Genomic DNA, 433,908 nt, shown 5'->3' on the forward strand with positions numbered 1-433,908 from the left:
ATAGAGCCATAGCTGGAGACCCACATAAAGTCCACCTGCACAGAAATATCAAAAGCCCTAATGATGTCTGCGGTAAAGACAAAAGCACCCTTTAAAAGACCCACCACCAAAAAGGGTTCACCGAAGTAGTCTTGAATTTCCTTAGCAAGCTCCTTTACCCTGTTTGCTATCTCTTCTTCACTTACCAACAGCTTCAGAGCTCTTCCTTTTATTTTCATCTTCTACCTCCAACTCAAGCACCATCTGAAGGGCGTTTTCACCGTCAGAGTAATACTTTTTCCTTTCTGAAACTATTTTAAAGCCCAAAGACTGGTAAAGTCTGATAGCCCTTATGTTAGACCGTCTCACATCCAGCAAAAAACGCTCCACTTTGCCCCTAAGGTAGTCTATAAGAAAAGTCATAAGCCTTTTGCCATAGCCTTTGCCCCATCGGTCTTTCCTTATAGCTAGGGACATTAGAGTGGCATCCTCAAAGATTTTCCACACAACCGCATAGCCTATTATTTCTCCACTCTCCTCAAGCACAAACTTATAGGAATGTTCAAGCTCAAACTCCCTCTCAAAGGCTTTTCTGCTCCATGCGTCAGAATTAAAACATTCTTCACTTATCTTAAGCACTTCCTCTATATCTTCTGGCTTCATCTCCCTTATCATCTTGGATATTCTTTTGCACCCTCCGTTATAAGACTCCATATAAGGTAAGCAACGGGTTCTGGAACTATAACTGTCTTTTTGTTTCCGGTTTTTACCAGTATTTCATGAAGGTCGCTTTTTACTACCGCATCGCCTGTAAGCTCAAAAAGTACATCAATGCTATCTTCAAGGGACTCCAACATACTCCTTGCATCTCTGAAGTAGGCTATGCCCTTCTCCTTGGCAAGTTTTACGCTCTGTAGGTCTTCTTTTGGCTCTGCCACCGCTATAACCCTTACATTGTCTGACCGCACACTCAAAAGGGCATCAAGAAACTGGCTTCCTACCCTTCCCAGACCTGCTATGGCTACATTTATCCTCCGCATTTTTTTACCTCCACAAAGGCTTTATTGAGATTATATTAAATTCTCATGATAGCAGAAACAAGAGAAAAGTTAGAAGAGCTCAGGGCGAAGTTTGAGGACATAAAGTCTACCTTGAACCCTCAAGCCTTGAAAGAGGAGTTGGAAGAAATAGATAAAAAAATGGCTAACGCAGATTTCTGGGAAGACACGGAAAGGGCAAAAAGCCTTACTCAAAGAAGAAGGTGGCTTGAGGAGAACATAAGGGAGATTGAAGAAATACAAAAAGTCCTCCAAGACGTGGAGGAAATACTCCAGATTACACCAGAAGAAGACTTAGAAACTCTCCAGATGCTAAGGGAGGAGTTAGAGAGGGTGGAAAAGCCTATAAGGGACTTGGAGATAAAGGCTTTTCTCTCCGATGAGATGGATTCAAAGAACGCTTACTTGACAATTCAAGCGGGTGCTGGTGGCACGGAAGCCTGCGATTGGGCGAACATGCTACTCCGAATGTATAAACGATGGGCGGAAAGGCATGGCTACGAGGTTGAGGTGATAGATATAAACCCAGACGATGTGGCAGGAATAAAAAGTGCAACCCTTCTAATAAAAGGTCCATACGCCTACGGATATCTCAAAGGTGAGCACGGAGTCCACAGGCTTGTGAGGATATCTCCCTTTGATGCTAACGCAAGAAGACACACCTCTTTCGCTTCAGTGAGCGTTGCTCCACAGATAGACGAGACCATAAACATAGAGATAAGGGAAGAAGATATTGAAATGGAAACCTTTAGGGCAAGCGGTGCGGGAGGTCAGTATGTGAACAAAACAGACACTGCGGTAAGGCTCAGGCACAAGCCAACGGGTATAGTGGTATCCTGCCAGCAGGAAAGGTCTCAGCTCCAGAACAGGCTGAAAGCCCTTGAGCTTCTCAAGGCAAAACTTTATCAGCTTGAACTTCAAAAGCTTGAAGAAAAGAAGAAGGCTCTTGAAGGTGAAAAAACAGACATAGGTTGGGGCTATCAGATAAGGTCCTATATATTCCAACCCTACCAGCTTGTTAAGGACCTCAGAACTGGTCTTGAGATAGGCAATGTCTCGGAGGTAATGGAGGGCGACATAGACCCCTTTATAGAGGAGTATCTCAGGTGGAAAGCAAAGGAAAAGGCGGGGGTTACCTCTTAAGCCTTGAGGGGATTAGGGAGCTTTTTGACAGGCTAAGAGAAAAATACAGGGTTATAGCACCAAAGCTAAAAGATGGGTTGATAGCTTTCTCTGATGTGGACAACTTTGAAAGCCTTCCCTTTGGCTACAAGAATGTGGAGGCCCCTGGATTTTACAGTCTTGAGAGGTCTGGGGGCTACTTCACCTACACCCATCCTTACAACTCCTTTAAAAATTTTTTGCATCCCCCAGAGCTTACGCTCATTAAGGTAAAGAAAGAGAATGGAAAGTTAAGTTTTCAAGTTCATATACAAGAAGAAGCTCTGTGCCTCTTTGACATAAGAGCTTGCGACCTTTCAGCCCTAAGGGTGTTGGACTTGGTCTTTCTCCATAAAAATCCTCACCCCGACCCATACTACGCAGGTCTTAGGAAGGGACTTTTTGTGGTGGCGGTAAACTGCACCTATGCCACTTCCACCTGCTTTTGCTCCACCATGGGAACTGGTCCTGAGGTAAAGGAAGGGTATGACCTGCTCATAACAGAGCTTTCAGAAGGATTTCTTGTAGAAGTAGGCTCAGAAAGGGGAGGAGAGATTCTTGAAAAGGTTGAAAACAAAAGCGATGCTGAAAGAAGACACTTTAAAGAAAAGGCACAGAGGCTTGGGGAAACTGAGGCTACGATGCGGGTTCACTTTGAAAAGGAGGGTCTCCAAGAGAGGCTTTACGGTAGAATGGACTCAACCTACTGGGAGCATATAGAAAAACGCTGTGTTGCCTGCACTTCTTGCACCCAAGCCTGTCCCACCTGTTTTTGCTTTGATATACTTGAGAAAAACCAGCTGGACTTAAAAGAGAGCCAAAGGGTAAGGGTCTGGGACTCTTGCTTTTCACCCTCTTTTGCCACCGTCCATCGCTTTAATCTAAGACAGAGCGTCCACTCAAGATACAGACAGTGGCTCATGCATAAGTTTGCCTACTGGGTAGACCAGTTTGACTGCTTTGGCTGTGTAGGTTGTGGAAGGTGCATAACATGGTGTCCAGTAGGTATAGACATAAGGGAGGAGGTAAGAAGAATTGCCTACGCTTGAGAACCCCTACCTTTTGAAGGCGGGAAGGGTGGAAAAAGTTATAAAGGAATGCGAGGGAGTTTATACCTTTCATGTAAGGACTCAAGAGCCTGCCTATCCAGGGCAGTATAACATGCTATATGCCTTCGGTGTGGGAGAAGCACCTATCACAATAGCCAGCATGGGGGAAGAATGCATAGTCCACACAGTGAGAGCGGTGGGTGATGTAACAAGACATATAGACCAACTAAGGGAAGGAGACTACCTCTATTGGAGAGGTCCCTATGGCAATCGCTGGGCGATAGAAAGGGCTTATAACAAGACCCTCCTTATAATCTCGGGAGGTCTTGGTCTTGCGGCAACAAGATGGGTCTTTGAAGAGGCTCTCAACAAACCCATTAAGAGACTTGTTCATCTTTACGGTTCAAAGGACTACGATAGCCTTCTTTACAGATACCTTTATGAAAACTGGAGCTCAAAGGTGGAGTTTTACATAACCCTTGACAGACCAGACCCTCGTTGGAAAGGAAAGGTAGGGCTTATAACAGAACTCCTAAAAGAGTTAGAGCTTGATGAGGATACCATAGTCTTTACCTGCGGACCAGACCCCATGGTAAAAGCCTGTGTGAGGATTTTGCAGGAGAAGGGTATACCCCAGAACAACATATACGCATCCCTTGAGAGGCATATGAAATGTTCCGTTGGAACCTGTGGACACTGCATGATAGGTCCATACTTTGTTTGCAAGGATGGTCCCATATTCCGGTATGACCTTATAAGGGAATACTTTGAGAGGAAGGAGGTATGAAGGTAGGTGTTTTCAAGTTTTCTTCCTGCGATGGCTGTCAGCTCGCCTTCTTTGAGCTTGAAGAGGAACTCTTAAGGCTTTCCGAAAAGGTTCAGATACAATACTTCCTTGAAGCATCCTCTAAGAACACGTGGGACTACTTTGACCTTGCCTTTGTGGAAGGGTCCATATCCACTCCAGAGGAGGAGGAAAGAATAAAAAAGATAAGAGAGAGCTCAAGGTTTCTTGTAGCCATCGGTGCCTGTGCGGTTTCTGGAGGCATTCAATCCGCAAGGAACTTTGAAGACTTTTCAGAGATATACTTTTCAGTGTATTCTGGAAGATACGAAGTGAACCCCCTTTCAAAACCTCTCTCTGACTTTGTAAAGGTAGACTTGGAAATAAGAGGTTGTCCCATAAACAAGGAAGCCTTAAGGGAAGTGCTTATAGCACTTCTGCAAGGCAAAAGCCCACAACTCCCATCTTATCCTGTTTGTTTGGAGTGCAAAAGGAAGGGTAATCCCTGCGTAGTGGTAGCCAAAGGGCTCATCTGTCTTGGACCAATAACCGTGGCGGGTTGTGGAGCTCTCTGTCCCACTTTTGAAAGAGGTTGTTATGGCTGTTATGGTCCTGTGGAGAAACCAAACCTGCAAGCACTCCTTGAAGGCTACAGTAGGCTAAGGGTCTCTCAAGACCTTATAAAGGAGCTTTTGAGGATTTCCTTCAATGGTTACAATAAAAGCATAAGGGAATGGCTATGAAGGTTCAGATAGAAGCCCTCACAAGGGTAGAGGGAGGAGGTAGCCTTGAGGTGTTTTTAAGGGATGGAAAACCAGAAAGTCTAAGGCTTTCAATATACGAGCCACCAAGGTTCATAGAAGGTATACTCAAAGGAAAGCCTTACCAAGTTATACCAGACATTACCGCACGCATATGTGGAATATGCCCCGTCGCTTATCAGATGAGCGGTGTTCAGGCTATAGAGGACGCCTTCTGCGTCAAAATACCAGAAGATATAGAAGAAATTAGAAGGCTAATGTATTTTGGAGAGTGGGTTCAAAGCCACGCATTGCACGTATTTTTCCTACATCTTCCCGATTTTTTCAATGTCCCATCAATCATTGAGCTTTCCAAAATAGACAAAGGTCTTGTGCTTGCAGGGATGGAGATAAAAAGGGCTGGAAGCTTTATAATCCAAGCTCTCGGAGGAAGAACTTCCCATCCAGTCTCTGTTGTCCCAGGTGGCTTTAATGCTCTTCCTGAGAGCCTTTCGGAGTTAAAGGAGACCCTTGAAAAGGCTCTTGAAAAAGCCCTATGGACTGTGGAAAAACTAAAGGCTCTTAATTTTCCAGACTTTGAACTCAAGGAGGTTTTATTTGTCTCTCTCATAGAGGAGGATTATCCAATACTTAAGGGAGATATCTATCTTGAAGGCGTAAGGGTTAGTCCAAAAGAGTTCAAGAGTTTCTTTGTAGAGTTTGAAGTCCCCTATTCCACCGCTAAGCATGCCATGACAAAGTATGGAAGAGTTTACTTGGTAGGTCCTATCGCCCGTTTTAACAACGCCTTTGAAAAGCTCTCACCACTTGCCATGGAAACCGCTCAGAAACTAAGCCTCGAACCCATGGTAAAAAACCCCCACAAGGGCATTCTCGTAAGAATTGTGGAGATAGTCCATGCCCTTGAAAGGTCTATTCGGATAGTGAAGGACTACAAAAAGCCACAAAGAGGTAAAGTTGAAGTAGTCCCGAGGAGCTCCACTGGTTATGGAGTATCAGAGGCACCAAGAGGCATACTTTGGCATTCCTATTCCTTTGACAGCGAAGGCAGGATACTAAGTGCGAACATAGTCCCGCCCACCTCTCAAAACCAAAGAGCCATAGAGCTTTCCCTCTGGGAGCTCATAAAGGACAAGGAAAATATCAAAGAGGATTGGCTTAGAGACCATGCGGAGCCTGTGATAAGGAGCTTTGACCCCTGCATCTCTTGTGCCACGCACTTTCTTAAGGTGAGCCTCAAAGATGCTAAGAAGTTTAATTTGGCTTGAGGAGGTCTCTTCTACGCAAGAGGTGGCAAAGAGGTTTCTTGTGGGCACTGTGGTGGTTGCAAACAGGCAAACCTCTGGTCGTGGAAGGCTTGGAAGACATTGGCACTCTCCAGAGGGTGGACTATACCTTAGCTTTTCTATTCCAGTGGGCATAAAAGACGAGTCTACTTTACCCCTCGTGGTCGCTCACTCGGTGGCTTCTTACCTCAAAGCTCTTGGCTTTATGCCTGCTATAAAGTGGGTCAATGACCTTTATGTGGGTGGAAAAAAGGTCTGTGGCGTTCTCACAGAAAGGCTAAGGGACAGGATAGTTATAGGTGTGGGAATTAATCTCAACCAAGAGAGCTTTCCAAAGGACCTTGAAGCCATATCTCTTAGAATGCTTAGTGGTAAGACCTTTGATAAGGTTAGTTTCCTTCTGGAGCTTTTAGAGTTTATTGAAAGGGACATAGAAAAGCTCAATGCCTTTGGCTTTGTTGCCTTCAAGCAAGCCATAGAAGACAGGCTACTTTTCAAGGATAGTGAGGTCATACTTTACACTCCAGAGCCAGTGGTAGGCATTTTAAAGGGCATCTCTGAGGAGGGAAGCCTGCTTTTGCTAACTCAAGAAGGTCTCAAGTCTTTTAGTGTAGGAGACCTTACCCTTAGGGCTTTGTGATGTTATACTTTAAGCCATGCTAAAGATTGCTCTACCAAAGGGCAGGCTCTTTGAAGAAAGCCTTGAGCTTTTTCTCAAAAAGGGAATAATACAAGAGGGCTTTGAAGAGGGAAGAAGGCTAAGCGTAAGGGTTGGAGACTATGAGTTTCTCCTTGTGAAACCCTCAGATGTGCCTGTTTATGTGGAAAACGGCGTAGCGGACCTTGGAGTGGTTGGCAGAGATGTCCTACTTGAGAAAAAACCAGACCTGTATGTGCTTTTTGACCTTGGAATAGGCTTTTGCAGGATAGTGGTGGCAGGCAAGGAAGAAAACAGAGAAAAATACCTCAAAAGCTCATACTTAAAGGTTGCCACTAAATACCCTCGCATAACTCAAGAATTTTTTTCAGAAAAGGGCGTGAAGTGTAAGGTCATACCCCTGAGCGGTTCAGTAGAGCTTGCACCCCTTATTGGACTTTCTGACTTTATTGTGGACTTGGTGCAAACAGGAAGGACTTTGAGGGAAAATAATCTTGCGGTAATAGAGGAGATAACCACCTCTACCGCCATGCTGGTCTGCAACAGAGCGAGCTACAGAAATAAAAAGGCAGAAGTTTTGCAGGTTCTTGAGAGGTTCGTATGTTTGAGTTCTACACGGTAAATAGGCAACTTAGAAAGGAAGTTTCAACTCCACACGGTAGATTAGCAACTGTAAAGGAAAAGGCGAGCAATAGTGTTGAGAAAGGTAGTTTCAACTCCACACGGTAGATTAGCAACAGCTATTAGAAAATGCTTGATAGATAAGCATTTGCTAAGTTTCAACTCCACACGGTAGATTAGCAACTTCTAAATTTACCCATGCAAGACCGCCACCCCTCGCAGTTTCAACTCCACACGGTAGATTAGCAACTGTAATAATGGAACAGGTTAAACAAACCCCACCTCAAAACTGGTTTCAACTCCACACGGTAGATTAGCAACCTCAACTTGCCACATAAAGAATAATAAGACATATCAAGCCTTTTGTCAAGGGGATACCCCTCTCAAGTGAAGGTGGTTTGCCAGAAGTGGCAGGTCATGCAGGGTTGAGTGTGGTATTGTCAAATTTAAACCATTGAGAGACAAGGCTTTGAGCTATACGCCGTATCGCCGTAAAACCGTATTTATGTTTTTACGGCGTTATGGTCATACGGTCGTATGGCATAATATAAGCTATGAAAAACAAGGCTCAGAGAAGGCAAAAGCACAAGAAAACCACTGTTATCCTACCCTACGACCTCTGGGAAAGCCTACGGATAGAGAGCATAAAGAAAAACATCTCAATGGGAGAGTTGATAGCAAATAAGCTAAGAGAGTTAGAAAAGCTCAGAGAAAAGACTACCATAATGGAAGTTGACGAGGACGGACTTCTCAAGTCTCTTTAGTGAATACTAGCCCTTTAGCCTCAAGAATCAAAAGCCCTATTCAGTTGCCAAGATGTCATGGAAGCACAGGCTTCCAAAAACCTATGAAAGGGATTATACACCATTTATTCACATTCCGCAAGTGGGTAGCTAAAGGGTGGTAAATTTACCTCTCCGTAGGGTGTCCTAAGGGGGTTTTCAAGGAGCTTTTCTATGAGGCTTAGCCTTTCCTCAAGGCTCTCAATAGGCATGCCATATATCTTTGCCAACTCCTCAAGCTCTGGAGCTTTGCCAAGTTTTTTGGCTATCTCCCTTGCGATAACATAGGCTTTTTGGTCTATCTCTGGATAGATGTCCTTTATGTAGGTTAAGAGGTCAGAGGAGTAGACCACCACTCTGTGAACCCTTGCCATTGTTTGAACCATCTGCTCCACCGTGGTCTGCTCGTAAGTGCTCCTTTGCCCCTCTATGCTTAGACCTGCTATGAGTTTACCATTAATCTCTTGGGCGTGGTATATGCAATAGGTTTGTGGGACTTCTTCCCAGCCATGCTCCATGGCTACACTAAGGAAAGCTCCCATAGCCTCTTCTCTGCTTTGGAATATATGCAGGAGTTTGTCAAAGTCCTCGTCCTGTATGCTTGCCACAAGGAGAGTGCAATCACCTATGGGTAGCTTTTCAAAGGTTGGAGATAGCTCCTGCCAGTCTGGAAAAGGCTCAAGGCTTGCTGGGTCTTGTGGTAGGTTTCTAAAGAGTTTTTGCACTTTCATAATAGCCTCCGTGTTGTGCTATAATTATACAGCTTAAACTCTTGGAATGGAGGTGGTATATTGAGCATTCTTGTGGAGCTTGCCAGTAGGGCAAGGGAATTGGGTGGTGTTAGGGTTTACAAAAAGAACATAGAGCGTGTGCTTTCCGCACTTCTCAAAAGTGGAGACTTTTGGGAAATTGTGGATATGTCCGACCTGCCTGTGCCTGCTGCCTCTGGCATAGTAAAGACCTTGGTGGAGAAGGGCATAGCCTTTATAGATGACGAGGAAAACATAAGGCTCACTCAAAAGGGTTTTGACTTGGTCAGAGACCTTGGCATAGAGCCATACGTGGAATATGTGTGCCAAGCCTGTGGGGGCAGAGGCATTCCCTTTTATGTGGACATAGAGTTTTATAGAGAGTTTCTTCAAATTACAAAGGACAGACCCAAAGCCATAAGGGACTACGACCAAGGCTCTGTCACGCCAGAGACCACGGTGGCAAGGGTGCTCTTTATGGATTCCAGAGGAGACCTAAGAAACAAGGATATTCTTGTCTTGGGTGCAGAGGATGACCTTACTGGTCTGGCGGTAGCCCTCTCAAGGAAGGCTCGCAGTGTTCTGGTTATAGACATAGACAAGAGATTAATAGACTTTGACAACAGGATTTTCAAAGAGCTTGGCATAGATAACGCAGAGGCAAGGGTTTGGGATTTGAGAAACCCATTCCCTCAAGAAATATTGGGACACTATGATGTCTTTGTCTCAGACCCACCAGAGACACTGCCTGCCTTTAGGGCTTTTATAGGTAGAGGCATAGCAACCCTTAGAGAAGATGGTGGTGTAGGCTATTTTGGTCTAACTCTCAGAGACTCCTCTGTCTTTCGCTGGAGAGACTTTCAAACCGCTCTGACCACAGAGTTTGGTGTTGCCATAACAGATATAGTCCAAGACTTTAACACCTACATAACTTGGGATTACCATGCAGAGACAAAAGCGGCAGAGGTTGCTCCAGTAAAAAGACAGCCTAAGGGAGTATGGTATAGGTCTGCGTGGTATAGAGTGGAGGCACTTCCTGGCTTCAAAAGGTGGAACGAGCCCATATCTGACGATGTCTTTTACCTTGATGAAGAGGGTTCAACCACTTGACATGAAAGGTATGCTTTGCTATAATTTATAAAGGTTTAGCCCCCATCGTCTAGCCCGGTCCAGGACACCGCCCTTTCAAGGCGGAGATCGCGGGTTCGAATCCCGCTGGGGGTGCTTTTAAAAGCATGGGAAAGAAAAGAGAAGAAAACCTTCAAACGGACTATCAAGCAACAGACATAAAGGCAGTTACTGGTCTTGAGCATGTCCGCTTAAGACCCTCTATGTATATAGGAGACATAGGTGAAAGGGGGCTTCATCATCTCATATGGGAAATACTTGACAATGCGGTTGACGAACATATGGCTGGTTATGCCAGCCACATAACCCTTATAATCCATGCGGACGGTTCTATAACAGTAGAGGATGACGGAAGGGGTATACCCGTAGACATACATCCAGAGACTGGTCTTCCTGCGGTTCAGATGGTCTTTACCATGCTCGGTGCAGGAGGAAAGTTTGACAAAAAGGTCTACAGATACTCTGGGGGTTTGCATGGTGTGGGTGCTTCTGTGGTAAACGCCCTATCTGAATGGCTTATGGTGGAGGTCTACAGGGACGGGAAGATAAACAAGCAGGAATACAGAAGAGGAGAGCCGTTATACGAAGTAAAGGTAGTAGGCAATACCACAAAGCGTGGAACAAAGGTGGTCTTTAAGCCAGACCCAGAGATATTTGAAACTACAAAGATAAAATTTGACATCGTAGAAAGACGCATAAGGGAGTTGGCATATTTAAACCCTGAGTGCACCTTTAGGCTTGTTGACGAAAGAAGTGGAAAAGACTTAACCTACAAGTTTGACAAAGGCATAGAGGATTTGGTGAAGTTCCTCTGCGGTGGCAAGGAGCAATTGTTTGACCAAGTGATAAGGATAAGGGGTGAGAAGGATGGCGTGGATGTGGATATAGCCTTTACCTATACAAAGGACTACAGAGAGTCTGTGGAAACCTTTGTGAATAACATAAAGACCCTTGAGGGTGGAACGCATCTGACAGGCTTTAGGTCTGGTCTTACAAAGGCGGTTATGAAGGTTTTGCCTAATATTAAGCTCCAGAAGGAGCTAAAGGAAACCATAACGGGTGAAGACCTAAGGGAGGGGCTTGTGGCGGTCATATCTTGCAAAGTGCCAGAGCCTCAGTTTGAGGGACAGACAAAGACAAAACTTGGAAACCAAAATGTAAAGAATATAGTGGAGTCCATAACCTACGAATACCTCTCAGAATACTTTGACAAAAACAGAGACATATTTAGGCTTATAGTAGAAAAGGCAGTAGAGGCTGCACTGGCAAGAGAGGCAGCTAAAAAGGCAAAGGAGTTAGTGCGTAGAAAGTCTCCTCTTGAGGATTCTTCTCTCCCGGGTAAGTTGGCGGACTGCTCAGAAAAAGACCCAAGCAAGTGCGAGATATTCATAGTAGAGGGTGAGTCCGCAGGAGGCTCTGCCAAGCAGGGAAGAGACAGAAGAACTCAGGCAATCCTGCCACTAAGAGGAAAAATACTCAACGTGGAAAAGGCAAGGCTTGACAAGGTCTTTGCTAACGAAGAGGTAAAGACCATAGTTAGCTCTCTCGGTTGTGGTATAGGTGAGGACTTAGACCTTTCAAAGCTCAGGTATCACAAAATAATCCTAATGACGGATGCGGACGTGGACGGCTCACATATAAGGACTCTACTTCTTACCTTTTTCTACAGGTATATGCCAAAGTTAATAGACGCAGGGCATCTCTACATAGCACAGCCACCACTCTATAGAATAAAGAAGGGCAAAAGGTCTCAATATGTGAAGGATGACAGGGAGCTTGAAAGTATTCTCCTCAAAACCCTTGAAGAGGAGGCGGTCCTAATAGACCAAAGTGGGGCAGAATACAGAGGAGAAAACCTCTCGCAGGTCCTAAAGCAGGTAAAGGAAATTGAAGAAGGCTACAAGGCTATGGCAAGGCTCAAGGGAGAAGAAGTCCTCAAGGCTCTTCTCATTGCAGGTATTACAGAAGAAGCCCTAAGGGACTCCTCTCTTCTTGGTGAAAAGATAAAGGAGCTTGAGAAACTACTTCCCGACATGGCTATAGATACCCACTACGATAGGCTTGAGGATGCATATGAGATAGTTTTCAAAGACAAGATTACTAATAGAAAGGTTATCGTGGATGTGGACTTTCTCTCTTCTCTGTCCTACAAGTCTCTTCTTGAGGGTTCAAGGGTGAGGTTTCCAGTGAGAATAGTTTACGAAAAGAAGTCTATAGAGGTGGAAAGCCCGCAGGACCTTTATTCTAAAGCTATGGAGTTGGTAAAGGAGTCCTTTGAAATACAAAGATATAAGGGTCTTGGGGAGATGAACCCAGAACAGCTTTGGGAAACCACCATGAACCCTGCCACAAGAAGACTTCTCAGAGTTAGCATAGAGGATGCAGCAGAGGCAGACAGGATACTCTCCATACTCTTGGGAGAAGAGGTAGAGCCAAGAAGAGAGTTTATAGAGGCCTACGCAAGAGAGGTGAGAAACCTTGATATTTAAGAGGATAGTGGTAGGGGTTGACGGCTCAAAGCCCGGCTGGACCGCAAAGGACTACGCCTTTGAGCTTGGAGAAAGGCTTCAAGTTCCTGTGGTGGGAGTTCACATAATAGATAACAGACTGCTTGAGGAGAGCTTTTTAGAGGACTTGGCGGGAGTGCTTGGCTTTACCTACTATCTTGGCATATCTCAGAAGGTAAGAGATTTTTTTGAGGAGCAGGCTAACACCCTTATAGAGGAGTTTCTCGCAGAGGGTAGACAAAGGGGTGTAAGGGTTTCCTCTTTTCAAACCATAGGCATACCCTACGAAGAGCTTGTCAAACAAGCAGACCCAGAGGATTTACTAATCATTGGAAGAAGAGGAAGGCGTCCCATAAAGGGCTTTTTCCTTAGCTCTACCGCAGAGGTAGTCTCAAGAAGGAGCAAGTCTCCAGTTATGCTTGTTCCTGAAGAGAAAAGGCACATAAGAAACATATGCCTTGCCTACGACGGTGGAGACATCTCAAAAAAAGCCCTTGAGCTTGCAAAGGAGCTCTCTAAGCTCTACAATGCCAGATTTTACGCTCTTTATGTGGGAGAGACACCTCCAGAAAGACCCGAAGGTGTTGAGTTAGAGGTCTTGCAAGGCATACCAGAGGAAAAGATAGTAAGCCATTGCAACGAGGGAGATGTGGACCTACTGCTTATGGGAGCCTATTCAAAGGGGAAAGTGAGAGAGCTATTTCTTGGAAGTATAACAAGCTTTGTCCTGCACCATATAAACATACCTCTTCTTTTGGTGAAGTAAGATGGGAAAGCTCTATGTGGTTGCCACTCCCATAGGAAACTTGAAGGACATTACCCTAAGAGCCCTTGAGGTGCTCCAAAGCGTTAACTTCATAGCCTGCGAAGACACGCGCAGGACTTTGATACTTCTTAACCACTACAACATAAAGGACAAAAAACTCATATCCTACTACGAGCCAAAGGAAAGCGTGCAAGTGCCAAAGGTTCTAAAGCTCCTTGAAAAGGAAGACGTTGCCCTTGTGTCAGACTCTGGCATGCCCTCCATCTCAGACCCAGGATACAGACTAATAAGAGCATGTGTGGAAAAGGGTATACCAGTAGAGGTAATCCCTGGACCCAGTGCGGTCCTTACTGCCCTTGTAGGCTCTGGTCTTCCAACAGACAGGTTTACCTTTGTAGGCTTTCTGCCAAGGAAAGGGCTTGAAAAGTTCTTTGAGGAGTTAAAGGCTTACAAGGATAGCACCATAATAGCCTTTGAATCACCCAACAGAGTGGTAAAAAGTCTACAGGTTATGGAGAAGGTATATGGCTCGGAAGTTCCTCTTTGTGTGGCGCGTGAGCTTACAAAGATACACGAGGAGTATATAAGGGGCAAGCTCTCTGAGGTCTTAAAGGATTTGGAAAGTAGGGGAGAGGTAAAAGGAGAAATTGTGTTGATATGGAGGTTGCCATGATAGACCCTCTTCTCCTTGAAAGGTGGGACAAGGAATACTTTTGGCATCCCTTTACACAGATGAAGGTCTACAGAGAGGAAGAAAACCTCATCTTTGAAAGGGGAGAGGGTGTGTATCTTTATGATATAAAGGGTAGAAGGTTCATAGATGCCATATCCTCCCTATGGTGCAACGTGCACGGACACAACCATCCAAAGCTAAACAAGGCGTTAATTGACCAACTTCAGAAGGTGGCACACACCACAACACTTGGAAGCTCCAACGTGCCAGCTATCCTCTTGGCTAAAAGGCTCGTGGAAATAGCACCAAAGGGGCTTACAAAGGTCTTTTATTCGGAGGATGGTGCGGAAGCGGTGGAAATTGCCATAAAACTGGCATACCAATACTGGAGGAATAAGGGAGAGAAAAGAAAAGCCTTTATTACCCTATCAGAAGCCTATCACGGAGACACGCTGGGCGCGGTTAGTCTTGGGGGCATAGACCTCTTTCATGGAACATACAAAGACCTACTCTTTGAAAGCATTAAACTTCCATCACCCTACATCTTTTGCAAAGAAAAATACGGAAGGCTTTGCGATGAGTGTAAGCAAGAGCTTTTGAATATGCTTGAGGAAATACTCAAGAGCAGAGAAGATATAGTGGCGGTGAGCTTGGAAGCAGGCATTCAAGGTGCAGCTGGCATGCTACCCTTTCCAAGAGGCTTTCTAAGAGGTGTTAGAGAGCTCACAAGGAAATACAACACTTTGCTTATAGTGGATGAGGTGGCAACAGGCTTTGGAAGAACTGGAGCTATGTTTTACTGCGAGCAGGAGGAAGTAAGTCCAGACTTTATGTGCCTTGGCAAGGGAATAACGGGTGGATATCTGCCTCTGGCAGCAACCTTAACCACCGAAGAGGTCTTTAATGCCTTTCTTGGAGAGTTTGGAGAGCTAAAGCACTTTTATCATGGACACACCTACACGGGCAACAACCTTGCCTGTGCGGTAGCTCTGGCAAACTTAGAGGTCTTTGAGGAGGAGAGAACCCTTGAAAAGCTCCAGCCAAAGATAGAACATCTCAGAAAGAGGCTTGAAGAGTTTTGGGAGCTTAAGCATGTAGGAGACGTGCGTCAGCTTGGCTTTATGGCAGGTATAGAGTTGGTAAAGGATAAAAAAACTGGTGAAAGGTTTCCTTATGGAGAAAGAACAGGCTTTAAAGTGGCTTATAAGTGCAGAGAAAGAGGGGTATTTTTGAGACCTTTGGGGGATGTTATGGTCTTGATGATGCCTTTGGTGATTAGTATTGAGGAAATGGACCATGTTTTGGATACCTTGAAGTGGGCTATTGGGAGTTTGTAGTGGTTTAGCCTATGGCTTTCAGTTTTACTTCTAAAGTTTCCACTTCTATGAATAGCCTCTTTGAAAAATTCACTACATTTTCAAAAATCTCTGCTAATTCCTCTGGAATATAGGCGTGGGCTATCTTGTTCCTCAAAAGCCTTGCGGATATCCATAGCTCCACATCTTGAAGGTATCCAGCTCTTTGGAGTTTCAAAAGCCTATCTCTCAAAGTGGCAGACTTCTCGCCGTAAAGATACAGCTCAAGAGATACAAAAAAACTCAAAGCTGTCTCCACAAACTTTTCAAACCTAAAGCTCATAGCATCATAACTTTCAAGCTCTTCTGGCTCATAGCTCTTATTTGGGTCGTAGGGTACATAGCCTTTCACAGAAAACTCCAAGAGTCTTTTGGCTTTAAGTAAGTCCTCAAAGCTCTTCAAGAGAAATTCTTTTTGCATTCTTCAAAACCTCTCTATAAAACTCCGTGTCTCTGTATACCAACACATCAATACTCTGGTCGCATTCCAAAAGAAACTTGGTTTGAACCCTTAGTGCAAGCTCCACTGGGTTTTCAGGGTTTTTGGGAACTAGCAAAATATCTATATCTCCACCCTTCAGGTCTTCTCTCAGCCTTGAACCAAATATATAAACCTCCCCTTCAAAGCCTTCCAAAGCCTTCTTAAGGGCTCTTTTTTCTTCCTCCGTCAAACGCATAATGTTAAATATTCTACTCTTTACCCTCTTCGCAAAGTTTTAAAACTCTTACCCTCTTACCTTCGCTTGTCTCAAAGTCTTTTTGCTCTTCTGCCTTTGCTCTCAAAAGGTATCCGAGAGCAAGACTACTTCTCGGACTTACAGAAGTTATAATTCCTATATCTTTGTTCTCTGTCCTTATCTTTTCTCCTTCCTTTAGACCTTCTCCTTCAAGGAGTGCCAAAGCCCTCGCAGGTCTTCCTCTATAATAGACCCTTGCTATGGCTTCTTGACCCACATAACAGCCTTTTGTGAGGCTAATGGCTTCCTTTAAAATACAGGCTTCCAGAGGAGAAAAACCTTCCCTTAGTTCCTTTCCAAGTTTTGGAATAAGTCTTTGGATGCGTATGTCCTCGTATTCCTCCTCAGATAGCATATCCTTCGTATCCAATGAAAGTTCAGAAACTTGACCTATTATCTCATAACCCTCCTCCCTTAGTCTTATAGGATTGCGGGTTAAAAGCATGTTGTCAAGAGATTTCACCTCAAAATCTCCAAGCTCCACACCAAAATGCTCTCTTATAAACTCCCTTACACCCTCTCCAAATAGGAAAATATGCTCCATATCAAGGGCTTCAAAGTAGACCCTCATAGAAAGTTTAAGACGGTTAAACTCCTCAATCACATGGCTAACGTCCAAAGGCGTATCAAGAAGGTAGTGGTCTGCGAGCTTGTATACATAAAACTCTCCTATGGGAAAACCGTTTTGTCTTAGCCAAAGGTTATAGGTAAGTGTGTTTTCCTTCATACCTCTTATATCGTTGCTTAAAAGATTATGCAGAAAGGCGGTATGTTCTTCTACCATGCCCTTTGGGAGAAGTTTTCCCTGCTTGCCATAAACTTTTATCTTGCCTCTTTTTAGTCTTATCCAACGCATGTTTGAATATTAAAGGAAAGTTGGTATTTTCTTCAATGACCACTGTCAATAGTTGGTAATAATTAGCTCATGCTCTCCCTTTCCACGCATATCTCCCTTGCAGTTTATAAACCTTGCTGTGTTTACAACTTTAATTCTGTAGCCCTTATATAGGTTTTTTATAAAGTCAGTATTGGAGTTGGTCAGCATTAGATAAACTCCTTTTTTGTCTAATTCTACAAACAAGTCTCTAAGCCTTATATGGTCTTTTTCTGTGAAATTTTCCCTTGTGTAGTTTGAAAATGTAGAGTAATAGGGAGGGTCAAAGTAGACAAAGTCTCCCGCTTTTGCTTTTTTGCATGTTTCTTCAAAATCTCCACACAACACCTCTAAATCACATGACCTTAAAAATTCAGAAACCGCCCTGAGGTTTTCCTCATCCACTATTTTAGGATTTTTGTATCTTCCAAAAGGCACGTTGAACTCTCCCTTAGAGTTTTCTCTGTATAGTCCATTGTAGCAAGTTTTGTTAAGGTAGATAAACCTACTTGCTCTTTTAATGGGGTCAAGGCTTTTGGGGTCTATGGCTCTTATCCTGTAGTAATATTCTGGAGTATTTTTGTGCATCTTTAGGTCTTCTATGATGTCTTCCACATGGTCTTTTATCACAAGATATGCTTTTATTAGCTCTTGATTTATATCTCCAATTATAGCCTTTCGTGGCTGAACTTGGAAAAACAGAGCACCACCTCCCACAAAAGGCTCTATGTAAGTTTCATAGTTTTTTGGCATATAGGCTACCAGCAAGTTTACTATTTGCCTTTTCCCACCCGCCCATTTTACAAAGGGTTTGGGTTTTGTCCTCTTTGCAAAAATTTTCATGATTAACCACCTTTGAGAGTAGCAATGCTAATAATTTTGTATATCTCCTCTCCTCTTTTAATAGCGTCAAGTTTGAGGAGTCGCATGGAAGGTTTTCTTTTTAGCCATAATATAAACCAAAAACCCAAAAAGCTCTACTGACAGCTACAAAATAGAGAATTATAGGTTGCTTCAATAATGTTCACAAAGCCTAATTAGAAACTGGGCTCCCAGAGGGAGCCGAAGGTGTGTTTTATTGAGGGAATGTAACTTGCAAAGTTCTAACTGTGCAGTTGGTAAAAAGATCATTGCAAGCTCTCACCACTATATAGCCGTTGCCTCTGGTTGTAATAGCCTTTGATGTAGGAGAAGCGGTGCTACCACGAACTTTGCAGAGAGTGGAAGGCGTGCCGAGTAGGTTTCTTACCTCGCACTCAAGCACACCACTTGACCCACAACCTGTAAAAATTTGAAATCCGGGTCCGCAATTGCTCTGAGCTAGTCTGTAGAGACCGGTAAGGGGTGATGCAGGGACCTCTGGCTTATCATACTCAAAAAAACTCAATGTGATAGTTTCCTGTAGCTGAGCCACTCAAGGATACGCTCCAGCTTATGCTATAGGTGTTCCCAACTTGAATGTTATTGCTGGGTGATATGCTGAGGGAAGTTATGCTTATTGTTCCACCACCACCGCCACCACCCCCTACAGGCAAACCTATGTCTCCACCGCCACCTCCTCCACCGCAGGAGAAGGCAAAAAGTGCAAGGGCTGAAAGTCCTGCTAAGGTAGCTTTTCTCATCTCAACACCTCCTTAGGTTTTTTGCTATTTACTACATACAACCCCCATCTTGTCAGAAATCTGACACCGAGACCTATATATTTATGAATTGTGAGAACCGCAGAAGTTCAAAAAAACCTAAGGCAACTTTTGGGAGACATAAAAAGTAAGGAAGGTTTGGCTATAGTCATATTGGTAGCCCTCTTCTATGGGTGGTTTCCAGATAGCATAAAAGACCTCTTAGGTGAGCTATTGCCAAACGAATGGGTGTCTCTCATTCTCTTGGTTTTGTCCATCCTCATTCTCCTAATACTCTACTGGCTTTTGAAACGTTTAATAAGCAAAATAGCAGGGGTTAAATATGAAGTGGAAACTTACGACCAGCAAGAGCTGAAGAAGGTGAAGGTGCTAATGATGGGATTAAGTATACCTCGTCTTGACCCAAAGCAAGGTCATAATTGGAGTCAGCAGGAGTTTTTGATAAAAAAGTGCTTGGAACAAGGTGCTAAGTTAAAGAAAGTTGTAGTAATTCCTTCTCCAGAAAGTGTAAAATACTCTAAGGAGTTTGTTGAATACATGCGGACAAATGCAGAGATAGAACACCACATTTTTGAATTTAGTGAGGCAGTGGACTATGAGGATATGTTGGGCTTACAGAGAACTTTCAACAAAGCAATAGAAAGTCTCAAGGCACAGGGCTACAAGGAAAAGGAAATCTTAATAGACATAACCGCTGGGACTAAAACTTTTAGCGTGGTAGCCTCTTCTTTGACTTTTGACAATGATATTCGCATGTGCTATGTGAACAACAAAAAGCAGGTGGTTATCTTTGATATGGTAGTAGTCAAAGAAGACTAAGCTATAATCTTATTAACGGATGGAAAAGCTCAAAGGTTTTGAGAAACTTTTTGAGAAAAAGTTAGGGGACGAAGAGAAAATCGTAGCTTCTGGGGAGAGGTTCTTGGGGGTTTTTACCGGTGAGACCTTATCAAGGCTTGAAGACCTTCTCAGGTTAGACCTTGGAGTATACAAGACAAGAAGGAGAAGACCTTTTATAGGAAAGCTTGAAAGGGACTTTTACCTTATTGTCTTTCTAACTACAAAAACCTACTCAAAACGCAGGGTAGACCTCAGCCTTTGCTATAGGGGTAAAAATAAAGCATGTCAAAGCCTTGATGTAGAGTGCTTTATTTTAAGAGACAGAAACAGACAAGAGGTGCTTGCCTATATGGTGCATAAGGATAGGTTTAGCCAGTTTAAATACGAATTCTGTGGCACATGTAGAGACCTTGAGTTTCTTGATAGCTTAAGAAGGGAGTATTTTAGATGAAAGACTACAAACAACTTATCTCTGGCTTTTTGTATGGTGGTGTAAAGGAAGAGAACTATATGAAAAAGCTAATAAGGTCCTCGTTGAGCCAGTATATGGATGCCTTGCTAAGGAGAAAATTCGGAGATGACTACGAGGAAGAAGTCCTATCTGAGCTGAGGCTTAGGCTAATAAACAACAAAGACTATCTGCAGAGGTTAGAGTATATAAACCTACATTATTTGAAAACTCTCATAAGAAACTTCTTAATAGACATTATAAACGGTGAGAGGATAGAGGTTTACAGTCTTCAGGAACAGGTTTTTGAGGAAGAGAATGCCAAGCCTGTATTATACGAAGATATACTGAGGGATGAGAGAAACTCTTTTGCGGATGCAGAGGGTGGCACGCTTTTTGAGACACTTATGAAAAACCTCAAGGATAGAGTGATACGATAGTGCTGTGCTATTACTTTTATAAGTATCTGTATAACTCGGAGATGGAGCTGAGGGATATTTCTAAGGATAACCTGTACAAGAGGTGGGAAAGGTTAAGAAAGGGTAAGTTGAGGGAGATTTTAAGTGATGCTTCTGCGGAGGAGATTAGGGTTGTGGCGGAGAGGTTTCTGTCAGAGGTTTGCCAGAAAAAGGGTTATATATGTAATGAAAGAGGAGAGCTGTCATGAGTTTGGAATTGGAGCTTTTGGAGATATACGAGAAGAACTTGAAAGAGGGTTCTGATAAACTTGTAGAGGTCCAGCACAAGAAACCGCCTAAGTGTGGGCAGATAAGGGAACTCTGGAGCGTGCCCGTAGAGCGATTTCTAATATTGGAAGAAACAGGCGAGGGGTTGTATCTTACAGTTCCGATGACCTCTTACCTACAGCTCTTACCAAACAATGCACCAATGTATGAGATTAAAGGGCGTGGTTTAAGACTGGGAGTTGTGCCGGTGTGGGACTATCTTAGACAAGAATTAATCACCACATATAGCCAAGTTATCGGAGTAATATCTCAGGATCAGTTGGAAAGGATAAAGAACTTCCTTAGAGAAAGCCAGAGTATTCCGTGGCATACAAGGAGATTTATTAAACTCAATTCTAAGCGTTGGGCAAAGTGGACCATGTATTCACTGTTGGCTCAGGCGGAGCTTGCAGAAAGGGAAGAGGCGCAAGTTATAAGGCTTTCACCAGATACAGAAAAGGCTCTTGAAGAGATACGCACTTATGCTCTCGCAGCGGATAATAGATACTTCAAGGTAGGGAATTTCTTTGTGGTTTTGGAGGAGGGTTTGCTAAGGCTATACTTGCCTATAGAGTTTGTGGGTAAGGTTGTTAGGGTGCTTTTGGGTTCTGTGGTGGTCTTTGAGGGTGAGGTGGAGTCTCCAAGGTTGGAGATTCTTGGAAACTTCTTTGGAATAAACATTCCGGAGGAATTAAAGGTTGTGGAACTTTAGCCTTTTCAAGGAAGAAGACCTTATAGAGTTTCTCCATAGGGGAGACTTGGAAGAAGTCCTTGTAGACCTTATAAGGCAGTGGGATTATCTAAGCCCTGGGGTGCATTTTGCTCTGGTAAAGTATCTACGCCTTTCTGAAAGGTATTTTGATGAGGAAAAACTTGCCAAGGCTTTGGGTATAAAAAAGGCGGTTGCAAAGGCACTTTTGGAAAATCCCTATGTGGAGTTTGAGTTTCCTGCGGTATCTGAAAGGGATGGCAAGCTAATAAGGGGTCTGGCAATAAAGGATACACCAGAGGTCTTTTGCAACCTACCAGAAAAGAAAAGGTATATCACTCCAGTGGTGGAATATCTGCGTTCCAAAGGCTTTGTGTCTGGGTCTGTTAGTGTTATCTTTGACAGTGAGTTTGTGGGAAACAGCTTTCAACTTTCTTTGACCTTGGCTTTGTGTATGGATGCGGAAAAGAAAAGGCTACCACCAAACCTCTGTTGGAGCGGTGGAGTTAGGAAGGATGGTAGCATAGTGAAGGTGGATTCTTTGGATAAAAAGTCTGAGGTGTGTGAAAGGTTCAACATGCACTTGGCTATGCCCTTTCATCTTCCTAAGGTGGATGACCTTTTGAATTGGCTAAGTGCAAATATTGTGGAAGTTCCTGTGGCGGTTTCCATTGACCACCTAAGGCTTGAGGAGTTCTTCCATAAGGAGGAAAACCTACTAAACTTAAAAAATATCCATCGCATAGACCCATCAAAACTTGTCATACAAACAGGTCAGCTAAGTGGTATCAGATGGCAGGAAACTGCAAAGAGGTTTTTTGGGCTCATAAGCGTTCTTGACTATACCCTCATAGGTAGGCTAAAAGCTCATATTGTGGTAAACGGACCTGCGAGCCTTTCCTTTGCCTTGGGAATTCTCTACGGACACACAAGACCCTCTGTTTTCTATCATTACCATAGCAGTGAGAGAAAATACTTTCCCATTGACCTACAAAACACAAGGGAGATAAAGGAACACACAAGGGACTACCAATTTGTGAAAAGTGAACTAAAAGAAGGTGGAGAAGACCTTGCGGTAGTCCTCTTTTTCTCCCACCACAATCCCACTGCGGACGTGGAGCATTTCTTAGAGAGCAAGGGCATTAAGGCAGACCTTTTGCTCCTTACCACAGAATCTTATAGGGGAAACCTTGAGCCGAGCACTTTCAAGAGGATAGCTCAAGAAATCTCCTCTGCGGTGCAAGAGGTAAAGGGTAAGAAAGCCTATAAGGCAATTCACTTTTTCTTTTCCTGCCCTGTCGCTTTGGCATATCTTTTTGGCGTAGCCTTTGGACACTACGACAAGGGATACATATACAACTACAGTAGCAAAGACATAACCTACGAGCAGGTGCTTGCCCTTGAGTTTCTGAGAAGTTTGCGAGAGGGAGGATACATTATAAATATGGGAGGGTAGCGATGGAGTGGTTAGTTTTGGTTTTGGTGCTTGCCTTTCTTATAATGGAGGATTAAAAAATCCAACGATGAAGCCTTTCCAAACTCTTAGAGATAGGAGGTGAGCTATGGAATGGATACTTTTACTGCTGGCAGTCCTCTTTCTCCTCTGGAAGATAAAAGATGCCAACGACGAAGCCTTCTCTTCTAACGTGCACCCTGGAACTTCTAACCTCTCAGAGCAGTGGGAAGACATAAGCCCAGACCAAGCAAGCCCTTTACACTCCCACAGCCTTCTTGAAGATGAAAACAGGGGAATGTGGGACAGCCACTCATCCTTTGACTACAATACCACAAGAAGATGGGACAGCCACGATGACTGTGATATTTCCAGTGCCATGTGGGACCCATCATGCCCTATGTATCATGTCTTTAACGACCATTGGAACTCAAGCAACGACAGTTGGTGGAGCTCCTCCAATGACTGGGACAGCGGTAGCTCTTCCTGGAATAGCTGGGGTTCTTCCGGCTGGGAGTATCCCTCGGCATAGACAAATATCCCTATTAGGGACACTTATCCACACCTCAGGTTTAGGGACTGACTGAAAGTATGGATTTCTTTCAATCAACAGGAGTAGCCTTACTCCAAAGACACTTATGCCGCTCATCAAACAGGTTTCGTGAGAATAATTCTACCTGCTTGATAAGGGCTTGCTCCATACGACGTAAATGCAAGCTCCACTTAGCACGGCTAAGCAGGTTCCTGCTTGCGTTCACATCCGCATGAAGTCTTTTGCCACATAGCTTGCACTCAAACTCACTCCTTGTCCTTCTGTTGTCTTTGTCCACATATCCACAGTTGCTACATGCTTGTGAACTATAGGCAGGATTTATATACACTACCTCTATGCCATATTCCTCGCTTATGTCTCTTAACTTCCTCCTTATCTCCCCAAGCCCGAACCTTATAAGCACCCTCTTTACTGATTTTGGAAAGTTGTTTATTACCCTTTGCAAAAATCCTCTAAGGTCTTCAAGCACAAGTCTTTGTGGCTTGTATAGGTATATCACCCTGTTTATTATCCTTCTGACTTCACTCTTCACATATCCACTTAGCTTGCTTTGAAGTCTTACATACCTCTTGCTTTCTGTTGGCTTTTTACCTGCTCTTTGCATCTCCCTCTGTATCCTGTCTATTCTATCTGCATACTCTTTTACCCTGAGATAAAAGCCTCTACCAAAGAGGTCTCCTCTGTCTGAAACAAAAAGACACTCCATCCCAAAGTCAAGGGCTATATCTCCACTGAAAACTATGTCTTTTCTTTCTATCTCCTTCACAAGTCTTAATGTGCCATCCTCAGATATCTGAACCATGCTTGTTAGCTTTCCACCTCTTTCTTTGAAGTATTCATGAAGTCCTACAGGCAAGTATATGGGCTTTCTCCTTTCATGTGTAGATAGCCTTATCCATAGGTCAAAGGCTTTGGCTTTCTTTGGCTTTTCCAGTAAGGCACATTTACTGTCTAAAAGCATAGAAACACTTCTAAAACTTGGCTTTTTCCAGCTTTTGAGAATATGCTTGAAAACCTTTTTGGCAAGCAGTCTTTCCTCTGTCTCTATCTCATACTCATACTTTTTTCTGTCTTTATCTATCCACAGGGCTTTTTGGAATAAGCCACTCCTTTCTGGAGTTGAGATAAAGGAGAACTCTTTTTGTCTTTTCAGGAAGTGTTGAGCTAAGGACTATCTCTTTGAACCTTTCTTGGAGATTGCCAATAAAACTTTCCAGTGTAGGGACTACCACATGGTATTGGATAGTGGACTTGAACCTTTCTGAGAGGGGGCAGTTTAAGTGTTTTTGGACTTGAATAGCCCTATACATAGGGAATATTATAGCTTTTGTGTCTTAAGCTTTTTGAGGATATACATTACCATTCTTGCACACAAATGTCAATATTTTCAAAAAACTAGTCGCTAAGACCAAAAAGCCCGTAGGTTGTAGAAGGAAGGGAGTATAGCTCTCTGAAGCTTACTTCTACTTTTTTTGTGGCTTTTCTTTCTACTGCAGGAAGCATTTTGTTCCCCTATTATATAATATTCCTGCTTAAACTCAGGAGGTGCAAAATGGTTGAATACGCTCAGAGAATAAAAGCTTTGCCTCCCTACCTTTTTGCTCAGATTGACCAGAAAAAGAGGGAAAAGCTCGCTCAGGGTGTAGATATTATAGACCTTGGAGTAGGAGACCCAGACATACCCACTCCTAAGCCTATAGTGGAAGCTATGCAAAGGGCTGTAGAAAAGCCAGAGCATCATAGATATCCTTCCTACGAAGGCATGCTTTCTTTCCGTCAAGCGGTAGCGGATTGGTATAAGAGACGCTTTGGGGTGGAGCTGGACCCCCAAAAGGAAGTGGTCGCCCTTATAGGTTCAAAGGAAGGCATAGCTCACTTTCCTTTAGCTTTTGTAAACCCTGGAGATGTGGTGCTGTGTCCAGACCCCGCTTATCCTGTATACAAGATAGGCACGCTTTTTGCAGGCGGTGAGCCTTATATTTTGCCACTTAAAGAAGAAAACGGCTTTCTTCCAGACTTTAAAAGTGTTCCAAAGGATGTGTTAAAGAGGGCAAAAATTATCTGGGTAAACTATCCTAACAACCCAACCTCTGCTACCGCAACTGAAAGCTTCTACAAGGAGCTCATAGAGTGGGCAAGGGAGAATAACATAATTGTTGCTTCTGACCTTGCCTACTCGGAGATATACTTTGGCAATGAAAAACCCATGTCCATCCTACAGATAGAGGGTGCAAAGGAGGTAGCCATAGAGTTTCATTCCTTTTCCAAGACCTTTAATATGACAGGCTGGCGTCTTGGTATGGCGGTGGGAAACGAAAAACTTATTGCAGGTCTTGGAAAGGTAAAGACAAACGTGGACTCGGGACAGTTTCAGGCAATACAAGAGGCTGGTATCAAAGCTTTGAGCCTGCCAGAAGAAGAACTACAGAAAATAAGGAATACCTACAAGGAAAGAAGGTCTGCTATGGTAAAAGCCCTTGAGGAAGTGGGGCTAAGGGTCTATCCTTCTGATGCTACCTTTTACCTGTGGGTAAAGGTGCCTGAGGGCTATACCTCTGCGGAGTTTGTGTCAAGGCTTCTTGATGAGTGTGGAATTGTATGCACTCCTGGGAATGGCTTTGGAGAGTATGGAGAAGGATACTTTAGGATTTCCCTCACTGTGCCTACTCAAAGACTTCTTGAGGCTGTGGAAAGGATAAAAGGGCTTAAGCTATGAGGAAAAGGGAAGTATGGGCTTCTAAGATAGGTCTCATATTCGCCGCAGCGGGGAATGCTATAGGTCTTGGAAATCTCCTTAGGTTTCCATCTAAGGTAGCTCTCTACGGCGGTGGTGCCTTTATGGTTCCCTACTTTGTGGCTCTTTTCCTCCTCGGCATACCTTTGATGATACTGGAGTGGGTTATCGGTAGGTATGCGGGTTCAAAGGGGCATGGCTCTATGACTGGCATTATGGGTTCTCTTTTCCATCATGCCAACTGGGCGAGGGTGTTGGGTTCCATAGGTGTAGCAATACCCTTTCTCATAGTGTGCTACTACATATACATTGAGTCTTGGACGCTGGGTTTTGCAGTGCTTTCTCTTTTTGGACAACTGCCACATCCTGTGGATAGCACCGACCCCAAAACCGCCATGCAACCCTACGTGGACTTCTTTAAAGGCTACACAGAACCCTCATACTTGGCTATATTCTTTCTTACTATTACCCTTGCGGTTAACTGGTATATACTCCAAAGGGGTGTGGTAAAGGGTATTGAGCTTACCGCAAAGGTAGGCATTCCCGCACTTTTACTCATGGGTATTTTCCTTGCCATAGTCTCTCTTTCCATAAGAGGTGGTAAAGGCTTAGAGGGTCTGCTTTTCATATACACTCCCGATTTTAGCAGGATATATGACCCTCAGGTTTGGCTTGAGGCATCGGGGCAGATATTCTTTACCCTTTCTCTCGGAATGGGTGCTATTGCCACTTACGCCAGCTATGTAAAGGCAAGGGAAGATGTTCTAAAGGCTGGTCTTTGGACTGCAGGTCTTAATGAGTTTGTTGAGGTGGTCATAGGTGCCAGCATAGCAATCCCAGCGGCCTTTGCTATGTTCGGGGCTGTGGCGGTGCCAGAGCTCGCAAAGGAAGGCACCTTTAGGCTGGGCTTTATGTCTATGCCTGCGGTTCTTATGGCTCTGCCTTTGAGCTGGCTTTTGTCTGCGGTATGGTTTTTCCTGCTTTTTATCGCAGCACTAACATCAAGCCTTGCTCTCATACAACCTCTAATAGCACTCTTTGAAGATGAGATGAGATGGTCTCACAAAAAGGCGGTAAATGTCTCTATGCTTATGGTTTCCGCTGGTGCTTTTCTTTCTGCCTTTCTTCCTGGGTTTATAGATGAGGTGGACTTTTGGGCTGGAACCTTTATGCTTGTGTTCTTTGCCCTCATAGAGATAATAGTTTTTGTGTGGATATTTGGAGTTAATAGGTTTCATCACGAGCTCACAAGGGATGTTTTCATAAAAGTTCCCAAGTCCTTGGTATATTTCTTTGCCATAGTATCTTCCATATTTTTGGTAATACTCCTCTACCAGTGGGGGGTAGTGCAAGCACCCAAGGTGCTATCTCAGGGTGGTGTGGATGTAGTTATTGCACGAATGTTTATAATCTCCACCCTTGTCCTGTTCGCCTTTATTGCCATAGAAAGCAGAAGAAGATACCTTTCTGGACCGCATATATGAAAGAGATCCAGCTTGCTCAACTTGCTACAGGTATTCCAAGGATAGAATACAATCTTGGTATAAGAGAGGCTTTAAAAGCCTTTGAAGAGTATGGTATTTATGACTTCCTGGTTGTGGTAATGGATAACAGACCTATAGGCATAGTGAGCAAGCTCGACCTTATCAAGGCTCAACATAGAGAATACTTAACGGTGGGAGACCTTGCCCATCCTCTGATGAAGCTGAGGAATGCAACTCTAAAGCCAGAACACCTAACATCCCTTTTGGACTTTTTTAACACCTATAAATCACCTATCCTGCTTGTGGACAAGAAGGGTTCATACATGGGTATCCTTTTCTACCATGTGGTTCTATACCATGCAAGCCTTTTTAAAGAGGCTACAGTTCCCATGTTCCAGAAGATAAGGTCTCTTTTTGGTCAGGAGTATTACTTTTACTGCTTTTACATAAAGGGTCTGAGAGAGTTTGTGGAAGAATATGGGTCTTCAAAGGGTGAAAGCCTTCAAAGAGTCCTGTATGAAGATGTAAAAAACAGTATACAAGGAGATGTGAGCCTCTCTTACGAAGAGAATGAAGTCTATGCCCTTTCTAAGGTAAAGCTAAAAGAGGGAGAGATAATGGATCTATACAGAGAATTTCAGAGAGAATTTTCCTTGCTTTATGCGGATGCAAAACCTGTTTATCTCCTCGGTTATTGTATACCCATGAAGGATTTGAAAAATTTTGAGGATTTTTTCAGGCTAAGCTCAGAGTTAAAGAAGAGAATGGAAGATGTCCATGATGCATCTTGCTTTATATTTCACGAAGAAAAACCTTCAGTGGTTTTGTGTGAATATGAAAGGAGAGAGCTTATACATCACATAAGAAACAGAATAAAACAAGATTTTGAAAGTATAGTGGAAAGCCTAAAGAAGACAGACAGAGACCTCTGGGAGTTTGTTCTGTATGACTTCTTTAAGAAATATCCTTACTTTGAGCTTTTCTACATAATAGGAGAGAGCGGTCTTCAGGTTTCTAACAACGTGGTAAACCCAAGGCTCACCTACACGGTAAAGACCGGCAAAAAGGGGGCAGACAGGTCAGAAAAGGAATACTTTAAAAGGGCAGGTTACGAAGATGTATACATCTCCAACATATACATATCACAGGCAACCGACGACTTTTGCATAACCGTCTCAAAAAAGTTCAGCTATGGGGAAAAGAGCTATGTGCTTGCAGGGGACATAAACTACCGAGAGGTGCATAAATTGGTAAAGGGTTATGCGGAAGAGCTCAAGGCTGATAGGTAGCTACGCATACAGAAACCTAAGATACACCAAGAACCATCCTCTTAGAATACCAAGGGTTTCTCTCCTGCTTGAACTTTTAAAGGCTATGGGTCTCCTCACAGAGGCGGAGCTTGTAGAAAGCAGACCAGCCCAGTGGAAGGAGTTGAAGCTTTTCCATGAGGAAGAGTATCTCAGAGCCCTTGAAGAGTGCGACCACTGTCAGTGTGTAAAGAGAGAGCATAGAGAGAGGTTTAACATAGGCACCTATGAGAACCCAGTGTCTCCAGCCATGTGGAGGGGTTCTCTGCTTGCCACTGGTTCTTCCGTGCAGGCGGTGGAGCTGTTTCTTGAGGGTTTTACCACCTTTAATCCTGCGGGTGGTATGCACCACGCTTATCCCTCAAGAGCAAACGGCTTTTGTTTTATAAACGACCCTGGCGTAGCCCTCCAGTATCTCCTTTCAAAGGGTTATAAGAGAATCCTATACATAGACCTTGATGCACACCACTGCGACGGAGTGCAAGACTTTTTCTACGAGGATGACCGGGTGTTTGTCTTGTCCCTGCATCAGTCTCCTGAGTATGCCTTTCCCTTCAAGAGAGGCTTTATCCATGAGCGAGGCTTTGGAAGAGGTAAAGGCTACAATCTCAACATACCACTACCAAAAGGGCTCAATGACAGGGAGTTTCTGTTTGTTCTTGAAAAGCTATTGCCAAAATTGGCAGACCTTTTTAAGCCAGAGGTATATATCCTCCAACTTGGCACCGATGTTCTAAGTGAGGATTACCTTTCTAAGTTTGAGCTTTCCAACTGGGGCTTTCTTAAGGCTTTTGACCTAATAAGAGATATCCTTGGAGAGGGTATATATCTTGGAGGTGGAGGCTATCATCCTATTGCACTCGCAAGAGCTTGGTCTCTTCTATGGTGTAGAATGTCGGGAAGGGACATACCCAAAAGCCTAAACCAAAAGGCAAGGGAACTTTTGCTTTCTGTAGACTTTGAAGAGTTTGACGATGAGGTAGATAGGAGCTATATGTATGAACTGCTTTTAGATATGCCAAGAGAAGGAAGTGTTAGAGAGGAGGTGAAAAGGGTTGTTAAAGAGGCTATAACCTATTATGAATGAAAATTCTTCTGTGCTTCCCTCTTGTGAAGGATCTTTGCACTGGTTATCACAAGGTAAAGACCGCTAAAAGCCAATCCCACGAGCCCAAGGAAGAAAAGAAAACTTTTGAAATCTTCCAAGAAGTTTTTGGCACCTAAGGAATATTGTAGAGCCTTAGCCATCTCCTTTTTATCAAAGACCACACCATACACATACTTTTTAATCTTCATATCTGGAGACACAAACACCACAAGGTTAGGATGAACAAAATCCTTCGTCTCAGGAATGGACATAAACCTAAAGTCTATAGCATCCACGAGCCTAAAAAGGTCCTCTTTTGTCTTTGCCCTAACCACCTTCCAGCCTTCACCGTCAAGACCATATTTCTCCTGAAAGGCTCTAATGTCCTCTTGTCCGTCAGATGGGTCAAAGGTAAAGGAGAGAACCCAAAAGTCTTGCCCTGGCTTTCCAAGGAAAGGAATTACCTTTTTTAGGGAGTCCGTTATTATGGGACAGGCGGAGTTGCAGTGTGTGTAGATGGGGCTCAGGACTACGGGCTTCCCCTTTAGGCTGTGAAGGTTAAACTCTCTTCCTTTAGAGTCTACCAGAAGAACATCTGGAAGCTCTCTGCCAAGGGTTTTACCTTCGTTAGGAGGTATTCCCGTTGAACCCTCCTGGGAAAAGGCGGTAATAAAAAAAAGGAGGAGGGCTAAAAGCCCTCCAGACAAATGGCGCACGACGGAACCCTCATTTAATAACCTCTGCCATTTCCTTCTTTTCATCCTTTGCGGACTGAGGTTTTGTTATAGGTGCTGGGCTTTTATCGTTATAGCCAGGGGAATCAAAGAATACACCCCTCTTTGTAACGTCGTATAGTGCTGGTATGTAAGACACGAGAAAGAGCAAGGAGCTGAAAACAACCCAAGGGGTAAGTTTCTGAAGTGCTGGCATCTTCTCATCATGATACGGCTCCGCAGTGGGAACTTCAAGCTCCGCCTCCTTAGTAGCTGGAGATAGCAATGTTCCAAAAAAGGAAACCGCCCAGAAGATAAAGCCAACCACTATAAGCACCCCTGCAAACACGGAAAGTTCCGCATAACCTACCCATTCTGGTCGGTAAATGGGTGATTCTGGGTTTAAATAAGATATGCCTGTGTTTGTTCTTCTTGGAAACCCATGAAAGCCTGCAATAGACATGGCATATTCAAATATAAGCATACCCTGCCACCAGAGCCATGGAGCTAACACCGCAAGGCCTTTGAACCTTATCTCTTTTCCAGTAAGCTGAGAAAGGAAGAAAAGGGACATACCGAGGAAAACGAGCGTCACAAGACCGCCAACGGTAGTATGAAAGTGGCCCGGCACAAAAGAAGTGTTGTGGACAACTTGGTTCATGTTGTAAGAAGCGTTTACTATGCCCGTTATACCTCCAACAAAGAAAAGGAAAAGACCCGCCATGAAGTAAGAAACAAGCCACTTATTACCCTCAAGGCTTATGTAGGGTATTTTTGTCCACCAATAGAAAAGGGAGTTTCTAACTTCTGGGTATTTAGATTTTATGGAGTATTCAAGAGATGCAGCAACAGTAAAGGCGGTTATCATGCTTGGAACAGCCACACCGAAGGTGAAAAGGGCATGTATAAGTTTGTAATTGTTGGTTATTCCGGGTTCTGTAAACTGGTGGTGAAGACCTACAGGGAAGGAAAAGATAAGGAAGAGTATAAACACAAACCTCGCAGCACCATCAGAATAGAGTTTGCCATCACCTGTGACTATCTTTGGAAGGACTGTGTAAAGCATTACATAAGCTGGCAGAAGCCAGAAGTAAACTACTGGGTGTCCAAACGCCCAGAAGAGGGTTCTGGCAAGAGATGGATTTATTTCCTGAACAAGACCAAGGGAAAGAGGAAGGAGTTGGAAGAGAACTTCAATAACCACTGGCACCACCATTATTACCCACATGATGTGGTTTATTAGCATGCCGTAAACTGCAAAAGGGACCTTTTGACCAGGGTTCTCTCTTTTCCATAAGATGTAATTGGGTAGCCAGTCAAAGAAAAGAGGAACTATAGAACCTATTATCAGTAGTGCAGCACCAAGATAAAAGCTCCAATGGGCTATAAGGGGAGGATAGAAGGTATAAAGCACATTTGCTTTACCAGTGAACATAGCCCAAGCTGCCATAAGCGTGCCACCAAACATGAGAATAAGGCTTAGCCATTGCACAGCAGGTCTAAGAGGCTTCTTCAGATAATAGAGAAATACGATATTTCCAAGGGCAACTATGATTATGGTGGTAAAGACTATAGCGTTTATGACACCGTGTAGAGTAAGCCCCTGATAGTATTCTATGCCACCCACTGACATGTCTTTTATAACCCCAGCCCTGTAAAGCACCTGCATAAGACCGTGGTATATACCAAAAACAAGGAACAAGATGGGAAAAACTATTTCCGCCACTATGATGTTTCTTATTGTTTTATCCACCTTCATGGCAAACCTCCTTTACTTAACAACTATTTTTGTAGCCATGTCTTGATGTCCTATACCACAGTATTCATGGCAGACTATGTGATAAACGCCCGGCTTGTCGAACTTATACCTCGCATAGGCAACAGTTCCTGGAATCGCCATTAGGTTAACGTTTGTCCCGTCAATCTGAAAGCCATGTATAACATCACCGCTGGTTAGGTAAATATCCACTACAGAACCTGCTGGTATTTCCACATCCGCTGGCTCAAAATACCACATTTTAGCAAGATAGTGAATCTCGTATCTGTTGGGAGCGTGCTGGATTACCTTCCCTTCTGTAAAGGGTTTTACATCGGTTATGCATGTGGGAACATCGATGTTGAGAACCTTTGCTGCGTAGACCAGCAAACTTGCAAAGAAACCAAGAAAACCCACCGCAAGCACAAGGGCTGTCTTTTCCGCCTTATCCATGGCTACACCTCCTTATGGTTGTGTCTGACCCCTTACCAGCATGGTAAAGTATGTGGACAGCCATACAAGGGCGTAAAAGCCCAACATGAAGAGAAAGAAGGCTACTGCCCCTTTGGGAAAGAAGTGCTCGTCCTTCATGGCATACCTCCTATAAGTATTTTTTATAATGCAATAAAGCTCACTTATAAGTATATGCGAAGTCTTCTGTTTTGTCAAGTTTTATTAAAAGAAAGATTTATTCAATTTCTTCTTTTCACCTTTTATGGTTTATTAATCTGAAATAAGTAATTAAGAATATGCCGATATACTTATACATCTTGCAAAACAGAGACAAGGTCTATATTTAATAATTCCATGAGGATCATAGTTAACGGTAAGCTATTGGAGGTGGAAGAGGATATAAGTCTACTTGCTCTTTTAGAGAAAAACCGCATAGAGATAAGACCAGTAGGTCTTGCAGTGGCGGTAAACGAAGAGATAGTGCCAAAGAGCAAATACGAAGAATATAAGCTCAAGGAGGGAGACAGGGTTGAAATAGTAAACATCGTAGGAGGTGGATAGATGTTGGACTATGAGAGGCTTTTGGAGGAGGACTACCTTGAAATTGCAGGCAGGCGTTTTCGCTCAAGGCTTATCATAGGCTCTGGAAAGTTTAAGAGCTTTCAAGAAAACAAGGAAGTTCTTGAAGCGTCTGGTGCGGAGATTATCACCGTGGCGGTCCGTAGGGTCAACATCACTGACCGTAGTAAGGAAAACCTCCTTGATTACATAGACCCACAGAAATACCAGATACTGCCAAACACCGCTGGATGCTACACTGCGGAAGAAGCCATAAAGACCGCCATGCTGGCAAGGGAAGCAACTGGCATAAACTGGATAAAGCTGGAGGTAATAGGCGACCAAAAGACCCTCCTACCAGATATGGAAGAGACCCTAAAGGCGGCGAAGTTCCTTGTAAAGGAAGGCTTTGTAGTTCTGCCCTATATCTTTGACGACCCTGTGTATGCCAAGAAGTTTGAGGATGTAGGCTGTGCAGCGGTAATGCCCCTTGCAGCACCCATAGGCTCGGGTCTTGGCATGCAAAATCCTTATAACCTTATCTTCATAAAGGAAGCTGTTTCCGTGCCTGTTATAGTGGATGCGGGTATCGGCAGTGCTGCGGACATTCCACCGGTGATGGAGCTTGGTGTGGACGCAATTCTTACCAATACAGCCCTCGCAGAAGCAAAAGACCCCATAAAGATGGCGGTAGCTATGAAGTATGCGGTTATTGCAGGAAGGCTCTCATACCTTGCGGGTAGAATGCCAAAGAGAACCTATGCAGTGCCTTCCTCCCCCCTTAAGGGAGTGCCCTACAAAACATGATAGATGTTGCGGTAGTTGGTGCAGGCATATCGGGTCTTTCTGTAGCCTTTCATCTTAAAAGCAAAGGCTTTAGTGTTCATGTCTTTGAAAAGGAAGAGCTACCCGGTGGCAACATACAGACTGTAAGAAAAAATGGATACATACTTGAGCTTGGTCCTCAAACAGTATTGGCGGATGCAAAAGTAGAGGAGTTTTTAAGGAAAGTAGGCATAAGCCCCCAATATGCGGAGGAGAGCTCCAAAATAAGGTATGTTTACAAAAAAGGTAAACTAATACCCCTTCCCATGTCTCCCGTTAGTTTTTTCAAGTCTCCCCTTTTGTCCTTAAGTGCCAAGCTAAGGGTTTTGAGAGAGCCCTTTGTCCCACCTTCAGTAAAGACAGAGGAAAGCATAGGAGAATTTGTCCGTAGAAGGCTTGGCAAAGAGTTCCTTGACTACATAGTTGCCCCCTTTGTGTCTGGTGTTTACGCAGGAGACCCAGAAAGGCTCTCTGTAAAATACGCAGTCAGAAGGGTCTACGAGCTTGAGCAAAAATTTGGAAGCCTTATAAAAGGAGCTATAAAGCTGAAGTCTTTGGGTCCTGGTGGTAGGCTTATATCCTTTGAGGGTGGAAACCACACATTAATAGACAGGCTTTCCTCTGAGCTAAAGGTGGATACGGAAAACGTGGTTCTCAAAATAAGAAGAAAGGAAAACTACTTTGTGCTTGATGCTAAAAAGGGTAAGTATGAAGCAAAGGCTGTCGTGGTCTCCGCTCCTGCTACCTCCGCAGGCTATCTTATAAGAGATATATCATGGAGTGCGTCAGAGGAGTTTGACAATATATATTACGCACCGATTATAGTCCTACACGTGAGCGTAAGGTCTGGTTCAATCCCTCCTGGCTTTGGCTTTCTTGTGCCAAGGGTAGAAGGTAAGAGAATTCTCGGAGTTTTGTTCTCCTCTCAAATATTCAAAGGCAGGTCTCCAGAAGGCAAGGAGCTTTTGACCATCTACATGGGTGGAGCTACAGACCCAGAGCTTGTGGACTACGAAGATGAAGCCATTGTAAGCATAGCGGAGAGAGAGCTAAAGGAGACCCTCAATATGGACAAGGTGGATGTTCTCCACCTTACCCGCTGGAAGAAGGCTATTCCCCAGTATACGCTGGGGTATGGAAGATACATGGAGCTGGCAAAGACCTTGGAAGGAGAAAATCCCGGGCTTTTCCTGACGGGCAACTATCTCACAGGAGTCTCAGTAGCGGACTGCATAAGGTCAAGCTACCAAGTAGCCCAAAGAGTAGAAGATTACCTAACAGGAGGCAAGTACCCTTCTTAGAGTTCTTCTTAGCTTTGGGTGGTGCGAACCCTTCCAATAAACCTTACCGCACTGAGGGCATAGGGTAAAGTCCTCTCCATAAAGGTAAACCATGGGCGGTATTCTGTCTTTTACCTCCTCCCTGCTTACTCCCACCAACTGGGTGTTGCAGTAATAGCATCTGTTTAGCTTCAAAGAAGGCTCTATGTTAAAGTATCTAATCAGAAGGCAGAGTTGAACCTTCCAATCTTCTTTGGGAATTATAAGGTATTCTATGCCCCAAGCTCTGAAGTGTGGCTCCAACTTCCTTGATGTGGTTATAAAAACCCTATCAGGATGCTTGATTATATCCGCTTTGCCTATGGGTCCTTTGAGAAGTAAGGCATCCTGGCCCAGAAGCCTGAGCCAGTGAGCAATTTTATGAAGGTCTGCCTCAAGCAAAAACCTCTTCAAGTTCTTCTTTTTTGACCACCTCCTCTGGGTGAGCTATTCTGCCGAGCACCGCACTCGCAGCCACCACTGCAGGGTTTGCCAGATAGGCCTCGCTCTTTGGATGCCCCATCCTACCGGGGAAGTTTCTGTTAGATGTGGATATGCATCGCTCACCCTCCGCAAGTATACCCATATGACCACCAAGACAGGGACCGCATGTGGAAACAGAGACAGAACATCCCGCAGATAGGAATATGTCTATAAGCCCTTCCTTTAGAGCCTGCATGTAGACCTGCTTTGACGCAGGAATGACGATGCATCTTACATAAGGATGGACTTTTTTACCTTTTAGTATCTTTGCTGCAATCCTTAGGTCTTCTATTCTTCCGTTGGTGCAAGAGCCTATGAAGGCTTGGTCTATGCTTATATGCGTGGACTCAGACACAGGATGCACGTTAGAGGGCAGGTATGGCCAAGCCACAAGAGGTTCTATTCTGCTCGCATCCCACTCGTAAACCACTTCATACTGTGCATCTGGGTCGCTCTGGTATACCTTCCATGGCTTTTTAGCTCTTTGAGAGACATACTCTATAGTCTTTTCATCGGGTGCTATAATTCCGCTCTTGCCACCCGCCTCTATAGCCATATTTGCTATGGTTAGCCTCTGCTCCACAGAAAGGTTTCTTATAGCTTCGCCGTCAAATTCCATAGCCTTGTATAAAGCACCATCCACGCCTATATGACCGATAGTATGCAGGATAAGGTCTTTGCCAGAAACCCAAGGCTGGAGCTTTCCGTAGAAGATAAACTTCATGGTGGGTGGAACTTTTAGCCAGGTCTCTCCCGTTGCCATAGCGTAGGCTATGTCCGTAGAACCCATGCCTGTAGCAAAGGCACCTATACCTCCATAGGTGCATGTATGAGAGTCCGCACCCACCACCAAGTCTCCGGGAACCACAATGCCCTGCTCTGGCAGGATGGTATGCTCTATGCCCTCGCCCTCTTGGAAGAACCATTTAATGTTGTGTTTTCTTGCAAAGTCTCGCACCAGTTTTGCTTGCTCTGCGGACTTTATGTCCTTTGCAGGAACAAAATGAGAAAGCACAAGGGCTATCTTTTCTGGGTCAAAGACCTTCTCTATGCCATACTTTTCCAGTATCTTTATGGCAAGGGGTGCGGTCACATCGTTTGCCATGGCGAGGTCTATCTTTACCGTTATAAGCTCACCGGGATAGACCTCCTTCCTGCCGGCGTGGTCTGCCAGTATCTTCTCCGTTATGGTCATACCCATTACGCTACCTCCTGCTCAAGTTTTTTCTTTTCTCCTTCCATCTTAAATTCTTCCTTTTTGCACTCGTTCTTTACCTCAACCCCATGTAGTTTTAGTATCTCCACCACCTCCTCACAGGACATGGTCTCCTTCTCCAAGAGCCTTTTCACCACCGCCTGTATGGCTTCCCTGTGTTCCATAACCACCTTCCTGGTGTCTTCATAAGCCCTTATAAGTATCTCCTTCACCTCTTCGTCTATCTCTCTCCTGAGGTCTTCGCTTATGTCTACAGAGGTGGTCATACCACCAAGGAAGGGGTTGACAGTCCTCCTGACCGCAAGCGGTCCCACACGCTCGCTCATGCCCCACATGGAAACCATCCTGTAGGCAAGCTCTGTTGCCCTCTGGAGGTCGTTCTCTGCACCGGTGGTTATGCCCTCTTTGCCATAAAAGACTTCCTCCGCAGCACGACCACCCATGAGAGTAAGTATTCTGCCATACAAGTCTTGCCTATCGTACATGTGCTTGTCGTCTATGGGTAGCTGTTGGGTGACCCCCAGAGCCATACCCCTTGGGATGATGGATACCTTGTGAAGAGCGTCAGAGCCGGGCACCATAAGGCTCATTATGGCGTGTCCCATCTCATGGTAGGCTATCTTCTCCTTTTCCTTGGGAGATATAACCATGCCCTTCCTCTCTAAGCCCATGGTTATCCTATCTATGGCTTCTTCTATGTCCTGCATCTCTATGGCTTCCTTGCCCTTTCTTGCTGCAAGGAGGGCTGCTTCGTTGAGGATGTTCTCAAGGTCCGCACCAGTAAAGCCAGGCGTTGCCCTTGCCACTATCTCAAGGTCCACGTTGGGAGCCAGCTTTTTGTCCTTTGCGTGCACCTTTAGTATTTCATACCTTCCTCTCACATCTGGTCTTGGAATGTATATCTGACGATCAAACCTGCCTGGTCTCAGAAGGGCAGGGTCAAGGATGTCCGGTCTGTTGGTAGCAGCTATAACAATAATACCCTCTGAGGTATCAAAGCCGTCCATTTCCACCAAAAGCTGGTTGAGGGTCTGCTCCCTCTCATCGTGTCCGCCACCAAGGTTTATAGCACCCCTTGAGCGACCTACCGCATCTATCTCGTCAATGAATATGATGCAGGGTGCGTGCTTTTTGGCGGTATCAAAGAGGTCCCTCACCCGGGCCGCTCCCACGCCCACGAACATCTCCACAAAGTCAGAGCCAGAAACTGATATGAAAGGTACATGGGCTTCGCCCGCTATTGCCTTTGCCAGAAGGGTCTTACCTACACCCGGCTCACCGTAAAAGAGCACACCCTTTGGCGGTCTTCCACCCAGCTTTTGGAACTTCACAGGGTCTTTGAGATATTCTATTATCTCCTTTACCTCCTCCTTTACCTCTTCCATGCCTGCCACGTTTTCAAGGGTTACCTTGGGCTTTTCGTCTATGTAGACCTTTGCCCTGCTTTTTCCAAAGCTGAAAGCCCTTGAGGTGGGGTTTCCTCCACCGCTTACCTGCCTCATCATGTATATCCATATGCCTATAAAGAGCAGTATGGGAAGCCATGAGATAAGGAAGGGTACAAGCCAGTTGCTTTCTTGGACAGCCACCTCTACCCTTACGCCCTTCTCTATGAGCTTGTTAACCAAGTCTGAGCCCGGTGGTATGCCCGTCTCTATCTTTTGACCCTCTGTAGTTATTCCAGTAAGCACATTATCCTTTACCTTTACCTCTTTTAGCTTGCCTTCTTCTGCAAGCTCAAGCACCGTGTTTATTGGTGTTCTAACCGCTGTCTGGCTTCTATTACTTTCAAAGAGGTTAAAGGCGAGAACCATAAAGCCCAAAAGAACAACCCATATAAAGATGCTCTTCATCCACTGCATTCTTTTACCTCCGCACTTAAGGATTTAATATTAATCATGTGCTCTGGCTTTTCAAGAGCATATCCCTTTTTTATACTGTTTATTATGCTGTCTATCTCTTTCATACTCCTTATACCGTAAAAGCGATAAACTATGCGTCTCTTTATGGCTTGTGGCAATTTCAAAAAGGCTCTTCTGTCAAGCTCACCTTCTTTGAAAACTTCCATAATAGCCTTTTGCGTAAGGTCTTCAAGGAGTTTCTCTTCTTCTTTTAGAATCTCTTGAAGCCTTAGAAAACTCTCCTCAAGCCTTGGGTTTATCTTCTTTAGCTCTGGAATGACCTTGTGCCTTATAAGGTTTCTCGCATATCTAAGGTCGTAATTGGTAGAATCTTCTACCCAAGATTCTCCCTTCGACCTTACAAAGTCTTCTATCTCTTCTCTTGTGGCTAAATACAACGGTCTGACTATATTGTCACTCTTCTCTTCAAACCCTAAAAGCCCCTCTCTTCCCGCACCACGCACAAGCCAAAGAAGAACGGTCTCCACAAGGTCATTAAGATGGTGAGCGGTTGCTATTAGGTCAAAGCCTTCTCTTTGCCTTATCTCCTCAAGAGCTTTGTATCTTAGCTCCCGTGCCTTAGACTCAAGGTTTTCTCTATTTACTTTAACTTCTATCCTTTCCACGAACACTTCAAGACCCTTCTCCTTAGCAAACTCCACACAAAAGGCTTCATCTCTATAAGACTCATCTCCTCTGAGCTGATGGTTTATGTGAGCCAGGGCAAGCCTTTTGAGCTTTAGAAAATCCTTTAGCTCAAGCATAGAAAGGACAAGGGCTACAGAATCTACGCCACCAGAAAAGGCAAGAAGAAGGGAGGTATCCTCTGGTATGAGCTTCTTCTTCCTTTGGAGCTTAACAACCTTTCTCAAAAGCTTGTGATATTTCATGCTGTGAGCCTTTGCTTTACCTCTTGGTAGAAGGGATGGGGGACGCCTTCCTTGTGAAACCTTTCCAGAAGCTCAAGTGCCAAAGCCTTGTCTCCTTTTCTCTCAAAGAGATAGACCATGAGTTCGTAGGCGTTTATCTGAGGCAGGCTTCCGCCATTTCTCTCCTTTAGCTCCTCCTTGTAGTCTTCAAAAAGCTCCAAATCCATGCGGGCATACTTTTCCATCCTATCAAAGTCCTTCAGCTTTTGCGAGAGCATGAGAAGGTCGTTGAGTATAAGGTGCTTCTCATAGGGGCTTTCGCTGAGCTCTAAGGCTCTCAGGTATAGCCACTCCGCATCCTCGTATTTACCGTCCAGCAGTGCGGTCTGTGCGAGAGTGCCAAGAAGGGTTGCCCTTGTGTAGCCTGGGTTTATCACTTCCCCCGTGTCAAAATGCTTTGCCCTAAAGGGGAAACGCATATCCTTTATGCTCTTTAGGGAAAAGTAATACTTCACTCTTTTTTGGTCCTTTGGTTCAAGGGATTCGTACCATTGCCAAAGGTCAAGGGCTTTTAGCACACCGCCCTTCTCTCTAAATATTCTGAAAACCTTACCAATCATAGGTGCTTCCCACACCCTCTATCACCATCTCCCTTCTTACTTCCCTTATCTGATTGTTCTCATCCACATAGACAAGGTAAGGTCTAAAGCCTTCAAGCTCCCCCCTATCAAAGATACCGTAAGAGGCTATTATGACGATATCGCCCACTGCACCCAACCTCGCAGCGGCACCGTTTAACCTTACTTCACCAGAGTATCTTGGTGCTGGTATCACATAGGTGGAAAAGCGCGCACCGTTGCTCACATTGTAGATTTCTATCTTTTCAAAGGGCAAAAGGTCCGCAGACTCCATGAGGGCAAGGTCAAGGGAAAGACTACCCTCATAGTGTAGCTCCGCACCCGTTATCCTTGCTCTATGAATCTTTGACTTTAACATAAACCTTTTCATGCTTTCCTCCAGTAAGCAGAAGGTAAAAATATAGTTTAAAACTTATAAACTTCAAGCCCTGTTGTCATTTTAGACAGCAATATTAAATTTAAACCCACGGAGGGGTAAAATTGAGAGGGCTTTTAATGTTAATCGTTATATTCTTGCTTACTTCTTTATCCTTTTCTCAATATGAAAAGGTAGAGGACCACCCTGCGGTAAAAAGATATCAAGGTTCTAACCTTGTTGGTTACACAGAAATAGAGTTTGTAGAGTTTTATCTTCCCATGGGTGATGTTTCTGGCTTTGACTGGTATGATGCACCTCAGGAAAAGATAGATAAGGAGCTTGAAAGACTTTTAGCTAAAAACCTCGTGAAAAAGCTTGAAGGCAAGCTTTACTACTATGTTTATGTCGGACCAAGGGGTAGGAGCACCCTTGAGGTTTACAAAAACTACGAAAAAGCACTTTCAGATGCAGGTTATATTGTTGTCTATAGGGAAGTAAAAAACCAAAGGGGTTTAAGAAGGCTTTCATCCTTTTTCGAAAAAGTTAATAGGCTCGGTTGGGGTGGCTGGGCTGATCCTGAACTACACCCATGGTATTACATTTCTGTAAAATCACCTAAAGGAGACATTTACATAGCTCTTGCTGTGGCGGGTGCAAAAAGATGAGCCGAGGGCTGTGCTTTACATATTAGAATCCAAGGAAATGGAGCTTGGACTTGCGGGTGCAAAATTAACAAGCTCGGAAATTTACACACAGCTTAAGGCATCTGGACATGTATCCATATATGGGATATACTTTGACTTTGATAAGGCAGATATTAAACCAGAATCTGAACCGACACTTAGAGAAATAGCTAAGTTTCTTAAGGAAAATCCTCACATAAAGCTTTATGTTGTTGGACATACTGACAATGTAGGTAAGCTTGAATACAACATGGAACTATCAAGAAGAAGGGCGGAAGCTGTTGTGAGAGAGTTGACAGAAAAATATGGAATATCAAAGGATAGATTAAGAGCTTTTGGGGTAGGACCCTTAGCACCAGTCTCGTCCAACAGCACAGAAGAGGGAAGAGCTAAAAACAGAAGGGTGGAGCTGGTGGAGCAATGAGAAATTGTCTAATGATAGTAGTATCAATGCTATTACCTCTAATCACTCACGGAATTGAGTTTTACCCAGTGTTTTCCTTTACGGGGAAAAGACCGGTCTTGCTGGGTAGAGGAGTAGGTTATTATTACGAAAAGACAAGACCACCTACGGAGGAAGAGGTTAGGAAAAGGATGGAATGGTTTGATGCAGAATGGAAAAAGCTAAGAGAAAAAGAGCCAGAGTTTGAAAAAGCCATCTCCGAGGGAGAAAAAAAGTTTAAAGAAGAGCTTTCTAAGAAACCACCACCGCCAGCTCTAAGAAGCTTTTTTGAAAATGCGTTCAAACTGATAAGGTTAATAGCCAAGGAGGGTATAAAGATAGCAGAGCCCTTAGCAAAGGACTATTTTACAAAAGCACCAGTGGTCACAGAGGCTGGCTTCCATATAAGGAACTATGATGGAACAGCACATTCTATAAAAATAGACTACAGGGAAGAGGAATGGAAAAGGATGCCCTCTGACGGTGTTTATCCCGTATCTGACCCAAAAGGAAACTATTTAGCCCTTTTAACAGAAGATATGTCTGGATATATTAAGGTGTTTCGTGTAGGAGAAGAAAAGCTTGAGCATCTTTTTAGTGTAGAAGGCACTACGCCTTTTTCCTTTTCACCCTCAGGCTTGTATTTTGCCTACGCAACCATGGACCAATCTTACATAGTTATAACAGACATGGATGGCAGGGTTATTAGGAAGGTGAAGGTGCAGGAAGGTGGAGGACCTATTTCCATATCACTTACGGAAAAAAGCCTTGCCATAGTAAACTGGGGAGGCGTAAAGGTTGTTAACTTAGACAATGGTGTAGAGAGGGAAATCCGTCTAAAAGGTGGAAAGTCAGTGTTATTCAGCAGGAAAGGCGATAAGCTATTTGTGAGCGTAACACCGGGGGAACTATATGTATACAATGCGGAAACTCTTACGTTGATAAGTAAACCCGACTACTTTAGTTTGACGGGCAAACATAAAGTCCTCTTTACTTACTTTGTTTCCTTATCTCCAGATGAAAGGTTTCTTGCTGGGGTATATGACAAAGGTCTTATAACATCTGGGATGACAGTTGGCGAAAGCGTGCTCTTTATCTATGACCTTAGAGATGAGAAGGTAGTCTACAGGATAGAGGGTTTGGAGAACATCACTGGGGGTTTTGGTGGTGTTTTCCTACCTGCTTCCTTTTCTCCCAATTGGGACTACCTGCTTATATACAAAAAGGGCGATAGAGTTGAGCTTTTGAGAGCTAAGCATCAATTAGCGGAAGATAAGCATAAGATGGCTTGTGAAGTAGACCAAGACTGTGCCTGTGGAGTGGACAGACAAACGGGGAAGTGCATGTATGGGAACAAGGAGTTTATTGATACATCAAAACAGTGTCCAGACTTTTGCACTGGAATACACGGTCGCTTTAGGATAAAGTGTATCAACGGCAGATGCACCCGTGTATTTCTCCAGTAGCAACTTTTCGGGCTTTCAAGCCATTGTTCTGCTATAATCTATATTGCCATGGAATACGCCTTTTTTGAAGGAAAGTTCGTTCCAGTAGAGGAAGCCAATATAAACATAAAGACCAATTCCTTTCATTACGGCACTGCAATTTTTGAGGGCATAAGGGCTTATTGGAATGAGGAGCATCAGCAGTTATATATCCTCTTTGCGAGAGAGCATTACCAAAGACTGCTAAGAAACTGTAAAGCCATGTTTATGGAACTACCCTACAGCGTGGAAGACCTTGTAAACATAACCGTAGAGCTACTTAGAAAAAATCAGATAAAAGAAGACGTTTACATAAGACCTATAGTCTACTTTAAGGACCTCAAGCTCACGCCCAAGCTCATAGACTATACGCCTGAGATTGCCATATACACTTACAACTTTGGAAGGTATCTCAACACCTCAAAAGGCATAAGGGTAAAGGTCTCCTCTTGGAGGAGGAATGACGACAACTCTATACCTTCAAGATGGAAAGTGGCTGGTGCTTATGTAAACAGTGCTTTGGCAAAAACAGAGGCTCTTCTGGCGGGATATGACGAAGCTATCATGTTAAACCAACATGGCTTTATTGCGGAAGGTTCTGGAGAAAACATCTTTCTGATAAGGGAAGGCAAGGCTATAACTCCCTCTTACTCTGAGCATATACTTGAGGGGATAACGCGCTCTGCGGTAAAGAAACTTCTTAAAAACGAGCTTGTAGTAGAGATAGAAGAGCGTCCCGTGGCAAGGAGTGAGCTATATGTGGCGGATGAGATATTTTTAACTGGCACTGCAGCGGAGATAACGCCCGTGGTGGAGGTGGACAACAGGAAGATAGGTGGTGGTGATGTGGGAGTTATAACAAAGGAACTTCAAGACATATACTTCCGTGCAGTAAGAGGAATGATAGAGCGGTATTTTGGCTGGCTAACGCCCGTTTATGAAAAGTGAAAGGTTAGAGTTTTTCAAGGACTTTGCCTACAAGGTGCTAAGCCACAACCGTCTGCTGGGAACGGAAGGAAGTAGAAGAGTCCGCAAGCTTATAGAGTCTTTCCTTGACTATGGGTCTTGCAACTACAAAAAAGAGACCTTTTTCATAAAAAAGTTGATACCTGAAGAGGCATGGCTGACTGTAGGACAGGAGAAAATAAAGGGGGTTGCTTACATAGGAAGCATGTCCATTGAGAAAAAAGCCTACGCAAAAAGGCAATACATAGAGGGTGATATAGCACTTGTGCCAGACCTAACTAAGGAAAAGGCTATTCAGGCTCAGCAAAAGGGTGCTATAGCGGTAATAACTTACAGGTCAGAGGACAAAGCGGATGCGTATGTCCACGGTCATGATATGGGTGTAAATATACCTATAGTTAGCATAAAGAGGGAGGATGTTCCTAAGGTGGAAGACTCTGAGGTGCTACTTAAGGTAAAGTCAAGCGAAAGGAACATAGAGGGTGTGAATTTTTTCATGGAAATAGGAAGGGGTCCAATAATATACTTGGTCTCCCATATGGATACTGTAACTGACATATACGGGGCGGTGGGTAATGGTATTGGCTTTCTCCTTTTACTTTTTCTCTACGAAGAGCTAAGAGAAAATTACAACGCTCCTTACAGACTTAGATTTCTAATCACCGATGCCAGAGAGCTTGGTATGGAAGGCATAAGGTTTCACCTTACGAAGGGTCTAAAACACGTTTTTTATTGTATAAACCTTGAAGGTATAGGGTGGCATAATCCGGCGGTTATTTACAGAGATATGGGAGGATACAACGGAGAAAGGATAAACGAGATGTTCTGTAAGCATTTACAGGACATAAAGGTGAACATAGATTTCTGCGAGGCAAGGGAAAGGGATGGTGATCATCTACCCTTTAAGGAAGCAGGTATTCAAACCCTTTATCTTAGTTCCCATCCCTTTACCATAAGGCATACCATCTATGACAACTACGACGCCATAAGCTGGGACCACGTGGTCATGTGGTATGAGGTTATATTATCCTTCTTGAGGAGGTTTCACAAGTTATGAGAGGGCTTTTGCTGTTCTTATTAACGGTGTCCGTTATACTGGCACAATCCTTTGAAGACTTTCAAAGAAGGCTTGAAGATGTTAAGAGCCTTAAGGTGGTCTTTGTCCAAAAAGTTCAGTATCCATGGCAGTCAAAACCCGATGTATCAAAAGGGACTTTTTACGCCCAGAGGGGAGGAAGGTTTAGAATAGAATACGAACAGCCAGAAAATACCCTTATAGTGTCCGATGGCATGCAGGTTATGGTTTATGTTCCTAAGGACAGGACAGCTTTTCTTGACAGAATTGAAAGGAACAGCTCACCTGTGGTGGAGGCTCTCTTTCTTGTATCGAGACCACTTTCTGAAGTCTTTGAACTCGTGGGTGAGATAGATGGTTCAAAGGGCAGAACCTTTATCCTCAAGCCAAAGGTCAGAGATGACTATTTTTCGAAAGTTCTGGTGGAAGTTTCTCCAAGGGGAGATATAAGAAGTATAAGAGTTGAAGAAAAGAGTGGCACAAACACCACCATAGAATTTCTAAATGTTTCCACAAACTTTACACCCTCTGAAACCCTCTTTAGAGTAAAAGTCCCCGAGGGGGCGAGAGTTATAAGACCATGACCATAAGAAGGGCAGAAGAGAAGGACATAAAAAATTTGGTTGACCTTTATTTGCAAGGCTACAGAGGTCTTGAAGAATACTCTTATACCCATCCTGACGATGTGCAGGCATACCTTAACTGGCTCTTTAGAAGAGATGTGGCGGGCATATGGCTTGCGGAGGAAGATGGTAAGGTAGTGGGTTTTGTTGCCAGCGATGGAAACTGGTTTAGCAAAAGGGAAGGTAAGGTGGTGGGTGCCCTCCATGAGCTTGTAGTCCTCCCTGAATACAGAAACAAGGGCATAGGAAAGGCTCTCGTGGAGAAAGCTCTTGAATACTTCAAAAGCAGAGGGCTTGACACGGCAGAACTTTGGGTGGGTGATGAAAACAAACAGGCCATGGATTTTTACAGAAATCTTGGCTTTGAGGAAAGGGACAGGTTTAACTACTGGGTGAGGATGACAAAAGCCTTGAGCTGAGCCTTTCTCTGAGTCTGCAAACAGAACAGACCTCTGCACTGGTAGGCTCTCCGCATACTCTGCAAGGTCTCAGGTTCACCTCTTCAGACCGGAGTAGGGAATGGAGCCTTCTCAAAAAGTCCATGTAAAAGCGGAGCTTTGTGCCTGGGCTTTTTTCTTCTATCTGTGAAAGTATCCTCTTATACTCTATGGAGCTTGCACCCTCCGAGAAAGGACATTCCTCTTCCACATATTCAATGTCAGAAAGAAAGGCATATAGGGCGTTTTCCTTTTCTGTAAACTTCACAAGAGGCTTTACCTTCCTCACAAAACCATCTCCTTCTAACAAGACTGGAAACTGTCTTGAGAGATAACCCATGTTCCAGCTTAGCACGTTGGAGAGAAGGGTTGCACTTTCATCATCAAGGTTGTGTCCCGTAGCTATCACATGGTAACCCTTCTCCCTTGCAAAGCGGTTCATGTAGTATCTCTTGAGCTGTCCGCAGAAGGAACAGGCAGGTCTGCTTTCCACCTCTTTTATCTCTGGTATGGTAGCAATCTCTTTTCTTAGCTCCAACACATAAAGCTCAAGCCCTCTCTCCCTTGCAAACCTTTCACAGGCAAGTCTTGACCTCTGAGAATACTCACCTATACCAAGGTCTATATAAAGACCCTCCACCCTGTATCCCAGCCTTTGCAAGGCATCCCACAGAGAAAGGCTATCTTTCCCGCCAGAGACTGCAACAAGGACCCTATCACCCTTACCGAACATTTTGAACTCTCTTATGGTGGACTCTACCCTTTTGAGATACCACTCTATGTAGTGCTCCTTGCAAAGAGAAAGCCTATGCTGAGGGAGATACACTACCGCCTTTTGTCCGCACCTTTGACACCTACGCATTCTTTTTAAATATATCCACCCGATATGGCGTTAATGACCCTTACACTTTCTCCGTCTACTATGGTGTCTTTCTCCTCCAGCACATCCTCGCCCTTGACCACAAAGGCATATTCCCTTGAAAGCCCTAAGGCTTTGAGAAGTTCACCCACCCTTACCCTTTCGCCCTCAAACTCCAGTTCAAGGGTCTGTCCCCTATAGCTTACCTTAACCTTCATGTTTTTAAAGCACCTTTTATGCCTTCGTATACAAGAAGTGTAGCCTTTGACTTGTTTAGGGTATAAAAGTGCAGACCTTGCACGCCGTTGTCCAAAAGGTCAAGGCACTGTTCTATGGCAAAGTCCACGCCTATTCTAAGGGTCTCCTCTGGGTCTTCTGCGTATGGTTCAAGCCTTTCCACAAGGTTCTGAGGTATCTCCGCACCGCACATGCTGGCAAACTTTTGTATCTGCCTAAAGTTGGTGATGGGCATAACGCCTGGTATTATAGGTATGTCTATGCCAGCCCTTTGGCAGAGCTCTAAAAACCTATAGAAATAGGAGTTGTCAAAGAACATCTGGGTTATGGAAAAGTCCGCACCTGCCTCTACCTTCTGCTTGAAGTATCTTATCTCCCACTCCATGTTGGGAGATTCTGGATGTCCCTCTGGGTAAGAGGCAACGCCTATGGAGAAGGTCTTTCCAAAGTTTTCCCTTATAAACCTTACAAGCTCAGAGCCGTGTTTGCAGGCACCCTCTGGAGGCTTAAAATCTGGCATGTTTGCAGGAATGTCTCCTCTAAGGGCTAATATGTTTTCTATCCCTATTTGAGCGTAGCCTTTGAGTATCTCATATAGGTCTTCCTTTGTATGGGCTATGCAGGTAAGGTGTGCCATCACGGTGAGGTTTGTTTCTTTGTGGATCCTTTCTACTACTCTTCTTGTTCTGTCCCTTGTGCTTCCACCTGCTCCATAGGTGACGGATACAAAGGTAGGGTTTAACTGCTGAAGGCTCTTTATGGTCTGGAAAAGCTCCTCTTCTCCTTCTGAGGTCTTTGGAGGGAAAAACTCAAAGGATACGCTAAACTTACCCTGCCTTAGATAATCTCCTATCTTCAAGCAAAGCCTCCGAAAAGTTTATAAGTCTTATTTTACAGGGTGCTGGCGACTTTATAAACATACTAAGCAGTTCTATAAGCCTTTCCACTTCCTCTGGATGCTCTTTTACAAAAGAGTAGAGAAAAGGAAGGGAGTCTTCTATTTCAAAGCTCAGTTCCCTTGTGCCTTTTATCTCTTCAAGGTCTTTGCCTTCTTTGAAGGCTCTCAAAGCCTTTATAGACCTGCTTATAAGGTCATCCCTGGTCTTTGCCCACTTTAGGTCTGTGTATCTCAGTGTTATCTCAAAGAATGCCCTAAGGGTATGCTCCATAAAAACCTTAACCCAGCTCCTTTAGGTCCTTTATAAACTGGTCTACATCAATGGCAGGCATGGTGAGGGTCCTTATAGTTCCCCTTGAGCCAAGCTCCACTGCCATCTTCACTATGGTGTCGTTGTCGGGGGCTTCAAGAATGTTCACAAAGTCGTAGGGTCCCATCACCACATATTGGGCAAGCACTTTGACGCCAAAGCGCTCCATCACTTCCTTGTCTACTTCTTTTATCCTCTCGGGCTTGTGCTTGAGGGTTTTCATACCCTCGTCGGTTAGAGTGGTTAACATTACATAAATTGGCATGGCGACACCTCCTTTGAGTTATTTCCTAATATGATATCTCCTAAGTCCAAGTCTGTCAAACAGCTCATATAACACTGGCAAAAGGAAAAGGCTAAGTGGAAGTCCAGTGAATATACCACCTATGACCGCAAGGGCAAGGGGTTTTCTTAGCTCCGCACCTGCGGTAAGACCAAGGGCTACGGGCGTTAAGGCGGACACTATGGTAAAGGTAGTCATAAGAATGGGTCTTAGCCTTTCTCTTCTTGCCTGAAGGATAGCCTCACGGGTTTGTATACCTTCCTTTCTAAGCTGTATTATCCTTTCTATGAATAGCACCGCATCACGGACGATTATACCCACAAGGAGGATTATGCCAAAGTAGGAGGGGACGCTGAGTGAGGTATTTGTAAGGAGCAAAAGCCCAAAGGCTCCAGCCACGGCGAGGGGAACCATAAGAAGAACTGTAAAGGGATGCCTGTAGCTCTCAAAGAGGGAGGCAAGCACCATGTAGACGCCCACAAGGGCAAAGAGAAGGGCAAAGCCCAGACCTTGAAAGGCTCTCTGAAACTCCCTCGCCTGACCTACGGGTTCAAAGGTATAGCCAGGGGGTAGGTTGTTTCGAAGCCACGTTTCTACCTCTGCCACCGCACTGGCAAGGGGTTTGTCGGGTGAGAGGTTTGAGAAGAAGGTAAAGGAATACTGTCTGTTGTATCGGTTTATGGCTTTATAGCCCGTGGCAATCTCTATATCTACCAACTCTGTAAGTGGTATAAGCTCACCCCTTGCGTTTCTTACAAAGACCTTTTTAAGGTTTTCCGCGTTCTGCACAAACTGGGGCATTGCCTTCACATAAAGGTCATAGCTTTCCGCACCAAGCTCATAGGTGCCAAGCTGAAACTTACCAAAAAGCACGTTAAGGGTTATTGCCACATCCTCCACGCTAACCCCAAGGTCTCCCAGCTTTTCCCTGTTTACCCTTATCTGCACCTGCGGTTCGTTAAGCCTGAGGTCCGTGTCCACATCCTTGTAACCAGCTCTGTTTCTAAACTCAGAGGTAAGCCTGTTGGCTATGGTCTGGAGCTCCTCGAGAGAGGGACCTCTTATGGCATATTGTAGGTCTACCTGCCTTCCTCCGCCAGGTCCCACAATACCCGGAGGCTCTATACTGACTCTAACATCTTTTACCTTTCTTAGTTCTTCTCTTACCATCTCCATAACCTTTGCTTGATGGGGTCTTTTACCCTCCTTTAGGTAAACAAAGCCAAGACCACCGTTTACATCCGGTCTTCCTGCCACACCTTGACCCATAGCAAGACCAAAGCGGTCTACATAGGGGTTTTTGAGGAGAATTGATTCTATTTCCCTTGTTTTCTGCTCTGTGTATTCAAAGGAAGAGCCCACGGGCGTTTCAAACCTCACAAGAAACCTACCCTCATCTACTATAGGGAAAAACTCCTTTTTGACTGCCTTAAATAGTTGAAAGCCTATGAAAACGCTAAGCAAGGAGAAAGCTATAACCACTAACTTGTGGTCAAGAGACCACCTAAGAAGCCTATCAAAGAAGTTTTCAAACCTCTCATAAGCTCTTACAAAGGGGTTAGTGGAGGGAGGACCTGCCACAAGTCTTGAAACTGCCATGGGAGTAAAGCTAATGGCAACAAGGTAAGAGAGTGCTATGGCTATAGCGAGGGTTAGGGCAAAACTTCCAAAGAGCTTACCCACAACACCTTTCAGGAATATGATGGGTAAGAAGACTATAACCAAAGAGGCGGTAGAAGCCAGAAGGGCAAAGATGACCACCCGAGTGCCCTTCTCTCCTGCCTCAAGGGGCGATAGCCCCTCTTCATGCCTTCTTCTGTATATGCTTTCAAGCACCACTATAGCATCGTCTATGACAATACCTACCGCTACCGCAAGGGCAAGGAGGGTGAAGGTGTTAAGAGAGTTGCCAAGCTGATATATAAAAAAAACAGTGCCCATAAGGGTTATGGGTATAGCGAAGACAGGCACGAGGGTAAGCCTCAGGCTTCCAAGGAAAAAGTAGACCACAAGGGCGGTAAGAAGACTACCGATTATTATCTCCTCTATGGCAGCTTTTACACTGTCCTTCACAAATATGGAAGAGTCAAAGGTGTAGTCCATTCTTATGCCTTGAGGTAGTTGTTTGTTTAGCTCTTCCATCTTTGCCTTCACCGCATCCACCACTTCAACAGTGTTGGTCTTAGATTGCTTGTAGACCACCAGGGCTATAGCCTGCTCGCCCATAAACCTTGCCATACCCCTCCTTTCGTCCTCGGTAAACTCCACAAAACCCACGTCCTGAAGTCTTACTCCATTTCTTATGTAAACCCCCTCAAGCTCCTTGGCATCTTGTGCCTTGCCGTAAAGCCTTATGATGTATTCTCTGTTTTTGCCGTATATGGCTCCCGCCGGTGCTTCCACGTGGTTCTTGCTGACCGCGTCAAGCACGTCCTGAACCGCAAGCCCCCTTGAGTAGAGCTTCTCTGGGTCAATACGCACCCAAAGCACATTGTCCCTGAAGCCTCCCAAGTCCACCTGCCCTACGCCGTTTATCCTTTCAAACTCCCTCTTTATAACCTTGTCCGCCCAGTAGGCAAGGGTCTGATAGTCCGCGGTCTTGGAGTGAAGTAGTGCTACAAAAATGGGTGCGAGGGAGGTATCTACCTTTCTCACCACCGGTGGGTCTACACCTTCTGGAAGCCTTCTGAGAACCCTTTGCACCGCATCCCGAACCTCCTGTGCCGCCACATCTATGTCCTTCTCAAGGGAGAAGGTTATGGTTATCCTTGAAGTGCCAGCAAAGCTTGCAGAGGATATGGTCTCTATACCGCTTATGGTGGCTATCTGGTCTTCTATCTCTCTGGTGACGTTCACATCTACCACGTAAGCGTTGGCGCCGGGGTAGGTTGTGACGATGCTTACCGTGGGAAAGTCCACGTCAGGAAGCCTATCAAGAGGTATTGTCCTCAGAGAATAAAGCCCAAGGATTATAAAGGCTATCATGAACATCCACGAGGTGACCGGTCTGTGTATAAAAAAGCGATACATGGCAGGTATATTATAACCGACCGACTGGTCAGTATGTTAGCCAGACTCTTCTATAGCCTTGAATATCTGTTTGACTATCTTGGGATGCAGTGTTTTTCCAGCATGAAAAGGAATAACAATCCTCAGTTTTCCCTTGCCGTAAATTCTATGGCTTCCTTTTGTCCTTAACAGTTTAAAGCCATTGGATAATAGCAATCCCTTGCTTCCTGCGGTGTAAGTCTTGGTAGTTTTGACATTAAACTTCCACGAGGGCGGTTATGATTTCTTTAGCTTTAAGCTCCGTCAGCTCCTCTTCTGTAAGTGTCTCAAGGTATAGCTCTATGGCTTCTCTGATGTTTTTCATAACTTCTTCAAAAGTTTCTCCCTGTGTCTGACAGCCAGGAAGTTCAGGACAGTAAGCGTAAAAACCATGCTGGTCCCTTTCAACAATCACAAGGTATGCCATAGGCTATTATACATATACCCTAAAATGGCTTTGTCAACCGACCGACTGGTCAGTATGTTATAATGTAATCACTATGAGGAGGTTTCTTTACACTCTGATAGCTCTTATTTTTGCCTTTGCCCTCTCTTGCCAGAGGCAGGACCAAAAACCTCAACAATCTCAGGAAAGGAAGGTAGTGGTCAGTCTATACACGGTAAAGGCTGAGGATGTGCCAGTATACTACTCCACCAAGGGATACTTTGAGGGGGAAAAGGATGTTTTGCTTAGACCTCTTGTAAGCGGGAGGGTTCTAAGCCTTTATGTGGATGAGGGTTCTTATGTAAAGAGCGGGCAGGCTCTTTTGAAAATAGACCCTGCGGACTACGAAAACGCCCTAAGACAACTCTCCGCACAACTGGCTCAGGCGAAGGCAAACTACGAAAACACCAAAGCTGTGGCGGAAAGGAGAAGGTTTCTTTTTGAAAGGGAGCTTATTGCAAAAGAGGAGTTTGAAAACGTGCAAACGCAGGTAAGGGCTCAGGAGGAGGTCATAAAGAGCTTTGAGGCTCAGATAGCCAACGCAAGGCTTAGCCTTCAGAGGACAACCCTTACGGCACCCTTCTCTGGCTACATAGCCCAAAGGTTTGTAAACGTAGGAGACTATATAACACCACAGAGCCAAACCTTCAGGCTGGTCACCCTTGACCCTATAAGGTTTGTCTTTCAGGTGCCTCAAGAGTATCTCCCATACACTAAGGAAGGTTCAAGGGTTCAGATAAGGGTAGAACCCTTTGGAGATTTTGAGGGGGTGGTCTTTTTTGTATCGCCTACCGCAGACTCAAACAGGCTTATAACGGTAAAGGCAAGGCTAAAAAACCCAAAGGGTGAGCTAAAGCCGAGCATGTATGGAGAGATAAGGCTTCTGCTCGGTGTAGAGAAGGGCTTTGCGGTGCCAGAGCAGGCGGTGGTGGTTCAGGGCAACAAAAAGGTTGTATGGAAGGTTCAAAACGGCACTGCCCAACCCGTGCAGGTAGAGGTCATAAAGCAAGGACAGGGGATAGTCTATGTAAAGGGTGAGCTAAAGGATGGTGAAGGAATAGCTTTAGAGAATGCCTATGTGCTTCAGCAAGGCGTAAAGGTGGAAGTGCGATGAAATTTCTTGTATTTCTTTTCTTTACTTTCAATATGGTCTTTGCCCTCAGCCTTGAGCAAGCTGTGGAACTTGCGGTAAAAAACAACACATCTGCGAGACTCTCCTTGCTTGATCTTCAAAAGGCTGAGGAAAACATAAGAAAAGCTCGAGCGGGCATACTACCCAAAGTGAGCTTTTCCTACAGCTACACAAGGCTTGGAGGAGACCTTGCCTTTGGCTTCACGCCAAAAAACAGGCACAGCTATGTGCTTGAAATGGACCAGACCCTTTTTAACCGTGGGGTCTTTGAAGGGCTGAGCCTTGCAAGAGAACAGAAAGAGCTTCAGGAGCTTGTATACGAAGACATAAAGAGGGAGGTGGAGTTTCAAACCAAACAACTCTTTTATGCACTTCTTTATAAGAGGGAAGTGGTGAAGCTCCTTGAGGAAAACTTAAAATACTGGGAAGAAAACTACAAGCAGACGGAGGGCAAATTTCAGGCGGGCGTAATTCCAAAGGTAGAGCTTATGAGGGCAAAAGCCCAGCTTGAAAATGCAAAGGCTCAGTTGGAAAACACATTGGCGGACTACAGAAAGAGTCTTGAAGACTTTAAAGCATTCCTCAGATACGATGGGGAGATTGAAGTGGAGGGAAAACTTGAAATGCAAGAACTAAAACAAGGAGACTTCAAGGCACTTCTTGAAAATAATAGCACCCTAAAAGTTGCCAGAAGAAGCCTTGAAGTTTCCAAGAGAGTGGTTGAGCTTCAAAAATCCCAGTACTACCCCACCCTTGACCTCTTTGCTACTTATCAGGGCAATACCGCAAGGATCGGGGGCAAGGATAGCATGTTGAATGGATATACAATTGGTGCAAGGTTAAACTACAATATCTTTGATGGCTTTGCCCGTGAGGCAAGTATAGCACAGGCAAGGATAGACCTTCTAAAACAGATGGAAAACCTAAAGGATACGGAACAAAAGCTAAGGGCAGAACTCAATAAAACCCTTTTAGACATAGATTCTCTAAGAGCTCAGATAGGTGCGGTGAAGCTCTCCCTTGAGTCCGCAGAGGAAAGTCTGAGGCTCTCAAAGGAGAGATACCGTTTTGGTGTTGCCACCCAGCTTGAAGTTCTTGACGCGGTAAGCAATTACAACAACACTTTGCAAAACTATTACTTTTTGCTATACCTATACAACACTGCGTTAGCAAGGCTGGAAAGGCTTACAAAATGAGTGCGCGAGAAAGGATACTCAAATCCGCCAAAGAGCTTTTTTCTCAAAAGGGCTATAACCACACCACTGTGGATGACATAGTAAAGCATGCAGGTCTCTCAAAGGGGGCTTTTTACTTCTACTTTAAGAGCAAAGACCAGCTTATGGAAGAGCTTGTAAACACGATGGCGGAAAAGACAAAGAGTATTATGAAAGGATGGTTAGAAAAGGGTGTTTCCGCAGAGGAATCTATTAGGGGACATATAAGAGACTTTCTTGTGGAATGCTACGAAGATAGGCATATAGCTTATGTGTTCTTTTTTGAGCTCATATGCAACAGAGAAGACTTCAGAAGACTTTACCTTGCGCACCTGCAGGAGATAAGAGAACTGCTTACAGAGTTAGTAGAAAGAGGCTATAGAAGGGGTGAATTCCTATGTGGAAGCACAAAGACCCTTGTTAACCTGATAGCTGGCTATGTAAGGCTTATATACATGGAGGAGCTTCTCCTAAACAGCGCATCTTTAGAAGATATTTTGAAAGAAGTAAACGAGGGTCTTGACCTCATATTTAGGGGGCTAAAATGTGGTTGACCGCTCTTCTTTTGACCTTTATCAGCCTTTCCTTTTCCTTAGGACTTGAGGATCTTATAAGTTCCGCTCTTGAGAAAAACCCAAAAGTGTCTTCAAAAGGTTATGCTATAGAATCCGCCAAGCTAAAACTAAAAGGAACTGAACAGCTCTACTATCCTGAATTTTTTGCGGGATATCGCTACTCGGTGCAGTCAGAGAGCCAATCTATTAGCATACCAGCCCCTGGAGGCTTCCCATCCTTTGATTTTAGAAGTTCAAAGAGAAATTACCAAAGTCTTCAGCTGGGCTTAAGGCAGGTGCTATATGACGGAGGTTTCAGGTCTTCAAGGGTTGATATATCAAGGGTTCAACTGAGGATATCCGAAGAAGATTATGAGGAGACACTGCTTGAGGTAAAGCTGGAAGTCATAAAAGCATACTTTTCTGTCCTCTCCGCCCTAGAACTTCTTGAAGTGGTCAAGAAGCAAAAGGAGGCGGTTGAGGCTGACCTTGTACAAAGAGAAGCCTTCTTCAGAGAAGGGCTTGTGGCAATAACGGATGTGCTACAAGCAAAGGTCAGGCTTGCGGAAGTCCAAAGAGACCTAAGAGAAGCGGAAGGGAACTACCGAATAGCCATTGCCAATCTCTCAAGGCTTACAGGTATTGAAGAAGAAAAGCTAAAAACCCTAAAGCCTGCGGACATAAAACCAGACCTTCCAGACCTTGGGGAACTTATAAACACAACCATGGAAAAAAGACCAGCCATCAAAACACTGAGGGAGAAGATCCTTCTCCTGCAAGCTCAAAGGAAAATGGAGGTTTCACAGGTCTATCCAAAGGTCTTTGTAGAAGCACTATACAACTATACAGACCAAAACCCCACCCTTTCCCCGAAGGGATTCTTTGTCTTTAATGTTGGGCTAAGCCTAAATATTCAGTCTCTTAGCAACTACTACAACGCCTTAGCCCTTGTGCAAGAAGAAAAGTCTGCAAAAGAGGACCTGAGAGACATACAGCAAGTCATTACCCTAAGGGTGAAGTCCGCCTATGAAAACTTCCTGACCGCACAGGATAACCTTAGGGTTGCAGAGGAATCTGTGAAGTTTGCGGAAGAGTTTTATAGGCTTTCTCTTGAGCAGTATAGGAATCAGATAATAAGTGGCACAGACCTTCTGCAGGCAGAAGCAAGCAGAACCCAAGCCCTAAGGTCCAAGGTTATAGCCTACTACAAACTACTTGAAGCTTACTTTGAACTTCTGAGAGAAGTGGGCAAACTATGAAGAAGGTTGGAGTAGTAGTAATCGTTTTCCTTTTGACCCTTTTTGGTTTTTTGTCCTACAAGTGGGTCAAACACAGAATAGAATACGCCGTAACGGACGCAGTCTTCGTAAAAGCGGACATTATGAGCAATGTAGCCTTTGAGATAAGCGGTAGAGTGGTAGAGGTCTACAAAGACATGGGAGACAAGGTAAAAAAGGGAGAGGTTTTGGCAAGGGTTGAACCCGAAGACTACCGGCTAAATTTAGAAAACTTACAGATAAGGCTCTCTTCTCTCTTAGCCCAAAAGGAATCCCTTGAGCTTCAACTCAAAAGATTTAAGGGTCAGATTGAATTAGGGGTTAGCATTTCAGGAGACACACTCAAAGAGCTAAAAGCTAAGGAGGATGCCCTAACAAAACAGATACAGGAGCTTGAGGTTCAACTGCAACAAACAGAAAGAGACAGACAAAGGATGGAAAACCTCTTTAAGGAAGGACTTATTCCCAAACAAAGGTTTGAGCAGATAGACACTGCTTATAAGAGCCTTCACTTAAGGAAAAAGGCACTGGAAGACAGTCTAAGAGAAATAAGAACGGTTTACTCAAAAGCTCAAAGGGAATATGAAAGGTCTGAACTTGAGAGGATAAGAACTCAGGAGCTAAGCAAGCAGGTTAAAGCATTGGAAGAGGATATAAAGGCACTAAAGACCCAGATACAACAAGCCCAACTCAATCTTGAAAGAACTGAGCTTCGCTCACCGGTGGATGGAGTGGTGGCTAAAAGGTTCATAAGCGTAGGGGATATGGTAAGGGCGGGGCAACCCGCCTTCAGTATAATAGACCAAAACTCTCTCTACGTGGAGGCTCTCCTTGAGGAGACAAAGCTAAGGGGTGTAAAGCCTGGCTCAAAAGCCTATGTGATGCTTGATGCCTACAAGGGTGTGGTTTTTGAGGGTGTGGTGGAAGAGATAAGCCCAGCTTCTGCTGCCACCTTTGCCCTTGTACCAAGGGATGTGTCCGCAGGAGAGTTTACCAAGGTAGTCCAGCGAATACCAGTGAAGATAAGGATAACAAAGGGAGACAAAAGCCTTCTTAGAGTTGGCATGGGTGGAAAGGTGGAGATAAAAAGAGAATGAAAGAGGAAAGACCCTTTCACGAAACCCTTACACCCGTAGAGAGGGGCATCCTAACCTTTTCTCTGATGATAGGCGTCTTTATGGCGATTCTGGATACCACCATCGTGGACATAGTGGTGCCTAAGATGATGGCACCTCTTAGCACAGACCTATATGGTGTCCAGTGGGTAATAACCGCCTACATGACCGCTTCCGCAAGTGCCATACTATTGGTGGAGTGGCTTGAGGGTCTTGTGGGTCTAAAGAGGGTCTTTATGCTTGGGCTTTTTCTTTTTACCACCGCCTCCTTTTTCTGTGGTCAAGCTCAATCCCTTGAATGGATGATAGCGTCAAGGGCAGTTCAAGGCTTTGGGGAAGCCCTCATTGTGGTGAGTGCGGAAGCCCTTCTTTTCTCTGCTTATGCCCCAGAAAAGCGTGGTCTTGCCATGGGTATATACGGGCTTGGTGTGAGCTTTGCTCCCGCCCTTGGTCCCACACTGGGTGGCTGGATAACAGAGCACATAGACTGGAGATGGGTCTTTTATATAAACCTACCCATAGGCATCTTTAACTTCACCCTTACTTTCTTTTTCCTAAAAGACCACAAGCCTGCTCATAAGCTAAAGCTCAACTTCCTCTCTTACCTTCTTATCTCCCTTGCCACCGTGAGCTTTCTCATAGTCCTCTCAAGGGGTCAAAAGGAGGGTTGGTTTGCCAGCGACTTTATACTTTACCTTTCTTTGATTTCCCTTTTCTCCTTTCTCCTTTTCCTGCTTTCTGAAATGCTCTCTAAAAACAAGCTCATAGACCCGCCTATCTTCAAGATTAAGGAGTTTGTGGTAGCCTTTTGGGTTTATTGCTTTGTGCTTGGCTTTTCCATGTATCAGGTCTTTTACCTTATACCTCTCTACTTTGAAAAGCTAAAGGGCTATACCACTTTTCAGACAGGTCTTGTCATACTGCCTATGGCTCTCACCATAGGCTTTCTCTCTCCAGTTGCTGGCATACTTTCTGACAAGAAATCTCCAAGGCTTGCCCTATATATCGCAACCGCCATGTATCTTTCTGTTGCCTTTTTGCTACTACCAAGGCTCAATTACTTCACCTCAAAGGAAACTGCCATTCTCTACCTTATAGCCATGGGCGCGGGTATGGGTTTTTTCTTTGCACCAGTTACCCAGATGGCTCTAAAGAAGTTAGGGGACAAGACCACTCTTGGGGTAAGCCTTATGCACTATGTGAGGTTTGTGGGAGGCTCTTTTGGAACAGCCCTTGCCACCAATGACCTTCAAAGGTTTGCGACAGAAAACTTCCAAAGAAGCACAGAGATACAAAATACTTATTGGTTAAGCCTAAAAATACAGGAGGTTACTGAATGGCTCTCTCAATTTGCTTACCAGTCAGAGGAAAGGGCAAAGGCTATGATATACCAACTTCAAAACCTTTATGCCCTTTCTGATGCCTTTGGCTCTACACTTTTCTTTGCAGCCCTTTGGGCTCTTTTTGGCAGTCTGCCAGTCTTTTACCTTCTTTGGAAGGATGCCAAGGTTCCCTTAAACACCTTTTATAGCATCCACTAAGCTATCCATCTCCTCTTTTGTCCTCTTTTCAGTAATAGCAAAGAGTATGGTCTTGTGATATCCAAAGCCTTCTAAGGGCACGCCTGCAAGGAAACCTGCTTTCAAAGCCTTCTGATAGAGCTCCTTTGCCCTTTCATGTCTTAGTGGAAATTCCCACAGGTGCTTTCCGCTGTAGACTTCCTCAAAGCCTATTTCAAGAAGCCTTCTTTTGAGATATAAAGCCTTTGATAGGCTCTGCTTGGCTACCTCCCTCATACCCTCCTTTCCAAGCAAGACCATATAGAGCAGGTTTGCTAAGGCTATGAGGTTTTGGTTGGTGCATATGTTGGAGGTTGCCCTCTCTCTTCTTATGTGCTGTTCCCTTGTCTGTAGCACGAGGGTAAAGGCTCTTTTGCCCTCTATGTCTTCTGCCATGCCCACAAGCCTTCCGGGCATTCTCCTGAGATGCTCCGTCCTTACCGCAAAAAAGCCTGCATAGGGTCCTCCAAAGTTCATAGGCACGCCCATCTGCTGACCCTCTCCCACCACAATGTCCACACCAAACTCACCAGGAGGCTTAAGAATTGCCAAAGCTATAGGGTCTGCAACTACTACGATGGGGACTTCATACTTCTTAGACAGACCCACTATTTCTCCAAGAGGTTCTACAAAACCCATGAAGTTGGGATACTGCACCGCCAAGGCATGTGTTTCTCCATCCTTAAGTAAACCCTCAAGCCTCTCAAGGTCCGTATAGCCTTCATGAGTAAGCGAACATATTTCAATCTCATCCATGTAGCCCCTTAGGTATGTGTTTGCCACCCTTCTGTAGAGGGGGTTTACTCCTTCGCTCAACACCACCCTTTTGCCTTTGCCTCTTATAGCCCTTGCCATCAAGACCGCCTCCGCAAGGGCTGAAGCCCCATCATACATGCTTGCGTTGGCAACCTCCATGCCTGTAAGCTCACAGATAAGAGTTTGATATTCAAAGAGAGCCTGCAGTGTTCCCTGAGAGACCTCTGGCTGGTAGGGAGTATAGGCGGTAAGGAACTCACCTCTGCTGAGAATTTGCCATATTACCGACGGAATTATCCTATCGTAAGCCCCAAAGCCTGCAAAGGAAATAAGAGGTATGTTTTTCTCACTTAGGTCTTTGAAGTATCTCCTTAGCTCCTCCTCGCTCCTTGGCTTTGGAAGCTCTGGCTTTGAAAGGAGCGAGGAGTCTATGTGTGAAAAGAGGTCTTCAAGGCTTTCAAGACCAAGCTCTTTTAGAACTCTTTGTGTCTCTTCCTTTGAGTGGGGAATATACATCTACCTTTCCTTTTCTTCGTAACCCAGTTCCTCCTCAGGCAAGGCTTCGATGGATTCTTCAAACCTCTCCTCTTCCTCCTCAGGTAGACTGAGCTTTATAGTCTCTCCCTTTTCATCCTTTACTATCTCCACAAGAAGCTGTGCGTAATCTTCTGCAGGCATAAGGTCTTCCACTTCCATAGGGTCAGATAACTCTATGACAGCAAGCCAACCATCTTCGTAAGGTGATTCGTTCATAAGATGTGGCTCATCGCTTAAGGTTTCGTTTACCTCCACCACAGTTCCAGAAAGGGGTGAGTATATGGGTGATACGCTCTTTACCGATTCCACGTTGGCTATGGTATCACCGCTTTCATAGGTCTCTCCCACCTGAGGAAGGTCCACATAGACCACATCTCCAAGCTCCTTTTGAGCATAGTCTGTTATACCTATCCATGCCTTGTTTCCCTTTACAAGAGCCCATTCGTGGTCTTTTGTGTAATACCTGTCTGTTTTTACCACATACTTACCTACAAGTATCTCATCCATCGCTTTCCTCCTTAAAGAGTTTCATATTGTATACCATACTCCTGCCTAACCTTTTCCATTACCGCGGTTAGCTCTTTTTCCTCTCCCAACAAGCCTTCCAAAGTCCTTATAAGGTAATCAAGGTCTATTAGCCTCAAAAGGGCAATACCCTTCCATTTACCCTCCTCTGAATATAGGGCGTTTTGCCGTCTTTTACTGATGAATTCTTTAAGTTTATCCAGACTTATTACCTGAGAAGGGTCAAGAACAAGCACGTCGTTGCCCCTTAGTTTCCTAAGTCCTTTATAAAGCCCATAGAGAAAGGTCCCCCTATCGTTTCTTATAAAAACAAGGTCTGGAAACTTGTCTATAAAATCTTTCATTTCTGTGGTTATTACCGCATAAAGGCTGTCTGGTCCTATGAGTTTCTTTAGGATATTTACCTTGTCTACAACCCTTTGCAGAAGGTCTCTTTCCTGAAGCAGTTTTGAATAAAAGACTATAAGAACCTTCATCCTGTTATAATATTATAAGCCTTTGCGGAGGTTAATATGCCAAAAATAAGAGTAGCAATAGCGGGCGTAGGAAACTGTGCCAGTAGCCTTGTCCAAGGTATCCATTACTATGCAAGACACAAAGAGGATGTAAGCGGTTTAATGTTTGAGGATGTGGGCGGTTATAAGCCCTGGGATATTGAGGTGGTTGCCGCATGGGATATTGATGCCAGAAAGGTGGGGAAGGACATCTCTGAAGCCATATTTTCACAGCCCAATTGCACTACAGTCTTTGAGCCAAACGTGCCAAGGACAGGCGTTATAGTTAGAAAGGGCAAAGTTTTGGACGGATACGCAAGTCATATGGCAAACTACCCTCCAGAAAGGAGCTTTGTGCTTTCTGAAGAAAAGGAGGACGAGCTTGAGGATGTGGTAAGGATTTTGAAAGAAACAAATGCGGATGTGCTTATAAACTATGTTCCAGTTGGCTCTGAAGAGGCGGCAAGGTTCTACGCAAGGGCATGCCTTGAGGCGGGAGTGTCCTTTGTAAACGGTATGCCTACCTTTATAGTCTCTGACCCAGAATGGGCGGAGAAGTTTGAAAAGGCAGGCATTCCTGTTGTAGGGGATGACATAAAGTCTCAGGTGGGTGCAACCATAGTCCACAGGACTTTGGTTCAACTCTTCCTTGACAGAGGGGTAAAGATTGACAGGACATACCAGCTAAACTTTGGTGGAAATACAGACTTTCTTAATATGCTTGAGAGGGAAAGGCTAAAGACAAAAAAGGTCTCAAAAACTCAGGCGGTATCCTCTCTTATCCCCTACGAGATGGACCCCTACAGCATCCACATAGGACCTTCTGACTGGGTCCCCTGGCTAAAGGACAGAAAAATAGCCTATATACGCATTGAAGGAAGGCTTTTTGGCGATGTGCCCATGTATGTGGAACTAAAGCTGGACGTAGAAGATTCTCCAAACAGTGCAGGTTCTATGATAGATGCCATAAGGTGCTGTAAACTTGCCAGAGACAGGGGCATAGGTGGACCCTTATACTCCATAAGTGCCTACACCATGAAGCATCCTCCGGTGCAGTATCCTGACTGGCAGGCAAGGAAAATGGTGGAAGAGTTTATAAGTGGAAAGAGGGAAAGGTAGGCTCTGGTTTCACACCGCAAGCGTAGGAGAGTTTAACACCGCAAAGCCACTCCTCAAGAGGCTTTATAAAGACCATCACATAACCCTTACCTACTTCTCTCCACGGGCGAAAAGGTATTTACAAAGCCAAGAGGGCAAGGGCTACTTTCATGAACTCTATAGGCTACCACTGGACCTTCCACCCTTTGTGAAAAGTTTTGAAAAAAGGATAAAACCCAGTGCTATTCTAATTATGGAAAGGGAACTCTGGCCCTTTCTCCTTCTATCAACCAAAGCTCCAAAGGTTTGGCTAAACGCCTATACAAAGGGAGGTCTGTTAGAAAGGCTATTGTCCAAAAGGTTTTCTCTAATATTAGCGAGGGAAGAGAAGGATGCAGAGAAGTTTAGGTCTTACGGAATATCTGAGGTGTTTGCCTGTGGCAATCTTAAATTTGTCTTTGAAGAACCACCACCTGTAGAGATAAAGTTGGAAACTTCAAAACTCCTCGTGGCAGGTAGCACCCACCCGGGGGAAGAGGAGGTCATAAAAAGGGTATACGAAAGGCTTTTAAAGGAACTCAAAGAGGTCAAGCTCCTAATAGCACCAAGACATATAAGCAGGGCTACAGAAGTCTTAAGGCTTTTTCAAAACTTGGGGGCAAGTTTAAGAAGTAAGGAAGAAGAAGGATGGAATGTGCTTGTGCTTGATACTCTTGGCGAGCTTTTTTCACTGTATAGATACGCAAAGGTTAGCTTTGTGGGTGGAACGCTTGTCCCTGTAGGAGGGCATAACCTCCTTGAACCTGCCTATTTTGGAAAGCCCGTGCTTTACGGACCGTATACGCACAAGGTAGGAGAGCTTAGAGCTTTTTTGGAAAAGATTGGGCTCGGCTTTTGTGTTAGAGACGAAAAGGAGTTATACAAGACCGTATTAAGACTGTTTACAGAAGAAGATACTGAAAAACACACCACACTAAAGGAACACGGGGAGAAAGTCCTCGAATGCTATCTGTTTCATCTAAACGCCTTTCTGGAAAAAGTTTTGTAAAATATTTCCGTTAGACATGAAAGATTTGAAAGTTAACCTTCTGCTCTTAATACTTATACTTTCCTTCTCTGTAGCGGTAGTATTGCTAAGACCCATAAACCTCGGTCTTGACCTCAAGGGTGGCATATCTATGGTTATCCAGCCCGATATGAACTACAGCCTTGAGCAAGAGTATGAAAGGATTTCAAAAGACATGGAACAAAAGTTCAGGGAGGAGGGGATAAGGGTCCTTGATGTAGTTGCGAGTAAGGAAGGCATAAAGATAGAACTTCTTGATGAGGGGCATTATACAAAACTTGTTTCCTTAATTGAGAAGGAGTTTCCAAGGTTTACGGTGGCAGGAAGACAAAAGGGTGAGGTGCTTATAAGGTTCAAAGACACAGAACTGGAACAACTCAAAAATGGTGTGCTAAATCAGACCATAGAGGTGCTTCGCAAAAGAATTGACGAACTTGGTGTAGTCCAGCCTGTTATAACGCGCATAGGTGCGGACAGAATACTGGTGGAGCTTCCCGGTGTATTAGATATTCAAAGGGCAAAGTCTATAGTGGGAAAGACTGCACTTTTAGAGCTAAAGCTGGTGGTGGAGGCTGGACCGAGAGAGGCTCTCCAAGAAAAGCTCACAAAGGACTATGAGCTTTTACCAGACCAAACGGGCAATGAGTGGTTTCTTTTGGAAAAACTTCCTGTGGTAACTGGGGCAGACCTAAAGACCGCCTACACCACCACCGACGAGTTTGGCATGCCAGCGGTGGGCTTTGAGCTAACGGGCAAAGGTGCAGAGGTTTTTGCGCGGGCTACAGAGCAAAACATCGGCAGAAGGCTTGCCATAGTGCTTGACAAAAGGGTAATATCCGCACCGGTCATAAGAAGTAGGATAAGCGACAGGGGTCAGATAAGCGGAAACTTCACACCAGAAGAGGCAAAAGAGCTCGCAATAGTGCTAAGAGCTGGTGCTCTTCCCACAAAGGTTCAGTTCTTGCAAGAGGTCGTGGTTGGTCCGTCCTTGGGAAGGGATGCCATAGAACAGGGAATAAAGGCTGGTGTAGCGGGCTTTTTACTCCTTGTGGCGATTTTGATAGGCAGATACAAAACTGCGGGCATTACCGCCACCTTTTCCATAATCCTTAACGCTCTGATGCTCTGGGCTGGTCTCGTGCTTCTTGGTGGCACGCTTACCCTACCGGGCATCGCAGGCATAATACTCAACATGGGCATAGCGGTAGATTCAAACGTGCTCATATTTGAGAGGGTAAAGGAAGAGCTAAGGTTGGGCAACAGCGTCAGAAAATCCATTGAACTGGGCTACAGGAGAACTCTGAGTGCGGTATGGGACACGCATATAACCCTTCTTGTTGCAGCTCTAATACTCTTCCAGTTTGGAAGCGGTCCTGTAAAGGGCTTTGCCACCACCCTTACTATAGGGACGATAGCCTCTTTCATTTCCAATGTATACTTTGCCAAGGTTTTGCTTGAACTATTAAGCAAACTGAAATTTTTCAAGGTATAGGCCTCTAAAGATAGAGGCTAAAGCTCCCTTTTACATCTTCTGAAAGCTCAGATATGGATGGGTTGTTCAATTTTTCCCTGGTATCCCTTTTTGAACCCTGTCTGTGGTCTGAGCTATAGAGGTTGCTACCGTTGAACCTGAGCAGTTCAAGGTCTAAACCAAGGTTTTGAAGGGATTGAACAAGTCTTTGAACATCCAAGGCTGTGGGCTGTCTGTAAAAATCCTCCTTCAGGTTTATAAACAGCTTGAGCCTATCGCCGAAAAGCGTAAACTTTACACTACCCTCTTCAAGATGAAGGTTTACATGCTTTGGCTCGTGAAAGTATGTGGGCTGAGGTCTTTCAATCCTTTCTACCTGCTGTGCCTTATCAATCTGCGGTTTTACACTCCTGCTGTGCCCGTCTGTCAGTATTAGGTCAGGGGATTCTCTATCCGCCATGTGTTTTTTCTCGCCTTCTTTTTCTTCATCAGCATAAACTAACACCTTGACCTGTGGAGGATCCTTTTGAGGAAATTCATCAAGGAGAATCTGAGCCTTTGTGAAACTTATTTTGTCTTGTCTTTGAGGTTCTTCAAATCCGCCAGGTGTTAGAATGGGTTTGCTCTGTTCCTCTTTTGCCTTTTGCTCTCTGTAGTTTATCTCAGGAAAATTCTTAAAGGTTTCTCTTCCAAGCTGGAGGTCTTCCTTGACCTTAGGGCTATCACTGAAATCAGAGGACTCATAAAACCCCTCAAAAGGCACAGAGGTTTCTGGAGCAGGATAGGGGAGGAGTCTTGCCATCTCTGATCTGTTTACCCTATCAACAAACTCGGGTTGAACCTGTGGTATAAACTGTTTGAAAGCGTCAACGTTCTTCTCCTGAACTTTGTGGATGACTTTGGGTTCTATAGTAGGCTTTTCCATATAGACAAACATCTCAGACACTTCTTCAGATTGCTCAATTCTTCGTAGATGCTCTGCTTCGCTCTTTTTTGCTTGAATATCTACATTAGTTAAACTTTGTAATCCTTCTGATTCAATAATGAAAGGAACGGTCCATGATGTGTCTGATTTCCATATAAGCTGATTTCCCAAAATCCGCACTGTTTGTTTATCTGCAACATTGGTTTTGCTTTGACCCTTCGGTATCTCCAATAGACTTTCATTAGGTTGTTTTTCTATAGTTTCCTCTGGATATATGACACCCATAGGAATAGGTATAAAAAACACTTCTTCTGTAATACCCAAGTCTTGTTTCACCTTTTCCTTGTTTGGTATCACCTCTTCAAGAGCCTCAAGGAGGGCATCCTCAAAAGAGGGGGTAGTGTATTGAAAAAAAGCCTTATAAGTTAGTTCTACACTCTGCGGGGCTACTTCCAGTATCTTCTCCTCCATTTTCCCCTCCGCCGATGCGATTTAATTATAAGCATTATTTTGAGTTTGACAAGTCTATTTATATATTTTATTTTAAGTATGGAGGTAAAGGCTTTTTACTGGAAGGGTGATGCTCTTGAACTGTTGGACCAGAGAGAGCTTCCTGAAAAGGAAGTATGGCTTAGGCTGAAAGATTACAGGGAGGTTGCTCAAGCTATAAGGGACATGGCTGTAAGGGGAGCACCCGCTATTGGATGCGTAGCCGCTTACGGCTTTGTCCTTGGCGTTAGGTCCGGAGAAGACCCTGAAAAGGTCTATGAAACCCTCAAAAATACAAGACCAACCGCATACAACCTTTTCTGGGCTCTTGATAGAATGAAAAAGGTTTTTGAAGAAGGAAAGGATATAGAGGCAGAAGCAAGAGCCATAGAAGAAGAAGATTACCAAGCCAATAAAAGAATGGGAGAAATAGGTCAGTCTCTCATTCCACACGGAGCGAGAGTGCTAACCCACTGCAACACGGGTGCTCTGGCAACCGCTGGCTGGGGCACAGCCCTTGGTGTTATTAGGTCAGCCCACTACGCAGGAAAGAATATCTTTGTATGGGTTGACGAGACAAGACCATATCTTCAGGGCTCAAGGCTGACCGCATGGGAGCTTCTTAGGGAGAATATACCCCATAGCATTATCACAGACTCAACTGCAGGCTTTCTTATGAAAAGGGGCATGGTGGACTGTGTCATAGTGGGTGCGGACAGGATAACTAAGGATTATTATGTGGCAAACAAGATAGGAACATACGCCCTCTCAGTGCTTGCAAAAGCTCATGGAATACCCTTTTATGTGGTAGCACCCAAGTCCACCTTTGACCGGGGTTATACTACTGAAGATAGCATAGTCATAGAGGAGAGGAGCGAGAGGGAGGTGAAGTTTATAAAGGGTATTCCCGTAGCTCCTGAGAATTCGCCTGCCCTTCACCTCGCCTTTGACATAACTCCACCAGAGAACATAACCGCCATAATAACTGAGGAAGGTATAATAAAACTATGACAGTGACAGACATACTCAAAGAACTGGAGAGGGAAAGGTATTGTGAAGTGGTTACATCGTGGAAGGAAATACCCATAAGAGTGAAGCTCCCAGTTAGGTGGGTATCACATCAGGAAAGGTTTGTGAGCTTTGATTTTAAGGACTGTAAGTTTAGGCAGGTTTTTTCAGACACTGTTCCAGTTTACATAAAGGTCAGAGAGCTGTTTCTTATATGCAAGGTTTTTAGCAATATCAGAGATGAGCTGGTTCTTGAAGTTGATGCGCCAGTGCCAGCCCCACCGGTGGTGCTTAGAGAGTTCATAAGAGTTGAGCCTACAGAAAATGAACCTGTTTACGCATCCTTCTGCGTTGAAGATAACTGTGTGGTAAGAGTAAAGGTCGCTGACATAAGCGAGTCTGGGGTTGGTGTCTTGCTCAGCAAAGAGGATACAAAAAGGTTGATAGATATTCTATCGCATATAGCGACGGACGTATCTAAAATACATACTCCTTTTGAGATTGAGATAGAGCTTCCTAAGGAAGGAAGGGTAAGGGCAAAGGGAGAGCTAAAAAACATAATAAGCAGAGAAGGAGATTTGTATGTGAGGCTCGGCTTTAAGATTAACCTTAAAGAAGACCAGACCAAGAGGATAAGGCAATACATAATACGAAGGCAGAGGGAGATACTGGAACACTTAAAATCAATATGATGCCGGTTTTCAGCCTCTCTTTAAGATATTTGCTTTCCAGCAGAGGGTCAACATTGCTTGTTTCTCTAATAGCCTTCTTTGGGGTTGTTTTGAGTGTAAGTGCCCTTCTCCTTACTATGGGTGTTTTTGCTGGCTTTCAGTATGCTCTAAGAGAAAAAATACTCTCCGCATCACCACACATAATAGTCAGTCTCCTAAGCCACGAAGAGGGTAAGGAGCACGCTACCATCATAAGCAAGGTGGCTGGGGTAAAAAGGGTCTATCCTCTCATACTTTACAACGGTCTCATATCCAAAGGAGGGAGGTTAACTAGCGTTAGCGTAAAAGCCCTTGAGCCAAAGGAGGCTTATCAAATATACGGGCTAAGCCTAAAAGATGGTATTCTCGTAGGCAGGGGTCTTGCGGACATACTCGGGCTCAATGTAGGGGATGAGGTGATGTTGGTCTCTCCCATGGGAACACGCACCCCCTTTGGTATAATCCCGAGAGCCAGAACCTTCAAAGTGGGAGGCATATTCCAAAAGGGAGTGTTTGACCAAGACTACGCCACAGTAGTTATGGACAAAAGGGTTGCCATAGACTTCTTCGGGAATAGCTACCAGCTCCTTGGGTATGAGGTATACCTTAGAGATCCCTACAAAGCCCAGCAGGTAAAGGAAGAAATAGAAAGAAAACTCGGAGACATAGCCATTGTGCGTTCATGGATAGACCTTAACAAGCCTCTTTTTAATGCCCTACAGCTTGAGAAGGTAGGTATATTCTTTGTCCTTATGCTCATGATAGTCATAGCATCTTTTAATATAACAAGCCTCCTTTTTATGAAGGTTAAGGAAAAGGTAAAAGACATAGCGGTTTTAAGAACATTTGGTCTAAAGAGAAAACAGGTGGTCTTTGTATTTCTTCTTCAGGGTCTTATGCTGGGTGTCTCTGGAGCTTTTGTAGGCTTCTTAATCTCACTTATGGGAGGCTACCTTATAAACGAATACAGACTTATTAGAGTGCCAGCGGATGTGTATCTCATGGAACATGTACCCGTTCATTTTGAGCTTACTGACCTTATCTTCACCCTTTTGGGTGCGGTGCTTCTTTCTCTTTTGGCAAGCCTTCTCCCCGCCTACAGAGCTGGAAGGGAAAGTATAGTAAAGGTCTTGAGGAATGAATAGCATAATACAGATAAAAAACCTTTGGAAGGTTTATCCGAACAAAGTGGAAGCCCTTAGGAATGTGAGTCTTGAGGTATTTGAAGGGGAGGTAATTGGTCTTATGGGACCCTCTGGCTCAGGCAAAAGCACCCTCCTTCATATAACCGCTGGGCTTGAAAAACCCACAGATGGAGAGGTCTACATTATGGACCATAGCATACACCTTATGGATGAAGACCAGCTTGCCTCCTTCAGACAGAAGCACTTAGGTTTTGTCTTCCAGTTTTACTACCTTTTGGAGGACTTTAACGTGTTAGAGAACCTAACCCTTGTAGGGCAGTTGGCTGGCGTTGAAAGACCACAGGAGAAAGCATTGCAAATACTTGAATATCTAAGGCTCTCTCACAGGCTAAAGCACAGACCAAGCCAACTCTCAGGGGGTGAACAGCAAAGGGTTGCGATTGGAAGGGCTCTAATGCTTGACCCAAAGATTCTGCTTGCGGACGAGCCTACGGGCAACCTTGACCTTGCGGAGGGCAAAAGGATCTTTGACCTTTTCCTCAAACTGAGAGAAGAGAGGGGGCTTACGCTTCTTGTGGCAACCCACAACGAGGAACTAAAGCCTTATTTTGATAGAATCTATAGGCTAAAAGATGGAGAACTTGTATAATATTAGTCATGTATTACCTGCTTCTTACAGTCTTTATCGTAATTGCCCTTTTGCTCATCGTGGTGGTGCTTATGCAAAGAAGCAGAGGGGATGTGGGCACTGCTTTTGGTGGAATGGGACAGGGCGTTTTTGGACCTGGTGGCGTGGATACGATCCTTACGAAGATAACTTACTGGCTTGGCTTTTCACTGATGGCGATAGCCATCCTTCTTGCCCTCACCCATCCTTCAAAGAAGAGTTCACTTATAAGAGATGAGGGTGCGAGACCTCCTATCCAGACCCAGCAGGGCACCCCTCAGGGACAGACAGCTCCTCTTGGCACACCTTCTGAAGGTAAGCCATAAGGAGCTTTACTTTATGCAAGACCTTGAAGTTCCTCCACAGGTAGAAGAGGGGTTCTTTAAAAACCTCAGAAGGCTTGAGGAAGGATATCCCATTCAGTATATTTTGGGAGAGTGGGACTTCTATGGAAGGACTTTTTTTGTGAAAGAGGGTGTCCTTATCCCAAGACCGGAGACGGAAATCCTTGTGGAAGAAGTCCTCAAAAGACTTCCCAAAAGTAAGCCAATGCTTGGTCTTGAGTTGGGTGTGGGAACGGGGTGCATAAGTATAAGCCTGTTATGCGAGCGGTCTATGCTCCATATGATTGGGGGAGATATAAACTTGAATGCACTAAGGCTTTCAAAGAGAAATGCCCTTAGACATGGGGTTTCAGATAGACTTCTCCTTTTTGCAGGAGACCTTTTCAAACCACTAAAACCCTATCCCTTTGACCTGATAGTCTCAAACCCACCTTATATCCCAAAAGGCTATTGGGAGAGACTTCCAAAGGGAGTAAGACTTGAGGGCTATACTTCCCTCATAGGTGGAGAAAAGGGTTGGGAATTCTATGAAAGAATATCAGAGGCTGTCAGAGACTATCTTAAACCTGAGGGGCTTATAGCTCTTGAGATAGGTCATGACCAGGGAGAGGCGGTCAGAAGACTCTTCGAAGAAAAGGGGTTTATGGTGGATATATTAAAAGATTACTCAGGACAGGAAAGGGTAATGTTAGGATGGAAATCTTAGGTTTCCTTCTTGGTGTCTTTTTCTTTGTCCTGCTTGAAGCATTTTTTGCAGGGTCTGAAATAGCCCTTGTGAGTGTGGATAAGGGAAGGGTTATGAACCTATACAGAAGGACAAAGCAGGAATTTCTGAGGGATTTTTATGAAAACCCAGAAGAATACGTAACTCTCACCATGCTCGGCTACACGTTTAGCATAGTCTTTGCCTCCACTTTCTACACATTGGCGGTTATAAAACTATCTGACTATCTGACCTTTATAAGGGGCTTTGAAGTAATTTTTTCCGCAAGTCTTGTGGTCTTTACACTGCTCCTTGGGGAACTGCTTCCTAAAAGCCTGTTTCAAAAACATGCGGAGAGACTAATCCTGCCATCCCTTTGGGTTCTGAGTAAGTTAAAAACCTTCACGAAGCCCCTTCTAACCCTAGCGAGAGCGGTAAGCAGGCTTATCACCAAGACACTCAAGGAAAAATATCAGGAAAGACTACATAGGGAAGACCTTATAAGGCTCTTGGAAGGGACCGCAGTCAGGGAAGAGAGCCTGCGCATAGCCCTTCGTAGCATAACCATGAGGGACCTCTTTGCCACAGAAGAGATAAGACCCATAAAGGAGGTGGTCATGGTGGAGGAAAACGCTGGCACTGAGCAGGTTATGGAGCTGATGAAAGAAAGCCAATATAGGAGACTTCCCGTTTACAGAAGAAGGGTTGACCAAATAGTGGGTTATGTGGACCTTTTTGACCTAGTGCAAAGCAGGCATGCAAGGCTCATAAGGGAGCTTATAAGACCCGTCCATTACTTTTCAGAGTTTACAACCCTTGACAAAGTCTTTGAGTTCTTCAAAAGGAGTAAAGAGCAGATGGGTGTGGTGGTAGACGAGAGAGGGAACCTTCTGGGCATAATCACATGGGATGACCTTCAGAGCTACCTTATAGGGGGTCTCTCCGAAGGCAAAGTTGAAGAAGAGGAGGACATAGTGGAGATAGAGAAGGACATATGGATAGCGGACGGTAGTGTAGAAAAGGAAAGGGTGGAGAGACTTCTAAACGTAAAACTTCCAGAGGGTCCCTACACAACCCTCGGCGGTTTTCTATCCTTCAATCTAAGGGGGATTCCTGAGAAGGGGCAGGTGGTAGAATACGAGGGATACCGCTTTAAGGTGCTCCAACGGGACGAGCGAAGGATAATAAAGGTAAGGATAGAAGGACATGTATCAGAATAGACCCCTAAGGGAGCTTCCAGAGGACCTAAAGCCGAGGGAGAAGATGCTTAGGATAGGGGCGGAGAGCCTCACAGAGGAAGAACTGCTTGCCATTATCCTTGGCTCTGGCACCAAAGATATGGATGTTTTGAGCCTCTCAAGGGAGATAGTAAGCCTGGGCTGGCAAAGGCTCGGCAAAATGTCTCCGGAGGAGGTTGCAAGGAGCTTTAAGGGTATAGGGGAGGCAAAGGCTTGCCAGATAAAGGCAATAATAGAGCTTGCCAAGAGGATAAACGACCCCTATGAGGGCATTTTCATAAACAACCCAGAGGACGCATACAGGTTTTTGAAAAACATGGTGGACGAAAGGAGGGAGCATCTTATTGCCCTATACCTTGCACCCACCAACAAGCCCATAGCCCACGAGATAATAGCCATAGGGAGGATGAATGTCCTGCACGCAGAGCCAAAGGATGTGCTCTACCATGCCATACACACCGCATGCCACTCCATACTCATAGCCCATAACCACCCAAAGGGTGAGCTAAAACCCTCAAGAGAAGATGTGGAGTTCACCCAGAGGCTAAGAGAGGCTTGTCAGCTCATGGGCTTTGAACTTCTTGACCACCTTATAATAAACAAAAAGGGCTACATCTCTCTTAGAAGGGAGGGTTATATGTGATAGGGTTTTTACAAAGGCTTGGACTATCTTCAGAAAGATGTCTCCACTGTGGCAAGCCCTTTATAGGCAAGTCTCAGGGGCTTGTGTGCCATGTGTGCCTTGGTTCCATAAGTTCCTACCATCCCATGGATTACTCAGAGAGGATTGAATACGTGTTTTCCTACAGGGTCTTTGGTTTGTATGAGGGCCCTCTCAGAGAGGTCATCCATAGTGTAAAGTTTAGAAACTCCAAATCCCTTGCCCTCTCTTTGGGGCATATCATAAGAGGTCATCTATGGGAATACATACAGGAGCTTGAGCCAGACCTTATAACCTTCCCTCCGTTGAACCTCAGAAGGCTATGGAGTAGGGGTTTTAACCATATGGAGTATATACTCAAGGGGGCGGGCGTGCCATACATGGAGGTATTCAAAAGAATAGACTTCAGTCCTCCGCTCGCCAGGCTTGAGGCAGAAGAAAGGGAAAAGGCGGTCTTGGGCTATAGGCTAAGGGAGGAGTTTGTGGACTTCCTTGAGGGTAAGAGGGTTCTTGTGGTGGATGACCTTCTTACCACTGGCTCCACCATAAGAAGGCTTGCATACCTGCTCATGTCCGCAGGAGCGGACGAAGTGCACGCTTACTTTGTGGCAAAGGCTTAGAAGAAGTTTTGTATGTTTTTTATAAATTCTTCAAGAACTCCTGTATAGATATCTTTTATCCTCTCAAACACTTTCCTGCTCTCTTTCTTCGCTGTATATAATATGAGATATAAGGTTTCTGTCTTCAAGCATGTCTAAAAATAGTTCCTCTTCTCCGAAAAAGCCTACTCTAAAAGCTGTTTTAATAGTTAAGTTAATGACTATTTGTCTAAATCTATTTGCGAGGTTAGAAGTCCAGCTTTCAAGGACTGATACCACTTGCCATAGGCATGTTTGTTTGTATCTCTCAGATAGTTTGCTTTGGATGTGCTTTATATCTGCGTATCTGTCAAACTTGGCTTCTGCAAAAAAGACAGACTATTGGTATTTTGCTATTATATGTGCGGTTTTTCTGTATTCTTTGAGGAGTGTAAGGAGTTTATTTTGTTTTCCCTTGTTAGCATATTGAGGATATTCTCCTACAGCTATTGGTTTATTTGTAGGCATTGAGCATTACGCTCCCTTTGAAAAGTCTCCATACCTCCCTATAGCTTATGCCTAACTTCTATATTTGTCAAGAGATTTCTATTGTTTCAGTGATTAGTTTCCAATACCCTCTGCGTGAACTTCTCAAATGCCCTCTTTATACCCCTTACCGCCTGCCTTATCCTATGTTCGTTTTCCACAAGAGCGAACCTCACATAGCCCTCGCCGTATTCACCAAAGCCTATGCCAGGAGATACCGCTACCTTAGCTTCTCTCAAAAGGAATAGGGAAAAGTCCAAGGAATTCATGCCCACCCAAGAGGGTATCCTTGCCCAGAGAAACATGCTCCCCTTTGGCTTATCCACCTGCCATCCTATGCGGTTTAACCCTTCTACCAACACATCCCTTCTTTTCCTGTAGACCTCCCTGTTTTTCTCCACTATTTCATAGGGGCTGTCAAGGGCTATTATGGAGGCAACTTGAATGGGGGTAAAAACACCATAGTCAAGGTAGCTCTTAAGGTGTGCAAGGTTCTTTATGAGCACCTCGTTTCCCACAAGGAAGGCAACCCGCCAGCCTGCCATAGAAAAGCCCTTTGACATGGAATAGAGCTCAACCGCCACCTCTTTTGCACCTTCTACCTGAAGTATGCTGGGAGGTTCGTATCCGTCAAAGCCAAGGTCTGCATAGGCAAAGTCATGAATAAGCCAAACTTCTTCTCTTTTTGCCAACCCTACCACCTCTCTGAAAAAGTCAAGGCTTACGCAGAGGGTAGTGGGGTTGTGGGGAAAGCTAAGCACTATAGCCCTTGGTTTTCTAAAAGAGCCTCTAAGTGTGTCGTGAATTCTTCTTAAAAAGCTCTCTTCAAAATCCTCTCCCTCGTCAGGTATTATGGGAACAGATATGGCATCACCGCCTGCTATTATGGGTGCGTAGTAGTGTATGGGGTAGGTGGGGTTAGAAACGAGCACCGTATCGCCAGGCTCAAGCATGGCAAGCATAAGATGTGAGTAGCCCTCCTTTGCCCCTATGGTGAGTATGGCTTCCTTCTCTGGGTCAAGCTCCACGCCATACCTCCTACGATAAAAGTCGCATATGGCTTTTCTGAGTCTTGGAATACCCTTTGAGGCGGAATAGCCATGCACGTTGTCTCTTCTTGCTACCTCACAGAGCTTTTCCACTATGTGTGGAGCGGGTGGAAGGTCTGGGTTTCCCATACCAAGGTCCACAATGTCCTCTCCCTCGCGCCTTAGCTTATACTTTAGCTCGTTGACCATGGCAAAGACATACTTGGGAAGTCTGCTTACCCTTGGAAACATCCAGCTTTCACTCATGTTCTCCTTCCTCTTCAAGCTCTTTGCAATTTATACACATGGTGGTTACTGGTCTTGCCTTTAGCCTTTCAAAGGGTATAAGAGCTCCACAGCTCTCGCATATGCCGTAAGTGCCTTGCTCCATCTTCATAAGTGCATAGTCTATCTTACGCAGGAGCTTTAGCTCTCTGGTCTTTATCCTCTGTAGGCTTATATACCTTCCAGTCTCTATATTTGCCCTGTCTATTTCGTCACCACCCTCAAAGGAAACGTTTGAGGGGTCTCTTATTTGCTCTTCCGCATACTTTATTATCCTCTCCCTCATCCTTAGGAGGTCTTCCCTTAGCTCCGCTATCTGTTCTGGAGTTAGGTGATGCATAATCTTATAATTATAGACCATGGAGGCTTTCAAAAAAGATTTAGCTACGCATTTTCAACTTCTCAAAGTTGAAGGTGGCAGGTTTGCGGAAGAGGAAAACATAAGCGTAGGTAAGGATGGCAGAAGACTACTTTTCATAAAAGCCTTTTACGGCAGAAGACCCTACTGGAAAGAGTGGGTGGAGCTTTTCCATATAGAGCCAGAGTTCTTCGGCTCTCCTCTTGAGGATGAACTATACCGCATACTTGCAAAATACTTCAGAAGGGTCTTTGTGGAATACTACGAAGACACTCAAACCTTAAGGGAGTTAAAGGCAGGCAAAGAGCCACAAGAGACAAGGCTCGGCTCAAAACTAAGAGCCTTAGGCTACAGGTCCTTTAGAGATTGGTATTACCCGGAGGGTTGGATGGAAGGGGGCTATAAGTTGCAGGCGGAAAGGTGATTTGTGATATAATAAGTAATTCCTGAAAGCCCTTAAAGGAGAAGAGAGGATGAAAACCTACCATGTTAGAAAAGAGGATGTGGTAAGGAGCTGGTGGGTTGTGGACGCTCAGGGCAAGGTCCTGGGCAGGCTTGCCTCCCAGATAGCAAGGGTTTTGATGGGCAAGCACAAGCCCTACTACCAGCCTGACGTGGACTGTGGAGATTTTGTGATAGTGCTTAACGCAGACAAGTTGGTAGTCACCGGCAAAAGGCTTGAGCAGAAAAAATACTACTTCCACAGCAACTACCCTGGCGGTCTCAAGGAGAGAAGCCTCGCTTGGATGTTGGAAAACAAGCCCGAAGAAGTGATAAGGCTTGCAGTCAAGAGGATGCTTCCTAAAAACAGGCTGGGACACAGGATGCTGAAAAGGCTCAAAATATACACTGGCTCTGAACATCCACATGTGGCACAACAGCCTAAGGTTTTGGAGGTTGAAGCATGAGCCTAAAGCTGAAGGACTTCAAAATAGGTTTTGACAACGCCTACTATGGCACTGGTAGAAGAAAGGAGAGCGTGGCAAGGGTTTGGCTCATAAGGGGCACAGACAAACAGATAGTAAAGGTCAAGGAAAGCGGAAAGGAATATCCTCTAAAGGACTATCTTCAGAGGGAAACCCTCTATCACAAGGTTTTACACCCCATAAGGCTCACTGGTCTTGAAGGAAGGTTTGGCATATACGCCACCGTGAGCGGTGGGGGTATAAGCGGTCAAGCGGACGCCATAATGTATGGAATTGCAAAGGCTCTCCTCAAATACAACCCAGACCTAAGACCTACCCTCAAGAGGGCAGGACTTCTCAGAAGGGATGCCAGGGAAAAGGAGAGGAAGAAATACGGTCTTATGAAGGCAAGAAAAGCCTACAGATGGAGCAAGAGATAAGGGTATGCGTTTATGGCGCGACAGGGTATACTGGAGTTGAGCTCTTAAGAATACTTTTGGAGCATCCATATGTTAAGATAGTTTCCTTAACCTCTCAATCTTACGCAGGGAAAAGGCTCTCTGAGGTCTTTCCTTCCTTTCTTCCTACTCCCTTGGGTTCTATAGCCCTAACCAATGAACCTGAAGAAGACTTTGACATAGCCTTTCTTTGCCTTCCTCATGAAACTTCCCTTGAGCTTGTGCCAGAGCTTCTCAAAAGGGGCAAAAGGGTTATAGACCTCTCTGGTGCATACAGGATTTGGGATAAGGGCAAGTATCCTAAGTATTATGGCTTTGAGCATACTCATCCGGAGCTTTTGGATAAGGCTGTCTATGGACTGCCAGAGGTCTTCAGGGAGCATATTAAAAAAGCCCAGCTTGTGGCAAACCCCGGCTGTTATCCCACCGCCACCCTGCTTGCTCTGTATCCGCTCATAAGAGAAGGTATTGAAATAGACTTTATTATCGTTGACGCCCTCTCTGGGGTTTCTGGTGCTGGTAGGAAAACAAATCAGAAGTTTCACTACCCAGAGATGGAAGGAGACGCCTTTGCCTATTCTGTGGAAAAGCACAGACATACTCCTGAGATGGAGTATGTTATTCAGAAGGTGTATGGTAAGGATATTAAGCTGAGGTTTACACCACAGGTGATACCTGCAGTGCGTGGAATGATGGCAAAGGTATATACAAGATGTGAAGAGCTGGACTTTGTTAGCCTTTATAAGGAAACATACGAAGGAGAGCCTTTCGTATTTATTTCTCAAGAGCCTCCACACATTAAACACGTGGTAGGCACTAACTATTGCCTTTTATACCTACACTACCACAGAGAAACCTCCATACTTGAAGTTATAAGCGTTATAGATAACTTGGGCAAAGGTGCATCTTCTCAAGCGGTGCAGAACTTTAACCTTATGATGGGATTTGAGGAAACTTTAGCACTAAAGGGGCTTGCGGACTTTCCCTAAGCGGATAGCTCTTCTTTTATTATCTCAAGCAGGGCAAGAAGTACCCGCTTGACGCTCTCTTTGTCAACGGCAGAGACAGGCAATACTGGTATACCTTCATCCTCACTTATATCAAGGACAGAGGCCACATCTTCTGGTGGCCACGCATTCGGTAGGTCCTGTTTGTTAGCACCTACCACCATGGGAACTGGAAAGCGCGATTGGAAGAAGTTTATTATCCTTCTCGCCTCATGGAAGGTGGAAGGGTCTGTGCTGTCTACAAGTATTATTATCCCAAGAGCACCCTCACCCAGTATCTCCCACATGAAGTCAAACCTTGACTGACCCGGCGTGCCAAAAAGATACAGCTCGTGCTCATCGTCTATGCGAATCTTTCCAAAGTCCATAGCAACGGTGGTGTATTCTTTCACGTTCTTTTCACCAACCGCCTGTGTTTTTCGTTCTGTTTTGACGGTTTTTATTTCACTAACTGTATTTATAAACTGCGTCTTGCCCGCCGCAAAGGGTCCAGCAATTACTATCTTTATTTTCTTTATAGTCCTCATCACAGCTCCCGTATCCTCTCTATTATCTTCATGAGAAGGTCTAGGGCTATGGAAGGCTTTTGCTTTCTCTCTTTCTTCTTCCTTTTTATAACTCCGAGGGCAAGAAATCCATAAAGAGCCCTGTCTACTGTAAGGTTTTCAAGTCCAGAGTCTTTCCTTATGTCGTATACCGTCCTTTCACCATTCACGAGAGAAAAAACCTTCCTTTCCTCTGGAGTGAGCTCTACCCTCTTCAGTCTTTCTTCAGAACCTTCTACGGGTTCAAATAGGATCAGCTCATCGGATATCTTTCTTTCAACTTCCTCTGGAGTGAGGGTCCGAGAAGCCATCATTATTATGTTCTCCACGGGATAGACTACTGAATAGTTGGAGTTGTATCTAACAAAACCGGGTGTGAAAGAGAATACACCCTCTTTCATGTCAAGCCTCTCAATCAGAAATCTCTGCACTGTTCTAAAAAGGTTTTCCTTTGATATACGGAGCTTTTCTATTAGAAGGTCAAAGTCCCTCTCTGCGTAAACTCTGAAAACCCTGTCAACTGGACGCGCAAAGATTATTTCCCCATCCTTCACATAGTAGGCTACTGTTATGTCCTTCCATTCTACGAGAAGTATTCCGCTCTTTCGGTCTTTGGCTATTATCTGGAGGATGTCCACAAAGTTAAAAGTTTTAAGGTCTCCCGTTAAAGCCATAACCCTTTATAACATCCCTTTGAGTTTATCCTGAGATTTCCTTATCTCCATGAGCAGGAGACCCAGCTTGGCGTTGTTGTCCGCAAGAACCACCATAACCGCGTCCTTTCCCACTCCCGTCAGGATAACATATCCATCGTGTCCTTTAATGGTTATCTGTTCCAGATTACCCTTTGCCAGCTCTTCGGAGACCCTTTCACCCAAGGAGAGTATTGCGGCACTCATCGCCGCTATTCGGTCCTCCTCCATGCCCGGTTTGAGGACCGATGCTATGGGCAATCCATCTGCGGACACCAGGGATGCACCCTCTAAACCTGTGTTTCTTATCAGTTCCTGTAAAACCTGAGTATATCTATCCATATTTCCCTCCTCCTTAAGAATTATACTAAAATTTCCATAGAAATATATCGTAAACAACACCCATAGTTATAGAAAAGATGACCCAAAAAATCACATAGGCAACCACTAAACCCTTTGGCAGAAACTTAAGAGTTGCAATTATTGTAGGCATGCATGTGCCCGTGCCACCAAGCATGAAGGTAAGGGACGCTCCCGAGCTAAAGCCTATATCTCTTAGAGCCTTGGCTATGGGAACTTCTTCACCAGAACACACGTATATGGGTATAGATGTAAAGGAGACCAAAAGATAGGAGAGAAAACTTCCTGCTATGGGTCTTATGAGCTCCGGTGGTATGAGGGTCTTTATGAGAGAGGCTATGACTATACCAAGAAGAAGGTATTTACCTATTCCAAGGAGGTTGTCCTTGAAGTGTGTGCCAAAGGACCTCCATCCGCTTTGGCTTGCACCCCCAAAGGAAAGAGGTAGACTACTGGGCTTTTTGAAAAAGAGGTCCGCTGTATAGGCAAAAAGCAAGGCAAAGCCTAAGGTGCCAAACAGTCTAAGGGCAGTCATGGGAAGACCGAAATATCCATAGGTAAGTATTAATGTTACTGGAGATACCACCGGAGCCACGATGAGAAAGGAGAGGACGGGTGCATAGCTCCTTGACATGCTACTTATGAGGTTTGCCACAGGAAGCATGGAGCAAGAGCAAAGAGGCAAAAGCCCACCCAGAAACCCCGTGTATATGGGTGCAATTCTCTTATTCTTTAGGAAGACCCTAAGCCAGCTGAGTTTTGTAAAGCCTTGCAGGAGAGAGGTAATAAGGACCGCAATTAAAAAGAAAGGAAGTATATCCAGAGTGTAGTCATACAGAGAAAGGAAAAACTTCTCCAAAAGCCTCATAATGAAAATATCTTAGCCAAAAAGGAAATACAGTATGACTGCGTTCATAATACCTGCGACCACATCGTCCGCCACTACACCATGACCCTTTGGCAGTCTTTCAAAGAGTTTTATAGGAAAAGGCTTTACTATGTCCAACATCCTAAAGGTTATAAAGGCAACCGCTATGGTCTTTAGGGTAGGTTCAATAAGGAGGAAGGAGAAAAAGTAGCCTAATACCTCGTCTATCACCACCTCCTCTGGGTCTTTATCTCTTGTTAGCTCTACCATGTAGTTGGCAGACCAGACCGCAACCGCATACAGCAAAAGCCCAAACAGTAAGGTAAGCCACCACTTGTAAACAAGCAGATAAACAAGAGGGACACCAAGAAGAGTTCCTACAGTGCCCGGTGCATACCTAAACCTTCCAATGTAAAAGCCCGTGGCGATTAACTCCTGCCACATTATAGGTCTATCCTCGCAAACCTTCTTCTTCCTTCTTCAAACACATCCCCTCCGTATATATCGTTGGCAACTATTACAGGAAAGTCTTCCACGTATAGTCTTCTTATGGCTTCTGTGCCAAGATCTTCGTAAGCGACCACCTCTGAGGACTTTATACACTTAGAGAGCAAGACCGCCACACCACCCACCGCTGCAAAGTATACCGCCTTATACTTTTTCAAAAGCTCCCTTACCTGAGGAGACCTATACCCCTTGCCTATCATACCCTTTAGACCCAGCTTTAGAAGGTCTTCCACATACTTATCCATCCTTATAGAGGTAGTAGGACCAGCAGAGCCTATAACTTGCCCAGGCTTTGGTGGTGTGGGACCCACATAGTATATGACCTGCCCCTTTACATCTATGGGTAAAGGCTCTCCTCTTTGAAGGGCTTCCACCATCCTTTTGTGCGCTGCGTCCCTTGCGGTATATATGTAGCCTGTAATGAGAACTTTGTCTCCTGCTCTTAGGTCTTGGATGACTTCGTCAGTTAGTGGTGTTTGAATTCTCTTTTCCATAAAGAAATTATAACAGCTTTAGGCTCTGTATCTGCTTAAAACAAGTGCGGAAGGCACACCCCAAAGGAAGGAAGACAAAAGCAAAAAGCTATGAAAGACAAAGCCCATTTTGAGCCACTCCCTTAGGCTCTCACCCAAGAGTTTAAGAGGAATTCCAAAGGCAAACTCGTAAGTGCCAAAACCCATAAAGCTATGAAGGGGAAGCACAGAGCTAAGCTCACCACCAAGAAAGGCAAGGAAGCCCTTGTATATGTCCATGCTATCTATAGGCAGTAAAACAATCAAGGCTAAGAACTTGAGGCTATGAGACAGAGAGGAAAGTAGAAAAAGTAAAAAGGACAAGCTAAAGCTGAGCTCCCTTTTGATAAAATCCTTTAACTCACCTAACCTGCCTCTATAAGGCAGGAGCACATACCCTAACCTTAAACTCAAAGAGAAAATCAAAACAAGCACAGAAACCAAAAGTGCATAAAGATTAACCACAGAAAAGCTAAGAAAAAGCAGAAAAAAGAGGGTAAGAAGGTCATATAATCGCCCCATAAAGAAAGACCAAAGGGAAGCACTCAAGTTAACTCCAAGCCTTTTTGCATAATAAAACCAACTAAGTTCTCCAGTCCTTGCGGGTAGAAGGTTGTTAAAGAGTATGTTAGCGGAGTTTATGAGAAAAACCTGATATAGGCTTAGGTTTCTCAAAAGCAGTTTCCATCTTATAGACCTTACCAACTGGCTAAGGCTGTATAGAAAAAAGGCAAAAAGCAGGTTTTTAAGCTCAATGCTCTTTAGGCTCGAAAGAAAATCACCAAAGGGGACAAAGTAAAAAAGGAAAGCAAGGAAAAGAAGGGTAAGGGTAAAGGGAAGGAGTTTTTTCAATCCTTTTCTGGCACGTCGTGTATAACTATCCTTTTGCCTGCAAACCTTGAGAGTATCTCTATGGCAACTTCAACGCCAGAGCCAGCACAAGAGGTAAAGTGAGAGGAAAGCCCAGCAAGAGTTCCAGTTACAAAGAGGTTTTTGTCTACTTCAAAGTCCTTGTGCTTTATCATAACCCTACCGGGCTTTGGGGATTTAGGGTTTTCCACCACCTCTACCTGCAGACCTTCTATGTTAAAAGAATGAAAGCCACCTGCCAAAACCACATAGTCTGCGGTAAAGCTCTTACCAGAGGTAGTCCGAAGTTCAAATCCCTCTTCCTTTTTCTGTATGCTCTTTACCTCTTCCTGCAAAAAGTCCACACCACCCCACTGATCTATCTGCTCCCTTATCTTTTGCAAAAGCTCTGTGCCAAGCATAGTATCCAAGCCCGGCACGTTTCTGAGAAAGGCTTTTCTCAGATCAGAGCCATCTATGTCAAAAACTATATACCTTCTGCCTTCTGCCCATTGCCAACCTCTACCCCTTGCGGATACTAAGGTCAAAGCACAAGAAAGACCACTTGCTCCACCACCTACAATAGCCACATCGTACCTCACAAAACATTATTATACAACAAAAACGTCCACGCCTCCTCTACATAACCTGGAGATTTCGCTTATTTGCTTACCAACACCTCTGTCTTTTCTTCCTTTTTCTCAAAGTCAGAAGGCTTTACATTTTTAAGGGCTTCCTTTATTTTCTTCCTCTCCTGTGCTATTGCCTTCATCTTCTCAAGCTCTTCTTTGCTAAAACAACACATGATAGCACCTCCTTTGGCTTGATGCTTTTATTCTACGCATCTATGATAGAAGGGTTATGTTTTGAATCATAAAAGCCTTAAAAAGAGGCTTTCCGCCAGTGTAGGATGTGGCAAGCAGAGCCTTGAGAGCATGTCAAGGTTTAGCTCTGAAAAGAGGCTTGTTGTTAGAAGAGATATTATCTCGCCTGCGTCTCTTGATAGGAGTTCACCTCCAAGGAGAAAGCCCTTTTTGTCAAAATAGAGAAAAGCCATACCTTCTTCTGTGTGGTATATACTTCCTACCGCAAAGGCTCTAAGGCTTACGCTCCTTTCTGAAAACTCTACCTTTTTCTCCTCAAGCTCTTTTCTTGTGAGACCCACCTTTGCGTAAGACAGAGGTTGAGTGTATAGCACGTAGGGTATCTTATAGGGTGGTGTGAAAAAGCCCTTACCTTTTATAAGTTTTTGTGCCACCGAAAAAGACTGAAGCCTGCTTGCGTGTGCAAGCTCCACTATACCGTTTATGTCCCCCACCGCATAGTGGTCTCTTAGAGAGGTCTCGTAGCTCCTGTCTACCAATATGTGCCCCTTCTCGTCTCGTGCAAGGTCAAGTCTTATACACTGTGAGTTAGGCACTCTCTTTTTTAGCCAATAAACAGCCTCTGGTGGTGTGTCAGGCATGGGTTTAAAAAGCACGCCCAAATCCTTTAGGCTCTTCAAAAGCCTTGTCTTTATGGATGGGTGCATAAACTCAAGGCTTTTTTCCTCAAAGTAAGCCTCAATGGACACGCCCATAAGGGCATATATGCATGCAAACTCAAGAAGTATTGGGTCATCGCCTGCAAGTTTTAGGCTGTCTGGAAGCTCTTCCAGTTCCAAAAGGTCATTACCGTTGGGTTCTTGAGGATAGGACTTTCCTGTGTTAAGGATTATGTATCTTCCACTTATCCTTCTGCCTTCAACCTCCACCACATGTGGCTCTACAAGCTCTCCGTATCCGTAGATAAAGTCCACACCCTTTAGTAGTTTTTCTATCTGGTCTCTTAGTGTTTTTGTTAGCTTTTGTTTTTTCTCCTTTAGGTTTTTCAAGTTTAGGCTAATGTCTTTCACAGATATCAAAGGTGAGTTTTTCAACTCAAAGAGCTTTCTTGCCTCAAAAAGGTAAAGCTTTGTGGGTATGCACCCTTCATGAAGACAGACGCCACCAAGATGAGCTTGTTCCCTTTCCACTATTGCGGTCTTTAAGCCCGCTTTCCATAGTAGCTCCGCACCCACATAGGCAAGCCCACCTCCCAAAATTATCACATCATAGTCATACATATCAAGCTCCCTTCTTTAACATCTTTATGTAATTTTTGTCTAAAACCTTCTCCTTTAGGTGCTTTACAAACAAAGCTCCATGAAAGCCGTTTATAACCCTATGGTCAAAGGTAAAGGTCATATGGGTTTTGCCGTCGCCTTCTTGCATGCCTACCGCTATTATGCAAACCTGTCCGTAGGGTATTACCGCATCAAAAGCCCTAATTCCAAACATGCCAAGGTTAGATATGGTTAAAGTTGCACCTCTTATATCTTCAAGGCTTAGCCTGCCCTCTTCTGCCCTTTTCCTTAGCTCTCTTACCTCCTGTGCTATCTCCCTTAGGCTCTTCCTGTTTACCTCCTTTATCACAGGATTGTATAGCTCATCTCCCACTGCTATGGCAAGTCCCACGTTGGAGTTTGGGTAAATCAAATAGTGGTCTTCTCTATATACCGCTCTTAGCCTTTCAAAAAACTGCATGGCATCGCCCACTATCTTTATAAGCCAGTGGGTAAGGGTTATCTCCTTGTCCCAGGGGATAAGGGAAAGGTCAAAGACTTCGTATATGTGATAGTGAGGGACAACAAAACTTTTGGAGAGGTTTGATATAAGGCTTTTTTGAACAGAGGACACTGGGACTCTTCTTGGAATACCCTTCTGTTCCACATAGGCAAGAAGCAGGTCTTCGTCAATCTTTTTGTTAGGAAATTCTTTGAGGAGCTCCTCAAGAGAAAGCTCATATTCCCTTAAGAGCTCCAGTGCCTTTGGTGTAAAGTATCTCTCTTTTTCAAACTCCTCTATATCCTTTGCATGGGTCGGGGAGGGTAGCCTACCCTCTTGTTGTAGCTCCTTTAGGTCTATACCCTTTTCCTTTGCCAAAAGTCTTGCATAGGGAGAGGCAAAGCCAGGTGGCAGTTCAATCTTCTTCTCTGTCTCCTTGGGTGGTGGAGGGGGTTTCCTCTCTTCCACCTTTGGTTTTTCTTCCAATTTTGGCTTTTCTTCCTCCTTTGGCTTTTCTATCCTTTCTCCTAACTCCATTATGGCTATGGGCTTTCCCACCTCCACCTCTTGACCTTCTGAAAGGAGTATCCTTTTTATAGTGCCTCTTTTGAAGCTCTGTAGTTCCATAACCGCCTTCTCCGCCTCTATCTCCGCTATGACCTCACCCTTTTCCACATAGTCTCCTTCCTTTTTAAGCCAACGGACTATCTTTCCCCTTTCCATCGTGTCTGAAAACTGGGGCATCAAAACCTCATAGTCCATGGCTTTTGCTCCAGCTAAGTATACGCTCATATATCTTCTCGGGTGTGGGTATAGCCATTAGCTCAAGTTTTCTGTTGTAAGGTATGGGAACTTCCTCTCCAGCTATCCTAAGAGGTGGTGCATCAAGGTAGTAAAATAGCTCCTCGCACACCCTCGCTGACAGCTCCGCACCAAGACCAAGAGTTTTTGGCGCTTCGTAAACTACCACAAGCCTGTGGGTTTTTCTAACAGACTCATATATGGTCTCAAAGTCTATGGGTCTGAGGGAGATAAGGTCTATAACTTCGCAGGAAATCCCGTCTCTTTCCTCCAACCACTCACAAGCCTTCAAGGTGTCATGAACCATTTTAAGATAGGAGACTACCGTTATGTCTTTTCCTTCCTTTAGAATTCTTGCCTTAAAGGGGTCAAAGTTTTTCACATACTCAAAGGGAAAGTCCATACCATACAGGAGCACATGCTCCAGAAAGACCACAGGGTCATCCATCCTTATGGCATGCAAAAGTCCGTGATAAGCACTTATGGAGTCCGAAGCACAAAAGACATAAAGCCCTGGCACGCTGGCAAAGAAGTGCTCCAGGCTTTGAGAGTGCTGTGAGGCGAGCTGTTTTGCCACACCCTGTGGCATACGCACCACAAGAGGGAGAAAGAGCTTTCCACCGCTCATGTATCTTAGCTTTGCCATCTGGTTTACAAACTGGTCCATAGCCAGCATGGCAAAGTTTACGGTCATTATCTCCGCCACTGGTCTGAGTCCCATAAGAGCCATACCTATGGCAGTGCCCACTATGGAGTTTTCCGCTATGGGTGTATCTATTACCCTCTTTGGTCCATACTTCACATAAAGACCATCGGTCACCTTGTAGTTGCCCCCGTAAAAGCCCACATCCTCCCCAAGGACTACTACCCTTGGGTCATGTTCCATAGCATAGTCGAGGGCTAAGTTTAAAGCATCACGGTATAACATCAGAGCATACCCCACAGTATAGGTCTGTGTATAGCTCCTCTTCAGAGGGTTCTGGAGAGCTCAGGGCAAACTCCACAGCTCCTTCAACCACTGCCTCCACCTTTTGGTCTATGAGCCTTACCTGTTCCTCTGTGAGCCAACCTTCTTTATAGGCTTTTTTAAGCAAAAGGTCTATGGGGTCTCTTTTGCGAAACATCTCCAACTCTCTCGGAGACCTGTAGTCTCCCTTGTCCGCCATGGAGTGCCCTTCAAAACGATAGGTATGTGCCTCAATAAAGTAAGGCTTTCCGTATTCTTCTATGTACTGCTTGGCTCTAACTACTGCTTCGTAGACCGCAAAGACATCCATACCGTCCACAACCTCCGCTGGCATGTAGTCCCTTGCCTTGAGATAAATGTCCTTCAGTGCAGAAGACCTGCTCACATGCGTGCCTATGGCGTAGTAGTTGTTTTCGCACAGAAATAGCACTGGCACTTCCCAAAGGTTCGCCATGTTTATGGCTTCAAAGAAGGTGCCGTTGTTGGTTGCACCATCACCAAAGATGCAAAGAACTCCAGCTTTTTCACCCATGAGCTTTCTGGCATAGGCTGCGCCTACCGCATGAGGAAGGTGTGCTGCCACTATGGCGTTGCCACCGTAAAAGTCCATTTTTGGCTCATAAAGATGCATAGAACCTCCCTTTCCCTTTGAAACGCCCGTAGCCTTTCCAAAAAGCTCCGCCATAATGAGCTTTGGGTCTATGCCTCTTGCCAAAGCCAGCACATGCTCCCTATAGGGACAGAAGAGGTCTCCCTTTCCAAAGCCTACCACAGCACCCACATGCACCGCCTCTTCACCTATGGCAAGGTGTAAAAAGCCAGATATATTTCCCTTTAAGTATTCTTCCTTGCACCTTATCTCAAATTCCCTCCCTAACTTCATAAGGTAGTAAAACTTTTCTGCCAGCGTCTGGCTCATGGCTAAAATTATAAGGGATGAGTTCTGAAGATTTACTTCTTAAAGAGCTAAAGGAAGAGCTTCTTAGGGTTCTTTCAAAGCACCTTGAGTATCCCTTAGTATGGACAAATATCCCTTTTGTGGACATTTATCCACGCCTCGGGTTTAGGGACTGATTGAAAGTATGGATTTCTTTCAATCAATCCCAGTACCTTACTCCAGAGGCACTTAAACCGCTCACTAAACAAGTTTTTTATGAAAACCTCCACTTGCTTAGTGAGGGCTTGCTCCATACGGTGTAAATGCAAGCTCCACTTAGCACGGCTAAGTAGATTTCTGCTTGCATTCACATCCGCATGGAGCTTTCTATTGCATAGCTTACACTCAAACTCACTCCTTGTCTTCCTGTTGTCTTTGTCTACATACCCACAATTACTGCATGCTTGTGAACTATAGGCAGGAGCAACATACACCACCTCTATGCCATATTCCTCTCTCACTTCCTCTAACTTCTTCTTTATCTCCCCAAGCCCAAACCTTATAAGCACCCTCTTTATAGCCTTTGGAAAATTGTTAATTACCCTCTTCAAAAATCCTCTTAAGTCCTCAAGCACAAGCCTTCGTGGTCTGTATAACTCTATAACCCTGTTTATTACCCTCCTTACCTCATTCTTCACATACTCACTTAGCCTGTGTTGAAGTCTTAAATACCTTCTGCTCTCTGTTGGCTTTTTTCCTCTCCTTTGCATCTCCCTTTGAATTCTGTCTATCTTATCCGCATATTCCCTGACCTTGCTGTAAAACTTCCTGCCAAAGAGGTCTCCTCTGTCTGAAACAAGAAAACACTCCATGCCAAAGTCAAGAGCTACCTCTCCACTGAAAGCTATCTCCTTTCTCTCTATCTCCTTCACAAGCCTTAGTTTGCCATCCTCCGCTATCTGAACCATGCTTGTTAGCTTTCCACCTCTTTCCTCAAAATACTCATGAAGTTTCACAGGCAGATATATAGGCTTTCTCTTTTCATGAGTTGACAGTCTTATCCAGAGGTCAAAGGCTTTTGCTTTCTTTGGTCTTTCCAGCAAGGCACACTTGCTGTCTAAAAGCATAGAGATACCTTTAAAACTTGGCTTTTTCCAGCTTTTGAGAATATGCTTGAATATCTTCTTAGCAAGCAGTCTTTCTTCCTTGACTATCTCATACTCATGCTTGTTTTTGTCTTTATCTATCCACAGGGCTTTCTCACTTTTTGGAATAAGCCATTCCTCTCTGGAGTTGAGATAAAGGAGAACTCTTTTTGTCTTTTCAGGAAGAGTAGAGCTAAGGACTATCTCTTTGAACCTTTTTTGGACATTGGCAATAAAACTTTCCAGTGTAGGGACTACCACATGGTATTGTATAGTGGACTTGAACCTTTCTGAAAGTGGGCAGTTTAAGTGTTTTATGTTGGCTTTTCTGGAGAAAGAGCCAGTTTTGAAGAAAAGAAACCACTGGAAGTTTGCCACAAGCTGTGCGGTTTTTCTGTATAGCTTTAGGACATGAGCTATAAGGGTTCTTTTTCTTTTTGTGGTAGGGCATGAGACTTCAATAGCCCTATACATAGGGATATTATAGCTTTTGTCTGTGAGTTCGTATGTGAAACAATTCAAGAAACAAATTACCATTATTAGGTATAAATGTCAATATTTTCAGAGACTATTCGCCAAGACCTTGTGGACTTTAACAAAACCTCAGAAGAGTTCAAAAGAGAAGCCCTAAAACACATAGAGGTCATTTATGAGCCAGAGAAGGATATTCATTGAAAAGCTCGCAAAGGCTATAGAAAGGTTGGAAGAGGTGCTAAAGCTGGAAAAAACGCAGTGGTTAGAGATTCCGCCATACAGAGGTTTGAATTTACCTTTGACCTTGCGTGGAAAAGCCTTAAGTTATACCTTGAAGAGGTGGAAAGGCTTGAATGCAGGTCTCCAAAGGGATGCCTAAGGCTTGCCTTTTCTGTTGGTCTAATAGATAACGACTCCTATTGGCTTCAGATATGCGACTATAGAAACCTTACCTCCCAAACCTACGATGAAGAGTTAGCGGATAAAATATACGAAGAACTACCAAAGGTGTTAGAATACTTTAAAAGGCTTTACGGACTGATATCATGATAGAGCAGTTATCAAAGAGCCTAAATGCAGAGGTTTTGCAAACCCATACAAGCTGGGTTTTGCTTTTAGAGAAGGTGGTTTACAAGATAAAAAAGCCAGTAAACTTTGGCTTTCTGGACTATTCAACTTTAGAGAAAAGGCTTGAAAACTGCAAAAAGGAGCTGGAGCTAAACAGAAGGTTATGCGGGTGGGTATACATGGATGTGGTTCCCATAAGTTATGTAGATGGTGAATATCGTATAGAAGACCCCTCAAACCCAGTGGAGTATGCGGTGAAGATGAGAAGGATACCAGAGGAAAGGCTTCTAAAAAACATGCTTTCAAAGGTTTCTCAAGAGGACATGAAAGAACTTGCAAGACACATAGCAAACTTCCATGCAAAGGCAGAGAGGCGGGATGAGTTTGGAAGGCTTGAGGTAATGAAGTTCAACACCGACGAAAACTTTTTGCAAACCGAAAAATACATAGGCATAACCATAGACAAGGAAGACTACGAGTTTATCAGAGAGAAAACAGAAGGCTTTTATAGAAAATACTCAGACCTCTTTGAAAAACGCATAAAAGAGGGACGCATCAGGGACGGACATGGAGATATAAGGCTTGAACATGTGGCTTTTTTAGAGGAAGGTATCTGTGTTTTTGACTGTATTGAGTTTAATGACAGGTTTAGGTGCGGTGATGTGATAAACGATATGTGCTTTCTCTCTATGGAGCTTGAGCTTGTAGGAAGAAGAGACCTATCTCAAGTCTATGAAGAAGAATACAAGAAAATAACGCAGGATGAAGAGTTTGACCTCTTTTTGCCCTTTTTCAAATGCTACAGGGCTTATGTGAGAGGAAAGGTAAACAGCTTTTTGCTTGACGACCCTCATTATGAGAAAAAGGAAGAAGCTAAGGAGTTAGCCAGTAGGCTTTTTAAGCTTAGCAGGTCTTACGCAGAAACTATACCCTAATCAAGCCATCTTAGGGTTATCTCAAAGCCTTCTCTATCCTTTGGCTTTTTCTTTATTTTTGGCTTTTTTGAACCTTTCCCAGGAGTATCCCAGTCGTAGTAGGCAACGATTATCTCGTTCCTCGGGTCGATAACCCTTGCCCTTTCAAAGTAAACTACTGCGTCATCATCCCTACCCATATATAAAAGGGTTAAGCCTATAGTGGCGTTTACTCTTGCCTGCCAACCCCTATCTGGTGAATATCTTAAGGCAAGAAAAAACCTGTCGTATGCCCTGCTGTAGTATCCACACATGCCCTCCGCAACACCAAGCCAGTATAAGGCTTCAAAGTTGTTGGGGTTTTTCTCAAGAGCCTTTTCAAACTCCTTTATAGCCTTCCCACAGTTGCCCTTTCGCAGGTGCTTTTTCCCGTTTTCAAGAGCCTTGTCTGAAGCGACAATTAAACCTGGAGGTCTTGAAGGGGGTGGTGTATCTCCCACCAAAACTGTGGTCTTTTCCGCACAGGCAAAGGCAAAAAGGAAGGTTAGAGTAATTATTTTAAACTTCATGTAGTTTATTATAGCTTCTATCACCTAAATCTTCAACCTTTTTCCAGCCCTTAGAACCTTTAATGTAAAAATCTTCAACCCTTCTGAAGTTTAATTTCCTGAGCTTTTTATACTCCTGAAAGTTTTCAAGAAAGCTCTCAAGATGCTCCTTTGAATCAAAGTAGAGCAAGTCTTTGCCCTCTCTTGCCACAGCATAATCATCTTCGGACTTTACAAAACCACCACACACCGGACACCTTACTCCTTTTGGAGGAGGCGGTGGTGGTTTTATCCTAAACTCCCTCTTTTCCATAAAGGCGTAGAAGGCTATGGCAATAACCAAAGAAAAAACAAAAACATCAACCGCAAAAGAAGCAAATGGAGAGAGGAAATTTCCCAAATAGCCAAATATGGAGATAAGTATACCACCCACAGTTACGCCTGCGGTAAGGAATACATGCTTAATAGCCACACCCTTAAAGACAAAAAGAAGCACCACACCAAAGCTGAACATCTCCAAGAGCCTTGCAACTACTATAAGTATGTGCCCAAGCGTGACCGCATCAAAGCTCATTTTGTTGGGTCTTTCTCGTGCCTTATATAGGGCACGTTTTTTATGTTCTTAAGCCTGTTAATAAAATATTCTCTGTTTTTCTCAGAAAGGATCATCCCCAAAAGCCCAGTTAGGAAACCTCCGAGGACTATAAGCCCAACTATGATACCCGTCAGCTTCTTTTTTTGCTCTTGGGTCATATAATATACCTCCATATTTAAAAAATAAAAAGAGCTCCCCAGATGGGGAGCAAAAGTATAAGGTGCACCACCACTTTAAATATGCGTATGGTATCCCTTGTAGTAAGCATAGGGGTGCCAGTCGTCAGGAACTTCCACTGGATACTTTTTAAAGTTATTAGGTCCTACCGGTGTGGTTGTCATGCTCCACTCAAGGGATGGAGACTTCCATGGGTTTTCCTCTGCCTTTGGACCACCAAGGCTCTTTATCCAGTTAATAAGAGATAGGAGTATAGCCACTGTCATTATGAGAGCACCGACAGTCTGTATTTGCATGAGCTGAACCCATTCTGGAATAGGTGGATAGTCAGGATATCTCCTTGGCATTCCATGAACCATTCCCATATACATTTGGAAGAAGAACATTATATTGGCACCTATGAGCATGAGCCAGAAGCTGAGCTTTCCAAGACCCTCTGAATACATCCTTCCAGTAACCTTTGGATACCAGTAGTATATTCCGCTGAAAGCTCCAAAGGTAAGAGCCATGCCAAGCACATAGTGGAAGTGCCCTACTATAAACAGAGAATCAGATATACCGAGGTCTATGGAGACCATGGCGTTTGGAATACCTGTGAGACCACCTATTAGGAACATGAGAATACCACCAAAAGTAAAGAGCATGGGTGTGTTATACCTTATGGAAGCTTTATGCAACGTAGCAACCCAGTTGAATATCTTTATACCCGTAGGAACACCCACAAAAAGAGTTGTGTAAGAGAAGAGAACCCTTAGCCAGTCTGGCACGCCGGAAACAAACATGTGGTGAACCCATGTCTCAAAGCCTACGAAGGCTATGGCGTATATGGCGAGAGCCATGGATATGTATCCAAAAATTGGCTTTCTTGACATTGTGGAAATAACTTCAGAAAACACCCCAAAGGCAGGAAGTATCATCACATAAACAACTGGGTGGGAGTAGAACCATAGAAGATGCTGGTAAAGTAGTGGGTCTCCACCAAGCATAGGATTGTAGAAGTTTGTGCCAAGATACTTATCGGTAAAGAGAAGTATGACACTACCCATGAGAGATGGCACACCAAAGAGCTGTATAAGACTTGCTGCCATTATGGCATGCACAAAGAGGTTGAGCTTTGTCCAACCTATACCCTTTGCTCTCATGCTCACTATGGTGGTTATCATGTTAACAGAGCCACCTGTAGAAGATATGCCATAAAGAAGAACTATAAGGACATAAAGAGAAGTTGGTCCTGCGTTGTCGTTCATGGAGTAGGGTGCATAACCAGTCCAGAGCATCTTAATCCAGTTGCCCGGTATAAGGGTAAGCAAAACCAAAAGGCTTGCACCAAAGAAGGACCAGTAGCTGAAGGCATTAAGCCTTGGGAAGGCAACGTCTCTTGCACCTATCATAAGAGGGACTAAAAAGTTAGCAAAACCGCCCATCCAGACATTCACAGCCCACCAAAGAAGCATTACAGCTCCATGACCTGTGAGGATATAGTTATACAGGTCTGTGCCTTCTTGTCCAAACAAACCGGGTAGCTGAATGCCCGGAGCGCTTTGCTCAAACCTTATGATAAGACCAAAAAGCCCCGCTACTATGAAGAAGATAAGGGAAGTAATAAAGTAAAGCATACCTATCTTTTTGTGGTCGGTGGTAAAGACCCACTCTTTGAGAGTGGCACCGTACCACGTTCCCGCTGGTGGCACATGTGCTACTGCCATGACATACCTCCTTTAGTTTTTATTGTTGAACCGGCTGAGCCGGCTCATTTGCAGGAGCTGTTTGCTGGGCTTCTTGCCCTCCCAGCCACTTGTTGAATTCATCCTCAGATACAACCTTTAGGACGCTTGCCATCCTTGAGTGCCATGTTCCGCAGTATTCTCTGCAGAAAACCCAGTATTCACCGGGCTTGTTGAACTGGAACCAAAGCTTTGTAATCCTTCCAGGAACACAGTCCTCTGTGACCCTTGCCTCGTGGACAAAAAAGGAGTGTATTACATCCCTTGAGGTGCAATATACCTTAATAGGCTTGCCTGCAGGTATGTATGCTTTTGCGGAATCGTCAATCTTTTCTGGCATCAGGTATATGTTCTTCTCGGGGTCGGCTACTTGATTGAAAAAGGTGTAGACCTTCTTACCGTTTGGATACTCAAACTCCCAACCCCACATGAAGGCGGTAACCTTTATCTCTAATGCACCCTCGGGAGCATTTCTCTGCTTTACAAAGTTAGCAAAAGAGTAGGTTCCTAGAAAGAGGACTATTATGGTAGGTATGACGGTCCAGACTATCTCTATTGCGGTGTTTCCCTCAATGTGAGCACCTTCTTCGTTTTCTTTTGGTCTGTAGCGGTATTTGACCATGAAGTAGATAGAAGGCACAGCGACTATGATGTATATGGCTACCGCCACCCAGAACCATACAGTTACAGAGTTTTCCCAGTAGGCTCTTGGGTAGGCAAGTATGTCCTCTTTTGCCATGGCTGTTCCTACCAACAAAAGCAGGCTCAAGAGGTTTTTCATGTTTTAACCTCCTTTTTCTTTCTTACTATGGCATGGAGCAAGGTGAGGCTTGCAAGCATAGCCCCACCAAAGGCAAAGATTATGGCTGGGTTAAGTCCATACTTTCCCGTGTTTGGGTCATACCTGTAGCACACCATATAGGCAACATCCACTATGGTGTTTTTCGTTATCCTAAAGGTTTCAGCCTCTGCAAGGGCAATACGAAAGTCCCTTTCTTTTGGAGATATGCCATAAAGATACCTAACTATCTTCCCATCTGGAGCTATGAATATCACCACATTAGGATGAACAAAGACCCTATCCTGACGAGAATAGAAAAACCTATAACCCAAGGATTGGGTGAGTTTTTGAATTTGGTCCTCCTTCATTATACCAAAGGTCCATTTTGGATTTTCTACACCAAGCTGAGCCTTGAACCTCTTTATATCTTCAAGAGTGTCTTCCTTATCAAAGGAAAGCACCAGAAGGTTCGCATCTTTTCCAAGTCCCTTGGTAGCTTCAAGGGCGGACTTGACTATGAGAGGGCAGGCGGAATCGCAGGTAAAGTAGGCAAGTATCAGAGCTGTGGGCTTACCCTTTATGAGGTCATAGAGCTTTTGTCTTTTTCCATCTTCCCTTGTAAACTCCACATCCGCAACCTTGTTTCCGAGATACTTCTCTTCTTCTATCTGCATTATAGTTGCATCAAACATACTTGGAGTATTCTTAGGTTGGGGTGTGCCAAAGGTAAAGACCCAAAACAGGAAAAGAAGGACTATAACCCTCATGGCTTAGAACTTACCATAAGAACCTACAATGTAAGCAGTGCCTGCCACGAGTAACCAAGCAAGGTCTACAAAGTGCCAGTAATAGCTCGCCGCTCTTGCAGGCGTCTTCTTGTTAAGAGCCTTTCCACTATTTATTAGAAGTATCAGCTGCATAAAAAGACCCACAAGCACGTGAGAAGCGTGAACTCCTGTGAGCATGTAAAAGCCTGTTCCATACATGTTTGCACTTATGGTAAAGCCCTTGTGCCAAAGATGTAGCCATTCCCAAGCGTGTATTACCAAGAAGGCAGCACCCAGAACCATAGTTGCCAAAAGCCACATTCTGTAGCCTCCAAGGTCTCCATGCTCTATACTATGCTCTGCCTTCCATATGGTGTAGCTGGAGGTCCAGAGGATAAGAGTGAGAAGTGCTACAAGTGCTAGGTTCATACCCCCCTCTGGTATCCATTCCCTAACCCATACATCCGCATGGGTTGCCCTCGCCATCCAAAAGCCTGCAAAGATTGTTCCGAATATAACCACTTCCGCAAAGACAAACCACACAATACCTTGAAAGCCAAGCCCTTCGTCATGACCCTTCGAGAAGTATTCATTAGCCCAGCCTGCGATACCGATCGCCAACAGGGCTAAACCTATACCACCTGACAAAACCGCCAGAAGGGCAAGCTTCCAGGTGAAATAGGCTATGGCAGCAAGGGACAGAAAAAAGGTTGATAAACCTACGGGCAGTGCCCATACGCTGGTTTCGTGGTGCGCCGCATGGGTTCCCTCGTGCGCCATTTTTTCACCTCCTTTGTGAGTTTTACTAATGATATAAATCATTTTTACTCTTTTGTCAAGTGTTATCAATTAATAATATTTCAAGATAGTAAGATTTTAAGATGTAAAAATCTGTTATTAGAAACTTGCATTCACAAAGAATATGCTCTAAAATTTTCAAAAAAAATCCAAAGGAGGTGTATCATGGGAAGAATGATATCTTTTAAGAAAAACGGAGTGGAGGTCTCAGGCTATCTTTCCGAGCCAGAGTTTGGAAAGGGTCCTATGGTTTTTGTGTTTCACGAGTGGTGGGGGCTTGTGGACCACATTAAAGATGTGTGCGACAGGTATGCAAAGGAAGGCTTTTATGCCTTTGGTATTGACCTGTATAAGGGTAAAACTGCCAGCGACCCAGAAAATGCAGGCAAGCTCATGCAAGACCTTTTCCAAAACAGGCTCTCTGAGGCGGAGAATATGGTAAGGGCTTCCATTGAATACTTTAGGGAACAAGACATGGGTTATGTGGCGAGGGTGGGTGAGTTTATGCTTGGCGGAACTGGCTTTTGCTGTGGAGGTACGTGCACATGGTATTTTGGGGCAAAGTTTGCAGAAGACTTTAAGGCCCTTGTGCCATACTACGGTCTTTATTCCATAGTTCCCATAGACTTTTCAAAGATAAAAGCTCCAGTCCTTGCCATACACGCTGGCAAAGATGCCTTTATACCTCTCTCAGAGGTGGTAAAGGCTATAGAAGAGTGTAATAAACACGGAATAGATGCGCAGTTTTTAATCTATTCTGGTGTAGACCATGCCTTCTTCAACAACACAAGACCTGAAGTTTACCACGAAGAATACGCTAATGATGTGTGGGAGAAGACTATAGCCTTTTTCAATAAGCACCTTAAATGACATGGAAGGATAGGCTAATTTTACTTGGGTTTTCTGTATTGGGTGCTTTTGCTTTTGGGGTGCTTGCCCTCTCAAGGGGTGAGCCTGTGGGTGCAGTGTGGCTTCTGATAGCAACGTTCTGCGCTTACATTATAGGCTACAGATATTACTCTTACTTCATAGCTTACAAGGCCTTTCAAATAGATGACAACAACCCCACGCCCGCCCATAGGTTCTACAACGGTCTTGATTATGTGCCTACCAACAAGTGGGTGCTCTTTGGTCATCATTTTGCCTCCATATCGGGTGCAGGTCCTCTTGTGGGTCCTGTGCTGGCAGCACAGATGGGATACATGCCAGGGACTCTTTGGATACTTCTTGGTGCGGTTCTGGCTGGCACAGTTCAAGATATGGTGGTGCTAACCATTTCCATGCGTAAGGGTGGGAAGAGCTTGGGTCAAATTGCAAAGGAAGAGCTGGGAAAGGTGGGTGGGCTTATAACCCTCTTGGTCATATACAGCATCCTTATCATACTTCTTGCGGTTCTTGGTCTTGTGGTTATAAAGGCATTGGCAGAAAGCCCATGGGCAACCTTTTCCGTTTTCATGACCATACCCATTGCCATGCTTATGGGCATTTATATGTGGCATATAAGACCTGGTGCGGTGCTACAGTCCTTTATCTTTGGCGTGGTGGCACTCTTGATAAGTCTCTATGTAGGCAGGCTTGTAGCACAACACGAAACCCTTGCCAAGCTCTTTACACTCTCTGAAGCCCAGCTTGCTATAGCCTTGATGGTCTATGGCTTTTTTGCCTCCGTTTTACCTGTTTGGCTCTTGCTTGCACCAAGAGATTACCTTAGCACCTTTTTAAAGCTGGGAACTATTATCCTTATTGCCATTGCAGTGGCGATAGCAAACCCACAGATAAAGATGCCTGCCTTTACGCAGTATGCCTTTACCGGCTACGGTCCCGTTTGGAAAGGAGACCTCTTTCCCTTTCTCTTTATAACCATTGCATGCGGTGCGGTATCTGGCTTTCATGCACTTATATCTTCTGGAACATCACCTAAGATGCTTGACAAAGAAAGCCATGTAAGACTTGTAGGCTATGGGGGCATGCTGGGCGAGTCCTTTGTGGCTATCATGGCACTCATCGCTGCTGTTTCTATGGAGCCAGGTCTCTACTTTGCCATAAACAGCCCAGCCTCAGAGATAGGCAAAACGGTTCAAGAAGCAGCGCAGAAGATATCCAGCTGGGGCTTTTATATAACACCCGAATACCTTGAAGAGATAGCGAGAAAAATTGAAGAGCCCACCATTCTTTCAAGAACTGGTGGAGCACCAGCCCTTGCTATAGGCATGGCTCTTATATTCACAAAGATAACAGGCGAAGCCCTGCTTGCCTTCTGGTATCACTTTGCCATACTCTTTGAAGCGGTTTTCATCCTCACTACCATAGACACAGGAACAAGAGTGGGCAGGTATATTCTTCAAGACCTGCTTTCTGGAATATCTTCTACCTTTAGGGACTACAGAAACCTCTGGGTAAATGTGCTTACCAGTGGTATAACGGTAGCAGGCTGGGGATACTTTCTCTATGTGGGAGTTATTGACCCTTATGGAGGCATAAAAACCCTCTGGCCCCTCTTTGGCATATCCAACCAGCTTTTGGCAACCACCGCCCTAGTTGTCGCAACCATTTATATGGTAAACAGCGGAAAACTAAAATACGCATGGATAACTGGTCTTCCTGCAATTTTCCTTACGGTAAACACTATAAGTGCTGGTCTTATAAGAGTTTTTCACCCAGATAAGGCAATAGGCTTTCTGGCTCAGGCAGAGTTTTTAAAGAAAGCTATAAGTTTGGGTAAACTACCTGCGACTATTCCAAGTATAGATATAGCTTATAGAGTTATCTTTAACAACTATGTAAACGCCTTTATGGCAATTTTGTATGTCTCCCTCGTGCTATGTGTCATAGCCATAGCCTTGTATAGGGTCTTTGTTGTTGTAAAGAAGCCAAGTTAATCTCCACTTTTTTGAGGAACTTCAAGAAACTTGTATAAAAGTTGTCTTATTTCTCTTATCTCTTCTTCTATCTTGTCAAAGCGTCTGCTAACGTCCGCTTTTAGTTCATCTATTCTTTTACTGGTCTCGTCTATTCTCTTGTTGGTATCATCTATTCTTTTATTAATAAGCCCGGCAACTAAGCCAAGCACTACTGCGTGTGCAGTTATTACGCTTAGGATTATAGTCAAAGCAGTTTGCCATTCCATAAAGGTTAATATATACCCTTAGCTCCTCTTAAGTCAAATTCTAATCTTTGCTTTTTTGAGGAACTTCAAGGAACTTGTATAAAAGCTGTCTTATTTCCCTTATCTCCTCCTCTATCCTATCAAGACGCTTGTTGATATCCACCTTTAAGTCATCCATCCTCTTGTTAGTATCCTCTATTCTTTTGTTAAGAAGCCCAGCTACCAGTCCGAGAACCACTGCGTGTGCGGTTATTACGCTCACGATTATAGTCAATGCGGTCTGCCATTCCATAAGGGTTTAATATAAACTTCTGTGTGTCCTTAGGTCAAGAATCCAGAAGCGATGATTTGCTATTTCGAAAAGTTGAATATAACACTTTTGGCTTGCAAGAGCCATATTTTATGGTTATACTATTCTCCTCGCAGGAGAGGTGGCCGAGAGGCCGAAGGCGGCTCCCTGCTAAGGAGTTGTAGGGTTAACAGCCCTACCGCGGGTTCGAATCCCGCCCTCTCCGTGTTAATATAGAACTTATGAAAAGAGCCATACTCGCCCTTGAAGATGGAAGCTACTTTGTAGGATACTCCTTTGGTGCAGAGGGAGAAGCCGCAGGAGAGGTAGTTTTTAACACCTCCATGACAGGATATCAGGAGATCCTTACAGACCCCTCCTATAAGGGGCAAATTGTAGTTATGACCTACACGCAGATGGGAAACTACGGCGTAAACTATGAAGATGTAGAATCCTCGGGAATTCAGGCAAACGGTTTAGTCATAAGGGAGCTATCACCCCTATATAGCAACTGGAGGGCGGTAAAGGGTTTACATGAATACCTTGCGGAGAGCGGGGTGGTGGGAATATGGGGCATTGACACAAGGGCCCTCGTCAAAAGGATAAGGGAAAGGGGAGCTCTCAGAGGGGTTATATCCACTTTGGAAAGCGAACCTGCAAGACTGGTGGAAAAGGCAAGGAGCTTACCCGACATATCGGAGCTAAACCTTGTTGAAGAGGTGGCAACAAGGGAGGTTTACTACTGGAAAGAGGGAGATTGGGACCTAAAGAGGGGCTACATATACAGAGAAAGCGTCAAACCTCTTATTATGGTGGTGGACTACGGCGTAAAGAGGAACATACTTCGCAGGCTTACCCAGGAAGGTGCAAGGGTTGTGGTGGTTCCACCCTACCATGTGGAGAAAATAATGGAAGAGATAAAGCCGGATGCCCTTTTTCTGTCCAACGGACCTGGAGACCCTCAGAGAGTGGTAGAAGGTATAAGGCTCGTGAGAAAATACATGGAAAAACTTCCTATACTGGGCATATGTCTTGGGCATCAAATAATAGGTCTTGCCTTAGGAGGAAAAACCTACAAGCTCAAGTTTGGACATCACGGTGGAAACCATCCGGTAAAGGACCTAAGAGACGGGCATATAGAGATAACCGCACAAAACCACAACTTTGCGGTAGACCCAGATACTCTAAGGGAGGTGGAAATAACTCATATAAACCTTCTTGACGAAACCCTTGAGGGCTTTAGGCACAAACACCTACCCATCTTCTGTGTCCAGTATCATCCCGAGGCATCGCCAGGACCTCACGACTCTAAGGGCATATTCAAGGAGTTTATAGGTCTTGCCATGAGTCATGCAGAACCTCAGAAGCAGTAGCGCGAAAATATTTCTCATATCTTTTCTTATATTCTTAGGGTTTTCCATAGTAACTGTAAGGATCGCCTACATACAACTGATAGGAAAAGAAGGCTATGTGGACAAGGTGGTGGAAAAGTTTCCAAAGGCATCGGTGGTTAAACTTTCTACACCCAGAGGTTCAATAAAGGACAGAAGGGGAAATGAGCTTGCCATTAGCATACCTACCCTTTCTGTATACTCTTTCCCCCACCTTGTGCAAAACAAGGAGGAGCTTGTTCAACGTATCTCCGCATTGCCTGAAGTGAAGGAGAAAGAACTCATAGAGAGGCTCAATTCAGACAAGAAGTTTGTATGGCTCGTGAGGCATATAGACAAGGTTTATATGCCCTATCTGAGGGGAGTCATTAGGGATACAAACAATGACAGAGCGGTGGGACTGCAGGAAGAGTATAAAAGGCTCTATCCCCACGGCAATCTTGCCAGCAACCTTCTCGGTTTTGTGGGAAAGGATGGAGAGGGGCTTGAGGGTCTTGAATACCTCCTCAACAAGGACCTGAGTGGTAAGGAGATTAAGGGAGTCTTTTACTTGGGCAGGTTGGCAGTAAACCCGCTGTCTGAGGATATAAGCTCAAAGGATGTTCAGCTCACCATAGACCTTGGAGTGCAAACCATACTTGAGGATATAAGGGACAAGATAGTAAAACAGTGGAACCCAGACAGGGTGGGCATAATGCTCATGGACGCAGAGACTGGTGATATATTAGGTATGGCAAACTACCCAACCTTTGACCCCAACCAGTATCAAAAGTTTCCAGCCTCCCATAGGAGGAACTTTGTGGTAACAGACCTCTTTGAGCCTGGTTCTGTGATGAAGCCCTTTTTTATTGGACAAGCACTTCAGAAGGGTTATGTAAGACCGGGTATGTGGATAGACACAGAAGGCGGAAGAACAGAAGTTTTTGGCAGGTTTGTAAAGGATGTGAAACCTTCAGGAAGGCTTACCCTTGAACAGGTGCTGATAAAGTCTTCTAACGTGGGAACCATAAAGGTTGCCCGTTTCCTATCAAAGAAGGATGTGGAGGAGCTTATGCAAAAAATACACATGACAGACAGGTTCAATCTCCTTCCAGGGGAGGTAAAACCTAAACTTCCCAACTTTAATTATCCAGCCAACATTCTCTATGCCAGCATAGGACAGGGCATAGCTTCGAATCTTTTGAATCTGTGTGTGAGCTTTAATGCCTTAGCTACAAACAGAATAGTAAAGCCCAGAATACTGCTCGATGACAAGCCTGAGGTTTTGAGGGAAAATATATTCTCACCACAGGTTTCTCAATGGCTACAGAAAAACCTTACAAAGGTAGTTGAAGAAGGAACAGCTCAAAGGGCTAAATCGGATTACTTTACTATCGCGGGCAAAACTGGCACCTCTCAGAAGTTTGACTTCAGAACTGGAAGATACTCAAGGGAAGAGCTGGTCACTTACTTTGTGGGATACTTCCCCGCCAGCAACCCAAAGTTCATAGCGGGTATAATGGTGGACAGACCAAGAGGTCCTGACCCCTACGGAGGAACGGTGGCCGCACCCTATTTCAAAGAGCTTGTGGAAAGAGTAGCCTTTTATTACCGCTTAGAACCCGACAAGCTTAGCAAGTAAGGACCTGTATTCCGCAGGCAGTAAAATTCCTTGTATTTTTGGAACCTTTATCACTCTCAAACCTGTTAACTCTTCCACTATCTGGGGGTTTGTCCTTTCGGAGATATCATCTCCTTCAAAGCCATTCATCACTATAGCTATAGGCTCTACACCCATAGACTTCATGTAATACCAACTTAGAAAGCTATGGTTTATGGTTCCAAGCCCTGCTCTTGCCACCAGCAGGGTTTTAAGCCCCCAATCCTGAGCGAGCCTTGCGTAGTTGTAGTCCTTTTTTATGGGCACCGCTACACCGCCCGCTCCCTCTACCAACAAAAACTCGTATTTTTTCAAAAGCCCCTCAAAATGCTCTTTCAGAGCCTCAAGGGAGAAATCCCCACCCTCCTCCATTATGCCCGCATAGGGGGAAAGAGGTAGTCTAAACCTCACAGGCACAACTTCCTCAAGGGACTGCCCTGTGATAGAAGCCAAAAGGCTACCGTCCGCAGGCACATCCCTAACATCCGTCTCAATGGGCTTTAGATAACCCACCCTTATGCCCCTTTCCCTGAGGGTGTAGACTAGATTATAGCTTATAAAGGTCTTGCCAACGCCCGTATCTGTAGCAGTTATGAGAAGGCTTCTCACACATATAATTATAGCCATGAGAAAAGCCATAGTAACAGGAATAAGAAGAATAGGTTATGAAATAGTAAAAGGTCTTCTCCAAAATGGCTGGAGCGTAGGTCTTGTCTACAAAAGCTCTGAACATGTTTACAAGGAGCTAATGGAAAAATTTGGTGAAAGGGTTTATGGTGTCAAAGCAGACCTGTGCTTTTGGCACGAAGCGGAAAGGGCAGTAAGAGAACTTACACAAATGCTGGGCGGAGTAGATGCCCTCATACATCTTGCAAGCCCCTACGAACCCACACCCCTTGCAAAGCTCAAAGAAGAAGACATAGACTATCACTTCAAGCCCATAGCTCAGGCTTTTGTGGTTATGAGCAGAGAAGCCTATCCCTTGATGCTGAGAAATTCTGGAGATATCAAGGGCAGAATAGTTGCCTTCGGCGACTGGGCTACAAACACCACACCCTACAGAAACTATTCCGCTTACTTTTTGGCAAAGGGTGCCTTGCACACGGCGGTAAAGGTGCTTGCCAAGGAATTTGCTCCTCATGTGCTTGTGAACGCCATAGCTCTCGGTCCTACCATAAAGCCTCCGGACTTCCCCGAAGAAAGGTGGCAGGAGTATGTGAACAAAACACCTCTCAAAAGGACTGTATCCATAAAGGATGTGGTTAAACTTACAGAATACCTGCTTGAAGTGGAAAGCATGACAGGAGAGATTATAATGCTTGACAGCGGGAGGCATGTGGCAGGTGAATGCTCATAAGATAGTCCTTCTTTTCAGCGGAGGCGTTGAAAGCACCTGTCTGCTTTATATGTATCTTAGAAAAGGCTGGCTTGTATATCCTGTATACATAAAGGCGGGCTATCCATGGGAGCCCCTTGAGCTTGAGAATGCAAAAAGCCTGTGGCTCTACACAAAGAGAAAACACAAAAATCTCATGCCTCTTAGGGTCTTGCCTGCCATAAACCCAGAAAGGGTAAGCAGAAGGAAACATGACAAGCACCTTTTCATACCTCTCAGGAACATGAGCCTTATAGCCCTTGCTGGCAACTATGCGGTGCTAAAAGACATAAGCCATGTAGCCATAGGTAGTCTGGGCATATACCCCTTTCCTGACAACAACGCGGAGTATATGAATAACCTGCAGTCCCTTATGAACATAAGGCTTTTGACGCCCTTCATGGGAATGGAAAAGCACGAAGTGTTAAAGAGATTTTCAGAAAGTGTCCCACTTGAAAGGACCCTCTCCTGCATAAGACCCAGAAGGATTAGGGGTAAGGTCCTCCACTGTGGGAAATGTGAAAAATGCAAAGAAAGGCAAGAGGCACTTAAACACCTATTACTTTGACCACAACCCTTTTGTTTCTTTGTCCGTCAAACTCTGCATAGAATATCTCCTGCCAAGGTCCAAGGTCAAGTTTCCCGTTGGTGACGGGCAGAACTACCTGAAGGTGGGTCAGAAGGTTTTTAAGGTGGGCGTCAGCGTTGTCTTCACCCGTTCTGTGATGTTTATAGTCCTCTCTGTAGGGTGCGAGGTTTTCTAACCACTTCCATATATCCTCGTGAAGCCCTTCTTCATCATCCTGAATTATTACCGACGCGGTAAGGTGCATGGAAGAGACAAGGCAAAGACCCTCTTTTATGCCAGACTCTTCTACTGCCTTTTTCACTTGCTCTGTTATCCTTATAAGCTCCCTTCTTTTATTTGTGTTAAATGTCAGATATACAGTGTGGCTTTTCATGAGTTTTCCTTAAGGTAATCGCTTATTATCTTCTCCATCATATCCCTGTGATAGAGCCTTTCCCTCTTTAGCCTCTCTATTTCCATCTCCAGCTCATGGGTCATGGGGTGGTGCTTTTCCAGTTTATCCACTTGTGCATCAAGTTCATGATGCCTCTCGTAGTGATACCTGAACTCCTTGTTTTCATTAAGAAGTTTTTGAATTGCCTCCTCTCTGCTCATTTTATGTCCTCCTCTTTAGGTCTTACTAATATTAAACCACAAAGGCTGACCAGAAAGCCAGCGGACAAGACCTGAAAAGAGGCAAAGGCTATAAAGGTTAATAGAGCGAAGGCAAAGGGAACAAGACACAGGACATAAAGCCAAAAATATCTCCTCGTGGCGGTATAGCTCCAGTAGGGGTCCTTCGTAGTATCTATAGGAAACACCTTCTTTCTTATAAGGATTGCAGGAAGGACAGAAACTATTCCAGTAGCCACCACGAAGAAGGTAAAGAAGTTTAATAAGTTTTTGTGAAGAGGAAGCCTAAAGTAAAAGTAGAGAGGAATGCAAGCGAGGTATAGGATAACCAAGGAAGCTACAAAGGCATAGTGCAGATGTCTTGACCTTGTTCTGTAAATATATACCTTTTCCATATTCCTATGATAGAATATAAGCATATGAGGTGAGAATATGCAAGTGGAGATGTTGAGCGAAGAAAAGTTAGAAGAGTGGGCGGAGTTTTTAAAGGCTTTGGCTCATCCCATCAGGCTAAGAATATTGGCGGTGCTTATTGAAGGCAAGCAGTGTGTGAAAAACCTGAGCGACCTTTTGCATACCTCACAGCCCAATGTGTCCCAGCACTTAAGCATCCTCAGGAGCAGGGGCATTGTGGGATGTAAAAGGGATGGGTCCATAGTGTGCTATTACATCAAGGACGAAAGGGTGGTAAAAATCTACGAAATACTGAGTAAGGAGGTGTAAGATGGCGGTGATAGTGCTCACAGAGAGCAACTGGCAGGCAGAGGTTATAAACTCTGACAAGCCTGTGGTGGTGGACTTCTGGGCTCCTTGGTGTGGACCCTGCAGAATAATAGCTCCCATTGTGGAAGAGCTGGCTATGGAAATGGGCGACAGGGTCAAGTTTGGAAAGCTCAACACTGATGAAAACCCAAACATAGCCATGAGGTATGGTATAAGGGCAATACCCACCATAATGCTCTTTAAGAATGGTGAGGTGGTGGACACACGCATCGGAGTTCAGCCAAAAGAAGCCCTCAGGCAGATGATTAACAGCCATCTGTGATGGTGGAGCTGTCCGAAGACATACTTTACGACTGCATCATAGTTGGTGGTGGTCCTGCGGGTTTGACCGCAGGGCTTTACTGTGCAAGGGCAAAACTCAACACCCTTCTCTTTGAAAAAGGAACGCTTGGTGGACAGATAGCCATCACAGACCTAGTGGAAAACTATCCAGGCTTTCCAGAGGGGATAAGCGGTAAAGAGCTTACAAAAAGGTTTAAGGAGCAAGCGGAAAGGTTCGGTCTGCAGATACTCAGAAAAGAGGTCACAAGGATAGAAAAGGTTGGCAAAGAGATATTCCTCCATCTGAGGACTGGAGAGCTTGTCAGAAGTAAAACCGTCATACTTACAGTAGGTTCCAACCCAAGAAGACTTGGCGTTCCGGGGGAGGAGGAGTTTTTAAACCGAGGGGTATCCTACTGTGCCACCTGCGACGGTGCTCTTTTTGAAGGTGTGCCCATAGCAGTAGTGGGGGGCGGGGACTCAGCCACACAGGAGAGCCTTTTTCTAACAAGGTTTGCCAGCCGGGTTTACCTTGTCCACAGGAGAGACCAGCTTAGAGCACAAAAGCATCTCCAGGAGAAGGTCTTTTCCAATCCCAAGATAACCTTTGTTCCCAACAAGGTGGTGGAGGAGATAAGGGGCGGTGATTTCGTTGAAAAGCTCCTCCTCCGAGATACCAAGGATAACAGCCTCTCTGAGTTGCCCGTGGAAGGTGTTTTTATATTCATAGGTCTTGAGCCCAACACGGAATTTCTTAAAGGAACCATAGAGCTTGACGATAAGGGATACATAATAACTGACGAAAGGATGAGGACTTCAATGGAAGGAGTGTTTGCAGCAGGTGACTGCAGAAGCGGGGCTACCGGTCAGGTTGCGGTGGCAGTAGGGGAAGGGTGCATAGCGGCCATAGAGGCGGAAAGATACATAGAGGATAAATTTTAAATATAAAGGTGCTAACATGGAATATCAGGGAGGGTTTGAAACCTTTAGGGAAGCGACTAGGTATATGTTTAAGTCTCCAAGCCTTTCTGATGTGCTTTTTGTGGTTTTGCTTTTTTCTCTCGCAGTAGGGTTTCTCATAGTCCTTCCTTATCTCTGGTCAAGATATAGGGCTAAGGTGGACCTCAGAAGGGAATTTTTTACTGTGGGAAAATCTCTGGGGCTTGAAAAGGAGGAAATTAACCTTCTTTGGAAATGCGCAAACATTACCAAAGAACCCATTAAGATAATGCAGGCAAAAGTGGTATTTGAAAGATGTATATCAAAACTTGTGAAGGAAGATGCATCAAAAATAGAAATGGTAACAGAGATAAGAAAAAAGCTCAGGTTTGATAGCCTCCCTTGGTTTCTACCTCTCAGTAGCACAAAGGATATAGACCTTTATCAGACAGGTTTTATAACCTACGAAAACCAGGCTTACAGCTCCGCAGTTTGGGAAAAGAACGAGCTTGAATTGCATATAGCAGTGCTCGATACACCTCTTAAGCCTATACAGCCCGGGGAAAAAGTTAAGTTTTCCTTTCTAAGGGAAGGCGATGGTAGGTATTATTTTCAAGGCGATGTGCTAAGGACCTACAGAGATGGGACAAAGTTAGTTATAGTATTACCCCATACAGACAAACTGTCAAAAATTCAGCTAAGAGAGAGCCTTCGATGGAAGGTGAAAATACCTGCAAAGATACATATATACAAAGATAGCAGTGCACTTTCGTTTGAAGAACCAGAAGAATTCATAGAAGGCACTATAGAGGATTTGAGTGTTCAGGGCATAAGGGTATGTCTTTCAAGTTTTACAGATGTAAGGGTTGAGGAAAGAGTTTTCATACAATTTGAGATAAAGTCCTACCCTATAAAGGTTTTCGGGATTGTAAAGAACGTAAGAAGCTCACCAAGCAGGACATGCCTAGGCATAAAGTTTGCAAATCTTAGCAAGGCGGACGAAGACTACATAAGAAAGTTTATAATAGAAGAGCAAAGGGAAATACTAAGAGCCTACAAGATGGGTGAGCTTAGAGAAGGCTCCTCTTCTTCAGGGCTTTGATTATCCTCTTTCTTGCCTGCCTCTCTTTCCTCTTTTTCTTCTCGCTGGGCTTTTCATAAAACTGTCTTCTTTTAACTTCTGTAAGTATGCCTTCCTTCTCCACTATCCTTTTAAACCTCTTAAATGCCTTCTCAAAGGGCTCGTTTTCCATCACTTGAACTATAGCCAAACCTATTCACCTCCTTAAGTTTTGCCAAATATTATACCAAAAACCTCGCTAAGGTTCTCCACAAAGTGCAGGGTCATCTTGTCTCTTACATACTCTGGCAGGTCTTCCATCACCTCATCCCTGTTTTTTGAGGGAAGTATAACCTCGTATATACCCGCTCTCTTGGCTGCCAGTATCTTCTCCTTTAGACCTCCCACGGGCAACACCCTTCCCCTGAGTGTAACCTCTCCTGTCATGGCTATGTCCGTCCTTACCTCCTTCCCCGTGAAAAGAGAAAGAAGGGCTACCGCAAGGGTCACGCCAGCAGAGGGACCATCCTTTGGCACAGCTCCCTCTGGCACATGCACATGAACATCGTAGTTTGAAAAGGTTTCTGGGTCTATGCCATAGTCCTCCGCTCTTGACTTTATGTAGGATAGTGCCGCTTGGGCGGATTCTTTCATTATGTCCCCCAGAGAGCCTGTAAGTATGAGGCTTCCCTTACCTTTGAACTTGGTGGCTTCTATTATCATTATCTCACCTCCTACCTCCGTCCACGCAAGCCCCACCGCTATGCCTACCATGGGCTTTTCTTCTGATACGGTAAACCTCTTTGAAACACCCAGAAATCCCTTTATGTCCCCAGCCCTTACCTCAAAAGGCAATGGCTCGCCCTTGAGCTTTTTGAGAGCCAACTTCCTAAGTATGGAGCTGAGCTGTCTTTGTAGGTTTCTAACGCCGGACTCCCTTGTGTAGCCCCTTATGACCTCTAAAAGGGCATCGTCGTGGAAGAGGACCTCTTCCATTTTAAAGCCGTGCTCTGGTAAGAGTTTTGGAAGAAGGTGGTTTTTGGCGATAAAGACCTTCTCCTCCTCTGAGTATCCTGAGAGGTGTATTACCTCCATCCTGTCCAAAAGAGGTCTGGGTATGGTGTCCACACGGTTTGCGGTGCATATGAAAAAGACCTCAGATAGGTCGAAGGGCAAACCTATGTAAAGGTCTACAAAATTCTTGTTCTGCTCTGGGTCAAGCACCTCAAGGAGGGCTGCCGCCGGGTCGCCCTGAAAGGACAAGGAGAGCTTGTCCACCTCATCAAGCACAATAAGAGGGTTTTTTGTCCCACCCTGCTTCACCGCTTGTATTATCCTGCCGGGCATGGCACCCACATAGGTCCTCCTGTGTCCCCTTATTTCCGCCTCATCTCTTATGCCACCCAAGGATATGCGGACAAATTTTCTGCCCAAGGACTCGGCTATGGACCGTCCAAGGGAGGTCTTTCCCACGCCGGGCGGTCCTACAAAGCAAAGTATCTGCACCGCATGGCTTTTGCCCTTTGTGAGCTTTTTCACCGCCAGGTATTCAATTATCCTGTCCTTTACCTTTTCTAGGTTGTAGTGGTCTCTGTCCAATATTTCCCTTGCCTTGTCAAGGTCATAGCGGTCTTTAGTGCTTTTATCCCAAGGCAGGTCAAGGACCCACTCAAGCCAAGTCCTTAGAACCCCCGCTTCTGCGGATTCGGGATGTAGCTTTTCAAGCCTCCTTATCTGCTTGTCTACTTCCTCCCTGGCTTCCTTTGGGAGCTTTAGCTTGCTTAGTTTTTTCTTGTACTCCTCTATCTCCGCCCTACGTTCATCTCCTTCGCCCAGCTCCTCCAGTATTGCCTTGAGCTGTTGTCTTAGGAAGTATTCCCTCTGCTCCTTTTCTATCCTCTCCCTTGCGACCCCTCTTATCTTGCTTTGAACCTCCAAAAGCCCCACCTCGCTCTGGAGATATTGATGAACAAGCTTGAGCCTTTCTACAGGGTCAAGGGTTTCAAGAACCCTCTGGGCTTCTACCGCCTTTATGTCCAATATGGATGCGGTCAGGTCTGCGAGCTTGCCTGGGTCTTCAATGTCCTTTATAAGCATTATGAGGTCTGGTATGACCTGCTTGCCGAGGGAGATGGCAGTGTCAAGCTGTTCCTTTAGGGACCTTATGTAAGCTTTTACTTCACTGGAGAGGTTTTCGGGGTCAAGCTCCTGCTCTTCCAAGGGCTGAATCCTTGCCACATAGTAATCCCCAGCCTGTTTGTATTCTAAAAGCCTTGCCCTCTTTATACCCTGTACCAGTATCTTTAGCCTATTTTCCTCTATGGGTGCAGACCTTACCACGTGGGCTATGGTGCCAATCTCGTAAAGGTCTTCCATGCCCGGAGATTCCACCGCCTTGTCCTTCTGCAGTAGGAGGAATATAAGCCTGTCCTTCTTTAAGGCTTCTTCTACCGCTCTTATGGAAAAGCTTCTTCCCACAAAGAGGGGGACCACCATGGTGGGAAAGACCACCAGGTCCCTGAGGGGCATCACTGGAACCTCAAAGGCTTCTGAAGGCACCTCCGGAACCCTTACAAACTCTTCTGGAAACATACCTACCTCCTAAGAGATTAACTCTTCTATAAAATCCTCCGCCACAAAGGGTTGAAGGTCCTCTATCCCCTCACCCACCCCTATGAGCTTCACGGGAATGCCCAGCTCCTTGCATATAGGCACCACCGCACCACCCTTTGCGGAGCCGTCCAGCTTTGTAAGCACAAGCCCCGTTACCTCAACCGCCTCCTTGAAAACCTTGGCTTGCTGTATGGAGTTCTGACCTATTGTAGCGTCCAGCACAAGGAGGGTTTCTGTAGGCTCTTGTGGCAAAAACCTTTTTATAACATCCCTTATCTTCCTAAGCTCTCTTATAAGAGGTTCTTTTGTGTGAAGCCTACCAGCAGTGTCTATAAGCACAACCTGATAACCCTCTGAGATAGCCTTCTGCAAGGCCTCGTAAACCACAGAGGCGGGGTCTGCACCTTCGTGCTTTTTAAATATGTCCGCACCACTCCTCTGAGCCCAGACCTCAAGCTGTTCTATAGCCGCAGACCTGAAGGTGTCTCCTGCTACAAGGAGAACCCTTTTACCTTCTTTTACAAACCTATGGGCGAGCTTTCCTATGGTGGTTGTCTTTCCTGAGCCGTTTACACCAAGAAAGAGATAGAGGCTTATGCCCTCATGAGGTTCTTTTAAGGGTGCTTCGCACCTGCTTATCTGAGAAAGTATTGCCTGTTTTAAAAGCCCAGAGAGCTGGTCTGAGGTTTTAAGGTTTTTTCTTATGGCTTCTTTCCTTAGCTCTTCCACTATTTGAAGGGAGCTTTTAGCTCCCACATCTGCCCTTATGAGCTTCTCCTCCAACTCCTCAAAGAGCTCCTCGTCTATTTTTCTACCTGCAAAGAGTATACCAAACTCTACCGCTTCCTTTGTCTTTTTCAGACCTCTTTTGAGCTTTTCCAGAAAGCTCTCCTTTTGTATAAGACCGAGCTCCTCCTGTATCTTTCTTATGACCTCCTCTACCTCCTGCCTTTTGAGGGCTGGTGCAAGTTTTATAGAACGGTTTAAAAGCTCAAGAGCCTTTTCTGGCTTTTTTGCCTCGTAGAGCAAAAGACCTGCCTTTTTTAGGCTCTCCCAGTCCCCGAGCTTTGCATACTCAACTGCGGACTTTTCTAACTCTCCCACTCTCTCATATATAAGAGCCTTCTCCTTAGCGGTTGCAAGCTCAGGGTCGTAATGCTCTATAAGCTGATAGGCGTAGTAGTATTTGCCCTCCTCCATGTATAGCCTAAAGAGAAGACCCCTCAGCTCTGGGTTTTCCTTAAACCTTTCCAATATCTCAATAGCCCTTTCCTTCTTACCCTTTTCTATGAGAGCCAGTATGGCGTTCTTGTTTCCCTTCTCTGCGAGCTTCTCTTCTTCTGACTTCCTCCAAAAGAGCATAGAATTAATATTTTACATCCTCAAGGGCATTCTTTATGCCTTTCACATGCTTTGAAAGCTCCTTAAGGCTTCTTTCGCCTGCAAGCCTGACAAAATGGCTACCCACCACCACACCATCCGCAAGGCTTGCCACCTCCTTTGCCTGCTGGGGCTTTGAAATACCAAAGCCTACCACCACCGGCTTTTTACAAACAGACCTGTAGAGCTTTAGGCTCTCCCTAAGCCTTTGTATAGGAAGCTCTTCCCTTGCACCTGTGGTGCCAGTCAAAGATACAAAGTAAACCATATGGTCTGAGCTTTCACATATGAGCCTGAGCCTTCCCTCTGTGCTTGTGGGCGATGCAAGGAAGACCACAGAAAGACCAAGTTTCTCACAAACACCTTTTAGCTCAATTCCCTCTTCTGGTGGCAGGTCAGGGACTATAAAGCCATCTATTCCACTGTCCTTTGCCCTTCTGCAGAAGTTTTCCAAGCCTATGCGAAATATTGGGTTGTAGTAAGTCATGAGCAGAAAAGGTTTTTCTGAAAATTCTTCTCTTAGCCTCAAAGAGAGCTCAAAGACATGCTTAGACCTTATGCCATTTCTTAATGCTACCTCATGAGCAGTCTGTATTGTAGGTCCATCCGCCACAGGGTCTGAGAAGGGAAAGCCTATCTCCAATATATCCGTTCCCTCTCTGAGAAGAACTCTGAAAGCCTCCAGAGAGGTCTCATAGTCGGGATAGCCCACCATCATATAAGAGACCAGAGCCTTTTTGTTTTTCTTCCAAAAACCTTCAAGCCTCATGGAACACTTCAAAGCTAACCTCTATCTGACAGGCTTTGCTAAGCATAGCGTAAACACTGCAGTATTTCTCAACCGATAGCCTTACCGCCTCTTCCACTGCCTTCTCCTTTATATTCTTCCCATAGACTTTATACTTGAGCATTATCCTCTCGTAAACCCTCGGATGCTCCTCCCTTCTTGTTCCAGAGACTTCAATTTGTATGTCTTTGACTTCCTGCCTTTTCTTTTTGAGTATGTTGGAGATGTCCACACCACTACAGCCTGCGAGGGCAACAAGCACAAGCTCCATAGGTCTGTAGCCCTGCTCACCCACCAAAAGCTCTCCAAAGCTCGTTTGAGCCCTGTATGTATGCTCAAGCTCAGAAAGCCTAAGGCTGACCCTTTTCTCTTCCATCTTACACGCTCGTATCTATGATAAAGAGGGGCTGACCGTATTCCACCGTTTCTCCGTTTTCCACAAGTATCTTTACCACCTTACCCCTCACATCGCTCTCTATCTCGTTCATCACCTTTAGGGCTTCTACTATGCAAAGCACCTGACCGGGAGACACTATATCACCCACCTCCACAAAGGGCGGTGCACCCGGCGACGGAGACCTGTAAAAGGTGCCCACAAGGGGGCTCTTTATTACATGCAGGTTATCCTGAGGCGCCTCTTCGGAAGGAGGCAAAAGCTCTTGGTATCGGACCTCTTTGTAAGGCACCTCTACCCTTTGTAGCACCTCCTTCTGATGGGTTTCTATGAAGAGTTTAAAGCCCTCCGCCTCTATGGTGAGCTGTTTTATATCGCTTCCCTTGACAAGGTTTATTATTTCCCTTATGAAGTCCCTATCCATCAGGCTCTCTTTACCACCTCTATGTAAGCTCCCGTGCGTGTGTCCACCTTTACTATGTCTCCCTCCTTTACAAAGAAGGGCACCTGCACCACTGCACCGGTTTCCAGTTTGGCAGGCTTTGAACCACCTGCCGCTGTGTCTCCCTTAAAGGCTGGCTCGGTTTCCACCACTGCAAGCTCCACCTGTTTGGGAAGTTCAATGCCTATGGGCTGTCCCTTGTAGAAAAAGACCACCACCGTCATACCCTCTTTGAGGAACTTGGTCTCCTCCCTTATATTGTCCGCAGAAACAGGGACCATCTCGTATGTAGTTTGGCTCACAAAATAGTAGTAGTCTCCGTCAGAGTAGGAATACTCCGCAAAGACCTGCTCAAAGTCCGCAAGCTCAATGGCATCAGAGGACTTGTAGGTAATCTCAATTACGTTGCCCGTCTGCATGTTTTTTGCCTTGACCCTCACAAAAGCCTGACCCTTACCGGGTTTCACATGCTCGTAGTCCAAGACCCTGTGGGGCATGCCATTATGCTCAATAAACATATCCCTCTGCACGCTGTTTATGTCAATCTTCACTCCCATGGTATATGATTTTAGCATATATTTTTAAACCTCTGGAGGTTCAAGATGGTCAAAGAAATGCTAAAGGGAAAATCAGGCTATCTACTCTCTAATCTACTCTCTCAGGGTGGAGAATATGGAGAAATTTTTTACGAGAGGGCGCGCGCATGTAGGGTTCAACTTGAGGACAACAAAATAGATAAGGTTCAATGGGGTATTGATGAAGGTGTGGGTATAAGGCTTATAAAGGGTGGCAAAACCTATTACGGATACACTACAGAACCCACCTTTGAAAATCTAATGGAGATAGTAAGGACCCTCGCAAGGGGCTTGGGGCATGGACCTATCAAGGTGGGGCAAAGGCATATAAGGGGCTGGACGGAGCTAAGCATAGACCCCGACGAGATGGACATAAACTACAGGGCTCAGTTTCTCTACAGGGCAAATGAAAAGGCAAGGAGCTATGGAGATAAGGTGAGGCAGGTGACAGTTGTCCTCATGGACCGCTCAAGGGAGATAATGGTCATAAACAGCCTTGGGGAGACCGCCGAGGACACTCAGAAAAGGGTTGTCTTTTTTGTAGACGTGGTCGCTCAGGAAAACGGGCTTTTGCAGAGAGGCTACGAGTCTGCGGGCATAAGGGGTGGTTTTGAGCTTTTTGAGAGGGTTCCACCAGAGGAAATAGCAAAAAAAGCTACAGAGAGGGCCCTTCTTATGCTTAGGGCAAGGCCTGCACCTGCTGGTCCCTTTACAGTGGTGCTTGCCTCTCAGGCGGGTGGCACTATGATACATGAGGCGGTGGGGCATGGCTTTGAGGCGGACTTGGTGCAGAAGGGGCTTTCTGTATACAAGGACAAGCTGGGACAGAAGGTAGCCAGCGAGCTTATTACTGTCATAGACGATGCCACCCTTGAAAACCATAACGGCTCCTTTACGGTGGACGATGAGGGTGTGCCAGCTCAAAGGACTGTGCTTATTCAGGAGGGCTACTTAGTGGGCTACATGTATGACAGGCTAACCGCCATGAAGGAAGGCAAGCAGTCCACTGGAAACGGCAGAAGGCAAAGCTACGCCCACATTCCCATGGTAAGAATGACCAACACCTATATAGCACCAGGCAAAGACAACCCAGAGGATATAATAGCGGACACAAAGAAAGGTGTGTTAGTGGTAAAGATGGGGGGAGGTGAGGTAAATACAGTCACAGGAGACTTTGTCTTTGAAGTGATGGAAGGCTACATGATAGAAAATGGAAAAATAACCTATCCTATAAGGTCCGCAACTTTGATAGGCAACGGTCCTAAGGCTCTTATGGATGTGGACGCGGTAGGCTCGGACTTAGGATGGAGTATAGGAACCTGTGGAAAGGATGGGCAAGGTGTGCCTGTAACAGATGCTCAGCCAACCTTAAGGATAAGGTCAATGGTTTTGGGTGGGACGGAGGTTTAGATGATTGCTATATCCTCAAAAATTAGAATGCCTTCATGGGATTTTGCAGGTATAAAGGCAAGTAATGGAAGGTATGGAATTCACGAATATCCAGCTATGCTCCATTATTTACTCGTAAGAGAGTTATTAAAGGAGTTTGGAGAGGGTAAAAAGGTTCTCTTTGACCCTTTTTGTGGTAGTGGGGTTTCTCTTTGTGAGGGTATAAGAGCAGGCAAAAAAGCCATAGGTATAGATATAAACCCTCTTGCTCTGTTAATAGCAAAGGTTAGGTCTTGTCAACTCTATGCACAGATTCCAATAAGAGAGATAATTCAAGAAGCTAAGTTGAGCCAACCAGATATACCAAAAGTAAAAAACCTTGAATATTGGTTTAAACCACAAGTTATTGAAAACTTAGGTAAGCTAAGGGCTGTAATAAAAAAATACAAAGGGACAGAGTTTTATGAGCTTTTACTTGTAGCATTCTCTCAAACTGTTAGAAGTACCTCTAATAATCGAAAAGGGGAATTTAAGCGGTATAGAATTGATGAAAAAAAACTAAAATACTACAATCCGAATGTATTTGAAGTTTTTGGAATGACGTTGTTTGACTACATGCAGAGGCTCAAAGAAGACAATATACCAAACGGTATTCTGGAAGTGTATAGAAAAGATGTAAGGGAAAGTTTTTATCTCAAAGATACCGTGGATATAGTGATAACATCACCTCCCTATGGTGATAGCAAAACGACCGTAGCATACGAGCAGTTTTCAAGTTTTAGTTTAGAGTGGCTCAGTGGATTAAACCCCTTTGGAGACACATGCCAAAGAGAACTTAAAAGTCTATCTTTGGGAAGTTCTAAAAATATGGATTTAAATACTTCCTTTGACTTTTCTCCAAGCCTTTATAAAACAATTCTAAGACTTAGTCAGATTTCTGAAAAGAGAGCAAAAGAAGTCCTTAACTTTTTCATAGACCTATACTATGCCTGTAAAAATATAACGCATATCCTAAGTCGGAAAGCAGTTGTTTGCTTTGTTGTTGGAAATAGGACTGTATCAGGAATTAATATACCCATGGATGATATAGTTAGAGAGATTTACGAAAGTTTAGGTTTGGTTCATAGAGGGACATTTATTAGAAAAATTCACAATAAAAGAATGCCGCTTTTGAACTCTCCTACAAATCAAGCAGGATTGAAAAGCAACACAATGCACTACGAATACATAGTAGTTATGGAAAAGGAATGAAAAAAGCGGATTTGCTAAGAAAACTAAGGGAGATTAAGGAAAAAGGCTTTGTAATGACCATGCGTATTGGCTCCACAGGTGTGGGATATACATTAGAGAAACTTCTGGGAGTGTCAGAGAATAATTTAGCTATACCAGATATTGGTGGAAGGATAGAAATAAAAGCTACAAGAGAAGGTTCAAGCAATTATGTAACCTTGTTTACCTTTAACAAGGGTGTTTGGGTAAGACCCTTAAAGGAAATAATAAAAACATACGGTTATTTAGACGCAAATGGAAGGTTAGCATTAAAAAGAACATTGTTTTACAATACGGACTCTGGTGGCTTAACAATTAAACTAAGAAGAGATGATATACAGGTATTTATAGACATTGTGGATTTAAACAATAATCTCTTAGGGTCCTATAATCTTTTTAACATACAAGCAAAGTTTTTGACAAAACTCTCAACTGTTTTATTTTGCGTTGCGGAAACTAAAATAATTGACAACTTAGAGCACTTCCATTATAAAAAATTTTATATTCTATCTAACCCAACTCCAGAAAGATTTATAAAGGCTTTTGAAGAAAGATATGTGGGGATTGATTTGAGAATGCACTTGAAAGAGAATGGTTCTGTAAGGAATAGAGGAACTGCTTTCAGGGTTAAGGAAAACCACTTTCTAAATCTTTATGAAAGGGTAGAGGAGTTGCCAATATAGCCTAATATCTCCTCTACCGCCCCTTCTATACCAACCTTTTCCATGTCCACTTCATGCCATCCCTGTTTTCTAAACCACCTTATCTGCCTTTTAGCGTATTCCTTTGTGTTTTTTACCATTTCAGTAAGGCACTCTTGCAGAGGTTTTTCTCCTTTTATACAGGGAATAAACTCCTTGTAGCCTATAGCTTGAGGTGATGTGAGAAAGTTTTCAAAGCCCATTTTCATAAGTTTTTCAATCTCATCCATTAGTCCCATCTCAAGCATTCTCTTTGTTCTTTCTTCAAGTCTTTCAGAGAGCCTTTCCCAACTCCAGCGAAGATAAAACCCAACAAAGTCAAACCTTGGCTTGCTCCAACGATGAAAGGAGGAGAAGGGTTTTCCCGTATTTATGAAAACTTCAAGAGCCCTAACTATTCTTCTTGTATCTTTTGGAGATATTTTCTGTGCGTATTGTGGGTCAACAGACCTAAGCCTGCTGTAGAGATATTCACTTCCCTTTCTGTCTGCTATCTCGTAGAGTCTTTCCCTTAGTTTCCAATCTGGTGGTGGCGTTTCCTCTATTCCATAAAGCAGTGCTTGAATGTATAGATATGTCCCACCACATACTATGGGGACTTTTCCCTTACTTAATATCTCCCCTACAGCCTTGAAAGCAAACTCTTCAAAAAGTTTAGCATCAAAGGGTTCTCCCGGCTCTACTATATCCACCAGATAGTGTTTGACCTTTCCCATACATTCCAAAGGCTTTGCAGTGCCAATATCCATATGTCTGTAGACGCACATGGAATCCGCACTTATTATTTCTCCTCCAATTCTTTCTGCTAAAAGACAGCACACCTCTGACTTACCACTACCCGTGGGTCCCCCAATTACTATCAACATGGTCAAAGAAAAGTCCTATGCCGGCAATACCATAGGCACCGTTTTTATAACATAGCTTTATCCTATCCCATGTAATCCCACCTAAAGCGTATACTGGAATGGATAGCCTTTGAGAAACCTCCATCAGCAGACCAAGACCTATAGGTTCTACTTCTGGATGGGACTTGGTTTTAAAGATAGGGCTAAGGGTTATAAAGTCCGCACCCTCTTCTTGAGCCCAGAGAGCCTGCTCAAGGCTGTGAGCGGAGTATCCCACGAGGAGATTCGGTGCTATCCTCTTAACCACGCTGGGTGGCAGACCCTTTTCTGGTAAGTGCACTCCGTCCGCATTCACCGCCAGTGCAATGTCTACCCTATCGTTTATAAAAAGCATGGCATCATAGTCCTGCGTAAGCCCTCTTACCTTCTTTGCAAGCTGATAGTATTCAAGTCCAGAAAGCTCCTTCTCCCTGAGCTGAACCATTCTTATACCCTTCTTGAGAGCCTTCTCCAACCTTTGGAGCATGTCTGGGTATCTCTTGCTGTCCGTTATTGCGTAAAGTCTTGGCAAATTTAAAGCCATGGTGTATAATATAACATCTGAGCCGGAGTGGCGGAACTGGCAGACGCGCTGTCTTGAGGGGGCAGTGCCCGTGAGGGCGTGCGGGTTCAACTCCCGCCTCCGGCATGAAAAAAGGAAGGCTTTGAAAATGTATGTGTGGGAATACGAAGAAATTCAAATAATGGGTGTTGAAACCAAGTTTGTAGTAGTTGATGTTTTGGACTTCCCAGTGGAATTGGTTTCTCGTGATGGTAAATACTATGCCCTTTACATAAGAGATACAGAGGATGGAGAGCTATGGTTTTTAATAGAAAACCTTCCCAACAAACTACTGGCAGATTATTTGAAGGGTAATAAACCTATAGGAGACCTCTTTAAATCTGGTAAGGTAAGCATTGTTAAAAGACCTTATGAAAACCTTGGACTTTTTATAAAAACCGATTATTCCTTACAAGATTTTGAATTACCAGATAATTCCCTTAAGATGGAAATTGAAGATCTGGAAGTCTTTGAAGGTTTTCGTTCAATGTTTGATAAACCTTTCAGAAACCTTTTGAAAGTAAACTCTTTAAACTACAGACTGAAGAAGTCAATTAAAAAATCCCTGGAAAATAAGGTATATGCTCCCTACAGTATAGGATACGAAAAAGGTATAGACATAGACCTCCTGCAGGCTGCATGAGAAAAGTTATAGATAAAAAACTGAAGGATAATCTGAGGCTTTTTTTAGAAAATGTAGATGTAGAATCTTTAAGTCTTGTGAAATTAGCCTTGAATGTAAAAGAATCGGATACAGCCGAAGGTGTTGAAGTAAAAGCTGACCTTTCAATAAGACCAAAGATTGAGGAAGATGGTAAACTTAGCTTCTTATACAACCACAAAGAAAAAATCTTAGTAGAAGGCAAGGAAATAAACATAGAGATATCATATAAACTTCAGCTCGAGTATAAGGGAAACGTAAAGGAATTAAAAAGAAGCCTTCTTATGGCTTATGCAAAAAATAGTGGCTTGCTCTTGGTATATCCCTATATAAGGCATTTATCTGATATTATAAAAAGAGAAGCTGGATTTATATTCTCACCACTGCCTCATATCCTGATTAAATGAAATGCAATGATTACGAATACTGGAAACTTATGAAGGAAGTAGAGCAAGAAATAAGAAATCTAATTCAATCTATCAAAGAGGATTGCCCTAAGAATCTACTTGCGGACTTGAGGAAAGAACCTTCTGGAATTTTCTATAGGTTTGAGATAGAAAGATTTGATAGATATCCATACTTCATAAGCAACAAAGAGAGATTTAAGAAAGCAAAAGATAATAAATATAGATGTATGATGTGTGGACTTTCTGTCTATCTTAGTTATGAAAACTCAAAAGAAGCATTAGGAAGAGTATTATCCGCAAGGTCAAGAAAGTTTCCTAACTTGAAGAAGCAAGGCTATAAAATACTTATCTGTGAAAATCTCAAAGACTATGGGGAGCTATACAATACTCCTACGATAGGCAGTAAACACTACACTTTTTTCCCTTGTGGCAACTATAACCCTAATAATGTGTGGAAAATATACGAGGAATCCGTATGAGTTTAATAAAGCACTCTATTTCCTTCTCCATCGCCACCCTTTTGAGTAGGGTTATAGGCTATGTAAGGGACGCCTTAATAGCCTACTATTTTGGCGTTTCCCATATCACAGATGCCTTCTTTGTAGCCTTTAGGCTTCCCAACACCTTTAGGAGGCTCTTTGGAGAGGGTGGCTTCAACGCCGCCTTTGTTCCCATATTTGCCAAAAGGGTAAAGGAAGGAACAGAAAAGGAGTTTCTAAACTCAACCTTTACCTACTATACACTTTTTAATCTTTTAGTAACCCTTGCAGGCATCCTATTTGCGGAGTGGATAATAAGGCTTATAGCTCCAGGAATAGTAGGTAAAAGCTACTTTGAATTGGCAGTCTTCATGGCAAGGTTTCTCTTCAGCTACCTTTTTTTTGTAGGGCTTAGTGCCTTCTTCATGGCGGTATTGAACACAAGGGGAGTTTTCTTTGTCCCCGCCTTTGCACAAGCGGTTTTCAACATAGTGATGGCTCTTTGTATTGCACTCACCTCTCACAGTTTGGGTTATATGGCTCTTGTTTTAGGAGTTTTAGCTGGGGGCTTTGCCCAGTTAGTTTTTCATCTTCCTGCAGTAGTTTCTCAAAAGCTCGTGCCTCAACCAACGCTTAAAAGAGACAGAGACTTAAACCTCCTTTTGAAAAGACTCACTCCAGCCCTGATGGGCTTTGGCGTGGCTCAGCTCTCTTTTTTTATAGATACATTCCTTGCTTCTTTTTTGGCATTGGGTGCTATATCATACCTCTATTACGCCAACAGGATATTCCAGCTTCCCTTAGGTGCCTTGTCTGTAGGTATGGCAAACTCTCTACTTTCCGTCTTGGCAAGCGGGCAAGACCCAAAGAAAAACATCACCCTCGCCTTTAGGTTTATTACACTGCTTGCCCTTCCTGCCACTGGAGGTCTTTTGGTGCTATCGCATCAGATAATAGCCTTGCTTTACGGAAGGGGAAGGTTTTCAGAAGAAGACATAGCAATAGCAGGCAAGGTGCTTGCGGTCTACTCCTTGGGTCTTGTCTTCTTTTCCCTTCAAAAGGTGCTGGCAAGTGTCTTTTTTGCAAGAGGAGACACAAAAACTCCCGTGCTTTCTTCTCTCTTTGCGGTTTTATCCGAGGGTCTTTTTGCCTTTGTTTTTGCCTTTGTCCTCAAACTTGGCGTAGTGGGTCTTGCTCTTGGAACTGCAAGCTCCTCTATAGCAGGCTTAGGGTTTTTGCTATACTTTTGGAGAGAAAGAAACTTAGACATAAGAGCCTACCTCATAACCACGATAAAGTCTATCTTTGCCACCTTGGTTATGTGTATTTCTGTCCTTTTACTAAAACCCTCCCCTTATGGAGTGCTGTATGCTATACCCCTTGCAGTTGCCATGTATTGGCTGTGCCTTCTTATGCTTAAAGAACCCTTAGCTCACCTGCCCTTGAACCTTTTGAAGAGCCTTGTTAAGAAGGGTAGAAACCCTTGAAGCTCTCCTGCTTGCCTCCTTTTTATGGATAACGCCCTTTGAGGCGGTGTGGTATATGATGCTTATGACCTCTGGTAGAAACTGCTTTGCCTCTTCCAACTGCCCTGACTCTACCATTCTCCTAAATTTCTTTATGTAGGTCCTCATCCTTGATAGATGATACCTGTTCCTTACTCTTCTCTTTGCGTCCCTTCTCATACGCTTTTCTGCTTGTCTTGTGTTGGGCATTCAAAACCTCCTTACCTTTTATCTTTCAAGGCAACGGGCGGATTCGAACCGCCGTAAAAGGGATTTGCAGTCCCTCGCCTAGCCGCTCGGCCACGTTGCCTAAAAGCGGGCGACGGGACTCGAACCCGCGACCTGCTGCATGGCAAGCAGCCGCTCCACCACTGAGCTACGCCCGCTAAGGTATATATATTATACCATCATTCCACGTTTGCCACCTGTTGCTTTAGTCTGTCAATCTCCGTCTTTATTTCTACGGCGAGAGGAGAAAGGTCTGGCAGTTTGTTGGAAAGGGTGGTTATTTCCCGGTGCATTTCCTGAAAGAGAAATTCCAGCTTTCTTCCCACATCCTCCTGTGACTTAAAGAGCTCCCTGCTCTTGTTGAGGTGAGCCTTAAACCTTGTTATCTCCTCTTCCACATCCATTTTGGAAAGGATCAAGGCAATTTCATTAAGCACAAGGGCGCTATTTTCGGAGAGACCCAGCTCCTTCGCTTTTTCCATAACCTTAACCTTAGCCTTTTCATATACCTCTTCCTTGCTATCCATTATTCTCTTAAGTAGCTCCTCTATCCTTGTGAGCCTCTCCTCCATGTCTTTTCTTATATGCTCTCCCTCTTCCGCTCTTCTGTTGAGGAGCTCCTTTAGTGCATCCGTCAGGGCACAAGAAATTGCCTCCTCAAGGGATGGGTCTATCTCCTCCCTTGGAGACTCAGAAAACCTCGTTGCCAGCTGGAGGACAATGTCGTCGCTTACACTTAGGCTTAACTTTTCCCTTAGTATCTTAAAAAAGTTTATGTTTCTAAAGAGGGTTTCCAGGTCTACCGGTTCTATAATGTCCTTTCGCCTTACTTCAACCTGAAGGTTTACCGTGCCCCTCCTTACAAACTCTCTTATTAGCCTTCTTATGGAAAACTCAATGGACATAAGGTTGTAGTTGGACTTTATGAAAATATCAAGGGTCTTTCCGTTAAGGCTTTTTACAAAGACATTAACCGCCCACCTATCGTTTTCAAAGGCTCCTGAGCCATAACCAGTCATGCTGAGCATTATGAAGATTATAAGCTAAAAGTCTAAGTCAAGCTCGTCTTCTGAGAATTCCTCAAACTCTGGTTCATAGTTCTCCACAGAGGGGCTACTCACTCCCGCCATAAGCGGTTTGAAGCTGGCGGTATCCTTCAAAAAGGCCACTTTAACTATCCCAGTGGGTCCTTGCCTTTGCTTTGCTACGATTATCTCCGCAATTCCTTGCTCCTCCGGTGATGGGTTTCTTTTGTAGTATTCTGGTCTGTGGATGAATATGATAAGGTCCGCATCTTGCTCAATCTGTCCAGACTCTCTTAGGTCCGCAAGCTGTGGTCTTTTGTCTGACCTGTGTTCCACCTGACGGGATAGCTGTGCCAGAGCCACCACGGGTATGGCAAGTTCTTTTGCGAGAGCTTTGAGGTTTCTTGATATCTCCGCCACCTCCTCCTGTCTTGAAGACCTTCTTGTGGGAGGTCTAAGGAGCTGAAGATAGTCAATAAAGGCTACTTCCACACCCTTTTCTTTCTTTAACTTTCTGGTCTTTATCCTCACATCGGTGGTGGAAAGCCCCGGCGTATCGTCAATGTATATCTCACACCTTGAGAGGTCCAGAGCGGCGGATATGAGCTTGTTCCTGTCCTCCTCGTTTACAAAGCCTCTTCTTATGTTTTGAAGAGGCACACCGGAAAGCATGGACAAAGCCCTCATCACAAGCTGTTCCTTGCTCATCTCCAGAGAGTATATGACAACTGGAGCTTTTTCCTGCATCGCCATGTTTATTGCCATGGAGAGCATAAAACTACTTTTGCCCATGCCCGGTCTGGCAGCAACTATGATAAGGTCAGAGGGATGAAAGCCAGTGGTTAGAGTGTCAAGGTCAAGAAATCCCGTTGCCCTACCAGTTATAAGTTTTTCCTGCTTTCGGTGCTTTTCTATAATATCAATAACATCCCTCGCCACATCCCTTATGTGCCAGTAATGGCTAACTATCTGCTTTTCGGATATTTCTATTAGCTTTGTATTTAAGAGCTCAAGAAGGTTCTCAAGGTCTGGCTCTTCCCTTATGCCCCTTAGCACGTTCAGAGAAAGGTCCATGAGACGCCTAAGACCTGATTTTTCCTTTACATTTCTTATGGCTTCTTCAAGAAGGCTTCCTGTAGCAGCCTCTTCCACAAGAGAGTAAATAAAAGCCATATCCAACCTTTCTTTCAGACCTCTTTTCTCTATATATTCCTTGAGGACTATATCGTCCCAGTCCTTTCCTTTGTCTTCCCAAACCTTGTAAAGCAAAGAAAAGAGCAGTTTGTGATTTTCAAAATAGAAATCTTCCTCTCTGAGATGCTCAAGCACGGTGGGCATGGTTTCTGGGTCTGCGATTATTGCACCCAAGACCGCCCTTTCCGCAAGCTCGTCATAAGGTGGTTCAAGGTCGGAGGGTATCATGTCTTTTCTTTGACAAGTGCGGTAATCTCAAGCTCCACGAGAGCATCAAGAGGTAGTCCGCTTACTTCAACGGTTGTTCTCACAGGCTTGACAGGGACATCCTTGAAAAAGTCCTCATAAAGAGCGTTAAACTCCTTGAAAAGGCTTATGTCCTTTAGATAGACCACAACTCTCACTATGCTTTCCTTACCCACACCCCCTGCTTGAAGTATAGCCTCTATGTTATCAAAAACCTGTTTAACTTGGTCTGTAAACCCTTCTCTGAGTTTTCCCGTCTCTGGGTCAATGCCTATTTGACCAGACAGAAACAAAAAGTCACCTGCCATAAGAGCTTGAGAATAAGGACCTACAGGTTTTGGTGCTTTCTCGGTAAAAAGGGGTATCATATTTTATATTTTAAGTCAATGCGAGCGGAAGAGATAAGAAGTTTTCTGGAAGGTATGTTTCGCCCTCTGAAGGTTAGCAGAGGGTCTTTGCTCTTTTCTGAAGGTAGTCTATGCTCTGCAGTTCCTTTTGTAAAAGAAGGTGAACTAAAGGTTTATCTTATATCCGACTCAGGGAGGGAGCTGACCCTCTACAAGGTGATGCCCGGTCAGATGTGCATGCTTGCTATGATTACAGTTTACTCCAATAGGGAATATCCAGCCTACACAAGAGCTGAAGAAGATTCCGTTATTTTTATGGTGCCTAAGGAAATAGCCTTCAGATGGTTTGAAGAAAATCAATGGTGGAGGAGCCTTTTTATGAAGGTCCTTTCAGAAAATCTCCTTTCCGTAATGGGAACAATCAACTCAATGGTGTCGGATAGGGTTGAGGAAAGGCTTATACACTATCTGCTTTCAGAGGCTAAAGGAAAAGGGTTTATTGAAAAGACCCATGAAGATATTGCCAAAGATGTGGGAAGTGTTAGGGTAGTGGTAAGTAGGGTTCTAAAGGACATTGAAAGGGATGGACTTATAGAGGTCTGCAGAGGAAGGATATTTATTAAGGACTATGAGGCTCTGAAAAGGCGGGCAGGGATAACCCGCCCCTGAGCTTTACTTAGTCCAAACAGAAAAGACAAAGTCCTTGTCCTTTACCTGAGCATGGCACGCATGGCAGTCCTTTGCCATGTCCTTGACCAATTTGTTCCCCTTACCATCGTAGCCATAGTAGCCCCAGCCGTCGGTAGCCTTGTATTTCTTGCTATCTTTTACCATAAAGGCTTCTATCCTCTTTGCACCCTCTACATAAGCACCATTATCAAGCACATGCTCGTAGAAGACTATGGCTATAACCGTTCCATCTGGAAAGACCCTTTTTCCATCCTTCTTTATGGTTTCCAAGCCCTTATCGTTCACATAAACATGGTGAACACCGCTGAATGGGTTAAAAAGGGGATGCTTCTGGTCAAATATTACCATACTCTTTACATGGTTCCAGCTCCTGTATTTCTCAGGAGCGACCTTGAAGGCTTCTGCAAGGGCAAGGCTAAAACCTGCAATGATTCCCAAAGCTAAAAGTTTCTTCATGACAGCACCTCCTTAAGGGTTTTGTTTAAATTATGAGATACCTCTTTTCTGTTGTCTGTAACAAAGTTACAAATTTTTCAAAGGGTTTTTGATGATTGTTTGAATAAATCTGATGATAGGTCTTTGAAGTCGCTCTATATTAGTGAGCCATGAAACCAAAAACTAAAGGAGGTTAACCATGGATAGAAGAACGCTTCTTAAGGGAGCAGTGTGTGGAATTACGCTTATGGCTATGCCCATCGGCACTGTTTTAAGCAAGACATCACAAAATAAAAAAGCGTTGAAGCTAACCTACTCCACGGAATTACCCTATAAAGACCTCGTTAGGTTATGGATTCCAGTTCCTATGAACACCTCCTATCAGAAGCTCGTTGATGTGGAGGTAAGGAGTAATGCTTCCAGAATTCTTATGACAGAGGAAAATATCTATAAGACCCCTATTCTGTATTTAGAATTTCAGGGTGGTTCAGAAAGAAACTTTGCAGAGGTGAGCTTCCATGTAGAAATTTGGAATAGAGATAAGATAGATTGGAAAACTATACCTGCTAATAATAGAAAAATACCAGAGGATGTGGCTCTTTATCTCAAGCCAACGGAACATATACAGACGGATGGTATAGTTAAAGAATACGCAGACAAAATAACAAAAGGAGCAAAGACGGATTTAGAAAAAGCAAGGGCGATATATAACTGGGTTGTAGAAAACACCTTTAGAGACCCAAAAGTTTTGGGTTGTGGTGTCGGGGACGTGAAGAGTATGCTGGAAAGCGGATATTTTGGCGGAAAGTGCACAGATATAAACTCTCTGTTTGTCGCACTATGTAGAGCTTCTGGTATACCAGCAAGGGAAATATTTGGGATAAGGGTATTGCCCTCTGAGCTTTCAAAGGGAATATCCTCTGTTCAAGGTGATGCCACAAAAGCACAGCATTGCAGGGCAGAATTTTATCTGGGCAGATGGATACCTGCGGACCCTGCGGACGTAAGGAAGCTAATACTTGAAGAACAGCTTGACCTAAAGCATCCTAAAGTGGCACAGATAAGAGAGTTTATGTTCGGCGGGTGGGATGTCCACTGGGTAGCTTTTAATTATGCAAGGGACTTTAAGCTGAAGCCTCCCATGTCCAGCGTAGAATCTCTCAACGAATTCATGTATCCTGTTGCAGAAGTGGGAGGCAAGGCAATAGACAAATACAAGCTTACTTTTGAGCACTCTAAGTATAAAGTGCAGGTAATTTAGATATTAGGGTGGATGCCCTTCGGGGCATTACCCCAACACTAATACCATCTTCTCCTATATAGTCTTTTTGCAAGTAAATACCCTACCACGAACCCACCTATGTGAGCAAACCAAGCAACTCCACCAACACCAGAGAGTGGAAGGGTTATAAGCCCATTTATAACCTGTATAAGTATCCACAAACCTATGAAGAAGACCGCAGGAAGCTCCATAAAGGTGAGGAAAAAGAAAATGGGAATCAAGGCAAGGATTCTCGCATGTGGGAACATCCACAGGTATGCACCAAGCACACCGCTTATGGCACCGCTGGCTCCCACCATAGGAATATCCGCTCCGCCAAACAGGAAACTAACAAACATCTGAATTACTGCTGCGCCAAGCCCTGAAAGTATATAAAAGAGAAGATACTTAAACCTGCCCATCCTATCTTCCACATTGTCCCCGAAGACCCAGAGAAACCACATATTGCCTATTATGTGAAGCCAGCTTCCGTGGAGGAACATATGGGTCAGGAGAGTTTGAGGCCTCTCAAAAAGGTTAATAGGGACAAGCCCATAGTGATATATAAAAAGGTTGAGCTTTTCTTCGGAGAGGCTCACCTCGTAAAGCCAAACAATGGAACAGGTCAGTATTATGCTCAGGTTTACAAGAGGAAAGCTCCTGTGAGGGTTTACATCCTTTATTGGTATCATGCTCAATAGTTTAAAATCTTTAGGGTGCTGGTCGCAAGGAAAATTAAAAAGGGCTTTAAAAGAAGAGAAATACTAAAGGGCATAAACCTGGAACTCAAAAGAGGTGAGATAGTAGGACTTCTTGGTCCGAATGGAGCGGGTAAGACCACACTTTTTAACTGTCTGGTAGGATTTTTGTCCGTTGACGGTGGAACTATAGAACTTGATGATGAAGATATCACACACCTCCCAGCCCATAAGAGGGCAAGAAGGGGCATAACCTTTCTGCCTCAGGAGCATACACTTTTTGAAGACCTTACGGTTCTGGAAAACCTTCTTATATTCCTTGAGTTTTTTGAGGAGGGCAGGGAATCACAGCTTGCAAGAGCGGAGGAGCTCCTTGCGGACTTTGGGCTCTGGGAGCTAAGGAACCAAAAGGCTGGCAGGCTCTCTGGAGGTCAAAAGAGAAGGCTTGAGGTGGCGCGATCTCTTATACCAAAACCCAAATATATCTTCTTTGACGAGCCCTTTACTGGCATAGACCCCATAATGATTTCAGACATAAGGGCAATAATACTGAACCTAAAGCGTCAGAATATAGGCATACTCATAACAGACCATAATGTAAGAGAGACCATAAGAATGGTAGACAGGGTATACATAATAAGCGATGGCAGAATATTGGCAGAGGGAGAACCACACGAGGTAAGTGAAAGGGAAGACGTAAGGGAAGTTTATCTTGGAAGAGATTTCAGTTGGTAGGCTTGTAGAACATACCCCTCAAAAGCACCGCCCATGCAAAGTATAGCCACAGAAGTATATAGGGCAGGCTGGACATATAGGAAAGAAAACCACCATAAGCGTCCGCAAAAAGCATCCAGGCAAGACTGAGGGGGATTAAAAAGATTATCCTTTTTAGGGCATCCTCCCTAAGCAAGTCTGAGAGTGAGACACCCGTTGCTCCGGAAAACTTCCAGTTATACACAATCCTTGGATAAAGGTGAGCAAGCCCGCCCATTATGGTTGTCCCAGTAAAGCCATAAACCAGCAGGTCAAAGTGTAAGGGAAGCAAGAAGGAGACTATGCCCTCACCTGCCATAATAGAGCCAAGTAAAAGACCGAAGGGTAGCATGATGAGAGCAAGTATGAAATATCTCACCACAAGAGGCACCTCCTTTGGCATGCGCCTTCTTGAGAAAACAGAGTAGAGAATATAAAAAAAGTATCCCACAAAGGCAAGCACAAGAAGGCTCGCGAGGGAAATAAGTCTGTAGTTAAGGAGGTAAAGGCTCAAAAGAAAGGGTGGAAGGTATAAAAGGCTAAGGTAGAAAAGCCTTCTACTTAGGACTATGTTGAGGGGTTCCATGTAAAGCATAGGAATCCATGCAAGCTCAACGCCAACCACCACATTAAGCATAAAGCCAAGAGTAAGGCTGTGAACCGCAAGGGCTAAGGGAAGGAAACCAAGCTCCGAAAGTAGAAGGAAAAAACTTGCAAAGAGGAGGTAAAGAGTGCCAAGACCTATAAACTTTACAGTTATAGGTTGCCAGTTTTTTATAGAGAGCAGAATGTTTATGGCAAAAAGCAAAGAGGCAAAGGCATATACAAGGCTTGCGTAGAGTGTCTGAAAAAGGTAGAAAAGAAAGGAAGAAAAAAGACTTAGGGCAAAAACCACATAGGAGAGCCAAATAGGTCTGAGTGGTCTACCCTGAGAGTTGGGAACTATCTGATACATAGCAGACATTATGGTATGGGCAACAAAACCAAAGACTGCAGTTATCCAAACTATCTTTGGGTCAAGCTGGAGGCTTTTTACAGCAAGAGAATACAACAGGTCCAGCATCGCAAGAAAGAAAAAGGGCAAGCTCACCTTTGACACATAAAACATGTATATATAGTAAGCAATTACTTATATTCTGTCAAGCCTTCCTGACAAAGGACAGTGTGTGGAAAAGAGAAAAGCCTATAATAGAAAAACATGGAGAAGAAAACCCTTGTAAGCTCTACAAACCTCAGGGAAGATAGACTACCACCCGGTCAAAGATGGATATCCGCGCCCATAGTCTATGATATAGTGGATGAGATACCCCAGTGGGATACAGAAAAATACCGCTTTATGGTCTTTGGACTTGTGGAAAATCCTTTAGAGTTTAGTTATGAGGAGATACTCAAGATGCCTTCTGTGGAGCTTGTAGCGGACTTTCATTGTGTGACTCGCTGGAGCGTAAAGGAGATAAGATGGGAAGGTGTACAGACCTCTTATATATTAAACCTTGCAAAGCCAAAGCCCCAAGCCAAATATGTTATGGTTCACTGCCTTGAGGGATATACCACGAACCTACCCCTTGAATACCTTTATGAGGAAGACAGCATACTGGCATACAAGATGTATGGAAAACCTATACCTCTCAGACACGGCTACCCTCTTAGGCTTGTGGTTCCAAAGCTATATGCTTGGAAAAGTGCCAAGTATGTGTGGGGTATTGAACTTATGGAGGAGGATATGCCAGGCTTTTGGGAGCAAAGAGGATACAACATGAGGGGAGACCCATGGAAGGAGGAACGTTATTGGTAAGATTAAACCGCTACCTTTCCATGTGCGGAGTTGCTTCAAGAAGGAAGGCGGATGAGCTTATACTTCAAGGAAGGGTAAAGGTTAACGGTCTTGTGGTAAAGGAGCTTGGTTGGAGGGTGGACCCGCATAGGGATGTGGTGGAGGTGGACGGAAGAGAAGTGAAACCAGCGACCTATAGATACATAATCCTGTATAAGCCCTGCTGTTATCTTACCTCCCTTGGAGGAACCAAGGAGGGCAAAAGGACTATAGAAGAACTTATAAAGGACATCTCCGAGAGGGTATATCCTGCGGGAAGGCTTGACTATAATGCGGAGGGACTTCTTATACTTACCAACGACGGAGAACTTGCCCACCGAATAATGCACCCAAGGCATAAACTTCCTAAAACCTACTTGGTTTGGGTTTCTGGAATAGTAAAGGGGGAGACCCTTGATGCTATGAAAAGGGGTGCAGTGCTTGAGGATGGTCCAGCAAAGCCTGACAGTGTAAGGCTTGTAAAGCACATGAAGGATAAAAGCCTTATAGAGATAGTTTTCCACGAGGGCAGAAAACACATAGTGAAAAGGTTTGTTTCTAGCTTTGGACACAAGGTTATAAGACTTAAGAGGGTCGCCATTGGACCCGTAAGGCTAGGTAAGCTCAAACCCGGTGAGTGGAGAGATATGACAAAGGAAGAGCTTAAAAGTCTCAGGCAAGCCCTTGGTATAAAATCCTTTGTGAGGGATTGAGCATGGAAAGCCTTTTCAAGTTGGTAGTTTTGTTTTTGGCCCTCTTTTTCGCATTCATGGCTGTGTTAAGAATCTATGCAGGTATAAGAAGCAAGAAGATGCAAGGCAGAAGGTCATAGGTGGTATAATTTACACAAATTTTGAAACAGTCCTTCAATTTTTTTGATGTTAGTTTGCAATTTATGGTGTTTTCTACAGCTGATGGAATAATGTATAGATTGAGCGTTGCATGGGAACATCCAAGCCCTTCAAGAAAGTGGTTGATAAACTGTGGGGAACTGGTTTTAGACTTTGTCAAAGAGGAAGTGTGGAAAAGGGGAGAACTTATCCTTCAGGAAAAAAGGGACAAGCTTAAGATGATGCTTGAGAGCTTTCTAAGGGATGAGTACGATACAAAGAGCAGAGAAAGGGCCATGAGGAACATTAAGCTTTTGGAGAGGGTGCAAGAGCTTCTAACATCTTCCTGAGTGTTATCCTGTTTATGCCTAAGATCCTGGCAGTTTTAGATTGGTTTTTATCCAGTAAGGTGTATGCTTCTTGAACAATAACTGAGGAAAGTTTTTTTAAAAGTTTATGGTATATTCCCTCTTCCCCTCCTTCTATAAGCCTTTTGATCTCCAGTCTGAGAAGGGTTTCAAGTTCCTCAAGACCTTCCCTGCAGTAATCTACCACCGTAAGCTCAACGTCCCTACTTTTTAGTACATCTCCACTGCTGAGAGCAATTGCTCTCCTAAGAACGTTTTCCATCTCCCTTATATTACCAGGCCAACTGTAAGATGTAACTTTTTCCAAAAACTCCCTTGTATAACCTCTTATCCTCTTCCCCATTTCTTTAGAAAGGTTTTCTATCATACAGTTGAGCAAGATTGGAATATCCTCCTTCCTATCCCTGAGAGGGGGAATGTGTATATGAATGGTGCTTATCCTGTAATATAGATCTTCCCTGAACTTACCATCCTTAACCAAGCTCTTTATATCTTTATTGGTAGCACTTATGAGCCTAAAATCGCAATGCACCTCCTTTGTACTTCCCAGCCTCCTTACCTTCTTTTCCTGTAGTACTCTCAGCAGCTTAGATTGCATGGAAAGAGGCAGGTCTCCTATCTCATCAAGGAAGAGTACACCACCTTTTGCAGACTCTATTAGCCCTTCTTTAGTATGGGATGCACCAGTAAAAGCACCTCGCTCGTAACCAAAAAGCTCTGCTTCAAGAAGTTCTGGAGGGATTGCCGAAGAGTTAATGGCTACAAAGGGACCGTTCCATCTCCTGGACAATTTCCAAAGAGCTTTGGCAAAGAGTTCTTTCCCAACGCCCGTTTCACCGGTTATCAGAACAGGCACATCCAAAGGTGCAGCTTTACCAACGTTTTTCAGTACTTCCTTCATCTTCCCCTCTGGGTTTCCTATTATGGAGCAAAGCTCTTTACACAGCTCACCAGATAGGTTCTCACCACTGGTAAAGACTGGTATGACCTCTTCCTCGTGATAGATCACCCTCTTAGCTTCACTTATAGACATTTCCAGATCTTTAACATCAACAGGTTTCAGGAGGACATCATAAAAGCCGAGGCTTATGAGTTTCATAGTGTACCCTGGTAAACGCTTCGCAGTTATAGCCATTATGATGTTACCATTCTCTTTTAGGTCTGGAACTGCAGAAAAACCAACAGTATCTACATCCAGTATTACCACAGAGTTCTTGATGTCATCTGGTAATTCTTCAACGCGCTCTATGCCATCTAAGTAAAGCTCGCAATCTTTTGTGTAGAGCACCACATCCATGTTTATTAAGTATACAAGTTGTTTATAAAATATACATGATACTTATCATAAGTGAACAAAAACACTGGTTTCTGCATTCATCACCGATTGGCACAGATTTTGCAATACACAGATTTTGCAATACTCAAGATAGGAGGTTGAAGTATGAAGAGAGAACATTTGGAAGAGATCATAGAAAGGAATCCAAGGGAAAAGCTAAAGGCGGACAAACATCCTCTTGATATAATGGAAGACCTTCCAAGGCTCATAAGGGATGGTTATGATAAAACTCCTGAAGAGGACCTTGTACGCCTTCAGTGGTACGGACTCTACCATGATAAACCACGGATTGGGCACTTTCTTCTGAGGATAAAACTACCAGGTGGCATGTTAAGCCCGAAACAGCTTAGAGAAATAGGTTCACTTGCTAAGAATTTTAACGACTATGCGGAGCTTACAACCCGTCAGGACATACAGCTGCATTACATAAGGCTTGATGACCTTCCTCTGGTGTTTAAAAGATTGTCCAGCGTTGGACTCTTTCCCGTTGGATCCTGCGGTGATACAGTAAGGAATATAACAAGCTGTCCTGTCGTTGGTGTAGACAAGGATGAGCTCTTTGATGTCAGAGAGTGCATAGGGGAGCTTGAGAGCTTCTTCCACAACCCTGAGAACAGGAAGTACTTTAACCTACCAAGAAAGTTCAAGATAACCATATCAGCCTGTCCTTACCACTGCAATTATCCGGAGATGCATGACCTTTCCTTTGTTGGGATGGTAAAGGATGGAGTTGAAGGCTTTGCAGTATGGGTAGGCGGTGGGCTTTCATCAACGCCAAGGCTTGCAAGGAAGCTTGGCATATTCATCCCAAAGGAAAAGGTCTTAGAGGTGGCAAAGGCAGTTGTAGATATATGGAGCGAAGAGCCAGAAAACAGAAAGTCCTTTGTAAAGGCGAGGATAAAGTACTTCGTAGACAAGGTAGGAGCAGAAAGGTTTAAAGAGATGCTCTTTGAAAGGCTAAGCTTCACTCCAGAATCCATTAAGGAGGAGCCAGTGGCAATAAGGAGGAACTTTCACGTGGGGATTGGAAAACAAAAGCAGGAGGGGTTCTTCTATGTGGGTTTTCCTGTAGAAGCTGGTAGGGTATCTGGCAGTCAGCTTATAAAGGTAGCAGAGCTTGCGCAAGCTCTTAACCTTTCCATAAGGATCTCTCAGAGGCAAAACCTGATACTAACAGACGTACCGGAGGAAAGGCTTGAGCATGTTATAGAAGGTATGGAAAGGATAGGCTTTAGCTTGAAAAAGAGCATTCCAAGGAGTATCTCCATAGCCTGCACTAGCGACCCCTTCTGCAATTACTCTGTTGGTTCCTCAAAAGAGTGGCTTTTGGAACTTCTTAACTATCTAGAAGAAAGAATTGGAGATATAGGGGACATAGCAATAGGTGTTGATGGATGTCCCCATGCCTGCGCCCATCATTGGCTGAACGATATAGGGCTTCAGGCTACCCACATAAGACATCCAGATGGTAGTGTGGAAAGTGCCGTGAATATTGTGCTGGGAGGTGGTTATGGAAGGCATGCAAGCATAGGCAGGATTGTGGTAAAAAGGGTTCCTTTACCTTTGGCGAAGGAGTACATAGAGAAGCTCATCATAGCTTATAAAAGCTCAGCGTATGGAAGCTTTCATGAGTTTATAAAAGCTCATTCTGATGAGGAGCTTTTAAACATCATGCAGGAAAAGAAGGTTATAAAAGAAGAAGGAGGAAAGGTAAGAGTGAGGATATTTGGGCCTATAAGCAGGTTCTTTGGCGGTCTTTCTGAGGTTGAAGTGTCTGCGAAAACGGTAGAAGAAGCCCTTTTGAAGCTTGAGGAGGAGTTTGAAGATTTTCGTGGAAAGGCCATTGATGAAAGGGGAGAGCTAAAACCCTTTTTGAAGGTTTTTCTGAATGAGGAGGACGTAAGGTTCTTACAGGGGCTTAAAACACCCGTTAAAGAGGGGGATGAGATAGCTATGTATCCAGCTCTTGCAGGAGGTTCTCCCATGTACGATGAGCTTGAACTTCATGAGCTTGCCATTGAGTACGAGGACAAACCAGCTAAGGATGTGATAGCTTGGGCTCTTGATAGCTTCCATCCAAGGCTTTACATAGCGTGGAGCGGTCAAGCAGAGGACATGGTTCTACTTGATATGGCTCACAGGATAAACCCACAGGTTAGAGTTTTTACCGTTGACACAGGAAGACTCTATGAAGAAACTTACAGGCTTATTGAACGAGTTTACGAGGTATACGGTTTAAGGATAGATGTTTATTTTCCAAACAGTGAAGAAGTTGAACAGATGGTACAGGGATTTGGCGTAAATCTTTTCTACAAGTCTGTAGAACTAAGACACCTTTGCTGTCATGTAAGAAAAGTGAGACCTTTACTGAGGGCTTTAAGACAGGTGGATGCATGGATAACTGGACTAAGAAGGGAGCAGTGGGCAAGCAGGCAAAACATAATGAAAATTGAGGTAGACCATGACCACGGACAGATAGTAAAGATAAATCCCTTGGCAGATTGGACAGAGAAGGAAGTATGGAATTACATAAAGGAGAACAAGGTTCCCTACAATGAGCTATACGACAAAGGCTTTAAAAGCATAGGATGTGCTCCTTGTACAAGGCCCGTGTCTGAAGGTGAGGACCCAAGGTCTGGTAGATGGTGGTGGGAAAAGGATGCACCAAAAGAGTGTGGTATGCACTGCAGTTTAGAAACTGGAGGCTTTGAAAGAATAGCTGACAAAGTGCTGGGAGACATAAAATGATCAGAGTTTGGTGTGTCTCAAAAGATTTTGAAAAGGAGCTTATAAAGAGAGGCTGGAAAGAGGGAAAGTTCGATGGCCGGAGGTGCCTAATGAAGGAATTAGGAAGCTGGTTATGGATTTGTCTCCTTTCAGACCAAGAGGTGAAACTTGTATCTTTTCCCATAGAAGATAGCTCAAGGGTCCACTCTGAAGGTATGAGGAAATTGATAGAGGAACTGAAGGAGGTCTCTGAAGTTATGGACTTTTCCCTTTCTGCGAGGATGGAGTATGGGAGCTGAGCACATTATGTTTGCTTTTCTTGGATTTTTCATAGCCTTTGCCATAGGCCTAACTGGTGTGGGTGCTGGAACTCTCACAGCTCCTACCCTCATACTGCTTGGATTGGACCCAGCAAAAGCTGTCGGTTCAGCCCTCGCTTTTTCAGCTATCGTAAAGCTACCAGCAGGTTTTTTACACGCACTCCATAAAAACGTAGACTACAGAGTTCTCAGGGCTATGCTGTCTGGAGGCCTTCCAGGTGTTTTCATAGGCTCTTACTTCCTTTCCAAGCTTTCCCTTGCTCAAAGCCTAAAAGGTCTGATCCTTCTGACCATAGGCCTTACCATACTCTTATCCATACTCCTAAACCTCTTTCTCCTCTTTAAAAACATGAGGATAGATATGACAGAGCACTCTTACGTATTACCTTTTGCGTGCTTTTTTATAGGTCTTGAGGTAGGCTTTACCTCGACTGGCGCTGGAGCATTGGGAATGGTGCTCCTGATCTATTTTACTCGTTTGGACACTCCAAAATGCGTTGGTACGGATATAGCTTTTGGTTTAGCTTGTTCTTTAATCGGTAGCTTTTCTCATATGTTCTTGGGACATGCGGAGGCGAGCCTTTTCCTTCCTATGAGTATTGGTGGCCTCTTAGGTGTTTGGCTTGGAACTAAACTAACAAGGAAAATCGACCCAAGACCTTTGAGGTTCATCATATCAGCCCTGCTTTTCATAGTGGCTTTAAACCTTATCCGCAGAGGGCTTAACTGATGGGTAAAGTATACCTTGTAGGAGCAGGGCCAGGAGACCAAGAGCTTTTAACACTTAAAGCTTTAAGACTCATAAAATCTGCGGATGTCATACTCTACGACAGGCTCATAAACCAAGAGATACTTCTTTTTGCAAAACCAGACTGCGAGCTCGTATACGTAGGAAAAGAAGCTGGAAAGCATACAATAGAACAGGAGAAGATAAACGAGCTTTTGCTAAAGTATGCTCAAACAAAGGATGTCGTTGTAAGGCTAAAGGGAGGAGATCCTTTCATCTTCGGAAGGGGAGGAGAAGAGGCATTATTTTTGGCAGAGCATAGAATAGACTTTGAGATAGTTCCAGGGGTAAGCTCCTTTTACTCAGTACCAGCCTATGCGGGTATACCATTGACCTTTAGGGGAATATCCTCTTCCTTTGCGGTAATAACAGGGCATGAGGACACAAGGAAAGAAAGCTCCAGCATAGACTGGAATAGCCTAAAAGGTATAAACACACTGGTTTTTCTCATGGGAGTATCAAGGAGGAAGGAGATAGCCAAGAGGCTAATAGAGATAGGAAGGAGTCCAGATGAGCCAGTTGCCTTTATAGAGAATGGGACAACTGAGAGGCAAAGGGTGATCTTAACGAGCCTTTACGAGCTTTCCACAGACCCTCCAAAGGTGAACCCTCCAGCCGTTATGGTTGTAGGGAGTGTAGTAACACTTAGAGAATATATGAATCAGTTTTCAAAGGAGGTGAAGGTATGCTTCCAGCACCCCATGGTGGAGCGCTTGTAAATAGAGTTGTTCCTGAAAGGGAAAAGGTGAAGATACTGATGGAGGCTGAAAAATATCCAGCTCTTTACGTTGATACTGATACACTTCTTGATATTGAGAACATAGCCACTGGAGTTTTTTCACCTCTTAAGGGGTTTATGACGGAGGAAGAGCTTAGCAGTGTTGCTCACAGGATGATCCTACCTAACGGTGATGTGTGGAGCATACCTATTTTGCTACAGGTCAAAGAGAAAGATAGTTTAAGAAAGTTGGGGATTGGGGAGAGAGTGGTTATAAAGGACAGTAGTAATAGAATAAAGGCGATAGTTGATGTTAAGGATATTTATCGCATTGATATTAAGAAAATTGCCAAGCTTGTATGGGGCACGGATAGCGATGAGCATCCAGGTGTAAATATCTTCTATTCAAAGGGTGAGTGGGCGCTAGGAGGTGATGTTTGGCTTTTGGAAAGGGTAGAATCTCCCTTTAAGCAATGGGTCTTAGAACCGGCAGAAACAAGGAAGGTCTTTGAGTACAGAGGATGGAAGACTATAACTGGATTTCAAACAAGGAACGCACCGCATAAAGCTCACGAATACCTTCAGAGGATAGCCTTAGAAATGACGGATGGGCTTTTTATAAACCCTGTCCTAGGTTGGAAAAAATCCGATGACTTTGATTCTCATACAGTTTTAAGAGCCTACGAGTATCTCATAGATAACTACTATCCACGTCAGAGGGTCTTGCTCTCTGGACTTTCTACATCCATGAGGTACGCAGGTCCAAGGGAAGCAGTATTCCATGCCATAGTGAGGAAGAACTTTGGATGTACGCATTTTATGATAGGTAGGGACCATGCAGGCGTTGGAAACTTTTACGACCCATACGAAGCACATAGAATATTTGATAAACTCCCCTCCGACATAGGTATAGAGATAGTAAAGGTTACTGCAGTCTTTTATTGCCACCTATGTGAAGCCATGGCTTCAGACAAAAGCTGTGGACATGATGACCATCAAAGAGTGTACGTTAGCATGACCAAGATAAGGGATATGTTAAGAAAGGGGCTCACTCCTCCAAGAGAGATGATAAGAGAGGATGTTGCTCAGCTTCTTATGAAAGGGTTTGTAGCTTCAGAGGTTGACATATAGCTATAAGCCGAGTAAGAAAGAAATCAATACCCTTGTGTATGAGCAGAGCTTGTTTCTAAAAGAAGGAATTTTTTTACAAAACCTTCACAAGAAGGCTCTCTTTTTAAGAAAAAGAATTAGCCCACTTTGAGGAAAAAGGGGACTTGAAAAGGAGAGCTACAATGAACAAGGTAGCACAGAACAGAGAAAAAAGCAAGGGGGAATTTCAAAACCCCTCACAGAGAGAGCAGGAGCTCCGCCAGAGATTTCTTGAGAGCAAGGCAGTGGAATAGAGGAGAGGAAGTCACGATATTATACCGCGGTCCGCTTTCCTTTTTAAAGGATGGAGGTGGCAACATGGAGTTCAAAAAGGAAGTTATAAGAGTTAGGCTCACAAAAAGTGTAAAAGAAAAGCTGGATGCTGTGGCAGAAGAAGAAGGTAGAGGAATTTCTGAGTTGGTCAGAGAAGCCATAATGGAATGGCTACATAAAAAGGAAAAGGAAATGGCAAAGCCCTTCCTAATCAAATAACCTTGAGGTGATATAAACATGGCTTTTGAGTTTGTGGTTGGTATTATGGCAACACCCACAACCCTTGTGGTTAAGGATGGTATAATTAAAAGGGTATTTGTTGGTGTAGTAAGACACCAGAGAATACTTCAGGAGGTGTAGACTATGCAATTTTTTCTTGATACTGGCATGGTGGATGAGATAAAACAAGCTCTTGAATGGGGAATACTTGACGGTGTAACGACGAACCCATCTCTAATAGCCAAGACGGGAAGACCCTTCTTGGAGGTAGCTAAGGAAATACTCCAATTGGTGGACGGACCTGTAAGCCTTGAGACGGTCTCAAGGGATGCGGAGGGTATGATAAGGGAAGGTAGGATGCTTGCGGAACTTGGGGATAATGTAGTGGTAAAGATTCCCATGACTCCAGAGGGGATGAAGGCGGTTCAGGTTCTTGAATCTGAAGGTATACCAACGAACGTTACCCTTGTTTTTTCACCCGCTCAAGCTCTCATTGCGGCAAAGGCAGGAGCGAGTTTTGTATCGCCCTTCATAGGCAGGATAGACGATGTTTCAAGCGATGGAATGAAGCTTATAAGGGAAGTAAAGCAGATATTTGACAACTATGACATAGTGGATACGGAGATAATCGTCGCCAGTGTAAGACATCCCATGCATGTGGTGGAGGCAGCACTAATAGGTGCGGACATATGCACCATGCCCTTTGAGGTAATGAAAAAACTCTTCCAGCACCCTCTCACCGATAAGGGTATTGAGCTTTTCCTAAAGGATTGGGAGAAGGTGCCAGGAAGACCCTTCTAAAACCTCCCACCGCCGAGAATTCTGAGTATGTCGTTTAATATCACAAAACCCGCAAGCACTATTATTATGGCATAGCCTGCTTTTACCCATACCTCTTTGAACTTGGGAGAGAAGGGCTTTCTTCTCATGGATTCCATAAGAAAGAGTAGGATAAGCCCACCATCAAGAATGGGAAGTGGTATAAGGTTAAATATGGCAAGTTGAACAGATATAAAAGCCATCATACCTATAAAGGGAAGTATGCCTTGCTGTGCGGACTCACCCGCCAATTGGGCTATGGCTATGGGTCCACCAAGGGTCTTTATGGACAAACCACCAGTAATAAGGCTCCAAAGAGCTTTCAAAGAAAGAAGGCTCAACATGTATGTTCTGTGAACCCCGTCAAGGAAGGCTTGCAGGGGTGGCTCTTTGCTCTCCACCGTCTCCACGTAGGGAGATATACCCAAAAGGGGCAGTCCTGTCTTTTGGTCAATCTTTGGAATAACGGTCTTCTCCTCTAAGGAATCTCCCCTCTGCACGAGAAGCACTACAGGCTTGTCTCTGGACTCTCTTATAGCCTTTACAAGGTCATACCATCCCTTTACCTCACGACCATTGACCTTTAGTATCTTGTCTCCTCTCTGTATGCCCACCTGAAAGGCAGGGCTGTTCTCCACAACCCTTCCTACCACTGCTGGAAGCCATGGCTCCGCACCAAAGCCAGAAGACCTACTTATGCTGTCCCTTACAGATAGGTTTATTTCCCTTCCGTCCCTTATTACCTTTACGCTCCAACCTTTGCTGAGTATATTCTCAAAGACCGCACTCTCCACATCTTTCCAACTTTGCACCCTCTTGGAGTTTATCTCCAGTATAAGGTCCCCTTCCCTTATGCCCAGCTTTTGAGCTATGCTGTTTTCTGCCACATGACCTACCACTGGCTTTTCATAAACATACTTGGGAACCTGTTTGCCCACCATAGCAAGGAAGGCAAAGAGCAAAACCGCAAGAATAAAGTTAAAGAGGGGACCACCAAAGGCTATAAGTATCTTCTGCCAGTTAGGTTTTGAGGAAAAGGCTCTTTTGTCTTGAACCACCTCCTCCTCACCGTAGAGCTTTACAAAGCCCCCAAGAGGCAATGCAGAGACCCTATACTCCGTCTCTCCCACCTTCTTACTGAAAAGCACAGGACCAAAGCCTATGGAGAATATATCCACCCTGACACCAAAAAGCTTTGCCATTAGAAAATGACCAAGCTCGTGAAACCATATAAGCACACCTATAAGAACAAGAAAAGCCAAAACATACTCCATGTTTACCTCCTAAGTGATACCTTCTTCCTTTAATATTTTTTCTATCTCAGGGTCCTTTTTGGCAAGTTTTTTCATAACTTTCTCCAACTTTTCTTCCCTTTCCTCTATCTCTCTAATCTTCCTTGCCACAGGCTCAACCGCAGTCCTTCTGTCCCATATGACAAAACCTATAAGAATTCCCATACCTCCAAATAATATACCAAAGCCCCAATAAAGAAAGGTTCTTAATTCGTCAAATTGTCTCTGTGTGTCTTTTTTAAGTTCGTCTATCTGTTTTTTTAGGTCATCTATCTGTCTTTGGAGATATTTTTGACCCTCTTCCAGCCTTATAATCCTATCCCTATCCTCCTGAGTAAAAGGCACTTCCTTTGGCAGTGCAATGCTAAATAACAAAGTCAACAGCAGGAAAAGTTTCATACTACTCCTCACTTAGTCTTCTATGACCTTAACTATAATCTTCCTTTCTCTGGGTCCGTCAAACTCTGCAAGAAAAATCGCTTCCCAAGTGCCAAGGACAAGGTCTCCATCTTCTATAGGTATTACCCTTGAGTTGCCTATTATGGCACTTCTTATATGTGCTGCGGAGTTTCCTTCTGAGTGGGCGTAGTTATCCCTCCATGGGATTATCTTCTCAAGGGAATAGGTTATATCCTTTATCACATCTGGGTCCGCACCCTCGTTTATAAATACGCAGGCGGTGGTATGGGGAACATATACGAGACACATGCCAGACCTCACACCAGAAGCTCTAACCACTTCTCTTACTTGATTGGTGATGTTTACAAAGCTCGTATGTTTTGTGGTTCTGACCTTTATTACAGCCATGCTACCTGAGGGTCATCTTAAAGATGCATCTTTCGTGGCCTTGGGCTCTGCAGGCTACCTCTTTGACGCTCACCTTCTTATCAAGAAGCTCACTTAGAAAGCCTTCAAAGAACCCAGCCATTGGCTCACACACAGGACTTTTGCTCTGACCCACCGCCTCCACCAGAATGGATCCATCAACCCTTATCTCCATCTTATCAAGGTCGTATTCAAAAACATCCAAAAGCCTTGAGGACTCTGCTATAACCGTTAGCACATCAAGGGCCTCATCCAACCTATCTGTGTATATGCCATACCTTTCCTTTAGTATCTTTGCACCCTTTTTTCCGCCAAAGTTAGTGGCTTTTTTTATAACCTTATCTATGCCCAGCTTGCTGAGCTTGTATATGTCCCTATAGCCATCCACCAGCGCCGCACGGTGCACAAGCACAGACTCCCGCTCAATGGCCTCCGCAAGAGCTCTGAACTTATCCTTTAAATATTCCATCCTATACTCCTAAGTTTTTGCCTTCCTTCTTCAGATATTTTATCACTGCTCCAAGCAGGCTCAAATACAAAGTTTATCACAACATCCTCCAAATCTGGAAAGTTTTTAAGCAGATGCTCCCTTATATGCTGAGCAAAAAAACCTCTTGCAGGGCAGGAGGGGACTGTTAAGGTCATATCTATGTATGCCATTCTGTCTTTGACCTGCACACCGTATATAAGCCCAAGATTTACTATGTCTATAGGTATCTCTGGGTCTTTTATCTCTTTTAACTTTTCCAAGATTTCAAGTTCCATTGGAATAAATATAGGATTTTTCCCAGTCTAAGGCGGTTTTTATGATAAACTCCAAGTTGTCATATTGAGGTTTCCAGCCAAGAATTTGTCTTGCCTTTTGACTATCCGCTACGAGCATGGGTGGGTCTCCTTCACGCCTTGATGCGTATCTTACCTGAAAGTCCACGCCAGAGACCTCTTTTACCTTTTGCACTACCTCAAGCACCGAGTATCCTCTACCATATCCCACATTAAAGACGTCGCTTTGCCCTCCACTCATTAGGTAGTCTAAAGCCTTTAAATGAGCCTCGCATAGGTCCATAACATGCACGTAGTCTCTTATGCACGTCCCGTCAGGTGTTGGATAATCTGTTCCAAAGACCTCCATATGGGGAAACTGACCAGTTGCAGTCTTTACAGCCCTTAGGATAAGATGCGTTGGCTCTCTGCTTACTTGTCCTATACTGCCCTCTGGGTCTGCACCCGCTACGTTGAAATACCTGAGGATAGCATACTTCAAGCCTGTGGTATAGGAGAAGTCTTTTATTGCCTGCTCTGTAAATAGCTTACTCCAGCCATAGGGGTTGATAGGCTCTGTTGGGTCATCCTCTTTTACTGGGACTTTATCTGGTATGCCATAAACTGCAGCGGTGGAGGAAAATATGAGATACTGCGTCCCAGCTCTTTGCATAGCCTGAAGAAGGTTGAGAGTTCCCAGAAAGTTGTTCTCGTAATATAGCAGTGGCTTTCTAACGCTTTCTGGGACTTTTACCTTTGCGGCAAAGTGGATAACCGCATGGGGCTTGAACTCAAGGAAAACCTCCTCAAGGGCTTTGTAGTTGAGAAGGTCTACTACTTTGAGGTCTCCGTAAAGCACAGCCCAAGCGTTGCCTTCGGAGAGGTTGTCTACAGTAAGGACTTGGTATCCTCTCTCACCTAATAGCTTTACCATATGAGAACCTATATAGCCTGCTCCCCCCGTTACTAATATTCGCATAGTGCAATTATATATCAATCCTCAAGGTTTTGTGCCAGATAGTCCGCCAAGTGCAAGACCTCCTGTCCAGTTTTGTGTTTTTTAACTCCATCCTTTAAATTAAGCACACAGCCTGGGCAGGTGGTAAGCACCACATCCGCTTGAGTTTTCTGAAGGTCTTGGACTTTTTCCTTCTGTATTTGGTCTGACATTTTGGGGTTTGTTATGGAAAAAAGCCCTGCAAAGCCACAGCAAGACTTGTCCTTTTCTGCCCTGTTGACCTTGTCTCCTTCAATCCTCTCCATGACACCGTAGAAGACCTTGTCGCTTACCTTCATTGCACTGTAGGAGTGGCATGGCACGTGGAAGGTGAGGACTTTTCCAGAGCCTTTGAATTTCAAAGGGCTTTTGAAGACTATTTCCGCAAAGTCATAAACTGGTTTTTGTAGCTTGTAATCCTCCTGCAAAGCTCCACCGCATGTGGGACAGGCAACCACCACTGCGTCAAACTCATACTTTTCCATCTCTTTAAGGTTATGCTCTCTTAACTTCTCAAAAGCGGGTAGGTTTCCAGAGTAATAGTGGGGTGCACCACAGCACTTTATATCCTCTGGGACAACCACCGTGTAGCCTGCTTTGTTCATTAGCCTTATGACGTTCTCACCCGTTTTGCCATAAAAGGCATCTATCATACAGCCTGTGAAAAAAAGGAGCTTTCCCTTTTCTTCCTGAGCCTTAAAGACCTTACCTCTTAGTCCAAAAGCCTCTGCAGTAGGCTTTGGCATAAACTTCACCGCACCGGTGGGAAAGGGCGTTTTTATCTCTCCAAAAGGCAAGGGGCTAAGAAGTTTACCAGCTAACTTTACCACCTTTCTACCTGCCTTTGACTGCAATAGTTCCAGGGACTTTAGACCAAGACTTTTTACTATTCCCTGTCCCAAATTTTCCCTTTGCATATTTCTTGCATGGACCAAAATCTCCTTATATTCCACGTTATTGGGACATATCCACTCACATCTTCTACACATGGCACACTGGTCCCATTGCTTGGCAACCTCTTCAGAGAGTGGTAGTTTTCCCTTTACCACCATCTCCGCAAGGGCAAGCCTGCCACGTGCAAATCCAGCCTCCTCTTGTATGTATGGATATGTGGGGCATACGGACTTACAAAGTCCACATTTTACGCACTTTTGAGCAAGGTCAAGAGGTATCTCTATAAACTTCTCCATAGTCTATGTAAATATAGGGCTTTTGTAAGAGGTTGAATTGACCAAAAGCAGGTTATAATTTTGTATTCTTGAGCGGGTGTGGCGGAACTGGCAGACGCGCAGGACTTAGGATCCTGTGGGGATAACCCGTGAGGGTTCGACTCCCTCCACCCGCACCAATAATAGGAGGTTTGCATGAAGATTAGTGTAGAAGACAGACAGGGGCTATTCAAAAGCCTTAAAGTTGAGGTGGAAGGTGATATAGTGAGGTCTGCCCTTGATGAGGTTTACAACTACCTTAAGCAAAACGCAGAGGTGGAAGGCTTTAGAAGGGGCAAAGCACCTCTTTGGGTCATTAAAGCTAAGTTCAAAGAATACATACAGGAGGAGGTGGGCAAAAAGGTGGCAAATGCCACGCTGGCGGGTGCAATACAGGAAAGTGGGCTAAAGCCGGTGGCGGACATATACCTTGAAAGCGTTCACTTAGAAGAGCCTTCTCAGAGGCTGAGCTACAGTGTGTCCTTTGAGGTCCCTCCTGAGTTTGAGCTTGAGAACCTTGAGGGGCTTGAGGTGAAGATAGGAAAGGTAGAGTTCAGCGATGAGTTGGTAAAGAGAAGGATAGAGGAGATAAGGGAGGAGCATGCCATCTGGGAGCCTGTAGAAAGGGAGGCAAGAGAGGGCGACCTGGTGGTGGTGGACTACAGGGTTGAGGAAACAGAAAGCGGTGAGCACACCGAGGGGGAAACCTCAGGGGTCATAGGGACAAAAACCTTCAGAGAAGAGATAGAGAGAGAGCTTGTAGGAAAGAAAGAAGGCGACAGCTTTGTTCTTGAGGACCTAACCCTCTACGACACGGAGGGCAAACCTGCGGGCAAGGCAAGGGTGGAGATAACCATAAAAAGCATAAAGGAGAAGGTGCTTCCTGAGCTCAACGACGACTTTGCAAAGGAGCTTGGGCTTGGTGAGACTTGGGCGGAAGCGGAGGAGAAGATAAGGGAAGAGGTAAGGGCAAGCATTGAAAACATGAAGAAAGCCATGATAGCCGATGCGGTAGCCATAAAGCTGGTCCAAATGCACCAGTTTGATGTCCCTCAGACCCTTCTTCAGAGAGAGCTTTCGCACCTTGTAGAAAGGAGGGTAAGGGAGCTATCCCAATGGGGGATAGACCCCAAGTATTTAGACTACAAAGCTATAGCTCAAGAGCTTACACCGCAGGCGGTTTTCAACATAAAGCTAAGGTTTATATTGGATAAATACGCAGTCCAGAAGAATATTGAAGTTAGCACGGAGGAGCTACAGCAGAGGATAGAAGGCTTGGCACAAGCCTATGAACGTACACCAGAGGAGATGAGAGAATTTCTGCAGAGAGAAAACCTACTGCCAGTCCTTGAGGAGGACATAAAGAGGGAGAAAGCTCTTGAGGACATAGTTTCAAAGGCAGTGGTCAAAGAAACAGAGGAGAAAAAGGAGGAAAAGGATGAGAATACTTGACCAGCTTGTTCCCATAGTTATAGAGCAGACACCAAGGGGTGAAAGGGCTTTCGACATATACTCAAGGCTTTTACAGGACAGGATAGTCCTATTGGGCTTTCCCATTGACGACCACATAGCCAACCTTATCGTGGCACAGCTACTTTTCTTGGAGGCTCAGGACCCTGACAAAGACATATATATGTATATAAACTCACCCGGTGGGTCCGTCACTGCTGGTATGGCAATATACGACACCATGCAATACATAAAGCCCGATGTGGTTACCATATGCCTTGGTCAGGCAGCCTCTATGGGTGCGGTTTTGCTCTCTGCAGGTGCAAAGGGCAAAAGGTATGCATTGCCCCACTCAAGGATAATGATACACCAACCCCTTGGAGGTATAACAGGTCAGGCGACAGATATAATAATCCATGCGGAGGAAATAAAGAGGATAAAACACATGCTCAACGAAATCCTATCAAAGCACACAGGACAGCCCTTAGAAAAGATTGAAAGGGATGTGGAAAGGGACTATTTTATGTCCGCTCAGGAAGCTATGGAATACGGCATAGTGGATAAGGTAATAGAAAAGAGGAGCTAATATGTCAAGAAAGAGACAGGAAAACCACTGTTCCTTCTGTGGACGCTCTCAGAGCGAGGTTTTGGTGCTAATAGCAGGACCCAACGATACCTTCATATGCGACCGGTGCGTGGAGGTTTGCAACAACATAATAAAGGAGCAGAAAAAACAGCTCAGCTATAACCTCTCAAAAGAAGTCCCCACTCCAGAAGAGATAAAAAGACAGCTTGACCAGTATGTGATAGGACAAGAAAGGGCAAAGAAGGTGCTTTCTGTGGCAGTCTACAACCACTATAAGAGGATAAGGACAAAGGAGCTGGGGTTTAGCCTTGACGATGTAGAGGTGGAAAAAAGCAACATTTTACTAATAGGTCCCACAGGTTCTGGCAAAACCCTGCTTGCCAAAACCTTGGCGAAGATACTAGATGTGCCCTTTGCCATATCCGATGCCACCACTCTCACAGAGGCGGGGTATGTGGGAGAAGATGTGGAAAATGTTCTTGTAAGGCTTTTGCAAAACTGTGGCTATGATGTGCAGGCAGCCCAGAGGGGTATCGTATACATTGATGAGATAGACAAAATAGCCAAGAAGGCTGGCATAAACCCCTCCATCACAAGAGATGTCTCTGGCGAGGGTGTCCAGCAGGCACTTTTGAAGATAATAGAAGGAACCATTTCCAACGTGCCACCACAGGGAGGAAGAAAGCACCCCCATCAGGAGTTCATACAGATAGACACCACAGACATCCTCTTCATATGCGGTGGTGCCTTTGTGGGACTTGAGGACATAATAAAGAGAAGACTTGGCAAATCTGTGGTGGGCTTTGAGGCGGAGATAAGAAAGTTTGACAAAGGAGAAAACCCGCTCCACTTTGTGGAGGTGGATGACCTCATACACTATGGGCTAATACCGGAGTTTGTTGGTAGGCTTCCTGTGATTGCGGTTCTTGATGAGCTAACGGAGGAGGAGCTAATAAGGGTGCTTGTTGAACCAAGAAACGCACTTGTGAAGCAGTATAAGAAACTTTTTGAGATGGAAGGTGTAGAGCTTGAGTTTACAGAGGATGCACTTGTAGAAATAGCGAGAGAATCTATAAGAAGGAAAACGGGTGCAAGGGGTCTAAGGGCTATCATGGAGGAGATAATGCTTGATGTGATGTTTGAGATACCTTCTTTGCATGATGTAAAGAAAGTGCTTGTAAGTGCGGAAGTAGTGAAGAACAAACTAAAGCCCATATATATAATGAAAGAAGCGGTGTAAAGAGTTAAGCCATGAATACATGGAGCTTAATCCAACCCTATAAAAGCAACATAGGGCATAATTTAGTGATATGCTTTTTAGTAAGGAGGTTATGGTTATGAAAAAAGCTCTTCTTGTAGTTGCCCTCTTTTCTGGTTATAGCTTTGCCCAGCAGAAGTTTGCCTGCGTTGACCCAAATAGGATTCTTTCAGAATCACAGCTAGTAAAGGGTAAGGAAACCCAGCTAAGAGCCAAAGTGGAGGAATATCAAAAACAGCTTGACCAGATAAACAAGAGGCTCGAGGAACTCAAGAAGCAAATAGAAAGTAAGGGAATAGCTCAAAACGTAAGAGAGCAAAGGATAAGGGAATATCAGAAGGCGGAGGCAGAAGGAATGGAACTTCAACAAAAGGCTCAAAAGGAACTCTCGGAAATAAAGGGCAAGATGGAAGAAGAGATAATATCAAGAGTAAGGGGGATATCAGAGGAGATAGCAAAGAGACAGGGCTTTACTGGTGTTCTTGACTGCTCCGCCTTTATATATAAGTCTGCGGAGATAGATATTACTACGGAGGTTATCCAGAGGCTGGACCAACAGAAATGAAGCTCTTAGACCTTGCGGAGCTTTTAGAGGGTGAAGTCTTTGGAACTTCCAGTTTAGAGGTAGAGGGAATTTCCTCACCAGAAAATCCAAAAAAGGGCACGGTCGTCTTTCTTCAAAATGTAAGAGAAGCGGAGAGGCTAAGAGAGATGGAAGTAATCCCAGTAGTATCTCAGAATATTGACTTTCCTACATACATAAAAGTCAAGGATGTGAGACTTGCCCTCGCACGCTTTTTATCTTACTTCTACCCAGAAAAACATCCTTCTGGCGTATCCGATAAGGCTTACATAGAAGATGGAGTAAGATTAGGAAAAGATGTTTATATCGCACCCTTTGTTTATTTGGGAAAGAATGTGGTTCTTGAGGATGGAGTAAAGGTTTATCCCTTTTGCTACATAGGTGAGGGTGTGAGGATAGGTAGAAATAGTGTTCTTTTTAGCGGAGTTCATGTGTATCCTTACTGCGTGATAGGTGAAGGGGTGAGAATTCATAGCGGTTCTGTGATAGGTGCGGATGGTTTTGGCTACTATGTGGGTCCAGAGGGAATAATAAAGCTAAACCACATAGGCAAGGTGGTAATAGAGGACAAAGTGGAAATAGGTGCAAACACCTGCATAGACAGGGCTCTCATAGACCAAACGGTTATTGGGGAAAATACAAAGATAGACAACCTTGTGCAGGTAGGGCATAACTGCAAAATAGGTGAGGGAAACCTTATAGTGTCTCAAGTAGGACTCTCTGGTAGTGTAAGGACGGGTAGGGAAGTAATCTTGGCTGGACAGGTTGGGGTGGCGGACCATGTGGAAATAGGGGATAAAGCGGTGGTCTCTGCCAAAGCAGGTGTGTCAAAAAACCTTGAAGGTGGCAAGGTATACGGAGGAACTATCCCAGCCATGGAATGGTCAAGATGGAAACGACTTTACGCCTATATTTTAAAACTGCCAGACCTTTTTAAGGAGAAAAGGCATGAGGATAAGGATAGCCCACAGCCCTGACTCGGACGATGCCTTTATGTTTTATGCTTTGACCGCTGGAAAGATAGACACAGAGGGTTTAGAGATTGAGCATGTGCTTGCGGACATTGAAACCCTCAACAGAGAAGCCCTGAGGGGCACCTACGAGGTCTCCGCCATATCCTTCCACGCCTATCCCTACGTAGCGGACAGGTATCTTGTGTTACCCAGCGGTGGAAGTGTGGGAGAAGGATATGGACCTATAGTGGTGGTAAAGGAAAAGGTTGAAAGCCTTAAGGGCAAAAGGGTTGCCATTCCAGGCACACTAACCACCGCTTACCTTGTTCTCAAGCTCTACGAACCGGGCTTTGAAGAGGTGGTTGTTCCCTTTGACAAGGTATTGGATATGGTGGCACAGGGTATAGTGGATGCAGGGCTTGTGATACACGAGGGACAGCTAAGCTACCAAGACAGAGGGCTACAAAAGATGGTGGACTTAGGTAAGTGGTGGCAAGAAAAGACCAACCTTCCGCTCCCCCTTGGGTGCAACGTGGTAAGGAAAGACCTTGGAGCTGAGTTAATAAGGAAGATGGAAAGGTTAATGAGGAATAGCATAGAGTATGCCCTCCAACACAAAGAGGAAGCCCTGAGCTTTGCAAGGGAGTATGCAAGGGATATAAAAGAAGACATGGAGCGCACCGGAAGGTTTGTGAGCATGTATGTAAACCATAGAACTCTGGATTACGGCGAGGATGGCAGGCAGGCGGTAAGACTTTTGCTACAGATGGGCATAGAAAGGGGTATAATTAAGGCTAAGATGCTCGAGGTGATATTTAGCGATGAGGTGAAAGACTAATGGGTGTCTTGCCACAAGAACTAATGGAAAAGCTAAGGGAACATGTGGAGTATTTTCCAAGAAAGGAACAGGCTGTGTTGCTTTGTCTCCACGAAGTCCAAGACTACTACGGACATATACCCTTTTTTGCCTTGGAGGAAGTGGCAAAACTCTTGGAAGTGCCACTAAGCCACGTGGAAAATGTGGTCTCCTTCTACGATATGTTTGACAGGGGAGAACCTGCAAGGCATAGGATAAGGGTTTGTGTAAGCGTTGTGTGTAATCTTATGAACTCTAACAAGGTACTAAATGCCTTAAGGGAGCTACTTGGCATCTCCTTAGGTGAGACCACAAGGGATGGAAGGTTTAAGCTCATAGGGGTGCAATGCATAGGTGCATGCTCAGAGGCACCTTGTTTCATGATAGATAACGACACCTATAAATTTGAATCAAAGGAGAAGCTACATGAGATCCTATCCCGTTATACCTGAAATATACGCAGAGACAACGCTTAACCTTTTGTTAAAAAGGGCTAAAAAGCCAAGAGTTCACACCATAGAGGATTACCTCAAGGACGGTGGTTATCACGCTTTGGAAAAAGCCCTCAACATGAAGCCAGAGGAGATAATAGACTGGGTGGACAAAAGCCAGCTTAGGGGTAGAGGTGGTGCAGGCTTTCCCACGGGTAGAAAGTGGAAGTTTGCGGTGCAAAACCCAGCACCGAGATATCTCATATGCAATGCGGACGAGTCTGAGCCTGGCACCTTCAAGGACAGAATACTCATAGAGAGAGACCCACACCTTCTCATAGAAGGTATGATAATCTCTGCTTACGCCATAGGGGCAAATGAGGCTTTCATATACATAAGGGGTGAATATCCTGCGGGTTATTACATACTGAGGGATGCTATACGAGAAGCAAAGAAGAAGGGCTTTCTTGGGAAAAACATACTTGGCTCTGGCTTTGACCTTGAGATTTATGTGGCAAGAGGCGCAGGTGCCTACATATGCGGAGAAGAGAGTGCGCTCATTGAATCTCTTGAAGGTAAGAGAGGCTTTCCAAGGATAAAACCACCCTTTCCTGTCCAATATGGTCTTTGGGGAAGACCCACTGTGGTAAACAACGTGGAAACCCTTTGCAATATACCACTAATAGTAAGTATGGGTTGGGAAGAGTATCGCTACATAGGACCCAGCGACTATCCAGGTCCCAAGCTCTTTCCTGTAAGTGGAAAGGTGAAAAAGCCGGGGGTCTATGAGCTCCCCATGAACACCACCCTCAGAGAAGTTATCTTCAAGTATGCGGGAGGAACTATTGGAAACAAAAAGATTAAGGCAGTATTCTCCGGAGCCCTTGACTGTTTTTCCGCAGAGGAGTTAGACACACCCATGGACTACTCGCCCTTTGGCTTTGGTGGGACGGGAACGGTTATAGTCCTGACAGAAGAAGACGATATAGTCCAAGCTTGTCTGTGGGTAGCAGAGTTTTACGCTCATGAGAGCTGTGGTCAATGCACGCCCTGTAGAGTTGGCACCCATGAACAGGCTAATCTACTTGAGAAGATACTTCACCATGAAGCGGATGAAAGAGAATGGATAGGCTTTGAGTTTGTGAACTCACACATACAGCCCACTTCTATATGCGGTCTTGGTGCAGTTGCGGGTAGGCTAATTCGTCAAACTATGCAAAAGTTCCCACAAGAGTGGGAGAAATACAGAAAGCAAGTAAAATTAGGAGTATGAGGTTTTTTCTCTTGTCTTTCTTTGCGGTTTACCTTGCTTACGCTTCAGAAGGGCAAAAGTGCGAAAGCAATCCTTTAGAGGATAAGGAATACTGTAGATATTTTTGGAGTATATGCAAAAATCTTGGTTTAAAGAGGCTTGATGGTATAAGAAGCTGTTTAGAAAAGAGCCAAAGTTATGAGGAGGGAGTTAAGTGCTTTGAAAGGTCTTGGCTTGAAGACCTCTTTAAAAGATGAAGACTTTGAAGCATACTATAAGGTCTCTTATAGAAATTGGCTTTGACGTTTTGTATATAGAAAAAGAAGCTCCGCAAAGTCAGGTAGAGCCTTCACAAAAGGTCAAAGAACCTACCCAGAGCAAAGAGGAAATGTTGAAGGCTTTGTATAGAAAACTTGAGGAGGAGAGAAAGTGCATCCTCTACGAGGGAGCGAGCGGTTATGTCTTTGGGGAAGGAAATCCTCATTCACCTGTGGTCTTTGTGGGCGAAGCCCCCGGAGAGGAAGAGGACCAACAAAAAAGACCCTTTGTGGGAAGGGCTGGCAGGTATCTCAATCAAAAACTTGAAGAGGTTGGGCTAAGACGCGAAGAGATATACATAACCAATGTGGTAAAATCAAGACCTCCTGGCAACAGAAAACCCACCGCAAAGGAAATGCAAACCTGCCTACCTTACCTGCGTAAAGAGATAGAGATAATAAACCCAAGGCTAATAGTGTGTCTGGGTGCCACAGCCCTTGAGGGCATACTGGGAAAGTCCATGCCCATAACCAAGCACAGAGGAGCCTTCTTTGATTATCCCTACGACAGAAGAATAAGGGTCTTTCTCACTTATCATCCTGCCTACATTCTTAGAAATCCTGGGGCAGAGGATGAGTTCGTGGAGGACCTCAAAAGGATAAAACAATTCCTATCAGGCTCTTGAGAGGAAAATCTTCAAATATCCCTCCTCTATCCTTGCCCCTGCTGGCTTGTAGTCTCTGAGCTTTCTGGGAAGAAGTATGTGGCTTTTGAAGTTTCTCCACCTTATCACTATTTCACCCTCGCTCTTTAGCACAGAAAGCCCATCCTTTGTAAGGAAGGGAGCTTTTAGCTTTACAATGTATTCACCGTCCTGCTCTACAAACTCGTAGGGCTTTTCTCTATGAAACACCCTTATAGGGTCCGAGTCGCCGTATATAAGGTCAGATAGAATTCTGAGTCTTTCCTCGCCCACCACCTCGTCCTCCATCAGAGGAACACTAAAGACAGGAACAGGATAGAAGAGTGCCTGCATGTCCTCAAGGTATCTCTTTTGCGTAAGCACCCATCTTGAGAAATGCTCACAGCCCTCCACGGAAGGAGGTAAGACCTTGTTGACCACCACCGCATCCACGTTGACTCCAAAGAGATTAAAATACATGAAGGCTCTCTGGCTTTCTTTTAGGACCATCTTCTCAGGGTTTGCCACAAGCCTAACAGAGGTTATCTCGGGGTCAACCAGTAGCTCGTCCACTCCCTTTAGCTTTTCGTAGAAATTTTCAAGGGCTTTGAAGTATTCGTCATCGGGTATGGGGACATCCGTAAGGCGTCTTGCTACAGGTCTTGCCACCTTGAGTATGGTTCTCTCTACGTTGAATATCTTTCTCATATACCATTTGAGGACCGTTGGCATAGAAACAAAGCGTAAAGACTCACCGGTAGGAGGTAGGTCAAGCACCAAAGCATCAAACTCACCTTCTCTATAGTATTTGTTTACATACAGAAGACTTGTAACCTCCTCCATACCCGGCAGTATGGCAAGCTCCTCAGAGACAATCTGGTCAAGCCCGGTGGTATTGAAAAGAAGCTCCAAAAACCTGTAAACATCTCCCCAATATCTGTCCACTTCTTCCTGTATGTCTATCTCCTGTATGTAGAGGTTATCTGATATCCTTATAGGTAGCCCCTTTGCCTTTATCTTTTCATCTTCTGGCACATCAAAGGCATCGCCAAGGCTGTGTGCTGGGTCAAGGGAAACCACTATGGTCTTGTAGCCGAGGGTGGAGAGCCTGTAGGCGGTTGCAGCCGATACGGTAGTCTTGCCCACACCCCCCTTACCAGAAAAGAGAATAACCCTCATAAAGTAGAAAGTATAACATTAAAAGAGATACATCTTAGCCCTCGTTTATGCCTGTTAACATAGCCCGACTAATGCTTCGTGTTTTACTACTTGACATGGTTCTGTGGCTTGGGTTAAAATGGATAGCCTTGATTGATATATCCCAAAAAAGGATTGCTTGTGATATAATTTTTAGCTTGTTATAGAGGTGGAAGCTATGATACAACGGCAGGGTTATGCAAATGTTGCAGATAACTCGGGCGCGAAGAAGGTGCAGATTATAGGTATACCCTACGCTCCGAGGAAATATGCTACCGTGGGTGATGTGGTTACAGTCACCGTCAAGGTGGCTGCACCCAACAGCCCAGCCAAGAAGGGTAAGGTCTACAGGGCTGTGGTGGTAAGGACAAAGAAAGAGGTAAGACGCCCAGACGGTAGCTACATAAAGTTTGATGATAATGCGGTGGTCCTTCTCAACCAGTATGGAGAGCCCCTTGGCACTCGTATACTAGGTCCAATAGCCAGAGAGGTAAGAAATAGAGGCTTTACCAAGCTGGCATCCTTGGCTCCGGAGGTGGTGTGATGGCTCAGAGAATAAAGAGGGGTGATACTGTGGTGGTTCTAAGAGGAAAAGAGAAGGGCAAGACTGGAGAGGTTATCAAGGTTCTTAGAGAAGAAAACAGAGTAATAGTAAAGGATGTGAACCTTGTGAAAAAGCATGTAAGGGAAATACCCAATGTAAGAGAGGGTGGCATATACGAGATGGAAGCTCCCATCCATATAAGCAATGTGATGCTTATCTGCCCCAAATGCGAAAAGCCTACAAGGGTGGGCATAAGGACGGTGTTGGAAGGAGACACCATTAGAAAATACAGATACTGCAAAAAATGCAACGAAAACATTGACCTTATAAGAGAAAAAGTGAGGGTTAGAGCATGAGCGTAGAGACCAAGTATGTTCCCAGGCTTTACACCAAGTATAAAGAAGAGGTAGTTCCTCAGCTGATAAACCGCTTTGGCTACAAGAACCCCATGGAGGTGCCCAAGATAGTCAAGGTTGTGGTCAACATGGGCGTGGGCGAGGCAGTGGGCGATATAAAGCATCTTGAAAGGGCCACAGAGGACCTGAGGGCAATAACAGGTCAACAGCCAGCGGTAAGAAGGGCAAAGAAATCCGAAGCCGGCTTTAAACTCAGAAAGGGTATGCCCGTGGGTTTGAAGGTGACCCTAAGAAAGGAGAGGATGTGGGACTTTTTAGACAAGCTCATATGCGTGGCACTACCAAGGGTGAAGGACTTCAAGGGGCTAAACCCCAGGTCTTTTGATGGTAGGGGCAACTACGCCTTTGGTATTGCGGAGCAGATAGTGTTTCCAGAAATAGATTACGAAAAGGTGGATGCCATAAGGGGTATGGATGTTATAATCCATACCACTGCAGAAACAGACGAGGAAGCCTTCTGGCTTTTGTCCCTGCTGGGGCTTCCTATAAGGAGCGCAGGAGGTTAATATGGCAAGAAAGGCAAAGGTGGCAAAGGATGTCCTGCACTTTCCAAAGTATGTGGTCAGGCAGAAAAACAGATGTCCTCTCTGTGGAAGACCCAGAGGTTTTATAAGACAGTTCGGCATGTGTAGGCTATGCTTTAGGGAGCTTGCCCTCAGGGGTGAAATTCCAGGTATTAGAAAAGCAAGTTGGTAAGGAGGTAAAAGATGGACCCAGTGGCAGATATGTTCTCCGCCATAAAGAACGCAATAAGGAGAAGGATGGATTATGTGGATGTGCCCTCTTCAAGACTAAAGGAGGCCATACTGGAACTTCTAAAAAAGGAGGGCTATATAAAGGGCTGGGAGAGATTGGAAGAGGGTAAAAAAGGCACTCAGTATACGTTGAGGATACACCTCAAATACCTTGACCCTAAGAAGGAAAGAAGTGCCATATCGGAGCTACAGAAGGTTTCCAAACCAGGAAGAAGGATATACACCCCAAAGCACAGAATACCCTATGTGCAGAGGGGGTTTGGCATAGCCATACTCTCCACCGATGCAGGTCTTATAACGGACCATGAAGCCAGAAGGCTGGGCAGAGGTGGAGAGATATTAGCCTATGTATGGTGAGGTGCGAACATGTCAAGGATAGGCAAAAAACCCATTGAGATACCTCAAGGTGTAAGGGTAAACCTTCAGGATGGAGAGCTAAGGGTTGAAGGACCAAAGGGCAAGCTCTCCATGAAAGTGCACCCAGACATAAAGGTAAGCCTTGAGGGCAACACCATAAGGGTAGAAAGACCCACAGACCAACCCTTTCACAGGGCTATGCATGGCACCACCGCCGCACTCATAAGGAACATGATAAAGGGCGTGACCGAAGGCTTTACCAAGGTGCTGGAAGTGGTGGGGCTTGGCTATAGGGCTGCGGTAAAGGGCAACAACTTAGAGCTCAGCCTCGGACTATCGCATCCTGTCATATACCCCATACCACCCGATGTGAAGATAGAAGTAAAAGAAAACAAAATATATGTAAGCGGGATAGACAAGGAAAGGGTGGGTCAGGTATGCGCCCAGATAAGAGCCTTCAGAAAGCCCGATGTATACAAGGGTAAGGGTATAAGATACGAGGGCGAAGTGCTAAGGCTCAAGGCTGGAAAGGCTGCCGGAAAGGGCAAGGGTGGTAAGAAGTAAGGAGGTAGTCTATGGCAAAGCTAAGCAGGCATGAAAAGAGAGAAAGAAGGCATAAGAGGATAAGAAAGAAGATAATAGGCACACCAGAAAGGCCCAGGCTATGCGTGTATAGAAGCCTGCACGCCTTTTACGCTCAGCTCATTGATGATACTGGAGGACAGTCAAAAACCCTTGTCTCCGCATCTTCCATAGACCCAGAGTTTGTCCAGCTCACGGGCAAAAGGGGTGGAAAGTCCATAGAGGATGTGCAGAAGGTGGCAGAGATTCTGGTAAAAAGGGCTACCGAGAAGGGCATAAAAAAGGTGGTCTTTGACAGAGGCGGTTTCCTTTACCATGGAAAGATTAAGGCTTTTGCAGACAAATGCAGAGAGCTTGGACTTGAATTCTAAAGGAGGCAAAGATGGGTGGCATATCCATTGAAAAGCTTATTGACAACAAAAGAAGAGACCAGAGGATAGCGGAGCTTGAAGACCAGCTACAGATAGAAGAGAGGCTCATTTACGCCAAAAGAACCACAAGGGTCACAAAGGGTGGAAAAAGGTTTTCCTTTAGTGCTTTGGTAATAGTGGGCGACAAAAGGGGTTTTGTAGGCTTTGGACTTGGAAAAGCCAGAGAAGTGCCAATAGCCATAGCCAAAGCCATAGAGGACGGAAGAAAGCACATAATAAGAGTGCCAATAGAAAACGGCACTGTCCCACATGACGTGATAGGACATTACGGTCCTACCATGATAAAGGTTATACCTGCAAGGCGTGGAACGGGTATAGTGGCTGGGGGTGCAGCAAAGCCTATCTTTGAATTGGCAGGTTATACGGACGTGCTTACCAAGCTACAAGGAAGCACAAACCCCAACAATGTGGTAAGGGCGGTTTTTGACGCCCTACTCAAGCTAAGGTCTCTGGAAGAGGTGGCAAGAGAGCGAGGAATAGACTTGGAGGTTCTCAAAAAGCGATACAACATCTACGCAAGAGACCTGCGCATACCATGAGGAGGAAAAACATGGCAAGGCTGAGAGTAAAACTTGTTAGAGGTCTCGCAGGAAAACCAGAGGCTCAAGTAAAGGCGGTAAAGAGCCTTGGTCTCAAGAAGGTGGGTCAGGAAGTCCTGCTTGAGGACAACCCCATGGTAAGGGGTAATATACGCAAGGCGGTTCATCTTCTTCAAGTAGAGGAGGTTAAGGAATGAAACTGCATGAGCTTGCACCCAACGAAGGAGCGGTGAAGGAAAAAAGAAGGGTTGGAAGGGGTATAGGCTCTGGACTTGGTAAAACCTGTGGGAAGGGACACAAGGGTCAAAAGACAAGGTCTGGAGACAGAAGACTTCCCTCATGGTTTGAGGGCGGACAAACACCACTCCATAAGAGAGTGCCAAAGAGGGGCTTTAGACCCATAAACAGGGTAGAGTATGCGGTGGTAAACCTCAAGACCTTAGAAAGATACTTTGAAGCAGGTCAAGAGATAACGCCAGAGCTTCTTCTTCAAAGGGGTCTTGTGAAGAAGGGTATGCCAGTAAAAGTGCTCGGAGATGGAGAGCTCACAAAGCCTCTTAGAGTAAGGGCTCACGCCTTTTCGGTCTCCGCAAGGCAGAAGATTGAAGCCCTTGGTGGAACCTGCGAGGAGATAAAGTGATAGAGTATATAAAACAGCTCTTTTCCTTGGAGGACTTCAAAAAAAGACTTGCCTACACGCTTTTTATGCTAGCCATATACAGACTTGGCAGTCATATCCCACTGCCAGGCATAGACACCACCGCCCTACAGGATTTCTTCAAGAGCTTTGAGGGGACGCTTTTTTATCTATACGATATCTTCTCAGGAGGGAACCTGAGCAGGATGACCCTCTTTGCCCTTGGGGTTATGCCTTACATATCCGCCTCTATAATGATGCAACTTCTTACCGTGGCAGTGCCAGAGCTACAAAGACTTGCAAAAGAAGAAGGAGACTACGGAAGGTATAAGATAAACCAGTATACGAGGTATCTTACCCTCTTTGTAGCTTTCGTGCAATCCATGGGTATAGCGGTGTGGCTTCAGGGGCAGGTATCACCGAAGGGAACTCCTATAGTGCCTGATACAGGAATTCTTTTCTCCCTAACCACTGTAATAGCCCTCGTATCCTCCACCATGTTCCTTGTATGGGTGGGTGATAGGATAACTGAAAAGGGTATTGGCAACGGTATGTCTTTGCTCATATTCGCCGGTATAGTGGCAGGCTTTCCCAGTGCAGGCATAAGGGTTTGGGATATGTTAAAGAACGGAGATATTTCACCTTTTGCCTTTGTGGGTGTCATACTTTTTGTCTTGGCGGTGGTTGTTGGTATTGTATTCATACAAGAGGCAGAGAGAAGAATACCAATCCAATATCCAAGAAGACAGGTGGGAAGACAGGAAATTGTTGGCTCTTCCAGCTACCTACCCATAAAGATAAACCCCGCAGGTGTTATACCCATAATCTTCGCTCAGTCTCTTCTTATAATTCCCTCAACAGTGCTGGGCTTTATACAGCATCCCATAGCCAAAGCCATACACGATGCCTTTAATCCCACCACCCTGCCCTACAACATACTTTACGTAGCCTTTATAATCTTCTTCACCTACTTTTACACCGCAGTGCTTATAAACCCCGTAGATGTAGCGGACAACCTCAAAAAGGCAGGAGCCTTTATACCTGGCGTAAGACCTGGGCAGGATACGCAAAAAACTCTGGAATACATCATAAACAGGCTTGCTCTTGTGGGTGCCCTCTTCTTAAGCGTGGTGGCGGTCATACCCATATTCGTAAGCCTATGGCTCAAGGTTCCTTTTTACTTTGGAGGGACCACTGCCCTCATAGTGGTAGGCGTTGCCCTTGATACCATAAACAAGCTGGAGGCTCAGCTCCTCCAGCAAAGGTATACAAAATACAGGAGGAAGGTAAAGTGATAATGGTCTTCCTTGGACCGCCGGGTTCTGGCAAAGGCACGCAGGCAAAAAAGCTTTCTCAGGAGCTGGGTCTTATGCATATATCCACCGGCGATATCCTCAGGGATGCGGTCAAGAACCAAACCGAATTGGGCAAGAAGGCAAAGGAATACATGGACAGGGGTGAGTTAGTGCCAGACAATCTCATGATAGCCCTCATAGAAGAGGTTATGCCAAAAGAGGGTGGCTTTATACTGGACGGCTTTCCAAGGACTGTGCCACAAGCCCTTGCCCTCGAGGAGATGCTAAGGGGTTATAAAAGGGATGTGGACAAGGTTTTCCTCTTTGACCTCTCAGAAGAGGTGGTGGTAGAGAGGCTCTCTGGAAGGCTCACCTGCTCTCAATGCGGTGCGGTCTACCACAGAAAGTATAACCCTCCAAAACAGGAAGGTGTGTGCGACCTGTGCGGTGGCAAGCTAATTCAGAGGGAAGATGACAAGGAAGAGGTAGTAAGAAGAAGATACAGGGTATACAAGGAACAAACAAGTCCTCTCGTTGAATTTTATCAAAAAAAGAATAAATTGATAAGACTGGACGCAAGCCAAGATATACAGGAAGTGAACAAAAGGTTGTTAGAGGTGTTAAGAGATGGGCATTGAACTTTACTCCTTTAAGGAGATTGAAAGGATAAAAAGAGCCTGCGATGTGGTGGTAGAGGTTTTGCAGGTAGTAGCAAAGGCGGTAAGACCCGGCATATCCACCTACGAGCTTGACCAGATAGCAAGGGAGGAAGCCAAAAAAAGAGGTGCAAAGCCTGCCTTTCTAAACTACAAGCCACCCTTTAGCGATGAAAAGTTCCCAGCCAGTTTGTGTGTTTCCGTAAATGAGGCGGTGGTTCACGGTTTACCAAAGAGGGAGCAGATAATAAAAGAAGGGGATATTGTGAGCTTGGACTTTGGAGCTTACGTGGATGGCTATGCAGGAGACTCCGCACTCACGGTGGCCGTGGGAGAAATAAGCAAAGAGAAGGAAATGCTTATGAGAGCCACAAAAGAAGCTCTTGAGGAGGCGGTAAAAGTCTGCGTGCCGGGTAACTGGGTCTCAGACATCGTGGACGCTATCTATAGGGTAGCAAAGAAATACGGTCTTTACCCCCTTAAGAACCTTGGCGGTCATGGCATAGGGAGAAAGGTGCACGAAGACCCCTTTATACCCAACCATCCTGAAACACTAAAAAGGGAAAAGAAGGACTACAAACTAAGACAGGGTATGGTGGTTGCCCTTGAGCCCATGCTCTCACTGGGCACAGAGGAGATATCCCATGATGGGGACCGTTGGACGGTGATTACCGCCGACAAAAGCCCTGCTGCCCATTACGAGTATGTGGTAGCCATCACCAAACAAGGACCCATAGTGCTAACGGAGTTCAAGGATGGCTAAAAAGAAGGGAGAAGAAAAACAGAAGGAGAAGGGTATAGTGCTTGAGGGTGAGGTGCTTGAGGCTCTGCCTAATGCCATGTTCAGGGTCAAATTGGAAACTGGGCACGAGGTGCTTGCCCATGTGTCTGGTAAGATGCGTATACACTTCATAAGGATACTGCCCGGTGACAAGGTAAAGGTGGAGCTATCTCCCTACGACCTGACCCGCGGGAGGATAGTCTACAGGGGATGATTTGTGGTATAATTTTTAGCTTACAAGGAGGTAAGCATGAAGGTAAAGCCTTCTGTTAAACCCATATGCGCCAAGTGCAAGGTGATAAGGAGAAAGGGAAGAGTGATGGTTATATGCGAAAACCCAAAGCACAAACAAAGGCAGGGTAGTTAAGGAGGTAGAAGATGGCAAGGATAGCAGGTGTTGACCTTCCAGACGGTAAAAAGTTAGAGGTAGCCCTTACTTATCTCTATGGCATCGGCTGGGCAAGGGCAAGGGAAATATGCCAAAAGACGGGCATACCGGGCACCAAAAGGCTTGGAGAGCTAACACCAGAAGAGCTAAACACCATAAGGAAGTTTATAGAGCAAAACTACACGGTAGAAGGCGACCTAAGAAGAGAAGTGCAGATGAACATAAAGAAGCTTATAGACATGGGGTGCTACCGGGGTATGAGGCATGTAAAGGGCTTACCCGTTAGGGGTCAACAGACAAGAACCAACTCAAGAACCAGAAAGGGTAAGAGAAAAACCGTGGGTGGGACAAAGAAAAAGATAGTAAAGTAAGGAGGTAATGGATGGCAAGAAGACAACAGCAACCCAAAAAGCAGAAAAAAACTGTAACAGAAGGTATAGTTAACATACTAAGCACCTTTAACAACACCATAGTGACCATAACGGATAAACAGGGCAACACCCTTGTCTGGGAAAGCGGTGGCACTGTTGGTTTCAAGGGCACAAGGAAAAGCACACCCTACGCAGCACAGCTTGCCGCCCAAAAGGCGGCAAAAAGGGCAATGCAGGAATATGGACTTCAAGAAGCGGAAGTTAGGGTAAAGGGTGCAGGTGCAGGAAGGGAATCTGCCCTAAGGGCTATCTACGCCGCAGGCATAAAGATAAAGGCTATAAGGGATGTAACACCCATTCCTCACAATGGATGCAGACCACCAGCCAAGAGGAGGGTTTGAAGCATGGGTAGGTATATAGGACCTCAGGTAAGGATTGACAGAAAGCTCGGTGTAGTTGTCTCGGGCAAAAAGAGTGCACCAAAAATTTTAGCCAGGAGAAACTTCCCACCCGGTCAGCATGGAAGGGTAAAGGGTAGAAGGAAGAAACTGACTGAATACGGCATAAGGCTTATGGAAAAGCAAAAGCTCAAGTTCCTCTACGGCGGTTTGAGGGAAAAACAGTTTAAAAGATACTTTGATGAAGCCTCCCGCTCCAAGGGCAACACTGGACAGGTTCTTCTCCAACTCTTGGAAAGAAGACTTGATAATGTGGTCTACAGGCTTGGTTTTGCCAGCACCAGAAGACAGGCAAGGCAGTGGATTGTGCACGGGCACTTTTTGGTAAACGGCAGAAAGGTGGACATACCCTCCTACAGGGTAGAAGTAGGAGATATAATAGAGCTAAAACCCTCTTCCAGAGACATACCCCAGGTCTTGGAAAACTTAGAAAACACAGACCCCAGAAGTGTTCCCCCTTGGCTTGAGCTGGATAAGGACAACTACAGAGGAAAAGTTATAGACCTTCCAAAGGACATACAACTGGAGGTGCCAGTGAACCTTCAGTATATCATAGAGTTCTACTCAAGGGTCTAAGGAGGAAAGATTATGCTTAGAGAGTTTCTTTTCCCCTCAAAGGTTTATTGGGAAGAAAGGACAAGGACATATGGGCGATTTGTGATGGAACCTCTGGAGAGGGGTTTCGGTATAACTGTAGGAAACTCCCTCAGAAGAACGCTCCTGTCCTCCATACAGGGAGTTGCCCTAACTGCGGTAAAGATATACGGTGTTTATCACGAGTTTTCAGCGGTTGATGGTGTCCAAGAGGATACCCTTGAAATAATAGCAAACCTCAAAAAAGTTAGGTTTAAGCTCCACAATTCTGATGTGGAGGTGCTTTATCTCAAAAAGAAAGGCGAAGGTGTTGTCTACGCAAAGGATATAAGCGTTCCTCCCAGCGTGGAAGTGGTAAACCCTGACCAGAAGATACTTACCATTACGGACCCCAATAAGGAAATAAACATAGAGTTAAGGATAGAAAAGGGTTTTGGATATGTGCCTACGGAGGAAATGGAAGTCCTTGGGGAGGTAGGATGGATACTGGTGGATGCGGATTTCTCACCGGTTCGTCAAGTGGCCTTCAGAGTGGAAAAGACAAGGGTGGAGAAAAGAAGCGATTACGATAGGCTTATAATGGAAGTCTACACAGATGGCACAAAAACCCCAGAAGAGGTCATAAAGGAAGCGGTTGATCTAATAATTAAAAACTTTACTCCCCTCGAAAACATATCCTTTGAGGTGCCAGTCATAGAGGAGCCAGTGTCAGTGGTTGAGGAGTTTGTGGAAAAGCTAAGCCTTCCCATAGAGGAACTGGATGTATCCCAGCGAGCTCTCAATTCAATAAAGAGGATGGGTATATCTACCATAGGAGACCTTGTAAAGCTCACAGAGGAAGACCTCAAAGGGACAAAGAACGTGGGTAGGAAAGCCATCAATGAGATAAAGGAAGCTCTCAAACAGATGGGGCTTTACCTGGGTATGGACATAGAAAGTAGGAGGTAAAAGATGAGGCACAGGGTTAAGAAAAAGCACTTTGACAGGACAAAGGAACAAAGGCTTGCTCTATACAGATCCCTTGCCAGAGCCCTCATAATGGAAGAGAGGATAGAGACTTCCCTTCAGAGGGCTAAGGCGGTAAGACCTTTTGTAGAAAGGCTCATAAACCTTGGTAAGAAGGGAGATCTATCCTCCAGAAGGCTCGCCCTGTCTCTCTTACCTGATAGAAAGGTAGTCAAAAGGCTTTTTGAAGAGATAGCTCCTAGGTTTGAAAATAGGAATGGAGGCTATACGCGTATCATAAAATTGCCCGAAAGAAGAAGGGGTGACGGGTGCGAGCTTGCTATCCTTGAGCTTGTGGAATGATAAAGGGAATTTTATCCCTCTTCATAAACTTGCTTATACTCTTGGTTTTTATCCATGCCATAGGCTCATGGATACCCAAAGTTAGGGAAAGTAAGTTATACGAGGTGTTAGACAGCCTTATATCACCCCTTCTTAACCCTATAAGAAGAGTTCTTCCACCCACTGGCGGGTTTGACTTTTCTCCTCTTGTCCTTCTTTTTATACTCTACTTCATAAAGCATCTTTTTAGGCTTTGAGGCTTGACCAGTATCTGGTTGAAAAGGGTTATGTCTCTAGTAGAGAAAAGGCTCAAGCCATAATAATGGCAGGGCTTGTGTATGTAGATGGCAAACCTATTACAAAGCCAGGGACGAAAATAAAAGAGGGGCAAATTATAGAGGTTAAAGAGCTTCCTAAATATGTATCCAGAGGTGGTTATAAGTTAGAATGGGCTATCCAAAGGTTTGGACTTGATGTGAAAGGTATGACCGCACTTGATGTAGGGTCTTCTACAGGTGGTTTTACTCAGTGCCTTCTTATGCATGGTGCTAAAAAGGTATACGCGGTGGATGTGGGTCGCGGTCAAATGGACCCAAAGCTCAGGTCAGACCCAAGGGTTGTGCTCTATGAAAAGACCGACGCAAGAGAGCTTACAGAAAAGCATATACCAGAACCCGTAGACCTCATTGTGATGGATGTATCTTTCATCTCTGCAACAAAGCTAATTCCATATGTGGTAAAATTCCTTAAGGAGGAAGGGCTTTTGATAGTGTTGGTAAAGCCACAGTTTGAGGTAGGTCCAGAGAAGGTAAAAAAGGGAATAGTTAGAGAGCAAGAGGAAAGAAAGTGGGCTGTGCTAAAGGTAGCGGAGTTTCTAATTTCCTTAGGTTTTAATGTGGCTAAGGTAATAAAGTCAAAACCAAAGGGAACAAAGGGCAACGAGGAGTTTTTCATTCTCTCAGGCAAGCATCTTAAAGCCTTGGAAAATTTAGAGGAGGCTGTGGAAGGTGCAATCAAGGAAGTTGTTTGAAGGAAACTACATGCAGGGGAAGGTTGGACTATTCCCCTTTACTCCGGAAAACCTCATGAGAGTGGGTCTTGCTCTATGCACTTACCTTAAGATAAACAAGAGTATTGAAAGACCGAAGATGAGAGTGGATGCACTAAATTTCCTTACCCTTTCAGTGGCGGTAGGGTTTATGACAGGGGGTGGAGATGTATACATGGATGAGGAAGGAGACATAATCCTAAGATATGTGATGGAAGAAGGTAATGCGAGGTTATGGATAGAAAACCTGCAAGACTATGAGCTCAAAATGGTTGAATCTATACTTTTTAGTAGATATAATATGCCAAGGTCAGAAGGAGAGGAGGTAGGTAGCATATGGATACCAAGAAACTCGCTTTAGATCTTTCAGAGGAGACCATTAAAGCTCTTCTGAGTTTTGGCACTGAGGCAGATGAGTTCTACAGAAGGTTTAGAGAGCTAAGACTTCTCGAAGATGACCTGTCCTTTCAGTCTGCGCTTCTTAAGGTGGAGCATGCCTTTTTCATGTTAGTGCAATCAATGAACATACTCAAAGAACAGTTAGCACTTCTGAGAATAGCAGCTCAGAAGGGGGAGGTTTACTGATGGGTGTTATGTGTATGCTTTTAGACAAAAAGAAACAATACTTTCCTCTTCTTGCGGATATATTTAACATAACTGGACATAAACTCCTTATAGCTTTTGATGAGGAAAAAGCCTTTGAGCTTTTAAAGGTATCAGAACCTGAGGTCATAATACTTCCCGCGGAAGATATAGGTTTCTGGCTTAAGCTCCTTGAACTTGAAAAATACCTTCTGCCCATTCTGTTTGTAGAAAGCTATGAAGATGCAGAGGCGTTAGCAAAATACGGACTGAGGGAAGTTAACTACGAGGTTATTCCCTTTAATCCTATGGAACTTTTAACCAAAATAGTCAGCCTAAGCAGGGACCCGCAAGATTCAGCATCCCTGTCAATAATAGGTCCCCTGAATTTGCTAATTAAACTCTTGCGTAAAGGTGCTACTTCAGCCCTCGTAGTAGAGGATGAGGAGAAATCTTGCACCATATACATACATAAGGGCATTATAAAGGGTTGTAGTTGTGGGATAGAGGAATTGGCTAATTTGTTTGTAAAGGATGTTAAAATCAGACTTGACATCTACGAGGAGGATAAGGCTGTTATTAGCTATGTATACAAAGACAACTGGGAGTTCTTCTCTGGTCTTGTCTATGGTTATGCCCCACCGCAGGCTGTTTCACAACCCGTTTCAAAAGTAGAAGAAACTAAAGCCCCAAAGTCTACTCTTGATTTAAGCCAACCTATAGAAATATCTTATGGGTTCTTCTGGATAGGGTCGCCTCAGGAGGATGGGCTATTCCAGAAAAACGCATACCTGCGTATATACGAAAAGGATAACATAAAGGTTCCCATGCTTATAAACATAGGCACGGTGCAAGATTATGTCCTTATAAGGTCAAAGCTGGAGCAGGTGGTTGGCACTGTAGAAGCTGTAAAGGCGGTGGTAGTGCTTAGCTCTGGGGTGGATGATTGTTCGGGAATTGTAAATTTTCTACAGTCAAACCAAAAGGCTTTCGTGATAACTTCTCTTAGCATTGCTCAGCGATTAAGGGCTTTTGGTATTCCGCAGGCAAGAATAAAGGCTTTTGAAACCTTCCCCAACAAAAGGCTTAGGTTAGCCACTGGAGATGTTCTAAGGTTTCTGTCCTTACCCTTTCTTCCTGAGAGAGGTAGTTTTGCAGTATTGGAGGAAAGCACGGGCTTTCTATTTACTGGAAGGTTTTTGAGCTCTCTTTGCACTTATGAAGACCTTAACCCCTTAGAGGGAGGGGACATGGAAGATGTGCTTATATATACAAGCCTTTTCATACCCTCGCAGGATACCCTCAATAGGTCTCTGGGACAGGTAAATAAGGAAGAAATAAATGCCATACTACCAATGTTAGGCAATCCCATATACTCAAAAGGCAAAATAAGAGAGATATTTGATAGACTGGAAAGCGGATTTTTAGCAGTTCCTGAGGTTAGAGATAGCCAAGTGCTCTTAGAAACCTGCAACAGCATTCTGTCTTATCTTAGAGACAACTTAGAAACACAGGAATTTCAGAATTTCCTTGAGGAGCTGGGTAGCTTTATGTACATGGAAGACAACAAAATAGTAGAGCCTTTTGTAGACCCCGAAAATATACCCTCTCTCATATTAAGCCTCATGTATGTAAAGGGTATAAACCCTGCTACTATAAAAAAAGCAATAAAACACTTTTATATGGCGGGTATTTCCATCACCATATAAGAGGCTTGCCTATCCTTTCAAATCTCGGGTTCAGCAGGGCAAGAAAAAGCTGTTTAAAACCAGTAAGTATGCTTACATCTGTGCTATCAAGGGGAGGTATATCTCCAGAAAAGTAAACCACAAAAGCCTTCCCTACTATGTTCTCTCTTGGCAAAAGCCCCCAGTATCTGCTGTCTTCGCTATTGTCTCTGTTATCTCCCATTACAAAGTAGTATCCTTCGGGTATCTTAGCATAATAAACATCTTTTCTTTGTATTAAAGGGCTTTGATATAGGGCTATTTTGTGCTTTACCCCATTGGGAAGTGTTTCTTCATAGATGAGCTTTAGGTTTCCATCCTCCAAAACCTCTTCCACAAACCTCAAAGGTAATTCTTGACCGTTTATAAATACCCTTTCACCCTTTATTTCAAGAGTGTCGCCAGGCATACCTATTATCCTCTTTATGAAGTCTATCTGCGGGTTTACTGGCCACCTGAAAACTACTATATCCCCTCTCTGAGGTTCAGAAAGCCTGTAAACCAACTTGTTGACCAGTATAAAATCACCCACAAGAAGGGTGGGTTTCATAGAGCCAGAAGGTATGTTGTAAGCCTGTAGAAGAAAAGCCCTTATAAAAAGAACCACTATTATGACTACTATGAGCTCTCTAATCCATTTAGGAACTGCCTGCACCCTTCTATTTTACCATAAGCTCAAGCCTTTTGCTCCTTAGTTGTCCGCAAGCTCCGAAAACCTCAATACCCTTGCTCAGTCTTATAAAGGTGGATATGTTGTATTTCCTTAGCACTTCTTGGAAAGCATATACGCCCTCCATGGAGGGTCTTTCAAAGGGGATAGATGGGTCTGGATTGTAGGGTATGAGGTTTACCTTAAATTTCCTCTTATAGGGTGCTATGAGTTTGGCTAAGGCTTCCGCCTGTTTGGGTGAGTCATTAAGGTTCTTTATCAAAACATATTCAAGCATTATCCTTCTGTCAGGTGGATAGGGAAATTCTATAAGAGCCTTAAGGATTTCTTCAAGGCTGTTGGTTTTGCTTATGGGCATAAGGGTTTCTCTAAGTTTTTGAGAGGGTGCGTTTATGGAAACCGCAAGGTTTAGCTCTCTCATGAGAGGGTCCTGTGCCATTCTTCTTATCTGAGCTACAAGACCGCTTGTGGATATGCTGACCCTTCTCTTGGAGAGGTCTATACCCCATGGGCTTATCATTATCTCCACAGCCTTTCTGACCGCTTCGTAGTTTGCCAAAGGTTCCCCCATACCCATAAAGACCACGTTCCTTATCCTATTGGGTGTTTCTTTCTGCACGAGGAGATACTGGTCAATTATCTCAGAGGTTGTTAGGTTTCTCAAAAGCCCATCCTTTGCAGTGGCACAAAACCTGCACCCTACCGCACAGCCTACCTGAGAGGATACACACAAGGTTAGATGGTCTCTCTCAAATATAAGGACCGTTTCTATTAGATGTCCATCTTCGGTTCTGAATATATACTTTACCGAGTCTTCCGCAGGCACTTTACTGACAAGCTCAAGAGTATGAACCTTGAAATGTTCAGAAAGCAAACTCCTGTGTGCCTTTGAGAGGTTTGTCATATTCTGGAAGTCTGTTTCAAACTTCTTGTAAACCCAGTCAAGGATCTGGCTCGCCCTATAGGGTTCAAGACCAAGCCCTATGAGTATGTCCGTTAGCTCCCTTAAATTAAGAGAGGATAGTAACCACATAGTGTATTAAATTTATAACATTGATTGCGATAAGTATATAATACATAGTTGAGGGTAGATATGAAAAAGGGGATATTATTTTTGGGGCTATTATCAACGGTTTTAAGCTCTTGCACTCCTATCGTAAGACAAGCGGTAATGCCTAAGGCGGACAACCAAGTAAGCCTTGTGCAGAAAGGGAGTTTTTACTTTACAGAAGAGGAAGAGAAGTTCATAAGGGAGGAGGCAAAAGCTCTTGGTATACCTATACCAGATAGAGAGGAGATAAGGAGGTTTATGGATTACTATCTTAGCAATAGGAGGTTTTTTGAGCTTACTCTACAAAGAGCAAACTACTATATGCCCCTAATAAAACCAATAGTGCGGAAACACGGTCTTCCTGAGGAGCTTGCCCTCTTGCCTGTTATAGAGAGTGCCTTTAACAACTTCGCAGTATCAAGGTCTGGTGCAGCAGGGCTTTGGCAGTTTATTCCCTCTACCGCAAGAAGGTATGGTCTCAGAGTTGACCAGTTTGTGGATGAGAGGTTTGATGTCCTTAAGGCTACAGACGCAGCCATGAGATATCTAAAAGACCTATACAGCATGTTTGGAAACTGGGAGCTTGCCCTTGCCAGCTATAACTGTGGCGAAAACTGTGTAGCAAGAAGGACAGGTGGTATAGACTTCTGGGCAACGCAGAGGTTCTTGCCAGAGGAGACGAGAAACTATGTCCCTGCCTTTTTTGCAGTATTACTTCTTGCAAGAGACCCTGAAAAATACGGATTATCTGTTAAGGTTGAAGGACTAAGTGTAGACAGAAAGCTTGTGGAAAGAGATACTGCGGTTGAGGAGGTCCTTAGCGAGAAAAACGTAAGAGAAAACATCTTCAGGGACCTAAATCCTCATATAAGAACTGGGATCATACCTGCAGGCACCTATGTTTACATACCAAGAGAGCATAACATGGAAGAGAGGGTTGAAAGACTTCCAAACGGTGCAAAACTTATAATAAGGGAATGATAGAATGCTTTGTGCTTGCAGGCGGTCTTAGTAGGCGATTCGGTGAAGACAAACTTCTCTATCAGATAGGCGGAAAGAGAGTTATAGAGCATACCCTTGAAGCCTTAAGGAGCATATGTGGAAGACTGTGTCTTGTGGTAAAGGATGAAAAAAAGTTTTCCTTTCTAAAGGAAGTAGAAATTCTAAAAGATACACTTGAAAAACAATTTGCTCTTGCAGGTGTTTATACAGCGTTGGAAAACTTAAGAGTAGATAAAGCCCTTATCGTAGCTGGGGACATGCCACTCATAAAGAAAGAAGTAGTAAGTCTTCTGTTAGAAAAGGCGAAGCCACCTATAACCTTCTTTAATATAGACGGAAGGCTCTATCCGCTTTTTGCAGTTTATTACAAACAGGTTTTGCCAGAGCTAAAGCTATATATTGAATCGGGTGGTGAAAGGGTCTTAGACTTTGTAAAAAAGTTTCCATATAAGGAAGTTACCGAAAGGGAAGTTTTAGAATATGACCCTATGCTTTTGTCCTTTCTGAACATGAACACAAGGGCGGATGCTGACTATATAGTAAAAGTTATAGGCTACTCAGATACATACGAGATGTCTTATATTAGAAAGTATGATGAGAAAGACGCTAAAGGTTGAAGGTATGACCTGCCTCCACTGCGTGGAGAGGGTAAAGAAGGCAATATACTCCATTGAAGGTGTCTCCCATGTTGAGGTGAGTCTTGAAGAGGGTAGAGTGCAGGTCTATATGGAAAAGGAAATACCTTTTCATGTCCTTAAGTCCGCAGTGGAAGAGTGGGGCTATAGAGTGGTTGGTGAAGTTTGAAGAGTTTAAAAAGGAAGTGGAAGGGCTTGAGCTTTTTAGCAAAGGATGGAGAGGATATATCTACAGGGGCATTTGGAAAGGGCAAAAGGTAGCCATAAAGGTTGCTAAAGACCAGGAGAGAGTATACGCCATACAGAAGGAATGCAAGATATTAAAAAGGCTTTTGGGACACGGAGGCTTTCCACAAGTTCTTTTTTGCGGAAAGGACTTTATAGTCTATCCTTTTATTGAAGGCGTCCCTTTAGAAAAGAAAAGGCTATCCCTTGAGGAAAAGGCAAGGGTTTATCTGAAGGTATTAGAGCTTATTAAAGTTTTGGACTCTCTTGGTATAAACAAGGACGAGCTTCATAGCCTTGACAAAAATACCCTCTTGGGCAAAGATGGAGGGGTATACATGCTTGACTTTGAGAGGGGTAGCCAAGAACCTAAAAAGCTACATAACCTTACACAGTTTCTCCAATTGCTGGTAAGAGAAGGTTTTCTTGGAAGGGAAAGGGCGATAGATTTGGGCAGAAAATACTCAAGAGGAGAGAATGTATACGATGAAGTTGCTGAGGTTATACGAGCTTTTACTTGACCTTTACGGCTTTCAGGGGTGGTGGCCAGTGGATGCTTACTACCATAACCTAATGGGCACAGACCCCAGAGATGAGGTCATAATAGGTGCTGTGCTTACTCAAAATACAAGCTGGAAAAATGTAGAAAAATCCTTAGAGAACCTAAAAAGAGAAGGTGAATTATCTCTTGAATTTGTCAGAAAGGTCAATTTGGAAGGGCTGAAGGAACTTATTAGACCCTCTGGCTTTTACAATCAGAAGGCTATTAGATTAAAAACAGTGGCTGAGTTTATAAACCCTACGGACAGGGTAAAAACCCTATCAAGAGAAGAACTATTAAGAGTCAAAGGCATAGGACCCGAAACCGCAGATGCTATACTTTTGTATGCTGGTGAAAGGCTCAGCTTTGTTATAGATAAATACACGCAGAGGTTTATTAAAAGGTTTATGAACCTTGAGGGAGACTACCACAGGCTAAAGAATTTCTTTGAATCAAACCTACCTCAAGATCTTGGAGTTTATAAGGAATTCCATGCCCTCATAGACGAGCATGCAAAAAGGTATTGCAGGAGCACCCCCCTATGTGGGGAGTGTCCTTTGAATAGCCTTTGTATTAGTGCAAGCCCATCCTCTTGAGTATTTTATCCCTCCATACCCAGAGAAGAACACCCATAACTATAAGGTAGGCTAAAGTTCCTACGCCCATAAGAACTCTCTTGTTTTTCTCTTCCGGAGAAGGCTCAGCCACAGATTTAAGGTAAGCTATTATCTTTGCTGTCTCTTCAGGTCTTCCTGCCATAACTGGTGGCATGGAGGTGCCTGGCAGGACCTTTTGAGGCTCAAGAATGAAGTTATAAAGGTACTCTTTGCCTTTAACAAGATACATAGTGGAGAGGTCTGGTGGAACTTTACCAAAGGACTCTTTCAAAGCCATGAGGTCTTCATGAAATACCGCCTCATACACATCCCTTGGAAGCACCTTCCCATACTTCTCCTGAAGGGTTTTCAGTTTTGGGTTCGCTTGCACAGAGCTTAGATATACCGCATCATACCTGACAGAGTGGCATGCCTGACAGTTTTGCTCAAAGAGCTGTTTGCCCTCTTTTGCGTAGCTCTTTACATCATCCGCTATCTTTGCGTGCTGAGCAGGCATTTCGTAATGCTCACGATGGGCAAATATGTTGTTTATCCATATTATGTAAAAGAAAAGCACTGTGGTAACCGTAAAGAAAACAGCCTTAATCATTGCTTTTCACCTCCTCTTGCTTTATACCATCCCCACTCTATGATGGAGATTATTGGTAGGGAGAGGAAAAAGGCAAAAAGACCGGCAGTAAATACAAGACCAAGCATTGCGTTAGTGGGTGTGGGGGGCATAGTGCCAAGTATGGTAAGAGCCATAGAAGAAATTACAAGCACTATAAACATTATAAAGAAAAGAGGTCTATTCCTTGCACTTTTTAGAGGAGAGAAGTCAAGGAAGGGCAGTATAAGAAGGAAAACAAGGGTAAGGTTAAAGGCTACAAAACCGAGGAACTTGTCTGGTATGGACCTAAATATGGTGTAGTAGGCGAGCAGATACCACTCAGGGGCTATGTGGGCTGGTGTCTTGAAGGGGTCTGCAGGGTCGTAGTTGTCCGGTGGTAAAAAGTGGTGCATGTAGAAAAAGACAAAGAAGAAAAACACTGCAAGATATCCCATTACATAAGCACCCTCCTTAAGGGTCATGTAGGGGTGGAAAGGCACTCCTTCTTTTTTCTTGTCTATCTCTCTTCCCTCTGGGTTGGATATGCCCGCAGCACGCACCAAGTAGAGGTGAACGCTCACAAGAAGCAGAAGTATAAGTGGCAAAAGCCATATGTGAAGACCAAAGAACCTTCCAAGAGTTATCTGTCCTATTTCATATCCGCCCTTCATCCATATGGAAATAGTTTCCCCTATCTTTAAGCTACCTATCAAAGGTGCAGAATCTATGGATGTAGGTATTTCTGCTGTGACCACCATGCCCCAATAGGAGAGCTGTCCCCAAGGCAAGAGATATCCTGTAAGAGCGGTTACAAGAAGGACAAAGTATATGACCCATCCCACTATCCAGGTTAGCTCTCTTGGCTTTTTGTAAGCGTTGTAGTATATGCCGGTGAATATATGAAGGTATACTATCGCAAGGAAGAAGTTCGCCCCCGCTGCGTGCACGTGCCTTATGAGCCACATGAAGGGAACTTCCTTCATTATGGTATAGTTGGCACTGTCAAAGGCGGTATGGACATTTGGTTGATAATACATGGTGAGGAATATACCAGAGATTATCTGAATGGCAAAGGCAACAATTGCCATTATACCAAAGGCATAGGGGAATGTAAGGTTCTTGGGGACTTTATAGTCCACCATCTGAGCCTGCCATAACTCAGAAAGATGTGCCCTCTCATCGATCCATCTGCCAATCCTTCCAAGCATCTTTATACCTCCTTATGTGAGTTCTTTAACAAACCCTGGTTCACCTATTACTAACTTACTACCATCTCTCTTTTGTGGAGGCACGTGTAGAGGTCTTGGAGGAGGTCCAGCTATGTTATCACCCCATGGAGAATAAAAACCACCATGACAGGGGCAGTGGAAAACGGGATAGTTAAACTCCGCCTCACCCTGAGGTTTCCAAAGAGGGACACAGCCAAGATGGGTGCAAACCGCTATTAAGGCGTAGGCATCCTGACCTTGAAGTAGCTTGGCGTTTTTGTCTTCCTTTGCCTTGCCGGTCCATTGGAAGCCCTGAGGAAGTTTGACCACAAAGACAGGTTTGCCTTTCCATGAGACAACCCTTACCTGCCCCTCAGGAATTGAGGCTACGTCCACCTCCATCATAGCACCCGCAAGGGAGGCAGCGCTTGGTGCAAGGGTCTTAACAATTGGATATAGAACCCCGAGGACTCCTACTACTCCTAAACCGCCTATGGCGAGACCCATGAGGTCCCTTCTTGAGGTTTCCATGACATTACCTCCTGATATAGTTCATAACATTTTAATTATATCAGAAGGAATTATAAAGGACAAAAGGAGTTTTTTGTAATTTTATTTGACACATTCAACATTTTGCTTATATAATTATAAGCTGTTGCTTATAAAACTCAGGAGGTTGTGTTATGAGCAAACATGTAGTCATAATAGGTGGCGGTGTAGGAGGAATAGCCACCGCCTACGACCTGAAAAAGTTAGACAGGAGCTTTAAAGTCACGGTCATCTCGGGAAGGCCATACTTTGGCTTTACACCCTCTTATCCTCACCTTGCCTTAGGATGGAGAAGGTTTGAGGACATAAGCATTCCGTTGGCTGGGTTACTTCCAAAACACGGTATAGACTTTATCAATGAGGATGCGGAGAGCATTGACCCAGAAACCAACAAGGTAAAGACAAAGGGTGGTAAGACAATAGAATACGACTACCTTGTGATAGCGACAGGTCCCAAGCTGGTCTTTGGTGCAGAGGGTCAAGAACAGTATTCCACCTCTGTCTGCACCGCAGAGCATGCTATGGAACTAAACAAAAAACTTGAGGAGTTTTACAGAAATCCCGGACCTGTAGTGGTTGGTGCTATACCCGGTGTTAGCTGTTTTGGTCCAGCTTACGAGTTTGCCTTTATGCTCCACCATGAGCTCAAAAGGAGAGGTATAAGACACAAGGTCCCTATAACCTACATAACCTCTGAGCCCTATGTGGGACATATGGGTCTTGGTGGTGTTGGACCCTCCAGAAGGCTTATGGAAGACCTTATGGCAGAAAGGAGCATAAAGTGGGTGGCAAATGTGAAAATAACTAAGGTAGAACCTGACAAGGTAATATACGAAGACCTTGAAGGTAAGACCTACGAGGCACCTGCAAAGCTCTCCATGATTATGCCAAGGTTTATGGGACCAGAGGTGGTTCAGTCTGCGGGTGAGAAGGTGGCAAACCCAGCCAACAAGATGGTTATAGTCAACAGGTGCTTCCAAAACCCCACATACAAAAACATATTCGGCGTTGGAGTAGTAACTGCCATACCGCCCGTAGAACAGACACCCATACCCACAGGCGCACCTAAAACAGGCATGATGATAGAGCAGATGGCTTTAGCGGTTGCCCATAACATAGTAAACGATATAAGGAATAACCCGGACAGATACGCGCCAGAGCTATCCGCCATATGCATCGCAGACATGGGCGGTGATGCCATGGGCTTCTTTGCCTCTCCCGTGCTTCCCCCAAGGTCAACGGTTCTTTACAAGAAGGGTGCCATAATGCACTACATAAAGTCCGCCTTTGAAAAATACTTTATGTGGAAGGTAAAACGTGGAGATGTGGCACCATGGTTTGAAGAGAAAGGGCTTGAGTTTCTCCTAAAGGTGCATCCCATACATCTCTGCTCTGACTGCTCAGGTTCACCGGGAAGTGCATGTTAATCCCTGCTTAGGTATACGAGGGAGGTGCCTGCACCTCCCTCCTTTGGGTATCCCTCTCTGTGAAAAACCACAAGGGGTGAAGAGGAAAGGAATTCCTGAACCGCCTTTTTTAGAGTTCCATACCCATGGATGACCTTTACCGCCTTCAGACCCATGCTGTGGGCTTCTTGGAGGAAAAGCTCAAGTTTTGTGAGAGCCTCCTCCACGCTAAAGCCTGTAAGGTTTATCTCAGAGGGTGAACTTTTTCTTATTTCAAAGACCTTCTCCGGCTTTTGCTCTTCTGGTGGCGGTTCGGTCTTTTTGAGATCTGAAAGCCTCACCCACGCCCTTACACCCCCAGATAGAACACACGCCCTGTCATCTTTCAGCTCAAGCACCTTCCCCTTTGAACCGAATATCTCCACCCAATCACCAACCCCTATGGCTTCTCCCCTCTCCTTCTCATATACGCTTTCCACCTTTTCTCTGAAAAGCTCCCTGAGTTTCTGCCTGTCCTTTAGACTTCTTATATGTTTTTCTGCCTCTAGCAGGAGCTCCTCAAAACGCTCCCTTATCTCTTCCACCGCCCTTTTTATCTCTTGCTTTTTCCTACTTTCCAGCTCCTTCAGTTTGGCTTCCTGCTCCAAAATTAGCCCTTCAACCTTTTCTTTTTCCTCTTGCAGTTCCCTTAGCCTTTCCTGATACTCTCTTATGTATCCCTCAAGGGTCTCTCTTGCGGTGAAATACTCTTCAAAGCCTGCAGGAAGAAAGCTCTTTGCCTTTTGTATGAGTTCCTCCGGCAGACCGCACCTTTGGGCTACAAAAAGAGCCATGCTTTCACCCACCGCGTCGTAAACTATCCTGTAGAGGGGTCTCAGGCTCTCCCTATCAAAAAGCATGCTGGCAGGTGTATAGTAGTCAGAGTTTAGGGCATAGACCTTTATGGGTGTGTGATGCGTGTTTACAAGCACAAAAGCCTCTCTATCCTTTAGGTATTCAAGGATTGCTATACCAAGGGCGGAGCCTTCCACTGGGTCTGTGCCTGCACCGAGCTCATCAAGAAGCACAAGGCTTTTGTGGTCCACGAGAGGGAGGAACTCCGCTATGTTTGTCATATGAGAAGAGAAGGTGGAGAGACTTTGCTCTATGCTCTGCTCATCTCCTATGTCTACAAAGATATTTTCAAAGACAGGCAGTGTGCCTTCTTTAACAGGTATGGGTATGCCTGACTGGAAAAGGAGACAGCAAAGTCCAAGGGTCTTCAAAGCCACCGTCTTACCGCCCGTGTTGGGTCCTGTCAGCACAAGCCCCCTCTTATTCTTCATCACTATATCAAGAGGAACCACCTCTTCCTTGAGAAATACCAAAAGGGGATGCCTCACCCCTACAAGCTCCACATGTGGGCCTATTTTCGGAAACCTTCCTCCATAAGCCTTTGAAAACTCAGAAACAGCCTTTAGATAGTCAACCTTCACAAGGGTTCTAAAGGCTTCCATAAGCCTCTGAGCCTGCTCGCCTATCATGGAAGAGAGCCTTCTGAGTATTCTCTTTAGCTCATCCTCCTCATCATCCCGCAAGGTGGTGAGCCTGTTGTTAAGCTCTATGACGCTCTGAGGTTCCACATAGGTGGTAAAACCAGAAGAGGAGGTCCCATGCACCACCCCTATTATCTTCTTAACCTCTGTGGTCTTCACAGGCAGGACATATCTGCCGTTTTTGTAGGCTACAAACTTGTCAGAGAAAATTCTGTCCGCATCCGGTCTTGAGAAGACAGCCTCAAGCCTTTTGAGTATCTCCTTCTCCGTATCCCTTATCTTCTGCCTTATATCCCTTAGGTTCTCGCTGGCAGAGTCCTTTACAAAGCCCCTCGGGTCTATCACAGACTCTATAAGGTTCTCAAGGCTATTAAAGAGATAGAGGCTTTTTGTGAGAGAACCAAGACTTTTGTAAGTCTGGACGGATTCTCCCAAAGACCGCCTTATCTCTTTGATAAGCCTTATGACCTTCAAGAGAGCCAAAGCCTCCTCCACTGTAATGGCATATTCCTTGATGGTGGTCTTCTTTATTATGCCCTCCACATCCTCAAACTCGTAGAGCAAGAGCCTATCTGACACGTTAAGAAAGTCCTCAAGGAGTTTTAGCTCCTCCTCCAGGGTCTTGTGTTCTCTTATAGGTCTTACCTGCTCAATAAACCTCTCCGTTGCCTTTGAGTGTGCGTAGGCTTTTATCCTATCCAAGACCTGAAAAAACTCAAGCCTTATGAGGTCCTTTTCTCTCATCAGTAAAATATTTTAGTAACTCTCCTCTTGCCAGAACTCAGGTCTAAACCTTACAACCCTGTTTCTGCCCATCTCCTTTGCCTTGTAGAGGGCTACGTCCGCAAACTTTATGCACTGCCATATCCTGTCAGAATCATGTGGAAACTCCGCAACCCCTATACTTACCGTCTTTTTGAGAACAACACCGGGTACCTCTATTGTGTGGTTTTCCACAGCTCTCCTTATTTTCTCTGCTACTTCCTCAGACTTACCAACCTGCACATCTACCAAAAGCACCATAAACTCCTCCCCACCGAACCTAACAACTACGTCAGAGTCCCTTACAGACTTTAAGAGTATTCTTGCAACTTCCTTAAGCACCCTATCACCCACATCATGACCGTGCGTATCGTTCACCTGTTTAAAGTAATCTATGTCAACCATAAGAATACCAAGAGCTGTTCCACGCCTTCTTATCTGTGCAGTTATCTTATCTATAGCTTCCTCAAGAAATCTCCTGTTATAAAGCCCTGTAAGCTGGTCTCTTAGAGATTGCTCCCTGAGCATGTCCATATATGTTCTTGCCTCAAGCACTGGTGAGGCTTCCTTAAGATAACCCTTTATATAAGGGATCACAAGATTTATAAAGGGCTCTATCTCCTGTTCATAAACTATCTGTAGCACATTACCCACAGCTCCACCCACATAAACAGGCGTGCAGTAATAGTGAATCTTCCCCTCTTTACAGGCTTCATTGTTTCTGAAATTTGGACATACACATGGAAACTCTTTTGAGTCCACATCCGCACCACTTCTCTTTGCTCTGCACTCGTCTGCGTTTTCAAAAATAACCTCCTTGCACCAAAGGTCAGAACCCTTTACATAAACCACGCTTATCCTACCTTTCCCATGGTCTACCTCGTATATGGAAAAACTCTCCAAACCCATATAATCCTCAAGGACGCTTCTTATCCTTTCGTAAACATCCTTCTTGCTTCTATCCTTTTCAATAACTCTCTTGAATTTGTATATGTTTAACAGTTCATCCACTATTTTTGATGTGTCCGAAAGAGCATTTCCTGTCTTCAAAACACCATAGCCTATCAGACTCCTTACTTTCTCCTCTATAGATGTAAGGGTTTTGTGCAATTTGGAAAAGGACTCTTCCATAGTTCTCTTCAACAGGCTTGCTTCATAACCCGGGTCTATTTTAAGTTCATAGGTGAAATTACCTTCGCTTGCGGATTTTAAGGCACTAGAAAGCTCCTTTATAAAGGTGGTTATCCTCGCCATAAAGTGGTTTACCAAGAATATAACACTTCCAAGAGTTATCAAGAACACAATCGTGAGTGAGGCGAGCAGTTTTGCTGACTTATTCCTTACAGGAGAAAGGTCCATTGTCAAACTTATAGCCCCAAGTGTTTCTCCCGGCTCAACCCTGTGACAGCTCAAACAATCCACACCCTTTATAGGTTCTGCCTTATAAGGTATAACTATTCTATAGCTTACCTCAGAGATGCCTTCTTTCAACACTGTGTATGGTTTTCCACTTCTCAGCACAAGTTTGTCTACTTCATCAAGTGGAAGTTCCCACCTCCATCTATAACCGTATTGTTTTACCACCGCTTCACCTCTTACAACCCTTATTTCTTTTACACCTGGCAACTCTCTTATACTGTTCAAAAAGCTATCCCTTCTGTCCATTACACCCATCACCATGTAAGAGGTAAGAGTATCTCTGACAAGCTCCGATATGATATGAGCCCTTTGCTTTGACTCACCCAAAGCCTGAGCCCTGAAGGTGTATAAAGCGGATAAAAGCATGATAAGAAAAGCCAGGAGCAAGACACCAAATAGCCTGAATATTGTAGCTTTTTTCATAAAACTCCCTCCTATAATATAACCTTACTTAGTATATTGTAAAAGCTGATGGGTGTAGTTATGATTTCTATCATCTTGCAAAAATTTTGCATTTAGTTATAATATTCAGTAACAAAACTGAAAGGAGGTAAGACATGGAAGCCTTAAAGGTAGGACAAAAGGTTCCAAACTTTGAGATGGAGGTCTATGACCCCAAAACCCTTGGCTTTGGGAAGGTTTCTTTGGAGGACCTTCTCAGAGAGAGAAAATGGGTAGTGCTATTTTTCTACCCTGCGGACTTTACCTTTGTGTGTCCCACAGAGCTTGCAGACCTTGCGGATTACTATGAGGAACTCCAGAGGATGGGCGTGGAGGTAATATCTGTCTCCACGGACACTAAGTATACCCATCTTGCATGGCAAAGGTCTGAAAAGCTCTTGGAAAAGGTGAAATACCTTATGGGTGCGGATCCAACGGGAAAGGTTTCAAGGCTTTTTGGTGTTTATGACGAGAACACAGGACTTGCCCTAAGGGGGACTTTCATAATAAACCCAGATGGCGTTCTCGTTGGCTCTGAGGTGAACTTCTACAATGTAGGAAGGAACGCAGAGGAACTTGTGCGGAAAATGAAGGCAAACGCCTACCTTATGAGCCACCCAGATGAGGCATGCCCGGCAAGGTGGAAAGAGGGAGAGAAGACACTAAAGCCTTCTCAGGAAATTGTGGGTAGGGTTTACGAAGCTCTTCAAACTTGAGAGCTCCCCCCCCTTCGGGGGATATATTTTTATCCTTAGGAGGATAGAGATGAAGCTGACTTTGGACTTTAGCACGGATAAGATTTACGATGTTGTCATAATTGGTGGTGGTCCTGCTGGTGCCTCTGCAGCTATCTATACTGCAAGAGCTGGGCTGTCTACACTGGTGCTATACAGAGCTGAGGCAGATGGAGCATTAGGGGTGACCCAGCAGATAGAGAACTATCCTGGCATAAGGGGACCCCTATCTGGCTATGAACTTCTCAAACTCATCCGAGAGCATGCCAAAGCCTTTGGTGCAGAGTTTGTAAGGGGCAAGGTGATAGCTACAGACCTTCTCGGCGAGATAAAAAAGGTCTATACCATAGATGGGAGAGAGTTTAAGGGTAGAGCGGTAATAATAGCATCTGGTGCTATGGAAAGAACAAACAAGTATAAAGGTGAGGAAGAGTTTCTTGGCAAGGGTGTATCCTACTGTGGAGTCTGCGACGCTGCCTTTTTCAAGGATAGACCGGTAGCGGTTATAGGCGAGGATGACTACGCTCTTGAGGAAACTGAGTTTATAGCTCGCTTTGCAAATAAGATTTACTTGGTTGTGCCTTCAAGCAGGATAAAAGCTCCTCATGAGATGGTCTCCGAGATACAATTCAACCCAAAGGTAGAAATCCTTTTGCATCACAGGGTTTTGGAGATAGTTGGCACATCCCTTGTGGAAGGCTTATGGGTTCAGAATGTAAACACAAGGGAGAAAAGACTTTTACAGGTGGATGGGGTTTTCATCTTCCTTGGTGGCAACAAGCCCTCTGTAGACTTTTTGATGAACCAAGTGGAAATGACGGGAGACCACTGCATAGTAGTTAACGAGGAGATGATGACCTCTGTTCCTGGGGTTTTCGCTGCGGGTGATGTGCTATGCACCAACATAAAGCAGGCGGTTATAGCCGCTGCGGATGGAGTAAAGGCTGCCCTTGCGGTGGACAAATACCTTAACAAAAAAGCAAAGATTACCGCCCAGTGGTAAAGCTGTTTTATACTATTTTAGCCTATGGTAAACACGCAGGATATAAGAGAGAAGATAATCTCCTATCTTGACCCAGAGGTAAGGGAAGTTTACGAGATAGGAAACTATATCATATCCTCAGGTGGAAAGGGTGTCAGACCTCTTCTAACCATAATGGTATGCGAGGCGTTGGGTGGTGATGTGGAGAGGGTTATCCCCTTGGCGGTAGGCATAGAATATGTTCATATAGCCTCTTTGCTTCATGACGATGTGGTGGATGGTGCACAAACAAGAAGGGGCAAAAGGAGCGCCAATGTGGTTTTTGGCAATCAAGCGTGTGTGCTAACGGGCGACTATATGTATGCAAAGGCCCTTTCCTTGTATTCCCAATATGGAAGCCTTGAGAGTATACAGGTTCTGAGCGATGCGGTGATGAAAATGTCTCAGGGACAACTCCTTGAGCTAAAAAGCCTTGGAAACCTTATAGATGAAGAAACATATTTCAAAATAATAGACTACAAAACGGGTGCCCTCTTTGGAGCTTGTATGGCGGTGGGGGCTTTGATAGCAGGTAGGGAAGATTATTGGGATTTTTATCGCATGGGAATCCTTGCTGGCAGAGCCTTTCAGCTTATTGATGACGCTCTGGATTATGCGGGCAGTGAGGAAAAACTGGGAAAGCCCGTGGGCTCTGACCTTGCGGAAGGAAAGTGCACCTATCCTCTTCTGTGCGTGCTTGATGAATTAAAAGAAGAGGAAAAACTACTCTTCTACGGCGAAGGGTATGAGGATTTAAAAAGGCTTGTCTTGAAACATGGCGGTGTTGAAAAAACGAAAGAAAAGGCAAGGCAGGAAATTGAAAGGGTTTTGCATTTTGTGAGGAGCTTTGACACCTCTGGTGGTATAGAGAGCTTAATACTCAAGCTCATAAATAGAGAAAGCTAAATGCCATAGCCCTCCTTAAACCTTTTAAGGTTCACAAGGCTCTCCGCAAGTTTGTTTCTTGCCCTTTCCCCCTCTGCTATAAGATGTTCAATAATTCTAAGACATTCTTGTGCAGTTTGAAGGTCAAGTTTCTTAAAGTGTTCCTGCCCTATGCCATTAAGTGTTTCTGTTAGCTTGTCCCAATCTCCCTGCTGGAGGTATACCTCACACCGCAGAAGCAGTTGCTTCAGGTCTTCCATATATCCTCTTCTCCACTTCTTCCCAACTCTCTTTGAGGTCTGCAAGTATCTTTAGCATTTTGCGAAGGGTTTGAGGCTCATCGCCCTCCACCACAATCCTTATAAGGTCATTTATAAGAGCTTGGTATACCTCATGAAGGCTCTTTGCTATATCACCACCTTGCTCCATATTGAGTGTCGCGTCAAGAACCGTGAGTATCTCCGTCGCTCTACCCATGGCTTCATATTTCCTTTTCATATCCTCAGGCTCTGCGGAAGCTCTCTCCATCAGCTCCACCGCCTCATCAAGGCACGAGATAGCCTTCTCATAGAGGAGGATAACCTGTCTTATAGGATTTGCGGTCAAGACCATGTTTTCAAGGTATGCGTTTATCATCTTTTACCTCCTTGCATATCTGATAGACTTACTATAAAAGCCTGCATCCTTGCCATTATATCCTGAGCTTGGTTCATAAAGGTCTCCACTTTTGCATACTCAAGCCTGAGCCTTTCCTCTTCCCTTGCCAGTTGCTTTGCCAGCTCCTGAGCCCTTGTGTTTATATAATCTAACCTGCCCTGCAGGTCGTTGCCAAAGGACTGAAGGGTTGTAGAGGTTCTGAGGGCATAATCTCCTACCGTGTTTTTTAATTCTGTTAGGATGTCCCTGAGCTTTTGAGGGTTTGAACTGGCAAGGGAATTAACCGCAGAGCTGTTTAATTCAAGAGTGCCATCCTCTTTTACATTCACAAGATCATAGGCAAAAAGGTTGTCCAGCATTCTTGAAAGTTCTGTCTTTATACCTGTAATAGAGTAGTCTCCCTGAAAGATGGCGTCTTTGTCCGTTAGCTTGTTCACCTGTGATATCACTCCGTTGTAGTTTTTAACGAAGTTGTTGAGAAAATCCAACACTTTTGAGTAGTCATCACTAACTGTTATAATCGCATTCCCTATATTTTTTACTTCCACACTTAGACCGTTTACTATATTTTCAAATCTGTTGCTGGGGCTTGTTATGACAGTTGAACCTATACTTATGTTAGCATTTTGAGCACTTTGTAGTGGGCTTGTGGTATCTAGGCTCCAAACATTGCCATTTATAACTGGAGCTGTGCTAAAGGATATAACAGTGCTTACTGAGTTGGTCTCTGCTGTGGAGGAGGCTTCGTCCCTTTCAGAGAGCATGAGTTTGTATTGGCTTCCGTCGTAGAAGATGCTGGCAACTATTTTGTCACCTGCGGAGTTGTTTATGGCATTCACAAGGTCAGAAAGCCTTCCAGAACCTGCCTGCACATTAAAGTATAGGATGGAGCTACCTGTATTGTAGGTTATCTGAAAGGCATTCCAGTTTATGGAAGCGTTTATGTCAGAAAGTCCCTCATTGGTTATAAGAACCTCCTTTTGAGCGAGCTTTGAAACGGAAAGGTTGAGGGTTATGTTTGGAACATCCTCTGTAACGGTAGCGGTAAGCACAGAACTGTCAGAGGAGTTAGCCTTCTTACTTCTAAAAAGGTCATCTACGTTGAGGTTCTCAAAGAGCTTTGAAAGGTCTCCAACAGCATTAGTAAGACCTTGAAGGGCGGACTGCTTTGCCTGCACCTGCTGGGCTTCCTGGGAAAGCCTCTGTATGGGAATAGATTTAAGCCTTATTATCTGGTCTATTATTGAGCCCCAGTCAAACCTACCAGTAAGGTTGTTGAAGTATATTTCCCCAGCCAAAGCTTATACCTCCTTCTGTAAAAGTATACCAAGCATCTGGTCAATCTTTTTCATAAGGTCAAGAAGGTAATCAGGTGGTATCTGGCGAATAACCCTATTTGTATCCTTTTCTATAATTTTAGCAACCGGTATTTCAAGCTCCGTATCTATGTCTATCTTCAGATATTTGCTAAGCATATCAAACTTTCTTTTAAGTTCTTCAAGTAGTTTTTGAAGCTCCTCTGACTTAACACTTCTACTTTCTTGGGCTTCTTGTTGAGTTTGCTGTATCTCCCTTTCCACGCGTTTTCTCATCCCTTCAAGTACTCCATCCTTAACCTGCTTTTGAACTAACCCCTGCTGTTCAACATTAACATTGTGTCCAACAGGTTCTATCTTCATATCTCCCCTCACTTAAAAAAGGGGAGGTGGAGCCTCCCCTACTAATCTATTATCTGAGGAGCTGAAGCACAAGCTGAGGAAGCTGGTTCGCCTGTGCCAGCATTGCCATAGAGGACTGCATCTTTATCTGGAGCTTGGTAAAGTTGGTCATCTCTTCTGCGTAGTCTGTGTTGCGTATAACGTTTTCTGCCTCTTTTGTATTGTCCCACGCAACCTTCTGAGAGTCGTATATGGACTGTAGATTGTTCATAACTGCACCTATCTGGGCTCTTACCGTGTCAACGCGTTGGAGGGCTTTCTTGACTATGAGCATAGACTCTTCTGCCCTTTCGTTGGTAAGCACGTTAACAGAGTACAGGTTTTTAAAGGTAGCATCAGCGTTTGTAGATAAATCGAAATTGAAGCCTGTGGCTGTGGAAGCAGCAGAAACACCACTGTATTGAATCTTATAAGTATCTGTACCAGCTATGTCCACTGTGCCCACGTCTATATAGTAGGCATAGTTGGTTGCTGCCGTAAAGCTGACTGTGCCAGCTCCTTCTAATATCTGTCCAAGGTTTACGTTAACTCCATTTGATGAAATATTACCACTTACACTTACTCTTACTGCTATAGTTTCTCCGTTGTTTGTTTCCAAAACAAGTTTGTTGTTTATAACCTTTGCACTTATTGGAGAACCCGATCCAGAAGCCTGAGTATTTATAAGGTCAGCTAACTGTTGAACAGTCGTCACACTGCTGTCTATGGTTACCTGGAAGTTTGCTGAACCTGAAGCTACAGCATTGCCTATATAGAACTCAAGAGTAGCAGAAGAAATACTATCAGCGCCCACTGGTGTCCAAAAGTTAGCAAAACCACTATAGTCTGCGTCTGCCATATTTATGTTCTTAGCTGTGGCCTCTATACCAAGTGCCTGGAGAGCATTATTGCTATTTATGTTTCTGGCAAGAGTTGCAGCGTCCACAAATCTTTGGGTTCCATCAAACTGTAGAACTCTTATGCCAGCTATATCCACGTAATCTCCAGAATCTACAAGCCAGTTGGATGTGGTACTGAGATGTGCGGCAAAGTTCATAGCGGACGTAGCAGTAGAGGTTACATACCTCGCACCCTGTCCCTTTACCATGTAGGCACCTATGTCGTTAGGGAGAACGCTCTTTATGTCTACTTGTAGTATCTGGTCTTTTCTCGCTCCGTAGTGGATTGCTTTGCCCGCAAAGGTTCCATCAAGAAGTTTTATACCGTTATATTCTGTATCTGTACCTATTTTCTTAATAGCATCAATGAAGTTGTCTATCTCTCTCTGCAGGCTCGCTCTTGCGTTTGGGTCGTTTATGTCGTTTGCTGCACGCACTGTTCTTTTGTATATCTCATTTAGCCTGTTGAATATCTGACCTGCGGAGCTTTCTGCAATTCTAAGTGCAGAAAGACCAGTTTGGATGTTCCTGTTACCCTCTTCCAAGCCAGACCCAACCACCATGAGCTGGTCTGCAATGAAGAGTCCTGCAGAGTCGTCTGCGGCGTTAAGTATCCTCAGACCCGTTGAAAGCCTGAGCAAAGACTTGTTCATCTCCCTCTCGTTAGAGAGGATGGCGGTGTGTGACGCCGCCGCCTCAAAGTTGAAGTTCACTCTTAGTGCCATGGTTTCTACCTCCTTTGAAGTTTCTTGTATGTTTTTATCGGATAGTGGAAAAATTTTTTAAGACACCTAAACTTACACCCTCTGCCATTGGGTGATAGTTTGTCAGCTTTTTATGGATGGTGGTAAAATTTTACAGGGCATGGAAATAAAAGAGGAGTTTCTTAAAGAGAGGGTATACAAAAACCACGAATTTCTTCGTAAAAAAGCACCGGGTATACTCCAGCTCATATCAAGCCTACCTCCCAATTTTAGCGTGATAGTCAAGGATGGAAAGCTGGATGCGGATTTTGGGGGTGGTGGCATATATAAGGGCGATGCCTACCAGCTCAGCCTATCTCAAGTACAGGCTTTTGAAGAAAAACCTACGAGGCTGTTTCCAGATATCAACCTTTTAGAGGTTTCCGCTCAAACAGATATTATAGCTCATAGGTATGATTACAAGATACAAAGTCTTATAGGCAACAAGGTAGAACCCAAGCCTATCAGAGAAACAAGACATATCCCACTTCTCCTTATGGTGGGTCTTGGCTTTGGCATACATCTTGAGCTTTTGCTCCAAAAGTATGAAATACAGAACCTCATAATACTTGATGTGCCTGCCTTTTTTAGGCTAAGCCTTTATTACCTTGACTGGGAAAAGCTCTTTGAGTATTATTCAAAGCCGGGCAGAAGCCTAAACTTCATAGTCCATGATAAGCTCATATTGGAGCAAGACCTTAATGTAGCTTTTGAGGAGCTTTTGAGGACTGCTCAACAGCTAAACCCAGGAGTTTTCTACTGGGGCTATTACTTCCAGCATCTTGAATATAACCCACCCATGAGGCTTATAGAGTGGTTTTCTTCTTCTCCTGCCTTTCAGGAGCTTTTTCATGGATACTTTGACGATGAGCTTTGGTCTTTGAGGTGGACCCTTGAAAAGTTTAAGAAGAAGATACCACTCTATTATCCTAAGAAGAAAGTGCCAACGGGTTCGGTTGCCTTTGTGGTGGGTGCAGGTCCTTCTTTGGACTACGCCATAGATAAGATAAAGGAATACAGGGACAAGGCGGTTATATTCTCCTGCGGGACCGCCATATCCGCACTGCAAAGGGCGGGCATAGTGCCAGACTTTCATGTGGAGATAGAAAGGACAAAGTATACTTACGACACACTTATAGAGCTTGACAGAAACTATCTCAAACAGACAAGGCTTATAGCCAACAACCCTCTATGGACAGATTGTTTTAAGCTCTTCAAGAGAGGATACATGTTTCTAAAGCTAAACGACACTGGTGCACTTCTTTTAGAGCCTACTGGCTCACCTATCATATGGCACACGGGACCCACTGTGACCGCAGCAGGCGTTGCCCTTGCAGGAGAGTTTGGCTTTGAAGAGGTATACCTCTTTGGTGTAGACCTTGGCTCAAAGAATGTGGAGAGCCACCACTCAAAACTAACAAACTACTACAACCCTAAAAGTTTCCTCTCAAAGTCAAGCATAGATTTTGACCTTACTGTGCCAGGAAACTTCGGAGGCGAAGTAAAGACCCATTTATGGTTTCTAAATACCAAATACGGCATAGAGCAGACCATAAAAAAGAAGGGTATAAAGGTCTACAACACCTCTGACGGTGCAAAAATAGAAGGTGCCATACCTTTACCCATAGAGTTCTTTAGGCTGGAAAACTCCGCAAACAAAAAAGAAGCCATAGCATCCATAGAAGAGAACTTTGATACAAGATATATAAACATGGTAAACGTCCCAGAAGTCCTCAAAAGACTACAGACAGACTTTGAAACCCTTTCTGAATACATACGGGATTATCCAAAAACCTATGACTTTTCAAAGCTACACGATTCGGTTTACAGTTTTCAGGATTTGGTTAGAAAGCTCGTCTCCTTTAAAAACCCTCTCCTGTATAACCTCCTCTACCACAATACACATCGTTGGAGTCAGATAGCCCTTGGGCATGCCTTGAGTTTGGAAGGTGAGGAAAGGAAGGAATTCCTAAGGGAGTTTTATGGTCTATACTATAACTTTCTTAAGGATGCTGTTAAGGAGATAAGAGAGCTTTTGGAGGACTTTGGATGATAGAAATAGGTGGGAAAAGAATAGGAGAGGGTGAGCCTGTTTTTGTGGTGGCTGAGCTTTCCGCTAACCATCTGCAAGACCTTGACCTTGCACTGAAAACCATAGAGGCGATAAAAGAATCTGGTGCGGATGCGGTAAAGCTCCAAACCTATACGCCAGACACTATAACCTTAAATGTAAAAAACGAACACTTTATGATAAAAGAAGGCACGCTTTGGGATGGGCAGTATCTGTATGACCTTTATAAAAAAGCCTACACACCTTGGGAGTGGCACGAGAAACTTTTTAACTTTGCCAAAGAGCTTGGGCTTGTGTGCTTTTCCTCACCCTTTGACAAAACTGCGGTTGACTTTTTGGAAGAGCTTGGGACACCAGCTTATAAGGTCGCATCCTTTGAGATAGTGGACATTCCTCTTATAGAGTATATAGCCAGTAAGGGAAAGCCAGTTATAATCTCCACGGGCATTGCCACCCTTTCTGACATAGAAGAAGCCATAAAGGCCTGCAAAAGGGCAGGAAATGAGCAGATAATACTTCTAAAGTGTGTTTCTGAGTATCCTACACCCTATGAGGATGCCAACCTAAGGACAATACCCAACATGAGAGAAACCTTTGGAGTGCCAGTAGGTCTTTCTGACCACACCCTTGGCATAGCAGTGCCTATTGCCTCTGTGGCTTTGGGGGCGGTTATGGTGGAAAAGCACTTTATACTTGATAGAAATCTTGGAGGACCAGACAGTGCCTTTTCCCTTGAGCCAGAGGAGTTCAAGGCTATGGTCTCTGCCATAAGACAGGTGGAAAAGGCACTTGGAAAAGTGAGCTACGAGCTAACAGAAAGGCAAAAAGCCATGAGAAAGTTTTCAAGAAGCCTTTTTGTGGCCAAGGACATAAAAGCAGGTGAGACATTTACAGAGGAAAATGTAAGAAGTGTAAGACCGGCAGTGGGTTTGCATCCCAAGTATTTAAAGGATATCCTTGGTAGAAGGGCAAGGTTTGACATAAAGGCTGGAACTCCACTTTCTTGGGAGCTTGTAGAATGAGCTTTTTAGACAACAAGACCATACTTATAACTGGTGGCACAGGGTCCTTTGGAAAGACCTTTGTGAGGTATGTGCTTAGCCATTACAAACCAAAAAAGGTAATAATCCTTAGCAGAGATGAGTTCAAGCAGTGGCAGATGAGCAAGGAGTTTCCAGAGGATAGGTTTCCACAGCTTAGGTTTTTCCTCGGAGACATAAGGGACAAGGACAGACTAAGGCTTGCCTTTGATGGTGTGGACTATGTGGTGCATGCTGCAGCCCTCAAGCATGTGCCAATCCTTGAATACAATCCCTTTGAAGCAGTAAAGACCAACATCATAGGAGCTCAAAATATCATTGAGACCGCTATAGAGAAGGGAGTGAAAAAGGTAATAGCCCTTTCTACCGACAAGGCGGTAAGCCCAGTAAACCTCTACGGTGCTACTAAGTTAACTATGGAAAAACTCTTTATTGCAGGCAACGCTTACGCAGGTGCAAAGGATACCTCTTTTGCCATAGTTAGATACGGTAATGTGGTTGGAAGCAGGGGAAGCGTTGTGCAGTTATTCCTTAAGCTCATCTCTGAAGGTTGTAGGGAGCTTCCTATAACAGACACAAGAATGACGCGCTTTTGGATAACCCTTGAGGAAGGCGTCCAGCTTGTGCTTTTTGCCCTTGAAAGGTCAGAAGGTGGTGAGGTCTTTGTGCCAAAAATACCCAGTGTTAGGGTGGTTGACTTGGCAAAAGTTCTATGTCCAGAGTGTGGCTTTAGAATAATAGGCATAAGACCAGGAGAAAAACTACATGAAAGCCTGATAGCAGAAGACGAAGCACGGGATGTAAGACTGGTAAAGCACAAAGAAAAAGAGTATTTTGTTATCCTTCCTCAGTTCAGCTTTGAAGCAAGGGCTTTGGAGGTTTGGAAAGACTATCCAAAGATGCAAGAAGGCTTTTTCTACAGAAGCGATAAAAATGACTGGTGGCTTGAGGGAGAGGAGCTAAAAGAGTTTCTAAGAAGTGCTATTGAACATGTGGAATACTAAATTTTGGAAAAGAACGATTCCTTACGGTAGGCAGTATATAGACCAAGAGGACATAGAGGCGGTTGTGGAGGTTCTGAGGTCTGACTATATCACGCAGGGTCCAAAGATAGAAGCCTTTGAGAGGGCTTTGGCAAGCTATTGCGGTGTGGACTATGCGGTAGCCTTTAACTCTGGCACTTCTGCCTTGTATTGCATTTACAAAGCCTTAGGGCTAAAGGAGGGGGATGAGTTTATAACTACTCCTATAACCTTTACCGCTACGGTTTCTATGGGAGTTATGCTTGGTGCAAAGCCAGTCTTTTGTGATATAGAACCAGATACGGGAAACATGGATGTAAACCTATTGGAGAGTTTGATAACAGAAAGGACAAGGCTCATAGTGCCTGTTCACTACGCTGGGCATCCTGTGGATATGGAAAAGGTCTGGCAGGTGGCTCAGAAATACGGGCTTTATGTGGTGGAGGATGCCTGCCACGCCCTTGGCTCTGAGTATAGAGGTCATAAAACTGGCTCTTGCAAGTATTCGCACGCTACGGTTTTTAGCTTCCATCCAGTAAAGCACATAACCACAGGAGAAGGTGGTGCGGTGCTAACTAAGAGTTATGAACTCTACGAAAAGTTGTTAAAGTGCAGAAATCACGGAATGGTAAGAGGTGAAGACTGGGAGTATGCCATAGAGTTTCCATCCTTTAACTTCCGAATAACAGACCTTCAGTGTGCTTTGGGAATTTCACAGCTAAAAAAACTCAGCCACTTTGTCCAGAGGAGAAGACATTTAGCGGAGCTATACAAAGAAAAACTTGGAGGCTTAGAGAGCCTAAGTCTTTTGGTAGAAAAGCCATACGCATACCATTCCTATCATCTCTATCCTATAAAGCTAACTGACAAAGAAAGGAGGAGGGAAGTTTTCAAAAACCTCAGGGCACAGGGTATAGGAGTTCAGGTTCACTACATCCCCGTCTACTGGCATCCCTTTATGGAAAAACTTGGATACAAAAAGGGACTTTGCCCTAATGCGGAGGACTTTTATCAAAGAGAGATAAGCCTGCCCATGTATCCTACGCTAAAGGAAGAGGAGCTTGAGTTTGTGGTGGAGAGGTTGAGGAGCTTGATAGATGGTTAACAAACTTATACTTGGCACTGCAAACTTTGGTATGAATTACGGCATTGCCTTTGGCAAGCAAGTTTCTAAGGAAGAGGTTTTTAGAATACTTGACCTTGCGGTAGAGGAAAAGGTCTTTGGTGTTGACACCGCACCAGTCTATGGTGATGCGGAAGAGGTTATAGGTGAATATTTTTCTCAAAAGGGACAGGTTTTGAAAGTTATAACTAAGCTACCGAAAAAATACTATAAATCCTACGAGGATGTTAAATCTACTTTGTTGGAAAGTCTTAAGAATCTAAAAATTGATAGCGTAGATTATTTGCTTGTTCACTCTTTTGAAACTTTTAAGCAACATAAAGAGCTTTTGGACTATTCTCTCAAGTCTCTAAAAGAGCAAGGGCTCTTAAAGTTCTATGGTATTTCTGTTTATCATCCATGGGAGGTTTTTCAGTTTCTTGAAACCTTTGGTGGCAATTTTGCAGTGGAGTTTCCTATAAACGTATTTGACAGGAGATTTGTTCCATACATTGAAAAATGGAAAGAAAAGGGTATAATACTGTTTGCAAGGTCTGTATTTCTTCAAGGTCTTTTCTTTCTTCCTGAAGAGAAGCTAAAAGGGGTTTTTGAAAGGGTCAAGGAGAAGATTCTTAGACTAAGAGAAATATCAGAAAAACTTGGTATAAGCCTTGCATGTCTTTGTCTTTTGTTTGTTTTGAATTTTTCACAGGTAGATGGTTTTATAGTAGGTGTAGATGATAAAAAACAGCTCGAGGACCTGCTTAATTGTGCTAAGCTAAAAAAGATTGACGCTTTAGAACTTGAAGACCTTGAGATTGACGATGAAGATATAATACTTCCATATAAATGGAGAAAACAGTGAGACAAGACGAAGTATTTAAAAGCTATGAAGCGGACAGATGGTATGAAAGGAATAAAGAGGGCTTAAAGCCAGGGGATGATCTCATAATATGGTTAATAGACACTTATGGGCTTGTTCACCAAAACAGTGCGGTCTTGGAAGTAGGAGCTTCTAACGGTTTCAGATTGGAAAGGATAAGAGAAAAATATGAATGTAAGGTTTTTGCTGTCGAACCATCAAAGAAGGCAGTGGAGGAAGGTAAGGCAAGTTTTCCAGAGGTTGAGTTTTATAACATAACTGCGGAGGAGATGGAATTTCAAGAGGATTTTGACCTAATAATAATAAATAGTGTGTTTCATTGGGTAGATAGAAAAAACCTATTTACGGTGTTTTCAAAATTAGACAGAGCACTGAAAGATGGTGGTCATTTGATAATTGGAGACTTCCAAACACCAATACCCTTCAAAAATCCATATCATCATCTCAAAGATGTGGAGGTATACACTTATAAACAGGCATATAGAGAGATTTTTCTATCATCAAAGCTCTATATAGAACTAGCAACTCTTTGCTATAACCATGACACGAAAGACTTTAGAAATATAAACCTAAAAAATATGTTTTGCGTAAGCCTTTTAAAAAAGCAAGAATTATACCTAAGACAGGATAAAATGCTATGAAGACTGGCATAGTGCTTCAGGCAAGAAACGGTTCAACTCGGTTTCCTTATAAGATGGTAGCAGATATAAATGGGAGGAAATCCATAGAATGGCTTTTGAAAAGGCTTGAAAAGGTTAAGGTTAACGAGAGAATAGTTGCGACTTCTTGGAAAGAGGAAGATAGAGACATACTCAAAATTGCGGAATATAATAATTGGAAAACCTTGGCAGGAGACCCTGAGGATGTCCTCAGTAGATATGCAAAGGCGGTAGAAGATTTTTCCCTTGACTTAGTAGTGAGAATAACTGGAGATTGTCCTCTAATAGACCCTGAACTTGTCCAAAAAGCTCTTAGCAAAGCACTTGAAGAAAATGTAGACTATCTCGTGCTTACTGGTATAATAGACGGCTTTGATGTGGAGGTCATAAAGGGAGAATGGATACTAAAGGCTCATCAAAGGGCTAAACTTCCGTCAGAAAGAGAGCATGTAAGCCCATACATAAGTAAGTCAAAAAAGGCTAAAAAGCTATTTTATAGAATACACGAAGAAGACCTCTCGCACATACATCTTAGCCTTGACTATCCAGAGGATTTGGTAATCATAGAAAGAATCATAAAAACCCTTGGAAAGGAAGACTTTACCTACGAAGAGGTGGTAAAACTTATAAAGGAAAAGCCAGAAATCTTGAAAAGGGAGAAAGAAATTCCTGTAAACGAGGGATATCTCAAGTCCCTAAGGCAAGACAGGGATTTTATAAGGTCTCTGAAAGCAAAACCTTTAAAACTTGAAAACAACCTAAGGCATTTTGAAAAGACCAAAACTCTAATACCTAACTGTTCTCAAACCTTTAGCAAGTCATACCTGCAGTTTTCTGTGGGAGCGGTCCCACTTTTTGTGAAAGAAGGAAAAGGTTGTTATCTTACGGACCTTGACGAGAATACCTATATAGACTACACTATGGGACTTGGTGCTTGTATATTAGGCTATGCCTTTGAGCCTGTTATTGAAAGAGTGGAAAAGGAGCTAAGAAGGGGAACAGTTTTTACCTTACCGAGCTATCTTGAGACAGAGCTTGCGGAGCTTTTGAGAGAAACTATACCATGCTGTGAGATGGCGCGTTTTGGGAAGAATGGCTCTGACGTGACCTCTGCGGGCGTTAGGCTTGCAAGGGCATACACGGGCAGGAAATACATAGCTTGTTGTGGATATCACGGCTGGCAGGATTGGTATATAGGGACAACCACTAGGGATAAGGGAATTCCAGAGGAGGTAAAGAGCCTTACCCTTACCTTTGAGTATAACAATATACAAAGTCTTGAAAGGCTTTTTGAGGAATACGAAGACCAGATAGCCTGCGTAATAATGGAGCCTGTGGGCGTAGAAGAGCCAAAGGAAGACTTTTTACAAAAGGTCAGAGAGCTTACACAGAAACATGGTGCTTTATTGATATTTGATGAGGTGGTTAGTGGCTTTCGCTTTTCCTTGGGAGGTGCACAAGAATATTTTGGAGTAGTTCCAGACCTCGCCTGCTTTGGCAAAGCTATGGGCAATGGCATGCCTATATCCGCCATAGTTGGAAGGTCGGAGATTATGGAGCTTTTTGAGGAGGTCTTTTTCTCTTTTACCTTTGGAGGAGAAACCGCAAGCATAGTATCCGCCATCGCAACCATCCAATATCTAAAAGACCAAAAGGTAATACCCTACCTTTGGGAGCAAGGAAAAAAGCTAAAACAAGGCATTCAAAAGCTAATAGAAGATAAAGAAATGGAGGATAGAGCCTTTGTAAAGGGTTATGATGTTAGGTTTTTGCTGGATTTTGTAGGAGAAAACAGCCTAAAGTTAAAAACTCTTTTCCAACAAGAAAGTGCAAAAAGAGGAATTCTTTTCACAGGTTCTCATAACATGGCTTTACCTCATGATGATAAGATAATTGAAAAAACTCTTGAAGTATACGATGAGGTGCTTGATATTGTGAAGTTTGCAGTGGAATACGATATGGTAGATGAGTTGATAGAGGGACAAATACTACAGCCTGTGTTTAGAAAGATGTGATTTATATTTAAATCTATGGAGAGACTTGAGGACAGAGTAGAAAGACTGGAAAAACTCGGGGAATTGCTTGTCAGAGAGATGCTTGACTTTAAACTCTGGGCAAGTAGGATGATAGCAGAAGGCGAAAGGAGATTGGAAGAATACAGGAGAGAGGTAGACAGACAGATAAAGGAATACAAGGAAGAAACAGACAGGAAGATAGCAGAGTATAGGGCTGAAACTGATAGGCAAATAAGAGAACATAAAGAAGAAACTCGCAATCAGATAAGAGAAAACAACAAACGCTGGGGCGAGCTTGCCAACAAGTTAGGAACAATCGTAGAAGACATCATATACCCAGCCTTTAGACCTGTGGTAAGGAAATACTTTGGCTGTGAGCCAGAGAAAACCTATATGAGGCTTGAGTATACTAATCGTCAAAAGGATATATACGAAGAGTTTGATGCGGTGGCAGTGTGTGAGGACAAGGTGTTTTTGCTTGAGGTAAAGTCTACTCCAAGGGAAAAGCACATAGAGGAGTTTAAAGAAAAAGCCAAGAGGTTTCTGGAATACTTTCCTGAGTTTACAGGAAAGAAGTTAATTCTTATCATGGCAAGCCTTAGCTTTAATGAGGGTTTTGTCAAGCAGTTGTCTAAGGCTAATATATATGCTATGGCTTATAGAGAATGGGAGTATATGGATATTCTTAACTTTGAGGAGGTAAATGTTTAAATCTATAAAGCATCCAAAACCTGTTCTTTGCCCTGAGTATCCTTGGGAAGAAAAACATACATACCTTTATGGTTCTGTTATAGAGCTACAGGACAAGTTGAGGATGTATTATCAAAGTTATGTGGATGGGATTGGCTTTTTTGTGTGCCTTGCGGAGTCAGAGGATGGCATAAACTGGAAAAAACCTCTCATAAGACCTCTCAAGGAAAGCATCCCTCATCTTTACCCTACTGTGGAAGTAGAAGGCAGGGTATTGGACTTTTACCACAAAACTCAACATCTTGAATGTATGAGCAACGTGGTAGCAAACTATCACATTCCATCTGTTATATACAAGCCAGAGGATGAGTATCCATACAAACTCTTTGGCTACACAGACAAAGGCTATTGCGTTGCCTTTTCAAAGGATGGTATAAACTTCGTGGAATACGAAAACAACCCTGTAATTCCTCTGCTAAAATTTCCAAACAAAAAGACAAAGAAGATATGGTATAGCGATGTTGCACCAGTTTTTTACGATAAAAGGAAAAGGGTTTATAGAGCTATGGTAAAAACTTATAAGATAGACAAGCAAGGCAGGACAAGACGCTGTGTGGGAATGTCAATAAGTAGGGATTTTATAAACTGGAGCAAGCCAAAAACAGTATGGATACCATCTGAAAGGGAAGACAGAATAGCACAAGAAAGAGGTTTTAATTGGGCAGACTTTTATGGCTTGTGTCCCTTTAACTACAAAGACCATTATCTTGGCTTTTTGTGGCTTTTTATGATAGACCATGAGTTTAAAAAAGGAACGCACGATGGGAAAATAGAGATTTATTTAGCCTACAGTAAGGACTGCAGAAAATGGGAGCTTGTCTCAGATGAGCCTGTAATACCACTTGGAAAGGAGGATGAGTGGGATAGTGGGATGATAACAACTGCAAATCAGCCTATCTTTATGGAAGACAGGTTTATAATATACTATGGAGGTGCAAACTTCAGCCATGGGTATGGGGAGTATGAAAAACTATATGAAGATTGGAATAGGTTTTGTATTGGTTTTTGCGAGATAGAGCTATGAGGATTGTTATAGCAACTATAAAATCTTGGAATATAGAAAACGCTAACAAGTTAATGGAGTTATACAAAAACCAATGGAAGATTAAAGTTATAACTTCAAAAGCTGATTTAACAAAGTCCTTGCTAGATGAATTTAAACCAGATTATATTTTCTTCCCTCATTGGTCCTGGTTAGTTCCAGAAGATATATTCAAGACATACGAATGCATAGGTTTTCATTTAGGAGATTTACCCTATGGGAGAGGAGGAAACCCACTACAAAACCATATCATAAGGAAAATATATAACACGAAAATAACCGCTTTTAGAATTGGAGAGGGGATAGATAGAGGAAAAATCTATCTGAAAAGAGATTTTTATTTAGGGGTTGGTAGAGCAGAGGAGCTGTTTATAAAAATCTCTGAAATTATTTTCTTTGATATGATACCTTTTATAATCAAATTTAGACCAAAACCTTATGAGCAAGTGGGGGAGAGTTATATGTTCCAAAGAAGAACAGAACAGCAGAGTGATTTATTGTCTGCGAATATCAATGATATCCAAGATTTTTATGACTTTGTTCGTATGTTAGACGCAGAAGGTTATCCTAAAGCATACATAAAATTAGGTAAGCTGAAAATTGAGTTTAGCGAAGCTGTATTATATAGCAATAATGTGGTGGGAAGGTTCAGGGTAATGTTGGAAGATAAATAGAGAGAGGATTTAACAGCCATGCGAGTTCTCCTAATTTTCTCTCATCCTGATGATGAAGTTTTGGCATGTGGTGGGACTGTAGCAAGGTTATCGGAAGAGGGCTTTGAAGTTTATACGCTTATACTTGGAGAAGGTATAACCTCAAGAGACAAAAAAGGGATACAAAATTAAGGAAACAGGAACTGGAAGACCTTAAAAGAAATGCGATTAAAGCCAACAAGAAGATAGGTGTTAGAGATGTGATATTTTATGATTTTCCTGATAATAGATTTGATACTGTGCCATTGCTTGATATTGTAAAGTCTATAGAGAAGGTTATAAGAGAGCTAAAGCCAGAAATAATATTTACCCACTACGAAAAAGACCTCAACATAAACCACCAGATAACCTATAAAGCAGTGCTAACCGCAACTAGACCTCAGCCCGGCAATCCTGTTAAAAAAATAGACTCGTGCGAAGTGCTATCATCAACTGAGTGGAACTATCCTTTGGGTTTTCAACCAGATACATATTTTATACTTTCTACAGAGCATATAAGGAAAAAAGTTGAGGCTTTGAGTTGCTATGAAAGTGAATTAAGGACATACCCACATCCAAGGTCCGTTGAAGGTGTAGAATATTTAGCAAGGTTAAGAGGTCTACAAATAGGTGTAGAATATGCAGAAGGTTTTAAACTTGTCAGAGAGATACTATGAAGGTGTTACTTCTTGGTGGAAACGAGCATAGTATTGAGCTTTTAGAGTGGCTAAAAAGCATAGGTGAAGAGGTTATATATATAGAAGAGAAGGTTAACTTAGAACTCGTCAAAAAATTAAGCCCTGACTTCATAATAAGCTACAACTACAAGCACATAATACCAAAGGAAGTAGTAAGAGCTTACTATCCAAGAATAATAAATCTTCACATATCCTTTCTTCCTTATAATAGAGGTGCTTATCCAAATGTATGGAGCTTTTTGGAAGACACACCAAAGGGTGTGACTATTCATCTTGTGGATGAAGGTGTGGATACTGGAGACATATTGGTGCAAAAAGAGGTCTTTATAGACGAGGAAAAGGAAACACTAAGGAGTTCATACTTGAAACTCCATAGAGAAATTCAAGAGCTTTTTAAAGAAAACTGGGAAAGTATAAAAACCCTGAAAATAAAGCCCATTAAACAACATGGGGGGGCTCAAAGCATTACAGAAGAGAATACAACATATTTGAGCCCTTTATCAGAGAAAAAGGATGGGATACACCCATCAGAGAACTTAAGGAGAAATATAGAGCTTGGAGATGTGCTATTGAAAAATTTTGTGAACTTGAATGAGGAAGAGATTGAAATGGTCAGAAGGTGGAGAAATCATCCAGAGGTTAGAAGGTGGATGTATACAGACCATGAGATAAGTAAAGAGGAGCATGTTAACTTCATAGAAGGTCTAAAACATGACAAAAGAAATTTTTACTATCTTGTTTATAAGGTTGATAAGGCTGTTGGTGTGCTTAGCTTGACAAAGGTAGATTTTCGCAATCGCAATGCCTACTTTGGAATATATGCAAACCCAGAAGAGAAAATTCATGGAGCGGGTCTTATTTTGGAAAAGAGTGCCATAAGTCTTGCTTTTGATGTTGCACAGTTGCATACTCTAAAACTTGAGGTTATAGAAGATAATGAAAGAGTTATAAATTTTCACAAAAGGATGGGCTTTGAAGAGGAAGGTAGGCTAAGGGAGTTTGTTTTTAAGGATGGAAGATGGAAGGATGTGATAGTGATGGGAATGATTAAGAAGGGTTCTGTTCTTGAACAACCCTTATAAAGAGCACTTCCTTATGCTTTTCTTCAAGCTCTGGAGGGATTTCAACGCCTACAACTACTGGGATGGTTTCTATCTGATAGAGTTTATAGAAAATGTCTGCCCTTTCCAAAGCCCTTACTGCGTCTTTTTCATCTACAGTATATGATACTTCAACCGCAAGAAGGAATTCTTTCTCTCCTTTTTTAGCCCTTAGCAAAATATCAAGATTTAAGGCTTGTTCTCTTTCTTCGGGAGTTATCAAGCCTTGTTCTTCCGCATCGTCAAGTTTTTCTGCCCATTGTTGTATGTCTATGACTTTTATCTTTCTGAAGAACCTTCCAAAATATGCAGGTGCTTTCTCTCTAACCTTTCTTTCAAGGTTATCACCTTTCAAAGACGCCACATCCACCTTTAAAGATTTTACCTCCTTTTTTAGCCATGCCACATCTTTCTCAAGGACTTCAACCCTTTTTTCAGTTCGTGCAGTGGTTTGTTTTACTGCCTCCACGTCCTCTTGAATTTTGGCAACCTTTTCCTCTAAGGGCTCGAACCTTTCCTTTACAAACCTGTCAAACTTCTTGGGTAGCTCTATAAGGTCTGCGGTCAGTATAAGAGTTCTCAGTTCCTCAAGCCACTCGGGATGTTCTCTAAGAGCCTGCAATAGGTCATAGAAGTTCCTTATCTGATAGGTTTTTTGAAGCTCTACTTGCTCCATAAGGATAATATTAGTCTTTTGTAAGCTCTTTTACAACTCTCAAAGCTCCCTTTCCATCTACGGTCTTTTTGCCTACTTTTGCCATCTTTTCTCTTACCTTATAGTCCATTATGCTTTCTGTATGGGTGATAACCTTTTCAATTATGTCTTTGTCCTCCCACCAGCCTGCGTAAAAGGCAAAGCCTATATTGTGCCATCCTTTACAGTTTAACAGCTGGTTCTCTGCTACTGCCACAAGGACTGCAGGTGTGCCAACCCTCGCAAGCTCGTAGGTGGTCTGCCCTCCAGCACTTATGGCTATGTCCGCCAAAAGCATAAGCTCCCTCATGCCTTCTGCACTAAGACCCTCAAAAAGATTAACTTGCTTGTCCGCCAAAGCACTTATCTCCTCAATATTGCGAAAGCCCTTGCCAACAACAACCAAAAACTCAAGGTCTTTGAAGTGTTCTCTAAGGGATTTCAAAACTTTTGGTGTCATGTTTTTTGAATCGTCTCCGCCAAAGGTTATAAGTATCCTTTTAGCTTTTTGCCTTATGTTCCTTCTCTTTACCTTCCAAAAGGCACTTCTGAGAGGTATATATCTGGGTCCAAGAAGGTATTTAAGACCCATTTTCTGAGGATATGCCAATTCATAAGCGTATACGCCTCCGTTTAGCACGATGCCTGAAGGATAGTCAATCCTCTTGTAGTCATCTATGTAAAGTTTACGCTTTACCCTTTTGGATATTTCTTGATAGAATTCCTCACTTGCAAGGTAAGAGTCCACTACCACTACATTATAGTCCTCTATTTTCTCAATTAGGGTTTTCCAGTTTTTATGCCAGTCAAAGATTCTATGGTTTTTATCTTTCAAAAGGCTCTCCACAGAGCTGTCTCCTGCCACGAGTAAAAAGGGTTCATGCCCGAGGGTTTCAAAAGCCTGATATAAAGAGAGGCATCTTGTTATGTGTCCGTGCCCGATGGAAGAAGAGCCCTCTGTTAGCAGGAGTGCTTTCACAGGTTTAAATTATAAGTTATGAAAACTCTTACTGGCTTTAGCATTAAGACTCCTCTCAAACCTGCAGGAGACCAACCAAAGGCTATAAGAGAACTTCTTGAAAACTTGGAGTCTGGAGTAAAGGAGCAGGTGCTTTTGGGTGCCACTGGCACAGGCAAAACCTTTACCATAGCCAATGTGATAGAAAAGTATAACAAGCCAACCCTTATAATAGCTCATAACAAGATACTCGCTGCACAGCTATACAGGGAGCTAAAGGAGCTCTTTCCAGAAAACGCAGTGGAATACTTCATTTCCTATTACGACTACTATCAGCCAGAGGCATACATACCAGAAAAGGACCTTTACATAGAAAAGGATGCGAGCATAAATGAGATTCTTGAGAGATACAGGCATTCTGCCACCGTATCAGTTCTTGAAAGGCGGGATGTTATAGTGGTTGCCTCTGTCTCTTGCATATACGGTCTTGGCTCACCAGAGGCTTACTATTCCTTGAGAATATCCCTTGAGGTGGGTCAGAGGTATAGCCTAAGTAAACTCACGAGGAAACTGGTAGAGATAGGCTACGAAAGGAGCGACTATGCCATAAGGAGGGCAACCTTTACGGTAAAAGGCAACGCCCTTGAGGTTGTCCCTTCAGATATGGAAGACCAGCTTATAAGGATTGAGTTTTGGGATGACGAAATAGATTCCATTAGCTTGATGGATGCCTTAAACAGACATAAGATAAAAGACCTCAAAAAGGTTGTTCTCTTTCCCGCAAGCCACTATGTGGCACCAAGGGATACCATAGAGGAAGCCCTAAGAGAGATTGAGAAGGACCTAAAGGAAAGGGTTGAGTGGTTTAAGGCTAATGGAAAACTTGTGGAAGCCCAAAGGCTCTATCAAAGAACCATGCACGATATGGAGATGATAAGGGAGCTTGGACATTGTAAGGGAATAGAAAACTATTCCAGATACTTTGACCGCAGAAAACCGGGAGAGCCACCCTTTACCCTTCTTGACTATTTTCCTGAGGATTTTCTTCTTATAGTGGATGAATCCCACGTGACTATTCCTCAGGTCAGAGCCATGTATAACGGAGACCGTTCAAGAAAGGAAAAACTCGTAGAATACGGCTGGAGACTTCCCTCTGCTCTTGACAATAGACCTCTTAAGTTTGAGGAGTTCTTGCAAAAGCTCAACCAAGTTATATACATGTCCGCAACCCCTGGAGATTGGGAAGTCCAAAGGAGCAAGGGTGTAATAGTGGAGCAGATTGTCCGACCCACTGGGCTTCTTGACCCCGTGGTGGAAGTGCGTCCCACGAGAAACCAGCTTGAAGACTTAATAAGGGAAATTCAAGAGAGGAAAAAGAGAAGAGAAAGGGCTTTGGTTTTGACTACCACGAAAAGACTTGCGGAGGAGGTCTCTGATTATCTAAACGAAAGAGGCATAAAGGCAAAATACCTACACTCAGACCTTGATGCCATAGAGAGAGCAAAGGTGGTAAAGGAGCTAAGAGAAGGCACTGTTGAGGTTATAGTGGGCGTTAACCTTCTAAGAGAAGGGCTTGACCTACCAGAGGTTTCCCTTGTTGCCATACTTGAGGCGGACAAGGAAGGCTTTCTAAGGAGCTACACCTCACTGATCCAAACTATAGGGCGTGCTGCGAGAAACCTTAACGGCAAAGCCATCCTCTATGCGGACAGGATAACAGAGTCCATGAGAAGGGCAATAGAAGAGACAAACAGAAGAAGACAGCTTCAGGAGAAATACAACCAAGAGCATGGCATAACTCCAAAGAGTATAGTAAAGCCTATAAAGGAGCTTTTGGCTATAGAGGAGCTGGACTATGTAAAGCTCCCCCTAAAGCTACCCAAAGGCATATCCTCAGAGGAAGACCTAATACAGAGGATAAGCAAGTTGGAAAAGGAAATGTGGGAATGTGCCAAAAGGTGGGAGTTTGAAAAGGCTGCAAAGCTCAGAGATGAGATAAAACAGCTCAGAGAACTTCTAAAGCTAATATAATTTTCTCATGGGACATAAATTTGACCCCTCAAAACTGCAAAAACTTGACGACCCCAGCAGGCTTGAGCTCTTTGACCCCCAGAAGGTCCTAAGGGAGTTTGGGCTTAGAAAAGGAATGAAGGTGCTTGATGTGGGCACTGGTGCAGGCTTTTACCTGCCATACCTTTCAGAGGCGGTAGGCTCAGAGGGCAAGGTATATGCCATAGACACAGAACCTCTGGCAGTGGAGTATGCAAGCAAAAAGGTAAAAGAGCTTGGGCTATCTAACGTGGAGGTATTACTTTCGGAAGAGAACCGCATACCCCTTTCGGATAACTTGGTAGATTTTGTCTTTATGGCTTTTGTATTCCATGAGCTTGAAGAGCCAGTAAGCTATATGGAGGAGATAAAAAGGGTTTGCAAGCCATTGGCGTATGTGTCTATAATAGACTGGAAGAAGGAAGAAAGGGACAAGGGTCCTCCACCAGAGGAGGTTTATTCTGAGTGGGAAATAGGTCTTATGCTTGAAGAGGCAGGCTTAAGGGTAGGGAGGGTGGTAGAGCTTGGAAAATACTGCTTTGGCGTTTACGCCATGGTGCTAAAACAAGAGCAAGAAAGGTTTGAAAGCCCAATAAAGATACCGCCAGGATTGGTATGAAAAGCAGGAGAGAAGAGCTTAGAAATTATGGCATAGAAATAGAATCAAGGTATTTCATATACAGAAGAGAAGACAAAGTTATAGCGGTGCCCTACTTTCATATCAGAACTATAGAACTAAAAGAAGATACGGTTATAGTCTATACAGGCGGTATAGAAAGGCTCGTTATACAGCTACCTCACCAAGGGCTTGCCCTTGCACTCTTTGAGGATATACTTTTAAGTATTGAGAGGCTTCATCTATAACCGCCTGCAATGGCAGGGACTATAGACAGCACATCTCCATCCTTTAGTTCTGTGTCAAGACCCTTCAAAAACCTTATGTCTTCATCATTAAGGTATAGGTTTACAAACCTTCTTACTTCGCCTTGCTCGTCCACAAGCCTTTCCTTAAAGCCCGGGTAGGCTTCTTCAAGTTTTTCTATAGCTTCTTTTATAGTGCTTGCTTGCACCTGAACCTCACCTTGACCGTTGGTTATCCTTCTCAAAGGTGTGGGAACTCTCACAGTTATAGCCATTGCAAGACCTCCTGACTTATTATAACATATTTCCCGATGGAGGGTAAAAGTATAAAAGTTTACGCCAACCTTGAGAGTGTAGTAAATCTCAAGGATCAGAGTCTCCATGGATACTGGGTTTTGACAAGGATACTTTCTGGAAATTCAGAACTTAGCTTCAAAGATATTGTAGACAAAGACTTGAGGGCACAAGCGGAAACAATGGTGCTAAAAGCGGTAGCAAAAAAAGTTCTCACAAAGCCTATCTTCATTAAAAAACCAATAGCTATGGACCTTGAGTATCTTCCAGTTATCAGTAAAAACTTCGTTGTTTGTCTTCCTCAGGATATGAAATTAGCAGATTTAGCTAAAGCCATAAGTTTCCTAAAGAAGAGCGGATTAAAATCTGCCCTTGATGGATACAGCACGATTGGTTATGAGGTTAAAGAATTCAGAGTAGGGACTTTCGATTATGTGTTTTTTAGTGAAGATTTCTACACAAACACAAAAATATCAAACCTGGAGCGTCTAATAGCTAATCTTAAGCTTTTCAAAGTAAAACTTGGCTTTAAAAACATAGATTCATTAAAGAAGCTTAACTTAGCTCTCAAGTTAGGTATAGATGTGGGGCATGGATATTTCTTCGGGAGTGAAACCTTCCTTGTTGGGATATTAGAATGATATTAGTTTTGTTTACCTTTCTTTTACTGCTCTCCTCCTGTGCCAGAATTATAATGTATACTGACCCGCTCACCTCTGAAGAGCATGTAAATCTTGGATACATATACGAAAAACAGGGTAAGATAGAATTGGCAAGAGAAGAATACAAGAAGGCTATAAGAAAGGACAGAAAAAACTGGATAGCCTACTATAATCTTGGAAACATATACGCAAGGGAAGAAAAGTGGGAAAGGGCGGAGGAGCTATACCTAAGGGCTTTAGAGATAAAAAGAGACCCAGACCTTTTGAATAACTTAGCCTATGTGCTTAACAAGAAAGGAGACCATTGCTTGGCTTTAAAACTAATAGAGGAAGCCTTAGCCAAGGCACAAAAACCAGAATATAAGCAAACAGAAGAAGATATAAGAAGTGCAATAGAGAGAGAAAAAGTAAAGTGTTTATCTTTTGAAGGGGAAGGGGAATTTTGGTAGCTGTGGCATGCCCTGCATGTTTTTTAGCTTTTTTATCATCTTTTTCATTTCTTCGTATTCCTTTAGGACTTTGTTTACATCAGAAACCGTTGTCCCACTACCTTTTGCTATCCTCTGCTTCCTACTCATGTTTATTATTTTTGGATTTCTCCTCTCTTGCTTTGTCATGGAGAGGATTATAGCTTCTGTTTTCTTAAATTTATTCTCATCTATCTTTAGACCCTTGAGCTGTGCACCTATGCCCGGGAGCATACCAAGGAGCTTGTCAAGGGGTCCCATGTTTTTTATAAACCGAATCTGCTTTAGCATGTCCTCAAGGTCAAACTCTCCTTTGAGAACCTTAAAGGCAAGAGCCTGTGCTTCATCTTCTGGAATTACCTTCTGAACTTTCTCCGCAAGGGTCTGTATATCACCGAGACCTAATATTCTTTGAGCTATCCTATCTGGATAGAAGGGCTCGATGTCTTCAATCTTTTCACCCACTCCTATGAACTTCACACCCACGCCAAGAGCTTCTTTAACAGAAAGGGCAACACCACCTCTTGCATCACCATCCATCTTTGTAAGCACCACTCCAGTAAGACCGAGAAGCTCATGGAAGGTTTTTGCAGACTCAAGGGCAGACTGTCCTTGCATGGCATCCGCTACGTATATAATTTCTGAAGGCTTGACAGCTTCCTTTATTTGTCTTAGTTCTTCCATAAGCTCCTCGTCTATATGGAGCCTTCCTGCGGTATCAAGAAGAAGGTAGTCTACAGATTCTTCTTTGGCTTTTTGAAGTGCCCTTTTGGCTATTTCCACCGCAGTAAGACCCTCCTCAAAGCCATAGTAAGGGACGCCTATTTTCTCCGCAAGCCTTTGAAGCTGTAGCATCGCTGCAGGTCTTCTAACGTCTGTGGAGCTCAAAGATACCTTAAAGCCTTGCTCCTTTAGATAGTTGGCTATCTTGCCTATGCTGGTGGTCTTACCAGTTCCCTGAAGTCCCACAAAAAGCACCATACCCTTTTTTAGGTCCTGCTTTTGACCACCGAGGGTTTGGACAAGCTCTTCGTATATGGTAAGCAGAAAGCTATCTTGCGGTGATGGGCTTTTGGTCAGGTCTTCGGTCAAAGCCCTTTCTCGGACTCTTTTTAAGAAGCCCTTTACTACCTCGTAATCCACATCCGCCTCTATAAGGGCGGTTCTTACTTCCCTTAACACATCGTTGACCTGCTTTTCGGTTAGCTTTCTCGTATCTTTTACCTTACCAAGAGCCTTGCTAAACTTTTCAGTAAGCAGTTCAAGCATAAGGTTTAGTATAATACAGTGTATGCCTACTTTCAAGATAGCGGTTTTAGAGGGAGATGGAATAGGTCCAGAAATAATTGCTTCTGCCCTTAGGGTGCTAAAAAGGCTTGGCGAGCTCTCGGGTTTGGACTTCCTTTTTGAAAAGGCTCTTATAGGTGGCTCTGCCATAGACCAGAAGGGCACGCCCTTGCCACAGGAGACGGTGGAGCTATGCCTTAAGTCGGACGCAGTGCTTCTTGGTGCAGTGGGAGGTCCCAAGTGGGATAGCCTTCCCACAGATAAAAGACCAGAGAAGGGTCTTTTGGGTATAAGAAAGGCTCTTGACCTTTATGCAAACCTCAGACCTGCAAAGGTTTACGAGCCACTTATTAGTTCTTCTCCTCTAAAGGAAGAGGTTGCAAGGGGGACAGACTTTATAGTGGTTAGAGAGCTTACAGGGGATGTCTACTATGGAGAGCCAAGGGGTATCTTTGTGGAGAGTGGCAAAAGGGTAGGCATAAACACCATGAAGTATACAGAGGATGAGATAAGGCGTGTTGTGCGTAAAGCCTTTGAAATAGCCCTTCAGAGAAGAAAAAAACTTACAAGCGTTGACAAGTCCAACGTTTTAGAGGTTAGTGGTTTATGGAAGGAAGTAGTAGAAGAAGAAGCAAAAAATTACCCCGATGTGGAGTTAGAGCACCTTTATGTGGATAACTGTGCCATGCAGATAGTGAGAAGACCCTCTTCCTTTGATGTGATAGTGACGGGTAATATCTTTGGAGACATACTCTCTGACGAGGCGGCGGTTATAACGGGTAGTCTTGGGATGCTACCCTCTGCCAGCCTTGGAGACAAGTATGCTCTCTATGAGCCAGTGCATGGCTCTGCACCAGATATAGCAGGCAAGGGTGTGGCAAACCCGATAGCTACCATACTTTCTGCAAGCATGATGCTTAGGTATTCCTTTGGGTTAACGAGAGAATCAGACCTTATAGATAGAGCAGTGGAATTGGTGCTTGAAAGGGGCTACAGAACTCCAGACATATACAGCGAGGGTTGTATAAAAGTGGGAACAGAGGCTATGACTGACGCTATAATAAAAGCCATGGAGGAGCTATGGGAAGGCTTGTCTTAATTCTTATATTCTTCTTTTCTGTAAGTGTATGGGCACAGGATGCTTTGCAAGGCTTAAAGGACTTTTTCCAAAGGGAAGGCTACGTGGTAAAAGTGGACGCAAACAGAGTGCTTATAGACCTTGGCAGAGAAAAGGTAAGGGTTGGTGAGGAGTTTACAATCCTTAGAGAGGGCAAAGAGATAGTCCATCCCATTACAAAGCAGGTTATAGGAAGAGAAAGCCAACAAGTAGGGGTTCTCAGAGTGGAAGAGGTGCAGGATAACTTCTCTCACGCAAAACTTATTGAAGGGTCTCCGAGGGAAGGAGATAGAATAAGGCTTTTGGCAAAAGATGTGTGCTTTGATGGTTCGGAAGATTGGTTTTTCAAACTTCGTTCAGTCCTGCCAGAATTAAAAAGGGAAAAAACATGCACCTACACCATAAAGGAGTTAAAGGACGGCATAGGTGTGGAGTATAGAAACTCTCCTGTAGCCTTTTTCCAAACACAGCAGGCGGTAGTGCAGGGCATAGAGAGGGCAAGCCTTGAGGATATAAACCTGCTTGCAAGACCAAGGCTTCTCAGAGCCTTGCCATCGCTACCTCTATCCGCAGACCTTTGTGACCTTACTGGGACTGGTAAAGAGTTTCTTGTAGTGCTTTTTTCTGGAAGGGTTGAGGTTTATGAGCTTTTGAAAAACGACTTGGTAAAGAGGTTTGACTACAGCTTGCCTGCAGGTGTTCCCGTAGGTCTCAGATGTGGCAAGATAGGCACTGATGGTAGAGACCTTGTGCTTGTAAACATGGTATCTGGAGACTCAGCAAACTCTCTCATTTTGAGGTCAGTGGGCGACAGCTTTGTTCCTGTAAGAAGAAATATTCCCTACATAATGAGCGTTCTTGACAAAAGCAGACCAAAGGAGACCTTTATAGGTCAAAGGTTTAACTTCAGAGATAGGTTTGGTCAAACAGTGAGGTTGTCCTTAGAGGGAGAAAACTTAAGGGAGACGGGAGCTTTTCTTGCTCCAAGAGGCTTTAGGATAGACAGTGCCTTCTATTTTGGAGACTATCTTGTTTTTACAGATAGCATTGGTAGGGTAAGGATCTATAGAGGAGATACGGAGGTCTTTTCAACAGAAGAGGGCTTTGGTGGTTCTTATACCCTTGTGGAAATCCCTCTTGAGCAAGGAAAAGTCAATTTCATCTTTAACCCACCGGGCACAGGGGCAAGGTTTTTAAACTTCAACATGGCTTTTGTGGTGAAAAACCATACAGGTATAGTGCAAAGATTTTTAGACATAGTCAAATACAGCAGAGGTGAGCTCTTTGTTATAGGAGAGAGGCGTAAAGACCTTGTGTTTATAAGACCCATAAGGGGTGGAAACTTTGAAGAATCCGTGCAGGCGGTGCTTACCACAAAGGATGGAAGGGTGCTGGTTCTTACTGGAAGGACTGGAACGCTTGCCATACAGAACAGAGGGGAAGTCTACGAGTTGGAACTTAGGGCTCTTTGAAGTAATACCCTAAAGCGGTCGCCCATGCTCAACAGCATGGTCTTAAGACGCGAGAACCTTTCTATGTCCTCAGGCTCTTGGGAAAAACCAAGAATTTCAAGCTCCTGCACAAAGGCGGAGCTTTCCAAAAGAAAATCCCTCATGCTTTTCAAATAAACTCTTTCAAGCCCAAAGTCTTTCCCATACTCTTCCAGCACCGAAAAGTTTACATGGGCTGTTATATCAACAGGTTTCTGGCTTTTCAAAGGATTTTTCTCAACCCTGTGAGAGCGATAACCCAAAACCGTGCCCTCAGGGAATCTGTATAGCTCTTGAGAGGTATAGCCGTAATCTATCACCAGATGGTAGCCTCCTATTAGATTCTTTGAAAGCTCTCTGAGAAACTCCACACAGTCCACACAAACCTCCACAATCTGTGAAAGCCCTTCGTAGCCCATCCTTTTGAGCATTTCCTTTACACGCTCATCCTCCAGCTCAAGCCATACCTCTTGCCCATTCTTGACAAAAAGCTCCTTGCCTTCCTTCACTACATGCACTGGTAGACAGTCAAAAAATTCGTTGGAGAAAACCACACCCTCAAAGGGGAAGAGATGCTCACACCAAAAAACCTTGCCTTCAAAGTCCTTCAACCTTTTTCTTTGGATATCAATTAGGGTAGGGCTAAAGTCGTAGATGTAGTATCTGAGCCTTTCAAATAGCTCAGGCTCTTTTTCTCTGAAATAGCTAAGCACATCGTAGGCGAGCACTCCACTGCCACCGCCAAGCTCAAGAAGGACAGGCTCTCCGAAGTCCCTTATAAGCTCTGCCATATGCTCCGCTAGGGCATATCCAAAGGCTCTGTCAAGCTCTGGTGCGGTAAAAAAATCTTTCCTGAAATCCCTTTGATAATACTCCCTTACCTTTTGAGACATCCAATCCCTAAAGGATATCAGCCCGGTGGCCAGGACATACTCCTCCCTGCAATAAAGTGAAGATGAAGATGAAAGACGCTTTGCCCTGCATCCCTTCCCACGTTAAAGACTAGCCTGTAGCCTTTATTTAAGTCTTCATCGGGTGCATAACCCAGCTCTTCTCCAAGCCTCCTTGCCACATAGAACATATGACCCACCAGAGGCACATCCTCAGGCTCAAGGCTCTGAATACCAACTATGTGCTTTTTAGGAATTATTAAAATGTGTGTAGGTGCAACTGGGTTGATATCATGGAAAGCATAAACCAATTCATCTTCATAAACACCCTTTGAGGGAATTTCCTTCCTCACTATCTTGCAGAATATACAGTCTTGCATGGCAGAGCCTCCTCTCAAAATTATATATCAAGCCCAAGTCTTTCTCTGAGGACACTAAGAACATCCTCAAAAACTTCTTCCATATCTCTGTTTCCATCAATTAGCACTATCCTCTCCCTCTCTTGGTTTGCCATAAGTATGTAGGCATCCCTTACTTTTCTGAGATACTCTCTGTTTTCAAAACGGGTTTTTTTACCCTTAATCCTCTCTAAGGCTACCTCAAGGGGAACATTTAGCAAGAAGGTTATATCAGGCTTTCTACCTCTGATGGCTATGTGATTTAGAATACTTACCGTGCCGAGGTTTATCTCCCTGCCGTAGCCCTGATAGGCGGTTGTGGAGTCTATAAAACGGTCAAGAATAACTATCTTTCCCTCTTTTAAGTCTGGAAAGATTCTTTCCCACACAAGGCTTGACCTTGCGGACTCAAAAAGCAAGAGTTCCGTGGTTGGGTCCATTTCAAAATTCAACAAAAGCTCCCTTATCTTCTCCGCAAGAGGCGTAGACCCGGGGTCTCTGTATAGAGAAACCTTATAACCCTTTGCATTAAGATATTCATAAAGCCTTTTTGCCTGAGTGCTCTTGCCAGAGCCGTCTATACCTTCAAAGGTTATAAGCATGGACTTACTCTTCAATTCTTACAACCACTGTCCAAAAGCACATATTTCATTCTTGTATGTCAAGTACATCATCGTATTCAACCTTTGCATAACCTTGCCAAGGTGGTCTCTTTCTTTTCCCATATAAAAACTTTGCTACGAACTTTTTTTTGCCTTCTTGAGTGTAATATGTGGCTATAATGTATATTCTGTCATCCTTATTTAAGCTCACTTTTTCTCTTATTTCCTCTTTCAACTCACTTTCTAAGTCCGATTTATACTCATACTCAAAAAAGGCAAGAGAATCTCCACATTCCTTTGCACCAAGAGTGTCCAAAAAAGTATACAAACCTTCGTAATCACCACCTACAGATAAATCGTAAGAGAGCCATACAAGGGCTTTTTGCATAATAAGCCTCCTTTGTTAGTATTATAACACTACCCTCCTTATCCTACTTGATAGGTTAGTCATAAGCTCATAGGGTATAGTTCCAGCAAGTTTTGCAAGGTCTGTAAAGCTCTGGTTTTGTCCCACGATCTCTACCCAATCTCCCACCTTAGCATCTGTGTTCGTGAGGTCTACCATGCTCATATCCATGGTAATGTTGCCAAGTATTCTAAGGGGCTTTCCCCTGTAGAAAAGGTTTGCCTTGCCAGATAGGCTCTTCATAAGACCGTCCGCATAGCCAAAGGCAACCACTCCCACCCTTGTGGGCTTGTCTGTTATGTAGCTCTTTGAGTAAGAAACAGGAAAGCCTGTGGGTAGAGTTTTTACAGAAAGGAGCTTGGCTCTTAGTTCTAACACAGGCTTTAGTTCCACTGGGTAGTTTTGCATGGGCTTTTCTCCATACAGGGCAAGTCCTATGCGTATATGGGTGGTGAAGGGAATGTGGTAAATAACACCAGCAGAGCTTTCCATGTGAACATACTTGAGGTTTTGGTAGTGTTTTGTTATCCTTTGAAATCGCTCTATCTGAAGTCTTGAGTGGTCTTCGTCCAGAGGACTTGAAAGGTGGCTTAAAACCCCTTCAACCCTGCGGTCTTTCACCAGCTCCTCCAGAAAGCCAAGCCTTCCCATACCCGTGTCGTATTTTACCTGAATAGGTATGTCTATACCCTCAAGGACCTTCAAATGCTCCCTGTGAGAAACCACCGGCGTCAAAGCATACTCCACAAAAGCACGCTCCTCTCCCTTTAGAACTCCTCCAAGCACGAGAATCTTCTTCTTTGTGCCGGCTTTCCTTAGCTCTATACCCTCCTCCACGCAGGCAACCGCAAAAGCGGAAACCTCCTTTAGACCTTCCAACACAGAGCAAACCTGCATTGCACCCACACCATAGGCATCCGCCTTGACCACCGCTATGATGGGCTTTTGGGAAAACCGGCAAAGACTTTTAACATTTTCCACAAGGTTTTCAACCTTTATCCTTAGCTCTGCCCTTGACATATGGTTATTCTAATGGAAAAAGCTCAAAGCCTAAGGAAATATTGGCAGGCTCTATCCTTCAAGCCACCACTCCTCTCAAGGGAGGGCTATTTGTTACAAACTGGCAATAGTGCAAAGTCCAGCAGGAAAATCACTGTATTCAGTTGTCAAAATATCAAGGGTTTTTTAAACCCTAGAACCATACATAAAATATTATACCACACCCCAAGCCACTGCAGGCAAGAGAATACCCTTGTATGGTATAATTTTCCACATGGAGCAACCTTACTACAATCCTTTCTTTTTTCTTCTTAACTTCCTGTGGTTTTTCTTGCTGTTGGTTTTTTTCTTTTTGCCCTTTTGGAAAAGGATGCTCCTTTCAAAGGCAAGGGAGTCCCTTATTAGACAGCTGGAGGAAAAGAGGGGTAGCAGAGTTATAACCCTTATACACAGGCAGGAAAGTCTTGGCTTTTTTGGCATTCCCATCTTCCGATACATAAACATAGAGGACTCTGAGCAGGTGCTAAGAGCCATAAGGATGACGCCACCAGATATGCCCATAGACCTCATAGTGCATACTCCAGGTGGTCTTGCCCTTGCAGCTACGCAAATTGCCAACGCCCTTGTAAGGCACAAAGGTTCCGTAAGGGTAATTGTGCCTCACTATGCCATGTCCGGTGGAACCTTGCTGGCTTTGGCTTCCGATGAAATTGTGATGGACCCCAATGCGGTGCTGGGACCAGTGGACCCCCAGATAGGTCAGATGCCTGCTGCGTCCATCTTGAAGGTGCTTCAGCAAAAGGAGCTAAAGGAAATAGAAGACCAAACCCTCATTATGGCAGATATAGCCCAGAAAGCCATAGAGCAGATGAGGTCTTACCTTGTGTGGCTTTTGACACAAAACGGCATGGAGGAGCAAAAAGCAAAGCACATAGCAGAGGAGCTTGCCACTGGCAAATACACCCATGACTATCCTCTGACTGTGGAATACCTCAAAAGCCTTGGACTAAATGTAAGCACAGAAGTGCCAGAGGAGGTTTATGCCCTCATGGAGCTCTTCCCACAGCCTATGGGCTCGCAGGTTCCTTCGGTGCAATACATACCTGTGCCCTATAGAACAAGTCATGGAGGCAAGCATTGAAGGTCCGTGTGGGTATTGTGGGTTGCGGTGTGGTGGGCACGGGCGTGGTGGAGCTCCTCCTTAAAAACGCACAGACCATAAGAAAAAGGACTGGCATAGAGCTGGAGCTTTCAAAGGTAGCGGATAGGGACTGGGGCAGACCAAGACATTTCCATGTGCCGGAGGCACTCAGAACACAGAACTACAAAGAGGTTATTGAAAACTCCCACATAGTGGTAGAACTTGTGGGAGGAAAGGGTTTTGCGAAAGAATTGATAAGAGAGGCATTGCAAGCGGGCAAGCATGTGGTGACTGCTAACAAGCACCTCCTTGCGGAGGAAGGTGAAGAGCTTTTTAGCCTTGCTCAAGAAAGAGGTCTGCATATAGGCTTTGAGGCCTCTGTAGGCGGTGGCATACCTATTGTGAAGGCAATTAGAGAGTGCCTTGTGGGCAACAACATAAAAGCCATTTACGGCATACTTAACGGCACCACCAACTACATACTTACAAGGATGCTTCAGGAGGATGTGGACTTTGAAAGGGCTTTAAAGGAGGCTCAAGAAAAGGGATACGCAGAGGCGGACCCATCCCTTGACATAGACGGTTGGGACAGTGCCCATAAAATAGCCATACTATCCTTTATAGCCTTTGGTAGCTTTTTACCTTTCTCTCGTATCCATGTGGAGGGCATAAGGAACATTGACCTTTTGGATGTGGAACTTGGAAAAGAGCTGGGCTATACTCTTAAACTCCTTGCCATAGCAAAAAAGAGAGGAGAGGAGCTTGAAGTAAGGGTCCACCCTACCTTTTTACCAGAAGAAGACCCGCTGGCAAAGGTCTCTGATGTTTTTAACGCTATTATGGTAGAGGGAGACTTTGTGGGTAAAACCATGTTTTACGGCAGGGGTGCAGGCTCTCATCCTACAGCCTCTGCGGTGGTTTCAGATATAGTGGACATAGCCTGCAGACTACAGTCGGGGCAAGTATGCACCTATCCCATAAATTGGGAAGACAAGAGGATAGAGCTGACGGAAGATTTTTACAGCCGGTATTACCTGAGGTTTGATGTGCCAGATAGACCAGGTGTGCTGGCAAGCATAGCAAAAGTCCTGGCAGACCACCACATAAGCATAGCTAGTGTCCTACAAAAGGAAAAGGTCTGCAAGCTGGCAGGAAGAGAAGGCGAACATATAGTACCGTTGGTGGTCCTAACCCACAAAGCCTACGAAAGCTCTATGCGTAGAGCCTTGCAGGAGGTGCAAACCCTGCCTGTGGTTATGGGAAAGCCTATCCTTATAAGGGTTGAGGAGGAGGCGGAATGAAACTCCTTGCCCCCTCTATCCTCTCAGCGGACTTTTGGGAACTTGGAAAGCAGGTAATGGCATGCGTAGAAGGCGGTGCGGACCTTATACACTTTGATGTAATGGACGGGCACTTTGTGCCAAATATTACCTTTGGTCCCGTGCTATTAGAGAGCATAAAAAGGCACTGCCCCCTGCCCTTGGATGCCCATCTTATGATAGAAAACCCAGACAGGTATATACCAGACTTTGTAAAGGCTGGTGCGGATATGGTAAGCGTCCACATAGAAAACACACCCCATATACACAGAACCCTTGAGCTTATAAAGAGCCTTGGAGCAAAGGCAGGCGTGGTTATAAACCCTGGTACTCCCCTTGGAGCTTTGGAGGAGGCACTTCATTACGCAGACTTTGTGCTTTTGATGTCCGTAAACCCAGGCTTTGGCGGGCAGAGGTTTATCCCAAGGTCCATACAAAGGCTAAGGGCTCTGAAAGCCATGGTGGAGAACATAAACCCATCAGTGCTCATAGAAATAGACGGCGGTATAAAGGAGGACAACATTGTAGATGTAGCAAGGGCTGGTGCGGACATATTGGTGGTAGGCTCTGGCATATTTCATTCAGAAGACATAAAGGTACAAACCAAGAAATTGAAAGATATGCTTACCTTTTCAGAGGCACTGTGAACCTTTGCAGGTCAAAGATATTGAAGGCGAGAAAGACCTCTTTGATGTAGGTTTTCCTTGTGCCGTCATATATGTCCCTTAACAAAAGACCAAGACTCCAGCAAGCACCCCTGTAATCCAAACCTATTTGTCTTTGAAGGTCCTTGTTTATTCTGTTGTCCCTTATGAGACTAAAGGACAGGTTCATATTTTTAAATAATAGAGCGAAAGCGGACAGGTTATACTGGTCGTTGAGCTTACTTCCATCATAATTTCTTTCCATGGTTCTACCCAAAGTTATACTCTTGCCTTCACCAGCCAAAGTGAGTGAGCCTATTGTCTTTAAAAGACGCCCATGAACTGGGTCATAGACGCTGTCTGAGGAAAACCTAATCCAGCCTGTGGGGTAAAGCCAGAAGACTGTTCTAATTGGTAGAAATTTCTCCCTGACCTCCTGTCCAGCGTAGGTAAACTTACCAAGATAGCTATATCCACCAGAAAGAAAAAGGCTATAGAGAAGTTTCTCTTTGTAATAACCGTAGCTTCTAAGGGTATAGGAAAGAAGGTTCTCCTTGTCTATACTGTCAAGGTCGTCAAATCTAGGGTTATTAAAGCTCTTGGGCCTATAGGAATAGGAGAGTTCAAAAGTGTTCCTAAGGTCAAACCTTCCGAGAGTGAGCTTATAAAAATAGGGGAGGCTTTCTCTATAACGAACGCTTCCAAATAGGCCTTTATCTTTAAAGTCTCCTCCTTTAACATCTAAATAGGCAATGTTTTCCACAGTAAGGATAGAAAGCAGGTTAAGACCAAAAAGCTGTTTTGGTATTGAAAATTCTGGAAATAGAAGAAGTCTGTGAGCTCTAAGTCCCTCTTCCCTGTAAAAGTTCGTATAGGAAACGCTCAGGTTAAAGTAGAGATTTTGCAGTAAAGGATTATCCTTCAGATAGAACCCTATTTCGGGAAGCCTCTGGAGGGTCTCCTTGTTGTTGGGTGAGGTGGTGTCATAGAACCTTCTAAGGTCAAAAGCCAAAAAGAATCTATCCCACTCCCTTTTGTAGCTTATGTAAGAGCTAAGGTAGGGCACTGTTCTTTCCCGTGTGGTAAAGTAGACATCTTGCATAAAGTAGGGGTCCGAAAGAAGGTCCACACCAGCCTTTAGGTCTCCCAGGTTCAGGTCAGCCTTTATACGGTAGCGATTTTCCCTAAAGGTGGATGGGTCCCTTCCTTGCCACCATTTACCAGGCGGTGTAGGCTCTTTGTAAAGGGAGAGGTTAGCAAGAAGGTCCAGCTCCCTTTTCATGGACTGACGGTATTCAATGGCAAAGCCTTTTGCCTGCCTGTCTCTGAAGTCAAGGGTCAAAGTAGCATCCTTATTTTTTGATATGACCCAATAGATGGGTTGCTGGTAGATAAGGGTGTTGTAGGTGTTTGAGCCTATGATGGGGGGCAGGACCCCAGACCTTCTCTCCCCAACGGGGAAGAGACTAATCGGAAGGTAGGCAAGGGGTATGTTAAAGAGCCTGAGGGAGTTGTTCTGACTGAAAACATACCTTTGAGATATGTGTGCCCTTGAAAAGCATAGTCTCATCTCCTTTTTATCCGGTGGACAGGTGGTTATAGAGCCTTCTTCTACCTCATACTCCTCTCCCCTCTTGTTTACCCTTTTCGCAGTAAAATTAAACTTTTCAAATCTACCTTCTGCATCCAGGAAGTATCCCACATCCTTCTCAAGGTCAAGAAAGGACTCTGTTCCCCTTACTTCAAGCCTGCCGTCCACGGACTTTATATAAACATTACCTCTGGCATAAACTAGCCTTTTTCCTGGGTCATAGGTCATAAAATCCGCTTTTATATAATATTCCCTGTAATAGGCCTCTACGTCACCAGTAGCTCTAAAAGTTCCATCGGGCAACCTCTCAAGGCTTTGGGAAAGAACTTCAAGAGAGAAGGAAAGGGAAAAGGACAAAAGAAAGAGAATAAGAAGGAGCATAAAGATATTTTACTTTTACTCTTTTAGTGCCTCCTCAGGAGATTTTGCCCTCTGAAGTATCTTTACCACCACCCACCTCTTGGTCTTTGAGAGGGGTCTTGTTTCTCTTATAACCACCAGGTCTCCAACCCTGCACTCGTTGTTGGGGTCGTGGGCATGATATTTTTTACTCTTTATTATGTGCTTTTTGTAAAGGGGATGGGCTTCCCTTCTATCCACCTTCACCACCACCGTTTTATCCATCTTATCACTCACCACATAACCCACAAGCTCTTTTCTTCTCAGATGCCAAGGCTTTTCCATCATCCTTCACCTCTCAGCTGTTTTTCTCTTATAAGGGTAAGAACCCTTGCAAGGTCCCTTCTCGTATTTCTTATCTGCATAGGGTTTGGCAGTCCCTCTATCTTCTTCTTAAACCTAAGCCTGAGAAGCTCCCTTCTTAATTCCTCTTCCTTCTTCAGAAGGTCCTGAAGGCTAAGCTTTTTTAGCTCCTTTACCTTCATCACTTCACACCTCCAGCCTTCACAAGCCTTGTCTTTATGGGTAGTTTTGCATCTACAAGTCTGTGGGCTTCTTCTGCCACCTCTTCTGGGACGCCAGAGAACTCATAAAGTATCTTTCCGGGTCTAACCACTGCCACAAAGCCCTCTGGGTCGCCCTTTCCACCACCCATACGAACCTCGTTAGGCTTCTTCGTGTAGGGCTTATCCGGAAATACCTGTATCCATACCTTTGCACCCTTTCTGAGAGCCCTCACTAAGGCTATTCTGCCGGCCTCTATCTGCCTCTGGGTGAGCCAGCAGGACTCCAGAGCTTGTATGCCGTATTCACCAAAGGAGACCTTATTGCCCCTGTTTGCTTTTCCCTTTAAAGTGCCTCTCTGGCTTTTTCTAAACTTTGTCTTCTTTGGAGCAAGAAAAGACATGTTTATACCTCCTTCTCAGCCTTCTTGAGGTCTTCCTCTATCTTTTTAACTATCTCTTCCTTACCACCCTTTAGCACATCTCCCTTGTATATCCACACCTTTATACCAAGCACCCCATACTTGGTCTGTGCTACCGCATAACCGTAATCTATATCCGCCCTCAAGGTTTGCAGAGGCATCCTTCCTACAAGAAACCACTCCGCCCTTGCAAGCTCTGCACCACCTATCCTACCCTTTACCTGAACCTTTACGCCCTTTGCACCCGCCTTGAAGGCGTTGTCTATTGCTCTTTTCATAGCTCTTCTGTGAGATACCCTTCTCTCTATCTGAAGTGCTATCTCTTCCGCCACAAGCTGTGCGTCTAACTCTGGGACCCTCACCTCATCCACGGTTATAACCACGTCTTTACCACGAGTTATGTATTCTATATCCTTCTTTAACTGCTCCACCTCCGCACCCTTTCTACCTATGATGATACCCGGTCTTGAGGCAAGAACCCTCACCTTGACCTTGTCCACCATCCTCTCTACAACCACCTTTGATATCCCTGCGGAGGCATACCTTTTCTTTATGTATTCTTTTATCCTTATGTCCTCATGTAGGAGCTGGGTGTAGTCCCTTTTGCTAGCAAACCATTTGGAAGTCCAGTCCCTTATAACTCCAACCCTAAAACCTATGGGATGAGTTTTCTGACCCATTAGTCTTCCTCCTTTTCCTGAAGCACAAGGGTTATGTGAGAGGTTCTTTTTCTTAACATAGTAGCCCTTCCATGGGCTCTTGGAAGCCACTTTTTATACATAGGACCCTCGTCCGCCACAGCCTTTTGAATGTATAGCTTTTCCAAGTCCATACCCTTTTGTTCTGCGTTGGCGAGAGCACTTTTTAGGACGCTCTCCACTATGCGCGCGGACTTTTTGGGTATGAACCTAAGCTGGTAGAGGGCGTCCCCTGCTTTCATGCCTTGAATAACCCTTAGCACCTGTCTTGCCTTTGTAGGCGAGACCTTCGCATACCTCAAAACAGCCCTTGCTTCCATCTTTACACCTCACTTCTTCTTTGTAGCCTTTGCGGACTTTTCTGGGTGACCCTTAAAGGTTCTCGTGGGAGCAAACTCACCCAGCTTATGACCCACCATCTCTGAGGTTATATAAACTGGGACAAAAGTTTTCCCGTTATGCACCGCTATGGTGTGTCCTACAAACTCAGGGATTATGGTGGTGTCCCTGCTGTAGGTTTTTATCACCTTCCTATCGCCAGTCTGGTTCATCTTCTTTATCCTTGTCCAGAGTTTTGGGTCTACCCATGCTTTCTTGTTTACCAGCCTTCTGTATTCGTCCCACACCTGCTGATACTTTTCAAGAGCCTTTTGGTAGAGCTCCTGCGTATGCTGAACCGCCCTGACTTTTTTGTATATCCTCTGAGTCTTCTTGTAGAGCTTTAGAAAGTTGTCAAGGTCTTCAACGAGCTTGTTTCTCTTGTTCCACGCACCTTTAAAGCCCATTACTTAACACCTCCTCTGAGAGGCTTACCCTTTCTTGATACCAGTATAAAGTTATCAGAATACTTCTTGCCCCTTCTGGTTTTGTAGCCCTTTGTTTTCCAACCCCAGGGAGACTCTGGATGTTTACCCTTTGTCTTTCCTTCACCACCACCGTGAGGGTGGTCAACAGGGTTCATAGCAGTTCCTCTAACCTTTGGTCTCCAACCAAGCCACCTGTATCTGCCAGCTTTTCCATACTTCACAAGCTCGTGCTCCGCAAGACCCACAACACCCACCGTTGCCATACACCTTTGGTGAACAAGCCTTATCTCACCAGAGGGCATCCTAAGCTGGACATAATCTCCCACTTTACCCAATATCTGGGCAGACATGCCCGCAGACCTAGCTATCTGCCCACCCTTGCCGGGATGAAGTTCCACGTTGTGAACCACTGTTCCCACAGGCATATACTTAAGAGGCAAGGCATTGCCTACCTTTATTTCGGGAAGCTCCTTGCCCTTTTCTGCATCTTCGTAAGAGATGGACAAAACCGTGTCTCCTACCTTTAGCCCCTCAGGCCAAAGAATATACCTCTTTTCGCCATCCGCATACTGGAGCAATGCTATGCGTGCAGACCTATTAGGGTCATACTCTATGGCAACCACCTTTGCAGGGACAAGGCTTTTGTCCCTTTTGAAGTCAATGAGCCTGTATCTTCTCTTGTTGCCACCGCCTCTGCCCCTTGAGGTTATCTTGCCCTGCTGACGGGACCTTCCCTTTGCCCTATGCCAATGCACAAGCAGGGACTTTTCTGGCTCAGACTTAGTAATCTCAGAAAAGTCATACAGAACCGCATGTCTCTGACCGTTGGTAACAGGCTTTAACTTCCTTACACCCATCTTTACACTCCTGTGAGGTCTATTTCCTTATCAGGGGGTATGGTAACTATGGCTTTCTTGTATGCCCTTGTATAGCCATACCTCCTAAACTTTCCTATTATTCTCTTCTTTCTTGGCTTTACTATGAGGGTGTTTACCTTTAGCACCTCTACACCAAAGAGCTTTTCCACCGCATGCTTTATTTCGTGCTTTGTGGCGTCCATAGCCACTTCAAAGGTATACTTTTTATGGTCTTCCATAAGCCTGTTGCTCTTTTCGGTTATTATAGGTCTTATTATCACTTCCTCTGGTCTTCTCATGATGACAACCTCTCATATATCTTCTCTAAGGCTTGGGAGGTTATAAGTAGTTTATCCGCCCAAAGGATATCATAAACATTTAAACCCTCAACAGGCAGAACCCTCACATAAGGCAGATTTCTAAAGGATTTGTATATAACCTCTTCCTTTTGAGGCAAGACCACAAGCACCTTTTGAGGATATATGCCAAGATTTTTAAGCACCTCTATAGCCTTTTTGGTCTTTGGCACATCTCCCAAATCCAGGCTGTCAACAAGGAGCAGGTTGTTTTCCTTAGCCTTCAAGCTCAAAGCCATTTTAAGTCCAAGCCTTCTTACCTTCTTAGGGAGAGGATAGTAGTAATCTCTTGGTTTTGGACCGTGAGCCACGCCACCGCCTACGAATATGTTGGCACCTCTGTCTCCATGCCTTGCGTTTCCTGTGCCCTTCTGAGGTAGGAGCTTTCTTCCGCTGTAGGATACTTCACCTCTAGTTTTGGTGCTATGGCTTCCCTGCCTTCTGCTGGCAAGTTGCCACTTTACCACTTCCCACAGCACATGCTTTTTTACTTCCACATTAAAGACTTCAGGTTTTAGCTCAGCGTCAAGCACCTTCATGAGACCTCTCCTTTAACCAAGGCTTCCACCATACCCTTTATTCTGTTTAGCTTAAGTCTTTGAGACCTTCTACTTGCTATCTTGCTTTTTTCTACAAAAACTATCCCACCGTTAGGTCCTGGCACAGAACCCTTTACCAAAAGGACATTATGCTCAGGGACAATGTCAAGCACCAACAGAGATTGAACCCTTATAGGCTCATTACCCCAATGTCCAGCCATCCTCTTGCCTTTCCAAACCCTACCCGGGTCTGACCTGTTTCCGATAGAACCAACCGCCCTATGATATCTATGTCCGTGAGACTTGGGAAAACCGCCAAAGTCCCACCTTTTCATAGTGCCCGCAAAGCCTCTTCCCTTGCTCTTGCCCACCACATCCACAAGCTCTCCTGGCTGAAAGACCTCTTCAAGCCTTAGCTCTTGACCTAATTGGTAGCCTTCCACCGAGTCTACCCTGAACTCCTTTAGCACCCTTAGAATTTTGCCCACCTTCTTGAGATGTCCAAGCTCCGGCTTTGTTAGGTGTTTTTCCTTGTCTTCAAAGGCACCAACTTGAAGAGCGGTATACCCATCCTTTTCAGGAGTTTTTATGGCGGTTATGTAGTTAGGCTTTACCTCTATAACCGTTACGGGCACAGAAGTGCCATCCCTTAGGAAAACTCTTGTCATTCCTATCTTCTTACCAATAAGCCCTATCGCCATGGCTATCTCCCTATTATTAGCTCCACATCAACCCCTGCAGGGAGTGTCAGGTCCCTCAGGGACTCTATGGTTTGAGAGGTCGCTCTGGTTATATCCAATATCCTTCTGTGTTCCCTCATTTCAAAGTGCTCCCTTGACTGGTCAAACTTGTGGGGAGACCTAAGGACCACCCACCTTCTTCTCCTAACGGGGAGAGGTATGGGACCCTTGACCACGCCACCGGTTCTCTTGACCGTGTCTATTATCTGCTTTACATACTGGTCAAGAAGCCTGTGGTCATAAGACCTGAGCTTTATCCGTATTAGTTCCTGCTCCATAGCTCTTCCTCACTCAATAATTTTTGTGACCACACCAGCACCAACGGTTCTTCCACCTTCCCTTATGGCAAACCTAAGCTGTTCTTCCATAGCCACTGGCTTGACAAGCTCCACCTCTATCTCCACATTGTCACCAGGCATCACCATCTCTTGTCCCTCTGGCAACTTCACCACCGTCCCTGTCACGTCCGCAGTCCTAAAGTAAAACTGTGGCCTGTAGTTCACGAAAAATGGCGTGTGCCTTCCACCCTCTTCCTTGCTTAGCACATACACCTGTGCCCTAAACCTCTTGTGAGGCTTTACTGTCCCAGGCTTTGCCAATACTTGTCCCCTCTCCACATCGTCCTTGCCTACTCCCCTTAGCAATACTCCCACATTGTCACCAGGTAGTGCCTCGTCAAGTATCTTCCTAAACATCTCTATGGAGGTTGCCACTGTCTTTAGTGGCTCTTCCCTTAATCCCACTATCTCCACTTCCTCTCCAGGCTTTAGCACGCCCCTCTCTACCCTTCCTGTCACAACTGTTCCACGACCTGAGATGGTAAACACGTCCTCTATGGGCATGAGGAAGGGTTTGTCCGCTTCTCTTTGTGGTGTGGGTATATATTCGTCAAGGGCTTCCATTAACTGCACTATGGCGTTGCACCACTGGTCTGGTTTGCCTGCATCTAACTCTTGCAATGCTCCAAGAGCTGAACCACGAATCACTGGCACTTCATCCCCCGGAAACTCATACTTGGATAACAGCTCTCTCACCTCAAGTTCCACAAGGTCTAAAAGTTCTGGGTCATCTACCATATCGCATTTGTTCATAAAGACTACTATGTATGGCACGTTAACTTGTCTTGCCAGTAGCACGTGTTCTCTTGTCTGTGGCATGGGTCCGTCTGCTGCGGAAACCACAAGTATGGCTCCGTCCATCTGTGCTGCACCTGTTATCATGTTCTTTATGTAGTCTGCGTGTCCTGGGCAGTCTACGTGGGCGTAGTGTCTTTTGGGCGTCTCGTATTCTACGTGTGTGATGTTTATGGTTATGCCTCTTTCTTTTTCTTCTGGTGCTTTGTCAATCTCTTCGTATCTCATGCACTTGGCTTTACCGCCTGGCATTACGCCTGCAGCAAGCACGCAGGTTATGGCTGAGGTGAGCGTGGACTTGCCGTGGTCTACGTGTCCTATGGTGCCTACGTTAACGTGTTCCTTTTCTCTTACAAACTTCTCCTTTGCCATTGCCTTACCTCCTTATTTTGCTACAGCAGTTCTTTCCCCAACTATTTGCTCCGCTATGCTCTGGGGAACTTCATCGTAATGAGAAAATTTCATTATAAAGGTTCCTCTTCCCTGTGTCAAGCTCCTAAGTGTGGTTGCATAGCCAAACATCTCCGCAAGAGGCACATACGCCCTTATGGCAGTTATGACACCCTTGTTCTCCATACCCATTATCTTACCCCTTCTTGAGTTGAGGTCTCCTATCACATCACCCACATAATCCTCAGGGGTCTCCACCTCTACTTCCATTATTGGCTCAAGGAGCACAAGACCCGCCTTCTTTGCCGCTTCTTTGAAGGCAAGAGAGCCTGCTATCTTAAAAGCCATCTCTGAAGAGTCCACCTCGTGATAAGAACCGTCAAAGAGCTTTACTTTTACATCCACCACAGGATAGCCTGCCATAACGCCATTCTGCATAGCCTCTTTTACACCTTCTTCAACCGCTGGGATAAACTCCTTGGGTATTATTCCACCCACTATGGCATTTTCAAAGATAAAGCCCTGACCCCTCTCAAGTGGCTCTATCTCTATAACCGCATGCCCGTATTGACCCCTACCACCTGTCTGACGAATAAACTTACCTTCCGCAACCGCTTTACCCTTTATGGTTTCCTTATAGGCAACCTGAGGCTTACCCACGTTCACCTCAATACCGTATTCCCTTTTCATTCTGTCCACTATTATCTCAAGGTGCAGTTCTCCCATACCGTGTATAAGGGTTTGACCTGTTTCTGGGTCTACGCTTGCTTTGAAGGTGGGGTCTTCCTTCATAAACTTGTTGAGCACCTGAGAAAGCTTTTCTTGGTCCTTCTTTGTCTTTGGCTCTATCGCCATAGAGATAACAGGTTCTGGAAACTCCAGCTTTTCAAGGAGTATGGGGAACTTTTCATCGCAGAGGGTGTCTCCTGTGGTAGCATCCATTCCAACCGCCGCCACTATCTCACCGGCAGAGGCTTCTTGCACATCCTCTCTTGAGTTGGCGTGCATAAGTAGAAGCCTTCCAACCCTTTCCTTCTTGTCCTTTGTGGCGTTGTATACATAAGAGCCTGCGGTGACTTTACCCGAGAAGACCCTAAAGTAGGTAAGCTGTCCCGCGTATGGGTCGCTCATAACCTTAAAGGCGTATGCACAGAAGGGTTCTTCGTCAAAGGGTTTCCTTTCCTCTTCTTGGCTTGTTTTTGGATTTATTCCACGCACCGGCGGGACATCAAGGGGAGAAGGAAGGTAGTCAAGAACCGCATCCAAAAGGGGCTGGACGCCCTTGTTTTTGAAAGCGGAGCCACAAAGAACTGGAACAAGCTCCTTGTTTATGGTTGCCTTTCTGAGAACCCTCTTTAGGTCTTCTGTAGCTATCTCCTCTCCCTCAAGGTATTTCATCATAAGCTCATCGTCCTTCTCTACGATGGCCTCAACCATCTTAGCGCGCCACTCTTGAGCCTTGTCCATGTAGTCTTCAGGTATATCCACTATTTCATATTTGGCACCGAGGGTTTCCTCAAGCCAGATTATAGCCTTCATCTCCATAAGGTCTACAACGCCTTTGAATTGGTCTTCCGCACCTATGGGAATCTGGATTGCCACAGGTTTAATGCTTAGCTTTTTCTCTATTTCATTAAATACCCTGTAAAAGTCCGCACCAAGCCTGTCTAATTTGTTTATAAAGGCTATTCTTGGCACTCCAAACCTGTCCGCCCATCTCCAGTTGGCTTCTGACTGAGGCTGGACGCCTTCTACCGCAGAGAAGATAAAGATGATACCGTCCAAGACCTTCATAGAGCGGACCACTTCCACAGAAAAGTCCACGTGACCGGGTGTGTCTATGATGTTTATCTGGTGGTCTTTCCAATAGCAGGCGGTGGTTGCTGCGGTTATGGTTATACCCCTTTCCCTCTCTTGGGGCATCCAGTCCATGGTGGCAGCACCTTCGTGCACCTCACCTATCTTGTAGGTTTTACCCGTGTAGTAGAGTATTCTTTCTGTGGTAGTGGTCTTTCCAGCGTCTATATGGGCTACTATTCCTATGTTTCTGAGCCTTTCTATAGGCACAAGCCTTGGCATGACTTCCTCCTTACCATCTAAAGTGTGCGAAAACCTTGTTGGCTTCCGCCATCTTGTGGGTATCTTCCTTCTTCTTTATGGCACCACCCTTTTCGTTTAGAGCATCAAGAAGCTCCGCCTTTAGCCTTTCCACCATGGTGTAGCTTCCTCTGTGCCTTGACCTTTCTCTTGCGGCTTGAACCAACCATTTTAGGGCAAGGCTTATTTGCCTTCTTGGAGGAACTTCCACGGGGACTTGATAGGTGGCACCACCCACTCTTCTGGGACGCACTTCAAACTCAGGCTTTAGCTTTTCCACCACCTTGTGAAGTAGCTCCACAGGGTGCATGTTTACCTCTTTTGCGGCGGATTCAAGGGCATTGTAGACTATCCATTCCGCCACAGATTTTTTTCCACTTTTCATTACCTTGTTGATGAGCTTGTGGACTATCACATCCCCATACTTTGGGTCTGGAGAGATTTCTCTTGCAGGAACTGGACCCTTTCTTGGCATTACTTCTTACCTCCCTTTGCCTGTGCTTGTTGACCGGGCTTTGGTCTCTTGGCTCCGTATTTAGACCTGGACTGCCTTCTGTTGGCAACACCCGCAGTATCCAGTGCACCCCTTACCACCTTATAACGCACGCCGGGAAGGTCCTTTACCCTTCCACCCCTTACCAAAACCAAGGAGTGCTCTTGGAGGTTGTGACCTTCGCCGGGTATATAGGCGGTTACTTCAATGCCATTTGATAGTCTTACCCTTGTAACCTTCCTCAGGGCGGAGTTGGGTTTTTTGGGTGTAACCGTATAGACCCTTACGCAGACACCTCTCTTCTGAGGATTGCCCTGAAGGGCAGGTGCTTTGCTCTTTTTCTTTCTTGTTTCCCTACCTTGTTTTACCAGCTGGTTTATGGTAGGCATACCTTAAACCTCCTAAGCTAATTATTATAGCACATCTTTGAGAACTTTTGCCTTCTCTTCCTCTATAACTTCTACCTCCGCATACTCCCACAGACCAGTTCCTGCAGGTATGAGATTGCCTATTATTACATTTTCCTTTATACCTCTGAGGTCATCCACCTTGCCTTCGCAGGCTGCGTCGGTTAGCACCTTCGTGGTCTCTTGGAAGGAGGCAGAGGATATCCAGCTTCTTGAAGTTAGAGCAGCCTTTGATATGCCCACAAGTATGGGCTCTGCCTTTGGTATTTTGCCACCCTCTTCCTTTATCCTTTCCACTTCTTGCTGTAGCTCTTCCACTTCCACCTCCTCGTTTACTAAGAACCTGCTGTCCCCTGGGTCTACTATGCGTCTGCGTCTAAGCATCTGGCGGATTATTATCTCGAAGTGCTTGTCGTTTATATCCACGCCTTGCAATCTGTAGACCATTTGAACCTCTTTAAGGAGGAACTTTTGAAGCTCTTCCACTCCTTTTATCTTGAGTATCTCCTCTGGCACAGGTGTGCCGTCAGTGAGAGGGTCTCCTGCGTTCACAAGGTCACCATTCTTCACAAGTAGGTGCTTGCCCTTTGGCACAAAGTATTCCTTTTGAAGTCCTGTTTCCTTGTTGTAGACCACAATTCTGTAGCCTCTTCCCTTTATTCTTACTTGCCCGTCTATCTCGGCTTCTATGCGGTCTGTTATCTTTACACCCTTTTGCACATACTGTCCGTGGCTCACAAGGATGTATTCGTCCTTCTTTATATCATATTTTCTGGTTTCTCCCGTTCTTGGGTTGAACACAATAACCTCGTCCGCATCTTCAAAGATCCTTACAATACCATCTATCTCAGTCAGGATAGCAGGGTTCTTGGGTCTTCTTGCTTCAAATAGCTCTTCCACCCTTGGAAGACCTCCCACGATATCACGGACCTTTGCCATCTCCTTTGGAATGCGTGCCAGCACGTCACCGGGCTGAACCACATAGTCCTTGACCACATAATACTTGTGTTGTATCTCCGTGCCTTCGGACTCACTGCATGTGGGACATACCATCCACTCAAAGCTCACCTTCTCTGCTGGCACATTGAGGATAGAGTTGACAGGCAAGTCATAGGATACCTCCCTTCCATCCTCTGTATGGACCACTATCTTTGGTGTGTGGAGCATGGCGTCCTTGGGTCTTGTAAAGGACACTATTGTGGAGGTCTTACCAGTAAGTGGGTCTCTCTCCTCCTTGACGGTGATGTCAAGGGCTATGTCCTTGAACTCCACTCTGCCAGATTCTTCGGCGATGATGAAGGTGTTGAATGGGTCCCATTCAGCCAAAAGGGTATTCTCTGAAACTTCCTTTCCTTCCTCCACAAGTATGCTTGCCCCGTATGGCACCGCATGACGCTCCACCATCCTACCTTCTGCATCCACAATGCCTATGGCTCCATCTTTGGAAATGTTTATCTTCTTTCCTTCCCTGTTGGTTATGAGCTTTATATTGTAGTATTTGACGGTGCCTGCCTTCTCGTTTAGGAGCTCGCCCTTTACCCTCTCTGCCACCGCCGCACCGCCTATATGGAAGGTTCTCATGGTGAGCTGTGTTCCAGGCTCTCCTATGGACTGTGCTGCAATTATCCCCACAGCCTCTCCCACATCTACCAGCTTCCTCTGAGAGAGGTCCCAACCGTAGCACATGGCACATATGCCGTGCTGGGATTCGCAAGTAAGTGGAGACCTTACCATGACCTTTTCTATCCCCGCATGCACTATTTTGTCCGCAAGCTCCTCGTCCACTATTTGATTTCTGCGAGCTATCACCTCTCCCGTGTAGGGGTCAAGCACATCCTCTGCCAGTGTCCTGCCTATTATCCTGTCCTTGAGGGAGACCTTCTCTTCACCACCCTCCACTATGGCTTCCATCACTATGCCTCTGTAAGTTCCGCAGTCTCTCTCCGTTATGGTTATATCCTGTGCCACATCCACAAGCCTTCTGGTGAGATATCCCGCAAAGGCGGTCTTTAGGGCAGTGTCCGCAAGACCCTTCCTTGCACCGTAGGTGGAAATGAAATACTCAAGCACAGAAAGACCCTCTCTGAAATTGGACACAATAGGCGTTTCTATGAACTCTCCTGTGTGCTTTGCCATAAGACCTCTCATGGCAGCAAGCTGTCTTATCTGGTCTCTGTTTCCACGGGCTCCAGAGTTTGCCATCATGTATATAGGGTTGAAGATGCCCGTGTAAACCTTTTCCCCTTCTTTTCTTGTGCTTTTTTCTATCTCCTCAAACATGGCTTTTGAAACCCTGTCCGTTATCTCAGACCAAAGGTCAATTATCCTGTTGTAACGTTCCTTTGCAGTGATTATGCCCTTTCTGTGCAGTTCTGCTATCTCGTCGGTCTGCTCAAAAGCCTTAGAAAGAACCTCTCTCTTCACACTCGGAATTTGTAGGTCTTCTATGCCTATAGATACCGCAGCCCTTGTGGCTATGTTGTAGCCCAGCTCCTTGAGGTCATCAAGAAACTTTGCAGTCCTTTCCGTTCCGTATCTGTTGTAGATGTTAGCTATGAGTTTGGAAACCTTTTTCTTATCTAAGGGTTCGTTTACAAAGGGGTGTCCTTCTGGCAGTATGCTGTTGAAAAGAACTCTGCCGGGAGTTGTTTCTACGAGTTTTCCATCCTCGAGCCTGAGCTTTATGCGTGCATGCATGTCCACCCTTTTGTTCTCAAGGGCAAGAAGCACCTCCTCTCTGCTGAAAAAGAGCTTGCCCTCACCTTTTACGCCGGGAACTTCTTGGGTCATGTAATAGACGCCCAGTATCATGTCCTGAGAGGGCATGGTTATAGGCTTGCCGTGGGCTGGAGAGAGAATGTTCTGGGTAGAAAGCATGAGTATGTAAGCTTCAAGCTGTGCGGTAATCCCCAGAGGCACATGCACCGCCATCTGGTCACCATCAAAGTCTGCGTTAAAGGGAGGACACACCAAGGGATGTAGCTGTATGGCTTTACCGTCCACAAGAACTGGTTCAAAAGCCTGTATGGACATCCTGTGAAGGGTGGGTGCACGGTTGAGAAGCACAGGGTGCTGTTTTACCACCTCCTCAAGGCACTCCCACACCTCTGGAGTTTTCTGCTCCACCAGCTTTTTGGCGTTCTTTATGGAGGTGGCATAGCCCTTCTCCTCAAGCCTTCTGTAAACAAAGGGTTTGAAAAGCTCCAAAGCCATTATTCTGGGGAGACCGCACTGATGCATTTTTAGCTCAGGACCTACCACTATAACGCTACGACCCGAATAGTCCACCCTTTTACCCAGAAGGTTCTGCCTAAAACGCCCTTGCTTACCCCTCAGATAATCAGAGAGGGATTTAAGAGCCCGTCCGTTTTGGGTCACCACCCTTCCGCGTTTTCCGTTGTCTATGAGGGCGGAGACCACTTCCTGAAGCATCCTCTTTTCGTTCCTTATGATTATCTCTGGAGCATCCAGCTCTATAAGCCTTTTTAGTCTGTTGTTACGGTTTATTATCCTTCTGTAAAGGTCGTTGAGGTCTGAGGTGGCAAATCGCCCACCATCAAGGGCAACGAGGGGTCTGAGTTCAGGGGGTAGAACGGGAAGAACTTCTAATATCATCCACTCGGGCTTGTTTCCACTCTTTATGAAGTCCTCCACCAGCTTGAGGACCCTTAGAACCTTCTTTACCTTTGACTCGGAGACCTCTTTGAGAACTGCGGTCCTTATGTCCAGCTTTATCTTCTCAAACACCGGAAGGTCCTTCTTCCTCTGACGGAGCTTCTCGTAGTAGGCTTGTATTGCCTCCCTGCCGGTCATGTAGCCCTCAATGGGTTCGGTAGATATCTGTCCAGTCTCGGGATGGAGGTAGAGCTTGTCGCAAATTATCTGGTGAAGGGTCTCGTTCAGCGTTGAACCTTCTGGAACTTTTATATCCGCACCGTAGAGGCTAAGGTCCTCCGCCAGCACCTTTATCATGCGTTCATAGAGCTTTTTGTATTTACTGTAGAGCTCTTCAGAAAGGTCTTCGTAGCCCAAGCTGTAGGGTCTTATCTCCTCTCTCAGCTTCTTTGCGTATGTCTCAAGGTCAAGGGAAGCCAGAACCTTTTTTATTATCTCTGCACCCATACCCCCTTCATACTTGTGCTCAAGGCTTACTGCAAACTCTGCATTGTAGGTATCTTCGTCCACCACATGGAGCTTGACGAACCTTGTGTTGCCTATCTCATCTTTGAGAGGTAGGGTATCTTCCTGCTGGCGGAAGACTTTTTCTTCCTCTTCGCTCATGGGATACTCTATAACCAAATAGGACTCAAAGTATATTACCCTTTCCACATCCCTGACAGAAAGACCCAGAAGGGTGGCTATTTTCGATGGTGTGCTTTTGAGAAACCATATGTGGGCCACAGGAGCTGCAAGGTCTATGTGTCCGAACCTTTTGCGTCTTACATAAGACCTTGTAACCTCCACACCACACCTGTCGCATATGGTGCCTTCAAAGCGTTTACCCCTGTATTTTCCACATAGACATTCGTAGTCCTTTATGGGACCAAAAATCTTTGCACAGAAAAGACCATCTTTTTCAGGTTTGTGGGTTCTGTAGTTTATGGTCTCTGGCTTTTTTACCTCCCCATAGCTCCAGCTCCTTATTTCCTCAGGGGAGGCAAGCATGAGCTTTATTCTCTCAAAGGGTAAAAGACCTTTTCTCATCACTGCTCCTCCTCAACTTCTATCTGATCGCAGGGCATTACCGCCCCGTTTTCACATCTTACATCCAGCCCCAGAGCCTTTAGCTCACGCACAAGGACCCTGAAGGATTCTGGAACCCCAGGCTGGTAGATGTATTTGCCCTTTACAATAGACTCGTATACCTTTGTCCTTCCCTCTATGTCGTCGGACTTGACGGTGAGCATCTCCTGAAGGGTGTGGGCTGCACCGTGAGCTTCTAAAGCCCAAACCTCCATCTCTCCAAGCCTTTGACCACCAAACTGAGCCCTTCCGCCAAGAGGCTGTTGGGTCACAAGAGAGTAAGGACCTGTGCTACGCGCATGTATCTTGTCATCCACCATGTGTATGAGTTTGAGCATATGCATGTATCCGACGGTGACCCTCATGTCAAAGGGCTCGCCTGTTCTTCCATCGTAAAGGACCGTTTTGCCATCCTCTGGAAGCCCTGCCATCCTGAGAAGTTCTCTTATATGCTCTTCGCTCGCACCTTCAAAGGCTGAGGTTGCCATTGGCACGCCTCTTTCTGCGTAGAGGTTAATGACCTCTTCAAAGCTCTCTTCATCAAGGCTATGCAGGAACTCTTCCACATGCCTTTGATTTTCACCCTTCACATCACCCACCGCATAGACCTTCTTTAGAAATTCTATAAGCTCCTGTCTTTCCGCCCCTTCTTCTATAAGCTCCCTAAGCCTTTTGCCAAGCTCTCTGGAAGCCCAGCCAAGGTGTGTTTCTAATATCTGCCCCACGTTCATACGAGATGGAACGCCCAGAGGGTTCAGCACTATGTCCACAGGAGTTCCATCCTCAAGGAAAGGCATATCCTCCACAGGAAGCACCACAGATATAACACCCTTGTTTCCGTGACGACCTGCCATCTTGTCTCCCACTTTTATCTTTCTCTTCTGAGCTATGTATACCTTTACGAGAGTTATCACACCGGGCGGAAGCTCGCTTCTTTTTCCTATGGACTCTATCTTGTCCTCGTAGATCTTTGAGATCATATCTACCTGAAAGCGCGTTCTTTCTCTAAGGTCGTTTATCCTTTTGCACAGTTCCTCATCTTCAAAGAGGTTCTCTGGTTTGGTTATTATATAGTTGAGCAGGGCATCAAAAACCTGTTCATCCACTACAGTGCCAGCTTTGTATACTTTTTTCTTAACTGTGATATCCTTATCAAGCCTTCTACCAAGCACAAGGTCTTTTACTATTCTATTCCTGCCATCTACTATGAGCCTCTTTTTCTTCTCAAGCTCCTTCTCAAGCTCCTCCCTTTCAGTTCTTTCCACATGCTCTGCAAGGTAGTTTCTTCTCTCTCCAGTTTTTCTTACAAAGACCTTCACATCAACCACCACACCTTCTACACCCGGTGGACATCTGAGCGAGGAGTCTTTAACATCTCTAGACTTTTCACCGAATATTGCCTGAAGGAGCTTTTCTTCTGGTGTGAGCTGGGCTTCACCCTTGGGCGTTACCTTACCAACCAGTATATCGCCAGGCTTTACGTATGTTCCCGGTCTTACTATACCAAACTCGTCCAAATGAGAAAGCAATCTCTCAGGAACCCCCGGTATCTGACGGGTTATCTCCTCATTACCTATCTTCGTCTCCCTTGCCTCTACCTCAAGCTCTTCTATGTGTATGGAAGTATACACATCTTCTTTGACAAGCCTTTCTGAAATTACGATGGCATCCTCAAAGTTGTAGCCCCTCCATGGCATAAAGGCAACCAGCACATCTTTGCCGAGGGCTAACTCTCCCCTAAAGGTGGACTGACCGTCCGCCAGTAGCTCGCCCTTGTTTACCCTTTGACCTTTGACCACCAGAGGTCTCTGATTTATACATGTATTCTGGTTTGTCCTTTCAAACTTCTTAAGCTCATAAAGGTCTATGCCCGTGTCCGTGGGGTCTGCCATGTTTATCTCTTCTGGGTTAGCCCTTATTATTATCCTTTTGGAGTCCACCTCTTCCACCACACCACCTCTTTTTGCCACCACCACCGCACCACTGTCAAAGGCAACCTTCTTTTCCATACCAGTGCCTATGAGAGGAGAGGAGGTAAACATAAGAGGAACCGCCTGCCTTTGCATGTTAGAACCCATAAGAGCCCTGTTAGCATCGTCATGCTCAAGGAAGGGTATGAGAGAGGCGGACACGGATATGACCTGTCTTGGAGAAACATCCATATAGTGAACCTGCTCTGGCTTTACTATCTGTATGTCGTTTTTGTATCGCACATAGACCCTGTCGCTGAGAATCCTGCCATCCTCGTCAGTAGGCGTATACTGAGCTATAACAAAGTTCTCCTCTTCATAGGCAGCTAAATGTTCAACCTTGTCAGTTACTCTACCATTCTCCACTTTCCTGTAGGGAGTGACAATGAAACCATACTCATTGGTTTGAGCGTAGACAGTAAGAGATGTGACAAGACCTATGTTCTGACCTTCTGGTGTTTCAATGGGACATATCCTTCCGTAGTGGGAGGGGTGCACGTCCCTTATCTCAAACTTGGCACTCTCTCTTGTCAGACCTCCTGGACCCAATGCGGAGAGCCTCCTCTTGTGAGTAAGAGCGGAAAGTGGGTTTGTATTGTCAAGATATTGAGAGAGCATACCACCCTTTAGAAACTCATAGAGAGAGCTGGTAAGATATCTCGGGTTTAGAAGGTCTTGAGGCTTTAGGTTGGGGTCTTCGGGGTTTGCCACAGTGCACCTGTCTCTGAAAAACTTCTCCATACGGGCTATGCCTATCCTTGCCTGATTTTCTAAAAGCTCACCCACTGCCCTTATTCTTCTGTTTCCAAGATAGGCTATGTCATCCTTTTTCTCCCTTCCGTATCTGAGGTTTATGAGGTATTTTATGGTGTTTACAAGGTCAAGGGCATTGAGGAACCTTGCCTGACCTTCTGTGTAGTCCTTTACTTTTACACTGTCTTTGAGCTTGAAAATTCCAGAGAGTACATCTTCTGTTATTAGAGTTCCAGCCTTAAACTCACCCACATCCTCCGCAAGGGCAAGGGCTGGAAGGCTTGATAGTCTTTCAAAGTCTGCAGGTTTTAGCTCCTTAGGGACTCTGTGAACCTTTGCATTGAGTTTTACCCTTCCCACCTTAGAAAGGTCATACCGGGTAAGGTCCTTGAAGTATAGGTCAAAATGAGACCTTGCCCTGCTTATGAGATGTTCAAGCTCCATCACCATAGGCTCTACCGCCCTGAGCTTTTTGTATATATCCACAAGGGCAAAGTCTCTGAGGGTGAACCTTGCAGGTATCTTGAGGGGGCTTCTCTTGTCCTGGTCCTTTGGAGCAGTCTCCGCCACCAGAGTTTCTATGAGTATCTTACCGTATGGGCTCTTTACTGCACTCTCTTTTGGAACTGCGGATATAAGGTCTATCTTTATCCTTTCGTCTTTCAAAAGCCTTTCAAGCTGTCCGGGTTCTTCAATGAACCTCTCCTCCAGCATTTCTTCTTCCACACCCTTCTCTTCCAACTTTGCCTTATAGCGGAGGACCGCAAAGAGATAAAAACCTTCTAAGTCTTCCACCTTATACTCTTCGCCTGTATCTCTGTCAAATATCACTCCCTTCTGCACAAAAAAGGCTCTCGCATCTGGATAAAAGGGCTTGAGTATATCGTAGGCGGTCTCAAGACCCAGAGCCCTAAGGACAAAGGTTCCGCCCACCTTTCGCCTATCTATCCTTGAGGAAAGTATATCAGTAGTGCTTGAAAGCTCAAACTCAACCCTGGGTCCCTTGTCTGGTATGATGCTCGCCCTGTATATCATACGGATTATAGTGGTTTCCTTTTGACGCTCCTCTTTTTCCTCAAAGAACACACCCGGAGAGCGTATTAGCTGGCTCACCACTATCCTCTCACTGCCGTTTATGATAAAAGAGCCAGTCTTGGTCATCATAGGCACTTCACCGAAGTAGACCTTCTTAGGTTCTCCTACCCTTTCACCCTTTTTGGTCTTGGTTCTGAGTCTGACCATAACCCTAAGGGGCAGGGAGTAGGTAAAGCCCTTTATTTTACATTCTTCTTCCGTATACTTTTCCTTATGGACCAGCAAGGTTCCACATTTTGGACAATTTACACTGTAACCTCCCAGAAAGCTCTGGTCTGTATAGGCTTTGTATCCACACCTGTTACATTCCCAATCTCCCACCTCATAACCCAAGTATTCAAGGGTTATCTTCTCGTCTGGGTCCTTAAAGGGAAAGGAGGTGGAGAACACATACTCAAGTCCCTTCTGCTCCCTTTTGGATGGTGGAGTGTAGAACTGAAGGAAAGCCTCAAAGGATTCCTTTGGCAGGAAAAGAAGGTTTGGTGGACTGACAAGCTCTTCCCTTCTACCAAAGAATTTTCTTGGTAAGGGCATATTTTTTCTCATCTCTCAACCCTCTAAGATAGGATAAACTTGTAATTATACATCATTGCAAATACTGTGTCAATAAAAACAAAATACCCCCTGTGGATACAGGGGGTGAGCTTTGTAGAACCTTCGCATAAGGACAGGTTCACTTTATTTCTACTTCTGCACCAGCCTCCTTCAGCTTGGCTGCAATCTTCTCCGCTTCCTCCTTTGAAACGCCCTCCTTGACAGGCTTGGGTGCACCCTCCACGAGGTCCTTTGCCTCCTTAAGACCAAGTCCGGTGAGCTCTCTAACCACCTTTATAACGTTTATCTTGTTGGCTCCGGCGGACTTGAGTATCACGTCAAACTCTGTCTTCTCCTCAACCGCAGGTGCTCCAGCGGCGGGTGCTCCAGCGGCAGCCACAGGTGCTGCGGCTACCATGGCTGCGGATACGCCAAACTTCTCCTCGAGCTTCTTGACGAGCTCTGCAACCTCGAGCAGTGTCATACTGCCTATGGCTTCAACGATCTCGTCAATGGTAAGTGTTGCCATGTCTATACCTCCTTATTAAGATTTCTTTTCTTCTATAGCTTTAAGTGTAAGCACAAGTTTTTGAGGTGCGGACTTGAGAGCCATAACAAGAGCATATATGGGTGCCTGAATGGCTCCCATAAGCTTGGAGACCAGCACCTCTTTGGGCGGAAGTTCCGCAAGAGCCTGCACCTCTACAGGCTTTAAAAATCTTCCTTGCATGTATGCACCCTTTATCCTCCCAAGGGGCTTTTCCTTATCAAGCTCTTTCATAAAATCAAAGAGGATTTTTGCAACCTTAACAGGGTCACCATACGCGAAGGCAAAGGCAGTGGGACCAGTGAGGACTTCCCTATGGTCTGCCACCACTGTGTTCATAAAGGCTCTGTAAAAAAGAGTATTTTTACCCACAAGCATTTCTCCTTCTGCATCCTTTAAGTCCGCTCTGAGTTTTGTAATAGCCTGAGCGTCAATGCCAGTAAAGTCAAAAAAGACCACAAGGCTTGACCTTTGTATTCTCTCGCTGTAGGCATTTATCAGCTTGCCCTTCTCTTCCCAGCTTTTTCTCATTTTTTACCTCCTACATTAAGTTCATATACTTGAGCAGTCTTGCTACTTTGTCATCTTCGTCTTCAAAGGGTCTTATCATAGTTCTCCTATCCCATAAAGCAAAACCTATTGTAACTGCGGTTATAGCAGAAAAAATACCAGCAAGCATCCAAAGGAAGTTCATAAGGTCGTCTATCCTTTTGTTCACATCTTCTATCCTTTTGTTCGTGTCTTCTATCCTTTTGTTGATATCCTCTATCCTCTTGTTTAGTTGTTCCAAAGTGGCTTTTATCTCCGCTATATCTCTGACTATTTGCCTTTCTTCTTGAGGTGTAAAGGCAAAAGAGACACACACCAAGCTCAAAGACACGAGCATTTTTATCATGCTACGAGCTCCTGAAGTCTCCTGAGGGTAGTAGAAACATCCAGCTTAACAGAGGGGCTCATGGTAAGGCTTAAGGCTATTCCCTTCACATACTGACCCTTAGCACCTGGGGGCTTTGCCTTCACAACCGCATCTATGGCGGTGTATATGTTCTGTATTAGCTTTTGCTCCTCAAAGGATATCTTACCCACGGGCATATGCAGGTTTCCTGTTTTGTCAACTCTGAACTCCACTCTTCCCTTTTTAGCTTCTTCTATAGCCTGCTTTAGGTTTGTGGTGACCGTTCCAGTTTTCGGGTTTGGCATAAGACCCTTTGGACCCAGTATCTTACCGAGCTTTGCCACCTTGGGCATTATCTCAGGAGTTGCTATAACCACGTCATAGTCCACCCACTCTTCTTTGGCTATCTTGTTTATGAGGTCTTCGCCACCCACATAGTCCGCACCTGCGTCCTTTGCTATCTTTTGATATTCACCCTCTGCGAGCACCAAGACCTTTAGCTCCCTGCCAAGACCATGGGGTAATACCACCGAGCCTCTTACCATCTGGTCCGCATACTTGGGGTCAACTCCGAGCCTCATGGCAAGCTCCACCGTCTGGTCAAACTTGGGACCACAACCTGCATGAAGTTTTTTGAGAACTTCTACTGCTCCTTCTACTGTGTAAAAGGCATCCTTGTCATAAAGCTCAAGACATTTCTGATATCTCTTTCCTCTCTTCATGGCTCTACTCCTTCCATCCTTCTACTTCTATGCCCATACTTCTGGCGGTTCCCACCACCTGCTTCATGGCAGCCTTGAGGTCTCGTGTGTTCATGTCTTTGAGCTTGAGCTTTGCTATCTCTTCTACCTGCTGTAGGTTCACTTTACCCACTTTCTGCTTTTTGGGGTCCGAAGAACCTTTTTGTAGTTTTGCTGCCTTTTTGAGAAGATAAGAAACCGGTGGTGTTTTAAGTATAAAGCTAAAGCTCCTATCTTGGTAGATGGTTATTACCACAGGCACCACAGTTCCAGGCTCAAAATCCTTGCTTGCGGCGTTGAACTGTTTTACAAACTCCATTATGTTAACACCATGCTGACCCAGTGCAGGACCCACTGGCGGTGCAGGTGTTGCCTGCTGGGCAGGTAGCATAAGTTCAACTGTTGCAGTTACCTTTTTCATCCTTTTTCCTCCTTTCTTCTTTCCATAGAGAGGGTAAGTAGCATGTTCATAAGAGTATCAAGTCTTTGGTTTATATGCCTAAGCTCAGCCCTTGTTTCTTCTTGATACTTTTCCTGCCTGTCTTCTATCTTATTAAGACGCTCCGTAAATTCGTTTCTAAGTGCCTTTATGTGTCCAAGTAGCTCCTCTTTATCCTTTTCCTGTTTTTCCTCTAACCTCCTTATATATCCAAACAGTTCTTGCTTATCCCTCTCTTGTTTTTCTTCCAACCTTTTCATGTATCCGAGCAGTTCCTGTTTGTCCTTTTCCTGTTTTTCCAGTATGGCGGCGGTTCTTTCATCCACTATGTTGTATATAAGTTCAAGAGTCACCTTTTTAATTGCACCACCTATCCACTCTCTCATAGCTTCTCCACCTGAGAATAATCTAATTCAACGGGTGTGAGTCTGCCAAAAATGCTTACTAAGACAACCACCTTTTCCTTCTCTGGATGCACCTCTTCCACCGTGCCAGTAAAGTTCATAAAAGGACCCTCTATAACCCTTACCTGGTCGCCCTTTTCAAAGAGAATTCTGACAGGCTTTACACCCTTCTTCACAAAGGCAACTATTCTTTCCACCTCCTTTTCATCAAGGGGTGCAACCCTTCCTCCAACTAACACAGGTTTATAAACGTGAGGCGTCTTTTCTATGGCACGCATAAGCGCATCGTTCATGACCGCCTTTATAAGGAGGTATCCAGGAAACATCTTAGACTCAAGGATAACTTTCGCTTCTGTCTTATTCTCTTTACAAGTTATCTTCTGACCAGGCTTTGATATGGGAGGTGCTTCTATGCATACATCACCCTCCACACTCTCTATTACCCTTACCTCTCCGTTCTCTATCCTAAAGGTAGTAACACCCTTTTTACCAAGCACGCTTATATCTCTATTGTTGCCACGCAAAGATAGTCTATACTTTTCCTTACCCATAGTCTTTATGACCACCTTTTCCTCCGCAGGGACAATAACCTCTTCTACCTGCCCAAGCAATCCCTCAAGCTCAAGGACTTTTAGCAGGTTTTCCCTTGCGGTAGCCTCCTTGCCTGCCTCTACCTGCAGTGCATACCACTTAAACTCATCCATCTTTAACCCCTCAAAGAAAGCAGAAAGTGTATAAGCCTGGTAAACACAAGGTCAAAGACCCACAGGCTTATACCAAAGGTCAAAGAGAATATTATAACACTAATCGTTGCCTTTATCACCAAGTTCCTCTTTGGCCAAGAAACCTTATCAAGCTCCTTCCTTACGCTCTTTATAAATTCCTTAAGCCTTTCCATCCTTCTTCCCTGCGGGGCGCGGAGGACTCGAACCCCCAACCGCGGGATTTGGAGTCCCGCGCTCTGCCAATTGAGCTAGCGCCCCTATTTGACCTCTCTATGTAGTGTGTGCTTTTTGCACCACTTGCAGTATTTCCTAAGCTCCATTCTCTGAGGATGCTTTTGCTTGTTCTTTGTTATGGAGTAGTTCCTCCTTTTGCACTCAGTGCACGCAAGCACCACCACTTCTCTCGCCGCAGCCATCTTTTACACCTCACTCAATAATTTTTGTGACCACGCCAGCACCAACAGTCCTTCCACCTTCCCTTATGGCAAACCTAAGCTGTTCTTCCATAGCCACTGGCTTGATAAGCTCCACCTCTATCTCCACATTGTCCCCAGGCATCACCATCTCTTGTCCCTCTGGCAACTTCACCACCGTCCCTGTCACGTCCGCTGTCCTAAAGTAAAACTGTGGCCTGTAGTTCACAAAAAATGGCGTGTGCCTTCCACCCTCTTCCTTGCTTAGCACATACACCTGTGCCCTAAACCTCTTGTGGGGCTTTACCGTCCCAGGCTTTGCCAACACTTGACCCCTCTCCACATCGTCCTTGCCTACTCCCCTTAGCAATACTCCCACATTGTCACCCGGTAGTGCCTCGTCAAGTATCTTCCTAAACATCTCTATGGAGGTTGCCACTGTCTTTAGTGGCTCTTCCCTAAGCCCTACCACCTCCACTTCCTCTCCAGGCTTTAGCACGCCCCTCTCTACCCTTCCTGTCACAACTGTTCCACGACCTGAGATGGTAAACACGTCCTCTATGGGCATGAGGAAGGGTTTGTCCGCTTCTCTTTGTGGTGTGGGTATATATTCGTCAAGGGCTTCCATTAACTGCACTATGGCGTTGCACCACTGGTCTGGTTTGCCTGCGTCTAACTCTTGCAATGCTCCAAGAGCTGAACCACGAATCACTGGCACTTCATCTCCTGGAAACTCATACTTGGATAACAGCTCTCTCACCTCAAGTTCTACAAGGTCTAAAAGTTCTGGGTCATCTACCATATCGCATTTGTTCATAAAGACTACTATGTATGGCACGTTAACTTGTCTTGCCAGTAGCACGTGTTCTCTTGTCTGTGGCATGGGTCCGTCTGCTGCGGAAACCACAAGTATGGCTCCGTCCATCTGTGCTGCGCCTGTTATCATGTTCTTTATGTAGTCTGCGTGTCCTGGGCAGTCTACGTGTGCGTAGTGTCTTTTGGGCGTCTCGTATTCTACGTGTGTGATGTTTATGGTTATGCCTCTTTCTTTTTCTTCTGGTGCTTTGTCAATCTCTTCGTATCTCATGCACTTGGCTTTACCGCCTGGCATTACGCCTGCAGCAAGCACGCAGGTTATGGCTGAGGTGAGCGTGGACTTGCCGTGGTCTACGTGTCCTATGGTGCCTACGTTAACGTGTTCCTTTTCTCTTACAAACTTCTCCTTTGCCATTGCCTTACCTCCTGTTTAAGCCCAGGACCGGACTTGAACCGGCGACCTCACCCTTACCAAGGGTGTGCTCTGCCTACTGAGCTACCTGGGCGAAGTTTTTCTTACTAAAAAAGCGGGCGACGGGACTCGAACCCGCGGCCTGCTGCTTGGAAGGCAGCTGCTCTACCACTGAGCTACGCCCGCTGGTGGAGGGGGCAGGATTCGAACCTGCGTAGGGCGGAGCCCGGGGGATTTACAGTCCCCTGCCTTTGACCGCTCGGCCACCCCTCCTAAGCCTCAGAGCTGGCGGTGGGGGTCGAACCCACGACCGCGGGATTACAAATCCCGCGCTCTGCCACTGAGCTACGCCAGCTTAAAGGCAATATTAAATCATATCACCTTTTGGGCTTTTAGTCAAGGAAAAGAAAAATAGGCACGGGCGGACTTGAACCGCCGACCTCCTCCTTGTAAGGGAGGCGCTCTGCCAACTGAGCTACGCGCCTTGAAGGAAATAGTATAACACAAACTTCAGCTTAGGGCTATAATTTATCCCATGACCAGTATGCAGGCAACAGCAACCAGAAGGCTCTACTACTCTCTAAAGGACTATCTAAAAGAGAAGTACGGCAGGCGAGTGCAAAAGATAACAGTTGCACTACCCTTTACCTGTCCCAACATAGATGGCACAAAGGCAAGGGGTGGATGCACCTACTGTTTTTCTGGCACAAGACCCGCACACCTTGAGCCATACATTCCTCTGCGTCAACAGATAGAGGAGGGCATAAGAAGGGCAAAAAACCGATACGGTGAAAGGCTCTACTTTTTCATATACTACCAGTCCTACTCTAACACCTACGGAGAGTATGAATACCTCAAGTCTGTTTACGACACCGCTCTTGAATTTGAAGAGGTGGTGGGTATAGATGTGGGGACTCGTCCAGACTGTGTTCCAGAGTGGGTGCTTGACCTTCTTGAAAGCTACTCAAAAAGAGGGCTTGAGGTATGGGTAGAATATGGGCTCCAGAGTGCTAACTTCAAAACCCTGAGGTTTATAAACAGGGCTCATGGAGTTTCTGACTTTGTGGATGCGGTGCTGAGGACAAAGAAAAGAAACCTAAAGGTGTGTGCCCACATAATCTTGGGACTGCCTTACGAAGACCAAGAAGACATGCTTGAAACGGGCAAGCTCATAGCAAGCCTACCAGTAGATGGCATAAAGATTCATCCTTTACATATAATAAAAAACACAAAGATGGCGGAACAGTATCTAAGGGGTGAGTTTGCTGTGCTTAGCCTCCAAGAGTATGCAAAAAGAGCTGTTGACATTCTGGAAATACTACCACCACAGATGGTAATACATAGGCTCACTGGAGAGGTAGAACCAGACAGGCTCATAGCACCAGACTACTGCACCTATGCTAAGAAGCAAGAGGTCATAAAGGCAATAGAAGAAGAGCTTGTAAGACGAGGAAGCTATCAAGGCTGTAAGCAACCCTTTAACCGATGAAGAAGCATCACTGGGCTCTGATATCTCTTTCTGTTAACCTGCTTCAAGCACTTCTTAAGTTCATAGCGGGGATTTTGACAGGAAGCCTATCTATGGTGGGTGAAGCGGTTCATTCTCTTTCCGACTCCTTTGCCTCTGTGGTAGCCTTTATTACCATAAAGCTCTCCGACAAGAAAACTAAGAGGTTTCCATATGGTCTATACAAGCTGGAAAACATAGGCTCTATAGTGATAGCCTTCTTCCTGCTTTTGACCGCCTATGAGATGATAAGGAGGGCTATAAGCAAGGAGGTGGTAGTAAAGGAAGAGTATCTTGGCTTGGGTCTTGGTGTGGTGGTCTTTTCTCTCCTTAGCTCTCTGACCCTTTCCTTTCTTGAAAGAAGGGCAGGCAAAAGGCTCAACTCTCCTACCCTTATAGCGGACTCTTACCACACTCTTACCGATGCCTTTGGCTCTTCTTTGGTGCTTATGAGCCTTTTGGGAGTTTACATGGGCTATCAGCTTGACAGATACTTTGCCTTTGGTGTTGCCTTACTTATAAGCTATACCGCTTTTAGCATACTTTGGAAAGAGGTATCGGTGCTATTGGATGTGTCTGCGGATGAAAAGACCCTTGATAGAATAAGGCAGGTGCTTCTCTCTTTCCCAGAGGTCAAGGAGATAAAGGGTCTTTTTGTGAGAAGTTCTGGTGGAAAGCTCTTTGCGGATTTGGTGATTGCATTGGAGGGTAGAGACTTTATAAGAATGCACCAACTTGTTGACCAAATAGAGGAGAAGCTAAAGGAAGAGATAAGGGAGCTTGATATGGTCTTTATACACTATGAACCTGTGGATGGTGAAGACCTAAGGGTAGGGGTGCTTGTGGATGAAAGAGGAAATATAAGCCAAAAGTTTGAAAGAGCTAAGGAACTTCTTATCTTTGGTGACTCTCCAGAGAGGATAAAAGAGTTGCCAAAAGATGAAGTAGATATATCTGAGCTCGTATGCAATAAAGGTTTGCTTGTGGTCATCTGCGGACATCATCCAGAATCCTCAAAGGCGAAGGGAATTTTAAGTCAGAGGGGCGTATTTGTTTGGGAAACAGAGGAGAAAAACCCTTACAAGGCTCTGAAAGAGGTGGTTTATAATTTATGCGATGTCAAAAGTACTCATAAAGAAGGTCAGGCTCATAGACCCCTCTCAAAACCTTGACAGCACAAAGGACATTCTTATAGAAAAGGGAAAGATAAAAGCCATAGGGGATGACATTTTTGAGCTTGAAGCTCAGCTTATAGAAGGTCATGGTCTTATTGCCTGCCCCTCTTTTGTAGACCTGCATGTGCATCTGAGAGACCCAGGTCAAGAATACAAGGAGAACTTGGAAAGCGGTATGAAATGTGCTGTCGCTGGGGGTTTTACCACCCTTGTATGCATGCCAAACACCAAGCCAGCTATAGACTCACCAGAGATTGCACAGTATATAGTTAGAAAGGCGGAGGATATAGGTCTTTGTAGAGTTCTACCCTCTGGCGCTATAACTAAGGGGAGAAAGGGACAAGAGCTTGTGGACTTTTTTGCCTTGAAAGAGGCTGGATGTGTTGCCTTTACCGACGATGGTGCTCCTCTTATGGACTCAAGACTTATGGAAAAAGCTCTAAAGCTCACCGCTCAGATTGGCTCTTTTATAATGAACCACTGCGAGGATGACAGGATTGCCAACGGGCATATAAACGAGGGGTATGTAAGTTCATTGCTTGGTATAGGGTCAAGACCTGCAGGTGCGGAAGACCTTTTGGTGGCGAGGGACTGCATACTTGCCTACCACGCGGGCGGGCATATCCATATACAGCATCTTAGCTCTTCCTTGAGCGTGGAGATAATAAGGTTTTTCAAGGAAAAGGGGGCAAGGATAACCTGTGAGGTAAACCCCTACCATCTTCTCTTTACAGAAGAAGAAATTCTAAACTCTTACTCTAATGCAAAGGTAAACCCACCACTAAGAAGTCAAAAGCATCGCAGAGCTCTTTTGGAGGCACTCAAGGACGGAACAATAGACTGCATAGCGACAGACCATGCTCCTCATGCACTTTGGGAAAAGGGGCAGATAGAAAAGGCTATGCCTGGCATGATAGGATTGCAAACCGCTTTGCCAATGATGCTCCAGCTTGTAAGAGAAGGACATATAAGCCTCTCAAGGATGGTGGAGTTAATGTCTTGCACACCTGCAAAAATACTCGGTCTTGCAGACTGTGGAAGCCTAAGGGAAGGCTCAAAAGCGAATTTGGTGCTCTTTGACCCAGAAAAGGAATGGGTTCTCAATGAAGAGACAAACCTCTCAAGGTCCAAAAACACACCGCTTTGGGGTAAAAGGCTCAAAGGTAAGGTTCTTTATACTATCTTTGAAGGTAGGATAGTTTATCAGGATGTTTAAGAGAGTTGCGGTAGTAGGTGTTGGCTTTATGGGAGGCTCTTTTGCTCTTGCCTGTAGGGAAGCGATTGGCTGTGAAGTCTTTGGGATAGATATAAATCCTCAAGCGTTAGAAAAAGGCAAGCAACTGGGTGTCATTCAAGAGGGCTCAACTGACCTCAAGAGTATAAGCCTGTTTGAGCCAGACTTGGTGATGTTGGCAACGCCTGTGAGAACCTTTGTTCCGATAGCAGAGGTTATAAAAGACCATATAAGCAAGGAGTGTGTAGTTTCCGACCTTGGCTCGGTAAAGGGAAGGCTTGTTTACAGGCTGGAAGAAATACTTGGCGAAAGGTTTGTGGGAGGACATCCTATAGCAGGCACAGAAAAGGCGGGAGTGGAAAACTCTCTGAAAGACCTCTTTAGAGGAAAGCGATTTATCCTCACACCCACAGAAAAAACTCACAGGGAAACAAAGGAAAAGATAAAAGACCTGTGGACTAAAATCGGCTCTTTGGTTGAAGAAATGGACCCATACGTGCATGACTTTGTTTTTGGAGTGGTTTCTCACCTGCCTCATGCGGTAGCCTTTGCCCTGATGGATGCGGTAGAAAGGCTAAGCAAAGAGATAGACCTCTTTAGATACCCTGGCGGTGGCTTTAGGGACTTCACTCGTATAGCTGGCTCTGACCCAGTTATGTGGAGGGATATTTTTTTGGAAAACTCCCAGGAGGTGGTCAAAGCTATAGAGGTGTTTATGTCCTCTTTGCAAAGACTAAGGGAAGCCATAAGGGGAGGGAAAGAAGAGGAACTCACTGAGTATCTTCGCAAAGCGAGTGCAAAAAGAAGGTCTTTGGAGATTTCTTAACCAAATCTTAACCAATTCTTAGCATAGGAAGGTTTGGCGTAGAGGGTTGTCCAGAGCAAAACAAGACTTCTATGCTGGGTGCGGACCCAAAAAGGTGGTTTTTCTCAAAACTAAGGGAGGGGAACTATCGTTGGAAGGTGTGGGCAAGTAGTGTGCAGTTCTCAAGGTCTCAGACAGATGGTAAGTTTGGCTCTTTGGATGCTTGGGACGGCTACGCAGGGGAGAGGTCTCAGATACTTAACTTTTTGAAGGAAAGGGGTATGAATAATCTAATTGCCATAACTGGCGATAGGCATGCAAGCCTTGTGACGGAAATTCCAGAAAGCTACGAAAGACCAGAGAGACTCCTTGGTGCAGAGTTTATGACGCCTGCGGTGTCTTCTATCAATGCAAAAGAAGGTGGCTGGTGGAGGAGAAATTGGAGCTATGCATCCCTTGAGGAATTCCAACAGGCGGAGATGAAACAAAACCCTTGGATAAGACACATAAACTCCATAGACTGCTGGGGCTATAGCGTGCTTAGGCTAGCAAAAGACAGTGCGGTCTGCACCATATATTCGGTAGACAAATACAGAAAAGACTCAGAGAAGAAAATAGACGCACAGTTTACCTATGCTAATGGTAGGTTAGAGAGAGCTTAGGAGCTTTTGTATATGTTTTTCAACAACAGAGTTTCCCTTTTCAAAACCTACGTACCTTATACAGTCTATGGCTTCTCCTGTTCCTATACTATGCAACGCATCCACTATGGCTATTAGCTCGTAAGTATCTGAGCTTTCTCTAAAAAGTTTGCAAAGCTCTTGAACCGCACTTTTGACCTTCCTCTTACCTATAAGCTCTATGATAAACATCCTTGTTTGAACTACTGGGTTCCTCAAGCCAAGGATAAGCTTACTGTCAAAGTCAAGAGAATGAAAGGACTCAAGGTTTGCACCACAATTTGGGCAAGTACGGTCATCTTCTTTTACCTCATGCCAACAGTAAGGACAAAACCACACCATAGCTATTAAAATATCTCTCTATGCTTGATATAGAACTCCTACGTAAAGACCCAGAGTGGGTAAAGGAAAGGCTTTCCACAAGAGATAAGGCTTATGCGGAGCTTGTAGACAGAGTCCTTGAGCTTGACAGAGAAAGAAGAGCTATTCTAAAAGAGATTGAAAGGCTAAGAGCGGAAAGAAACGCAAAGAGCAAAGAAATAGGCAAGCTAAAAAAAGAGGGAAAGGACACATCAGAGCTTGAATCAGAGGTGAAGAACCTAAGGGAAAGTATAGAGAAATATGAGGTGGAGTTATTTGAGGTGGAGACAAAGCTAAGAGAGGTGATGCTTTCCATTCCAAATCTTCCACACGAGAGCGTGCCTGTAGGTGAGGATGAAAGTCAGAACGTGGAAGTCCGTAGGTGGGGAAAGCCAAGGGACTTTAACTTTGAACCAAGACCTCATTGGGAAATTGGAGAAAGGCTTGGCATCATTGATTTTGAAAGGGCGGGCAAGCTCTCTGGGAGCAGGTTTTCCGTGCTTCTTGGTTGGGGTGCAAAGTTAGAGAGGGCTCTTATAAACTTTATGTTAGACCTGCACTCAAGAAAGGGCTACAAGGAAGTCTTGCCACCACACCTTGTAAGACCAGAAATTTTGGTAGGCACTGGTCAGCTTCCCAAGTTTGAAGAGGAGCTATACAGATGCGAAAGGGATGACCTATACCTAATACCCACTGCAGAAGTACCACTTACAAACCTCTTTAGAGATGAAATCCTTTCAGAAGACCAGCTTCCCATATACATGGTCTCTTACACTCCCTGCTACAGAAGAGAAGCAGGCTCATACGGAAAGGACATAAGGGGTTTAATACGACAGCATCAGTTTAATAAGGTGGAGCTTGTAAAGATAGTAAAACCAGAACACTCTTATGAAGAGCTTGAAAGACTTACCGCAGATGCAGAGGACATTTTGCAAGCTCTTGGACTTCCTTACAGGGTAGTGCTTTTGTGCACTGGTGATATGGGTTTTGCATCTGCTAAGACCTACGACATTGAAGTGTGGTTTCCCTCTCAGGGAAGATACAGAGAAATATCTTCTTGCTCCAACTGTGAGGACTTTCAGGCAAGGAGGATGAATACAAGATACAGAGACTCACAGGGCAAATTGCACTTCGTCCACACGCTAAACGGCTCTGGACTTGCGGTAGGTAGGACGCTTTCCGCCATTCTTGAAAACTACCAACAAGAAGATGGCTCTGTAATAGTGCCACCCGCCTTGAGAGATTATTTAGGGGTGGATGTAATAAAGCCAGAGTAGTTTAGCAAAGGCTTAAAGCATGGTATAATCCTTAACGTGTCTTCAAAAGACATAGCCCTAAAAGACATATTTGAAGAAATCCCTTACAGGCTTAGCAAAATACTTGCACCAGCACCCATAAAGGAACTGCTACCCACAAACTTCCCTTCCACAGAGCTAAGAGTGGACTTTTTAGCAAGGCTTGAGGATGAAAGCATACTGCATATAGAGTTCCAATCCTTTAACGATACAAACATGCCCTTTAGAATGCTACGCTATTACCTTGCTATATTGGAGAGATATCCAACCAGTCCCATAAAACAGCTCCTTGTTTATGTAGGAAACAGAAAGTTAAGGATGAAGTCAAGGCTAAGGCTTAGAAACCTTAGCTTTAGCTATGAGATGATTGACATAAGGCAGGTAGACTGCAAAGTGCTTTTGGAAAGCCCAGACCCTATGGATAGGCTTTTAGCTTGTTTGTGTAAGGTGGAGGACGAGGCATATCTGATAGAGAAACTCATAAAGACTATGGAAGGCATGAACGAGGAAGAAAGGAAGGACTATCTACTGAAGGCATTGACACTGACAGAGTTAAGACCTAACTTAAGGATAAAGTTGACAGAGGAGGTCAGGCACATGCCTATAGTGGTCAGACCTGAGGATATAAGATTGCCAAAGAGAAAGTTGAGAAAGGACATTCTGTATAGGCTTGGGCTTGAGGAGGGTAAGCAGATTGGACTTGAAGAGGGTAAACAGATTGGGCTTGAAGAAGGTAAGCGGATTGGACTTGAGGAAGGTAAACAGATTGGACTGGAGGAAGGTCTTTTAAAGTCTGCACAGGATATGCTTATAGCCATAATTGAGGGTAAACTTGGCTATGTGCCAGAAGGTCTGGAGGGAAGGGTAAGGGAGATAAAAGATAGAGAGTTTTTGTATGCTTTGATTAAAAAGTTGATAGCCTCTGAAAAGGTGTTGGAGGTCTTGAAAAAGGAGTTGAATATCTAATTGGTGTGTTTTTGGCTTGGGGGTTTAGTTGTGTGTGAGTTTTCTTTCTATGAGCTCTATTTCCTCCGGAGTTAGTTTGTATAGTTGATAAACCAGTTGGTCTATTTGTCTTTCAAGCTCTTGGGTGTCCGCATTTGGGTCTTGGGCTTTTATTTGCAATATCTGACTTACAAGCTCTTCTATTTGCTCCGCTATGGCTTGGTTTTCTTTTGTAATGGGTGGAATGGGAAGAAAGTTCATATATTCAGTAAATCCTCTCGTCGTCCGTCCACCCAAACGTGCACCTAAGAAGTGTGTATAGTAAAAACTAACCACCTTTGAGTTTAAAAGTCCAAGTAGGTAGTATATGCTAAGATTTCCCTCAGGTATTATAAAATAGGTTGTGTTATCACCAACGATACCACTTGGAACATAACAGAACTTAAAACCTATATCGGAATATCCTATTTTATCCTTTAGCAAAAACTCAAGCTTCTCTTTACTCGGTGGTGCTTGCAATTCATACCATTTTTGATTTCCAGCCCTCTTGATTAGAAAAGATTTGTATTTTTCTAAATGTGCTTTGATAGAAGAGAGTTTTTCAATATTTACGTTTCTGTATAGCACCAGCATGTATTTATCTTCAGCCTCGTAAATATATCGCTTTATATTTCTTCCTTTAATACATTGCTTTATTATCTCTTCTGTCCTCCTCCTCTCCTCCTCATCCCTACAATTAGCCAAAATCTCCTCCCTCCTTTGACTATCTATAATAAAGGCTTCATTAAAGCCTGTCTTTATCCCAAAGTATATCCTCACATCCCAATCCTTCAATGGCTTCCCTACCTTCTCTATCTTCTCCTTTAGCCTTAGAACCTCTTCCTCTTCCAACACATACACATCATCGCTTAACTTCTCCTGTGAAAGATAAAAAACTTTGCTCCTTATGAACTCTCTTAAGCTACCTTCCTTTAGCTCCCTGTCCGCTACAGCTACCTTTATGGCAGGGTTCTTCTCCTTTATCTTGCTAAGTATGACTATGCTCGTGTCTACTGTCGCACTCTCAAATACTCTATGCCCTGCAAAGTCAAGCAAAAGTTCTATCCTTGTATTCTCCCTTAAATATTTCCTTAGTTTCCTCCCGTATCTTGCCCTCATCCATTTATTGCTCGTTATGTATGACAATACTCCCCCCTCCTTTAATAGCTCATAGCCCCTAACTATAAAGTATACATACAGGTCCGCAGTAGACTCGTATATGTTTGGATAGTTCTGTCTTAATAGCTCCTTTGTCTCCTTTAGTCTCTCCTGTCTTACATAGGGTGGGTTTCCTATAACAATATCAAAGCCTTCAACTCCAAACATCCACTCTGGGTCAAACCAGTCCGCTTCAGAAAGCTGGTCAAAAATGTCAAAGTCCGCTATCTTCTTTGCAAGTTCACTGCTCCAACCACTCCTCTGTAGCATCTCCTTTATCTTCTCCCTTATCTCCTTCGCTTTCTCTTGAATCCTCTTCTTCTCCTGCCTCGTCCTTACGCTAAAGTGTCTCTTGTATAGCTCCAATAGCTCCTTCCTTAGGTCATTAAATTCCCTCGGCATAAGGCTATGTTGAGGTCTTTGTAGCTTTATCAGAGTGTTGGCACTTACAAAGTTTGTCTCAAGGTGTGGCAAGGGTTTTATGCCAAGGTTCTCCTTACTGGGGTCTATCTTCTGGTCTATTAGCAAAGTTAGGAAAAACCTTAGCTTGGTTATCTGTATAGCTATGGGCTGTATGTCTACGCCATATATGGAGTTCTGGATTATGTATAGCTTCCTTGCATAGTCTGGCTCTCTTAAGGCTTGGTCAAAGTTCTCGTTTAGCTCCTTCAATAGCTCCTCTCTTACTTCCTTGCTTTCTCTCTCAAAGATTTCCTCTGCACTCTTCAAAACCTTTTCTTTTTGCTTTTCCTTCCACAGGCTGTTGTCTGGGTCTACCTTCTCAAGAAGTCTTACAAGCTTATGAAGCACTGCCATAGGAAATGCTCCAGAACCTACCGCAGGGTCTAAAACCTTTATACTGTCTATGCTCTCTACTATTTGCCTTCTCTCTTCTTCTGTAAGCTCAGGCATCCGCTCAGAACTAAAAAGCTCCTCTAACCTCTTCTCATCAATGTTTGTCTTCCTCTTAAAGTATTCAAGCAAAGCACTCTCCACCATAAAGTCCACTATCTCTATAGGTGTGTAGTAGCTTCCTGTTAGTTTCCTTGCGGTTTCCTGTGTCTCTGGATTGTAGCTCGCAAGAAGGTTCTCAAAAATGTGTCCCAGTAGCTCTGGGTCAAGAGACACTTCTACATCCAAAGGAGTACTCTCATCTGTGGTGAAATTGTAGTCCTTTAGGATATTAATAAGACCTTTAACTCTTTCCCTCTTTCTCTCTCCATAAAAATCCGAAAGGTCTTGAGTTCTCTCTTCAGAAAAGAAAAGGTAGTCTGGAATTCTTGCCCTATACTTTTCGTTTCTCGTAAAGCCATCCACATAGTTTTTATCCTCATCAAGACACTCAAAAAGCCCACCATTGATAAAAGGCACCCTCTCAAAAAGCCTTATAAACTCCTCTTCGGAAATCTCCAACAGCTCCTTATACCTGTATAGGTTCTTTACTCCAAAGTCCTGTCTGTTTTTTAGAAAATCTTCGTTGTTAGCAAACCTTCTACCTTTAGCAGGTGTGTTAAGAGTAGCAAAAAATAGGTTTTGCAAAATAGCGTTGTAGTAATTAGTGCCCTTCATAAAGTCCTTCACTATGTGTTTCAAACTTTCAGGCTCAAAGATAAGGCTTGGAACTAAGTTTTTCTCCTTCAAAAACCATACAAACACAAGCCGTGTAATAAGCCTAATAAGATGCTCTTCCTTTCTTCCAGAAGGAAAGAATACTTGAGGGTCCTTCAAAGCCCAAGCATACCAGTTTTGAATTTCTCTGTAGAACTCCTTTATGAGAGGCTTTCTTGAGAAACTTTCCTTTATCTTTTCAAGACTTTCAAAACTCAAAGTATTCAAAGCCTTTTCAAAGGTTCTGTATCTTTTACCCTTTTCCACAAAGTAGGTATAACGCTTATAGCTACTAAGCTCTACCTTTTTTCCCTTGTATAGTGCATAGACAAGGGAGAGTCTAAAGTTTCCAGTTTCGTCATAGAAGGCAAAGAGTCCAACATCAAAAAAGTCATTTTTGAGTATGTTTTTTGCAAGCTCAAATTGTTTTTTCTTTCCACTTCTTTCAGAAAGCTCAGCTTGGGTTTTTATAGCCCACACACCAAACCTATTGTTATCCTCAAGCTCCTTCTGTGCCAAAAGCTCAATATCTGTAAAGTTTTCTACAGGTGCGTATTTTTCTCTAAGGAAGCGAAAGTCTTCGTCCTTTTCTTCCAAAAACCTTACTAAAACCTCTGGGCTAAAGCTGTCTATAAGATCCTGAAGCATGTATGATATTTTAACTTGTATGCAGAAGGATATAGCTTTAAAAGATGTTTTTGAGGAAATACCACACAGGCTTAGCAAAATACTCACACCAGCACCCATAAAAGAGCTACTGCCTACCAACTTCCCTTCCACAGAGTTAAGAGTGGACTTTTTGGCAAGGCTTGAGGATGAAAGCATATTGCATATAGAGTTTCAGTCTTTTAACGACATTAACATGCCTTTCAGAATGCTACGCTATTACCTTGCTATATTGGAGAGATATCCAACCAGTCCTATAAAACAGCTCCTTGTGTATGTGGGAAACAGAAAGCTAAGAATGAAGTCAAGGCTAAGGCTTAGAAATCTTAGCTTTAGCTATGAGATACTTGACATAAGGCAGATAGACTGCAGAGTGCTTTTGGAAAGCCCAGACCCTATGGATAGGCTTTTAGCTTGTTTGTGTAAGGTAGAGGATGAGGCATATCTGATAGAGAAACTCATAAAGACTATGGAAGGCATGAACGAGGAAGAAAGGAAGGACTATCTACTGAAAGCCTTGACATTGACAGAACTGAGACCTAACTTAAGGATAAAGTTGACAGAGGAGGTTAGGCACATGCCTATAGTGGTTAGACCTGAGGATATAAGATTGCCAAAGAGAAAGTTGAGAAAGGACATTCTGTATAGGCTTGGACTTGAGGAGGGTAAGCAGATTGGAAAGTTAGAGTTCGCACAAAATATGGTTATAACTCTCGTAGAGAGTAAGCTTGGCTATGTGCCAGAGGGCTTGGAGGAAAGAGTAAGAGAGATAAAAGACAGAGATTTTTTACACGCTTTGATTAAAAAGTTGATAAGCTCTGAGAAAGTATTGGAAGTGTTGAAGAAGGAGCTAAATCTCTAAAACTTCGTCATATACTTGGGGTGCAGTTAACATAGAAAGGCAAACTTTGGCTCGTAAACCTTTTATAGTCTATTTTCAACCGCAAGTATATAAACGGGCTCATGGCTTTCCATAAGGACTTTTACCTCTGGGTCTGGATATTCTTCCTTGAGTTGCATAAGTTGTTTCTGCAAGTCCTTTCCCAAGGACAGGTTTCTTATTTTGTTTATCACGTATTTTGGCACAGTGCTGTAATTCTCTATGTTTTCCATAAGGTTTTTCACATATTGACGTAAGTCCTCTGGTAGTTGATGGTTCCTGACTATAGTATTTAGCATACTCCACGCTTCTGAATAACTTCTCTGTAATTTTCCTATTGTTTTTGTTGCAGCATGGTTCAAAAGCTCATTGTAGTTTTTCCAAAAGCTCTCAGAGAGCTCAAGAGGTCTATCTTGATAACTTGCCTTAATATGCTCGTATACATCCTCAAAACTAACTATCTTTGGCTGTCCTTCTGGCTCTTTGTAGCCAACAAATAGGTCTGTGCCTTTCTTTATTAGCACTATAAGGTTTTCTTGGCTGTGCCTTTTTGCAGTCTTTACTCTGTATGGAAACTCTTCCACAACCTTTAAAACCTCTGGGTGCTTTTTCTTTATTTCCTCAAATTCCTTTCTTACCTTTGAGAAAAAGCTCTCCTGCTCTGCTTCCGTGTAGGTGGTAAGTCTCCTGTATAGCTCAGAGGGTTGTGGCTCTTCCTCTGGTGAAAATATCTTTGCATCCTCTCCCAAAACCTTGTGAATCATAAACATCTTGTTCTGGGCTATTTCCCTTGAACGCACTATATCCGCTCCCCTTTCTGTAGGGAAGAAGTTTACAATGTAAAGCTCCTTGTAAACCTTTTTACCAATACGGTTAATCCTTCCAACCCTCTGGATAACTCTTACAGGGTTCCAGGGAATATCGTAGTTTATAACCACTCCTGCGCGGTTTAGGTTAAAGCCCTCTGAAAGCTTGTCAGTGGCAAGCAAAATGTCATACTCATCTTTCTGCTCTTTTGCACTGGCATCAAAGTTTTTGTATATGGACTCTATGGTTTGTTTTGAGAGGTTTCCATGGGCACAAAGAACCTTATCACCAAAAGCTTCATTAAGGATTTTACATAAATATCTGGCAGTATCCACATACTCTGTAAAAACTACCACCTTTCTGTCTTTTAAAAACTCCTTTATTGTTTCTATGAGCTTTTTTGCTTTTGGGTCTTCTCTTTCCAAACCTATTCTTTCAAACTTCTCCAAAAGCTCCCTAAAAAGCCTTATGTCCCTCTGTATATCTTCAACAAACTTTTTACCAAGCTCTTCTATCTTGTAAACTTCATGATACTTTGACTTCTTGCCTTGTTTGTATACTTCCTCTAATTCTTTTAGCTTTTGCTCTACAGTTTCATCGTCTTCAACAGAAAGTATCTCTTCTATGATGTCTCTGTCAAGCACAAAGCTTTTTGTTCTTTCTATGAAATCCAAAGCGTTTTCGTGAATTTCTAAGAACCTTTTGAGGCTATTTTTAAAGGCTCCAAAACTGCTTTCAAACCTCTTTACCAGTAGTCTTCTCATGAAGCTATAAAGGTTTTTCTGATAGAGGTAAGTAAAATCCTCATTTTCTTCCTCTTCTCTTTTGTATCTCTCTGGAAAGTATATGGCTCCTGTAAACCTTCCACCTTCTGAGAGGTCGGTAAAGGCACTTATGACCTCGTCGTAAAAGTATAACTGCTCTGGTGTTAACTCAAAAAACTTCTCTATAGGGTCTTTTACTTCAGGAAGGTCTATTCTGTCTGGGTAATACCGTAGGTCAAGCCTGTTTCTTCTTATAACTACTGGCTCAATAATACTTCTTATCTGCCTTGCCAAACTCTTTGCGGTTTCTTTTACCTTGTTTATGTCTATGTCATCTTCTTTGAAAAGTTCCTTATAATACTTTCGGGCACGTTCTTCGTTGCTCTTGTTTGAGGAGTTCCAATAGGTTTTTATGTAGGATAGTTTTTTGAAGTCTCTTTCAAACTCTTCAAATTTACCTTCAAGGTCTTCGTCAAAGACTATGGTGGATTTTTTGGGAATGGTAAAGAGTTTTAGCATGGCAAATATATCCGAAGGTCTGTTGTTAAAGGGAGTTGCACTCAAGAGTAGCACCCTTTTACCACTGCATATCTGTTGCAGATAGGTGTAGCTTTTGGTGTTTTCGTTTCTAAACCTGTGGGCTTCGTCCACTATAACAGTTTGGACATCTTGGTGTTTCTCCACATATTCTAAGGCTTCCCTTAACTTTCCCACAGAAAAGACTCTCCAGTCATGCAGTCCAAAGTCCGCCAAGTATTTTTTCCATCCATAGTTTTCTCCTTCGTCTCCTATGAGGTGTGGTGGTGCAATAACAATTCCTCTTGTGCCAAGTCTTTTGGCTACCGCAACCGCTATAACAGACTTTCCAAGCCCTACCACATCTGCCAAAATAACACCATTATGGGTGTTTACTATTCTAACCGCCTGTGCGATGGCTTCCACTTGATAGCTATAGGCTTTATATCCTGCCTCTTCCAATAGAGTCTTTATGGTGTTTTTTGAACTTTCTGAGGTATCTGTGTAGCTTTCCATGTAGGTTTTAAGTGCATATACATAGGCTTCAAAGGGGCTTATAGCCCTTAGAAAGGTTTTTGTTCTGATATGGTCTAATATCTTGTTTACATCAAGGGATACCGCTTCTTTCCATAGTCTATCAAAGTATGCTTTAGCTTCTTCAAAGCCGTAGTCCCTTATTTCCACATTAAACTCTTCTTGATAGCTAAGCCCTGCGCTGGTTAGATTGCTACTGCCTGTTATAAAAAGGTGTGGTATTGCTTGTCCCTCTTCCAAGATAAAAAGGTAAAGCTTTGCATGATTAGGTTTCCTTGTCTTTTTCAAAAGAAGTTTCTTTTCCTGTAGAAGTTTTATAAAAAACTCCACTTGCTCGTAGGTTTCTTTTCTGTCCGTATCACCGGAGGTAAAAGCCTTGTCCAAAGAGAGGAAAAATTGATTTCTTGGGTCTGAAGTCTCAAGAGCATATTCATAGAGCCTGTTTATCCTCTGGTCCACATCAAGCCCAACGAGAATCTTTATATGTCCTTCTCTTAGCTTTCCCTTCTCCTCCATATCTTTGAGAACCTCATACAAGAAGGGTGCGGAGGAAAAGTAGAAAAAGCCCACAAGGATGTTTATTTCCACACTTTTGGGGATTATATACCTTAGCCTCTGCTCAAGGGTTTTCTGGTCGCTGTTTGTTATAAAGGGCATGGCTCTATTAGCTTAGTATAATATAACCTCATGCGAAACTACGCAGAAACCTTAAACCTTCCAAAGACGGATTTTCCAATGAAGGCAAACCTGCCAGAGAGAGAGCCTCAAATACTTCAGAAGTGGCAGGGGCTATACAGAAAGCTCTGGGAGAGAAACAAGGACAAACCCCTTTTTGTGCTACATGATGGACCACCTTATGCTAACGGGCATATTCATATAGGGCATGCTCTCAACAAAGTCCTTAAAGACCTTATTGTCAAATATAGGCTTTTGACAGGATACAATGTGGACTTTGTGCCTGGTTGGGATTGTCATGGACTGCCTATAGAACAGCAGGTGGAAAAGGAGCTAAAGGAGAAAAAGCTCTCCAAGGAAGAGCTTGGTAAGGTGGAGTTTAGAAGGCTTTGTAGAGCTTATGCGGAGAGGTTTATAAAGGTTCAAAAGGAAGAGTTTATAAGGCTTGGTGTCCTTGCGGACTGGGAAAATCCTTACATAACCATGGACCCTGCCTATCAGGCACAAGAAGTAAGGGAATTAGGAAGGGTCTTCAGTAGGGGCTTGGTCATAAAGAGCAAAAAACCCGTCTATTGGTGTATATATGACAAAACCGCAGAGGCGGAGGCGGAAGTAGAATACTACGAGAAGGAAGACCCAAGCATATATGTGAAGTTTCCACTAAGGGACCAGCCAAAAACATACCTGCTTATATGGACTACCACTCCTTGGACTTTGCCTGCCAACCTTGGCGTTATGGTGGGAGAGGACTACGAGTATGTCTTTTTCAAGTCTGGAGAAGAGACCTACATATTGGCAAAGGAGTTATTAGAAAGTGTCAAGTCTCTTACGGGTATAAACGGAGAGGTTATAAGGCAGGTAAGGGGGTCTGAGCTTGTGGGTCTTGAGTATTTTGCACCCTATGGGGGCAGGGTAAACAAGGTCTACCCCTCGGAGTTTGTGGAGCTATCTACAGGAACAGGTCTTGTTCATATGGCACCGGGTCATGGTAGGGAGGACTATTTGGTGGGTCTTAGGTATGGGCTTGAGCCCTTTGCACCCGTGGATGACGAGGGTAGGTTTACCCAAGAAGCACCAGAGTTTATAAGGGGCAAGAGGGTCTTTGAGGCAAATCCTCTCATAATAGAAGACCTGAGGGCAAGAAGTCTGCTGCTTTGGGAAGGCAAGATGAGGCACTCCTATCCTCACTGTTGGAGATGCAAAAATCCTGTCATATTTAGGGCAACGCCTCAATGGTTTATAAGCATGTCAGGTCAGGTTGATGGTAAGAGTTTTAGAGAAAAGTGCCTTGAGGAGATAGAAAAAGTTCAATGGATTCCACCCTACGGTAAAAACCGCATAGGGTCTATGGTAGAAAACAGACCAGATTGGTGTATATCTCGTCAAAGGTTCTGGGGTGTGCCTATAACGGTCTTTTATTGTAAAAACTGCGGGCATGTGGTCTCTGACTTAGAGGTATTTGAGAGGATAGCTAATATGATAGAGACTTCTCCGGAGGGAGCTGACCTTTGGTTTGAGAAGTCTCCAGAGGAGCTCCTGCCAGAGGGCTATACCTGTCCTTCCTGTGGCTCAAGGGAGTTTATAAAGGAAGAGGATATTCTGGATGTGTGGTTTGACTCTGGCTCTTCTCACGCACAGGTTTTGAGAAAGAGGGGCATTCAGAAGGCAGACCTCTACCTTGAGGGTTCGGACCAGCATAGGGGATGGTTTCAGGCATCTTTGCTTGAGTCCGTTGCCAGCTACGGAGAAGCACCCTACAAGGCGGTCCTTACCCATGGCTTTACGGTGGATGAAAAGGGCAGAAAAATGTCCAAGTCCTTAGGAAACGTGGTCTCACCTCAGGAGGTCATAAAGCAATACGGTGCGGACGTGCTTAGGCTTTGGGTGGTATCCGAGGACTACACGGAGGATGTGAGGCTCGGAAAGGGCATAATCCAAAGACTTGTTGAGGACTATAAGAAGATAAGAAACACTATAAGGTTCTTGCTAGGAAACCTTTATGACTTTGAACCCTCAGAGGCAGTGCCCTACGAGGAACTTCACCACTTTGACCGTTGGATGCTTTCATACCTGCAGAAACTTCTCCAAGAGGTTCATAAGCATTACCAAGAATACGCCTTTCATAGGGTCTATCACTTAGTAAGAAACTTCTGCTCTGTGGAGCTTTCGAGCCTGTATCTTGATGTTTTAAAGGATAGGCTCTACGTTTATGCTCCAAACAGCTGGGAAAGAAGGTCTGCTCAAACAGTCCTTTATGCCTTGGCGGAAGCCCTCATTACTTCAATCGCACCCTTTCTTAGCTTTACCGCAGAGGAGGCTTGGGAGCACCTAAGGAAGACAAACCCAGAGCTTCCAGAAAGCGTCTTTATGCACCACATGCCTCAAGGAAAAGAAGAGCTAATTGATGAGCAACTCTTCAAGGACTACGAGTATCTAATAAGGCTAAGAGGGGATGTGATGAAGGCGATAGAAATAGCAAGAAGGGACAAGGCGGTAAACCACCCATACGAAGCTCAAGTCTTTCTGTGGGGAAAAGGCTTGGAAATTGCGAGAGAATATGAAGACTACCTTAAGTATTTCTTTACTGTGAGTGCAGTTAAGTTTTCAGAGGGTGGTAGTTATGTTATAGAGGGTGAGGAGGTAAAGGGTATAAGAGTGGGCGTGTCTCCTGCGGAAGGTAAGAAATGTCCAAGATGCTGGCTATACTACCCAGAGGAAGAGTTTGAGGGAGAAGTATGCAAAAGATGTGCAGGAGTGCTACAAGAGGTATAAATTTAATAGATTACGAGGAAGTGTTATGGTTAGGCTTATACTTCTTTTAATCGTGCTTTTGGGCTTTGGCTTTGCCAAGGAGGTCTCCTTTACCCAAGAAGACAGGGAAAGACTTAGAAATATGGAGATAAAAATAGAAAGACTTGAAACAAAGATGGATGTAGGCTTTCAGCAAGTAGATAAACGTTTTGAGCAGATGGAGAAGCAAATAGACAGGCTTACTCAGATAATGATAGCCATCTTTGGTGGTCAGCTTCTCTTGATAGCCACTATAATTGGGCTTATCCTGTGGGATAGGAAAAGCACTGTGAAAAGGGCTACAGATGAGGCTCTTGAGAAGTTTGAAAAGGGCAAGTTTTCTAAACTTTTGGACGCACTCAGAGACCTCGCAGGTGAGGACGAAAGGCTTTATAGGGTCTTGAAAAAGTATAATCTACTGTAGGAGGAAAGCCATGTTTGAACAAAGCATACCACTAATAGAGCTTTTAAAAAGGGAAGAAGGCCCTATCCTCATAGCCAGCCATGAAAACCCAGATGCGGACACATTGGGAAGTGCCCTTGCCTTATACCTTTTTCTAAAGAAAAAGGGTAAGAAGGTTATTGTGGGTTGTAAGGATAAAGTGCCACACTTTTTAGACTTTCTGCCGGGAGCCGGTGATGTAGTCCCGCTTCCAGTTAACGAAGTCTTTAGCCTTGCCATCGTAGTGGATGCCAGTGGCTTCTACAGGGTTAACTCAGAGGTGAGAGCTTTCAAGAGGGCAAGGATAGACCACCACATAGGCGGAGAGTTCTATGGAGAGTATGACTACATAGACCCGTCCGCACCATCCACCACAGCCCTTGTTTACAGACTAATCTGTCAGTGGGATAGGTCTGCCATAGACAAGGATATAGCACAAAACCTCTATGCTGGGCTTGCCACAGACACGGGCTTTTTTAAATATTCTAACACCAACGCAGAAACCTTCCAACTGGCAAAGGAGCTTGTAGAGCTTGGAGCTGAACCTCATTGGACTTATGTGAACTTTGCGGAAAGAGAGAGCTTAAACAAGATGAGGCTGATATCAAAGGTGCTTGACACCCTATCACTTCATGAAGATGGTCTTGTTGCAGGTATAACCATATTTGACAGGTTCTTTAAAGAAACTGGTTGTGAGTATTCAGACAGCGAAGGACTTGTGGGTTATCCCAGGTCTCTGGAAGGAGTGGAAGTGGCTTACGCCATTATAGAAAAGCCTGACGAAGGTGTGTGGAAGGTTTCCCTTAGGTCCAAGGGAAAAGTGGATGTGGCGAAGATAGCGGAAGCTCTTGGTGGTGGAGGGCACAAGTATGCATCTGGTTGTAAGATTAAGGCTGATAGCTATGAATCTGCTCTTGAAAAGCTCCTTAGTGCCATAAGAGAAGGGCTTGAAAGGGAAGGTTTAATAAAGCATGCTGTAAGCCAGACCACCTAAGTGTTCTCTAAGAGCCTTGTAGCTATCGTTTAGGACGCTCATTCTGGGAATAAAGCTGTATAGGTTGTAGCTTTTGTCTTGTTTGAAATCTGTAGGATATGGAATAGTCTCCAGCCCTGCCCTCCTGAAGGTTTCCACAGCTCTACGCATATGGTATGCGGATGTAATGAGAACTATCTTCTTAAAGTTTCTCTCTTTGCATATTTCTTTTACATACTTAGCGTTTTCAAAGGTATCTCTGCTTCTTACTTCGGTAATTATCTCCTTTTTGTCTACACCAAGCTCTTCAAGAACCTGTTTCATCACCTCAGCCTCGGGAAGTTTTCCTATACTTGCACCGCCCGAGAGGATTATAGGCAATCCATATCTTTTGTGAAGTATGAAGCCTGTTAGAAGCCTTTTCATTGAGTCTTCCTTGAGAATACCCGTATTGTAAGAGCCACCTCCCAGAACTACAAGGGCATCCGCCTGCACTTCCCTTGGAACAGGATAGGCTTCTTCCAAAGGTTTGTATAGCATGTCCTTTACTGGTTCTACTGACAACAGATAAAGCCCGAATGCACCAAAGAAGGCGAGCAAACTGACGACCCTTCTCTTGGAAATGACCGCTATAATGAGAAAAAGAATAATAAAAAGCGTTGGAGGTAGGAGGATGAGACTTAGGAGCTTTTTGAGGAAAAAACTCATCTCCGTGTTCTAACGCCTATAAGCACGTTCTCCACTTGGTTGCGTTTACCGATATCCATAAGAGCGACCACAAACTTGTGAGCGGTATCCTCATCCGCTTCTATCACTAATGTCTTTGGCTTTTTCTCTTGAATAAGCGTTTCTATCTCCTCAAGGCTAACATCCTTACCGCCCACCTGATACCTTCCATCTTTTAAAACTTGAACTCTAAAGACCTCAAGGCTTATCTTCTCACCCTCTTTTGCAAAGGGAAGCTTTACCGCAAGAAAGGTAATAGGGGATTGAAAGGCAATAACCGCAAGAAAGAGAAAGACCGCAAGGAGGGTATCCACTAAGGGAACTACATCTATGTATGTTCTCTCATCGTAGCCGAGCCTCCTCCTTCTCATCTTAGCATCCTCAAAACTTCAAAAATCTCAAACTCTATCCTATCAAGTATACTGTTTCCCCATATTCTAAAGAGCCAATAGGCAATAAGGGCTGGTATGGCAACCGCAAGACCTGTAGCTGCGGCCACAAGTGCTTCACTTATACCTTTTGAAAGGAGAACCATTGCCTGCTCGGGATTTGCGGTCGCAAAGGCGGAAAAAACCTTTATAAGACCGGTGATAGTGCCAAAAAGCCCAATGAGGGGTGCAACGCTTGCGGTGGTGGATAGCAATGGCAGGTTCTTTTCAATCCTTGGCGCCAAAAGGGAAAGCTCAAGGTCAAGGACTTTTATCATATCTTCTTTACTAACCTTCCCATCTCTGTATCCCTGTAGCATGTCCTTGAGTAGGTTTGCGATAAAGGAGCTTTCTGTGGAAAGGAGTTTTATCGCACCTTCTATGTCTCCGCTTGCAATAAGAGGTTTTAGGTCTCTTACAGACTTACCTATGTAGAAAGAAGAGCGAAGATGAAATACGCGTTCCACTATCACAGCCCAAGAGACCACAGAAAGAAAAATAAGAGGATACATGGCAAGCCCACCTTTCTGAAATAGCTCAAAAAGTCCTTCCATATCACCTCACCTCACATTTTGGTAAGCCTTGTCTGAGCTTATTGTATGAATTTACCTCCTCTGGTTTTGACTTGTTTAGGTCAAACCTCTCCAACAAACAGCTGGCATCTCTCCTCGCACCCAACTCTATAAGTATTTTAGCACCCTCCAAAACAGCTTGATTGTAGTATGGTTCTTCCTTGTAGTTAAGGGATATTTCTACGAAGTTTTCAAGAGCCTTTTTCTTATCACCCTTTTTGAGACTGTCAAGACCGAGAAGGAAAAGAGCCTCTCCTCGCAAGCTCCTGTCCGGGCTTTTAATCACATAGCCTATCAGATCCGTCTCTCCTGTCTGTCTGTATAGGTCAATAAGATACTTCTCAAAGTCTCTACTTCTATAGCCAGCCTTTATAAGCTCACGAGAAAGAGAAAGGGCGGAGGATGCGTCTTTTAAGGCAAGATAAAGACCCAGTGCCCTAACCTTATCTTGGATGTCTCCCTCCGCAAGCAAATCCGCAAGACTTTTGGTGTCTCTTGCTGAAGTGTATAACTTTATAAGCTCCTCTCTCGCCTTAGCCCTATCCTCCTGAGGCTCAGCCTCCTTGTATACCTTGTAATAAAGCACCAGTTTTTTGGCAGGGTCTTCTTCCATCTCCGCCATCTTAAGTATGGCTTTAAACCTAAGGGGTGTGTCAAGAAGCTTTAAAAGCTCCCTTTCCGCTCCCCTTTTGTCTCCCTTTCTTGCCAAGAGGGATGCATACTGGTAGATTACCTCAGGCTGGGGGTTTTTCTCCCTTTGCATGTAATCCAGAAGGAGCTTTTCCAGTTCTTCGTCGCTTACTCCCTTACCAGAAAACTCAAACAGAGACAGAGTTGCCTGCTTAGCCTCCTCGCTATCTGGATACCTCTTTAAAACCTCGTAATAGCTCTCCTTTGCCTTTTCTACATTTCCAGCATTGTAATAGGCATCACCCATCCTAAGCAAGGCTTTTGCCTTTAGTGGACTTTTATCTGAAACTCTTCCAAAGAAGGACACCGCTTTTTGATAATTGCCTTCTAAAAAGTAGGACATTCCCAGTAGATAAAGCTCTTCGTCCGACCTTTCTGTGAGAAAACTCCTTGCCAGTTTCGTATCCCCCATCATGAGTGCGGAGCGAGCCTTTAGAATGTTTGACCTCTGGTCTGTTTTCCCCTGAAGAAGGCTTATGACCTCCTTGTATCTCTTGAGGTTGTATAAGGCTATAGCCCTGTAGTATGGGTCTTCAAAAAAGCCTAAAGCTCCAAGCCAATCTCCTCTCCTGAATCTCTCCCAACCTGAGAACTCTCTTGCGAGGTCAGGGTAAAGCTTTGATACTTCAGAAATTACAGGGTTTAAGTCCCCGTTGGTCCAATAGAGGGCTTCAAGAAGCCACATGTAGTCTTCTCTGTCCTTGCCCTTCTTGTTTTCCAAAAGGCTTATAACCCTTATGTAATCTCCCATCTTAATCGCTGAATAAACCGCATACCTTACGTTCCCCGCCTCAAGAAAATTAAGAAGGGCAAGGGAATAGTCTCCCGCATTGTAGGCTATTATGCCTGCCCTCTCCAAAAAGTTGGGATTCTTCGTGATGCTATACGTAAGCCTCGAAAGGTATATGTCCCGCTCAGATAGAAGAGCGTATAGTTCACTTGTAAGTCTTTGGTTAAGGCTTTCTAAGATGCTTGCGTATCTGAAGGCTTCCTCTCCTTTACCTTCTCTGTATTCTATAAGTGCAAGATAATAGAGAGCTATTTCTCTATAGGGACTGCTTGGTGCAGAGTACAGGGAAAAGGTCTCCTTTGCTCCACGTAGGTCGCCAGAGAAATACTTAACTACTGCAGACCTAAGGGAAGTGCTATCCTTGTATAGGACATTTTCTTGTCCCCTCACAAAATCCGCTACATAACCGCAATACTGAGAAAAGACCACGTTGCTACAGTTAGGTTCTTGCACTCTACCCTCTTTGATAGCCTTTACCGCCTGCCAGAGCTCATCCCTATTTTCTGGCACAGAGTCTCTAAGGATAAAATGCAAGGCATAGTAAGCTTCGCAGGCAGGCTTCTGATATATGTGGGAAAACTGACAGGAGCTCCTAAAGAGCTCAAGGGCTTTGTCTTTCTGGTCTCTTGAGTAGGCTATAAGCCCTAAAACATACTCCGCCATAGGCTTAAAGGGAGAGTTGGGGATAAGAACAACCTTTGAAAGCTCCTCCTCTGCTAAGGCGTATCTACCCCTTAGATAGTAGTCCACCCCGAGCCTATAGGAAAGAGCATCCCTTGGCTCTCCACAACTTATTCCACCGCCCCTTTCCACAGGCTTGACTGGAACAAATTCCATAAACTTTGGCGGTTCAAGAAGCTCAGAAGAGAGGTCAAGCTCCCTTGTTTGTAGCATAGGAAGTTTTTCCGGTGGTATGAGTTTGGGCTTTTCTTCAAAGACCTTGCCTGTAAGCTCCACATTTATGTCAAACTCCTTGGTTATCTGCTGGGCAAGGACAAAGGACAACAAAAGCAAAAAACTAAAGAGCCTTATGGGCTTCCACATACAAATCTCCTAAGTGGCATGTTATATTAAGCCTCATTATAACATTCCTATCTCTTTCCATGTGAGCCAGAGAATAGCTGGCATTATCACAGCCAAAGGACCAAAACTTAGAAAGGTCTACTTTGAGAAGGGCACAGTAGATGGCTCTTATAGGCACTGTGTGTGAGACCACCGCCACCGCCTGCTCCCAATGTTTTTCCTTTATCTCCTCAAGAAAATCCTTTACCCTCTCATATACCTGCTGAAGGCTCTCGCCACCTTCAAAGCTTACCTTGTGAGGCTCTTCAAGCCACTGTCTGAACTGCTCTGGAAACCTCTCTTGGACTTCTTCCACCAATAGCCCCGACCACGCACCGTGGTCTATCTCTATAATCCTTCTATCCTCTATTACCTCAAGCCCCTTTGCCTTTGCCACCTCCTGTGCGGTCTGGAGGGTTCTTTTCAAAGGAGAGGAGTATATGGCATGTAGCTCAATGCTTTGAAAGTGTTCTCCCAGTCTTTTGGCTTGAGCTTTGCCCCTTTCTGAAAGCTCTGGGTCAAGAAGCCCTTGATATCTGCCAATGGGGTTCCACTGGCTCTCTGCGTGTCTTATTATATATAGCCTTACCATATTTTGTGTTCCATAATGGTTCGACTGTAGGTCTTCACTCCTTCTCCAAGCTCCACGCCAAAGCCAAGCCTTTTGAGGACTACCTCAAGCATTCCAATAAGCATAAGACCGTCCTTGGGATCTACGCCCATGTGGGATATGCGGAATATTTTACCCTTAAGACTGTCCTGCCCTCCTGCCACCCTTATACCAAGTTTTAAAAGCTCTTTTCTTATGTCTTCTGACCTCTCGGAGTATATGGCACTTACAGAAAGGGATGGATTTTCCGCAAATTTCCTTAGACCCAAGGTCTCCAATGCCCTTATAGTTCCCTCTGAAAGTGCTTTATGTCTTTTTTCAACCTTCTCCATGCCTTCTTCAAGTAGCATAAGTAGAGATTCTCTCATGGCAAGTATCAGACTTATGGCAGGCGTCCATGCGGTTTGACCTTCCTTTTGTTTAGAAAGCTCTCTCTTTACGCTAAAGTAGAAGGCTCTATCCACAAGGCTTTCTTTTGCACGTTCGGAAAACCAAAGCACAGAAAGACCAGGAGGGAGCAAAAAGCCCTTTTGAGAGCCACCCACTATCACATCAAGGTTCCACTCAGAGGGTTTTATATTATAAACACCAAGTGCAGTGATGGCGTCCGCCACACACAGGGCGTTAAACTCTTTGCAAACCTTACCTATCTCGGATGCTGGATGGTATGCTCCAGTGGAGGTTTCTGAAACTTGAAAGAGCACACCCTTGCACTCTGGGTTTTCTTTCAGAAGCTCTCTTACCCTCTCTGGGTCTGCGGATTTGCCCCATTCTACCTTGTATTCTATAGGTCTTAGACCCCAATGTTGAGCGAGCTTTAGCCACCTTTCGCCAAACTTCCCACCGTTTATCACAAGCACCTTATCGCCCTCTTTGAAAAAGCTAAGTATGGCAGATTCCATCGCCCCAGTGCCGGAGGAGGCAAAGAAAACGAAATTGTCCGATGGCTCATCCAAAAGCCTTTTAAAGAGCTCTCTCACCTCAAGAAAGGCATTTTTAAACTCCTCTGTCCTGTGATGGATTATCTGCCTTCCGAGGACTTCTCTTACCCTTTCGGGAAGCTCTACCGGACCAGGTGTGAAAATTCTTTCACGACGCATGGTAGAATATTTTACCCTAAATGCTTGGACTTTCTCTGGCTTTGCTATCCTCCATATTTTGGGGGACAAACGACTACCTTAGCAAAAGGCTTTTGATAAAGGGACTGGATGAAAACTTCACCCTGTGGGTTAGATTTCCCATAGCCTTCTTACTTCTTACACCCCTTGGCATTCTCTACTGGGACTTTAATATAAAGGTCTTGACTTATGCCCTAATATGGCTTCCTCTTGAAGTCCTCGGTGGCGTGTTTTTCATCAAAGGTTTGAAGTATGCACCCCTTTCTGTGGCCATGTCCTTTTATTCCTTTATGCCCGTCTTTTCTGCCCTCTTTGGCTGGCTTATTCTTTCCGAAGAGCCTTCTCCTATAGGTATGCTGGGTATGTCTTTGGTAATCTTCGCTACTTTAATTCTTGTAGGTTTTTCACCAAAAGAATTTTTCAAGAAAAACAGGGGAGTTGTCTACATGATCCTTTCCACTGTCTTCTTTGGCTTTAATGTAGTTATAGGCAAGGCGTCCATAATAGAGAGCAATAGCCTTTTCTTCAGCTGGTTTTATACCCTTTGTATGAGTTTTGGCACTTTGGTTTTTGTAAAACCTTCTGAAGTCTTCAGAAAAGAAAACTACAAGCATTGGGAAATACCTTTACTTGGATTCCTCTTTGCAGTAGGAGATGCTCTATACAATCTCGCCCTTTTGCTTACCCTTTCCTCTTACGTGGCATCCGCAGAAAGGCTTTCCTTGCTGATAGCTATTCTCTACGGAAAGGTGCTTCTGAAGGAAGAAACAAAGCGTGTAGTTTTTCCGGCTCTTCTTATGATAGCAGGTAACACTTTTATGGCTTTTGACTAAGGTAGGAGTTTTTGTAGTTTATGTAGTTTTTAGCAGATTCTTCGATGAGCCTCATTTCCTCTTCCTTTAGGTCTCTCACCACCTTTGCAGGAAAGCCTGCCACAAGCACGCCAGATGGAAATTTCTTGTTAGGTGTTAGCAGTGCACCAGCACCCACAAGCACATAGTCCTCAATCTCCACACCATCCATTACCACCGCACCCATACCTATAAGCACATAGTTTCCTATCCTACAGCCATGTAGTATCACCCTATGTCCCACAGTGACAAAGTCTCCTATCAGCGTAGGGTGCGTATCGTGCGTAACGTGAACCACAGAGTTATCTTGAATGTTTGTCCCCTTCCCTATGCGTATGTAGTTCACATCACCCCTTATCACAGTGCCATACCAAACAGAAGAGTCCTCTCCTATTTCCACATCTCCTATAACTGTGGAGTTCTCCGCAAGAAACACAGAGGGATGTATTACAGGATACTTGTCCTTGTAAGGCTTAACTATTGCCATAGGAATATTTTAATAGAGCCTTTTGCAGTCTTCCCAAAGGTATGAGGCTTTAGTGATTGGAAAGTTTATTGACCTAAACTCCATAAAGTCTTTCTCCACTTTGAGCTTAAAACTTTTCCACCTCAAAGGCTTTTCTTCTATTTGGTATTTAAACTCCGCCTTCAACTGTGGATTCCTTACCCTAAAGGCGTAGGCTTTGCCTCCCACATACACATAACCGTAGGCAGTGTTGTCCTTCTCATGGTAAAACCTAACCGCAGAGAAATACTCGCCTAATAGTAAACCATGCCCCTGATGAACTAAGAGAGATTTCCTTACTCCACTCCCATCTTCGCCTTCACCAGCTATAAGCGTTAACTCTGAGTCTACACACCTAAAATAATCAAAGCCTTGTCTCCTGTATAAGAGGCTTTCAAGTCCTTCAACACCCACTATAAAGCCCTCCGAGTCTCCTTCTATCTCAAGCCTTCCCACCGCCCAGCTTCCGTTGGTATATCTAAGATAGTCGTTCCCTCTCCATGTACTTCTCAATGCCCTAAGCGGTTTCATCTTAGGGTCCATCCAGAGGATAAAGCTGTCATAGTTACCTTCTTGTCCTATCCTTCCCACCAACACATAACCCCCGTCAAACTTAGCAAGGCTATAGGCGTAAAGGTGTTCACCCACGGATAAAGCCCTACCCTTTTTGTTTTTCAGGTCCACAAGGAAAAGATGCCATAGCTTCTCTTTTGCACCACCTACCGCATAATTACAATCTGTTTGCCAAAGTATGCCCTTGGGACCTACAAAAGAACGCACCCTTCCAGAAGCCTTCTCATAAAATAGGAACAAAGCCCTATCTCCCGAGTGTCCTACCGCCACGTAAACATGACCACACTCCTTCACGCTATACAAACCTTCGTCCCCCTTGCCACCTAATATAAGAGCAATCCCCTTCTCCTTATCCACTAAAAGAGCTTGATAGCCCTTACCTTCTTTGAAAACCCTTCCCACCAAAACCTGACCATCAGAGGCGAAAAGGGCACTGTTGTATAGTCCTTCCGCCTGTAGGACAAGACACTCAAGCAAATTTCATCCTCTTTTCATCTTTAGTTAATTATATTTCCTCAAAAAGGAGGAAGTGCTATGAGAAGATTCCTTGCCACATCTACCCTGTTGTTAGGTTTGGCTGGCATAAGTAGTGCAGGTGATAGGGTTTACCTTTCCTTTGGGGTAAATCTTGGATATCCTTCCTGCCCAGAAAGGAGGGTTGTCTACGTAGATAGAGGTCCAGAGGTGGTTATAGTAAAACCCGCACCTGTCTATTACTATGCTCCTTACGAAAGGGTGGTTATAGTGGAAAAGCACAAGCCCAAACATTGGAAAAAGCACCACCGCTGGGACTGGTAAAACTTACAAGCATGTAACTAAGTTAAATGAAAGACCCTTCTTGACCTCGTTTCATATAGGGTTATATACTTTGAGGGAGGAGGTGCAACCATGAAAAAGGTTCTAATACTTACAGGAGACGCAGCGGAAGCCCTTGAAGTTTTTTATCCCCTTTACAGGCTCAGAGAAGAAGGCTACGATGTAAAGGTTGCAACGCCCGGGAGAAGGGTTCTTCAGACAGTGGTTCATGATATGGAGCCCAATGTGATGGAAACCTACACAGAAAAGCTGGGATACAAACTGGAAGTGGATATGAACCTAAAGGATGTAAACCCCGAGGAGTTTGATGCCCTATTTTTGCCCGGTGGAAGAGCTCCAGAGTATGTGAGGACGCACCAAAAGGCTTTGGATATCGTTAGGCACTTCTTTGAGAGAAACAAGCCTGTGGCTACCCTATGTCATGGACCTCAGCTTTTGGTGGCTGCGGGTGTGGTGAAGGGCAGAAGGGTTAGTGCCTTCTTTGTTCTAAAGCCAGACATTGAGATGGCAGGTGGAGAGTATGTGGACGGTGTGGTGGTAGACGGAAACCTTGTGTCTGGAAGGGCTTGGCCAGACCTGCCTGAGATAATGAGGGAATTTCTAAAACTTTTGAGAAGGTGAGGTATGGGAAGGGTGTTGGTGTTGTATGATAGCAGGACTGGAAATACGAAGAAGATGGCAGAGCTAGTGGCGGAGGGAGCAAAAAGGGTGGAGGGAACGGAGGTAAGATTACTGCACGTGGACGAGGCAAGCAAAGAAGATGTGCTTTGGTGTCATGGGCTGGCGGTTGGGACGCCTACCAATATGGGCATAGTCTCTTGGAAAATAAAGAGGTTTTTTGATGACACCATTGGAGACCTCTGGGGGCAGATAGACGGTAAAATTGGCTGTGCCTTTTCCTCTTCTGGCGGATGGGGTGGTGGCAACGAGGTGGCTTGCTTGTCTGTCCTGTATATGCTTATAAACTACGGCTTTCTGGTTTTTGGTCTTACCGACTACACAGGCAAGAAGTTTACACTACATTACGGTGCAGTGGTTGCAGGTGAGCCAAGAAGCCAAGAGGAGAAAGAAGCATGTCTTCGCTTAGGTGAAAGGCTCGCTCAGTATGTGGCGGTGCTATACGAAGGTAGAAGGGAGCTTATAGACCACATAAGGAACTTTGGAGGCAAGTTTCCATGGTAAAAGACTTTGAGCTAAGGATAAATGGCAAAGTATACAGGGTTAGAGCCTTTGAGGATGAGCCTCTTCTCTGGGTTATTAGGGAAAGGCTGAGTCTAACAGGCACGAAGTTTGGATGTGGTATAGGTGTGTGTGGTGCTTGCACCCTTTTGGTGGGAAGGCAGGCGGTCAGGTCTTGTCTTTTACCAGTTAAGGATGCGGTAGGAAAGGAGATAACCACCATAGAAGGACTTCCCTCAAACCATCCTCTCAAAAGGGCATGGATTGAGCTTCAAGTACCTCAGTGTGGATACTGTCAGCCTGGTCAAATTATGGAAGCCTACGCACTGCTTCTTGAAAACCCAAAACCCACAAGGGAACAGATAGTTCAGAGGCTTTCTTCTCACCTTTGCAGGTGCGGAACTTACAATAGGATAGTAAGGGCGGTGGAAAAGGCAGTAGGAGGAAGGACATGATAACAAGAAGAGACCTTTTAAAGTTGAGCGGTCTTACCCTCTCTGTTATGCTAATGCCTGAGGGATATAGGATTTTAAAAGCTCAAGAAGTGCCAAGAAGGTATGCACCAAACCTTTGGATAAACCTCTCAAGGGATAACTATCTTACAGTGCTTGTTAACAAGTCGGAGATGGGACAGGGTGTGTATACAGGGCTTGCCATGCTTGTTGCGGAGGAATTGGACTTTCCTTGGGAAAGGGTAAGGGTAAAACCAGCACCTGCAGGAAGGGCCTATGTGGACCCTAAGATGGGTATACAGCTAACGGGTGGTAGCACCAGCGTAAGGAACATGTATGAAACCCTAAGGCTTGCGGGGGCAAGTATGAGGGAAATGCTTATTGCCTCTGCAAGCAAAAGGCTAAAAGTTCCTGCGGATAGGATAAGGGCGGAGAGGGGCTACCTGCTTGTGGAAGACAAAAGGTATGCCTACGGAGAGTTTGTAGACCTTGCAAGCAAGGAACAAATACCTGCAAAACCAAGACTAAAGGAGTCAAAGGAATTCATATACATAGGCAGGTCTGTGCCAAGGATTGACGCACCAGAAAAGGTAGATGGGAAGGCGGTTTTTGGTATAGACACCTTTGAGAAAGGTATGGTTTATGCGGTGGTGGAAAGACCACCCTACTTTGGAGCAAAGGCTCTCAAAGTGGACAGCACGGAAGCCAAAAGAGTGCCAGAAGTGGTAGATATCTTTCCCATCTCCACAGGAGTGGCAATATGTGGGGAGTCTCTCTGGGCTTGTCAAAAGGCAAGACGGTCTCTAAAGATAGAGTGGAGTGAGAGCTTTGTAAAGGGTTGGGAAGACAAGGACTTGGAGAAATACTTCTTGCAAAAGCTAAGGGAAAGGGGTGATGTGGTAAGGGTCAAGGGAAGCCCCCAGAGGGTCTTTGAAGGCTCTCCAGTAAAGGTTGAGGAGACCTACATACAACCCTACCTCTATCATGCCACCATGGAGCCTATGGCTTGCCTTGCATGGGTGAAGAAGGATGAGTGCATAGTTTATGCACCTACACAATCTCAAACGTGGGTGTTGGAAACCGCAAAGAGGGTCAGTGGACTGCCAGAAGGCAGGATAAAGGTCATAACCACCTACCTTGGCGGTGGTTTTGGAAGAAAAGCAAATGTGGAGTTTGTGGCGGAAGCCCTTGAGATTTCCAAAAGGCTTTCAAGACCCGTAAAGCTCATATACACAAGAGAGGATGACATAAGGTCTGGCTACTACAGACCCTACAGTGCCACTCATATCAAAGTCTCTGCAGACCAAAGGGGGAACATAAATTCTCTTAGCTTTAAGATAGCGGTTCAACCACTGCTTGGTGGGAGGGCTTCAGTGGAAGGAGTGGAAAACACACCCTATAACATTCCCAACCTTTATGTGGAAAAGGTTGACGTGGAGCTTCCTATAAGCGTATGGTTTTGGAGGTCTGTGGGGTCAACCCACAACGCCTTTAGCCTTGAAACCATATTAGACCGCATAGCCTATCAGACAAAACAAGACCCGGGAGAGCTAAGGCTAAAGCTCCTAAGGGATAACCCAGTAGCCTACAGGGTAGTCCAGACTGCCATGGAGAGGTCTGGCTGGGGCAGGAAGAAAAATCTTGGCATAGCCTATCACTACTCCTTTGGAAGTCATGCCTGTCATGTGGCGGAGGTGGAGCTTGACACAAAAAGTGGACAGGTCAAGGTAAAAAGGGTGGTGGCGGTCATAGATGTGGGTCCTGTGATAGTCCATCCAGACCTTATACGCTCTCAGGTAGAAGGCTCTGTAGTTATGGGGCTAAGCATGGCTCTTAAGGAGAAGGTGAGCTTTAAAGGTGGTGGTGTGGAAAACAGCAACTTTGGGTCTTATGGGCTTTTGACCATGGATGAAACGCCAGAGATAGAGGTTCATATTCTTACCTCAAATCGTCAAAGGGGTGGTGTAGGAGAGCCGGGGCTTCCACCAACTGCACCTGCGGTTGCCAATGCACTCCTTTGGGGCTATGGCATAAGAGTAAACAGACTTCCTATGACGCCAGAATATATAAAGAGCCTGCTATGAAGGTAAGCCTGCCCTTTCTCCAGCACTTGGGTGCAAGGCTTTTGCATATAAGCTCAGGGGAGGCAAGGCTTGGGCTTTTGGTGGAAGATTATCACCTTCAACACCTTGGATATGTGCATGGTGGTGTTATATCAAGCCTTGCGGACAACACAGGCTGGTTTGCGGTCATCTCTGACCTACCAGAGGATAAGACCTCTGTAACCATTGAGATAAAGGTAAATTATCTTAAGCCTGCGGTAAAGGGTGAGCTTTTGGCAGTAGGAAGGCTCTTAAAGAGGGGCAAAAAGGTAGCCTTTGCGGTGGTGGAGGTTTGGCAGGATTCTGAGCTTGTTGCCTACGCTACAGGGACATATGCGGTGCTGGAAAACAAAGGAGAAGTTTAGCTTGAGTTTTCCTCTTGGCATTCTAATGCATTGATAGACATAGCTTCCACATATTTTAGACCCCATTTATGTATGGCGTTAAATACATCCTCAAGGCTCTTGCCTATCTCTGTTAGCTCATACTCTACCATAGGAGGCACTACAGGGTATACGGTTCTGCGTATAAGTCCACAAGCTTCAAGCTCTCTTAACTGTTTTGAAAGCATCCTTTGAGTAATACCAGGTATAGCCCTCTGAAGTTCTGAAAATCTCTTCTTTCCATCCATTAGGTTCTTAAGAATGTATAGCTTCCATTTACCGCTTAGTATCTGTATGGCAAGCTCTGCTGGGCATACTACAGAGTTGTTATTAGGTTTCATGAAGGATAGTATATAACAAAAAGGACCCTTCTTGACACGCCTGCGGAGCAGGTTTAAACTCAAAAGCAGGAGGTGGGAAAACATGAGTGTGATAAAAGGTGTAAACTTCTGGAGTTTTCTCTTTGCTTCCCAGATGGGTGGGCTATGGTAGTGCTTGATATGGTATATGCTGGCTGGTTTGGGCTTTTTGGCATATTTCCCGGCACAAAGGATTGGGGGTGGGTGCTAAAACACCAGATAGATGCTACACTTTTTGCCATACCCCTTGTGCTTCCCTATGTGTGGAGGTTACTTCCTGGTCCTGGTCTCATAAAGGGCATAGTTTACGGCGTTCTTTGGCACATATTTGTTATAGTGGTGTCCTTCGTGGGTAGTCTGGGGGATGCCTTGTGGTTTCAAAAACCCATGCAGATGAATGCACAAATTAGCACCTTTGTGCTTCACATAGTGTGGGGTGGTCTCACAGGCTTTCTATACAATCCACCAGAAAAGGAGGTATAAACATGGCAAGACTTGTAAAGTTCACAGAAAAGGGTCCGTACAAACTTCAGATAGGGGAAGAGACCTATTATCTGTGCCAGTGTGGTCTCTCTAAGAAGTTTCCCTTCTGTGATGGCTCTCACAAAAGAACAAGGGATGAAGAGGAAGGAAAGCTATACCTATACGATGAAAATTCAAGGGTAGAAATAAGGCTATAGGAGGTTGTCATGGAAAACTTTGACAGGGAAAAGGCAAAAGAGTATCTAAGAAGGCTTGAAAGCCTAAGTCAGATGATATACGCCTGTGCGGAGGAGGCGGAAGAGTGTGCGGGCTACGCTCCAATGGAAGGTTGTGAAAGGTTCATGAAGGCTCTTATGGAAGACCTTAGAAAGAACCTTGAGTCAGTAAGAGAAGCCATAGACTACTGGAAGTATCAACTTCAGGAGGAATAGATGGCTTTTAAGTTTCCAGAAGAAAACTGGCGGGTGCTTCTTTTGCCAGAAAGACAAAGTTGGCAAAACCTTGAGGACTTTTTCAAAGTAGCAAAGCCAAATAAAGAGGAGGTTTGGGCAGATATTGGGTGTGGTCCAGGATACTTTACCATACCCCTTGCGGAAAGGGTAAAAAAGGTCTATGCCATAGACCAGTCAGGCTTTATGTTAGATAGGTGCAGAGAAAGGGCTAAAAGCCTTAGAAACATAGAATATATCCAGTGTGGAGAAAACCGTATACCTCTTGAGGACAAATCGGTGAATGTAAGCCTTCTCGCAAACCTATTTCATGAACTTTTAGAGCCCAAAGCCTTTATGGAAGAAGTAAACAGGATAACCACCCACAAGATAATCCTCATTGACTGGCATCCCATACCATCACCAGCAGGACCACCCCTTGAGGATAGAATTCCAGAGGAAAAGGTCATTGACTTTATGCAAAAAGAAGGCTTTAAACTCATAGAAAGCCACGCCATATTTCCATACCATTATTTTTTAATCTTTCAGACAAAGGAGGTATAAGATGGTATGTATAATCTACGCCCATCCAAACCCAAAGAGCTTCAACAAGGCTATAAAGGAAGTTGTCCTTGAGACTTTGTCCGCCAAGGGTGTTCAATACAACTTGAGAGACCTATATGCCCTTGAGTTTAATCCTGTCTTGTCCGCAAGGGATTTTGAAACCTTTTTATCGGGTGGCGTGCCAGAGGACGTAAGAAGGGAGCAGGAGATAATAAAAGGTGCAAAACTTTTGGTCTTTATATATCCCATATGGTGGACAGGCATGCCTGCAATCCTAAAGGGCTACATAGATAGGGTTTTTAGCTACGGTTTTGCTTACGAAGAGAGAGATGGAGAGCTTGTTGGACTTCTCTCTGACAAAAAAGCCTTCATAATAAACACCCTTGGAGCTTCTGAGCTTGACTATAGACCCTCAGGCATGGAGGAGTGCCTAATAAAGACCACGGATATTGGCATTTTCAAGTTCTGTGGCATTGAAGTAATAAGACATCTTTTCCTGTATGCAGTGCCATACGTAAGCGACGACGAAAGGAAAGCCATGTTAGACAAGGTCAAAAAACAGCTGGAGGAAGTGCTATGAAAGAATGTTTAAGATTAATCACAGAAAGGAGGTCTATTACCTTTTTTGACCCAAGGAGGGATGTGCCAGATGAAATAATAAAGGAGATACTTGAGGTTTCCGCAACCGCACCCTCTGGCTACAACCTTCAACCATGGGAAGTTATAGTGGTAAAGGATAAGGAGAAAAAGAAGAGGCTAAGGGAAATATGCTATAACCAACAAAAGGTGGAAGATGCCAGTGCTAACATAGTGCTTATTGCCAACACAAGGGCAGGCTTTGAGCATGTGGACAGAGTTTTGCAAAGCTGGGAGGAGCTGGGCTATATAAAGCCAGAGGCAAAAGAGAGCCTAAAAAGCCAAATTATAGCAGGTTGGCAAGACCCTCAAAGAGCCTTCAGAAAAGCGGTTAGAGACACAGCCCTTTTTGGCATGACTATAATGATAACTGCCAGAGCCTACGGGCTTGAGACCCATCCTATGGAAGGCTACGACGAGGCAAGGCTTAAGGAATTTTTGCAGATAGAAGACCACAAGGTAGTGCCTATGATAATAGCCATAGGATACAAAGACCCATCCAAAGAGCTTTTGCCAAGGGCTTACAGGTTTAAGTTTGAGGAGTTTGGAAAGATAGTCTAAATGGAATACTTCCTTTTATCCTTTTGCTCTGCCTTTTTGGCAGGAGCTATAAACTCAGTTGCAGGTGGTGGGACGCTTATTACCTTTCCCACTCTCCTATGGCTTGGGCTTGACCCAGTGGTTGCCAACATAACAAACACCGTTGCCCTCTGGGTAGGCTCCCTTTCTGGTGCTTTTGGCTTTAGGAAAAGAATACAGGAGGTAAAAAGCCTTATTCTGCCTTTTCTTATCTCTTCTACTGTAGGTGCGGTAGTGGGTGCGGTGCTTTTAATAAAAACACCCTCTCAAACCTTTAAGTCCATAGTGCCCTTTCTCATATTCTTTGCGGTCTTTATGCTTGCCTTTAGCGAGGTCATAAGAAGATTTTTGGCTAAGTTTGTAATTCAAGAGAAAAACCTTCCTTTGCTTTTGCCTCTTTTCCTTCAGTTTATAACCGGCGTATATGGAAGTTACTTTGGTGCAGGCATAGGCATAATGATGCTGGCGAGCCTAACGCTTTCTGGAGTGTATCACATACACACCGCAAATGGGCTAAAAAACCTTCTTGGCTTTTCTATAAACCTCCTTGGTGCTATTATTTTCATATTTAGTGGTAAGGTAAGTTGGGCTTACGCACTTTTTATGATGCCGGGCTTTGCTCTTGGTGGATATGCAGGAGCAAAAATCTCTCAAAGGTTTAAGCCAAAGGTGGTAAGGTTCTTTGTAATAGTGTGGGGGCTTTTCATAGGAATTTACCTGCTTTTGGTAGAATAGTCATATGCTTAAACTAAGAAGGGCAAAAAAGGCAAAAGGCGAGCTAAGAGTTCCTTCAGACAAGTCCATATCCCATAGGGCGGTAATATTCTCTGCCATAGCAGAGGGTGAAAGCCACATAAAAGAGTGGTTAGCTTCCGAAGATACAAAGGCAACCTTAGATATAGTAAAAAAACTTGGCGTGGAAGTAAAGAGAAAGGGAAAGAACCTAAGGGTAATTGGAAGGGGATATCAGTTTCGTGAGCCACTTGAGGTGCTTGATGCCAAAAACTCTGGCACTACCGCAAGGCTTATGATGGGGGTGTTAGCCACTCAAGACTTTTTCAGTGTCATAACGGGGGATGAAAGCCTAAGGCAAAGACCTATGCTAAGGGTTGTAGAGCCTCTCAGACAGATGGGAGCCTTTCTTGATGGAAGGGAAAAGGGAAACAAACTTCCTGTGTGCATAAGAGGTGGTAAGTTAAGGGGTATTTCCTTCTTTAATAGAAAGGCATCCGCACAGGTAAAGTCCGCACTTTTGCTTGCAGGGCTAATGGCGGAAGGATACACGGAGGTTTTAGAGCCTGTCCTTTCAAGGGACCACACGGAGAGAATGTTAAGAACCTTTGGTGTGGAGATTATTCAGTTAGAGGGACAGGAGGGTCATGTGGTAAAGCTCACGGGAGGGCAAAGCCTTAAAGCTACTGAGATATTCTGTCCTGCGGACCCATCCTCTGCGAGCTTTTTTATCGTTTTGGCTTGCCTTCTTGAAGGCTCGGAGCTTGTTCTCAAAGATGTCCTTGTAAATCCTACAAGGGATGGCTTTTTTAGAAAACTCAGACAGATGGGAGCGGACATAAGGTATGAAAACCTAAGGGAGCTATCTGGGGAGCCAGTAGCGGACCTTTACGTTAGGTATAGTGGAAGGCTAAAGGGTGTGGAGGTTTTGCCAGAAGAAGTGCCTTCTATGATAGATGAGCTTCCTATCCTGGCGGTGGTTATGGCTCTTGCGGAAGGAAAGTCTGTGGTAAGGGGTGCTCAGGAGCTTCGCGTAAAAGAAAGCGACCGTATAAGGGCAGTGGTTGAAAACCTTAGGTCTATGGGTGCAAAAGTCCAGGAGCTTGAAGATGGCTTTGAGATAGAGGGCGTTGAAAACCTCAAGGGTGCTACCATAAAGACCTACAAAGACCATAGGATAGCCATGGCTTTTTCCATAGCGGGGCTTGTGGCGGAGGGTGAGACTGTGATAGATGAACCTGCCTGCGTTGCGGTTTCTTATCCAAACTTTTACAAAGACCTTGACTATATTATAAAGGGATGACAGTGGAAGAGCTTCTTTCCAAGATGCGAGCGGTCTTTACTCCAGAGCAGGTGGAAGTGCTTACTGAGTTTATTAAGTTTTTAGACAAGTTGGTAAAGGCTACCGACTTTATGGAAGTAAAGGAGGCTATAATCCGACTTGAGAACTCCATTGAGTCTCTAAGGGATGTGGTCAGAGAGCTTGCTCAAAACCAAAGGAAAGTGGATGAAAGCATCTTGGAGCTTAAGGAAGTCCAGAAGGTAACCGAGCAGAGGATAGCAGAGCTTGCAGAAGCACAGAGGAGGACAGAAGAGTCAGTTAGAGAACTCCATGAAGCACAAAAGGTAACTGAACAAAAGATAGCAGAGCTTACAGAGGCTCAGAAGAGGAATGAAGAAGAGCTAAAAGAATACAGAAAGATAACTGAGCAAAAGTTTGCTGAGCTTGCGGAATCTCAAAGGGAAATGCAACAAGCAATCAAAGAACTTACAGAGGCTCAAAAAAGAAATGAGGAATCAGTCAAGGAACTGCGTGAAGCACAGAAAATAATTGAACAAAAGATGGCAGAACTCATAGAGGCTCAAAGGAGAAGTGAGGAAGAGTTTAGAGAATACAGGAAAATAACAGAACAAAAGTTTGCAGAGCTTGCAGAAGCTCAAAAGAGAAACGAGGAAGAACTCAAAGAATACAGGAAGATAACTGAGCAAAAGTTCGCTGAACTTGCAGAGGCTCAAAGGAAAAATGATGAATCAGCCAAAGCACTGCGTGAGGCACAAAGGATAAGTGAGCAAAAGCTCGCTGAACTTTCTGAGGAATCTAAAAAAACTCAAAGGATTTTCCAAGAGTTTATGGAATCTCAAAAGGAGCTTAACAGAAAACTCGGTGGCATAGACCAAACAATGGGTTATATGCTTGAAAATGAAGCCTATAGGAACTTGCCTGGCTACCTTGAGAGAAAGTTTGGTATAAAGGTTCACACTCGCATAATAAGAAAAGAGGTAAATGGAAAGGAAATAAACCTTTTGGCGGAGGGAGAAAGAAACGGGCAAAGGGTTTTGATAGTGGGCGAGGCAAAAAGCAGGTTAGCCATAGGTCCAGAGAGGGCTAAGGATATCTTTGAGGAGTTAGAGGATAAAATAAGGGCTGTGCTTGAGGAGTATAGAGAATACACTGAGGAGAATGTAGTGCCAGTCATAGTTACTCACTTTGCCAGTAAAGGTTTTCTGGAAGAGGCGGGCAAGCAAGGATACATAGTGGTTCAGAGCTTCGAATGGTGATTAGAAAGGCAAAGTTAAAAGACGCAGGAGAGATATATAACCTGATAAACCATTATGCCAAAGAAGGCATCTTACTTCCCAGAAGCCTTAACTCCATATACGAGAACATAAGGGATTTCTGGGTCTGCGAAGAAGGTGGCAATCTTATAGGTTGTGCGAGTCTCCACATAGTCTGGGAAGACCTTGCGGAGATAAAGAGCCTTGCGGTAAGCGAAGAGCATAAAGGTAAAGGCATAGGCACTATGCTTGTGGAGGCGTGTTTGAAAGAGGCGGACGAGCTCGGTGTTAAAAGGGTCTTTGTCCTCACCTACGCTCAGGGCTTTTTCTCAAAGCTAAACTTCGAAGAAGTAGAGAAGATAAAACTACCTCACAAGGTCTGGGGTGAGTGTGTAAACTGTGTTAAGTTCCCCTCTTGCGATGAGATAGCCATGTGGATAGACCTTGAAAAGGTCAGTATAAAACATGATGCCAAAGTTTAGCTACATAACATCAAGGGAAAGACTTGCTGGTGTATACAACCACCTTAAGGAGGAAAGATACCTTTTCCTTGACACAGAGGTCTCTGGTGACCAGATAAGACTTGTTCAGGTTGGGGGGCAAGAAGACATATTCATACTGGACCTTTTTGACCTTGGGGAAGAGGGTGTGGTATTTCTTAAGAGGTTGCTTTCTGAAAGAGGTATAGTGGGGCATAATTTGAAGTTTGACCTTAAATATCTATATACCTATGGAATAGAACCCTATGCGGTTTTTGATACTATGATAGCAAGCCAGCTTCTTGGGAATACAGACAAGCACTCTCTTCAAAAGGTTGCCATGCACTACCTGGGGCAGGTTCTGGACAAGGGGCTTCAGGCATCAAACTGGGGACAACCTTTTCTTGGAAGAGAACAGCTTGAATACGCCGCCTTGGACGTTAAGGTGGTAAGAGACCTTTTTTATCTTTTTCTTGAAAAGCTGAACGAACACCCTCACAGGGAAGAGGTGCTCCTCAAAACGAGAACTTCAAGGGTCTTTGGGCTTACTAACCCAGTTGCCATAGTGGAGATGGCTTTTGTGCAAGAGACCGCAAAGTTAGAGATGGTGGGTATACCAGTGGACAGAGAGGAGTTGGAGAGGAAGCTAAAGGAACAAGAAAAACTCCTACAAAAACGGGTCATGGACTTTATGCTTCGGTATAGAACAGACCCTATGTCTCCCAAACAGGTGGGAGACCTTCTCACAAAACGTTTTGGTCTTGACCTTCCAAAGACAGAAAAGGGTAATGTTTCTACCGATGATAAGGCTTTGGCGGAGCATTCGCTCCATCCTGTGGTATCTGAGCTTCTTGAAATAAGGGGTTTGAAAAAAAACATAGAGAAACTCCAAGAGATAAAGGAAAAACTTAGGGGCAACAGAGTATACCCTGAGTTTAGGCAAATAGGTGCTATAACTGGCAGGATGGCAAGCATGAACCCAAACGTGCAAAACATACCAAGAAATCTCAGGAGCATCTTTAAGGCAGAAGAAGGCAAAACCTTCGTCATAGCGGACTTTTCTCAGATTGAGCTAAGGATAGCAAGCGAATACGTGGGGGAGGAGAGGATGATTCAGGCTTTCATGGAAGGCAAAGACCTTCACCGCTACACCGCCAGTGTATTTTTAGGCAAACCTGAAGACCAGATAACAAAGGAGGAGCGTCAGCTTGCCAAGGCGGTGAATTTTGGTCTCATATACGGCATATCCGCAAAGGGTCTTGTGGAATATGCAAAGACATACGGAGTAGACCTCTCCCTTGAGGAGGCTCAGAAGATAAGGGAAAGCTTTTTTGGCTATTACACCGCCATAAGAGCGTGGCATGAGAGGGTAAAGAAAGAGCTAAGGGAGTTTAAAGAGTCAAGGGGACACACACTGCTTGGAAGACATTATACCGCTCATACCTTTCCAGATGCAGTAAACTACCCAATACAAGGCACAGGAGCAGACCTTCTTAAACTTTCTGTCCTTATGTTTGACGCAGAACTGAGAAGAGAAAACCTCAGGGCTAATGTGGTTAACCTTGTTCATGACGAAGTTTTGGTGGAATGTGAGGAACATATTGCGGAGAGGGTCAAGGAGCTTTTAGAAAGGGCGATGAAGCATGCGGGTAAGATAGTGCTTAAACAAGTCCCTGTAGAGGTGGAAGTTTCTATAAACAAAAGGTGGGAAAAGGACTAAATTATTAAACATGGGGAGGTTTTGGATTTTAACAATTTGGTTTTTAGTCTTTTCTTGCGGACCAAAGCTAAGCACTCTGGAAGAATATGAGAGGAAAAATCCATATCCTGCTGGTGAAGAAAAACTTGAGTATGCCTCAAGAGGAAGCATTATGCCAAAAAACGGCTACCAAGACCTCTACTCAGAAAGAAGGGCAAGCAAAGTGGGTGATGTTATATTCCTTCAGGTAGTGGAAAGCATAAACGCTGTGGAAAGCGTTTCAAATCAAACTCAAAGGTCATCAGCCTTTCAGCAAGGTATTAGTTCCTTTTTTGGTATCTCACAAAACACCCTTGCAGATATAGGTGGTCGCGGCTCTGGAAATGTAAACACAAAGGGGTCTGGTAAAGTCCAACAAACAGGTGTCTTGACCACAAGGCTTGCGGGTAGGGTAATGAAGGTTTATCCCAACAACACCATGCTTATAGAAGCTAAGAAAAATATAATAATGAACAACGCCCAAAGGGAGGTGGTTCTGAGGGGTGTAGTAAGACCAGAAGACATAGACAGCACCAACACCGTCTCCAGCGATAAAATAGCCAACCTTGAGGTTTTCATAGATGGAAAGGGTTTTCTGGCAGATGGAGGTAGCCCAGGATGGTTTGCAAGAATATTAGCAAAGGTTTTGCCTTTCTGATACTTTTCTTTTCTTTTAGCTTTGCCACACGCATAGGAGATGTGGCAACTATAGAAGGAAATAGGAGCAACTACCTTGTAGGCTACGGTCTCGTGGTAGGGCTTAGGGGTACAGGCGATGGAAAAAGCACCCTCTTTACGGTGAAGAGCATAGCCAATATGCTAAATAGGATGGGTATAGTGGTAGACCCAAGGAGGATGACCACAAAAAATGTAGCGGCGGTGATGGTTACAGCCAAGCTCCCACCCTACGCAAAGCCAGGGATGTCCATAGACGTGGAGGTTTCCTCCATAGGTGATGCAAAAAGCCTTGAGGGAGGAACACTTTTGTTAACACCCCTACGAGGTCCAGATGGCGAAGTCTACGCCCTTGCTCAAGGGCAGGTTATAGTAGGGGGTTACGAGGCGAGGGGTAGAGGGGCTCAGCAAGTGAAGAACACACCCACGGTTGGTAGGATACCAAACGGTGCAGTGGTGGAAAGGGAACTGCCCCTACAAGGAACGTGGGAAGAGTTAAGTCTTTATCTGGACAGTCCAAGTTTTTCCTTGGCAAAGCTCATACAGGACAGGATAAACACAGAGTTTGGTGTGCAGGTTGCTCAGGCTGTGGATGCAAGCACTGTAAGGCTTAGGATTCCAAAGGAGATGAACCCCGTTGATTTTCTTGCCAAGGTGGAAGACATAAGGATTGATGTGCCATCTGTGGCAAGGGTTGTTGTGGACAGCAGGACTGGAACAGTTCTTCTGGGTGGTGATGTTACTATAAACCCAGTCTCGGTGGCCGTGGGTAGCCTTACGGTCACCATCAAGGAAGCCCCAGAGGTGGTTCAACCACCTCCCCTTTCACCGGGTGAGACAAGAACAGTCCCAAGAACAGAGTTAAAGGTTCAGGAAAAGGAGGCAAGGCTTGTGGAGCTAAGGGGTGCAAGTGTCTCACAGCTTGTGGAGTCCCTTAATAGGATAGGAGCCACACCGAGAGAGATAATATCAGTCCTGCAAGCCATTAAAGCCGCAGGAGCCTTGAGGGCAAAGTTAGAAGTTCTCTAAACTAAGACAAGCTCAAGCCTTGCTCTGTCTTCGTCCACGCCCACCACCTTGACCCTTACCCTATCGCCCAACCTGTAGACTTTGCCACTGCTCACGCCCACAAGCCTGTAGGCAGGCTCATCGTATACATACTGGTCCTCTTTGAGAGTGCTTATGTTTACAAAGCCCTCCACAAGATATTCCTGAATTTCTACAAAAACACCAAAGGAAACAACGCCAGTTATTATTCCCTCAAACTCCTCACCAATATGAGCCTTCATAAAGCGTGCCTTTAACCTGTCTATGGCTTCCCTTTCCACTTCCTCCGCAAGCCTTTCCTGTTGTGAAAGGTGCATGCCTGCCATTTCAAGATATTCAAGGGTCTTTTCGTAGTTTATATCCTGACCTCTTAGAGCCTTTTTAAGAAGTCTATGGACTATCAGGTCAGGGTATCTCCTTATAGGTGAGGTAAAGTGAGCGTAATGCTCTGATGCAAGACCAAAATGCCCTAAGTTGTGAGGAGAGTAATGAGCCCTTTTCATGCTTCTGAGGGTCAAAAACCTCACCAGGTTTTCCTCTGGTCTTCCTTCAAAGTCCTCTATTATCTTCTGGAAGAACTTTGGGCTGAGGGAGGGCTTTTTAACCTTGTAGCCAAGCCCCGCAAGAATTTCAAGAAGGTTTTCCACCTTTTGGGGGTCTGGCTTTTCATGAACCCTGTAAAGGCATGGATATCCCATACTTTCAAGGTGCATGGCTACCGTTTCGTTTGCAGAGACCATGAACTGCTCTATTATCCTATGAGCTACATGTCTCTCATAGGGCATAAGGGCAACAGGCTCGCCAAATTCGTCCACCACAAGCTCCGCCTCTGGCAAGTCAAAGTCTATGCTTCCCTTCTCCCATCTTACCCTTGAGAGTATCCTGTAGAGGTTTTCCATGAGCCTGAGAGGCTCCACAAGCTGTGGATACTTGCTTTCGAGAGCTGGATCACCCACTATGAGCCTGAGGGATTCGTTATAGGTAAGCCTCGCCTTGCTCCTTATGACGCTTTCGTATATGTGGTATTCTAAAAGCCTTCCCCTCTCATCAAAGTGCATCTCACAGGTAAAGGCAAGCCTGTCTTCGTTGGGTCTAAGGCTACAAAGGTCTCCTGCAAGCCTTTCTGGAAGCATATGCAACGCCCTGTCAGGCAGGTAGAAGGTAAAACCTCTCTTGAAAGCCTCCTTATCTGTTGCAGAACCCTCTTTAACAAAGTAGGAAACATCCGCAATGTGAACCCAAAGCCTATATCCCTCGGGAGTTTTCTCTATGGCCACTGCGTCGTCAAAGTCCTTTGCCCTCTCTGGGTCTATGGTAAAACACAGCTGGTCTCTTAAGTCTTTTCTATTTCTTAGCTCTTTGTTAAGGTCCACTTGGATAGCCCCTACTTCCTTCAAAACCTCTTGAGGATATGAGGTAGGCAAGTTATACTTTCTTATAAGCACCTCTATAACGAGGTTTTTATCCTCAGGATGACCGAGCACCTCCTTTATTCTACCTACCGCAGGATTTTCTCTTGTAGGAAACTTCTTTATCTCCACAACCACAAGAGTGCCATCCTTTAGGTCTTGACACTTGTCTCCTTCAAGAAGTATGGTTTGATGCTGGTTTTCGTCCACAGGTATACCAAGACAGAACTTTTTTCTTTTAAGGAGCTTACAAACTATTTCCTTTTTCGCCCTCTTTAGGACTCTGAGAACCCTTATCTCCTTTTTACCCTTATATTCCACAACCTTCGCCTTTACCACATCACCCCCGAAGAGCCTCACCATCTCAAAGGGAGGTATGTATATGTCCTTTTTGCCTTCTCCTATCTGCAAAAAGCCAAAGCCCGCAGGGTAGGGTATCACCTTTCCGCTTACTATCTCTTCCTCCACATAGGAATACTTACCCTTCTGTAAAAGAACCTTACCAGACTTCCTAAGAGACTTAAGAGCCTTTTTTAGACTTTTTCTCCCCTTCTGGTCAAGCCCAAGCCTATTGAGTATTTCCTCAAAGCTAAGAGGCTTTTTGCTATTCTTAATAAGGTTTAGGATTTTATCCTCTATGGATACCCCTTCCATTGTAAAATATTTAACCATGAAAGACTGGAAAATTTACAGTGCAAAGATTGAAGAATTAAGGAAAGTCCTTGAGGAAAGCCTGAGCGGTCTTGATGTAGAGTATGAACTTATAACTCCCGAAAACCCAAACTTTGACAAAAGCCTTAAAGTTCCCTACCTCCTCCTGAGATACTACACAGACGAGCAACATTCCCATGAGAGAAAAATAGAGCTTTTTGAGTATTACTTTGATACCCCGGTTGAAGAGACCGCAAAGCTCATAAAGGACATGGTTGAAGAATTTCTTATGGAAATAGACCAGAGCGAATACGGTGGTGGTTGAGATATAATAATATCTTTTGAAGAAACCCAGGAGGAAAAAAGATGGCATTACCAAAGGCGTTAAAGGAGGAGCTTATAAGAAGTTTCCAGAGGCATGACAAAGACACGGGTTCCCCAGAGGTGCAGATAGCCATATTAACGGAACGCATAAACAAGCTCACCGAGCACCTTAAAAAGCACAAAAAGGATGTGCACTCAAGGAGGGGGCTTATAGCCCTCATACACGCAAGAAGAAGGCATCTTGAATACCTCAAGGAGAGGGACTACAAGAAGTATTTAGAGGTGGTAGAAAGGCTTGGGTTGAAGGTAAGATGATGGAAAGAGTAGTGGCAAAGCTGGGAGAGTCTGAAATTTCTATAGAAACGGGACTTTATGCCAAATTGGCGGACGGTGCGGTAGTTGTCCGTCAGGGTGAGACCGCAGTGCTGGTGACTGCGGTTATGTCCGAAGAGCCAGTTCAGGGCATAGACTTTGTCCCTCTGTCGGTAGACTACAGAGAGCAGTCCTCCGCTTGGGGTAAAATTCCAGGAGGTTTTGTAAAGCGGGAGGGCAAGCCCACAGACAGAGAGGTGCTGGTCTCGAGGGTAATAGACAGACCTATAAGACCAATGCTACCCGAAGGCTTTTTCCACGATGTTATAATCACAGCCCTTACCCTCTCTGCGGATGACAAATACGACCCTGATGTGCTTGCCATAACCGGAGCCTCGGCTGCGCTCCATATATCACGCATACCCTTTGAGGGTCCCATAGCAGGAGTGAGGGTTTGCAGGGTAGATGGCAAGTTTTCCGCAAACCCCACCTATGAGGAAAGACAGAAGGCAGACCTTGAGATAGTTATGGCTGGGAGCAAGGACGCTATAGTTATGGTGGAAGGTGGGGCAAAGGAGGTGGACGAGGATACCCTTGCAGAAGCTCTATACTTTGGACTTTCCGCCATACAAGACCTTATAAGAGCTCAGGAGGAGCTAAGGGAGAAGGTTGGAGTTCCAAAGGTTTCTTTTGAAAGCATGGAGCTTCCCGAAGATATCCAAAAGCAACTTGAAGAATTTTGCACTCCAAAGATAATCCAGTCCTTTGGTATATCAGATAAAAGGGAAAGGAAAACCTTCCAGTCTGACATACTTAAGGAGTTCATAGAAAGCTATCAGATCCCAGAAGACTTACATTTCAAGCTCTCCTACAATTACAAAAAGCTCATAAGCAGGCTGATGAGAAAACAAGTCCTCCAAGAGGGCAGACGCATAGATGGAAGAGGACCCAAGGACATAAGACCCATAAGCATACAGGTTCATCCCTTTGAGAGACCTCACGGCAGTGCCATATTCACAAGGGGTCAAACCCAGGCTTTTGCCACAGCTACCTTAGGCTCACCAGAAGAAGCTCAGATGGTGGAAAGCATATACGAAGGTGAAACCTTCAAGAGGTTTATGCTCCACTACAACTTCCCACCCTTTTCTACCGGCGAAGCCAAGCCATGGGGTCCACCAAGAAGAAGAGAAATAGGACACGGTGCTCTTGCGGAAAGGGCAATAGAACCTCTTATCCCGCCAGAGACAGAATTTCCCTACATTATAAGGGTAGTCTCTAACATCCTTGAGTCCAACGGTTCTACTTCCATGGCAACTGTTTGTGCTGGTTCTTTGGCTCTCTTTGATGCAGGAGTGCCTCTCAAAAAGCACGTAGCAGGCATAGCCATGGGGCTTATAATGGAAGGCGAGTCCTATGTCATACTCTCTGACATACTAGGAGACGAAGACCAGCTTGGAGACATGGACTTCAAAGTAGCTGGCACAAGAGATGGTATAACCAGCGTGCAGATGGACATAAAGATAAAAGGTTTAAGGAAAGAGATAATGAAGGAAGCCCTCCAGCAGGCAAAGGAGGGAAGGTTATACATTCTGGAAAGGATGTATGAAGCCATGCCAGAGCCGAGAAAAGAGGTATCCCCCTACGCGCCCAAGATAGAGATAATCACCATACCAGAAGACAAGGCTTTGGTGGTAATAGGACCAGGCGGGAGAAATGTCAAAGAGTTCAGAGACAAGATGGGTGTGTCCGTATGGGTGCATGAGGGTGGAAGGGTGTCCTTGACCTCCAACTCAAAGGAAGCCATAGAGGAGGTCAAGCGGATAATCCAGGGACTTGTGGCAGAGGTGGAAGTGGGCAAGGTTTACAAGGGCAAGATAACAAGGGTTGAACCCTATGGCGTTTTTGTAGAGATACTGCCCGGGAAGGTGGGGCTCTTGCACGTGAGTAAGATGGAAGGATATATTAAGGATGTTAGGGCTCGCTTTAGCGTAGGGGATGAGCTCTTGGTGAAGGTGCTTGAGGTAGACGAGCAAGGAAGACCAAAGCTCACCAATATGGGCATAAAGGAGCCGGCGTAGCTCAGCGGCAGAGCGAGGCACTCGTAATGCCTAGGTCGTGGGTTCAAATCCCACCGCCGGCTTGGAGAAGGCTATGAAGATAAAGGTCAAAAGGCTTCCTCATGCGGAAGGGCTACCATTACCCTTTTATGCCACAGAGCATGCCTCTGGTATGGACTTGCTTTCTGCGGTCTACGAGCCCATAGTCCTAAAGCCTATGCAGAGAGCACTTATTCCCACAGGCATTGTGGTTGAAATACCACCGGGCTACGAAGCCCAAATAAGACCTAGGAGCGGTTTAGCCATAAAACACGGCATAACCCTTCTAAACACCCCAGGCACCATAGATGCGGACTACAGAGGGGAGATAAAGGTAATTCTTATAAACCTTGGCGAGGAAGACTTTGTAATAAACAGAGGGGACAGGATAGCACAGATGGTCATATGCCCAGTGGTAAGGGTTGAGTTGGAGGAGGTGGAGGAACTTAGCACCACCCGTAGGTCTGATGGAGGCTTTGGTTCAACGGGTTATAATATATGAGCCATGGACCTTCACACCATTTTCCTCTATCTTGCCATAATACTCTTTCTGGCGAGGGTGATAGGAGACACTTTTGGAAGGCTTGGACTGCCACCAGTCCTTGGAGAGATATTGGTAGGTGTTCTGTTGGGCAAAAGTGCCCTTGGTCTTATCCAGCCCAGTGAGGTTATAAGGCTTCTTGCGGAGATAGGGGTCATACTTCTGCTTTTTCATATAGGGCTTGAGGCGGATATAAACCAGCTCAAAAAAGTTGGCTTATCAGCCTTCGTAGTTGCCTTTGTGGGTGCCTTTACGCCGATGGTTCTTGGAACGCTTTTGAGCCACTATGTGTTAAACCTGCCACTAACCGTTTCCCTTTTTATAGGTGGGACTTTGACTGCCACCAGTATCGGAATAACCGTAAGAGTGCTTGACGACCTTGGGAAGATGAAAGAGAGGTTTGCACAGATAGTGTTAGGTGCTGCGGTGCTTGACGATATCTTTGGTGTTGTGGTGCTTGCAGGTCTTTTTGAGTTTTCAAAGGAAGGTGTGGTTCACTTTGATGCCATAACTATGCTTGTTTTGTATATTGCTACCTTCTTTGTTTTCTCACCCATACTTGCCCAGATACTGGCAAGGATAATAGCTATACTCTCTAAAAAGCTAAAAACAGAAGACTTTATACCACCCACGGTGGTTGCCACCATATTCCTCTTTGCCTTCCTTGCTCACGAGGTCGGCTCTCCAGAGATACTTGGAGCTTTTACCGCAGGTTTAGCCCTTTCAAGACGCTTTGCATTACCCTTTGCGGTGTTTCTTAGAACGGACGAAAGGCTCGCCCACAAGGTAGAACATACCATAATGCCACTGGTTTGGGTTCTCACACCCATATTCTTTGTTTATGTCGGGCTTCAGCTAAATCTAAAAGCCATAGACTTTAGCTCTGCCAAATTCTGGGTTCTTTCCCTTTTGGTGTTAGGAGTTGCGGTCTTTGGAAAGGTTATATCAGGCTTCTTTGTGAGGGGTTCTTTGAGAGAAAGACTACTAATAGGCTTTTCCATGCTTCCAAGGGGTGAGGTAGGGCTTATATTTGCGGAGTTTGGAAGGCAAAGTGGTCTCTATGACGATACGCTCTATGCGGTGGTCATATTTGTAGTAGCTATTACGACGCTTCTTGCACCTGTTATTCTCAAGTATCTTGCAAAGGAATGAAGGTAGAAGATTTTGACTATGAGCTTCCTGAAGAGCTAATAGCTAAGTATCCTGTCCAGCCAAGGCACGAGGCAAGGCTTATGGTTTTAAACAGAGCAGAAAAAAGCATAAGGCAAGACATTTTTTGGAACTTACCCTTATACCTCAATAGGGGAGACCTCTTAGTTTTTAACAACTCCAAGGTCTTGCCTGCAAGGCTTTATGGCAGAAAACCCACTGGTGGCAAGGTGGAAGTCTTGCTAACAGATTTTGTAAACAAAGAAGTAAACAAAGAAGAATGGTATGCCCTAATAGGAGGCAAAGGTATAAAGGAAGGTCTTATAATCCATGTAGGGGATGACCTACAAATAGAAGTGTTAGAACACGTAGAGGGAGGAAAGTTCAAAGTAAAACTTTTAGCACAAGACCCAATAAAAGCTCTTGATAAGTATGGAAAAATTCCCATACCACCCTATCTCAAAAGAGAAGAAGAACCCGTAGACAGGGTCTACTACCAGACAGTGTTCGCTCAAGTGGAAGGCTCTGTGGCAGCACCTACCGCAAGCCTTCACTTTTCAGAGGAGTTATTGCAGAGGTTAGAGGAGTTTGGCATCAAGAAAACCTTTATAACTCTTCATGTATCCTATGGGACTTTTAAGCCAGTAAAGGTTTCTGAGGTGGAGCTACACAGGGTTGAGCCTGAGTATGTTAAAGTTTCAGAGGATACAATTAGGCTAATAAAGGAAACAAAAGAGAGAGGAAACAAGGTTGTAGCGGTTGGCACAACTGTTGTAAGAGCTTTGGAAACAGCAGGTTTTGAACCCTTTGAAGGCTGGACAGACCTATATATATACCCGGGCTATAGCTTTAAGGTGGTGGACGCACTAATTACGAACTTCCATCTTCCCAAGTCTTCGCTCCTTTTCCTTGTGTGTGCCTTTGGAGGTAGAGAGTTTATCCTTCAGGCTTACAAAGAGGCGGTAAGAGAAAGGTATAGGTTTTACAGCTATGGAGATGGGATGTTGGTGCTCTAACTACTCCACCCAGTAGTTGGGAGCTTCCTTTGTTATCTGCACATCGTGCACATGAGATTCTCTGTAGCCAGCCCACGTTATACGGACAAACTTCGCTTTTTGACGGAGCTCCTCAAGGTTCCTTGCACCCACATAACCCATTCCAGACCTAAGACCCCCCACAAGCTGGTATATAACATCGCTAAGCCTCCCTCTGTATGGCACTCTGCCCTCTATACCCTCTGGGACAAACTTCTCAAGTTTTTCCTGTCCGTATCTGTCCGCACTCCTTCTGCTCATCATAGCACCCAAAGAACCCATACCTCTGTATACCTTATAAGCTCTACCTTGATAGTAGACGGTCTCTCCAGGAGATTCCTCCGTGCCTGCCAAAAGGTTTCCAAGCATCACAGAGCTTGCACCCATGGCTAAGGCTTTGACAATATCCCCCGAATACTTTATGCCCCCATCCGCTATTATGGGAACACCGTATTCTCTTGCCACTTCGTAAGCCCACCTTATGGCAGTAAGCTGAGGAACACCTACTCCTGCCACTATACGCGTGGTGCATATAGACCCAGGACCTACGCCCACCTTTATGGCATCCGCACCAGCCTTTATGAGGTCAAGGGTTGCCTCCTTTGTTGCCACATTACCCGCAATAACCTGCAGGTCTGGATAGTGAGACTTTATCTTTTCCACAGTTTCTATAACCCTCTTTGAATGCCCGTGCGCAGTATCTACAGCTATCACATCCACACCCGCAGAGACAAGGGAGGAAACCCTTTCCATGGTATCTGGACCTGTCCCAACCGCAGCACCTACTCTGAGCCTTCCAAGTTCATCCTTACAAGCGTTGGGATACTTTTTCCTTTTGGTTATATCCTTTATGGTTATAAGACCCACGAGCCTACCTTCCTTGTCCACTATAGGGAGCTTTTCCACCTTGTGCCTTTGAAGTATCTCGGTGGCCTCCTCAAGGGTAACCCTTTCCTGAGCCACTACGAGGTTCTCAGAAGTCATAAAGAGGGAAACGGGCTTGTCATAGTCGGTGGGCTTTATGAACCTGAGGTCTCTGTTGGTAAGTATGCCCACGAGCTTGTCTCCGTCGCTTACAACAGGCACGCCTGATATCCTGTATCTTTCCATTATCTCAAGAGCTTGCTTGACGGTAGTATCTGGCTTTACAGTCACGGGCTGGAGTATCATACCGCTTTCGGACTTCTTGACCTTTTCTACCTCTTGGGCTTGCTCCTCTATGGAGAGGTTTCTGTGTATTATGCCAATGCCACCCTCTCTGGCAAGTGCTATAGCAAGCCGAGACTCTGTTACCGTATCCATTGCAGCGGATACGATGGGTATGTTGAGCCTTATCTTCTTTGTGAGCCAAGTGGAAACATCCACCTCGTGGGGCAAAACTTCAGAATACTGGGGGACTAAAAGTAGGTCATCAAAGGTATAAGCATCAAAGACTTCCATGTATTAATTATATGCCAACCTCTATCTCGTATTGCCTTATTTTTCGGTAAAGGTTAGAAAGGTCTATGCCTATGACTTCTGCGGTTTTTCTAAGGTCGTAGCCATACTCCTTGAGCTTTCTCTCTATGAAAAGCTTTTCAAAGGCTTGCCTTGCCTTTCTGAGGTCTGTCTCCTCCAGCAGAGAGCCTATGTCCTCTGGCTCATGGTCAAAGCCCAAAAGGTTTCTTAGGTCCTTCTCTGATATCTGCGTTCCCTCATGAAGTATAACAAGCCTCTCCATGAGGTTTTTCAGCTCCCGCACATTGCCCTTCCACTGGTAGGTCTCCAAGAGCCTTTTGGCACCCTCGCTCAAATACTTGGGAGGCTTGCCATAATCTTTGAGGAACTTACTCAGAAAATGCTCCGCCAGCAGAAGAATATCCTCACCCCTTTCTCTTAGAGGTGGCAGTTGAACCACGAAGGTGGATATCCTGTGGTAGAGGTCTTCCCGGAAGTTGCCTTTTTTTACCTCCTCTTGGAGGTCTTTGTTGGTAGCACAAATGAGCCTAAAGTCTGACCTAATTACCTGCGTCCCACCAAGTCTTGTAAATTCTTTTGTTTCAAGCACTCTAAGGAGCTTTGCCTGTGCCTTTGGACTTAGCTCGGAAACCTCATCCAAAAAGAGCGTGCCACCATGAGCCAGCTCAATTTTACCGAGCTTTCTTTGACTGGCGGAGGTAAAGGCACCCTTTTCGTAGCCAAAAAGCTCTGCCTCCACAAGGTCATCGGGAAGCCCAGCACAGTTTATGTCTATAAAGGGTCCCTCTGACCTCTCTGAAAGGATATGTATTCTCCTTGCCACAAGCTCCTTTCCCGTGCCACTTTCTCCTACGATAAGGACATTGGCGTTGGTCTTTGCCACCTTGTGGACAAGTTCCTTTACCTGTAGTATCTGCCTGCTTTTGCCAATTATTGGGTCTTGGTCTTCTTCTTTTCTTGACCTTATGGTCTCCCTTAGGGCTTTTTCTACCGTTGTCAAAAGCCTATCCATAGAAAAGGGTTTTTCAAGAAAGTCATATGCACCTTCCTTTATTGACCTAACCGCATGCTCCGTCTTGCCATGACCTGTTATGACTATAATGGCAGAACCTGGGAGTTTTTCCTTCAGGTAAGAAATGTATTCAAGCCCATTACCGTCAGGAAGCCAAAGGTCTAAAAGCACACAATGAAAGTAAAAACGCTCTACCTTTTCCCTCATGGACTTTATACTGTCTGCGACGGATACACTGTAGCCTTCTTCCTCAAGTATACTCCTTAGGGTTTCTCTTATACCCTTTTCGTCATCTACCACCAATATGTTAGCTTGCATAGGTTATAATTTAACAGCAAAGGAAGGGAAAATATGAAAAAAGCTATCATACTAATAATCCTAATCCCCATGCTAATTTTCAGTGCGTGGCTCTTTGCAAGCCCATACATAACCCTTAAAAGGTTCGGCTCTGCTTTGGAAAGGGGTGATGCCGATGAGGTATCCAAATATGTAGACTATCAAGCCTTAAGGGAAGACCTTAAAAAAGACCTAAAGGCCCTTTTAGCCAAAGAGGTGGCTAAGGAGGCAGATACGGAAGAGGTTGGTCTTTTTGCCTTAGCCCTTGGAAGCCTGTTGATAGACCTTTTTGTGGAAATGGCAGTCTCACAAGAGGGGCTTGCATACATAATGGAAAAGGGTCGCATGCCCACAGAAGAAGTAGTAATGCAAAACTCAGAAGCTAAGGAAGAAAAACCAAAAGGCATGAAAATATCCACAGACAACACAAATGCAGATACAAAGGAAGAGCTTGAAACAAGTGCAAGCTACAAAGGCATAAATACTTTTGTATATCGCATAAGAGATAAAAGCTCCAAAGAAGGCATAGACCTTGTTTTTGAAAGAAGAGGCTTAGCAGATTGGAAGTTGGTAGGCATGGATTTTCACTTCAAGGAATAGCTATGTCGGTAAATATGTAGCTCCTTAATTTTCCTGCAAGCCTGCTGGCAGGAATGTCTTCTCCTTTGAGAATAGCTTCAAGGGCTTGCCTTTTTTCCTCGCCTTTTAGGAAAAAGATAAGGACACAGGATTCATTGAGATAATCTTCTTTTAGAGACAGCCTAAGAAGTCCATCGGGAGACCTGCTTATGCAAACTTTTGGACTTACATCTTCACACTCCACGCCCGGAAACAAGGAGGCGGTATGCCCGTCCGCACCCACACCAAGAAGTGCTATATGTAGCCTGTCTGGAAGTTGAAAACTGTAATCCATAGCACACTCCTCTGGTGGCATCTCCGTCTTAAAAAAGGCAAGCCTGCCTCTATTACCTATCGCCTCCTTTACCACCCTATAGTTGCTAAGCTCAGAAGACAGAGGCACATATCTCTCATCACTAAGATAAAACCTAAGCCTATCCCAAGGTAGCCTCTGAGAAGAAAGCATCCTGTAAAGCTCTATGGGAGTTTTCCCACCTGCAAGAGCAACATGGCAAACCCTTTCCCTTTTGAGAAATAGACTAAAGAGTCTAAGAAGAAACTTAAGCAGAAGCCCATCCACCTGTGGAGAAAAAAAGAGAATTTTGTTATTCACCTTCCGCATGGTATGGTATAATTATAAGCAGAAAGGCTTTTGGGGAGCATTTGCTCCCATGACATTTTGGCAACTGAATAGGGCTTTGGGTTTTTGAGAGCAAGGGGATAGTATTCACTCAAGAGGTTTGAGAAGTCCCTCTTCGTCAACTTGCATTATGGTGGTCTTTTGCCTTAGCTCCTCCAACTCCTTTAACTTTTTGGCTATTAGCTCTCCCATTGAGATGTTCCTTTTTATGCTCTCTATACGCAGGCTCTCCCAGAGGTCGTAAGGTAGGATGATAGTGGTTTTCTTGAATTTTTGCCTTTTCTGAGCCTTGTTTCTCATAGCTTATATTATGCCATATGACCGTATGACCATAACGCCGTAAAAACATAAATACGGTTTTACGGTAATACGGCGTATAGCTCAAAGCCTTGTCTCTCAAGGATTTAAATTTGACAATACCACACTCAACCTTGCAGAACCTGCCACTTTTGGCAAACCACCTTCACTTGAGAGGGGTACCCCCTTGACAAAAGGCTTGATATGTCTTATTATTCTTTATGTGGTGAGTTGAGGTTGCTAATCTACCGTGTGGAGTTGAAACCAAATAGGATGGTCTGCTTGTCTATGGATATCTTGGTTGCTAATCTACCGTGTGGAGTTGAAACTCGATTAGCCATTTCTCTGTTATGCTCATAACCTCTGTTGCTAATCTACCGTGTGGAGTTGAAACTTTGCTGCAGAAGCTATTAGATAGATGTCAAGCGTTGTTGCTAATCTACCGTGTGGAGTTGAAACATTTTTTCAGGCGGGTTTCCTTTCCACAAACTCACATGTTGCTAATCTACCGTGTGGAGTTGAAACGTTATACTAAGGATCAATTTTGGGTTAAAGAACATCGTTGCTAATCTACCGTGTGGAGTTGAAACTCGCGCACCACTTCTGCCAGTATCTGGCAGAAGCGGGGTTGCTAATCTACCGTGTGGAGTTGAAACCTCTTAACCTTTCAAATCCCTCATCCAACCTTAAGAAGTTGCTAATCTACCGTGTGGAGTTGAAACTCAAAGAGGTGATGTCCTTCTCCTTTAAATCCTCCTTAAGTTGCTAATCTACCGTGTGGAGTTGAAACTGTACCAAAAAGGCTTTACCTACTGCCTTTACGAATAAGTTGCTAATCTACCGTGTGGAGTTGAAACTATGAACTTACTGAAGGAAGGTATATCCGCACTACTGTTGCTAATCTACCGTGTGGAGTTGAAACTCAAAGAGGTGATGTCCTTCTCCTTTAAATCCTCCTTAAGTTGCTAATCTACCGTGTGGAGTTGAAACTATGCTGTGTCTATCCGCCTCAAGACCTGTTGTTTCTGTTGCTAATCTACCGTGTGGAGTTGAAACTAAGAGTGCGAGGGAACTCTCTTATCCTTTTGCTAAGGTTGCTAATCCACCGTGTGGAGTTGAAACCCAGCATTGAAAATATGGAGCTTAGGCTATAATTTATTAGCCATGTTCCAGTTTACTGAAGAGCAAATAAAGAGGTATGCAAGGCATATAATCCTGCCAGAGGTTGGTGGCAAGGGACAAGAAAAACTTCTCAAGTCAAAGGTGCTTGTGATAGGTGCTGGTGGGCTTGGGTCTCCTGCCATATACTACCTTGCTGCTGCTGGTGTAGGCACAATTGGCATAGTGGACTTTGACGTGGTGGACTATTCTAACCTTCAAAGGCAGATACTCCACAACACAGAAAGAGTAGGCATGCCAAAGGTAGAGTCCGCACGCATGACAGTGGAAAAGCTAAACCCAGACGTGAAGGTCATAACCTACAACACTATGATAAATAAGTCCAACATAATGGATATCATAAAGGACTATGATGTGGTGCTTGATGGGACCGATAACTTTCCTACGAGGTTTCTCATAAACGATGCTTGCTACTTTCTTGGAAAGCCTCTTGTCTCCGCAGCGATGCTAAGGTTTGAGGGACAGATAACTGTTTTTGACTACAGGGATAAGGAAAATTCACCCTGCTATAGATGTCTATACCCTGAGCCACCACCACCGGGGCTTGTTCCCTCTTGCCAAGAGGCAGGCATATTAGGTTCCATAGGCGGAATAATGGGCTGTATTCAGGCAACAGAAGCTATAAAGGTTCTCTTAGGTATAGGTGAACCTTTGGTGGGTAAGCTTCTCATAATGGATGCTTTGTCTATGGACTTTAGAAAGGTAAAGCTCCGCAAGGACCCACAATGCCCCCTCTGTGGCAAAGAGCCAAAGATAAAGGAACTAATAGAATACGAGCAGGTCTGTGAGGCGAGGTTTTAGTCAGAAAAACTAACTTTTTGGCGTTAAGTATTTTATGTGAGAGATATGAAAGACTTAACCATTCTTGAAGGTTTTGTCTTTGAGGGGGCTTTTAAGATAGGATTTCTACAAAGGGTAGCACCTGATTATCTCAAAGGTTTTAAAAGAATTTTCTTTGACCTTTTGAAAACCGAAGGGTTAAAGGAAGAGCTTATAGAAGAACTTCAAAAGCCTATAGAGGAGTGGGGCAATATTGGCACAACTATAACACCTGAAAATGCGGAGAGGGTATATACGCTTATCACATATCTGCTTGGATACCACGGTGGTTTTTTGTATGCGGGAGATGGCAAAAACATAAAGCTTGAAAAGTTTGAAATGGGTGAGGAATCCTCAGACATTGTTTGGAGAAATGCAGACCTCGTTTACATAAAGGGCGAAACCCTCTACATAGTGGACTTTAAGCTCTCTGGACTTATCTCTTGGTTGAAGGAAGTTTTTGATAGAGGTAGAAGTGAGGAACTTAGGGACTTGCCAAGACTTCCAGTAGCCAACCCAGGAGTGCCAGTTAATATTTCTCTGGGAGAGTTGGACTTTTCTAAATTTGTTAAAAACTTCCTCTCTCTAAAGCATACACTTATGGACTTGAAAGAAGTCTTTGTGGAGATAAAGGGCTTTTCTCAATTGATTTGTTATGCGGTGGACTATCTTACGGAAAAGGGAGATAAAGGGCTAAGGGAATTGTGCCTTGAGCTGTTGTATCCCTCTGCAGAGTCCTACAGGATAAGGTTTATGCTTTCTGGGGGTGTATCTGGGCTTTCCAAATACAGAGAGGAAGTAAAGGAGATATACAGGAGTTTAAGGAGTAAGGAATGGGCTTACGATGAGCTTGATGAAACTGTGGAAAAGAGGGTTGGGAAAAGGGAAAGGTTGGAAAGGAAAATAAAGGAAGAGATACAAGTGTATCTTGAGGAGATAAAGCGGAGGGAAGAAGCTCCCATTTTTGTAAACACTAATCCTATACAGGAAGCAAGAAAGGATGTTAGAGAAAAACTGGAAAACTTCCTCTCCTCTCAAGGGAACTGCAAGGCTATTGCACTGCTTCATTCCGCAGGTAGTGGAAAAACTTCTACATTGAGAAACCTCATACTTAACTCTGAGGGAAATCACATAGTGCTATACATGGCTACGAGGATAAGCCTTGTAGAGAAGGAAAGGTATAGTGTGGAGAAGAGTGGCAAGCCTGTGAAGGTCATATACGAAAGGAGAAAACCCTATGAAGGCAATCTATTAAAGCATACAGGTGAAGGTTTTGAGCACACGGAAAATAAAGAAGGTATCATCAAAAGGATAGTGGATAAGGTTTTGGATGCGATAAGGGAAAAGCATTCACAAATATGGGGTTTTGCCACTATACAAGCGATCGTGGACATGCCTACTAAAAATACCGCAGAGCACCTTGACAAGCTCCTAAGGTCAAACGCCCTTGAAAATTACCACATTCATATTGTTCTTGATGAGTTCTTCGGATACAGAAATGGTCTTGATGCAGTGCATAGAATGTTTGAGTTCCTTTTAAAGGCAAAGAGGATGGGAGGTAAGGCTTATCTGTATCTTTTTGATGCCAACGGATACTCTCCAGAGCTTTTAGAAAGGCTTATGTATGAGTTTAGGTCTTATGGAGTTGTTCCAGACTCTCTTATCCTCTGTGGTTATAAACCTGCTTTGCAAACTCAATACGAGGAAATTCCCTTCGAAATATACGCTAAGCATGGATACCCTGCCAAGGGTCTATACATATACAGGAAGTTTATACTTGACGTGGGACACAAGGAGCAAGACAGGTTAATAGAGCTTATAGGGGACTACGTTATCCAAAACCTGCAAAGGGAAAGCACTGCATTTTTGTATGTGCAAGACAAGGAGATGATAACAAAACTTTCTGAATACTTTAACACCAGAGGTGTTTCTAACCTTTACATAACCGCAAGTTCCAGAAAAAGTCAAAGGGACATAAACGAGGGAAGGCAAGATATTATTATGGGCACTTCTGCAGTTTCGAGGGGTCTTGATTTTAGCAGACCGCACAAACCTGTGGAAAAAATCTTTGTAGTTATAACAGACTGGGGTATAGAGCAAAACCTTGTTGAAGTTATACAAGCTATTTCAAGGGCAAGGGGCGACGAAGTTACAGAACAAAAACCTAAGCATATCCATCTTATCCATGTGATTCAAAAAGAAAATCCATACGTAGTTGAAAAGATAACTCAGCTCGTAGAGTATCAGGACAAGGAATTGGTGAGCCTTTTTTACAGAAGAGAGCAGCTAAAACAAAAATTGTTGCTTGACTTGGTGGTCCAAAGGATAATAGAGGACTTTCTTAGAACTCCAAACAGGTCTGTTATAGTGCCTATTCCTGCACAGCACATCACTATTTATAAAATGCATCGCTTTTCTGAGCTTGAAAATATAATAAAGTTTCTTGAAGATGTCTACATGATGGAATCAAAAAACCAAGAGGTATCAATGTATATACGTCTGCTGGTAAAAGAGATTCTATCTGGTATGTTTATGTATACAAACGATGTGCCAAAGAACCTTGAAAAAGTGGAATATTACCATCCATACATACTTATAAGAGGTAAACTTCATATGGGCTTTGACAATCAGAGAAGAAAGAGTGCAAAGGATTATTTAGAAAAGGTTAAGGCTAAACTTATGGAGCATAACGAGGATAAGACAAGGGAAATAGAAGAGTTTCTAAACGTTATTGCACCTAAGGAGGTATACGAGACCATCTTTCTTATACCAGTTTACTCTTGGGTTTTTACAAAGTATGTTTTGGGCGAGCAGGGAGACGAGTACCTTAGGTTTAATATCTCAGGTAGGGTGGGCAGAGGTGGTGCGGTGGTGCTTGGTGCAAACATGGAAATAACCACGAGCTGTAAGAACATAATAGGTAGAAAGGAATACGCGGTTATTCCTCTTGGAGAGGACTATCCTTACAGAGAGGTTCTAAGTGGACGCTTTGCCAAGTTTCCTATAGAATTTATTTACAAACTTCTTGTGGAGGGGTAAGCGGTGGAGAAGGAACTGCTTGGAAGACAGTGGGACGATAGGATGGATGCCTTTTCTAACGGTGAGTTTATAAGCAGAAATTTTGTCTGTGCGGGGCTTTTCTACAATGGAAACTCGCAATACTTGGACAATATGGCAAAATTGGCTAAGAAGCTCATAGATAGGCAGAAGGTGGACGGAGAGCTCAAGGGATTTTTGGAAAATCTAAACTACAAAGTTTCTGGGAATGCCATATATAGCAGGCAAGTGGTTAACAGATGGGTAAACCTGTTTAAGGTTGTGAAGTCTGACCAAAAGGTAGGTTTTTATAGGAAGAGTGCGAATGAGAGGTTTGACGTTGCAGAGCTGGACTTGGGAAATCCTTCCGATATTCAACACTATGCAGGTATTATCTTTTTGAGAATAAGAGGCTATGAGGATCAAGAGCTTTCTGAAGAGCTAAAGTATGACCTAAGACAAGAGCTCTTGGAGGAGTGGCTTGAGGTTGCGGAAGACCGATGGGTAAGGGAGTATCTTAAAAGGGTTAAAGAAATCTTAGAGGACATCAAGCGTGGGGTATATGGTTCACACTATCGCTTTCCCTTCTCTACTTTAGCTTACTATCTTTTTCCTGTAAACTTTGACCGTTTTGAAAACGTTATACTCGTCTCAAGCGTTAGTATGTATAACAGAAGACCAGATACCAAGCAAAACCTTTGGCAGGAACTACAAAAGACTAAAGACTTTGAAGACTTAAAAGGACACTTGGAGAGCAAGGGTAAAAGTCTAAGGGACTTGGAAGAGCTTTTAGACCAAGCCTTTAAAGAGGAGAACTTAGCTAGGCTTCGCAAGGATTGGTTGAAGTTTATTAAAAAGGTGCTAAACGGAGGAATAGAAAGTAGAAGACTTGTGGGTGCTTTTCTTAAGAAGAGGGATAGAGGCAAGAAAACCTCTGTGAGCTACGGCTATTACGAAGTGCCAGCAAGGAACTTGGAGCTTTTCCTTTTCTACGAGGATGGAATAGAAAACAGGTATATAGAGCTTTTAAAGGATAGACTAGCTAAATTTAAATACGCTGGGGATGTGAAAATTAGTGTGAAGAATGAAAAACCAATACCAATACATTCACTTTTTGGAGGAGAGGAATATTTCAGAATTCTAAAGGGCTTGGAAGGTGGTTCAAAGGAGCTAAGACACGAGGAATCTGTGAAACTTCTATATGCCCTTGCTTATTTTACCGCAAGGTTAAACGGATTTTTAAGGTTAAGTATGGAGCAGAAGGAAAAGCTTATAGGAGCACTTTTGCTTTTGAATACAAACCTTGAAAGAGACCAAAGGTATGACTTTTGGGATAGTATTAGCTTTTTGTATGACTACTACGGAGTGCCCTTTCAAACCGTAACAAAACGTTTTCTTTCTATACTTGAAAATGGTAAAGGAAGTTCAAACGCAATCAAAAACATGCTTATAAGCCTCTACAAGGACACAAAGATACTTCACTTTAACTTTGATGGCTTTAAACTTCCAGAAGAGGTTGTGGTCTACGTTATACTTGAAAAGCCATCACCACGGTTCTTCTATGAAAAAAGCGAAATGTCCTTAGTTTCCGCAAGTAGACACTACATGTATGAGGTTTACACTATTAAATCAAAGGGTAATGAGGCAAGTATTGAGCTTGAGGATAAGTTTTTTGTGATGTGCGATTATTTTGGAGACGATGTGGATAGATTGAAGGAGTACATAAAGCAGAGGATAGAGGACAAAAGAAGCAGGTTCTGTTTTATCAGTGCATTAAAGGATGGATATGCAAAGGTTCTTTATGAGGATATGTGTAGCTACAGCGATTTTGAAAGGAAAGCCCTTTTTATAAGATACAAGGAACTAAAGACCGCATACGTTTCTCAGAGGGCGGACAATGACTGCCTTGTTATATACACTCAGCAGTTTAATGAGCTTGCAAAAACTCTGGGTATAAGGCTTGATGAGGACGCAGCGGCCATAGCCATAAAACCTGCCAGACCTTCAAGGGAATTTGAAGACATATATCATCCTGCCCTGCAGGTCTTTTACACCGAGAAAATAGGGTGGTCATCTGATGAGGTTTACTCTCAACAGCACAACCTTTTCCTCTTTACCCTTATCGCCCTTTCCATGTATGAAAGCGAAGCCTTTCAAGTGCCTTACAGCAAGCTAAGTCTATACTCAAAGGAAAGGAATATCTATCTGAATATAAACCGTCAAACAAACGAGGGGCTTAAAAGCTCCTACAGGTTTCCCTTAAGAACTCTCTTGTATGAATTGGTGGAATTCTTCAGACATCTCCCTGGCGATAAGGAAGTGAGTTAAAATATATATTATTCCCATGGAACTCATAAGCATAGAAGACTTTCTAAAATTAGACATAAGGCTTGCGAAGGTTCTTTCTGCGGAGAGGGTAGAAGGCTCGGAAAAACTTCTAAAGCTGAGGGTTTCTCTTGGAGAAGAGGAGAGGACGCTGATGGCTGGTATAGCAAAGCACTATAGCCCAGAGGAGTTGGTGGGTAAGAAGGTGCTAATGCTGGCAAACCTAAAGCCAAGAAAGATATTTGGCGTGGAGTCTCAGGGTATGGTGCTGGCACTCTCTGATGGAGAAAACCTATCTGTGATTGTTCCAGATAGAGATATAAAAGAGGGTGCAAAGGCAAGTTAAAGTATGAGGTTCATAGAGCCTATAAAAGGACTTGAGCTTGAGTTTGCCATTATACCTTCTGAAAAGATATTGATACCCTCTATTCAACGTGAGCTTTCGGATATGCACATAAAGAGACTTATGGAATCCATGGAAAAGGTGGGTTTTGTAGAACCCATATCGGTAGTTCCTACAGAAGATGGTTATTATGAAGTTATAAACGGACAACACAGGGTTGAGGCTGGTAGACAGCTTGGCATGAAGGAGTTCCCAGCCATAATATTGCCACCCTCTGCCAAGGACTACATAATAGCCCTAAACATAGAAAAGGTTCCTTCCTTAAAGGACAAAGCCCATCAGGCTTATGAGATATTTATGTCCTATCTCCAAAGGGACCCAAACCTTTCCGAATACCGTTTAGAAAGGTTCATAGAGGATGCCCATTTAATTACAGTGGGCTTTGTGGTAGACAGATATGAAGACAAGAAGTTTCCTGGCTACGCCTTTGAAAAAGTTCTCAAAAAAGTGGACGCCTTTCTGGAAAAGCCTTTGAGCGAAGCGGAAAAGGAAAGGGAAGAAAGAGCTAAGATCCTTCTCAAAGCAAAAGAGGTTTTAAACAAAAGATACGAAGAACTTGGATTAAAAAACGCACTTCAAAAAGAGGCTATAGTCTCAAAAGCTTTTCAGAGTGTTTATGGAAAGTATGTGAGAATGTTAAGTGAAGACTTTTACCAGGTTTTTGAAAAACTCATCCCTGCAATAGAAAGCGTTAGCTTTGAAGAGGGAGAGCTTGAAGAGTTTTAGTTTGGTGGAGGCGGCGGGAATCGAACCCGCGTCCGAGAACCTTCAGAACCCAGAGCCTCTACAGGCTTAGCCAGCGTTTTACTTCTGACCTCTTGGGCGTCCACTGGCAAACTCCCAAGAGGCGAGCAGGGAAGTTTTTCGGTGTGAGCCAGCCCTGCACCAGCTCGCACCTACACCCCTGTCTCTAAGCCCTGTCAACCACCCAGGGGCACAGCGGTTGCAGAGCCACTGCCTTCAGTTAGGCAGCGAGAGCGAGTTCCCTTTCGGGAAGTGTTTTTAGTGGCTCTTTAGGTTGCCACCCTGCCTGCAACCCTGTCCTACGGTTCCCGTCGAACCCATTCGCCCCCTAAGGGAACTATGTAAAATATAAATAAACATGCCAAAGCTGTCAAGGAAAGTAAAAGATGTAAGAAAAAAGCTCAGACTAAAAAAGAAGAAAGAAAAGCAGTTGATAGACTTCTATCAGAGCAGGTTAATAGAATCTCTAAAGGAGCTGAGAATACCCCTTCTTTTGCTCCATTTTCCCTTAGCATAGGCACACTGGGATATATGGTGCTATCTGATGGTAACTTCATAGACTCCATATATATGACCGTTATAACCATAGGAACGATAGGCTTTGGAGAAATAGCTAAGGGAACAGACACTCCAGTAGGCAGAATATTCACCACCTTTCTCGCCCTAATGGGTATAGGCGTATTTACTACATCAGTGACGGTAATTGTCAGGCTCTTCCTTGTGGGCGATGTGCTAAACCTAATAAAATACATAAGGATGCTCACAGATATTGAAAAGTTAAAAGACCACGCCATAGTGTGTGGATATAACAAAACATCTGCATGGCTTGCGGAGGCTCTGCGTAAAAGGAAAATTGACTTTGTGGTTATAGACGCAAGGGAGGAAGCCTTAAAGTATCTACAGCTACACAACATAAGGTATTTCATAACAGAGGAGCCTTTTAAAAAGACCGCTCTTAACTCTGCAGGGATACATAGGGCAAAGTATCTTATTGCCAACATGGAGGATGAGGCAAAAAACATAGCGGTTATTGCCACTGCAAGACTTCTCGTGCCTGATAAGAATAAGCTATTTATATATTCTACCGCACCCACTGACGGCACAGCCCAGAAGTTGGAAGAGCTTGGTGCCAACAAGGTTATAGTTCCAGACAAGCTAATAGCCAATAGGATATTCTCTTATATGCTACACGAGGCTGGAGGTTATGTTTCCGACCTCTTTGACAGGATAGCTTACGGTGAGGAGGCTGACCTTGAGATAGTGGAACTCTTCGTCCAAAGTGGTAGCTCTCTTGTAGGTAAAAAACTTAAAGAGATAGACCTAAGGAGGGTATACGGCGTTACCGTTATAGGCATAAGAAGGTCCGATGGAAGCCTTGACCTTACAGTGTCAGGAGACACGCAGATAGAAGAAGGAGACACGCTTTTATTGCTCGGTAAGCCTTCAAACATAAGAAAGGCTATGGATTTCTACAAGGAGGTTTTAATATGAGGTTTAAAAAGATAATGACAGACTTTTTCCTGCTTATGGTTCTTACTACAAACATTAGCTTTATATTTAATCCAAATCCTTACGAGTTGGTAATAACAGTTATAGCAAACCTAACAGCCACCATACTAAAGCTCGGCGAGGGTAAGATATTGGCGACAGAAATGACCGCGGCAAGCCTTGTGGCAGACCTTCACCTTATACCCGCAGCCTTTATATACTTCTTGGGAGATATCCCGGAGGCGGTTAGTCTCGCTGTAGGTGCTCTTGCAGCAAACATCATATCCATACTCCTCTCCATCATAGAAGCCATCTTTAGCTACCTGTCAGAGGAGTAGGCTATCCATTAGCCTTAGCTTTTCTCTCTCTATTGCCTGCCCAAGCTCTTTACCTTCAAGCCCTTTAAACCTTTCAACTTCAACCTTTACATGGCGGAGCTTTTCTAAATATAGCTTTACCTTGTCCCTTTGGTAGATCATAAGGATAAGGAGAAAGGCTATTGGCTTGCCCTTGAGTGTAAGGTAGATCTCTGAATTTTTCTCTGCGGTTTTTAGGGTCTGTATGACCTTATGTAGACTGCCCTTTATTAACCTGTAGCTTTCTCTTACCCAAGAGGGTGCACTTATATCCCTTAGGATAATCTCACCTATCTCTTCTTTAAGCTCTTTTATGAGAAATAAGAAGTACACCCAACCGTAGTCTATATTTTCCTGAGGAAACTCTATCTTGTGCCAGCTTATTATCTCCCTTAGCTTTTCTAAGCTCGTTTCTATTTCTGGCTTGAACTCAAAGCCTTCTATAACCTGCCCAAGCACTTGGTATTTTTTATAAAGTTTGAGAATCTCTAAAAGTCTTTCCTCTCTGAGTGCAAGTCTAAGCTCATTTAGTAGCCTTCCCCTCGGAGCTTTTTTTATTAGACCCATCTCTACCGCACTCCTCAGGAGCTTTTCTGTGCTTTTTGAAAGTTTAAAGTCAAACCTACCTGCAAACCTCAAAGCTCTGAGGATTCTCACAGGGTCCTCTACAAAGCTCATAGGGTGCAAAACCCTTATTATCCTGTCCTTTAAGTCTCTGAGCCCTCCAAAGTAGTCTATGAGAGTGCCAAAGTCTTCTGGGTTTATAGAAAGAGCCATGGCGTTTATGGTAAAGTCCCTTCTAAGGAGATCTTCCCTTAAGGTTGCCCATTCCACCACTGGGTAAGACCCGGGGTGAGGGTATGTTTCCCTTCTTGTGGTGGCAAATTCTAATTTGTAGCCTTCTATCTTCATGTGTGCGGTTCCAAACTCAGGAAAAGTGTGACAATCTACACCCCACTCCTCTGCGAGCCTCCGTGCCAACTTTATTGCATCACCTTCCACTACAAGGTCAAGGTCCCATATGCTTTTTTTCATAAGCAGGTCTCTAACCACGCCCCCTACAAGATAGACCCCGTAGCCAAACCTCTGTGCGGTATTTCCTATCTTTTCCAACATGGGCTTTAGCTCCTCTGGTACAGGAAGCCTTCTCTCGTAGGCTTTTGTTCCCTCCATGTGTTTTCTGTAGGCATGAAGAAGGTCTAACCTCGTTATCACACCCACGACCCTTCCTTCTAAAACAACAGGTATAAGCTTTTCTCCGTATCTTGAAAGTATGTTCTCCGCATCCCATACAAAGTCTTCTGGTGTAAGGCTGTGAAACTCTTCAACCATGAAATCCTTAACCTTGCCCACTACGCCGTGCTTTTGGGCTTTGAGTAGGTTCTTCTTGTATACAATCCCCACAAGCCTACCTTTATCATCTATTACAGGTGCACCGGCGAAATTCCTCTGTGTCAGCTCAAGGAGTGCAAGGTTTGCATCCATATCTTCATGAAGAAGAAAGGGTGGATAGCTCATGACCTCATCTACTTTTAGTGGAACTCTCTCTCCCCTTAGCATAGCCTCCAACAAGCCCTTAAGCCTCTCTCCGGAGACTCCTTCAAACTTTGCGGCGCTTGCAAACTCATGCCCTCCACCTCCTAACTTTCTGAGCACTTCAGAGACATCAAATTCATTCCTAATGGCACGTCCAAAGAGGTAGGTCTTTCCACCAGCCTCAACTATAACAAAGAAAGCGGATGACTCCCTTATGTCTCTAAGCTCATACACAAGGCTCAGCAGGTCAGGTCTGTATTCTTCCATTCTTAGAACCAAGAGACTTATCCTCTTACCATTCAAGAATAAACTCTCAAAGCTAACTAAATGCTTTGAGAGAAGGTGTATATGTTCTTTGCTTATACCACCGCTTAGGAGGTTTCTGAGAATTTTGAGATTTAAACCCTTTCTTAGTAGCCACTCTACAGCTCTTGCATCTCTGTATGTGGTTCCCTCGTAAGTAAGCATGCCCGTGTCTTCGTATATGCCAAGAGCCAATATGGTGGCGGACTCGCTATCTATTACCTTTCCCTTTTCCATAAGTTCCTCTACAATAAGGGTTGTGCAACTTCCCACCGCATCCACTTTTCCCTCAAAGCCTTTGGGTGCAGAGGGATGGTGGTCAAATATGTATATCTTGCCTATTTTTTCACCAAACCTTTGCAGGTATTCCTCATAGTCATGGCTGTCCACAAGCACTAAATCAAAACTCTCAGGCAAGTTATCTAAAATCCTAAACCTTTCCTTAAAGTGGCTAAGCACCTCACTGGCTCTTTTGGAGAGGTAGTTGGGCTTAAGTAAGAAGGCATCCTCATACAGAAGCATAATACCGTAGGCGGAAGATAGGGCATCTAGGTCTGCTCCTTCCTGAAGGACTATTATTTTAGGCATGGGTTTAAAATTATATTGTGGAGAAAATAATAATGCCTTTTGCTGGACTTATTTTAGGTTTTGCCTTCGTAGAGTTCACCTACAGGCTTGCTAACTTTAAACTATTGCCCCTTTATATGCTTAGCCTGCCTTTTAAGCTCTTTCTGTTTGCTCTTGCCCTTTTTGTCTGCTATAACCTCAGAGATACCTATGGTTTTCTTTTCTGTTTTCTCGGCTTTATCCTTGGTTTTTTCCTTTCATTAATCTTCAGAGGATTTATGAAAAATGGAAGACCTGAAGGTGCTTGAACCTCTTTTTAGGAATGCTCTGTTTCAGTTTTTCCTCTGGATGGCATTGATCCAGCTTCTTGCTCAGGTGTTTTTAGATAGGCGTATAGCTTTCTGGGTATCCTCTATAAGCACCACTGTTTTGTGGCTAAAAGCCTTCGACCCCATAACTCCCATAAAGGCTTGGCTTGTAATACTTCTAATATTTTCCCTATACCTCCTTCCCAAGGTCTTTTTTCACTTTAACCTTTTTCTGTATCTCAAGGGAAGGAAAAGGTGTCCCGAATGCTACAGCGAAGTCCACTGGAGGGCTAAGAAGTGCCCCTTCTGTGGTTATGCCTTCAAAGGTGTGGAAGGACCAGGTGAGGAGGAATAGATTATAAATAACTTCATGCGAAGGGGGTAAGGCATGGCGATGGTGGACCTATACAGGACCTTGAAAAGGCAGGTCTTTAAGGTCTTTATGGAAGAAAGGGAAAAGAGAAGGACAGCTATAAGGCTAAGGCTTGAGGTTCAGAAGAAAGCCTTTGACAAGAAAGAAAACCTGCATTAAAATATTTACCTTGTAGGGGCGGTAGCTCAGTTGGGAGAGCGCCTGCTTGGCGTGTAGGAGGTCGGGGGTTCAAGTCCCCTCCGCTCCACTTCAAATATCAACCAAACCCGCATAAATACTTGACTTGTGAATTTAACATTTTCTTGTTTAGTATGGTTTAGTATGGTTAATTTATGTTTGTTTTTCGGCAGTATTTCGTCTTCAGAAAGGGCTTGACAATGTATGGTCAGAGAGCTATAATAGAAAATGCTCCAAATCCTCCATTCAATAGCTCCCTCTCCCCACAGCCCCCGCAAGGGGGCTTTTAACTAAATCTATGCCCTAAGTCCTCTTCCGTGAGGGAGGGGATACAGGGCATCGCCCGTAAGGGCGTTGACAAAGATTCGGTTCTACAATAGATTATTGCTATGGAATACCATTTAGACAAAGGTTGTCATTCAGTCTATTCCCTTCAGTTCCACTTAGTTCTGGTCACCAAATACAGAAAGAAAGTCCTTGTAGGAAAACTTGCTCAGAGACTCAAAGAAATAGTTGAGGAAGTGGCTAAACACTTCAAGGTAAAAATAATTGAGCAGGAGACCGACAAGGACCACATACACATACTTTTTTCGGGAAGACCAACTCTTACGCTTTCTAAATTCGTAAACTCTCTCAAGTCGGTTACATCAAGAAAGCTCAGAAAAGAGTTTCCCGATGTAGTCAACTACTCCCACTTAAAGAAGTGGGAGCTTGCTCCATCCCATAAGGGAGAGCATTAGGCTGGTTGACAAACAGCCCTTGATAAAAGTTTTGCACTTCCACAAGCCCTCTTACCATTATGTTGGTTGCACCTACTATGTCTGCATGTTCCTTGTATCCACAGTTTTTACACTCAAAATCTGATTGAGATTTTCTGTTTTCTTTTGAAGTATAGCCACACACAGGACACATCTGAGACGTGTAAGATGGGTCTACAAAGATAGGAGAGATGCCATTGTAGAGAATGGACTTGTAATAGAGTTTTGTCTGAAAACTTCTGAAAGCCCACTGGTTAGACTGTCTTATCTCCTCTGTGTTTTTCCTTTTGACTTTCCTCCTCTCTCTTATCCCAGTTAGGTCTTCCATTACAAAGAGGGCTTGTGGATACTTGCTAACAAGATATTTAGACACATAATGCATAAAGCTCTCCACAAACCGTTTCTCTCGCCCTACTACCTTTTTAAGTTTCCTCTTCGCAGAGCGAGTGCCTTTTGATTGGAGAGCTTGTCTCAATCTTTGATACTTCTCTTTTAGCCTTTTGTATTCCTCTGTTCTCGGAACTATCTCTTTGTTCCCTTTTGAACTTACCAATGCAACTGTGTTAACCTCTCCTACATCAATCCCTATTACCTCTTGTGGAGTTTGCTTTTCTACTTCTATTTCTACAGGAATATGCAGGAAAAACTCTTTGTTTGCTTTGTCATAAACCAAAACAGCATCTCCAATCCTACCTCTTTGCAAATACTCATAATGCTTTTCCCATCCAAGATAAGGAATATTCTTTAGCCTGCCATTCATTGTTGTTATGGAAACTACTCTCTTGTCTGGCTTAATAGAAAAAGTTCTGTTAAAAGTCAAATCTACCGAGAGAGATTTCCTCTTGGGTGGCTTTTCCCATTTATTCTTGCTTGCATAGATAGTTGCTGTTTTCCTTGATATATTAACCGCATATTGAGAAGGCAAAGAAAATCTCTCCCTTAATATCCTGTAATAGGCTTTGTGCAGTGTCCTAAAGTCTTTCTTTCCTTTCTCAAAAGAATTCGCAAAAACAAAATTCATAGCATCTTTATACGCTTTGCATAGCCTTAACAATTCCCTCTTCTTTTCTTCATCAAGAATTAGCTTTACCTTTACACTCAAAACCTGCTTGACTTTTTCTATCATAGGATATATTATATTCTCTGTGAGAAAAAAATCAAGACCGCATTCCTCTCCCACTTATAGAAGTGGGAGTCTCCTGCGGAGGTTATGATGAAAAAAGAACTATGGGGTGGTAAGTTCTGGTCTCAATCTTACTTTATTGCGAGCGTGGGGCAAGTAAAATTGGAGGATGTAAAACACTATGTCCAAAGCCAAGGAAGAAACTAAGTTTCTGCTGACCTACAAGTTCAGAGCCTACCCTTCCGCTCTCATGGAATACAGAATGGAAAACTGGCTCTACATACTTTGCAACCTATACAACCACGCCCTTGAGGAAAGAAAAAGAGCCTGGAAGGAGGAAAAGAGAAGCATCACTTACTCAGACCAGCAGAATTCCCTGCCTGAGCTTAAAAAGAAAGACCCAACCCTAAAGCTCGTTCACTCTCAGGTTCTTCAGGACTGCCTCAGGAGGGTGGATAACGCCTTCCAGAAGTTCTTCAGGAAAGAGGCAAAATACCCGAAGAGAAAGAAGCTCTCTAAATACAACTCCTTCACCTTCCCGCAGGTTTGGATGAAGCAGAAGAAAAGGCTCGTTGAGCTTGTCAAGCTTGAGAGGAAGAATAGCAGATTTGCATACCTTTACCTTCCCAAGCTCGGGAAGCTCAAAGTTAGACTCCACAGAGAGATAGACTGGACGAAGGCGAGGACGGTATCGGTGAAGAGGGAACCGTCTGGAAAATGGTATGTGTGTATTACCTTAGAGGCGGAGCTTGATGAGATACTCAGGGAAGCACAGGAAAAGGCGGTTGGGATAGACCTCGGGGTAAAAAACCTCGCAACAACTTCTGAGGGAGAGTTCATAGAGCATCCCAGATTCCTGAAAAGGCTTGAGAAAAGGCTGAAGAGAGAACAGAAGAAGCTCTCAAGGAAGATTAAAGGCTCAAATAATTGGGAAAAGCAGAGAAAGAGAGTAGCTAAGGTTCACGAGAGGGTGAGGAACGCAAGAAAGGACTTTCTACACAAGCTGTCAAGGTATCTTGTAAACAATTACGATTACATAAGCTTTGAGAACCTTGAGATAAAAGGACTTGTTCAAAATAGCAACTTAGCAAAGTCAATACTTGATGCGGGATGGGGGACACTTATCACCTTCGTCACCTACAAGGCTGTAATGGCAGGGGCGAGGGTGGTAAGGGTTGACCCGTCCTACACAACGCAGGACTGCTGTGTATGCGGTTTTAGAGTTCCCAAGACTTTGGCTCAGAGGCTACACGAATGTCCCGAATGCGGGGCTGTAATGGACAGGGACTACAATGCGAGTGTGAACATACTAAAGAAAGGTCTCGCCCGCCTTAAGGGCGGTAGGGTCGGAGCGACCCGAACTTACGCCTGTGGAGAGGGCTCTGGCGGGGCACTCTCAAAAGAGAGTGTTAGCCATCCCTCGCAGAAGCAGGAATCCCGTGCGGGTCTTCCGGGTGGGACTAAACCCTACCGGAAGCTCCGTCCGTAAGGGCGGAGAGGTTCACATTTTTTCTGGGGAATTCCCCAGAAAAGTGGGAAAAATGATGAGTAGTATCTACCCCTTACTTTGCATTTTGACCCCTCTCAAAGCCTTGTCTGACAATACTCTAAAACGGGATTTTTTGAGTTTAGCAAAAGATGTAGTTTGTAAAGAACTTTACAAACCGAAAGAGTTCTCTGCCTTCATCAAACCACCCTCACAGGAAACCCCCACTTGACACGTGGGGAAGGAATGCGATATTGACTTTTTTTTCATATGGGGTGGAGCAAGCTCCCACTTCATACATCCATGTGTGGAATAATTGCTTTTTGCGAGCTATAATAGTTAGGAAAGGAGGCGAGATATGAGAGAGATGGTATTGAGGAAAGGAGTAGAGATTATAGAGCCGGTAGTGTTATTTGTGGCAATTGTGATGGCAGTGTATATTTTGCCATCGCATATAGGCAAGGCAGTAGTTATGTTAACGATGAGTATAGCTTTTTATAGGATGCGGGCTATAGTATGCTATAGCCATAGCACATGGAAATCCTTCCTATTCCTTGTGGGTATGATGTTAACTATGTTTATACTGGTTGATATGGTTGATAGGGTATGATAGGAGTAGGCAGACCATCAAAACTGTATAAACCCTCTTCTCCTTCTCTTCCAACACTTTAAGCAACATTTCTCCTCTCCCTATTCCCTCTCCCTAAGTGTCTACCCCTTACTTTGCATTTTGACCCCTCTCAAGTGCTTGATTCTCAAGGGCTGATTTTGGGAATTTTTCAGGTCTCATGAGAGGATATCAACTTTCAGGCTGGTAAGTTCTACAGGCTCTGTCAGAATTAGACAGTGAGACAGAACCTCTCCCTCAAAAACAGGTCTGCCACTTATGCTTATCCTTATCTTCTTTCCTGCCAGCTCAATGGGTGGATAAAGCCGTGTTTGGCTGTCTATAGCCACATAAAAGTTTTCAAGCTTTTTGTAGATGGGCTTTTCTACATGAGAAGATAGCTCCTTTTCAAGCTCTATTACCTGAGGCTCTGATACCTCTTCTTCAAGCCTGTCCGCATGCTCCATAAGGCTTACCTGCATAAGGGATGCCCATACCTCTGAGTTAAGCCTTATAAACTTTCTGACATACCACGGCAGGTCTATGCCTTTGACTTCCTCAAGCCATTCTTTTACTCTTTTGAGACTTTCTTCTCCAAGATAGCCAATCTTTTGAGAGTAGCCCTCTATCAGCTCTTTTCTCAAATAGTCCCACACAGGCACGCAGGCAAGAGTTAGAGCATACCTTGAGCTATAACCCCTGAAGACAAAAACAGGTGGATAAGGCTCAAAGTTAAGAAGTGGCAGATAAGAACTCATTGGCACAGTAAGATAAAGCTCAGGCTCTACCTCTTCAAGCACCAGAAATCTTTCACCCGGAATTGTGGCAAGCTCACGCACCTGCCCCACTTTAACAGGCTCACCATCTACTTTTACCGGCACAAGCCTGCCTTCTTCAAGACTTTTCTCATAAAGCCTCAGAAAATCCATCACTGTTAACATTTTTTCACCTCCTACTATTTATATAACTCCCCACAACCCCCTTTCCTGACACCACCCCCTTTTTTCTGGGGAATTCCACAGAAAAAAGAGAATTCCTGACCACAAAGTCGGTTTTGGGGCTATCTCTTTAAAGAAAAAAAAATAAAAGACTTAGAAGTCCTATTTTTCTTTTCTTCCTTTTCCTGAAAAAGGTAAAAATTTTTTTTATCGTCCTTGAAAATTGCGTAGCGAAGCGAAGCAATTTTCTATTACTTTACGCAGTAAAGTAATAGAGAATCTCTAAAAAATAATTCTCTAAAAAATAAAGACTCTAAAAAGAAAAATGCAAAAACAGTGCCAAGCTTTCTAAGGCTTGAAAATCAAGGTTTTGGCGAAGGTGTGGCATACCAGACCACCTACCGAGTTTTATATAACGCCCTACCGAATTTTATATAACAGCCTACCGAGTTTTATATAACGCTACCGAGTTTTATATAACACCTGCTTTGCTACCAAGTTTTCTATAACGGGGTATTTCGTGCTATAATATTCACACTATGAGAGAGGATTATAGCCTTAAGGTTTATGGGGTGATATTGAAGTATCCGCCTTTTGTGTCAAAGAAGGTGGATAGAGTAGAGCATGTTTTCACAAGTGGCAATGGCAGAGTGGTTATACACAATCCACTTGTTCATGCCCGTCCGTGGAAGCTCTTTCTCTACGGCCTGTGGGCTGGTGAGAAGGTGGATATGAGTAAAGATGCGGTTCAGATAGTTCTGTCAGAAAATTCGGGTTTATATCTTAGTTTTATGAGTTTTAAAGAGATATCAAAGGCTATAGATGAGCTGATGAGTTTGAGGTATATGATATACAGCGGGGCGGAGCTAAAAACTCAGATAGTCTATCAGAGCAGGTATGAAGAAAAGGAAAGAAGGCTCTATCTTAAGTTGCCAGCAGAATTTTACAGGCTTTGTGAAGAAGAAGGACTTCGCCTCTATGTTCCTTTTCTCCTGCATCTGCAAGGCAAAAACGAGATAGCACTTTTTACGATACTTAGTAGCAGGTCGGAGAACCAGATGCTTGTGAACAGACTAAAAATAGAAACTCTTGTGAGGTTGGCTGGATTAAATACGGACACACCTTTATGGAAAAAGGTTCAATCTTTAACTCTTGCTTTTCAAAGCCTCAAAGAAATAGGTTTTATTAAGGATTTTGCCAAGGACGGAGATGTTTTTGAAATACATCGTTATGACAAAAACACGCTCAGGCTCAAGGCTCTTGAACTCAAAAGGCTGTATGACCAGAGGTTTGAAGAGATAAAGGCAAAAGCAAGAGAGAATATGAAAAAATCAAGACAGAAAAAGAAAGAAAACCGACACCATCAGGAACCTGAATTGCCGTTTTGAATAATTCACCCTCAAAGCCTTAAATAGAGGCTTGAAGACCTTGTAGAAAAGGTATGCTATTTTCTTCTGACCCATGGCAGGCTTGAGAGCTGTCAGGCAATAGACATCGTAGAAGCGGAAGGTGGCTTTCTCCTCTTGTGTTTCCTTGACAAAAACAAAACTCTTAAGTTCATGGTGGCTGAAAACAAAGAGTGGAGCGTAGAAGGAGTTTATAAAGCTTTTCTTGAAAGACTATGGGAAGAAGAGAATTGAGGTTTTTCTGAGGAGTTCCACAGGAAGAGTGATTTTTAAAAAAAGCTGTTTGAGAAGTCCCTAAGTTAAGGGACTGAATATTAGCTCCCCCTGGGGGAGGGGAGCAAAAGCTAAAAAGCTATCAGCTTTCAATATAGGAAGTATGGTGGGTGTAGGGAATAAAGCCAATTTCACGGTCTTGATTAAGAAAGAGATATCCGAGGATACTCCCGTTCCCATCTTCTACTATTATTTCCATTCCTGAAGCTAAAGCCCCTTTTATATCTTGCTTCGTTAGGAGATAAACTCCTAACATGTTCTTCGCACAGTATTCTCCAGATATTATTTTTCTGAGAATTTCAAACATGTTGTCACCTCCTTCAGGTTTTTTTATCCCCCTACAGGAGGCTGGCTACCTCTTCCCTGCCCCCACACAGGGAAGAAGAACACTCAAGGGAGTGCTTTCACCAGACCTCCTGAGGGCTTTAGAAAGAGACTTCAATCAAAGTCCCTCACTAAAACCCTCAGGGGTCTGGCTCTTCCCTGTGTGGCTATACCTTTCTTTGACTACCCTTTAGGGGTAGCAATTTTTATTTTATCCCACTCACCAAAATTGTCAAGCAAAAAGAGGGAAAAGGAGGGAGAAGTCTTTTTTTCTGGGGAATTCCCCAGAAATTTCTGGGGAGTTCCACAGAAATGGAAAGAGGGGGGATTTTATACCACAAAAGGCAAAGTGTGGCGAAGTGGCGAAGTGGCGAAGTGGCGAATAGCCACAATTTCAAACTTTGTCCTATAATAACAGGAAAAGAACTTTTAGGAGGACAAAAGGCATGAAGGTAGGGCTTGATGTGGGTTTTGGGCATGTGAAGGTAGCAACTCAGGAGAGAGTTTTTAAGTTTCCCTCGTGGATAGGGGTATGGAATGAGAAGGACATATCGGACGTTCAGCCTATATCTTTTGAGGGGAGGGACTATGTGGTGGGTGAGTCTGCAAGGTTTTGCACGCAAAGGGTGGAGCTAGTGGATTTTGAAACACTTTTGAGGTATTTACCTCTGATAGTGGAGTATGTAAAGAGGGAGCTTGGGGAGGAGGAGCTTGAGATAGGGGTGGGGCTGGCACCGAGGCACTACAGGAGGTATAAAGACAGTGAAGAGGTGAGGAAAAAGCTTTCTGGCTTTGAGCTTGTATTACCTCAGGGTTTTGGAGTGCTTTTAGATGTAGAGGATGAGCTTGGTATAGAAGAGGGAGAAACGGTATTTGTAGTGGATATAGGTTTTAACACGGTGGATTATCTTCTTGTATCAAAGCAAAATGGAAAATACTTCAGGGAAGGAATGGCAACTATAGAAAGGGCTGGGGTGCTTCAGGCGGTAGAGACTTTCAGGTCTATTCTTCCTGCGGAGCTGGGGTATATCAAAAACTGGTCTCTTTCAAGGCTTGTAAAGGTTTTTGAAAGCGGGCAGGTGAATGTGGAAGGGGAGAAGATAGACCTTAAAAGCTACAGGGAGAGGGCTATAGAGACTTACAGGACAGCTTTGTTAAGCAGGTTAAAGTCAGAGGTGGGAGAGGCGGTTTTGGAAAGTGATAAGGTAGTATCCGCAGGTGGGGGGGCGTATCTTCTTGGAAAGCTGAGGAAAGATGCCTATGTGCCTTCTGAGCCAGAGTTTTCAAATGCAAGAGGCTTTCTGAAAGCTCTTGAGTTAAGGTAATGCACAGGATAAGGGTGAATGTCTATCTACATCCTATCAAGCACAGGGAGACGCACAGAAAGGCTATTCTTCTTGGCAAGTATGCTCCAGATTTATTGAAAACCCTCTTAGAGATTTTTTTAGAGAGGGTGGATGAAGAGGATTTGTTAGAACTCCTGTATATCTACGATGCTTATAGTGGAGAAAAAAGGAAAGAGAAAAAGAGAGATTTTATCCTTTCTGTGTTATCACTGGAGCATAAAGATACAGAACCAGAAGAAGAAGAAGAAGAGGAAGAGGAAGAAGTGGAAGAAAGAAAAGCAAGCCCTCTTAAGAAACCAAAGAAAAGGGTAGAGAAAAAGGATGACTTCTGGTCTAAATACTCCTCAATTCTTGAGTGAGGCTAAAATAACTCCTATGATAGACAAGGATTATTTGCTTGGGATTTCTTTGGATGAGCTTAAGAAAAGGTATGGAGATGAGCAGGTAAAGAGGTTTTTGTTTGGCAGGGAAGGGAGACTTTTAGAGCTGACTTTGAAAAGAAAGAGCTTTATGAACCTGCTTTCTTTTTTTGGCTCAATAACAGATGCAGTAGAGTATGCCAGCTTTCTCTCCTGCATATCAACTCCTGTATTGTCCGATGCCTGTCCCCACTTCAGAAACTGCTTTATAAAGCACAAGGGCAACCTTGTCAAGCTAAGAAGTCAAAAACAAGGGAAAAAATTCTTCTATGAAGTAGTCCTGCCCCTCTGGGAGCTATACTACGAGGAAATAAAAAAAGGTGTCAAAAAAAGGCTTGAATGCTCTAAGAAAAAGCTCCTTATTTTTATCCACATAAGAGACCACTGGGGAGAGCTTGGGAAAAAGCTTGTAGAAGACCTTATCCGTGAATATGTGCCAGAAGACCCCGACGGCAAAAAACTCTGGGCAAGTGCGGGATTTTCCGTTTAGCCTTTAGCCTTTCCTTTTTTCCTGTCTTTTCTGAGGAATTCCCCAGAAATTTATACTTACCTCTTGACAAAGACCAAAAAATGTGGTATAATAATAGGCGTATAAAAGACCTCTACAAGGGGTGGCGGTCTTGTAGGGGTGAATTTAGAACCGCTGGGGAACTCCTATGGAAAAAGTTCTTCCTGCTCTTAAGACAGAGGGCATTTTTGAGCCTGCTATCACTTCAATGGTAAGACTTATGGAAGAAAGAAAAGACCTCATTGTGAAGATAGGGGAAACTCATGAGATAACAAGACCCTTAGCACTTGAGATGTGGAAGATGGTAAGGGACATGGTAAGCTCTCATGGTGGTTCTCTGGATATATCCGTAAAGGTGGAGTATGCAAGTCCAGAGATGGTGATAATGGTGGCTACTGCAAGGCTAAAGATAGGAGAGGTGGAGATAACCCTTTCTGAGGTGGGAGAAGCTTACGCAAAGGAAAAAGGCAAAGACACAACTCTTGCCAGAACCGCATATACCAGAGCTGTGAAGAGGCTTCTTGAGATACTTGTGGGGGAAGACTTTATCAATCAGACGATAAAGAGGCTCTTCCCTCAATCTTATCAAAAAGGACAAGGACAAAGCAATGAGCCAGCCTCTCAAAGACAGACGGAGCTGATAGAAAAGCTTGTAAAAGAAAAGAAGATAAATGAGGAAGTCATACAGGGGCTAAAAGCAGAGGGAGAACTTCCTGAGGACTTTATGCTTGGAAAGGCTCTGAAAGAAGGAACTCTCACAAAGGAGCAGGCAAGCGTAATACTTGACAAGGTCTTTCCGAGGAGAAGAACATGAGGAAAGCTTTTTCGGAGGGATAGACCATGAAAGTAAGGTTTGTCAAGGTAGATAAGGACATGTGCCTGTTTGATGTGGAGGGATTAAGAATTTGGGGACAGCTAAAGAAAAGAAACGGCTACTATGTGCTTGTAGATGAGAAAGACCGCCCTGTGGTGAAGGTAAGCCTCAAAGACGGTGATAAGCTCATGGAAGGTATAAGAAAGAGACTTCAATACGCCTTTTCCTTGTCTAAAGCAGAATTTGAGGAGGCTTGAAGATGTTTGAACAGCTTGTGGAGAAGATAAGGCAGGAAAGTAAAGAGGGAAGAGTTCTTACCTACACAGAAGGAGCCATAGGCATTACCGCTCTTCTGTCCTGTCCTCTCAAGCATGAGCTTGCAAAGGAGTATGAGATAGAGCCAAAGGCAGTAGAGATTGACGATGGCTTTGTATGGGAAAGGCAGGTAAAAAAGGCTCTGAAAGAGCTATACGGAGAGAGCTTTCAAGAGGAGAAAGACCTCATCTATGAGATAGATGGCACTCTCATACACGGACATCTTGACTGTTTTATAGAGCTTGAAGATGAGGTCATAGGCATAGAGCTAAAAGCTCCAAAATACATTCTTCTTAAGGACATTCCTCAAGGCATAAAGGACGGACTTTATGAAGATGAGGGGCTTGTAATTCATAATTCTGTGTATCTCACCCAGGCAAAAATCCAGAGGTTTATCTTAGGGAGGCTCTATCCTCATAAGAAAGTCAGGCAGTATCTCTTTTATAAGAGCCTTGCCAAACACAAGAGCTGGTCTCAAAAGCTCTATGTGGTATCAGAGGTAAAAGAGAGCATCACAGAAGAGGAGCTAAAAGAGCTTGTAAGAAGATTTCATGAAGATAAATCGCCAAGATATCCCAATGAATGCACTTCTTACTGTGTCTTCTACAGAGAAGGGCTTTGTGAAGGCAGGGAATACAGGCTGGAAGAGGAAAAGCCTCAAGAGAGTGCTTTTGAGCTTTTGAGATACTACAGAACCTTAGAGACAGAACTAAAGCAGGTGGAAACTCTTTTGAAGAAGGCGGTAAAAGGCACTCTCAAAATAGGTGGCAGGGAGCTTGGCTGGGTGAAAAGAGAGGTGGTGTCTTTTGATGTGGAAAAGCTCTTGAAAAAGGCAGGAGATAAGGCTCATGAGTATGTGTATGTAAAGCCATCTAAGAAAGAGGAAATCCTGAACACTTTTGGCGATGAGGTGGTAAAAGAAAAGAGAGAGGAAGTCATATGGAAGCTTTGAGAGTAAGCGAGCTTCTCGTCCATCAGTATCACGGGAAAATAATGTGGAGGAGGTAAAGATGTTTAAGTTTAAGGAAGCTGACTTCTGGTCTATAGACTACAAGGCTCTTCATAAGGCTCTGGTTATTTATTTCAAACACCACAGAAAACTATCAAGGCTCAAGAATGCGATAAAGAATGAAGGGCAGGTGAGCTGGAGAAGGTTTGTGAGGGGAAGACTTTCTTTTGAAGACTTTAAGACCTTTCTCTATGGAATGGAGGCGGGTGGTTATTTTGTGATAGAGGAGCTAAATGAGGAAGTTTTAAAGGCAAGACTGGCAAAGCCTTTTAACTCTGTCGGGATTTTTACTTCCATCACCTGCTACAGAACTCTGAAGCCTCTATTTCCTGAAGTTATTGAGGATATTGAGCTAATTGATGAAAAGGAAGGGTTTATTTCAAAGTTTGATGTGGGGGTGGTTTTAAAGGACAGGGTGCTTGTTTTTAAGCGGTATGAGAAGAAGTATATTGACAGAAAGGAAAGGTTTGAAGAGCTTTTGAGAGACTTTTTTGCTAAAAAGGTGGAGCTTTTCTTTGTTATAACCCCAAGCGGTTTGTGGCATCTAAGAAAAGAAGAAAGAAACATTCCGTTTTATGTGCTGAATACTCTGTATCTCAGAAGATTTCTGGAAAGAAACTATTTAGGAGGTAGAAAGAATGCTCTGGGAGCTGAGAAGAAAGGCTTTAAGTTTGATACCTGAGTGGTTTGTAAGGTTAAAAGTCTTTATGCTTAAAAATGAGCTAAGCAAAAAAGGTCAGGAAAGGCTTCTCTATTCCTGTGGAGGTCTAAGAGGCAGGTTTGTGGATGAGATAATAAGGGACTATATTTCTTGCCAGCTACAGGGCTATGAAGAGGTTCAGAGGCTCTATCTTGCCCTCAAAAAGGAAAAGGAGAGGCTCTACAAGGAAAATCAAGGACTTATCTACAAGGTCATGAGGTCTATGAGAGTAAGTCCAGATGACTGGGAAGAGGTTCAGGATATAGCAAAGTTTGCTCTTTATCAGGCAATAGAAGACTGGGATGAAAAACATGCTCTTTCTACCTTAGCTGTCCCTCTCATCATGTCCAGAGTGCAGGAATACTATGAGAAGAACCTTAAGAATTCTTTCCTTTCTTACGATGAGCATGTGAAGGAGGGAGAAGAAGACACTTTTGAAATTTTCTGTGGGGCTGAAGACAAAGGTTTTAATCAGGCGGAGCTAAAAGACCTCATCAGCAGGCTTGAAGAGAAAGAAAGAGAGCTTATAAGCCTTGTCTATTTTGAAGGTTATACTATTAAGGAAGCAGGAGAAAAGCTTGGCTTTTCTCAGAAGAGGGCAAGCCATATACACAAGCTTGCTCTCAAAAAGCTAAAGAAGTTAATACTTGGAAAGGAGGTGGTAGTATGATTGAGTTTGTGCCAGATGGTAGGTTCAGAACCATTAACCTTTTCAGGGGGGAGCCTTATGAGAGGGGAGACATAAACCTTGTGCTGACAGTAATACACAGATTTGCTCAGGAAAAGGATGAGATTTATTTCCTGCCACCTACACCTGAAGATGGTATTCTTTCAAGGGTGGAGTTTCATTTTTACGATGAGCAGATGCCAAATCCTGTTGTCTATGGTGGAGAGGGATACGCTTTTGGCAAATATGATATTGAGAGGATAAGGGCAAACATTTTGAATTTGCCAAGGCTGATGACAAAAGGTTTAAAAGAAGTGCATGTGGTTTATGCAAACTTCAGAGGTGTGCCTGTCTCTATCGTGCTGAAAGATGAAGGGATTAATGTTTTTGCAAGCTTGCTGAAGGAAGAAATTGACAGGGTTTTGGGAGAACTGGAGATTGATTTTTGAAAAGGAAGGCGGGGAGAAAAAGGAGGGAAGGGGCGTGGGCTTAGCCCCTGAGAAGTCTTGATAGCTTCTTAAGACACCCCTCAAGGGTGTCCTCAGCTATCACCCTGCTCCTGGGGATTTCCAGTCGCAGGGCATTTTTCAAAAATTCCCCTTTATAGCTTCCCCAATACACCCAATATACATTGGGCTTTTTGGAGAAGCTCTTTCTGACCTTGCTCCCATCCTCATGGGACAAGGCAAGGTCAGAAATAATTATTGTTAAGGGGCTTGAATTTATGAAACGAGCGCAAGCCCACAGCCCCTCTGTCATCCCGTTAAAGGACGCCTTGTAAGCGTCCCTAACGGGGACTTTTTTTACTGTGTCATTCTTTACCAGCAGGACACTCCCCTTTAGCCCTGCTTTATACAGGGCATAGAGGAGCATCCTGACCTCCTCCTGAACCTTAAACATACTCCCCGACGTATCCACCACAATAAGTGGGTGGATCGTGGGGAGTTCCTCCTGCCTCACGAAAGGCTCTTCATCTCCCCGCAAGTATGAGGAGACTACAAGCCTTCCTGAGGAGGAAGGCACCCACTCTGGCTCAGGAGCCTTGAAAAGCTCCCTCGCCAGCTTTATGATGGCAGGAGGGAGTTCTGGAGGAGGGACTTGCTCAAACCACCCCCCTCCTCTTTTCTCCTTCCCAGACAGGAAGCCCCCAGGTTCTTCAAGGCTTTCATATTCCTGAGGAGCTTCCTGCCTTATATCCTTTGCCCCACCCAACTCTATGGGTTTGGGCGGGCAAAGGTATGGGAATTTTTTCTTAAAGTATCTGGCTAAGCGGAGAGAACTCCACGCTGAGGCTTTGTAGAGCCTCCTCAGGAGCCTCTCCGCTCTTTTTATTAACTTTTCACCCCCCTCTGGACACTCCACCTTGTAGCCAAGGTGGAGATAGACCATTATAGATAACAGGTCGCCCACATTAGCTGTGGGCTTTTCAGAGGGGGGGAACTTCCCCAAATCAAACCCCAGGATTTCGGACATTTTGCCCTCAATCCTGAGGTCCTCCACAACATTTAAAACCTCCCCCAGCTCCTGATACTCTTCCCAGAACTTTGGGTTCTGGGAGGGAGTGGGGGTGAAAAGGGCGTGTCCCAGCTCATGTAAAAAAGTCCTTAAAACCTCATCCCCCTCCTCCGTAGAGGGGAGGGTGATAAGGTCTTTTTTCTGAAACTTCCCCCTCAACTCCGCTGGTGTCCATGAGCCAGGGGGTCTTCTTACCACCCCCACCTCTATGGGTCTGGGGGTGGGAGGGAGTGTTTCAAACACTCCCTCTTTCCAGAGATACTGTAAATACAAGCTTTTGATATTATCCAGCCCTACACCTACCATCTTTTACCTCCTTCAGGGATAAGAGGAAAGCAGGGGTCAGGTAAAGACCCCTTGCAGTGCCTTTTCAAGCACTGCCCTCTCCTCTATATCCCTGCTGTAGTATTTGACAAGAAGCTGTGGCACTTCTTCCTCTTTCCTTGCCAGCTTTACTGCTCTTTCAAGCTGACGATAGGAGAGGAAGGTAGCCACAGCCCCCTCAGCATAGGCTTTCTCCATCTTCTCCCTGACCTTTACAAGCTTTTGAGCCAGAGAGGGGGAGAAGCCTCTTTTGACAACAAGCTCTGTGAGGAGGGTCTGCACCTGATTTAAGGACATCTTGATGGTTTCAGATGCAAACCTCTCCTCCAAGGCTTTGTCGGAGAGGGCAGAATTGACATACCCCTCACCGAGATTACCTGTGGCTATGAACCACAGGTTCTCAGCTGGGGCAAAAAATGTTCTCCCCAGTTCGGGGACAGACAGGGTGAATACCCTCTTGCCCCCTATCCACTTAGGGAATAGGGAGGCAACGAGGATACCCTGCTCCCGAACTGGTATCCTTGGTAATTCGTCTATCACCACCACCACCTTTTGCCCCTTCTCAGCCTGCATAAAGGCTTTGAGGAGAAGCCCGGGGCGGTAGGTGGTGCTGCCCCCTCTTATGCTGACCCCACCTAAGAGGTCTTTTGCCCCCACGTGGGGTCCTCCGTCAATATAGATAGCTTCCCAGCCCTCTGATACGAGCTGGTCAGCTATCTGATAAGCCATTCTGCTCTTCCCTTCCCCAGGAGGGCCTTCAAGCAAGAGATTGTAGCCCTCCTCTAAGTATCTCCTCCACCATTCTTTATCCTCTATGGTGGAGGCGGGGGAGGGAGTAAGGTCAATGATTTCAAAATCATCCACTGCAAAGGAGGCTTTTACAAATGCCTCCTCGCAGTGTTTGCACCCTACCACATAATCCCCTGCCATTATTCCTTTTATATGGGGATTGGAGTGCTTCCTCCAGCATTCATCCGCTCCCTCCCTGAAATATTCCTCATAGAGGCTTTTCACCTCCTGAGGAATTTCAGGAGGGAAGTGCTGAGGCTCAAGAGAGCAGTAGTGCCTCCAATCGGAAGCTTTACTGCCCCCTTTGTAATGAAGAAGCACAGGGTGCTTTTTTGCACCCCCGTGGCTCTCTATGAGAGCCACTATAAAAATTTCTTCACCCTTCTTAAAAATTCTGCCCTTAACAAAGTTATCACGGGCAGAATTCTTAGATTTGTAAAAAATTGGGGTTGGGATTGTGGAAAACTTTACCATGGTATCCTCCTACCCCGCTGATAGACTGTCCTGCCTCTCCCGCCAGAGGGAGGTCGGCAGGACAGCCAGAGGGCAGTCTCCAAGCTGGGGGTTATCCCCCGAGTAAGGCTTGGACTTACCCTCTGAATGCCTGCCTTCCCCCCTCAGCGGGAGCAGAGGGAAGGAGGTAGAGGCTTAAAACCTCTCAGGGAGAGAAAAAACAGAGCCTATAAAGACCCTCTTTCTTCTCTCCCTGAGAGGCTAACCTTCTTTTGGGAAGCCAAAGTTCCGCCTTCCTACAGGCTTATGGAAAATTTTAAGTTCAGGAGGGAATTATTTCAAGAGTATTTTTGAATGCTCAGTATTACTTTACCCACCACCATAACCTCTCCCAGCTCAAAATCTCTTCTGGTGAAGACAAACTCCCCATAAAGCTCATTGTCGGATTTTAAAATAATCGTGTCCTGATTTAGAAAGATAGTCCTTTTTACTACCGCACCTTTATAAGGCATGTAGAAGACAAAAATCTTTTCATGCTCGGGCTGTTTTATGTTCGTGTCTATAAGCACTATAGAGCCATCCACAATAGAAGGATGCATGCTGTTGCCCCTTACCTTAAAGGCTATAACCCCATTTTTCTTTATTCTTACTGGCAGGATTATCTCATCTACCACATCCACAGGTTCAAGCCCCTCTTTGCTTGCTCCAATGGAACCATAAACTTTCACCCTTGTATATTCCGCTTCTTCCCTCTCCCTTTCCCTCTCTAATACTTCCCTGAGGTCTATCTTCAAAGCCTGTAGTATCAGCTCCACCGTATGTAGTCGCACACCCGCAGTTCCCTCTATAAAATTCTGAACGCTTTTTCTATCCACCCCCGCCAGCTTAGCTAAATCCCCATAGTCAAGCCTCTCCTCTACCATCCTCTGCTTTACTATATCCCTCAGCTTGTCCTCTAACATGCCAAAAATTATACAAAATTTTTCTGGGGAATTCCACAGAAAAAGGTATAATAACTCCATGTCAGGAAAAGCCACCTCTGGGGGTTATGAATAATAAAGGAGGTATTTGGCATGCTACTTATGGAGCTACTTGAAACTTATCCAGAGGCAAGTCTTTTGAAAGAAAAGTTCCCAAAGTTTTATGACTATGCCTACTTTGTCAAAGTATTGGACTGGCAAGAGGAGTATGCAGTAGCGGATAAAAATCCTGAGGTGATTGATGAGATTGAGTTCTGGCAGATGTTATTAGAAAGCGGGCTTATAAGCAAGGAGGAGTATGAAAAAAAGGTGTCTTCTCTACCCAGATATGCGTCAAGGACAGAGGGAATAGCCTTCATGGATACAAATGAAGTATCCTTCAGAAAGAAAAGACCGCCTTTCCATGTAATAGTCCATGAGCTTGGACACTGCTACTTTAAAGAGCCTGACCCTACATGGAACTCTACCTACGGTGGCGGTGAATGGCTTCTGTGGATGGTCTTAAGACATGACCTAAAAGGCTTTACGGAAGAACATATCAAAAACTACATGCAACTTCTTAAGTTAAACTTTGAAAATCCCCAAAGGCTTTATGAAATACTCACAGAGAAGAGTTTAGAGGTAGCAAAGAAGTTTGGAATAGAAGCCAATAGCTTGAAAGAGCTTTGTATGTATTGTGGCTGGATGCCACCTCAAGGAGATAAAACTCTTTTCAATCAGTCTTTCCTTGTCAATGTGCTTTCCAGCATAGAGTATAGGGACTTCCTTCCTCTCTGGCTTGAGTTTCTCAGGAGCCTAACCACCTCAGGATTTCCTTCTCTAACATAGCCTGTGTATAAACCTCAAGAGTTAGCTTTGCCGTAGAATGTCCCAGCCATGACTGAACTAAAGCGGGAGAAAACCCGCTGGCTATAAGCCTTGAGGCATAGGTGTATCTAAAACGGTGAGGATAAACCTTTATGCCTGTCTCCTTTGAAAGCTTCTGATAGAACTTATGAACCGTGTCTTCATTAAGTCTAACGGTTTTTACAGTCTTTGGAAACTTCCAGCCATATTGCCACAGGTCTTTATCTTTCCTCTGGCTGAAAAACCTCTTTAAGGTCTCTTTTTCCTCTTCACTTAGGAGTGGCATGCCTGCCTGATAGGTCTTGCCATATTTGGAGTGTCTAACATTCAAAAGTAAAAGCTCTTTTTCCACTACCTCAAAGTCTTCTGTAGAGAGCCTGAACCTCTTAACTTCAAGGTCTTCACTTCTTAAGGCAAGTGCTGAGGAAAGTCTAATTCCTGAGTGAAGCAGGACAAGACTGAAAATGTAGAATATAGGGTGTGCTTGACTTTTCATGTAGTCAAAAATCACCTTTAGCTCCCCATCTGTAAAGGCACTTTTCCTTTTATTTGTCCTTAGCACTCTAAAAGCCTCTTTCTTTCTTTCCAGCCTTGCTATATAGCCTCTCTCTGACAGCCATAGGAAAAACCTTTGAACTTCTTCAAGAACCATTCTGATAGTGGAATTAGAAAGTCCTTTTTCTTTGAGAAATTGAGAGAACTCTACCGCATCTACTACATAGCCACCTGTGAAGTCTTCAAGCAAAGATAAGGCATAGGATTTGGTCTGCAAAGATTTTTCTGAGAGGTGAGAAAGAGAGGATAGATATGTAGAGGTAAGCATAGAAGATATTATAGGCTTTCACCTGCACCCGTTTAGTTCTTCTTTCCCCACCAGCTTGCCCTCCTGCAAATAGGTAAGCTCTACAAGGCATTTATCCTTATCTCTTAAGGCTCTGCACTGAATGGTGGTTCCTTCATAAACCATCTGCATCTGTCCAAATCTCTGACAGGCTCTTGCCACATCAAGCTTTATAGTCTCTATACCTTTCGGAAGTGCTGGAAGCCCCGTCTCACCTATATACTCCACTCTTTCTCCACAAACTCTGTAGTTATGGGTTGCCTGCAAAGCTCCACCGCTGACCACCTGAACGGAAACCAGAGAACACCCACCCTGCTCTCCATTGTATAGACCTTTGTAAATAAGCCCACCTCTCTGTATGGATACGGGAGCTTTAGCTTTTGCAGTAGATAGAGCAAGGAAAGACAGCTCATCAGTTAATCCTGCCCTTGCCATCGTATTGTGTTCCTCTATCTGTGCCTTCTGAGTAGCCCTTGCTATAGCCTTTTCATCTACTCCAATCTTTAGAATGCCTGAAGTTGGTCTTCCATCGCTCAAGCTGTATGTGAATTCCCTCTGCCCACCTTTGCATACATACATACCAGCCATTGCCCTTGCTAAGCTATCAGCATTTGACGCAGACACAGCTCCAGCTTCCTCTGGATTGAAGAAGGGCGAAGTTTTCTTATAAGTCCTAAACCCACCACCCCCCGTAGCCACATACCACAGATATTCTCTGAAAGGTATAAGCCCCTCTTTGCCTACTCTGTAGAACTGCCCCTGACCTGCCTCACAGTTTTTCCACAGAATATAAAGGTCTTTAGGCTCTGCGGTAAAGACAGGTTGTGTTGTGTTGTATAAATTCTCAAGTCTATAAGTATCTACACCTATTTTTATCGGACTTTTCTTGAAAAGTCCAGAACCAAAAGCAGTAGCTATCTCCTCAAGACTTGCATTCTTATACTTTTCTATCAGCTCCTCCAGAGTGTAATGTAGCCTGTCATAAAAAACCTTTGAGGGCGGATGCACCACTCCATACATTTTGTATTCAATAACCACCTCTCCCTTGTCATTCTTGCAGTAGCCTTCATACTCAAAAAAAGCCTCTGAAAAAACCTGTTTGAGAAGGCTCGCTTTAGCATCATACTCCTGCTCAGTTTCTATACCCTGCGATATTACCCTTCTGAAGACCCTCAGCCCATTTTGAGGGCAATATCTATTTTTATAATCTCCTACCACATAAAAGGCTGGAAGAGGACGATAATACTGGGTTCTCAAATACTGCCCCGTTATGGTTCTTCGCTCATCTACCGTGATAGAATAAAAACCTGTGTTCTTTAAATACTCTCTAAAATCTGGTAGTTCCTGAGAAAAACCTGCAGATACCAAAAGACTTCCAAACAATATAACTCTTTTCATCATGAAACCCCTCCAGATGGTAATATTATAGCCTCTTTCCTGTGGAATTCCTCAGAAAAACCTGCTGAGGATTAAGCCAATCACCACTCCAACTGCCACAGCCACCAGCAAGGCTATAGCTGGCATATCTTGAGATTCTTGCTTCCTCTCTACTACCTTTTTGACTACCAGAACTATAATTAATAAGTATGGACCCTCTAAGAAGGGAAAAACTGGAGAATGCTATAGCCTACTTTGCAAAAAGGCATTATGAAAAGACTGGCAGACCACTAACGAAGATATACCTTTATAAATACTTGGCTTTCATGGATTTTCTATCGGTCAGAGAAACAGGAAGACCAGCTATAGGGCTTAGATATCTGGCAATGAAATATGGACCTGTGCCAGTGGGCATAATAGTCCATACTTTAGAGCCACCCTGCCTAATTCCTTTGCTACCTGTTTTGGTGCATATATAACAAAACCTTTTTCTGTAAGTTCCATTAGAAGAGATTCGCATAAGAGGAATTTCCATTTTTCATCTTCTTTCCCTATTCCGAAGGCATAGACCCATATGTTTGTATCCACAAGCACAGCCCTTTCCATAATGTAGAAAATGTAAGGTAAAGCTATTTTATGTCAAGCTTTATTAGAATACCTTACTTACAATGCTATTAATAGCGCTTAGCTAAAGCTAAATAATGTTTGACAAAATAGACGGGCTGGCTTATATTGATACCCATGCATGTAGTTCCAACCCGTGAAAGAAAAGGCAGTGTGTATTTCATACTTGGAAGGGTTGTCCATCCTCGTGAGGAGCCAATGAGCTATGAGGTAAAGGTTATAAGACCGGAACAGCACAAAGTGATTATTGGCAGGAAAGGGGTGTATATACTTGATGATACCCTCTGTAAAAAGCTAATCTCTGAGGTCTGGGAGGAGTATGTGAGAACCATATACGGAAAAAGGGAAAGAAGAACTAAGCAGGAAAGAGTAGAACATCCGGTGGAAATCTCGGAGGAAAGGTTAAGAGGTTTTATAAGGAAGGAAGGAATACATATTTCCACCGCTTCCTGTGCCTTTTTCTCTTATGTGGAGCCTACACCTGCAGAGGAGATGAAAAGGCTGATTGAAGATATCAGGGAGTTTTTTAGAAAAGAGCGTTCTTCAGGAGTTGAGATGTTAGAAGGCGGTAGCTATTATTAAAGCTATGCTCCTCAGGCTTGCCAGTCAGGAAGAGATTGATTTTTACCACGAAGTTATTTATCCTCTTCAGGACAGAATTATCCTTGCTATTACAGAAGAGTTTGGAGAACTCTTTTATTTGAGCGGTTCAGCAGCCCTATCAAGGTTTTATTTACAGCACAGTCTATAAAAACTTCGCTCTGGAAATTGTAAATCCTTTCTGAAAATATGGACAAGCGGGTTTCCAAAAATTCTTCCACCTTAGGAGCACTAAGGTGGAAACTTTGAAAATCAAAGCTTTGAGAGTGGTGATTTTAGGAAAGCTTTGAAAGACAAGGACTGAAAAGAAGGCAGGATTGCTGAGGGCAGGGGCAGGCTTTTCTGGGGAATTCCCCAGAAAAACTGAAATGCTATATTATTCTCTATGCTTGCGGAGTGTCTTATATTGCTTTTTACCCAGACAGGCTGTAGCTCCTGCAATGTGGCAAAGCATTACCTTGAAAGAATGTCCATGCCTTACAGGGTAGTGTCTATAGAAGAAAACAGGGAGCTTGCAAGGATGTATGGGGTGTGGGGTTCTCCTACCTTAGTGCTTATCAAAGGCAATGCGGTCATTTCAAGATACTATGGCTTTAACCCAGAGGGAGTGAAAGACTGGTATAAGGAAAAATGCTCCTCATAGCCCCCTCTTGATGAAAAACTCTTTTTCAAACTCAAGAGCTTTCTTTCTGTCTTTGAAATGAGCTATCTCCTTTCCATCCACCACCACAACCCAGCTTGTTTTCCAGCTTCTCAGCCACTCCACGCCCTTCTCAAACCTTACAAGCTCAAAAGCCTTTCTTAGAACTATCCAGAAAGCTCTTCTGACTTTGCCTTGAGGCACTATTTGACTTATCCTTTCTTCTCTTTTCTCTCTTAGCTGGCTCTCTAATGTCGGAAAGTCCCCCTTGAAAGTCCTCACTCTGCCTGCTTTGTCTATCTCTAAGTATCTCTTCATAGCTTTTTACCACCTCCTCATAGTTTATATCAAGCTCTTTCAAAAGACTGTCATCTAAAGGCTCTCTTTCTATCAGAAGTTCTTTTCTGTCCGCTATAGCTATGCAGTTAAGAAGATTGACAGCTCTTTCTTTTTCCTTAGGGCTTGTGAATATGTGGTCAAGAAGACTTAAGAGGTCTCTCTGTGTGTGAAGAGAAAGCTCAGAAAGGCACAGCACCGTCTCAAGAAAAGCAAGGTCAAGAGGCAACTTTTTCAGCATTGATACATAAGGATACTTTCCGTATTTGCCCTGACGCTCTTCTATAAACTTCACAATGTAGTAGCCTTCTGGCAATGGCTCCTGCCTTGAGTTTTCCTTAATAGCCACAAAGCCATCATAAAAGTATCCGTTTGCTAAGTGTAGCTCTCCTCTTGACCTTTCGTCATTATAAAGCATAAGCACTCCTACCATCAGCCTACCTCCAGAAGTAATGGGTCAAGCTCTTTTATCCTCTTTTCTACTTCTTCAAGCCCTTCAAAATACAGATAAGTGTCTTCAAACTTCTTACCTTGCAAAGTCCTCATTATCTTTCTTATGACAAGCAGTTCTTTTACCTCGTCATCTCTTGCTATAAAGCTCTCAAGGTCAGAAGAATAAAAGACCCTGTATTTCTTGTTTTCATAAAGCTTTGCCTGCCTGCTGACTATAAGCTTGGCAAGTCTTATATTTTCCTCAAGCTCAAGCTCAGGAAGATAAAACTTAGAAAGAACGGTTCTTTCAAGCTCTGAAAGTCCTGAGAGCGTCTTCTTTACACTTTCCGCCCACTGCCTTAGCCTTTTGACCTCTTCCTCTGTCAGCGGTGGCTCTGAATACTTTGACACATACTCTATCTCCTCATCAAAGTCTTTGTGTCCTTTCACTACAGCCTCTAAATCTACTGTGAGCTTTATAACAGGCTCTTCTAAGGGCTTTACAAGAAGAGTTCTGTAGTGGTCATGGCTTTCATAAAAGTCCTCATAAGGCACATAGTCATGCTTTAGAAAACCTACATACCCCTCATCAAAGAACCCTTTCCTTCCAGCCCTTCCTGCAAGCTGGACAAAGTCTATCTTGGAAAGCCAATCCTGCTCTCCTCTGCCAGTCGGCACTTTCAAGGTAGCAAACAAAACCCACTGAAAGGGAAGATTGACCCCCACTCCTAAGGCACTTGTGGCAAAGACTATGCTGATAAAGCCCTCTCTGACAAGACGCTCTATAAACCTCTTTTCCGTGTATGTGAGCTTTGCATGGTATTTAGCTATGCCGTGGAGAACTTCTGGAAACTTCTCAAGATTGACTTTAAAATCTTGAGCTATTTTCTGTATTTTTCTTCTCTTGAGGATTGGCAGTTGAGGATACTCAGCGGTAAGTCTTCTAACCATGCGGTCTATAGCATATGTATTGAAGACATACACAAGGCTATAAGGTGGTATGTCTTTCAGAGTGAAGACTTTTTCAGTAAATATGAGCTTTGTAGGTCTAAAGTCCGTCTCATACAGCACAAAGTCCTTGCCTGTGTTCTTCTCAAGATAAGCCTTTATTCTCTCTGGCTTAGAAAGAGTAGCACTCATTATAAGTAGCCTGTGGCTCTTCTGAGCGTATCTTATGCCGTCTATGTATGCCCTTGCCCTGTCTTTTGCAGAAAAGATATAGTGAAATTCGTCCATAACAACTTTGAAGTCCTTCTTCTGACGGGCATACTTCCTTGTGTATATCTCCTGCGTGCAAACCAGAATTGGTGAGTTTTCTCTTACTTTTACATCTCCTGTCTCTATTCCCACATGCTCTTTTCCATAGAGCTGGATTAATTCGTCTGTTTTTTCATTAGCCAGAGCCTTTATAGGCACTGTGTAGATTATCTTGTGCCTGCCCTCTACAGCCCCCTTTACATCCATCCACAGGTATGCCACTTTTGTCTTTCCTGCGTTGGTAGGGGCAGAGATTATCCCGTTCCTGTCTTTTATAAGCTCTAAGCACTCTTTTTGCCACTTATACAAGCTCATGTATGTCTTCCTCCCACACAAGCACCGTGTATTTCTTTACAAGCTCCACAAGCCTGTCAAAATGAGGATGCAGGTCTTTTGTGAGCTTTACATACCTTTTTGCCTTTTCAAGCCCTACCACATAGGCAACTCTGTAGATGGTGGCTATGTCCGCAGGTGTTATTCCTTGAATGCTTGCAAGCTTTGCGTCAAAAGGCAGTGAGTATTTCTGAGCGTAGTAGTCTATTATCTGGTTTCTCACTGATTGAGGCGGTGGAGTAAGCCCCAGCATGAAGTCCCACCTGCCAGTTCTCACCAGCTCCACAGGTATGTTGGTAAGGTCGTTAAGAGTGGCTATTATGTATTGTCCTCTCTTTCTGTCCTCAAGCCACGATAAAAACTCTCCCAAGAGCCTTCTGGATACTCCGCTGTCTCCTTGTCCTGTGCTAAGGGCTTTCTCAAATTCATCTATGAAGACAAAACAATCCCCAAACTGCTCAAGAGTTTTCAAGGCTATCCTCAAGTTCCTTTCACTTTCCCCCACATACTTTGAATACACCGCAGAAAAGTTAAACCTTACAACCACATCTTCCTTAGAGAGGTTCTTGGCTATAAGCGTTTTCCCTGTCCCAGGCACACCCATAAGGAGCGTTCCTTTTCCATGACCCTTCATGGCTTTTAAAAGCTCTATAACTTCTCCTAAACCCACCGCCTGCTCAACCTCATAAGGCTCAAAGACTTCAAGTATTCCACCTGCCTGCTTAAGTATTTCCTTTCTTGCCTCTTTCAAGTCTTTCCCAAGCCTTTTGGCTTTCTTTACTTCAACAGAAGATAGCCCCTGAAAGTAATCCTCTCCAGCCTCTTCTTGAGAAGGAAGATAGTCGTCTATCTCTACCACATGAGAAGAGACCTCTTGGGGTATCTCATAAGTGGCTGACAGCACATAAACATCAACGGGTGAAGAGCCAAGCATGTATTTTTCTACCATGTGAGCTATCTCATCAGCATTGAAAGGACAGAAATTCCTGAAGATATACACATGCTCTTGTCCGTCTTTCAAAGCTCTGAAAAAGCTCTCTCTGTCAAAGCTTTGTCCCTCCACAGTTTCTATGGCTGGTGAATAGACAAAAACTCTATACTGAGTGCCTTCCTCTATGTTTTTCCTCTGATAGCTCCTGACTATCTTGTCTATAACTCTCCTGTAGTCTTTAGTCCTTACCACATAAAACATTACCAGACCTCCTCTTGTGTTTGTGTTTGTTTTTCTTCATAGAGCTTTTCTACTTTGTCTATCTCCCCCTGAGCTTTCAACAGCTCAAGGAGTTTTTTCACATTAGGAGAGTATTCACACTGATTGCCCTGATAGCCTTCTGCTCTTATCAAGACCTTCCCCTCTTTGTCTATTTCAAACACCACCTTCTTCATAGCTCTTCTACCTCTATTACAAGCTTTTCTCTTTCTCTGTCGTAGCCTACCTTTGCATTTGGCACGCTTTTTAGAACCTCTAAAGCCTTCTTAACCATTGGGTAGAACTCTCTTATTGCCTTTACAGCGTCGTCTGCCTGCTTCTCTGTAATCGTGTGGTGCTTGTCTATGAAGAACCGACCATCTTGGTGGAATTCAAAGTAGCTCCAGTCTCTCTCTTTATGAATGACCTTTAGAACTCCGTCTTTGAGTATGTAAAGCCACTCCTTTGGATTAAAAGAGCCTACGCTGATGTTGTTTTCCTGCAGGAAGAGAAAGAGTTCATACAGAGTGTCAAGGTCTTTCAAATCTACATGAGGTAGGTCTATAACACCTTCAACTCTTATGCTCATGACAGAACCTCCTTAGCATCCACAATACCATTCACCATTGAGGTCTTTCGTAGCTTGCCCTGGGGGTATAAGTCTTCCACACTCCCAGCAACGCACCCATGTGGAGTTTGTGTATCTGTATCTTTCAGCCTCTTCTTTTTCTCTCAAGAATTCCAGATAGTTTTCCAATCTGTAATCTTCTACGCTCTTATAAACTCTTTGAGCCTTCTCTAAAAGCTCCTTTGCTGTCTTTTTGTATGCATTTTCAGAAAGAAGAACTTCTCCTTCATTACCTTTTACTCTTGCTACCACTTTAACCTTCCCGTCTTTTAGCTCTCCTGCAGTAAATACTACATCTCTGTCATGAACGTAGTGAGAGTAAGGATTTGCATAAAGAATAACCGCTTTTATTTTTTCACCAACGATTGCATAAACCTTTTCAAGCAAGTCCTTATCAACTTCATCTTCATACGTAAGCTCATGCCTTTTCCTTGTTCTTGTCTTTATCTCTATTGGAAATTTGTCCGCAAGCTTACCAAGTTTCCTGAGTGCCTTCTCACTTACCGTCCCCTTCCACACCTTTCTATCACCATCCCACCTTAAACCCAAGCTTTTTAGCTTTTCTTTAACATCGTAAGTCCTTCCGCTTACTTCTACATAAATACTTACGCTCATGTTCTACCTCCTACTTAGTTTTTCTCAGCTATCTCAAGGCATGTAAGGATATGTTCCAGCACAAGGGCAAGCTCCTCAGGTATCTCCCCTATCAGAACGTATTTCCTTAATTCCTCTTTCCTTATTAGCTTTTGCTTTCCGTCTTTAACTAAAACTACCACAGGCTTTTTCATACCTGCCACCTCCTTCTTCATGATGCCTATTATTATACCACAAATTTAGGACTTTGTCAAGTAGTTTTATAATTTTTCTGGGGAATTCCACAGAAAAGTGGGAAATGGTCTTTATCTGCTAAAATATTCTTAGCTCAGGACTTTAAAAGGAGGACTTGCTATGGCGTGGAAAAAGCTAAGGCAGAGAGAGAGCTATGAGGAGATATGGGTCTCCGTTGGCAAGGAAAAGGAAGGCTACTTTACACTTAAAGAGGGTGGTGAGCTTGTGGGATACTTTGAAAAGCTCAATCACTCTGAGAAGTTTGACAGTCCTATTTTGAACCTGGTATCAGAAGACAAAAAGACAAGGTATCTTCTCTTTGCTCCTGCTAATCTTGCAAGGCAGATGGAAGAGCTTGAGGACAAGGTAGGCTCTGGCGTGCTTGTAAGGATTATCTACAAAGGAAAGGAAAGAAGAGAGAGAGACGGAGAAGAAATCACATATCACTCCTTTGAGGTGGAGTATGACGATGAGAGGTGGCTTGAGGGTAATAAGGACAGACAGGGGTAGTGCGGAAAGGCTTGAGAAGAAGTTTTTAAGAAGGGGCTTAAAAGTAGCTCTTGTGAAAGAGGAAAGGGAGCTAAAAAGCTCCTTTCTTTCAAAGGCAGACATAGTTCTGGTGGTGGAAGATGGAGCAGGAAAGACTAAAAGAGGAGTTTTTGAAGAGAAAGAAAGAGCTTGAAAAGGCACTCATAGAGGTTTTTGGAGAGGAAGGCTACAGGCTTTTGGTGGAGCTTTATGAAAGCGGAGCCTTGAGGCATCTATTCGTGCCAGCCTCTTTTGCAAGTGAGTGGGGCATATATGTGTTGGAGGACGGTATAAAAAAGCTGGAGGGTTTTTCTCTTGAGAGAGCAGGAGCTTGAAAAAGAGGCTATTGCCTATACAATAGGGGGCTTTATACTGCTCTTTTCTCTTTTTGTTTCTGGCATAGCCTTTGAGGAAAGGCAGAAGTATCTTCAGTCTCAGGAAGAACGTCAGGCTATAGAGGAGTGTCTCAGGAAGGTAAAAGCCTACTGCGTCAAAAACAAAAATGTTGAGGAAGTGCTTTCTTCAAAGGTCTGCCCCCTTGTTAAGGACAGGCTATACCTGTGGGGGGATTTTAAATGCAGGTGGGGCAAGCTTTCGCAGGTGTGGATATCCTCATCAAGCCTGTCTGCTTATGGCAGTGGTGGAGAGGTGAGGCTCACAGAGAGGCAATGAAGAAGGCTCTTATATATGCGGGCAGGAATGATGAGCTGAGGACGCCTGCCTGTGCGGTCTATCCTCTTATTGAGTTTTTGCGTGGCTGGAGAGTTCTCTGGGAGCCAACAGACAGAGGAAATTCTGAGATATCAAGAGTTTTAAAAGAGGCTGGCTTTGAGGTCATTTCCACGCATATTGAAAAAGGCTTTGACTTTTTAAAAGATGAACCAGATTTTGGGTTTGACGCCATTGTGTCAAATCCGCCTTATAGCTTAAAGGACAGGTTTTTAGAAAGAGCTTATGCACTGAAAAAGCCTTTTTATTTTTTACTGCCTTTGACCGCCTTAGAGGGGGTAAGGAGAGGAAGGCTTTTCCGAAAGTATGGCATAAACCTTATCGTTTTTGACAGAAGAGTGGAGTTTATGGATAAAGGTAGCGTGTGGTTTGCAACAGGCTGGTTTTTCTGGTCGCCCTATAAGGAAAACAACAGGATATATTTTAAGGAGCTGCCATGCAAATCCTGATAGGGAATGCTTTGGCTTTGATGAGGCTCAGAGGCGTGCAGAGGAGGTTGTTTGTATGAAAAATGAAGCACTTATTAAGCTTGAGCCGGTAGTAAGTTTAAGAACGGACAAGGTAGTGGCTTATGAGGTGCTTTACAGGGGCTTTAACAGGGAGGCGGAGAAGGCTTTTGCGTCAATAGACGAGGAGTGGGATTATGAGATATTCCTGTCAAATGTGCTTACCCTCAGGCATATGCTGGAAAACGGCGTGCTTCCTGAGCCTCACAGGTTTTTGCTGAATATCAAGCCTTCCACTCTTCTTGTTTTTGCAGGCTCTATTATGAGCCTTATAGAGATGCTACCTTTTGTGGTAATCTTAGAGCTTCGTGAGGACTGGATAAGAGATAAGGAGCTTGTAGAGCTTGCCAGCCTCAGAAAAGAGGCTCCTTTTCTTCTGTCTCTTGACGACTTTGGTAAAGGAGCTTCCAACATAGACAGGATTATTACCCTTGAGCCAAATCTGGTTAAGCTTGACCTTGAGGTTTTAAACAAAGTGCCAGCCACCAGTCTTTTGCATCTTGTAGAGAGCATAAAGGGGCTGAAACTCCCCCTGCAGCTTGTAGCTGAAAAAGTGGAAACTCAGGAGCATCTCAAAAAGACAAGAGCCTTAAATATAGGACTGGCTCAGGGGTATCTGCTGGAGAAAAAACTTTTTGTAGTCTAAACTTTCTTCTAATGAGGGAACTTTTTCTTTTTCTATTTCTTACTGGTTTTTCCTTTGCAATTCCCTACCAGCAGTGTTTTATCTCCGCAAGTCAGCACTATGGAGTTCCTTATGAACTTCTGATAGCCATAGCTCAGGTAGAGAGTAATTTCAACCCAAGAGCTATCAACATAAACAGGAATGGCACGGCTGACAGAGGCATAATGCAGATAAACACAAGCTGGGACAGTTATCTTCGCAGATATGGCATAGACCCCAGATGGGTATGGGAGCCATGCTACAACATACACTTAGGGGCTATGGTGCTAAGGCACTGTGTGGATACTTACGGCTACAGCTGGAGGGCGGTGGATTGTTATAACAAAGGCTCAAAAGCAAGAGAAAGCTCAAGGTATGTATGGAGCGTGTATATAGCCATGCAGAAGCTTTATGCAGGAGGTTATAAATGAGTGTAGAGTATCTTAAAAAGAGTTATGTTCAAAAAAGACAGAACTTGAGGTTTTTAAAGCTTATTCATGAGACTTTCTCTTCTGTTGGCTATCAACCAGCGTTGGCTTTAGATGTAGGTGGTGCGGACGGTTATGTGGCGAGCAAGATAAAAGAGTTTTATCCTTTATGTGCTGTTATAAACCTTGACATTAATGAAGAGTTTATCAGGCATGGCAAAAGGCTATATCCTCATGTGGAGCATATTCATGCGGATTTTCTGGAGTGGTATACGGATTTAAGGTTTGATTTTGTGGCTTCTTCAAATGTTTTTCACTGGTTTGGAGAAAACTGGGATAGGGCTGTTGAGAAGGTGTTTAGTCTTTTAGAAGAAGGTGGCTGGTTTTTCCTGCATCAGGGGGGAAGATGGACTTATTTTCCTCTTTATGAGACGGCGAGAAGAATCTTCAAGCATCTTTTTGGTAAGGATATAGACTATAACAGGAAGCTATTTTATCCGACTCAGAGGAGGCTTTTGGGAGAGCTTTCAAGAAAAGGGTTTAAAGTGTTGTTTCATGAAAAGAGGATAGAGACGCAGGACTATACAAGAGGTGAATTGTATAAGAGCTTTGCTGTGGCGGGGCTTAATGTTTTTCTTGAGGAAATAGAAGACAAAGACAGAAAAGAGGTCTTTAAAGAAGTTTTTCTGCAAAAATGTGAAGAAGACGATATTCCTGTTTTTGCGGTAAGACATTACTGTGTTGTGAGAAAACCTCTTCTGTCTCTGGAGATAAGAGAAGGCTCTAAGGAAGAGATTGTATCTTTGCTGGAAGAAGTAGATGGAGAATTCTATCCGCCACTTACGGAGAGGAACTCTTCAATAGAGGACTATCTTAGAGATGTAAGTCCAGAGAGGATTTTTGTAGCTTATCATCCTGTTTATGGAGTTGTTGGCTGTGCCTGTGTAAGAAAAAAGCTTTTACCTTTTACTTCAGCTCCAGTTTTTTATCTTTCCACTATAGCAGTCAAAAGAGCTTTTAGAAGGCTGGGCGTGGCAGAAAAACTCTATGAGAGGCTCTTAAAAGAGTATCCTGTTTTATACACAAGGACATGGTCTTCAAACGAAGCTCATCAGAATCTCCTTAGGAAGTTTGGATTTAAAAAGGTTTATGTGGTAGAAAACGACAGAGGACAGGGAATTCACACGGAGTATTACATGAAAGATGGATAAGGATTTTGAAAAGTTAGCCTTCTGGTTTTCTATTGGTTTTGTTCTTTTAGCCATAGCTGTGGTAGTAATTTCTCTTGTTATCCTGTAGAGGATTTTTGCATGAAGCTCATACTGGCAGAAAAGCCATCGGTGGCAAGGGATATAGCAAAGGCATTGGGCGGTGGGAAACCCAAAGATGGCTATATAGAAGCAGGCGAGTATGTGATAACATGGGCTATGGGGCATCTTCTTGAGATAGATGACAGTATAGCACCTCAGAAGTGGGAAATAGCAAGTCTTCCCATCTTTCCTGAGAGGTTTTCATACAGAGTAAAAGGACAGGCTCAGGCAAAGCAGTTGAAAGTGATAAGGGAGCTTTTAAAGAAATCGCAGATGGTGGTAATAGGAACCGACATGGGGCGAGAAGGCGAAGCTATTGCAAGGCTTATTTTAATCCACTGTGGCTGGAAAGACTGGGACAGAACATACAGGCTTTGGACCTCTGAGGCTTTAACTCCTGAGGTGGTAAGAAGAGAGCTAAAGAACTTAAAGCCCGCAAAAGACTTTGACAGCCTCTATCAGTGTGCTATAGCAAGACAGCATTCTGACTGGATAGTGGGAATAAATCTGACAAGGCTTGTAAGCATAAAGGCAAATCAAGGAGTGTGGTCTGTCGGCAGAGTTCAGACGCCTACCTTAGCTTTAGTGGTAAAAAGAGATTTAGAAATAGAAAACTTCAAGCCAGAGCCATATGGAGTTGTGAAGGCTATTTTCTCAAAGGAGGGGCAAAAGTATGAGGCAACCCTTGTATTTAAGAAAGAGCTTCTCAGAGATAAGCCAGATACAGCTATGGACGATGATGAGGAAGCAAAACAAGGTGAAGACACCGCTTTCAGACTATCTCCTGAGCAGGCTAAGAAGATTGTGGAGGAGCTAAGCAGGGAAAAGACAGGAGAAGTGCTTAAAGTCATAAAACTCAAAAAATCAGAGCCACCGCCACTACTTCACTCACTCACATCACTGCAAAGAGAGGCAAACAGGCTTTATGGCTTTTCCGCATCAAAAACTCTCTCTATCGCTCAGAGCCTCTATGAAAGGGGCTATATCTCATATCCAAGAACTGACGCACAGCACCTTGCGGAAAGCTCAAGGGATTTAGTCAGGAAAATCCTGAAAGAGCTTGGCTATCAAGAGCTTGCAGAAAAAGTAGATAAAGCAGGCAAGCGTGTATTTGATGATAGCAAGCTAACGGACCACTATGCTATTATTCCTCAGAAGCGGGGAGATGATTTGGCTGGTGATGAGAAGAAGATTTATGAGCTGGTAAAGAGGAAGTTCATAGGAGCTTTTATGGATAGCTATGAGTATGAGCTTGTAAAAGTCTTTACTCGTCTTGGCAGGTATGAGTTTTACTCTCAGGGAAAGACTGACCTAAAGCTTGGCTGGAAGTCTCTGTATCAGGAGAAGGAAAAAGAGACCAAACTTCCACACCTGAGAGAAGGAGACAGAGTTTTAAAAGAAGACCTCAAGGCTCTTACAAAATTCACACAGCCACCGCCTCACTATACAGAGGCAACTCTTTTGAAGGTGATGGAAAAGCTTGGTCTTGGCACTCCTGCTACAAGAGCAAGTATTATTGAAACTCTAAAGGAAAGAGACTATGTGAGGCTAAAAGGGAAAAGTCTAATTTCTACTCAGAAAGGAAAAGAGCTTGTAGAAAAGCTCAGGCAATCAGGCTCAGCACTGGTGGATGCAGAGCTGACAGGAAAATGGGAAGAAGAGCTTGAAAGCATTTATAAGAAAAAGCTTGGATACAGAGGCTATCAGGATTTTGTGGAAAAAGTCAAAAAGCTAACTCTTGAAGAGATAGAAAAGCTTAAGGGGAAGAGCTTTGAGAGAAAGACCGAAAGCGTGGGTTCCTGTCCTGTCTGCAAAAAAGGACAAATTCAGGACTTTCCAAAGCTTTTTAAGTGTTCTGAGTGTGGGGTGCTTGTCTGGAAAGAATTCATGGGGAAGAAGATAAGCTCCAAAGATGCTATAAAGCTCCTTGAGGGTAAGGAAGTTCTTTTAAAGGGATTGAAATCCAAAGCTGGAAAGAAGTTTGACGCAAAGGTGAGGTTAGAAAACGGAAGGCTCAAGATTGTGGGGTTTTGAGGGTTTCAGCTTTTTTTAGTAATTTTTGAAGTGCTTCAGAAATTACTGAAATGCAATAGCTTTCTAACTGCAAACATATCGCATTTGTTTAGTTTTTGAAGCACTTCAAAAATTAAACGACGGCTTTTCTGTGGAATTCCCCAGAAAAAAGAAAAACTATAATTTCCCTTATGGGCAGGTTTGAGATATATGTGGGAAAGGGAATGAATTTAAGGACTAAAGAAACTGGTTATGTTTTCTGGGAAAAGCCACAGAGACAGATGATAGTCTTTGGGGCATCTGGTTCTGGAAAGAGTGAGTTTTTGTCAAGGCTTACCTATGAGGATATAGTCAATGGCTTTCAGAGTTTTAACATAGACCCAAAGGGTTCAAAGAGCTGGCTGGAAACCTTTTTTAAGGCGTGTGATAAGATAGGGAAGCTGTATGATAAGGATGGTGGTCCCATAGTGCTTGCTTTGAATTATCCTGAGGTATCCTTCAGGTTTAACCCTCTTTATGGGCTTGAGCCTCATCAGATAGCTTATGTGATAGCCTCTGGACTGCCTGACAGCAAAGAGCCTTTCTGGTGGAATATCTCTTATGAGATAACCTTAGCCATAGCCATAGCTCTCAAGGCAAAGGGTTTAAAACAGATATGCTTTGGAGATATATATGAGTTTCTCAATGTGGCGAAGATAGAGGAGCTGAGGAGAAAGCTTTTGCAGATATACACAAGAAGACAGGATGAGCTTACCACACAGGGGCTTACCATTCTCAACCAGATAGCAAGCTATGACCCTCAGTATTTCCCAAGAGTAAATGCCACACTAAGGACTTATCTCACAAGGCTTATCACCGGCAAGGCGGGGAAGATACTCAATGTAAAGACAGACAGAGACCTCCTTAAAGAGAGGATAGAGAACGGACAGCTGAGGTTTTTTGCCTTTCTCAATGCGGAGAAAGAGGGGCAGACTGCTTACGATGTGGCGAGATTGCTTTTTGCGTGGCTACTGGCGGTGGTGGGAGAGTATTCAAGAGAGTTTAAAACTGTAGAGCCACAGCTAAGGGTTAATGTAGATGAGGCAACAGAGGTAGGTTTCTGGGAGATAAACAAAGCCATAAGACTTGTAAGAGAGAGAAATGTAGCCATAAAGCTCTTTACCCAGTCTCCCTCAGGTTTTAAGAGTGCTTTTAAACAGAACGGTGAAAACATAGTGCAGGACATAATAAACAACTGTGATTGTAGAGTAGTCTTTTCCATCAATGAGCCAACAGACCAGGAGTATTTTGCCAACATGTCGGGCAGGTATCAAAAACCAAAGGCGATAGTTCATAAAAGCTCCATATCTCTTACCTATACAGAGGCTTCACTTTTAAAACCTCAAGATTTAGGGGGGCTTCCCCCAGGGTGGGGTTATTGTTTCATGGATGGAGAGGTTTATATGGTCTATTCACCCCTTGTGCCAGACAGAAGAAGAGTGAAGGTCATATGGAAAGAAGAGGAAGAGGAAAAGCTAAAGGCGGAAGTAGAGGTAAATCTAAAGGAGCTTTTTGATTTGATTGTAAGCCTGCTTAGAATAAGAGAGCATTATACAAATGTTTTACCTGAGGAGATAAAAGACCCACAGCTGAAGGAGTTTTATGAAAAGTATCTTGGCTGGTTTGAATACTATGCGGATGATTTTGAGAGGATTGTAAGGTGGATGGACGGGGTCAAAAGCATCCCCTCTGTTGTTAAGGGTAAAAATCCTCTTAAGAAGATAAGCCTTGTGGATCATTCCATAAGAGTAGCGGAAAAGGCTTTTGAGGTTCTGCAAAGCACGGAAGACCTCTCTCAGGAGGACAAAGAGATTGCCTTTCTTGCAAGCCTTGTGCATGACCTTGGCAAGGCGGTGGCGGACACTGGAGGGTATGAGTTTAAAGACCATGTGGAGGAGATAAAGGAGCTTTTAGACCTCATGGGCGTGTCTCCAGAGATAGCGGATGTGGCGGTAAAGCATCACGATAAAGAAACGGACGATAAAAGGGTTCTTATCCTCAAGTCTGCCGACCATTCCGCAAGGAGAGAAGAAGAGGAGCTTATAGAAGAAGACCTTATCAAAGAGATAAAGCAAAAGCTGAATGAGGAAAAGCTCTGGAATATGCTTTTGGAGATGGCAAACAGAGATGATAAATACAGGGTTTTCACATATAGAGGAAGGCTTTATGTTCTATCTGAGTTCTTACAGAACTGGGTAGGCACTGAGACAAACATAAGACCATCTGAAGAAGTTCTCTGTGAGCTTTTTGGCTTTGCTCCTGTGGAGCTAACCCTTTATCTGAGTAAAAGCCCTATAATGCATGGCAGGTTTTTAGGCATAGAGTATTCAGAAAAGGAATATGCTTTAGAGGAGAGAAAGTTAAGCAGTAAGCTCTTCAAAGGTTTTCGTGTGGAGGTAGAGAATGGAGAGGATAATTCCTGACAGCTCCTCAAGTGCGGATATTAAGCTAAACTTTAGCAACCTTTTTGCCTTTCTATCTTCCCTTGACTATCTTGCCTTCCTTGAGAAGTCAGGAGCTTTTGAAGATATGCCTGATACAGGCTATCTTTACTACACAGAGGAAAAAACACAGCTATGGCTCTTTGTTATAAAGGAGTATCTAAAGTGGGTATCCTTTGTGTATTTAGTGGTTAGTCTTTCTTTCACTATCATACTCAAACTCAGCCTTATCTCCGCAACGCTTATAGCATCGCTTCTGTATGGACTTCTTAGCATATGGATAGTCCAGAGGTATCTGTGGGGCAGGGGATATCTGTATGCGGTTTTAAGAGATTTTCTCTGGGCAAGCTTTTTATGTAGTCTTTTCATATGGCTTGGTTTAGAGCTTTTTGTATTTGGAGTAGTTCCAAAGCTGTGGTTTTTATTTGAAAGCTGGCTTTTTTCAGGGAAACCCAACAATATCATTGATACCCTCTTAAAACCCCCTGCTGAGTTCTTCTACTATACGGTAAAAGCTTATCTGTCAAAGATAGAGCTTCCACAGGAGCTTTTAAGAGCCTTTTTCCTGACCCTGCCTCTAAAGGTATTCGCCTTCTTAGTCCCCATCTTCTATTTTTACTACCTTAGAAAGCACAGAGGCACAACAAGAGACTACTACATGAGCCTTATCAGAAAACTTCCAGATTTACCTGAACAGTAAAGATAGGATTACTCAAATTGTTATCCAGCACCAGCCTATAAACTTTTTCTTGTTTTTCCATGAGAAGTCTTTTGAAGTTCTCTACGAGCAAGAGGTTTTCTTTTTTGGCTACAAGGTGGTTATGCCTTACGATAACTTCCTGATAAAACTGCTCTTCAAAGACAGGGCAGTGGTTAAAAGTAAGAACATTGACCCATTTTGTAGGAATTACAACCCTTTCTCTTCCTTTAGTCAGCACCACATTTGAAAAATCCGCCGTAAAACAAAAATGGCAGTCTCCAAGATAGTCGCATTTGAAGATAGTCTGTTCTTCAAGAAGAAGCTCCTTATCCTCATAAAACCTTATAATGAGCGTGGAAAAAGGATTAAGCACAGAGCTGTCTGAGTATATCTCCGCTTTTATTTTCTTCTCTTTGCTTAAATCTACAAGGTCTCCAACAGTTATTTGCTTACCTTCTGAAACCATGTCTGAACAGCTTCTAAAGATTTTTGAGTAGGGTTCATATTATTGAGCCTCTCTTGAAAAGATTGAGCCCGCTGAGATATCCAGTCTTCTATGGCTCTTACGCAGTCTGGATTACCTAAATCTACCCTCTGAAAGTCTGAAAGAGCTATACCCCCACAATCAGGATTTTTTGGAGAACCCCAGCCTCTTCCAAGCTGTGGTCTAAAACAGCTCTCCTGAAGTATCCTTGCCAGCTGAGAATTAAAACAACAAAAAGAACGCTTTTTCTCTATACATACACCAAGAACCTTCTTAGAACAGTATGTGCCTATTTCCTTGCATGTGCCAGCCTCTCTCCTCTTTTTCAACTCCTTTTCAGAATTACTACACATATCTGAAAACCACCCGCTTATACCACAACATGAAGCTCCCAGAACAGTAAGACCACCAGCCCTGCAGTCTTTCCTAAATCCTGCGAAAAAGACAGGATTAGTGCATTCCTGCAGGGAAGTGTCTGAAGAACTTACCTGCTGTGGAGTATCCTGAGCTGGCTCTGACTGAATAAAAGAACTTACCGTATCCTGCGTCATACACGGATGATTACATCTGTTTTCATCTGAAGATACAACAGCTCCTTTGAGTTTTAGCTCACAATAACCCTGAGGATTTGGCATAGTTCCAGAAGGACAAGTATACGAAAAAGTAATTGATCCTTTAGATGCCCCATCATAAAAAATTAGTTGGTTTCCATTAGGTACAGCATGAAAACGACAACCACTTACTATATACGATAAAGGAGATGTTTGAGGCACAATTGTAATATTCCCTTGAGAAAAATTAAAAACAAATTTTCCATTAGAATAATGACTGTCACATGGACTGGCTAAATATGTTGCAACCATCTGATTGCCACTACCTACAAATGTCCAATAACCAGGCTTGCTCATCTGCCCTGTTACTACTATCTGCCCTGAATGGAAAGAAAATTCTAAACATGTACCTGTTTCAATATGGCATAATTTATTCCCCTTCCCTTGAAAAGTGCCATAGCTCATTGTAGAGGTTTGTCCTGATACAGTTATCGATCCTTCGTCAAGGGGTATCCCTCCCTGAGGTGCTGGCTTTACCTGCCCTCCCTGCAGATAACCTTCACAGACCCACACATTGTCAAGGCTTAAAGACTGAGCTGTTTGAGCTGGCATACATGAAACACCCAAAGAAGAAAGGATATTCTGATAGTCAGAATAAGTCATTTCATTCTTTGACACAAAATTAGACGAAACTATAAAACCATTTACATTCTGTCCTCCCACCTTATCAAAATCAGTGCAGAGCTTATCCTGAAGGTCTATAGGACACCAATAGACACCATTCACATTCTGACAATCCTGCACATAATCACTGCAAGAGGTCGCACCCTCAGATACATCCTTTACAACACACTTAGGCGTGCTGTCAAAACAATTAATAGCCTGAGAAAAACTTAAGCCTGACACAAATAACAGTAAAGCTACTACCTTCCACATATCTTATCCCTCAAAGCTTCTCTTATTACGCTTAAAACTCCCGTTGCTACAGTAAAACCACTCATTGGCTTTTCTTTACAGGGTTCTACAAGCTCCTCACCAGCATTAACAGGACAGTTTGGATTACACTCCCTCGTATCATACTCTCTCCTGTTCTGACTGTTGATATACTTCACCACGCAATACTGCTTTCCGGAATAAGTGCCTTTCGGATAAGAAGAAGTGCCACCACCCTGACAAACACTTTGAGGCTCAGATACACATGAGGTAGCCCCTTCCAACCACCCATCGGGACATGCTTTATTAAAAGGCTTTTCACACAAATCAGAATAAGTATTCAAAGTGCCACCATCTGGACATACAGCAGAAGCTATACAGAGCGACCAATCAGGAGTGAAACTCCCATTATCGCAAGTTCCACACCTATAATACCTCTTTGTCAGCATATCATACCCTACCCTCATAAACACATAATCACACCCACGACAACAATGAGAAGCACTAATTGAAACATCTATTTGTTTGCTACCATCATTAGTCCAAACTGGTTGCCAGTTTATATACTGATTACAAGCTGTGCTTCTACTTGCAAGAACCTGCCCTGTAGCACTGTCGACAATATTAGTCCAGGTATTGGTAGTATCATTATCGCAAGAGTAATCCACCACAAGATACAATCTCAAGGTAAGCCCCTTATAAACAGGGTCGTTAAAAGGAAGACCAGACTTTCCACTACTCAGCGTCCAACTTCCTCTCAAGCATCTCCCAGTATTTATCTCACCAAGAACACAATAATCTCTTCCATTTACATTTATAACGCTGTAAGCACACGGATATGTAGGTTCTTCTTTTATAAGTTTGCATTGCGGATTATTTCTGTAAAAATCATCATCAGGCGTCCCTTTATAAGCTATGAAAAGTCCTATAGGCTTTTCACACCTGTCAGTAGCTGGATTATAAGTCATATCTTGAGGACAATCTGGAGCTTTTCCGCATATAGAACCTATTTTCTGATAAGGTGAAGAACATAAGGGGTTCTTCTGTCTGATACACTGACCGTTTATAAGCTGTCCTTCAGGACATACTTTCCCACAGTTTTCACCCCAGCTAAAGGTATTGCCATTCTCAGAAATAGAACCAAGCACATTTGATACTCTTGTAAGGTCTATACTCTTTAAATGCTTGCTGTAGCTACTTGTATCTGATACACACTGATACTCTATCCTCTGAGACCACCATGTTCTACACTCATAGGAATTTCCAAAAGGCATGCAGGTTTTCGGCGGATATCCACAGTTCTGAGGAGGACTTTGTGCTGTAGAAAATCTACTTTCCCATCTTTTCATGCTCTCATCTCTTACTACCTCTTGACAATAAGCTACTTTCTCTAAAAGCTTTCCGCTTGAAACTATCTGATACTCTTTCCCATTTGCATCTCTCCACCAGATATTCACAGGAACACAGTTTTTAGTAGCGTCATTTAGCTCCTCACAGCCAGTAAAAATTTCCCCTGTAGGTCTTGTAAGCGTCCATCTAAAGTAATTACAGGAATTAGAATTTATGCTAACCTCAAAAATGTTTGAATTGTCAGAAGGATTATAGGTATTCTTTGCACTCACCGTAAATGTGCCGTTGCCTGTGCTTAAAGAACCTATCGGCGTCCAGTTATAAGACCTGTCTACGGAAATAGGCACTTCAAGAGGATAAGGCGGAGGTGGTGGCACATCTACCGAATATCTCCCCTGTCTGTCATAATAGCCTTCTTTAAAAGCATAGCCTTTAAGCACATAACCCGTGCCTTGTGGATTACATTCAAGGAAAAGCATCGTGGAAAAAGCAAAAAAGTCAGAAAGGTTTCCGCAAACAGTCTGGCTTTCATTGTATCCTTCTGGATACAATCTTGCATTCGGCACGCATACCTGCTGACTGCTTATAGAAGACAAAAGCTCTCTTTTGAGAATGCATTGACGCACATTGGTAGCACCTATAGCCTGTTGCATGCCAGTAAGAGCCTTACACTCAGGAAGGTCAGGCTGCCCCCTACAAAGTGCCTGCCTGTAGATGCTATCATCCGTTATCCTGTAAGGATTTGCCATATAAGATGCCTGCGGTGGATTTGAAGAAGAACATACCTGTCTTGCTACACTATAGCTTATCTGATTGCCAGTCTTTACATCCTTTGTAAGCACCACATTCCCACCATAACTTTCCACTAAAAGAGAAGCAAGATGAATACCAAAAGAATACACATCCACAGGATATAGAGAACAGCCCTTAAGCTCAGAAACAGTAACTACACTAAAAGCCCCAGAAGAAAACACTACCTTACCACAATCACTAAAAACTCCATTAGAGTAGGAGTTGCAATAGCCTTCATTACACAGATACTTAAAGCTAAAGCTCTGACTACTCCAAGAACCACCAAGAACAGGTTTATAGGAAACAGTTAGATTGTATTGTCCGCTTTGGAAATCATAACCACCTGAAATTTTCAATATCTCCTCTGTCCCACCTGAGGTGGTGCATGTAATAGACTTGCTATCAAACTTTTCCCCAGAAGGCTGAGTATAACCTTTACCAGTTTCCGCAGGATTTTTTATATTCTGCTCAAAATTACCTTTTCCTTCATAAACACTCCTGATTTTATTACCCCAGTCTTCTCCCAATGCCTTTGGGTCTTGTGCAAAAACAAGACCACCTGCACTAAAAAGCACAACAATCCCTTTTACGATAAACCATCCACGCCCATACATGTCTATTAACTCCTGGTATTTCTTTTCCTAAGCCCCAAAGAATAAAAGAAGACCTGCCTATTGGGAAACGCTTTGGATACAAAATAGGATAAATGGGATAGATGTTATACTGGCTTTTTCTCATGAGTGGCATTGGATAGTAGCCACAAAGAGCCTGCTGACCAAAACTGCCCCAGAGGATAAGCTCTCTGTGAAGTTTGAAAAGCATCCTCGCTACCATAAGCCCTGAGGACTGAGTGCTATCAAGCCCACCTGCATTTTCAGACATAGGGAAAAGGCTACCCCATGAACCTCCACACCAAAAAAGAACGTCTATTGGAAAGCCGAGGCTTGATGCAACTGCATCTGCCATACATGCCAGCTGAGCTACAGGATTTGCTACAAGAAAAGCTTCAGGACCTATTATACTTGCTAGTATATCGTTCTGCCATAGAGGGTCAAGCTCTGTCATATACGCTATGTCCCACGGTGCCCTTGCTTCTAAACAAACAAAGTCCATAAAAAGCTCTAAAAGAGCCCACGGAAGAAATCTATAGTAATGCACCTGAAGACTTCTAAGCTCAGTATTAGCTCCCCCATCCGCAGTCTTAGAAGAGTCTGCCCCTAAAGCCTGTGCATTCACAGGCACAGGCACCTGCATTCCAAGAGTAGGAGAACACCATGGAACTTTAACTGGTTCTACAATAGCTATGGGTTCCCATAAGGATATAGTTATACCCACTCTCGGGAAAGGCTTCATGCATATACATATAGGAGCTGAGCCTAAATCAATATCTTCAAGCCCGCTCCAGTTCATTATAGTCATTGAGCCTATTTTGATAGGAAACACATTGTATATGGTGCTTATAGCCGTCATAACAATCTGAAGGGTTGTAGAAGGGTTAGCAGGACAGATTACCTTTGACACAGGGTTCTGAGCAAAAGCCAGAGAAACCAGCATAGTCAGTAAAACCACCACCTTCCTCATAACTCATCTTCTCCCAAAACCTTAACCACAGCTACCTTCCTCTGCATATCCCAAGTAATAAGACTTACCCCCTCTGTTATCTGAAAACGCTCCTTTATAAGAGGATTGAGAAAATAAACCCTTGTCTTGAAAGTTTTCATAAGCTCATCTACCCTTCCTCTTGAGGCTATAAGCATAGTGTTTAACCTGTAAAAACTTAAAAGCTTTTCCACAATCCTTACCTGCCTCCTATCCTCTCCATCAAAAACTATCAAAGTAGGTGGTGCCATGGGCACATAATCAAGCGGATTAAAGGTGTATCCCTTTGGATAAAGAACTCCTACCACTTTACCTGACTTATCTACTCTTGGTATTTCATACGGAGAACTCCATTTTAAAGATACATGCCTTACTTTGCTCTTCTTGGCTAAAGGTAAAGCCACAGACCAGCCCTCTGGAGGTTTTAAAGCTTTCCCCTGAGACTTCGCCACCGCCTCTAAAAACTTCTTCTGCAAAACCGCCTTCCTGCTTTCTATCTCCTGTAAAAGGTCAGGCTCTACTATGGGATAGGTGGTAGCACCAAAAGCAATGCCTATTAGAAGACTACCAGCTAATAAGCCTTTCATCCTTAATCTCCCCTAAGTTGTAAAGCCCAAATATTACGCTATCTTCTAACTCATCAAGAGCCATAGCTCCAGAACCTATCCTCTGCCACTCAAAAGTCCCATTCCTTTTCAGCACAAGGAATATGTCAGGAACAAGCTGTGTTCCAAATCTGGATGCTAAATCTGGACGCTCCTGAATATCCACCTCCTTTGTATCCCATCCCCACTTTTCCCTGAAAAGCCTTAAAGTCCCCGAAAAAGCCCTACAGTAAGGACAGCCTTTCTCAACAAAAACTATTATTCCTGCCCTGTCTCTATACTTTGAAAATATCTCCTTCTTCCTCTCATTCCTGTATTCTGCCATGGCTATACGGGCAGGAGTAAAGTTCTGCTTTTGCATATAGCCGGGTTCAGTTTTGAGAACTTTGTAATGCACGAAGGCAAACTTCTCCGCCCTGTCATTAATCCACATAACAAGCCTCTTCCACTCCCTCACATTTTCCTCTGTAGGGTTCATTATGGCTATCTTCCTGCTCTCCTCTTCCAGCTTTGATATTTCCTCAGGGTCCATCTGGTCTAATTTGTCCCAGGGGATTTGAACAACTTTCTTTTTCAGAAGCTTTACACTTTCCTGCTTTTCTTCCTTCTTTACTTCCTTCCTCTCCTCTTTTTTTTGGCAGACTTCCTTCCAGAACCAGCCCCTTTCTGCATCTTGGTAGAACTCCTTAAGAGGTTTGCACTCCTCCTGAGCAAAAACCACAAGAGGAATGAACAGAAGGATTTTCCTCATAATAAGACATTTTACTCTTGACAGGGGGAAAATTCAAGTATATAATGTCCGTAAAATACTTTTAGGAGGTAAAACCATGAGGAACCTGCTTGCAAAACTTTACCTCAAGCCAGAGCTTTTTTCCTTAGGGCTACTTGTAGCCCTTGCCACAGTTATTGCCCTTGCACCAGACCTGTCCTTTGCTGGAACAGGTGGTGCAGAAGTGCAAACATGGTATCAGGACATATCTAACTCCCTCAAAGGCTTTTGGGGCAAACTCATAGCCTTAGCTTTCATAGGTTTTAGCCTCATGGCTTTCAAGCAAGGAGCTATAATCCCTGCCATTTTCCTCATCTTCATAGGTCTTGGCGTAGGTGTCATACCTGACGTGGTAGATACCAGATTTACCTTGCTCTTCTAATCCTTTATGGGGGCTTTGCCCCTTTGAAGAACAATGGAAAAACACTACATACCCAAATATGTGAATGCTCTTCCTCAGATACTCTGGTGGGAGATAGATGAGTTTGCTTTCTTCTTAGGGGGAGTTATTTTCGGCATTATATCAAACCACTCCTTTCTTGGAGCCATCATAGGCTTTCTTCTTGCAAAAGGATACATGAGGCTAAAGTATGGCAAACAGAATGGCTTTTTATTTCACTGGCTTTATTCAAAAGGACTGTATGGGAAAAAGGGAAGAGTGCCTGAATACTGGGTGAAAGAGTTCATAGAATGAGGGATTTTTCAAGGAGAAGATAAAACCCCACCCTGTCTATAAGAAACCCTTCGTAAGTAGCCTTAAGCGGAGTTATCAAAAACCCGTCTAAATGAAGATAAGTCCTGTTTCTCAAAGCGGAGATAAGATAAAGGTAGTGTTCCTTTTTTGGTCTTATCTCCTTTATACCACCAAGCAAAAGATAAGCTCCTTTTCTGTCTTTGCCAAAAACCCACGCATTCCACCTGTAGTTTATACTCTGGTAAGAAATAGACTGAATATAGACATCCAAAGCACAATGAAAAGTCCTGTAGAGTTCCACAACCCCATAAGCGTAGTTTGACTTCCTTATGAATATCTCATTTTCTAACTTCTCTCCCTCTGCAGTTTTTGTAGTCAGAGCTATCTCCCAGCCATCTTCCTTTTTTATCTTCACACTGCTATAATGCCCTGTCCTTAACTTCTCAAGCCTTATAAGCGTGCCAAAATCTACCGTGCCTAAAATCTCATGCAGGTCAAGCGTGTATTCTCCCTTTATGCCGAGGCTCATAAGCCAGCCATGAACCTCAAAATGTTGTCAAAAGTGCCTCTAAACCTTGCAAAGGGGTGTAGCCTGTCTCCTTTCCTCAACAAAACTACCCAGTTCCCGTCTATCACCACCCTCAAAGGCTTTGTGTCTATTACTTTCTTCTGTCTCTGACGAAGATAATCCTCAAACCCCCAGAAGAGTTGCTCCCTGCTTATCTCATCAAGGTCTAACCCCTGCACTCCATACCTTAAAGACACTTTCCCATCTTCCTTTACCAGCACAAGCTCCTCTACCATACTTGCCTTTAGAGAATTCCTTATCCACTCAAGAAGAGTTCTGAGTTCTTCTCTTCTGAAGACCCTTGATAGCTTTTCTTCTCCCCTCTCATAGAGAAGAATGGCACGACACTTTTCACCCGTGAAAAGCACAAGCCTGCTATCCTTGTAGTAAAAAACCGCTCTGGGAGGCTTTTCTCCATCTTTAACAGGCAAATCCCAGTAAGCATATCCACCTGCTACATAAAAACTCACAAGATTGACAGGCAGGGGCAGAGAAACCTCTTTCTCTTCTCCCCTCAAAACCACACCAGAACTATCAAGACTTACCGACACATTTCCTTCAAATTCCAACACACTCATGAAGAAAATTATAGGTCAGTCAAAGAAAAAGAACCTTTTCTGGGGAATTCCCCAGAAATTTTCTGTGAAACTCCTCAGAAAAAGGGCTATAATTAACCTTATGGACAGGCTTGACAGGATAAAAGAGCTTGTGGAGAAAAGGACAAAAGAGGAGGAGATAGTCTATAAACTTGCAAGTCTTGAAGAAAAGGAAAGAGAGGAGATACTGGCACAGGTGGAGAGGGAAGACCCAAAACTTGCAGATGAGCTGAGGAAGAAGATTAAAGAAGTTGAAGTGTATGGCTTTATTAATTTAAACTGGGTGAAGGAAAGATATGTGGAAGGACAGATTTTTGGTATCATTGTTTTGCTCACACTCTTAATGCTTGTTATTATCGGCTCTTTGCTTTACTTCACAAGCATTATAGATGATGTCCAGCTGTTTTTCTTCATATTTCCTGCTTTCCTGCTTAGTATTTTGATAGCTACACCAATCTACTTGCTACTCCCCCGTCAGTTAAAGAATAAAATTGCTATATATATCAAACGCTATTCATTCTTTTCTCCTCCCTCCTGACCTCTTTGGCTTCTCAGGTGATGGATTAACCGCTGGACCCACCTGCTGAAGAACATTCCCTTGATTTCCTTTGACTTCTTCTTTCTTTTCCTGAATATTCTGAGGAACTGTCTGGAGCTGGTTTTGTGCCTCCTGCAATTCCTGTGGTTTCTTTAAATCTTCGCTGTATTCCCTGCCTATTGCTATGAGAGAACTGAGATCTCCTGTTTTAAGCATATGCTCCTGCATATCTCTTATAGCCTGTTCTGTGATTGCCTTTGCGGTTGCAGGGTCATAGCCAGCATCCCTATAAATCTGATATATCTGATTTGCATACCTTGTCATAATATCAATGCCTGCCTGAACATCAAGGCTTTGTGCTTCGGTAAATTCCTTAGTCAGCGATTTTTGAAGAGCCTGTAGTTCTTCTATAGCCTGCTGAACAGAAGCGGTCTCATCCTGTCTGCGACTATCATGCCTTGCTGTGCCACTATCTGTGTAATCCCCACGCGATGCCCTGCTCCCACCACTACCCGTAAATCCTTCCTCTTCGCTTTTAAGTTTTTCAGCCATTCTCTTAAAGTATTCTTCCATTGAAGAAGACTTTTCGTGCGAAGTTTCTTCTGTGGTAGCAAAGTTCGTCTTCCTATATACTTTTCCTTCTCCCCCCACCTTTATTACCCCGAAATTAACTCCAGCTCCCAATGTTCCACCTACTTCACCCCCTACCTCATCTTTATGTTGCGTTCCCTCTTTTATAGTAAGCTTATCTCCTTTTGTAAATCCACTTCCTTTTGATACCGCTTGTTTCTGTGCTTCAGCTATTCTCTTGAATTCTTCCAGTATGCCAAAAAATTCTGAACTCGTTCTATAACCTTGATTTTTATACTTATCAAATAACTTTGCTACTACCCACTGCATGCCATAAGCTTCTGCGAACTTTGCCATTTCCGACAAAGTATTGACAACAGACAGCTTCTCCGCCAGCTGTTTCCTGTAGCTTTGTAATATAGAGCTGTTAATGCCTTGATGGCTTGCTTTTTCAAAAATGTATTCTCCGTTGTCTCCAAGCTTGAAAACAAATTCGCTTCCACCAATAGAGGTTTTCCCTGTATCTGGCATGTTTGGATTAAACTCTACCTTCCCACCATTTGAAAGTGCTATGGCACCACCCACCAGCTTACCACCTCTAATTTCCATCATAGAAACCACAGCACCCTCTCCATATGCCTGAAGCATATCATCCAGCATTCTCCTGCTCTTGCTGTCTTTGAGGTAGTTTCCAGCCTTTAGAGACTGCGCTACTTCCCCTAAGGTTTTTCCGTAAACGTAGCCAGCTACGTTATTACCTGCCCCCGACCACAGTATGCCATACTTATCTACATAGCTTCTTGCCATTGTGTTTATATTGCCAAAGCCTGTATTAAACTCCTGTGTATTACCCGCCGCCATATTCCCCCATCTCCAACCACCCCAGTCTGTATTTCCAAAGCTCTGATTATTCCAGCTTACATTACCACCGCCTAAATTACCCTGTGCTACCTGAGAACTGGCACTTGCAGTGCCACTTTGAGCTGGTGAAGATACAGCCCCAGAAAGGGAGTTCATGGCGTAGATGGAAAAGCCCGTAGAGGCAAGCAGTGCAAGAGTGGGTATCATCCAGTAGAATTGCCCCGCCATAGATATATAATCCATCGCACTTTGTTGCACCACAGGTAAGGTCATGAGAGTTAAACCACCCTGTCCAAGTGAAGAAAAGCTCGTAGCTCCATGTAGCTTTACATGAATAATGGCATTAAGAAGAGCATCTCCCACAGACCAGAGAATTGTCCATAGAAAGAGTATCATATACCCCGTTAAAGCTCTTACCGCCATCGGAGTAAGAAGAAGAATAAACAAAGCAGATGTAAAGCCAGCAAGTAAAACTATAAGTATGCCTCTCAAAACTGGAAGATATTTACCAGCTACAAAGTAAGAAGAAATACCTTGAGCCTCTACCTGCCTTTGTGCCACCCCTACCGCATAACCTACCCCAGGTGCAAGATTTGCCTCAGCCCACCGCAGGTATGCCTCTCCAAGATGGTTCATTGCTATGGACTGAAGAAGTAAAGACTGACCTGTCTGAGATACATTAAGAAGATAAGGTGGAGCCGTGTTTAAAGCCTGACTTACAGCAGAGGTAGTCATTCCAGTAGCATAGGCAAGAGCATTAAGAGCCTGATAATTCGCATAGTTGTAAAGCTGATTTATCAGGTAATTGTATGCACTCGGACAATCCATAGAACATCCAGCCTTACAGGGAAAACATCCACTGTCAGTCCATTGACACTCCGCATCTGCATAAACCTTTGTAAATCTTGCAGGATGTAAAGAACTCCCCATATAGGTCAAAAGGTTTTGAGAGGTCTGTAAATCCTCAAGGTTGTATGTGCCATCAAGTATGTTGGTATAAACACAGTTGGTTATAAACTGGTTAAAACTCTGATACAGATATGGGTCTGTTATTCTCATGGAAAGTGCAGAATTTACCACACCTACACAGCCAAGCATACCTGTTTTTGAATACCCGCAGTCATCTGGAAGTCCAAAAACTTGGTCAAGGGTCTGGGCTACTGCCTTCTGAACCTGTGAGGTAAAAGCTAAAGGATAGGCTATGGCATAGGGAACATTCTGAACTACTCTTGACTGATTGTCCTGTATATCATCTATCTGAACGGTGGTCTTTACCTGCATAAAAAGCGTCCAGACACCTATGGCAAGCACATAAAACTTCAAAATCCTCAAAGGGTCTCTCTGTCCATAATCCCCAAAGTATGAAAGTAATACAGCTATAAAGCCTATAAGAATTGTTATTTTCCCCAACATTACCATAAGACCACCGCTGGGGTCAAAAAGCCACGCTATGCCCCGCAGTATATTCTCTAAAACATCTCCATAGCCCCACGCATAAACCGTCATCTAACTACCCCAAGCATCTTTGAATACATAAGATTGCCATAGAGATTGTTGTTTGACATCTGAGCCAGTAGCCTTGAGTAAAGATTGTAAGCTACATTGGCAGTCTGAATAGCTTCCGCAAGCTCCTTCTGATACTTAACAGAAACATCAAAAGTATCTCTGGCTACACGACCTACATTACTAAGGAACATCTCACATGCTTTCGCATTCTCAGGCTTCTTCTTTACATACGGCTCACTCATACAGGCAGAACCCCACTTCTGCACCCCCCTCATCAAAGCCCTTATATAAGCATTGGCAAGCTCCGCCGACATGTAAATGTTCATCTTGTTAAATATCACATCCAAAAGCCCCGGGTCTACAGAAGCTACATTCACTAAGGTAATCACCGGAGCTGGCATACTGGCTAAAAGCAGGTATTCTTCATTTGATAAGGGCTGTCTGGCTACAATTTTCTGCTTTATGCTCTGAGTATATTGTGAAACCCAGTAGCAAAGAGGAGTAATTTGAATTGTCCCATTAGGCACAGGTTCAAACTGCCCACTGCTTGTATTAAAATTCCAGCTTTGCAGTGAAACCTCAGCATACGCAGGAGCTGTTCCATCAAAAGACCCGCAGGCAGGCTGTCCATTCTGACTTGTCAGCCCTATCACATCCTTAACAAAATTTTCTACATGCGCTGCAGGACCTATATACTGAAAAGCTCCATCCGCATTATTCTTGTCTACGGGCTTTACTCCCACATCACCCACATAAGCCCTTATCAAAAGAGCCAGCTGGTCTTGAGAAATCCCAAGAAGGCTTGCCATAGTAGGAGGCATTTCTTTAACACTCATATCCACAAAACTAAATGGCTCTCCCTTGTTTAGAAGAAGTCCAGCAAGACAATTACCCCCTGGACACCACTGAGCTATAGTTTGCCTTGCCTGATCTACTAATCCTGATAAGTTGGTTATGAAATCATTAAAGGTCTTAAAGGCGTCAGATTGTTGCTGAGAACCACCGCTTGAATCTGTCCGTCCTAACTTATCTACAATCATCTCACCTACCTTTGTGGCAAAAGCTATTGAGGCACACTTGCTATGTGATATCTGATTTATCTGATTAGCTAATGCGGTTAGGTTTTTAAGAAGTTGCTCACACTGAGGGCATAGAGTATGCAGTGCAAGGTCAAAGGCTATGACAGGTGCGGCACTCAAAACATTTTGAAGAAACTGTCCTAAGTATTCCATGTTGAAGTAGGAAAAAGCTCCAAAGGTAGCATCTATACCACCACAGCCAGACCTTATAGAAGGTGGCACTACATTGAAGGGTCTAAAAGTCTCATCCTTTATCCTCCACCTGATACCACCACCATATATGGTAGTCATTTCCTTTCCTTTGACCGTTGTAGGCGGAGATACCTCTAAAATAGCACTGTCAGTTATTCCAGCATAGGAAGGCATGGTGGTGCCAAAACCTATAATAAGAGCAGAAAAAATTCCTAAAAATTTCCTCCACCCAGTCATGCTTTGAAATTTTACTTCTTCCTGCTATAATTGTCAATCATGAGGGAAAAACTTCTAATTTTAGGACTTTTAGTCAATGCAAGCTTTGCTTTAGAATGCAATGAAGCACTCCTTAGAAAGCACCTGCCCTTTATGCCTCAGGATGTCAAGATTGCTAAAGCCCGTGAGGTTTTTGGAATATGTGAGTATGTGGTGGAAGACAGGGGGAGTGTTTTTACTCTCTATGCCAGTGAGGATTTTGCCCTTGCGGGTGCCATGTTCTCCAAAGGACAGCCAGTAAGCAGGGAAAGTGTAGAGGAAGTCCAAAAGGAAAGAATGAAAAACCTTCTTGGGAAGCTTTCTGCTCTCCATGTGGCTGAAATAAAGGGAAGTCAAGACAAGGTTATGTATATGATTTCTGACCCTGACTGTCCTTTCTGTGAGGGGGCAAAAAACAAGGTGGTAGAGCTGGCAAAGAAAAATGGCTGGACTTTAAGGCTTGTGTGGTTCCCTCTTCCCATACACCCACAGGCTTATGACAAGGCGGTATCCTTTGTGTGTGAAAAGAGAACATGGGAAGACTATCTTAAAGGTCTTTATGGCACTTCCAAGTGTGAAGAGGGGATAAAGAAGGTTTCGGAAAGCGTAGATACTCTAAAGCCTTATGTAAGTGGAACTCCTCTTTTTGTTTTTTCGGACGGCACTATTATTCAGGGAGCTAACATGAAGGCTTTAGAGGAGAAAATGAAATGATAGCTTTAGATTACTGGTATGTGGGGGATTATCAGTATAAAGACCATGCAATAGCTTATGTGCCTGCGCTGGTGCATGTGCTGGCGGAGGGAAGATACAGGACTTTAAACCCTCAGCAGGAGAAAGAAGAAGAGGTAGTCTCTCTTGTGCGGAAAGAAGAGAAAAAGAAAGAAAAAAGGGAAAAGGTTTTAGAGGTGTATTTTGGTTTTGACAGCTACAGGCTAAGTCAGAAAGAAAAGGAAAAGCTCTTAAAGCTTGACAGAGAAAAAACTTACTTCCTTGTAGGTCATGCGGACTGGATAGGAAAGGAAGGCTATAATCTCAGGCTTTCACAAAGGAGGGCAAAATCTGTAGAAAAGTATCTCAATAGTCTTAACCTGAAGGTAGAGGGCATTTCCTCTAAGGGAGAAGAGGAGTGCAGGATAAAGAAAGAGCTTGAGGGTAAAGTAAGGGTATCTGGAAAGCTTATAAAAGAGCTACAGCCATGCAGAAAGGTAGAGGTTTTCTCTTCTTTTTGATTTTCAGTCTTGCCTTTGGGGGGGTAAATGAAGATGTGGAAAGACTTCAAAAGCAGGTAGAAGAACTTCAAAAGAAGATGAAAGCTCCTCAGGTAAAGGAGCTATCTCCTGAAGAGAAAGAGAAGTTAAGACAACAGGTAGAGGATTTAAAGGCAAGGAGTAAAGAGTGGCAGGAAAGGCTTGAGTATAAGGACGGAAGGGTTATCGTAAAGCAGGAAAGGAATAAAGAGAAGAAGACAAATCTTTCACAGGGAGAGTTTATCTACATCTTCATGTCCTCTTCCGTGCCAATATCTGTGTGGAAAACCTATGCGAAGAACATAGAAGACTTTGGGCTAACGGATAAAAGCAGTCTTGTTTTGAGAGGCTGTATAGGTGGATGCAGGTACATAAAGCCTACCCTTGAGTTTATCTCAAAGGTTCTGGAGATAGACAGAGACAGGCAGGGGATAAAGGCAGAGGTATGGATAGACCCTTTGCTTTTCAGAAGGTTTAACATACAGAGAGTTCCATGCGTGGTATATGTAAGGGGGCAGGAGCTGATGGACAATACTTTATCCGCAGGGCTTGAAGAAAACATAAAGACAAAAGGGCAGTATTTTATTTCTTGTGGGGATTGGTCTTTGAAGTATCACTTAGAGGAGCTTTGTAAAAAGTCAGGAAATCAAAATCTCTGCAGAATAGGAGAGAGCTAATGCATGAATACCCTGTCTTTTTCTTCTTTGTGCTTTTCTCAGTGGTCATCTTCTTTCACTCTTCTGGTGGGCTTGTTTTTGTGGTTCTTTTCTTTTTCTTAAGCTCTCTCATGGCTGATAAATTCTTCAGTCTCTTTTTAAGGAAGATGGAAAATCCTTACCATGACAAGGTCTTTATCCTGCCCCTGAAGATAAAAAATGCCTATACTTTGGGAAACTCTATCCTCATAGGAAAGGCTCTTCTGCAGGAAGATGAGAAGACTTTAAAGGCAATTTTACTCCATGAGATGGGACACATAAGGTTTAAAGACTATATGGGGGTGCTTTTGCTTCTTATCTTTTTCAGGCTTTTTACCGCTCACAAAACAGCAGACTTAGCTCTTATACTCCTGTATTCCTCTCTCTTTGCATGGTTTTACTACCATACAGAAGTCAGAGCTGACCTTTATGCCTACTCTCACATGAAAGAAGAATACCTTGAAGTGCTTGAAAGGTTTAACTTAAGGTGGAGGCTTAATTACCTCAGGGGCATAGAAGACGGAAAATTTCAGGAGTATGCCATTTACGCTTTCCTTGCCTTCCTGTCTGGCTTGTATCTTGGCTGGCTCTATGTTAAGAGTTAGATTTTCTCCTGACAAAATAATCAGGAGTTGCATAAGGCAGAGACCTAAGCCAGTCTTCTACCTCTGGTCTGTAAAAAAGTATCCTTCTTTTTAGCCTCCTTGCAGGAAGCCCATAAAGCCTGATAAGCTCATATATGCGAACCCTTGAAACCCCAAGCATCTGTGCAAGGTCATCCACAGTGAGGATAAATTTCTCCATGTAAGTAATTTTAGTATGGACTGGTATTTTTTGACAAAGTTTAGAATTTTTTCTGGGGAATTCCCCAGAAAAGCTATCTGACTTTCCATATGTTATTAGCCACCTTTTTAATAAAGCCCTTCTGGGCAAGCTTTCCAAGAAGCTTTAGGGTTCTTCCTTTGCCCGTTCTCCTTGGCAGGTTTTCAAAGTGCAGAGTGTTGTCTCTGTATCTGAAGAGCCAGACCTCTACAAAAAGCCCCCATTCTTCAAGGGTAAGGACTTCAGGAGGAGGGACAGATGGAAGGTCTGCCTCTTTAAAGGGAAGATTTCTTATAAGCTTTAAGGCAAAACTGTGATACTTTCCGTGCCATATGTGAGTTTTAATCTGGAAATATTCAGGAAACTTTTCACTTGCCCTTTTCAACCTCAGAAAAGCTTTATGTTTGCTCAGGTTGAAAGTTCTTGAAAAGAGGAATTTCCATGTTTTGAAAAGAACCCCTTTTTCTGTGCCTGCTTCTTTGATATAGAAGTAAATGGCTCCAAGGTCTGCATAGCTCACTTCCTTCCTGAAAAAGTCATCAAGCTTTGGCTCTTTGTAGTGAGTAAGATAATCCCCCAGCTCCCCCTCTGAAATAAAGCCCTTCCGCTTTAATCCATCGTAGAGGTAGTTTATACTACCTGTATTTTTGTAGCCCAGCTCCTTTGCTACATAATCAAGGTTAATGTTTATGTATCTTTTACCGCCCCAAGTTAGCCAGTATAAATATCCTGCCAAGGCTTTTTCCATAGGAGTTAGCTCCTCTGAAAAGAAAGCAACACCATGAAAATACGCATCCGCCCCAAGCTCTTGCTTTACATGTAGAGGCATGGAATACTTATAGGTGTAGAAAATGTATATGTCCTCAAGCCTTATCTTAGCCATCCTGCCACAAAAAAAGCCACGCAAGCAAAAACCTTATCCTCTCTATCCTGTCCTGCAAAGACAAAAGCCAGCTCTTAAGCTCTTCAAACTCATAAAGCCCCCTTCTCTTTAAAAACTCCACATACTCCTCTACCCTGAACTCTTTATGAAGAGGCACACTCTCCTCTACGGTATTTCCTGCCCTCTGGACTGCATCTTTACGCCCCTGCGGTCTTCCAACTTTAATTTCATAGAGCATCCAGTCTGGGTCTTCTGACGAAGCTTGCTCTGAAATAACCTGCAGGACTTCTTCAAGCCTGACCTTTTTCTTTTGAGCTTTATTTTCCTTAACTCCAAGAAACCGTTCCACCTTAAGCTTTAAAAGTCCAGATATGGCAAGGATAAACCTTCCTGCATGGGGCATAAGCTCAGAAGAGCTTAGCTCCTCAAGTCTTTGCCTGAAATCCCTTATTAGCTCCTCAAGGTCAATATCTTCAGGGTCTATCTCTCCTTTCCTTACCTTTTCTAAAAGAACTTCCTCAGGCGATAGAAAAAATGAAAGCACCATCAGACAAAAAACTGAAATACCCTGCCATCTATCCCCTTAAAGGTAAAAGCATCTATAAGCCCCATATCTCTGGCTCTTGTGAGAACCTCAGAGATATACTCATTGGTGAGGCTCTCCCCTTCATAAAGGCTGTCCCTAACTTCTACCCATGCTTTAGCAAAATCCCTTTTGTCTATCCTGTGAGTTTTTACCTCTCCAAAAGCATCTTCGTAATCCACATAAAGGTGGTCAAAAGTAAAGTAAAGGGTGCAGTCTATAAGAGCAAGAGCCAAAGCTATATGCTCCTTCTCAAAGTCAAGAGAAAGCTCCTGCTCAAACTCAGTCCTCAAAACTACTGCCTCCCTGTTTGTAAAAAAGACAAACTGCCTTACATAGACCTCATCGGTAAAAGCAAAAAGAAACTTTGCTTCCTTTGCCTGAAAGTAAATGGCTATTCTTCCTGTATTTGCTGGCTGGTCTAAAAGCATGTTTAAAGTCTTAGACAGAAGATAAGCCATAGCTCCTGCTGTTTTACTATCAAGCATAAGACTATTTTAGCTTGAAAGATTGAAAATAACCCCACAGAAGAAGGTCTTCTGAGCTTAAAAAGGGTCTTTCTATCTTAGAAACTGCCCTTAAAAACTGCCCTGCACCTGCTCTGACGGATGCTCCTATAAAACCTGTCTTAAAAGCCCTGAAAACTCCTGAGGGAAGACTAAGGTATATATCCTCTCCCTTATAATCCCCCTGAACTCCAAAGGAAATCCCCCTCTCCATAAGCCTCAAAGCCCAGTCTATCAAAGTAAAAACACTTCCTTCACATATAACAACAGGCTTTTCAAGAGTTTCCAGCATGTTGAGAAAGTCATACCTTGTTTTCACAAGCTCAAAGGAAAAGCATGTAAGGTCTAAAGACTTTTCCTCCTCTGATACTATCCTGTGCCTTGTAAAGGAAAAGTATTCCTCTAAGGGTTTCTTTTCAATTAAGTCTGTTAGCACAAGCACCTTAGACCTGTGCCTGAGAAGAAGATTAAACAGAGGAGCTAAGGAAGAAAGAGGGTAGCTGTCCGCATAAGGGAAAACTATGACCTCTTCCCCCACCTTTATCTCTTCTACTTCCCATGGGTCTATAAACCCCGTCTCCCTTTTGAGCTTTTTTACCTTTTCTTCAAACTCCTCATAGCCCTCCACATAAACCTGCCTGCCAAAACCTTTAGAAAGATAAGCCCAGTAATAGAGGTCTCCTCTAAGCTTTGGCACAAAGATGGACTTTCTTATAACCCTTGAGAAAGGATACTCAGAAAGATAACCCTCAAGGATAAGGTCTTTGAGCGTCTTTCTGCCCTCTAAAAGAAGAGAAAAGTAAGAAACTTTCCTGACTTTTAACCCCTTATACTCAAAAGACTTTCCACCCTCAAGCCAGAGAACAGAAAGCTCTTCTTCTTTCCCCTTTAGCTTAAAAAGGAGCCGAAAAAGTTCTTTGCGAGAAAGTAGCCCCCTGAGAATAATCATTTTTAAGCCTTAAAGCCCTCAGCTTGGCTCTTAAAAGCTTGCTTCTGCTTACCGCATACCTTTTTGCTAAAAGCTCTAACTCTTTAAAGTCCTCTTTCTTCAAGCTTACATACACCCTCCTTTTCTTCTTCCCTCTTGGCTCCCCTGGAAGAAAAAGAGGCTCTTCTGTCATCACCTCTTCCAAAGGAGCCTTCTTCAAAAACTCATAAAGCTCATCATCTACCCTCATAACAAACTGCCTTACACCTTTATTCCTCATTTCTCTCTCCTTGCAAAGATAAAATCTAAGTCTGGAAAGGTAGAAAGAGGATACTCAAGCTTTAATACATTTTCCCTTGGCACAAGTCCAAAATACCTGCTGTCATAAGACCTCTCATGCTCTCCCATAACAAAATAGTAGCCTCTACCTATATACTGGTTTAACTCTACAGGTTTTACTGGGCGACCCTTGCTGTCCGCTGTTCTTGCCCTCCCTAAATAATTCCCGTTGCAATAAAAGTCAAGTCCTTCAGTCCTTATATAGTCTCCCTCACTGCATACTACCTTCTTTACCAAAAGCTTCCCCTTCGTGTATTCATTCTCTACAGGCGGTTTTATAAGCACATAGTCCCCTGCCTTTGGGTCTCTAAAAGGCTCTACCTCAAGCCACCACTTGTAAGGCAGTGAATAATCCATGCTATAGGCAATCCTCACTGGACTTACCCTGTATGCCAGCACGCTCACCACAAGCAAGAAAACAGCTCCTAACCAAAACCTCACTTTATAGCCCCCTTAACTTTCTGTGTAATGTCCTCATCCTCTCCAGATACCACACACTGCTTTATAAGAACAATACCCTTCTCCTTTGAAAGTATAGCCTTTAACTTCTCCTGTTTCTCTAAAACAAGCTTTTGAACTTCCTCTGGACTTTTACCAGACTGAAGAGCCTCATAAATCCCCTTTGCATTCATAAAGTCCAGCTCAAGAAGATTTATTGTCTTTACAGGTCTGTAATAGAGCTGTCTTGCAAGATAAAAGGTAGCCCCATTGGAAAAGACTATAAGAGCTATCACCAAAAGCCACTCATACCACTTCATTGCTTCATCTCCTCCTGCACCTTCTTTATAGCCTCTAAATAGCTCATGCCAGAAGCCACAAGGTCTTGTATCCTCTTTCTTACATGAGGAGTTGTAAAGAACATGGCTTTCATAAAGTCATCAAGAACTACCCTTGCCTTGACAATTCCAGCTCCTGAATAGATAACTACCTCTGAAAACTCTCCAGCTCTTGTCCTTGTGCTTAAAAGCAAATTCCACCCCCAGTCTCCAAAGGCAAACAGATTGCTCTGTTTCATGGCATTTATACTTTCCGCCTTCTGTTGCATAAACATAGACCAGAAGCTGTTTTCTGTTATAACTCTTCCAGCTCTTGAGAGACCACCTGTTGGCATTATATCCGCAAAACTCTGCGTGCCTATTATCATTGACGCCCCATGCTTTCTGAACCTCCTGTATGCCTGCTCTATGAAGATGTCTATCTTCGGATTTCCTAAAAACTTATGTGCCTCATCAACGATAACTAAATTCCTGTAGTCTTTCATGCCTGAGAAGAATATCTCCTTTGATATGTGATAGGTAAGGAGCATGATAACCGGGTCTCTCAGGTCTGGTATATTCTCTATCTGCCCGTTTTCAAAGACGGTCAAAAACTTGTCAAAAAAGACAGTTGCTTTTCCATTGAAAAACTTTCCATACGGACCCACAGAAGAATATGGCTGCAGGTGCTTTATAAAATCACTAATCCTCTGGTCTCCCGCATACTTTCTTAATGCATCAATCACCGTATCCACACTGCTATCAGCCCCATACTTGTCATAACTCTCCCTTAAAGCCTCATCTAAATGCGCCCTTATAAACTTCTCCTGCTCTTCAGACTTTTTCTGTTCCTTTACTGCTCCCATCAGGTAAAACCAGTTTGTTAAAAATTCCAGATAGTCCTCAAACACGCTGTAGTCAGTTATTGATGTGAAAGGATTTAAGCATATGGGAGCTTCAGGTTTTATCTCTATATAGTCCCCTCCAAAGGCATGGCAGAACCTCTCATAAGAGCCTCCTATGTCTATTACCCATACACGGTTGCCACCTGCCAGATAGTTCCACATAATATACTGCAAAAACACGCTTTTGCCAGCTCCCGTCATGCCAATCACATAAGAGTTATATCCTCCAGATGGGTTGGAAAAGTAATCAAAGCCTATAAGCTCTCCCGTGTTTGAAAAGAAGAAAAGCTCAGGAAAAGTCCCCTTCCATCCTGCATAAACAGGTGCTAAGGTGGCAACATTCTCCTCAAATACCACCCTTACCCTCTGCCTTGAAAGGAAATCAGCTATTGCCTTGTCAAAACCAAAAGGAAGAACGCTTATAAAATCCGCAAAGTTTATGTATTTGTCTTCTTCTAACTGCCAGCCAAGTTTCCTGAATTCTGTCTTTACTCTTCCAGTCCTCAGTTCAAGCTCCTCCTTTGTTCTGGAAAAGACCACTATGAGAAAGTCTATGGCATATAAATCCGCCCCTTTCTCTATCCTCTCCATAGCATAGGAAAGGTCTTGATGCTTGAACTTGAGCCTTGGCACCAAGCTATAAGGCACATGCTGGCTAAGCACCATAGTGGCATCTCTTTTTACTTTTCCTTTCTCACTCTCAGGTAGCTTTATGCCATTCAAAACTATCAGATAGTCAAAGTCATAAACGCTCTCCTCATAAGGACCAGCAAGATAATTAAGCACATCTACCATTGACCACTCTTCTGGATAAGTCTTAACCGATAAGGCTCTTACATAAAAACCGTCCAGCTCAAAAAAGTCCTCATAAATGCGAGCTTTTGTAGAAGAATGAACGCTTGCCCTTGATATGGGTATATCCCCCCTATACTCAGGAACATCTCTCCAGTCCTTTGAAGGATTGAGAAGTTTATAAAGCACCTCCACCATATCTCCCCCCGTCATATCGTAAGGCACAAGCCCCGCAGACTGTAAAGAACCCCTCAGCTTTTCTCTTACATCAGACAGCTTTTTCAGATATACGCTAAAATCCTCCAGCTCATCTTCTTTTTTCTTACTAAAAAGCCCAAAAAGGTTTTTAAAAAGACTATCCATAAGACTGTATGTCTTTGACTTACCACCAAGCTTTACTGTGATAAATAGCCTGTGATTTTTTGCGGTGGCTCTAAAGGTTTTTGTTATAGGCTCATGCCTTTTGCTCTCTAAAAATTTCCAGAACTCATCCACCATCTCCTTCATGAGGCTCTGGTCTATCCCTCTTAGCCTGTAAAGCCCCCTATACTTGTTTTCTCTCCATGTGTCTATGGCTTTATAAATGTCAGAAGAACCCCAGAGGATAAACTGAAAGCTTGCTCCCTCTGGCAAGGCAGAGAGAAAAGACCTCAAGGACTGCTCCGTCCCAGAAGATATCCCCACAAGAGGCACACACTCAAAGGCTATGCCTATAGAGCCGTCCGCATTGTAGAAAAAACCATCCTCTTCATAGTAAGGCATAACATACCTTGAAAGGTTTTCCCTCTCAAGGACTAAAAACAATTCTTCCTGCGTCATTTCCTTGCCTCCAGCTGACCCAAATATCTTTTGAAAGACCAGCCCTCCACTCCCCTTTCAGTTCTTACCTTTACCCATTTACCCCTTTCTTCCAGCACATAAACCTTCTCCCCGGGCATAAGCAGATAAACCACTCTACACCTTAAATCGTCGCAAAACCTTACTCTCAACGGAACCAAAGAAATCATAATATGCTCACCATACACACTATACCTTCCATGCCCCTTTCCAGAAGTATGCAGGCTTTCCTCCAGTAGATGAACCCTGTTTTCCATATTTCTTTGCCTCTCCTCCAGCTCCTTTAGCTTCGCCTCAAGCTCATAATACTTTTTAACAAGCTTTTCTGTCGCTTTAGGTAGCCAGTCTTCCACATAAACATAACCAACCGCATTCCCTAACGCATAACCACCCAAAGCAAACAGACTTAGAAACATCAAAACTTGCCTCATCTCATTTCTCCTCTAAAAACTTCTTTACCTCAGGGGCTGGCTCCAATGGCTTTAACTCTTTAAGAGGTTCTCCTTTCTTGAGAAGATAATCCCCAAGTATCCACTTGCCTTCCTCCGCTCTGAAGAAGATATACTTCTGAGACACTAAATTGCCTTTTTCATCTACATAAGGCAAAACAAATACTCTTATAATGTTGTCAGGCACACGCAAAGGAGTTGGGATAGTCCTTGCAAGTTCAAAAAGTCTTTCCTGAACTTCCTTTTGATACAGGCTCTCTACTTGCTTTTCTTCTTTTTGCGTAAAAGTCTCAGGTAAATCTTTCAATTGAACCTTTTCTTGCTTACTAACAGCTCCCGCACATGAAGTCAAAAATAGAGCTATTGCTAATACCCGCTTTTTCATCTCCTTTCCTCCTTCAAAGTCTGCTCATAGACATCTGAAAGCCTTCCACAATAGCCAGAATTAGCTCCCTTTTTACAAAGCTGGCTTTCTTCGTAAGGTAATAAAATCTTTGCACAGGAGCTTAGAAAAACAGAACACAGCATAATTAAAACAACCTTCATTTATTGCCCTCCTGCTTATTCTCTTGCTTACCAGCCTGTTCTTGCTCCACGGAAGAAAAGTCTATGCTCTGCAAGAAAACTACATCTACCTTCCTTCCTGCGTTTATTTCCACCACAGGATAAGTCTCATCCGCCAGCTTCTTGTATTGTTCTACAAGTTCTTTAGCCGCAGACGTAAAACCGCCTGCAATACCCACGTTCAAAGCTTTCCCTGGGTCTATAGTCGTAAGAGACCCCTGCGGAGATACAATGACTGTAGAACCTGATTGCTGAAAAACTCTTGATATGCCGTCTATAAAGCCTGCTAACAACATTCTTGCTAAAATTGCTCCCTGCTTTGATACTACTCTGCCAAGCAACCCTACTTTTCCGTCTTCTCCTGCTACATAGCCCTTTACCTCCTTCTCTACCACAGTTCCGTCCTTTTTCACACAGGACAGCACCTCAAGCCTTATGTATGCTCTCTCAGATGGTAAATCTCCATAACCAGACCCTATCACAAAACAATCTTTTATGTCCGCCTTCCACAGGTTTGGTAGAACCGCCTTATCCACTATCCTTATCAAAACTGGATGAGGAGAGCTTTGAGCTTTGCCTCCAGTAGGAGCATCAAGCCCAGAAAGAAGAACCGCCTTTACAAAAGCTCCAGCAGGAATTAAACTCTTTTTGCTTTGACTTTGAGGAACCTGAGGAGCAGGCTTTATCTCCTCTTTCTTTTCTTCCTTTTTTGTAGCTGGACTTTCCTCTCCCTTTTTGATAACTATCAGGTCAGCGAGAACTTGTGGCTCTGGTTTTTTAGCCTCTCCCTGCTGACCTGACTGACCAGCTCCCTGCGAAGTCGCTGGAGGTGGAGAAGATGGTGGAGGGGGTGGGGGTGGGGGTGGAGGAGGAGAAGCTGAAGGCTCTTTTTGACCTTGACCTAAAAGCTCAGCTATGGGGGGTGGAGATTGACCCTTCTGTTGCTGTTGATTATTCCGTCTTTCAAGCTCCTCTATTCTCTTTTCCAGCTGTGTTATCTTCTCACCGTATAAGGCTCTTAAGGTTTCCTCTTCTGTCTTCTTAGGAGGAGGAGCTTCCACTTTAACGGGTGGTCCTTCTCGCTTTTCTTCCTTTTTCTTGCCAAAAATCTCTGACAGAAGAAACATACCACCACCCAGCAAGGCTACCGCTACACCTAAAGCTATATACTGCTTTCTCTTCTCTCCTTCAAACTTCTTAAGCATTTTTCCTCACCACTATAAGCCTTGTTGTCTGTCCTTTTTTGAGAACTGGCTGAACTATAGCTATAGCCAAAGGCTGCTTAAGGTATGGAATAAACTGACCTTCCCAAAGCTCTAAATCTGTCTTTGCCTGCAATACATACTCCTCTACAGAATACATACTGCCCTCATAAACCCTGTAGAGTATCATGTCAAGCTCCTCAAAAGACCTGTATGGCTTGTTGATAAGCTTTACTTCATAGCCTTCCGGCACTTCTTCCATATACACGCTCTTCACAAGACCGAGCAGGACACTATCGTAATCCCCTGACCTCTCTAACTGCCTTGCCTTTTCTTTATCCTCATGAGGCACCCTTAAAGCCACCACAACAGCAGGAATTCTTTTTGGCACAAGAATTAGCTGAAAGACCTTCTCCCCACAATCTACATATAGCTCTCTTTTAATATCAGACAGCTCCACCTTTCCATCAGGTAAAACCTTTGGAAGAAACTTAACATAAGCATTTCTTTCCTGCACCTCTACAGATATCTCCTTCTCCTTTGAATAGACTACACTTTTAATAGCCTGAGGACACACAATCCTGTTTATATCAGTCAAAGATACATTAACATAATGCCAGCCACCGCTATCTTCTATAACCACAACAGGAGACGGCTTCTCTTGAGCTAAAACAACAGACAAGAAAAACAGAAGACTTAAAAGCTTTTTCATAACTTTACCTCCCTGACTATAAACCTGCCCTGCTGAACGGTGAATTTAAAAACTATCGTCCTTCTTTCCTCTCCTATGTATGTGTTGCCAGTAAATTTCTTGAGTATGCCCTCTACAGCTAAGGTCTGATTTTGAGGATCTACAATCACTTTCATGGGATAAAAGCTCTGCCACCAGTCATTGTTTTTAATGGAGTTTGTATAGCTCGCAAAAACCTCTTTTATCGCCTTTAGCTCCTCTGGATTGGTAGTTAAAAAGGGATAAACACTTGCTAAAGACTTATCTACAATGGCAGGAGACACATTAAGTATCCTGTCCGCTAAATACTTGCCTATCTGCTCAAGATACGAATAGCTTAGCTCCTCTCCAGATACCCAGAACTCTTTATCTACCCTCGGTGGCAAAACAATTATTGTCTTATGAGTAGCAAGCCTAAAAAGAAAAATCCCCTCTATAAGCACCACCACCAGAAGCCCCATTATGGTATAAGACTGCCAGCGCACCTCAAACTGGAGCTTCTCTAAAAAGCTGTAAAACCTCTTCATGTTCCCTGTATATTTTAGCAAACTACGGGCTTTTTTCTGTGAAAAATTGTTTTTCTGGGGAATTCCACAGAAAAACTTGACATATAGACTTTTATGCGGTATAATATAACTTTATGGAGGATTTGGAGTATCTCCTGAGGGAGTTATCAAAAAAGTCCTTAGCTCTTGTGGGAATGGATTTAAGCTCTCTCAGGTATATAAGCGTGTATCTGACGACGCAGGAAAAGAGGGTAGGGGGGAAGACTTACACTTATGAGTATCTGGTGGGGGAACTGGAAAAAAAGAGAAAACACATCCTGAAAAAAGTCTCTCCTGAGGAAAGGGGACAGATTTATGAACTTATTCGTCTTTACAGGGCATGTTATCGTCTTGAGCAGGCAAGATTGCATTTAGAGCTTCTTAACAAAAAACTCTTGCAGGAGGTTCAGCAATGAACTATGCAGGCTTAAGAGGAAATCTGGTAGAAAAAGACCCAAAAACTTTGCCTGTTGCCAGAGAAGACTTCTACATCAGAAAAGCCCTTGACCTCAGGCATGTAGAAAAGCTAAAGCAGGCAATCCTTGAGGGTGAAGAGCTACCGCCTGTCATTATGGTTTATGTGAAAGAGCTTGAGGACTGGCGGATTGTCAATGGCAATCATACTGCTAAAGCTCATGAGCTACTTCAGAGACCTGTCAAAGTCTTTGAAGTGGAAGGAGAGTTCTCTTATGAAGATGCTATAAGACTTCAGCTTGAGCTAAACCCCATTGAGAATTTGCCCGTCTCAAAGGAAGACCTCAAGGTGATGGCTATAAGGGCATACAAAACCATGAGGCAGGTGGGAGCTAAGAGAGAGAGGGCAGAAATAATCCAGAGGTTGGCACTGATATTTAAAAAATCCGAAAGACAGATTTACAGATGGCTTGATGAGGTAATAGAAGAAGAAGACAGAGAGCTGAAAGAAAAAGCAGTAAAGCTATGGAGAGAAGGTAAAACACAAGAGGAAATAGCCAAAGAGCTTGGCGTTCCCCGTCAAACTATCTCTGACTGGCTAAAAGCAAATAATTATCAAGTGAAAACTTATCACATTTTGCCGATTTTTGACACATGTCAAAAATCGGCAAATACTGACACTCAATCTCACATCACAATCACGAAAGACTTTTCCGACCTCATGGAAAGGTATTATGAAGAGCGTGAAGAGGGTCAAAAGCTTGAGGAGTGGGCTAAGTCAAAGGGCATAGAGCTTGACCCTGAGGAGCTTCAAAAGCTTAAGTCTTTTCTGTCTGACCTTACGGGCAGGACTGCTATAGAGATGCTCAAGGACACTCAGGAGGCGTATGAAAAGCTCTTAAGGGAAAGGTTGAAGGCTATAGGTTTTGGCACAAAGGCTGTAAAGGCTCTTGTGGAGAGCTTTTCAAAACACAAAGCTCTTATTAGAAAAACCTGTGAAGAGCTTATAAAGAAGATAGAAAGCCTTGCAGAAAATCTTGACCTGTCTGAAGAGGAGATACTCCACAAGGCTTTTCACCATGAGGCATTGCTGACAAAATACAGAGAGCTATTTATGAGCGTATGCAAAGATGAGATAAAGAAGGCTCTTTCTAAGTATCCTGTGCTTTCTACGGAAGAGATAAGCCTTGAGGCTTTCTATGAGCTTGCGGAAGAAGAGCTGGAGCAGGAGCTAAAGGCTCAGTATCCAGACTACAGAATACCCAGAGACCTTATAGAGTGGCTAAAGTTAGAAGTCAGAAAGAAAAGGCTGGAAGAGGAAAGAAGAAGGCTTGAAGAGGAAAGGGCAAGGCAGGAAGAGGAAAGAAAGAAGAGGGAAGAGCATGAGAAGGCACAGCTAAGTGAAATTATATCAAGCCTGAGAACTTCTCTTCCTGATAGCCTCGAGAGCTTTCTTATGAGCCTCTCAGATGAGGACAGGGCGGTGGCTCTAAAGTATATGGCGGAGCTAAAAAGAGTTTTTGATAGTCTGCCGAAAGCACCAAAGGAACTTATAGAGGAGCTTGCAAAGGCAATGCTTAAGGGCTTAACAGAGGAAGAGGCTAAAGAGGAGCTAAGGGCTAAGGGATATGTGCCTGATACAAGACCTGTGCTTAAGGCAAAAGAAGAACTCCTCAGGAAAAAAGAAGAGGAGCTAAGGAAAAAAGAAGAAGCCTTGAAGCCCCTGCTCCCTTCATCTACCTCCTTTAGCTCTCCTGAGGGGGCTGTCCCCCCTCAGTCTTTCAACGGTGAGGTTGTAGAGGGGCAGGTGCTTGAAGAGGAAGAGCTGGATGATGAGCTTTTTGAGCTTTTAGGGCTTGAAGAGGAAGAGCTTGAAAAAGAAAGGGGTATAACGCTAAGGGGTGTGAAGAAAAAGCTCGAGAAGATTTTAAAGCTTTTGGGAGAGCTAAAGAGTGAAATGCTTTCCGCAAAGGGCAGGAAGACGCTTGAGAAAGCCCTCAAGGAGTGTGAAGAAACCCTTGAGAAGATAGAGGTGGTCTTCAGAAGAAAGGAAAGATACACGCAGGAAGATAAGGCTATTGCTAAAGTGGTTTTAATGAGGTTTTCGGAGCTGTGGCAGGAGGAGAAAGGCACGGGGCTTGCAGTGCAGGATAAGTCCGCACTTGTTAAGAGGGTGTTAGAGATAGCAGGCAAAAATCCAGACAAGGAGCTTATCAAGGAGAAGTTTTTAAAAGCTGTGGAGGGCTTTTTTGAGTATGTGAGGGAAAATGAAAAGAGGGAGGGGCGATACAAGGCTCAGGTTTCGCTCAGAGATTTTATTGCAGACCCCTTTAAGTTTGAGCTTATGAGAAAGCCTTCAAAAGATGAAGTGCTTATGCACAACCTCAAGGTTTTAGAAAAAGTTCTTAGAGAGGAGGGTCAGCAATGGATAAGGTAAAGGTTTTGCTTTTATCCTTAGCAAAGGCAAGCACGGACGGAGACAAACTCAATGAAGAGGTTATAAAAGCCTATATGCAAACTATCAGGAATTATCCACCTGAGCTTGTTCTTTCGGTTCTTTCAAAATACTCATACCTGCCATCTGTGGAAGAGCTTTCTAAAAAGCTTGAAGAGAAGAAAACTCTCCTTGCCTTTGAAATGCTCCAGAGAGCTATTGAAAAAGCAGGTAAGTATGGTGCTGTGGTTTTTGAAGACAAAAAGCTTCAGGCATTTGTAAGACTTATGGGGGGCTGGCTGGAAGTATGCGATATGCCAGAGAGAGAGCTTCGTTACTGGTTTTTTAAACTTTACCCGTCCATAGAAGAAGACAGGCATGAGGAAGTTTTCACAACAGAATTCACTTTTGACGATGCAAAGGTTCTGAGAGTAAAGGCTTTAGGAGGTGATAAGCCAAAAGCCCTGGGGGCAGGAAATGTGGTGGAAGAAAGAAATCTTAAAGGCACTCAAGGAAATAATGCCTGAAGAGATTGACTATGAGATAAAACAGATAAAGCCCATAGAAAAGCTTATCTACAGGATAGACCTTGAGGACAAAGACTACAGGTTTGTGGTAATCTTGAGGCTAAAACCCGTAGAAGAAGCTGAAGAGGAAGAAGGGACAGGAAGATACAAGCTTTTGAGATACACCTTTGAAGAAAAGAAAAAGGGGGTGAAGAATGCAGGAGCTTTTTGAACCTTCTTTTGATGAGCTGGCAGAGAGAGCCTTACTGGGGGGTATGATAGTAGAGCCAAAGCTTATTTCTGTGGCACTCTCAAGGGGTTTGAAGGAAGAGGACTTTTATTTTGAAAAGCACAGGCAGGTTTATGCACTTTTGAAGGTTCTGTATCAGGAATATGGGGAAAACTGGGACGATGTGGTGGCTTTAGAGCTTGCACGGAAAGAGGGCATTCTTCTCGAGAGGAATTTCCTCTGGGTGCTTGCAGAAGAGGGGGCTACTTCAGAGGTTTTATTTGAGAGTGCCTTAAGGATTGTTAAGGAGCATAGCACATTAAACAGGCTAAAAGAGCAGGCTATAAAGCTTTTGAAAGCAAAAAGCATAGAAGAGGCTCAGGTAGCAAGAGAGGAGCTGATTGCCTTCAAGGAAGAGGTGCTTGAGATAGAACCTTTTGAGAGAATTGTAAGTGAGGGTATAGAAGAGCTGAAGTTGATGATGGAAAGTGAAAAGCTCATTCTGGGACTGGAGACAGGCTTTTTTGAGCTTGACACGCTTACTTCTGGTTTTGAGCCGGGGAATTTAATCCTTATAGGGGCAAGACCGGGCATGGGTAAAAGCTCTTTCATGCTTTCTATAGCTCTAAACATGGCAAGAAAGGGCAAGAGGGTGGTGGTATTTTCTTTGGAGATGTCAAAGAAGCAGATTCTTCACAGGATTTTTTCTCTTAGCAGTGGCGTGCCTCTTAAAAACATTCGCATGGGCATGATTACAAAGGAGGATTTCCCTAAGATAGTAGAGGCGGGGCTGGAGCTAAGAAGACTGCCTGTTGTGTTTGATTTTTCTCCTGCCAGAACCACCTTAGAAATAAGGAGCATAGCCCAGCTAAAGCAGGCAGACATTATTTTCATAGACTATCTTCAGCTTATAACTCCACCAAAGCAGTATTCTTCAAGGCAGGAAGAGGTAGCAGCAATTTCAAGAAGCCTGAAGCTAATTGCCAAAGACTTAAACATTCCTGTGGTAGCTCTTGTCCAGCTTTCCCGTCAGACAGAACACCGCTCAGACAAAAGACCTACGCTTGCAGATATTCGTGAGTCAGGTCAAATAGAGCAGGATGCGGATATTGTCATGTTCCTCTATAGACCTGAATACTACAAGAAAAATCCCTCTCCAGAAGAGGCAGGGCTTGTAGAGGTGATAGTGGCTAAAAACAGGCAGGGGGCATGCGGAACGGTGAGGCTCAGATTTGATAAAAACACCACAGGCTTTTATCCCTGTCCTGCCTCTTATTCAGCTTATTCAGAAAGCCCAGAAAAGGAAATTGAGGAAAGTATTGATTTTTGAGGCTTTCACGAGATTTTTCTGTGGAATTCCCCAGAAAATGGTATAATAACCTTATGCCAAGAGGAGAGGGCTATCTCAGGAAGAGGGGCAATGTATGGTATTTTGAGTTCATGTATCATGGCAGGCGGTATTATCACAGGATAGGGGCTGTATCAAAGACGGTTGCAAGGGAGATAGCAAATGATTTAAGGGCTAAGATAATTCGGGGGGAGTATCTGCCACCAAGAGAGGAAAACCTTACTTTTAGGGAGCTTGCGGATACTTATAAAGACTGGTATTTGAGGACTTCACAGGCTACGGAGCATGCTAAAAAAGAGCATGTGAGGAAGATAGAGCTGGTAAAGGAGTTTTTTGGTGATATGCCAGTTCACAGGATAAGCACTTTCACTATAGAGCAGTATAAGAGGCATAGAGAGGAGAACTCAAAGGCAAGTCCTGTAAGCATTGACAAAGAACTTATGGTTATTCATGCTATATTTTCAAAGGGAAAGGAGCTTGGGCTATATAAGGGGGAGATACCCAGGATACCCTACTACAGGGCTAAGGCAAGGGAGATAGTGAGGTTTTTAACCCCTGAAGAGGCACAAAAATTGCTCTCCGCCTGTCCTCTGCATCTTAAAAGAATAGTCCTCTTTGTCCTGAATACAGGCTGCAGGGCTAATGAGGCTCTGAGCTTAAAATGGGAAGATGTGGATTTCAAAACGGGCTGTCTTCGTATTCATGCAAGCCAGACAAAGACCAAAACACACTACACCATTTTAATGAACTCCACCGTGAGGGAGCTTTTAGAGGATATAAAGAAAGAACAGGAAGAAAAAGGATTAAAGACTGACTATGTCTTTTTAAACTCTCAGGGCAAGCCCTATGGCAGACAGGGATACAGAAGAGCCTTCAAGAATGCCTGCAAAAAGGCAGGCTTGCAGGACTTTAGATTTCACGACCTTAGACATACCTTTGCCTCATGGGTAGCCATGAAAACAAAGGACATCTACCTGGTGCAGAGGCTTTTAAACCACCAGAAGATAGACACCACCAAAAGATACGCCCATCTGACACAGGAATACATGGTCAATGCCCTTGAGGAAATTTCGTCAGTATTTCGTCAGGAAAAAGAAGAAAAGCCAAGCTCAGCATGAATTATCAGGGCTTTTAAACTACAGCCTCTCTTCTTGGCGTGTAGGAGGTCGGGGGTTCAAGTCCCCTCCGCTCCACCAATCTCTTTTATATTCCCATATCCTGAGCCTGCTCTTCTGTTAAGTGTCTATCCTCTTTAACCTCCTTCTGCACAGATTCACATCTATCAAGAAGTTCCTTCAGCCTTATAGGTGCTTCAGTAAGTGGCAGAGATGAGTCATATATTTCCGCCTTTACTCCACACTCCTTCATGGCTTCGTAGAGCATCCTGAGACCCTTTTCCGCTTCTGGTCCGTTTCTACGCACCACCCATATCCAGTCTGGATTGAGTTTTCCTTCTTTGTGGAGGTCTCTTATGGCATTTGCCACGCCTTCACCCAGAGTTACATCTATCCTTGTGTTGTTGGCGGTTCCACCACAGACCAATACTCCCCTTATACCGGGCTTTGAGAGTATTATCCTTGTTATCTTATACATCTTCTCCGCAGGGGGGTTTCCTCCTATGTCGGTAAAGTTTGCAGGCTTTAGACCCATGGCGTAGGTAGTTTCTATGGTAACCGTTGAACCACCACCTCCAAAGGTCATCATGGCAATATCTCCGTCCACTTCCACATAAGAGCCAGCCTTTCCTCTGTGGTCATCCCTGTCTATAAGAGAGGCTTCTATCTCTCTTTCTGTGGGTGGTCTCTTCATGGCGGTTCTTACTCCGTATATCTTGGCAGGTGGGACGCTGGCATCGTCATCAATGGTTACTACTGCATCAAGGGCAAGGACTCTTTGCTTGCCACCCACATCGCATATGGCAAGGGGGTTTATCTCCAAGAGCCTTGCTTCTGCTTCCCAAAAGGCTTTCCACATATTGGCTATAACTTCAGAAAGCTCCCTCAAAACTCCCATGTATTCCTGAGGAAAGCCAAGCTCAAGGAGATAGTTTCTAACCATATGGGGATATAGTCCCTTTATTGGGTCAATGACCCAGCTCCTTACCTTTTCTGGTGGAACTTCTTCTATGTCCATGCCCCCCTCAAGGCTAAGGGTAAGCACCGGAGCCCTCACCTCTGTGGAATAGGTAATAGAGGCGTAAAGCTCTTTTAGGATGTTTGCTTTCTCGCTCACAAGCAGTCCCACGGGCATTTCTCCATAAACGGGGTAGTTAAGAAGGGCGTTGAAGGTCTCTATGGCATCCTCTGGGTTTTTGCAGAGCTTTACCGCTCCAGCTTTACCCCTCTTGCCCACGAGCACCTGTGACTTTATAACGCATTCGCCCAGCTGGTTTATGAAGTTTACAAGGTCATCGCTTAGGTGGTCGCTGAACATATACTTAGGAGTAGGCACGCCGTATTTTTTAAACAGCTTGTCATAGGCTTCGTACTCATACAGGTTCATAGGCTTCCTCCTTTCTTGGAAATTGGTATGACTAAAATTATAGCATTCTGGTAGTTAACATAAGCCATGATTAGAGTTAATATATTAATGTGCGTAAAGTCCTCTATATACTTTCAGGTGTTTTAGGTCTGTTTCTTCTAATATCCTTAGCCCTTATCCTAATCCTCTCTACCAACCTTCCCCCGGTGGAAGCCCTAAGAGATTGGAAGCCTCCAGTGGCTACCGTGGTTTACGATGCGAAGGATAGACCCTTCGGCGATGTAGCGGTGCAAAGAAGATACTATGTGAGCCTCAAGGACATACCACCTCATGTTAGACAGGCTTTCATCTCTGCAGAGGATAAGAACTTCTACAGGCATCCAGGCGTTGACCCAGTAGCTATCTTGAGAGCACTCCTTGCTAACATACGGCACGGAGAAATTCGTCAAGGTGCATCCACCATAACCCAGCAGGTGGCGAGAAACCTTTTTCTGACACCAGACAGAAGTCTAAGGAGGAAGATACGAGAAGCCCTTTTAGCATTGAAGATTGAGAAGCATTTTACAAAAGACCAAATATTGGAGATGTATCTGAATTACATATACCTTGGTCAAGGTGCCTACGGTGTGGAAGCGGCATCAAGGATATACTTCGGAAAATCGGTAAAGGACCTCACCATTGATGAAGCCGCAATCTTGGCAGGTCTTCCAAAAGCACCTACACGCTACAATCCCTTTAGAAACCCAGAAAGGGTAAAGGAGAGAAGAGACTATGTGCTAAGTCGCATGCACGAAGATGGATACATTACAGAAGAGGAATATAGGAGGCTTATAGAAAAACCAATAAAAGTTAGGTTAGAAAACAGATATTACGGAATGGATTATTTTCTTGATTATGTAAAAGATTATCTCGCAGATAAGTATGGTGAGGTTATTCTGGCTGGAGGATACAAGGTCTATACCACCGTAGATAAGGACCTTCAAGAACATGCAAGAGATGTGTTAAAGCGAGGTGTTATGAGGGTTGCTCAGGCAAACCGCATACCCTTCCTTCCGGAAGACCCATACGAGACAGCGAATAGATATAAGGAACAAAAGATTGAGCTGAAGCCGGGCAGGGTATACATAGGGAAGGTGCTTTCTGTAAACGGAGAGAGGCTAAAATTGGAGCTGGGAGAGTACGAGTTTGAACTTGAGAGAAAGAGCCTACCCCTTGAAAAAGGGGACTTTGTGCTGGTAAGGCTCTATCAGGACAGAAAGAGTAAGGAGGTAAGGGCGGAACTGCTTCCAGACCTGCAGGGAGCTCTTGTAAGCCTTGATGTGAAAACTGGTGCTATAAGGGCTATGGTGGGTGGATATTCTTACCTAAGAAGCCCCTACAACAGAGCTGTTTATGCTAAGCGTCAACCTGGGTCTGCTATAAAGCCCATCATATACCTCGCAGCCCTGATGAAGGGCTATACGCAAGCCAGTTTAATAGATGCTACTCCGAGGAGCTTCTATGACCCATCTACAGGTAAGGAATGGACGCCCGATAATTATGAGGGTGCGGAATACGGTCAGATTACTCTAAGAACCGCCTTGGCAAAAAGTGTGAACACTGCCACGGTAAACCTTCTTGCGGACATAGGCTTTGACCTGCCTATAGAGATTGGAAGGCTTCTTGGTATTGAGCTAAAACCTTACTATTCCATGGCTCTTGGTAGTATAGAAGTTACTCCTCTCCAGCTCACTTCTGCCTTTCAAACTTTTGCAAACCTTGGAGTTAGATGTGAGCCTTACTTTATCAGGAAAATAGTTGCACCCGATGGCTCTGTTATTGAAGAAAACTCTCCAAAGTGTGAACAGGTCTTACCTCCACAGGAGACAAGAGTTCTTGTGGATATGCTCAGGGCTGTGGTGCTTGAGGGGACTGCGGTGTCCGCAAGCTCTTTGCAAAGGGTTGTGGCAGGAAAGACAGGAACTACGAATGATTACATGGACGCATGGTTTGTAGGCTTCTCACCTGACATAGTAGCTGGCGTATGGGTAGGCTTTGATACAAAAAGAAGCATGGGTAAAGGAATGGCAGGTGCAAGGGTTGCACTGCCTATATGGATAGACTACATGTCTGTTGCGGGCTATATGTATCCCAACAATGACTTTCCTATACCACAGGGTGTAGTTGTGGTAGACTGTCCGAAGCCTATGCTCTTTGTGGAAGGAACTGAGGGTGTATGTGGCGGTGAAAATCAGACAGAGCCTCAGGGAAAGGGAGACGAGCTTGAGGGCATTGTGGACCCCAAGTATCTCAGGAAGGAATCGCCAAAGGTTGAGGAAATTCCCTGATGAGAGAAATCTTGCTTGAAAGCACTTTTGTGAGCATAGATGTGGAAGCCACAGGGGTTGACCCCTCAAAGTCCGAGATAATTGAAATTGCCTGTGTTAGGGTTGAGGGTGGAGTTATAACAGAAAGGTTTTCAAGCCTTGTATATCCGGGATACCCCTTGCCTCAGAGAATAACAGACCTCACAGGCATAACCAACGCCATGCTCGTGGGAAAGCCAAAGATGGAGGAAGTCCTTCCAAAGTTTCTCAAGTTCGTAGGTGATAGTGTGATAGTTGCCCATAGAGTGGAAAAGGATATTGCTTTTATAGACAAGTATTACAGACAGCTATATGGCAAAAGATTTAGACACCCTCACATATGCACTCTAAACCTTGCTAAAAACATACTTCCAGACCTTAAGAAGTATTCTCTGAAGGACCTCGCGGACTACTTTGGGATAGAATACAAACGCATCCACAGAGCTATGGATGATGCCCAAATTACTGCTCTTGTATTCCTTGAGCTATTAAAGCTACTGTGGCACAGGCTTGGTATAGGGGATTACTTAGGAATAAAGAAACTCTCAAAGGGGTAGAAGGTTTCTCATTCTCTCAATAAGTCCACTTCTTACCTCTACTCCATCATCCTTTAGCTCTTTGGCGAGCTTTTCAAGAATACCCCTGAGTGCATTGCTTAGATTTTTGGGAACTTCTATGCGAAAGGTTATTATCAAGTTGCCCGCACCGCCACCTGCAGGAAACCCATAGCCCGGTAAGGTTTTTGTTGACCCACACTCTGTTCCCGGCTGGACAAAGACTTCTATTTCTCTCCCATCAAGCCACCTTATCTTTGTAGTCCCACCAAGCACCGCCATAGGAAAGGATATGAACTTTTCCATATAAAGGTCTTTGCCCACCTTTCTGAAAACCTCATGGGGCTTTATGTTTATCCTCAAATACAAGTCCCCAGGCTCTCCGCCCCTTTCTCCTGTATGACCAAAGCCGGAAACCTTCAAAACCTCACCCTCGTCCGTCCCGGGTGGAATGCTTACCCTTACCTTGCTTCTTTTTGCCACCCTACCTCTTCCTCCACAGGTAGGACATAGGTTCTTTATTATGTAGCCCCTTCCTTTACAGACAGAGCATGGTCTTGGGAAGTTAAATATGCCACTAACCCTTCTACCAGTCCCTTCGCATGCATGACAGGGCACCTTTTCCATTTGACCTTTGTAGCCTTTACCTTCACAGTCGGGACAATCTACCCAACGGTCGTATTCTATTTCCTTCTCGCATCCTAAGGCGGATTCTTCAAGGCTTAGCTCTAACTTTAACCTTATGTCCTGTCCCCTTTTGGGCTTTGGTGCTCTTCTCATACCCTGCCATATACTTTCAAGGAAGTCTTGAATGTATTCCATGAAGTCCCTGTATTTCTTTTCATCTCCGCTCTGAAGTATACGGTCGTATTCCTCTCTTTTCTGCTCGTCAGAGAGTATATGGTAGGCTTCGTTTATTTCTCTAAAACGTTCACTTGCCTGTGGGTCAGGGTTTACGTCAGGATGCCACTCTTTGGCGAGCCTTCTATAGGCTCTTTTTATCTCTTCCTTTGTTGCACCTTTGTTAATACCGAGTATTTGATAATAATCCTTCATTTTTCAGGCTCTTGCTATATATTATAATTAAACCTATGACAGTTGTAGACACAGTAATACTTGGCGATGCATATGATGTTCTTAAAAGCTTTCCTCAAGAAACTGTTAACCTTATTATTACTTCCCCTCCTTACTACAGACAGAGGGACTACGGGGGTATAGGTATCGGTAATGAAGAAACCAAAGAAGCGTATCTTGAAAACCTTCTAAAAATATTTGGAGAGTGCGTTAGAGTTTTGAAGAATGATGGCAGCATAGTATTTAATCTGGGGGATAAATATATAAATGGGAGCCTTGCATTAATTCCATATAGGTTTGCAATAATGGCTATGGAACGTTTCAATGTCTTGCTTGTTAACAACATAACATGGGTAAAGAAGAACCCAACCCCTCGCCAATATAAAAGAAGACTTACACCATCCACAGAACCCTTTTTTCATTTTGTAAAGTCTGATAAATACTACTTTGATTTAGACAGCTTTATGGAGGACAAAAAACCATCTTTTAATGGCAAAAGGAGAAATCCTGGCGAAAGATATTTTAAACTAATAGAAAACTCAGACCTTAGTCCAGAAGAAAAGGAGCTTGCCAAAAAGGAGCTAAGTATAGCCATAGAGGAAGTAAGACTTGGTTTAATACGGGATTTCAGGATGAAAATAAGAGGAATTCATGCAGAACCCTTTGGTGGGCAGGAAGGTGGCAGGCTATACCATTTGAGAAGAAAAGGTTTTACTATAATAAAAATGAGAGGTGAACCTATTAAGCGCGATGTCATAGAAAGCAATGTAGAAACAATAAAAGGTAGAAAACATTCAGCAATATATCCTAAAAAACTTATTTCTGAACTTATAAAACTTTTGTCCAGAGAGGGAGATATAGTGCTTGATCCTTTTGCAGGTAGCGGAACTACATTAATAGCAGCTTATGAACTTAAAAGGCATTATATAGGTATAGAGATAAATCCAGAATACTACAGATACATACTTGAAAGACTTGAGGATGCAAGGAGAAAAATTCAAAATGAGCGAAAAGGATTATACGAACATATGTAGAATTCTTGAAAATTTATACGAAGAAGCAAAGCGTGTTTACTATGAGAATAGAGAAATATCAATTGATGCTTCTTTGAAGAATCATCTTGATGTAATACTTAGCAGAGTAGAGCAAAACAAAGGTGTTTTAAGTGTTCTAACAACGCTCTTGGTTTACAAACTCTATAATCCATCTCAGAATATAAAACTCCACAGAGCAGAGTTTAAAGGTGGCTTTAGTGGTAGAACTATAGATACAAAATGTGTAACTCCTTTCATGAAAAGTAAGGATTTCCCCGCTATGAAGGAAAGTGGTTGGCTAACCAGGTCTCTTGAACAACCACATCCCTACGATTTTAACTACCCTGGCAAGATAACACCAAAAGAAGTGAAACAAGCCTTTCTGTATATTGTACATGAAGTGGAAGACCTAAAAAAGAGCCCAAAAGAAGCACTTCTATACATATTTAATAGGCTCTTAGATATAAGAGAAAAGACAAGAGTAAGACTCCCAATACCAAGAAATCTTACTATAGATGAAATTTTAACCAAGTTAGAAAGCCATTTTACACATCCATATGCTTCACGAGGAAGGTCAAGACTGCCGGTTTTAGCTTTGTATGCTATTTATAAAATTTTAGTAAAAGAGTTGAAAAGGTATGAGAATAAAAGGCTTGCGGATTTGCTTCCGCATGAATCTCCGGATGATAAAACTGGTATGCTTGGGGATATACAAGTTATGGACATGGAAGGCAAAGTATATGAAGTTGTAGAAGTTAAAGATAGAACCATAGACTATGGTGTTGTTTTATCAGCTCTGGAAAAGATCAAAAATTCACCACCGGATAGGTATTATATCCTGACTACGCGCGAGTATGTAATAGATGAGAGGGTAAGAGGAATAATAAATCAAACTCGCTCCATATATGGAACTACCCTGATTATAAATGGCGTCATGCAGACCATAAAATACTACTTAAGACTCGTAAGGAATCCTTCTGATTTTATTGAGCTTTATGTAGAGCTTTTAGAGAAAGATGCCAGCATAAAAAGAGAACATAAAGAGGCATGGATGAAGTTATTTACTTGAAAATGTGTTAAAATTAACCTCTTATGAGAGTCCTATTGTTTTTAGTGTTGCTTATAAGCCTATCATACGCCAAGGACTATGTGCTTGCTTCCTCCTATCCCATATACTACCCTCTTAGGTATATAGCGGGCGATAGATTTGAGGTGGATGTGTTTATAAAGTCCCAGGCGGACCCTCACCACTACGAGCTAAAGCCTGATGATGTTAGAAGGCTTCAAAGGGCAAAAGCTTTTCTGTATCTGGGTTTAGAAGGTTGGGAAAGGAAAGTAGTCAACACGGCAGGAAAGGATAGAGCTTACCCACTGGCACAGGGTTTAACGCTTATAAGGGTAGGAAGGGGCTACGACCCACATCTTTGGCTCTCTCCTAAGGCATACATGGGCGTAGTGGAGAACATACAGAAGGTTTTGTCTCAATTAGACCCAGCTGGCTCTGAACAATACAAGAGGAGAGCAAGTGAGTATATGGAAAGGCTAAGGGCGTTGGATAAGGAATACAGGGAAGTGCTTTCCACGTGTAAGACAAAAACCTTGGTGATTACCCACCTCTCTACCGCATACTTGGGAAGGGACTATGAACTTGAGATGGTGGGTTTAAGGGGTGTTCATGCGGAAGAAGAGCCAAGACCTTCTGAGGTAAGGCGTATGATAGAAAGGGCAAGGAGAGCTAAAGTGGGTGTGGTTTTTGCGGAGTTGGGACAGGACGAAAGGCTTGCAAGAAGAGTAGCACAGGAAGTGGGTGCAAGGGTTTTGACCCTTAATTCATCTCTCTTTCCAGAGGAGAGAAATGATGACTATTTTTCCATTATGAGGAGAAACTTAGAGAGGCTTTCAGAGGGGCTTGAGTGCCAGAGAAGGTAGTAGAGGTCAAAAACCTTCACTTTAGATACAGGGAGGATGAGCCTCTCATTGAAGACTTGAGCTTTTATGTGGAAAAGGGAGAGTTTTTTGGAATTCTTGGACCAAACGGTGCAGGAAAGAGCACGCTCTTGAGAATTTTGCTTGGCTTTATAAAGCCTCAAGGGGGAGAGGTAAAACTTTTTGGTGAGAGCTTGGATAACTTTAATCAATGGAAGAGGATAGGCTACGTGCCTCAAAGGTTCTCCGTGGAAAAATCCTTTACAGGTAATGTGGGGGAGCTTCTAAGAGCGGTTGCACCCAAAGAAAAAGTGGGTTGGGTTATAGCCTTCCTACACCTTGAAAACCTGCTAAACAGACCCTTTGTAAAGCTCTCTGGTGGAGAACAGCAAAAGGTTTTGCTTGCTCTTGCCCTTACCACAAACCCAGACCTTTTAGTCCTTGATGAGCCTATGACTGGTCTTGATATACACGCTCAAGAACATATAGAGCATATCCTAAAGGAGGTGGCAAAGGATAGAACGGTGATAGTGGTGTCTCATGATGTGGGCTTTGTGCTTAGGAACGCAAGAAGGATTCTGTGTATTGGTATGCCCTTCTGCAAGGTCATAAAGCCTGAGGAGTTTCAAAACTTGGTAAGAGACCTTTACAGATTGCATCCTTAACGAAACTTCAGAACAAAGGTATTTATAAGTCTTATGCGGGCGAAAGCCCGCCCTCTTGCCTTATAATAGGGATTTATGTCAAAACTCTTCGTATTCCTTGCCTCTTTGCTTTTTGCCTGTCAACCCTTGCCAAAGGAAGTGCCCCTTGAAAAGTATAGAAATCAGTTTATAGAGGGTGAGGTTGTTCTTGATGAGGCTCTCAAGGACAAAGTTCCAAAGGGAAAAACCTTTCTTATAATATCTGTTAGAGACCTTGAAAATCCTATGCCCTTGGCGGTTTTAAGGGTAAAGAACCCAAAGCTACCCTACAAGTTCAAGATAACAGGCAAGCACAAGCTGAGCCACGATAGAATTATGGAAGGGCAGGTTATAATAACTGCAAGATTGAGTAGTTCTGACAAGGCGGAGGCTCAAAAGGGAGACCTTGTGGGGTCTACCAACGCACAGGTTGGGACAAGGGGTGTGATAATAAAAATAAACTCAGAGGTGGAATGATGGACAGGTTTGTGAAGGCTTTTGTGGAGAGAGGCAAGGCAATTGCGGTGCTTCCAGCCTTGAGCCTTTTTATAAGTGCGGTTTTTCTTGGCTTTTATGGTGTTTATCTTTCCTTTGAAACCCTCTACAAGGTCTTTACAGACCCTGAGTATTTGGACACTGCCATACTTTCCACTAAGTTTATAGCGGTTATGGACATACACTTACTTTCGGTGATACTCTACATCTTTGCAGTAGGTCTTTATGAGCTCTTTGTAGGAAAGTTAAACGTTCCAGATTGGTTAAAGATTGAAAGCATAGACCAGCTCAAGGCTAAGCTGGCAAGCGTAATAATCCTAATACTTGCCATAACCTTTACAAAAAACGTGGTAAAGTGGAAAGAGCCTATTGAAACCCTTCTCTTTGGTATAGCCATTGCCATAGTGGTTGGCGTGCTTATCTTTTATTATAAGGTGAAAGAAGAGCATTGATGGAAAAGAGCTTAGACCTCAGGGAGCTTACCATAGTCAACGAGGTTGCCAAGATACTCAGTAAGGGTCTTGAGTTTACAAAAAGCCTTGAGGAAGTTCTAAAGGTTCTCTATTCCTTTTGGGATGTAAGGCATAGCTACGTGGCACTATATAGGTCTGAGATAAAAGCCCTTAAGATAGTCAAAGCCTTTGGACTAACAGAGGAAGAGGCTGAGAGGGGCATCTTTAAAAAGGGTGAGGGTATAGTGGGAAAGGTATATAAGGATGGCGTGCCTGTCTTTTTGTCAGATACAAAGATAAACGCCTATCTTAATAAGACTGGTCTCAGGGAAAGGCTTGAGCCTGGTGAAAGCTTTGTGGCAGTGCCTATTAGGATAGGTGGTGAAATAATTGGCGTGCTTGCGGTCTTTAAGGACTTCGGAGAGGAAAGCGTAGAGAGGGGTGTGGAACTTTTGCTAATAATGGGGACTATGATTGGCATGCTCTACAAATTGGATGAGAGGATAAGTCAGGAGAGGGAAGAGTGGGAGGAAGAAAAAAGGCTTCTCACGAAAGCTCTCAGCGAAAGATACAGCGTAGAGGGTATAGTGGGCAAAAGCCCAGTTATAAAGAACCTCCTTGACCTCATAGAAAGGGTCGCCCAGACCGATGTAAACGTGCTTATAACCGGTGAGAGCGGAACGGGTAAAAGTCTTATTGCAAAGGCTATACACTTTATGAGTAAGCGGAAAGAAAAGCCCTTTATAACCATAAACTGCAGTGCCATACCAGAAACCTTGCTTGAAGCGGAGCTTTTTGGATACGAAAAGGGTTCATTTACGGGTGCTTACACCTCAAAAAAGGGAAAGTTTGAACTGGCAAGTGGTGGAACGGTTTTTCTTGATGAAATAGGCGACATGCCCCTCGCCCTTCAGCCCAAGATACTAAGGGTCATACAGGACAAGGAAATAGAGAGGCTCGGCAGTGAAAAAACTGTAAAAGTGGATGTGCGCATAATCTCCGCCACCAACAAGAACCTTTCTGAGCTTGTCTCTCAAGGACAGTTTAGGGAAGACCTATACTACAGACTAAACGTTCTTCCTGTGCATATACCCCCTCTCAGGGAAAGAAAGGAAGACATCCCCATACTCGTAGACCACTTTTTGGAAGTCTTCAATCAAAGATATAGCAAAAGGGTCAGGCTTGACCCAAGGATCATTGAAGTTTTTATGGAGTATCCTTGGCCTGGTAACGTAAGAGAGCTGGAGAACACCATAGAGCGTCTTGTTATACTTAGAGATGGTTTGATAAGGGAAGTAGACCTACCCCCCTACTTTTTTGCAAGGCTTTATGACACAGGTCCCAAAAACATGCCACAGGTTATACAAAGCACGGAAAGAGATGAGATAATAAAGGCTCTTGAAAAGGTAGGATATGTAAAATCAAGAGCAGCAAGGCTTTTGGGATACACCCTGCGTCAGCTTGACTATAGGATAAAAAAGTATCAGATTGAGATAAAGAGGTATTAGGAGTGAAAGTCAGAATAAAGAGGCATCCTAAAGGTGTTGAGGAGTTTGAAGTTGAGGTTTCTCAGAAGATAACCCTTCTTGAGCTTTTGTATAAAGTTAAAGAGGAACTTGACCCTACCCTCGCCTTTAGGAGTATGTGTAGGGCGGGTATATGTGGCACCTGCGCGGTAAAGCTCAATGGAAAGCCAGTCCTTGCTTGCTCCACGTGGGTTTCTGGAGAGGATTTACTTGTTGAACCCATTGACAGGTTTTCTGTGATAAAGGACCTGGTAGTAGACCACGAGAGCGTAGTGAAAAGGCTAAAGGATTATAGCCTGTGGCTACGTATTGGAGAAGGGACTATAAGCCTACAAGAGGATATAAACCGTAAAACTTCAAGAAGCTGGGAGTGTATACTCTGCGGTATATGTGATAGTGTATGTCCTGTGCTATCAGAAAGTGGACTTTTTGGAGGTCCTCTAACCCTCACAAGATTATACAAATACCTTCATGACCCAAGAAATGCGCAACAAGAGACTACTTTAAAAACTTTGCAGAACCTCAAGCCAGAACTTTGCACCCATTGTATGAACTGCTCCTATGCCTGCCCCAAAAGGCTTATGCCAGAGGGTCTAATAAGAGAGGAAGAAAACCTGCTTGTAGAAAAGGGTCTACTTCAAAGGCAGGTAGGTGGCTTTGACTTTTTGAGTTTTTAAAGGAGGCTTTCTATGAAAAACTTCTTAGACCTTGAACTCTCCGAGCTTGGTGTTGGCACATATCTTGGAGAGCTTGACCCAAAGACCTCTCAAGGATACAGAGAGGTTATAAAGACAGCCCTTCAGAGGGGCATAAATGTGGTGGATACCGCCATAGTCTACAGATACATGAAAAGTGAAAGGGACATAGGAGAAGTGCTAAGGGAAATCCCAAGAGACAAGGTGATTGTGTCCACAAAGGGTGGCTATGTGCCTTACGATGTGGACTCAGGGATTGACCCAAAGGACTACTTTTACGAGAACTTTGTAAACACAGGAATAATAAAGTTGGAGGAGATGACTCCTCAGGGACACTATCTTTCCGCTAAGTTTATTGAGTGGTGTCTTAACAAAAGCCTTGAAAACATGAACACAGACTATGTGGATATTTATTTTCTCCACAACCCAGAGGAACAGCTTAACTTCTTTGACAGAAAGACCTTTAATACAAAGATAAGGGAGTGTTTTGAGTATCTTGAGTTTGAAGTAAAGAGAGGAAGAGTAAGATATTATGGGCTTGCCACATGGGGAGGCTTTAGGGTTTCTCCCGCAAGCAGGCAGTATCTAAACCTTCCAGAGCTTTTAGGCATAGCAGAGCAAGTGGCAGGTCAAGAGCACCACTTTAGGTTTATTCAACTACCTTATAACCTTGGAATGCCAGAAGCCTACACTTTGAAAAACCAAGAGGTAGATGGTCAAAGGGTCTCTACCCTTGAAGCCTGTGAAAGGCTTGGTATTTACACTTATATTAGTGCCAGCATATATCAGGGTAGAGTTATTGGCAGAGTTCCGCAGGAGCTAAAGCAAAAACTCAAGGTTGAAAAGGATGTGCATGCAAGCCTTCAGTTTGTCCTTAGCACTCCCGGTGTTGGCACTGCCCTTGTGGGCATGAGTAAGTTGGAACACTTGGAGGAAAACCTTCAGATATTGGGTGTGCCAAGGCTAAGTGGGGCAGAGTTTTTAAGCCTTTTTAAATAGCTTCAGATTATCCCAGATTTAGGCTCACCATCTTCAGAAGTTTAGCTTGTAAGCCCTTCTTGGCTTGAGGCTATCCTAACTTAGGATTTATGATTTAAATGCAATTTGAGGGGCAACAAAAGGAAAACTTACGGACATAAGTGTTAACTATGAGCCATGAGGGACTTTTTACTTTTTGTGGAAAACAGAGACAGGTTTGCGGTGGGGCTTTTTAGACAGTTCAAGATTGAGGAAACACCGAGCAGGGTCCTTATAATCACGCCCACCCTTGAACAAAAAAAGTGGGTGCTTGAGTATATTAGGGCAAGGCTTTCTGACTACGAAAAAGAAATACTGGTGAGGTCTCAGGAAGAGGGGAAAAAACTACAAGAAGACCCTCCTAAGGACAACCTTTTGCCCTCCTATAACTTTGAAAACTTTGTGGTGGGAAAGTCTAACCAGCTTGCCTATAGGATATGTCTTGAGGTTTCCATGAACCCCGGTGTCTATAGCCCCCTTTTTATATACGGTGGTGTTGGCTTGGGCAAGACCCATCTTCTCCATGCGGTAGGCAACAGGGCAAGGTCTAACGGCTATAAGGCTCTATATAGACAGGCGGTGGAGTTCTCCGAGGAGATGATAAAAAGCCTCAAGGAAGGGAAAATAGAAACCTTCAGGAAAGCCTACTCTAACGTGGATATACTGCTTTTGGATGATGTGCAGTTTCTCTCTGGTAAGGAAAGGACACAGGTAGAGCTTTTTAGGGTCTTTGAAGCTCTCCAATCCGCAGAAAAACAGATAGTGCTTGTAAGCGACAGACATCCAAAGGATATTAGAGATGTCTCTGAACGCCTTTTGAGTAGGTTTGCCAGTGGTCTCATCTTGGAAATAGGGCTGGATAAAGAGACAAAGCTATCCATAATTAAAAACAAGCTCCTTCTCTTTGGACTTCCCACAGACAAAAGACACATTGACTATGTAATGGAAAACACGGGCTACAGCGTAAGGGAGATAGAGGGTTTTATAAAAACCTTAAAGTTTACCGGCATAAGGGAGGAACAACCTACACAAGCTCTGAGCAAGGAGGAAGACCTTATAAAGCATGTAGCAAAATACTTTAACCTAAGAACTGAAGACCTCAAAAGGGAAACAAGAGAAAGAAAGGTTCTAAAGGCAAGGCAGACCGCCATGTATCTTTGCAGAACTCTTCTGCATATGTCCTATTCGGAAATAGCGAGGCTCTTCGGAAAGCCAGACCACACCTCTGCCCTATATTCCATAAAAAAGGTAGAAGAGAAAAAACAGCAAGACAGAAAATTTGCCTACACGCTTGAGATGTTGGAAAAGAGCATCAAGAAACATTTAGGCTTAAATTAAAAATAACCATGCTTGTCAGGATCAGCCTTGAAAACTTCTTTTTTATAAAAGGTGAGGAGCTCTATTTTGACAAGGGATTGAATGTTATAACTGGGGAGACTGGAACTGGGAAATCTCTTACCGTTTCCTCTTTGCTTTTCCTTATGGGGCGAGAAGGAGACTATCCAGAGGGGACATGTGTAGAGGCGGAGTTTGACCTTGAAGGGGAACAAGTTATCCTAAGAAGAGAGATAGTTAAGGGCAGAAGTAGGTATTATCTGAACGGAAGAGGTAGTACAAGAAAAGTAGTAGAGGAAGTCTTAACCTCTAACTTGCTTCTTCAGGGTCAAAACGATAGGACAAAGATCCTAAGGGCGGACTTTCAGAGAGAGGTCTATGACCGTTTCGTGGGTTGTCTGGAACTAAGAAAGGCTGTAGAAGGGGCTTACGAAGAGGTTTTGGAACTTGAAGAGAAACTAAGAAGCATAAACCAAAGGAAAATTGAAAGAGAAGTAAGAAAAAGGCTCATATCTGAGGAGTTAAAACAGATAGAGGAGGTGGGGCTAACGCCAGAAGAGTATGAGCTTGTAAAAAAGAGGCTTGAGGAGATAAACTTGGCAGAAAAGGTAAACAGCCTTGTACTCCAGGGGTTTTCAGGCATTGAAATGTCTTTGGAAGGTTTAAAGACTTTGAAAAAAGTCCTAAGGGAGCTGGGAATCATTGGAGTTTCGCAAGACCATACACAAATCCCTCAACTTCTTGAAGACTATCTGGCAGACCTTGAGAGAGACCTAAGGTCAAAGCTCATATCATACAGCCAAGAGGAGCTTGACCAACTCAATGAAAAGGTCTACAAGGTTCAAAGGCTTGAAAGGAAGTATAGAAAGGACTACCAAGATATATATAGGCATATGGTCCTACTAAGAGAAGAGCTCCAAAAACTTGAGGAAGAAGAGGACGCGGAGCTTTTGGAAAGGGAATTGAACTTAAAAAGAGAAGAGCTATATAGACTATACGAGGAGCTCAGCAATAAAAGGCTTTTGGCAAAGGAAGAGTTTGAGAAAAAGGTAATGGAATACCTGAAAAGTATGGGGCTTGAGGGGGCAAGCTTTAAGGTTTTCTTTGAGAGGAAAGAAGGCAGGTATGGCAAAGAGCAAGTGAGGTTTCTCTTTTCCTCTTACGGAAAGGATGAAAGAGAGATATCTGAGGTAGCATCAGGAGGTGAAATATCAAGGCTTTCTCTTGCCTTTTTTATGCTATCTCCACCTACTCAGACCTATGTGTTGGATGAAGTAGATACAGGCATAAGCGGTAGAACTTCCATAAAACTTGCCAAGCTACTCAAGGAGCTTTCAAAGAAGACCCAGCTTATAGTCATAACCCATTCACCCGCCATAGCCAGTGCGTCAGACAAGCACTTTACTACAAAAAGGGAAACCATTGGAGATATTCCCCTCATTAGGATAGTAGAGCTTTCTGGGGAAGAAAAAATTGAGGAAATAGCCAGGCTTATGGGAACGGTAAACAGCAAGACCTTAGAGGGAGCAAAAGAGCTTATAAAGGAGGTTTGCAGTGTTTGAGGAATTGCAGGGGTTAAGGGATAGAATAAAACCTTACGTAGATAGAAGACTATCTGAGTTCAAAGAGCTTGGGAAGACTGGAAAGACTACCTTTGACTTTAGACCTTTTGCCAACTACTCCTATGAGGTGGACATATTTTCTGAGCTTTGCTTTTGTCTTCTTACCGCTAACTCTTCCGCCCTTATGGGTATAAAACTGCAAAGCCTTATAGGAATAGACGGCTTTAGGAGTATGAGCCTTGAGGAGCTTGAAAAGACCATATCTTCTGCAGGGCATCGTTTTGCTCGCCAAAGAGCGGAAAGAATAGTAAAGGCAAGGGAAAAGTTTGAAAGAGTTATGGAGCTTCTTTCTGGCTCAAAGGAAGGGAAGGCTATAAGAGACTTGCTAAGCGATACCTGTTCCAAATACAAAGTGGAAGGCTTTGGTCTCAAGGAGGCATCTCACTTCCTAAGAAACATAGGCTTTGAAGATGTAGCAATAGTGGACAGGCACATTTTTAGATACCTTAAAGAAAAGGGTCTCCTGCCAGACTATAAAACCATTACAAGACGCATATATCTTGAGGCGGAGAGAAAACTTGAGGAAATATGCCAAGAGCTTGGAATGTCTCAAGGAGAGCTTGACCTTTATATTTTCTACCACAAAACGGGGAAGGTGTTAAAATAGTATCATAAAAGGGGTGGAGCTATAATTTTGGAACTTACAGAAGACCTAAAAACCGGTGTGGAGGAAATGGACAAGGACCACCAAAGGTTGGTGGAGCTTCTGAACAAGGTCTACGAGCTTCTCAGGGAAGGCAAAAGCTCAGAGGCGGAAGAGTTCTTCAGCAAAGAGCTGGTCGCATGGGTTGAATACCATCTTGCGAGAGAGGAGAAGTTTATGCAAGCCATAGGCTATCCTGAGTTTGAAAGGCACAAGAAGGCTCACGAAAACTTTCGCAAGGTAATTTTGGACCTTCTGCCTCATGTGGAGAAGGGAGACCACCATGCCTTTAGGGAATCCCTTGCCCTTGCTTGGGGATGGCTGGCGGGTCATATTGCCAAGGTGGACAAAAAATATGGAGAGTTTGCCAGAGAGAGGGGCTTGATAGCCTGAGGGTGTGGTGGTATAATTATTCTTTAGTCCCCGTAGCTCAGAAGGACAGAGCGCGAGATTCCTAATCTCGAGGTCGGAGGTTCGAATCCTCCCGGGGACGCATTTGCCATGATAGAGATAAGTGTAGTCCAGGGAAGTCTCCTTGAGGTTCAGGCGGATGCCATAGTAAACCCTGCCAACTCTCTTGGTCTTATGGGTGGTGGTGTGGCTGGAGTAATAAAAAGGTTTGGTGGTGAGCAAATAGAAAAGGAGGCAGTTTCAAAAGCACCTATACCTGTTGGCTCTGCGGTCTTGACCTCTGCGGGAAAACTGCCTTTTAAAGGCGTGATACACGCGCCTACCATGGAAGAGCCTGCTATGGAAACCACAGAGGAAAAGGTGAGAAAAGCGGTAAGGGCGGTCTTAGAGCTTGCGGATAATATGGGTTTTGAAAGTATTGCCATGCCTGGTATGGGAACGGGTGTGGGAAGACTTCCAAAGGATGTATCCGCAAGAGCCATGATTGAGGAGGTAAGGAATTTTCAACCGAAGAACCTCAAAAGGGTCATACTTGTAGACCTTGATAGGCAAATGGTAGAAGAGTGGAAAAGGCTTCTGTGAATGCGTCTTGTTCTTTCTGGTGGGTGGTTGGGGGAAGAAGGTCTTTTTAAAGCTAAGGTAAGGGATTTAAAGGTCTATAATTCTCTCAAGGATTTCAAAAACTTAGACTATGGCTTTGCCTTGTTTTCTTATTCTCTGAGCTCTGAAACCTTAGGCTTACAGATAAAAAGCGGAGACTTTCCACCTATTGTATGTCTTGAGATTGATGGGTTTGAGAGGCTCTCTTACGAGCAGAAAGAAATAAGACTTGAGAGGGTTTCCTCCTCCTTTACTGCGAAGGACTACATAAATGCGGTTAAAGAGGTCAAAAGGCTCATATCAAAAGGCGTAGTATATCAGCTAAACCTTACCTGTAGGTTTGATTTTTTGCTTTATGGAGACCCTCTTGACCTTTTTGTAAGATACTATATGCGTCAGCCAGTGCCATACGCCTTTTTCCTTGACCTTGAGGACTTTTATGTTATAAGTGGCTCTATGGAGCTCTTTCTAAAGAAGGAGGGAGACCTTATCCTAAGCAAACCTATAAAGGGGACAGCAAAAATCAGGGAAGACCTCATAAAAAGTGAAAAAGACAAAGCGGAAAATCTCATGATAACAGATATGGTAAGAAACGACCTCTCAAGAATAGCTCTGTGTGGAAGTGTGGAGGTGCCTGAGCTTTTTAAGGTAGAAGAATACAGGACACTTTTTCAGATGCATTCAACAGTGAGGGCAAGGACAAACAAAAGTCTGCAGGAAATATTGAAAGAAACCTTTCCACCTGCTTCTGTGGTAGGTGCTCCCAAAAGAAAGGCGGTGGAGGTCATAGACCAGTTTGAGCCTCACAGCAGAGACTACTACTGTGGAGTAGGTGGGCTTATAAAAGGCGGGGATTTTCTCCTAAGTGTGCTAATTAGAACTGCCATAGGCTCAGGTAGAAGGGTTTCCTACTTTGCAGGTGCAGGCATAGTTTGGGATTCCTCTCCAGAAAGAGAATGGCAAGAAGTGCTTTTAAAAACGCAAGCCTTTGACCCTGTGTATTAAAATTCATAAATGCCTTCAAAAGACATAGCTCTAAAGGACATCTTTGAAGAAATACCACACAGACTTAGCAAAATACTTGCACCCGCACCCATAAAGGAACTCCTACCCACCAACTTCCCTTCCACAGAGCTAAGAGTGGACTTTTTAGCAAGGCTTGAGGATGAGAGCATACTGCACATAGAATTCCAATCCTTCAACGACCCTAACATGCCCTTCAGAATGCTACGCTATTACCTTGCCATATTAGAGAGATATCCTAACAGTCCCATAAAACAGCTCCTTGTTTATGTGGGAAACAGAAAGATAAAAATGAAGTCAAGGCTAAGGCTTAGAAACCTTAGCTTTAGCTATGAGATGATTGACATAAGGCAGGTAGACTGCAAAGTGCTTTTGGAAAGCCCAGACCCTATGGATAGGCTTTTAGCTTGTTTGTGTAAGGTGGAGGACGAGGCATATCTGATAGAGAAACTCATAAAGACTATGGAAGGCATGAACGAGGAAGAGAGAAAAGACTATCTTTTGAAAGCCTTGACGCTGACAGAACTGAGACCTAACTTAAGGATAAGACTCACAGAGGAGGTTAGGCATATGCCTATAGTAGTTAGACCTGAGGATGTAAGATTGCCAAAGAGAAAGTTGAAAAAGGATATTCTTTATAGGCTTGGGCTTGAGGAAGGTAAGCAAATTGGACTTGAGGAAGGTAGAAAAGAGGGTGAAGTTATTGGCATTGAAAAAGGTAAACACATCGGACTTGAGGAAGGTCTTTTAAAGTCCGCACAAGAGATGCTTATAGCCATAATTGAGGGTAAACTCGGTCATGTGCCTGAAGAAATAGCAAATAGGATAAGGGAAATAAAAGATGTGGAGTTTCTAAGGTCTTTAGCTAAGAGGTTGGCTTCCACTTCTGAGGATTTTATGCAGGTTTTGGCTACTGAACTGAGAATTTCATAAACTAACTCAAAAACTCATAAGGATAAGACTCACAGAGAAGGTCAAACACATACCTATAGTGGTTAGACCTGAAGATGTAAGATTGCCAAAGAAAAAACTGAGAAAGGATATTCTGTATAGGCTTGGGCTTGAGGAGAGCAAACAGATTGGGCTTGAAGAGGGTCTTCTGAAATCCGCACAGGAGATGGTTATAACTCTCGTAGAGGGCAAACTTGGCTATGTGCCAGAGGGTTTGGAGGAAAGGGTAAGAGATATACAGGACAGAGAGTTTTTGCAGGCTTTACTCAAAAAAACTGATAAGCTCTGAAAACCTTTTGGAAGTGTTGGGACAGGAGCTGAAACTTTGACCTATAAGGTATATAATAACTCTCTGTGAAATTTCCACCGCAGGAACGGTTTTTCAACTTTGAGGAGTCGGAAAAGTTAAAGAGGTTTTTCCTAAGAGCTTGTGAGGTTTTTGCTGAGTATAGGTATATTATGTTGCCTTCTGTTGAATTATACAGTCCAAAACTTTATGGTGAAGGTGCTTTCGTTGTGGGAAGTTTGCAGGACGGAAGTCTTTTGTGTTTAAGAAAAGACTGGACTATAAGTCTTGCAAGATTCTTGAGCCTCCAAAAGGACCTGGAACTTCCTCTTAGGGTTTTTTACTTTGGAAATACCTTTTCCACCAATACGGAGTTTGAGAGCTTTCAGGTAGGGATTGAGCTTCTTGGGGAAGGTTCTACAAAGGCGGAAGTGGAGGTTATCCGAAAAATTGCGGACTATCTTAGGACTTGTGGCTTGTCTGAACTGACGGTAAGTGTAGGACATGTGGGCATAGCACAAGGTCTTCTCAGAAAATATGGAGAGGGCTACAGAAAAGCCCTTCTTGAGAAAAACTTTTCAGAACTTTCTAAGGCACCTGAACTCAGAGACCTACTCACTATACAAGGCGGTCCAGAGGTGCTACAAACCTTCAAAAGAAAACATCCAGAGTTTTCTGTAGAGTGCGACAGGCTTTTGGAGGTTTACGAGAGCTTAAAGGAGCTTAACCTTCTTTTTGACCTATCGGAACTTCGCCCTCAGGACTACTATACAGGACTTGTTTTTGAGTTTTTCCACCCTTCCCTTGGCTATCCTCTTGCTGGTGGTGGCAGGTATGACGGTCTTTATAAGACTCTTGGAAAGGAGTTGTGTGCGGTTGGGGGTGCGGTTTATCTTGATAGACTACTTGAGCTCTAAAAACTCTTCAAGTTTTGTTAGCTTTTCCCAGGGGAGGTTTTCCTTTCCAAAGTGCCCATAGCAGGCGGTTTGCTTATATATGGGCTTTCTCAGGTCCAAAAAGTCTATCATCCTTTTAGGGCTTGTGGGAAAAACCTCTAAGAGCCTTTCTTTTATCTTCTCTCTGTCTGTTTTCTCTGTCCCATAAGTCTCTATATCAAAAGCTATCACTTCGCTCATGCCAAAAGCGTAAGCCATCTGCACCATGCATCTATCTGCAAGACCGCTGGCTACCACATGCTTTGCCATCATGCGTGCCATATAAGAGGCGGTTCTATCAGTTTTTGTTGGGTCTTTGCCAGAAAAGGCACTACCTCCAGAATAAGCCACATCTCCATAGGCATCAGAAACTATCTTCCTACCAGTTTGCCCCACATCCGCCGCAGGACCACCGAGCACAAACCTTCCCGACGGGTTAACAAGAATGCGTGTATCTCTTGTTATAAGGCTATGAGGCACTACCCTTTTGACTGCCTCTTCCGTTATAAAGTCCCTCAGCTTTTCAAGTTGAGTTTCTGGGTCATGTTGACAGAAAACTATTATGTCCTTTACAGATAGTGGTTTGTTATCTTCGTATAGCACCGTTATTAGCACTTTGCCGTCGGGTCTGAGAAAGGGTGCTTTGCCAGACTTCCTAAGCTCGGAAATTTTGTGAGAGAGTTTATGAGCAAGGCTTATGGGCATAGGCATAAGGCTTTCTGTTTCCTTGCAGGCATAACCCACAACCGTTGCAGTATCTCCTGCACCCTCCGAGGATATGCCAAGCACTATCTCAGGGCTCTGCTCCTCTATAGAGGTTATTACTGCAGAGGAATCTGCATCAAAGCCAAGCTCTGGTCTGTTATAACCCACTTCCTTTATGGTCTTTCTGACAGTGCCTGGTATGTCTACATAGCTTTCTGTGGAAACATGACCTGCTACAAAGGTCATGCCAGATATGAGAAGTATTTCAAGGGACACCCTGCTGTAGGGGTCTCTCTTTAGAAACTCATCCAGCAAGGCGTCCGCTATGAGGTCCGCTAACTTGTCTGGATGCCCCTCCATGGGGGACTCTGCCATTTTTATAGTCCTGCCCATGGAGGTTTATTATAAACTACTCAAGTATCTCAAGAACCACCCTTTTGTTTATCTTTCTTCCCATAGAAGAAAGGATGGTTCTGAGAGACCTTGCAATGCGACCGCCCTTTCCTATGACCTTTCCGAGGTCGTTTTTGTCAACCCTGAGCTCAATAACTACTGTTTTTTCTCCTTCGATTTCCTGCACGTTTACCCTCTCAGGGCTGTCCACAAGGGATTTGGCGGTTATTTCTACGATGTCCCTTAGCTGGCTCATGGTTTACCTCCTGTTAGAGTATTTTTGCGTTTTTGAGTATGGCTTTTGCTCTGTCTGTAAGCTCGGCTCCTTTTTGGAGCCACTCCTTTAACTTTTCTTCCTTAACCTCTATAAGTCTTTTGTTTACAGGGTCGTAGGTGGCTATCACATCCACCACCTTGCCATCCCTGGGTGCCTTTGCGTCTGCTACCACAAGCCTGTATATGGGGTGATGTCTTCTTCCGTATCTTGATACCCTTATCCTCAGTGCCATCTTTGCCTCCTCAGAACAGTCCATGTATTATACATTATTTCCTTATAGAATTCAAGACCACACTGAGGGAGGACAGAGCCATCATAAGCCCGGCAAGTTCTGGCTTTAGATATATGCCCTTTGAGTATAACAGCCCACCTGCTATGGGTATGCCCACAAGGTTATAAATAAAAGCCCAAAAGAGGTTTTCCCTTATCCTTCGCATTGTCTTATCCCTTATTTCAAAGAACTCCCTTATACCTTCAAGTCCTCTAAGCAGGATAACCTCTCCTGCCCTTTTTGCCATGTCTGTGCCAGAGCCAAGAGCAAAGGAGAGGTCCGCCCGAGCCATCGCAGGAGCATCGTTTATACCATCGCCTACGAGTCCAACCTTATAGCCTTCTTCTTTTAGCTCTTCTACCTTCCTTAGCTTGTCTTCAGGCTTTGCTTCAGCAAAAAACTCTGCTATACCTAACTCTTTGGCTACCACCCTTGCCTTTTCTTCTCTATCTCCTGTAAGCATGTAAACCCTTATACCTTTTGAGAGGAGAAAATCCACCACCTTTTTTGCCTCTGGTCTTATGTGGTCTTCAAAGTAGAACTCCGCCAGTTTTGTGCCATTTTTGTAGAGAGCTACACCCTCTTCTGACCTTCCAAGCATATAATTTCCACATATTACACCAACTCCAGCCTCTTCTCTACAGTTTTCAAAATTTTCTCCTTCTATGCCCCTTGACCTGCAAAAATCCCTTATGGACTGAGAGTAGGGATGGTTGGAAACCTTTGCAAGACCACAGGCTATAAAAAGGGCGGAGCTTTGGTAGAGCTTAAGGTCAACAAGTTTTGGCTTTCCTTCTGTAAGAGTGCCAGTTTTATCAAGGAGCAGGATGTCTATTTTCTTTTCAAGGGCGGATGGTTCTTTTATTAGAACACCTCTTTTGTAGGCTCTAAAGAGACCCACAGTAAGTGCAAGAGGAACTGCAATACCAAAGGCACAGGGGCAAGAGACTACAAGCACCGCCAAAGAAAAGCTCACCGCTTTTTGGAGGTCTCCGCTCTTGAAAAGCCACAGGAGGAAAACCAACACCGACAAGGCAACCACCAACTGCACAAAGTAGTGGGAAAACCTGTCCGCAAGGCGATGAATTCTTGGCTTTTTGCTAAGAGTCTCTTCTACAAGTCTTACAAGCAAGTTGGCATAACTACTTGAAAAGGTCTTTTCCACCCTTGCCTTTGCAAAACCAGAGATCACCACGCTACCAGATATGAGCCTATCACCGACGGATTTTCTAACAGGCAGGCTCTCTCCACTTACAAGGGACTCATCCACCTCAAGAGAGCCTTCCAAAACTCTACAGTCTACTGCTACTAAATCGCCACTTCTCAAAATTAGCGTATCGCCTATAAAAACCTCTAAGGGAGTTTTTTCCATCTCCTTACCATCCTTGAGAACCCTTAGCCTTATGGTTTGCAAAGAAAAGAGGTCTTTTAAACCTCTTAGGGCTTTGGACTTTACCCATTCCTCAAGGAACTTGCCGGTTTTTACAAAGGTTATAAGAAAGGCGGATGTTTCAAAAAAAGGTTCTCCAGGAAGAAGACCAAAGAGAGTAAGAAAGCTATACAAAAGAGCGGATGTGCTTCCTAAGGTTATAAGCAAGTCCATATTGCCTACCTTTGCTTTAAGGGAGCTTATAGCACCCTTATAAAAGCTGTATCCACCAATAAGCTGAATAGCGGTAGCAAGCAAAGCCTGTGTATAGAGACTAAGTGGACTATGCACGAACATGAGTGCCATTATCAAAAGGCTTGAACTCCAGCAAAAAAGAAGTATCTCAAGAGACCTTTTTTTGCCCTCTACCTTTTCAACCTTGTAGCCCAGAGATTCTATAACTCTTCCAATCTGCTCAAGGCTCAAAAGCTCCTCGTCAAAGTCCACTACGACCCTTCCCAACTCAAAGGAAACCTCCACTCTGTGAATGCCTCTTAGCTTTTTAAGGCTTATCTCTATAGCCCTTGCACAGTTTACACAGGTCATTCCAGAAACCTTTAGACTTGCACGCATAGGATTAAGTATGAGGTTTTGAGTGCGTTAATTTCAAGAGGTTTATTTTACTTTGTTTTTTAGATAATCTAAAACCCTCTGGGGGTCCGCAGAAGGGTCGACACCTCTGTATATTTTCTCTACCTTAAGCTCTGGATTTATTAGCACCGTGTCCCTTGAGCAAAAGCCTGCTATTACAGTGACTCCATAAGCCTTTGCCACGCTACCCTTTGGGTCTGAGGGAAATTCCACAGAAAGGTTGTATTTTTCTCTAAACTTCCTTATGCTCTCCACACTGTCAGTGCTTACTCCAAAAACCTTTACCCTTAGTCTTTCAAATTCTGGCATGAGCCTTGTATATTCCTTTGCCTGTGCGGTGCAACCAGGAGTGTCCGCCTTTGGGTAAAAGTAGAGGACTACCCACCTTCCTCTGTAGTCTGAAAGGTTAACAGTTTTACCCTCGTGGTTTTTAAGACTAAAGAGGTAGGCTTGCTGACCTTCTTGCAGTGGAGCACCTGCCTGAGCTATACCAAGTAGAGCAAGGACTTTTATAATAAACTCCTTCATATTACCACCTCCAAAAGGAATAGGCTATTAGCAAAACACCAAAAGCCAGAGGAATAAAGCCCACATAAAACCAAAAGGTAGCAGAGCCTATCACAAGAAGAATACCACCCAGCTCAAGGATTTCCTTTCCCTTTGCCCTTGACAAAGCACTGTAGCACCTTGACTGGATATAAAGCCCAACACCAGAAACTAAGGCGGTAATTAAAAGCCTTTTTATGTCAAAACCATAAGCGTCAAGCACATGCTTTGCCCATAGCCCACCCACTATGGCAACCAAAAGCCCAAGCCCAAAGGTCTTTTTTAGCTCTCCCAAAGAGGACCTCTCCAAAAGTCCAGCCATACCATACATGAGAGCAAGACCACCAATTACTGCAAAAACCTCGTGCAAACCACCAAGAGGAAGGATAAGAGTGCCAGCAAGAGCAAAAGTCTGTGGCTCTAAGTTAGTAGTTCCTTTAACTTCCTGCATCGGTATATAAACATAAGCCTAAGAAATAGCCTTAACAAGACATTTGGTAGTAGGCTCTCTACAGTAAGATGGTCTTCTATCACCGTTGAGTTTCCCTTTGGTATGAATATATGCCTGTGTTCCCAGTGTCTTATAAAGAAAGGCTTTTTAAGAGCTATGTCCGTAAAGCCAAAGGGCCCCACATCCCTTATAAGGCTTTCCATAATCGTAAAAGCGAGAAACTTCAGCTTTATCACCATACCCTCCTTTAGCTCCTCTTCTGGCTCTACCTTAAAAAGAAAAGATAAGGGTGTTATCTTGAGGAGATTTGCTGAATTGTTGAAAAAGCCTCTTACCAATTCCATTGGTGCTGTAAGGCTACAGTAGGAGAAGAATTCCATGTTGCTGAGAAAGTTTAGGGGTTTTACAGGAAGTGGTATGATATTTATCATATTGACAATGAATGAAAATTCGTTTATATTACTCTAAAGAAAAAAGTAATACGGAGGAGTGCATGCTCGTATTGTTGCTAATCTTACTGCTCTATACAGCTCAAGCTCATGAGCTGTGGATTGAAAGGGACGGGAACCTTTTTGTCCTCCTATACGGGCATATAAAACCAGAAAGAGGGGAAGAGGCTACGGTCAAATACTCACCAGAGCAGGTTCTTAGCTTTGAGTGTTTAGATGCGGAGGGTAATAGGCTTAAGGCTGAGCTTATAAAGGGCTATCCTCTCAAACTAAGGGGTAGTTGCCATATGGTTCAAGCGGTTTTCTCTTCTGGCTATTGGACAAAGACACCCGAGGGTCTTAAAAACCTACCAAAGGACCAGGTAAAAGACCCAATAGAGAGCTGGTATTCTTTGGAAATTGCAAGAAGGATAAATGCATGGAAGCCAAGAAGAGAACCTCTAAGCAATGAGCTGGAAATTATCCCTGTAGAAAGTCCTTTAAGCCTAAGGGTTGGTGAGAAGTTTACGGTTATAGCTTATTACAGAGGAAAGCCCCTTAGGGATGCACCTGTATATCACAATGGCAGGATAGTTGGCTCTACAGACGAAGAGGGAAGGATAAACTTAAGGGTTAGAGAAAAAGGTATTCAATTAGTGGGAGTCACTGTAAGGGAAAAGGACAGCAGTGGAAAGGCAGATTATGTGCTTAAGACCTTTTATTTGATATTTGAGGTGGAGAGATGATTCTGGCTTTGTTTTTTCTCTTAGTTTCCCTTTCCTTTTCTCATGAGCTTTTAAAGGAGGTCCGTCAGGAAGGCAACTGCACGCTTGTGCGTTTTTACTTCCAAGACGGAAGTGCCTTTTCCTACGAGGAATATGAGGTTTACAGAGAGGGCGAGAAAGTTCCCTTTCAAAAGGGCAGAAGTGATGCCCTTGGGAGGGTAGTTTTCTGCCCTGACAGGGACGGTCTTTGGCTTTTGAGGATAAGCTCTCAGGATGGGCATGGTGCAGAGCTGAGGCTCAATCTAAAGGCCGGCAGGGTAGAGAAAGACCATCGCAAGTTTGAAAGCTATCAAAGGGTTCTTTCGGCTCTTGGCTATCTTCTCGGCATCTTTGGTCTTATTAGCCTGTTTTCAAGGAGGTGGAAAAAATGAGAAGGTTAACCCTTGCATTGCTAACCCTTTCGGGCTTAACCTTTGCCCATCATGGTGTTGCCTCTCTTGGTGCGGTGGGTCTTGAAGGACCCGGTGCACCCCTTGAAAGCTCAAGCTCCGCCACACTGCCAGAAGGCTCGTGGCTTTTCTATACCAAGTTAGACAGCGTCAAGTGGAAAAAATACAGCTTTTCGGAATTTCCAGACCAAAAGGACAGGTCGGACTTTTGGATGTTCGGAGTCGGATACGGTTTTAAGCCTTGGCTTTCTCTGTATATTTTTGTCCCCTACAATGTAAAGAAGGAGCTAAGGGATGGGGGTGAAAAGAGCTTTACCAGTAAAGGTTTTGCGGATGTCTCTTTGATGGCAGTCTTAGGCTTTAAATATGACAGAGGTCTTAAGCTACTTCCAAAAAAGGAGAGCCTTGAGGATATGATGGACTGGCATTTTACCCTTTATGGTGGCATTAGCCTACCCACTGGCAACGCTAACAAGAAAGGCTATCAAGGAGAGTTTGCACCAGATATGGCTTTGGGCTTTGGAAAGCCGACGTTAACAGTAGGCTTTACAGCCACAAAGCAGTTTGTAAACCTCCCTGAGCTTACCTTTACCCTTGACACAAGCTATCTGAAGTTTTTTGAGCATAAATACAACACAGGGGACAAGTATAAGTTTGGTGATGAGGTAAGGGTAAACACTGCACTGAGTTATAGAGTTTTCAAGGATGTGCAGAGGTCTCTGAGGTTTGACCTTATTACAGAGCTTAATTATCTTCACCTTCAGAAAGATAAGGAAAATGGAACTAAGTTGGATGACTCTGGGGGCGATATACTCTACGGAGTTCTTGGTGGAAGGATGTATTACAAAAGGGCTTCACTTGGAGCTGGTGTGAAGTTTCCCCTATGGAAAGACCTAAACCAGCAGAGCCAACAGCAGGGTGCGGAAGGCAAGGAAAAATATAGGCTCATCATGACCTTTTCCTTCATGTTTTAGCCATGCATGTCCCAGATGGATTCATTGCACCTCAGGTTTTTGTGCCAGCGTATGGACTGGTTATAGGTCTTGCCTTGTATGGTTTTAAAAGGTTTAAGGAAAACCTAAACGAGAAAAGCATTCCCTACTTGGCAACCCTTTCCGCCTATGCCTTTGTCCTCAGCTCCCTTTCTTTGCCACTTCCCGGTGGGACATCCGTGCATGGAATGGGCTTTGCACCCCTTTCTATACTTTTTGGTCCATGGACAGCCTATCTGTGTATGTGTCTCGTTCTCTTACTTCAGGCGGTATTATTAGGTCATGGAGGGATAACTACCTACTCGGTGAACGCCCTCGCCATTGGCTTTGTAGGAAGCTTTTGTGCCTATGGGGTTTATAGCCTTCTAACAAAAAGAAAGTATGCCACTTTCCTCTCTGGCTTTATATCCACCCTTGCGTCCGCCCTTTTTATGTCTATTGTTCTTGGTATACATCCTTACCTTTTCACAGATGTGGACGGAAAAGCTCTCTATTTCCCCTATCCTCTCAGCATTACAATTCCTCTTCTTTTAACTTCCCATATACCAGTTGCCTTTGTGGAGGGGCTTTTAACTCAGGCGATAGTGAGCTTTGTAAGGAGGAGGGGTCTTGAAGGATAAATTTCTCCTGTTGCTTTACATGCTGGCACTTCTTCTTTTGTCCTCTCTCTCTTCTATAAAATACTTGCTCCTACTACTTTCTCTCCTTCTCCTTGCTAACGCAATATCCCTAAGGAGCAGTCTCGGAAGGGCTATTAGACCCTCTGTCCTTGCCCTTTTTACTGCCCTTTTTATATCAACACCCTACGCCCTCTGGACTGGACACTATTCCTATGCTCTTCTCCTTACCTTACGCGTGCTTAACCTTACACTTCTTACTCTTCTTGTTTTGAGAAATATAAACCTCTACTTGGCATTTGGCTTTTCAAAAACCCTTTCACAGCTTCTTGTTCTCACATCAAGCCATATACTCCTTTACAGAAGGGTTTTTTCTGAGTTTAAGGATTCCCTAAGGAGCAGAAGCCCAGAGGGTCCGCAAAGAAGGGATATGATAAACTTCTCTGGAGGTATAGGGCTTTACTTTTTTGATAGGGCTTTTAGGGATTCTGAAGAAGTGGCAAAAGCTATGAAATCAAGGGGGTTTTATATTGATTGAACTTATAGATGTTTACTACTACTATGAAAACTACACAGCTCTAAGAGGCATAAACCTGAAGATAGAAGAAGGAGAAAGGGTAGTTCTGCTTGGTATAAACGGCTCTGGAAAAAGCACCCTTCTTAAAATCCTAAACGCCTTAATCTTTCCACAAAAGGGTTCATACCTATATCGTGGCAAGAGGGTTGAAGAAAAGAGGCTAAAAGAAAGGGATTTTAGGAGAACCTTCAGAAGGGAAGTGGTTCTTCTCTTTCAAAACCCAGAGGTTATGATATTTAATCCTACAGTTTATGATGAGCTTGCCTTTTCTCTGAGACAGCTGGGGTTGGAGGAAAAGGTTATAAGGGATAAGGTTCTATACTGGGCGGAGAAGTTCAGACTTACTCCCTACTTACAAAGACCACCCTTTGAGCTGAGCACTGGTATAAAACAAAAGTTGTGCCTTGCTTGCCTTCTTGTGCTTGAGCCAAAGGTTCTTCTTCTTGATGAGCCTACCGCACATCTTGACCCAAGAACCACAGGGTGGTTTGTAGACCTTCTTTGGGAGCTCTCTTGCACCACGGTGGTTTCCACGCATAACCTAAGCCTTGCGAATGAATTGGGTAGTAGACTTTTAGTCTTGGGAGAAGACCATACTTTGGTTTACGATGGTAAGATAGAAGAGTTTTTCAAAGATAAGGAGAACCTCATAAGGGCGGGTCTTTTGCACAGGCACAGACACAGGAGCACTGGAGACTGGCATCTTCACAACCTTTGATAAAATTTTAGAAAATGGAAAAGAGTGTAAGATTTTGTGTATCTTTGCATGAGAGCCTTCTTGAGGAGCTTGACAAGAGAGTGATAAGGAGGGGTTATGCGTCAAGGTCAGAGCTGGTTAGAGACCTCATAAGAGACCTCCTATCCCAAGAAAAATGGGAAGAAAACCAAGAAGTTATCGGTGTCCTGAGCATAATATACGACCATCACGACAAAGAGTTGGTTTACAGACTTCTTGACCTTCAACACAAGCATCATGTTAATGTTCTCTGCTCCACTCATCTTCACCTTGACCATCATAACTGCCTTGAGGTAATAGTCTTAAGGGGTATGGCTGAGGAGCTTGAAAGCCTTGCAAACCAGATAGGTGGTCTGAGAGGCGTAAAACTCTCTAAGCTAAGCAGAGTTTGCCTTCCTGAGTTGTAAGCTTTGCAGAAGGTCCCAAACCCTCTCCTCTATTTCGTCCCTAACCTTTCTAAAAAATTCAAGTTTTTCTTCTATTGTTCCCTCAAAGCTTGCTGGGTCTGGAAGGTCCCAATGAACCATTTTAGAGCCGGGTAATACGGGACAGGTTTGCTTTGCACTATCGCAGAGGGTTATGACAAGGTCAAGCTCTTGGTAGGGTATAGCTTCAAGCCCCTTGGGTCTTTGAGAGGTTATGTCTATGCCCTTTTCCTTCATTACCTCTATGGCAAGGGGGTTTATTTCCTTTGCAGGATTTGAGCCAGCGGAGTATACTTGAATGTTGATTTTTAAGATTTCCGCCAGTCTTCTTGCAAAACCTTCCGCCATCTGACTTCTCGCTGAGTTGCCAGTGCATATAAAACCTATCTTCATGACTTTTATTCTATTTCTTGGATGTTAAGATTTTATTAAGATGATTAGGCTATAAAGAGGCTTATTACTAAGCCTTGAAGAAGATAGGAGAGAATCTCCCTAAGCGTTTTGGTAAAAATCTCCTTTCCTTTGTGGTTTTGGTTCTGTAGCAAAAGAGACCTTTTCTCCTGAGTCAGACATTGACCTACTTGTTATACTTGAAGACTTTAAGAGTAAAAGGGAAGAGTATGTGCGATTGTTTGAATGCCTTGAGGAAGTAAAAAGGGTAAACCCCATAATCCTTAAGAAAGAACAACTAAGAGAATCCTTATGGTTTCTATGGGATTGTAAGTTTATCATTTTGTATGACAAAGAGGGTTTCTTTGACAGTTTTGTGGAGAGGCTCATGGAGTTTCTTCGTAAAAATGTGGTGAAGGTGGAAGGGAGGATGTCCCACTACGAGGTTATAAATGGTAAACCCTGAACTTGAAAATGTTAAGATTTTATTAAAGATGAAAAGACAAGGCATTAAGGAAAGGAAAAGGCTTGAGATAATAAGGACCGCCTGCAGGTTGTTTTCCGAAAAGGGCTACTATAACACCACCATGCCGGATATAGCACAAGCAGTGGGCATGAGCGTTGGAAACCTCTACAACTACTTTGAATCTAAGGAGGAGCTGGCAAAGGAAATAATGATGACCGTTTCTGATTGGGTAGGTGAAAGGCTCAGGAAAATAAACGAGATGGAAGTTAACATGCATGAGAAGGTAAAAGGGTTTGTTAGGAGTTTTTTTGAGATAGCCATTGAAGAGCCTGAGCTTATAAGCTATTTCCTTAGGGTCTATCTGGTAAACAGAGAAGTTTTCAGCGATGGATGTGAGGGTTTTGCCTGCGTTGCAAGTGTTATAACGGAGGTTATGGTTTTTCTTAGTGATGGAATAGAAAAAGGAGAGTTTAGAAATCAGAGCTTTTATCCAGCCTTTACTATCATAATGGGAACTCTTGGTGGTATGGTCTTTCTCCATAAAGAAGGGCTTCTTGATAAGCACCTAATGGATTACATAGAAGAGGTCTCGGAGAACATATGGAGGGCGTTAAGGGCTTAACCTTCTATGGAGGGCCAGGTAAGGTGGTGTCCTGAAGGGTAAAAACCTTCTAACAAAATAGTAGCGAGCTATGTGATAGCTTGTATCAAAGCCGTAGAAGTTAAGCCTCATATTTTCAAGCTCCTCTTCTCTGTAAGACCTTAAGGGTTTTTTGCTCCAGTCTTTGAGCCTTTCTTCTTTTTTTCTCATTATAAAGTTCTCAAACTCCGCCGAGTCTACAAAGCCTTGTAGGAAGGCTTTGATTTTTTCCAGAAAGTCCTCAGGAGAATGACCTAAAACTCCGTCTATCAATCCAAGCCTGAAAGCCTTTTCAGAGCTTATGGGCATTCGGTTTTCCATTATTTCCTTTCCCTTTTCCCAGCCTACTCTTTTGGGAAGTGTGTAGGTCCAGAACTCAGAGCCATAAAGGTTTCCTATGTTCTTGTAGTGTGGGTTAAGCACCACTCCTTTTCTTGCAAAAACAAGGTCGCAACAGAGGGCAAAGAAAACACCGCCAGCTCCTGCATTGCCTCTTATGCCTGCCACGGTTAGCTTATCAAGTGTTGTAAGTATCTCCTCGCATAGGTCATCTATGGCGTTTATGTTTCTCCAAGACTCATCCGCTGGGCTTTCGGACGCTTCTATGGTATTTAGGTTCATGCCGTTGGAAAAGAAATCCTCACCACCAAGAAGGACTATAGCCTTTACGGGTCTTTTCTTTGCGTATTTTATAACATCACGCAGTCTTTCACACTGCTGGGTAGACATGGCTCCATTGTAGAACTCAAAGTCTATGTATGCTATGTTTTTGTGTTCTGTGTAAACTATCTCTCTGTAAGTGGGAAAGTCTACCGTCTCCCAAGGTTTTAGAGGCTCTTCTCTTAAACCTTCAATTAAGACCTCGGGTAAAACTCTTACTGCTGGTAGCTTTATTCCATGTCTTTCCTTTTCCCTGAGATGACCTATCCAAACAGCACCGTCCGTAGTCGCTATACACACCGCCTCGTCCCTTTTAGCTATCAATTCGCCCGGTTTACCCCTGAGATATCCTTCAGGAAAGGCATTAAAGAGATAGTATTCTTTTCCCCCTATAGAGGCGAGTGCACCGGGCTGACCATCGCCTGAGTAGACCTTTTTAAGCACATCCTCTGTGCGGTCTGTCTGCCAGTTAATAGCCCTTAGCCTCTTATCCACAGTGGGTCTAAAGCGTCCACTTTCTTGCGGTTTTACTTCCACCCTTCCCCTTTCAAGGCTTTCCATTACTTCCCACAAGCACTCAACAGCACCTTCAGTTACCTCTCTCCTGTATATGCTTGACTTTTTTGCCCTTCGCATGGGAAAGGTTCTGTATGCCCATACATCTCCCGCATCGTATTCCTCCACAGCGGAAAGCATACATACACCCCATTCCTTTTCTTCTTCAAGGATAGCCCAGTCAAGGGCATTTGGACCCCTGTCTCCTGGAGGTCCGGGATGGACAACCAAGGTTATGTAATTTTCCCAGATATCTCTTGGTATCTTTCTCTTTAAGAAGGGTGCTATAATTAGGTCAGGCTTGAAGATGCTTACCGCTTCCACCATAAGGTTTGGGTGGACATCCAACTCTATAGAGACTTCATGACCAGCCTCAGAAAGCTCGCAGTAGAACCTCTGGGAAAGGGAATTGAACCTATGGCAGAACATAAGAATCCTCATCCCTGCCACCTGTATTTGTAGTAGGCATTACAAGCACCTTCAGAGGAGACCATGCAGGAGCCTATCGGGTTTGATGGCGTGCAGACACTGGCAAAGAGCTTGCAATCCTTAGGCTGTGCAACACCTCTTATAACCTTACCGCATATGCAAGCTGGATGCTCCTTTGGTCTTGGCAGGCTGATTGAAAACCTTCTTTCGGCGTCAAAGTCCACAAACCTTGAATTTATCTTAAGAGAGCTGTAAGGTATAATGCCAAGCCCACGCCATTCAAATTCCTTTCTAAGTTCAAAGACATCCGCAACCAGTCTCTGAGCCTTGAGGTTTCCTTCTCTACTTACCGCCCTCGCATACTGGTTTTCTACCAGAGCCTTTTTCTCAGATATCTGTCTAACTATCATATAGACCGCTTGCATAACATCAAGAGGCTCAAAGCCAGAAATCACCACAGGCTTTAAAAATTCCTCCGCGAAGTATTCGTAAGGCTTAGTCCCTATTATGACGCTCACATGCCCAGGACCTATAAAGGCGTCTATCTCCACTTTTCCATACTCTCTAACTTCTGGTGCGTTGAGAATATGCTGTATTGCTGCAGGTGTGATAACATGGTTTGAAACCACAGAGAGGTTTCTTATTCCCAGCTCCTTAGCCTTTTTTATAAGCACTGCGGTTTGTGGAGTGGTGGTTTCAAAGCCTATGGCAAAAAAGACCACTTCCTTTGTCGGGTTCTCTTGGGCTATCTTTAAGGTGTCAAGGCACGAATAGACCATTCTAACATCCCTTCCCTCTGCCCTTAGGTCAAGGAGGCTCTTCCTGTTTGAGCCTGGGACTCTTAGCACATCTCCATAGGTGCAAAGTATAACCTTTTCCTGGCTTGCCAACTCAAGGGCAAGGTCAACCCTCTGCATAGGCAGGACACACACGGGACAACCCGGACCGTGAACGAAACGAACATACCCCTCAAGGAGCTGGTCTATGCCGTGCTTTAGTATGGCATGAGTGTGCCCTCCGCAAAACTCCATTATCCTTATGACCTTACCCAGATTTTCCGCAGATTCCTTTATGGCTCTCTCAAGCCTTTTTATAGCATCAGCCTCTCTAAAGCTAAGTGTAAGTTTCATCTTCCTCCTCCAGAATCTGCTCAAAGAGCTTGAGGCTTTCAAGGGCGTAGTCTTTCTCTAACTTCTGGATTGCAAAACCCACATGAACAAGAACCCAATCTCCAAGGGCTACCTCATCCTGAAGAAGCTCAAGGGATACAAGCCTTTTTGCTCCAAAGGTTTCCACCACCGCAGTATTATCTTCCCTTATCTCAACGACCTTTGAAGGCACAGCAAGGCACATGTCTACCTCCTGAATGTTCATTCATAATATAGGCTTTTAAATCTCCCCTGCATTGATTATTACCCTTTTCTAAAAAGTAATAAAAATTAGCCTTGCTTATAAGGTTCATAAGGAAATTTTAGTTGACATCAAACATGGCTGAAGGTATATTTTTGAATGAATATTCAGTTAGGAGGTGTAATATGGAGACCTTCTGGGAGACCTTTAAGCGACATGGCGTCAATAGGCGGGACTTTTTAAAGTTTGCCACCACCATAACAGGGATTATGGGGCTTTCACCTTCCATGATTCCTGAGGTGGTTAGAGCCCTGGAGACAAAGCCCAGAGTTCCAGTTATCTGGATACACGGGCTTGAATGCACATGCTGTTCTGAGTCCTTTATAAGGTCTGCAACTCCTCTTGCCTCCGATGTGGTGCTAACCATGATATCTCTTGAATACGACGATACCCTCTCAGCAGCTGCAGGGGAAGACCTGGAGAAGCACAGAAGAGAGATAATCAAGAAATACTGGGGCAATTATATCTTAGCAGTGGAGGGAAACCCACCTCTCGGCGAGGATGGTATGTATTGTATCATAGGTGGAGAGCCGTTCCTCAAGAGCCTTAAAGAGTCTGCAGAGGGTGCAAAGGCGGTTATAGCATGGGGTTCTTGTGCCAGCTGGGGCTGTGTGCAGGCAGCAAAGCCAAACCCCACCACTGCAGTTCCTATAGATAAGGTTATAAAGGACAAGCCCATAATAAAAGTTCCTGGTTGTCCGCCAATAGCGGAGGTCATGACGGGAGTTATAATGCATCTTGTCCTCTTTGACTCCATACCTCCCCTTGACGCTCAGGGAAGACCAAAACAGTTTTACGGAAATAGGATTCATGACACATGCTACAGAAGAGCCTTTTTCAACGCAGGTCAGTTTGTGGAAAGGTTTGACGACGAGGGTGCAAAAAAGGGTTGGTGCCTTTATAAGGTGGGTTGTAGGGGTCCGACTACCTACAACTCCTGCGGAAACATTCGTTGGTATAACGGGCTTTCTTACCCCATACAGGCAGGTCATGGTTGTATAGGCTGTTCGGAGGACAACTTCTGGGACAATGGACCTTTCTACCAAAGGCTTACCACCATACCAGTTCCCAATGTGGAGGCAAACGCAGACAAGGTGGGTGTAGCTGTAGCAGCTGCAGCGGCGGCTGGTGCGGTAGCCCATGGCGTTATATCAAAGTTAAGGTCAAAACCTAACAAAAAAGGAGGTGAATAATCATGGCAAGGGTTGTAGTTGACCCAGTAACAAGGATTGAGGGACACCTTAGGATTGAGCTTATAGTGGATGAAAAGTCTGGTAAGGTGGTGGATGCGGTATCCTGTGGCACCATGTGGAGGGGTATTGAGCTCATTCTCAAGGGCAGAGACCCAAGGGATGCGTGGGCTTTCGCCCAAAGAATATGCGGAGTTTGCACTTCTATACATGCCCTTGCTTCAGTTAGAGCGGTGGAAGATGCCCTTGAGATAAAAATACCAAAGAATGCCAACTACATAAGGAACATCATGTATGGCTCTCTTCAGGTCCATGACCACCTCGTCCACTTTTACCATCTCCATGCCCTTGATTGGGTATCTCCTTTGGAAGCACTAAAGGCTGACCCCGTGCAGACCGCAGTGCTTCAAAACCAGCTCCTTGAAAAATACGGTGCGGTGGCGGAGCTCATGCCTGACCCTCTGGGAAGAAGGGCATATCCGAAGAAGTTTCCAAAAGCGACACCCGGATACTTCAGAACCTTCCAAGAGAAGATAAAGAAGATAGTAGAAAGCGGTCAGCTTGGTATCTTTGCAGCACACTGGTGGGACCATCCAGACTACAAACTCCTACCACCAGAGGTTCACCTTATGGCGGTAGCCCACTACCTTAATATGCTTGATGTGCAAAGGGAATTGTTTATCCCTCAGGTAGTCTTTGGTGGCAAAAACCCACACCCTCACTACATAGTGGGCGGTATGATGTGTTCTATTTCTCTTAACGATATGAATGCACCTATAAATGTAGAAAGGCTTGCGGTGGTTGAGGATGCCATATACACACAGGCGGAGGCGGTAAACCTCTTTTACCTTGTAGACCTTTTGGCTATAGGGCACATATATGTGCAAAAGGGTCAGACCTACGGAGGAGGGCTTGCTAAGAAGAGGGTAATAGGCTATGGTGAGTTTCCCGACGAGTCTTACAGCGGAATAAAGAACGGAGACTATCACAAACAGGTGCTTTATCACTGTAACGGTGTTGTAGAAGACTTCGCAGAAGGTATAGAGAAGGCTAAGTATTATCCCCTTATGGGGAAGGACTTTGCAGACCCAGGGGTAATCCAAGAGTATGTAGCCCATTCGTGGTATAAGTATCCCGATGAAAAGAGTGGGCTTCATCCTTGGGATGGTATAACCGAGCCTAACTATACGGGTCCAAAGGAAGGAACAAAGACCCACTGGAAGTATCTTGATGAAAAGGGTAAATACTCATGGATAAAGTCTCCAAGGTGGAGGGGTAAACCTTGCGAAGTGGGACCCCTTGCAAGGTATATAGTGGTCTACACTGGTGTAAAGCAGGGTCATATAAAACCCAGTTGGATGGATGAGATGATAGTAAGGCAGATAGACTTTGTTTCTAAGGTGCTTGAATTACCCCCACATGTATGGCTTCCCACAACCGTTGGAAGGACTGCGGCGAGAGGCTTGGAGGCACAGGTGGGTGCAGCGGCGAACCTATACTTTATGAAAAAGCTCTACGATAACATAAAGGCAGGGGATACATCCGTTGCCAACATGGAAAGGTGGGAACCATCCACCTGGCCCAAAGAAGCAAAGGGTATAGGACTCACAGAGGCACCAAGGGGTGCACTTGGACACTGGGTGATAATAAAGGATGGGAAGATAGCCAACTATCAATGTGTGGTTCCCACCACATGGAACGGAGGAGCAAGAGACCCCATGGGAGGTCAGGGTGCCTTTGAAGAATGCATGAAGGACACACCCCTTAAGGTAGTCAATAAGCCCCTTGAAGTCCTCAGAGGCATCCATTCCTTTGACCCATGCCTTGCCTGTTCAACGCACCTTTATGATACAGAAGGCAAAGAGATCCTTGAGATAAGAGTTCAAGGCTCACAGCCCCTATGCTACTGAGGAGGAAAGCCATGAGAGAAGAGACAGTAAAGAGAATTTACATCTTTAGCCCATCTTTGAGGATATGGCATTGGATAAACTTTCTCTCTATCACCATCCTTTTCCTCACAGGTCTTTACATAGGAAACCCCTTTTTCATAGGCTCTACGGGTCATGAAGCAACCTACGCCTACGCCCACAACCTCACGATGGACTTTATAAGGCTTATTCACTTCTCTGCAGGCTACGTGCTTTTGTTTTCCTTCCTGTTTCGCCTCTTTATAGCCTTTTTCCACAAGGGAGACAGGCTCTTTATCCCAAAGGTCTGGAAGGGTCAGTTCTGGAAGGGTGTGGTGGAAATGCTCCTTCACTACCTTTTTATAAAGCCTTGGCATAGAACCTATATAAGAAACCCCCTCGCAAGGCTTGCCTACTTTCTCCTTTATGTAGCCCTTGCCTTAATGATAATCACGGGCTTTGCCATGTATGGACTATCTGACCCTAATGGATTCTGGGCGAAGGTCTTTGGCTGGGTTGTTCCAATGCTCGGCGGTGAGTTTATGGTTCATATGTGGCATCATTGGACTGCTTGGCTTATAGTCTTCTTTGTTATAGTGCATGTATACATGGTGGTAAGGTTTGACGTCATTGAGAAGGAAGGAGAGGTTTCCTCTATGTTTAACGGAATGAAAAACTTCAAAGAAACACCCGTGGATGTGGAGGATGTAGCTTGAGGGTGCTCCTTCTGGGTGTGGGAAACGTGCTCCTCTCAGACGAGGGGCTCGGTGTAAGGCTGGTAGAGGAGCTAAGGAGACGCTACAGGTTCTCTCCAGATGTGGAGCTTATGGATGGTGGAACGCTTGGTATAGACCTCCTTTACTTTATAGAGGGCTTTGATAGGCTTTTGCTGGTGGATGCTGTGCTGGGAGGCTCTCCTCCTGGCACTCTTTATAGGTTTGAGGGTGAAGAGGTAAAGGCTTACTTTAGAAAAAAGGTCTCCGCTCATGAGCTTGGCATTCAAGAAGTGCTTGCCATAGCCCAGATGTTGGGAAAAGCTCCGAAAGAGATAGTTCTCCTCGGTATGGAACCAGAGAGCTTAGAGATTTCCCTTGAACTTTCTGAGAGTGTAAGGTCAAGGTTTGAGGAGCTTATATCTGCGGTGTTGAGAGAGTTAGAAAGATGGGGTGTGAGCTATGAAAGAGTTGAACCTGCAGGAGTTTAAGGAGCTGATAGCCTCTGGAAAGACCTTTGTCCTTTACGTAAGGTCTGAAGCCAGAAAGAACACCATAAAAGAGGTTTTTGATACGGATGTGGTTATTCCAGAGCTTGAAAGAGTTTATGCTGATAGCCTTGAGTTCTACTCCATAAACGCAGATGAGAACATGGAAATCCTCAGAAGCTACAAACTACCTTCCTTGGTGCTTTTTTCTGAAGGGAAAGAAGTGAGGGCTCTTGAAGGTATAAGGGCATGGAGTGAGTATGTGGAGGCTCTATCATGCTTATGAACGCACCCGCTATACTAATGGAGCTGGTTCAGGCTCTTAAAGACCTTTATGAAAAGGGTGAGGAGCATATCATCTACATAAACAAACTACCCCTCTCTGAGGAAGACAGGGAGGTGCTTCTTGACGTGCTTGGAGAGGGTCAAGTTAGGATAAGCCTATCTTCAAAGGTCCAGCCTGTGGAGTGGAGAGAGACGAGCATAAGCGGTGTGTGGATAGGCGTTTTCTATGACAGAGACAACAAGCCCATACTGGAAACCATAGAGGTTTGCCACTTTCCACAGCTTGCGAAGGCTCAAAGGGAAGATATAGAGGAGTCAATTAGGGTTTTAAAGGAAAGGCTTGAAGCTATAGTCCCTCCGCTAAACCCCCAAAGACCGCCTGACCAAGACTAAGACCTCCATCGTTGGGTGGAACCTTTTGATGGGTATAGACCCTAAAGCCCGCACTTTCAAGAAGTTCCTTTATCTTGCTTACCAAAGGGTCGTTTTGCATAACGCCGCCAGAAAGGCACACCCTCTCTAAGGAGACCTCCTGAGCTACTCTAAGGCATATATGAGCCAAAGTGTTTATGAACCTTGAAACCGCTCTTACAGGCTCTCTTTCCTCAATAAGAGCGAGGAACATGAGCTTCCAGTCTATGATGCCATCTTTTAACTCAAAAGGATAAGTGTCCTTCACAGAGTAGTCATACAAGTCCTCAAGCATCATGCTCGCCTGTCCTTCGTAGCTCAAAGTGTGCCTTATGTTAAGCAATGATGCAACTGCGTCAAAAAGCCTACCAACGGAGCTCGTATAGGGTGAGTTTATGCCCCTCTTCCATGCTATGTAAAGGTTCTTAAGCTCTTTTTCCTCAAAGCACCTAAGGGTATGGAGATCAAGGTCAAGAGCCTCTTCGTGAAAAAGTTCAAAGAGTATGGAGAGGGCTACCCTTCTTGGTTCTTTTACCGCCCTTTCTCCACCTATGAGCCTAAAGGGTCTGAAATGAAAAAGCCTCATGTAGGAGCTATAATCACACTCTAAAAACTCGCCACCCCAGAGAGTGCCATCCTCACCGTAGCCCGTCCCATCCCAAGCTATACCAAGCACCTTATCCCTTAGCTGGTTCTCCGCCATACAAGAGAGAATATGTGCAAAGTGGTGCTGGACTCTTACAAGAGGTAGAGCCTTCTCTACACTAAAACCCTCCGCCCACCTTGTAGTTTCATACCTTGGATGCATATCGCACACAACAACCTCTGGCTCAAACTCATAAAGCCTCATAAGGTCAAAAACCATCTCCTCAAAGGCTTTCAAGGTCTCCAGATTTTCCACATCTCCCACATGCTGGCTGATTATCACCCTACCACCAAAGGCAAGGGCAAAGGTGTTTTTTAGCATACCCCCTACCGCAAGAACCTTTCTTTTTAGAGAAAAGGGTAGACCAACAGGCATAGGTGCGTAGCCTCTGGACCTCCTTATAGGCGTGGGAACACCACCAATAACCTTCACCACAGAATCATCGCACCTTCTTTTTATGTCTCTGTTATGAAGCAGTATAAAGTCAGAGAGCTTTGAAAGACCCTTTAGAGCCTCCTCATTATCTATAACTATGGGCTCTTCTGAAAAATTCCCAGAAGTGGCAACGAGAGGAAAGTCTAAACCTCTCAAGAGAATATGATGCAAAGGTGAGTAGGGAAGAAAAGCTCCAAGCCTTTTTAAACCCGGTGCTACAGAGGGTGCAAGACCTCCCTTGTATTTTGTCAAAACTATGGGTCTTTCTGGAAGTGTAAGAAGAAGGAGCTCAAGCTCAGAAGGCTCCGCGTATTTCTTGAGCTGTGATAGGTCTCTAAACATAACCGCAAAGGGCTTTTCTTTTCTTCTTTTCCTATCTCTGAGAAGGCTTACCACCTCCTCCCTTGTGGCATCACACATGAGATGAAATCCTCCCACACCCTTTACCGCAACTATCTTGCCATCTCTTAGTAGCTTCAATGTCAAGGTTAAAGCCTCGTCCCTCTCCGCAATGAGCTTACCCTCTGATGAGTATAGGCTTAGCCATGGACCGCACTCTGGGCATGCGTTAGGCTGAGCATGAAAGCGTCTATTAGAAGGTTCATGGTATTCCCTCTCACATTCATAGCACATTTTAAAAAACTTCATGGTGGTGTTGGGTCTATCGTAAGGCAAGCTATCTATTATGGTGAACCTTGGTCCACAGTTGGTGCAGTTTATAAAGGGATAGAGGTATCTTCTATCAGAGGGGTCAAAAAGCTCTTTAAGGCAGTCTTCGCATGTGGACATATCTGGAAGCACAAAAACCTCCTTTTGTCCTGTATCTGAGCTCTCTTTTATTTCAAAGTCTGAGTATCCCGCAGGCTGTAAAAAGCTAAAGTCCACAGAATGTATGCGAGCAAGGGTAGGCTTTTCTCTGTTTAGCTTTATGAGAAATTCCTCAAGCACTCTCCTTTCCCCCTCTACCTCTATGTATACGCCCCTTGAATCGTTTATCACAAAACCTCTAAGCCCAAGCTCCTTCGCAAGTCTATAAACAAAAGGTCTAAAGCCTACACCTTGAACTGCACCTTTTATGCTTACGCAAAGCCTTTCAAGCACTATTTAAAATATAAGCTGATGGAACTAAGGAAGATAAAGGAAGCAAAAACTGAGCTTGAAAAACATCTATTATTCCTTGCCTGGTTGTCTGAAGAATTTAGAAGAAGGGGTAAAAATCCTCCAATTCTCGTGGGTGGTAGTGCGGTTGAAGTTTACACCTACGGGTACTACATGTCTGGGGATATTGACCTTGTAGGAAACAGAGAAGTGGTTAGAGATATATTGCTTTCTACCGGCTATTTCAGAGAGCATGGAAGGCTTTTTATATCTGACGAGCTTGGGCTTTTTGTAGAGGTTCCTGACTATAGGCTTAGTGGAAGTTATGAAAAGGTCAGAAGGATTAGGACAAAGGAGCTTGAAGGGGATATATATGTTATAGGCTTGGAGGACCTAATCCTTGATAGGCTCTCCGCTTGTAAGTTCTGGAAGAGCGAAGAGGATTGTAGGATGTCTGAATTTCTAATTAGGAAGTATCTGGAAGAGCTTGATATAGAATACCTTCAAAATAGGGCGACAGAGCTTGGAGTTTATGAGGAGCTTTACGCTATATTATATCCTTATGAGGGAAATGAACATAAGCCTTGAGGACATAAGGCAAAGATACTACGAGGAAAAGCTAAAGAGGCTTGAAATGGGCTATCCTCTCAAGTTTAGAAGGACAAGACCAAGAGACCCTTTTAAGTCAAAGGCTATGGTTGAATGGCTTTTAAGAATAACACCACCTGCAAAGGATATTCTTTCTGGCGAGGCTTTTGATAGGCTTTTTAGGGAGAGGAGTAAATAAGCTCATCCTCAGAAACCTTTAAAACTACTCTTTACTAAAAAGCGGTGCAATTTCAAGAGGATTGGTATATAGCATAGCCCTTATCAAAAGCTCCTCCCTGCTTTTCTCTCCATCACAAGAATAACTCTTAAGGAACTCTTTTGGGGTCATTACTGAGGTTATAAGCCCTTTGTAGCTCTTCCAAAAATCTTTCAAGCCTTTTCAGAAAGTGAAAAAACTGAACATCTCTTATAGGTTTTATCAACTTCAAAACTTCTCTAATTTCCTCTGGCTTGATATTTTCCGCAAAAGCTACATCAATAGCATCTTCCCAGTCTTCTTGAGTTCCCCTGCGGAGCTTGCTTATTATAAAATCCACAGGAGAAAGCACATACAACTCCGCACCACCCCTTTTCAAAACATTAACCGCTCTATCTCTATATCCTGCAGGTAAAGGCACAACACCCCATCTATCTATGTCTTCACCGTAGTCCGCCCTAATGCCAAGCTCGTCAAGGACAGTCTGAAGCTCCTCTATTTTTCCTTCAAACTCCGTTATCTCAAAATCAATATCCATAGTGCTTTTTGCTTTGTTTACCTTATAGAAACTTAAAGCACTCCTTCCTATGGCTATTAGCTTGCACCTTATCCCTTTCTCAGATAACTTTTCCAACAGCCTTTCGTATACGACCCTCATACCATAACCTCTCCACAAAAGCCCTATAGTATTGATTGAGTTCTTCCTTGGGGATTTGCTTAGGCTCTTTTACCCTTAGAATCTCTTCCAGATAGGCGTTCCGCAAGTTGTATATTTCAAAGTCCCTTTTGAAAGTCCAATACCAAGATAGTGCTTTTTCAAGCTCTTGGCTGTCTTGAGGTAAACTCCTTGCGGTTTTTTCATCAAAAAGTGCGTCCAGCCATAGCCTTTTTATGAGCTCAAACTTCGCCATTAGATAAATTATAGCTTTGCACTAAGTTTCCAATTCAAGGCTCTTAAGCAAAAGGTCTCTTCCTCCTCTAATTTCTGTGTTTAGTCCACCGCACTTGGGACAGAGAGCGTTTAGCTCTTTCTTTTCAAACTCCTCCATACAGTCAAAGCAGAAAACCTTGAGCTTTTCTATCTGTATGTGAAGCTCCGCATTCTGGGCATGTGTTCCCTCTTTAAAGGTTTCAAAGGCAAGCTCAAGAAGGTGAGGCTCAACGCCAGAGAGGACACCCACAAGAAGCTCAACCTTAAGAACCCTCTTAGCACCATGAAGAGCTACCTGCTCTTCTATAAGCTCAAAGAGGCTTTGCACTATGGAAAACTCATGCATCAGCAAATCCTTGGAAGTAGCTCGCCAGCAGGTGGCTCTAAAAACCTTTTTGTTCCGTAAGGGGTTCTAAGGACAACCGCTGGTCTGCCCTCTGGCTTGACCGCATAGCCTATAAGGCTGGCTTCTTTTGCCTTCGGATGTGCCCTTAAGACCTCTAAAGCCTTCTCCGCATCTTCTCTCTTTACCGCCAATACAACTCTTCCCTCACAGGCAAGATGGTAAGGTTCTAAGCCCAAAAACTCACATAAACCAAGCACTTCCTGTCTTATAGGAATGTTCTCCTCTTCCATGAGAAAGGAAACCATAGAAGATTGAGCCCATTCATGAAGAACTGCAGATAGCCCTCCTCTTGTTGGGTCTCTCATGGCGTGAACCTCTACACCGCTTTTTAGAAGATGCTCTACCAAGTCCCAGAGAGGTTGGCAGTCGCTTCCAAAGTCTTCGCCAAATTCAAAGCCTTCCCTTTGGGCAAGCACGCAGGCACCATGGTCTCCTATAGGTCCAGAGACTATTATGGCATCGCCTTCCTTTACATTTCTACAGGATAGACCTTCGTATATGACCCCACCAATTCCAGAAGTGCTTATAAAGACACCATCTGCCTGACCCGAGGGAACAACCTTTGTATCACCTGCCACAAAGAGCACCCCAACCTCTTCTGCGGTCTGTGCCATACTTTTTACTATCCTCTCCAGCTCTTCGTAAGAAAAACCCTCTTCTATTATGAAGGAGACGGACATATAAAGGGGCTTTGCTCCCATTACCGCAAGGTCGTTCACAGTGCCTGCAACTGCCAACTTTCCTATGTCTCCACCTCTGAAAAAGAGAGGTTTCACGGTAAAGGCGTCTGTGGTGAAGGCTACCTTTGAAGAGAGCTTGATAATAGAAGAGTCCTCAAGGGCGGAGAGGATAGGATTTCCAAGGTATTTCAAGAAAAGCTCCCTTATTAACTTCCAAGTTTCCTGACCACCACCGCCTTCAGAAAGTCTTATCCTCTTCATGGTTCTACCTCAGTGGGTTGTGCATACAGAACACAGGTCAAAACTCCTCAGCACCATCTGGGCATGAAGTTTGCTTTTTAAACCAACCATCGCCTTTTCCGCTACACCAAGAAAGTTTTCACACCTTGGACCAAGGTTCCATTGGGAAGGTGTGATTATAGCGTAATCTTGTATATTTCCATTCCTTACGCTAATCCTGTGTATGAGTGTGCCTCTTGCCGCCTCCACTATGCCGTATCCTATACCCGTAGCCTTTGATGGGAACCTTCCAAGGCTTGTAGATTTCTCGTGTAGCACTTCCTTTAACCTCTCTATCCAAAGCTCTATGGCTTCAGCTATACTCCATACTTCAAGAACCCTTGCCAGCACACGCACCGCAAAGGAATCTCTGAACTCCCTATGCATACTCTTTACCATAAGGTTTCCCGACATAAGCTGTCTTGCGAGGGGTCCTGTCTCAAAGGGCATGCCTCTGTATCTTACAGGCTTAGCTCCCGAATAAGAGGGTGCATTAAGCTCTTCAATCTGGTCAACCTTCAACCTTCCATGCACTACCTTTTTCATAAAGTAGCCACAGGGGGCATAAAGACCGCCACCGCTTATAAGCCTGTTGTAAGAGCTTCCCAAGGTGAGCAAACCTTCCCTATGGCAAAGCTCAAGGAAAAGCCCAGCATCACCATTGAGTTTCCGCCAGCTACCTTCCTTTAAACACTTGACAAACTCAGCCTCTTCCATGCCTACCACATAGCTTAGGAAAAAGTGCTTCAGCTCAAGAAGTATCTGCCTAAGGGATGTTAGCTCTTTGACAGAGGGTTCTGAGGTTATGCCACCGGGAATGGCGTAGGATGAATGGGGCCACTGACCAGAAAAAAGGGCTATCCCCATTGTTATCCTTGAAGCTATCCGTATTGCACTGTGCCATCTTTCACCTTTAAAGGGCTCGTAAAGACCTCTGAGCCTTTCTTCCAAAAGAATAAAGTCAGGCATCATAAACAGGTAAAACCATTTCACGTGGTTCTGTAGAACTTCAAGGCTTTGTGTTATGTTTCTTACGAGCCTTGCCTTCTCCGTTGGCTTTATACCCAGGGCATCCTCTATTGCTTTAACTGACGCTATAAGATGTGCATGACCGCATATGCCACAGACCCTCGGTGTTATCACGAGGGCGTCCATGTAGTGCCTTCCCACAAGAACCCTTTCTATACCCCTCACGGAGGCAATGCATACCTTCGCATCTTCTATAATACCATCCTTCCAAAAAAGCTCAAGCCTTGCTTCTCCTTCAACCCTTGGAAGTTCTAAGTTTTCAACCTTCACCCTTTAACCTCTCTGGTGCAAACATCTTGGCTATGCCCGAGAGCATTATGTATCCTCTCTTTGAAACACCTATGGGAAGCTCCGCAGGAATGCCTGCATACTGCTTTGTCTCCCAAAGACCCAATCTTGGAAAGTCATACTCTGTGCATCCAAAGCAGGGTGTCCCCGCCCTTGTCTTTGAGCTAACCCCGTTCCAAAGTATGGTATTACAGGAGCTGTAGCTAAGTGGTCCTCTACAGCCAAAGTGATAAAAAAGACATCCTCTCTTTGAGCCTAACTCCTCCGCCTCCACCTTCCATTCAAAGTATTCGTTCCTCGTGCATCCCCAGTGGGTAAGGGAAGAGTAGAATTCCTTAGGTCTGCCCCACTGGTCAAGCTCTGGCTTTATACCCTCCGCAAGCATAAGCATGGTTCCCACTATCCATTCTGGATGTGCTGGACAGCCAGAGAGGTTTATCACCGGCATACCACTTCTTGACTTAAAACCCTCATCCAGCAGTCCCTTTCTTTCCTTGAACCTATAAGAAAGACCACATACAGTCTCATCCGCAAGGGCTGGAATGTTTCCATAAACCGCACAGTTTCCAACCGCTATTACATATTTGGCAATTTTACACAGCTCTCTTGTTTCTACTTCATCGGTTCTCACCGCACCCTCCACTATGAGTATGTCAATCCCCTCACCGCTCTTTATAAGCTCTTCAACCGCCTCTTCTTGAGCTTTGAGAGAAAGGCTGGGATGATAAAGAAATTCAAGCCTCTTAGAGAGAATGTGAAGGCTTTCATAGTTCAGAAAAGAGTGTGTATTCCCACAACAGGTAAGCCTCTGAAGCCAGAAAACTCTCATACCAAACTTTTTCTAAAGGCTTTTACCTTAAATCGGAGATATTCAAGCCACTCCTCCATACCCTCTCCAGTCTTTGCGGATAGCCTTATAACATCTATAGAAGGATTAACCTTTCTTGCAGACCTGATTGCCTTCTCTACGCTAAAGTCCACATATGGCAGGAGGTCTGTTTTTGTTATCACCATTAGCTGTGCACTTTTGAACATAACAGGATACTTCTCTGGCTTGTCATCACCTTCTACTACAGAGAGAAGAACCACGTTCATGTGAGCTCCCACGTCATAGCTGGCGGGACACACAAGGTTTCCCACATTTTCTATAAAAACAAGGTCAAGACCTTCAAGTGGTAGCTCATGTATACCCTCGTGCACCATAAAGGCATCAAGATGGCATGCAGAACCTGTGCTTATCTGCACCGCAGGTGCGCCCTTTGCCCTTATCCTCTGAGCGTCTCTGTCCGTTTCCAAATCGCCTTCTATAACTCCTACTCTTAGGTCTGAAAGGGACTCAATGGTCTTTTCAAGCAGTGAAGTTTTTCCCGCACCCGGTGAAGACATAAGGTTTATGGCAAATACACCATGCTCCTCAAAATGCTCTCTGTTCTCCTCCGCCTGAAGGTCGTTCCTTTCAAGCACCTTTTTGAAAAGGTTTACCTCTTCTCTATGGCTGTGTTCATGCTTATGGTTTATGGAACATCCACACTCTTGACACATGATTTCCTCCTGAATGGTTATTCATTAAATATAGACCTCTAACTGGCTTCGTCAACAAGGTTAGGAAGTGCTTTGGTGTTTTTAGGTCTTATCCCTCTGCACCAAATCCTTTACAGTCTCCACAGCCTTGTCTATTTCCACATCCCACCTTTCTCCTGTGTGTCTATTTTGGAGTTCCACCTTGCCTTCCTTTATCTTTCTGCCTACCACTATCCTGTATGGAAATCCGCACAAGTCCGCATCCGCAAACTTAAAGCCTGGGCTTTGGTCTCTATCGTCGTATATGGTTTCTATACCATGTTCCTGTGCGAGCATATATAGGTTTTCCGCCACCGCCTTTTGCTCTTGGTCTTCCATGTTTACGCATATTATGTCAAGCTCAAAGGGTGCAACCGAAGTGGGCCACTTTATTCCCTTTTCATCGTGATACTGCTCCACGATTGCAGAAATGCACCTTGAAATGCCTACACCGTAGCAACCCATTATGATGGGTTTTTCTTGTCCTGTGGGGTCTGTGTAGTAGGCTCTCATGGGCTCAGAATACCTTGTCCCAAGAAGGAATATATGTCCCAGCTCAAGACCTTTGCTTACCTTAAGGGAAGAGCCACACTTAGGGCATGGGTCGCCCTCTTCTACCTGACACACATCCACAAACTCTGCATATTCAAAGTCCCTCCCTGGGTTGGCGTTTATGTAATGATAATCTGGCTTATTAAAGGCTATTACCGCGTTCTTTAGTCCGTAGGTAGAGTTGTCCCAGTAGACCTTTATCTGAGGTGGAAGGTTAAAGGGTCCTATAAAGCCCTTGCTGGTTTTCAAAATATCTTGGACCTCCTTGTCTTCCGCCAGCCTAAAATTCTCCGTTCCCAAAACAGCCTCCACCTTATTCTCGTCTATGCTCCTGTCTCCCCTTATGAGGAACATGACGGGTTTTTCTCCATTTACCATATAAAGCACCGCCTTTACTATCTTCCTTGCAGGCACTCCAAGAAAAGAGGAGAGTTTTTCAATGGTGTCTGTGTTTGGCGTATGAACTTCCTTTAAAGGTAAAGGCTCTTCTTCCTCCTCTTGAGGCTTGGAAAGTCTTACTATTTCTGCGTTTGCTCCATAGCCACAGCTTTCACAGTAGGCAACTCTTGCCTCTCCGTAGGGAGTTAGAGCAACAAACTCATGAGAGCTTATTCCACCTATAGCCCCCACGCTCGCTTCCACAAGCAGTGTCTTTAGCCTGAGTTTTTTAAATATCCTATCGTAGGCAAACTTCATGCTTTCATAAGACATCATGGCGGAAAACTCATCTGGGTCAAAGGAGTAGGCATCCTTCATGATAAACTCCCTTCCCCTTATAAGACCAAAGCGAGGTCTTTTTTCGTCTCTGAACTTGACCTGTATCTGGTAAAGAACCAAAGGAAGTTGTCTGTATGAGTTTACAAAGGACCTAACAAGGTCTGTTATTTCCTCCTCATGGGTTGGTCCAAGACAGTATTCCCTGCCATTTCTGTCCCTTAGGGTAAAAAGCTCTCTACCATACAAGTCCCACCTTCCTGTTTCCTTCCAAAGCTCAGCAGGGTTCAATACGGTAAGCAAAACCTCCTGAGCTCCGCTCCTGTCCATTTCCTTGCGAACTATGTTTTCTATCTTTCTTAGAACTCTCACACCGGGTGGAGTAAGCTCATATATGCCTGCAGAGACCTGCTTGATAAAGCCAGCCTTCAGGAGTAGTTTATGCGATGGTGCTTCTGCGTCCGCCGGGTCTTCCTTTGAAGTATACCAAAAATACTTGCTCCAACGCATTTTGCTAATTATATCACTTAAGCAGGTCCATAACCTTCTTGATGCTTACCCTCATCCTCTCAAAGGATTCCGCCAGCTTGCCTATCTCGTCTTCAGACTTTACCTCTATGGGTTCATCCACATTGCCTTTGGCGATTTCCTCCGCCCTTCTTTGGAGCTCCTCCACGGGTTTGAAGACAAGCCTGTCCAGAGCTACCACAATAAATAGGGTTATTGCGAGGAATATGCTAAAGACAGCAAGACCTCTGATAAGTCCATTGAGCTGAGCACGTAGCAGTATGGCTTCAAAGGGCACAGATACCATAACCGCACCCACCAGCTCACCCACCTTCCAGTTAGGGTCATACTGAGGGTTATACTTGGCAACAAGGCTCTTGGGCATGGCCTCCCTTGTGGAGTGGCACTGCATACATCCAGCCTCTGCTACCTTTCCAAAGGCATGAACAAAATATCTCTGTCCATTCATCTCTATGACGCCCACATACTCCTTTTGGTTTGTGGCTTTCATGAAGTTGATTATCTTTGCCTCTTCGGGTTTTGGGTTGTTTTTTGGATTTATAGGGTTGTAGGCTACTTGTCTTAGTTGAAAATCTGGCATCTTTTCGTTGACCATGTTGAAGATGGAAGCGGTGAAAAAGCTGGAAGACTGGGCTTCCAAGATAAAGTCCTCTTGAACACAACCCTTAGCCCTCGCAAGGAAATCAAAGATAAGGGGTCTAAGTGTCTTTCTCACATACTCTCTTGAGCTATCGCTGAAGGTTATGGCTGCGTTCACCTTCTCTTCTGTGGTATAGACTGCCTTGTCTACCTCCGTTTTGTAGGTGTAAATGCCTGTTGCAAAGCCTGCAATAGCACCAAAAAGCAAAATGGGAAGGCTTATCTTCCATCTGATGCTTTTGGGCAGAAATCTTCTCATGATAACCACCTCCTTGTTTTTTCTATGAACCTCCTTGAATGTTTTTCATCGGGTATCTCCTCCGCAAGCCTTTGTATGAAATCTGGAAGCTTATCCTTCGGAAGCCTGTCTGGTGCAAGTCCCATTTTCTCAAAAACCCTCTTCCAAACAGCCACACCTATGGGACCGATTTCCTCCACAAAGGCATTCCTTATAGAGGAGAGTGTAGTGCTTGCTACAAAGCTCGTTTCTCTAACAGATAAGCTAAAATGCACATTTATAGGTCTGAGGTCTGTGTTCATTTCCAGGGTATAGAGGTTAATAAAGGGCACAGCTCCCTGAGGAAGATGAGCGGTTTCTTTTTCTATATGTCCAAGCCTGTTTAATGCCTTAAAGATAACATAATTTCCCCTCATCAGGCTGAAAAAACGCATTCCTTCGGTTAAAAAAATCTCCACAAGAAGGTATGAAGTGCCATATTTTTTTATCAGCTCCTTAATGTCCTGCAAATTACCACCCTTCACGTTCCCTACCCTTTTAAGACTATCAAGAGAAGCCAAAAAGTTCACAAACTCTGGCTCTGTTTGGAATACAGCCATGTAGGCATTACTTGGCTCTACCTGCAAGGTTGCCCCCTTTGACCAATTTTTACCGCTGATGAAAACTGGCTCTCCTCCAGAAAAGGCAATAAGGGGACCAAGCCCAGCCTCCTCACAGATTATCATATAGCCGTGCATTTGCATAAACCTTATGTTTTCAAGAACCTTGTTGGGGTCCGCATGAGAAAGCTGGATGGGTGCTATAAGCTCATGACCGTAGGTGATAAAGTTGTACGGGCTTATTCTGTCCTTAAGGCATTCCAAAAAAGCAAAGACTTCAATGGGTGATGTGGTATAAAGAGACAAAAAGCCCCTCTCTTGGTAGGCTTTATATCCTTCCACCTCTATCCTATTGCCAGCCCCATCTGAAAGGTATCTTATACCCGCCACTTCCCTCCCGCGCAGATAGAAGAGGTAGTCCTCCGCTTCCCAGTATGTTAGTTTCATAAAGCCTGTAAAGGACTTCTCCCTTATCTCCTCTTTCAAGGTATCAAACCTTATGGTGCTTATGTCTATGTCTTTATATAAGGGTGTTCCCCGCATATTTTCTTACCAATATATTTTTTATGACCTTTTGAAAGGTTTCTAACACTCCCTCCCCTCTTATTGCCACCGCTGGCACATAGTCTGTAGCCCAGGGGTTGAAGCGCACCTGCATGTCCTCTATTTCCATGGCGTCAGGTAGGTCCCTTTTGTTATATTGAACCACCACGGGGAACCTAAGCAAGTCCTCTCCCTGTTCCTTTAGAACCGCTGCGGTCTCTCTCATTACAAGAAAGTTTATCTTTTCTCTCTCTTTTGAGCTATCCACCACAAAAACAAGCCCATCCACTCCCTTCATTATGACTTTCCTGAGGGGATGAAGCCTGAATTGACCAGGTGTTGTAAGTATCTTTAATTCAAATTCATATCCATCAATGTTTATGGAGCTTACAAACATTTCCACAAAAAGCGTCCTTTGTTCTTCAGTTTCCATAACCACCATATCACCTTTAGTTAAATTCTTTTCCCTTAGTATTTCATACAGCTTTTTTACGTTAGTGCTTTTGCCAGCCAAGCTGGAGCCAAAATAAACTATCTTAAGCCTCATAAGGACCCCCCAAAACTCTATTCAGTTTTTCCTCAAGCTCCTTTATATCTATTTTTATCTGTTTTGATGGAACCATTTCCGCTTTTTCAAGGACTTCTTCAAGTTCCTCTCCAGCTTCTTTCAAAAAAAGCCTCACAGTGCCAAGAGCTACGCCCTTTCCAACTATAATACCGAGCAGGAACCTTGGTCGGATGTATTTTATGACCACATCCATGCTCTTACTTTCATACTGGAGAACTTCAAGGTCTTCCATCCTGAGGATTTTCCCCATCTCAACCGCAGCACCGAATATACCACTTATAAGAGTGGCTAAGAACTCCGTTTCCAAATCCTCCTCCTTCTGACCCTTTATGTCT

Annotated in this window: 508 protein-coding genes, 15 tRNA genes, 1 other RNA gene, 1 pseudogene and 2 CRISPR repeat arrays (2 of these 527 cut by a window edge); of the genes and pseudogenes, 295 read left to right on the forward strand and 230 right to left on the reverse strand. The window is 44.1% G+C overall.

Annotated features, from left to right (window positions below; all coding sequences use genetic code 11):
• The 3 genes in view from hpt to G3M65_RS02525 are tightly spaced (each overlapping or abutting the next) and all read right to left on the reverse strand, a layout consistent with a single transcriptional unit that may run on beyond the window.
• A protein-coding gene (gene hpt, locus G3M65_RS02515) for a hypoxanthine phosphoribosyltransferase (RefSeq protein WP_173832998.1) crosses the window boundary here: on the reverse strand, positions 1-218 show its 5' end (the start). It extends 307 nt beyond the left edge of the window; 218 of the gene's 525 nt are visible here — the first part of the coding sequence; its start codon is at positions 216-218; its stop codon lies off the left edge, out of view.
• The gene (gene rimI, locus G3M65_RS02520; RefSeq protein ID WP_173832999.1) at positions 178-654 is read right to left on the reverse strand and encodes a ribosomal protein S18-alanine N-acetyltransferase; all 477 of its coding nucleotides are present in this window, start codon (positions 652-654) and stop codon (positions 178-180) included. Before rimI ends, hpt begins: the two co-directional genes overlap by 41 nt.
• Positions 651-1,019 carry a Gfo/Idh/MocA family oxidoreductase gene (locus G3M65_RS02525; protein WP_173833000.1) on the reverse strand — a complete coding sequence of 123 codons (369 nt, stop codon included), beginning with the start codon at positions 1,017-1,019 and terminating at the stop codon, positions 651-653. The genes rimI and G3M65_RS02525 overlap by 4 nt, the downstream gene beginning before the upstream one ends.
• Positions 1,020-1,064: 45 nt before the next feature.
• Between G3M65_RS02525 and prfB the strand changes: the two genes are divergently transcribed.
• From prfB to G3M65_RS02565, 8 genes are all read left to right on the forward strand, one after another.
• Positions 1,065-2,180, forward strand: coding sequence for a peptide chain release factor 2 (prfB, locus tag G3M65_RS02530; RefSeq protein ID WP_173833001.1), 1,116 nt, complete (start codon positions 1,065-1,067; stop codon positions 2,178-2,180).
• Complete coding sequence (locus G3M65_RS02535; protein WP_173833002.1) at positions 2,144-3,247, forward strand: 4Fe-4S dicluster domain-containing protein; 1,104 nt, start codon at positions 2,144-2,146, stop codon at positions 3,245-3,247. Before prfB ends, G3M65_RS02535 begins: the two co-directional genes overlap by 37 nt.
• Entirely contained in the window at positions 3,234-4,034 is an 801-nt protein-coding gene (locus G3M65_RS02540) for an FAD/NAD(P)-binding protein (RefSeq protein ID WP_173833003.1), read from the forward strand. The genes G3M65_RS02535 and G3M65_RS02540 overlap by 14 nt, the downstream gene beginning before the upstream one ends.
• The gene (locus G3M65_RS02545) at positions 4,031-4,774 is read left to right on the forward strand and encodes an NADH-quinone oxidoreductase subunit B family protein (RefSeq protein ID WP_173833004.1); all 744 of its coding nucleotides are present in this window, start codon (positions 4,031-4,033) and stop codon (positions 4,772-4,774) included. Before G3M65_RS02540 ends, G3M65_RS02545 begins: the two co-directional genes overlap by 4 nt.
• On the forward strand, positions 4,765-6,060 hold the full coding sequence (locus tag G3M65_RS02550) for a Ni/Fe hydrogenase subunit alpha (RefSeq protein ID WP_254426296.1): 1,296 nt from the start codon (positions 4,765-4,767) through the stop codon (positions 6,058-6,060). The genes G3M65_RS02545 and G3M65_RS02550 overlap by 10 nt, the downstream gene beginning before the upstream one ends.
• Positions 6,035-6,718 (forward strand): biotin--[acetyl-CoA-carboxylase] ligase, encoded by a 684-nt coding sequence (locus tag G3M65_RS02555; RefSeq protein ID WP_173833005.1) that lies wholly within the window; start codon positions 6,035-6,037, stop codon positions 6,716-6,718. The genes G3M65_RS02550 and G3M65_RS02555 overlap by 26 nt, the downstream gene beginning before the upstream one ends.
• Positions 6,719-6,734: 16 nt before the next feature.
• On the forward strand, positions 6,735-7,358 hold the full coding sequence (hisG, locus tag G3M65_RS02560) for an ATP phosphoribosyltransferase (RefSeq protein ID WP_173833006.1): 624 nt from the start codon (positions 6,735-6,737) through the stop codon (positions 7,356-7,358).
• Positions 7,359-7,377: 19 nt separating this feature from the next.
• Positions 7,378-7,678: a CRISPR direct-repeat array (repeat unit 30 nt; unit sequence AGTTTCAACTCCACACGGTAGATTAGCAAC).
• Between the two features lie 233 nt (positions 7,679-7,911).
• Positions 7,912-8,121, forward strand: a complete 210-nt coding sequence (locus G3M65_RS02565; protein WP_173833007.1) for a chromosome segregation protein SMC — start codon at positions 7,912-7,914, stop codon at positions 8,119-8,121.
• Positions 8,122-8,225: 104 nt separating this feature from the next.
• Here G3M65_RS02565 and G3M65_RS02570 read toward each other — a convergent pair whose 3' ends face one another.
• Positions 8,226-8,870, reverse strand: coding sequence for a hypothetical protein (locus G3M65_RS02570; protein WP_173833009.1), 645 nt, complete (start codon positions 8,868-8,870; stop codon positions 8,226-8,228).
• A gap of 60 nt (positions 8,871-8,930) precedes the next feature.
• On the opposite strand from G3M65_RS02570, the gene G3M65_RS02575 reads away from it, so the two are divergent.
• From G3M65_RS02575 to bioA, 6 genes are all read left to right on the forward strand, one after another.
• The gene (locus G3M65_RS02575) at positions 8,931-9,998 is read left to right on the forward strand and encodes a bis-aminopropyl spermidine synthase family protein (RefSeq protein ID WP_173833011.1); all 1,068 of its coding nucleotides are present in this window, start codon (positions 8,931-8,933) and stop codon (positions 9,996-9,998) included.
• Positions 9,999-10,036: 38 nt separating this feature from the next.
• Positions 10,037-10,112: transfer RNA gene (locus G3M65_RS02580), tRNA-Glu, on the forward strand.
• An 11-nt stretch (positions 10,113-10,123) separates the two neighbouring features.
• Entirely contained in the window at positions 10,124-12,505 is a 2,382-nt protein-coding gene (gene gyrB, locus G3M65_RS02585; protein WP_173833013.1) for a DNA topoisomerase (ATP-hydrolyzing) subunit B, read from the forward strand.
• Positions 12,495-13,289, forward strand: coding sequence for a universal stress protein (locus tag G3M65_RS02590; RefSeq protein WP_254426297.1), 795 nt, complete (start codon positions 12,495-12,497; stop codon positions 13,287-13,289). Before gyrB ends, G3M65_RS02590 begins: the two co-directional genes overlap by 11 nt.
• A 1-nt stretch (position 13,290) precedes the next feature.
• Positions 13,291-13,962 (forward strand): 16S rRNA (cytidine(1402)-2'-O)-methyltransferase, encoded by a 672-nt coding sequence (gene rsmI / locus G3M65_RS02595; RefSeq protein WP_173833014.1) that lies wholly within the window; start codon positions 13,291-13,293, stop codon positions 13,960-13,962.
• Entirely contained in the window at positions 13,959-15,299 is a 1,341-nt protein-coding gene (gene bioA / locus G3M65_RS02600) for an adenosylmethionine--8-amino-7-oxononanoate transaminase (RefSeq protein WP_173833016.1), read from the forward strand. The genes rsmI and bioA overlap by 4 nt, the downstream gene beginning before the upstream one ends.
• Before the next feature lie 4 nt (positions 15,300-15,303).
• On the opposite strand, the gene G3M65_RS02605 is transcribed toward bioA, so the two are convergent.
• The 4 genes from G3M65_RS02605 to G3M65_RS02620 are packed head-to-tail and all read right to left on the reverse strand — an operon-like array spanning position 15,304 to position 17,771.
• Positions 15,304-15,738: a hypothetical protein gene (locus tag G3M65_RS02605; protein ID WP_173833018.1), complete on the reverse strand. Its 435-nt coding sequence runs from the start codon at positions 15,736-15,738 to the stop codon at positions 15,304-15,306.
• Positions 15,707-15,994 (reverse strand): nucleotidyltransferase domain-containing protein, encoded by a 288-nt coding sequence (locus tag G3M65_RS02610; protein WP_173833020.1) that lies wholly within the window; start codon positions 15,992-15,994, stop codon positions 15,707-15,709. Before G3M65_RS02610 ends, G3M65_RS02605 begins: the two co-directional genes overlap by 32 nt.
• 13 nt (positions 15,995-16,007) lie before the next feature.
• Entirely contained in the window at positions 16,008-16,910 is a 903-nt protein-coding gene (ygfZ, locus tag G3M65_RS02615; protein ID WP_173833021.1) for a CAF17-like 4Fe-4S cluster assembly/insertion protein YgfZ, read from the reverse strand.
• A gap of 45 nt (positions 16,911-16,955) precedes the next feature.
• Entirely contained in the window at positions 16,956-17,771 is an 816-nt protein-coding gene (locus G3M65_RS02620; protein WP_173833023.1) for a DNA adenine methylase, read from the reverse strand.
• A gap of 314 nt (positions 17,772-18,085) precedes the next feature.
• On the opposite strand from G3M65_RS02620, the gene G3M65_RS02625 reads away from it, so the two are divergent.
• Entirely contained in the window at positions 18,086-18,223 is a 138-nt protein-coding gene (locus G3M65_RS02625; protein WP_173833025.1) for a hypothetical protein, read from the forward strand.
• 78 nt (positions 18,224-18,301) lie between these two features.
• On the opposite strand, the gene G3M65_RS02630 is transcribed toward G3M65_RS02625, so the two are convergent.
• Entirely contained in the window at positions 18,302-18,550 is a 249-nt protein-coding gene (locus G3M65_RS02630) for a hypothetical protein (RefSeq protein WP_173833026.1), read from the reverse strand.
• Positions 18,551-18,640: 90 nt separating this feature from the next.
• Between G3M65_RS02630 and G3M65_RS02635 the strand changes: the two genes are divergently transcribed.
• From G3M65_RS02635 to G3M65_RS02665, 7 genes are all read left to right on the forward strand, one after another.
• The gene (locus tag G3M65_RS02635; RefSeq protein ID WP_173833027.1) at positions 18,641-19,387 is read left to right on the forward strand and encodes a hypothetical protein; all 747 of its coding nucleotides are present in this window, start codon (positions 18,641-18,643) and stop codon (positions 19,385-19,387) included.
• 19 nt (positions 19,388-19,406) lie between these two features.
• The gene (locus G3M65_RS02640) at positions 19,407-19,859 is read left to right on the forward strand and encodes a hypothetical protein (protein ID WP_173833029.1); all 453 of its coding nucleotides are present in this window, start codon (positions 19,407-19,409) and stop codon (positions 19,857-19,859) included.
• The gene (locus G3M65_RS02645) at positions 19,856-20,296 is read left to right on the forward strand and encodes a hypothetical protein (RefSeq protein WP_173833031.1); all 441 of its coding nucleotides are present in this window, start codon (positions 19,856-19,858) and stop codon (positions 20,294-20,296) included. The genes G3M65_RS02640 and G3M65_RS02645 overlap by 4 nt, the downstream gene beginning before the upstream one ends.
• A gap of 41 nt (positions 20,297-20,337) precedes the next feature.
• Positions 20,338-20,523: a hypothetical protein gene (locus G3M65_RS02650; protein ID WP_173833033.1), complete on the forward strand. Its 186-nt coding sequence runs from the start codon at positions 20,338-20,340 to the stop codon at positions 20,521-20,523.
• The gene (locus G3M65_RS02655) at positions 20,520-21,293 is read left to right on the forward strand and encodes a hypothetical protein (RefSeq protein ID WP_173833034.1); all 774 of its coding nucleotides are present in this window, start codon (positions 20,520-20,522) and stop codon (positions 21,291-21,293) included. Before G3M65_RS02650 ends, G3M65_RS02655 begins: the two co-directional genes overlap by 4 nt.
• Positions 21,280-22,746 carry an SAVED domain-containing protein gene (locus tag G3M65_RS02660; RefSeq protein WP_173833036.1) on the forward strand — a complete coding sequence of 489 codons (1,467 nt, stop codon included), beginning with the start codon at positions 21,280-21,282 and terminating at the stop codon, positions 22,744-22,746. Before G3M65_RS02655 ends, G3M65_RS02660 begins: the two co-directional genes overlap by 14 nt.
• Positions 22,747-22,852: 106 nt before the next feature.
• Positions 22,853-23,275 carry a hypothetical protein gene (locus tag G3M65_RS02665; RefSeq protein WP_173833038.1) on the forward strand — a complete coding sequence of 141 codons (423 nt, stop codon included), beginning with the start codon at positions 22,853-22,855 and terminating at the stop codon, positions 23,273-23,275.
• Positions 23,276-23,345: 70 nt separating this feature from the next.
• Here the strand turns inward: G3M65_RS02665 and G3M65_RS02670 are convergent, their stop codons facing one another.
• Together G3M65_RS02670 and G3M65_RS02675 are read right to left on the reverse strand one after the other, a co-directional pair.
• Complete coding sequence (locus G3M65_RS02670; RefSeq protein ID WP_173833040.1) at positions 23,346-24,257, reverse strand: RNA-guided endonuclease TnpB family protein; 912 nt, start codon at positions 24,255-24,257, stop codon at positions 23,346-23,348.
• 112 nt (positions 24,258-24,369) lie between these two features.
• The gene (locus G3M65_RS02675) at positions 24,370-24,606 is read right to left on the reverse strand and encodes a hypothetical protein (RefSeq protein ID WP_173833041.1); all 237 of its coding nucleotides are present in this window, start codon (positions 24,604-24,606) and stop codon (positions 24,370-24,372) included.
• A 242-nt stretch (positions 24,607-24,848) separates the two neighbouring features.
• Here G3M65_RS02675 and G3M65_RS02680 point away from each other — a divergent pair, with 242 nt between their 5' ends.
• Genes G3M65_RS02680 through G3M65_RS02695 form a run of 4 tightly spaced genes read left to right on the forward strand, consistent with a single transcriptional unit; the run spans position 24,849 to position 29,908 of the window.
• Positions 24,849-26,012: an LL-diaminopimelate aminotransferase gene (locus tag G3M65_RS02680; RefSeq protein WP_173833043.1), complete on the forward strand. Its 1,164-nt coding sequence runs from the start codon at positions 24,849-24,851 to the stop codon at positions 26,010-26,012.
• Positions 26,009-27,514 carry a sodium-dependent transporter gene (locus tag G3M65_RS02685; RefSeq protein WP_173833045.1) on the forward strand — a complete coding sequence of 502 codons (1,506 nt, stop codon included), beginning with the start codon at positions 26,009-26,011 and terminating at the stop codon, positions 27,512-27,514. The genes G3M65_RS02680 and G3M65_RS02685 overlap by 4 nt, the downstream gene beginning before the upstream one ends.
• Entirely contained in the window at positions 27,511-28,803 is a 1,293-nt protein-coding gene (locus tag G3M65_RS02690) for a PDC sensor domain-containing protein (RefSeq protein ID WP_173833046.1), read from the forward strand. The genes G3M65_RS02685 and G3M65_RS02690 overlap by 4 nt, the downstream gene beginning before the upstream one ends.
• A complete protein-coding gene (locus G3M65_RS02695; protein WP_173833048.1) occupies positions 28,775-29,908 on the forward strand; it encodes an acetoin utilization protein AcuC in 1,134 nt (377 codons plus the stop codon). Before G3M65_RS02690 ends, G3M65_RS02695 begins: the two co-directional genes overlap by 29 nt.
• On the opposite strand, the gene G3M65_RS02700 is transcribed toward G3M65_RS02695, so the two are convergent.
• Genes G3M65_RS02700 through G3M65_RS10570 form a run of 4 tightly spaced genes read right to left on the reverse strand, consistent with a single transcriptional unit; the run spans position 29,899 to position 32,968 of the window.
• On the reverse strand, positions 29,899-30,624 hold the full coding sequence (locus G3M65_RS02700) for an SCO family protein (RefSeq protein ID WP_254426298.1): 726 nt from the start codon (positions 30,622-30,624) through the stop codon (positions 29,899-29,901). The genes G3M65_RS02695 and G3M65_RS02700 overlap by 10 nt on opposite strands.
• 10 nt (positions 30,625-30,634) lie before the next feature.
• Complete coding sequence (locus G3M65_RS02705) at positions 30,635-32,380, reverse strand: cbb3-type cytochrome c oxidase subunit I (protein WP_173833051.1); 1,746 nt, start codon at positions 32,378-32,380, stop codon at positions 30,635-30,637.
• A 12-nt stretch (positions 32,381-32,392) separates the two neighbouring features.
• Positions 32,393-32,830: a cytochrome c oxidase subunit II gene (locus G3M65_RS02710; protein WP_173833053.1), complete on the reverse strand. Its 438-nt coding sequence runs from the start codon at positions 32,828-32,830 to the stop codon at positions 32,393-32,395.
• 12 nt (positions 32,831-32,842) lie between these two features.
• Positions 32,843-32,968: a hypothetical protein gene (locus G3M65_RS10570; protein WP_256370829.1), complete on the reverse strand. Its 126-nt coding sequence runs from the start codon at positions 32,966-32,968 to the stop codon at positions 32,843-32,845.
• 216 nt (positions 32,969-33,184) lie between these two features.
• On the opposite strand from G3M65_RS10570, the gene thiS reads away from it, so the two are divergent.
• Genes thiS through hemG form a run of 3 tightly spaced genes read left to right on the forward strand, consistent with a single transcriptional unit; the run spans position 33,185 to position 35,514 of the window.
• Positions 33,185-33,391, forward strand: a complete 207-nt coding sequence (gene thiS, locus G3M65_RS02715) for a sulfur carrier protein ThiS (protein WP_173833055.1) — start codon at positions 33,185-33,187, stop codon at positions 33,389-33,391.
• On the forward strand, positions 33,392-34,195 hold the full coding sequence (locus G3M65_RS02720; RefSeq protein WP_173833057.1) for a thiazole synthase: 804 nt from the start codon (positions 33,392-33,394) through the stop codon (positions 34,193-34,195).
• The gene (gene hemG / locus G3M65_RS02725) at positions 34,192-35,514 is read left to right on the forward strand and encodes a protoporphyrinogen oxidase (protein WP_173833059.1); all 1,323 of its coding nucleotides are present in this window, start codon (positions 34,192-34,194) and stop codon (positions 35,512-35,514) included. Before G3M65_RS02720 ends, hemG begins: the two co-directional genes overlap by 4 nt.
• Here the strand turns inward: hemG and G3M65_RS02730 are convergent.
• Genes G3M65_RS02730 through panD form a run of 6 tightly spaced genes read right to left on the reverse strand, consistent with a single transcriptional unit; the run spans position 35,488 to position 41,009 of the window.
• Positions 35,488-35,946, reverse strand: a complete 459-nt coding sequence (locus G3M65_RS02730; protein ID WP_254426299.1) for a Mut7-C RNAse domain-containing protein — start codon at positions 35,944-35,946, stop codon at positions 35,488-35,490. The genes hemG and G3M65_RS02730 overlap by 27 nt on opposite strands.
• The gene (leuC, locus tag G3M65_RS02735; RefSeq protein WP_173833061.1) at positions 35,927-37,216 is read right to left on the reverse strand and encodes a 3-isopropylmalate dehydratase large subunit; all 1,290 of its coding nucleotides are present in this window, start codon (positions 37,214-37,216) and stop codon (positions 35,927-35,929) included. Before leuC ends, G3M65_RS02730 begins: the two co-directional genes overlap by 20 nt.
• On the reverse strand, positions 37,216-39,093 hold the full coding sequence (gene ftsH, locus G3M65_RS02740; RefSeq protein WP_173833063.1) for an ATP-dependent zinc metalloprotease FtsH: 1,878 nt from the start codon (positions 39,091-39,093) through the stop codon (positions 37,216-37,218). The genes leuC and ftsH overlap by 1 nt, the downstream gene beginning before the upstream one ends.
• On the reverse strand, positions 39,081-40,022 hold the full coding sequence (gene tilS / locus G3M65_RS02745) for a tRNA lysidine(34) synthetase TilS (protein WP_173833064.1): 942 nt from the start codon (positions 40,020-40,022) through the stop codon (positions 39,081-39,083). The genes ftsH and tilS overlap by 13 nt, the downstream gene beginning before the upstream one ends.
• Positions 40,019-40,621 carry a hypothetical protein gene (locus G3M65_RS02750; protein WP_173833066.1) on the reverse strand — a complete coding sequence of 201 codons (603 nt, stop codon included), beginning with the start codon at positions 40,619-40,621 and terminating at the stop codon, positions 40,019-40,021. Before G3M65_RS02750 ends, tilS begins: the two co-directional genes overlap by 4 nt.
• Entirely contained in the window at positions 40,611-41,009 is a 399-nt protein-coding gene (gene panD / locus G3M65_RS02755; protein ID WP_173833068.1) for an aspartate 1-decarboxylase, read from the reverse strand. Before panD ends, G3M65_RS02750 begins: the two co-directional genes overlap by 11 nt.
• A gap of 125 nt (positions 41,010-41,134) precedes the next feature.
• Here panD and G3M65_RS02760 point away from each other — a divergent pair, with 125 nt between their 5' ends.
• The 7 genes from G3M65_RS02760 to G3M65_RS02790 are packed head-to-tail and all read left to right on the forward strand — an operon-like array spanning position 41,135 to position 46,689.
• Entirely contained in the window at positions 41,135-41,662 is a 528-nt protein-coding gene (locus G3M65_RS02760) for a hypothetical protein (protein WP_173833070.1), read from the forward strand.
• A 37-nt stretch (positions 41,663-41,699) separates the two neighbouring features.
• Positions 41,700-42,104, forward strand: a complete 405-nt coding sequence (locus G3M65_RS02765; RefSeq protein WP_173833072.1) for an OmpA family protein — start codon at positions 41,700-41,702, stop codon at positions 42,102-42,104.
• A complete protein-coding gene (locus G3M65_RS02770) occupies positions 42,101-43,588 on the forward strand; it encodes a hypothetical protein (RefSeq protein WP_173833073.1) in 1,488 nt (495 codons plus the stop codon). Before G3M65_RS02765 ends, G3M65_RS02770 begins: the two co-directional genes overlap by 4 nt.
• Before the next feature lie 48 nt (positions 43,589-43,636).
• Complete coding sequence (ilvE, locus tag G3M65_RS02775; protein WP_173833075.1) at positions 43,637-44,554, forward strand: branched-chain-amino-acid transaminase; 918 nt, start codon at positions 43,637-43,639, stop codon at positions 44,552-44,554.
• Positions 44,544-45,629 (forward strand): M28 family metallopeptidase, encoded by a 1,086-nt coding sequence (locus G3M65_RS02780; RefSeq protein ID WP_173833077.1) that lies wholly within the window; start codon positions 44,544-44,546, stop codon positions 45,627-45,629. The genes ilvE and G3M65_RS02780 overlap by 11 nt, the downstream gene beginning before the upstream one ends.
• Positions 45,626-46,231 (forward strand): LolA family protein, encoded by a 606-nt coding sequence (locus G3M65_RS02785; RefSeq protein WP_173833079.1) that lies wholly within the window; start codon positions 45,626-45,628, stop codon positions 46,229-46,231. The genes G3M65_RS02780 and G3M65_RS02785 overlap by 4 nt, the downstream gene beginning before the upstream one ends.
• On the forward strand, positions 46,228-46,689 hold the full coding sequence (locus tag G3M65_RS02790; RefSeq protein ID WP_173833081.1) for a GNAT family N-acetyltransferase: 462 nt from the start codon (positions 46,228-46,230) through the stop codon (positions 46,687-46,689). The genes G3M65_RS02785 and G3M65_RS02790 overlap by 4 nt, the downstream gene beginning before the upstream one ends.
• Here G3M65_RS02790 and G3M65_RS02795 read toward each other — a convergent pair.
• Genes G3M65_RS02795 through G3M65_RS02830 form a run of 8 tightly spaced genes read right to left on the reverse strand, consistent with a single transcriptional unit; the run spans position 46,652 to position 52,769 of the window.
• Positions 46,652-47,569, reverse strand: a complete 918-nt coding sequence (locus tag G3M65_RS02795; protein WP_173833083.1) for a TIGR00269 family protein — start codon at positions 47,567-47,569, stop codon at positions 46,652-46,654. The two genes, G3M65_RS02790 and G3M65_RS02795, sit on opposite strands and share 38 nt — an antisense overlap.
• Positions 47,570-47,574: 5 nt before the next feature.
• Positions 47,575-47,784, reverse strand: coding sequence for a ubiquitin family protein (locus tag G3M65_RS02800; RefSeq protein WP_173833085.1), 210 nt, complete (start codon positions 47,782-47,784; stop codon positions 47,575-47,577).
• Complete coding sequence (gene metF / locus G3M65_RS02805; RefSeq protein WP_173833087.1) at positions 47,781-48,662, reverse strand: methylenetetrahydrofolate reductase [NAD(P)H]; 882 nt, start codon at positions 48,660-48,662, stop codon at positions 47,781-47,783. The genes G3M65_RS02800 and metF overlap by 4 nt, the downstream gene beginning before the upstream one ends.
• Complete coding sequence (locus tag G3M65_RS02810) at positions 48,631-48,972, reverse strand: hypothetical protein (RefSeq protein WP_173833089.1); 342 nt, start codon at positions 48,970-48,972, stop codon at positions 48,631-48,633. Before G3M65_RS02810 ends, metF begins: the two co-directional genes overlap by 32 nt.
• Before the next feature lie 7 nt (positions 48,973-48,979).
• The gene (locus tag G3M65_RS02815; RefSeq protein ID WP_173833091.1) at positions 48,980-49,276 is read right to left on the reverse strand and encodes a GYD domain-containing protein; all 297 of its coding nucleotides are present in this window, start codon (positions 49,274-49,276) and stop codon (positions 48,980-48,982) included.
• A gap of 18 nt (positions 49,277-49,294) precedes the next feature.
• Entirely contained in the window at positions 49,295-52,324 is a 3,030-nt protein-coding gene (locus tag G3M65_RS02820) for an efflux RND transporter permease subunit (protein ID WP_173833093.1), read from the reverse strand.
• A gap of 36 nt (positions 52,325-52,360) precedes the next feature.
• Complete coding sequence (locus G3M65_RS10635) at positions 52,361-52,519, reverse strand: type II toxin-antitoxin system HicA family toxin (protein ID WP_217422984.1); 159 nt, start codon at positions 52,517-52,519, stop codon at positions 52,361-52,363.
• Between the two features lie 40 nt (positions 52,520-52,559).
• The gene (locus tag G3M65_RS02830) at positions 52,560-52,769 is read right to left on the reverse strand and encodes a type II toxin-antitoxin system HicB family antitoxin (RefSeq protein WP_173833094.1); all 210 of its coding nucleotides are present in this window, start codon (positions 52,767-52,769) and stop codon (positions 52,560-52,562) included.
• A 73-nt stretch (positions 52,770-52,842) separates the two neighbouring features.
• Here G3M65_RS02830 and G3M65_RS02835 point away from each other — a divergent pair, with 73 nt between their 5' ends.
• The 6 genes from G3M65_RS02835 to G3M65_RS02860 are packed head-to-tail and all read left to right on the forward strand — an operon-like array spanning position 52,843 to position 59,620.
• Positions 52,843-53,901, forward strand: a complete 1,059-nt coding sequence (locus G3M65_RS02835) for an efflux RND transporter periplasmic adaptor subunit (RefSeq protein ID WP_173833096.1) — start codon at positions 52,843-52,845, stop codon at positions 53,899-53,901.
• Positions 53,898-55,115, forward strand: coding sequence for a TolC family protein (locus tag G3M65_RS02840; protein ID WP_173833098.1), 1,218 nt, complete (start codon positions 53,898-53,900; stop codon positions 55,113-55,115). Before G3M65_RS02835 ends, G3M65_RS02840 begins: the two co-directional genes overlap by 4 nt.
• On the forward strand, positions 55,112-55,687 hold the full coding sequence (locus G3M65_RS02845; protein WP_173833100.1) for a TetR/AcrR family transcriptional regulator: 576 nt from the start codon (positions 55,112-55,114) through the stop codon (positions 55,685-55,687). Before G3M65_RS02840 ends, G3M65_RS02845 begins: the two co-directional genes overlap by 4 nt.
• A complete protein-coding gene (locus G3M65_RS02850; RefSeq protein WP_173833102.1) occupies positions 55,678-56,946 on the forward strand; it encodes a TolC family protein in 1,269 nt (422 codons plus the stop codon). Before G3M65_RS02845 ends, G3M65_RS02850 begins: the two co-directional genes overlap by 10 nt.
• Positions 56,943-58,061 carry an HlyD family secretion protein gene (locus G3M65_RS02855; protein WP_173833104.1) on the forward strand — a complete coding sequence of 373 codons (1,119 nt, stop codon included), beginning with the start codon at positions 56,943-56,945 and terminating at the stop codon, positions 58,059-58,061. Before G3M65_RS02850 ends, G3M65_RS02855 begins: the two co-directional genes overlap by 4 nt.
• Positions 58,058-59,620 carry a DHA2 family efflux MFS transporter permease subunit gene (locus tag G3M65_RS02860; RefSeq protein ID WP_173833106.1) on the forward strand — a complete coding sequence of 521 codons (1,563 nt, stop codon included), beginning with the start codon at positions 58,058-58,060 and terminating at the stop codon, positions 59,618-59,620. The genes G3M65_RS02855 and G3M65_RS02860 overlap by 4 nt, the downstream gene beginning before the upstream one ends.
• Here G3M65_RS02860 and gcvPA read toward each other — a convergent pair.
• Genes gcvPA through G3M65_RS02875 form a run of 3 tightly spaced genes read right to left on the reverse strand, consistent with a single transcriptional unit; the run spans position 59,594 to position 61,932 of the window.
• Positions 59,594-60,910, reverse strand: coding sequence for an aminomethyl-transferring glycine dehydrogenase subunit GcvPA (gcvPA, locus tag G3M65_RS02865; RefSeq protein WP_173833107.1), 1,317 nt, complete (start codon positions 60,908-60,910; stop codon positions 59,594-59,596). The genes G3M65_RS02860 and gcvPA overlap by 27 nt on opposite strands.
• Positions 60,911-61,438 (reverse strand): glycine cleavage system protein GcvH, encoded by a 528-nt coding sequence (gcvH, locus tag G3M65_RS02870; RefSeq protein WP_173833108.1) that lies wholly within the window; start codon positions 61,436-61,438, stop codon positions 60,911-60,913.
• 11 nt (positions 61,439-61,449) lie between these two features.
• Positions 61,450-61,932: a hypothetical protein gene (locus tag G3M65_RS02875; protein WP_173833109.1), complete on the reverse strand. Its 483-nt coding sequence runs from the start codon at positions 61,930-61,932 to the stop codon at positions 61,450-61,452.
• Positions 61,933-61,968: 36 nt separating this feature from the next.
• Here G3M65_RS02875 and G3M65_RS02880 point away from each other — a divergent pair, with 36 nt between their 5' ends.
• The 3 genes from G3M65_RS02880 to secD are packed head-to-tail and all read left to right on the forward strand — an operon-like array spanning position 61,969 to position 65,606.
• Positions 61,969-63,069 carry an inositol-3-phosphate synthase gene (locus G3M65_RS02880; protein WP_173833110.1) on the forward strand — a complete coding sequence of 367 codons (1,101 nt, stop codon included), beginning with the start codon at positions 61,969-61,971 and terminating at the stop codon, positions 63,067-63,069.
• The gene (locus tag G3M65_RS02885) at positions 63,050-64,096 is read left to right on the forward strand and encodes a 3-deoxy-D-manno-octulosonic acid transferase (protein WP_173833111.1); all 1,047 of its coding nucleotides are present in this window, start codon (positions 63,050-63,052) and stop codon (positions 64,094-64,096) included. The genes G3M65_RS02880 and G3M65_RS02885 overlap by 20 nt, the downstream gene beginning before the upstream one ends.
• A gap of 16 nt (positions 64,097-64,112) precedes the next feature.
• Positions 64,113-65,606, forward strand: coding sequence for a protein translocase subunit SecD (gene secD, locus G3M65_RS02890; RefSeq protein WP_173833112.1), 1,494 nt, complete (start codon positions 64,113-64,115; stop codon positions 65,604-65,606).
• A 4-nt stretch (positions 65,607-65,610) separates the two neighbouring features.
• On the opposite strand, the gene G3M65_RS02895 is transcribed toward secD, so the two are convergent.
• Positions 65,611-66,981: a hypothetical protein gene (locus tag G3M65_RS02895; RefSeq protein WP_173833113.1), complete on the reverse strand. Its 1,371-nt coding sequence runs from the start codon at positions 66,979-66,981 to the stop codon at positions 65,611-65,613.
• A gap of 78 nt (positions 66,982-67,059) precedes the next feature.
• On the opposite strand from G3M65_RS02895, the gene mtnA reads away from it, so the two are divergent.
• From mtnA to G3M65_RS02940, 9 genes are read left to right on the forward strand one after another with little or no spacing between them, the layout of a single operon-like run.
• Positions 67,060-68,010, forward strand: a complete 951-nt coding sequence (mtnA, locus tag G3M65_RS02900; protein ID WP_173833114.1) for an S-methyl-5-thioribose-1-phosphate isomerase — start codon at positions 67,060-67,062, stop codon at positions 68,008-68,010.
• Complete coding sequence (locus G3M65_RS02905; protein ID WP_173833115.1) at positions 68,007-68,699, forward strand: PilZ domain-containing protein; 693 nt, start codon at positions 68,007-68,009, stop codon at positions 68,697-68,699. Before mtnA ends, G3M65_RS02905 begins: the two co-directional genes overlap by 4 nt.
• Positions 68,700-68,752: 53 nt before the next feature.
• Positions 68,753-69,862: an FtsX-like permease family protein gene (locus G3M65_RS02910; protein ID WP_254426300.1), complete on the forward strand. Its 1,110-nt coding sequence runs from the start codon at positions 68,753-68,755 to the stop codon at positions 69,860-69,862.
• On the forward strand, positions 69,855-70,511 hold the full coding sequence (locus G3M65_RS02915) for an ABC transporter ATP-binding protein (RefSeq protein ID WP_173833117.1): 657 nt from the start codon (positions 69,855-69,857) through the stop codon (positions 70,509-70,511). The genes G3M65_RS02910 and G3M65_RS02915 overlap by 8 nt, the downstream gene beginning before the upstream one ends.
• 8 nt (positions 70,512-70,519) lie before the next feature.
• On the forward strand, positions 70,520-70,855 hold the full coding sequence (gene secG, locus G3M65_RS02920; protein ID WP_173833118.1) for a preprotein translocase subunit SecG: 336 nt from the start codon (positions 70,520-70,522) through the stop codon (positions 70,853-70,855).
• Entirely contained in the window at positions 70,764-71,579 is an 816-nt protein-coding gene (gene prmC, locus G3M65_RS02925) for a peptide chain release factor N(5)-glutamine methyltransferase (protein WP_173833119.1), read from the forward strand. Before secG ends, prmC begins: the two co-directional genes overlap by 92 nt.
• A complete protein-coding gene (locus tag G3M65_RS02930; RefSeq protein ID WP_173833120.1) occupies positions 71,567-72,796 on the forward strand; it encodes a hemolysin family protein in 1,230 nt (409 codons plus the stop codon). Before prmC ends, G3M65_RS02930 begins: the two co-directional genes overlap by 13 nt.
• Positions 72,783-73,457 carry a RadC family protein gene (radC, locus tag G3M65_RS02935; RefSeq protein ID WP_173833121.1) on the forward strand — a complete coding sequence of 225 codons (675 nt, stop codon included), beginning with the start codon at positions 72,783-72,785 and terminating at the stop codon, positions 73,455-73,457. Before G3M65_RS02930 ends, radC begins: the two co-directional genes overlap by 14 nt.
• Positions 73,454-74,095: a ComF family protein gene (locus tag G3M65_RS02940; protein WP_173833122.1), complete on the forward strand. Its 642-nt coding sequence runs from the start codon at positions 73,454-73,456 to the stop codon at positions 74,093-74,095. Before radC ends, G3M65_RS02940 begins: the two co-directional genes overlap by 4 nt.
• A 572-nt stretch (positions 74,096-74,667) precedes the next feature.
• Here G3M65_RS02940 and G3M65_RS02945 read toward each other — a convergent pair.
• Both G3M65_RS02945 and G3M65_RS02950 read right to left on the reverse strand, forming a co-directional pair.
• Positions 74,668-75,894, reverse strand: a complete 1,227-nt coding sequence (locus G3M65_RS02945) for an aminotransferase class I/II-fold pyridoxal phosphate-dependent enzyme (protein WP_173834653.1) — start codon at positions 75,892-75,894, stop codon at positions 74,668-74,670.
• Positions 75,887-76,252: a TraR/DksA C4-type zinc finger protein gene (locus tag G3M65_RS02950; protein ID WP_173833123.1), complete on the reverse strand. Its 366-nt coding sequence runs from the start codon at positions 76,250-76,252 to the stop codon at positions 75,887-75,889. The genes G3M65_RS02945 and G3M65_RS02950 overlap by 8 nt, the downstream gene beginning before the upstream one ends.
• A 19-nt stretch (positions 76,253-76,271) precedes the next feature.
• Here G3M65_RS02950 and G3M65_RS02955 point away from each other — a divergent pair, with 19 nt between their 5' ends.
• Genes G3M65_RS02955 through argC form a run of 4 tightly spaced genes read left to right on the forward strand, consistent with a single transcriptional unit; the run spans position 76,272 to position 78,622 of the window.
• Positions 76,272-76,694, forward strand: coding sequence for a DUF1122 family protein (locus G3M65_RS02955; RefSeq protein ID WP_173833124.1), 423 nt, complete (start codon positions 76,272-76,274; stop codon positions 76,692-76,694).
• Positions 76,695-76,743: 49 nt separating this feature from the next.
• Positions 76,744-77,178, forward strand: coding sequence for a 50S ribosomal protein L13 (gene rplM, locus G3M65_RS02960; protein WP_173833125.1), 435 nt, complete (start codon positions 76,744-76,746; stop codon positions 77,176-77,178).
• The gene (rpsI, locus tag G3M65_RS02965; protein WP_173833126.1) at positions 77,175-77,615 is read left to right on the forward strand and encodes a 30S ribosomal protein S9; all 441 of its coding nucleotides are present in this window, start codon (positions 77,175-77,177) and stop codon (positions 77,613-77,615) included. Before rplM ends, rpsI begins: the two co-directional genes overlap by 4 nt.
• Positions 77,600-78,622 carry an N-acetyl-gamma-glutamyl-phosphate reductase gene (gene argC / locus G3M65_RS02970; protein ID WP_173833127.1) on the forward strand — a complete coding sequence of 341 codons (1,023 nt, stop codon included), beginning with the start codon at positions 77,600-77,602 and terminating at the stop codon, positions 78,620-78,622. The genes rpsI and argC overlap by 16 nt, the downstream gene beginning before the upstream one ends.
• Here the strand turns inward: argC and G3M65_RS02975 are convergent.
• From G3M65_RS02975 to G3M65_RS03040, 14 genes are all read right to left on the reverse strand, one after another.
• Positions 78,619-79,167 carry a GTP-binding protein gene (locus G3M65_RS02975; protein WP_173833128.1) on the reverse strand — a complete coding sequence of 183 codons (549 nt, stop codon included), beginning with the start codon at positions 79,165-79,167 and terminating at the stop codon, positions 78,619-78,621. The genes argC and G3M65_RS02975 overlap by 4 nt on opposite strands.
• Positions 79,167-79,859 carry a DUF4388 domain-containing protein gene (locus tag G3M65_RS02980; RefSeq protein WP_173833129.1) on the reverse strand — a complete coding sequence of 231 codons (693 nt, stop codon included), beginning with the start codon at positions 79,857-79,859 and terminating at the stop codon, positions 79,167-79,169. Before G3M65_RS02980 ends, G3M65_RS02975 begins: the two co-directional genes overlap by 1 nt.
• A gap of 6 nt (positions 79,860-79,865) precedes the next feature.
• Positions 79,866-80,219 (reverse strand): roadblock/LC7 domain-containing protein, encoded by a 354-nt coding sequence (locus G3M65_RS02985; protein ID WP_173833130.1) that lies wholly within the window; start codon positions 80,217-80,219, stop codon positions 79,866-79,868.
• A gap of 25 nt (positions 80,220-80,244) precedes the next feature.
• Positions 80,245-81,105 (reverse strand): permease, encoded by an 861-nt coding sequence (locus G3M65_RS02990; RefSeq protein ID WP_173833131.1) that lies wholly within the window; start codon positions 81,103-81,105, stop codon positions 80,245-80,247.
• A gap of 12 nt (positions 81,106-81,117) precedes the next feature.
• On the reverse strand, positions 81,118-81,549 hold the full coding sequence (locus tag G3M65_RS02995) for a phosphatidylglycerophosphatase A family protein (protein WP_173833132.1): 432 nt from the start codon (positions 81,547-81,549) through the stop codon (positions 81,118-81,120).
• Positions 81,549-82,106, reverse strand: a complete 558-nt coding sequence (locus G3M65_RS03000; RefSeq protein ID WP_173833133.1) for a Fe-S-containing hydro-lyase — start codon at positions 82,104-82,106, stop codon at positions 81,549-81,551. The genes G3M65_RS02995 and G3M65_RS03000 overlap by 1 nt, the downstream gene beginning before the upstream one ends.
• An 18-nt stretch (positions 82,107-82,124) precedes the next feature.
• Positions 82,125-82,976 carry a lysylphosphatidylglycerol synthase domain-containing protein gene (locus tag G3M65_RS03005; protein ID WP_173833134.1) on the reverse strand — a complete coding sequence of 284 codons (852 nt, stop codon included), beginning with the start codon at positions 82,974-82,976 and terminating at the stop codon, positions 82,125-82,127.
• Positions 82,973-83,575 (reverse strand): FAD/NAD(P)-binding protein, encoded by a 603-nt coding sequence (locus G3M65_RS03010; protein WP_173833135.1) that lies wholly within the window; start codon positions 83,573-83,575, stop codon positions 82,973-82,975. Before G3M65_RS03010 ends, G3M65_RS03005 begins: the two co-directional genes overlap by 4 nt.
• Before the next feature lie 59 nt (positions 83,576-83,634).
• Positions 83,635-83,778: a hypothetical protein gene (locus G3M65_RS03015; RefSeq protein WP_173833136.1), complete on the reverse strand. Its 144-nt coding sequence runs from the start codon at positions 83,776-83,778 to the stop codon at positions 83,635-83,637.
• Between the two features lie 66 nt (positions 83,779-83,844).
• Positions 83,845-85,077: an FAD-dependent oxidoreductase gene (locus tag G3M65_RS03020; protein ID WP_173833137.1), complete on the reverse strand. Its 1,233-nt coding sequence runs from the start codon at positions 85,075-85,077 to the stop codon at positions 83,845-83,847.
• 1 nt (position 85,078) lies between these two features.
• On the reverse strand, positions 85,079-86,320 hold the full coding sequence (locus G3M65_RS03025) for a dihydrolipoamide acetyltransferase family protein (protein WP_173833138.1): 1,242 nt from the start codon (positions 86,318-86,320) through the stop codon (positions 85,079-85,081).
• A complete protein-coding gene (locus G3M65_RS03030; RefSeq protein WP_173833139.1) occupies positions 86,310-87,287 on the reverse strand; it encodes an alpha-ketoacid dehydrogenase subunit beta in 978 nt (325 codons plus the stop codon). Before G3M65_RS03030 ends, G3M65_RS03025 begins: the two co-directional genes overlap by 11 nt.
• Positions 87,274-88,245, reverse strand: a complete 972-nt coding sequence (locus G3M65_RS03035) for a thiamine pyrophosphate-dependent enzyme (RefSeq protein ID WP_173833140.1) — start codon at positions 88,243-88,245, stop codon at positions 87,274-87,276. The genes G3M65_RS03030 and G3M65_RS03035 overlap by 14 nt, the downstream gene beginning before the upstream one ends.
• Positions 88,246-88,340: 95 nt before the next feature.
• Positions 88,341-89,822 carry an RNA-guided endonuclease InsQ/TnpB family protein gene (locus G3M65_RS03040; RefSeq protein WP_173833141.1) on the reverse strand — a complete coding sequence of 494 codons (1,482 nt, stop codon included), beginning with the start codon at positions 89,820-89,822 and terminating at the stop codon, positions 88,341-88,343.
• A gap of 75 nt (positions 89,823-89,897) precedes the next feature.
• Here G3M65_RS03040 and G3M65_RS10575 point away from each other — a divergent pair, with 75 nt between their 5' ends.
• Genes G3M65_RS10575 through G3M65_RS03050 form a run of 3 tightly spaced genes read left to right on the forward strand, consistent with a single transcriptional unit; the run spans position 89,898 to position 91,324 of the window.
• A complete protein-coding gene (locus G3M65_RS10575; RefSeq protein ID WP_256370830.1) occupies positions 89,898-90,023 on the forward strand; it encodes a hypothetical protein in 126 nt (41 codons plus the stop codon).
• A gap of 57 nt (positions 90,024-90,080) precedes the next feature.
• The gene (locus G3M65_RS03045) at positions 90,081-90,371 is read left to right on the forward strand and encodes an HI0074 family nucleotidyltransferase substrate-binding subunit (RefSeq protein ID WP_254426301.1); all 291 of its coding nucleotides are present in this window, start codon (positions 90,081-90,083) and stop codon (positions 90,369-90,371) included.
• Positions 90,368-91,324 (forward strand): gluconokinase, encoded by a 957-nt coding sequence (locus tag G3M65_RS03050; protein ID WP_173833142.1) that lies wholly within the window; start codon positions 90,368-90,370, stop codon positions 91,322-91,324. The genes G3M65_RS03045 and G3M65_RS03050 overlap by 4 nt, the downstream gene beginning before the upstream one ends.
• Here the strand turns inward: G3M65_RS03050 and G3M65_RS03055 are convergent.
• The 7 genes from G3M65_RS03055 to G3M65_RS03085 form a co-directional block, all read right to left on the reverse strand.
• The gene (locus G3M65_RS03055; protein ID WP_173833143.1) at positions 91,321-91,872 is read right to left on the reverse strand and encodes a tetratricopeptide repeat protein; all 552 of its coding nucleotides are present in this window, start codon (positions 91,870-91,872) and stop codon (positions 91,321-91,323) included. The two genes, G3M65_RS03050 and G3M65_RS03055, sit on opposite strands and share 4 nt — an antisense overlap.
• A complete protein-coding gene (locus G3M65_RS03060) occupies positions 91,862-92,425 on the reverse strand; it encodes a hypothetical protein (RefSeq protein ID WP_173833144.1) in 564 nt (187 codons plus the stop codon). The genes G3M65_RS03055 and G3M65_RS03060 overlap by 11 nt, the downstream gene beginning before the upstream one ends.
• Positions 92,422-92,604, reverse strand: coding sequence for a hypothetical protein (locus G3M65_RS03065; protein WP_173833145.1), 183 nt, complete (start codon positions 92,602-92,604; stop codon positions 92,422-92,424). The genes G3M65_RS03060 and G3M65_RS03065 overlap by 4 nt, the downstream gene beginning before the upstream one ends.
• 75 nt (positions 92,605-92,679) lie before the next feature.
• The gene (locus G3M65_RS03070) at positions 92,680-94,329 is read right to left on the reverse strand and encodes a cytochrome c oxidase subunit I (RefSeq protein ID WP_173833146.1); all 1,650 of its coding nucleotides are present in this window, start codon (positions 94,327-94,329) and stop codon (positions 92,680-92,682) included.
• Positions 94,330-94,348: 19 nt separating this feature from the next.
• A complete protein-coding gene (gene coxB / locus G3M65_RS03075; protein ID WP_173833147.1) occupies positions 94,349-95,128 on the reverse strand; it encodes a cytochrome c oxidase subunit II in 780 nt (259 codons plus the stop codon).
• On the reverse strand, positions 95,125-95,895 hold the full coding sequence (locus tag G3M65_RS03080; protein WP_173833148.1) for an SCO family protein: 771 nt from the start codon (positions 95,893-95,895) through the stop codon (positions 95,125-95,127). Before G3M65_RS03080 ends, coxB begins: the two co-directional genes overlap by 4 nt.
• A 3-nt stretch (positions 95,896-95,898) precedes the next feature.
• The gene (locus tag G3M65_RS03085; protein WP_173833149.1) at positions 95,899-96,675 is read right to left on the reverse strand and encodes a cytochrome c oxidase subunit 3; all 777 of its coding nucleotides are present in this window, start codon (positions 96,673-96,675) and stop codon (positions 95,899-95,901) included.
• A gap of 183 nt (positions 96,676-96,858) precedes the next feature.
• Here G3M65_RS03085 and G3M65_RS03090 point away from each other — a divergent pair, with 183 nt between their 5' ends.
• Together G3M65_RS03090 and G3M65_RS03095 are read left to right on the forward strand one after the other, a co-directional pair.
• Positions 96,859-97,563: a dienelactone hydrolase family protein gene (locus tag G3M65_RS03090; protein WP_173833150.1), complete on the forward strand. Its 705-nt coding sequence runs from the start codon at positions 96,859-96,861 to the stop codon at positions 97,561-97,563.
• Complete coding sequence (locus G3M65_RS03095; RefSeq protein ID WP_173833151.1) at positions 97,560-99,572, forward strand: carbon starvation CstA family protein; 2,013 nt, start codon at positions 97,560-97,562, stop codon at positions 99,570-99,572. The genes G3M65_RS03090 and G3M65_RS03095 overlap by 4 nt, the downstream gene beginning before the upstream one ends.
• On the opposite strand, the gene G3M65_RS03100 is transcribed toward G3M65_RS03095, so the two are convergent.
• Complete coding sequence (locus tag G3M65_RS03100) at positions 99,569-99,820, reverse strand: hypothetical protein (protein WP_173833152.1); 252 nt, start codon at positions 99,818-99,820, stop codon at positions 99,569-99,571. The genes G3M65_RS03095 and G3M65_RS03100 overlap by 4 nt on opposite strands.
• 40 nt (positions 99,821-99,860) lie before the next feature.
• Positions 99,861-100,091, reverse strand: coding sequence for a hypothetical protein (locus tag G3M65_RS03105; protein WP_173833153.1), 231 nt, complete (start codon positions 100,089-100,091; stop codon positions 99,861-99,863).
• A gap of 133 nt (positions 100,092-100,224) precedes the next feature.
• Between G3M65_RS03105 and G3M65_RS03110 the strand changes: the two genes are divergently transcribed.
• From G3M65_RS03110 to G3M65_RS03120, 3 genes are all read left to right on the forward strand, one after another.
• Positions 100,225-100,314 (forward strand) — tRNA-Ser (locus G3M65_RS03110).
• 16 nt (positions 100,315-100,330) lie between these two features.
• Positions 100,331-101,461: a glutamine-hydrolyzing carbamoyl-phosphate synthase small subunit gene (gene carA / locus G3M65_RS03115; protein ID WP_173833154.1), complete on the forward strand. Its 1,131-nt coding sequence runs from the start codon at positions 100,331-100,333 to the stop codon at positions 101,459-101,461.
• Positions 101,439-103,100 (forward strand): peptidoglycan D,D-transpeptidase FtsI family protein, encoded by a 1,662-nt coding sequence (locus G3M65_RS03120; protein WP_173833155.1) that lies wholly within the window; start codon positions 101,439-101,441, stop codon positions 103,098-103,100. The genes carA and G3M65_RS03120 overlap by 23 nt, the downstream gene beginning before the upstream one ends.
• Here the strand turns inward: G3M65_RS03120 and bioD are convergent.
• Complete coding sequence (gene bioD / locus G3M65_RS03125; protein ID WP_173833156.1) at positions 103,074-103,727, reverse strand: dethiobiotin synthase; 654 nt, start codon at positions 103,725-103,727, stop codon at positions 103,074-103,076. The two genes, G3M65_RS03120 and bioD, sit on opposite strands and share 27 nt — an antisense overlap.
• Positions 103,728-103,743: 16 nt before the next feature.
• On the opposite strand from bioD, the gene G3M65_RS03130 reads away from it, so the two are divergent.
• On the forward strand, positions 103,744-104,475 hold the full coding sequence (locus G3M65_RS03130) for an SDR family NAD(P)-dependent oxidoreductase (RefSeq protein ID WP_173833157.1): 732 nt from the start codon (positions 103,744-103,746) through the stop codon (positions 104,473-104,475).
• Entirely contained in the window at positions 104,453-105,061 is a 609-nt protein-coding gene (locus tag G3M65_RS03135) for a 7-cyano-7-deazaguanine synthase (RefSeq protein ID WP_254426302.1), read from the forward strand. The genes G3M65_RS03130 and G3M65_RS03135 overlap by 23 nt, the downstream gene beginning before the upstream one ends.
• On the opposite strand, the gene G3M65_RS03140 is transcribed toward G3M65_RS03135, so the two are convergent.
• The 3 genes from G3M65_RS03140 to G3M65_RS03150 are packed head-to-tail and all read right to left on the reverse strand — an operon-like array spanning position 105,042 to position 106,089.
• The gene (locus G3M65_RS03140) at positions 105,042-105,455 is read right to left on the reverse strand and encodes a secondary thiamine-phosphate synthase enzyme YjbQ (RefSeq protein WP_173833158.1); all 414 of its coding nucleotides are present in this window, start codon (positions 105,453-105,455) and stop codon (positions 105,042-105,044) included. The genes G3M65_RS03135 and G3M65_RS03140 overlap by 20 nt on opposite strands.
• Positions 105,452-105,676, reverse strand: coding sequence for a DUF465 domain-containing protein (locus tag G3M65_RS03145; RefSeq protein WP_173833159.1), 225 nt, complete (start codon positions 105,674-105,676; stop codon positions 105,452-105,454). The genes G3M65_RS03140 and G3M65_RS03145 overlap by 4 nt, the downstream gene beginning before the upstream one ends.
• Positions 105,673-106,089, reverse strand: coding sequence for a hypothetical protein (locus G3M65_RS03150; protein WP_173833160.1), 417 nt, complete (start codon positions 106,087-106,089; stop codon positions 105,673-105,675). Before G3M65_RS03150 ends, G3M65_RS03145 begins: the two co-directional genes overlap by 4 nt.
• Before the next feature lie 37 nt (positions 106,090-106,126).
• Here G3M65_RS03150 and G3M65_RS03155 point away from each other — a divergent pair, with 37 nt between their 5' ends.
• The 4 genes from G3M65_RS03155 to G3M65_RS03170 are packed head-to-tail and all read left to right on the forward strand — an operon-like array spanning position 106,127 to position 108,779.
• On the forward strand, positions 106,127-106,417 hold the full coding sequence (locus G3M65_RS03155) for an ArsR/SmtB family transcription factor (RefSeq protein ID WP_173833161.1): 291 nt from the start codon (positions 106,127-106,129) through the stop codon (positions 106,415-106,417).
• 1 nt (position 106,418) lies between these two features.
• On the forward strand, positions 106,419-106,739 hold the full coding sequence (gene trxA, locus G3M65_RS03160; protein WP_173833162.1) for a thioredoxin: 321 nt from the start codon (positions 106,419-106,421) through the stop codon (positions 106,737-106,739).
• Entirely contained in the window at positions 106,739-107,680 is a 942-nt protein-coding gene (trxB, locus tag G3M65_RS03165; protein WP_173834655.1) for a thioredoxin-disulfide reductase, read from the forward strand. The genes trxA and trxB (G3M65_RS03165) overlap by 1 nt, the downstream gene beginning before the upstream one ends.
• A gap of 16 nt (positions 107,681-107,696) precedes the next feature.
• Positions 107,697-108,779 carry a flagellar brake protein gene (locus G3M65_RS03170; protein WP_173833163.1) on the forward strand — a complete coding sequence of 361 codons (1,083 nt, stop codon included), beginning with the start codon at positions 107,697-107,699 and terminating at the stop codon, positions 108,777-108,779.
• Here G3M65_RS03170 and rpsU read toward each other — a convergent pair.
• From rpsU to efp, 7 genes are read right to left on the reverse strand one after another with little or no spacing between them, the layout of a single operon-like run.
• Positions 108,748-108,930, reverse strand: coding sequence for a 30S ribosomal protein S21 (gene rpsU, locus G3M65_RS03175; protein WP_343203647.1), 183 nt, complete (start codon positions 108,928-108,930; stop codon positions 108,748-108,750). The two genes, G3M65_RS03170 and rpsU, sit on opposite strands and share 32 nt — an antisense overlap.
• Before the next feature lie 32 nt (positions 108,931-108,962).
• Positions 108,963-111,329 carry an endopeptidase La gene (gene lon / locus G3M65_RS03180; protein ID WP_173833165.1) on the reverse strand — a complete coding sequence of 789 codons (2,367 nt, stop codon included), beginning with the start codon at positions 111,327-111,329 and terminating at the stop codon, positions 108,963-108,965.
• Positions 111,330-111,338: 9 nt separating this feature from the next.
• A complete protein-coding gene (gene ftsY, locus G3M65_RS03185; RefSeq protein WP_173833166.1) occupies positions 111,339-112,712 on the reverse strand; it encodes a signal recognition particle-docking protein FtsY in 1,374 nt (457 codons plus the stop codon).
• 4 nt (positions 112,713-112,716) lie between these two features.
• The gene (gene trpA / locus G3M65_RS03190; RefSeq protein WP_343203645.1) at positions 112,717-113,511 is read right to left on the reverse strand and encodes a tryptophan synthase subunit alpha; all 795 of its coding nucleotides are present in this window, start codon (positions 113,509-113,511) and stop codon (positions 112,717-112,719) included.
• Positions 113,489-113,893, reverse strand: coding sequence for an OsmC family protein (locus G3M65_RS03195; RefSeq protein ID WP_173833167.1), 405 nt, complete (start codon positions 113,891-113,893; stop codon positions 113,489-113,491). The genes trpA and G3M65_RS03195 overlap by 23 nt, the downstream gene beginning before the upstream one ends.
• A 1-nt stretch (position 113,894) precedes the next feature.
• Entirely contained in the window at positions 113,895-114,335 is a 441-nt protein-coding gene (accB, locus tag G3M65_RS03200; RefSeq protein ID WP_173833168.1) for an acetyl-CoA carboxylase biotin carboxyl carrier protein, read from the reverse strand.
• The gene (gene efp / locus G3M65_RS03205) at positions 114,335-114,910 is read right to left on the reverse strand and encodes an elongation factor P (protein ID WP_173833169.1); all 576 of its coding nucleotides are present in this window, start codon (positions 114,908-114,910) and stop codon (positions 114,335-114,337) included. The genes accB and efp overlap by 1 nt, the downstream gene beginning before the upstream one ends.
• 45 nt (positions 114,911-114,955) lie before the next feature.
• On the opposite strand from efp, the gene G3M65_RS03210 reads away from it, so the two are divergent.
• From G3M65_RS03210 to G3M65_RS03220, 3 genes are read left to right on the forward strand one after another with little or no spacing between them, the layout of a single operon-like run.
• Positions 114,956-116,338, forward strand: coding sequence for a TldD/PmbA family protein (locus G3M65_RS03210; protein WP_254426303.1), 1,383 nt, complete (start codon positions 114,956-114,958; stop codon positions 116,336-116,338).
• Positions 116,339-117,568: a DNA methyltransferase gene (locus G3M65_RS03215; protein WP_173833170.1), complete on the forward strand. Its 1,230-nt coding sequence runs from the start codon at positions 116,339-116,341 to the stop codon at positions 117,566-117,568.
• On the forward strand, positions 117,565-118,269 hold the full coding sequence (locus tag G3M65_RS03220; RefSeq protein WP_173833171.1) for an MvaI/BcnI family restriction endonuclease: 705 nt from the start codon (positions 117,565-117,567) through the stop codon (positions 118,267-118,269). Before G3M65_RS03215 ends, G3M65_RS03220 begins: the two co-directional genes overlap by 4 nt.
• On the opposite strand, the gene miaA is transcribed toward G3M65_RS03220, so the two are convergent.
• Both miaA and thiE read right to left on the reverse strand, forming a co-directional pair.
• Entirely contained in the window at positions 118,239-119,153 is a 915-nt protein-coding gene (miaA, locus tag G3M65_RS03225) for a tRNA (adenosine(37)-N6)-dimethylallyltransferase MiaA (protein ID WP_173833172.1), read from the reverse strand. The two genes, G3M65_RS03220 and miaA, sit on opposite strands and share 31 nt — an antisense overlap.
• On the reverse strand, positions 119,122-119,715 hold the full coding sequence (gene thiE, locus G3M65_RS03230; protein ID WP_173833173.1) for a thiamine phosphate synthase: 594 nt from the start codon (positions 119,713-119,715) through the stop codon (positions 119,122-119,124). Before thiE ends, miaA begins: the two co-directional genes overlap by 32 nt.
• 21 nt (positions 119,716-119,736) lie before the next feature.
• Here thiE and G3M65_RS03235 point away from each other — a divergent pair.
• The 5 genes from G3M65_RS03235 (at position 119,737) to murJ (ending at position 122,767) form a co-directional block, all read left to right on the forward strand.
• Positions 119,737-119,820, forward strand: a tRNA-Leu gene (locus tag G3M65_RS03235).
• 22 nt (positions 119,821-119,842) lie between these two features.
• A complete protein-coding gene (locus G3M65_RS03240; RefSeq protein WP_173833174.1) occupies positions 119,843-120,376 on the forward strand; it encodes a hypothetical protein in 534 nt (177 codons plus the stop codon).
• On the forward strand, positions 120,373-120,801 hold the full coding sequence (locus tag G3M65_RS03245; protein ID WP_173833175.1) for a hypothetical protein: 429 nt from the start codon (positions 120,373-120,375) through the stop codon (positions 120,799-120,801). The genes G3M65_RS03240 and G3M65_RS03245 overlap by 4 nt, the downstream gene beginning before the upstream one ends.
• Positions 120,798-121,280, forward strand: a complete 483-nt coding sequence (locus tag G3M65_RS03250) for a hypothetical protein (protein ID WP_173833176.1) — start codon at positions 120,798-120,800, stop codon at positions 121,278-121,280. The genes G3M65_RS03245 and G3M65_RS03250 overlap by 4 nt, the downstream gene beginning before the upstream one ends.
• A complete protein-coding gene (gene murJ / locus G3M65_RS03255) occupies positions 121,277-122,767 on the forward strand; it encodes a murein biosynthesis integral membrane protein MurJ (protein ID WP_173833177.1) in 1,491 nt (496 codons plus the stop codon). The genes G3M65_RS03250 and murJ overlap by 4 nt, the downstream gene beginning before the upstream one ends.
• On the opposite strand, the gene rpsT is transcribed toward murJ, so the two are convergent.
• The 6 genes from rpsT to G3M65_RS03285 form a co-directional block, all read right to left on the reverse strand.
• On the reverse strand, positions 122,708-122,995 hold the full coding sequence (gene rpsT, locus G3M65_RS03260; RefSeq protein ID WP_173833178.1) for a 30S ribosomal protein S20: 288 nt from the start codon (positions 122,993-122,995) through the stop codon (positions 122,708-122,710). The genes murJ and rpsT overlap by 60 nt on opposite strands.
• A 28-nt stretch (positions 122,996-123,023) precedes the next feature.
• Positions 123,024-123,095, reverse strand: a tRNA-Cys gene (locus tag G3M65_RS03265).
• 4 nt (positions 123,096-123,099) lie between these two features.
• Positions 123,100-123,171 (reverse strand) — tRNA-Gly (locus tag G3M65_RS03270).
• 21 nt (positions 123,172-123,192) lie between these two features.
• Positions 123,193-124,041 carry a YicC family protein gene (locus G3M65_RS03275; protein WP_173833179.1) on the reverse strand — a complete coding sequence of 283 codons (849 nt, stop codon included), beginning with the start codon at positions 124,039-124,041 and terminating at the stop codon, positions 123,193-123,195.
• Between the two features lie 15 nt (positions 124,042-124,056).
• Positions 124,057-125,460 carry a replicative DNA helicase gene (gene dnaB / locus G3M65_RS03280; RefSeq protein WP_173833180.1) on the reverse strand — a complete coding sequence of 468 codons (1,404 nt, stop codon included), beginning with the start codon at positions 125,458-125,460 and terminating at the stop codon, positions 124,057-124,059.
• Positions 125,457-125,846: a RidA family protein gene (locus G3M65_RS03285; protein ID WP_173833181.1), complete on the reverse strand. Its 390-nt coding sequence runs from the start codon at positions 125,844-125,846 to the stop codon at positions 125,457-125,459. Before G3M65_RS03285 ends, dnaB begins: the two co-directional genes overlap by 4 nt.
• 18 nt (positions 125,847-125,864) lie before the next feature.
• Here G3M65_RS03285 and G3M65_RS03290 point away from each other — a divergent pair, with 18 nt between their 5' ends.
• Entirely contained in the window at positions 125,865-126,494 is a 630-nt protein-coding gene (locus G3M65_RS03290; RefSeq protein ID WP_173833182.1) for a Crp/Fnr family transcriptional regulator, read from the forward strand.
• Between the two features lie 3 nt (positions 126,495-126,497).
• On the opposite strand, the gene G3M65_RS03295 is transcribed toward G3M65_RS03290, so the two are convergent.
• Positions 126,498-126,971, reverse strand: coding sequence for a cytochrome P460 family protein (locus G3M65_RS03295; protein WP_173833183.1), 474 nt, complete (start codon positions 126,969-126,971; stop codon positions 126,498-126,500).
• Between the two features lie 178 nt (positions 126,972-127,149).
• On the opposite strand from G3M65_RS03295, the gene G3M65_RS03300 reads away from it, so the two are divergent.
• The gene (locus G3M65_RS03300; protein WP_173833184.1) at positions 127,150-128,211 is read left to right on the forward strand and encodes a transglutaminase family protein; all 1,062 of its coding nucleotides are present in this window, start codon (positions 127,150-127,152) and stop codon (positions 128,209-128,211) included.
• 38 nt (positions 128,212-128,249) lie between these two features.
• Here G3M65_RS03300 and G3M65_RS03305 read toward each other — a convergent pair whose 3' ends face one another.
• Positions 128,250-128,903, reverse strand: coding sequence for a rhomboid family intramembrane serine protease (locus G3M65_RS03305; RefSeq protein ID WP_173833185.1), 654 nt, complete (start codon positions 128,901-128,903; stop codon positions 128,250-128,252).
• A 24-nt stretch (positions 128,904-128,927) separates the two neighbouring features.
• On the opposite strand from G3M65_RS03305, the gene lptB reads away from it, so the two are divergent.
• The gene (gene lptB / locus G3M65_RS03310; RefSeq protein WP_173833186.1) at positions 128,928-129,644 is read left to right on the forward strand and encodes an LPS export ABC transporter ATP-binding protein; all 717 of its coding nucleotides are present in this window, start codon (positions 128,928-128,930) and stop codon (positions 129,642-129,644) included.
• Here lptB and G3M65_RS03315 read toward each other — a convergent pair.
• Positions 129,634-130,770 carry a hypothetical protein gene (locus tag G3M65_RS03315; RefSeq protein ID WP_173833187.1) on the reverse strand — a complete coding sequence of 379 codons (1,137 nt, stop codon included), beginning with the start codon at positions 130,768-130,770 and terminating at the stop codon, positions 129,634-129,636. The genes lptB and G3M65_RS03315 overlap by 11 nt on opposite strands.
• A 90-nt stretch (positions 130,771-130,860) precedes the next feature.
• On the opposite strand from G3M65_RS03315, the gene G3M65_RS03320 reads away from it, so the two are divergent.
• The 3 genes from G3M65_RS03320 (at position 130,861) to G3M65_RS03330 (ending at position 132,655) form a co-directional block, all read left to right on the forward strand.
• Positions 130,861-131,457, forward strand: a complete 597-nt coding sequence (locus G3M65_RS03320; protein WP_173833188.1) for a sulfite oxidase-like oxidoreductase — start codon at positions 130,861-130,863, stop codon at positions 131,455-131,457.
• The gene (locus G3M65_RS03325) at positions 131,433-132,188 is read left to right on the forward strand and encodes a pseudouridine synthase (protein WP_173833189.1); all 756 of its coding nucleotides are present in this window, start codon (positions 131,433-131,435) and stop codon (positions 132,186-132,188) included. Before G3M65_RS03320 ends, G3M65_RS03325 begins: the two co-directional genes overlap by 25 nt.
• A gap of 182 nt (positions 132,189-132,370) precedes the next feature.
• The gene (locus tag G3M65_RS03330) at positions 132,371-132,655 is read left to right on the forward strand and encodes a hypothetical protein (protein ID WP_173833190.1); all 285 of its coding nucleotides are present in this window, start codon (positions 132,371-132,373) and stop codon (positions 132,653-132,655) included.
• On the opposite strand, the gene G3M65_RS03335 is transcribed toward G3M65_RS03330, so the two are convergent.
• Complete coding sequence (locus G3M65_RS03335) at positions 132,612-133,970, reverse strand: sigma-54-dependent transcriptional regulator (protein ID WP_173833191.1); 1,359 nt, start codon at positions 133,968-133,970, stop codon at positions 132,612-132,614. The genes G3M65_RS03330 and G3M65_RS03335 overlap by 44 nt on opposite strands.
• A gap of 144 nt (positions 133,971-134,114) precedes the next feature.
• Between G3M65_RS03335 and G3M65_RS03340 the strand changes: the two genes are divergently transcribed.
• The 8 genes from G3M65_RS03340 to fsa all read left to right on the forward strand — a co-directional run bounded on the left by G3M65_RS03340 (position 134,115) and on the right by fsa (position 141,003).
• Entirely contained in the window at positions 134,115-136,757 is a 2,643-nt protein-coding gene (locus tag G3M65_RS03340) for a phosphoadenylyl-sulfate reductase (protein WP_173833192.1), read from the forward strand.
• Between the two features lie 89 nt (positions 136,758-136,846).
• On the forward strand, positions 136,847-137,035 hold the full coding sequence (locus tag G3M65_RS03345) for a hypothetical protein (protein ID WP_173833193.1): 189 nt from the start codon (positions 136,847-136,849) through the stop codon (positions 137,033-137,035).
• A gap of 7 nt (positions 137,036-137,042) precedes the next feature.
• Positions 137,043-137,786, forward strand: coding sequence for a sulfite exporter TauE/SafE family protein (locus G3M65_RS03350; protein ID WP_173833194.1), 744 nt, complete (start codon positions 137,043-137,045; stop codon positions 137,784-137,786).
• On the forward strand, positions 137,786-138,562 hold the full coding sequence (gene cobA, locus G3M65_RS03355; RefSeq protein WP_173833195.1) for a uroporphyrinogen-III C-methyltransferase: 777 nt from the start codon (positions 137,786-137,788) through the stop codon (positions 138,560-138,562). The genes G3M65_RS03350 and cobA overlap by 1 nt, the downstream gene beginning before the upstream one ends.
• The gene (gene sat / locus G3M65_RS03360) at positions 138,529-139,692 is read left to right on the forward strand and encodes a sulfate adenylyltransferase (protein ID WP_173833196.1); all 1,164 of its coding nucleotides are present in this window, start codon (positions 138,529-138,531) and stop codon (positions 139,690-139,692) included. Before cobA ends, sat begins: the two co-directional genes overlap by 34 nt.
• 336 nt (positions 139,693-140,028) lie before the next feature.
• Entirely contained in the window at positions 140,029-140,202 is a 174-nt protein-coding gene (locus G3M65_RS03365; protein ID WP_173833197.1) for a ribbon-helix-helix protein, CopG family, read from the forward strand.
• 18 nt (positions 140,203-140,220) lie between these two features.
• Positions 140,221-140,343, forward strand: a complete 123-nt coding sequence (locus G3M65_RS10580; RefSeq protein WP_256370832.1) for a hypothetical protein — start codon at positions 140,221-140,223, stop codon at positions 140,341-140,343.
• A gap of 3 nt (positions 140,344-140,346) precedes the next feature.
• Complete coding sequence (gene fsa, locus G3M65_RS03370; protein ID WP_173833198.1) at positions 140,347-141,003, forward strand: fructose-6-phosphate aldolase; 657 nt, start codon at positions 140,347-140,349, stop codon at positions 141,001-141,003.
• Here the strand turns inward: fsa and rseP are convergent.
• The 7 genes from rseP to G3M65_RS03405 are packed head-to-tail and all read right to left on the reverse strand — an operon-like array spanning position 141,000 to position 146,087.
• Positions 141,000-142,295: an RIP metalloprotease RseP gene (gene rseP, locus G3M65_RS03375; RefSeq protein WP_173833199.1), complete on the reverse strand. Its 1,296-nt coding sequence runs from the start codon at positions 142,293-142,295 to the stop codon at positions 141,000-141,002. The two genes, fsa and rseP, sit on opposite strands and share 4 nt — an antisense overlap.
• A gap of 9 nt (positions 142,296-142,304) precedes the next feature.
• Positions 142,305-142,712: a hypothetical protein gene (locus G3M65_RS03380; RefSeq protein ID WP_173833200.1), complete on the reverse strand. Its 408-nt coding sequence runs from the start codon at positions 142,710-142,712 to the stop codon at positions 142,305-142,307.
• A 12-nt stretch (positions 142,713-142,724) separates the two neighbouring features.
• Positions 142,725-143,120, reverse strand: coding sequence for a secondary thiamine-phosphate synthase enzyme YjbQ (locus G3M65_RS03385; protein ID WP_173833201.1), 396 nt, complete (start codon positions 143,118-143,120; stop codon positions 142,725-142,727).
• A 1-nt stretch (position 143,121) separates the two neighbouring features.
• A complete protein-coding gene (locus G3M65_RS03390; protein WP_173833202.1) occupies positions 143,122-143,607 on the reverse strand; it encodes a V4R domain-containing protein in 486 nt (161 codons plus the stop codon).
• Positions 143,595-143,903, reverse strand: coding sequence for a metal-sulfur cluster assembly factor (locus G3M65_RS03395; protein WP_173833203.1), 309 nt, complete (start codon positions 143,901-143,903; stop codon positions 143,595-143,597). Before G3M65_RS03395 ends, G3M65_RS03390 begins: the two co-directional genes overlap by 13 nt.
• Positions 143,893-144,879 (reverse strand): UDP-glucose 4-epimerase GalE, encoded by a 987-nt coding sequence (galE, locus tag G3M65_RS03400; protein WP_173833204.1) that lies wholly within the window; start codon positions 144,877-144,879, stop codon positions 143,893-143,895. Before galE ends, G3M65_RS03395 begins: the two co-directional genes overlap by 11 nt.
• Positions 144,880-144,893: 14 nt before the next feature.
• On the reverse strand, positions 144,894-146,087 hold the full coding sequence (locus tag G3M65_RS03405) for a (Fe-S)-binding protein (RefSeq protein WP_173833205.1): 1,194 nt from the start codon (positions 146,085-146,087) through the stop codon (positions 144,894-144,896).
• Positions 146,088-146,159: 72 nt separating this feature from the next.
• Here G3M65_RS03405 and G3M65_RS03410 point away from each other — a divergent pair.
• From G3M65_RS03410 to G3M65_RS03460, 11 genes are all read left to right on the forward strand, one after another.
• A tRNA-Leu gene (locus G3M65_RS03410) sits at positions 146,160-146,245 on the forward strand.
• 16 nt (positions 146,246-146,261) lie between these two features.
• A complete protein-coding gene (tig, locus tag G3M65_RS03415; RefSeq protein WP_173833206.1) occupies positions 146,262-147,557 on the forward strand; it encodes a trigger factor in 1,296 nt (431 codons plus the stop codon).
• Positions 147,544-148,140 (forward strand): ATP-dependent Clp endopeptidase proteolytic subunit ClpP, encoded by a 597-nt coding sequence (clpP, locus tag G3M65_RS03420; protein WP_173833207.1) that lies wholly within the window; start codon positions 147,544-147,546, stop codon positions 148,138-148,140. Before tig ends, clpP begins: the two co-directional genes overlap by 14 nt.
• A gap of 1 nt (position 148,141) precedes the next feature.
• A complete protein-coding gene (gene clpX / locus G3M65_RS03425; RefSeq protein ID WP_173833208.1) occupies positions 148,142-149,380 on the forward strand; it encodes an ATP-dependent Clp protease ATP-binding subunit ClpX in 1,239 nt (412 codons plus the stop codon).
• 97 nt (positions 149,381-149,477) lie between these two features.
• Entirely contained in the window at positions 149,478-149,963 is a 486-nt protein-coding gene (locus G3M65_RS03430) for an OmpH/Skp family outer membrane protein (RefSeq protein WP_173833209.1), read from the forward strand.
• Positions 149,960-150,958, forward strand: a complete 999-nt coding sequence (gene lpxD, locus G3M65_RS03435; protein ID WP_173833210.1) for a UDP-3-O-(3-hydroxymyristoyl)glucosamine N-acyltransferase — start codon at positions 149,960-149,962, stop codon at positions 150,956-150,958. Before G3M65_RS03430 ends, lpxD begins: the two co-directional genes overlap by 4 nt.
• On the forward strand, positions 150,930-151,772 hold the full coding sequence (locus tag G3M65_RS03440; RefSeq protein ID WP_173833211.1) for an MqnA/MqnD/SBP family protein: 843 nt from the start codon (positions 150,930-150,932) through the stop codon (positions 151,770-151,772). Before lpxD ends, G3M65_RS03440 begins: the two co-directional genes overlap by 29 nt.
• Entirely contained in the window at positions 151,772-152,242 is a 471-nt protein-coding gene (gene nuoE, locus G3M65_RS03445) for an NADH-quinone oxidoreductase subunit NuoE (protein WP_173833212.1), read from the forward strand. Before G3M65_RS03440 ends, nuoE begins: the two co-directional genes overlap by 1 nt.
• Positions 152,217-153,494 carry a complex I 51 kDa subunit family protein gene (locus tag G3M65_RS03450; RefSeq protein WP_173833213.1) on the forward strand — a complete coding sequence of 426 codons (1,278 nt, stop codon included), beginning with the start codon at positions 152,217-152,219 and terminating at the stop codon, positions 153,492-153,494. The genes nuoE and G3M65_RS03450 overlap by 26 nt, the downstream gene beginning before the upstream one ends.
• A complete protein-coding gene (locus G3M65_RS03455) occupies positions 153,491-153,730 on the forward strand; it encodes a hypothetical protein (RefSeq protein ID WP_173833214.1) in 240 nt (79 codons plus the stop codon). The genes G3M65_RS03450 and G3M65_RS03455 overlap by 4 nt, the downstream gene beginning before the upstream one ends.
• Complete coding sequence (locus G3M65_RS03460) at positions 153,727-154,416, forward strand: uracil-DNA glycosylase (protein WP_254426305.1); 690 nt, start codon at positions 153,727-153,729, stop codon at positions 154,414-154,416. The genes G3M65_RS03455 and G3M65_RS03460 overlap by 4 nt, the downstream gene beginning before the upstream one ends.
• Here G3M65_RS03460 and G3M65_RS03465 read toward each other — a convergent pair.
• Positions 154,405-155,592 carry a TRC40/GET3/ArsA family transport-energizing ATPase gene (locus tag G3M65_RS03465; RefSeq protein WP_173833215.1) on the reverse strand — a complete coding sequence of 396 codons (1,188 nt, stop codon included), beginning with the start codon at positions 155,590-155,592 and terminating at the stop codon, positions 154,405-154,407. The two genes, G3M65_RS03460 and G3M65_RS03465, sit on opposite strands and share 12 nt — an antisense overlap.
• A 196-nt stretch (positions 155,593-155,788) precedes the next feature.
• Between G3M65_RS03465 and rplN the strand changes: the two genes are divergently transcribed.
• Genes rplN through G3M65_RS03590 form a run of 25 tightly spaced genes read left to right on the forward strand, consistent with a single transcriptional unit; the run spans position 155,789 to position 169,040 of the window.
• Positions 155,789-156,154 (forward strand): 50S ribosomal protein L14, encoded by a 366-nt coding sequence (gene rplN, locus G3M65_RS03470; RefSeq protein WP_173833216.1) that lies wholly within the window; start codon positions 155,789-155,791, stop codon positions 156,152-156,154.
• Positions 156,154-156,510 carry a 50S ribosomal protein L24 gene (rplX, locus tag G3M65_RS03475; RefSeq protein ID WP_173833217.1) on the forward strand — a complete coding sequence of 119 codons (357 nt, stop codon included), beginning with the start codon at positions 156,154-156,156 and terminating at the stop codon, positions 156,508-156,510. Before rplN ends, rplX begins: the two co-directional genes overlap by 1 nt.
• On the forward strand, positions 156,507-157,076 hold the full coding sequence (rplE, locus tag G3M65_RS03480; protein WP_173833218.1) for a 50S ribosomal protein L5: 570 nt from the start codon (positions 156,507-156,509) through the stop codon (positions 157,074-157,076). The genes rplX and rplE overlap by 4 nt, the downstream gene beginning before the upstream one ends.
• Before the next feature lies 1 nt (position 157,077).
• A complete protein-coding gene (locus G3M65_RS03485) occupies positions 157,078-157,266 on the forward strand; it encodes a type Z 30S ribosomal protein S14 (protein ID WP_173833219.1) in 189 nt (62 codons plus the stop codon).
• Between the two features lie 11 nt (positions 157,267-157,277).
• Positions 157,278-157,682, forward strand: a complete 405-nt coding sequence (gene rpsH / locus G3M65_RS03490; protein ID WP_173833220.1) for a 30S ribosomal protein S8 — start codon at positions 157,278-157,280, stop codon at positions 157,680-157,682.
• Between the two features lie 9 nt (positions 157,683-157,691).
• Positions 157,692-158,246, forward strand: coding sequence for a 50S ribosomal protein L6 (gene rplF / locus G3M65_RS03495; protein WP_173833221.1), 555 nt, complete (start codon positions 157,692-157,694; stop codon positions 158,244-158,246).
• A gap of 11 nt (positions 158,247-158,257) precedes the next feature.
• On the forward strand, positions 158,258-158,635 hold the full coding sequence (gene rplR, locus G3M65_RS03500; protein ID WP_173833222.1) for a 50S ribosomal protein L18: 378 nt from the start codon (positions 158,258-158,260) through the stop codon (positions 158,633-158,635).
• A gap of 11 nt (positions 158,636-158,646) precedes the next feature.
• Positions 158,647-159,234: a 30S ribosomal protein S5 gene (rpsE, locus tag G3M65_RS03505; protein WP_173833223.1), complete on the forward strand. Its 588-nt coding sequence runs from the start codon at positions 158,647-158,649 to the stop codon at positions 159,232-159,234.
• A gap of 11 nt (positions 159,235-159,245) precedes the next feature.
• Positions 159,246-159,431 (forward strand): 50S ribosomal protein L30, encoded by a 186-nt coding sequence (gene rpmD, locus G3M65_RS03510; RefSeq protein ID WP_217422985.1) that lies wholly within the window; start codon positions 159,246-159,248, stop codon positions 159,429-159,431.
• Entirely contained in the window at positions 159,428-159,874 is a 447-nt protein-coding gene (gene rplO / locus G3M65_RS03515; protein ID WP_173833225.1) for a 50S ribosomal protein L15, read from the forward strand. The genes rpmD and rplO overlap by 4 nt, the downstream gene beginning before the upstream one ends.
• Complete coding sequence (gene secY / locus G3M65_RS03520) at positions 159,871-161,166, forward strand: preprotein translocase subunit SecY (RefSeq protein WP_173833226.1); 1,296 nt, start codon at positions 159,871-159,873, stop codon at positions 161,164-161,166. The genes rplO and secY overlap by 4 nt, the downstream gene beginning before the upstream one ends.
• Positions 161,163-161,804: an adenylate kinase gene (locus G3M65_RS03525; RefSeq protein ID WP_173833227.1), complete on the forward strand. Its 642-nt coding sequence runs from the start codon at positions 161,163-161,165 to the stop codon at positions 161,802-161,804. The genes secY and G3M65_RS03525 overlap by 4 nt, the downstream gene beginning before the upstream one ends.
• Positions 161,794-162,585 carry a type I methionyl aminopeptidase gene (gene map, locus G3M65_RS03530; RefSeq protein WP_173833228.1) on the forward strand — a complete coding sequence of 264 codons (792 nt, stop codon included), beginning with the start codon at positions 161,794-161,796 and terminating at the stop codon, positions 162,583-162,585. The genes G3M65_RS03525 and map overlap by 11 nt, the downstream gene beginning before the upstream one ends.
• Positions 162,578-162,817 carry a translation initiation factor IF-1 gene (gene infA / locus G3M65_RS03535; RefSeq protein ID WP_173833229.1) on the forward strand — a complete coding sequence of 80 codons (240 nt, stop codon included), beginning with the start codon at positions 162,578-162,580 and terminating at the stop codon, positions 162,815-162,817. The genes map and infA overlap by 8 nt, the downstream gene beginning before the upstream one ends.
• A 36-nt stretch (positions 162,818-162,853) precedes the next feature.
• Positions 162,854-162,970 carry a 50S ribosomal protein L36 gene (gene rpmJ / locus G3M65_RS03540; protein ID WP_173833230.1) on the forward strand — a complete coding sequence of 39 codons (117 nt, stop codon included), beginning with the start codon at positions 162,854-162,856 and terminating at the stop codon, positions 162,968-162,970.
• Between the two features lie 11 nt (positions 162,971-162,981).
• Entirely contained in the window at positions 162,982-163,362 is a 381-nt protein-coding gene (gene rpsM, locus G3M65_RS03545) for a 30S ribosomal protein S13 (RefSeq protein WP_173833231.1), read from the forward strand.
• An 11-nt stretch (positions 163,363-163,373) separates the two neighbouring features.
• Positions 163,374-163,763: a 30S ribosomal protein S11 gene (gene rpsK, locus G3M65_RS03550; RefSeq protein ID WP_173833232.1), complete on the forward strand. Its 390-nt coding sequence runs from the start codon at positions 163,374-163,376 to the stop codon at positions 163,761-163,763.
• A 3-nt stretch (positions 163,764-163,766) separates the two neighbouring features.
• A complete protein-coding gene (gene rpsD / locus G3M65_RS03555; RefSeq protein WP_173833233.1) occupies positions 163,767-164,396 on the forward strand; it encodes a 30S ribosomal protein S4 in 630 nt (209 codons plus the stop codon).
• Between the two features lie 12 nt (positions 164,397-164,408).
• Entirely contained in the window at positions 164,409-165,362 is a 954-nt protein-coding gene (locus G3M65_RS03560) for a DNA-directed RNA polymerase subunit alpha (RefSeq protein ID WP_173833234.1), read from the forward strand.
• 3 nt (positions 165,363-165,365) lie between these two features.
• Positions 165,366-165,722, forward strand: coding sequence for a 50S ribosomal protein L17 (gene rplQ / locus G3M65_RS03565; protein ID WP_173833235.1), 357 nt, complete (start codon positions 165,366-165,368; stop codon positions 165,720-165,722).
• Positions 165,719-165,958, forward strand: a complete 240-nt coding sequence (locus G3M65_RS03570; protein WP_173833236.1) for a YggT family protein — start codon at positions 165,719-165,721, stop codon at positions 165,956-165,958. The genes rplQ and G3M65_RS03570 overlap by 4 nt, the downstream gene beginning before the upstream one ends.
• Positions 165,955-166,731, forward strand: a complete 777-nt coding sequence (locus G3M65_RS03575) for a TlyA family RNA methyltransferase (RefSeq protein ID WP_173833237.1) — start codon at positions 165,955-165,957, stop codon at positions 166,729-166,731. The genes G3M65_RS03570 and G3M65_RS03575 overlap by 4 nt, the downstream gene beginning before the upstream one ends.
• Complete coding sequence (locus G3M65_RS03580; protein ID WP_173833238.1) at positions 166,709-167,110, forward strand: hypothetical protein; 402 nt, start codon at positions 166,709-166,711, stop codon at positions 167,108-167,110. The genes G3M65_RS03575 and G3M65_RS03580 overlap by 23 nt, the downstream gene beginning before the upstream one ends.
• The gene (locus G3M65_RS03585) at positions 167,086-167,334 is read left to right on the forward strand and encodes a hypothetical protein (RefSeq protein WP_173833239.1); all 249 of its coding nucleotides are present in this window, start codon (positions 167,086-167,088) and stop codon (positions 167,332-167,334) included. Before G3M65_RS03580 ends, G3M65_RS03585 begins: the two co-directional genes overlap by 25 nt.
• Positions 167,334-169,040 carry an oxygen-binding di-iron domain-containing protein gene (locus G3M65_RS03590; protein ID WP_173833240.1) on the forward strand — a complete coding sequence of 569 codons (1,707 nt, stop codon included), beginning with the start codon at positions 167,334-167,336 and terminating at the stop codon, positions 169,038-169,040. Before G3M65_RS03585 ends, G3M65_RS03590 begins: the two co-directional genes overlap by 1 nt.
• On the opposite strand, the gene lepB (G3M65_RS03595) is transcribed toward G3M65_RS03590, so the two are convergent.
• Positions 169,030-169,713, reverse strand: a complete 684-nt coding sequence (gene lepB, locus G3M65_RS03595; RefSeq protein WP_173833241.1) for a signal peptidase I — start codon at positions 169,711-169,713, stop codon at positions 169,030-169,032. The genes G3M65_RS03590 and lepB (G3M65_RS03595) overlap by 11 nt on opposite strands.
• A gap of 4 nt (positions 169,714-169,717) precedes the next feature.
• Positions 169,718-170,761, reverse strand: coding sequence for a dual-specificity RNA methyltransferase RlmN (gene rlmN / locus G3M65_RS03600; protein ID WP_173833242.1), 1,044 nt, complete (start codon positions 170,759-170,761; stop codon positions 169,718-169,720).
• A gap of 60 nt (positions 170,762-170,821) precedes the next feature.
• Here rlmN and G3M65_RS03605 point away from each other — a divergent pair, with 60 nt between their 5' ends.
• The 5 genes from G3M65_RS03605 to G3M65_RS03625 are packed head-to-tail and all read left to right on the forward strand — an operon-like array spanning position 170,822 to position 173,778.
• A complete protein-coding gene (locus tag G3M65_RS03605; protein ID WP_173833243.1) occupies positions 170,822-171,760 on the forward strand; it encodes a lytic transglycosylase domain-containing protein in 939 nt (312 codons plus the stop codon).
• On the forward strand, positions 171,757-172,398 hold the full coding sequence (gene mobA, locus G3M65_RS03610; protein WP_173833244.1) for a molybdenum cofactor guanylyltransferase MobA: 642 nt from the start codon (positions 171,757-171,759) through the stop codon (positions 172,396-172,398). The genes G3M65_RS03605 and mobA overlap by 4 nt, the downstream gene beginning before the upstream one ends.
• A complete protein-coding gene (locus G3M65_RS03615; protein WP_173833245.1) occupies positions 172,373-172,585 on the forward strand; it encodes a heavy-metal-associated domain-containing protein in 213 nt (70 codons plus the stop codon). The genes mobA and G3M65_RS03615 overlap by 26 nt, the downstream gene beginning before the upstream one ends.
• On the forward strand, positions 172,575-173,162 hold the full coding sequence (locus G3M65_RS03620; protein ID WP_173833246.1) for a hypothetical protein: 588 nt from the start codon (positions 172,575-172,577) through the stop codon (positions 173,160-173,162). Before G3M65_RS03615 ends, G3M65_RS03620 begins: the two co-directional genes overlap by 11 nt.
• Entirely contained in the window at positions 173,128-173,778 is a 651-nt protein-coding gene (locus G3M65_RS03625) for an endonuclease III domain-containing protein (RefSeq protein ID WP_173833247.1), read from the forward strand. Before G3M65_RS03620 ends, G3M65_RS03625 begins: the two co-directional genes overlap by 35 nt.
• On the opposite strand, the gene G3M65_RS03630 is transcribed toward G3M65_RS03625, so the two are convergent.
• Genes G3M65_RS03630 through petA form a run of 3 tightly spaced genes read right to left on the reverse strand, consistent with a single transcriptional unit; the run spans position 173,756 to position 176,127 of the window.
• The gene (locus G3M65_RS03630) at positions 173,756-174,388 is read right to left on the reverse strand and encodes a cytochrome c1 (protein WP_173833248.1); all 633 of its coding nucleotides are present in this window, start codon (positions 174,386-174,388) and stop codon (positions 173,756-173,758) included. The genes G3M65_RS03625 and G3M65_RS03630 overlap by 23 nt on opposite strands.
• Positions 174,385-175,596 (reverse strand): cytochrome b, encoded by a 1,212-nt coding sequence (locus G3M65_RS03635; RefSeq protein ID WP_173833249.1) that lies wholly within the window; start codon positions 175,594-175,596, stop codon positions 174,385-174,387. Before G3M65_RS03635 ends, G3M65_RS03630 begins: the two co-directional genes overlap by 4 nt.
• Positions 175,597-175,608: 12 nt before the next feature.
• Positions 175,609-176,127 (reverse strand): ubiquinol-cytochrome c reductase iron-sulfur subunit, encoded by a 519-nt coding sequence (gene petA, locus G3M65_RS03640; RefSeq protein ID WP_173833250.1) that lies wholly within the window; start codon positions 176,125-176,127, stop codon positions 175,609-175,611.
• A 152-nt stretch (positions 176,128-176,279) separates the two neighbouring features.
• On the opposite strand from petA, the gene G3M65_RS03645 reads away from it, so the two are divergent.
• Entirely contained in the window at positions 176,280-177,572 is a 1,293-nt protein-coding gene (locus G3M65_RS03645; RefSeq protein WP_173833251.1) for an NAD(P)/FAD-dependent oxidoreductase, read from the forward strand.
• On the opposite strand, the gene G3M65_RS03650 is transcribed toward G3M65_RS03645, so the two are convergent.
• Positions 177,569-179,830 carry an endonuclease MutS2 gene (locus tag G3M65_RS03650; RefSeq protein WP_173833252.1) on the reverse strand — a complete coding sequence of 754 codons (2,262 nt, stop codon included), beginning with the start codon at positions 179,828-179,830 and terminating at the stop codon, positions 177,569-177,571. The genes G3M65_RS03645 and G3M65_RS03650 overlap by 4 nt on opposite strands.
• 12 nt (positions 179,831-179,842) lie before the next feature.
• Positions 179,843-181,690, reverse strand: coding sequence for a GGDEF domain-containing protein (locus tag G3M65_RS03655; protein WP_173833253.1), 1,848 nt, complete (start codon positions 181,688-181,690; stop codon positions 179,843-179,845).
• 134 nt (positions 181,691-181,824) lie between these two features.
• Between G3M65_RS03655 and G3M65_RS03660 the strand changes: the two genes are divergently transcribed.
• Genes G3M65_RS03660 through G3M65_RS03670 form a run of 3 tightly spaced genes read left to right on the forward strand, consistent with a single transcriptional unit; the run spans position 181,825 to position 184,369 of the window.
• Complete coding sequence (locus tag G3M65_RS03660; protein ID WP_173833254.1) at positions 181,825-182,424, forward strand: peroxiredoxin; 600 nt, start codon at positions 181,825-181,827, stop codon at positions 182,422-182,424.
• 49 nt (positions 182,425-182,473) lie between these two features.
• Positions 182,474-183,445 (forward strand): thioredoxin-disulfide reductase, encoded by a 972-nt coding sequence (gene trxB / locus G3M65_RS03665; protein WP_173833255.1) that lies wholly within the window; start codon positions 182,474-182,476, stop codon positions 183,443-183,445.
• 24 nt (positions 183,446-183,469) lie between these two features.
• Positions 183,470-184,369 carry a polyprenyl synthetase family protein gene (locus tag G3M65_RS03670; RefSeq protein WP_173833256.1) on the forward strand — a complete coding sequence of 300 codons (900 nt, stop codon included), beginning with the start codon at positions 183,470-183,472 and terminating at the stop codon, positions 184,367-184,369.
• Here G3M65_RS03670 and G3M65_RS03675 read toward each other — a convergent pair.
• Genes G3M65_RS03675 through G3M65_RS03695 form a run of 5 tightly spaced genes read right to left on the reverse strand, consistent with a single transcriptional unit; the run spans position 184,366 to position 188,326 of the window.
• Positions 184,366-184,608, reverse strand: a complete 243-nt coding sequence (locus G3M65_RS03675; RefSeq protein ID WP_173833257.1) for a hypothetical protein — start codon at positions 184,606-184,608, stop codon at positions 184,366-184,368. The genes G3M65_RS03670 and G3M65_RS03675 overlap by 4 nt on opposite strands.
• A complete protein-coding gene (locus G3M65_RS03680) occupies positions 184,574-184,984 on the reverse strand; it encodes a flagellar export chaperone FliS (protein WP_173833258.1) in 411 nt (136 codons plus the stop codon). Before G3M65_RS03680 ends, G3M65_RS03675 begins: the two co-directional genes overlap by 35 nt.
• Positions 184,981-186,303: a flagellar filament capping protein FliD gene (gene fliD / locus G3M65_RS03685; protein ID WP_173833259.1), complete on the reverse strand. Its 1,323-nt coding sequence runs from the start codon at positions 186,301-186,303 to the stop codon at positions 184,981-184,983. Before fliD ends, G3M65_RS03680 begins: the two co-directional genes overlap by 4 nt.
• Positions 186,304-186,306: 3 nt before the next feature.
• On the reverse strand, positions 186,307-186,684 hold the full coding sequence (locus tag G3M65_RS03690) for a flagellar protein FlaG (RefSeq protein ID WP_173833260.1): 378 nt from the start codon (positions 186,682-186,684) through the stop codon (positions 186,307-186,309).
• A 49-nt stretch (positions 186,685-186,733) separates the two neighbouring features.
• Positions 186,734-188,326 (reverse strand): flagellin N-terminal helical domain-containing protein, encoded by a 1,593-nt coding sequence (locus G3M65_RS03695; RefSeq protein WP_173833261.1) that lies wholly within the window; start codon positions 188,324-188,326, stop codon positions 186,734-186,736.
• Positions 188,327-188,465: 139 nt separating this feature from the next.
• Between G3M65_RS03695 and G3M65_RS03700 the strand changes: the two genes are divergently transcribed.
• The 13 genes from G3M65_RS03700 to pseH are packed head-to-tail and all read left to right on the forward strand — an operon-like array spanning position 188,466 to position 201,400.
• On the forward strand, positions 188,466-190,397 hold the full coding sequence (locus tag G3M65_RS03700) for a motility associated factor glycosyltransferase family protein (protein WP_173833262.1): 1,932 nt from the start codon (positions 188,466-188,468) through the stop codon (positions 190,395-190,397).
• Positions 190,394-191,437 (forward strand): pseudaminic acid synthase, encoded by a 1,044-nt coding sequence (gene pseI, locus G3M65_RS03705; RefSeq protein ID WP_173833263.1) that lies wholly within the window; start codon positions 190,394-190,396, stop codon positions 191,435-191,437. Before G3M65_RS03700 ends, pseI begins: the two co-directional genes overlap by 4 nt.
• Positions 191,434-192,459, forward strand: coding sequence for a UDP-N-acetylglucosamine 4,6-dehydratase (inverting) (gene pseB / locus G3M65_RS03710; protein ID WP_173833264.1), 1,026 nt, complete (start codon positions 191,434-191,436; stop codon positions 192,457-192,459). Before pseI ends, pseB begins: the two co-directional genes overlap by 4 nt.
• Positions 192,446-193,582 carry a UDP-4-amino-4,6-dideoxy-N-acetyl-beta-L-altrosamine transaminase gene (pseC, locus tag G3M65_RS03715; RefSeq protein ID WP_173833265.1) on the forward strand — a complete coding sequence of 379 codons (1,137 nt, stop codon included), beginning with the start codon at positions 192,446-192,448 and terminating at the stop codon, positions 193,580-193,582. The genes pseB and pseC overlap by 14 nt, the downstream gene beginning before the upstream one ends.
• The gene (locus tag G3M65_RS03720) at positions 193,575-194,444 is read left to right on the forward strand and encodes an aldo/keto reductase (RefSeq protein WP_173833266.1); all 870 of its coding nucleotides are present in this window, start codon (positions 193,575-193,577) and stop codon (positions 194,442-194,444) included. Before pseC ends, G3M65_RS03720 begins: the two co-directional genes overlap by 8 nt.
• Positions 194,429-195,103: a class I SAM-dependent methyltransferase gene (locus G3M65_RS03725; protein ID WP_254426306.1), complete on the forward strand. Its 675-nt coding sequence runs from the start codon at positions 194,429-194,431 to the stop codon at positions 195,101-195,103. The genes G3M65_RS03720 and G3M65_RS03725 overlap by 16 nt, the downstream gene beginning before the upstream one ends.
• The gene (locus tag G3M65_RS03730) at positions 195,100-197,136 is read left to right on the forward strand and encodes an aminotransferase class III-fold pyridoxal phosphate-dependent enzyme (RefSeq protein ID WP_173833267.1); all 2,037 of its coding nucleotides are present in this window, start codon (positions 195,100-195,102) and stop codon (positions 197,134-197,136) included. Before G3M65_RS03725 ends, G3M65_RS03730 begins: the two co-directional genes overlap by 4 nt.
• 15 nt (positions 197,137-197,151) lie before the next feature.
• Complete coding sequence (locus G3M65_RS03735; protein ID WP_173833268.1) at positions 197,152-197,847, forward strand: hypothetical protein; 696 nt, start codon at positions 197,152-197,154, stop codon at positions 197,845-197,847.
• The gene (locus G3M65_RS03740) at positions 197,840-198,910 is read left to right on the forward strand and encodes a glycoside hydrolase family protein (RefSeq protein ID WP_173833269.1); all 1,071 of its coding nucleotides are present in this window, start codon (positions 197,840-197,842) and stop codon (positions 198,908-198,910) included. The genes G3M65_RS03735 and G3M65_RS03740 overlap by 8 nt, the downstream gene beginning before the upstream one ends.
• Positions 198,907-199,602 (forward strand): formyl transferase, encoded by a 696-nt coding sequence (locus G3M65_RS03745; protein ID WP_173833270.1) that lies wholly within the window; start codon positions 198,907-198,909, stop codon positions 199,600-199,602. The genes G3M65_RS03740 and G3M65_RS03745 overlap by 4 nt, the downstream gene beginning before the upstream one ends.
• 18 nt (positions 199,603-199,620) lie before the next feature.
• Positions 199,621-199,773 carry a PIG-L deacetylase family protein gene (locus tag G3M65_RS10475; RefSeq protein ID WP_217422986.1) on the forward strand — a complete coding sequence of 51 codons (153 nt, stop codon included), beginning with the start codon at positions 199,621-199,623 and terminating at the stop codon, positions 199,771-199,773.
• Between the two features lie 53 nt (positions 199,774-199,826).
• Entirely contained in the window at positions 199,827-200,297 is a 471-nt protein-coding gene (locus tag G3M65_RS03750; protein WP_343203648.1) for a PIG-L deacetylase family protein, read from the forward strand.
• On the forward strand, positions 200,294-201,400 hold the full coding sequence (gene pseH / locus G3M65_RS10480; RefSeq protein ID WP_217422987.1) for a UDP-4-amino-4,6-dideoxy-N-acetyl-beta-L-altrosamine N-acetyltransferase: 1,107 nt from the start codon (positions 200,294-200,296) through the stop codon (positions 201,398-201,400). The genes G3M65_RS03750 and pseH overlap by 4 nt, the downstream gene beginning before the upstream one ends.
• On the opposite strand, the gene G3M65_RS03765 is transcribed toward pseH, so the two are convergent.
• Together G3M65_RS03765 and pseG are read right to left on the reverse strand one after the other, a co-directional pair.
• On the reverse strand, positions 201,366-202,094 hold the full coding sequence (locus tag G3M65_RS03765; protein ID WP_173833271.1) for a hypothetical protein: 729 nt from the start codon (positions 202,092-202,094) through the stop codon (positions 201,366-201,368). The two genes, pseH and G3M65_RS03765, sit on opposite strands and share 35 nt — an antisense overlap.
• A gap of 10 nt (positions 202,095-202,104) precedes the next feature.
• Positions 202,105-203,091: a UDP-2,4-diacetamido-2,4,6-trideoxy-beta-L-altropyranose hydrolase gene (pseG, locus tag G3M65_RS03770; RefSeq protein WP_173833272.1), complete on the reverse strand. Its 987-nt coding sequence runs from the start codon at positions 203,089-203,091 to the stop codon at positions 202,105-202,107.
• 18 nt (positions 203,092-203,109) lie between these two features.
• On the opposite strand from pseG, the gene uvrB reads away from it, so the two are divergent.
• From uvrB to G3M65_RS03785, 3 genes are read left to right on the forward strand one after another with little or no spacing between them, the layout of a single operon-like run.
• Positions 203,110-205,101 carry an excinuclease ABC subunit UvrB gene (gene uvrB, locus G3M65_RS03775; RefSeq protein ID WP_173833273.1) on the forward strand — a complete coding sequence of 664 codons (1,992 nt, stop codon included), beginning with the start codon at positions 203,110-203,112 and terminating at the stop codon, positions 205,099-205,101.
• Positions 205,102-205,108: 7 nt separating this feature from the next.
• The gene (locus tag G3M65_RS03780; protein WP_173833274.1) at positions 205,109-205,738 is read left to right on the forward strand and encodes a class I SAM-dependent methyltransferase; all 630 of its coding nucleotides are present in this window, start codon (positions 205,109-205,111) and stop codon (positions 205,736-205,738) included.
• A complete protein-coding gene (locus G3M65_RS03785; RefSeq protein ID WP_173833275.1) occupies positions 205,735-205,983 on the forward strand; it encodes a hypothetical protein in 249 nt (82 codons plus the stop codon). Before G3M65_RS03780 ends, G3M65_RS03785 begins: the two co-directional genes overlap by 4 nt.
• Here G3M65_RS03785 and G3M65_RS03790 read toward each other — a convergent pair.
• Entirely contained in the window at positions 205,974-206,255 is a 282-nt protein-coding gene (locus tag G3M65_RS03790; protein WP_173833276.1) for a ubiquitin-like small modifier protein 1, read from the reverse strand. The genes G3M65_RS03785 and G3M65_RS03790 overlap by 10 nt on opposite strands.
• Positions 206,256-206,291: 36 nt before the next feature.
• Here G3M65_RS03790 and G3M65_RS03795 point away from each other — a divergent pair, with 36 nt between their 5' ends.
• Complete coding sequence (locus G3M65_RS03795; protein ID WP_173833277.1) at positions 206,292-206,915, forward strand: diguanylate phosphodiesterase; 624 nt, start codon at positions 206,292-206,294, stop codon at positions 206,913-206,915.
• The gene (locus tag G3M65_RS03800; RefSeq protein ID WP_173833278.1) at positions 206,912-207,385 is read left to right on the forward strand and encodes a tetratricopeptide repeat protein; all 474 of its coding nucleotides are present in this window, start codon (positions 206,912-206,914) and stop codon (positions 207,383-207,385) included. Before G3M65_RS03795 ends, G3M65_RS03800 begins: the two co-directional genes overlap by 4 nt.
• On the opposite strand, the gene ffh is transcribed toward G3M65_RS03800, so the two are convergent.
• Positions 207,353-208,672: a signal recognition particle protein gene (ffh, locus tag G3M65_RS03805; protein ID WP_173833279.1), complete on the reverse strand. Its 1,320-nt coding sequence runs from the start codon at positions 208,670-208,672 to the stop codon at positions 207,353-207,355. The genes G3M65_RS03800 and ffh overlap by 33 nt on opposite strands.
• 22 nt (positions 208,673-208,694) lie before the next feature.
• Between ffh and leuB the strand changes: the two genes are divergently transcribed.
• Together leuB and G3M65_RS03815 are read left to right on the forward strand one after the other, a co-directional pair.
• A complete protein-coding gene (gene leuB / locus G3M65_RS03810; RefSeq protein WP_173833280.1) occupies positions 208,695-209,789 on the forward strand; it encodes a 3-isopropylmalate dehydrogenase in 1,095 nt (364 codons plus the stop codon).
• Positions 209,771-211,279, forward strand: a complete 1,509-nt coding sequence (locus G3M65_RS03815) for a hypothetical protein (RefSeq protein ID WP_173833281.1) — start codon at positions 209,771-209,773, stop codon at positions 211,277-211,279. Before leuB ends, G3M65_RS03815 begins: the two co-directional genes overlap by 19 nt.
• Here the strand turns inward: G3M65_RS03815 and G3M65_RS03820 are convergent.
• From G3M65_RS03820 to alr, 5 genes are read right to left on the reverse strand one after another with little or no spacing between them, the layout of a single operon-like run.
• Positions 211,252-212,190, reverse strand: a complete 939-nt coding sequence (locus G3M65_RS03820; RefSeq protein WP_254426308.1) for an SAM-dependent methyltransferase — start codon at positions 212,188-212,190, stop codon at positions 211,252-211,254. The genes G3M65_RS03815 and G3M65_RS03820 overlap by 28 nt on opposite strands.
• A 17-nt stretch (positions 212,191-212,207) precedes the next feature.
• Positions 212,208-212,567 (reverse strand): histidine triad nucleotide-binding protein, encoded by a 360-nt coding sequence (locus tag G3M65_RS03825; protein WP_173833282.1) that lies wholly within the window; start codon positions 212,565-212,567, stop codon positions 212,208-212,210.
• Positions 212,568-212,587: 20 nt separating this feature from the next.
• Entirely contained in the window at positions 212,588-213,187 is a 600-nt protein-coding gene (gene tmk, locus G3M65_RS03830; RefSeq protein ID WP_173833283.1) for a dTMP kinase, read from the reverse strand.
• A 46-nt stretch (positions 213,188-213,233) separates the two neighbouring features.
• Positions 213,234-213,575, reverse strand: a complete 342-nt coding sequence (locus G3M65_RS03835) for a hypothetical protein (RefSeq protein WP_173833284.1) — start codon at positions 213,573-213,575, stop codon at positions 213,234-213,236.
• Between the two features lie 21 nt (positions 213,576-213,596).
• On the reverse strand, positions 213,597-214,613 hold the full coding sequence (alr, locus tag G3M65_RS03840; RefSeq protein WP_173833285.1) for an alanine racemase: 1,017 nt from the start codon (positions 214,611-214,613) through the stop codon (positions 213,597-213,599).
• A 253-nt stretch (positions 214,614-214,866) separates the two neighbouring features.
• On the opposite strand from alr, the gene G3M65_RS03845 reads away from it, so the two are divergent.
• From G3M65_RS03845 to rpe, 3 genes are read left to right on the forward strand one after another with little or no spacing between them, the layout of a single operon-like run.
• Positions 214,867-215,733 (forward strand): SDH family Clp fold serine proteinase, encoded by an 867-nt coding sequence (locus tag G3M65_RS03845; protein ID WP_173833286.1) that lies wholly within the window; start codon positions 214,867-214,869, stop codon positions 215,731-215,733.
• Positions 215,730-217,034 (forward strand): homoserine dehydrogenase, encoded by a 1,305-nt coding sequence (locus tag G3M65_RS03850; RefSeq protein WP_173833287.1) that lies wholly within the window; start codon positions 215,730-215,732, stop codon positions 217,032-217,034. The genes G3M65_RS03845 and G3M65_RS03850 overlap by 4 nt, the downstream gene beginning before the upstream one ends.
• The gene (rpe, locus tag G3M65_RS03855) at positions 217,031-217,699 is read left to right on the forward strand and encodes a ribulose-phosphate 3-epimerase (RefSeq protein ID WP_173833288.1); all 669 of its coding nucleotides are present in this window, start codon (positions 217,031-217,033) and stop codon (positions 217,697-217,699) included. Before G3M65_RS03850 ends, rpe begins: the two co-directional genes overlap by 4 nt.
• On the opposite strand, the gene G3M65_RS03860 is transcribed toward rpe, so the two are convergent.
• The 34 genes from G3M65_RS03860 to G3M65_RS04025 all read right to left on the reverse strand — a co-directional run bounded on the left by G3M65_RS03860 (position 217,677) and on the right by G3M65_RS04025 (position 244,098).
• Positions 217,677-219,668, reverse strand: a complete 1,992-nt coding sequence (locus G3M65_RS03860) for an LPS-assembly protein LptD (protein WP_173833289.1) — start codon at positions 219,666-219,668, stop codon at positions 217,677-217,679. The two genes, rpe and G3M65_RS03860, sit on opposite strands and share 23 nt — an antisense overlap.
• A 15-nt stretch (positions 219,669-219,683) precedes the next feature.
• Complete coding sequence (gene rpsQ, locus G3M65_RS03865) at positions 219,684-219,974, reverse strand: 30S ribosomal protein S17 (protein ID WP_217422988.1); 291 nt, start codon at positions 219,972-219,974, stop codon at positions 219,684-219,686.
• Positions 219,971-220,171 carry a 50S ribosomal protein L29 gene (gene rpmC, locus G3M65_RS03870; RefSeq protein ID WP_173834663.1) on the reverse strand — a complete coding sequence of 67 codons (201 nt, stop codon included), beginning with the start codon at positions 220,169-220,171 and terminating at the stop codon, positions 219,971-219,973. Before rpmC ends, rpsQ begins: the two co-directional genes overlap by 4 nt.
• Positions 220,171-220,593, reverse strand: coding sequence for a 50S ribosomal protein L16 (rplP, locus tag G3M65_RS03875; RefSeq protein ID WP_173833290.1), 423 nt, complete (start codon positions 220,591-220,593; stop codon positions 220,171-220,173). The genes rpmC and rplP overlap by 1 nt, the downstream gene beginning before the upstream one ends.
• A gap of 2 nt (positions 220,594-220,595) precedes the next feature.
• Positions 220,596-221,291, reverse strand: coding sequence for a 30S ribosomal protein S3 (gene rpsC / locus G3M65_RS03880; protein ID WP_173833291.1), 696 nt, complete (start codon positions 221,289-221,291; stop codon positions 220,596-220,598).
• The gene (gene rplV / locus G3M65_RS03885) at positions 221,291-221,629 is read right to left on the reverse strand and encodes a 50S ribosomal protein L22 (protein ID WP_173833292.1); all 339 of its coding nucleotides are present in this window, start codon (positions 221,627-221,629) and stop codon (positions 221,291-221,293) included. Before rplV ends, rpsC begins: the two co-directional genes overlap by 1 nt.
• 9 nt (positions 221,630-221,638) lie before the next feature.
• Positions 221,639-221,935, reverse strand: a complete 297-nt coding sequence (rpsS, locus tag G3M65_RS03890) for a 30S ribosomal protein S19 (RefSeq protein ID WP_173834664.1) — start codon at positions 221,933-221,935, stop codon at positions 221,639-221,641.
• A gap of 158 nt (positions 221,936-222,093) precedes the next feature.
• A complete protein-coding gene (gene rplB / locus G3M65_RS03895; protein ID WP_173833293.1) occupies positions 222,094-222,972 on the reverse strand; it encodes a 50S ribosomal protein L2 in 879 nt (292 codons plus the stop codon).
• 2 nt (positions 222,973-222,974) lie between these two features.
• Complete coding sequence (rplW, locus tag G3M65_RS03900) at positions 222,975-223,271, reverse strand: 50S ribosomal protein L23 (protein WP_173833294.1); 297 nt, start codon at positions 223,269-223,271, stop codon at positions 222,975-222,977.
• Positions 223,268-223,867 (reverse strand): 50S ribosomal protein L4, encoded by a 600-nt coding sequence (rplD, locus tag G3M65_RS03905; protein ID WP_173833295.1) that lies wholly within the window; start codon positions 223,865-223,867, stop codon positions 223,268-223,270. Before rplD ends, rplW begins: the two co-directional genes overlap by 4 nt.
• A complete protein-coding gene (gene rplC, locus G3M65_RS03910) occupies positions 223,864-224,568 on the reverse strand; it encodes a 50S ribosomal protein L3 (RefSeq protein ID WP_173833296.1) in 705 nt (234 codons plus the stop codon). The genes rplD and rplC overlap by 4 nt, the downstream gene beginning before the upstream one ends.
• Positions 224,569-224,570: 2 nt before the next feature.
• Positions 224,571-224,885 carry a 30S ribosomal protein S10 gene (rpsJ, locus tag G3M65_RS03915; RefSeq protein WP_173833297.1) on the reverse strand — a complete coding sequence of 105 codons (315 nt, stop codon included), beginning with the start codon at positions 224,883-224,885 and terminating at the stop codon, positions 224,571-224,573.
• A 9-nt stretch (positions 224,886-224,894) separates the two neighbouring features.
• A complete protein-coding gene (gene tuf / locus G3M65_RS03920; RefSeq protein WP_173833298.1) occupies positions 224,895-226,112 on the reverse strand; it encodes an elongation factor Tu in 1,218 nt (405 codons plus the stop codon).
• A gap of 12 nt (positions 226,113-226,124) precedes the next feature.
• A complete protein-coding gene (gene fusA, locus G3M65_RS03925) occupies positions 226,125-228,209 on the reverse strand; it encodes an elongation factor G (protein ID WP_173833299.1) in 2,085 nt (694 codons plus the stop codon).
• 10 nt (positions 228,210-228,219) lie between these two features.
• Positions 228,220-228,702: a 30S ribosomal protein S7 gene (gene rpsG, locus G3M65_RS03930; protein WP_173833300.1), complete on the reverse strand. Its 483-nt coding sequence runs from the start codon at positions 228,700-228,702 to the stop codon at positions 228,220-228,222.
• Complete coding sequence (gene rpsL, locus G3M65_RS03935) at positions 228,702-229,109, reverse strand: 30S ribosomal protein S12 (protein ID WP_173833301.1); 408 nt, start codon at positions 229,107-229,109, stop codon at positions 228,702-228,704. Before rpsL ends, rpsG begins: the two co-directional genes overlap by 1 nt.
• A gap of 24 nt (positions 229,110-229,133) precedes the next feature.
• A complete protein-coding gene (gene rpoC, locus G3M65_RS03940; RefSeq protein ID WP_173833302.1) occupies positions 229,134-233,831 on the reverse strand; it encodes a DNA-directed RNA polymerase subunit beta' in 4,698 nt (1,565 codons plus the stop codon).
• Complete coding sequence (gene rpoB, locus G3M65_RS03945; RefSeq protein WP_173833303.1) at positions 233,831-238,234, reverse strand: DNA-directed RNA polymerase subunit beta; 4,404 nt, start codon at positions 238,232-238,234, stop codon at positions 233,831-233,833. Before rpoB ends, rpoC begins: the two co-directional genes overlap by 1 nt.
• A 127-nt stretch (positions 238,235-238,361) precedes the next feature.
• Positions 238,362-238,751 (reverse strand): 50S ribosomal protein L7/L12, encoded by a 390-nt coding sequence (gene rplL, locus G3M65_RS03950; RefSeq protein ID WP_173833304.1) that lies wholly within the window; start codon positions 238,749-238,751, stop codon positions 238,362-238,364.
• Between the two features lie 15 nt (positions 238,752-238,766).
• The gene (gene rplJ, locus G3M65_RS03955) at positions 238,767-239,300 is read right to left on the reverse strand and encodes a 50S ribosomal protein L10 (RefSeq protein ID WP_173833305.1); all 534 of its coding nucleotides are present in this window, start codon (positions 239,298-239,300) and stop codon (positions 238,767-238,769) included.
• Between the two features lie 10 nt (positions 239,301-239,310).
• Positions 239,311-239,664 carry a coiled-coil domain-containing protein gene (locus G3M65_RS03960; protein WP_173833306.1) on the reverse strand — a complete coding sequence of 118 codons (354 nt, stop codon included), beginning with the start codon at positions 239,662-239,664 and terminating at the stop codon, positions 239,311-239,313.
• Positions 239,661-240,386, reverse strand: a complete 726-nt coding sequence (gene rplA, locus G3M65_RS03965; protein ID WP_173833307.1) for a 50S ribosomal protein L1 — start codon at positions 240,384-240,386, stop codon at positions 239,661-239,663. Before rplA ends, G3M65_RS03960 begins: the two co-directional genes overlap by 4 nt.
• A gap of 4 nt (positions 240,387-240,390) precedes the next feature.
• Positions 240,391-240,825, reverse strand: a complete 435-nt coding sequence (gene rplK, locus G3M65_RS03970; protein WP_173833308.1) for a 50S ribosomal protein L11 — start codon at positions 240,823-240,825, stop codon at positions 240,391-240,393.
• Entirely contained in the window at positions 240,822-241,229 is a 408-nt protein-coding gene (locus tag G3M65_RS03975; RefSeq protein WP_173833309.1) for a hypothetical protein, read from the reverse strand. The genes rplK and G3M65_RS03975 overlap by 4 nt, the downstream gene beginning before the upstream one ends.
• On the reverse strand, positions 241,226-241,951 hold the full coding sequence (gene nusG / locus G3M65_RS03980) for a transcription termination/antitermination protein NusG (RefSeq protein WP_173833310.1): 726 nt from the start codon (positions 241,949-241,951) through the stop codon (positions 241,226-241,228). Before nusG ends, G3M65_RS03975 begins: the two co-directional genes overlap by 4 nt.
• A 2-nt stretch (positions 241,952-241,953) precedes the next feature.
• Positions 241,954-242,145, reverse strand: coding sequence for a preprotein translocase subunit SecE (gene secE / locus G3M65_RS03985; RefSeq protein WP_173833311.1), 192 nt, complete (start codon positions 242,143-242,145; stop codon positions 241,954-241,956).
• A gap of 12 nt (positions 242,146-242,157) precedes the next feature.
• Positions 242,158-242,230 (reverse strand) — tRNA-Trp (locus G3M65_RS03990).
• Positions 242,230-242,388 (reverse strand): 50S ribosomal protein L33, encoded by a 159-nt coding sequence (rpmG, locus tag G3M65_RS03995; RefSeq protein WP_173833312.1) that lies wholly within the window; start codon positions 242,386-242,388, stop codon positions 242,230-242,232. The genes G3M65_RS03990 and rpmG overlap by 1 nt, the downstream gene beginning before the upstream one ends.
• Positions 242,389-242,398: 10 nt before the next feature.
• Positions 242,399-243,616 (reverse strand): elongation factor Tu, encoded by a 1,218-nt coding sequence (gene tuf, locus G3M65_RS04000; protein WP_173833313.1) that lies wholly within the window; start codon positions 243,614-243,616, stop codon positions 242,399-242,401.
• Between the two features lie 18 nt (positions 243,617-243,634).
• A tRNA-Thr gene (locus tag G3M65_RS04005) sits at positions 243,635-243,707 on the reverse strand.
• Positions 243,708-243,727: 20 nt separating this feature from the next.
• Positions 243,728-243,799, reverse strand: a tRNA-Gly gene (locus G3M65_RS04010).
• A tRNA-Tyr gene (locus G3M65_RS04015) sits at positions 243,800-243,886 on the reverse strand.
• A 10-nt stretch (positions 243,887-243,896) separates the two neighbouring features.
• Positions 243,897-243,968, reverse strand: a tRNA-Thr gene (locus tag G3M65_RS04020).
• A gap of 57 nt (positions 243,969-244,025) precedes the next feature.
• Positions 244,026-244,098, reverse strand: a tRNA-Val gene (locus G3M65_RS04025).
• Between the two features lie 59 nt (positions 244,099-244,157).
• Between G3M65_RS04025 and mnmL the strand changes: the two genes are divergently transcribed.
• From mnmL to G3M65_RS04050, 5 genes are all read left to right on the forward strand, one after another.
• On the forward strand, positions 244,158-245,102 hold the full coding sequence (gene mnmL, locus G3M65_RS04030) for a tRNA modification radical SAM protein MnmL/YtqA (protein ID WP_173834665.1): 945 nt from the start codon (positions 244,158-244,160) through the stop codon (positions 245,100-245,102).
• Positions 245,099-246,292: a cation diffusion facilitator family transporter gene (locus tag G3M65_RS04035; protein WP_173833314.1), complete on the forward strand. Its 1,194-nt coding sequence runs from the start codon at positions 245,099-245,101 to the stop codon at positions 246,290-246,292. The genes mnmL and G3M65_RS04035 overlap by 4 nt, the downstream gene beginning before the upstream one ends.
• Positions 246,237-247,511: a dihydroorotase gene (locus tag G3M65_RS04040; protein WP_173833315.1), complete on the forward strand. Its 1,275-nt coding sequence runs from the start codon at positions 246,237-246,239 to the stop codon at positions 247,509-247,511. The genes G3M65_RS04035 and G3M65_RS04040 overlap by 56 nt, the downstream gene beginning before the upstream one ends.
• Complete coding sequence (locus G3M65_RS04045; RefSeq protein WP_173833316.1) at positions 247,504-248,355, forward strand: prephenate dehydrogenase; 852 nt, start codon at positions 247,504-247,506, stop codon at positions 248,353-248,355. Before G3M65_RS04040 ends, G3M65_RS04045 begins: the two co-directional genes overlap by 8 nt.
• 71 nt (positions 248,356-248,426) lie before the next feature.
• Complete coding sequence (locus tag G3M65_RS04050; protein ID WP_173833317.1) at positions 248,427-248,996, forward strand: alkaline phosphatase D family protein; 570 nt, start codon at positions 248,427-248,429, stop codon at positions 248,994-248,996.
• Here G3M65_RS04050 and G3M65_RS04055 read toward each other — a convergent pair.
• Positions 248,982-249,356 (reverse strand): zinc ribbon domain-containing protein, encoded by a 375-nt coding sequence (locus G3M65_RS04055; RefSeq protein WP_173833318.1) that lies wholly within the window; start codon positions 249,354-249,356, stop codon positions 248,982-248,984. The two genes, G3M65_RS04050 and G3M65_RS04055, sit on opposite strands and share 15 nt — an antisense overlap.
• 20 nt (positions 249,357-249,376) lie before the next feature.
• Here G3M65_RS04055 and serS point away from each other — a divergent pair, with 20 nt between their 5' ends.
• Both serS and G3M65_RS04065 read left to right on the forward strand, forming a co-directional pair.
• A complete protein-coding gene (gene serS, locus G3M65_RS04060) occupies positions 249,377-250,651 on the forward strand; it encodes a serine--tRNA ligase (protein WP_173833319.1) in 1,275 nt (424 codons plus the stop codon).
• Positions 250,652-250,687: 36 nt separating this feature from the next.
• Complete coding sequence (locus G3M65_RS04065; protein WP_173833320.1) at positions 250,688-251,635, forward strand: RpnC/YadD family protein; 948 nt, start codon at positions 250,688-250,690, stop codon at positions 251,633-251,635.
• A 24-nt stretch (positions 251,636-251,659) separates the two neighbouring features.
• Here the strand turns inward: G3M65_RS04065 and G3M65_RS04070 are convergent, their stop codons facing one another.
• Positions 251,660-255,067: an Eco57I restriction-modification methylase domain-containing protein gene (locus tag G3M65_RS04070; protein ID WP_254426309.1), complete on the reverse strand. Its 3,408-nt coding sequence runs from the start codon at positions 255,065-255,067 to the stop codon at positions 251,660-251,662.
• Positions 255,068-255,086: 19 nt separating this feature from the next.
• Here G3M65_RS04070 and G3M65_RS04075 point away from each other — a divergent pair, with 19 nt between their 5' ends.
• Positions 255,087-255,947 (forward strand): RpnC/YadD family protein, encoded by an 861-nt coding sequence (locus G3M65_RS04075; RefSeq protein WP_173833321.1) that lies wholly within the window; start codon positions 255,087-255,089, stop codon positions 255,945-255,947.
• Positions 255,948-256,009: 62 nt separating this feature from the next.
• Here G3M65_RS04075 and G3M65_RS04080 read toward each other — a convergent pair whose 3' ends face one another.
• On the reverse strand, positions 256,010-259,243 hold the full coding sequence (locus G3M65_RS04080; RefSeq protein ID WP_173833322.1) for a helicase-related protein: 3,234 nt from the start codon (positions 259,241-259,243) through the stop codon (positions 256,010-256,012).
• A 30-nt stretch (positions 259,244-259,273) separates the two neighbouring features.
• Between G3M65_RS04080 and ileS the strand changes: the two genes are divergently transcribed.
• From ileS to G3M65_RS04095, 3 genes are read left to right on the forward strand one after another with little or no spacing between them, the layout of a single operon-like run.
• Entirely contained in the window at positions 259,274-262,033 is a 2,760-nt protein-coding gene (ileS, locus tag G3M65_RS04085) for an isoleucine--tRNA ligase (protein ID WP_173833323.1), read from the forward strand.
• A gap of 25 nt (positions 262,034-262,058) precedes the next feature.
• Positions 262,059-262,475, forward strand: a complete 417-nt coding sequence (locus G3M65_RS04090; protein WP_173833324.1) for a hypothetical protein — start codon at positions 262,059-262,061, stop codon at positions 262,473-262,475.
• A gap of 10 nt (positions 262,476-262,485) precedes the next feature.
• On the forward strand, positions 262,486-263,487 hold the full coding sequence (locus tag G3M65_RS04095; protein WP_173833325.1) for a DHH family phosphoesterase: 1,002 nt from the start codon (positions 262,486-262,488) through the stop codon (positions 263,485-263,487).
• On the opposite strand, the gene G3M65_RS04100 is transcribed toward G3M65_RS04095, so the two are convergent.
• Genes G3M65_RS04100 through G3M65_RS04125 form a run of 6 tightly spaced genes read right to left on the reverse strand, consistent with a single transcriptional unit; the run spans position 263,455 to position 269,444 of the window.
• On the reverse strand, positions 263,455-264,174 hold the full coding sequence (locus G3M65_RS04100; protein WP_173833326.1) for a YdcF family protein: 720 nt from the start codon (positions 264,172-264,174) through the stop codon (positions 263,455-263,457). The genes G3M65_RS04095 and G3M65_RS04100 overlap by 33 nt on opposite strands.
• The gene (locus tag G3M65_RS04105; RefSeq protein WP_173833327.1) at positions 264,171-264,563 is read right to left on the reverse strand and encodes an ExbD/TolR family protein; all 393 of its coding nucleotides are present in this window, start codon (positions 264,561-264,563) and stop codon (positions 264,171-264,173) included. The genes G3M65_RS04100 and G3M65_RS04105 overlap by 4 nt, the downstream gene beginning before the upstream one ends.
• Positions 264,560-265,174 (reverse strand): MotA/TolQ/ExbB proton channel family protein, encoded by a 615-nt coding sequence (locus tag G3M65_RS04110; protein WP_173833328.1) that lies wholly within the window; start codon positions 265,172-265,174, stop codon positions 264,560-264,562. Before G3M65_RS04110 ends, G3M65_RS04105 begins: the two co-directional genes overlap by 4 nt.
• A gap of 1 nt (position 265,175) precedes the next feature.
• Entirely contained in the window at positions 265,176-267,716 is a 2,541-nt protein-coding gene (locus G3M65_RS04115; protein ID WP_173833329.1) for a tetratricopeptide repeat protein, read from the reverse strand.
• The gene (gene pspA, locus G3M65_RS04120) at positions 267,691-268,326 is read right to left on the reverse strand and encodes a phosphoserine phosphatase PspA (RefSeq protein WP_173833330.1); all 636 of its coding nucleotides are present in this window, start codon (positions 268,324-268,326) and stop codon (positions 267,691-267,693) included. The genes G3M65_RS04115 and pspA overlap by 26 nt, the downstream gene beginning before the upstream one ends.
• A complete protein-coding gene (locus tag G3M65_RS04125) occupies positions 268,320-269,444 on the reverse strand; it encodes a pyridoxal-phosphate-dependent aminotransferase family protein (protein WP_173833331.1) in 1,125 nt (374 codons plus the stop codon). The genes pspA and G3M65_RS04125 overlap by 7 nt, the downstream gene beginning before the upstream one ends.
• 20 nt (positions 269,445-269,464) lie before the next feature.
• Here G3M65_RS04125 and G3M65_RS04130 point away from each other — a divergent pair, with 20 nt between their 5' ends.
• Complete coding sequence (locus tag G3M65_RS04130) at positions 269,465-270,295, forward strand: DMT family transporter (RefSeq protein WP_173833332.1); 831 nt, start codon at positions 269,465-269,467, stop codon at positions 270,293-270,295.
• Here G3M65_RS04130 and G3M65_RS04135 read toward each other — a convergent pair.
• Entirely contained in the window at positions 270,279-270,800 is a 522-nt protein-coding gene (locus G3M65_RS04135) for a gamma carbonic anhydrase family protein (RefSeq protein ID WP_173833333.1), read from the reverse strand. The genes G3M65_RS04130 and G3M65_RS04135 overlap by 17 nt on opposite strands.
• Before the next feature lie 9 nt (positions 270,801-270,809).
• Positions 270,810-271,868, reverse strand: coding sequence for a hypothetical protein (locus tag G3M65_RS04140; protein WP_173833334.1), 1,059 nt, complete (start codon positions 271,866-271,868; stop codon positions 270,810-270,812).
• Between the two features lie 57 nt (positions 271,869-271,925).
• Here G3M65_RS04140 and G3M65_RS04145 point away from each other — a divergent pair, with 57 nt between their 5' ends.
• The 6 genes from G3M65_RS04145 to G3M65_RS04170 all read left to right on the forward strand — a co-directional run bounded on the left by G3M65_RS04145 (position 271,926) and on the right by G3M65_RS04170 (position 276,305).
• Entirely contained in the window at positions 271,926-272,189 is a 264-nt protein-coding gene (locus G3M65_RS04145; protein WP_173833335.1) for a hypothetical protein, read from the forward strand.
• Positions 272,190-272,279: 90 nt separating this feature from the next.
• A complete protein-coding gene (locus G3M65_RS04150) occupies positions 272,280-272,828 on the forward strand; it encodes a DJ-1/PfpI family protein (protein WP_173833336.1) in 549 nt (182 codons plus the stop codon).
• Positions 272,829-272,831: 3 nt separating this feature from the next.
• Positions 272,832-273,389 (forward strand): flavodoxin family protein, encoded by a 558-nt coding sequence (locus tag G3M65_RS04155; protein ID WP_173833337.1) that lies wholly within the window; start codon positions 272,832-272,834, stop codon positions 273,387-273,389.
• Positions 273,383-273,841 (forward strand): (2Fe-2S)-binding protein, encoded by a 459-nt coding sequence (locus G3M65_RS04160; RefSeq protein WP_173833338.1) that lies wholly within the window; start codon positions 273,383-273,385, stop codon positions 273,839-273,841. The genes G3M65_RS04155 and G3M65_RS04160 overlap by 7 nt, the downstream gene beginning before the upstream one ends.
• Positions 273,838-275,922, forward strand: a complete 2,085-nt coding sequence (locus G3M65_RS04165; RefSeq protein WP_173833339.1) for a xanthine dehydrogenase family protein molybdopterin-binding subunit — start codon at positions 273,838-273,840, stop codon at positions 275,920-275,922. The genes G3M65_RS04160 and G3M65_RS04165 overlap by 4 nt, the downstream gene beginning before the upstream one ends.
• Positions 275,919-276,305: a PaaI family thioesterase gene (locus tag G3M65_RS04170; protein ID WP_173833340.1), complete on the forward strand. Its 387-nt coding sequence runs from the start codon at positions 275,919-275,921 to the stop codon at positions 276,303-276,305. Before G3M65_RS04165 ends, G3M65_RS04170 begins: the two co-directional genes overlap by 4 nt.
• On the opposite strand, the gene G3M65_RS04175 is transcribed toward G3M65_RS04170, so the two are convergent.
• Positions 276,302-276,664, reverse strand: a complete 363-nt coding sequence (locus G3M65_RS04175) for a winged helix-turn-helix transcriptional regulator (RefSeq protein ID WP_173833341.1) — start codon at positions 276,662-276,664, stop codon at positions 276,302-276,304. The genes G3M65_RS04170 and G3M65_RS04175 overlap by 4 nt on opposite strands.
• 144 nt (positions 276,665-276,808) lie before the next feature.
• On the opposite strand from G3M65_RS04175, the gene G3M65_RS04180 reads away from it, so the two are divergent.
• The 13 genes from G3M65_RS04180 to G3M65_RS04240 are packed head-to-tail and all read left to right on the forward strand — an operon-like array spanning position 276,809 to position 286,581.
• Positions 276,809-277,165, forward strand: coding sequence for a hypothetical protein (locus tag G3M65_RS04180; RefSeq protein ID WP_254426310.1), 357 nt, complete (start codon positions 276,809-276,811; stop codon positions 277,163-277,165).
• 2 nt (positions 277,166-277,167) lie between these two features.
• Entirely contained in the window at positions 277,168-277,362 is a 195-nt protein-coding gene (locus G3M65_RS04185; protein ID WP_173833342.1) for a CDGSH iron-sulfur domain-containing protein, read from the forward strand.
• Between the two features lie 9 nt (positions 277,363-277,371).
• Positions 277,372-277,596: a hypothetical protein gene (locus G3M65_RS04190; RefSeq protein WP_173833343.1), complete on the forward strand. Its 225-nt coding sequence runs from the start codon at positions 277,372-277,374 to the stop codon at positions 277,594-277,596.
• A complete protein-coding gene (locus tag G3M65_RS04195) occupies positions 277,597-278,157 on the forward strand; it encodes a class I SAM-dependent methyltransferase (RefSeq protein ID WP_173833344.1) in 561 nt (186 codons plus the stop codon).
• A 1-nt stretch (position 278,158) separates the two neighbouring features.
• Positions 278,159-278,737, forward strand: coding sequence for an NAD(P)H-dependent oxidoreductase (locus G3M65_RS04200; protein WP_173833345.1), 579 nt, complete (start codon positions 278,159-278,161; stop codon positions 278,735-278,737).
• The gene (locus tag G3M65_RS04205) at positions 278,734-279,354 is read left to right on the forward strand and encodes a nitroreductase family protein (protein ID WP_173833346.1); all 621 of its coding nucleotides are present in this window, start codon (positions 278,734-278,736) and stop codon (positions 279,352-279,354) included. Before G3M65_RS04200 ends, G3M65_RS04205 begins: the two co-directional genes overlap by 4 nt.
• The gene (locus tag G3M65_RS04210) at positions 279,355-280,107 is read left to right on the forward strand and encodes a sulfite exporter TauE/SafE family protein (protein WP_173833347.1); all 753 of its coding nucleotides are present in this window, start codon (positions 279,355-279,357) and stop codon (positions 280,105-280,107) included.
• Between the two features lie 4 nt (positions 280,108-280,111).
• The gene (gene aroA, locus G3M65_RS04215; RefSeq protein ID WP_173833348.1) at positions 280,112-281,407 is read left to right on the forward strand and encodes a 3-phosphoshikimate 1-carboxyvinyltransferase; all 1,296 of its coding nucleotides are present in this window, start codon (positions 280,112-280,114) and stop codon (positions 281,405-281,407) included.
• Complete coding sequence (locus G3M65_RS04220; protein WP_173833349.1) at positions 281,404-282,663, forward strand: DUF8196 domain-containing protein; 1,260 nt, start codon at positions 281,404-281,406, stop codon at positions 282,661-282,663. The genes aroA and G3M65_RS04220 overlap by 4 nt, the downstream gene beginning before the upstream one ends.
• Positions 282,657-283,142 carry an N-acetyltransferase gene (locus G3M65_RS04225; protein WP_173833350.1) on the forward strand — a complete coding sequence of 162 codons (486 nt, stop codon included), beginning with the start codon at positions 282,657-282,659 and terminating at the stop codon, positions 283,140-283,142. The genes G3M65_RS04220 and G3M65_RS04225 overlap by 7 nt, the downstream gene beginning before the upstream one ends.
• Positions 283,129-284,859 (forward strand): bifunctional 3'-5' exonuclease/DNA polymerase, encoded by a 1,731-nt coding sequence (locus G3M65_RS04230; protein ID WP_173833351.1) that lies wholly within the window; start codon positions 283,129-283,131, stop codon positions 284,857-284,859. The genes G3M65_RS04225 and G3M65_RS04230 overlap by 14 nt, the downstream gene beginning before the upstream one ends.
• 10 nt (positions 284,860-284,869) lie before the next feature.
• Positions 284,870-285,535, forward strand: a complete 666-nt coding sequence (locus tag G3M65_RS04235; protein ID WP_173833352.1) for a flagellar basal body L-ring protein FlgH — start codon at positions 284,870-284,872, stop codon at positions 285,533-285,535.
• A complete protein-coding gene (locus G3M65_RS04240) occupies positions 285,496-286,581 on the forward strand; it encodes a flagellar basal body P-ring protein FlgI (protein WP_173833353.1) in 1,086 nt (361 codons plus the stop codon). The genes G3M65_RS04235 and G3M65_RS04240 overlap by 40 nt, the downstream gene beginning before the upstream one ends.
• On the opposite strand, the gene rnr is transcribed toward G3M65_RS04240, so the two are convergent.
• Positions 286,578-288,680: a ribonuclease R gene (rnr, locus tag G3M65_RS04245; protein ID WP_254426311.1), complete on the reverse strand. Its 2,103-nt coding sequence runs from the start codon at positions 288,678-288,680 to the stop codon at positions 286,578-286,580. The two genes, G3M65_RS04240 and rnr, sit on opposite strands and share 4 nt — an antisense overlap.
• Between rnr and G3M65_RS04250 the strand changes: the two genes are divergently transcribed.
• From G3M65_RS04250 to queA, 7 genes are all read left to right on the forward strand, one after another.
• The gene (locus tag G3M65_RS04250) at positions 288,679-288,984 is read left to right on the forward strand and encodes a dephospho-CoA kinase (RefSeq protein ID WP_173833354.1); all 306 of its coding nucleotides are present in this window, start codon (positions 288,679-288,681) and stop codon (positions 288,982-288,984) included. The two genes, rnr and G3M65_RS04250, sit on opposite strands and share 2 nt — an antisense overlap.
• A 41-nt stretch (positions 288,985-289,025) precedes the next feature.
• Positions 289,026-289,298, forward strand: a complete 273-nt coding sequence (rpsO, locus tag G3M65_RS04255) for a 30S ribosomal protein S15 (RefSeq protein ID WP_173833355.1) — start codon at positions 289,026-289,028, stop codon at positions 289,296-289,298.
• Positions 289,295-291,373, forward strand: coding sequence for a polyribonucleotide nucleotidyltransferase (locus G3M65_RS04260; protein WP_438616892.1), 2,079 nt, complete (start codon positions 289,295-289,297; stop codon positions 291,371-291,373). Before rpsO ends, G3M65_RS04260 begins: the two co-directional genes overlap by 4 nt.
• Positions 291,364-291,435, forward strand: a tRNA-Thr gene (locus G3M65_RS04265). The genes G3M65_RS04260 and G3M65_RS04265 overlap by 10 nt, the downstream gene beginning before the upstream one ends.
• An 11-nt stretch (positions 291,436-291,446) precedes the next feature.
• A complete protein-coding gene (dut, locus tag G3M65_RS04270; RefSeq protein WP_173833357.1) occupies positions 291,447-291,893 on the forward strand; it encodes a dUTP diphosphatase in 447 nt (148 codons plus the stop codon).
• 3 nt (positions 291,894-291,896) lie between these two features.
• Positions 291,897-293,084 carry a cation:proton antiporter gene (locus tag G3M65_RS04275; protein ID WP_173833358.1) on the forward strand — a complete coding sequence of 396 codons (1,188 nt, stop codon included), beginning with the start codon at positions 291,897-291,899 and terminating at the stop codon, positions 293,082-293,084.
• On the forward strand, positions 293,081-294,097 hold the full coding sequence (queA, locus tag G3M65_RS04280; RefSeq protein ID WP_173833359.1) for a tRNA preQ1(34) S-adenosylmethionine ribosyltransferase-isomerase QueA: 1,017 nt from the start codon (positions 293,081-293,083) through the stop codon (positions 294,095-294,097). Before G3M65_RS04275 ends, queA begins: the two co-directional genes overlap by 4 nt.
• Here queA and guaB read toward each other — a convergent pair whose 3' ends face one another.
• Together guaB and G3M65_RS04290 are read right to left on the reverse strand one after the other, a co-directional pair.
• Positions 294,098-295,555 carry an IMP dehydrogenase gene (guaB, locus tag G3M65_RS04285; protein WP_173833360.1) on the reverse strand — a complete coding sequence of 486 codons (1,458 nt, stop codon included), beginning with the start codon at positions 295,553-295,555 and terminating at the stop codon, positions 294,098-294,100.
• A 7-nt stretch (positions 295,556-295,562) separates the two neighbouring features.
• Positions 295,563-296,903, reverse strand: a complete 1,341-nt coding sequence (locus tag G3M65_RS04290; protein WP_173833361.1) for a sigma-54-dependent transcriptional regulator — start codon at positions 296,901-296,903, stop codon at positions 295,563-295,565.
• Between the two features lie 33 nt (positions 296,904-296,936).
• Here G3M65_RS04290 and G3M65_RS04295 point away from each other — a divergent pair, with 33 nt between their 5' ends.
• Positions 296,937-297,521: a DUF2939 domain-containing protein gene (locus G3M65_RS04295; protein ID WP_173833362.1), complete on the forward strand. Its 585-nt coding sequence runs from the start codon at positions 296,937-296,939 to the stop codon at positions 297,519-297,521.
• Here the strand turns inward: G3M65_RS04295 and G3M65_RS04300 are convergent.
• Both G3M65_RS04300 and G3M65_RS04305 read right to left on the reverse strand, forming a co-directional pair.
• Complete coding sequence (locus tag G3M65_RS04300; RefSeq protein ID WP_173833363.1) at positions 297,511-298,161, reverse strand: 6-phosphogluconolactonase; 651 nt, start codon at positions 298,159-298,161, stop codon at positions 297,511-297,513. The two genes, G3M65_RS04295 and G3M65_RS04300, sit on opposite strands and share 11 nt — an antisense overlap.
• A gap of 105 nt (positions 298,162-298,266) precedes the next feature.
• Entirely contained in the window at positions 298,267-298,479 is a 213-nt protein-coding gene (locus tag G3M65_RS04305) for a chromosome segregation protein SMC (protein WP_173833364.1), read from the reverse strand.
• A gap of 233 nt (positions 298,480-298,712) precedes the next feature.
• A CRISPR array of direct repeats spans positions 298,713-299,599; the repeat unit is 30 nt; unit sequence GTTGCTAATCTACCGTGTGGAGTTGAAACT.
• A gap of 41 nt (positions 299,600-299,640) precedes the next feature.
• Here G3M65_RS04305 and moeB point away from each other — a divergent pair.
• Genes moeB through G3M65_RS04330 form a run of 5 tightly spaced genes read left to right on the forward strand, consistent with a single transcriptional unit; the run spans position 299,641 to position 306,964 of the window.
• Positions 299,641-300,456, forward strand: a complete 816-nt coding sequence (gene moeB, locus G3M65_RS04310; RefSeq protein ID WP_173833365.1) for a molybdopterin-synthase adenylyltransferase MoeB — start codon at positions 299,641-299,643, stop codon at positions 300,454-300,456.
• Between the two features lie 45 nt (positions 300,457-300,501).
• Positions 300,502-303,513 (forward strand): DEAD/DEAH box helicase family protein, encoded by a 3,012-nt coding sequence (locus G3M65_RS04315; protein ID WP_173833366.1) that lies wholly within the window; start codon positions 300,502-300,504, stop codon positions 303,511-303,513.
• Positions 303,514-303,516: 3 nt separating this feature from the next.
• Positions 303,517-305,838 carry a hypothetical protein gene (locus tag G3M65_RS04320; protein WP_173833367.1) on the forward strand — a complete coding sequence of 774 codons (2,322 nt, stop codon included), beginning with the start codon at positions 303,517-303,519 and terminating at the stop codon, positions 305,836-305,838.
• A 16-nt stretch (positions 305,839-305,854) separates the two neighbouring features.
• The gene (gene metG / locus G3M65_RS04325; protein ID WP_173833368.1) at positions 305,855-306,181 is read left to right on the forward strand and encodes a methionine--tRNA ligase subunit beta; all 327 of its coding nucleotides are present in this window, start codon (positions 305,855-305,857) and stop codon (positions 306,179-306,181) included.
• A gap of 3 nt (positions 306,182-306,184) precedes the next feature.
• Positions 306,185-306,964, forward strand: coding sequence for a ParB/RepB/Spo0J family partition protein (locus G3M65_RS04330; RefSeq protein WP_173833369.1), 780 nt, complete (start codon positions 306,185-306,187; stop codon positions 306,962-306,964).
• Between the two features lie 2 nt (positions 306,965-306,966).
• Here the strand turns inward: G3M65_RS04330 and ssrA are convergent.
• Positions 306,967-307,311, reverse strand: a transfer-messenger RNA (tmRNA) gene (gene ssrA / locus G3M65_RS04335).
• A 29-nt stretch (positions 307,312-307,340) separates the two neighbouring features.
• Here ssrA and G3M65_RS10515 point away from each other — a divergent pair.
• Genes G3M65_RS10515 through G3M65_RS04345 form a run of 3 tightly spaced genes read left to right on the forward strand, consistent with a single transcriptional unit; the run spans position 307,341 to position 308,808 of the window.
• Complete coding sequence (locus G3M65_RS10515) at positions 307,341-307,499, forward strand: hypothetical protein (protein ID WP_254426312.1); 159 nt, start codon at positions 307,341-307,343, stop codon at positions 307,497-307,499.
• A 14-nt stretch (positions 307,500-307,513) separates the two neighbouring features.
• Complete coding sequence (locus tag G3M65_RS04340) at positions 307,514-308,473, forward strand: potassium channel family protein (protein ID WP_254426313.1); 960 nt, start codon at positions 307,514-307,516, stop codon at positions 308,471-308,473.
• On the forward strand, positions 308,470-308,808 hold the full coding sequence (locus G3M65_RS04345; protein WP_173833370.1) for a DUF6394 family protein: 339 nt from the start codon (positions 308,470-308,472) through the stop codon (positions 308,806-308,808). The genes G3M65_RS04340 and G3M65_RS04345 overlap by 4 nt, the downstream gene beginning before the upstream one ends.
• Here the strand turns inward: G3M65_RS04345 and G3M65_RS04350 are convergent.
• Positions 308,797-311,253, reverse strand: coding sequence for a CBS domain-containing protein (locus tag G3M65_RS04350; protein WP_173833371.1), 2,457 nt, complete (start codon positions 311,251-311,253; stop codon positions 308,797-308,799). The genes G3M65_RS04345 and G3M65_RS04350 overlap by 12 nt on opposite strands.
• Positions 311,254-311,270: 17 nt before the next feature.
• Between G3M65_RS04350 and G3M65_RS04355 the strand changes: the two genes are divergently transcribed.
• The 5 genes and pseudogenes from G3M65_RS04355 to tnpA all read left to right on the forward strand — a co-directional run.
• Positions 311,271-311,540, forward strand: coding sequence for a hypothetical protein (locus G3M65_RS04355; protein WP_173833372.1), 270 nt, complete (start codon positions 311,271-311,273; stop codon positions 311,538-311,540).
• The gene (locus tag G3M65_RS04360) at positions 311,518-311,895 is read left to right on the forward strand and encodes a hypothetical protein (protein WP_173833373.1); all 378 of its coding nucleotides are present in this window, start codon (positions 311,518-311,520) and stop codon (positions 311,893-311,895) included. The genes G3M65_RS04355 and G3M65_RS04360 overlap by 23 nt, the downstream gene beginning before the upstream one ends.
• 33 nt (positions 311,896-311,928) lie before the next feature.
• On the forward strand, positions 311,929-312,072 hold the full coding sequence (locus tag G3M65_RS04365; protein ID WP_173833374.1) for a hypothetical protein: 144 nt from the start codon (positions 311,929-311,931) through the stop codon (positions 312,070-312,072).
• A 15-nt stretch (positions 312,073-312,087) separates the two neighbouring features.
• Positions 312,088-312,160, forward strand: a tRNA-Ala gene (locus G3M65_RS04370).
• Between the two features lie 319 nt (positions 312,161-312,479).
• A pseudogene (gene tnpA, locus G3M65_RS04375) lies at positions 312,480-312,770 on the forward strand (IS200/IS605 family transposase); the annotation flags it as partial.
• A 1-nt stretch (position 312,771) separates the two neighbouring features.
• On the opposite strand, the gene G3M65_RS04380 reads toward tnpA, so the two are convergent.
• Positions 312,772-313,974 (reverse strand): RNA-guided endonuclease InsQ/TnpB family protein, encoded by a 1,203-nt coding sequence (locus G3M65_RS04380; RefSeq protein ID WP_173833376.1) that lies wholly within the window; start codon positions 313,972-313,974, stop codon positions 312,772-312,774.
• A gap of 87 nt (positions 313,975-314,061) precedes the next feature.
• On the opposite strand from G3M65_RS04380, the gene G3M65_RS04385 reads away from it, so the two are divergent.
• From G3M65_RS04385 to G3M65_RS04395, 3 genes are all read left to right on the forward strand, one after another.
• Positions 314,062-314,178 (forward strand): transposase, encoded by a 117-nt coding sequence (locus G3M65_RS04385; RefSeq protein WP_254426314.1) that lies wholly within the window; start codon positions 314,062-314,064, stop codon positions 314,176-314,178.
• The gene (locus tag G3M65_RS04390; protein WP_173833377.1) at positions 314,153-315,460 is read left to right on the forward strand and encodes an RNA-guided endonuclease InsQ/TnpB family protein; all 1,308 of its coding nucleotides are present in this window, start codon (positions 314,153-314,155) and stop codon (positions 315,458-315,460) included. Before G3M65_RS04385 ends, G3M65_RS04390 begins: the two co-directional genes overlap by 26 nt.
• A 355-nt stretch (positions 315,461-315,815) precedes the next feature.
• Entirely contained in the window at positions 315,816-316,067 is a 252-nt protein-coding gene (locus G3M65_RS04395) for a hypothetical protein (protein ID WP_173833378.1), read from the forward strand.
• A 176-nt stretch (positions 316,068-316,243) separates the two neighbouring features.
• On the opposite strand, the gene G3M65_RS04400 is transcribed toward G3M65_RS04395, so the two are convergent.
• Positions 316,244-317,005: a hypothetical protein gene (locus G3M65_RS04400; protein WP_173833379.1), complete on the reverse strand. Its 762-nt coding sequence runs from the start codon at positions 317,003-317,005 to the stop codon at positions 316,244-316,246.
• A 536-nt stretch (positions 317,006-317,541) separates the two neighbouring features.
• Between G3M65_RS04400 and G3M65_RS04405 the strand changes: the two genes are divergently transcribed.
• Positions 317,542-318,390, forward strand: a complete 849-nt coding sequence (locus tag G3M65_RS04405; protein WP_173833380.1) for a hypothetical protein — start codon at positions 317,542-317,544, stop codon at positions 318,388-318,390.
• 373 nt (positions 318,391-318,763) lie between these two features.
• Here the strand turns inward: G3M65_RS04405 and G3M65_RS04410 are convergent, their stop codons facing one another.
• Positions 318,764-318,988 carry a hypothetical protein gene (locus tag G3M65_RS04410; protein WP_173833381.1) on the reverse strand — a complete coding sequence of 75 codons (225 nt, stop codon included), beginning with the start codon at positions 318,986-318,988 and terminating at the stop codon, positions 318,764-318,766.
• 463 nt (positions 318,989-319,451) lie between these two features.
• Between G3M65_RS04410 and G3M65_RS04415 the strand changes: the two genes are divergently transcribed.
• The 9 genes from G3M65_RS04415 to G3M65_RS04455 all read left to right on the forward strand — a co-directional run bounded on the left by G3M65_RS04415 (position 319,452) and on the right by G3M65_RS04455 (position 325,232).
• On the forward strand, positions 319,452-320,330 hold the full coding sequence (locus tag G3M65_RS04415) for a ParM/StbA family protein (RefSeq protein ID WP_173833382.1): 879 nt from the start codon (positions 319,452-319,454) through the stop codon (positions 320,328-320,330).
• A complete protein-coding gene (locus tag G3M65_RS04420; RefSeq protein ID WP_173833383.1) occupies positions 320,330-320,710 on the forward strand; it encodes a hypothetical protein in 381 nt (126 codons plus the stop codon). Before G3M65_RS04415 ends, G3M65_RS04420 begins: the two co-directional genes overlap by 1 nt.
• 16 nt (positions 320,711-320,726) lie before the next feature.
• On the forward strand, positions 320,727-321,260 hold the full coding sequence (locus tag G3M65_RS04425; protein WP_173833384.1) for a hypothetical protein: 534 nt from the start codon (positions 320,727-320,729) through the stop codon (positions 321,258-321,260).
• Between the two features lie 166 nt (positions 321,261-321,426).
• On the forward strand, positions 321,427-322,092 hold the full coding sequence (locus G3M65_RS04430; RefSeq protein WP_173833385.1) for a hypothetical protein: 666 nt from the start codon (positions 321,427-321,429) through the stop codon (positions 322,090-322,092).
• A 26-nt stretch (positions 322,093-322,118) separates the two neighbouring features.
• The gene (locus G3M65_RS04435; RefSeq protein WP_173833386.1) at positions 322,119-322,349 is read left to right on the forward strand and encodes a hypothetical protein; all 231 of its coding nucleotides are present in this window, start codon (positions 322,119-322,121) and stop codon (positions 322,347-322,349) included.
• Positions 322,350-322,351: 2 nt separating this feature from the next.
• Positions 322,352-323,359 (forward strand): hypothetical protein, encoded by a 1,008-nt coding sequence (locus G3M65_RS04440; protein ID WP_173833387.1) that lies wholly within the window; start codon positions 322,352-322,354, stop codon positions 323,357-323,359.
• 58 nt (positions 323,360-323,417) lie between these two features.
• Positions 323,418-324,098, forward strand: a complete 681-nt coding sequence (locus G3M65_RS04445; protein ID WP_173833388.1) for a hypothetical protein — start codon at positions 323,418-323,420, stop codon at positions 324,096-324,098.
• Positions 324,055-324,786 carry a sigma-70 family RNA polymerase sigma factor gene (locus G3M65_RS04450; RefSeq protein ID WP_173833389.1) on the forward strand — a complete coding sequence of 244 codons (732 nt, stop codon included), beginning with the start codon at positions 324,055-324,057 and terminating at the stop codon, positions 324,784-324,786. Before G3M65_RS04445 ends, G3M65_RS04450 begins: the two co-directional genes overlap by 44 nt.
• On the forward strand, positions 324,783-325,232 hold the full coding sequence (locus G3M65_RS04455; RefSeq protein WP_173833390.1) for a hypothetical protein: 450 nt from the start codon (positions 324,783-324,785) through the stop codon (positions 325,230-325,232). The genes G3M65_RS04450 and G3M65_RS04455 overlap by 4 nt, the downstream gene beginning before the upstream one ends.
• A 40-nt stretch (positions 325,233-325,272) precedes the next feature.
• On the opposite strand, the gene G3M65_RS04460 is transcribed toward G3M65_RS04455, so the two are convergent.
• Together G3M65_RS04460 and G3M65_RS04465 are read right to left on the reverse strand one after the other, a co-directional pair.
• Entirely contained in the window at positions 325,273-326,604 is a 1,332-nt protein-coding gene (locus G3M65_RS04460) for a hypothetical protein (protein WP_173833391.1), read from the reverse strand.
• A gap of 36 nt (positions 326,605-326,640) precedes the next feature.
• Positions 326,641-327,552 carry an AAA family ATPase gene (locus G3M65_RS04465; RefSeq protein WP_173833392.1) on the reverse strand — a complete coding sequence of 304 codons (912 nt, stop codon included), beginning with the start codon at positions 327,550-327,552 and terminating at the stop codon, positions 326,641-326,643.
• A 12-nt stretch (positions 327,553-327,564) separates the two neighbouring features.
• On the opposite strand from G3M65_RS04465, the gene G3M65_RS04470 reads away from it, so the two are divergent.
• Positions 327,565-327,906 carry a hypothetical protein gene (locus G3M65_RS04470; protein ID WP_173833393.1) on the forward strand — a complete coding sequence of 114 codons (342 nt, stop codon included), beginning with the start codon at positions 327,565-327,567 and terminating at the stop codon, positions 327,904-327,906.
• A gap of 296 nt (positions 327,907-328,202) precedes the next feature.
• Here the strand turns inward: G3M65_RS04470 and G3M65_RS04475 are convergent, their stop codons facing one another.
• Positions 328,203-328,826: a S24 family peptidase gene (locus tag G3M65_RS04475; protein WP_173833394.1), complete on the reverse strand. Its 624-nt coding sequence runs from the start codon at positions 328,824-328,826 to the stop codon at positions 328,203-328,205.
• Between the two features lie 111 nt (positions 328,827-328,937).
• On the opposite strand from G3M65_RS04475, the gene G3M65_RS04480 reads away from it, so the two are divergent.
• A complete protein-coding gene (locus tag G3M65_RS04480) occupies positions 328,938-329,672 on the forward strand; it encodes a hypothetical protein (RefSeq protein WP_173833395.1) in 735 nt (244 codons plus the stop codon).
• Here the strand turns inward: G3M65_RS04480 and G3M65_RS04485 are convergent.
• Both G3M65_RS04485 and G3M65_RS04490 read right to left on the reverse strand, forming a co-directional pair.
• Entirely contained in the window at positions 329,632-330,513 is an 882-nt protein-coding gene (locus G3M65_RS04485) for a tyrosine-type recombinase/integrase (RefSeq protein ID WP_173833396.1), read from the reverse strand. The genes G3M65_RS04480 and G3M65_RS04485 overlap by 41 nt on opposite strands.
• Positions 330,514-330,531: 18 nt before the next feature.
• Positions 330,532-331,932, reverse strand: a complete 1,401-nt coding sequence (locus G3M65_RS04490; protein ID WP_173833397.1) for a hypothetical protein — start codon at positions 331,930-331,932, stop codon at positions 330,532-330,534.
• 185 nt (positions 331,933-332,117) lie between these two features.
• On the opposite strand from G3M65_RS04490, the gene G3M65_RS04495 reads away from it, so the two are divergent.
• The 4 genes from G3M65_RS04495 to G3M65_RS04510 all read left to right on the forward strand — a co-directional run bounded on the left by G3M65_RS04495 (position 332,118) and on the right by G3M65_RS04510 (position 333,775).
• Complete coding sequence (locus tag G3M65_RS04495; RefSeq protein ID WP_173833398.1) at positions 332,118-332,387, forward strand: type II toxin-antitoxin system antitoxin SocA domain-containing protein; 270 nt, start codon at positions 332,118-332,120, stop codon at positions 332,385-332,387.
• A gap of 262 nt (positions 332,388-332,649) precedes the next feature.
• Positions 332,650-333,114: a hypothetical protein gene (locus tag G3M65_RS04500; RefSeq protein ID WP_173833399.1), complete on the forward strand. Its 465-nt coding sequence runs from the start codon at positions 332,650-332,652 to the stop codon at positions 333,112-333,114.
• A gap of 4 nt (positions 333,115-333,118) precedes the next feature.
• Positions 333,119-333,283 (forward strand): hypothetical protein, encoded by a 165-nt coding sequence (locus tag G3M65_RS04505; protein WP_173833400.1) that lies wholly within the window; start codon positions 333,119-333,121, stop codon positions 333,281-333,283.
• A 234-nt stretch (positions 333,284-333,517) separates the two neighbouring features.
• Positions 333,518-333,775: a glutaredoxin family protein gene (locus tag G3M65_RS04510; protein ID WP_173833401.1), complete on the forward strand. Its 258-nt coding sequence runs from the start codon at positions 333,518-333,520 to the stop codon at positions 333,773-333,775.
• On the opposite strand, the gene G3M65_RS04515 is transcribed toward G3M65_RS04510, so the two are convergent.
• Genes G3M65_RS04515 through G3M65_RS04550 form a run of 8 tightly spaced genes read right to left on the reverse strand, consistent with a single transcriptional unit; the run spans position 333,770 to position 338,756 of the window.
• Positions 333,770-333,976, reverse strand: a complete 207-nt coding sequence (locus G3M65_RS04515) for a hypothetical protein (RefSeq protein WP_173833402.1) — start codon at positions 333,974-333,976, stop codon at positions 333,770-333,772. The two genes, G3M65_RS04510 and G3M65_RS04515, sit on opposite strands and share 6 nt — an antisense overlap.
• Positions 333,921-334,541, reverse strand: coding sequence for a hypothetical protein (locus tag G3M65_RS04520; RefSeq protein WP_173833403.1), 621 nt, complete (start codon positions 334,539-334,541; stop codon positions 333,921-333,923). Before G3M65_RS04520 ends, G3M65_RS04515 begins: the two co-directional genes overlap by 56 nt.
• The gene (locus tag G3M65_RS04525; RefSeq protein WP_173833404.1) at positions 334,541-336,112 is read right to left on the reverse strand and encodes a DEAD/DEAH box helicase; all 1,572 of its coding nucleotides are present in this window, start codon (positions 336,110-336,112) and stop codon (positions 334,541-334,543) included. The genes G3M65_RS04520 and G3M65_RS04525 overlap by 1 nt, the downstream gene beginning before the upstream one ends.
• A complete protein-coding gene (locus G3M65_RS04530) occupies positions 336,099-337,322 on the reverse strand; it encodes an AAA family ATPase (RefSeq protein ID WP_173833405.1) in 1,224 nt (407 codons plus the stop codon). Before G3M65_RS04530 ends, G3M65_RS04525 begins: the two co-directional genes overlap by 14 nt.
• Positions 337,322-337,516 carry a hypothetical protein gene (locus G3M65_RS04535; protein WP_173833406.1) on the reverse strand — a complete coding sequence of 65 codons (195 nt, stop codon included), beginning with the start codon at positions 337,514-337,516 and terminating at the stop codon, positions 337,322-337,324. Before G3M65_RS04535 ends, G3M65_RS04530 begins: the two co-directional genes overlap by 1 nt.
• Complete coding sequence (locus G3M65_RS04540; protein WP_173833407.1) at positions 337,513-337,908, reverse strand: hypothetical protein; 396 nt, start codon at positions 337,906-337,908, stop codon at positions 337,513-337,515. Before G3M65_RS04540 ends, G3M65_RS04535 begins: the two co-directional genes overlap by 4 nt.
• A gap of 12 nt (positions 337,909-337,920) precedes the next feature.
• Entirely contained in the window at positions 337,921-338,562 is a 642-nt protein-coding gene (locus G3M65_RS04545) for a hypothetical protein (RefSeq protein ID WP_173833408.1), read from the reverse strand.
• A 14-nt stretch (positions 338,563-338,576) separates the two neighbouring features.
• The gene (locus tag G3M65_RS04550; protein WP_173833409.1) at positions 338,577-338,756 is read right to left on the reverse strand and encodes a hypothetical protein; all 180 of its coding nucleotides are present in this window, start codon (positions 338,754-338,756) and stop codon (positions 338,577-338,579) included.
• Positions 338,757-338,895: 139 nt separating this feature from the next.
• On the opposite strand from G3M65_RS04550, the gene G3M65_RS04555 reads away from it, so the two are divergent.
• From G3M65_RS04555 to G3M65_RS04605, 11 genes are all read left to right on the forward strand, one after another.
• Entirely contained in the window at positions 338,896-339,285 is a 390-nt protein-coding gene (locus G3M65_RS04555) for a hypothetical protein (protein ID WP_173833410.1), read from the forward strand.
• The gene (locus G3M65_RS04560) at positions 339,239-339,457 is read left to right on the forward strand and encodes a hypothetical protein (RefSeq protein ID WP_173833411.1); all 219 of its coding nucleotides are present in this window, start codon (positions 339,239-339,241) and stop codon (positions 339,455-339,457) included. Before G3M65_RS04555 ends, G3M65_RS04560 begins: the two co-directional genes overlap by 47 nt.
• Positions 339,405-339,638, forward strand: coding sequence for a hypothetical protein (locus G3M65_RS04565; RefSeq protein ID WP_173833412.1), 234 nt, complete (start codon positions 339,405-339,407; stop codon positions 339,636-339,638). Before G3M65_RS04560 ends, G3M65_RS04565 begins: the two co-directional genes overlap by 53 nt.
• On the forward strand, positions 339,619-339,975 hold the full coding sequence (locus G3M65_RS04570; RefSeq protein ID WP_173833413.1) for a hypothetical protein: 357 nt from the start codon (positions 339,619-339,621) through the stop codon (positions 339,973-339,975). Before G3M65_RS04565 ends, G3M65_RS04570 begins: the two co-directional genes overlap by 20 nt.
• Complete coding sequence (locus G3M65_RS04575; RefSeq protein WP_173833414.1) at positions 339,972-340,481, forward strand: DNA methyltransferase family protein; 510 nt, start codon at positions 339,972-339,974, stop codon at positions 340,479-340,481. The genes G3M65_RS04570 and G3M65_RS04575 overlap by 4 nt, the downstream gene beginning before the upstream one ends.
• Before the next feature lie 55 nt (positions 340,482-340,536).
• Complete coding sequence (locus tag G3M65_RS04580) at positions 340,537-341,184, forward strand: EAL domain-containing protein (RefSeq protein ID WP_173833415.1); 648 nt, start codon at positions 340,537-340,539, stop codon at positions 341,182-341,184.
• 11 nt (positions 341,185-341,195) lie between these two features.
• Positions 341,196-341,633 carry a lytic transglycosylase domain-containing protein gene (locus tag G3M65_RS04585; RefSeq protein ID WP_173833416.1) on the forward strand — a complete coding sequence of 146 codons (438 nt, stop codon included), beginning with the start codon at positions 341,196-341,198 and terminating at the stop codon, positions 341,631-341,633.
• Positions 341,630-342,841: a GNAT family N-acetyltransferase gene (locus G3M65_RS04590; RefSeq protein WP_173833417.1), complete on the forward strand. Its 1,212-nt coding sequence runs from the start codon at positions 341,630-341,632 to the stop codon at positions 342,839-342,841. Before G3M65_RS04585 ends, G3M65_RS04590 begins: the two co-directional genes overlap by 4 nt.
• 99 nt (positions 342,842-342,940) lie before the next feature.
• Entirely contained in the window at positions 342,941-344,974 is a 2,034-nt protein-coding gene (locus G3M65_RS04595; protein WP_173833418.1) for a type IA DNA topoisomerase, read from the forward strand.
• A gap of 170 nt (positions 344,975-345,144) precedes the next feature.
• A complete protein-coding gene (locus G3M65_RS04600; protein WP_173833419.1) occupies positions 345,145-347,415 on the forward strand; it encodes a TraM recognition domain-containing protein in 2,271 nt (756 codons plus the stop codon).
• Positions 347,396-348,133, forward strand: coding sequence for a hypothetical protein (locus G3M65_RS04605; protein ID WP_173833420.1), 738 nt, complete (start codon positions 347,396-347,398; stop codon positions 348,131-348,133). The genes G3M65_RS04600 and G3M65_RS04605 overlap by 20 nt, the downstream gene beginning before the upstream one ends.
• Here the strand turns inward: G3M65_RS04605 and G3M65_RS04610 are convergent.
• The 6 genes from G3M65_RS04610 to traF form a co-directional block, all read right to left on the reverse strand.
• Positions 348,102-348,599, reverse strand: a complete 498-nt coding sequence (locus tag G3M65_RS04610; RefSeq protein WP_173833421.1) for a hypothetical protein — start codon at positions 348,597-348,599, stop codon at positions 348,102-348,104. The genes G3M65_RS04605 and G3M65_RS04610 overlap by 32 nt on opposite strands.
• Positions 348,575-349,252, reverse strand: coding sequence for a conjugal transfer protein TraN (traN, locus tag G3M65_RS10655; protein WP_173833422.1), 678 nt, complete (start codon positions 349,250-349,252; stop codon positions 348,575-348,577). Before traN ends, G3M65_RS04610 begins: the two co-directional genes overlap by 25 nt.
• 839 nt (positions 349,253-350,091) lie before the next feature.
• Entirely contained in the window at positions 350,092-352,857 is a 2,766-nt protein-coding gene (locus G3M65_RS04620; RefSeq protein ID WP_173833423.1) for a hypothetical protein, read from the reverse strand.
• On the reverse strand, positions 352,808-353,824 hold the full coding sequence (locus G3M65_RS04625; RefSeq protein ID WP_173833424.1) for a TraU family protein: 1,017 nt from the start codon (positions 353,822-353,824) through the stop codon (positions 352,808-352,810). The genes G3M65_RS04620 and G3M65_RS04625 overlap by 50 nt, the downstream gene beginning before the upstream one ends.
• Positions 353,821-354,429, reverse strand: a complete 609-nt coding sequence (locus G3M65_RS04630) for a hypothetical protein (protein ID WP_173833425.1) — start codon at positions 354,427-354,429, stop codon at positions 353,821-353,823. Before G3M65_RS04630 ends, G3M65_RS04625 begins: the two co-directional genes overlap by 4 nt.
• Positions 354,407-355,198 carry a conjugal transfer protein TraF gene (gene traF / locus G3M65_RS04635; protein ID WP_173833426.1) on the reverse strand — a complete coding sequence of 264 codons (792 nt, stop codon included), beginning with the start codon at positions 355,196-355,198 and terminating at the stop codon, positions 354,407-354,409. The genes G3M65_RS04630 and traF overlap by 23 nt, the downstream gene beginning before the upstream one ends.
• A gap of 76 nt (positions 355,199-355,274) precedes the next feature.
• On the opposite strand from traF, the gene G3M65_RS04640 reads away from it, so the two are divergent.
• Both G3M65_RS04640 and traL read left to right on the forward strand, forming a co-directional pair.
• A complete protein-coding gene (locus tag G3M65_RS04640) occupies positions 355,275-355,598 on the forward strand; it encodes a TrbC/VirB2 family protein (protein WP_173833427.1) in 324 nt (107 codons plus the stop codon).
• A 33-nt stretch (positions 355,599-355,631) separates the two neighbouring features.
• Positions 355,632-355,910: a type IV conjugative transfer system protein TraL gene (gene traL, locus G3M65_RS04645; RefSeq protein WP_173833428.1), complete on the forward strand. Its 279-nt coding sequence runs from the start codon at positions 355,632-355,634 to the stop codon at positions 355,908-355,910.
• Here the strand turns inward: traL and G3M65_RS04650 are convergent.
• Both G3M65_RS04650 and G3M65_RS04655 read right to left on the reverse strand, forming a co-directional pair.
• Complete coding sequence (locus G3M65_RS04650; RefSeq protein ID WP_173833429.1) at positions 355,900-356,439, reverse strand: hypothetical protein; 540 nt, start codon at positions 356,437-356,439, stop codon at positions 355,900-355,902. The two genes, traL and G3M65_RS04650, sit on opposite strands and share 11 nt — an antisense overlap.
• Entirely contained in the window at positions 356,436-357,056 is a 621-nt protein-coding gene (locus G3M65_RS04655) for a hypothetical protein (protein ID WP_173833430.1), read from the reverse strand. The genes G3M65_RS04650 and G3M65_RS04655 overlap by 4 nt, the downstream gene beginning before the upstream one ends.
• Here G3M65_RS04655 and G3M65_RS04660 point away from each other — a divergent pair.
• Positions 357,055-357,612 carry an ATP synthase subunit B family protein gene (locus G3M65_RS04660; RefSeq protein ID WP_173833431.1) on the forward strand — a complete coding sequence of 186 codons (558 nt, stop codon included), beginning with the start codon at positions 357,055-357,057 and terminating at the stop codon, positions 357,610-357,612. The genes G3M65_RS04655 and G3M65_RS04660 overlap by 2 nt on opposite strands.
• Here the strand turns inward: G3M65_RS04660 and G3M65_RS04665 are convergent.
• Positions 357,589-360,549, reverse strand: a complete 2,961-nt coding sequence (locus G3M65_RS04665) for a conjugal transfer protein TraG N-terminal domain-containing protein (protein WP_173833432.1) — start codon at positions 360,547-360,549, stop codon at positions 357,589-357,591. The genes G3M65_RS04660 and G3M65_RS04665 overlap by 24 nt on opposite strands.
• A complete protein-coding gene (locus G3M65_RS04670; RefSeq protein ID WP_173833433.1) occupies positions 360,546-362,057 on the reverse strand; it encodes a conjugal transfer protein TraH in 1,512 nt (503 codons plus the stop codon). The genes G3M65_RS04665 and G3M65_RS04670 overlap by 4 nt, the downstream gene beginning before the upstream one ends.
• A 39-nt stretch (positions 362,058-362,096) precedes the next feature.
• On the opposite strand from G3M65_RS04670, the gene G3M65_RS04675 reads away from it, so the two are divergent.
• The 4 genes from G3M65_RS04675 to G3M65_RS04690 are packed head-to-tail and all read left to right on the forward strand — an operon-like array spanning position 362,097 to position 364,625.
• Positions 362,097-362,789 (forward strand): thioredoxin fold domain-containing protein, encoded by a 693-nt coding sequence (locus G3M65_RS04675; protein WP_173833434.1) that lies wholly within the window; start codon positions 362,097-362,099, stop codon positions 362,787-362,789.
• Positions 362,786-363,307, forward strand: coding sequence for an OmpA family protein (locus G3M65_RS04680; RefSeq protein ID WP_173833435.1), 522 nt, complete (start codon positions 362,786-362,788; stop codon positions 363,305-363,307). The genes G3M65_RS04675 and G3M65_RS04680 overlap by 4 nt, the downstream gene beginning before the upstream one ends.
• On the forward strand, positions 363,274-364,002 hold the full coding sequence (locus G3M65_RS04685; RefSeq protein ID WP_173833436.1) for a TrbC family F-type conjugative pilus assembly protein: 729 nt from the start codon (positions 363,274-363,276) through the stop codon (positions 364,000-364,002). The genes G3M65_RS04680 and G3M65_RS04685 overlap by 34 nt, the downstream gene beginning before the upstream one ends.
• Positions 364,002-364,625, forward strand: coding sequence for a M48 family metalloprotease (locus G3M65_RS04690; RefSeq protein ID WP_173833437.1), 624 nt, complete (start codon positions 364,002-364,004; stop codon positions 364,623-364,625). Before G3M65_RS04685 ends, G3M65_RS04690 begins: the two co-directional genes overlap by 1 nt.
• Here the strand turns inward: G3M65_RS04690 and G3M65_RS04695 are convergent.
• The 15 genes from G3M65_RS04695 to G3M65_RS04765 all read right to left on the reverse strand — a co-directional run bounded on the left by G3M65_RS04695 (position 364,615) and on the right by G3M65_RS04765 (position 374,842).
• Positions 364,615-364,824, reverse strand: a complete 210-nt coding sequence (locus tag G3M65_RS04695) for a helix-turn-helix domain-containing protein (RefSeq protein WP_173833438.1) — start codon at positions 364,822-364,824, stop codon at positions 364,615-364,617. The genes G3M65_RS04690 and G3M65_RS04695 overlap by 11 nt on opposite strands.
• A gap of 73 nt (positions 364,825-364,897) precedes the next feature.
• On the reverse strand, positions 364,898-365,749 hold the full coding sequence (locus G3M65_RS04700) for a hypothetical protein (RefSeq protein ID WP_173833439.1): 852 nt from the start codon (positions 365,747-365,749) through the stop codon (positions 364,898-364,900).
• Positions 365,718-366,272 carry a hypothetical protein gene (locus tag G3M65_RS04705; RefSeq protein ID WP_173833440.1) on the reverse strand — a complete coding sequence of 185 codons (555 nt, stop codon included), beginning with the start codon at positions 366,270-366,272 and terminating at the stop codon, positions 365,718-365,720. The genes G3M65_RS04700 and G3M65_RS04705 overlap by 32 nt, the downstream gene beginning before the upstream one ends.
• Positions 366,272-366,796, reverse strand: coding sequence for a hypothetical protein (locus G3M65_RS04710; protein ID WP_173833441.1), 525 nt, complete (start codon positions 366,794-366,796; stop codon positions 366,272-366,274). The genes G3M65_RS04705 and G3M65_RS04710 overlap by 1 nt, the downstream gene beginning before the upstream one ends.
• Before the next feature lie 4 nt (positions 366,797-366,800).
• Positions 366,801-367,763 carry a hypothetical protein gene (locus G3M65_RS04715; RefSeq protein WP_173833442.1) on the reverse strand — a complete coding sequence of 321 codons (963 nt, stop codon included), beginning with the start codon at positions 367,761-367,763 and terminating at the stop codon, positions 366,801-366,803.
• The gene (locus tag G3M65_RS04720) at positions 367,708-368,022 is read right to left on the reverse strand and encodes a hypothetical protein (RefSeq protein ID WP_173833443.1); all 315 of its coding nucleotides are present in this window, start codon (positions 368,020-368,022) and stop codon (positions 367,708-367,710) included. The genes G3M65_RS04715 and G3M65_RS04720 overlap by 56 nt, the downstream gene beginning before the upstream one ends.
• Positions 368,019-368,522: a signal peptidase I gene (lepB, locus tag G3M65_RS04725; RefSeq protein ID WP_173833444.1), complete on the reverse strand. Its 504-nt coding sequence runs from the start codon at positions 368,520-368,522 to the stop codon at positions 368,019-368,021. Before lepB (G3M65_RS04725) ends, G3M65_RS04720 begins: the two co-directional genes overlap by 4 nt.
• Positions 368,519-368,839, reverse strand: coding sequence for a hypothetical protein (locus G3M65_RS04730; protein WP_173833445.1), 321 nt, complete (start codon positions 368,837-368,839; stop codon positions 368,519-368,521). Before G3M65_RS04730 ends, lepB (G3M65_RS04725) begins: the two co-directional genes overlap by 4 nt.
• A complete protein-coding gene (locus G3M65_RS04735) occupies positions 368,836-371,352 on the reverse strand; it encodes a TraC family protein (protein WP_173833446.1) in 2,517 nt (838 codons plus the stop codon). Before G3M65_RS04735 ends, G3M65_RS04730 begins: the two co-directional genes overlap by 4 nt.
• Positions 371,349-371,801, reverse strand: a complete 453-nt coding sequence (locus tag G3M65_RS04740; RefSeq protein WP_173833447.1) for an SH3 domain-containing protein — start codon at positions 371,799-371,801, stop codon at positions 371,349-371,351. Before G3M65_RS04740 ends, G3M65_RS04735 begins: the two co-directional genes overlap by 4 nt.
• Before the next feature lies 1 nt (position 371,802).
• Positions 371,803-372,204 carry a TraV family lipoprotein gene (locus tag G3M65_RS04745; protein ID WP_173833448.1) on the reverse strand — a complete coding sequence of 134 codons (402 nt, stop codon included), beginning with the start codon at positions 372,202-372,204 and terminating at the stop codon, positions 371,803-371,805.
• Complete coding sequence (locus G3M65_RS04750; protein ID WP_173833449.1) at positions 372,201-372,365, reverse strand: hypothetical protein; 165 nt, start codon at positions 372,363-372,365, stop codon at positions 372,201-372,203. The genes G3M65_RS04745 and G3M65_RS04750 overlap by 4 nt, the downstream gene beginning before the upstream one ends.
• Positions 372,362-373,588 carry a TraB/VirB10 family protein gene (locus tag G3M65_RS04755; protein ID WP_173833450.1) on the reverse strand — a complete coding sequence of 409 codons (1,227 nt, stop codon included), beginning with the start codon at positions 373,586-373,588 and terminating at the stop codon, positions 372,362-372,364. Before G3M65_RS04755 ends, G3M65_RS04750 begins: the two co-directional genes overlap by 4 nt.
• On the reverse strand, positions 373,581-374,297 hold the full coding sequence (locus G3M65_RS04760; RefSeq protein WP_173833451.1) for a TraK domain-containing protein: 717 nt from the start codon (positions 374,295-374,297) through the stop codon (positions 373,581-373,583). The genes G3M65_RS04755 and G3M65_RS04760 overlap by 8 nt, the downstream gene beginning before the upstream one ends.
• Positions 374,294-374,842: a TraE/TraK family type IV conjugative transfer system protein gene (locus G3M65_RS04765; protein WP_173833452.1), complete on the reverse strand. Its 549-nt coding sequence runs from the start codon at positions 374,840-374,842 to the stop codon at positions 374,294-374,296. The genes G3M65_RS04760 and G3M65_RS04765 overlap by 4 nt, the downstream gene beginning before the upstream one ends.
• Before the next feature lie 113 nt (positions 374,843-374,955).
• Between G3M65_RS04765 and G3M65_RS04770 the strand changes: the two genes are divergently transcribed.
• Genes G3M65_RS04770 through G3M65_RS04795 form a run of 6 tightly spaced genes read left to right on the forward strand, consistent with a single transcriptional unit; the run spans position 374,956 to position 380,909 of the window.
• Positions 374,956-375,276 (forward strand): hypothetical protein, encoded by a 321-nt coding sequence (locus tag G3M65_RS04770; protein WP_173833453.1) that lies wholly within the window; start codon positions 374,956-374,958, stop codon positions 375,274-375,276.
• The gene (locus G3M65_RS04775) at positions 375,273-377,711 is read left to right on the forward strand and encodes a helix-turn-helix domain-containing protein (protein ID WP_173833454.1); all 2,439 of its coding nucleotides are present in this window, start codon (positions 375,273-375,275) and stop codon (positions 377,709-377,711) included. Before G3M65_RS04770 ends, G3M65_RS04775 begins: the two co-directional genes overlap by 4 nt.
• Positions 377,699-378,235 carry a hypothetical protein gene (locus G3M65_RS04780; RefSeq protein WP_173833455.1) on the forward strand — a complete coding sequence of 179 codons (537 nt, stop codon included), beginning with the start codon at positions 377,699-377,701 and terminating at the stop codon, positions 378,233-378,235. The genes G3M65_RS04775 and G3M65_RS04780 overlap by 13 nt, the downstream gene beginning before the upstream one ends.
• Positions 378,186-378,446, forward strand: coding sequence for a hypothetical protein (locus G3M65_RS04785; protein WP_173833456.1), 261 nt, complete (start codon positions 378,186-378,188; stop codon positions 378,444-378,446). Before G3M65_RS04780 ends, G3M65_RS04785 begins: the two co-directional genes overlap by 50 nt.
• Entirely contained in the window at positions 378,430-379,773 is a 1,344-nt protein-coding gene (locus G3M65_RS04790) for a replicative DNA helicase (RefSeq protein ID WP_173833457.1), read from the forward strand. Before G3M65_RS04785 ends, G3M65_RS04790 begins: the two co-directional genes overlap by 17 nt.
• Positions 379,774-379,826: 53 nt before the next feature.
• The gene (locus G3M65_RS04795; protein WP_173833458.1) at positions 379,827-380,909 is read left to right on the forward strand and encodes a tyrosine-type recombinase/integrase; all 1,083 of its coding nucleotides are present in this window, start codon (positions 379,827-379,829) and stop codon (positions 380,907-380,909) included.
• An 85-nt stretch (positions 380,910-380,994) separates the two neighbouring features.
• On the opposite strand, the gene G3M65_RS04800 is transcribed toward G3M65_RS04795, so the two are convergent.
• Positions 380,995-382,293 (reverse strand): succinate--CoA ligase subunit beta, encoded by a 1,299-nt coding sequence (locus G3M65_RS04800; RefSeq protein WP_173833459.1) that lies wholly within the window; start codon positions 382,291-382,293, stop codon positions 380,995-380,997.
• An 89-nt stretch (positions 382,294-382,382) separates the two neighbouring features.
• On the opposite strand from G3M65_RS04800, the gene G3M65_RS04805 reads away from it, so the two are divergent.
• The gene (locus G3M65_RS04805) at positions 382,383-384,599 is read left to right on the forward strand and encodes a penicillin-binding protein 1A (RefSeq protein ID WP_173833460.1); all 2,217 of its coding nucleotides are present in this window, start codon (positions 382,383-382,385) and stop codon (positions 384,597-384,599) included.
• A complete protein-coding gene (locus G3M65_RS04810) occupies positions 384,599-385,174 on the forward strand; it encodes a 3'-5' exonuclease (protein ID WP_173833461.1) in 576 nt (191 codons plus the stop codon). The genes G3M65_RS04805 and G3M65_RS04810 overlap by 1 nt, the downstream gene beginning before the upstream one ends.
• On the opposite strand, the gene G3M65_RS04815 is transcribed toward G3M65_RS04810, so the two are convergent.
• Positions 385,163-386,227 carry a J domain-containing protein gene (locus G3M65_RS04815; RefSeq protein ID WP_173833462.1) on the reverse strand — a complete coding sequence of 355 codons (1,065 nt, stop codon included), beginning with the start codon at positions 386,225-386,227 and terminating at the stop codon, positions 385,163-385,165. The genes G3M65_RS04810 and G3M65_RS04815 overlap by 12 nt on opposite strands.
• 35 nt (positions 386,228-386,262) lie before the next feature.
• On the opposite strand from G3M65_RS04815, the gene G3M65_RS04820 reads away from it, so the two are divergent.
• The 19 genes from G3M65_RS04820 to G3M65_RS04910 all read left to right on the forward strand — a co-directional run bounded on the left by G3M65_RS04820 (position 386,263) and on the right by G3M65_RS04910 (position 401,861).
• Complete coding sequence (locus tag G3M65_RS04820) at positions 386,263-387,279, forward strand: DNA-methyltransferase (protein ID WP_173833463.1); 1,017 nt, start codon at positions 386,263-386,265, stop codon at positions 387,277-387,279.
• Positions 387,248-388,348, forward strand: coding sequence for a DNA methyltransferase (locus G3M65_RS04825; RefSeq protein ID WP_173833464.1), 1,101 nt, complete (start codon positions 387,248-387,250; stop codon positions 388,346-388,348). Before G3M65_RS04820 ends, G3M65_RS04825 begins: the two co-directional genes overlap by 32 nt.
• A gap of 23 nt (positions 388,349-388,371) precedes the next feature.
• Positions 388,372-389,208 carry a metal ABC transporter substrate-binding protein gene (locus G3M65_RS04830; protein ID WP_173833465.1) on the forward strand — a complete coding sequence of 279 codons (837 nt, stop codon included), beginning with the start codon at positions 388,372-388,374 and terminating at the stop codon, positions 389,206-389,208.
• Positions 389,193-389,870: a metal ABC transporter ATP-binding protein gene (locus tag G3M65_RS04835; protein WP_173833466.1), complete on the forward strand. Its 678-nt coding sequence runs from the start codon at positions 389,193-389,195 to the stop codon at positions 389,868-389,870. The genes G3M65_RS04830 and G3M65_RS04835 overlap by 16 nt, the downstream gene beginning before the upstream one ends.
• A 75-nt stretch (positions 389,871-389,945) precedes the next feature.
• Complete coding sequence (locus G3M65_RS04840; RefSeq protein ID WP_173833467.1) at positions 389,946-390,365, forward strand: c-type cytochrome biogenesis protein CcmI/CycH; 420 nt, start codon at positions 389,946-389,948, stop codon at positions 390,363-390,365.
• Positions 390,365-390,835, forward strand: coding sequence for a YqhA family protein (locus tag G3M65_RS04845; RefSeq protein WP_173833468.1), 471 nt, complete (start codon positions 390,365-390,367; stop codon positions 390,833-390,835). The genes G3M65_RS04840 and G3M65_RS04845 overlap by 1 nt, the downstream gene beginning before the upstream one ends.
• Entirely contained in the window at positions 390,835-392,343 is a 1,509-nt protein-coding gene (locus G3M65_RS04850; RefSeq protein ID WP_173833469.1) for a sigma-54 interaction domain-containing protein, read from the forward strand. Before G3M65_RS04845 ends, G3M65_RS04850 begins: the two co-directional genes overlap by 1 nt.
• A gap of 2 nt (positions 392,344-392,345) precedes the next feature.
• On the forward strand, positions 392,346-393,038 hold the full coding sequence (locus G3M65_RS04855; RefSeq protein ID WP_173833470.1) for a succinate dehydrogenase/fumarate reductase iron-sulfur subunit: 693 nt from the start codon (positions 392,346-392,348) through the stop codon (positions 393,036-393,038).
• A 12-nt stretch (positions 393,039-393,050) separates the two neighbouring features.
• Positions 393,051-394,055: an aldo/keto reductase gene (locus tag G3M65_RS04860; protein WP_173833471.1), complete on the forward strand. Its 1,005-nt coding sequence runs from the start codon at positions 393,051-393,053 to the stop codon at positions 394,053-394,055.
• Between the two features lie 156 nt (positions 394,056-394,211).
• Entirely contained in the window at positions 394,212-395,411 is a 1,200-nt protein-coding gene (locus tag G3M65_RS04865) for a DnaA ATPase domain-containing protein (RefSeq protein WP_173833472.1), read from the forward strand.
• Between the two features lie 8 nt (positions 395,412-395,419).
• Positions 395,420-396,970, forward strand: coding sequence for an AAA family ATPase (locus G3M65_RS04870; RefSeq protein ID WP_173833473.1), 1,551 nt, complete (start codon positions 395,420-395,422; stop codon positions 396,968-396,970).
• On the forward strand, positions 396,963-397,637 hold the full coding sequence (locus G3M65_RS04875) for an N-glycosylase/DNA lyase (RefSeq protein ID WP_173833474.1): 675 nt from the start codon (positions 396,963-396,965) through the stop codon (positions 397,635-397,637). Before G3M65_RS04870 ends, G3M65_RS04875 begins: the two co-directional genes overlap by 8 nt.
• Positions 397,638-397,664: 27 nt before the next feature.
• Entirely contained in the window at positions 397,665-398,066 is a 402-nt protein-coding gene (locus G3M65_RS04880; RefSeq protein ID WP_254426315.1) for a bacteriohemerythrin, read from the forward strand.
• 26 nt (positions 398,067-398,092) lie between these two features.
• Positions 398,093-398,166 (forward strand) — tRNA-Arg (locus G3M65_RS04885).
• A gap of 8 nt (positions 398,167-398,174) precedes the next feature.
• Entirely contained in the window at positions 398,175-398,666 is a 492-nt protein-coding gene (locus G3M65_RS04890; protein ID WP_254426316.1) for an ADP-ribose-binding protein, read from the forward strand.
• The gene (locus tag G3M65_RS04895) at positions 398,667-399,689 is read left to right on the forward strand and encodes a chorismate-binding protein (RefSeq protein WP_173833475.1); all 1,023 of its coding nucleotides are present in this window, start codon (positions 398,667-398,669) and stop codon (positions 399,687-399,689) included.
• A gap of 9 nt (positions 399,690-399,698) precedes the next feature.
• Entirely contained in the window at positions 399,699-400,640 is a 942-nt protein-coding gene (locus G3M65_RS04900) for an RpnC/YadD family protein (protein ID WP_173833476.1), read from the forward strand.
• Between the two features lie 82 nt (positions 400,641-400,722).
• Positions 400,723-400,947, forward strand: coding sequence for a hypothetical protein (locus tag G3M65_RS04905; RefSeq protein ID WP_173833477.1), 225 nt, complete (start codon positions 400,723-400,725; stop codon positions 400,945-400,947).
• Positions 400,948-401,012: 65 nt separating this feature from the next.
• Positions 401,013-401,861 carry an ATP phosphoribosyltransferase regulatory subunit gene (locus tag G3M65_RS04910; protein WP_173833478.1) on the forward strand — a complete coding sequence of 283 codons (849 nt, stop codon included), beginning with the start codon at positions 401,013-401,015 and terminating at the stop codon, positions 401,859-401,861.
• Here the strand turns inward: G3M65_RS04910 and metK are convergent.
• The 7 genes from metK to G3M65_RS04945 are packed head-to-tail and all read right to left on the reverse strand — an operon-like array spanning position 401,847 to position 406,973.
• Positions 401,847-402,977 (reverse strand): methionine adenosyltransferase, encoded by a 1,131-nt coding sequence (gene metK, locus G3M65_RS04915; protein WP_173833479.1) that lies wholly within the window; start codon positions 402,975-402,977, stop codon positions 401,847-401,849. The genes G3M65_RS04910 and metK overlap by 15 nt on opposite strands.
• Before the next feature lie 16 nt (positions 402,978-402,993).
• The gene (locus G3M65_RS04920; protein WP_173833480.1) at positions 402,994-403,233 is read right to left on the reverse strand and encodes a KH domain-containing protein; all 240 of its coding nucleotides are present in this window, start codon (positions 403,231-403,233) and stop codon (positions 402,994-402,996) included.
• A gap of 13 nt (positions 403,234-403,246) precedes the next feature.
• Positions 403,247-403,510: a 30S ribosomal protein S16 gene (gene rpsP, locus G3M65_RS04925; protein ID WP_254426317.1), complete on the reverse strand. Its 264-nt coding sequence runs from the start codon at positions 403,508-403,510 to the stop codon at positions 403,247-403,249.
• A gap of 10 nt (positions 403,511-403,520) precedes the next feature.
• On the reverse strand, positions 403,521-405,527 hold the full coding sequence (locus G3M65_RS04930) for a heavy metal translocating P-type ATPase (protein WP_173833481.1): 2,007 nt from the start codon (positions 405,525-405,527) through the stop codon (positions 403,521-403,523).
• A gap of 42 nt (positions 405,528-405,569) precedes the next feature.
• Complete coding sequence (locus G3M65_RS04935) at positions 405,570-406,073, reverse strand: peroxiredoxin (RefSeq protein WP_173833482.1); 504 nt, start codon at positions 406,071-406,073, stop codon at positions 405,570-405,572.
• 1 nt (position 406,074) lies between these two features.
• Positions 406,075-406,542: a hypothetical protein gene (locus tag G3M65_RS04940; RefSeq protein WP_173833483.1), complete on the reverse strand. Its 468-nt coding sequence runs from the start codon at positions 406,540-406,542 to the stop codon at positions 406,075-406,077.
• Positions 406,512-406,973, reverse strand: coding sequence for an SRPBCC family protein (locus tag G3M65_RS04945; RefSeq protein ID WP_173833484.1), 462 nt, complete (start codon positions 406,971-406,973; stop codon positions 406,512-406,514). Before G3M65_RS04945 ends, G3M65_RS04940 begins: the two co-directional genes overlap by 31 nt.
• A gap of 62 nt (positions 406,974-407,035) precedes the next feature.
• Here G3M65_RS04945 and G3M65_RS04950 point away from each other — a divergent pair, with 62 nt between their 5' ends.
• Genes G3M65_RS04950 through nikR form a run of 7 tightly spaced genes read left to right on the forward strand, consistent with a single transcriptional unit; the run spans position 407,036 to position 411,473 of the window.
• A complete protein-coding gene (locus tag G3M65_RS04950) occupies positions 407,036-407,716 on the forward strand; it encodes a DUF4198 domain-containing protein (RefSeq protein WP_173833485.1) in 681 nt (226 codons plus the stop codon).
• A complete protein-coding gene (locus G3M65_RS04955; protein ID WP_254426318.1) occupies positions 407,713-408,126 on the forward strand; it encodes a hypothetical protein in 414 nt (137 codons plus the stop codon). Before G3M65_RS04950 ends, G3M65_RS04955 begins: the two co-directional genes overlap by 4 nt.
• Positions 408,123-409,118: a transporter gene (locus G3M65_RS04960; RefSeq protein ID WP_173833486.1), complete on the forward strand. Its 996-nt coding sequence runs from the start codon at positions 408,123-408,125 to the stop codon at positions 409,116-409,118. Before G3M65_RS04955 ends, G3M65_RS04960 begins: the two co-directional genes overlap by 4 nt.
• 2 nt (positions 409,119-409,120) lie before the next feature.
• Entirely contained in the window at positions 409,121-409,756 is a 636-nt protein-coding gene (locus G3M65_RS04965; RefSeq protein WP_173833487.1) for an energy-coupling factor ABC transporter permease, read from the forward strand.
• The gene (locus G3M65_RS04970) at positions 409,746-410,291 is read left to right on the forward strand and encodes an ABC transporter permease (protein WP_173833488.1); all 546 of its coding nucleotides are present in this window, start codon (positions 409,746-409,748) and stop codon (positions 410,289-410,291) included. The genes G3M65_RS04965 and G3M65_RS04970 overlap by 11 nt, the downstream gene beginning before the upstream one ends.
• Positions 410,284-411,048: an energy-coupling factor ABC transporter ATP-binding protein gene (locus tag G3M65_RS04975; RefSeq protein WP_173833489.1), complete on the forward strand. Its 765-nt coding sequence runs from the start codon at positions 410,284-410,286 to the stop codon at positions 411,046-411,048. The genes G3M65_RS04970 and G3M65_RS04975 overlap by 8 nt, the downstream gene beginning before the upstream one ends.
• A 14-nt stretch (positions 411,049-411,062) precedes the next feature.
• The gene (gene nikR / locus G3M65_RS04980; protein ID WP_173833490.1) at positions 411,063-411,473 is read left to right on the forward strand and encodes a nickel-responsive transcriptional regulator NikR; all 411 of its coding nucleotides are present in this window, start codon (positions 411,063-411,065) and stop codon (positions 411,471-411,473) included.
• Here nikR and G3M65_RS04985 read toward each other — a convergent pair.
• The gene (locus G3M65_RS04985; RefSeq protein WP_173833491.1) at positions 411,444-411,884 is read right to left on the reverse strand and encodes an arsenate reductase ArsC; all 441 of its coding nucleotides are present in this window, start codon (positions 411,882-411,884) and stop codon (positions 411,444-411,446) included. The genes nikR and G3M65_RS04985 overlap by 30 nt on opposite strands.
• A gap of 193 nt (positions 411,885-412,077) precedes the next feature.
• Here G3M65_RS04985 and G3M65_RS04990 point away from each other — a divergent pair, with 193 nt between their 5' ends.
• Positions 412,078-412,347: a hypothetical protein gene (locus G3M65_RS04990; RefSeq protein ID WP_254426326.1), complete on the forward strand. Its 270-nt coding sequence runs from the start codon at positions 412,078-412,080 to the stop codon at positions 412,345-412,347.
• A complete protein-coding gene (locus G3M65_RS04995; protein WP_254426319.1) occupies positions 412,334-412,969 on the forward strand; it encodes a TetR/AcrR family transcriptional regulator in 636 nt (211 codons plus the stop codon). The genes G3M65_RS04990 and G3M65_RS04995 overlap by 14 nt, the downstream gene beginning before the upstream one ends.
• Here the strand turns inward: G3M65_RS04995 and G3M65_RS05000 are convergent.
• The 3 genes from G3M65_RS05000 to G3M65_RS05010 are packed head-to-tail and all read right to left on the reverse strand — an operon-like array spanning position 412,958 to position 416,005.
• Positions 412,958-414,643, reverse strand: coding sequence for a hydrogenase maturation protein (locus tag G3M65_RS05000; protein WP_173833492.1), 1,686 nt, complete (start codon positions 414,641-414,643; stop codon positions 412,958-412,960). The two genes, G3M65_RS04995 and G3M65_RS05000, sit on opposite strands and share 12 nt — an antisense overlap.
• Positions 414,640-415,761 carry a hydrogenase formation protein HypD gene (gene hypD, locus G3M65_RS05005; RefSeq protein WP_173833493.1) on the reverse strand — a complete coding sequence of 374 codons (1,122 nt, stop codon included), beginning with the start codon at positions 415,759-415,761 and terminating at the stop codon, positions 414,640-414,642. Before hypD ends, G3M65_RS05000 begins: the two co-directional genes overlap by 4 nt.
• Positions 415,745-416,005, reverse strand: a complete 261-nt coding sequence (locus G3M65_RS05010; RefSeq protein ID WP_497707019.1) for a HypC/HybG/HupF family hydrogenase formation chaperone — start codon at positions 416,003-416,005, stop codon at positions 415,745-415,747. Before G3M65_RS05010 ends, hypD begins: the two co-directional genes overlap by 17 nt.
• Before the next feature lie 161 nt (positions 416,006-416,166).
• Here G3M65_RS05010 and G3M65_RS05015 point away from each other — a divergent pair, with 161 nt between their 5' ends.
• Genes G3M65_RS05015 through G3M65_RS05040 form a run of 6 tightly spaced genes read left to right on the forward strand, consistent with a single transcriptional unit; the run spans position 416,167 to position 421,017 of the window.
• Positions 416,167-417,234, forward strand: coding sequence for a hydrogenase small subunit (locus tag G3M65_RS05015; RefSeq protein WP_173833494.1), 1,068 nt, complete (start codon positions 416,167-416,169; stop codon positions 417,232-417,234).
• A 2-nt stretch (positions 417,235-417,236) separates the two neighbouring features.
• Positions 417,237-419,141, forward strand: a complete 1,905-nt coding sequence (locus G3M65_RS05020) for a nickel-dependent hydrogenase large subunit (RefSeq protein WP_173833495.1) — start codon at positions 417,237-417,239, stop codon at positions 419,139-419,141.
• Between the two features lie 11 nt (positions 419,142-419,152).
• Complete coding sequence (cybH, locus tag G3M65_RS05025; protein ID WP_173833496.1) at positions 419,153-419,854, forward strand: Ni/Fe-hydrogenase, b-type cytochrome subunit; 702 nt, start codon at positions 419,153-419,155, stop codon at positions 419,852-419,854.
• Between the two features lie 2 nt (positions 419,855-419,856).
• Positions 419,857-420,342, forward strand: coding sequence for a HyaD/HybD family hydrogenase maturation endopeptidase (locus tag G3M65_RS05030; protein ID WP_254426327.1), 486 nt, complete (start codon positions 419,857-419,859; stop codon positions 420,340-420,342).
• The gene (locus tag G3M65_RS05035) at positions 420,314-420,625 is read left to right on the forward strand and encodes a thioredoxin domain-containing protein (RefSeq protein ID WP_173833498.1); all 312 of its coding nucleotides are present in this window, start codon (positions 420,314-420,316) and stop codon (positions 420,623-420,625) included. The genes G3M65_RS05030 and G3M65_RS05035 overlap by 29 nt, the downstream gene beginning before the upstream one ends.
• The gene (locus G3M65_RS05040) at positions 420,616-421,017 is read left to right on the forward strand and encodes a hydrogenase expression/formation protein (protein ID WP_173833499.1); all 402 of its coding nucleotides are present in this window, start codon (positions 420,616-420,618) and stop codon (positions 421,015-421,017) included. Before G3M65_RS05035 ends, G3M65_RS05040 begins: the two co-directional genes overlap by 10 nt.
• Here G3M65_RS05040 and hypF read toward each other — a convergent pair.
• Positions 420,971-423,217 carry a carbamoyltransferase HypF gene (gene hypF, locus G3M65_RS05045; RefSeq protein WP_173833500.1) on the reverse strand — a complete coding sequence of 749 codons (2,247 nt, stop codon included), beginning with the start codon at positions 423,215-423,217 and terminating at the stop codon, positions 420,971-420,973. The two genes, G3M65_RS05040 and hypF, sit on opposite strands and share 47 nt — an antisense overlap.
• Positions 423,218-423,235: 18 nt before the next feature.
• On the opposite strand from hypF, the gene G3M65_RS05050 reads away from it, so the two are divergent.
• Complete coding sequence (locus tag G3M65_RS05050) at positions 423,236-423,802, forward strand: nucleotidyltransferase family protein (protein WP_173833501.1); 567 nt, start codon at positions 423,236-423,238, stop codon at positions 423,800-423,802.
• The gene (locus G3M65_RS05055; RefSeq protein ID WP_173833502.1) at positions 423,777-424,001 is read left to right on the forward strand and encodes a hypothetical protein; all 225 of its coding nucleotides are present in this window, start codon (positions 423,777-423,779) and stop codon (positions 423,999-424,001) included. Before G3M65_RS05050 ends, G3M65_RS05055 begins: the two co-directional genes overlap by 26 nt.
• Before the next feature lie 127 nt (positions 424,002-424,128).
• Here G3M65_RS05055 and G3M65_RS05060 read toward each other — a convergent pair whose 3' ends face one another.
• The 12 genes from G3M65_RS05060 to G3M65_RS05115 all read right to left on the reverse strand — a co-directional run.
• On the reverse strand, positions 424,129-424,677 hold the full coding sequence (locus tag G3M65_RS05060) for a DUF6036 family nucleotidyltransferase (RefSeq protein ID WP_173833503.1): 549 nt from the start codon (positions 424,675-424,677) through the stop codon (positions 424,129-424,131).
• Positions 424,637-424,930, reverse strand: coding sequence for a hypothetical protein (locus G3M65_RS05065; protein ID WP_173833504.1), 294 nt, complete (start codon positions 424,928-424,930; stop codon positions 424,637-424,639). The genes G3M65_RS05060 and G3M65_RS05065 overlap by 41 nt, the downstream gene beginning before the upstream one ends.
• A gap of 21 nt (positions 424,931-424,951) precedes the next feature.
• A complete protein-coding gene (gene hypA / locus G3M65_RS05070; protein WP_173833505.1) occupies positions 424,952-425,296 on the reverse strand; it encodes a hydrogenase maturation nickel metallochaperone HypA in 345 nt (114 codons plus the stop codon).
• Positions 425,296-426,297, reverse strand: coding sequence for a hydrogenase expression/formation protein HypE (gene hypE / locus G3M65_RS05075; protein WP_173833506.1), 1,002 nt, complete (start codon positions 426,295-426,297; stop codon positions 425,296-425,298). The genes hypA and hypE overlap by 1 nt, the downstream gene beginning before the upstream one ends.
• Before the next feature lie 9 nt (positions 426,298-426,306).
• The gene (locus tag G3M65_RS05080) at positions 426,307-427,614 is read right to left on the reverse strand and encodes a nickel-dependent hydrogenase large subunit (protein WP_173833507.1); all 1,308 of its coding nucleotides are present in this window, start codon (positions 427,612-427,614) and stop codon (positions 426,307-426,309) included.
• A complete protein-coding gene (locus tag G3M65_RS05085; protein ID WP_173833508.1) occupies positions 427,604-428,461 on the reverse strand; it encodes an NADH-quinone oxidoreductase subunit B family protein in 858 nt (285 codons plus the stop codon). Before G3M65_RS05085 ends, G3M65_RS05080 begins: the two co-directional genes overlap by 11 nt.
• On the reverse strand, positions 428,458-429,174 hold the full coding sequence (gene hypB / locus G3M65_RS05090) for a hydrogenase nickel incorporation protein HypB (RefSeq protein ID WP_173833509.1): 717 nt from the start codon (positions 429,172-429,174) through the stop codon (positions 428,458-428,460). Before hypB ends, G3M65_RS05085 begins: the two co-directional genes overlap by 4 nt.
• An 81-nt stretch (positions 429,175-429,255) precedes the next feature.
• Entirely contained in the window at positions 429,256-430,968 is a 1,713-nt protein-coding gene (locus G3M65_RS05095) for a proline--tRNA ligase (protein WP_173833510.1), read from the reverse strand.
• A 13-nt stretch (positions 430,969-430,981) separates the two neighbouring features.
• Positions 430,982-431,884, reverse strand: coding sequence for a Tll0287-like and HAMP domain-containing protein (locus tag G3M65_RS05100; protein WP_173833511.1), 903 nt, complete (start codon positions 431,882-431,884; stop codon positions 430,982-430,984).
• Positions 431,881-433,005 carry a DUF8082 domain-containing protein gene (locus tag G3M65_RS05105; protein WP_173833512.1) on the reverse strand — a complete coding sequence of 375 codons (1,125 nt, stop codon included), beginning with the start codon at positions 433,003-433,005 and terminating at the stop codon, positions 431,881-431,883. Before G3M65_RS05105 ends, G3M65_RS05100 begins: the two co-directional genes overlap by 4 nt.
• Positions 432,983-433,552 carry a GTP-binding protein gene (locus G3M65_RS05110; protein ID WP_173833513.1) on the reverse strand — a complete coding sequence of 190 codons (570 nt, stop codon included), beginning with the start codon at positions 433,550-433,552 and terminating at the stop codon, positions 432,983-432,985. The genes G3M65_RS05105 and G3M65_RS05110 overlap by 23 nt, the downstream gene beginning before the upstream one ends.
• Positions 433,542-433,908, reverse strand: the 3' portion of a protein-coding gene (locus G3M65_RS05115) for a roadblock/LC7 domain-containing protein (RefSeq protein ID WP_173833514.1). The gene runs 131 nt beyond the window's last position; the window shows 367 of its 498 coding nt (coding positions 132-498); its start codon lies off the right edge, out of view — the gene reads right to left on this strand; its stop codon occupies positions 433,542-433,544. Before G3M65_RS05115 ends, G3M65_RS05110 begins: the two co-directional genes overlap by 11 nt.

The sequence above is a fragment of the Hydrogenobacter sp. T-8 genome (genome assembly GCF_011006175.1).
Classification (GTDB): domain Bacteria; phylum Aquificota; class Aquificia; order Aquificales; family Aquificaceae; genus Pampinifervens; species Pampinifervens florentissimum.

What these genes read in the sequence shown, in the direction of transcription:
- rimI (WP_173832999.1), bottom strand. Translation starts at nt 654, where the DNA reads ATGATAAGGGAGATGAAGCCAGAAGATATAGAGGAAGTGCTTAAGATA.
- G3M65_RS02525 (WP_173833000.1), bottom strand. Translation starts at nt 1,019, where the DNA reads ATGCGGAGGATAAATGTAGCCATAGCAGGTCTGGGAAGGGTAGGAAGC.
- prfB (WP_173833001.1), top strand. Translation starts at nt 1,065, where the DNA reads ATGATAGCAGAAACAAGAGAAAAGTTAGAAGAGCTCAGGGCGAAGTTT.
- G3M65_RS02545 (WP_173833004.1), top strand. Translation starts at nt 4,031, where the DNA reads ATGAAGGTAGGTGTTTTCAAGTTTTCTTCCTGCGATGGCTGTCAGCTC.
- G3M65_RS02550 (WP_254426296.1), top strand. Translation starts at nt 4,765, where the DNA reads ATGGCTATGAAGGTTCAGATAGAAGCCCTCACAAGGGTAGAGGGAGGA.
- G3M65_RS02555 (WP_173833005.1), top strand. Translation starts at nt 6,035, where the DNA reads ATGCTAAGAAGTTTAATTTGGCTTGAGGAGGTCTCTTCTACGCAAGAG.
- hisG (WP_173833006.1), top strand. Translation starts at nt 6,735, where the DNA reads ATGCTAAAGATTGCTCTACCAAAGGGCAGGCTCTTTGAAGAAAGCCTT.
- G3M65_RS02565 (WP_173833007.1), top strand. Translation starts at nt 7,912, where the DNA reads ATGAAAAACAAGGCTCAGAGAAGGCAAAAGCACAAGAAAACCACTGTT.
- G3M65_RS02570 (WP_173833009.1), bottom strand. Translation starts at nt 8,870, where the DNA reads ATGAAAGTGCAAAAACTCTTTAGAAACCTACCACAAGACCCAGCAAGC.
- gyrB (WP_173833013.1), top strand. Translation starts at nt 10,124, where the DNA reads ATGGGAAAGAAAAGAGAAGAAAACCTTCAAACGGACTATCAAGCAACA.
- rsmI (WP_173833014.1), top strand. Translation starts at nt 13,291, where the DNA reads ATGGGAAAGCTCTATGTGGTTGCCACTCCCATAGGAAACTTGAAGGAC.
- bioA (WP_173833016.1), top strand. Translation starts at nt 13,959, where the DNA reads ATGATAGACCCTCTTCTCCTTGAAAGGTGGGACAAGGAATACTTTTGG.
- G3M65_RS02605 (WP_173833018.1), bottom strand. Translation starts at nt 15,738, where the DNA reads ATGCAAAAAGAATTTCTCTTGAAGAGCTTTGAGGACTTACTTAAAGCC.
- G3M65_RS02610 (WP_173833020.1), bottom strand. Translation starts at nt 15,994, where the DNA reads ATGCGTTTGACGGAGGAAGAAAAAAGAGCCCTTAAGAAGGCTTTGGAA.
- ygfZ (WP_173833021.1), bottom strand. Translation starts at nt 16,910, where the DNA reads ATGCGTTGGATAAGACTAAAAAGAGGCAAGATAAAAGTTTATGGCAAG.
- G3M65_RS02620 (WP_173833023.1), bottom strand. Translation starts at nt 17,771, where the DNA reads ATGAAAATTTTTGCAAAGAGGACAAAACCCAAACCCTTTGTAAAATGG.
- G3M65_RS02630 (WP_173833026.1), bottom strand. Translation starts at nt 18,550, where the DNA reads ATGAGAAAAGCTACCTTAGCAGGACTTTCAGCCCTTGCACTTTTTGCC.
- G3M65_RS02640 (WP_173833029.1), top strand. Translation starts at nt 19,407, where the DNA reads ATGGAAAAGCTCAAAGGTTTTGAGAAACTTTTTGAGAAAAAGTTAGGG.
- G3M65_RS02645 (WP_173833031.1), top strand. Translation starts at nt 19,856, where the DNA reads ATGAAAGACTACAAACAACTTATCTCTGGCTTTTTGTATGGTGGTGTA.
- G3M65_RS02650 (WP_173833033.1), top strand. Translation starts at nt 20,338, where the DNA reads ATGGAGCTGAGGGATATTTCTAAGGATAACCTGTACAAGAGGTGGGAA.
- G3M65_RS02655 (WP_173833034.1), top strand. Translation starts at nt 20,520, where the DNA reads ATGAGTTTGGAATTGGAGCTTTTGGAGATATACGAGAAGAACTTGAAA.
- G3M65_RS02665 (WP_173833038.1), top strand. Translation starts at nt 22,853, where the DNA reads ATGGAATGGATACTTTTACTGCTGGCAGTCCTCTTTCTCCTCTGGAAG.
- G3M65_RS02670 (WP_173833040.1), bottom strand. Translation starts at nt 24,257, where the DNA reads ATGCTTTTAGACAGTAAATGTGCCTTACTGGAAAAGCCAAAGAAAGCC.
- G3M65_RS02675 (WP_173833041.1), bottom strand. Translation starts at nt 24,606, where the DNA reads ATGTATAGGGCTATTCAAGTCCAAAAACACTTAAACTGCCCCCTCTCA.
- G3M65_RS02680 (WP_173833043.1), top strand. Translation starts at nt 24,849, where the DNA reads ATGGTTGAATACGCTCAGAGAATAAAAGCTTTGCCTCCCTACCTTTTT.
- G3M65_RS02685 (WP_173833045.1), top strand. Translation starts at nt 26,009, where the DNA reads ATGAGGAAAAGGGAAGTATGGGCTTCTAAGATAGGTCTCATATTCGCC.
- G3M65_RS02690 (WP_173833046.1), top strand. Translation starts at nt 27,511, where the DNA reads ATGAAAGAGATCCAGCTTGCTCAACTTGCTACAGGTATTCCAAGGATA.
- G3M65_RS02695 (WP_173833048.1), top strand. Translation starts at nt 28,775, where the DNA reads ATGCGGAAGAGCTCAAGGCTGATAGGTAGCTACGCATACAGAAACCTA.
- G3M65_RS02705 (WP_173833051.1), bottom strand. Translation starts at nt 32,380, where the DNA reads ATGAAGGTGGATAAAACAATAAGAAACATCATAGTGGCGGAAATAGTT.
- G3M65_RS02710 (WP_173833053.1), bottom strand. Translation starts at nt 32,830, where the DNA reads ATGGATAAGGCGGAAAAGACAGCCCTTGTGCTTGCGGTGGGTTTTCTT.
- G3M65_RS10570 (WP_256370829.1), bottom strand. Translation starts at nt 32,968, where the DNA reads ATGAAGGACGAGCACTTCTTTCCCAAAGGGGCAGTAGCCTTCTTTCTC.
- thiS (WP_173833055.1), top strand. Translation starts at nt 33,185, where the DNA reads ATGAGGATCATAGTTAACGGTAAGCTATTGGAGGTGGAAGAGGATATA.
- G3M65_RS02720 (WP_173833057.1), top strand. Translation starts at nt 33,392, where the DNA reads ATGTTGGACTATGAGAGGCTTTTGGAGGAGGACTACCTTGAAATTGCA.
- hemG (WP_173833059.1), top strand. Translation starts at nt 34,192, where the DNA reads ATGATAGATGTTGCGGTAGTTGGTGCAGGCATATCGGGTCTTTCTGTA.
- leuC (WP_173833061.1), bottom strand. Translation starts at nt 37,216, where the DNA reads ATGGGTATGACCATAACGGAGAAGATACTGGCAGACCACGCCGGCAGG.
- ftsH (WP_173833063.1), bottom strand. Translation starts at nt 39,093, where the DNA reads ATGCAGTGGATGAAGAGCATCTTTATATGGGTTGTTCTTTTGGGCTTT.
- tilS (WP_173833064.1), bottom strand. Translation starts at nt 40,022, where the DNA reads ATGAAATATCACAAGCTTTTGAGAAAGGTTGTTAAGCTCCAAAGGAAG.
- G3M65_RS02750 (WP_173833066.1), bottom strand. Translation starts at nt 40,621, where the DNA reads ATGATTGGTAAGGTTTTCAGAATATTTAGAGAGAAGGGCGGTGTGCTA.
- panD (WP_173833068.1), bottom strand. Translation starts at nt 41,009, where the DNA reads ATGAAAAGGTTTATGTTAAAGTCAAAGATTCATAGAGCAAGGATAACG.
- G3M65_RS02760 (WP_173833070.1), top strand. Translation starts at nt 41,135, where the DNA reads ATGTTAATCGTTATATTCTTGCTTACTTCTTTATCCTTTTCTCAATAT.
- G3M65_RS02765 (WP_173833072.1), top strand. Translation starts at nt 41,700, where the DNA reads ATGGAGCTTGGACTTGCGGGTGCAAAATTAACAAGCTCGGAAATTTAC.
- G3M65_RS02770 (WP_173833073.1), top strand. Translation starts at nt 42,101, where the DNA reads ATGAGAAATTGTCTAATGATAGTAGTATCAATGCTATTACCTCTAATC.
- ilvE (WP_173833075.1), top strand. Translation starts at nt 43,637, where the DNA reads ATGGAATACGCCTTTTTTGAAGGAAAGTTCGTTCCAGTAGAGGAAGCC.
- G3M65_RS02780 (WP_173833077.1), top strand. Translation starts at nt 44,544, where the DNA reads ATGAAAAGTGAAAGGTTAGAGTTTTTCAAGGACTTTGCCTACAAGGTG.
- G3M65_RS02785 (WP_173833079.1), top strand. Translation starts at nt 45,626, where the DNA reads ATGAGAGGGCTTTTGCTGTTCTTATTAACGGTGTCCGTTATACTGGCA.
- G3M65_RS02790 (WP_173833081.1), top strand. Translation starts at nt 46,228, where the DNA reads ATGACCATAAGAAGGGCAGAAGAGAAGGACATAAAAAATTTGGTTGAC.
- G3M65_RS02795 (WP_173833083.1), bottom strand. Translation starts at nt 47,569, where the DNA reads ATGCGTAGGTGTCAAAGGTGCGGACAAAAGGCGGTAGTGTATCTCCCT.
- G3M65_RS02800 (WP_173833085.1), bottom strand. Translation starts at nt 47,784, where the DNA reads ATGAAGGTTAAGGTAAGCTATAGGGGACAGACCCTTGAACTGGAGTTT.
- G3M65_RS02810 (WP_173833089.1), bottom strand. Translation starts at nt 48,972, where the DNA reads ATGGAGCATACCCTTAGGGCATTCTTTGAGATAACACTGAGATACACA.
- G3M65_RS02815 (WP_173833091.1), bottom strand. Translation starts at nt 49,276, where the DNA reads ATGCCAATTTATGTAATGTTAACCACTCTAACCGACGAGGGTATGAAA.
- G3M65_RS02820 (WP_173833093.1), bottom strand. Translation starts at nt 52,324, where the DNA reads ATGTATCGCTTTTTTATACACAGACCGGTCACCTCGTGGATGTTCATG.
- G3M65_RS02830 (WP_173833094.1), bottom strand. Translation starts at nt 52,769, where the DNA reads ATGGCATACCTTGTGATTGTTGAAAGGGACCAGCATGGTTTTTACGCT.
- G3M65_RS02835 (WP_173833096.1), top strand. Translation starts at nt 52,843, where the DNA reads ATGAGGAGGTTTCTTTACACTCTGATAGCTCTTATTTTTGCCTTTGCC.
- G3M65_RS02840 (WP_173833098.1), top strand. Translation starts at nt 53,898, where the DNA reads ATGAAATTTCTTGTATTTCTTTTCTTTACTTTCAATATGGTCTTTGCC.
- G3M65_RS02845 (WP_173833100.1), top strand. Translation starts at nt 55,112, where the DNA reads ATGAGTGCGCGAGAAAGGATACTCAAATCCGCCAAAGAGCTTTTTTCT.
- G3M65_RS02850 (WP_173833102.1), top strand. Translation starts at nt 55,678, where the DNA reads ATGTGGTTGACCGCTCTTCTTTTGACCTTTATCAGCCTTTCCTTTTCC.
- G3M65_RS02855 (WP_173833104.1), top strand. Translation starts at nt 56,943, where the DNA reads ATGAAGAAGGTTGGAGTAGTAGTAATCGTTTTCCTTTTGACCCTTTTT.
- G3M65_RS02860 (WP_173833106.1), top strand. Translation starts at nt 58,058, where the DNA reads ATGAAAGAGGAAAGACCCTTTCACGAAACCCTTACACCCGTAGAGAGG.
- gcvPA (WP_173833107.1), bottom strand. Translation starts at nt 60,910, where the DNA reads ATGTATATTCCCCACTCAAAGGAAGAGACACAAAGAGTTCTAAAAGAG.
- gcvH (WP_173833108.1), bottom strand. Translation starts at nt 61,438, where the DNA reads ATGGATGAGATACTTGTAGGTAAGTATGTGGTAAAAACAGACAGGTAT.
- G3M65_RS02875 (WP_173833109.1), bottom strand. Translation starts at nt 61,932, where the DNA reads ATGAAGGTTCTTATAGTCTTTTATTCAAAACTGCTTCAGGAAAGAGAC.
- G3M65_RS02880 (WP_173833110.1), top strand. Translation starts at nt 61,969, where the DNA reads ATGCCAAAAATAAGAGTAGCAATAGCGGGCGTAGGAAACTGTGCCAGT.
- secD (WP_173833112.1), top strand. Translation starts at nt 64,113, where the DNA reads ATGAAAGATTTGAAAGTTAACCTTCTGCTCTTAATACTTATACTTTCC.
- G3M65_RS02895 (WP_173833113.1), bottom strand. Translation starts at nt 66,981, where the DNA reads ATGGAGGAGAAGATACTGGAAGTAGCCCCGCAGAGTGTAGAACTAACT.
- mtnA (WP_173833114.1), top strand. Translation starts at nt 67,060, where the DNA reads ATGGAGGTAAAGGCTTTTTACTGGAAGGGTGATGCTCTTGAACTGTTG.
- G3M65_RS02905 (WP_173833115.1), top strand. Translation starts at nt 68,007, where the DNA reads ATGACAGTGACAGACATACTCAAAGAACTGGAGAGGGAAAGGTATTGT.
- G3M65_RS02915 (WP_173833117.1), top strand. Translation starts at nt 69,855, where the DNA reads ATGAATAGCATAATACAGATAAAAAACCTTTGGAAGGTTTATCCGAAC.
- secG (WP_173833118.1), top strand. Translation starts at nt 70,520, where the DNA reads ATGTATTACCTGCTTCTTACAGTCTTTATCGTAATTGCCCTTTTGCTC.
- prmC (WP_173833119.1), top strand. Translation starts at nt 70,764, where the DNA reads ATGAGGGTGCGAGACCTCCTATCCAGACCCAGCAGGGCACCCCTCAGG.
- G3M65_RS02930 (WP_173833120.1), top strand. Translation starts at nt 71,567, where the DNA reads ATGGAAATCTTAGGTTTCCTTCTTGGTGTCTTTTTCTTTGTCCTGCTT.
- radC (WP_173833121.1), top strand. Translation starts at nt 72,783, where the DNA reads ATGTATCAGAATAGACCCCTAAGGGAGCTTCCAGAGGACCTAAAGCCG.
- G3M65_RS02945 (WP_173834653.1), bottom strand. Translation starts at nt 75,894, where the DNA reads ATGAGTGAAAGCTGGATGTTTCCAAGGGTAAGCAGACTTCCCAAGTAT.
- G3M65_RS02950 (WP_173833123.1), bottom strand. Translation starts at nt 76,252, where the DNA reads ATGCATCACCTAACTCCAGAACAGATAGCGGAGCTAAGGGAAGACCTC.
- G3M65_RS02955 (WP_173833124.1), top strand. Translation starts at nt 76,272, where the DNA reads ATGGAGGCTTTCAAAAAAGATTTAGCTACGCATTTTCAACTTCTCAAA.
- rplM (WP_173833125.1), top strand. Translation starts at nt 76,744, where the DNA reads ATGAAAACCTACCATGTTAGAAAAGAGGATGTGGTAAGGAGCTGGTGG.
- rpsI (WP_173833126.1), top strand. Translation starts at nt 77,175, where the DNA reads ATGAGCCTAAAGCTGAAGGACTTCAAAATAGGTTTTGACAACGCCTAC.
- argC (WP_173833127.1), top strand. Translation starts at nt 77,600, where the DNA reads ATGGAGCAAGAGATAAGGGTATGCGTTTATGGCGCGACAGGGTATACT.
- G3M65_RS02975 (WP_173833128.1), bottom strand. Translation starts at nt 79,167, where the DNA reads ATGAGGACTATAAAGAAAATAAAGATAGTAATTGCTGGACCCTTTGCG.
- G3M65_RS02980 (WP_173833129.1), bottom strand. Translation starts at nt 79,859, where the DNA reads ATGGCTTTAACGGGAGACCTTAAAACTTTTAACTTTGTGGACATCCTC.
- G3M65_RS02985 (WP_173833130.1), bottom strand. Translation starts at nt 80,219, where the DNA reads ATGGATAGATATACTCAGGTTTTACAGGAACTGATAAGAAACACAGGT.
- G3M65_RS02990 (WP_173833131.1), bottom strand. Translation starts at nt 81,105, where the DNA reads ATGAGGCTTTTGGAGAAGTTTTTCCTTTCTCTGTATGACTACACTCTG.
- G3M65_RS02995 (WP_173833132.1), bottom strand. Translation starts at nt 81,549, where the DNA reads ATGTGGCAGGAGTTAATCGCCACGGGCTTTTACATTGGAAGGTTTAGG.
- G3M65_RS03000 (WP_173833133.1), bottom strand. Translation starts at nt 82,106, where the DNA reads ATGGAAAAGAGAATTCAAACACCACTAACTGACGAAGTCATCCAAGAC.
- G3M65_RS03015 (WP_173833136.1), bottom strand. Translation starts at nt 83,778, where the DNA reads ATGTGTTGTTTTAGCAAAGAAGAGCTTGAGAAGATGAAGGCAATAGCA.
- G3M65_RS03020 (WP_173833137.1), bottom strand. Translation starts at nt 85,077, where the DNA reads ATGTATGACTATGATGTGATAATTTTGGGAGGTGGGCTTGCCTATGTG.
- G3M65_RS03025 (WP_173833138.1), bottom strand. Translation starts at nt 86,320, where the DNA reads ATGGACTATGAGGTTTTGATGCCCCAGTTTTCAGACACGATGGAAAGG.
- G3M65_RS03030 (WP_173833139.1), bottom strand. Translation starts at nt 87,287, where the DNA reads ATGTTATACCGTGATGCTTTAAACTTAGCCCTCGACTATGCTATGGAA.
- G3M65_RS03035 (WP_173833140.1), bottom strand. Translation starts at nt 88,245, where the DNA reads ATGAGCCAGACGCTGGCAGAAAAGTTTTACTACCTTATGAAGTTAGGG.
- G3M65_RS03040 (WP_173833141.1), bottom strand. Translation starts at nt 89,822, where the DNA reads ATGTATAGGGCTATTGAAGTCTCATGCCCTACCACAAAAAGAAAAAGA.
- G3M65_RS10575 (WP_256370830.1), top strand. Translation starts at nt 89,898, where the DNA reads ATGTCAATATTTTCAGAGACTATTCGCCAAGACCTTGTGGACTTTAAC.
- G3M65_RS03050 (WP_173833142.1), top strand. Translation starts at nt 90,368, where the DNA reads ATGATAGAGCAGTTATCAAAGAGCCTAAATGCAGAGGTTTTGCAAACC.
- G3M65_RS03055 (WP_173833143.1), bottom strand. Translation starts at nt 91,872, where the DNA reads ATGAAGTTTAAAATAATTACTCTAACCTTCCTTTTTGCCTTTGCCTGT.
- G3M65_RS03060 (WP_173833144.1), bottom strand. Translation starts at nt 92,425, where the DNA reads ATGAGCTTTGATGCGGTCACGCTTGGGCACATACTTATAGTAGTTGCA.
- G3M65_RS03065 (WP_173833145.1), bottom strand. Translation starts at nt 92,604, where the DNA reads ATGACCCAAGAGCAAAAAAAGAAGCTGACGGGTATCATAGTTGGGCTT.
- G3M65_RS03070 (WP_173833146.1), bottom strand. Translation starts at nt 94,329, where the DNA reads ATGGCAGTAGCACATGTGCCACCAGCGGGAACGTGGTACGGTGCCACT.
- coxB (WP_173833147.1), bottom strand. Translation starts at nt 95,128, where the DNA reads ATGAAAAACCTCTTGAGCCTGCTTTTGTTGGTAGGAACAGCCATGGCA.
- G3M65_RS03080 (WP_173833148.1), bottom strand. Translation starts at nt 95,895, where the DNA reads ATGAGGGTTATAGTCCTTCTTTTCCTGTTTTGGGTCTTTACCTTTGGC.
- G3M65_RS03085 (WP_173833149.1), bottom strand. Translation starts at nt 96,675, where the DNA reads ATGGCGCACGAGGGAACCCATGCGGCGCACCACGAAACCAGCGTATGG.
- G3M65_RS03090 (WP_173833150.1), top strand. Translation starts at nt 96,859, where the DNA reads ATGGGAAGAATGATATCTTTTAAGAAAAACGGAGTGGAGGTCTCAGGC.
- G3M65_RS03095 (WP_173833151.1), top strand. Translation starts at nt 97,560, where the DNA reads ATGACATGGAAGGATAGGCTAATTTTACTTGGGTTTTCTGTATTGGGT.
- G3M65_RS03100 (WP_173833152.1), bottom strand. Translation starts at nt 99,820, where the DNA reads ATGGAATGGCAAACTGCTTTGACTATAATCCTAAGCGTAATAACTGCA.
- G3M65_RS03105 (WP_173833153.1), bottom strand. Translation starts at nt 100,091, where the DNA reads ATGGAATGGCAGACCGCATTGACTATAATCGTGAGCGTAATAACCGCA.
- carA (WP_173833154.1), top strand. Translation starts at nt 100,331, where the DNA reads ATGAAAAGAGCCATACTCGCCCTTGAAGATGGAAGCTACTTTGTAGGA.
- G3M65_RS03120 (WP_173833155.1), top strand. Translation starts at nt 101,439, where the DNA reads ATGCAGAACCTCAGAAGCAGTAGCGCGAAAATATTTCTCATATCTTTT.
- G3M65_RS03130 (WP_173833157.1), top strand. Translation starts at nt 103,744, where the DNA reads ATGAGAAAAGCCATAGTAACAGGAATAAGAAGAATAGGTTATGAAATA.
- G3M65_RS03135 (WP_254426302.1), top strand. Translation starts at nt 104,453, where the DNA reads ATGTGGCAGGTGAATGCTCATAAGATAGTCCTTCTTTTCAGCGGAGGC.
- G3M65_RS03140 (WP_173833158.1), bottom strand. Translation starts at nt 105,455, where the DNA reads ATGAAAAGCCACACTGTATATCTGACATTTAACACAAATAAAAGAAGG.
- G3M65_RS03145 (WP_173833159.1), bottom strand. Translation starts at nt 105,676, where the DNA reads ATGAGCAGAGAGGAGGCAATTCAAAAACTTCTTAATGAAAACAAGGAG.
- G3M65_RS03150 (WP_173833160.1), bottom strand. Translation starts at nt 106,089, where the DNA reads ATGGAAAAGGTATATATTTACAGAACAAGGTCAAGACATCTGCACTAT.
- G3M65_RS03155 (WP_173833161.1), top strand. Translation starts at nt 106,127, where the DNA reads ATGCAAGTGGAGATGTTGAGCGAAGAAAAGTTAGAAGAGTGGGCGGAG.
- trxA (WP_173833162.1), top strand. Translation starts at nt 106,419, where the DNA reads ATGGCGGTGATAGTGCTCACAGAGAGCAACTGGCAGGCAGAGGTTATA.
- trxB (WP_173834655.1), top strand. Translation starts at nt 106,739, where the DNA reads ATGGTGGAGCTGTCCGAAGACATACTTTACGACTGCATCATAGTTGGT.
- G3M65_RS03170 (WP_173833163.1), top strand. Translation starts at nt 107,697, where the DNA reads ATGGAATATCAGGGAGGGTTTGAAACCTTTAGGGAAGCGACTAGGTAT.
- rpsU (WP_343203647.1), bottom strand. Translation starts at nt 108,930, where the DNA reads ATGGAAAACGAGCCCTTTGAGAAGGCATTTAAGAGGTTTAAAAGGATA.
- lon (WP_173833165.1), bottom strand. Translation starts at nt 111,329, where the DNA reads ATGTTTCCAGAAGAGTTTGTAAGGGTTCCGGAGGTGCCTTCAGAAGCC.
- ftsY (WP_173833166.1), bottom strand. Translation starts at nt 112,712, where the DNA reads ATGCTCTTTTGGAGGAAGTCAGAAGAAGAGAAGCTCGCAGAGAAGGGA.
- G3M65_RS03195 (WP_173833167.1), bottom strand. Translation starts at nt 113,893, where the DNA reads ATGGAAGAGAAAAGGGTCAGCCTTAGGCTTTCTGAGCTTGAGCATACA.
- accB (WP_173833168.1), bottom strand. Translation starts at nt 114,335, where the DNA reads ATGGATAGGGACTTCATAAGGGAAATAATAAACCTTGTCAAGGGAAGC.
- efp (WP_173833169.1), bottom strand. Translation starts at nt 114,910, where the DNA reads ATGGGAGTGAAGATTGACATAAACAGCGTGCAGAGGGATATGTTTATT.
- G3M65_RS03210 (WP_254426303.1), top strand. Translation starts at nt 114,956, where the DNA reads ATGGTCAAAGAAATGCTAAAGGGAAAATCAGGCTATCTACTCTCTAAT.
- G3M65_RS03215 (WP_173833170.1), top strand. Translation starts at nt 116,339, where the DNA reads ATGATTGCTATATCCTCAAAAATTAGAATGCCTTCATGGGATTTTGCA.
- G3M65_RS03220 (WP_173833171.1), top strand. Translation starts at nt 117,565, where the DNA reads ATGAAAAAAGCGGATTTGCTAAGAAAACTAAGGGAGATTAAGGAAAAA.
- miaA (WP_173833172.1), bottom strand. Translation starts at nt 119,153, where the DNA reads ATGTTGATAGTAATTGGGGGACCCACGGGTAGTGGTAAGTCAGAGGTG.
- thiE (WP_173833173.1), bottom strand. Translation starts at nt 119,715, where the DNA reads ATGGCTTTAAATTTGCCAAGACTTTACGCAATAACGGACAGCAAGAGA.
- G3M65_RS03240 (WP_173833174.1), top strand. Translation starts at nt 119,843, where the DNA reads ATGTATGTGTGGGAATACGAAGAAATTCAAATAATGGGTGTTGAAACC.
- G3M65_RS03245 (WP_173833175.1), top strand. Translation starts at nt 120,373, where the DNA reads ATGAGAAAAGTTATAGATAAAAAACTGAAGGATAATCTGAGGCTTTTT.
- G3M65_RS03250 (WP_173833176.1), top strand. Translation starts at nt 120,798, where the DNA reads ATGAAATGCAATGATTACGAATACTGGAAACTTATGAAGGAAGTAGAG.
- murJ (WP_173833177.1), top strand. Translation starts at nt 121,277, where the DNA reads ATGAGTTTAATAAAGCACTCTATTTCCTTCTCCATCGCCACCCTTTTG.
- rpsT (WP_173833178.1), bottom strand. Translation starts at nt 122,995, where the DNA reads ATGCCCAACACAAGACAAGCAGAAAAGCGTATGAGAAGGGACGCAAAG.
- G3M65_RS03275 (WP_173833179.1), bottom strand. Translation starts at nt 124,041, where the DNA reads ATGCTCAGCATGACTGGTTATGGCTCAGGAGCCTTTGAAAACGATAGG.
- dnaB (WP_173833180.1), bottom strand. Translation starts at nt 125,460, where the DNA reads ATGATACCCTCCGACCTTGAACCACCTTATGACGAGCTTGCGGAAAGG.
- G3M65_RS03285 (WP_173833181.1), bottom strand. Translation starts at nt 125,846, where the DNA reads ATGATACCCCTTTTTACCGAGAAAGCACCAAAACCTGTAGGTCCTTAT.
- G3M65_RS03290 (WP_173833182.1), top strand. Translation starts at nt 125,865, where the DNA reads ATGCGAGCGGAAGAGATAAGAAGTTTTCTGGAAGGTATGTTTCGCCCT.
- G3M65_RS03295 (WP_173833183.1), bottom strand. Translation starts at nt 126,971, where the DNA reads ATGAAGAAACTTTTAGCTTTGGGAATCATTGCAGGTTTTAGCCTTGCC.
- G3M65_RS03300 (WP_173833184.1), top strand. Translation starts at nt 127,150, where the DNA reads ATGGATAGAAGAACGCTTCTTAAGGGAGCAGTGTGTGGAATTACGCTT.
- G3M65_RS03305 (WP_173833185.1), bottom strand. Translation starts at nt 128,903, where the DNA reads ATGATACCAATAAAGGATGTAAACCCTCACAGGAGCTTTCCTCTTGTA.
- G3M65_RS03315 (WP_173833187.1), bottom strand. Translation starts at nt 130,770, where the DNA reads ATGTTTTATGTGTCAAAGGTGAGCTTGCCCTTTTTCTTTCTTGCGATG.
- G3M65_RS03320 (WP_173833188.1), top strand. Translation starts at nt 130,861, where the DNA reads ATGGAGAAGAAAACCCTTGTAAGCTCTACAAACCTCAGGGAAGATAGA.
- G3M65_RS03325 (WP_173833189.1), top strand. Translation starts at nt 131,433, where the DNA reads ATGGAAGGAGGAACGTTATTGGTAAGATTAAACCGCTACCTTTCCATG.
- G3M65_RS03330 (WP_173833190.1), top strand. Translation starts at nt 132,371, where the DNA reads ATGGTGTTTTCTACAGCTGATGGAATAATGTATAGATTGAGCGTTGCA.
- G3M65_RS03335 (WP_173833191.1), bottom strand. Translation starts at nt 133,970, where the DNA reads ATGGATGTGGTGCTCTACACAAAAGATTGCGAGCTTTACTTAGATGGC.
- G3M65_RS03340 (WP_173833192.1), top strand. Translation starts at nt 134,115, where the DNA reads ATGAAGAGAGAACATTTGGAAGAGATCATAGAAAGGAATCCAAGGGAA.
- G3M65_RS03345 (WP_173833193.1), top strand. Translation starts at nt 136,847, where the DNA reads ATGAAGGAATTAGGAAGCTGGTTATGGATTTGTCTCCTTTCAGACCAA.
- G3M65_RS03350 (WP_173833194.1), top strand. Translation starts at nt 137,043, where the DNA reads ATGTTTGCTTTTCTTGGATTTTTCATAGCCTTTGCCATAGGCCTAACT.
- cobA (WP_173833195.1), top strand. Translation starts at nt 137,786, where the DNA reads ATGGGTAAAGTATACCTTGTAGGAGCAGGGCCAGGAGACCAAGAGCTT.
- sat (WP_173833196.1), top strand. Translation starts at nt 138,529, where the DNA reads ATGCTTCCAGCACCCCATGGTGGAGCGCTTGTAAATAGAGTTGTTCCT.
- G3M65_RS03365 (WP_173833197.1), top strand. Translation starts at nt 140,029, where the DNA reads ATGGAGTTCAAAAAGGAAGTTATAAGAGTTAGGCTCACAAAAAGTGTA.
- G3M65_RS10580 (WP_256370832.1), top strand. Translation starts at nt 140,221, where the DNA reads ATGGCTTTTGAGTTTGTGGTTGGTATTATGGCAACACCCACAACCCTT.
- fsa (WP_173833198.1), top strand. Translation starts at nt 140,347, where the DNA reads ATGCAATTTTTTCTTGATACTGGCATGGTGGATGAGATAAAACAAGCT.
- rseP (WP_173833199.1), bottom strand. Translation starts at nt 142,295, where the DNA reads ATGGAGTATGTTTTGGCTTTTCTTGTTCTTATAGGTGTGCTTATATGG.
- G3M65_RS03380 (WP_173833200.1), bottom strand. Translation starts at nt 142,712, where the DNA reads ATGAAACTTTTCCTGCTGTTGACTTTGTTATTTAGCATTGCACTGCCA.
- G3M65_RS03385 (WP_173833201.1), bottom strand. Translation starts at nt 143,120, where the DNA reads ATGGCTGTAATAAAGGTCAGAACCACAAAACATACGAGCTTTGTAAAC.
- G3M65_RS03390 (WP_173833202.1), bottom strand. Translation starts at nt 143,607, where the DNA reads ATGGAATATTTAAAGGATAAGTTCAGAGCTCTTGCGGAGGCCATTGAG.
- G3M65_RS03395 (WP_173833203.1), bottom strand. Translation starts at nt 143,903, where the DNA reads ATGGAACTTGAAATCTTGGAAAAGTTAAAAGAGATAAAAGACCCAGAG.
- galE (WP_173833204.1), bottom strand. Translation starts at nt 144,879, where the DNA reads ATGCGAATATTAGTAACGGGGGGAGCAGGCTATATAGGTTCTCATATG.
- G3M65_RS03405 (WP_173833205.1), bottom strand. Translation starts at nt 146,087, where the DNA reads ATGGAGAAGTTTATAGAGATACCTCTTGACCTTGCTCAAAAGTGCGTA.
- tig (WP_173833206.1), top strand. Translation starts at nt 146,262, where the DNA reads ATGAAGATTAGTGTAGAAGACAGACAGGGGCTATTCAAAAGCCTTAAA.
- clpP (WP_173833207.1), top strand. Translation starts at nt 147,544, where the DNA reads ATGAGAATACTTGACCAGCTTGTTCCCATAGTTATAGAGCAGACACCA.
- clpX (WP_173833208.1), top strand. Translation starts at nt 148,142, where the DNA reads ATGTCAAGAAAGAGACAGGAAAACCACTGTTCCTTCTGTGGACGCTCT.
- G3M65_RS03430 (WP_173833209.1), top strand. Translation starts at nt 149,478, where the DNA reads ATGAAAAAAGCTCTTCTTGTAGTTGCCCTCTTTTCTGGTTATAGCTTT.
- lpxD (WP_173833210.1), top strand. Translation starts at nt 149,960, where the DNA reads ATGAAGCTCTTAGACCTTGCGGAGCTTTTAGAGGGTGAAGTCTTTGGA.
- G3M65_RS03440 (WP_173833211.1), top strand. Translation starts at nt 150,930, where the DNA reads ATGAGGATAAGGATAGCCCACAGCCCTGACTCGGACGATGCCTTTATG.
- nuoE (WP_173833212.1), top strand. Translation starts at nt 151,772, where the DNA reads ATGGGTGTCTTGCCACAAGAACTAATGGAAAAGCTAAGGGAACATGTG.
- G3M65_RS03450 (WP_173833213.1), top strand. Translation starts at nt 152,217, where the DNA reads ATGAGATCCTATCCCGTTATACCTGAAATATACGCAGAGACAACGCTT.
- G3M65_RS03455 (WP_173833214.1), top strand. Translation starts at nt 153,491, where the DNA reads ATGAGGTTTTTTCTCTTGTCTTTCTTTGCGGTTTACCTTGCTTACGCT.
- G3M65_RS03460 (WP_254426305.1), top strand. Translation starts at nt 153,727, where the DNA reads ATGAAGACTTTGAAGCATACTATAAGGTCTCTTATAGAAATTGGCTTT.
- G3M65_RS03465 (WP_173833215.1), bottom strand. Translation starts at nt 155,592, where the DNA reads ATGAGGGTTATTCTCTTTTCTGGTAAGGGGGGTGTGGGCAAGACTACC.
- rplN (WP_173833216.1), top strand. Translation starts at nt 155,789, where the DNA reads ATGATACAACGGCAGGGTTATGCAAATGTTGCAGATAACTCGGGCGCG.
- rplX (WP_173833217.1), top strand. Translation starts at nt 156,154, where the DNA reads ATGGCTCAGAGAATAAAGAGGGGTGATACTGTGGTGGTTCTAAGAGGA.
- rplE (WP_173833218.1), top strand. Translation starts at nt 156,507, where the DNA reads ATGAGCGTAGAGACCAAGTATGTTCCCAGGCTTTACACCAAGTATAAA.
- G3M65_RS03485 (WP_173833219.1), top strand. Translation starts at nt 157,078, where the DNA reads ATGGCAAGAAAGGCAAAGGTGGCAAAGGATGTCCTGCACTTTCCAAAG.
- rpsH (WP_173833220.1), top strand. Translation starts at nt 157,278, where the DNA reads ATGGACCCAGTGGCAGATATGTTCTCCGCCATAAAGAACGCAATAAGG.
- rplF (WP_173833221.1), top strand. Translation starts at nt 157,692, where the DNA reads ATGTCAAGGATAGGCAAAAAACCCATTGAGATACCTCAAGGTGTAAGG.
- rplR (WP_173833222.1), top strand. Translation starts at nt 158,258, where the DNA reads ATGGCAAAGCTAAGCAGGCATGAAAAGAGAGAAAGAAGGCATAAGAGG.
- rpsE (WP_173833223.1), top strand. Translation starts at nt 158,647, where the DNA reads ATGGGTGGCATATCCATTGAAAAGCTTATTGACAACAAAAGAAGAGAC.
- rpmD (WP_217422985.1), top strand. Translation starts at nt 159,246, where the DNA reads ATGGCAAGGCTGAGAGTAAAACTTGTTAGAGGTCTCGCAGGAAAACCA.
- rplO (WP_173833225.1), top strand. Translation starts at nt 159,428, where the DNA reads ATGAAACTGCATGAGCTTGCACCCAACGAAGGAGCGGTGAAGGAAAAA.
- map (WP_173833228.1), top strand. Translation starts at nt 161,794, where the DNA reads ATGGGCATTGAACTTTACTCCTTTAAGGAGATTGAAAGGATAAAAAGA.
- infA (WP_173833229.1), top strand. Translation starts at nt 162,578, where the DNA reads ATGGCTAAAAAGAAGGGAGAAGAAAAACAGAAGGAGAAGGGTATAGTG.
- rpmJ (WP_173833230.1), top strand. Translation starts at nt 162,854, where the DNA reads ATGAAGGTAAAGCCTTCTGTTAAACCCATATGCGCCAAGTGCAAGGTG.
- rpsM (WP_173833231.1), top strand. Translation starts at nt 162,982, where the DNA reads ATGGCAAGGATAGCAGGTGTTGACCTTCCAGACGGTAAAAAGTTAGAG.
- rpsK (WP_173833232.1), top strand. Translation starts at nt 163,374, where the DNA reads ATGGCAAGAAGACAACAGCAACCCAAAAAGCAGAAAAAAACTGTAACA.
- rpsD (WP_173833233.1), top strand. Translation starts at nt 163,767, where the DNA reads ATGGGTAGGTATATAGGACCTCAGGTAAGGATTGACAGAAAGCTCGGT.
- G3M65_RS03560 (WP_173833234.1), top strand. Translation starts at nt 164,409, where the DNA reads ATGCTTAGAGAGTTTCTTTTCCCCTCAAAGGTTTATTGGGAAGAAAGG.
- rplQ (WP_173833235.1), top strand. Translation starts at nt 165,366, where the DNA reads ATGAGGCACAGGGTTAAGAAAAAGCACTTTGACAGGACAAAGGAACAA.
- G3M65_RS03570 (WP_173833236.1), top strand. Translation starts at nt 165,719, where the DNA reads ATGATAAAGGGAATTTTATCCCTCTTCATAAACTTGCTTATACTCTTG.
- G3M65_RS03585 (WP_173833239.1), top strand. Translation starts at nt 167,086, where the DNA reads ATGGATACCAAGAAACTCGCTTTAGATCTTTCAGAGGAGACCATTAAA.
- G3M65_RS03590 (WP_173833240.1), top strand. Translation starts at nt 167,334, where the DNA reads ATGGGTGTTATGTGTATGCTTTTAGACAAAAAGAAACAATACTTTCCT.
- rlmN (WP_173833242.1), bottom strand. Translation starts at nt 170,761, where the DNA reads ATGTGGTTACTATCCTCTCTTAATTTAAGGGAGCTAACGGACATACTC.
- G3M65_RS03605 (WP_173833243.1), top strand. Translation starts at nt 170,822, where the DNA reads ATGAAAAAGGGGATATTATTTTTGGGGCTATTATCAACGGTTTTAAGC.
- mobA (WP_173833244.1), top strand. Translation starts at nt 171,757, where the DNA reads ATGATAGAATGCTTTGTGCTTGCAGGCGGTCTTAGTAGGCGATTCGGT.
- G3M65_RS03615 (WP_173833245.1), top strand. Translation starts at nt 172,373, where the DNA reads ATGATGAGAAAGACGCTAAAGGTTGAAGGTATGACCTGCCTCCACTGC.
- G3M65_RS03625 (WP_173833247.1), top strand. Translation starts at nt 173,128, where the DNA reads ATGAAGTTGCTGAGGTTATACGAGCTTTTACTTGACCTTTACGGCTTT.
- G3M65_RS03630 (WP_173833248.1), bottom strand. Translation starts at nt 174,388, where the DNA reads ATGATTAAGGCTGTTTTCTTTACGGTTACCACAGTGCTTTTCTTTTAC.
- G3M65_RS03635 (WP_173833249.1), bottom strand. Translation starts at nt 175,596, where the DNA reads ATGCTTGGAAGGATTGGCAGATGGATCGATGAGAGGGCACATCTTTCT.
- petA (WP_173833250.1), bottom strand. Translation starts at nt 176,127, where the DNA reads ATGGAAACCTCAAGAAGGGACCTCATGGGTCTCGCCATAGGCGGTTTA.
- G3M65_RS03645 (WP_173833251.1), top strand. Translation starts at nt 176,280, where the DNA reads ATGAGCAAACATGTAGTCATAATAGGTGGCGGTGTAGGAGGAATAGCC.
- G3M65_RS03650 (WP_173833252.1), bottom strand. Translation starts at nt 179,830, where the DNA reads ATGAGAGAAAAGGACCTCATAAGGCTTGAGTTTTTTCAGGTCTTGGAT.
- G3M65_RS03655 (WP_173833253.1), bottom strand. Translation starts at nt 181,690, where the DNA reads ATGAAAAAAGCTACAATATTCAGGCTATTTGGTGTCTTGCTCCTGGCT.
- G3M65_RS03660 (WP_173833254.1), top strand. Translation starts at nt 181,825, where the DNA reads ATGGAAGCCTTAAAGGTAGGACAAAAGGTTCCAAACTTTGAGATGGAG.
- trxB (WP_173833255.1), top strand. Translation starts at nt 182,474, where the DNA reads ATGAAGCTGACTTTGGACTTTAGCACGGATAAGATTTACGATGTTGTC.
- G3M65_RS03670 (WP_173833256.1), top strand. Translation starts at nt 183,470, where the DNA reads ATGGTAAACACGCAGGATATAAGAGAGAAGATAATCTCCTATCTTGAC.
- G3M65_RS03675 (WP_173833257.1), bottom strand. Translation starts at nt 184,608, where the DNA reads ATGGAAGACCTGAAGCAACTGCTTCTGCGGTGTGAGGTATACCTCCAG.
- G3M65_RS03680 (WP_173833258.1), bottom strand. Translation starts at nt 184,984, where the DNA reads ATGATAAACGCATACCTTGAAAACATGGTCTTGACCGCAAATCCTATA.
- G3M65_RS03690 (WP_173833260.1), bottom strand. Translation starts at nt 186,684, where the DNA reads ATGAAGATAGAACCTGTTGGACACAATGTTAATGTTGAACAGCAGGGG.
- G3M65_RS03695 (WP_173833261.1), bottom strand. Translation starts at nt 188,326, where the DNA reads ATGGCACTAAGAGTGAACTTCAACTTTGAGGCGGCGGCGTCACACACC.
- G3M65_RS03700 (WP_173833262.1), top strand. Translation starts at nt 188,466, where the DNA reads ATGGAAATAAAAGAGGAGTTTCTTAAAGAGAGGGTATACAAAAACCAC.
- pseI (WP_173833263.1), top strand. Translation starts at nt 190,394, where the DNA reads ATGATAGAAATAGGTGGGAAAAGAATAGGAGAGGGTGAGCCTGTTTTT.
- pseB (WP_173833264.1), top strand. Translation starts at nt 191,434, where the DNA reads ATGAGCTTTTTAGACAACAAGACCATACTTATAACTGGTGGCACAGGG.
- pseC (WP_173833265.1), top strand. Translation starts at nt 192,446, where the DNA reads ATGTGGAATACTAAATTTTGGAAAAGAACGATTCCTTACGGTAGGCAG.
- G3M65_RS03720 (WP_173833266.1), top strand. Translation starts at nt 193,575, where the DNA reads ATGGTTAACAAACTTATACTTGGCACTGCAAACTTTGGTATGAATTAC.
- G3M65_RS03725 (WP_254426306.1), top strand. Translation starts at nt 194,429, where the DNA reads ATGGAGAAAACAGTGAGACAAGACGAAGTATTTAAAAGCTATGAAGCG.
- G3M65_RS03730 (WP_173833267.1), top strand. Translation starts at nt 195,100, where the DNA reads ATGAAGACTGGCATAGTGCTTCAGGCAAGAAACGGTTCAACTCGGTTT.
- G3M65_RS03735 (WP_173833268.1), top strand. Translation starts at nt 197,152, where the DNA reads ATGGAGAGACTTGAGGACAGAGTAGAAAGACTGGAAAAACTCGGGGAA.
- G3M65_RS03740 (WP_173833269.1), top strand. Translation starts at nt 197,840, where the DNA reads ATGTTTAAATCTATAAAGCATCCAAAACCTGTTCTTTGCCCTGAGTAT.
- G3M65_RS03745 (WP_173833270.1), top strand. Translation starts at nt 198,907, where the DNA reads ATGAGGATTGTTATAGCAACTATAAAATCTTGGAATATAGAAAACGCT.
- G3M65_RS10475 (WP_217422986.1), top strand. Translation starts at nt 199,621, where the DNA reads ATGCGAGTTCTCCTAATTTTCTCTCATCCTGATGATGAAGTTTTGGCA.
- pseH (WP_217422987.1), top strand. Translation starts at nt 200,294, where the DNA reads ATGAAGGTGTTACTTCTTGGTGGAAACGAGCATAGTATTGAGCTTTTA.
- G3M65_RS03765 (WP_173833271.1), bottom strand. Translation starts at nt 202,094, where the DNA reads ATGGAGCAAGTAGAGCTTCAAAAAACCTATCAGATAAGGAACTTCTAT.
- uvrB (WP_173833273.1), top strand. Translation starts at nt 203,110, where the DNA reads ATGAAAACTCTTACTGGCTTTAGCATTAAGACTCCTCTCAAACCTGCA.
- G3M65_RS03780 (WP_173833274.1), top strand. Translation starts at nt 205,109, where the DNA reads ATGGGACATAAATTTGACCCCTCAAAACTGCAAAAACTTGACGACCCC.
- G3M65_RS03785 (WP_173833275.1), top strand. Translation starts at nt 205,735, where the DNA reads ATGAAAAGCAGGAGAGAAGAGCTTAGAAATTATGGCATAGAAATAGAA.
- G3M65_RS03790 (WP_173833276.1), bottom strand. Translation starts at nt 206,255, where the DNA reads ATGGCTATAACTGTGAGAGTTCCCACACCTTTGAGAAGGATAACCAAC.
- G3M65_RS03795 (WP_173833277.1), top strand. Translation starts at nt 206,292, where the DNA reads ATGGAGGGTAAAAGTATAAAAGTTTACGCCAACCTTGAGAGTGTAGTA.
- G3M65_RS03800 (WP_173833278.1), top strand. Translation starts at nt 206,912, where the DNA reads ATGATATTAGTTTTGTTTACCTTTCTTTTACTGCTCTCCTCCTGTGCC.
- ffh (WP_173833279.1), bottom strand. Translation starts at nt 208,672, where the DNA reads ATGCTTGAACTGCTTACTGAAAAGTTTAGCAAGGCTCTTGGTAAGGTA.
- leuB (WP_173833280.1), top strand. Translation starts at nt 208,695, where the DNA reads ATGCCTACTTTCAAGATAGCGGTTTTAGAGGGAGATGGAATAGGTCCA.
- G3M65_RS03815 (WP_173833281.1), top strand. Translation starts at nt 209,771, where the DNA reads ATGGGAAGGCTTGTCTTAATTCTTATATTCTTCTTTTCTGTAAGTGTA.
- G3M65_RS03820 (WP_254426308.1), bottom strand. Translation starts at nt 212,190, where the DNA reads ATGTCTCAAAAGGTAAGGGAGTATTATCAAAGGGATTTCAGGAAAGAT.
- G3M65_RS03825 (WP_173833282.1), bottom strand. Translation starts at nt 212,567, where the DNA reads ATGCAAGACTGTATATTCTGCAAGATAGTGAGGAAGGAAATTCCCTCA.
- tmk (WP_173833283.1), bottom strand. Translation starts at nt 213,187, where the DNA reads ATGCTTATAACCTTTGAAGGTATAGACGGCTCTGGCAAGAGCACTCAG.
- G3M65_RS03835 (WP_173833284.1), bottom strand. Translation starts at nt 213,575, where the DNA reads ATGCAAAAAGCCCTTGTATGGCTCTCTTACGATTTATCTGTAGGTGGT.
- alr (WP_173833285.1), bottom strand. Translation starts at nt 214,613, where the DNA reads ATGTCAAGGGCAGAGCTAAGGATAAAGGTTGAAAACCTTGTGGAAAAT.
- G3M65_RS03845 (WP_173833286.1), top strand. Translation starts at nt 214,867, where the DNA reads ATGGAGCAACCTTACTACAATCCTTTCTTTTTTCTTCTTAACTTCCTG.
- rpe (WP_173833288.1), top strand. Translation starts at nt 217,031, where the DNA reads ATGAAACTCCTTGCCCCCTCTATCCTCTCAGCGGACTTTTGGGAACTT.
- G3M65_RS03860 (WP_173833289.1), bottom strand. Translation starts at nt 219,668, where the DNA reads ATGCTCCTTCTTATTCTCTTTCTTTTGTCCTTTTCCCTTTCCTTCTCT.
- rpsQ (WP_217422988.1), bottom strand. Translation starts at nt 219,974, where the DNA reads ATGATGGAAAAGCCTTGGCATCTGAGAAGAAAAGAGCTTGTGGGTTAT.
- rpmC (WP_173834663.1), bottom strand. Translation starts at nt 220,171, where the DNA reads ATGAAGGTAAAGGAGCTAAAAAAGCTTAGCCTTCAGGACCTTCTGAAG.
- rplP (WP_173833290.1), bottom strand. Translation starts at nt 220,593, where the DNA reads ATGTCTTTTCTTGCTCCAAAGAAGACAAAGTTTAGAAAAAGCCAGAGA.
- rpsC (WP_173833291.1), bottom strand. Translation starts at nt 221,291, where the DNA reads ATGGGTCAGAAAACTCATCCCATAGGTTTTAGGGTTGGAGTTATAAGG.
- rplV (WP_173833292.1), bottom strand. Translation starts at nt 221,629, where the DNA reads ATGGAAGCAAGGGCTGTTTTGAGGTATGCGAAGGTCTCGCCTACAAAG.
- rplB (WP_173833293.1), bottom strand. Translation starts at nt 222,972, where the DNA reads ATGGGTGTAAGGAAGTTAAAGCCTGTTACCAACGGTCAGAGACATGCG.
- rplW (WP_173833294.1), bottom strand. Translation starts at nt 223,271, where the DNA reads ATGAGAAGACCAGAGGAAGTGATAATAAGACCTATAATAACCGAAAAG.
- rplD (WP_173833295.1), bottom strand. Translation starts at nt 223,867, where the DNA reads ATGAAGGTGCTTGACGCTGAGCTAAAACCTGAAGTCTTTAATGTGGAA.
- rplC (WP_173833296.1), bottom strand. Translation starts at nt 224,568, where the DNA reads ATGGCGATAGGGCTTATTGGTAAGAAGATAGGAATGACAAGAGTTTTC.
- rpsJ (WP_173833297.1), bottom strand. Translation starts at nt 224,885, where the DNA reads ATGGAGCAGGAACTAATACGGATAAAGCTCAGGTCTTATGACCACAGG.
- tuf (WP_173833298.1), bottom strand. Translation starts at nt 226,112, where the DNA reads ATGGCAAAGGAGAAGTTTGTAAGAGAAAAGGAACACGTTAACGTAGGC.
- fusA (WP_173833299.1), bottom strand. Translation starts at nt 228,209, where the DNA reads ATGCCAAGGCTTGTGCCTATAGAAAGGCTCAGAAACATAGGAATAGTA.
- rpsG (WP_173833300.1), bottom strand. Translation starts at nt 228,702, where the DNA reads ATGCCAAGAAAGGGTCCAGTTCCTGCAAGAGAAATCTCTCCAGACCCA.
- rpsL (WP_173833301.1), bottom strand. Translation starts at nt 229,109, where the DNA reads ATGCCTACCATAAACCAGCTGGTAAAACAAGGTAGGGAAACAAGAAAG.
- rpoC (WP_173833302.1), bottom strand. Translation starts at nt 233,831, where the DNA reads ATGAGAAAAGGTCTTTTACCCTTTGAGAGAATAAAGCTCATGCTTGCC.
- rpoB (WP_173833303.1), bottom strand. Translation starts at nt 238,234, where the DNA reads ATGAGAAAAAATATGCCCTTACCAAGAAAATTCTTTGGTAGAAGGGAA.
- rplL (WP_173833304.1), bottom strand. Translation starts at nt 238,751, where the DNA reads ATGGCAACACTTACCATTGACGAGATCGTTGAAGCCATAGGCAGTATG.
- rplJ (WP_173833305.1), bottom strand. Translation starts at nt 239,300, where the DNA reads ATGAGAAAAAGCTGGGAAGAGAAGGGCAAGCTGATAAATGCCTACAGC.
- G3M65_RS03960 (WP_173833306.1), bottom strand. Translation starts at nt 239,664, where the DNA reads ATGATAAAAATGCTCGTGTCTTTGAGCTTGGTGTGTGTCTCTTTTGCC.
- rplA (WP_173833307.1), bottom strand. Translation starts at nt 240,386, where the DNA reads ATGAAGAGAGGAAAGAGATATCAGAAATGTCTTGAGCTTTATGACAAG.
- rplK (WP_173833308.1), bottom strand. Translation starts at nt 240,825, where the DNA reads ATGAAAAAGGTAACTGCAACAGTTGAACTTATGCTACCTGCCCAGCAG.
- G3M65_RS03975 (WP_173833309.1), bottom strand. Translation starts at nt 241,229, where the DNA reads ATGAGAGAGTGGATAGGTGGTGCAATTAAAAAGGTGACTCTTGAACTT.
- nusG (WP_173833310.1), bottom strand. Translation starts at nt 241,951, where the DNA reads ATGGATGAGTTTAAGTGGTATGCACTGCAGGTAGAGGCAGGCAAGGAG.
- secE (WP_173833311.1), bottom strand. Translation starts at nt 242,145, where the DNA reads ATGGAAAGGCTTAAGGAATTTATAAAGAGCGTAAGGAAGGAGCTTGAT.
- rpmG (WP_173833312.1), bottom strand. Translation starts at nt 242,388, where the DNA reads ATGGCTGCGGCGAGAGAAGTGGTGGTGCTTGCGTGCACTGAGTGCAAA.
- tuf (WP_173833313.1), bottom strand. Translation starts at nt 243,616, where the DNA reads ATGGCAAAGGAGAAGTTTGTAAGAGAAAAGGAACACGTTAACGTAGGC.
- mnmL (WP_173834665.1), top strand. Translation starts at nt 244,158, where the DNA reads ATGCAGGCAACAGCAACCAGAAGGCTCTACTACTCTCTAAAGGACTAT.
- G3M65_RS04035 (WP_173833314.1), top strand. Translation starts at nt 245,099, where the DNA reads ATGAAGAAGCATCACTGGGCTCTGATATCTCTTTCTGTTAACCTGCTT.
- G3M65_RS04040 (WP_173833315.1), top strand. Translation starts at nt 246,237, where the DNA reads ATGTCAAAAGTACTCATAAAGAAGGTCAGGCTCATAGACCCCTCTCAA.
- G3M65_RS04045 (WP_173833316.1), top strand. Translation starts at nt 247,504, where the DNA reads ATGTTTAAGAGAGTTGCGGTAGTAGGTGTTGGCTTTATGGGAGGCTCT.
- G3M65_RS04050 (WP_173833317.1), top strand. Translation starts at nt 248,427, where the DNA reads ATGCTGGGTGCGGACCCAAAAAGGTGGTTTTTCTCAAAACTAAGGGAG.
- G3M65_RS04055 (WP_173833318.1), bottom strand. Translation starts at nt 249,356, where the DNA reads ATGGTGTGGTTTTGTCCTTACTGTTGGCATGAGGTAAAAGAAGATGAC.
- serS (WP_173833319.1), top strand. Translation starts at nt 249,377, where the DNA reads ATGCTTGATATAGAACTCCTACGTAAAGACCCAGAGTGGGTAAAGGAA.
- G3M65_RS04070 (WP_254426309.1), bottom strand. Translation starts at nt 255,067, where the DNA reads ATGCTTCAGGATCTTATAGACAGCTTTAGCCCAGAGGTTTTAGTAAGG.
- G3M65_RS04075 (WP_173833321.1), top strand. Translation starts at nt 255,087, where the DNA reads ATGCAGAAGGATATAGCTTTAAAAGATGTTTTTGAGGAAATACCACAC.
- G3M65_RS04080 (WP_173833322.1), bottom strand. Translation starts at nt 259,243, where the DNA reads ATGCCCTTTATAACAAACAGCGACCAGAAAACCCTTGAGCAGAGGCTA.
- ileS (WP_173833323.1), top strand. Translation starts at nt 259,274, where the DNA reads ATGCGAAACTACGCAGAAACCTTAAACCTTCCAAAGACGGATTTTCCA.
- G3M65_RS04090 (WP_173833324.1), top strand. Translation starts at nt 262,059, where the DNA reads ATGGTTAGGCTTATACTTCTTTTAATCGTGCTTTTGGGCTTTGGCTTT.
- G3M65_RS04095 (WP_173833325.1), top strand. Translation starts at nt 262,486, where the DNA reads ATGTTTGAACAAAGCATACCACTAATAGAGCTTTTAAAAAGGGAAGAA.
- G3M65_RS04100 (WP_173833326.1), bottom strand. Translation starts at nt 264,174, where the DNA reads ATGAGTTTTTTCCTCAAAAAGCTCCTAAGTCTCATCCTCCTACCTCCA.
- G3M65_RS04105 (WP_173833327.1), bottom strand. Translation starts at nt 264,563, where the DNA reads ATGAGAAGGAGGAGGCTCGGCTACGATGAGAGAACATACATAGATGTA.
- G3M65_RS04110 (WP_173833328.1), bottom strand. Translation starts at nt 265,174, where the DNA reads ATGGAAGGACTTTTTGAGCTATTTCAGAAAGGTGGGCTTGCCATGTAT.
- G3M65_RS04115 (WP_173833329.1), bottom strand. Translation starts at nt 267,716, where the DNA reads ATGTGGAAGCCCATAAGGCTCTTTAGTTTTTTGCTTTTGTTGTCCTTT.
- pspA (WP_173833330.1), bottom strand. Translation starts at nt 268,326, where the DNA reads ATGGTAAGGCTATATATAATAAGACACGCAGAGAGCCAGTGGAACCCC.
- G3M65_RS04125 (WP_173833331.1), bottom strand. Translation starts at nt 269,444, where the DNA reads ATGCGTCGTGAAAGAATTTTCACACCTGGTCCGGTAGAGCTTCCCGAA.
- G3M65_RS04130 (WP_173833332.1), top strand. Translation starts at nt 269,465, where the DNA reads ATGCTTGGACTTTCTCTGGCTTTGCTATCCTCCATATTTTGGGGGACA.
- G3M65_RS04135 (WP_173833333.1), bottom strand. Translation starts at nt 270,800, where the DNA reads ATGGCAATAGTTAAGCCTTACAAGGACAAGTATCCTGTAATACATCCC.
- G3M65_RS04145 (WP_173833335.1), top strand. Translation starts at nt 271,926, where the DNA reads ATGAGAAGATTCCTTGCCACATCTACCCTGTTGTTAGGTTTGGCTGGC.
- G3M65_RS04150 (WP_173833336.1), top strand. Translation starts at nt 272,280, where the DNA reads ATGAAAAAGGTTCTAATACTTACAGGAGACGCAGCGGAAGCCCTTGAA.
- G3M65_RS04155 (WP_173833337.1), top strand. Translation starts at nt 272,832, where the DNA reads ATGGGAAGGGTGTTGGTGTTGTATGATAGCAGGACTGGAAATACGAAG.
- G3M65_RS04160 (WP_173833338.1), top strand. Translation starts at nt 273,383, where the DNA reads ATGGTAAAAGACTTTGAGCTAAGGATAAATGGCAAAGTATACAGGGTT.
- G3M65_RS04165 (WP_173833339.1), top strand. Translation starts at nt 273,838, where the DNA reads ATGATAACAAGAAGAGACCTTTTAAAGTTGAGCGGTCTTACCCTCTCT.
- G3M65_RS04170 (WP_173833340.1), top strand. Translation starts at nt 275,919, where the DNA reads ATGAAGGTAAGCCTGCCCTTTCTCCAGCACTTGGGTGCAAGGCTTTTG.
- G3M65_RS04175 (WP_173833341.1), bottom strand. Translation starts at nt 276,664, where the DNA reads ATGAAACCTAATAACAACTCTGTAGTATGCCCAGCAGAGCTTGCCATA.
- G3M65_RS04180 (WP_254426310.1), top strand. Translation starts at nt 276,809, where the DNA reads ATGGTAGTGCTTGATATGGTATATGCTGGCTGGTTTGGGCTTTTTGGC.
- G3M65_RS04185 (WP_173833342.1), top strand. Translation starts at nt 277,168, where the DNA reads ATGGCAAGACTTGTAAAGTTCACAGAAAAGGGTCCGTACAAACTTCAG.
- G3M65_RS04190 (WP_173833343.1), top strand. Translation starts at nt 277,372, where the DNA reads ATGGAAAACTTTGACAGGGAAAAGGCAAAAGAGTATCTAAGAAGGCTT.
- G3M65_RS04195 (WP_173833344.1), top strand. Translation starts at nt 277,597, where the DNA reads ATGGCTTTTAAGTTTCCAGAAGAAAACTGGCGGGTGCTTCTTTTGCCA.
- G3M65_RS04200 (WP_173833345.1), top strand. Translation starts at nt 278,159, where the DNA reads ATGGTATGTATAATCTACGCCCATCCAAACCCAAAGAGCTTCAACAAG.
- G3M65_RS04205 (WP_173833346.1), top strand. Translation starts at nt 278,734, where the DNA reads ATGAAAGAATGTTTAAGATTAATCACAGAAAGGAGGTCTATTACCTTT.
- G3M65_RS04210 (WP_173833347.1), top strand. Translation starts at nt 279,355, where the DNA reads ATGGAATACTTCCTTTTATCCTTTTGCTCTGCCTTTTTGGCAGGAGCT.
- aroA (WP_173833348.1), top strand. Translation starts at nt 280,112, where the DNA reads ATGCTTAAACTAAGAAGGGCAAAAAAGGCAAAAGGCGAGCTAAGAGTT.
- G3M65_RS04220 (WP_173833349.1), top strand. Translation starts at nt 281,404, where the DNA reads ATGACAGTGGAAGAGCTTCTTTCCAAGATGCGAGCGGTCTTTACTCCA.
- G3M65_RS04225 (WP_173833350.1), top strand. Translation starts at nt 282,657, where the DNA reads ATGGTGATTAGAAAGGCAAAGTTAAAAGACGCAGGAGAGATATATAAC.
- G3M65_RS04230 (WP_173833351.1), top strand. Translation starts at nt 283,129, where the DNA reads ATGCCAAAGTTTAGCTACATAACATCAAGGGAAAGACTTGCTGGTGTA.
- G3M65_RS04235 (WP_173833352.1), top strand. Translation starts at nt 284,870, where the DNA reads ATGGGGAGGTTTTGGATTTTAACAATTTGGTTTTTAGTCTTTTCTTGC.
- G3M65_RS04240 (WP_173833353.1), top strand. Translation starts at nt 285,496, where the DNA reads ATGGTTTGCAAGAATATTAGCAAAGGTTTTGCCTTTCTGATACTTTTC.
- G3M65_RS04250 (WP_173833354.1), top strand. Translation starts at nt 288,679, where the DNA reads ATGAAAGACTGGAAAATTTACAGTGCAAAGATTGAAGAATTAAGGAAA.
- rnr (WP_254426311.1), bottom strand. Translation starts at nt 288,680, where the DNA reads ATGGTTAAATATTTTACAATGGAAGGGGTATCCATAGAGGATAAAATC.
- rpsO (WP_173833355.1), top strand. Translation starts at nt 289,026, where the DNA reads ATGGCATTACCAAAGGCGTTAAAGGAGGAGCTTATAAGAAGTTTCCAG.
- G3M65_RS04260 (WP_438616892.1), top strand. Translation starts at nt 289,295, where the DNA reads ATGATGGAAAGAGTAGTGGCAAAGCTGGGAGAGTCTGAAATTTCTATA.
- dut (WP_173833357.1), top strand. Translation starts at nt 291,447, where the DNA reads ATGAAGATAAAGGTCAAAAGGCTTCCTCATGCGGAAGGGCTACCATTA.
- G3M65_RS04275 (WP_173833358.1), top strand. Translation starts at nt 291,897, where the DNA reads ATGGACCTTCACACCATTTTCCTCTATCTTGCCATAATACTCTTTCTG.
- queA (WP_173833359.1), top strand. Translation starts at nt 293,081, where the DNA reads ATGAAGGTAGAAGATTTTGACTATGAGCTTCCTGAAGAGCTAATAGCT.
- guaB (WP_173833360.1), bottom strand. Translation starts at nt 295,555, where the DNA reads ATGGAAGTCTTTGATGCTTATACCTTTGATGACCTACTTTTAGTCCCC.
- G3M65_RS04290 (WP_173833361.1), bottom strand. Translation starts at nt 296,903, where the DNA reads ATGCAAGCTAACATATTGGTGGTAGATGACGAAAAGGGTATAAGAGAA.
- G3M65_RS04295 (WP_173833362.1), top strand. Translation starts at nt 296,937, where the DNA reads ATGAAAAAAGCTATCATACTAATAATCCTAATCCCCATGCTAATTTTC.
- G3M65_RS04300 (WP_173833363.1), bottom strand. Translation starts at nt 298,161, where the DNA reads ATGCGGAAGGTGAATAACAAAATTCTCTTTTTTTCTCCACAGGTGGAT.
- G3M65_RS04305 (WP_173833364.1), bottom strand. Translation starts at nt 298,479, where the DNA reads ATGAGAAACAAGGCTCAGAAAAGGCAAAAATTCAAGAAAACCACTATC.
- moeB (WP_173833365.1), top strand. Translation starts at nt 299,641, where the DNA reads ATGTTCCAGTTTACTGAAGAGCAAATAAAGAGGTATGCAAGGCATATA.
- G3M65_RS04315 (WP_173833366.1), top strand. Translation starts at nt 300,502, where the DNA reads ATGAAAGACTTAACCATTCTTGAAGGTTTTGTCTTTGAGGGGGCTTTT.
- metG (WP_173833368.1), top strand. Translation starts at nt 305,855, where the DNA reads ATGGAACTCATAAGCATAGAAGACTTTCTAAAATTAGACATAAGGCTT.
- G3M65_RS04330 (WP_173833369.1), top strand. Translation starts at nt 306,185, where the DNA reads ATGAGGTTCATAGAGCCTATAAAAGGACTTGAGCTTGAGTTTGCCATT.
- G3M65_RS10515 (WP_254426312.1), top strand. Translation starts at nt 307,341, where the DNA reads ATGCCAAAGCTGTCAAGGAAAGTAAAAGATGTAAGAAAAAAGCTCAGA.
- G3M65_RS04340 (WP_254426313.1), top strand. Translation starts at nt 307,514, where the DNA reads ATGGTGCTATCTGATGGTAACTTCATAGACTCCATATATATGACCGTT.
- G3M65_RS04345 (WP_173833370.1), top strand. Translation starts at nt 308,470, where the DNA reads ATGAGGTTTAAAAAGATAATGACAGACTTTTTCCTGCTTATGGTTCTT.
- G3M65_RS04350 (WP_173833371.1), bottom strand. Translation starts at nt 311,253, where the DNA reads ATGCCTAAAATAATAGTCCTTCAGGAAGGAGCAGACCTAGATGCCCTA.
- G3M65_RS04360 (WP_173833373.1), top strand. Translation starts at nt 311,518, where the DNA reads ATGGAAGACCTGAAGGTGCTTGAACCTCTTTTTAGGAATGCTCTGTTT.
- G3M65_RS04365 (WP_173833374.1), top strand. Translation starts at nt 311,929, where the DNA reads ATGGCGATGGTGGACCTATACAGGACCTTGAAAAGGCAGGTCTTTAAG.
- G3M65_RS04380 (WP_173833376.1), bottom strand. Translation starts at nt 313,974, where the DNA reads ATGATAGAAAAAGTCAAGCAGGTTTTGAGTGTAAAGGTAAAGCTAATT.
- G3M65_RS04385 (WP_254426314.1), top strand. Translation starts at nt 314,062, where the DNA reads ATGAAAAAAGAACTATGGGGTGGTAAGTTCTGGTCTCAATCTTACTTT.
- G3M65_RS04390 (WP_173833377.1), top strand. Translation starts at nt 314,153, where the DNA reads ATGTCCAAAGCCAAGGAAGAAACTAAGTTTCTGCTGACCTACAAGTTC.
- G3M65_RS04395 (WP_173833378.1), top strand. Translation starts at nt 315,816, where the DNA reads ATGAGAGAGATGGTATTGAGGAAAGGAGTAGAGATTATAGAGCCGGTA.
- G3M65_RS04400 (WP_173833379.1), bottom strand. Translation starts at nt 317,005, where the DNA reads ATGTTAACAGTGATGGATTTTCTGAGGCTTTATGAGAAAAGTCTTGAA.
- G3M65_RS04405 (WP_173833380.1), top strand. Translation starts at nt 317,542, where the DNA reads ATGAGAGAGGATTATAGCCTTAAGGTTTATGGGGTGATATTGAAGTAT.
- G3M65_RS04410 (WP_173833381.1), bottom strand. Translation starts at nt 318,988, where the DNA reads ATGTTTGAAATTCTCAGAAAAATAATATCTGGAGAATACTGTGCGAAG.
- G3M65_RS04415 (WP_173833382.1), top strand. Translation starts at nt 319,452, where the DNA reads ATGAAGGTAGGGCTTGATGTGGGTTTTGGGCATGTGAAGGTAGCAACT.
- G3M65_RS04420 (WP_173833383.1), top strand. Translation starts at nt 320,330, where the DNA reads ATGCACAGGATAAGGGTGAATGTCTATCTACATCCTATCAAGCACAGG.
- G3M65_RS04425 (WP_173833384.1), top strand. Translation starts at nt 320,727, where the DNA reads ATGATAGACAAGGATTATTTGCTTGGGATTTCTTTGGATGAGCTTAAG.
- G3M65_RS04430 (WP_173833385.1), top strand. Translation starts at nt 321,427, where the DNA reads ATGGAAAAAGTTCTTCCTGCTCTTAAGACAGAGGGCATTTTTGAGCCT.
- G3M65_RS04435 (WP_173833386.1), top strand. Translation starts at nt 322,119, where the DNA reads ATGAAAGTAAGGTTTGTCAAGGTAGATAAGGACATGTGCCTGTTTGAT.
- G3M65_RS04440 (WP_173833387.1), top strand. Translation starts at nt 322,352, where the DNA reads ATGTTTGAACAGCTTGTGGAGAAGATAAGGCAGGAAAGTAAAGAGGGA.
- G3M65_RS04445 (WP_173833388.1), top strand. Translation starts at nt 323,418, where the DNA reads ATGTTTAAGTTTAAGGAAGCTGACTTCTGGTCTATAGACTACAAGGCT.
- G3M65_RS04450 (WP_173833389.1), top strand. Translation starts at nt 324,055, where the DNA reads ATGCTCTGGGAGCTGAGAAGAAAGGCTTTAAGTTTGATACCTGAGTGG.
- G3M65_RS04455 (WP_173833390.1), top strand. Translation starts at nt 324,783, where the DNA reads ATGATTGAGTTTGTGCCAGATGGTAGGTTCAGAACCATTAACCTTTTC.
- G3M65_RS04460 (WP_173833391.1), bottom strand. Translation starts at nt 326,604, where the DNA reads ATGGTAGGTGTAGGGCTGGATAATATCAAAAGCTTGTATTTACAGTAT.
- G3M65_RS04465 (WP_173833392.1), bottom strand. Translation starts at nt 327,552, where the DNA reads ATGGCAGGGGATTATGTGGTAGGGTGCAAACACTGCGAGGAGGCATTT.
- G3M65_RS04470 (WP_173833393.1), top strand. Translation starts at nt 327,565, where the DNA reads ATGGGGATTGGAGTGCTTCCTCCAGCATTCATCCGCTCCCTCCCTGAA.
- G3M65_RS04475 (WP_173833394.1), bottom strand. Translation starts at nt 328,826, where the DNA reads ATGTTAGAGGACAAGCTGAGGGATATAGTAAAGCAGAGGATGGTAGAG.
- G3M65_RS04480 (WP_173833395.1), top strand. Translation starts at nt 328,938, where the DNA reads ATGCTACTTATGGAGCTACTTGAAACTTATCCAGAGGCAAGTCTTTTG.
- G3M65_RS04485 (WP_173833396.1), bottom strand. Translation starts at nt 330,513, where the DNA reads ATGCTTACCTCTACATATCTATCCTCTCTTTCTCACCTCTCAGAAAAA.
- G3M65_RS04490 (WP_173833397.1), bottom strand. Translation starts at nt 331,932, where the DNA reads ATGATGAAAAGAGTTATATTGTTTGGAAGTCTTTTGGTATCTGCAGGT.
- G3M65_RS04495 (WP_173833398.1), top strand. Translation starts at nt 332,118, where the DNA reads ATGGACCCTCTAAGAAGGGAAAAACTGGAGAATGCTATAGCCTACTTT.
- G3M65_RS04500 (WP_173833399.1), top strand. Translation starts at nt 332,650, where the DNA reads ATGCATGTAGTTCCAACCCGTGAAAGAAAAGGCAGTGTGTATTTCATA.
- G3M65_RS04505 (WP_173833400.1), top strand. Translation starts at nt 333,119, where the DNA reads ATGCTCCTCAGGCTTGCCAGTCAGGAAGAGATTGATTTTTACCACGAA.
- G3M65_RS04510 (WP_173833401.1), top strand. Translation starts at nt 333,518, where the DNA reads ATGCTTGCGGAGTGTCTTATATTGCTTTTTACCCAGACAGGCTGTAGC.
- G3M65_RS04520 (WP_173833403.1), bottom strand. Translation starts at nt 334,541, where the DNA reads ATGGTAGGAGTGCTTATGCTTTATAATGACGAAAGGTCAAGAGGAGAG.
- G3M65_RS04525 (WP_173833404.1), bottom strand. Translation starts at nt 336,112, where the DNA reads ATGAGCTTGTATAAGTGGCAAAAAGAGTGCTTAGAGCTTATAAAAGAC.
- G3M65_RS04530 (WP_173833405.1), bottom strand. Translation starts at nt 337,322, where the DNA reads ATGTTTTATGTGGTAAGGACTAAAGACTACAGGAGAGTTATAGACAAG.
- G3M65_RS04535 (WP_173833406.1), bottom strand. Translation starts at nt 337,516, where the DNA reads ATGAAGAAGGTGGTGTTTGAAATAGACAAAGAGGGGAAGGTCTTGATA.
- G3M65_RS04540 (WP_173833407.1), bottom strand. Translation starts at nt 337,908, where the DNA reads ATGAGCATAAGAGTTGAAGGTGTTATAGACCTACCTCATGTAGATTTG.
- G3M65_RS04545 (WP_173833408.1), bottom strand. Translation starts at nt 338,562, where the DNA reads ATGAGCGTAAGTATTTATGTAGAAGTAAGCGGAAGGACTTACGATGTT.
- G3M65_RS04550 (WP_173833409.1), bottom strand. Translation starts at nt 338,756, where the DNA reads ATGAAGAAGGAGGTGGCAGGTATGAAAAAGCCTGTGGTAGTTTTAGTT.
- G3M65_RS04555 (WP_173833410.1), top strand. Translation starts at nt 338,896, where the DNA reads ATGGCGTGGAAAAAGCTAAGGCAGAGAGAGAGCTATGAGGAGATATGG.
- G3M65_RS04560 (WP_173833411.1), top strand. Translation starts at nt 339,239, where the DNA reads ATGACGATGAGAGGTGGCTTGAGGGTAATAAGGACAGACAGGGGTAGT.
- G3M65_RS04565 (WP_173833412.1), top strand. Translation starts at nt 339,405, where the DNA reads ATGGAGCAGGAAAGACTAAAAGAGGAGTTTTTGAAGAGAAAGAAAGAG.
- G3M65_RS04575 (WP_173833414.1), top strand. Translation starts at nt 339,972, where the DNA reads ATGAAGAAGGCTCTTATATATGCGGGCAGGAATGATGAGCTGAGGACG.
- G3M65_RS04580 (WP_173833415.1), top strand. Translation starts at nt 340,537, where the DNA reads ATGAAAAATGAAGCACTTATTAAGCTTGAGCCGGTAGTAAGTTTAAGA.
- G3M65_RS04585 (WP_173833416.1), top strand. Translation starts at nt 341,196, where the DNA reads ATGAGGGAACTTTTTCTTTTTCTATTTCTTACTGGTTTTTCCTTTGCA.
- G3M65_RS04590 (WP_173833417.1), top strand. Translation starts at nt 341,630, where the DNA reads ATGAGTGTAGAGTATCTTAAAAAGAGTTATGTTCAAAAAAGACAGAAC.
- G3M65_RS04595 (WP_173833418.1), top strand. Translation starts at nt 342,941, where the DNA reads ATGAAGCTCATACTGGCAGAAAAGCCATCGGTGGCAAGGGATATAGCA.
- G3M65_RS04600 (WP_173833419.1), top strand. Translation starts at nt 345,145, where the DNA reads ATGGGCAGGTTTGAGATATATGTGGGAAAGGGAATGAATTTAAGGACT.
- G3M65_RS04605 (WP_173833420.1), top strand. Translation starts at nt 347,396, where the DNA reads ATGGAGAGGATAATTCCTGACAGCTCCTCAAGTGCGGATATTAAGCTA.
- G3M65_RS04610 (WP_173833421.1), bottom strand. Translation starts at nt 348,599, where the DNA reads ATGGTTTCAGAAGGTAAGCAAATAACTGTTGGAGACCTTGTAGATTTA.
- traN (WP_173833422.1), bottom strand. Translation starts at nt 349,252, where the DNA reads ATGCCAAATCCTCAGGGTTATTGTGAGCTAAAACTCAAAGGAGCTGTT.
- G3M65_RS04620 (WP_173833423.1), bottom strand. Translation starts at nt 352,857, where the DNA reads ATGTATGGGCGTGGATGGTTTATCGTAAAAGGGATTGTTGTGCTTTTT.
- G3M65_RS04625 (WP_173833424.1), bottom strand. Translation starts at nt 353,824, where the DNA reads ATGAGGAAGGTGGTGGTTTTACTGACTATGCTGGTTTCTCTGGCTTTT.
- G3M65_RS04630 (WP_173833425.1), bottom strand. Translation starts at nt 354,429, where the DNA reads ATGAAAGGCTTATTAGCTGGTAGTCTTCTAATAGGCATTGCTTTTGGT.
- traF (WP_173833426.1), bottom strand. Translation starts at nt 355,198, where the DNA reads ATGAGGAAAATCCTTCTGTTCATTCCTCTTGTGGTTTTTGCTCAGGAG.
- G3M65_RS04640 (WP_173833427.1), top strand. Translation starts at nt 355,275, where the DNA reads ATGAGGAACCTGCTTGCAAAACTTTACCTCAAGCCAGAGCTTTTTTCC.
- traL (WP_173833428.1), top strand. Translation starts at nt 355,632, where the DNA reads ATGGAAAAACACTACATACCCAAATATGTGAATGCTCTTCCTCAGATA.
- G3M65_RS04650 (WP_173833429.1), bottom strand. Translation starts at nt 356,439, where the DNA reads ATGAGCCTCGGCATAAAGGGAGAATACACGCTTGACCTGCATGAGATT.
- G3M65_RS04660 (WP_173833431.1), top strand. Translation starts at nt 357,055, where the DNA reads ATGAAGAAAATTATAGGTCAGTCAAAGAAAAAGAACCTTTTCTGGGGA.
- G3M65_RS04655 (WP_173833430.1), bottom strand. Translation starts at nt 357,056, where the DNA reads ATGAGTGTGTTGGAATTTGAAGGAAATGTGTCGGTAAGTCTTGATAGT.
- G3M65_RS04665 (WP_173833432.1), bottom strand. Translation starts at nt 360,549, where the DNA reads ATGACGGTTTATGCGTGGGGCTATGGAGATGTTTTAGAGAATATACTG.
- G3M65_RS04670 (WP_173833433.1), bottom strand. Translation starts at nt 362,057, where the DNA reads ATGACTGGGTGGAGGAAATTTTTAGGAATTTTTTCTGCTCTTATTATA.
- G3M65_RS04675 (WP_173833434.1), top strand. Translation starts at nt 362,097, where the DNA reads ATGAGGGAAAAACTTCTAATTTTAGGACTTTTAGTCAATGCAAGCTTT.
- G3M65_RS04680 (WP_173833435.1), top strand. Translation starts at nt 362,786, where the DNA reads ATGATAGCTTTAGATTACTGGTATGTGGGGGATTATCAGTATAAAGAC.
- G3M65_RS04685 (WP_173833436.1), top strand. Translation starts at nt 363,274, where the DNA reads ATGCAGAAAGGTAGAGGTTTTCTCTTCTTTTTGATTTTCAGTCTTGCC.
- G3M65_RS04690 (WP_173833437.1), top strand. Translation starts at nt 364,002, where the DNA reads ATGCATGAATACCCTGTCTTTTTCTTCTTTGTGCTTTTCTCAGTGGTC.
- G3M65_RS04695 (WP_173833438.1), bottom strand. Translation starts at nt 364,824, where the DNA reads ATGGAGAAATTTATCCTCACTGTGGATGACCTTGCACAGATGCTTGGG.
- G3M65_RS04705 (WP_173833440.1), bottom strand. Translation starts at nt 366,272, where the DNA reads ATGGTGCTTTCATTTTTTCTATCGCCTGAGGAAGTTCTTTTAGAAAAG.
- G3M65_RS04710 (WP_173833441.1), bottom strand. Translation starts at nt 366,796, where the DNA reads ATGCTTGATAGTAAAACAGCAGGAGCTATGGCTTATCTTCTGTCTAAG.
- G3M65_RS04715 (WP_173833442.1), bottom strand. Translation starts at nt 367,763, where the DNA reads ATGATTATTCTCAGGGGGCTACTTTCTCGCAAAGAACTTTTTCGGCTC.
- G3M65_RS04720 (WP_173833443.1), bottom strand. Translation starts at nt 368,022, where the DNA reads ATGAGGAATAAAGGTGTAAGGCAGTTTGTTATGAGGGTAGATGATGAG.
- G3M65_RS04730 (WP_173833445.1), bottom strand. Translation starts at nt 368,839, where the DNA reads ATGAAGTGGTATGAGTGGCTTTTGGTGATAGCTCTTATAGTCTTTTCC.
- G3M65_RS04735 (WP_173833446.1), bottom strand. Translation starts at nt 371,352, where the DNA reads ATGACGCAGGAAGAATTGTTTTTAGTCCTTGAGAGGGAAAACCTTTCA.
- G3M65_RS04740 (WP_173833447.1), bottom strand. Translation starts at nt 371,801, where the DNA reads ATGAGGCAAGTTTTGATGTTTCTAAGTCTGTTTGCTTTGGGTGGTTAT.
- G3M65_RS04745 (WP_173833448.1), bottom strand. Translation starts at nt 372,204, where the DNA reads ATGAAAAAGCGGGTATTAGCAATAGCTCTATTTTTGACTTCATGTGCG.
- G3M65_RS04750 (WP_173833449.1), bottom strand. Translation starts at nt 372,365, where the DNA reads ATGAAGGTTGTTTTAATTATGCTGTGTTCTGTTTTTCTAAGCTCCTGT.
- G3M65_RS04755 (WP_173833450.1), bottom strand. Translation starts at nt 373,588, where the DNA reads ATGCTTAAGAAGTTTGAAGGAGAGAAGAGAAAGCAGTATATAGCTTTA.
- G3M65_RS04760 (WP_173833451.1), bottom strand. Translation starts at nt 374,297, where the DNA reads ATGAAAAAGCTTTTAAGTCTTCTGTTTTTCTTGTCTGTTGTTTTAGCT.
- G3M65_RS04765 (WP_173833452.1), bottom strand. Translation starts at nt 374,842, where the DNA reads ATGAAGAGGTTTTACAGCTTTTTAGAGAAGCTCCAGTTTGAGGTGCGC.
- G3M65_RS04770 (WP_173833453.1), top strand. Translation starts at nt 374,956, where the DNA reads ATGGAGGATTTGGAGTATCTCCTGAGGGAGTTATCAAAAAAGTCCTTA.
- G3M65_RS04775 (WP_173833454.1), top strand. Translation starts at nt 375,273, where the DNA reads ATGAACTATGCAGGCTTAAGAGGAAATCTGGTAGAAAAAGACCCAAAA.
- G3M65_RS04780 (WP_173833455.1), top strand. Translation starts at nt 377,699, where the DNA reads ATGGATAAGGTAAAGGTTTTGCTTTTATCCTTAGCAAAGGCAAGCACG.
- G3M65_RS04785 (WP_173833456.1), top strand. Translation starts at nt 378,186, where the DNA reads ATGTGGTGGAAGAAAGAAATCTTAAAGGCACTCAAGGAAATAATGCCT.
- G3M65_RS04790 (WP_173833457.1), top strand. Translation starts at nt 378,430, where the DNA reads ATGCAGGAGCTTTTTGAACCTTCTTTTGATGAGCTGGCAGAGAGAGCC.
- G3M65_RS04795 (WP_173833458.1), top strand. Translation starts at nt 379,827, where the DNA reads ATGCCAAGAGGAGAGGGCTATCTCAGGAAGAGGGGCAATGTATGGTAT.
- G3M65_RS04800 (WP_173833459.1), bottom strand. Translation starts at nt 382,293, where the DNA reads ATGAACCTGTATGAGTACGAAGCCTATGACAAGCTGTTTAAAAAATAC.
- G3M65_RS04810 (WP_173833461.1), top strand. Translation starts at nt 384,599, where the DNA reads ATGAGAGAAATCTTGCTTGAAAGCACTTTTGTGAGCATAGATGTGGAA.
- G3M65_RS04815 (WP_173833462.1), bottom strand. Translation starts at nt 386,227, where the DNA reads ATGAAGGATTATTATCAAATACTCGGTATTAACAAAGGTGCAACAAAG.
- G3M65_RS04820 (WP_173833463.1), top strand. Translation starts at nt 386,263, where the DNA reads ATGACAGTTGTAGACACAGTAATACTTGGCGATGCATATGATGTTCTT.
- G3M65_RS04825 (WP_173833464.1), top strand. Translation starts at nt 387,248, where the DNA reads ATGAGCGAAAAGGATTATACGAACATATGTAGAATTCTTGAAAATTTA.
- G3M65_RS04830 (WP_173833465.1), top strand. Translation starts at nt 388,372, where the DNA reads ATGAGAGTCCTATTGTTTTTAGTGTTGCTTATAAGCCTATCATACGCC.
- G3M65_RS04840 (WP_173833467.1), top strand. Translation starts at nt 389,946, where the DNA reads ATGTCAAAACTCTTCGTATTCCTTGCCTCTTTGCTTTTTGCCTGTCAA.
- G3M65_RS04845 (WP_173833468.1), top strand. Translation starts at nt 390,365, where the DNA reads ATGGACAGGTTTGTGAAGGCTTTTGTGGAGAGAGGCAAGGCAATTGCG.
- G3M65_RS04850 (WP_173833469.1), top strand. Translation starts at nt 390,835, where the DNA reads ATGGAAAAGAGCTTAGACCTCAGGGAGCTTACCATAGTCAACGAGGTT.
- G3M65_RS04860 (WP_173833471.1), top strand. Translation starts at nt 393,051, where the DNA reads ATGAAAAACTTCTTAGACCTTGAACTCTCCGAGCTTGGTGTTGGCACA.
- G3M65_RS04865 (WP_173833472.1), top strand. Translation starts at nt 394,212, where the DNA reads ATGAGGGACTTTTTACTTTTTGTGGAAAACAGAGACAGGTTTGCGGTG.
- G3M65_RS04870 (WP_173833473.1), top strand. Translation starts at nt 395,420, where the DNA reads ATGCTTGTCAGGATCAGCCTTGAAAACTTCTTTTTTATAAAAGGTGAG.
- G3M65_RS04890 (WP_254426316.1), top strand. Translation starts at nt 398,175, where the DNA reads ATGATAGAGATAAGTGTAGTCCAGGGAAGTCTCCTTGAGGTTCAGGCG.
- G3M65_RS04895 (WP_173833475.1), top strand. Translation starts at nt 398,667, where the DNA reads ATGCGTCTTGTTCTTTCTGGTGGGTGGTTGGGGGAAGAAGGTCTTTTT.
- G3M65_RS04900 (WP_173833476.1), top strand. Translation starts at nt 399,699, where the DNA reads ATGCCTTCAAAAGACATAGCTCTAAAGGACATCTTTGAAGAAATACCA.
- metK (WP_173833479.1), bottom strand. Translation starts at nt 402,977, where the DNA reads ATGGGCAGGACTATAAAAATGGCAGAGTCCCCCATGGAGGGGCATCCA.
- G3M65_RS04920 (WP_173833480.1), bottom strand. Translation starts at nt 403,233, where the DNA reads ATGAGCCAGCTAAGGGACATCGTAGAAATAACCGCCAAATCCCTTGTG.
- rpsP (WP_254426317.1), bottom strand. Translation starts at nt 403,510, where the DNA reads ATGGACTGTTCTGAGGAGGCAAAGATGGCACTGAGGATAAGGGTATCA.
- G3M65_RS04930 (WP_173833481.1), bottom strand. Translation starts at nt 405,527, where the DNA reads ATGCGTGCAAGTCTAAAGGTTTCTGGAATGACCTGTGTAAACTGTGCA.
- G3M65_RS04935 (WP_173833482.1), bottom strand. Translation starts at nt 406,073, where the DNA reads ATGAAGGAGTTTATTATAAAAGTCCTTGCTCTACTTGGTATAGCTCAG.
- G3M65_RS04940 (WP_173833483.1), bottom strand. Translation starts at nt 406,542, where the DNA reads ATGCAGGAAGTTAAAGGAACTACTAACTTAGAGCCACAGACTTTTGCT.
- G3M65_RS04945 (WP_173833484.1), bottom strand. Translation starts at nt 406,973, where the DNA reads ATGATAAATATCATACCACTTCCTGTAAAACCCCTAAACTTTCTCAGC.
- G3M65_RS04950 (WP_173833485.1), top strand. Translation starts at nt 407,036, where the DNA reads ATGCTCGTATTGTTGCTAATCTTACTGCTCTATACAGCTCAAGCTCAT.
- G3M65_RS04955 (WP_254426318.1), top strand. Translation starts at nt 407,713, where the DNA reads ATGATTCTGGCTTTGTTTTTTCTCTTAGTTTCCCTTTCCTTTTCTCAT.
- G3M65_RS04960 (WP_173833486.1), top strand. Translation starts at nt 408,123, where the DNA reads ATGAGAAGGTTAACCCTTGCATTGCTAACCCTTTCGGGCTTAACCTTT.
- G3M65_RS04965 (WP_173833487.1), top strand. Translation starts at nt 409,121, where the DNA reads ATGCATGTCCCAGATGGATTCATTGCACCTCAGGTTTTTGTGCCAGCG.
- nikR (WP_173833490.1), top strand. Translation starts at nt 411,063, where the DNA reads ATGGAAAAGAGTGTAAGATTTTGTGTATCTTTGCATGAGAGCCTTCTT.
- G3M65_RS04985 (WP_173833491.1), bottom strand. Translation starts at nt 411,884, where the DNA reads ATGAAGATAGGTTTTATATGCACTGGCAACTCAGCGAGAAGTCAGATG.
- G3M65_RS04995 (WP_254426319.1), top strand. Translation starts at nt 412,334, where the DNA reads ATGGTAAACCCTGAACTTGAAAATGTTAAGATTTTATTAAAGATGAAA.
- G3M65_RS05000 (WP_173833492.1), bottom strand. Translation starts at nt 414,643, where the DNA reads ATGAGGATTCTTATGTTCTGCCATAGGTTCAATTCCCTTTCCCAGAGG.
- hypD (WP_173833493.1), bottom strand. Translation starts at nt 415,761, where the DNA reads ATGAAACTTACACTTAGCTTTAGAGAGGCTGATGCTATAAAAAGGCTT.
- G3M65_RS05010 (WP_497707019.1), bottom strand. Translation starts at nt 416,005, where the DNA reads ATGAACATTCAGGAGGTAGACATGTGCCTTGCTGTGCCTTCAAAGGTC.
- G3M65_RS05015 (WP_173833494.1), top strand. Translation starts at nt 416,167, where the DNA reads ATGGAGACCTTCTGGGAGACCTTTAAGCGACATGGCGTCAATAGGCGG.
- G3M65_RS05020 (WP_173833495.1), top strand. Translation starts at nt 417,237, where the DNA reads ATGGCAAGGGTTGTAGTTGACCCAGTAACAAGGATTGAGGGACACCTT.
- cybH (WP_173833496.1), top strand. Translation starts at nt 419,153, where the DNA reads ATGAGAGAAGAGACAGTAAAGAGAATTTACATCTTTAGCCCATCTTTG.
- G3M65_RS05035 (WP_173833498.1), top strand. Translation starts at nt 420,314, where the DNA reads ATGAAAGAGTTGAACCTGCAGGAGTTTAAGGAGCTGATAGCCTCTGGA.
- G3M65_RS05040 (WP_173833499.1), top strand. Translation starts at nt 420,616, where the DNA reads ATGCTTATGAACGCACCCGCTATACTAATGGAGCTGGTTCAGGCTCTT.
- G3M65_RS05050 (WP_173833501.1), top strand. Translation starts at nt 423,236, where the DNA reads ATGGAACTAAGGAAGATAAAGGAAGCAAAAACTGAGCTTGAAAAACAT.
- G3M65_RS05055 (WP_173833502.1), top strand. Translation starts at nt 423,777, where the DNA reads ATGAGGGAAATGAACATAAGCCTTGAGGACATAAGGCAAAGATACTAC.
- G3M65_RS05060 (WP_173833503.1), bottom strand. Translation starts at nt 424,677, where the DNA reads ATGAGGGTCGTATACGAAAGGCTGTTGGAAAAGTTATCTGAGAAAGGG.
- G3M65_RS05065 (WP_173833504.1), bottom strand. Translation starts at nt 424,930, where the DNA reads ATGGCGAAGTTTGAGCTCATAAAAAGGCTATGGCTGGACGCACTTTTT.
- hypA (WP_173833505.1), bottom strand. Translation starts at nt 425,296, where the DNA reads ATGCATGAGTTTTCCATAGTGCAAAGCCTCTTTGAGCTTATAGAAGAG.
- hypE (WP_173833506.1), bottom strand. Translation starts at nt 426,297, where the DNA reads ATGAAGAGGATAAGACTTTCTGAAGGCGGTGGTGGTCAGGAAACTTGG.
- G3M65_RS05085 (WP_173833508.1), bottom strand. Translation starts at nt 428,461, where the DNA reads ATGAGAGTTTTCTGGCTTCAGAGGCTTACCTGTTGTGGGAATACACAC.
- hypB (WP_173833509.1), bottom strand. Translation starts at nt 429,174, where the DNA reads ATGTGTCAAGAGTGTGGATGTTCCATAAACCATAAGCATGAACACAGC.
- G3M65_RS05095 (WP_173833510.1), bottom strand. Translation starts at nt 430,968, where the DNA reads ATGCGTTGGAGCAAGTATTTTTGGTATACTTCAAAGGAAGACCCGGCG.
- G3M65_RS05100 (WP_173833511.1), bottom strand. Translation starts at nt 431,884, where the DNA reads ATGAGAAGATTTCTGCCCAAAAGCATCAGATGGAAGATAAGCCTTCCC.
- G3M65_RS05105 (WP_173833512.1), bottom strand. Translation starts at nt 433,005, where the DNA reads ATGCGGGGAACACCCTTATATAAAGACATAGACATAAGCACCATAAGG.
- G3M65_RS05110 (WP_173833513.1), bottom strand. Translation starts at nt 433,552, where the DNA reads ATGAGGCTTAAGATAGTTTATTTTGGCTCCAGCTTGGCTGGCAAAAGC.